The 461,373-nt window shown below is 51.6% G+C and carries 389 protein-coding genes, 6 tRNA genes and 2 pseudogenes (2 of these 397 running past the window's edge); 155 read left to right on the plus strand and 242 right to left on the minus strand.

The genetic code is table 11. The annotated features are described in order from the left end of the window. Positions 1 to 838: the start of a hypothetical protein gene (locus HG66A1_RS28095; protein ID WP_145192188.1), read on the minus strand. Its footprint begins 2,723 nt before the window's first position; only the first 838 of its 3,561 coding nucleotides appear in the window; the start codon lies at positions 836 to 838; its stop codon lies off the left edge, out of view. A 382-nt stretch (positions 839 to 1,220) separates the two neighbouring features. On the opposite strand from HG66A1_RS28095, the gene HG66A1_RS28100 reads away from it, so the two are divergent. Then, the gene (locus tag HG66A1_RS28100) at positions 1,221 to 2,603 is read left to right on the plus strand and encodes a hypothetical protein (protein ID WP_145192191.1); all 1,383 of its coding nucleotides are present in this window, start codon (positions 1,221 to 1,223) and stop codon (positions 2,601 to 2,603) included. A gap of 29 nt (positions 2,604 to 2,632) precedes the next feature. On the opposite strand, the gene HG66A1_RS28105 is transcribed toward HG66A1_RS28100, so the two are convergent. The 5 genes from HG66A1_RS28105 to HG66A1_RS28125 form a co-directional block, all read right to left on the minus strand. After that, entirely contained in the window at positions 2,633 to 4,168 is a 1,536-nt protein-coding gene (locus tag HG66A1_RS28105; RefSeq protein ID WP_145192194.1) for an HTTM domain-containing protein, read from the minus strand. Positions 4,169 to 4,244: 76 nt separating this feature from the next. Then, positions 4,245 to 4,913 (minus strand): hypothetical protein, encoded by a 669-nt coding sequence (locus tag HG66A1_RS28110; RefSeq protein WP_145192197.1) that lies wholly within the window; start codon positions 4,911 to 4,913, stop codon positions 4,245 to 4,247. A gap of 224 nt (positions 4,914 to 5,137) precedes the next feature. After that, a complete protein-coding gene (gene cobA / locus HG66A1_RS28115; protein ID WP_145192200.1) occupies positions 5,138 to 6,661 on the minus strand; it encodes a uroporphyrinogen-III C-methyltransferase in 1,524 nt (507 codons plus the stop codon). 89 nt (positions 6,662 to 6,750) lie between these two features. Further along, positions 6,751 to 7,995: a DUF1207 domain-containing protein gene (locus tag HG66A1_RS28120; RefSeq protein ID WP_145192203.1), complete on the minus strand. Its 1,245-nt coding sequence runs from the start codon at positions 7,993 to 7,995 to the stop codon at positions 6,751 to 6,753. A 336-nt stretch (positions 7,996 to 8,331) separates the two neighbouring features. Then, positions 8,332 to 8,994, minus strand: coding sequence for a hypothetical protein (locus HG66A1_RS28125; RefSeq protein WP_145192206.1), 663 nt, complete (start codon positions 8,992 to 8,994; stop codon positions 8,332 to 8,334). Positions 8,995 to 9,326: 332 nt separating this feature from the next. On the opposite strand from HG66A1_RS28125, the gene HG66A1_RS28130 reads away from it, so the two are divergent. From HG66A1_RS28130 to HG66A1_RS28140, 3 genes are all read left to right on the plus strand, one after another. After that, positions 9,327 to 10,223, plus strand: coding sequence for an ABC transporter permease (locus tag HG66A1_RS28130; protein ID WP_145192209.1), 897 nt, complete (start codon positions 9,327 to 9,329; stop codon positions 10,221 to 10,223). Positions 10,224 to 10,272: 49 nt separating this feature from the next. Continuing rightward, positions 10,273 to 11,616, plus strand: coding sequence for a Trk system potassium transporter TrkA (gene trkA, locus HG66A1_RS28135; RefSeq protein WP_145044767.1), 1,344 nt, complete (start codon positions 10,273 to 10,275; stop codon positions 11,614 to 11,616). A gap of 169 nt (positions 11,617 to 11,785) precedes the next feature. Continuing rightward, positions 11,786 to 12,190, plus strand: coding sequence for a PilZ domain-containing protein (locus tag HG66A1_RS28140; RefSeq protein WP_145192212.1), 405 nt, complete (start codon positions 11,786 to 11,788; stop codon positions 12,188 to 12,190). An 18-nt stretch (positions 12,191 to 12,208) separates the two neighbouring features. On the opposite strand, the gene HG66A1_RS28145 is transcribed toward HG66A1_RS28140, so the two are convergent. The 5 genes from HG66A1_RS28145 to HG66A1_RS28165 all read right to left on the minus strand — a co-directional run bounded on the left by HG66A1_RS28145 (position 12,209) and on the right by HG66A1_RS28165 (position 18,919). Next, the gene (locus HG66A1_RS28145) at positions 12,209 to 12,961 is read right to left on the minus strand and encodes an SDR family NAD(P)-dependent oxidoreductase (RefSeq protein ID WP_145192215.1); all 753 of its coding nucleotides are present in this window, start codon (positions 12,959 to 12,961) and stop codon (positions 12,209 to 12,211) included. A gap of 143 nt (positions 12,962 to 13,104) precedes the next feature. Beyond that, entirely contained in the window at positions 13,105 to 15,249 is a 2,145-nt protein-coding gene (locus HG66A1_RS28150; protein WP_145192218.1) for a DUF1549 and DUF1553 domain-containing protein, read from the minus strand. Next, positions 15,242 to 15,808, minus strand: a complete 567-nt coding sequence (locus HG66A1_RS28155) for a sigma-70 family RNA polymerase sigma factor (RefSeq protein WP_145044775.1) — start codon at positions 15,806 to 15,808, stop codon at positions 15,242 to 15,244. The genes HG66A1_RS28150 and HG66A1_RS28155 overlap by 8 nt, the downstream gene beginning before the upstream one ends. Before the next feature lie 126 nt (positions 15,809 to 15,934). Then, positions 15,935 to 17,209, minus strand: coding sequence for a DUF1501 domain-containing protein (locus HG66A1_RS28160; protein ID WP_145044777.1), 1,275 nt, complete (start codon positions 17,207 to 17,209; stop codon positions 15,935 to 15,937). Positions 17,210 to 17,272: 63 nt separating this feature from the next. Beyond that, entirely contained in the window at positions 17,273 to 18,919 is a 1,647-nt protein-coding gene (locus tag HG66A1_RS28165) for a DUF1549 domain-containing protein (RefSeq protein ID WP_145192221.1), read from the minus strand. A gap of 408 nt (positions 18,920 to 19,327) precedes the next feature. Here HG66A1_RS28165 and HG66A1_RS28170 point away from each other — a divergent pair, with 408 nt between their 5' ends. Then, on the plus strand, positions 19,328 to 20,122 hold the full coding sequence (locus tag HG66A1_RS28170; RefSeq protein WP_145192224.1) for an SDR family NAD(P)-dependent oxidoreductase: 795 nt from the start codon (positions 19,328 to 19,330) through the stop codon (positions 20,120 to 20,122). A gap of 2 nt (positions 20,123 to 20,124) precedes the next feature. Here HG66A1_RS28170 and HG66A1_RS28175 read toward each other — a convergent pair whose 3' ends face one another. Then, a complete protein-coding gene (locus HG66A1_RS28175; RefSeq protein ID WP_197993700.1) occupies positions 20,125 to 20,607 on the minus strand; it encodes a PilZ domain-containing protein in 483 nt (160 codons plus the stop codon). Between the two features lie 676 nt (positions 20,608 to 21,283). Between HG66A1_RS28175 and HG66A1_RS28180 the strand changes: the two genes are divergently transcribed. From HG66A1_RS28180 to HG66A1_RS28220, 9 genes are all read left to right on the plus strand, one after another. Then, complete coding sequence (locus HG66A1_RS28180; RefSeq protein WP_145044785.1) at positions 21,284 to 21,772, plus strand: 3-hydroxyacyl-ACP dehydratase FabZ family protein; 489 nt, start codon at positions 21,284 to 21,286, stop codon at positions 21,770 to 21,772. 75 nt (positions 21,773 to 21,847) lie between these two features. Further along, the gene (gene fabG / locus HG66A1_RS28185) at positions 21,848 to 22,600 is read left to right on the plus strand and encodes a 3-oxoacyl-[acyl-carrier-protein] reductase (protein ID WP_145192230.1); all 753 of its coding nucleotides are present in this window, start codon (positions 21,848 to 21,850) and stop codon (positions 22,598 to 22,600) included. Between the two features lie 192 nt (positions 22,601 to 22,792). Continuing rightward, positions 22,793 to 23,179, plus strand: a complete 387-nt coding sequence (locus HG66A1_RS28190) for an acyl carrier protein (RefSeq protein WP_145044789.1) — start codon at positions 22,793 to 22,795, stop codon at positions 23,177 to 23,179. Between the two features lie 143 nt (positions 23,180 to 23,322). Then, positions 23,323 to 23,811: a 3-hydroxyacyl-ACP dehydratase FabZ family protein gene (locus HG66A1_RS28195; protein ID WP_145192232.1), complete on the plus strand. Its 489-nt coding sequence runs from the start codon at positions 23,323 to 23,325 to the stop codon at positions 23,809 to 23,811. Positions 23,812 to 23,986: 175 nt separating this feature from the next. After that, positions 23,987 to 25,270 (plus strand): beta-ketoacyl-ACP synthase II, encoded by a 1,284-nt coding sequence (fabF, locus tag HG66A1_RS28200; protein ID WP_145192235.1) that lies wholly within the window; start codon positions 23,987 to 23,989, stop codon positions 25,268 to 25,270. 213 nt (positions 25,271 to 25,483) lie between these two features. Then, the gene (locus HG66A1_RS28205; RefSeq protein ID WP_197996849.1) at positions 25,484 to 26,515 is read left to right on the plus strand and encodes an alpha/beta hydrolase; all 1,032 of its coding nucleotides are present in this window, start codon (positions 25,484 to 25,486) and stop codon (positions 26,513 to 26,515) included. A 325-nt stretch (positions 26,516 to 26,840) separates the two neighbouring features. Beyond that, positions 26,841 to 27,260 (plus strand): response regulator, encoded by a 420-nt coding sequence (locus HG66A1_RS28210; protein WP_145044797.1) that lies wholly within the window; start codon positions 26,841 to 26,843, stop codon positions 27,258 to 27,260. Between the two features lie 198 nt (positions 27,261 to 27,458). Next, positions 27,459 to 28,790, plus strand: a complete 1,332-nt coding sequence (locus tag HG66A1_RS28215) for an exonuclease SbcCD subunit D (protein ID WP_145192241.1) — start codon at positions 27,459 to 27,461, stop codon at positions 28,788 to 28,790. After that, positions 28,787 to 33,043, plus strand: a complete 4,257-nt coding sequence (locus tag HG66A1_RS28220) for a DUF4332 domain-containing protein (protein ID WP_145192244.1) — start codon at positions 28,787 to 28,789, stop codon at positions 33,041 to 33,043. The genes HG66A1_RS28215 and HG66A1_RS28220 overlap by 4 nt, the downstream gene beginning before the upstream one ends. Positions 33,044 to 33,059: 16 nt before the next feature. Here the strand turns inward: HG66A1_RS28220 and HG66A1_RS28225 are convergent, their stop codons facing one another. The 6 genes from HG66A1_RS28225 to HG66A1_RS28250 form a co-directional block, all read right to left on the minus strand. Beyond that, a complete protein-coding gene (locus HG66A1_RS28225) occupies positions 33,060 to 34,262 on the minus strand; it encodes a CinA family nicotinamide mononucleotide deamidase-related protein (protein WP_145192247.1) in 1,203 nt (400 codons plus the stop codon). A gap of 62 nt (positions 34,263 to 34,324) precedes the next feature. Continuing rightward, positions 34,325 to 35,431: a glycosyltransferase family 4 protein gene (locus tag HG66A1_RS28230; RefSeq protein WP_145192250.1), complete on the minus strand. Its 1,107-nt coding sequence runs from the start codon at positions 35,429 to 35,431 to the stop codon at positions 34,325 to 34,327. A gap of 67 nt (positions 35,432 to 35,498) precedes the next feature. Next, the gene (locus tag HG66A1_RS28235) at positions 35,499 to 36,215 is read right to left on the minus strand and encodes a hypothetical protein (RefSeq protein WP_145192253.1); all 717 of its coding nucleotides are present in this window, start codon (positions 36,213 to 36,215) and stop codon (positions 35,499 to 35,501) included. Between the two features lie 83 nt (positions 36,216 to 36,298). Then, positions 36,299 to 37,348 carry a flotillin-like protein FloA gene (floA, locus tag HG66A1_RS28240; protein ID WP_232106691.1) on the minus strand — a complete coding sequence of 350 codons (1,050 nt, stop codon included), beginning with the start codon at positions 37,346 to 37,348 and terminating at the stop codon, positions 36,299 to 36,301. A 138-nt stretch (positions 37,349 to 37,486) separates the two neighbouring features. Continuing rightward, a complete protein-coding gene (locus HG66A1_RS28245) occupies positions 37,487 to 38,083 on the minus strand; it encodes an NfeD family protein (protein ID WP_145192256.1) in 597 nt (198 codons plus the stop codon). A gap of 250 nt (positions 38,084 to 38,333) precedes the next feature. Continuing rightward, positions 38,334 to 39,350 carry a DUF1080 domain-containing protein gene (locus HG66A1_RS28250; RefSeq protein ID WP_232106692.1) on the minus strand — a complete coding sequence of 339 codons (1,017 nt, stop codon included), beginning with the start codon at positions 39,348 to 39,350 and terminating at the stop codon, positions 38,334 to 38,336. Between the two features lie 415 nt (positions 39,351 to 39,765). On the opposite strand from HG66A1_RS28250, the gene HG66A1_RS28255 reads away from it, so the two are divergent. The 5 genes from HG66A1_RS28255 (at position 39,766) to HG66A1_RS28275 (ending at position 46,839) form a co-directional block, all read left to right on the plus strand. Beyond that, positions 39,766 to 40,050 (plus strand): DUF3311 domain-containing protein, encoded by a 285-nt coding sequence (locus HG66A1_RS28255; protein WP_145192262.1) that lies wholly within the window; start codon positions 39,766 to 39,768, stop codon positions 40,048 to 40,050. Next, a complete protein-coding gene (locus HG66A1_RS28260) occupies positions 40,050 to 42,056 on the plus strand; it encodes a sodium:solute symporter family protein (RefSeq protein ID WP_145192266.1) in 2,007 nt (668 codons plus the stop codon). The genes HG66A1_RS28255 and HG66A1_RS28260 overlap by 1 nt, the downstream gene beginning before the upstream one ends. A gap of 94 nt (positions 42,057 to 42,150) precedes the next feature. Then, the gene (locus HG66A1_RS28265; protein WP_145192268.1) at positions 42,151 to 42,582 is read left to right on the plus strand and encodes an acyl-CoA thioesterase; all 432 of its coding nucleotides are present in this window, start codon (positions 42,151 to 42,153) and stop codon (positions 42,580 to 42,582) included. Positions 42,583 to 42,602: 20 nt separating this feature from the next. Beyond that, a complete protein-coding gene (locus HG66A1_RS28270) occupies positions 42,603 to 43,295 on the plus strand; it encodes an ABC transporter ATP-binding protein (RefSeq protein WP_145192271.1) in 693 nt (230 codons plus the stop codon). 34 nt (positions 43,296 to 43,329) lie between these two features. Then, complete coding sequence (locus HG66A1_RS28275; RefSeq protein ID WP_145192274.1) at positions 43,330 to 46,839, plus strand: ABC transporter permease; 3,510 nt, start codon at positions 43,330 to 43,332, stop codon at positions 46,837 to 46,839. Between the two features lie 81 nt (positions 46,840 to 46,920). Here the strand turns inward: HG66A1_RS28275 and HG66A1_RS28280 are convergent, their stop codons facing one another. Further along, complete coding sequence (locus HG66A1_RS28280) at positions 46,921 to 47,163, minus strand: hypothetical protein (protein WP_145192277.1); 243 nt, start codon at positions 47,161 to 47,163, stop codon at positions 46,921 to 46,923. Between the two features lie 569 nt (positions 47,164 to 47,732). Then, positions 47,733 to 48,686 (minus strand): IS110 family transposase, encoded by a 954-nt coding sequence (locus tag HG66A1_RS28285; RefSeq protein WP_145181142.1) that lies wholly within the window; start codon positions 48,684 to 48,686, stop codon positions 47,733 to 47,735. A gap of 383 nt (positions 48,687 to 49,069) precedes the next feature. Between HG66A1_RS28285 and HG66A1_RS28290 the strand changes: the two genes are divergently transcribed. Then, the gene (locus HG66A1_RS28290) at positions 49,070 to 49,516 is read left to right on the plus strand and encodes a hypothetical protein (protein WP_145192280.1); all 447 of its coding nucleotides are present in this window, start codon (positions 49,070 to 49,072) and stop codon (positions 49,514 to 49,516) included. Positions 49,517 to 49,817: 301 nt separating this feature from the next. On the opposite strand, the gene HG66A1_RS28295 is transcribed toward HG66A1_RS28290, so the two are convergent. The 8 genes from HG66A1_RS28295 to HG66A1_RS28330 all read right to left on the minus strand — a co-directional run bounded on the left by HG66A1_RS28295 (position 49,818) and on the right by HG66A1_RS28330 (position 56,695). Further along, positions 49,818 to 50,282, minus strand: coding sequence for a hypothetical protein (locus HG66A1_RS28295; RefSeq protein WP_145192283.1), 465 nt, complete (start codon positions 50,280 to 50,282; stop codon positions 49,818 to 49,820). A 57-nt stretch (positions 50,283 to 50,339) separates the two neighbouring features. Beyond that, a complete protein-coding gene (locus HG66A1_RS28300; protein ID WP_145192286.1) occupies positions 50,340 to 51,032 on the minus strand; it encodes a hypothetical protein in 693 nt (230 codons plus the stop codon). A 271-nt stretch (positions 51,033 to 51,303) separates the two neighbouring features. Continuing rightward, positions 51,304 to 52,179 carry a HEAT repeat domain-containing protein gene (locus HG66A1_RS28305; RefSeq protein ID WP_145192289.1) on the minus strand — a complete coding sequence of 292 codons (876 nt, stop codon included), beginning with the start codon at positions 52,177 to 52,179 and terminating at the stop codon, positions 51,304 to 51,306. 392 nt (positions 52,180 to 52,571) lie between these two features. Further along, entirely contained in the window at positions 52,572 to 53,009 is a 438-nt protein-coding gene (locus HG66A1_RS28310) for a hypothetical protein (protein WP_145192292.1), read from the minus strand. Positions 53,010 to 53,074: 65 nt separating this feature from the next. Then, complete coding sequence (locus tag HG66A1_RS28315) at positions 53,075 to 53,836, minus strand: DUF4272 domain-containing protein (protein ID WP_315851644.1); 762 nt, start codon at positions 53,834 to 53,836, stop codon at positions 53,075 to 53,077. Positions 53,837 to 53,884: 48 nt separating this feature from the next. Beyond that, the gene (locus HG66A1_RS28320; RefSeq protein ID WP_145192298.1) at positions 53,885 to 54,313 is read right to left on the minus strand and encodes a hypothetical protein; all 429 of its coding nucleotides are present in this window, start codon (positions 54,311 to 54,313) and stop codon (positions 53,885 to 53,887) included. Positions 54,314 to 54,633: 320 nt separating this feature from the next. Beyond that, positions 54,634 to 56,325, minus strand: a complete 1,692-nt coding sequence (gene ilvD / locus HG66A1_RS28325) for a dihydroxy-acid dehydratase (RefSeq protein WP_145192301.1) — start codon at positions 56,323 to 56,325, stop codon at positions 54,634 to 54,636. Between the two features lie 79 nt (positions 56,326 to 56,404). Then, positions 56,405 to 56,695 (minus strand): putative quinol monooxygenase, encoded by a 291-nt coding sequence (locus tag HG66A1_RS28330; RefSeq protein WP_145192304.1) that lies wholly within the window; start codon positions 56,693 to 56,695, stop codon positions 56,405 to 56,407. 437 nt (positions 56,696 to 57,132) lie between these two features. Here HG66A1_RS28330 and HG66A1_RS28335 point away from each other — a divergent pair, with 437 nt between their 5' ends. After that, positions 57,133 to 59,139 carry a sigma-54-dependent Fis family transcriptional regulator gene (locus HG66A1_RS28335; RefSeq protein WP_232106693.1) on the plus strand — a complete coding sequence of 669 codons (2,007 nt, stop codon included), beginning with the start codon at positions 57,133 to 57,135 and terminating at the stop codon, positions 59,137 to 59,139. A gap of 7 nt (positions 59,140 to 59,146) precedes the next feature. On the opposite strand, the gene HG66A1_RS28340 is transcribed toward HG66A1_RS28335, so the two are convergent. Continuing rightward, the gene (locus HG66A1_RS28340; RefSeq protein ID WP_145192310.1) at positions 59,147 to 60,940 is read right to left on the minus strand and encodes an ankyrin repeat domain-containing protein; all 1,794 of its coding nucleotides are present in this window, start codon (positions 60,938 to 60,940) and stop codon (positions 59,147 to 59,149) included. Positions 60,941 to 61,306: 366 nt separating this feature from the next. Between HG66A1_RS28340 and HG66A1_RS28345 the strand changes: the two genes are divergently transcribed. Continuing rightward, a complete protein-coding gene (locus HG66A1_RS28345; protein WP_145192313.1) occupies positions 61,307 to 61,867 on the plus strand; it encodes a hypothetical protein in 561 nt (186 codons plus the stop codon). A gap of 323 nt (positions 61,868 to 62,190) precedes the next feature. Here HG66A1_RS28345 and HG66A1_RS28350 read toward each other — a convergent pair whose 3' ends face one another. Together HG66A1_RS28350 and HG66A1_RS28355 are read right to left on the minus strand one after the other, a co-directional pair. Then, complete coding sequence (locus tag HG66A1_RS28350; RefSeq protein ID WP_145044853.1) at positions 62,191 to 62,925, minus strand: RraA family protein; 735 nt, start codon at positions 62,923 to 62,925, stop codon at positions 62,191 to 62,193. A 24-nt stretch (positions 62,926 to 62,949) separates the two neighbouring features. Beyond that, on the minus strand, positions 62,950 to 64,248 hold the full coding sequence (locus tag HG66A1_RS28355; protein WP_232106694.1) for a lactate racemase domain-containing protein: 1,299 nt from the start codon (positions 64,246 to 64,248) through the stop codon (positions 62,950 to 62,952). Positions 64,249 to 64,632: 384 nt separating this feature from the next. Here HG66A1_RS28355 and HG66A1_RS28360 point away from each other — a divergent pair, with 384 nt between their 5' ends. Beyond that, positions 64,633 to 66,255, plus strand: coding sequence for a flagellar hook-basal body protein (locus HG66A1_RS28360; RefSeq protein WP_197996850.1), 1,623 nt, complete (start codon positions 64,633 to 64,635; stop codon positions 66,253 to 66,255). Positions 66,256 to 66,285: 30 nt separating this feature from the next. Here HG66A1_RS28360 and HG66A1_RS28365 read toward each other — a convergent pair whose 3' ends face one another. Then, positions 66,286 to 66,732 carry an SRPBCC family protein gene (locus HG66A1_RS28365; protein ID WP_145192319.1) on the minus strand — a complete coding sequence of 149 codons (447 nt, stop codon included), beginning with the start codon at positions 66,730 to 66,732 and terminating at the stop codon, positions 66,286 to 66,288. A gap of 172 nt (positions 66,733 to 66,904) precedes the next feature. Between HG66A1_RS28365 and miaA the strand changes: the two genes are divergently transcribed. Beyond that, entirely contained in the window at positions 66,905 to 67,837 is a 933-nt protein-coding gene (gene miaA / locus HG66A1_RS28370) for a tRNA (adenosine(37)-N6)-dimethylallyltransferase MiaA (protein WP_145192322.1), read from the plus strand. A 230-nt stretch (positions 67,838 to 68,067) separates the two neighbouring features. On the opposite strand, the gene HG66A1_RS28375 is transcribed toward miaA, so the two are convergent. After that, positions 68,068 to 68,445 (minus strand): GxxExxY protein, encoded by a 378-nt coding sequence (locus HG66A1_RS28375; RefSeq protein ID WP_145192325.1) that lies wholly within the window; start codon positions 68,443 to 68,445, stop codon positions 68,068 to 68,070. Positions 68,446 to 68,942: 497 nt separating this feature from the next. On the opposite strand from HG66A1_RS28375, the gene HG66A1_RS28380 reads away from it, so the two are divergent. The 6 genes from HG66A1_RS28380 to HG66A1_RS28405 all read left to right on the plus strand — a co-directional run bounded on the left by HG66A1_RS28380 (position 68,943) and on the right by HG66A1_RS28405 (position 75,911). After that, positions 68,943 to 69,791: a menaquinone biosynthesis family protein gene (locus HG66A1_RS28380; RefSeq protein ID WP_145192328.1), complete on the plus strand. Its 849-nt coding sequence runs from the start codon at positions 68,943 to 68,945 to the stop codon at positions 69,789 to 69,791. Positions 69,792 to 69,845: 54 nt separating this feature from the next. Next, entirely contained in the window at positions 69,846 to 70,643 is a 798-nt protein-coding gene (locus HG66A1_RS28385) for an SDR family oxidoreductase (RefSeq protein ID WP_145192331.1), read from the plus strand. 36 nt (positions 70,644 to 70,679) lie between these two features. Then, the gene (nadB, locus tag HG66A1_RS28390) at positions 70,680 to 72,299 is read left to right on the plus strand and encodes an L-aspartate oxidase (RefSeq protein ID WP_145192335.1); all 1,620 of its coding nucleotides are present in this window, start codon (positions 70,680 to 70,682) and stop codon (positions 72,297 to 72,299) included. A gap of 49 nt (positions 72,300 to 72,348) precedes the next feature. Then, on the plus strand, positions 72,349 to 73,122 hold the full coding sequence (locus tag HG66A1_RS28395) for an SDR family NAD(P)-dependent oxidoreductase (RefSeq protein ID WP_145192338.1): 774 nt from the start codon (positions 72,349 to 72,351) through the stop codon (positions 73,120 to 73,122). A gap of 16 nt (positions 73,123 to 73,138) precedes the next feature. Continuing rightward, the gene (locus tag HG66A1_RS28400; RefSeq protein ID WP_197996851.1) at positions 73,139 to 74,047 is read left to right on the plus strand and encodes a leucine-rich repeat domain-containing protein; all 909 of its coding nucleotides are present in this window, start codon (positions 73,139 to 73,141) and stop codon (positions 74,045 to 74,047) included. Between the two features lie 235 nt (positions 74,048 to 74,282). Then, entirely contained in the window at positions 74,283 to 75,911 is a 1,629-nt protein-coding gene (locus HG66A1_RS28405; RefSeq protein WP_197996852.1) for a hybrid sensor histidine kinase/response regulator, read from the plus strand. Between the two features lie 88 nt (positions 75,912 to 75,999). Here the strand turns inward: HG66A1_RS28405 and HG66A1_RS28410 are convergent, their stop codons facing one another. Then, on the minus strand, positions 76,000 to 77,046 hold the full coding sequence (locus tag HG66A1_RS28410) for a Gfo/Idh/MocA family protein (protein ID WP_145192347.1): 1,047 nt from the start codon (positions 77,044 to 77,046) through the stop codon (positions 76,000 to 76,002). Continuing rightward, positions 77,043 to 77,387 carry a VOC family protein gene (locus tag HG66A1_RS28415; protein ID WP_145192350.1) on the minus strand — a complete coding sequence of 115 codons (345 nt, stop codon included), beginning with the start codon at positions 77,385 to 77,387 and terminating at the stop codon, positions 77,043 to 77,045. The genes HG66A1_RS28410 and HG66A1_RS28415 overlap by 4 nt, the downstream gene beginning before the upstream one ends. Here HG66A1_RS28415 and HG66A1_RS32250 point away from each other — a divergent pair. The 8 genes from HG66A1_RS32250 to rpsU all read left to right on the plus strand — a co-directional run bounded on the left by HG66A1_RS32250 (position 77,370) and on the right by rpsU (position 84,264). Next, complete coding sequence (locus HG66A1_RS32250) at positions 77,370 to 77,528, plus strand: hypothetical protein (protein WP_155365087.1); 159 nt, start codon at positions 77,370 to 77,372, stop codon at positions 77,526 to 77,528. The two genes, HG66A1_RS28415 and HG66A1_RS32250, sit on opposite strands and share 18 nt — an antisense overlap. A gap of 149 nt (positions 77,529 to 77,677) precedes the next feature. Continuing rightward, on the plus strand, positions 77,678 to 79,387 hold the full coding sequence (locus HG66A1_RS28420) for a hypothetical protein (RefSeq protein ID WP_145192353.1): 1,710 nt from the start codon (positions 77,678 to 77,680) through the stop codon (positions 79,385 to 79,387). 9 nt (positions 79,388 to 79,396) lie between these two features. Then, a complete protein-coding gene (locus HG66A1_RS28425) occupies positions 79,397 to 80,272 on the plus strand; it encodes a glycosyltransferase family 2 protein (RefSeq protein WP_145192355.1) in 876 nt (291 codons plus the stop codon). Between the two features lie 35 nt (positions 80,273 to 80,307). Then, the gene (locus tag HG66A1_RS28430; protein WP_197993705.1) at positions 80,308 to 80,709 is read left to right on the plus strand and encodes a GtrA family protein; all 402 of its coding nucleotides are present in this window, start codon (positions 80,308 to 80,310) and stop codon (positions 80,707 to 80,709) included. A 26-nt stretch (positions 80,710 to 80,735) separates the two neighbouring features. Next, positions 80,736 to 81,560, plus strand: a complete 825-nt coding sequence (locus tag HG66A1_RS28435) for a class I SAM-dependent methyltransferase (protein ID WP_145192361.1) — start codon at positions 80,736 to 80,738, stop codon at positions 81,558 to 81,560. Between the two features lie 107 nt (positions 81,561 to 81,667). Then, positions 81,668 to 82,732, plus strand: coding sequence for a Gfo/Idh/MocA family protein (locus tag HG66A1_RS28440; protein WP_145192364.1), 1,065 nt, complete (start codon positions 81,668 to 81,670; stop codon positions 82,730 to 82,732). A 171-nt stretch (positions 82,733 to 82,903) separates the two neighbouring features. Further along, positions 82,904 to 83,812, plus strand: a complete 909-nt coding sequence (thyX, locus tag HG66A1_RS28445; protein ID WP_145192367.1) for an FAD-dependent thymidylate synthase — start codon at positions 82,904 to 82,906, stop codon at positions 83,810 to 83,812. Between the two features lie 254 nt (positions 83,813 to 84,066). Further along, positions 84,067 to 84,264 (plus strand): 30S ribosomal protein S21, encoded by a 198-nt coding sequence (gene rpsU, locus HG66A1_RS28450; protein ID WP_144980715.1) that lies wholly within the window; start codon positions 84,067 to 84,069, stop codon positions 84,262 to 84,264. A 63-nt stretch (positions 84,265 to 84,327) separates the two neighbouring features. On the opposite strand, the gene HG66A1_RS28455 is transcribed toward rpsU, so the two are convergent. Both HG66A1_RS28455 and ispD read right to left on the minus strand, forming a co-directional pair. Continuing rightward, positions 84,328 to 84,891, minus strand: a complete 564-nt coding sequence (locus HG66A1_RS28455; RefSeq protein WP_145192370.1) for a hypothetical protein — start codon at positions 84,889 to 84,891, stop codon at positions 84,328 to 84,330. Between the two features lie 114 nt (positions 84,892 to 85,005). Further along, positions 85,006 to 85,776, minus strand: coding sequence for a 2-C-methyl-D-erythritol 4-phosphate cytidylyltransferase (gene ispD / locus HG66A1_RS28460; RefSeq protein ID WP_145192374.1), 771 nt, complete (start codon positions 85,774 to 85,776; stop codon positions 85,006 to 85,008). A 419-nt stretch (positions 85,777 to 86,195) separates the two neighbouring features. On the opposite strand from ispD, the gene HG66A1_RS28465 reads away from it, so the two are divergent. After that, a complete protein-coding gene (locus HG66A1_RS28465; protein WP_232106695.1) occupies positions 86,196 to 87,707 on the plus strand; it encodes a sigma-54 dependent transcriptional regulator in 1,512 nt (503 codons plus the stop codon). A gap of 51 nt (positions 87,708 to 87,758) precedes the next feature. Here HG66A1_RS28465 and HG66A1_RS28470 read toward each other — a convergent pair whose 3' ends face one another. Beyond that, positions 87,759 to 88,331, minus strand: a complete 573-nt coding sequence (locus HG66A1_RS28470; RefSeq protein WP_145044893.1) for a VOC family protein — start codon at positions 88,329 to 88,331, stop codon at positions 87,759 to 87,761. Positions 88,332 to 88,632: 301 nt separating this feature from the next. On the opposite strand from HG66A1_RS28470, the gene HG66A1_RS28475 reads away from it, so the two are divergent. After that, positions 88,633 to 89,544 carry a TolB family protein gene (locus tag HG66A1_RS28475; protein WP_145192377.1) on the plus strand — a complete coding sequence of 304 codons (912 nt, stop codon included), beginning with the start codon at positions 88,633 to 88,635 and terminating at the stop codon, positions 89,542 to 89,544. Between the two features lie 47 nt (positions 89,545 to 89,591). Further along, positions 89,592 to 90,521 (plus strand): TolB family protein, encoded by a 930-nt coding sequence (locus HG66A1_RS28480; RefSeq protein ID WP_145192380.1) that lies wholly within the window; start codon positions 89,592 to 89,594, stop codon positions 90,519 to 90,521. Between the two features lie 3 nt (positions 90,522 to 90,524). Here HG66A1_RS28480 and HG66A1_RS32255 read toward each other — a convergent pair whose 3' ends face one another. Next, positions 90,525 to 90,698, minus strand: a complete 174-nt coding sequence (locus HG66A1_RS32255) for a hypothetical protein (RefSeq protein WP_197996853.1) — start codon at positions 90,696 to 90,698, stop codon at positions 90,525 to 90,527. Next, complete coding sequence (locus tag HG66A1_RS28485; RefSeq protein ID WP_145192383.1) at positions 90,699 to 91,097, minus strand: BlaI/MecI/CopY family transcriptional regulator; 399 nt, start codon at positions 91,095 to 91,097, stop codon at positions 90,699 to 90,701. Between the two features lie 305 nt (positions 91,098 to 91,402). Between HG66A1_RS28485 and HG66A1_RS28490 the strand changes: the two genes are divergently transcribed. Both HG66A1_RS28490 and HG66A1_RS28495 read left to right on the plus strand, forming a co-directional pair. Then, positions 91,403 to 91,945 (plus strand): DUF2617 family protein, encoded by a 543-nt coding sequence (locus tag HG66A1_RS28490; RefSeq protein WP_145192386.1) that lies wholly within the window; start codon positions 91,403 to 91,405, stop codon positions 91,943 to 91,945. Positions 91,946 to 92,003: 58 nt separating this feature from the next. Further along, complete coding sequence (locus tag HG66A1_RS28495) at positions 92,004 to 92,738, plus strand: hypothetical protein (RefSeq protein WP_145192389.1); 735 nt, start codon at positions 92,004 to 92,006, stop codon at positions 92,736 to 92,738. A gap of 18 nt (positions 92,739 to 92,756) precedes the next feature. Here the strand turns inward: HG66A1_RS28495 and HG66A1_RS28500 are convergent, their stop codons facing one another. Together HG66A1_RS28500 and HG66A1_RS28505 are read right to left on the minus strand one after the other, a co-directional pair. Further along, positions 92,757 to 93,530 carry a CPBP family intramembrane glutamic endopeptidase gene (locus HG66A1_RS28500; RefSeq protein ID WP_145192392.1) on the minus strand — a complete coding sequence of 258 codons (774 nt, stop codon included), beginning with the start codon at positions 93,528 to 93,530 and terminating at the stop codon, positions 92,757 to 92,759. Beyond that, entirely contained in the window at positions 93,527 to 94,810 is a 1,284-nt protein-coding gene (locus tag HG66A1_RS28505; RefSeq protein ID WP_145192395.1) for an HD-GYP domain-containing protein, read from the minus strand. The genes HG66A1_RS28500 and HG66A1_RS28505 overlap by 4 nt, the downstream gene beginning before the upstream one ends. A gap of 517 nt (positions 94,811 to 95,327) precedes the next feature. On the opposite strand from HG66A1_RS28505, the gene HG66A1_RS28510 reads away from it, so the two are divergent. Then, on the plus strand, positions 95,328 to 96,263 hold the full coding sequence (locus HG66A1_RS28510; RefSeq protein ID WP_145192398.1) for a serine acetyltransferase: 936 nt from the start codon (positions 95,328 to 95,330) through the stop codon (positions 96,261 to 96,263). Positions 96,264 to 96,426: 163 nt separating this feature from the next. Here the strand turns inward: HG66A1_RS28510 and HG66A1_RS28515 are convergent, their stop codons facing one another. Further along, entirely contained in the window at positions 96,427 to 97,251 is an 825-nt protein-coding gene (locus HG66A1_RS28515) for an FHA domain-containing protein (protein WP_197996854.1), read from the minus strand. Positions 97,252 to 97,663: 412 nt separating this feature from the next. Beyond that, positions 97,664 to 98,761 (minus strand): hypothetical protein, encoded by a 1,098-nt coding sequence (locus HG66A1_RS28520; RefSeq protein WP_145192403.1) that lies wholly within the window; start codon positions 98,759 to 98,761, stop codon positions 97,664 to 97,666. A 210-nt stretch (positions 98,762 to 98,971) separates the two neighbouring features. Here HG66A1_RS28520 and bioD point away from each other — a divergent pair, with 210 nt between their 5' ends. Together bioD and HG66A1_RS28530 are read left to right on the plus strand one after the other, a co-directional pair. Beyond that, positions 98,972 to 99,700 (plus strand): dethiobiotin synthase, encoded by a 729-nt coding sequence (gene bioD / locus HG66A1_RS28525; RefSeq protein WP_145192406.1) that lies wholly within the window; start codon positions 98,972 to 98,974, stop codon positions 99,698 to 99,700. A gap of 126 nt (positions 99,701 to 99,826) precedes the next feature. Continuing rightward, on the plus strand, positions 99,827 to 101,464 hold the full coding sequence (locus HG66A1_RS28530) for a hypothetical protein (protein ID WP_145192409.1): 1,638 nt from the start codon (positions 99,827 to 99,829) through the stop codon (positions 101,462 to 101,464). A 211-nt stretch (positions 101,465 to 101,675) separates the two neighbouring features. Here the strand turns inward: HG66A1_RS28530 and HG66A1_RS28535 are convergent, their stop codons facing one another. Beyond that, on the minus strand, positions 101,676 to 103,181 hold the full coding sequence (locus tag HG66A1_RS28535) for a Do family serine endopeptidase (protein WP_145192413.1): 1,506 nt from the start codon (positions 103,179 to 103,181) through the stop codon (positions 101,676 to 101,678). A 507-nt stretch (positions 103,182 to 103,688) separates the two neighbouring features. On the opposite strand from HG66A1_RS28535, the gene rnc reads away from it, so the two are divergent. Continuing rightward, positions 103,689 to 104,438: a ribonuclease III gene (gene rnc, locus HG66A1_RS28540; protein ID WP_145192416.1), complete on the plus strand. Its 750-nt coding sequence runs from the start codon at positions 103,689 to 103,691 to the stop codon at positions 104,436 to 104,438. Between the two features lie 425 nt (positions 104,439 to 104,863). Here rnc and HG66A1_RS28545 read toward each other — a convergent pair whose 3' ends face one another. Together HG66A1_RS28545 and HG66A1_RS28550 are read right to left on the minus strand one after the other, a co-directional pair. After that, complete coding sequence (locus HG66A1_RS28545; protein ID WP_145192419.1) at positions 104,864 to 106,432, minus strand: transglutaminase-like domain-containing protein; 1,569 nt, start codon at positions 106,430 to 106,432, stop codon at positions 104,864 to 104,866. 147 nt (positions 106,433 to 106,579) lie between these two features. Beyond that, positions 106,580 to 107,089 (minus strand): hypothetical protein, encoded by a 510-nt coding sequence (locus tag HG66A1_RS28550; protein WP_145192422.1) that lies wholly within the window; start codon positions 107,087 to 107,089, stop codon positions 106,580 to 106,582. A gap of 535 nt (positions 107,090 to 107,624) precedes the next feature. Here HG66A1_RS28550 and HG66A1_RS28555 point away from each other — a divergent pair. Beyond that, positions 107,625 to 108,764, plus strand: a complete 1,140-nt coding sequence (locus tag HG66A1_RS28555) for a BON domain-containing protein (protein ID WP_145192425.1) — start codon at positions 107,625 to 107,627, stop codon at positions 108,762 to 108,764. A gap of 340 nt (positions 108,765 to 109,104) precedes the next feature. Then, positions 109,105 to 109,689, plus strand: a complete 585-nt coding sequence (locus HG66A1_RS28560; RefSeq protein ID WP_145192428.1) for a hypothetical protein — start codon at positions 109,105 to 109,107, stop codon at positions 109,687 to 109,689. Positions 109,690 to 109,850: 161 nt separating this feature from the next. Here the strand turns inward: HG66A1_RS28560 and HG66A1_RS28565 are convergent, their stop codons facing one another. Continuing rightward, the gene (locus HG66A1_RS28565) at positions 109,851 to 110,330 is read right to left on the minus strand and encodes a hypothetical protein (RefSeq protein WP_145192431.1); all 480 of its coding nucleotides are present in this window, start codon (positions 110,328 to 110,330) and stop codon (positions 109,851 to 109,853) included. A gap of 218 nt (positions 110,331 to 110,548) precedes the next feature. Between HG66A1_RS28565 and HG66A1_RS28570 the strand changes: the two genes are divergently transcribed. The 3 genes from HG66A1_RS28570 (at position 110,549) to HG66A1_RS28580 (ending at position 112,333) form a co-directional block, all read left to right on the plus strand. Further along, entirely contained in the window at positions 110,549 to 110,986 is a 438-nt protein-coding gene (locus HG66A1_RS28570) for a SoxR reducing system RseC family protein (RefSeq protein ID WP_145192434.1), read from the plus strand. A gap of 48 nt (positions 110,987 to 111,034) precedes the next feature. Next, positions 111,035 to 111,529: a hypothetical protein gene (locus tag HG66A1_RS28575; protein ID WP_145192437.1), complete on the plus strand. Its 495-nt coding sequence runs from the start codon at positions 111,035 to 111,037 to the stop codon at positions 111,527 to 111,529. Positions 111,530 to 111,670: 141 nt separating this feature from the next. Beyond that, a complete protein-coding gene (locus HG66A1_RS28580) occupies positions 111,671 to 112,333 on the plus strand; it encodes a DUF6882 domain-containing protein (protein ID WP_145192440.1) in 663 nt (220 codons plus the stop codon). A gap of 60 nt (positions 112,334 to 112,393) precedes the next feature. Here HG66A1_RS28580 and HG66A1_RS28585 read toward each other — a convergent pair whose 3' ends face one another. From HG66A1_RS28585 to HG66A1_RS28815, 47 genes are all read right to left on the minus strand, one after another. Further along, positions 112,394 to 112,816 (minus strand): hypothetical protein, encoded by a 423-nt coding sequence (locus HG66A1_RS28585; protein ID WP_145192443.1) that lies wholly within the window; start codon positions 112,814 to 112,816, stop codon positions 112,394 to 112,396. A 10-nt stretch (positions 112,817 to 112,826) separates the two neighbouring features. Further along, positions 112,827 to 113,843, minus strand: a complete 1,017-nt coding sequence (locus HG66A1_RS28590; protein WP_145192445.1) for a hypothetical protein — start codon at positions 113,841 to 113,843, stop codon at positions 112,827 to 112,829. 91 nt (positions 113,844 to 113,934) lie between these two features. Then, positions 113,935 to 114,528, minus strand: coding sequence for a putative metallopeptidase (locus HG66A1_RS28595; protein ID WP_145192448.1), 594 nt, complete (start codon positions 114,526 to 114,528; stop codon positions 113,935 to 113,937). Positions 114,529 to 114,735: 207 nt separating this feature from the next. Further along, on the minus strand, positions 114,736 to 115,452 hold the full coding sequence (gene rplQ / locus HG66A1_RS28600; protein WP_145192451.1) for a 50S ribosomal protein L17: 717 nt from the start codon (positions 115,450 to 115,452) through the stop codon (positions 114,736 to 114,738). Between the two features lie 81 nt (positions 115,453 to 115,533). Beyond that, positions 115,534 to 116,553: a DNA-directed RNA polymerase subunit alpha gene (locus HG66A1_RS28605; protein WP_145044946.1), complete on the minus strand. Its 1,020-nt coding sequence runs from the start codon at positions 116,551 to 116,553 to the stop codon at positions 115,534 to 115,536. A gap of 124 nt (positions 116,554 to 116,677) precedes the next feature. After that, positions 116,678 to 117,058, minus strand: coding sequence for a 30S ribosomal protein S11 (rpsK, locus tag HG66A1_RS28610; RefSeq protein WP_145044949.1), 381 nt, complete (start codon positions 117,056 to 117,058; stop codon positions 116,678 to 116,680). 148 nt (positions 117,059 to 117,206) lie between these two features. After that, positions 117,207 to 117,593: a 30S ribosomal protein S13 gene (gene rpsM, locus HG66A1_RS28615; protein WP_145192456.1), complete on the minus strand. Its 387-nt coding sequence runs from the start codon at positions 117,591 to 117,593 to the stop codon at positions 117,207 to 117,209. Between the two features lie 59 nt (positions 117,594 to 117,652). After that, positions 117,653 to 117,769: a 50S ribosomal protein L36 gene (gene rpmJ, locus HG66A1_RS28620; protein WP_144980856.1), complete on the minus strand. Its 117-nt coding sequence runs from the start codon at positions 117,767 to 117,769 to the stop codon at positions 117,653 to 117,655. 252 nt (positions 117,770 to 118,021) lie between these two features. Then, entirely contained in the window at positions 118,022 to 119,386 is a 1,365-nt protein-coding gene (gene secY / locus HG66A1_RS28625) for a preprotein translocase subunit SecY (protein WP_145192459.1), read from the minus strand. A 132-nt stretch (positions 119,387 to 119,518) separates the two neighbouring features. After that, positions 119,519 to 119,971, minus strand: coding sequence for a 50S ribosomal protein L15 (gene rplO / locus HG66A1_RS28630; protein ID WP_145192462.1), 453 nt, complete (start codon positions 119,969 to 119,971; stop codon positions 119,519 to 119,521). Then, complete coding sequence (gene rpsE, locus HG66A1_RS28635) at positions 119,971 to 120,450, minus strand: 30S ribosomal protein S5 (protein ID WP_145192465.1); 480 nt, start codon at positions 120,448 to 120,450, stop codon at positions 119,971 to 119,973. The genes rplO and rpsE overlap by 1 nt, the downstream gene beginning before the upstream one ends. Before the next feature lie 36 nt (positions 120,451 to 120,486). Further along, positions 120,487 to 120,852, minus strand: coding sequence for a 50S ribosomal protein L18 (gene rplR / locus HG66A1_RS28640; protein ID WP_145044959.1), 366 nt, complete (start codon positions 120,850 to 120,852; stop codon positions 120,487 to 120,489). A 77-nt stretch (positions 120,853 to 120,929) separates the two neighbouring features. Then, positions 120,930 to 121,475, minus strand: a complete 546-nt coding sequence (rplF, locus tag HG66A1_RS28645) for a 50S ribosomal protein L6 (protein WP_145044961.1) — start codon at positions 121,473 to 121,475, stop codon at positions 120,930 to 120,932. A gap of 67 nt (positions 121,476 to 121,542) precedes the next feature. After that, a complete protein-coding gene (gene rpsH, locus HG66A1_RS28650; protein WP_145044964.1) occupies positions 121,543 to 121,938 on the minus strand; it encodes a 30S ribosomal protein S8 in 396 nt (131 codons plus the stop codon). Positions 121,939 to 122,018: 80 nt separating this feature from the next. Then, the gene (gene rplE, locus HG66A1_RS28655) at positions 122,019 to 122,564 is read right to left on the minus strand and encodes a 50S ribosomal protein L5 (protein WP_197993706.1); all 546 of its coding nucleotides are present in this window, start codon (positions 122,562 to 122,564) and stop codon (positions 122,019 to 122,021) included. 63 nt (positions 122,565 to 122,627) lie between these two features. Further along, complete coding sequence (gene rplX, locus HG66A1_RS28660; protein ID WP_145044966.1) at positions 122,628 to 122,981, minus strand: 50S ribosomal protein L24; 354 nt, start codon at positions 122,979 to 122,981, stop codon at positions 122,628 to 122,630. A 1-nt stretch (position 122,982) separates the two neighbouring features. Further along, positions 122,983 to 123,351 carry a 50S ribosomal protein L14 gene (rplN, locus tag HG66A1_RS28665; protein ID WP_145192468.1) on the minus strand — a complete coding sequence of 123 codons (369 nt, stop codon included), beginning with the start codon at positions 123,349 to 123,351 and terminating at the stop codon, positions 122,983 to 122,985. Positions 123,352 to 123,446: 95 nt separating this feature from the next. After that, complete coding sequence (gene rpsQ, locus HG66A1_RS28670) at positions 123,447 to 123,692, minus strand: 30S ribosomal protein S17 (protein WP_145044969.1); 246 nt, start codon at positions 123,690 to 123,692, stop codon at positions 123,447 to 123,449. A gap of 27 nt (positions 123,693 to 123,719) precedes the next feature. After that, positions 123,720 to 123,929, minus strand: a complete 210-nt coding sequence (rpmC, locus tag HG66A1_RS28675) for a 50S ribosomal protein L29 (RefSeq protein ID WP_002649721.1) — start codon at positions 123,927 to 123,929, stop codon at positions 123,720 to 123,722. A gap of 89 nt (positions 123,930 to 124,018) precedes the next feature. Continuing rightward, positions 124,019 to 124,438: a 50S ribosomal protein L16 gene (gene rplP / locus HG66A1_RS28680; protein WP_145192471.1), complete on the minus strand. Its 420-nt coding sequence runs from the start codon at positions 124,436 to 124,438 to the stop codon at positions 124,019 to 124,021. Continuing rightward, the gene (rpsC, locus tag HG66A1_RS28685) at positions 124,377 to 125,078 is read right to left on the minus strand and encodes a 30S ribosomal protein S3 (RefSeq protein WP_145192474.1); all 702 of its coding nucleotides are present in this window, start codon (positions 125,076 to 125,078) and stop codon (positions 124,377 to 124,379) included. The genes rplP and rpsC overlap by 62 nt, the downstream gene beginning before the upstream one ends. Before the next feature lie 68 nt (positions 125,079 to 125,146). Next, positions 125,147 to 125,491 carry a 50S ribosomal protein L22 gene (gene rplV, locus HG66A1_RS28690; RefSeq protein WP_145192477.1) on the minus strand — a complete coding sequence of 115 codons (345 nt, stop codon included), beginning with the start codon at positions 125,489 to 125,491 and terminating at the stop codon, positions 125,147 to 125,149. Between the two features lie 81 nt (positions 125,492 to 125,572). Beyond that, positions 125,573 to 125,839, minus strand: a complete 267-nt coding sequence (gene rpsS / locus HG66A1_RS28695; RefSeq protein WP_145044978.1) for a 30S ribosomal protein S19 — start codon at positions 125,837 to 125,839, stop codon at positions 125,573 to 125,575. Positions 125,840 to 125,900: 61 nt separating this feature from the next. Further along, on the minus strand, positions 125,901 to 126,758 hold the full coding sequence (gene rplB, locus HG66A1_RS28700; protein WP_145044980.1) for a 50S ribosomal protein L2: 858 nt from the start codon (positions 126,756 to 126,758) through the stop codon (positions 125,901 to 125,903). Between the two features lie 75 nt (positions 126,759 to 126,833). Then, positions 126,834 to 127,142 (minus strand): 50S ribosomal protein L23, encoded by a 309-nt coding sequence (gene rplW, locus HG66A1_RS28705; RefSeq protein WP_145044982.1) that lies wholly within the window; start codon positions 127,140 to 127,142, stop codon positions 126,834 to 126,836. Positions 127,143 to 127,195: 53 nt separating this feature from the next. Then, complete coding sequence (gene rplD / locus HG66A1_RS28710; protein WP_145192480.1) at positions 127,196 to 127,825, minus strand: 50S ribosomal protein L4; 630 nt, start codon at positions 127,823 to 127,825, stop codon at positions 127,196 to 127,198. Between the two features lie 51 nt (positions 127,826 to 127,876). Continuing rightward, positions 127,877 to 128,566 carry a 50S ribosomal protein L3 gene (gene rplC / locus HG66A1_RS28715; RefSeq protein ID WP_145192483.1) on the minus strand — a complete coding sequence of 230 codons (690 nt, stop codon included), beginning with the start codon at positions 128,564 to 128,566 and terminating at the stop codon, positions 127,877 to 127,879. Between the two features lie 166 nt (positions 128,567 to 128,732). Further along, positions 128,733 to 129,065 (minus strand): 30S ribosomal protein S10, encoded by a 333-nt coding sequence (gene rpsJ / locus HG66A1_RS28720; RefSeq protein ID WP_145044987.1) that lies wholly within the window; start codon positions 129,063 to 129,065, stop codon positions 128,733 to 128,735. A 272-nt stretch (positions 129,066 to 129,337) separates the two neighbouring features. Continuing rightward, entirely contained in the window at positions 129,338 to 131,437 is a 2,100-nt protein-coding gene (gene fusA / locus HG66A1_RS28725; RefSeq protein WP_145192486.1) for an elongation factor G, read from the minus strand. Positions 131,438 to 131,615: 178 nt separating this feature from the next. Then, positions 131,616 to 132,095: a 30S ribosomal protein S7 gene (gene rpsG, locus HG66A1_RS28730; RefSeq protein WP_145192489.1), complete on the minus strand. Its 480-nt coding sequence runs from the start codon at positions 132,093 to 132,095 to the stop codon at positions 131,616 to 131,618. A 96-nt stretch (positions 132,096 to 132,191) separates the two neighbouring features. After that, entirely contained in the window at positions 132,192 to 132,563 is a 372-nt protein-coding gene (gene rpsL, locus HG66A1_RS28735; protein WP_002649821.1) for a 30S ribosomal protein S12, read from the minus strand. Positions 132,564 to 132,794: 231 nt separating this feature from the next. Continuing rightward, a complete protein-coding gene (gene rpoC, locus HG66A1_RS28740) occupies positions 132,795 to 137,162 on the minus strand; it encodes a DNA-directed RNA polymerase subunit beta' (RefSeq protein ID WP_145192493.1) in 4,368 nt (1,455 codons plus the stop codon). Positions 137,163 to 137,257: 95 nt separating this feature from the next. Next, positions 137,258 to 140,971, minus strand: a complete 3,714-nt coding sequence (gene rpoB, locus HG66A1_RS28745; protein ID WP_145192495.1) for a DNA-directed RNA polymerase subunit beta — start codon at positions 140,969 to 140,971, stop codon at positions 137,258 to 137,260. 537 nt (positions 140,972 to 141,508) lie between these two features. Beyond that, positions 141,509 to 141,922 (minus strand): 50S ribosomal protein L7/L12, encoded by a 414-nt coding sequence (rplL, locus tag HG66A1_RS28750; protein ID WP_145192498.1) that lies wholly within the window; start codon positions 141,920 to 141,922, stop codon positions 141,509 to 141,511. Positions 141,923 to 142,054: 132 nt separating this feature from the next. Then, positions 142,055 to 142,573 (minus strand): 50S ribosomal protein L10, encoded by a 519-nt coding sequence (rplJ, locus tag HG66A1_RS28755; RefSeq protein ID WP_145192501.1) that lies wholly within the window; start codon positions 142,571 to 142,573, stop codon positions 142,055 to 142,057. Between the two features lie 81 nt (positions 142,574 to 142,654). After that, the gene (rplA, locus tag HG66A1_RS28760) at positions 142,655 to 143,359 is read right to left on the minus strand and encodes a 50S ribosomal protein L1 (protein ID WP_145192504.1); all 705 of its coding nucleotides are present in this window, start codon (positions 143,357 to 143,359) and stop codon (positions 142,655 to 142,657) included. Positions 143,360 to 143,439: 80 nt separating this feature from the next. Next, on the minus strand, positions 143,440 to 143,865 hold the full coding sequence (rplK, locus tag HG66A1_RS28765) for a 50S ribosomal protein L11 (protein ID WP_145192507.1): 426 nt from the start codon (positions 143,863 to 143,865) through the stop codon (positions 143,440 to 143,442). A gap of 74 nt (positions 143,866 to 143,939) precedes the next feature. Further along, positions 143,940 to 144,524: a transcription termination/antitermination protein NusG gene (nusG, locus tag HG66A1_RS28770; RefSeq protein WP_145192510.1), complete on the minus strand. Its 585-nt coding sequence runs from the start codon at positions 144,522 to 144,524 to the stop codon at positions 143,940 to 143,942. 175 nt (positions 144,525 to 144,699) lie between these two features. Next, positions 144,700 to 145,050 carry a preprotein translocase subunit SecE gene (gene secE / locus HG66A1_RS28775; RefSeq protein WP_232102070.1) on the minus strand — a complete coding sequence of 117 codons (351 nt, stop codon included), beginning with the start codon at positions 145,048 to 145,050 and terminating at the stop codon, positions 144,700 to 144,702. 209 nt (positions 145,051 to 145,259) lie between these two features. After that, positions 145,260 to 145,332 (minus strand) — tRNA-Trp (locus HG66A1_RS28780). Between the two features lie 89 nt (positions 145,333 to 145,421). Then, on the minus strand, positions 145,422 to 145,577 hold the full coding sequence (gene rpmG / locus HG66A1_RS28785; RefSeq protein WP_144980952.1) for a 50S ribosomal protein L33: 156 nt from the start codon (positions 145,575 to 145,577) through the stop codon (positions 145,422 to 145,424). A gap of 115 nt (positions 145,578 to 145,692) precedes the next feature. Next, positions 145,693 to 146,889 (minus strand): elongation factor Tu, encoded by a 1,197-nt coding sequence (gene tuf, locus HG66A1_RS28790; RefSeq protein WP_145192516.1) that lies wholly within the window; start codon positions 146,887 to 146,889, stop codon positions 145,693 to 145,695. A 146-nt stretch (positions 146,890 to 147,035) separates the two neighbouring features. Continuing rightward, positions 147,036 to 147,108, minus strand: a tRNA-Thr gene (locus HG66A1_RS28795). Positions 147,109 to 147,146: 38 nt separating this feature from the next. After that, positions 147,147 to 147,217, minus strand: a tRNA-Gly gene (locus HG66A1_RS28800). Positions 147,218 to 147,258: 41 nt separating this feature from the next. Continuing rightward, positions 147,259 to 147,340, minus strand: a tRNA-Tyr gene (locus HG66A1_RS28805). Positions 147,341 to 147,424: 84 nt separating this feature from the next. After that, positions 147,425 to 147,497: transfer RNA gene (locus tag HG66A1_RS28810), tRNA-Thr, on the minus strand. 447 nt (positions 147,498 to 147,944) lie between these two features. Beyond that, positions 147,945 to 149,615, minus strand: coding sequence for a sigma-70 family RNA polymerase sigma factor (locus HG66A1_RS28815; RefSeq protein ID WP_145045011.1), 1,671 nt, complete (start codon positions 149,613 to 149,615; stop codon positions 147,945 to 147,947). A gap of 690 nt (positions 149,616 to 150,305) precedes the next feature. Here HG66A1_RS28815 and HG66A1_RS28820 point away from each other — a divergent pair. The 8 genes from HG66A1_RS28820 (at position 150,306) to HG66A1_RS28855 (ending at position 161,392) form a co-directional block, all read left to right on the plus strand. Next, positions 150,306 to 151,928, plus strand: coding sequence for a DUF1549 domain-containing protein (locus HG66A1_RS28820; RefSeq protein ID WP_145192519.1), 1,623 nt, complete (start codon positions 150,306 to 150,308; stop codon positions 151,926 to 151,928). A gap of 24 nt (positions 151,929 to 151,952) precedes the next feature. Then, on the plus strand, positions 151,953 to 153,236 hold the full coding sequence (locus HG66A1_RS28825; RefSeq protein WP_145192522.1) for a DUF1501 domain-containing protein: 1,284 nt from the start codon (positions 151,953 to 151,955) through the stop codon (positions 153,234 to 153,236). 256 nt (positions 153,237 to 153,492) lie between these two features. Next, a complete protein-coding gene (locus HG66A1_RS28830; RefSeq protein ID WP_145192525.1) occupies positions 153,493 to 155,556 on the plus strand; it encodes a hypothetical protein in 2,064 nt (687 codons plus the stop codon). 35 nt (positions 155,557 to 155,591) lie between these two features. Continuing rightward, positions 155,592 to 156,458 (plus strand): hypothetical protein, encoded by an 867-nt coding sequence (locus tag HG66A1_RS28835; protein WP_145192528.1) that lies wholly within the window; start codon positions 155,592 to 155,594, stop codon positions 156,456 to 156,458. Between the two features lie 83 nt (positions 156,459 to 156,541). Next, positions 156,542 to 156,841 carry a (2Fe-2S)-binding protein gene (locus tag HG66A1_RS28840; RefSeq protein ID WP_145045021.1) on the plus strand — a complete coding sequence of 100 codons (300 nt, stop codon included), beginning with the start codon at positions 156,542 to 156,544 and terminating at the stop codon, positions 156,839 to 156,841. A gap of 35 nt (positions 156,842 to 156,876) precedes the next feature. Next, entirely contained in the window at positions 156,877 to 157,626 is a 750-nt protein-coding gene (locus HG66A1_RS28845; RefSeq protein WP_145192531.1) for an ABC transporter ATP-binding protein, read from the plus strand. Then, positions 157,626 to 160,010 (plus strand): ABC transporter permease, encoded by a 2,385-nt coding sequence (locus HG66A1_RS28850; RefSeq protein WP_145192534.1) that lies wholly within the window; start codon positions 157,626 to 157,628, stop codon positions 160,008 to 160,010. The genes HG66A1_RS28845 and HG66A1_RS28850 overlap by 1 nt, the downstream gene beginning before the upstream one ends. A gap of 2 nt (positions 160,011 to 160,012) precedes the next feature. Continuing rightward, a complete protein-coding gene (locus HG66A1_RS28855; protein WP_145192537.1) occupies positions 160,013 to 161,392 on the plus strand; it encodes an efflux RND transporter periplasmic adaptor subunit in 1,380 nt (459 codons plus the stop codon). A 5-nt stretch (positions 161,393 to 161,397) separates the two neighbouring features. Here the strand turns inward: HG66A1_RS28855 and HG66A1_RS28860 are convergent, their stop codons facing one another. The 11 genes from HG66A1_RS28860 to HG66A1_RS28910 all read right to left on the minus strand — a co-directional run bounded on the left by HG66A1_RS28860 (position 161,398) and on the right by HG66A1_RS28910 (position 173,492). Then, positions 161,398 to 162,036 (minus strand): Hsp20/alpha crystallin family protein, encoded by a 639-nt coding sequence (locus HG66A1_RS28860; RefSeq protein ID WP_145192540.1) that lies wholly within the window; start codon positions 162,034 to 162,036, stop codon positions 161,398 to 161,400. Between the two features lie 209 nt (positions 162,037 to 162,245). Continuing rightward, entirely contained in the window at positions 162,246 to 162,497 is a 252-nt protein-coding gene (locus HG66A1_RS28865; protein ID WP_145192543.1) for a (Na+)-NQR maturation NqrM, read from the minus strand. 2 nt (positions 162,498 to 162,499) lie between these two features. Then, entirely contained in the window at positions 162,500 to 163,570 is a 1,071-nt protein-coding gene (locus tag HG66A1_RS28870) for an FAD:protein FMN transferase (protein WP_232106696.1), read from the minus strand. Then, positions 163,557 to 164,780, minus strand: coding sequence for an NADH:ubiquinone reductase (Na(+)-transporting) subunit F (gene nqrF / locus HG66A1_RS28875; RefSeq protein WP_145192546.1), 1,224 nt, complete (start codon positions 164,778 to 164,780; stop codon positions 163,557 to 163,559). The genes HG66A1_RS28870 and nqrF overlap by 14 nt, the downstream gene beginning before the upstream one ends. Positions 164,781 to 164,823: 43 nt before the next feature. After that, the gene (gene nqrE, locus HG66A1_RS28880; RefSeq protein WP_145045036.1) at positions 164,824 to 165,435 is read right to left on the minus strand and encodes an NADH:ubiquinone reductase (Na(+)-transporting) subunit E; all 612 of its coding nucleotides are present in this window, start codon (positions 165,433 to 165,435) and stop codon (positions 164,824 to 164,826) included. 1 nt (position 165,436) lies between these two features. Beyond that, positions 165,437 to 166,060, minus strand: coding sequence for an NADH:ubiquinone reductase (Na(+)-transporting) subunit D (locus HG66A1_RS28885; protein ID WP_145192549.1), 624 nt, complete (start codon positions 166,058 to 166,060; stop codon positions 165,437 to 165,439). Position 166,061: 1 nt separating this feature from the next. Continuing rightward, entirely contained in the window at positions 166,062 to 166,865 is an 804-nt protein-coding gene (locus tag HG66A1_RS28890; RefSeq protein WP_145192552.1) for a Na(+)-translocating NADH-quinone reductase subunit C, read from the minus strand. Further along, positions 166,855 to 168,099 (minus strand): NADH:ubiquinone reductase (Na(+)-transporting) subunit B, encoded by a 1,245-nt coding sequence (locus HG66A1_RS28895; protein ID WP_145192555.1) that lies wholly within the window; start codon positions 168,097 to 168,099, stop codon positions 166,855 to 166,857. Before HG66A1_RS28895 ends, HG66A1_RS28890 begins: the two co-directional genes overlap by 11 nt. A gap of 219 nt (positions 168,100 to 168,318) precedes the next feature. Further along, on the minus strand, positions 168,319 to 169,665 hold the full coding sequence (locus HG66A1_RS28900; RefSeq protein WP_145192559.1) for a Na(+)-translocating NADH-quinone reductase subunit A: 1,347 nt from the start codon (positions 169,663 to 169,665) through the stop codon (positions 168,319 to 168,321). 468 nt (positions 169,666 to 170,133) lie between these two features. After that, positions 170,134 to 171,816: a family 16 glycoside hydrolase gene (locus tag HG66A1_RS28905; RefSeq protein WP_145192562.1), complete on the minus strand. Its 1,683-nt coding sequence runs from the start codon at positions 171,814 to 171,816 to the stop codon at positions 170,134 to 170,136. A 200-nt stretch (positions 171,817 to 172,016) separates the two neighbouring features. Further along, positions 172,017 to 173,492: a sulfatase-like hydrolase/transferase gene (locus HG66A1_RS28910; protein WP_145192565.1), complete on the minus strand. Its 1,476-nt coding sequence runs from the start codon at positions 173,490 to 173,492 to the stop codon at positions 172,017 to 172,019. Positions 173,493 to 173,849: 357 nt separating this feature from the next. On the opposite strand from HG66A1_RS28910, the gene HG66A1_RS28915 reads away from it, so the two are divergent. Continuing rightward, positions 173,850 to 174,863 carry an ROK family protein gene (locus HG66A1_RS28915; RefSeq protein ID WP_145192568.1) on the plus strand — a complete coding sequence of 338 codons (1,014 nt, stop codon included), beginning with the start codon at positions 173,850 to 173,852 and terminating at the stop codon, positions 174,861 to 174,863. A 65-nt stretch (positions 174,864 to 174,928) separates the two neighbouring features. Beyond that, positions 174,929 to 176,737 (plus strand): translation elongation factor 4, encoded by a 1,809-nt coding sequence (lepA, locus tag HG66A1_RS28920; RefSeq protein ID WP_145192571.1) that lies wholly within the window; start codon positions 174,929 to 174,931, stop codon positions 176,735 to 176,737. Positions 176,738 to 176,752: 15 nt separating this feature from the next. Here lepA and HG66A1_RS28925 read toward each other — a convergent pair whose 3' ends face one another. From HG66A1_RS28925 to HG66A1_RS28950, 6 genes are all read right to left on the minus strand, one after another. Beyond that, positions 176,753 to 177,103, minus strand: a complete 351-nt coding sequence (locus HG66A1_RS28925) for an amidohydrolase (protein WP_145192574.1) — start codon at positions 177,101 to 177,103, stop codon at positions 176,753 to 176,755. A 119-nt stretch (positions 177,104 to 177,222) separates the two neighbouring features. Further along, the gene (locus HG66A1_RS28930; protein ID WP_145045058.1) at positions 177,223 to 177,918 is read right to left on the minus strand and encodes a hypothetical protein; all 696 of its coding nucleotides are present in this window, start codon (positions 177,916 to 177,918) and stop codon (positions 177,223 to 177,225) included. 68 nt (positions 177,919 to 177,986) lie between these two features. Beyond that, the gene (locus HG66A1_RS28935; protein ID WP_145192577.1) at positions 177,987 to 178,685 is read right to left on the minus strand and encodes a hypothetical protein; all 699 of its coding nucleotides are present in this window, start codon (positions 178,683 to 178,685) and stop codon (positions 177,987 to 177,989) included. Between the two features lie 91 nt (positions 178,686 to 178,776). Next, positions 178,777 to 179,190 carry a DUF2752 domain-containing protein gene (locus tag HG66A1_RS28940; RefSeq protein WP_197993707.1) on the minus strand — a complete coding sequence of 138 codons (414 nt, stop codon included), beginning with the start codon at positions 179,188 to 179,190 and terminating at the stop codon, positions 178,777 to 178,779. A 173-nt stretch (positions 179,191 to 179,363) separates the two neighbouring features. Beyond that, positions 179,364 to 180,203 (minus strand): diaminopimelate epimerase, encoded by an 840-nt coding sequence (gene dapF, locus HG66A1_RS28945; RefSeq protein WP_145192585.1) that lies wholly within the window; start codon positions 180,201 to 180,203, stop codon positions 179,364 to 179,366. A gap of 71 nt (positions 180,204 to 180,274) precedes the next feature. Beyond that, positions 180,275 to 181,294, minus strand: coding sequence for a 3'-5' exoribonuclease YhaM family protein (locus HG66A1_RS28950; protein WP_145192588.1), 1,020 nt, complete (start codon positions 181,292 to 181,294; stop codon positions 180,275 to 180,277). A gap of 426 nt (positions 181,295 to 181,720) precedes the next feature. Here HG66A1_RS28950 and HG66A1_RS28955 point away from each other — a divergent pair, with 426 nt between their 5' ends. The 5 genes from HG66A1_RS28955 to HG66A1_RS28975 all read left to right on the plus strand — a co-directional run bounded on the left by HG66A1_RS28955 (position 181,721) and on the right by HG66A1_RS28975 (position 185,869). Then, positions 181,721 to 182,059: a HesB/IscA family protein gene (locus HG66A1_RS28955; RefSeq protein ID WP_145045069.1), complete on the plus strand. Its 339-nt coding sequence runs from the start codon at positions 181,721 to 181,723 to the stop codon at positions 182,057 to 182,059. Between the two features lie 336 nt (positions 182,060 to 182,395). Next, complete coding sequence (locus tag HG66A1_RS28960; protein ID WP_145192591.1) at positions 182,396 to 183,178, plus strand: SDR family NAD(P)-dependent oxidoreductase; 783 nt, start codon at positions 182,396 to 182,398, stop codon at positions 183,176 to 183,178. A 253-nt stretch (positions 183,179 to 183,431) separates the two neighbouring features. Then, positions 183,432 to 184,322: a DUF6677 family protein gene (locus HG66A1_RS28965; protein ID WP_145192594.1), complete on the plus strand. Its 891-nt coding sequence runs from the start codon at positions 183,432 to 183,434 to the stop codon at positions 184,320 to 184,322. Positions 184,323 to 184,378: 56 nt separating this feature from the next. Further along, on the plus strand, positions 184,379 to 184,585 hold the full coding sequence (locus tag HG66A1_RS28970) for a hypothetical protein (RefSeq protein WP_145115004.1): 207 nt from the start codon (positions 184,379 to 184,381) through the stop codon (positions 184,583 to 184,585). 180 nt (positions 184,586 to 184,765) lie between these two features. Beyond that, positions 184,766 to 185,869, plus strand: a complete 1,104-nt coding sequence (locus tag HG66A1_RS28975) for a hypothetical protein (RefSeq protein ID WP_145192597.1) — start codon at positions 184,766 to 184,768, stop codon at positions 185,867 to 185,869. An 18-nt stretch (positions 185,870 to 185,887) separates the two neighbouring features. Here HG66A1_RS28975 and lptB read toward each other — a convergent pair whose 3' ends face one another. The 15 genes from lptB to HG66A1_RS29060 form a co-directional block, all read right to left on the minus strand. Next, positions 185,888 to 186,670 (minus strand): LPS export ABC transporter ATP-binding protein, encoded by a 783-nt coding sequence (gene lptB / locus HG66A1_RS28980; protein WP_145192600.1) that lies wholly within the window; start codon positions 186,668 to 186,670, stop codon positions 185,888 to 185,890. Between the two features lie 107 nt (positions 186,671 to 186,777). Next, positions 186,778 to 188,646, minus strand: a complete 1,869-nt coding sequence (lepB, locus tag HG66A1_RS28985) for a signal peptidase I (protein WP_145192603.1) — start codon at positions 188,644 to 188,646, stop codon at positions 186,778 to 186,780. A gap of 142 nt (positions 188,647 to 188,788) precedes the next feature. Further along, positions 188,789 to 190,495, minus strand: a complete 1,707-nt coding sequence (lepB, locus tag HG66A1_RS28990; RefSeq protein ID WP_145192606.1) for a signal peptidase I — start codon at positions 190,493 to 190,495, stop codon at positions 188,789 to 188,791. Between the two features lie 228 nt (positions 190,496 to 190,723). Continuing rightward, complete coding sequence (locus tag HG66A1_RS28995) at positions 190,724 to 191,326, minus strand: heme-copper oxidase subunit III (RefSeq protein WP_145192610.1); 603 nt, start codon at positions 191,324 to 191,326, stop codon at positions 190,724 to 190,726. Between the two features lie 148 nt (positions 191,327 to 191,474). Then, positions 191,475 to 192,005: a cytochrome C oxidase subunit IV family protein gene (locus tag HG66A1_RS32260; protein ID WP_197996856.1), complete on the minus strand. Its 531-nt coding sequence runs from the start codon at positions 192,003 to 192,005 to the stop codon at positions 191,475 to 191,477. Positions 192,006 to 192,087: 82 nt separating this feature from the next. After that, entirely contained in the window at positions 192,088 to 193,191 is a 1,104-nt protein-coding gene (locus HG66A1_RS32590) for a cytochrome c oxidase subunit 3 (protein ID WP_232106697.1), read from the minus strand. After that, positions 193,191 to 194,909: a cbb3-type cytochrome c oxidase subunit I gene (locus HG66A1_RS29020; RefSeq protein WP_145192613.1), complete on the minus strand. Its 1,719-nt coding sequence runs from the start codon at positions 194,907 to 194,909 to the stop codon at positions 193,191 to 193,193. The genes HG66A1_RS32590 and HG66A1_RS29020 overlap by 1 nt, the downstream gene beginning before the upstream one ends. 111 nt (positions 194,910 to 195,020) lie before the next feature. Next, positions 195,021 to 195,989: a cytochrome c oxidase subunit II gene (gene coxB / locus HG66A1_RS29025; RefSeq protein WP_232106698.1), complete on the minus strand. Its 969-nt coding sequence runs from the start codon at positions 195,987 to 195,989 to the stop codon at positions 195,021 to 195,023. A gap of 75 nt (positions 195,990 to 196,064) precedes the next feature. Beyond that, positions 196,065 to 196,946: an SCO family protein gene (locus tag HG66A1_RS29030; protein ID WP_145192620.1), complete on the minus strand. Its 882-nt coding sequence runs from the start codon at positions 196,944 to 196,946 to the stop codon at positions 196,065 to 196,067. After that, positions 196,943 to 197,272 carry a hypothetical protein gene (locus HG66A1_RS29035; protein WP_145192622.1) on the minus strand — a complete coding sequence of 110 codons (330 nt, stop codon included), beginning with the start codon at positions 197,270 to 197,272 and terminating at the stop codon, positions 196,943 to 196,945. The genes HG66A1_RS29030 and HG66A1_RS29035 overlap by 4 nt, the downstream gene beginning before the upstream one ends. 51 nt (positions 197,273 to 197,323) lie before the next feature. Next, entirely contained in the window at positions 197,324 to 198,565 is a 1,242-nt protein-coding gene (locus tag HG66A1_RS29040; RefSeq protein WP_145192624.1) for a quinol:cytochrome C oxidoreductase, read from the minus strand. 57 nt (positions 198,566 to 198,622) lie between these two features. After that, positions 198,623 to 200,020, minus strand: coding sequence for a quinol:electron acceptor oxidoreductase subunit ActD (locus HG66A1_RS29045; protein ID WP_145192627.1), 1,398 nt, complete (start codon positions 200,018 to 200,020; stop codon positions 198,623 to 198,625). Between the two features lie 47 nt (positions 200,021 to 200,067). Then, a complete protein-coding gene (gene nrfD, locus HG66A1_RS29050) occupies positions 200,068 to 201,480 on the minus strand; it encodes an NrfD/PsrC family molybdoenzyme membrane anchor subunit (protein WP_145045098.1) in 1,413 nt (470 codons plus the stop codon). 90 nt (positions 201,481 to 201,570) lie between these two features. Further along, positions 201,571 to 204,663, minus strand: coding sequence for a TAT-variant-translocated molybdopterin oxidoreductase (locus HG66A1_RS29055; RefSeq protein ID WP_145192630.1), 3,093 nt, complete (start codon positions 204,661 to 204,663; stop codon positions 201,571 to 201,573). A gap of 11 nt (positions 204,664 to 204,674) precedes the next feature. Next, on the minus strand, positions 204,675 to 205,358 hold the full coding sequence (locus tag HG66A1_RS29060; protein ID WP_145192633.1) for a cytochrome c3 family protein: 684 nt from the start codon (positions 205,356 to 205,358) through the stop codon (positions 204,675 to 204,677). A gap of 625 nt (positions 205,359 to 205,983) precedes the next feature. Between HG66A1_RS29060 and HG66A1_RS29065 the strand changes: the two genes are divergently transcribed. Then, positions 205,984 to 206,976 carry a Gfo/Idh/MocA family protein gene (locus HG66A1_RS29065; protein ID WP_145192635.1) on the plus strand — a complete coding sequence of 331 codons (993 nt, stop codon included), beginning with the start codon at positions 205,984 to 205,986 and terminating at the stop codon, positions 206,974 to 206,976. Positions 206,977 to 207,118: 142 nt separating this feature from the next. On the opposite strand, the gene infC is transcribed toward HG66A1_RS29065, so the two are convergent. Both infC and HG66A1_RS29075 read right to left on the minus strand, forming a co-directional pair. Beyond that, positions 207,119 to 207,652, minus strand: coding sequence for a translation initiation factor IF-3 (infC, locus tag HG66A1_RS29070; RefSeq protein ID WP_261343289.1), 534 nt, complete (start codon positions 207,650 to 207,652; stop codon positions 207,119 to 207,121). 285 nt (positions 207,653 to 207,937) lie between these two features. Further along, positions 207,938 to 210,469, minus strand: a complete 2,532-nt coding sequence (locus tag HG66A1_RS29075) for a TolC family protein (protein WP_232106699.1) — start codon at positions 210,467 to 210,469, stop codon at positions 207,938 to 207,940. 402 nt (positions 210,470 to 210,871) lie between these two features. Here HG66A1_RS29075 and HG66A1_RS29080 point away from each other — a divergent pair, with 402 nt between their 5' ends. Next, positions 210,872 to 212,935, plus strand: coding sequence for an efflux RND transporter periplasmic adaptor subunit (locus HG66A1_RS29080; protein ID WP_145192638.1), 2,064 nt, complete (start codon positions 210,872 to 210,874; stop codon positions 212,933 to 212,935). Positions 212,936 to 212,945: 10 nt separating this feature from the next. Here the strand turns inward: HG66A1_RS29080 and HG66A1_RS29085 are convergent, their stop codons facing one another. Beyond that, positions 212,946 to 214,196, minus strand: coding sequence for an FG-GAP repeat domain-containing protein (locus tag HG66A1_RS29085; protein WP_197996857.1), 1,251 nt, complete (start codon positions 214,194 to 214,196; stop codon positions 212,946 to 212,948). A 362-nt stretch (positions 214,197 to 214,558) separates the two neighbouring features. On the opposite strand from HG66A1_RS29085, the gene HG66A1_RS29090 reads away from it, so the two are divergent. Together HG66A1_RS29090 and HG66A1_RS29095 are read left to right on the plus strand one after the other, a co-directional pair. Beyond that, entirely contained in the window at positions 214,559 to 214,999 is a 441-nt protein-coding gene (locus HG66A1_RS29090) for a hypothetical protein (protein ID WP_145192642.1), read from the plus strand. A gap of 80 nt (positions 215,000 to 215,079) precedes the next feature. Next, positions 215,080 to 216,192 (plus strand): hypothetical protein, encoded by a 1,113-nt coding sequence (locus HG66A1_RS29095; RefSeq protein ID WP_232106700.1) that lies wholly within the window; start codon positions 215,080 to 215,082, stop codon positions 216,190 to 216,192. A gap of 21 nt (positions 216,193 to 216,213) precedes the next feature. Here the strand turns inward: HG66A1_RS29095 and HG66A1_RS29100 are convergent, their stop codons facing one another. From HG66A1_RS29100 to HG66A1_RS29110, 3 genes are all read right to left on the minus strand, one after another. Then, positions 216,214 to 216,576: a hypothetical protein gene (locus HG66A1_RS29100; protein WP_145192648.1), complete on the minus strand. Its 363-nt coding sequence runs from the start codon at positions 216,574 to 216,576 to the stop codon at positions 216,214 to 216,216. A gap of 11 nt (positions 216,577 to 216,587) precedes the next feature. Then, positions 216,588 to 217,493, minus strand: coding sequence for a DUF58 domain-containing protein (locus HG66A1_RS29105; protein ID WP_228030203.1), 906 nt, complete (start codon positions 217,491 to 217,493; stop codon positions 216,588 to 216,590). 101 nt (positions 217,494 to 217,594) lie between these two features. After that, entirely contained in the window at positions 217,595 to 218,296 is a 702-nt protein-coding gene (locus HG66A1_RS29110) for a DUF1080 domain-containing protein (protein ID WP_145193957.1), read from the minus strand. Positions 218,297 to 218,563: 267 nt separating this feature from the next. Between HG66A1_RS29110 and HG66A1_RS29115 the strand changes: the two genes are divergently transcribed. After that, the gene (locus tag HG66A1_RS29115) at positions 218,564 to 220,039 is read left to right on the plus strand and encodes a sulfatase (protein ID WP_145192654.1); all 1,476 of its coding nucleotides are present in this window, start codon (positions 218,564 to 218,566) and stop codon (positions 220,037 to 220,039) included. A 229-nt stretch (positions 220,040 to 220,268) separates the two neighbouring features. After that, a tRNA-Met gene (locus tag HG66A1_RS29120) sits at positions 220,269 to 220,342 on the plus strand. Between the two features lie 135 nt (positions 220,343 to 220,477). Here the strand turns inward: HG66A1_RS29120 and HG66A1_RS29125 are convergent. From HG66A1_RS29125 to HG66A1_RS29150, 6 genes are all read right to left on the minus strand, one after another. Continuing rightward, a complete protein-coding gene (locus HG66A1_RS29125) occupies positions 220,478 to 225,757 on the minus strand; it encodes an ATP-binding protein (protein WP_145192657.1) in 5,280 nt (1,759 codons plus the stop codon). Between the two features lie 139 nt (positions 225,758 to 225,896). Then, positions 225,897 to 227,423, minus strand: a complete 1,527-nt coding sequence (locus HG66A1_RS29130) for a sulfatase (RefSeq protein WP_145192660.1) — start codon at positions 227,421 to 227,423, stop codon at positions 225,897 to 225,899. A 19-nt stretch (positions 227,424 to 227,442) separates the two neighbouring features. Further along, positions 227,443 to 228,435: a hypothetical protein gene (locus HG66A1_RS29135; protein WP_145192663.1), complete on the minus strand. Its 993-nt coding sequence runs from the start codon at positions 228,433 to 228,435 to the stop codon at positions 227,443 to 227,445. A gap of 119 nt (positions 228,436 to 228,554) precedes the next feature. After that, positions 228,555 to 233,006: a Calx-beta domain-containing protein gene (locus HG66A1_RS29140; protein WP_197996858.1), complete on the minus strand. Its 4,452-nt coding sequence runs from the start codon at positions 233,004 to 233,006 to the stop codon at positions 228,555 to 228,557. A gap of 266 nt (positions 233,007 to 233,272) precedes the next feature. Next, complete coding sequence (locus HG66A1_RS29145) at positions 233,273 to 237,802, minus strand: right-handed parallel beta-helix repeat-containing protein (RefSeq protein WP_145192668.1); 4,530 nt, start codon at positions 237,800 to 237,802, stop codon at positions 233,273 to 233,275. A gap of 101 nt (positions 237,803 to 237,903) precedes the next feature. Further along, positions 237,904 to 240,942: a choice-of-anchor Q domain-containing protein gene (locus HG66A1_RS29150; protein WP_197996859.1), complete on the minus strand. Its 3,039-nt coding sequence runs from the start codon at positions 240,940 to 240,942 to the stop codon at positions 237,904 to 237,906. A gap of 440 nt (positions 240,943 to 241,382) precedes the next feature. On the opposite strand from HG66A1_RS29150, the gene HG66A1_RS29155 reads away from it, so the two are divergent. After that, positions 241,383 to 242,144 (plus strand): TerC family protein, encoded by a 762-nt coding sequence (locus HG66A1_RS29155; protein WP_145192672.1) that lies wholly within the window; start codon positions 241,383 to 241,385, stop codon positions 242,142 to 242,144. Positions 242,145 to 242,192: 48 nt separating this feature from the next. Here the strand turns inward: HG66A1_RS29155 and HG66A1_RS29160 are convergent, their stop codons facing one another. Next, positions 242,193 to 243,245 carry a ThuA domain-containing protein gene (locus HG66A1_RS29160; protein WP_232106701.1) on the minus strand — a complete coding sequence of 351 codons (1,053 nt, stop codon included), beginning with the start codon at positions 243,243 to 243,245 and terminating at the stop codon, positions 242,193 to 242,195. Positions 243,246 to 243,515: 270 nt separating this feature from the next. Between HG66A1_RS29160 and HG66A1_RS29165 the strand changes: the two genes are divergently transcribed. Next, positions 243,516 to 244,262, plus strand: coding sequence for an SDR family oxidoreductase (locus tag HG66A1_RS29165; protein WP_145045140.1), 747 nt, complete (start codon positions 243,516 to 243,518; stop codon positions 244,260 to 244,262). Positions 244,263 to 244,437: 175 nt separating this feature from the next. Here the strand turns inward: HG66A1_RS29165 and HG66A1_RS29170 are convergent, their stop codons facing one another. Then, positions 244,438 to 244,929 carry a hypothetical protein gene (locus HG66A1_RS29170; protein WP_145192675.1) on the minus strand — a complete coding sequence of 164 codons (492 nt, stop codon included), beginning with the start codon at positions 244,927 to 244,929 and terminating at the stop codon, positions 244,438 to 244,440. 805 nt (positions 244,930 to 245,734) lie between these two features. Here HG66A1_RS29170 and HG66A1_RS29175 point away from each other — a divergent pair. Continuing rightward, a complete protein-coding gene (locus HG66A1_RS29175; RefSeq protein ID WP_145192677.1) occupies positions 245,735 to 246,484 on the plus strand; it encodes a hypothetical protein in 750 nt (249 codons plus the stop codon). A 122-nt stretch (positions 246,485 to 246,606) separates the two neighbouring features. Here HG66A1_RS29175 and HG66A1_RS29180 read toward each other — a convergent pair whose 3' ends face one another. From HG66A1_RS29180 to HG66A1_RS29225, 10 genes are all read right to left on the minus strand, one after another. Then, a complete protein-coding gene (locus tag HG66A1_RS29180) occupies positions 246,607 to 247,134 on the minus strand; it encodes a peroxiredoxin (RefSeq protein ID WP_145045158.1) in 528 nt (175 codons plus the stop codon). 102 nt (positions 247,135 to 247,236) lie between these two features. Next, positions 247,237 to 248,460 (minus strand): YncE family protein, encoded by a 1,224-nt coding sequence (locus HG66A1_RS29185; protein ID WP_145192679.1) that lies wholly within the window; start codon positions 248,458 to 248,460, stop codon positions 247,237 to 247,239. An 82-nt stretch (positions 248,461 to 248,542) separates the two neighbouring features. Next, positions 248,543 to 249,583 (minus strand): cytochrome-c peroxidase, encoded by a 1,041-nt coding sequence (locus HG66A1_RS29190; RefSeq protein WP_145192681.1) that lies wholly within the window; start codon positions 249,581 to 249,583, stop codon positions 248,543 to 248,545. A 261-nt stretch (positions 249,584 to 249,844) separates the two neighbouring features. Next, on the minus strand, positions 249,845 to 251,536 hold the full coding sequence (locus tag HG66A1_RS29195) for a DUF3810 domain-containing protein (protein ID WP_145192683.1): 1,692 nt from the start codon (positions 251,534 to 251,536) through the stop codon (positions 249,845 to 249,847). 24 nt (positions 251,537 to 251,560) lie between these two features. Next, the gene (locus HG66A1_RS29200; RefSeq protein WP_145192685.1) at positions 251,561 to 253,255 is read right to left on the minus strand and encodes a hypothetical protein; all 1,695 of its coding nucleotides are present in this window, start codon (positions 253,253 to 253,255) and stop codon (positions 251,561 to 251,563) included. A 58-nt stretch (positions 253,256 to 253,313) separates the two neighbouring features. Continuing rightward, positions 253,314 to 254,996 carry a hypothetical protein gene (locus HG66A1_RS29205; RefSeq protein WP_145192687.1) on the minus strand — a complete coding sequence of 561 codons (1,683 nt, stop codon included), beginning with the start codon at positions 254,994 to 254,996 and terminating at the stop codon, positions 253,314 to 253,316. Positions 254,997 to 255,053: 57 nt separating this feature from the next. Further along, entirely contained in the window at positions 255,054 to 256,700 is a 1,647-nt protein-coding gene (locus HG66A1_RS29210) for a hypothetical protein (RefSeq protein ID WP_145192689.1), read from the minus strand. A gap of 17 nt (positions 256,701 to 256,717) precedes the next feature. Then, entirely contained in the window at positions 256,718 to 257,770 is a 1,053-nt protein-coding gene (locus HG66A1_RS29215; RefSeq protein WP_145192691.1) for a hypothetical protein, read from the minus strand. Between the two features lie 620 nt (positions 257,771 to 258,390). Further along, entirely contained in the window at positions 258,391 to 259,296 is a 906-nt protein-coding gene (locus tag HG66A1_RS29220; protein ID WP_145192693.1) for an ABC transporter ATP-binding protein, read from the minus strand. After that, entirely contained in the window at positions 259,293 to 259,694 is a 402-nt protein-coding gene (locus HG66A1_RS29225) for a GntR family transcriptional regulator (protein WP_145192695.1), read from the minus strand. The genes HG66A1_RS29220 and HG66A1_RS29225 overlap by 4 nt, the downstream gene beginning before the upstream one ends. 183 nt (positions 259,695 to 259,877) lie before the next feature. Between HG66A1_RS29225 and HG66A1_RS29230 the strand changes: the two genes are divergently transcribed. Both HG66A1_RS29230 and HG66A1_RS29235 read left to right on the plus strand, forming a co-directional pair. Then, positions 259,878 to 261,347 (plus strand): sulfatase, encoded by a 1,470-nt coding sequence (locus HG66A1_RS29230; protein ID WP_145192697.1) that lies wholly within the window; start codon positions 259,878 to 259,880, stop codon positions 261,345 to 261,347. A gap of 365 nt (positions 261,348 to 261,712) precedes the next feature. After that, positions 261,713 to 262,552, plus strand: a complete 840-nt coding sequence (locus HG66A1_RS29235; protein ID WP_145192699.1) for an alpha/beta hydrolase — start codon at positions 261,713 to 261,715, stop codon at positions 262,550 to 262,552. Positions 262,553 to 263,795: 1,243 nt separating this feature from the next. Here the strand turns inward: HG66A1_RS29235 and HG66A1_RS29240 are convergent. Further along, complete coding sequence (locus tag HG66A1_RS29240; RefSeq protein WP_145192701.1) at positions 263,796 to 265,172, minus strand: DUF1501 domain-containing protein; 1,377 nt, start codon at positions 265,170 to 265,172, stop codon at positions 263,796 to 263,798. 616 nt (positions 265,173 to 265,788) lie between these two features. Between HG66A1_RS29240 and ilvB the strand changes: the two genes are divergently transcribed. The 4 genes from ilvB (at position 265,789) to HG66A1_RS29260 (ending at position 270,869) form a co-directional block, all read left to right on the plus strand. Continuing rightward, positions 265,789 to 267,570, plus strand: a complete 1,782-nt coding sequence (gene ilvB / locus HG66A1_RS29245; protein ID WP_145192703.1) for a biosynthetic-type acetolactate synthase large subunit — start codon at positions 265,789 to 265,791, stop codon at positions 267,568 to 267,570. A gap of 69 nt (positions 267,571 to 267,639) precedes the next feature. Next, positions 267,640 to 267,834, plus strand: a complete 195-nt coding sequence (locus HG66A1_RS29250) for a hypothetical protein (RefSeq protein WP_145192705.1) — start codon at positions 267,640 to 267,642, stop codon at positions 267,832 to 267,834. Between the two features lie 98 nt (positions 267,835 to 267,932). Further along, on the plus strand, positions 267,933 to 269,366 hold the full coding sequence (locus tag HG66A1_RS29255; RefSeq protein WP_145192707.1) for a hypothetical protein: 1,434 nt from the start codon (positions 267,933 to 267,935) through the stop codon (positions 269,364 to 269,366). 114 nt (positions 269,367 to 269,480) lie between these two features. Then, complete coding sequence (locus HG66A1_RS29260) at positions 269,481 to 270,869, plus strand: glutamate decarboxylase (protein ID WP_145192709.1); 1,389 nt, start codon at positions 269,481 to 269,483, stop codon at positions 270,867 to 270,869. Positions 270,870 to 270,889: 20 nt separating this feature from the next. Here HG66A1_RS29260 and HG66A1_RS29265 read toward each other — a convergent pair whose 3' ends face one another. Next, a complete protein-coding gene (locus HG66A1_RS29265) occupies positions 270,890 to 271,300 on the minus strand; it encodes a hypothetical protein (protein ID WP_145192711.1) in 411 nt (136 codons plus the stop codon). A gap of 123 nt (positions 271,301 to 271,423) precedes the next feature. Continuing rightward, complete coding sequence (locus HG66A1_RS29270) at positions 271,424 to 272,443, minus strand: DUF1559 domain-containing protein (RefSeq protein WP_145192713.1); 1,020 nt, start codon at positions 272,441 to 272,443, stop codon at positions 271,424 to 271,426. A gap of 675 nt (positions 272,444 to 273,118) precedes the next feature. Here HG66A1_RS29270 and HG66A1_RS29275 point away from each other — a divergent pair. Next, positions 273,119 to 273,868: a DUF1080 domain-containing protein gene (locus tag HG66A1_RS29275; protein WP_409999489.1), complete on the plus strand. Its 750-nt coding sequence runs from the start codon at positions 273,119 to 273,121 to the stop codon at positions 273,866 to 273,868. 5 nt (positions 273,869 to 273,873) lie between these two features. Here HG66A1_RS29275 and HG66A1_RS29280 read toward each other — a convergent pair whose 3' ends face one another. Beyond that, positions 273,874 to 275,448: an alkaline phosphatase D family protein gene (locus HG66A1_RS29280; RefSeq protein ID WP_232106702.1), complete on the minus strand. Its 1,575-nt coding sequence runs from the start codon at positions 275,446 to 275,448 to the stop codon at positions 273,874 to 273,876. Between the two features lie 228 nt (positions 275,449 to 275,676). Here HG66A1_RS29280 and HG66A1_RS29285 point away from each other — a divergent pair, with 228 nt between their 5' ends. Continuing rightward, on the plus strand, positions 275,677 to 276,462 hold the full coding sequence (locus HG66A1_RS29285; protein WP_145192717.1) for an SGNH/GDSL hydrolase family protein: 786 nt from the start codon (positions 275,677 to 275,679) through the stop codon (positions 276,460 to 276,462). 34 nt (positions 276,463 to 276,496) lie between these two features. On the opposite strand, the gene HG66A1_RS29290 is transcribed toward HG66A1_RS29285, so the two are convergent. Next, positions 276,497 to 277,801, minus strand: a complete 1,305-nt coding sequence (locus tag HG66A1_RS29290) for a polysaccharide pyruvyl transferase family protein (RefSeq protein ID WP_145192719.1) — start codon at positions 277,799 to 277,801, stop codon at positions 276,497 to 276,499. Between the two features lie 309 nt (positions 277,802 to 278,110). Here HG66A1_RS29290 and HG66A1_RS29295 point away from each other — a divergent pair, with 309 nt between their 5' ends. Further along, positions 278,111 to 279,145, plus strand: coding sequence for a hypothetical protein (locus HG66A1_RS29295; protein WP_145192721.1), 1,035 nt, complete (start codon positions 278,111 to 278,113; stop codon positions 279,143 to 279,145). A 59-nt stretch (positions 279,146 to 279,204) separates the two neighbouring features. Here the strand turns inward: HG66A1_RS29295 and HG66A1_RS29300 are convergent, their stop codons facing one another. From HG66A1_RS29300 to HG66A1_RS29315, 4 genes are all read right to left on the minus strand, one after another. Then, positions 279,205 to 282,300, minus strand: a complete 3,096-nt coding sequence (locus HG66A1_RS29300) for a sigma 54-interacting transcriptional regulator (RefSeq protein ID WP_145192722.1) — start codon at positions 282,298 to 282,300, stop codon at positions 279,205 to 279,207. A gap of 589 nt (positions 282,301 to 282,889) precedes the next feature. Continuing rightward, positions 282,890 to 283,651 (minus strand): class I SAM-dependent methyltransferase, encoded by a 762-nt coding sequence (locus tag HG66A1_RS29305; RefSeq protein WP_145192724.1) that lies wholly within the window; start codon positions 283,649 to 283,651, stop codon positions 282,890 to 282,892. A gap of 96 nt (positions 283,652 to 283,747) precedes the next feature. After that, on the minus strand, positions 283,748 to 284,872 hold the full coding sequence (locus tag HG66A1_RS29310) for an alpha/beta hydrolase (protein WP_197996860.1): 1,125 nt from the start codon (positions 284,870 to 284,872) through the stop codon (positions 283,748 to 283,750). Positions 284,873 to 285,080: 208 nt separating this feature from the next. Then, positions 285,081 to 285,857 (minus strand): CPBP family intramembrane glutamic endopeptidase, encoded by a 777-nt coding sequence (locus HG66A1_RS29315; RefSeq protein ID WP_145192728.1) that lies wholly within the window; start codon positions 285,855 to 285,857, stop codon positions 285,081 to 285,083. A 209-nt stretch (positions 285,858 to 286,066) separates the two neighbouring features. Here HG66A1_RS29315 and trpC point away from each other — a divergent pair, with 209 nt between their 5' ends. The 9 genes from trpC to HG66A1_RS29360 all read left to right on the plus strand — a co-directional run bounded on the left by trpC (position 286,067) and on the right by HG66A1_RS29360 (position 296,734). Continuing rightward, complete coding sequence (gene trpC, locus HG66A1_RS29320; RefSeq protein ID WP_145192730.1) at positions 286,067 to 286,858, plus strand: indole-3-glycerol phosphate synthase TrpC; 792 nt, start codon at positions 286,067 to 286,069, stop codon at positions 286,856 to 286,858. Between the two features lie 55 nt (positions 286,859 to 286,913). Beyond that, positions 286,914 to 287,525 (plus strand): phosphoesterase, encoded by a 612-nt coding sequence (locus tag HG66A1_RS29325; protein ID WP_145192732.1) that lies wholly within the window; start codon positions 286,914 to 286,916, stop codon positions 287,523 to 287,525. Between the two features lie 171 nt (positions 287,526 to 287,696). Then, positions 287,697 to 288,368, plus strand: a complete 672-nt coding sequence (locus tag HG66A1_RS29330) for a type III secretion system chaperone (RefSeq protein WP_145192734.1) — start codon at positions 287,697 to 287,699, stop codon at positions 288,366 to 288,368. Between the two features lie 196 nt (positions 288,369 to 288,564). Beyond that, positions 288,565 to 289,596, plus strand: coding sequence for a zinc-dependent alcohol dehydrogenase family protein (locus HG66A1_RS29335; protein WP_145192736.1), 1,032 nt, complete (start codon positions 288,565 to 288,567; stop codon positions 289,594 to 289,596). A gap of 11 nt (positions 289,597 to 289,607) precedes the next feature. Further along, positions 289,608 to 290,765, plus strand: a complete 1,158-nt coding sequence (locus HG66A1_RS29340) for a proton-conducting transporter membrane subunit (protein WP_145192738.1) — start codon at positions 289,608 to 289,610, stop codon at positions 290,763 to 290,765. Between the two features lie 793 nt (positions 290,766 to 291,558). After that, positions 291,559 to 292,650, plus strand: a complete 1,092-nt coding sequence (locus HG66A1_RS29345) for a sugar kinase (RefSeq protein WP_261344701.1) — start codon at positions 291,559 to 291,561, stop codon at positions 292,648 to 292,650. Between the two features lie 44 nt (positions 292,651 to 292,694). Then, the gene (locus tag HG66A1_RS29350) at positions 292,695 to 294,074 is read left to right on the plus strand and encodes a sigma 54-interacting transcriptional regulator (RefSeq protein WP_145192742.1); all 1,380 of its coding nucleotides are present in this window, start codon (positions 292,695 to 292,697) and stop codon (positions 294,072 to 294,074) included. 222 nt (positions 294,075 to 294,296) lie between these two features. Next, positions 294,297 to 294,950 carry a lysophospholipid acyltransferase family protein gene (locus tag HG66A1_RS29355; protein ID WP_197996861.1) on the plus strand — a complete coding sequence of 218 codons (654 nt, stop codon included), beginning with the start codon at positions 294,297 to 294,299 and terminating at the stop codon, positions 294,948 to 294,950. Positions 294,951 to 295,123: 173 nt separating this feature from the next. After that, positions 295,124 to 296,734, plus strand: coding sequence for an NAD(P)/FAD-dependent oxidoreductase (locus tag HG66A1_RS29360; RefSeq protein ID WP_145192746.1), 1,611 nt, complete (start codon positions 295,124 to 295,126; stop codon positions 296,732 to 296,734). Positions 296,735 to 296,740: 6 nt separating this feature from the next. Here HG66A1_RS29360 and HG66A1_RS29365 read toward each other — a convergent pair whose 3' ends face one another. The 3 genes from HG66A1_RS29365 to mtaB form a co-directional block, all read right to left on the minus strand. Further along, positions 296,741 to 297,040, minus strand: coding sequence for a hypothetical protein (locus HG66A1_RS29365; protein WP_145192748.1), 300 nt, complete (start codon positions 297,038 to 297,040; stop codon positions 296,741 to 296,743). A 154-nt stretch (positions 297,041 to 297,194) separates the two neighbouring features. Beyond that, positions 297,195 to 297,869: a thymidylate kinase gene (locus HG66A1_RS29370; protein WP_145192750.1), complete on the minus strand. Its 675-nt coding sequence runs from the start codon at positions 297,867 to 297,869 to the stop codon at positions 297,195 to 297,197. A gap of 86 nt (positions 297,870 to 297,955) precedes the next feature. Next, positions 297,956 to 299,260, minus strand: a complete 1,305-nt coding sequence (gene mtaB, locus HG66A1_RS29375; protein ID WP_145192752.1) for a tRNA (N(6)-L-threonylcarbamoyladenosine(37)-C(2))-methylthiotransferase MtaB — start codon at positions 299,258 to 299,260, stop codon at positions 297,956 to 297,958. A 275-nt stretch (positions 299,261 to 299,535) separates the two neighbouring features. Here mtaB and ggt point away from each other — a divergent pair, with 275 nt between their 5' ends. Continuing rightward, entirely contained in the window at positions 299,536 to 301,311 is a 1,776-nt protein-coding gene (gene ggt / locus HG66A1_RS29380) for a gamma-glutamyltransferase (protein WP_145192755.1), read from the plus strand. Positions 301,312 to 301,331: 20 nt separating this feature from the next. On the opposite strand, the gene HG66A1_RS29385 is transcribed toward ggt, so the two are convergent. From HG66A1_RS29385 to HG66A1_RS29400, 4 genes are all read right to left on the minus strand, one after another. Continuing rightward, on the minus strand, positions 301,332 to 302,489 hold the full coding sequence (locus HG66A1_RS29385) for a HEAT repeat domain-containing protein (protein ID WP_197996862.1): 1,158 nt from the start codon (positions 302,487 to 302,489) through the stop codon (positions 301,332 to 301,334). A 511-nt stretch (positions 302,490 to 303,000) separates the two neighbouring features. After that, positions 303,001 to 303,882: a sugar phosphate isomerase/epimerase family protein gene (locus tag HG66A1_RS29390; RefSeq protein WP_145192760.1), complete on the minus strand. Its 882-nt coding sequence runs from the start codon at positions 303,880 to 303,882 to the stop codon at positions 303,001 to 303,003. 63 nt (positions 303,883 to 303,945) lie between these two features. Continuing rightward, entirely contained in the window at positions 303,946 to 304,986 is a 1,041-nt protein-coding gene (locus HG66A1_RS29395) for a zinc-binding dehydrogenase (protein ID WP_197993713.1), read from the minus strand. Further along, positions 304,983 to 305,690 carry an orotidine 5'-phosphate decarboxylase / HUMPS family protein gene (locus tag HG66A1_RS29400; protein ID WP_145192762.1) on the minus strand — a complete coding sequence of 236 codons (708 nt, stop codon included), beginning with the start codon at positions 305,688 to 305,690 and terminating at the stop codon, positions 304,983 to 304,985. The genes HG66A1_RS29395 and HG66A1_RS29400 overlap by 4 nt, the downstream gene beginning before the upstream one ends. 431 nt (positions 305,691 to 306,121) lie before the next feature. On the opposite strand from HG66A1_RS29400, the gene HG66A1_RS29405 reads away from it, so the two are divergent. Continuing rightward, positions 306,122 to 307,264, plus strand: coding sequence for an HlyD family secretion protein (locus tag HG66A1_RS29405; protein WP_145192764.1), 1,143 nt, complete (start codon positions 306,122 to 306,124; stop codon positions 307,262 to 307,264). A 341-nt stretch (positions 307,265 to 307,605) separates the two neighbouring features. Next, complete coding sequence (locus HG66A1_RS29410; protein WP_145192766.1) at positions 307,606 to 307,785, plus strand: hypothetical protein; 180 nt, start codon at positions 307,606 to 307,608, stop codon at positions 307,783 to 307,785. A gap of 24 nt (positions 307,786 to 307,809) precedes the next feature. Here HG66A1_RS29410 and HG66A1_RS29415 read toward each other — a convergent pair whose 3' ends face one another. After that, positions 307,810 to 309,000, minus strand: coding sequence for a M24 family metallopeptidase (locus tag HG66A1_RS29415; RefSeq protein ID WP_145192768.1), 1,191 nt, complete (start codon positions 308,998 to 309,000; stop codon positions 307,810 to 307,812). Between the two features lie 280 nt (positions 309,001 to 309,280). Here HG66A1_RS29415 and thrC point away from each other — a divergent pair, with 280 nt between their 5' ends. After that, positions 309,281 to 310,690, plus strand: a complete 1,410-nt coding sequence (thrC, locus tag HG66A1_RS29420; RefSeq protein ID WP_145192770.1) for a threonine synthase — start codon at positions 309,281 to 309,283, stop codon at positions 310,688 to 310,690. 121 nt (positions 310,691 to 310,811) lie between these two features. Next, positions 310,812 to 311,306 carry a hypothetical protein gene (locus HG66A1_RS29425; protein WP_145192772.1) on the plus strand — a complete coding sequence of 165 codons (495 nt, stop codon included), beginning with the start codon at positions 310,812 to 310,814 and terminating at the stop codon, positions 311,304 to 311,306. Here the strand turns inward: HG66A1_RS29425 and ribD are convergent. From ribD to HG66A1_RS29465, 8 genes are all read right to left on the minus strand, one after another. Then, entirely contained in the window at positions 311,298 to 312,461 is a 1,164-nt protein-coding gene (gene ribD / locus HG66A1_RS29430; protein WP_145192774.1) for a bifunctional diaminohydroxyphosphoribosylaminopyrimidine deaminase/5-amino-6-(5-phosphoribosylamino)uracil reductase RibD, read from the minus strand. The two genes, HG66A1_RS29425 and ribD, sit on opposite strands and share 9 nt — an antisense overlap. 69 nt (positions 312,462 to 312,530) lie before the next feature. After that, complete coding sequence (locus HG66A1_RS29435) at positions 312,531 to 314,720, minus strand: SEC-C domain-containing protein (RefSeq protein WP_197997204.1); 2,190 nt, start codon at positions 314,718 to 314,720, stop codon at positions 312,531 to 312,533. A 250-nt stretch (positions 314,721 to 314,970) separates the two neighbouring features. Next, on the minus strand, positions 314,971 to 316,116 hold the full coding sequence (locus HG66A1_RS29440) for a trans-sulfuration enzyme family protein (RefSeq protein WP_145045269.1): 1,146 nt from the start codon (positions 316,114 to 316,116) through the stop codon (positions 314,971 to 314,973). A 259-nt stretch (positions 316,117 to 316,375) separates the two neighbouring features. Further along, positions 316,376 to 317,305 (minus strand): cysteine synthase A, encoded by a 930-nt coding sequence (gene cysK, locus HG66A1_RS29445; protein WP_145192779.1) that lies wholly within the window; start codon positions 317,303 to 317,305, stop codon positions 316,376 to 316,378. A gap of 256 nt (positions 317,306 to 317,561) precedes the next feature. Further along, positions 317,562 to 318,968: a right-handed parallel beta-helix repeat-containing protein gene (locus HG66A1_RS29450; protein ID WP_145192781.1), complete on the minus strand. Its 1,407-nt coding sequence runs from the start codon at positions 318,966 to 318,968 to the stop codon at positions 317,562 to 317,564. Positions 318,969 to 319,056: 88 nt separating this feature from the next. Further along, on the minus strand, positions 319,057 to 320,799 hold the full coding sequence (locus HG66A1_RS29455) for an Nramp family divalent metal transporter (protein ID WP_145192783.1): 1,743 nt from the start codon (positions 320,797 to 320,799) through the stop codon (positions 319,057 to 319,059). 132 nt (positions 320,800 to 320,931) lie between these two features. Beyond that, positions 320,932 to 321,993, minus strand: a complete 1,062-nt coding sequence (locus tag HG66A1_RS29460; protein WP_145192785.1) for an isochorismatase family protein — start codon at positions 321,991 to 321,993, stop codon at positions 320,932 to 320,934. Between the two features lie 25 nt (positions 321,994 to 322,018). Beyond that, the gene (locus tag HG66A1_RS29465) at positions 322,019 to 323,038 is read right to left on the minus strand and encodes a polysaccharide deacetylase family protein (protein ID WP_145192787.1); all 1,020 of its coding nucleotides are present in this window, start codon (positions 323,036 to 323,038) and stop codon (positions 322,019 to 322,021) included. 468 nt (positions 323,039 to 323,506) lie between these two features. Between HG66A1_RS29465 and HG66A1_RS29470 the strand changes: the two genes are divergently transcribed. From HG66A1_RS29470 to HG66A1_RS29520, 11 genes are all read left to right on the plus strand, one after another. Beyond that, positions 323,507 to 323,761: a hypothetical protein gene (locus HG66A1_RS29470; RefSeq protein WP_145192789.1), complete on the plus strand. Its 255-nt coding sequence runs from the start codon at positions 323,507 to 323,509 to the stop codon at positions 323,759 to 323,761. Positions 323,762 to 324,193: 432 nt separating this feature from the next. Continuing rightward, the gene (locus tag HG66A1_RS29475; protein WP_145192791.1) at positions 324,194 to 324,772 is read left to right on the plus strand and encodes a response regulator; all 579 of its coding nucleotides are present in this window, start codon (positions 324,194 to 324,196) and stop codon (positions 324,770 to 324,772) included. Between the two features lie 113 nt (positions 324,773 to 324,885). After that, positions 324,886 to 325,239: a hypothetical protein gene (locus HG66A1_RS29480; RefSeq protein ID WP_145192793.1), complete on the plus strand. Its 354-nt coding sequence runs from the start codon at positions 324,886 to 324,888 to the stop codon at positions 325,237 to 325,239. A 188-nt stretch (positions 325,240 to 325,427) separates the two neighbouring features. Then, positions 325,428 to 325,673: a hypothetical protein gene (locus HG66A1_RS29485; protein ID WP_145045284.1), complete on the plus strand. Its 246-nt coding sequence runs from the start codon at positions 325,428 to 325,430 to the stop codon at positions 325,671 to 325,673. Further along, the gene (locus HG66A1_RS29490; RefSeq protein ID WP_145192795.1) at positions 325,673 to 326,047 is read left to right on the plus strand and encodes a hypothetical protein; all 375 of its coding nucleotides are present in this window, start codon (positions 325,673 to 325,675) and stop codon (positions 326,045 to 326,047) included. The genes HG66A1_RS29485 and HG66A1_RS29490 overlap by 1 nt, the downstream gene beginning before the upstream one ends. Continuing rightward, a complete protein-coding gene (locus HG66A1_RS29495) occupies positions 326,041 to 326,886 on the plus strand; it encodes a trypsin-like peptidase domain-containing protein (RefSeq protein ID WP_145192797.1) in 846 nt (281 codons plus the stop codon). Before HG66A1_RS29490 ends, HG66A1_RS29495 begins: the two co-directional genes overlap by 7 nt. A gap of 69 nt (positions 326,887 to 326,955) precedes the next feature. Then, positions 326,956 to 327,168: a hypothetical protein gene (locus tag HG66A1_RS29500; RefSeq protein WP_145045290.1), complete on the plus strand. Its 213-nt coding sequence runs from the start codon at positions 326,956 to 326,958 to the stop codon at positions 327,166 to 327,168. A gap of 135 nt (positions 327,169 to 327,303) precedes the next feature. Further along, positions 327,304 to 327,738 carry a hypothetical protein gene (locus tag HG66A1_RS29505; RefSeq protein ID WP_145192799.1) on the plus strand — a complete coding sequence of 145 codons (435 nt, stop codon included), beginning with the start codon at positions 327,304 to 327,306 and terminating at the stop codon, positions 327,736 to 327,738. A gap of 130 nt (positions 327,739 to 327,868) precedes the next feature. Then, positions 327,869 to 328,129 (plus strand): hypothetical protein, encoded by a 261-nt coding sequence (locus HG66A1_RS29510; RefSeq protein WP_145192801.1) that lies wholly within the window; start codon positions 327,869 to 327,871, stop codon positions 328,127 to 328,129. Positions 328,130 to 328,149: 20 nt separating this feature from the next. Then, positions 328,150 to 328,707 carry a ParB N-terminal domain-containing protein gene (locus HG66A1_RS29515; protein WP_145192803.1) on the plus strand — a complete coding sequence of 186 codons (558 nt, stop codon included), beginning with the start codon at positions 328,150 to 328,152 and terminating at the stop codon, positions 328,705 to 328,707. Next, the gene (locus tag HG66A1_RS29520) at positions 328,686 to 329,804 is read left to right on the plus strand and encodes an ABC transporter ATP-binding protein (protein ID WP_145192805.1); all 1,119 of its coding nucleotides are present in this window, start codon (positions 328,686 to 328,688) and stop codon (positions 329,802 to 329,804) included. The genes HG66A1_RS29515 and HG66A1_RS29520 overlap by 22 nt, the downstream gene beginning before the upstream one ends. A gap of 14 nt (positions 329,805 to 329,818) precedes the next feature. Here HG66A1_RS29520 and HG66A1_RS29525 read toward each other — a convergent pair whose 3' ends face one another. Then, the gene (locus HG66A1_RS29525; RefSeq protein ID WP_145192807.1) at positions 329,819 to 330,529 is read right to left on the minus strand and encodes a PIG-L deacetylase family protein; all 711 of its coding nucleotides are present in this window, start codon (positions 330,527 to 330,529) and stop codon (positions 329,819 to 329,821) included. 34 nt (positions 330,530 to 330,563) lie between these two features. Next, complete coding sequence (locus HG66A1_RS29530; RefSeq protein WP_145192809.1) at positions 330,564 to 331,412, minus strand: glucosamine-6-phosphate isomerase; 849 nt, start codon at positions 331,410 to 331,412, stop codon at positions 330,564 to 330,566. Positions 331,413 to 331,620: 208 nt separating this feature from the next. Between HG66A1_RS29530 and HG66A1_RS29535 the strand changes: the two genes are divergently transcribed. The 4 genes from HG66A1_RS29535 (at position 331,621) to HG66A1_RS29550 (ending at position 334,816) form a co-directional block, all read left to right on the plus strand. Beyond that, on the plus strand, positions 331,621 to 332,283 hold the full coding sequence (locus tag HG66A1_RS29535; protein WP_145192811.1) for a transaldolase family protein: 663 nt from the start codon (positions 331,621 to 331,623) through the stop codon (positions 332,281 to 332,283). Between the two features lie 62 nt (positions 332,284 to 332,345). Beyond that, complete coding sequence (locus HG66A1_RS29540; RefSeq protein ID WP_145192813.1) at positions 332,346 to 333,731, plus strand: sulfatase-like hydrolase/transferase; 1,386 nt, start codon at positions 332,346 to 332,348, stop codon at positions 333,729 to 333,731. A gap of 26 nt (positions 333,732 to 333,757) precedes the next feature. Further along, positions 333,758 to 334,516: a hypothetical protein gene (locus HG66A1_RS29545; protein WP_145192815.1), complete on the plus strand. Its 759-nt coding sequence runs from the start codon at positions 333,758 to 333,760 to the stop codon at positions 334,514 to 334,516. Positions 334,517 to 334,543: 27 nt separating this feature from the next. After that, on the plus strand, positions 334,544 to 334,816 hold the full coding sequence (locus tag HG66A1_RS29550) for a hypothetical protein (RefSeq protein WP_145192817.1): 273 nt from the start codon (positions 334,544 to 334,546) through the stop codon (positions 334,814 to 334,816). Positions 334,817 to 334,836: 20 nt separating this feature from the next. Here the strand turns inward: HG66A1_RS29550 and HG66A1_RS29555 are convergent, their stop codons facing one another. The 3 genes from HG66A1_RS29555 to HG66A1_RS29565 form a co-directional block, all read right to left on the minus strand. Continuing rightward, on the minus strand, positions 334,837 to 335,712 hold the full coding sequence (locus tag HG66A1_RS29555) for a hypothetical protein (RefSeq protein WP_145192819.1): 876 nt from the start codon (positions 335,710 to 335,712) through the stop codon (positions 334,837 to 334,839). A gap of 352 nt (positions 335,713 to 336,064) precedes the next feature. Beyond that, positions 336,065 to 337,294, minus strand: coding sequence for a GspE/PulE family protein (locus HG66A1_RS29560; RefSeq protein ID WP_145192821.1), 1,230 nt, complete (start codon positions 337,292 to 337,294; stop codon positions 336,065 to 336,067). Between the two features lie 75 nt (positions 337,295 to 337,369). Then, positions 337,370 to 338,020, minus strand: coding sequence for an STAS domain-containing protein (locus tag HG66A1_RS29565; protein ID WP_145192822.1), 651 nt, complete (start codon positions 338,018 to 338,020; stop codon positions 337,370 to 337,372). 741 nt (positions 338,021 to 338,761) lie between these two features. Here HG66A1_RS29565 and HG66A1_RS29570 point away from each other — a divergent pair. The 3 genes from HG66A1_RS29570 (at position 338,762) to HG66A1_RS32265 (ending at position 340,536) form a co-directional block, all read left to right on the plus strand. Then, a complete protein-coding gene (locus HG66A1_RS29570) occupies positions 338,762 to 339,439 on the plus strand; it encodes a hypothetical protein (protein ID WP_145192824.1) in 678 nt (225 codons plus the stop codon). A gap of 82 nt (positions 339,440 to 339,521) precedes the next feature. Next, positions 339,522 to 340,394: a hypothetical protein gene (locus tag HG66A1_RS29575; protein ID WP_145192826.1), complete on the plus strand. Its 873-nt coding sequence runs from the start codon at positions 339,522 to 339,524 to the stop codon at positions 340,392 to 340,394. Beyond that, positions 340,375 to 340,536 (plus strand): hypothetical protein, encoded by a 162-nt coding sequence (locus HG66A1_RS32265; RefSeq protein WP_187781897.1) that lies wholly within the window; start codon positions 340,375 to 340,377, stop codon positions 340,534 to 340,536. The genes HG66A1_RS29575 and HG66A1_RS32265 overlap by 20 nt, the downstream gene beginning before the upstream one ends. Positions 340,537 to 340,630: 94 nt before the next feature. On the opposite strand, the gene HG66A1_RS29580 is transcribed toward HG66A1_RS32265, so the two are convergent. From HG66A1_RS29580 to HG66A1_RS29605, 6 genes are all read right to left on the minus strand, one after another. Next, positions 340,631 to 341,011, minus strand: coding sequence for a rhodanese-like domain-containing protein (locus HG66A1_RS29580; RefSeq protein WP_145193965.1), 381 nt, complete (start codon positions 341,009 to 341,011; stop codon positions 340,631 to 340,633). Between the two features lie 95 nt (positions 341,012 to 341,106). Continuing rightward, positions 341,107 to 341,916: an alpha/beta fold hydrolase gene (locus HG66A1_RS29585; RefSeq protein WP_145192828.1), complete on the minus strand. Its 810-nt coding sequence runs from the start codon at positions 341,914 to 341,916 to the stop codon at positions 341,107 to 341,109. A gap of 60 nt (positions 341,917 to 341,976) precedes the next feature. After that, positions 341,977 to 342,543, minus strand: coding sequence for a TlpA family protein disulfide reductase (locus tag HG66A1_RS29590; RefSeq protein ID WP_145045324.1), 567 nt, complete (start codon positions 342,541 to 342,543; stop codon positions 341,977 to 341,979). A 33-nt stretch (positions 342,544 to 342,576) separates the two neighbouring features. Further along, entirely contained in the window at positions 342,577 to 344,091 is a 1,515-nt protein-coding gene (locus tag HG66A1_RS29595) for a carboxypeptidase M32 (RefSeq protein WP_145192830.1), read from the minus strand. A 132-nt stretch (positions 344,092 to 344,223) separates the two neighbouring features. Then, positions 344,224 to 346,491 carry a prenyltransferase/squalene oxidase repeat-containing protein gene (locus HG66A1_RS29600; RefSeq protein WP_145192832.1) on the minus strand — a complete coding sequence of 756 codons (2,268 nt, stop codon included), beginning with the start codon at positions 346,489 to 346,491 and terminating at the stop codon, positions 344,224 to 344,226. Continuing rightward, positions 346,488 to 346,910, minus strand: coding sequence for an ExbD/TolR family protein (locus HG66A1_RS29605; RefSeq protein ID WP_145046604.1), 423 nt, complete (start codon positions 346,908 to 346,910; stop codon positions 346,488 to 346,490). The genes HG66A1_RS29600 and HG66A1_RS29605 overlap by 4 nt, the downstream gene beginning before the upstream one ends. A gap of 702 nt (positions 346,911 to 347,612) precedes the next feature. Between HG66A1_RS29605 and HG66A1_RS32270 the strand changes: the two genes are divergently transcribed. Next, the gene (locus tag HG66A1_RS32270; protein ID WP_232106706.1) at positions 347,613 to 348,758 is read left to right on the plus strand and encodes a class I SAM-dependent methyltransferase; all 1,146 of its coding nucleotides are present in this window, start codon (positions 347,613 to 347,615) and stop codon (positions 348,756 to 348,758) included. 18 nt (positions 348,759 to 348,776) lie between these two features. Here HG66A1_RS32270 and HG66A1_RS29615 read toward each other — a convergent pair whose 3' ends face one another. Together HG66A1_RS29615 and HG66A1_RS29620 are read right to left on the minus strand one after the other, a co-directional pair. Further along, positions 348,777 to 349,610 (minus strand): hypothetical protein, encoded by an 834-nt coding sequence (locus tag HG66A1_RS29615; protein ID WP_145192836.1) that lies wholly within the window; start codon positions 349,608 to 349,610, stop codon positions 348,777 to 348,779. Between the two features lie 119 nt (positions 349,611 to 349,729). Beyond that, entirely contained in the window at positions 349,730 to 351,379 is a 1,650-nt protein-coding gene (locus HG66A1_RS29620) for a hypothetical protein (protein WP_145192838.1), read from the minus strand. Positions 351,380 to 352,081: 702 nt separating this feature from the next. Here HG66A1_RS29620 and HG66A1_RS29625 point away from each other — a divergent pair. The 3 genes from HG66A1_RS29625 (at position 352,082) to HG66A1_RS29635 (ending at position 355,623) form a co-directional block, all read left to right on the plus strand. Continuing rightward, positions 352,082 to 352,306 carry a carbon storage regulator gene (locus HG66A1_RS29625; RefSeq protein ID WP_145192840.1) on the plus strand — a complete coding sequence of 75 codons (225 nt, stop codon included), beginning with the start codon at positions 352,082 to 352,084 and terminating at the stop codon, positions 352,304 to 352,306. Between the two features lie 448 nt (positions 352,307 to 352,754). Beyond that, positions 352,755 to 354,449 (plus strand): S41 family peptidase, encoded by a 1,695-nt coding sequence (locus tag HG66A1_RS29630; RefSeq protein WP_197996864.1) that lies wholly within the window; start codon positions 352,755 to 352,757, stop codon positions 354,447 to 354,449. Positions 354,450 to 354,648: 199 nt separating this feature from the next. Beyond that, entirely contained in the window at positions 354,649 to 355,623 is a 975-nt protein-coding gene (locus tag HG66A1_RS29635) for an L-threonylcarbamoyladenylate synthase (RefSeq protein ID WP_145192844.1), read from the plus strand. A 1-nt stretch (position 355,624) separates the two neighbouring features. On the opposite strand, the gene HG66A1_RS29640 is transcribed toward HG66A1_RS29635, so the two are convergent. Together HG66A1_RS29640 and HG66A1_RS29645 are read right to left on the minus strand one after the other, a co-directional pair. Then, positions 355,625 to 357,982, minus strand: coding sequence for an ATP-binding protein (locus tag HG66A1_RS29640; RefSeq protein WP_145192845.1), 2,358 nt, complete (start codon positions 357,980 to 357,982; stop codon positions 355,625 to 355,627). Positions 357,983 to 358,734: 752 nt separating this feature from the next. Then, complete coding sequence (locus tag HG66A1_RS29645; protein ID WP_145192847.1) at positions 358,735 to 359,835, minus strand: chemotaxis response regulator protein-glutamate methylesterase; 1,101 nt, start codon at positions 359,833 to 359,835, stop codon at positions 358,735 to 358,737. A 218-nt stretch (positions 359,836 to 360,053) separates the two neighbouring features. On the opposite strand from HG66A1_RS29645, the gene HG66A1_RS29650 reads away from it, so the two are divergent. Beyond that, the gene (locus HG66A1_RS29650) at positions 360,054 to 361,052 is read left to right on the plus strand and encodes an alpha/beta hydrolase (protein WP_145192849.1); all 999 of its coding nucleotides are present in this window, start codon (positions 360,054 to 360,056) and stop codon (positions 361,050 to 361,052) included. A gap of 18 nt (positions 361,053 to 361,070) precedes the next feature. On the opposite strand, the gene HG66A1_RS29655 is transcribed toward HG66A1_RS29650, so the two are convergent. From HG66A1_RS29655 to HG66A1_RS29700, 10 genes are all read right to left on the minus strand, one after another. Further along, the gene (locus HG66A1_RS29655; protein WP_145192851.1) at positions 361,071 to 362,645 is read right to left on the minus strand and encodes an ABC transporter permease; all 1,575 of its coding nucleotides are present in this window, start codon (positions 362,643 to 362,645) and stop codon (positions 361,071 to 361,073) included. Positions 362,646 to 362,666: 21 nt separating this feature from the next. Further along, complete coding sequence (locus tag HG66A1_RS29660) at positions 362,667 to 364,472, minus strand: hypothetical protein (protein ID WP_145192853.1); 1,806 nt, start codon at positions 364,470 to 364,472, stop codon at positions 362,667 to 362,669. Positions 364,473 to 364,526: 54 nt separating this feature from the next. Beyond that, complete coding sequence (locus HG66A1_RS29665; RefSeq protein ID WP_145192854.1) at positions 364,527 to 365,492, minus strand: DUF1559 domain-containing protein; 966 nt, start codon at positions 365,490 to 365,492, stop codon at positions 364,527 to 364,529. A 65-nt stretch (positions 365,493 to 365,557) separates the two neighbouring features. Continuing rightward, complete coding sequence (locus HG66A1_RS29670) at positions 365,558 to 366,460, minus strand: DUF1559 domain-containing protein (protein ID WP_145192856.1); 903 nt, start codon at positions 366,458 to 366,460, stop codon at positions 365,558 to 365,560. 44 nt (positions 366,461 to 366,504) lie between these two features. Next, positions 366,505 to 366,963, minus strand: coding sequence for a hypothetical protein (locus HG66A1_RS29675; RefSeq protein WP_145192858.1), 459 nt, complete (start codon positions 366,961 to 366,963; stop codon positions 366,505 to 366,507). 3 nt (positions 366,964 to 366,966) lie between these two features. Then, on the minus strand, positions 366,967 to 367,548 hold the full coding sequence (locus HG66A1_RS29680; RefSeq protein ID WP_197996865.1) for a type II secretion system protein J: 582 nt from the start codon (positions 367,546 to 367,548) through the stop codon (positions 366,967 to 366,969). Positions 367,549 to 367,555: 7 nt separating this feature from the next. Then, positions 367,556 to 367,996: a Tfp pilus assembly protein FimT/FimU gene (locus tag HG66A1_RS29685; RefSeq protein ID WP_145192862.1), complete on the minus strand. Its 441-nt coding sequence runs from the start codon at positions 367,994 to 367,996 to the stop codon at positions 367,556 to 367,558. Positions 367,997 to 368,008: 12 nt separating this feature from the next. Beyond that, positions 368,009 to 369,535 carry a type II secretion system F family protein gene (locus HG66A1_RS29690; RefSeq protein WP_145192864.1) on the minus strand — a complete coding sequence of 509 codons (1,527 nt, stop codon included), beginning with the start codon at positions 369,533 to 369,535 and terminating at the stop codon, positions 368,009 to 368,011. A 23-nt stretch (positions 369,536 to 369,558) separates the two neighbouring features. Next, positions 369,559 to 370,827, minus strand: coding sequence for a type II secretion system F family protein (locus tag HG66A1_RS29695; RefSeq protein ID WP_197996866.1), 1,269 nt, complete (start codon positions 370,825 to 370,827; stop codon positions 369,559 to 369,561). Continuing rightward, on the minus strand, positions 370,827 to 372,035 hold the full coding sequence (locus tag HG66A1_RS29700) for a type II secretion system F family protein (protein ID WP_145192868.1): 1,209 nt from the start codon (positions 372,033 to 372,035) through the stop codon (positions 370,827 to 370,829). The genes HG66A1_RS29695 and HG66A1_RS29700 overlap by 1 nt, the downstream gene beginning before the upstream one ends. A 296-nt stretch (positions 372,036 to 372,331) precedes the next feature. Between HG66A1_RS29700 and asnS the strand changes: the two genes are divergently transcribed. Beyond that, a complete protein-coding gene (gene asnS / locus HG66A1_RS29705) occupies positions 372,332 to 373,723 on the plus strand; it encodes an asparagine--tRNA ligase (RefSeq protein ID WP_145192870.1) in 1,392 nt (463 codons plus the stop codon). Between the two features lie 10 nt (positions 373,724 to 373,733). On the opposite strand, the gene HG66A1_RS29710 is transcribed toward asnS, so the two are convergent. Beyond that, positions 373,734 to 374,597 carry an alpha/beta hydrolase family protein gene (locus HG66A1_RS29710; RefSeq protein WP_232106707.1) on the minus strand — a complete coding sequence of 288 codons (864 nt, stop codon included), beginning with the start codon at positions 374,595 to 374,597 and terminating at the stop codon, positions 373,734 to 373,736. Positions 374,598 to 374,984: 387 nt separating this feature from the next. Here HG66A1_RS29710 and HG66A1_RS29715 point away from each other — a divergent pair, with 387 nt between their 5' ends. Together HG66A1_RS29715 and HG66A1_RS29720 are read left to right on the plus strand one after the other, a co-directional pair. Further along, a complete protein-coding gene (locus HG66A1_RS29715) occupies positions 374,985 to 376,601 on the plus strand; it encodes a hypothetical protein (RefSeq protein ID WP_145192872.1) in 1,617 nt (538 codons plus the stop codon). A 245-nt stretch (positions 376,602 to 376,846) separates the two neighbouring features. Further along, positions 376,847 to 378,112 carry a phage portal protein gene (locus HG66A1_RS29720; RefSeq protein ID WP_197996867.1) on the plus strand — a complete coding sequence of 422 codons (1,266 nt, stop codon included), beginning with the start codon at positions 376,847 to 376,849 and terminating at the stop codon, positions 378,110 to 378,112. Here HG66A1_RS29720 and HG66A1_RS29725 read toward each other — a convergent pair. Then, positions 378,109 to 379,743: a sodium:solute symporter family transporter gene (locus tag HG66A1_RS29725; protein WP_232102084.1), complete on the minus strand. Its 1,635-nt coding sequence runs from the start codon at positions 379,741 to 379,743 to the stop codon at positions 378,109 to 378,111. The two genes, HG66A1_RS29720 and HG66A1_RS29725, sit on opposite strands and share 4 nt — an antisense overlap. Positions 379,744 to 379,983: 240 nt before the next feature. Here HG66A1_RS29725 and HG66A1_RS29730 point away from each other — a divergent pair, with 240 nt between their 5' ends. The 4 genes from HG66A1_RS29730 (at position 379,984) to HG66A1_RS29745 (ending at position 384,674) form a co-directional block, all read left to right on the plus strand. After that, positions 379,984 to 381,285: a PLP-dependent aminotransferase family protein gene (locus tag HG66A1_RS29730; RefSeq protein WP_145192877.1), complete on the plus strand. Its 1,302-nt coding sequence runs from the start codon at positions 379,984 to 379,986 to the stop codon at positions 381,283 to 381,285. Positions 381,286 to 381,731: 446 nt separating this feature from the next. Next, positions 381,732 to 382,160: a hypothetical protein gene (locus tag HG66A1_RS32935; RefSeq protein ID WP_409999459.1), complete on the plus strand. Its 429-nt coding sequence runs from the start codon at positions 381,732 to 381,734 to the stop codon at positions 382,158 to 382,160. Between the two features lie 538 nt (positions 382,161 to 382,698). Next, a complete protein-coding gene (locus HG66A1_RS29740) occupies positions 382,699 to 383,994 on the plus strand; it encodes a hypothetical protein (protein WP_145192881.1) in 1,296 nt (431 codons plus the stop codon). After that, complete coding sequence (locus tag HG66A1_RS29745) at positions 383,991 to 384,674, plus strand: class I SAM-dependent methyltransferase (RefSeq protein WP_145192883.1); 684 nt, start codon at positions 383,991 to 383,993, stop codon at positions 384,672 to 384,674. Before HG66A1_RS29740 ends, HG66A1_RS29745 begins: the two co-directional genes overlap by 4 nt. Positions 384,675 to 384,697: 23 nt before the next feature. Here the strand turns inward: HG66A1_RS29745 and HG66A1_RS29750 are convergent, their stop codons facing one another. The 7 genes from HG66A1_RS29750 to HG66A1_RS29780 all read right to left on the minus strand — a co-directional run bounded on the left by HG66A1_RS29750 (position 384,698) and on the right by HG66A1_RS29780 (position 390,594). Then, the gene (locus tag HG66A1_RS29750) at positions 384,698 to 385,237 is read right to left on the minus strand and encodes a hypothetical protein (RefSeq protein ID WP_145192884.1); all 540 of its coding nucleotides are present in this window, start codon (positions 385,235 to 385,237) and stop codon (positions 384,698 to 384,700) included. A 162-nt stretch (positions 385,238 to 385,399) separates the two neighbouring features. Further along, complete coding sequence (locus HG66A1_RS29755; RefSeq protein ID WP_145192886.1) at positions 385,400 to 386,152, minus strand: hypothetical protein; 753 nt, start codon at positions 386,150 to 386,152, stop codon at positions 385,400 to 385,402. Positions 386,153 to 386,246: 94 nt separating this feature from the next. After that, a complete protein-coding gene (locus HG66A1_RS29760) occupies positions 386,247 to 386,801 on the minus strand; it encodes a 2OG-Fe(II) oxygenase (RefSeq protein WP_145192888.1) in 555 nt (184 codons plus the stop codon). Positions 386,802 to 386,809: 8 nt separating this feature from the next. Further along, the gene (locus tag HG66A1_RS29765) at positions 386,810 to 388,141 is read right to left on the minus strand and encodes a Gfo/Idh/MocA family protein (RefSeq protein ID WP_187781902.1); all 1,332 of its coding nucleotides are present in this window, start codon (positions 388,139 to 388,141) and stop codon (positions 386,810 to 386,812) included. Positions 388,142 to 388,314: 173 nt separating this feature from the next. Continuing rightward, a complete protein-coding gene (locus tag HG66A1_RS29770) occupies positions 388,315 to 389,430 on the minus strand; it encodes a hypothetical protein (RefSeq protein ID WP_145192892.1) in 1,116 nt (371 codons plus the stop codon). Positions 389,431 to 389,496: 66 nt separating this feature from the next. Then, the gene (locus tag HG66A1_RS29775) at positions 389,497 to 390,132 is read right to left on the minus strand and encodes a hypothetical protein (protein WP_145192894.1); all 636 of its coding nucleotides are present in this window, start codon (positions 390,130 to 390,132) and stop codon (positions 389,497 to 389,499) included. A gap of 78 nt (positions 390,133 to 390,210) precedes the next feature. Then, a complete protein-coding gene (locus tag HG66A1_RS29780) occupies positions 390,211 to 390,594 on the minus strand; it encodes a LexA family protein (RefSeq protein ID WP_145192895.1) in 384 nt (127 codons plus the stop codon). 409 nt (positions 390,595 to 391,003) lie between these two features. Here HG66A1_RS29780 and HG66A1_RS29785 point away from each other — a divergent pair, with 409 nt between their 5' ends. Both HG66A1_RS29785 and HG66A1_RS29790 read left to right on the plus strand, forming a co-directional pair. Further along, positions 391,004 to 394,129, plus strand: a complete 3,126-nt coding sequence (locus tag HG66A1_RS29785) for a PVC-type heme-binding CxxCH protein (RefSeq protein WP_145192897.1) — start codon at positions 391,004 to 391,006, stop codon at positions 394,127 to 394,129. A gap of 49 nt (positions 394,130 to 394,178) precedes the next feature. Then, positions 394,179 to 395,702: a sulfatase gene (locus HG66A1_RS29790; protein WP_145192899.1), complete on the plus strand. Its 1,524-nt coding sequence runs from the start codon at positions 394,179 to 394,181 to the stop codon at positions 395,700 to 395,702. A 20-nt stretch (positions 395,703 to 395,722) separates the two neighbouring features. On the opposite strand, the gene HG66A1_RS29795 is transcribed toward HG66A1_RS29790, so the two are convergent. The 5 genes from HG66A1_RS29795 to dprA are packed head-to-tail and all read right to left on the minus strand — an operon-like array spanning position 395,723 to position 399,675. Further along, positions 395,723 to 396,238, minus strand: a complete 516-nt coding sequence (locus HG66A1_RS29795) for a hypothetical protein (protein WP_145192901.1) — start codon at positions 396,236 to 396,238, stop codon at positions 395,723 to 395,725. Between the two features lie 18 nt (positions 396,239 to 396,256). Then, positions 396,257 to 396,976 carry a hypothetical protein gene (locus HG66A1_RS29800; RefSeq protein WP_145192903.1) on the minus strand — a complete coding sequence of 240 codons (720 nt, stop codon included), beginning with the start codon at positions 396,974 to 396,976 and terminating at the stop codon, positions 396,257 to 396,259. Between the two features lie 24 nt (positions 396,977 to 397,000). Further along, positions 397,001 to 397,825: a ferritin-like domain-containing protein gene (locus HG66A1_RS29805; protein WP_145192905.1), complete on the minus strand. Its 825-nt coding sequence runs from the start codon at positions 397,823 to 397,825 to the stop codon at positions 397,001 to 397,003. 11 nt (positions 397,826 to 397,836) lie between these two features. Then, the gene (locus HG66A1_RS29810) at positions 397,837 to 398,508 is read right to left on the minus strand and encodes a class I SAM-dependent methyltransferase (RefSeq protein ID WP_197996868.1); all 672 of its coding nucleotides are present in this window, start codon (positions 398,506 to 398,508) and stop codon (positions 397,837 to 397,839) included. Between the two features lie 36 nt (positions 398,509 to 398,544). Next, the gene (gene dprA / locus HG66A1_RS29815; RefSeq protein ID WP_145193973.1) at positions 398,545 to 399,675 is read right to left on the minus strand and encodes a DNA-processing protein DprA; all 1,131 of its coding nucleotides are present in this window, start codon (positions 399,673 to 399,675) and stop codon (positions 398,545 to 398,547) included. Positions 399,676 to 399,868: 193 nt separating this feature from the next. On the opposite strand from dprA, the gene HG66A1_RS32275 reads away from it, so the two are divergent. The 11 genes from HG66A1_RS32275 (at position 399,869) to HG66A1_RS29865 (ending at position 409,055) form a co-directional block, all read left to right on the plus strand. After that, a complete protein-coding gene (locus tag HG66A1_RS32275; protein WP_187781903.1) occupies positions 399,869 to 400,015 on the plus strand; it encodes a hypothetical protein in 147 nt (48 codons plus the stop codon). A 12-nt stretch (positions 400,016 to 400,027) separates the two neighbouring features. After that, positions 400,028 to 400,906: a sulfite exporter TauE/SafE family protein gene (locus HG66A1_RS29820; protein ID WP_145045416.1), complete on the plus strand. Its 879-nt coding sequence runs from the start codon at positions 400,028 to 400,030 to the stop codon at positions 400,904 to 400,906. A 102-nt stretch (positions 400,907 to 401,008) separates the two neighbouring features. Beyond that, on the plus strand, positions 401,009 to 401,590 hold the full coding sequence (locus tag HG66A1_RS29825) for a DJ-1/PfpI family protein (RefSeq protein ID WP_145192907.1): 582 nt from the start codon (positions 401,009 to 401,011) through the stop codon (positions 401,588 to 401,590). A gap of 51 nt (positions 401,591 to 401,641) precedes the next feature. After that, positions 401,642 to 402,127 (plus strand): DUF423 domain-containing protein, encoded by a 486-nt coding sequence (locus tag HG66A1_RS29830; RefSeq protein ID WP_145192909.1) that lies wholly within the window; start codon positions 401,642 to 401,644, stop codon positions 402,125 to 402,127. A gap of 77 nt (positions 402,128 to 402,204) precedes the next feature. Then, positions 402,205 to 403,287 carry a dipeptidase gene (locus tag HG66A1_RS29835; protein ID WP_145192911.1) on the plus strand — a complete coding sequence of 361 codons (1,083 nt, stop codon included), beginning with the start codon at positions 402,205 to 402,207 and terminating at the stop codon, positions 403,285 to 403,287. A 201-nt stretch (positions 403,288 to 403,488) separates the two neighbouring features. Continuing rightward, a complete protein-coding gene (locus HG66A1_RS29840) occupies positions 403,489 to 404,295 on the plus strand; it encodes a hypothetical protein (RefSeq protein ID WP_145045424.1) in 807 nt (268 codons plus the stop codon). A 217-nt stretch (positions 404,296 to 404,512) separates the two neighbouring features. Further along, the gene (locus HG66A1_RS29845; protein WP_145192913.1) at positions 404,513 to 405,181 is read left to right on the plus strand and encodes an FHA domain-containing protein; all 669 of its coding nucleotides are present in this window, start codon (positions 404,513 to 404,515) and stop codon (positions 405,179 to 405,181) included. Between the two features lie 56 nt (positions 405,182 to 405,237). Further along, positions 405,238 to 405,462 (plus strand): PLDc N-terminal domain-containing protein, encoded by a 225-nt coding sequence (locus tag HG66A1_RS29850; RefSeq protein ID WP_145192915.1) that lies wholly within the window; start codon positions 405,238 to 405,240, stop codon positions 405,460 to 405,462. Between the two features lie 108 nt (positions 405,463 to 405,570). Then, on the plus strand, positions 405,571 to 407,559 hold the full coding sequence (locus HG66A1_RS29855) for a serine/threonine protein kinase (RefSeq protein WP_197996869.1): 1,989 nt from the start codon (positions 405,571 to 405,573) through the stop codon (positions 407,557 to 407,559). Beyond that, the gene (locus HG66A1_RS29860) at positions 407,556 to 408,353 is read left to right on the plus strand and encodes a hypothetical protein (RefSeq protein WP_145192919.1); all 798 of its coding nucleotides are present in this window, start codon (positions 407,556 to 407,558) and stop codon (positions 408,351 to 408,353) included. The genes HG66A1_RS29855 and HG66A1_RS29860 overlap by 4 nt, the downstream gene beginning before the upstream one ends. A gap of 57 nt (positions 408,354 to 408,410) precedes the next feature. Next, complete coding sequence (locus tag HG66A1_RS29865) at positions 408,411 to 409,055, plus strand: RNA polymerase sigma factor (protein ID WP_145192921.1); 645 nt, start codon at positions 408,411 to 408,413, stop codon at positions 409,053 to 409,055. Between the two features lie 92 nt (positions 409,056 to 409,147). On the opposite strand, the gene HG66A1_RS32940 is transcribed toward HG66A1_RS29865, so the two are convergent. Next, complete coding sequence (locus tag HG66A1_RS32940; protein ID WP_002645378.1) at positions 409,148 to 409,246, minus strand: 50S ribosomal protein bL37; 99 nt, start codon at positions 409,244 to 409,246, stop codon at positions 409,148 to 409,150. Positions 409,247 to 409,553: 307 nt separating this feature from the next. Here HG66A1_RS32940 and HG66A1_RS29870 point away from each other — a divergent pair. Continuing rightward, positions 409,554 to 410,399, plus strand: a pseudogene (locus HG66A1_RS29870) (YifB family Mg chelatase-like AAA ATPase); the annotation flags it as partial. On the opposite strand, the gene HG66A1_RS29875 reads toward HG66A1_RS29870, so the two are convergent. Then, a complete protein-coding gene (locus HG66A1_RS29875; RefSeq protein ID WP_145192923.1) occupies positions 410,381 to 412,222 on the minus strand; it encodes a recombinase family protein in 1,842 nt (613 codons plus the stop codon). The pseudogene HG66A1_RS29870 and the gene HG66A1_RS29875 overlap by 19 nt on opposite strands. Positions 412,223 to 412,536: 314 nt before the next feature. Further along, positions 412,537 to 413,091 carry a helix-turn-helix domain-containing protein gene (locus HG66A1_RS29880; RefSeq protein WP_145192925.1) on the minus strand — a complete coding sequence of 185 codons (555 nt, stop codon included), beginning with the start codon at positions 413,089 to 413,091 and terminating at the stop codon, positions 412,537 to 412,539. A 240-nt stretch (positions 413,092 to 413,331) separates the two neighbouring features. Between HG66A1_RS29880 and HG66A1_RS29885 the strand changes: the two genes are divergently transcribed. Beyond that, positions 413,332 to 415,542, plus strand: coding sequence for a Helicase associated domain protein (locus tag HG66A1_RS29885; RefSeq protein WP_145192927.1), 2,211 nt, complete (start codon positions 413,332 to 413,334; stop codon positions 415,540 to 415,542). A 550-nt stretch (positions 415,543 to 416,092) separates the two neighbouring features. Here HG66A1_RS29885 and HG66A1_RS29890 read toward each other — a convergent pair. Next, on the minus strand, positions 416,093 to 417,217 hold the full coding sequence (locus HG66A1_RS29890) for a Dam family site-specific DNA-(adenine-N6)-methyltransferase (RefSeq protein ID WP_145192929.1): 1,125 nt from the start codon (positions 417,215 to 417,217) through the stop codon (positions 416,093 to 416,095). A gap of 413 nt (positions 417,218 to 417,630) precedes the next feature. On the opposite strand from HG66A1_RS29890, the gene HG66A1_RS29895 reads away from it, so the two are divergent. The 5 genes from HG66A1_RS29895 (at position 417,631) to HG66A1_RS29915 (ending at position 422,618) form a co-directional block, all read left to right on the plus strand. Further along, a complete protein-coding gene (locus HG66A1_RS29895; RefSeq protein WP_145192931.1) occupies positions 417,631 to 418,428 on the plus strand; it encodes a hypothetical protein in 798 nt (265 codons plus the stop codon). Positions 418,429 to 418,729: 301 nt separating this feature from the next. Further along, positions 418,730 to 418,981, plus strand: a complete 252-nt coding sequence (locus HG66A1_RS29900; protein ID WP_145192933.1) for a hypothetical protein — start codon at positions 418,730 to 418,732, stop codon at positions 418,979 to 418,981. A 285-nt stretch (positions 418,982 to 419,266) separates the two neighbouring features. Beyond that, on the plus strand, positions 419,267 to 420,202 hold the full coding sequence (locus HG66A1_RS29905; protein WP_145192935.1) for an AAA family ATPase: 936 nt from the start codon (positions 419,267 to 419,269) through the stop codon (positions 420,200 to 420,202). A 207-nt stretch (positions 420,203 to 420,409) separates the two neighbouring features. Continuing rightward, positions 420,410 to 421,387 (plus strand): DNA methyltransferase, encoded by a 978-nt coding sequence (locus HG66A1_RS29910; RefSeq protein WP_197996871.1) that lies wholly within the window; start codon positions 420,410 to 420,412, stop codon positions 421,385 to 421,387. Positions 421,388 to 421,511: 124 nt separating this feature from the next. Next, on the plus strand, positions 421,512 to 422,618 hold the full coding sequence (locus tag HG66A1_RS29915) for a DNA N-6-adenine-methyltransferase (RefSeq protein ID WP_145192939.1): 1,107 nt from the start codon (positions 421,512 to 421,514) through the stop codon (positions 422,616 to 422,618). A gap of 124 nt (positions 422,619 to 422,742) precedes the next feature. Here the strand turns inward: HG66A1_RS29915 and HG66A1_RS29920 are convergent, their stop codons facing one another. From HG66A1_RS29920 to HG66A1_RS29930, 3 genes are all read right to left on the minus strand, one after another. Beyond that, positions 422,743 to 423,243 (minus strand): hypothetical protein, encoded by a 501-nt coding sequence (locus HG66A1_RS29920; RefSeq protein WP_145192941.1) that lies wholly within the window; start codon positions 423,241 to 423,243, stop codon positions 422,743 to 422,745. Between the two features lie 338 nt (positions 423,244 to 423,581). Next, positions 423,582 to 423,890, minus strand: a complete 309-nt coding sequence (locus tag HG66A1_RS29925; RefSeq protein ID WP_145192943.1) for a hypothetical protein — start codon at positions 423,888 to 423,890, stop codon at positions 423,582 to 423,584. Positions 423,891 to 423,954: 64 nt separating this feature from the next. Beyond that, on the minus strand, positions 423,955 to 424,644 hold the full coding sequence (locus HG66A1_RS29930; protein WP_145192945.1) for a hypothetical protein: 690 nt from the start codon (positions 424,642 to 424,644) through the stop codon (positions 423,955 to 423,957). A gap of 1,617 nt (positions 424,645 to 426,261) precedes the next feature. On the opposite strand from HG66A1_RS29930, the gene HG66A1_RS32945 reads away from it, so the two are divergent. Together HG66A1_RS32945 and HG66A1_RS32950 are read left to right on the plus strand one after the other, a co-directional pair. Continuing rightward, complete coding sequence (locus HG66A1_RS32945; RefSeq protein ID WP_145192947.1) at positions 426,262 to 426,528, plus strand: SEC-C metal-binding domain-containing protein; 267 nt, start codon at positions 426,262 to 426,264, stop codon at positions 426,526 to 426,528. Further along, positions 426,500 to 427,504, plus strand: coding sequence for an SEC-C metal-binding domain-containing protein (locus HG66A1_RS32950; RefSeq protein WP_197996872.1), 1,005 nt, complete (start codon positions 426,500 to 426,502; stop codon positions 427,502 to 427,504). Before HG66A1_RS32945 ends, HG66A1_RS32950 begins: the two co-directional genes overlap by 29 nt. Positions 427,505 to 427,853: 349 nt before the next feature. Here HG66A1_RS32950 and HG66A1_RS29945 read toward each other — a convergent pair whose 3' ends face one another. Then, the gene (locus HG66A1_RS29945) at positions 427,854 to 428,177 is read right to left on the minus strand and encodes a hypothetical protein (RefSeq protein WP_145192949.1); all 324 of its coding nucleotides are present in this window, start codon (positions 428,175 to 428,177) and stop codon (positions 427,854 to 427,856) included. A gap of 241 nt (positions 428,178 to 428,418) precedes the next feature. On the opposite strand from HG66A1_RS29945, the gene HG66A1_RS29950 reads away from it, so the two are divergent. Both HG66A1_RS29950 and HG66A1_RS29955 read left to right on the plus strand, forming a co-directional pair. Further along, positions 428,419 to 429,393 carry a J domain-containing protein gene (locus HG66A1_RS29950; protein WP_197996873.1) on the plus strand — a complete coding sequence of 325 codons (975 nt, stop codon included), beginning with the start codon at positions 428,419 to 428,421 and terminating at the stop codon, positions 429,391 to 429,393. 72 nt (positions 429,394 to 429,465) lie between these two features. Then, a complete protein-coding gene (locus tag HG66A1_RS29955) occupies positions 429,466 to 430,275 on the plus strand; it encodes a Rho termination factor N-terminal domain-containing protein (protein WP_197996874.1) in 810 nt (269 codons plus the stop codon). 269 nt (positions 430,276 to 430,544) lie between these two features. On the opposite strand, the pseudogene rnhA reads toward HG66A1_RS29955, so the two are convergent. After that, positions 430,545 to 431,018 (minus strand): annotated as a pseudogene (gene rnhA, locus HG66A1_RS29960) (ribonuclease HI); the annotation flags it as partial. Between the two features lie 654 nt (positions 431,019 to 431,672). Between rnhA and HG66A1_RS29965 the strand changes: the two are divergent. After that, positions 431,673 to 431,951 (plus strand): hypothetical protein, encoded by a 279-nt coding sequence (locus tag HG66A1_RS29965; protein ID WP_232106710.1) that lies wholly within the window; start codon positions 431,673 to 431,675, stop codon positions 431,949 to 431,951. Between the two features lie 116 nt (positions 431,952 to 432,067). Here HG66A1_RS29965 and HG66A1_RS29970 read toward each other — a convergent pair whose 3' ends face one another. The 4 genes from HG66A1_RS29970 to HG66A1_RS29985 form a co-directional block, all read right to left on the minus strand. Next, entirely contained in the window at positions 432,068 to 435,352 is a 3,285-nt protein-coding gene (locus HG66A1_RS29970; RefSeq protein ID WP_145192958.1) for a sacsin N-terminal ATP-binding-like domain-containing protein, read from the minus strand. Between the two features lie 10 nt (positions 435,353 to 435,362). Then, positions 435,363 to 438,416, minus strand: a complete 3,054-nt coding sequence (locus HG66A1_RS29975; protein WP_145192960.1) for a DEAD/DEAH box helicase — start codon at positions 438,414 to 438,416, stop codon at positions 435,363 to 435,365. 84 nt (positions 438,417 to 438,500) lie between these two features. After that, positions 438,501 to 439,679: a hypothetical protein gene (locus HG66A1_RS29980; protein ID WP_145192961.1), complete on the minus strand. Its 1,179-nt coding sequence runs from the start codon at positions 439,677 to 439,679 to the stop codon at positions 438,501 to 438,503. Between the two features lie 53 nt (positions 439,680 to 439,732). Continuing rightward, positions 439,733 to 440,455 (minus strand): toll/interleukin-1 receptor domain-containing protein, encoded by a 723-nt coding sequence (locus HG66A1_RS29985; RefSeq protein ID WP_145192963.1) that lies wholly within the window; start codon positions 440,453 to 440,455, stop codon positions 439,733 to 439,735. A gap of 179 nt (positions 440,456 to 440,634) precedes the next feature. Between HG66A1_RS29985 and HG66A1_RS29990 the strand changes: the two genes are divergently transcribed. Next, complete coding sequence (locus HG66A1_RS29990; protein WP_145192965.1) at positions 440,635 to 444,003, plus strand: AAA domain-containing protein; 3,369 nt, start codon at positions 440,635 to 440,637, stop codon at positions 444,001 to 444,003. A gap of 144 nt (positions 444,004 to 444,147) precedes the next feature. Here HG66A1_RS29990 and HG66A1_RS29995 read toward each other — a convergent pair whose 3' ends face one another. From HG66A1_RS29995 to brxC, 14 genes are all read right to left on the minus strand, one after another. Next, positions 444,148 to 444,963, minus strand: a complete 816-nt coding sequence (locus tag HG66A1_RS29995) for an MBL fold metallo-hydrolase (protein ID WP_145192967.1) — start codon at positions 444,961 to 444,963, stop codon at positions 444,148 to 444,150. A 60-nt stretch (positions 444,964 to 445,023) separates the two neighbouring features. After that, complete coding sequence (locus tag HG66A1_RS30000; RefSeq protein WP_145192969.1) at positions 445,024 to 445,503, minus strand: TIGR03067 domain-containing protein; 480 nt, start codon at positions 445,501 to 445,503, stop codon at positions 445,024 to 445,026. 246 nt (positions 445,504 to 445,749) lie between these two features. Beyond that, on the minus strand, positions 445,750 to 446,301 hold the full coding sequence (locus HG66A1_RS30005; RefSeq protein ID WP_145192971.1) for a hypothetical protein: 552 nt from the start codon (positions 446,299 to 446,301) through the stop codon (positions 445,750 to 445,752). A gap of 9 nt (positions 446,302 to 446,310) precedes the next feature. Next, on the minus strand, positions 446,311 to 446,517 hold the full coding sequence (locus HG66A1_RS30010; RefSeq protein WP_145192973.1) for a hypothetical protein: 207 nt from the start codon (positions 446,515 to 446,517) through the stop codon (positions 446,311 to 446,313). 38 nt (positions 446,518 to 446,555) lie between these two features. Continuing rightward, entirely contained in the window at positions 446,556 to 447,068 is a 513-nt protein-coding gene (locus HG66A1_RS30015) for a hypothetical protein (protein ID WP_145192975.1), read from the minus strand. Continuing rightward, on the minus strand, positions 447,068 to 447,937 hold the full coding sequence (locus tag HG66A1_RS30020) for a plasmid pRiA4b ORF-3 family protein (protein ID WP_197996875.1): 870 nt from the start codon (positions 447,935 to 447,937) through the stop codon (positions 447,068 to 447,070). Before HG66A1_RS30020 ends, HG66A1_RS30015 begins: the two co-directional genes overlap by 1 nt. Positions 447,938 to 448,045: 108 nt before the next feature. Further along, positions 448,046 to 449,086 carry a hypothetical protein gene (locus HG66A1_RS30025; protein WP_145192977.1) on the minus strand — a complete coding sequence of 347 codons (1,041 nt, stop codon included), beginning with the start codon at positions 449,084 to 449,086 and terminating at the stop codon, positions 448,046 to 448,048. Positions 449,087 to 449,103: 17 nt separating this feature from the next. Continuing rightward, positions 449,104 to 451,131, minus strand: coding sequence for a protease Lon-related BREX system protein BrxL (gene brxL / locus HG66A1_RS30030; protein WP_145192979.1), 2,028 nt, complete (start codon positions 451,129 to 451,131; stop codon positions 449,104 to 449,106). Positions 451,132 to 451,140: 9 nt separating this feature from the next. Further along, positions 451,141 to 453,732 (minus strand): PglZ domain-containing protein, encoded by a 2,592-nt coding sequence (locus tag HG66A1_RS30035; RefSeq protein WP_145192981.1) that lies wholly within the window; start codon positions 453,730 to 453,732, stop codon positions 451,141 to 451,143. Between the two features lie 21 nt (positions 453,733 to 453,753). Then, entirely contained in the window at positions 453,754 to 454,551 is a 798-nt protein-coding gene (locus tag HG66A1_RS30040) for a hypothetical protein (protein ID WP_145192983.1), read from the minus strand. A gap of 1 nt (position 454,552) precedes the next feature. Next, a complete protein-coding gene (locus HG66A1_RS30045) occupies positions 454,553 to 455,659 on the minus strand; it encodes a nucleotidyltransferase domain-containing protein (protein ID WP_145192985.1) in 1,107 nt (368 codons plus the stop codon). Then, on the minus strand, positions 455,659 to 459,618 hold the full coding sequence (gene pglX, locus HG66A1_RS30050) for a BREX-1 system adenine-specific DNA-methyltransferase PglX (protein WP_145192987.1): 3,960 nt from the start codon (positions 459,616 to 459,618) through the stop codon (positions 455,659 to 455,661). The genes HG66A1_RS30045 and pglX overlap by 1 nt, the downstream gene beginning before the upstream one ends. A gap of 1 nt (position 459,619) precedes the next feature. After that, positions 459,620 to 460,426, minus strand: coding sequence for a hypothetical protein (locus tag HG66A1_RS30055; RefSeq protein ID WP_145192989.1), 807 nt, complete (start codon positions 460,424 to 460,426; stop codon positions 459,620 to 459,622). A gap of 3 nt (positions 460,427 to 460,429) precedes the next feature. Next, positions 460,430 to 461,373, minus strand: the final stretch of a protein-coding gene (gene brxC / locus HG66A1_RS30060) for a BREX system P-loop protein BrxC (RefSeq protein ID WP_145192991.1). Its footprint extends 2,719 nt past the window's final position; only the last 944 of its 3,663 coding nucleotides appear in the window; its start codon lies off the right edge, out of view — the gene reads right to left on this strand; the stop codon is at positions 460,430 to 460,432.

Genomic DNA, 461,373 nt, shown 5'->3' on the forward strand with positions numbered 1-461,373 from the left:
CACGAATGAAAACCAGGGTAGAGTTCTCGACACTGGCCAGCAGGTCCATCTCCGGCTTGCTGCTTTCCCGGGGATACCAGAGCACACTGATCTGATTGGTGGCTCCGACAGTCGATTTTACAACGGTTGATTTCTCAGCTGACTTCGCAGGCAGGCGGACCAGTTGCGGATTGACTTTGACGGTCTGATCCGGTTCGGGAATCGTGAGATCCAGGGTGGTGATGCCTACTGTCGGACAGGCAAACTGAAACTGATGTCCTTCCGGTGAATTCTTCACCCGCGTTAACAGTTCAATCTGAACCTGGTGTTCGCCTTTTTCGGACAGGAGCAGCGCATACTGTCCCGGCCCGGTGCCGCGCAGAAAGACCTTTGATTTTTCCGAAGTGACTTTACCAATGGCGGCATCACCAAACTGCAGGGGAAGCTCGACCCAGGGATCGCCCATCACCTGAACGGTCAGATTACATTGGATCCGGGCGACATTCTCTTCAATCGTGGCCGTGTAAGACGAACTCGTCACCACAGCTTTGACAGGAAACTGAATCTTCCCGTCCGCCCCCAGCCCCGCTGACTGCGACCAGAGTTTCAGATACTCGACATACGGGATGAAAACCGTAGCATCCGATTTCTGGAATACGTCCTTGATATTCTTGAAAGGGATATAGATCAGGCGATCCCAGTCATCCTGTTCTTTCCCTAATGAATCAGCCTCGCCAGCGGCAGGTTTTTCTGCTTCGACTTTGGCTTGAGCGAGTGCCGAGCGGGACACTCCTCCCAGTAATGTGCATGCCAGACAGATCAGAAGAACGAAACGAGGAGTGCATCTCAGACAGCGCATGTAACCCACCTTTTGTACATTACTCAGTACCCTGGCATCTGTAGAGAATGGACAGCAAACAGGGTAATCGCGTAAAAAGCGTCAAATTCAGAGTTTATAGAATTAAGTATAGTTTTTTTGGCTCATTCACTGGAAGATTGGACGTCTGTGAGAGATGCGAAATTGCGAAAAAATTAAAAATTTTCACAAAATGCTCGATTAAGGGAAGAGAGCCTGCTTTCAACTATTTCCTGTCTATTAACAGGACGTTTAGATCTGGGAGTCCCAACCAGCTTCCCCACCTGCTTGCTTCCGCTGTGAGTACTGTTTAAGTTCAATAGCTGCTCTCATCGAAACGTCTGAACCAATGCGTTCTGAATAACTCGCTTCAGGAAACAGTCACATGCAGTGCCGGCACCGAGTCTCCTCAACTTCTTTACTCATCCTGATCGTTTCTCTTAGCGTGCGATCTCTGTTCGCCGGCGATCTGCAAATCGTTCCTTTCAATCAGGATGTCACTCCAGAGTTGGGCCAGCCCGTTGCATATGCTCCCGCGCGGAAAATCGTGACGCCTCTTTATGCCCGCGGAGTGGTCCTGCTCTCTGATGAAGCGCCGGTCGTTCTGTGTGCCGTGGATGCGATTGGCATTGGAAACGAAGGCTACGATACCTGGCGCGAAAAGCTGGCTGAAGCAGCCGGAACCACACCGGAGCGTGTTGCCGTTCATTCCCTGCATCAACACGACGCCCCCCGCGTCGATTTTGCCACTGGGCGCATTCTGGAGAACGAGGGACTGGGAGGCTTGAAATACGATAATGCCTACGGTCTGCAGTGCATCCAGAAAGTGGCGAGTGCCATCCGAAAGGGATTGAAACGACCAGAGAAGGTAACACATCTGGGTATTGGCAAAGCAAAAGTCAACAAGGTGGCATCGAATCGCAGACTGCTGGGCGATGATGGGAAAGTACGACTGATGCGCTGGAGTAAGTCGAAAGCCCCTGAAGCGATAAATGCACCGGAAGGAGTGATCGATCCCTACCTGCGTTCAATCTGTTTCTGGAACGGTGAGAAACCCATCGCTGTTCTGAACTACTATGCGACGCATCCCCAAAGCTATTACGGTCAGGGAGATGTCAATTATGAATTTGTCGGCATGGCCCGGGAGGCACGCAATAAGGCATTACCGGGCACACTCAACGTTTACTTCAACGGTGCTGCAGGCAATATTGCCGCCGGAAAATACAATAACGGCGAGCCTGAAATGCGTCCGGTTCTCGCACAGCGAATTGAGAAAGCCATGCAGCAGGCATTTGAGACTCAACAGAAAGTGGCCGTGAATTCCGAGGACCTGCACTGGAAGACTGAAATGACAGCGCTACCCGTCGCGGCACACCTGGATCCTGAACAGCTCAAGTCGATCATCGAGGACACAAGTAAAACCCCGCGCGAACGAGCCTCGGCTGCATTCAACCTGGTCTGGTACCAGCGGGCCAGCCAGGGACATCAGATTCCCATCACCTGCCTGCACCTTAAATCAGCTTCGATCCTGCATTTACCGGGTGAACTGTTCATTGAGTATCAGCTGAAAGCACAGGAACTGGCTCCCGGACGGACGGTCTGCCTGGCAGCCTATGGCGACTATGGTCCGGGCTACATCTGCACCGAAATCGCATACAGCCGGGGAGGCTATGAGTCAAGCCCCCGCGCCAGCCAGGTGGCGCCACAGGTCGAAGCGGTATTAAATACCGCGATCGAAAAACTGCTCAAGTCGGCACCGGAGCAGTAAGCTCACGACTCCGGTAGCCGGCTCCCTCTTCAGTTCGCCATGGCGGAGAGTTTGGGAAGCAGAGACACTGATCGTCGCATCACTTCCACACCCTTCGATTTGACGGAAATATAGTATTTCCCGGGTGCCAGGATTTCTTCGGGATAGAACTGGAAGATGGCCCGCAGGTTTTCCCGGGGCGCAATCTGACCGGTGCGATACACGATGCGGCCACTCTCTTCACAGAGATGGCAGTCCACCCAGAGATCTTCGTGAGGCGGGTTCAGACTGCATTGAACGAGAATTGATTCTCCCAGTTCAAATTCAGATTTGCGGTTGATCAACCAGCCACCCACCATCTGCGTTCCGACATCGACAGACAGAAACTTGTCTTTTTCGCGCATCGTCTGCTCGGGTCTGAGCATCTCCGCTACAAGTTCCGGCTCGACTTCGTGCAGCGTCATCCGGCCTTCGGGGCGACGGATTCCATACAGATCCTGCTCGTATTCAGCATAAACTCCCAGAGCCAGTACTGCCGCGATTCCGGTGCCCCAGGCAGTAGGCGATTTCCAGCTGGCAACCGGCTGGGGGCGGAACTGTTCAATCAGTGCTCTGCAACGGTCCGTGTTACGCTGGAACCAGCCTCCCCGGCGATAGAGTCGCCGCAGACGGGCGGACACCCATTGCACATCCGATTCTTTCAGGAAACAGAAATAGATCGCGATGGAAATCATCGGGAAGATGTAAAGACCCAGTGAGAACAGAGTCCCGATATGGAACGACGCTCCCAGAGCCAGTGCGATGGGACGTCCCCATTTGCGCCAGACGACAAAGATGAAGACCATTTCCCAGACAATCGCCACGTAGGACATGACCGACACAATAATCGGGTACAGCGTGAGATATTCTCCCAGTGGATGTGGATTATTATAGCGGGACATGGCCCAGTAAATGATCTGATCCCCTTCCAGGTAACCAGGCGTATGCAGTTTTGTAATCGCAGCACCGAAGTAAATCAGGGCGATCAGAATCTGCATCAATCGCTGCGGCCAGACTTCAAAGCGGGGTGGATCCAGTTTCGAATACTGGGGCCAGTTGCGTGCTGCTCTCTTCCCCTTCAGCCAACTGTCAACCGACCAGACGGAACCACAGTGAGACAGGGAGAGAATAAACAGGACATGGGTAGAAATAGCCGAATATTTGGTCGCCATACTAATGCAGTCCATACAGCAGAAGTAGGTATAGAGGATCAGAGACGCAACCAGTGAGAAGCGCGTCATCCAGCCAATACTGCTGCAAAACAGGAAGAATGCGAGGGCGGTAAACAGTCCAACGGCTACCGTGCCGGGCAGCACGGGAAGGTAGTCATAATAACGAAACAGGTCTGCCAGTGGTGCAGGAGCGCCATCTGCAGAAAACAGTTCCCGGGCAAAAGGCCAGCGGGTGCAGACGGTTCCCAGCAGAACCAGGGGAACCAGCATTCGCACAATTGCCAGCCCATAGGGGACTTCCTGTGCGAAAAAGAACTGACGGAAGCGATCACGAAGTTTTCCGGTTTGCGTTGAAATCACTTCTGGAGCATCCATGCTTGCAATCCTGTTAATTGTAGCGAATCGAAATCAAATGTATGGGAAACGGTGGGAACCGCTGAAATCAGGCGTCTCAGTTACCGACGGGTGAAGAAAGATGCACGGGAACATCCGGATCATGCTGGAAGCCGGATTCCATGACCTGCTGACCGACGGTCGTCGCGAAGAACGAACGCCCACGGTTCATATCTGATAAGAGACGTGGATTATCACTGACCTGCAGCGTGCGCTGACGTGTCAGCCAGGGCACATAGGTTTGTGCGACCATCCCATCCGGAGTGATGACTTTTCTCAGACGATAGTAATTCTGAAAGTCCTTCTGCTCCTCATAGCGTTGATCCCAGACGGCATCGGGCAGATTATATTTCTTGCACCAGGCTTCCTCGATGCACATGATCCGCAGCATCGGCTCATGGTCCGTTTTATCGAGCGTATTCATCGCCATGCGGACCCAGGCATCACCTGTCGTATCGTAGTGTCGACGTCCCAGGCCTCCATAGGGGTAGTAATCGCCCCAGGGCCCGGGAGACAGTTCGTAATACTTGCCACTGATCCCTTCCCCGATGATGTGTGTACGGATGGAATAAGCAGACCAGCCACAGAACATATCCCAGACGATGTAATACATCCCGGGATGACTGCCGGTTCGAAATGTGAATGTGTGACAGAAAATGCCAAACAGCAAAATACCGATATATCCGGTGATTGTCAGACAGCTTATGCCGCGTTTTAATAATCGCATCAGCGTCGCCTTCCCTGGCTCAACAGTGAGATCAATTTTTGTAAGACTTAGTCAAATCGAAGATTACAAGCACTTGGATTCGGCAGCTTCTGCCGGAAATCGCCTGAAATCTTCGTTCTCAGAGGCGGCAATATCGCTGATCTTGGATTTCAGGTCAATAGCAACCTTTTTGTCCGATTTAAGTCTCTAATGAGTCAGCCATTGAGAAGATTGAAAGGGCTGTTTTAACGGGAAACGTGCTTTTGAATTGCTGCGAAGATCCCATCCCAGAGATACTCTTCCGCTTCCGCATCGATCTGCAAACCGACGTCTTTCACCGCCTGAGTTGTCACGGGACTGATACTCACCAGACGGGTTCTGCTCCCCAGGTGCTGACGAATATCTTCGGTCAACAGCCGACTGAAATTGCGGGCAATCGAGGGGCTGCTGAGTCCAATCCAGTCGATTTCACCCGATTCCAGCAGTTCCAGGCTCTCGCTTCCCCAGCTTGCGACATCGTGATTTTCGTAAACCACAATCTTATCGACCGTCGCGGAAACTTCTGCTAATTCCGTCTGTAAGACTTCACGGCCCCGATTAGCTCCCGCCCAGAGAATCTTCTGACCTTGGACCAGCGGCTTCAGAGCGGCGGCCAAAGCTTCGGCGCGGTATTGATCGGGAACCAGATCCGCCCGCAAGTGAAACTGCTGCAACGCTGCTGCAGTCGAGGGACCGATGGTCGCGATCTTGAGCCGGGCCAGTTTCCGCGCATCATAGCCTGTTTCCCATAAGCGGTTCATAAAATAGTTCACACCGTTCGCACTGGTAAAGACCAGCCATTGATATTCATCCAGTCTCGCGATGGCGGCATCCACGGGTTCCCAGTCCGCGGGAGGACCAATTTCGATAGTCGGTAACAGCACTGGTTGCGCCCCCAGTTCCAGAGCCCGCTTGATTTCAGGTTCTGACTGTTCCTCGGCACGAGTGATTCCAATGCGCAGACCGAATAAGGGTTTATCTTCGAACCAGGCAATCTGATCGCGCAGGGAAACACAATCGCCGATGACGATCAGTGAGGGAGCCACCAGGCCTGCCTGTCTGACCTGTTCGGGTAGTTGCGAAAGTGTACTGTGAACGGTTTTCTGAAAGGGTGTTGTCCCACGACTGATGACCGCAGCAGGAGTCTCTTCTGCTTTTCCGGCCTGGATCAGCGATTCGACAATCCGCTCCAGCTTGTGCAGCCCCATGTAGAACACCAGCGTTCCGGGGAATTTCGCCAGGACATCATAGTCCAGTGCAGAATCCGGCTTAGTGGGATCTTCGTGACCGGTGATCAGTGCAACTGCGGATGCATGCGCCCGATGGGTTACCGAAATCCCGGCGTAGCCCGCGGCAGCAGTTGCTGCGGTAATTCCAGGTACGACTTCAAACTCGATGCCTGCATTCCGCAGAGCGGCGGCTTCTTCACTACCGCGTCCGAATATAAAGGGGTCTCCCCCTTTGAGACGAACGACGGTCTTTCCTTCCAGGGCAGCGGAAATCAGGCGCTGGTTGATTTCGTCCTGCTGCAGCACACGGCGGTTTTTACAACCTTCCGAGACGCGACAGGTTCTTTCCACTTCCGTGGAAACATGCTGCAGGATCAGGGGATTCACTAATCCGTCATACAGAATCAGGTCTGCCTTTTGCAGGCACTCTATCCCCTTGAGGGTAATCAACCCGGGGTCGCCCGGACCGGCGCCCACTAAATAAACTTTACCCCCTGCCATCAGATCTGTTTCGCTCCCTGACTATCAAAAATACCTGGTTTAACGGTCAGCCGGGTATTATAGCAGAGAATCTGAGGATAGCGAGTTGCTTAGAAATCGTACCAGGTACCAAATCCAAAGAACTGTTCGGAGTTATTATAGAACTGATACTGGATGGTTTTTCCGTCGATATACTGCAGACCAACGCGGAACAGATGATTGTTCCGGTCGCCACGCCACTGCCAGCCGACCATCATACTGACGTTACCACCCCAGTTGACTTCCTCGCGGAGATACGCGTTCACAGCCCAGAAGGGTGCTCCCTGAAAGCCATTGTGTTCGACAGGACTGAACTCAGCACCAAACTGCAGTTCCCAGGGCTGTGCCCCACCATCGACGTTAAAGGCGTATCCAAGTTCGGCATACAAACGTAAATCGGGATCCGGGAAATAACCGCCCCCCAACACAAACGCATCACGTACGTAATTGATGCGCTGAAAACTGGGGTTGCGCACCATATATTCATCGCCAGCATGCGAACTGGTATGATAATAGGCGAGCTTTGCCTGATAGGCACCACGTCTCCAAGTCAAAGGAACCCCGACACGATAATCGGTGGCTTCAACATCAAACTCTTCCTCCAGGTTCAGGCGGGGAGGACCTGCGCCTTCGAGGTCCAGCTGCCAACCTTCCAGCACATCATCGTTTAATGAACCATAGCGCAGAATTCCGACGCGGGCCCCTGCTTCCAGTTCCAGCTGCCAGCCAATATCTTTTTCATGCAGTACGGCCATGGCCATTCGAGGTTCTTTGGGGCCTGCGAGATACGAAGTATAAAGCAGATCCGTTGGCAGGACGGTCCAGCCCCAGCAGTTTTCCTGACAGAGTTGTTCAATCGAGTCTGTATAAGTGCTCTGTGGCTCGGGAATGGTCTCCAGTGTGGAAAAATCGGGATCTTCCGCCAGCAGGTCGGGACCGTAAAGAGTATCCGTCGCCTGAACCTGACGAATCTGGGTCACAGTTTTGCCCGAACTGATACTATTCTGGGCATAAATTGGCGGTAAGCGATCTGCAATTCCCCGGTTCCAGTCTGCAGACCGGACCGGCGCAGATTCATGTAACGGGACACCCAGATGGACCGGGTTACCGGACGGGGCCGCATATTGATTTTCCAGAAAAGTCTGAGCCTGAGTGGGATGCGCAGGGGGACGTCTCTGCTGAATGGCATGAGGCGAAGGAGCCAGAAAAGGCTTGCTGCTGTTTGTCTGCTGTGCCTGCAACTCAGTTTGAGCAGCGCAGAATGACAGCACCACCAGCATCATAGTCTGTATGGATGATGAATAAAATAACCTCACCTGTGAGGCTCCTTAGGTGAACCTCAGCAGAAGATTGCTGAGACAGTATTTGTAATTATGAGTGAGAGAGGATCAGGAGATCTGAAAAGTGAGAGAGAGGTGGTTACAGATGAGATGATCCGTGGAAGTGGGGCGGAGTATAGCGAGATGTGCAAGGTCAGAAAAGACGAATTCGGCCCGGAACCGGAATCAAACAGTTCCCTGTCTGATTCCGATATATATCTGATAAGTCACTACTGAATAACAACTTGCATGCCGACCTAATGTATGCAATCCCCAGATCGCAACAGGCATGACCAATAAGAAATTTCAGAAAAAAATGATTCTGAACGCAAATTACTTGACATGTAGACTGTCTTTATCGTTCATCTGCAGTACCTGACCATGGTGCAGTGTCTTGACGACTAATCCCGCATCAGTAAAAAACCGGATCTGTGCAGTATAGTGAAATTCATGCGATTCACCCGCTCGCAGACGATACGGCCCTGTCCAGGGCATGGAAGGTCCCTTCAATTCATATATCAGCGGAGTCTTCGTCGTATTGACAATTTTGGTAGCTGGAACCTGAGTTCCTTCCAGAATCGTGAAGAAGCAGGAATTATGAACCGGGTCTCGCTCAACAAACCAGTGATCCCGTACCTGGTTTAGCCATTCAGCCTGAGCGCGTTCCTGATCTTCTGTCAGCACAGCAAAGCGGGAGTATTCTGCCAGCAACAGTTTGGCGATTTTGGCCGATTCCGATTTTGGATACAGGCGAATCACCTTGGCGGCAATCCGCTTCTGTTGTGAAAGCACCAGCTTCTCCACACCCTTCAGAAGTTCCTGAGCAGCCTGCTCCTGCTCCTCGGAGGTCAGTTCAGCCGGCTTGGCATCTGTGGCAAACGGGTCTTTTTGGGCATAGACTGATGGTGAAACGAGTGTCGCCCCCACCAGCAGCATCAAAACAGAGAGCACAGAATGTTTGAAAGATAGTTTATTCGAGTAGATGACCTGGGTCATAGATCTCACCTCAGCAATAGCAACACGGATATCAGAACACGTACCTTAAATGTACACGGTAAACCGGAGGCGAGCCGTTTTCGCCTGGAGAAACCAGTCGATTTTTTATACAGAATCGAGCTGTAGACGATTTCTTTTCCGTCAGAGGTGTCTTCCATACATTCTTCACAAGCACATTATCCCCAATAAGTTAACAAACGAATGGAAATTCATGTTTCTGATCAGGTGGCCAGAGCAGACATCTCCGGTCAAATCGCATAAAATAGTTACAACGACTGGGAAGAGAAATTGTCCTTCGGGCAGTTCAGATTTCATAGAAAGATTATCTACCAATGGCCAGCAACTCCCGCCCTCAATATGGGCGTGTCTGGATTACTTTTCTGCGTAACTCACTGATTCGTGAAATGACCTTTCGTGGTAACCTCCTGATCACGATTGTCACCCGTGGATTCTGGTTCGCAGCGCAGTTGATTCTGTTCGATATCATTTACCGCAACGTCAATTCCATTAATGACTGGACACGCGAAGAGTATTTCGCTTTTATGGCGACCGGGATGTTGATCAATGCAATCGTGGAAACATTTTTCATGCCCAACTGCGCCAACTTCAGCGAATTGATCAGGAATGGAAATCTGGACTTCGTCCTGCTGAAGCCCATCGATACACAGTTCCTGGTTTCATTTGAAAAAGTCAATCTGGCGATGTTGAATCAGATTGTGCTCGCGGGAGCTCTCTTACTCTACGCGCTGGCGCATACGACGCAACTCGAACCGGCGCTGTCCGTGCTGCAGTATCAGATTCAAGCCGGGCAATGGGGTTGGCTGCTTCATCTCTGCCTGCTGGGCACGGGACAGATCCTGATGTACTGCCTGCTGCTGATGATTGGTGTTGCCTTTTTCTACAGCCTGATGATTGCGCTGGCCAGCAGCAGTATCTGGTTCGGGCGGAACCAGGGCCTGTATGACTTCTGGTTTTACATTACCGTGTTTGCCCGTTATCCACGCAGTATTTATAGTGGCTCTCCCACTGGAGAGATCCTGCAGTTCGCCTTTTCGTATGTAATCCCGATCCTGCTGGTCGTTACAATTCCTGCGCGTCAGTTACTTTCTAAAGCGCTTGAGCCATCCTGGATCACACTGGTCTCCATTTCAATTACCCTGGTGCTGCTGTTTGTTTCGCGTTGGATTTTCAAATGGTCATTGAACAGTTATCGCAGTGCCAGTAGTTGATACAGCGAGCCTGACTACCAGACTGAATCAGTTTACTGTTGAGTAGAATATGAATATTGTCATCATGGGTGCGGGAACTGTGGGCACATTTGTCGCTGACACGCTCTGCGCCGAACAACATAACGTCACCATCATTGACCAGTCGCGCCGCGCTCTGGAACAGATTGAAGAACGGGTCGACGTGCAGACCATCTGCGGCTCTGCCTGTGACTCCGCCATCCTCTTTCAGGCAGGTGTCCTGGGAGCAGACCTGTGTCTGGCGGTAACCAGCCAGGACGAAGTCAACATGGTTGGCGCCAGCCTTGCCAAAGCCATGGGTTCCCGACGTTGTGTCGCCCGGGTATTCAATCACGCCTATCTGAATCTGAGCACCTTCGACTACCAGCGGCATTTCAACATCGACCGCCTGCTCAGTCTGGAACATCTGACCGCCCTCGAACTCGCAAAGCAGATCGGAGAGCCGGGCCTGTTTGCGGTGGAGAACTTTGCCCGCGGCGAAGTTGTGATTCAGGTGCTCGACGTACAGCCCGGCGTCAAAGCGGACGGGGTGTTGCTCCGGAATCTCAAGCTACCCAGCGGTGTACGAGTAGGCCTGATTTCGGATGGCAACAGTACGTCTATTGCGGGTGCAGATAATGTGATTGAAGCCGGGCAGATCGTGACGCTGATTGGCACCCAGGAGAACATCGATAAAGTGCATCGCATGTTCCAGCATAAGCGGGCCTTGAAGTTCCGCGTCATTATCGCCGGCGGTGGAAATATCGGTTTCAACCTGGCGCGCATCCTGCAGAAGAAAGAATACTCGGTAACGATTCTCGAAACCGACCCCCAACGTTGTGAATTTCTCTCCCGACACCTGAGCTCCACCACCGTCCTGCACGCGGATGCAACCCGCCGCACGGAAATGGAAGAGGCCCGAGTCGGAAAGGCTGATGTATTCGTCGCCGCGACCGGACGGGATGAGGATAACATCGTGTGTGGTGTGGAGGCCAAAGAGCTGGGAGCAGACCGCATCATGAGTATTGTGCGTCGGCCAGATTATGCCAACGTGCTGGAAAAACTGGGGATCGATGTCGCCGTCAGTCCCCGGGAAGTCATCACCCGTCAGATCATGGGAATGGTTCATTCAGGACCTGTGATCAGCCACTCTGAAATTGGTGGGGGTAACTCGCTGATCCTGGAAGTAGAGGTTCGAAAGAACTCCCCCATTACCCAGGCTAAACTGAAAGATATAAAATTGAAGCAGGCACTGATTGCTGCGGTCGTAAAAGAGGACTGTGTCCGTGTACCCGGTGCCGATGATCAGATTCAGTCAGGCGATACTGTAATTCTGCTGTGTGAGAAAGATAATCTGAACGAGATCCTGCCGCTGTTTAAAACGGTCAAACAGTAGAATCGGCACAGACTGCCCGGTTGTGATCTTCAGCAGAGATTCTCAAACTCTCTCCCCTCCCGCTGCCGAATCTAGTCTATACTTCATTTGCAGTGTTCTTAAACTTGGTCCCGGGATCTCTCTACATAGACTGATTCTGATTTTCGAATACAGACAGCGGGTTGCGTTCATGATCGATCGTAGAAGTTCTAATAACCGACGTTCCGGAGATGAACGTCGTAATTATGAGAGACTGGAAGCAGGTATCGAAGTCCGCCTGCTGAGATCCGGCAGCGGTTCGGGTCATGAACCTTTGGAAGGAACTGTGAGTGATGTTTCCGTTGACGGTCTGCGCATGCTGCTGGATGTGGCTTTGACCATCGAAGAGACACTGCTGGTACAGGTTCATAGTGCAGGCGAGCATCTATTTAACTCGACCGCCCGAGTCGTTTGGCAGAACCAGGATGATTCCGGAAAATACGTCACAGGTTGTGAGCTGTGTGTCTTTCTGACCAACAAACAGTTTAAAACACTCAAAGAGTTCATCGGTAATCAAATCACACCTGTCTCGCTGGCGCATGATCGACGTGTCTGAAACCTGCTCTGACCGATTTCAACCAATCGTATAGCCACCATCGACTACGATTTCCTGCCCGACAATAAAGCGTGCTGCATCGGAAGCCAGAAACACGGCCGTTTCTGCGATGTCTTCCGGCTTCCCGAAACTACCGGATATTAATCGCTGACTGATCTGCGTCGCGACTCCCTCCAGTTGTTCCTCATTCAGACCGACCTGACTCCAGATGGGAGTGTTGATCGGCCCCGGCGCGATTGAATTGACGCGAATGCCGCGCGGGCCCAGTTCCGCAGCCAGAGTCTGTGCCAGAGATTTAACCGCAGCCTTGGACGCCGAGTAGGCAGCCAGCCCTGGAAAACCGACCTGCGTCAGAAAGGTGGAGATAAACAGAATCGATGCACCTTCGCTCAGATCCGGCAGAAAAGTGCGCACGGTCTGCAGGGCACCATGAAAATTCACGTTAAAGGTTTCGTCGATTGCTGAACGCGAAGAATCTTCAATCGGGATCACCCGTGCCAGCCCTGCGTTGGGCACCAGAATATCGACCCGCCCGAAGCGGCGTTTGGTCCCCTCGGAGAGTCGCAGCAGATCCTCTTCACTGGTTACATCCCCGTCGATGACCAGTGTTCGTGCTGGATAGTGGGCTTCCAGTTCTTCCAGCAGTTCACTACGGCGGGAGAACACAACGACCTTGGCCCCTTCATTCAGAAAATGCTCTGCAATGGAGCGTCCAATGCCACTGCTCGCGCCTGTGATGACGGCAACCTTATTAAACAGACGATCGGTCATGAGCTCCCTCCGTGAGTCAAATCGCAGTCCATGCTGCAGAAGCCCTCTCCTGCAGGGCGCAAACGATTCACGCCGGAGAGAGTAGAAAACCTGCGATCAGCTATACCAGTTCATTCTTGCAATCGCAAGCTTCGGATCGCCGCTTAGTGGATGAGGATGAACTCATTGGAGTTGAGGTAGGCCCAGTAGACATCCTGGTAGCTCTGCTGAACTGCGATCTGGGGAGGCACATTGCGGGAAGTCAGATAGCGGGTCCGTTCCTTGACCAGCCGTTTGAGTTCGGTCAGCTCCCTGGATGTGGGATAACGAGTCAACGCAGCCAGGCTTAGCTTCTTGATGCGGGCATCAGGTGAGCGTTCTTTGATCGCCGAGGCCAGGATGGTATCTTTCCTGTTATAATCCAGGCTGTTCTGCACCAGGGGACCATTCATCATCAGCAGAGCCTGGGTGATGGTACCGTCGAAAGTGGTCGTTTCGTCATTCTCTTCATTCTGATGAGTGTAGACAAACTGCTGCAGCCATTGATCACGTTTCTGCATCTTCTTCCAGGCCGACTGATAGTCGGTAACGATCTCTGCCGGATTGGTTGTTACCAGCAGTGAATCATAAAGCTGCTCTACCGTCATCTGCTTCACGTACATCCGGCTGAAATTGGGAGTGCTGCCGTCATCCGGATCGTCGGACGCGTTATCGGCAGTAAACTGACTGCTGAGTCGATAGGCGTCTGAAAGGCAGATCCACTGAATCAGCTGTTTGATGTTGTAGTTACTATCAGCGAACTGCCGCGCCAGTTCGTCCAGCAGCTCGGGATGTGTGGGGGAATTGTGGTAGCCAATATCGTCGATCGGTCGAGTGAATCCGTATGCGAAAAAGTGAGCCCACATGCGATTGACCATCGCCCGCGCCAGTTGATCGGTTTTGCCGGAGGTCATCAGTTTCGCCAGTTCCTGACGACGATTCACATTCGGACCCTCGGGAATTTTTACACCGGCAAATTTAGGATAAGCGGGCTGCATCAATCCCTGTCGGGTTTCATAAAACGTCGTACCGCCATCACGCAGGGAGACCAAAGTCAGTTGAGTCTGATCCTTTTCCCCTTTTTTGTCAGTCCGTTTTTTGCGAACGATCTTCGTCTGCTTGAAAAAGCTGTTGATTTCCCAGAACTGACTCTGGGTAGCTTCGTTGAAGGGATGATTATGGCACTGCGTGCATTGAATCTGCGTTCCCAGGAACAGACGGGTTGTGATTGCGGTCGCTGGTACTGCCTGGTTATTCAAATGGGCCAGCAGAAAGTTTGTGGCCCCGTTGGAATCGGCGTCCCCTTCAGCAGCCACCAGATCGAACACGATATCATTCCAGGGACGGTTATCATCAAAACTCTGTACCAGGAAATCCTGTAATGCACGGCGGTTAATTCCGCGCGAAGTGGACCGACCAATTAACAGACGGGTCCAGATCGTCGACCAGTTCGTTACGTAAGATGGATTTTCCAGTAGCTTCTGAACCAGTTGCTGGTGTTTGTCTGGCTGTTTGGACTTCAGGAAGTTTTCGGCCTCTTCGGGTGTTGGAATGCGACCAATCACATCGAGGTAGACCCGACGGACCCACTCCGCGTCAGTGGCAGCAGGAGAAGGTGTAATATTCGCAGCCTGCCAGCCATCCTGAATCCGATGGTTAATAAAAGTAACGATCGCTTCATCAGACGCATCCGCGGGCAGCTTCTCTACCGGCGGTAATACTTTCGGTTTGGCAGCCACCAGAGGCTGATCCGTAAGCTGAGTGACGGTTCCATCCTGATGCAGTCGCAGCATGGGATGCTGCGATGAATCGAACCGGGGAGACCGCCGTGTACCATCTTCGGTGACCAGCGTTTCCTCAGGCTCTGGTGTCAATTCAGACGGGGTTTGCTGGTTGTCAGCCAGTTGAGGTTCGGTGGAGGGTCCTCGAAATACATACCAGACCACAACCACCAGCCCCAGAACTGCAGTCGCTGCCAGCCCGGCCCGGGACAGCGATCTACGACGAACCTGATCATGAGGCTGCTTCAGCACCGGCAGCTCTGAGTCAGTAACAGGGGATGCAACGGCCATCTCAGCGTCGGAGCCTAGTGCCTGATCCCAGTAAAGTGTTCCATGCAGGTGCGCATAATTCAGGTAGTACTGCATCGCGTCCGGATTGGAGAGAACGATCTCTTCCAGCCTCTGCTGCTCTTCAGCAGTCAGACGCTCCTCGCACAATGCTTCCATAAGCAAAGAAAGCTCAGCTAATTGTACTTCCTGCTTACTCATGACTATACGACTCAGCTGCAATGTAACGGTTAATGCATTCAAATAAAGTTCGACGAACCCGGCCCAGTGACTGATAAACCGAATTCACAGGGCGTCCCAGATCGTCAGCCAACTCTTTTCCCTGATTACTTCCCTGATAACGTCGTTGAATCAGTTCACGATCTTTCTTACGTAATTTCGCGAGGCAGAACGTCAGGGCATTCCGCCGCAGTTCGAACAGGTCCTGGTTCTCTTTGACCGCTTCTGCCACCTGTGAGACAAACTCATCACTGAACTGGTGCTTGTCTCGACCACGCTTTTTCCGATATTTCAGTATTTCATAATGTGCGATCTGGCAGGCCCAGGCAAAAAAATTGGTTCCGACCTCAAACTGAGCTGCCTTCTTCCAGATAACCAGATTCGTATTCTGCAGAATCTCTTCCGCTTCCAGTGGATGTGGAATCATCGAGAGAATGTAGAGGTAGATCCTCCGCTGATGCCTGGTAAACAGCGAAATGAATTCCCGACTCTCTTCCGATGACGTATCTGGAAAAGCAGGTAGATCGGTCGAACTGGTCAATGGACTGCCCAATCTTTTACATCAATTTCAAATATCACTTTCCAGCAGAAACGAGACTAAAACAGCGGAAGCCCCTGCGAGCATCCGCTGTTTTATGGCTTCATTCAGCTGATCATCAGACTGAGACTAACCGATCAGTTCTTTAATCGGAGTTCCACCATTGGCCAGCTTCATCGGACGACCTCGTTTTGAGGTATGTACGATATCCAGCGGAATTCCCAGTGAGTGAGCAACGGTTGCCCACAGGTCACCAGGCAGGTAGCTCTTGCCTTCAATGCCGATACCATCGCTGTCGGTCTTACCGATAGCCTGACCGTTCTTCAGTCCGCCACCACCGACCATGGCGGTCCAACTGGCGGCCCAGTGGTCACGACCGACGTTCTGGTTGATCCGCGGTGTACGACCAAATTCACCCATACAGACGATGGTCACATCATCCAGCATGCCGCGCTGTTTCAGGTCGGTTACCAGAGCTGAGATCCCTTTATCCAGCTGAGGCAGGTTCTGATTCTTGAGTGAATCGAACACACCCTGGTGCAGGTCCCAGCTGCCAACCGAAGCGGAGACTTCGACGAAAGGCACACCGACCTGGACCAGACGACGGGCCAGCAGCAGTCCCTGTCCGAAGTTGCCGGTACCGTAGGCGTCTTTGACAGCCGCTGGTTCCTGATCAACCTTAAAGGCTTCCATCTGGCTGGAAGTCATCAGGTTGACTGCTTTCTTGTAGATGTCCTTGTGAGAGTTGGCGGACTCACCACGCTTGGATTTAATGAATCCGGACTCCAGAACCTGGAGCATATCCAGCCGCTGACCCAGACGCTGTTTTTCAGCCATGTTGATATCAGCGTTTTGAATAGTACCATTGCTGGATACTACGAATGGCGAGTGAGCCATTCCCAGGAAGCCGGCACTACCCCGGCTGCCGCCGACGGAAATGAACGAGGGGATATCCAGTTCTTTACGACGTGAACCGAGTTCGTAGCTGACTACCGAACCGAAGGTCGGGTGTACCACGGTGGGGTTAGGTACGTATGCAGAGTGCATATAGTAGGTACCACGGGCATGGTCGGCTTCACGAGTACTCATGGAGCGAATCAGCGACAGGTTATCCATGACCTGAGCGGTCTTGGGCATATGCTCAGAAATCTGCATATCACCTTTGGTGCTGATTGGCTTGAATTCGCCGCCGTTCTTGGAACCTGGTTTCAAATCCCAGATGTCGATGGTCGGTGGTCCACCCGGCATCCAGATCAGGATACAGGCTTTCTGCTGCTTCGTAACCTGAGCAGCATTCGCTTCCAGGTGTGACAGGAAGTTCATTGTTGGAATCGCGGTCGCTGCACCTGCGACGTGCTTCATAAAGTGCCGACGCGTCATTCCGTAAGGATTCATAATAGTCATGATAGTGGCCTTTTGCGAAAAGGATGTTTGTTTATTGATTTGTCTTTAGCACGACGCTGTAGTTTAGTGATTGAAAATAAATTCGTTGGAGTTCAGCAGAGCCCAGTACAGGTCCTGGTAGGCGGCCAGTTTGTCCGGAGACCGGGCGATCAGTCTCTGGGCACTGGTCACTTCCCGACGATCAGGATATCGGCTCAGAGTCGAAAGGAACATTTTGCGGATCTTATCCTGATCGTTCCCCTTCGACAGCAGCATCTGATTCAGATAGCTGCCACTCTCGGCGCTGATGGCGTTCTTGGTTAATTCTCCGTTCATCATCATCAGAGCCTGAGGAATGGTGCCATTAAATGTAGTGGTGTCATCCCCGGAATCGGTATCGAAGGCAACCATAAACTGATTCATCCACTGACGACGCTGCTGTTCGGCACGTTCCCAGTTAGACTGTCCAGACTTGTGAGCCCCCGTGGCGACAATGAGTGAATCGTACAACTGTTCGGCAGTCATATTCTTAACGTACATATGAGAGAACAGAGGAGTCTCTCCACGTTCAGGACTGTCAATTTCATTCTTGCTGCCATACTGGCTGGTCAGGTTGTAGGCTTCACTGTTACAGATCCAGCGGGCCAATTGTTTGAGGTCGTAATCTTTTTTGACCAGTTCTTCGGCCATTTTATTTAACAGTTCAGGGTGTGAGGCAGGGTTATGAGGACCCATGTCATCCACGGGACGGGTGAAACCGTAGCCCATGAAGTAACCCCACATCCGGTTGACAATCGCAGTGGCGATCAGAGGACGATCTCCCTTTACGATCAGCTTGGAAAATTCCTTACGCCGTTCAACACCTGAATCAGGGCTGACTTTAAATTCTTCAAAGATCGGATAAGCAACCTGCATCAGCCCCGAACGTTTTTCGTAATAGACGGGACCATCAAATCCGGTGGCTACGATTTCTGAATAATCGTCAACCTGACGACCGGTTTTCGGATCAGTTTTACGATGGTTCACCCGTCGCATCTGACGGAAGAAACTGTTGTATTCCCAGAACTGGTTCTGTTTCCAGTCGTTGAACGGATGGTTGTGACACTGGGTGCACTGCACCTGGATTCCCAGGAACAGACGCGTGGTGGCGGCTGTGACCTGCACTGCTTCGTCATTGTTCTGCATCTGGGCCAGCAGGTAGTTGACTGCCCCGTTTTCTTCAAAATGCCCTTCCGCAGTCACGAGATCCTGAACGGTTTCATCCCAGGGGCGGTTTTTGGCAAACGCCTCACGCAGGAACTTTTGCATCCCGTTGCGGCTCACCCGTCGTGGAGTACGACGACCGATGAGCAGGTTCGTCCAGACATTCGTAAAGTTCTGTACATAGCCGGGATCGTCCAGCAACTGATCAATCAATTTAGATCGCTTGGCAGAGTCACGATCTTTGACAAACTTCTCAACCGTTTCTGCGGAAGGGATTTGACCAATCAGATCCAGATGAACTCGACGAATCCACTCCTCATCGGAAGCGACGGGAGAAGGATCGACTTCGTTGTCTTCCCAACCCTGGCGAACCCGCTGGTTGATGAAGTCGATAAATGGATCAAAAGCCCCGGTGGAAAATGCCTTCGTTCTGCTCTCCGGACCTGCAGCATTGACGGCAGGCGACAGAGCGCTGGCACAAAGTAATACTGTGAAAACAACACTGAGTTGTTTAGAAAAACGACGCATTTTCGAGTACTCCACTGTTGTAAAAAAATGAGAGACTGAAGACGCTACAGCAGTCGCACCGGTATTGCTGTGCTCCACCAAATTGCGAAAAGAAAGCTGTCTCGCTACTGTAATAACTAACTCAAAGCGCAAAACATTCGAGGCGACTCTCAATAATATCTGGAAATTATGCCAATTACCTTACTATAGAGTACACGATTTTCCACAATTTCCAATGCGAATATCAATCATTTTTGATGCTAACTCTGAATCCCCGATGTAACACATATCGACATAACACCCTGATATTATATATCTTATAAACGGTACCACCCATACATTTACCCCTCTTCAGGAAACCAGCACCTTCATCTACCCGGGCTAAATGTGACACATGTATACGCCAACCTGGAAAACCGAGATAAACCCATGCCAAACCAATATCAGTTCCAAGACCAGGTAGTCATTATTACAGGTGCAGGAAACGGAATTGGTCGCGCTACCGCAATCATGATGGCGGAAGCCGGGGCTCACGTATTCGCAGGAGACGTCAAACATCTCGCAGAAAACCGGGAACTGTTCGAGCGACTGGGAATCGTGGAAGTGACCTGTGACGTACGTCAGGAATCAGACGTGCAGGCATTGATCGAACAGGCCGTCAACCAGCATGGTCGCATAGATGTGCTGGTAAACAATGCCGGGATCGGCATGGTCAAACAGATTCATCTCGTCACTGAAGAAGAGTGGAACGCCTGTATAGACACCAATCTGAAAGGGACCTTCCTGGGTTGCAAACATGCGATTAAACACATGCTGACCACTGGTGGGGGAGCAATCGTCAACACTGCCAGCAACGCGGGTCTACTCCCGCGGGCCCATGACCCGGTTTACTCAATCAGCAAACACGCGGTCGTTGCCCTGACCGAAAGCCTGGGACTCTGCCACGGAAAAGACAACATTCGTATCAACTGTGTCTGTCCGGGCCCCGTCGGAGAGACCGGCATGATGAATGATGATATAGCCAGAGCAGTAGATCCGGACGGGCTGACCCAGTCCATGATTAACGCCAGCCCGATCGCTGCCGCCAACAAACGAATGATCAGCCCACAGGAAGTTGCTGCTGCCATCTGTTACCTGGCCAGCAAAGACGCCCTGATGGTTTCCGGCACCGCTCTCCGCATTGATGGTGGCAAATCACTGGGAGTACCACCTCAGGCAAAGTAGTTTCAGCCTGCAAAACAGGAGGGAACATGCTCTTTGAGCAGTTGGATCTGCTGATCGGTTAACGGGGTCACCAGCTTGCAGTCGACGCGATGGAATTCGCTGTCCAGTGATTCACACCGTAAGACCTCTGCAGAGACATTCAGTGAAAAGTTCAGCTGCGTTTCTTCAACGCGCAACTGGAGTTGTTCCCGCGGTTGAAATTCAGATCGAGCAGCAAAGGAAATCCCGTTGCGACTGACATTAATCGCATAGCCTTTTTTACCAGTCGCTTCCCCTGCAGAAGTCTGCCCTGCTTCATCCTGATTGAAGGCCAGAATGATGGCATCACTTGAATGCCGGGGAAAGGCACGACGCTCACCGGGGTGCCCCTGCGATTGTTCGAAACGCTCTGCCTTGGGAACTGCGGGAGATTGCTTCCGGTCCAGTTTCTCCAGCAGACTTCCCCAGGTTCGACCTGTCGAGGTGGTGACCACCCGAGTCGACAACCCAGCAGCTCTTCTGCAATTGCGAAAAGAAACAGGTTCACTTTTTCGAGAGATTCCCGGCGGTAAAATCTCCTCAATCGCCTGTTTTCTCAAATTAACTTCCGGCTGACTCTCTGTGACTATACCCATTAGTGTAAACCCGTTAGAGGATAAAAGATCTGTTCTTTTTAACAGGTCCGGATGTTCGCACACAGAACCTGACTCTCTCTAAACCTAGGTCACAAAATGGGTCACGTCAAAGTTCAATCGACAATCATTCACCTCTTACCGACTCCTGCCTGCCAGACATTATTCTCCCACACTACATCAAGATTCATTATAAATAGGCTGCTACCTGACCAGATTGGCCTCTCGAACCTGGCCTAATCCGCGTATCCCGCTCCTATATATACACTTACGTCCATTTTTTACGAAACGTGAAATTTTCAGGGGATTTCGGGTTTGTCTGGTGAGCAACAAGCTTGAGAAACCAGTATCGGGCAATTATACTGCCACGTTTCCAATGACTCTGAAGAAACGAATGAAGTTTTTCGGACGGATCATCGATAGGGGATTCTATATTTCAATCCGATTGATCATGACCGCAGGATGAGCGCCCTGAAGATCTCAGTAACGCCTCTGCTCTCCGGTTACCCCGAGAACACCTTTCCCTGACAGGTAGCGAGATAATACAGACATGCGATTTTCGCTCGTCGATCAAATTAAAGAACTCGAGAAAGGCAAGTCGATCACGGCTGTCAAAAACCTTTCTCTCGCCGAAGAGTATTTGCAGGACCACTTTCCCGGCTTCGCTGTCATGCCGGGCGTACTCATGGTCGAATCCATCGTGCAGGCCGGTGCCTGGCTGATGCGATATACCAATGACTTTCAATACAGCACTGTCCTGTTAAAACAGACCAAGGCCATTCGCTTCAACAGTTTCGTCACCCCCGGCAAACAGCTGCGGGTTTCGCTCAGCATTCAGAAGTGGGAAGATAATCTCTGCACACTGAAAGCTTCGAGCGAAGTCGAAGGGGAAGCGGCTGTCAGCGGACGAATCGTTCTGGAGCAGTTTAATCTGGCTGATAAGAACCCGTCGATGGCCGACAAGGATGCAGACCGGATCAAGGATCTGAAGACTCAATTTGCCCAGCTTTGGAATCCGGCTAAACAGGTTACCCCCTGAAAGCAGAGCGATCCGGAATACGACTTCTGTCAAAGCACTAACAAATCTTGTTAACTATTTAGATTGGATTGAGGAATGAAACTGGAAGGAAGAGTAGCGTTGGTAACCGGCGGCAGCCGCGGTATTGGAAAAGCCGTCGTGCAGGCCCTGGCCCGGGAAGGGGCTAAAGTTGCCTTTGTGTACCGTTCCAGTGCGGAAGCTGCAGAGCAGATCGTCAAAGAGCTGGCTGACGAAAACTGTGAAGCCATTGCCATTCAGGCTGACGTCGCCAACAAAACCGAGACCGATGCCGTTGTGGAACAGGTCATCGAAAAATGGGAAAAGATTGACATCCTGGTCAACAACGCCGGTATCATCCGCGACGGTCTGCTGGCCACCATGTCTGCTGAAGACTGGCAGGCTGTCATCGACACTAACCTGACCAGTGTCTACAACTTCTCCCAGGCAGTGACACGTCCGATGATGTCAAAACGCTATGGGCGCATCATCAACATGTCCAGCGTCGCTGCTCACTTCGGTAACGCAGGACAGTCCAACTATGCCGCCAGTAAAGGGGGAATCATCGGATTCACCCGCTGCCTGGCCACCGAAGTCGCCAAGCGGGGTATCACCGTTAATGCGGTCGCTCCCGGTTTTATTGAAACAGACATGACCGTTGACGTGCGTAATGCCGCCGGCGATCAGATTAAGAAACACATTCCCGCCCGCCGTCTGGGTCTTCCCGAAGACATCGCCAATGCAGTGCTGTTCTTTGCCTGTGAAGACTCATCCTACGTCACCGGTCAGACTATGGCCGTAGACGGTGGTCTGACTCTGGGTGGAATTTAATAAGCGTAAAATTCGAAGCAGCTCGTGGCTGTGACGAATCGAGATATTTTGTTTTGTCGACCATTCCGGAATTGGGTCAATTCCGATCGTCGACACGGAAATTGTCAAAACTATTCCTCTCGCCGAATAGTTTTACACAGGCTGGGTCGGCGGGAATAATCGACCTGCGGGTCGAAATCAAGGAGTATTTAGATGCCAACTAGAGATGAAATCTTCGATTCCGTTCGTGAAACCCTCGTGGATGCCCTCGGACTGGATGACGACGAAGTAGTGCCCGAAGCGACCCTGATGGGAGACCTCGGTGCAGAATCCATTGACTTCCTGGACATCGCGTTCCGTCTGGAAAAAGCATTCGACATCAAGATTCCCCGTGGGGAACTCTTCCCGGAAAACATCGCTTCTTCCGATTCCGGTTTCGTGAAAGATGGCGAATTCACCGAAGCAGGGATTGCAGAACTGCGTGAAAAGATGCCACACGCAGACATCGATTCTTTTGCAGACGATCCCAAAGTCGAAAAGATGCAGGATCTGTTCACCGTCGAGATGCTGGTTAACTTCCTGGATGCCCGTCTGAAGTAAGCCAGAGTTATCTCTGATTAGAAAAACTGTCGAATGCAGCACAGCTCACTCCGGGTGGGCTGTGCCGCTTCGTCTGATCGAATCGCATTCAGAGCTGTTCGGTCTGCTTTAGCTTTAAGTCACCTGCAATAAGGTTCGCTGAAATGCGCTGGTTCTGGATTGACCGCTTTATTGAATTCGAGAGCGGCTCTTACGCCAAGAGTGTCAAAAACGTGACACTGGCTGAAGAGCATCTGCACGACCACTTCCCCGGTTTTCCGGTGATGCCCGGATCCCTGATGATCGAAGGTATGGCCCAGACGGGGGGAATTCTGCTGGGCGAGATCAATGATTTCGAACACATCGTGATTCTGGCCAAAGTGCCCCAGATGACGTTCCACAGCTGGGCCTGCCCGGGTGATCAGCTCATCTATACCGCCAAAATCACCAATGCCGGTGAGGAAGGGGGCGCCGTCGATGTGACCGCCATGGTGGGAGACCGCCTGGTTGCCGAAGGCAGCATCATCTTTGTTCACCTCGATCAAAGTGATTCCGAATTTGGCAAGATCGACCAGAAAAACTTCGTCTTTTCCATGAATCTGCTGGGAATTCTGGACGTGGGTCAGGCTGGAACAGGTGAAGAACAGGCTTAGAGCGGCTATTTTTGAAACCTTGGTATGGAAGCCTTGATTCCAAATGGGCTACAATAATAATTCATTGATCGAAGCATCAAACTAATTACGGGCTGCAAATCATACTCGCTGGGTCAAACAACACTCTGATTTGCCTGCTGTTACCAATTTCAATTTAAAACAAGAATTCAAAGCTATGAACCGCCGCGTTGTGATCACAGGTATTGGGGCCATCACTCCTTTAGGGAAAACCGTGGAAGATACCTGGAAAGCTCTCCAGGAGTCCAAGTGCGGAATCTCCAACATCACTCACTTTGACGCTTCCAATTTTCCCACCCGCTTCGCAGCCGAAGTCCACGACTTCCACCTCGAAGATTATGTCGATAACCTCGACCGCTTTGAATACTCGGGACGTAACATCCGCTACGCCATCGGCGCAGCCACCCAGGCCGTGAAAGATTCGGGCATTCTCGACGAAGACTTCGACCCCTCTATTTTCGGTGTGTACCTCGGTGCCGGCGAAGGTCAGCAGGACTTTTACCAGTTCATGAAACTGATCGCCCAGGCCCAGAATGACGGACACGTCGACCTGGAGAAATTCACCAAAGCCGGTCTGGAACAGCTGAATCCGCTGTTCGAACTGGAACAGGAACCCAACATGCCCGCCGGTCACCTGGCGAGCCTGTTCAACGCTCAGGGTCCTAACCTCAACTGTCTGACCGCGTGTGCCGCTTCCAGCCAGGCGATTGGCGAAGCCTCGGAACTGATCCGTCGTGGCGATGTCGACATCATGCTTTCGGGTGGTGCCCACAGCATGATTCACCCCTTCGGCGTTACCGGGTTCAGCCTGTTGACGGCTCTTTCAACGCACAATGAAGATCCGGCCAAGGCATCGCGTCCTTTCGACCGCAACCGCGATGGTTTCGTGTTAGGCGAAGGTGCCGGTATGATGATTCTGGAAGACCTCGAACGGGCCCAGAAACGGGGCGCCAAGATTTATGGCGAACTGGTTGGCTATGGTTCCAGTGCCGATGCTTACCGCGTGACCGACATTCATCCTGAAGGTCGCGGGGCGATCAAATGTATCAAAATGGCAATGAGCCACGCCCAGCTCAATCCCGAAGACATTCACTACATCAACGCTCACGGAACGAGTACTGCCGTCAACGATAAAGTGGAAACCCGGGCTATTAAAGGTGCGCTGGGCGATACTGCTTACAAAGTCCCCGTTTCCAGCATCAAGAGCATGATGGGCCACCTGATCGCCGCAGCAGGCAGCGTGGAAGCTATCACCTGCCTGATGGCAATTCGTGATAACGTCGTGCCCCCCACGATCAACTACGAAACCCCCGATCCGGATTGCGACCTGGATTACATTCCCAACGAAGCCCGCCAGCAGAACGTCACATCAGCACTCTCCAACAGCTTTGGATTCGGTGGTCAGAACATCTCTCTGATCTTCTCTGAATTCAATGGCTAGGCCGCTGCTGATCTATACGGGTTATTTCACAATATCCCGTAAACCGTCCAGATTGACAGAGACGCTCAGACAAAAACTGATTACACTGTAAGCAGCCCCAGGATCTCCCTCAAAGAGAGATCTGTGGGCGGTGCGTCATCAAGATTTCAACAACGTATGATCATCGTCGCTGCTGCAGGCTTAGGCAGCGACTTCGCTTCCAGGGAGACGGTAGTGAATTGGTTGTTCTGGTGCCTGCTGATACTGATCGGCATCGAGTTAATCATCCAATATTGTATCATCCGGGCTGCTTACCCCGTTCTCTATGCGCCCCTGCCAGATCGTTTTCAGCTGGCTGGAACGCTTAATACTCTGCCGGACAAAGAATCCGGGATTCAAATTGAGTCAGTCTCTTTTCCTTCCGTCGACGGACTGACGCTGCGAGGCCTGCTGGCACTTCCGGCGCAATCCCCACCACGGGGAGTCATTCTGTTCTGCCACCCATTTCGACTGTCGGGACAGATCGGACTCTACCAGTGTCGCGGTTTACTGGATGCGGGTTTCGCCGTGTTTACGTTTGACTTTCGCAATCATGGCAAAAGCGACCAGGACCCGAATTACAAATCAGTGCACTGGCTGTCGGAACACGAACTCAACGACACCCGCGCAGCCATCAGATATCTCCGCCAGCATGCGGAACTGAAAGAGCTTCCTCTCGGCTTGCTGGGGATGTGTCGCGGCGCAGCAGCAGCCCTCTCAGTTGCGACCAGAAAACCCGAAATCCAGTACATCGCCTGCGAAGGCGCGTTTATCAACGAATCCCTGTTCCTCGATCATGCGATTCGCTGGGGCGAACGTTTTCTACCACGCCTGTTCATTCAGCTGGTCCCAACGTGGGAGGTGACCCGGGCATTTCGCATTATGGTCTGGTTCACTCAACGGCGTCAGGGATGTCGCTTCGTTAATCTCAAGCCCCTGCTCCGCAACCTGGAAAACAGAAAACTGCTGTTCTTCGTCGGAGAGAAAGATCAGAGTGTCGTGCCCTGCATGTCAGATCAGATCATCGGCCGCATCCATCACTCTGAGACCACGCTATGCTCACTCCCAGGGGCGGTGCATAATGCCGGTCGTTTCGCTCAACAGGAACTTTACGATCAACGGCTCGTTGAGTTCTTCACACAGATGGTCGAGACGCAAGAGAAAGCTGCCTCTGACGCTGCTGATCCTAGTGTGAAATCTGAATCTGCACTCGTCTCACACCAGTGAATCGGGGCAATTCTGCAACCAAAACAGCGGCAGATCACCTGTGGTGCAAGCCTCATTCTTTATGCATCTCTGCCTATTTGACAGAGATTAAGTGTGTTCTCCCCGGAAAATTAACAGTTGAAAACTCTGTCATGGAAATGCATTAATCATATAACCACCGATTCTGTAATAACTTAACAACACAAGCCTGAATACAACCGACATTGGTATCTGATTTGCTAATATTTTCACTGTCGAATCACTATTTTCCCCATCCCGATTTTGAGATAGGGTTAGCATAAATCTCCCCTGACAATGGGGCTCTGTTTTTCCGGTGAGCTGTGTTATGGTCAAAGCCAGATCGCAAACTCCTTATCAATTACTGATTGCTGATGACGACTCCGGTTTCCGTGAAGTCCTCAGAGAGGTATTGGCCCCTTACTTCCAGCTGTTTGAGGCGGAATCGGGGGAACAGGCGATTGAGCTCGTGGAACAGACACACGTCGACATCGTTCTGCTCGACATGCATATGGACATTCTGACAGGTCTGGAAGCCGTCCGGATTTTAAAACAGATCAATGCCTTGCTCCCCTGCATTCTGATTACCGCCGATGCGACAGATGAATTGCGTCAGGATGCCAGTGCCGCGAATGCTTACGAAGTGCTGTCTAAACCTGTCAAGCGACAGGAGTTAGTCACGACCGTTTCTCATGCTCTGGTCGACACCTATCAGGATCCCAACGTCCCTTTCTGGCTGGGTAACTGAGCCAACAGCTTTTTGAACATCCTGGTGATCCTGGCAATCTGCACAACGGATTTTTGCAGACTCGACTTTTCTTAAACCGCACAGTGAAGTACACTTCGGCCCGAAATTAATTTCTGGAATGCTGACCTGTCTACGGCGCTCCTCCGGGCCACGGAGTTTTTTGAGCCAGACAGGTTATGCGGCGGAAAGGAGTCTGCCATGTCATATGTACCAACCCGCTTTATTCATGCTGCGAACTTGCGTCTTGATCATCAGCCGCAGGGAGTCGCTACCATTTCGGAAGCAGCGCAGCATCTGCTCGAAGACTGCACGCTGAACTCTTTTGCCAATCTGGTTCAGTGTTGCCTCGATCAGAGTGTGGACTTCCTGCTGCTGACGGGAAATACGTTCGTCGAATCAGATCACAGTATCCGCGCCCGTATCGCACTCATCGACGGCTTTCAGAAACTGGCCACACACAATATTCCGGTACTGGTCATTCCCGGTGAATCAGATCCGCTCAGTGCCTGGGACCTGCAATATCACTGGCCCGAGAATGTCACCTTCTTCTCCCCCGGCGATCACGATCGGTTCGACATTCTCCGCGAAACGGAAACGGTGGCAACTCTGCAGCTCTTCGGATCTGCGCCCGCGAAGACCTACCAGACACTGAAACTGAAACAGCGGAATCAACTGTTCAACAAACAGAATCAGCGTCCCCTTTCAATCGGCTGCATGACGCCCGCTTCCTCCACTACCGCCGAGGAATCAGCGACCTTCGAACTCGATTCATTCTCGCTGGCCGTCCCGGATGCTTTCCAGAACGACGATGACAGCAGCGAAGTAGCCGTGGATTACCTTTCCCTCTCCAAAGGGACGAGCCACCATACGTTTGAAATGCAGCCCGGCGTTGCCCATCATCCGGGAACGGCCCAGGGATTGAACTTCGGTGAATACCAGAAGAATGGTGTTACGCTGGCAATCGTCAATTCTGAGGCACCTTTGGAACTCAGACGAATCAAAGTTGCCCCGGTGCGCTGGCTCCCGCTTGAGTTGGAACTGGAGCCACACACTTCCACAGCACAACTGCGACAGCAGATGAAATCCGCACTGTTATCGCGGAAACCTGGCAAACACGAACGGCTCTGGATGGTCTGCTGGAAACTGTCTGGCAGTGGATCCCTGCTCGATGCACTGGAAGACGCGACACAACAGGCGGAGTTGACTTCTGCACTGCAGCAGGAACTGAAACAGCAACAGCTTCCCCAACTGGAACACACTTTCCAGCTGGAATTCACTCCCATTCAACAGCACCGGGAATCGGGCACCGAACTGACCGATTCCTATTTGCGACAGGTGGAATCCTTTCGCACGCGCTTTGATGCCCCCCTTGAGCGACTGATCTCTCGCGCCGGTCATCTCGACCCGCAGTGGCAGCAGCGGTTAACGTCCATCGCTGCAGAGCTCGATGAAGCGCAGATCTTCAATACAGCCATCCGCAACGGACAGTCCTGGCTCAACATCTCGACGGATGAGGAACATCACTCATGAAAATCACTCGCATTCACGTCGACCGGTTTGGAAACTGGCATGACCTGGATCTGTCCCCCCTGCAGGCGGGAATCAACGTCTTTTACGGTCCCAATGAAACGGGCAAGTCGACCCTGATGCGCATGATCCGGGGCATCCTTTATGGATTTCGTCCCGAGGAAAATCGCGAACAGGCACGCGTACCGGATTCAACTCCCTGGTCTGCACTGCTGGACATCAAACATCAGGGCCAGCGGTACGAGATCCGTCGCCAGTCCAGGGCCGGCGGTCGCGGACAGTTCTCCTTCCAGGCAGAAGCACGTGGTATTTCCAGCCAGGAACTGCTGAGTTCACTCCACGCGGGAGTCAAAGAGAGCGTTTACGAGAATGTATTCGCCATTGGTCTGAACGAACTGCAGGAACTGGGCACGCTGCACGGCGAGCAGGTTGCCCGCCACATCTATGGTCTTTCCCTCGGCCCCGAAGGTCAGGCGATCCTCGATGTATCGCAGCAGATAGCAGCCAACAGACAGACCTGCCTGAGCCACAATCTCAAATCGGGCTCGCTGGTCGACCTGTACCGTCAGTTGGATGAAGTCAACAGCAAGCTCGCCAGTCTGAAGCAGCAGTCGCAGCGATTCTTTCAGCTGTCTAACGAACTCCAACAGCTCCGCGAAGAATCCGACAGCCTGAAGAAACGGAAGTCAGGCCTGCAGTACCAGATCCGCGGTCATCGTTTCCTGGAACGGGTCTTCAAGCCCTGGCAGGAAGTTCAGAACCTGCAGCACAAACTGAAACAATTGCCCGTTGTCCATGACTTCCCCGTCGATGGCATTGCTCAACTTGATGAATTTGATCGTAAAATTAAACAGACCGAATCCCGGTTAATCGAAGTCAAAGCCGAAATCAAACGGCTCCGCAAGGAAATCGAACAATACGAATCGGATAATGAACTGCTGGAACATGCAGCCCAGATCCAGAGTCTGGCAGACCAGAAAGACTGGATCGCTTCCCTGGAGCAGGATTTCCAGGAAGGTCAGACCGAAGTCCGCAGGCTGGAACAGATTCTCGAACAGTATCGGCCTCAGAATCTGTCGGTCGATGCACTATCACATATTCAAACCACGCCGGACAATAATCAGCGACTGATTCAGGCAGCCCGCGAATACCGGATGGCGTCACACAAACGCAAACAGGCTCACTTGCGTTATAAGAAGGTCTCCCGTCGCTACCAGAAAAAACTGGCCGAGCTGCAGGAAAAATCGGGACGCCTGCTCAATGGACAGTCCATCGAACAGGAACTGAAACGAGCCCGCGAACGCATGCAGCACCTTGAGCGACTCAGTCAGCTGCGGTTCCGCGAATCCGAATTCTCGATTCGCCAGGAAGCCGTCCGCGAACAACTGGATCGTCTGCAGACCCACTCCCGCATTCCGGGTTGGGCCAAAAAAACACTCTTCGGTTTTGCCATCGCCGGTACGCTGTTGCTACTGGCGGGTATCTGGCGTGGTGTCACCGATGCCTCCCTGGTCGGTCTTATCTACTGTCTGACCGGCCTGTTTCTGGGGGGACTTACCTGGGCGATCAAGAAACATTTCGAAATCGATGTCAACGACCAGGCGGATGAGCTGCAGGATGAAAACTGGGCTCTCGACGTCCACCTCCGAGAAACGCGTCAGGAAATCGACCGCCTGCTGGAAGACGAGTACTTCTCTCTCAAGCTGGTTAAAGAAGGCCATTCGCTGAGCAACCCTCGTCATCGCGAACAGGTACCCGCGCTGAGCTTCAATGACGAGAATGTCCTGCGGACTGAGCTGCTGCACGATCTGGCTTTCAAAATCTCAGAGCTGGAACAGCTGCAGGCTTCGCAGGAACAGGTTCAGAAAACCCGACAGCGACTGGTGCGACTTCGCAACCGGTCGCAGGAAATCCAGCGTGAGTTCAGCAGCAAGCGTCACGAATGGTGCGAATGTCTGAAACAGCTGGGCCTCACCGAAACACTGAAAATTGAAGACGCCTTCCGCATGTGGCACCAGGTTTCCAATGCCAGCCTGTACGCCACCCAGCGCGAGCAGGAACTGAGACGAATTAAGCCACTGGGCGACATCGTCAACATGTTCTACCGTCGCGTGCGGGAACTGGGTCTGAAACTGAACCGGAATCATCAGCAACTCGATCGCCCGTTTGAAGTGGTCGGGGAATGGGAACGCGAACTCGAACTGCTCTCGGGACAGCGGAAAGAGCGGGCTCGACTGCGGAAAGAAGAAAAGCGTCTGCGTCAGGAAGCAGATACCCTGCAGCTCTCACTTGAAGGACTGCAACATCAGCGGTCTTCTCTGCTGATCCAGGGCGGTGCCGCTAATCGTGGGGAATTCCTGCAGCGGGCAAACTCAATTGATGAGCGTCTGCAACTGGAAGAACTGCTCGCTGATGCCCAGACGGAACTCGAGAAGATCAGTCGCAGCGAACAGGAAATGGCCATCGTCGAAGAGGATCTCCTCAACTTCGATCTGCAGCAGAATACCGACCACCTGGACATGCTCAACCTGGAACTGGATGACATCGAACGCGATCTGGTCAGCGTCGCCGAGAACATGGGGCGGCTCAAACAGGACTACCAGAATGCGAAAACGGATCGTTCTTCCGCACAACTGCGATTCCAGCGGGAACAGATTCAGGAACAGATCCAACAAGCGGGTTCACTCTGGTTCTCGACCGAACTCTCCGCCGTTGGCATCAATCAGCTGCGTTCCGAATTCGAACGAACCAGTCAGCCTGAAACGCTGGCGATCGCCTCAGACTACCTGCGTCAGCTGACCAACGACAAATACACCAATATCTGGACTCCACTCGGCGAGCAGTTCCCCAAGATCGACGACGACCAGGGGCACACACTGACGGTCGATGAACTCAGTAGCGGTACCCGTGAGCAGCTGTTTCTGGCAATCCGCCTGGCGATGGTAGAACGCTTCCGGAACCAAGGAGTACAGCTCCCGATGATCCTGGATGATGTCCTTGTGAACTTCGACCAGGAACGGACCCGGGCGGCCATCAAAACTTTGAGTGCCGTTGCAGCCAAGGGACAGCAGATTCTGCTTTTCACCTGTCACCTGCACCTGACGCAACTCTTCGAAGAACAGGGCATCACTGCGGTCCGTCTGCCGGCTTCTGATGTGACACGTAGTCACGCCCCCGAAGTGATCCCGACAACTGTAGTCGAAGAAGTTGTTGATGAGGAAATCGAAGAAGACGAATATACGGAGCCCTCAGAGGAGCCGACCAATGAAGAACCAGCAACACTCGAAGTACTCTCTTATGAACTCGACTGGTCAGATCCACTGGACTGCCTTTCCGGGTTGAGTGACTCACAGATTCAGTCGCTGACGGAAGCAGACATCTGGACGATCCGCGATTTGCTGACCTTCTCTGCCGACGAGATTGCTGACGGAGTTGACGACGACGGTCTGACCGCGGGTCTGATCTACGAATGGCAGAGCCAGGCTCGACTGGCTGCCTGTATCCGAGGTCTGGCCCCCGCCCACGCATTGCTGCTCGTCTCCTGTGGTATCACCGAACCGAACGAAATCGCCGGCATGACGATTGAAGAGCTCTGGTCGCTGGTGGAAACCTGCCAGGATTCCTCGGACAATCTACAGCAGTCTGCTATCACAGAAATCCGTGTGGAACAATGGATCCTCGGCGCACAACAGGCGCGTACGTTTTCACCAGAAGCCTCTGAGTCCCTCTCACAAACAGAGCAGGAACCACCTCAGGAAAGACGAGAATATCGGCACGATGGTTCACACCCCACTCCCGATTCACAGGGACCGAACATTCCCCCCTTTTACCTGAATCGATCAATGCCCGTTGAAGATGCGCCTTCCATCGGACCGAAGACAGCCGAACGCCTGGAAGCCGCGGGCGTCTTTACCGTGAATGATCTGCTGGAATGTAATCCCGAGTTCGTCGCGAACAAACTCAACGTGCAGCACATCAGAAAACAGACCATCCGCAAATGGAAGAAACAGACGAAGCTCGTCTGTTGTATTCCCGGACTCCGCGGACACGACGCCCAGATTCTCGAAGGGTGTGGCCTGACCGAACCCGAAATGATCGCCCGGGCGATCCCGCAGGATCTGCTCGGGAAGGTCAATTCGTTCCTCAAAACCAAAAAGGGGCAACGCATCCTCAGAGACGCCAAACGTCCCGATCTGGAAGAAGTCTCCGACTGGATTCACTGGTCACAGAAAGCCCGCAAACTGCAGGCCGCCTGATGGCATACCTTGTGAGTTAACGTTCGATCTTCAACAGCTTGCGCCGTAACAGATCCAAAGCCGCTTTGGAAATGCGGCTCTTGGCAATAGCACGATTGACGGTTAAACCGATTTCCTCCACCCAGGCTCCGTTGTCACTCGCGAGTGCCACGAAGGCTTGCGGTGCATTTTCACGGTCCTGCCAGGACTGATTCAGATCCAGCAGTATGGCCAGACCAAAATCGCAGGCCTGCGTTTCCCGCGTGGATTTCGCCAGGGCCAGTGCGCCGTCTGCAGAAAACGCATCTACACGCGCCAGTACGGTTCCCCATTTGAAACAGTCTGCCGAACCCGCAACCTCGGTCAATCGATAAGACAGCAGTCCTCCGGTGCCACATTCGCTGGTCGCCACACTGAGCTTACTCTCGTTCAACAGGGTCACCACTACGTGTTCGAGTTCTTCATCTTCGTAACCGAAAATGTAGTCGCCCAGTCGTTCGCGAATCTGCTCATAGGTGGCTGAAATCTTTTGCTCGCAATCATCGTTGGACTCACCCATCGCTTTGATTCGCAGCGTGATGGTCGCTTCATGGGCTGTGATGCCAACCTCCGGATCGCGGCCGCGACTGGTGATATCTCCCAGCAGTTCTTCGGTCTTTGACTCACCCACCCCGAAGCAGTTGATGCGGGCAAAGCGAATGATCCGCGTTCCACGAACCAGTCGCGGGAGCACGGACTCAAAAAACATCGGCTTCATTTCGGAAGGCACGCCCGGCATCGCCGCGATATGACAGATCCCCTCTCCCCCATCACGGGGGACCGTCATCCAGATACCCGGTGCCGTCCCATGTTCATTTTTGATGGGCTCTGCCCCCTCGGGGAACATCGCCTGTATCCGGTTCCGCTCGGGCATTTCGCGATACCGTTTCAGAAACATGCTTTCGATGATCGCCAGCGATTCTGCATCAAGTACCAGATCCGTACCCGTCAGTCCCGCCATCGCCTGCCGTGTCAGGTCATCCAGTGTGGGTCCCAGTCCCCCCGTGATCAGAATCAGATCGGAGCGGGAAGCCGACAGTCGCAACTGATCGATGATCTCATCCAGATTGTCAGCAATGGTTGTATGAAAGTGCGTTGCAATTCCTGCCGCCGCCAGTTCCGTACTCAACCACTGGCTGTTCGTATCCAGCTTTTCGCCGTTTGTCAGCTCACTGCCAATCGCAATAATCTCTGCTTGCATTCTTAATTTCCGTCTCGGGTGGAACTGTTCGTTCCAACTGCTGCTATTTGATAGAATGTGCCTCAGGCACTTCCCGTACTGACTGCACCCTGCACAGCCAGTTGATATTGTTCGACTGTTTTCTCGACCATCGTCTCCACCCGAAACTGCTGACGCACCAGTTCCCGCGCCGATTCACCCATAGCCCGGGCTTTCAAGGGGTCATTGAGCAATTCGAGAATGCTGTTGGACAGCGACTCACTGTTGGATGGAGGAATCACCAGCCCGGTTTCCCCATCGCGAATCACCGAATACACGCCCCCAACCCCGGTGGCGATGACCGGCTTGGCCAGCGCCATCGCTTCCAGCATGATCGTTCCCAGCCCCTGACGTAATGAGGGCAGACAGAATATATCCATCGCTTCCAGTGAGATGGCGAAGTCATACAGGTTGGGAACAAAGGTCACATTCGCCGTAATTTCCAGGTCACGTGCCAGATGTCGCAGGTTCCCTTCCTCGGGACCGGCGCCGGAAATTAGAAACTGCACATTGGGATTTTCCGCCAGCACACGACTGGCAGCCCCCAGGAAATAAGGAAGTCCCTTGATGGCTTCCAGCGGACCAGCCGTTCCGACGACCGGCTGATGATCCAGTGACAACACTGGAGACAGGTGGGAAACATCGGGGACATCTACGCCACTGGAAATCACGAGTACGAAATCTTCCGGGAGACCGGTGCGGGCGATCAGATCTTTTTTGACCGACTCACTGACGGTAATAATCCCCCGGCACCATTTTAAATCGATGCGCAGCTTTTCATCGCTCTGCAGATAGTCATTCACGGTCAGCAGAAACGGACGCTTCAATTTTCGCGCCATCCACTGTCCCTGCGGCAGCACATGTCGCGACTGGATGTGAATCAGATCCGGGATGTTCTTCTCGACTTCCTGTTTGACCAGACGCAGAACCGCCTGCCCCAGAATCGGTAGATTCAGGTTCCGATACTCGGTGATATCCAGCTTACTACGGATGCCCGGATCGACTTTCGACGCATCAGGACAGACCACGCGTGCCCGAATGCCATAATCGGCGGTGTAATGGGCCAGTCGCAGGGTATAGGCAGAGGTTCCACGTAGTTCAAACGGCCCGGCAAACAGCAAAACTTTCATCGAGGAATCAACTTTACTCATTCACTCTTTTTCCAGCGCTGTATTGCTTCTGTGTGTTTCGGAGAGACCAGACCGCCTGAAACGCTCATCAGGAACGACGTCGTGACTTCGGTGGGGAGAGAATCTCGCTCAGGATATAAGCCTGGCGAAATGACTGTTTGTCCTTGAGTGCGTCGCGCAGAAGCTGGGCTGCCCCAATCCGCTGGCCAAGCTGGCTGCCTCCCGACCGGTTACCAAAAGTGTCTGAAAGGTGCTGGCCGACTTTACTGTCGATCTGGCTATGCACCCGGGACTGCATATGTTTCTTCTGAGTCTTTTCGATCCGATCACGCAGAGAGCCGCCCAGTCGCTTCTGCCGCTTCTGCTCTTCCAGTTCGTTGCGCTCGCGATGGGTAACTTTTTTCTTCTTGGGCTTGGGCTCAGGAGGTTTGCTGGCAGCCTGCTGCATCTTCTGCTGATAAGAGCTCGAAGCTGAGGGCAATGGTTTTCTCTGACGGCGCTGTCGACGCGGCGTCGAGGCAGCCGCTTCAATACCGTCATCCTCAAAGAAATCGATCTCCGCCGGTTCCGCTGCCCGGGCCTGCTGTGCGCGCGGTTCCTGTTTCTTTGCCTGCTGGGGATTCATCGCGTCCTGCAGAAATTTTTCCAGCTCTTTCTGCAGTTGCGCTTTCTCCTTAGTCTTGCCGGGCTGTGCTTTATTCTTTTCCTTGGCGGCATTCGCGATTGCACTGGCGGCACTGATCAGCAGAAACAGGATACCGATTACGGCGCCCACCCAGTCTGCTGCTAAGATCGGAAGATTCATAATTTACCCCAGTCGCTCTTTAATCCTGTCCAGTGGCATCAGCCTGGCTGTGAATCCCTTTCACAATCAAACACGGCTCATACTTAGCTGGTTGTAGTCGGTTCCCGTTCGGGAGTCCCGATCATGTCACGCATCTTGGTATCGGCCTGCACGTTTTTGAGTTCATAGTAATCCAGGATCCCGATTTTTCCGGAACGAAACGCCTCGGCGATCGCTTCGGGCACTTTGGCTTCTGCCAACACTACCTGGGCCCGGTTTTCCTGGGTCAACGCGACCATTTCCTGTTCGCGAGCCTTCTGTTCTGCTCGTCGCTGTTCTGCTTTCGCCTGTGCCACACGCATTTCCGCTTCAGCGTGATCCGCCTGCAACCGGGCTCCGATGTTCTCACCGACATCAATGTCTGCGATATCGATCGAAACAATTGTGTAAGCGGTCTGCTTTTCCAGACCTTCGTTCAACACGATCTGAGTAATCTTATCCGGATTCTCCAGGACCTGCTCATATGTAGCAGTCGAACCGATGGCCTGCACAATCCCCTGTCCCACACGGGCGATGACGGTCTCTTCGGTTGCACCACCAACCAGCTGTTTCAGGTTGGTTCGCACGGTAACCCGGGCCCGTACATTCAACTGAATTCCGTCGCCAGCCACTGCATCCAGTGTGCTGTTGGTCTTCCGGGGATCAGGACAGTCAATCACCTTGGGGTACACGCTTGTCCGCACGGCGTCTAAAATATCGCGGCCCGCGAGGTCGATCGCCTGGGCTGACTGCCAGTCCAGATCGATTTTCGCCCGCTGGGCGGCAATCAAGGCACGAATTACATTCGGTACATTTCCCCCGGCAAGGTAATGGGCTTCCAGATCACGCGTCGAAATATCATACGACTTGGTGACCCCAGCCTGAATTGCCATGATTTTGCTGCGGACGATAATGGTCGGGTTGACCTTACGAATCGTCATCATCACCAGATTGAAGAAGCCGATCTTGGCGTTCGTCAATATACATTGAATCCACAAACCGGCAAAGCGGGCAAACAACGCGAATATAAACAGCGCAAACAGAAAGACGACGATCCCCACAATCCAGATGATGGTGGAATTATCATCGGCCGCTAATAGATTCAAGGTGCTCATTCCTGCTTTCCTGTCCTGAGAAAAAGTAGATCCTGGTGTTGTTTGCTACGGCGGAATTCGACTTGGCAACCTGTCGGCTATCCGGATTCAATCATTGTAGAGAATTTTCGGGCCCGACTCCAGAGCCTGCCGATAGAATCAGGTTTCGGGAACCTCAAAATCGAGAGAACCATCGGCCAGCGATTCGCGCTTTGGAGCAGTTTTTTCCTCTGTATCGGAACTCTCTTTAGCGGGTTTCTTAACCATTTTCACGACCAGACGCGTCCCTTCCACGGCTATGATCTCTACATCCACACGCGGATCGATGATCATGCCCTGGCTTTCACAGTGGTGCCGTTCATGATCAACGATGACAAACCCACTGGGGTTCAAAAGAGTTTGCGTTTTTCCTGTTTTCCCGACTAATGACCGCAGATGATCGGTCTCGGCCTGGAAACCACTGACTTCTTCCAGTGTCGGCGCTTCGTGAATAAACTTCTTCCCCCAGGCGGTATTCGGAAAGATTTTGACTGCCATGCCAATCGTTGTGGGTATCAGCACGATAATACTGGCGATATAAGTCCACCAGAAGCCGGGGCTGGTTCCCCACCAGGCCATCCAGGCCCCCCAGAGCGAGGCAGCCATGCTCGACAATGCCAGCACGGCGATCAGCCCTCCCGAAGGAATGAAGATCTCAGCCACGAACATCATCAATGCTATGATCAAGCCCAGAATGGCAATCAGCGAATAATCCATCAGACCTCTCGACTCTCCTTGCGATCAGCTCACCCGACCTGGAATCCCGCAAGGAACTGCTGGGACCGACAGGTGAATCACACGGGGCATCAATATCGTATGCCTGTGCCAGACAGCAGCTTACGACACCGCTGTCTTATTGTACCTGCTTTGATCGGCAAGACAAGACGCGAACGGAAATATCCCGCTCTACCAGCTGCGCGGATTCTCAGCGCAGCTGGGATGAGACAGACAAGGCTCTGAAACCTGCTTATTTGTCACACAACAGTGACTGGCAGGGAAAGCAGTACTGCGGATCAGGCTGGTCGCTCAGATCCACGATCCAGATATTGCGAAAACGAACCGGATTCCGGTGATCCTGCAGCTTGATCGGATACAGCTCCGGTCCTTCCTGCTTACCACCGCCGGTCTTGGCGATAATCGCATAATCCTGGTGGACGGGAACCCCATTCAACAGCACGGTGATGTAAGCATCCTTGATCTTCTTCCCGTCCGCATCGAATTTGGGAGCAACAAAACCGATGTCATATGTCTGCCAGGACAAAGGTGGAAAACACATGTTGATGCGGGGACGCTTTTGCTTGTACAGACCACCGCACTCGTTCTCGACCCCTTCCAGGCCAAATGAATCCAGCACCTGGACTTCGTAGCGGCTCTGCAGATAAATCCCACTGTTGCTGCGTGCCTGTCCGACAGCGTAAGGCATATAAGGCAGACGGAATTCGACATGCAGGCGATAGCTGCGATAGGTATGCTTGAACTCGGTCCCCTCTTTCAGCAGACCTCCGGGAGTGATTTCGCCCCCGGTCAGCTCATCCACAGAAGAACCATCGAAAATCACAGTGGCCCCCGGTGGTGGCGTTGCGCCCAGAGTCACACTGCTCCGCTGATATTTAGTCAGCTGGCCCAGCAGATGCCCTCTGTGATCCAGAATTTCTACGGGACCATTCTTGTAAACCTGTAGCGTCAGGTCTTTGCCCTGCAGTGTCAGAATGTCCCCGTCCCGGGTTCCTTCCAACTCTTCACGGGCAGAGAGGTCCCAGCCATTGCCGGGCAGTCCGCCCTGGTAAAGCGAGGCGATGAAATGTCCATCACCGCGGGCAACCACCTGCAACCCCAAGGCAGCGGAGCCACACCAGTTGCAGTCGGATCCGAGCGATCCATAGTATTCACCCTGATAGAAAAAATCATCGTCGACATTCTTCAGATCGACCACGGCATAGTTCTTGTCGCCTTTAGGGGCCTGAGCAAATGCTGCGGATGTCATTACGCAGCCTAAACAGCACAATCCTACGAACGCCTGACGCAACATTGATTCTCTATCCTCTCTATAAGCCATAGTCGAAATAGTCCGACCCTTTTATGTAAGCCCCCATTCTGAGGAGACTCACCCCGATTTGCAAGCCTTGAATTCAGGATTGGCCTATCTCTATCACGGCTCCTGCAGAGCAGTTCCGGTGTTAACGAACATTAACATTTCCGCGAAATCGAGGGTACGATCAGCAGGATTATGACGACAAAACGAACCGGTATGTTGTGACCTCACTTCATTTTTGGCACAATAGTTCAACAGTGCGATTCTGCAGGTCGTCGCTTGAGCCTGCTTCCCGCCGAAATCGGTTCTGCCCCGGCAGAGCCTGACCCACCCAGTCATGACTCTTGCAACACAGAAAAGATGACCTATGAGATACGCCGTTTATGGATTGGTTGTCATACTAATCGTTCTCCACCAGGACAACTGGCTCTGGGATGACAAAAGACTCATCTTCGGATTCATGCCGATCACCCTGCTCTACCAGGCAGGAATCTCTATCGGCGCCGCCATTGTCTGGTTTCTGGCGACCAAATTTGCCTGGCCTCACCATCTGGAAGAAATCGCCCAGGATTCCCCCACCCCGGCACCTGCTCCCACAGCAGCCCTCAAATCTGCCCCAGAATCTGACCAGGAAACAGGAGACACAGAATAATGATTCAGTTGGTAATTATTGGAATCTACTTGAGTTTGCTGCTGTTTCTGGGCGTGTTCTCCAGTCGTCTGTTTAAAGGAACCAGTAAGGACTACATGCTCGCCAGTCATTCGATTGGCCCGTTTCTGCTGCTGATGTCGATCTTCGGCACCACGATGACCGCCTTCGCACTGGTCGGTTCCAGTGGGGAAGCCTACAAAGAAGGGGTCGGGGTCTACGGGATGCTCGCCTCTTCCAGCGGGATCATCCACTCGCTCTGCTTCTTCCTGCTCGGGATCAAACTCTGGTCCTGGGGACATAAATACGGTTACACCACCCAGATTCAGTTCTTCCGCGAACGTCTGGAAAGCGACAAGATCGGCGTGATCCTCTTCCCGATTCTCGTCGGACTGGTAATTCCTTACCTGCTGATCGGCGTCATGTCTTCGGGCGTGGTCATCAGCAGTATTACGGAAGGTGCCTTCGACAGCGCTTTCGCCGCCTACGATTACGGCATCCCCCCCTGGCTCGGTTCGCTGGTCATCAGCCTCGTCGTGCTGATCTACGTCTTCTTCGGCGGGATGCGGGGAACCGCCTGGGCTAACACATTCCAGACCATCGTGTTCATGATACTCGGTGTCGTCACCTTCTTCGTGATTTCCAGCAAACTGGGTGGCCTGCAGGCTGCCAGCGATGCGGTGCTCGAAAAGAACCCCTCGAAACTCATGCGGGCCGTCGATCCCAAAGACCGCGCCGCTTATGCGAAACGTTATGAGACCTGGACCCTGATCGCTAAATACAATTACGCGACCCGCGTCCTTAAAACACTGACACTCACTCCCGAGCAGAAAGCCGCAGCTTACGAGGAATTCAAACCCCGTATGCCCAACTGGCAGATGACCGCCGAAGCCGTCTACGCCGCCAAGAACGGTCTCTACGAACTGACCACCGAACAGACCAACCTCGCCCTGCTCAAACAGGACGACCGCGTCAAGCCGGATCCCTTCCCCGAGAAGTGGACCACCGACCTGATGTCGCATCATGCCCTGCAGGAATATCCGCGGAAAGCCAATGCGGAAGACGAACAGGCGATGCTGATCTTCGGCGATAAAATCGGTCACCCCAACCACGATCTGGATCCCAACGATCCTTCCAAGGGTAAAAAGTGGACGATCAAAAAAGCGCTCGGCGTTTACCGGGCCACGAACTGGGCTCCCGATGCACCACATCCGATGAGCAAGCTCGTTTTCTTCACTTACTTCTTCGTCCCCCTCTCGGTCGGCATGTTCCCCCACCTGTTCCAGCACTGGCTTACCGCCCGTTCTGCAGGGACATTTAAACTTCCCGTGGTCGCACACCCGCTGTTCATCATGATTGTCTGGGTTCCCTGCGTCCTGGTCGGTGTCTGGGCAACCTCCGCCACCTTCAACGGGGCACCGCTCTTCCCGCCACACTTCCCGGCGAACGCGGTCCTCGCGGCGATGGTGAAGAAGATGACCTCCCCCGTTCTCGCTGGCTTCCTGACGGCAGGGATTCTGGCGGCCATCATGTCTTCGCTGGACAGTCAGTTCCTCTGTATCGGCACCATGTTTACCGAAGACATTGTCGTACATTATGGCGGAAAAGACCGTTTTACAGATAAACAGGTTGTCCTCATGGCCCGGACCTTTATTATTCTGGTGGTAGCGATCACCTACGGTTTCAGTCTGCTGGAGCCGCGGCGGGTCTTTACCCTCGGTGTCTGGTGCTTCAGTGGGTTTTCCAGCCTGTTCCCCATCATCTTTGCTGCGGTCTACTGGAAACGCCTCACCAAGCCCGGCGCTTACGCAGGTGTCCTGGTCGCCTTCGGTACCTGGCTCTACCTGTTTAAAGAAGCCGGTTACGCCTTGAAGCCGAACTACACCTTCCTGGGCATGATGCCGGTAGCCACCATGGTGGTCGCCTCCGCGGTCGCCATGATCCTGGTCTCCCTGGTCACCAGACCTCCCAGCAAGGAAACCCTCGTGCGGTTCTTCCCGGAAGACTAATTCCCCGGAACCGCCTGTAACAGGTTTTAATCTCACAGCAGACTGCAGGTTTAAGGCCGCAGTCTGCTGTTTTCTGATTTCTATTGAGAGATGCATGTCCTGCACTTTTAAAACAATTCGCCGTGTGGAATTTCACGAAACGGACATGGCCGGCATTGTCCACTTCTCTAACTTCTACAAATATATGGAACAGGCCGAGCACGAATACTATCGCTCGCTCGACATGACCATCGTCGATAAACAGCCCGACGGCTCCGTCATCGGCTGGCCGCGGGTCTCCGCCCAATGCTCTTTTGAATCTCCCGCTTTCTATGGTGATCTCCTCGAAATTCGTCTCACCATCGAACGGGTCGGCGTCAAATCGCTGACTATCGAATACGACTTCTGGCGGGACGAAACCAAAATCGCCAAAGGACGCATGAAAACCGTCTGCTGCCATTTCACGCATGGCGAACCGATGAAGTCCATCGAGATCCCCGAGTGGATTCAACAGAAAATTGAAGACTCACAGCATCCCACAACCTGACTCTACCGGCAGGGACTGACATGAATGACGCTCCCGAGCAATTAGTTGTCCGCAACTTAACTAAACAGTTCACCCTCGCCGATGAATCGCTGTCGATTCTCGCCGGCGTGGATCTCACCCTCAACCGCGGCGAGGCACTCGCCATTACCGGTCCCTCCGGTTCCGGCAAGAGCACGCTGCTCTACATCCTCGGCGTGCTCGATCAGCCTACCGCGGGTGAAGTCATCCAGTTCAACCAGAACCCGTTCGTCCTCAGTGCCAAGGAACAAGCCGAGTTTCGCAACCAGAATATTGGTTTCATCTTTCAGGACCATCACCTGATGCCCCAGTTCTCGGTTCTCGAAAATGTCCTGATTCCCACCATGGTTCATCAGGGATCCTCCAGCGACGCCGAGGAACGTGCCCGTCATCTGCTGGAACGCGTCGGGCTCAAAGATCGACTCAATCATCGTCCCGCCCAGATTTCCGGAGGCGAACGCCAGCGGGTCGCGGTCTGCCGGGCCTTGATCAATAATCCGCGTCTGCTGCTCGCTGACGAACCCACGGGAAACCTGGACCGGGCCAACACCGAAGCCATCGGCAAACTCCTGCTGGAAATCAACCAGGAACAGAACACCATTCTGATCTGCGTCACCCACAGCAGCGAACTGGCGGCCCTCTTTCCGCAACATCAAAGATTACGCGACGGTCTCCTCGTGACCGAATCGGTCTGAAATCGAATGTTCTAACTGCAGAAGAGTTCGAGTTATGAATCAAGCGCGCTTTGTCATTAAAAGTCTGACTTATCACTGGCGCACCAACCTCGCCGTACTCCTCGGAGTCATCGCGGCCACCGCTGTCATCGGCGGCGCCCTCATCGTCGGCGATTCCGTTCGCGCCAGCCTCAGACAGATGACGCTCGACCGTCTCGGCAAAATCGACTATGTCGTCTCCGGGCACCGCTTCTTCCGCGAACAGCTGGCCGACGATCTGCAGAAGTCCTCCTCTCTGCCGGAGAGTATCGAAACCATCGCACCGGCGCTCGTCCTCCGTGGATCGCTGGAAAAGAACCGGGAAGACCTGCACCTCCGCGTCGGTCAGGTCAACATCTTCGGCACCGATGAACGTCTCTGGTCGCTCCTCGATCACGGCGACATCCCTGCCCCCGAAGACGATCAGGCCATTCTCAACTCCCGCGTCGCAGAACAGCTCGAAGCCTCCGTCGGCGATCAGATTACCCTCTGGATCGAACTCCCTTCCGCCATTCCCCGCGATTCGCTGCTGGGTGAGAAGGAAGAACAGTCGGTCGAAATCACCCTCACCGTCAGCCAGATTCTCGACGAAGACTCCAAGGCCGGCCGCCTCGCTCTGCTCCCCAATCAACAGCTCCCGCTCGACCTGTTTCTCTCGCTCGACACCCTGCAGGCCGCGCTCGACCTCGATGAGATTCAACCCTCTCGCCGCGATCCAATACAACGGCCCGCCCGGGTCAACTCCCTCTTTTTCAGCTCCCACGCAGAATCGATCCCCGACTCTCCCCAGGCCCGCATCGTCGCCCAGGGCCTGGAATCCGCTCTTAAACAGAGCCTCACACTCGCAGATCTGAACCTCAAAATCATTCCCAACCAGCAACGGAACTACCTCTCGCTCGAAAGCGAGCAGATGATTCTCGACCCGCAGATAGAACAGGCCGGTCGCGAAGCTGCGAAAAAACTCGACGTCGCCACTTCGCCCGTCATGGTTTACATCGCCAACGAATTCAGTCCGCTGAAGCCCCCCACCGGCACAGAAAAAACGCCCTACTCCATGTATTCCATCGTCGCTGGCCTCGACTTCCCTGAGCAGCCACCGTTCGGCCCTTTTAAATTCATCGGCGCTAAACCAAAACTTCCGCTCAAGGAAAACGAAATCGTCCTCAACGAATGGCTGGCCAACGACCTTAAGACCAAAGTCGGCGATCAACTGCGGATGAAATACCACGTCGTCGGCTCCCGGGGAGAACTGCCCGAAGTCGAACAGACCTTCACCGTCGCAGGCATCGTTGCCCTCGATGGCACTCCCGCAGCCGACCGCAAGCTGACGCCCGATATGGAAGGCATCACCGATGCAGACACCTTCGGCGACTGGGAACAGCCCTTCCCCATGAAACTCGATAAGGTCACCGACCGCGACGAAGAATACTGGGACAAATATAAAGCCACTCCCAAAGCTTTCCTCGCCCTGGAAACCGCCCAGACGCTCTGGAACAGCCGCTACGGCACTTTGACATCGCTCCGCTTCGCAACCCTGCCCGACAAAAACACGGAGGAAACATCGTCCGCGTTCGCCGCGTCGCTGCTCAGCAATATCGATGTTCTCAAAATGGGACTCGCCATTCAGCCCATCAAATTTCTCGGACTCGCTGCCGCCAGCGGAACCACCGATTTCAGTGGTCTCTTTATCGGTTTCAGCTTCTTCATCATCCTCTCGGCCATCATCCTCATTCGGCTGCTGTTCAAGCTGGGCGTCGATCGTCGCGTCTCTTCCATCGGCCTGCTCTCCGCTATCGGCTTTACCCCCGCACAGGTCAGGCAGATCATTTTCAAGGAAGCCCTCCTGGTCATCCTCTCCGGAGGCATCCTCGGTATCCTGGCTGCCATCGGCTATGCGTCGCTCATGTTGTATGGTCTCAGAACCTGGTGGATCGGCGCCATCGGCACCCGCTTCCTGTTCGTCGACCTGACTCCCCAGAGCCTCGCTATCGGCTTTCTGATCGCGGTCTTCTTCTCCGGCTTCGTGATCTGGAAATCGATGTCCGAACTGAAACAGATCTCGATTCGCGGCCTCCTGTCCGGCGTAAACAGTCCCGACCAGGAACCGGCTCGTGCCGCAAAACGCGTCGGCCTCACCTGGAAGATCTCCACGGTCCTCGCGCTCGTACTGGTCCTCGCTACCGTGACCGGAATCATTCCCAAACAGGAAGCCTTTTCCGGCTTCTCCCTGCAGACGGTCTGCTTCTTCCTCGTTGGAACGCTCTCGCTGGTTGCCAGCCTCAGCTTCCTCTCCAGTTTTCTCCACACCGATTCCACCACCCCCATTCAGGGCAACGGCGGCTTCGCTCTGGTGAAGCTCGGCTTCCGTAACGCCGGTCGCTTCCGTCAACGCAGCGTCCTTACCACCGCACTCATCGCCTCGGCCACCTTTGTTCTCGTCTCCGTCGCCGCCGGACATCGTAACCCCGCCGTCGAAGAACCCGACAAAGACTCCGGTAACGGCGGCTTTACCCTCGTCGCGGAAACCTCGTCCCCCCTGATCTTTGACCTCAACACAGTCGACGGTCGCGACAAAATGCTGGTCAACGCTCCCGACGATCCCGAAACGAAACGGCTGCTCAAAGAAATGCAGGCGATCCCCTTCCGCGTCAAGCCGGGTGAGAACGCCAGCTGCCTGAATATCTATCAAACCACCGTCCCCACCATCCTCGGCGTGCCGCAGGAACTCATCGAACGAGGCGGCTTCAAATTCGCCGACACCCCGGGCGACAATCCCTGGGAACTGCTCAACCAGCCGCAGAACGATGGCTCCATCCCCGCGCTGGGTGATATGAATACGCTCATGTACAGCCTCCATAAAGGCATCGGTGCCAGTGTCGGCATTCCCTCCGACGAACGTCCCGAACACGAATTGAAAATCAAAGGCATGTTCGATGGCAGTATCTTCCAGGGCGTGCTGCTCATCTCGGAACAGCACTTCCAGCAGCTCTTCCCCGAACAGGCCGGCTTCCAGTATTTCCTGATTGAAGTCCCCACGAAAGATGCCATGCAGCTCTCCTCCATCCTTGAGACTGGTCTCACCGAATACGGCTTCGATGCCGACCTCGTCGCCAATCGTCTCGCCGACTTCCTCGCCGTCCAGAACACGTACCTCTCCACATTCCAGACACTGGGCGGCCTCGGTCTCCTCCTCGGCACCCTGGGGCTGGCAACCGTCATGCTGCGAAACGTCGTTGAACGAAGAAGCGAACTGGCCCTGCTCCGCGCCGTTGGCATGACCGGCTCCGATGTCGCGTTGATCGTCCTCGCGGAAAACGCCTTCCTGCTGATCTGGGGACTCGCGTCCGGCATCGTCTCGGCTCTGCTGGCGATGCTGCCCCACCTGCTCTCCACCGGAGCGGATATCCCCTGGTTCAGCGGTATGGTAATCCTGCTCGCGGTGCTGATTACCGGTATGCTGTCTGCCTTTTTCGCAGTCCTCTCCGCGGTCCGGGCTCCCATCCTGGCGACACTGAGATCACACTAAACACAGATAGAAACCCGCCTCTGGTGGGTGCTGATTGTTCAGAACGGCGCGACCGTGTCAACAACGGTTACCACCATCGGCTCACGATGCGGATTTGCGTTCCAGCACTTTGGCGACGATGTAGGCGAGAGTCCCTGCACTCACAGCACTCAGCACGACCGCAATCCCCAACGATCCCCAGTCGCCCGCCGATTCTCGAAAGGCCTCACGAATCTCCCGGCTGACAACGAAACCGAAAAAGAGACCGATGGATAAAGCCACCATCTGATATTTAGGCACCGCCTGATTCACATCGGCTTTGCTCTCTTCTGATTCATTCGTCATCACAAGCCCTTTCACTTCAGTCCGTCAAACGACACTCAGCTGTAAGTCGTCTATCCTAACACATCCCGATTACTGCACGAAACCTCTTTTTTATTACGGTCCCCAGGCCACTGAACTTTCCGCACTCCCCGCTGAACAGACTCCCCTTGTTCCCCACCTGCCAAAGCGTATCCTGTTCCCATTCTGGCTCGCGCGCGAGGCACGTCAACACATACGGGAATATCCAACACCACTGTCTCAACAACACCTGAATCACCATCGATTTTCACCCTGGCTTCACTGGAACAACCCGCACCGGTTCGCAATTGCTCCCCCTGACAGCCAGGCCACAGCGGGACAAACGCCGGACAGATCGGGACAAATTTCAGGACACACCAGGACAAAATCCCGGACACAAGAGGACAAAATTCTGTCTTGACCCCCACGCGCCCTTCCACACAATCAGCCTCACTCCGGGAAACGGTTAACCGGCCCGGAAGCACTTTACAAAACCAGCAAAAGATAAGGATCAGTTCCATCACAAACACTCGACGATCAATTCCCCTAAACGTAGCGACTGTCTTAAAAAATCAGATTTTAATCACGTTTGCCTCCCATTTTTTCCCTTCTTTGACCATGGTGTTGAGAATGATGAGCAGTTTCCGCATGGCGGCCACGAGGGCGACCATTTTGGACTTTCCATTTTCCACGAGCCGTTTGTAGAACGCTTTGATCCTGGGGTTGTGATTCAGGGCCGTGACGGTGGGCATGTATAACCCGTTCCGGATCCGGACTCGTCCCCCGCCAATCGTTCTTTTCCCACGCAGAGTTCCACTGTCACGGTTGGTGGGAGCCAGGCCGATCAGCCGCGCGATCTGCTTTCGATTCAGACTCCCCAGTTCCGGAAGGTCTGAGATGAGCAGGGCCGCGGTTGTGCCGGCCACACCAGGTACTGACTGCAGGATTTCAGAGCGCTCGCGGGATTCTTCATCCGCGTCAATCAGCTCCTTCAGTTTTTTCTCGATGTGTTTGAGCTGTTTTTTATAGAACTGGATTGAATCGCTAATCATTTTGGCCACTTCCCTGTCCGGGGTGGTTTCCAGGCGGTTCTGCTCCTGGATGATCATCTTGCTGACCTGCTGCCTGCGAGCACTGAATTCCCGCATTTTCTGCTGGACCTGTGTTAAAAGTGGGGTAATCCGCGGCTGCATCACCTGGGCAAATTCCATGATCGTGTGCGCGTCAATCTGATCGGTTTTCGCCAGCCGGTTCTTGGCGCGGGCAAAGTCCCGGATCTGCCGAGGGTTGACGACGGCGACTGGAAACCCATGCTTGTGTAGACAGGCAACGAGTTTTCGTTCCAGTCCTCCCGTTGCTTCCAGGCAGATCAGTTTGGGCTGAGTCTTCTGAAGCACCTGCATGAACTGTTTCATCCCGTCGGGTGTGTACTCATAAACGGAACCTTTGGGACGACCTGAAATTCTGGTATCAAACTTAGATTTTGAAATGTCAATTCCGACGTGATCTGTGTTATGCTGTTGCATGCTAAGGCCCTTCCTTGCTGATACGAGCTGGTGGTGGTGCACCGCTCAGGCGACTGTACGGGTTAAGGCATGGAGAAGCGAGTGGCGATCAAGCTACAAATCGGTCTTTAGGACCAGGGGCAACCACGATCTGACACTCGCCACCAATGCTTCCCGCCTTTAAAGGCGGGAAGCATTGGCTTTATCTGCCTATCAAATCAAAGAACTGCAGACAGTCAAGAGCAGATACAAGGGGCGACCCTGTGTGGTCGCCCGCAGAGACGACGAGTTTTGTATTGAGATATTTCGAAATGTATCACAGTCCGTGCTCCATCCTTAAGCAGTTCATTTTCAACAGGAAGGGCTGGCACTCAAACAAGCTCCCCACAGCAAAGGATTCACCCATGACCGAACCCACAACTCCTCCCCGCAGATATCTCTCCCGAGACGAACAGACCGTCGTCGTCCGTCTCATCCAGAAAATGATCGCCCTCGGCAGATACGCATCCGACATCAAAACCGCGATCGCCGCCCGTTACAATCTCAGCCGTCGCTCCGCCACACGCTATCTCCACCGTGCCCGTCGCGAAATGCAGGAATTCGTCGAACGCAAAGACGACGAACACCGCACCGATTCCTTCTACTTCTATCGCAGCATCATCGAAGACCCCGAATCATCCCGGCACGAACGCCTCCGCGCCTGCGAACGCATCGACAAACTCCTGGGCATCGAACTCACCGTCAAGTACACCCAGAGCCGAAACTTCAACAAGTCCATCGAAGAGATCGAGAACATGACCGACGAAGAGCTCAACGACTACTACAACAAGCTCAAGAAAAAATACAGCTGACCCCGAATCCTAACCAAAGGCACCACCCAGGCGAGGTACACCTGCAGCACCAGTGAAAACCAGACACCACGATGCAGATCCCGGTCTCGCCAGGCAGCATCAATATCAGGGGCTCTAAAGCAATCAACAAATCCACCACATGGCTCTACAACAGACCTGCAGATAACACAGCGCCAGCACAACAGACCCTTAGCCGCAGGGCCTTAGCCCCGGTTGAAACAACTTTGGTATGCACCGTTCAAATAAAAAACACGACCGGCCCACCACTTTCGTGTCTTTCGTGCCTTTCGTGGTAGTAAAATCAAAACCCACGTTGTTTGAGTTCATTCTCCAGAACCAGAAGTTTTTCTGCCTGATTCAGCGCATTCCATCGGTGATGTGTCACATGAGGAATCTCCAGATCAACCATTCGGGGTGGCTCGGCGGCCATATAATGACTGATCTCCTCACCCCCGCAATCAGGACAACGGGGCAGCAGATTCATCTGGAATAACCCACCATCCACATCCGGATCACAGGCCACCCCAAAAATGGTTTGCAAAAGATCGGACTGTTCCCTGTCACTCCGGCTCCCGACGCTCGTTTCCAGGCGAAGTAATTGAGCGACTTCCTCATACACCGGGTCGGTGAGCCCATTTAAATAGCGTTCCGCCCGCCGCGTTTCACTCCGCAACAGAAACTCACCATAGACAACGGGAGTCATCTCGTAATGCTCAAACCAGCACTGACAGCTCCCGCACTGATAGCGGTAAATCAGGAAATTCATGGTTCGGGAATAGTCCCTGGCAGAATAATACTAAAAAGAATCAAACAGTTTTGCCTCTTATGCTTTGGCTCTTAGAATTTTATAAACAAACCAGAACAGGTAGCCAAAAGCGAGAATATAAAACACAGTTCCCAGCCGTTGTTCCATCGACCGACGTTCCTGAAGATATTCTTCAAAAGTAAAGACAGGCACCTGCCCCTTGTAAAGTGCGATGACTTGCTTTTCATGATGAGAAAATCGAACTTTATCCCCCGCCTGAATCTGATCCATTCTACTATCAAATAGAGAATTAACAGTTAGCGGATACTCCTGATTTCCTTGTATCAGTTGGATATCAAATTCAGAACCAGGGTTTCTAATCGATTTGACGACTGCATTCTGCAAGACGAGTTGCTTGCCCTTTATCAGATTGGGAATAAAACACTTAAATGATGCAAGAAGAAAAAGGCATAGAAAGAAACTGATAGACTGTAATGCAAAAAACTTGTTTTTAATTAGCCCATCACTTGATTCTCTAACTGAAAAATTGTTCGAAGACTGATTCAATCGCCTGTCACGCCTGACCCGCAATTGAATCGCCAGCACAACCAGCAACACTGAGATCACCACGAGAGTGCTTAGCACCACTCCCTTCGAAATGAGATCCCGGGAGCCAAGTTCCAGGATTAATAAAATCACGACCAGAGTATTGACGCTTAATAAAAGGCCATTTTCAATTTTAAAATCCTGATCACACTTTGAAGCTGCCATAAGGTTGTCCGGAGATGATCATCGAGAAACTCTCAAAAAGGAAATCCTGATACCTGATCAGACTAACGATCCTTAGAGTGTTTTTCCATGCCCCAATTTCCCACAACCTTCACCCCCTAAAGAATGGACTCGAATCTAATCCGAGCCAATTGCAACAAACCAGAAGTCCCAGTTTCTCTCACAATAACCAGAGAGACATTTCCCACTCAAACCCGGCCCACCACTTTCGTGTTTTTCGTGCCTTTCGTGGTAGTAAAATCAAAACCCACGCTCACTTCTTCAACCCCGCGCAATACTCGTGAATTTGATCCAGCTTTGCCTGACGTGCTTTCGCAGCAGCACTCTCATCAGGGGCCTGTTCGATGCGTTCGATTGTCTGCTTGACCCGCGTTTTCAATTGTTCGTCCTCTGTCTGCAGTGCCTCTCGCAACGCCGGCAACAGCGGCTTCGCCTGCCAGCCATAAGTCGCCAGCGCCCCGGCTGCATTCAGCCGCACCCAGTTCTGTTCGTCCTTCAGTAATTTCGCGATCGCGTTCATATTCGATTCACTATAGCGGTTCACCGTCGCCAGGTAGCCGGTACTCCAGCCGCGCACAGTTCGGTCAGTACTGCTCAGGGCCCGGGCATAACGTTTTTCCAGATCGGCCTGTTCGAGCACGACCACCCCTTTGGGGATCTGCAACTGGTCAAACTGGATTTCCCCCCCGATATAAATCGTCAGGATCGGATGCTCATTCCAGATCTGCTCTCCCTGATCCCACGATGCCATATGTTTTGCAATCCCGCCGACCATTTGCAGTTTCCAGTTGAACTTGAATGTCTTGTCTTTCATAAATGAGTTAATTTCAGCCGGTCCCGGTAGCAGCACAACTTCATGCACCTTCTCCGGGGTCGCCGCGAAGTGCTTTAACGCCGCGTTGACTGCTGCAGTATCGCCTTGATAGAAACAAGCCTCACTGCCATTCACCCAGTAGTGGTACACCCGGTGCGTATCATTCACCACCGGCATGATCCCCGGCCACTCCTGGAAGTTCCCCGCATTCAACGGTTTATTACCAAAGTCCTCCATGCCCAGCGCCCACACCGGCCCTGTCAGACAGCTCAGCAGCAACAGACAACCACCCCAACTCAGGAACTTCACACGCATAGCAGTCTCTCCTTCTGAAAGAATTCGCCCCACTCCTGATAGAGACGGCCGCCACCGCACTTTGGTTTCCAGAAATCCCCACAGATTGAATTTTCAGGCAAAATAAACAAATACCCGGGTGGGCTCGAATGCAATTCGAGCCGAGCGCAGCGAGCAGGAGGTCCCAACTCACTCACACAAATCAGAACATCCTACCCTACCTGTAACAGACCAGTGAGGTTCAACTCATCAACAAACAACCTTCACACCGAGACATCCTGTTGCCTCCGGCTATCACGGATTACATCCGCGACTGCCCAGGTTCATTTCACAAACACCTCTTTCGTGTTTTTCGTGCCTTTCGTGGTAGATAAACTACCATTAACAACGTCATCCCCGCCTCGACGCGCGTCTCAACGAACCCCAATCTCCCAGCTCCGCTCGCTGAAAAGATTCAGATCAATAAAATCAACGTCAGCTCCCTGGACGACATCCGACATCAGCACTTCGACATAGCCTGCTCCAAATACTTTATTCAAATCCTGGGACACCCGGGCCGCAAAGGTCTGCAGTTTCTTCTCACTGGAAAACGCAGGCAGCCGTTTCTGGCCGTCAACATCCAGAATCCAGAGCTCCCGTTCATCGCTGGCCAGCTCCCTGGCATCCTCTTCCAGCAACGCCAGTAACTCCTCCTGGGTAAACTCATTCGCATCGAGCATCCGACGCGGCCGTTTAGGAAACAGCAGCCGCCGCGTCTGTAGATAGACGTTCAGCTTCTGCGGATCCTCCTTGCAGGCCACACGCTCCAGATCATCTTTTCCGGTAATCTTCTCCAGTAGACTGGATAACATCGATCGGAACCTTCAAAAAGGCGAACTCGATTTTTAGAACGTCGCTCTCATCCACAACGCCCCGCTTATGTATGGCACAGCGTCTGATCCCAGTCTGTTCCGTCCGCACAGATCCATTCCAGTGCCAGATGACGCTCGTAGCAGATCGAAGCAAAATTCCCCTTGGTTTCTCCATCCAGATCAACCAGGCGTTGCCCGTCGATCAGCAGGTCCACCCCATCATGCTCTACGTTAATCCCTTCCTGTTCGATTCCGTCCAGGGCCCGGCTGACCGTCGCTGCATAACTGTCCCCCGGCGGTGGCTCCATCCCCTGCAGACGCATCACTTCAGTACGGGCCCGCCAGTTCAGAAACTGGGCCTGATGGAGTTCCGCATCCAATGTTTCTTTCCCGCGAATTGCGGCACTATCCAGGAAGCCTTCGATCGGCTGATTGATGGGAACCATAGAATAGATCTCATTCGGATTCCCCACATCATAATAGCTCGGCATCTCCTCGATCACACCAATCGACCAGAGTAATGCTTTCAATGCCTCAACACGCCAGAACGTCTCAAAGATCGCACTGCGATCCCAGTCTCCCAACGGTTGATCGTGCAGCTTGAGTTCAGCTGAAGAGAGTGCGTCGGCAATCCCGTATTCCCCAGCCCACTGCAAGAGACTTTCACCAAACTCCCGATAGCGGTCTGCCTGCTCCGGGATATTCGAAATTCCGTTTTCTGCCTGGGCGCGCATGGCCATCAGCCCCACACACAAAGCACGTTTCGCCACACTCTCCGTCGTCTGCATTTGTCTCTCCTGTCGTGATTCTCTAAACGGTATTTCGATTGAGGACCATTATCGGGAGACGAGCAAGTCCAGTCATACTCCGAACTCTCAGGCAAACAATACATCCTCACCATCACGCGCGGTACGCACACGGTCAGAAAAGCCCTGATAGAAAAAGGGGATATTGTCCGCTGCATCTCCGGATAAGCGTCCGCGAATTTTATCAAACGTCATCAGCGCCACTCGATACCGAGGTTCCCCTGTCACGAGTACCGGCTGGTCGCTTTCATCGCTCCAGCAGTAAGTGCCACCATGTTCAGTGTAACCGACCTGTAGCAGATAAGAACCCATTAACTCACAAATTGTTTCAATTTGTTCAGGACCGATCTGATCTGCAAACTCTGCTGCTTCCGCCAGCATCTCCTCTATGATCGCCAGGCTGTCGGGCGTCAGATCCAACGCCCCACCAGCGCGATCCTGAAACTGAGCCACCGTCAGGGCCGCCTTTTCTTCCACCTGCTGCGCTAATTCTGACATCTCATGCTCCTGGTGTTGAATAACGTAAAATATAAAGGGTAAGCTCGGATGCAATCCGAGCCGAGCGCAGCGAGCAGGAGGTCCCAGCTGACGCATACATATCAGAACGATCTGCCCAACTTGGGGCAGACAGGGTGAGGCTCAATGCGTCAACAAACAACCGTCACAACGCGACCACCCAGGTTCTTTCCACCACAATCACCACTTTCGTGCTTTTCGTGTCTTTCGTGGTAGTTAAAAACAAGTACACCCAGTCACAAAAAAACGCCCGCAGCCAACCGGCTCCGGGCGTTTCTGATTTCAACAGTTCAAGCCAACGCTTACTCGTCGGTCACACAACCTTCGGAAGCCGACTTCACGTTCTTGATGTATTTATACAAAGTACCCCGCGTGTATTTGAACGGGGGAGCCGTCCAGGCTTTGCGGCGTTCTTCGAGTTCTTCGTCGCTGACTTCCATATCGATGCGATTGTTCTCGGCGTCGATGATGACCTTGTCGCCGTTCTTGACCAGGGCAACCGGTCCGCCTTCCTGGGCTTCGGGAGTGATGTGGCCCACGATGAAGCCGTGTGAACCGCCGGAGAAACGACCGTCGGTCAACAGAGCCACGTCTTTACCCAGGCCGGCCCCCATAATGGCCGAAGTCGGAGTCAGCATCTCAGGCATCCCCGGTCCCCCTTTGGGGCCTTCGTAGCGGATGATGATCACATCCCCTTTGCTGATCTTCTTGTCTTCCAGGGCTTTGAGCATGTCTTCTTCGGAATCGAATACGTTGGCGGTTCCTTCGAAAACCAGACCTTCTTTACCAGTGATCTTGGCAACCGCACCGGTGGGAGCCAGGTTCCCTTTCAGGATCTGCAGGTGACCGCTTGGTTTGATCGGGTCACTGACTTTGTGCACGATGTCCTGTCCCTCTTTCAGGCCCGGCAAATCGGCCAGGTTTTCGGAGTGGGTCTTGCCGGTCACCGTCATGCAGTCACCGTTGATCAGACCTTCGGAGATCAGGTACTTCAGCACAGCCGGGGTTCCCCCCTGCTCCTGCAGGTCCGCCATCACGTACTTACCACTGGGTTTGAAGTCTGCCAGCAGCGGAATGCGATCGCTGACCGACTGGAAGTCGTCGATGGTCAGTTCGACATTCACCGAGCGGGCAATCGCCAGCAGGTGCAGGACGGCGTTGGTCGAACCGCCCAGAGCGACAGTCAGCACCATCGCGTTTTCAAAGGCTTCCCGCGTCATGATGTCCCGCGGCTTGAGGTCCAGTTCCAGCAGCTTCTTGATCGCTGCACCAGCCCGGTAACACTCTTCGAGTTTATCGGGATGCTCAGCCGGAATCGACGAGCTGTAAGGCAGTGCCATCCCCAAAGCTTCAATCGCCGACGCCATGGTGTTCGCGGTATACATCCCGCCGCAGGCACCCGCGCCCGGACAGCTCTTCTGCACGATCTGCTTCCGGGTTTCGTCATCAATCGAACCAGCCAGGTATTCCCCGTAGGACTGGAACGCAGAGACGATGTCCAGCTTCTGATTGTTCAGACAGCCGGGAGCAATCGTTCCGCCGTAGACCATGATTGACGGACGGTTGAAACGCCCCATCGCGATCAGACAGCCGGGCATGTTCTTGTCACAGCCGGGCAGTGAAATGTTCGCATCGTACCACTGGGCACAGGTCACGGTTTCGATACTGTCTGCGATCAAATCGCGGGACTGTAAAGAGTACGACATGCCGTCGGTTCCCATCGATATCCCGTCACTCACGCCGATCGTGTTGAACCGCATGCCCACCAGGCCGGATGCTTCCACGCCCTCTTTGACCTTGGCAGCCAGAATATTGAGGTGCATGTTACAGGAGTTACCTTCGTACCAGACGCTGGAAATCCCGACCTGGGCCTTGTTCATATCTTCTTCGGTCATGCCCGTGGCATACAGCATGGCCTGAGATGCCCCCTGCGAACGGGGCTGGGTGATGCGGGAACTGTAACGGTTCAGAATCGGTTGGGAATCGGATGACATCGACGGTTTTCCTCTGTTGTGTAGTACAATATCGTTCAATGATGGGAGACTCGGAGCGGCACGCAGGCACGCTCCCGATTTATTCCACCAGCAGTTTCACCCGGTGGGGCACCCGTTCGACACGGGGCAGCACCTGCGGTTCGTAGATTTCTTTAAACGCCTTTGCTTCGCGGTGCTCCTGCCAGGCCTGTTCGCTGGCCCAGTGTTCCACCAGCACAAAGGTCGCCGGATCGGCTTCCGCATGATAGACGTCAAATCGGAGACAGCCCGGCTCTGTTCGCGACAGGCGGCAGGCTTCCGCCAGCAGACCTTCGATTTCGGTCGCATCCGCTGCGTCTTTCAAGGTCAGAATCACATTGAGACAAAACATAAGCGCTCTCACTCGCGACAGGGAATGAAACATTGCTGTTTGAGAAGTCAGACCTCAGACTCTCTTTTGTTCCCATACAGTAACACTCCGCCGCCCGAAGTGACAGTAAACCACGATTCAATCACCACACCCCACACCAAATCGCCCCCGCAGACCCCGCATCACCCCACCTGAACTATTCGCCAGTACACACACCACACACAACAGGATAAGCAGCCTGGCGAAGCTTTGCCGATCACCACAATCTTCCCGCCTCGGTAAGCTGCAGTGGGCTTTCATCAAGGCGTGCGGAAAAAAACGCAAAATGAGTCCACACTTGGATGACGCATTCCCAACCTTCTGTTATCATTCCGACATGAAAGAGCAGCGAATGGATGACAAAACCTGCCCCTTCCATCACGAAAGAGGCTCTTTTGATTCTTTTGAGGGAGTATCCGGTGAGTAAAATCGAAACAGTGGAATGGCTGGACTGGAAGCGACTGCCATTATTTTCCCGCTTTGATGACGCAGCCTCTCTGATCCAGCTGGGCGACCAGCTGCTCGAAGAAGCGACCCAGCAGACCACGGCCGCCGACTACCTGCGTCAGTTTCTGCCCCAGCTGGCCACCGAACTCTCCTGCCAGTGGTGTACGCTCATCGAACGCACGCCCGAGTGGGAAACCATCTTTGAATTCGGCCGCAACTCCGCCGCCAGCTTCCCCACCAACCTCTGTAACGAAGCCCTCGACCGCGACGCCGCCGGCCTCGGTGCCGATGAGAAAAAGGCCGACTGGTTCTACATCGCCGCCCCCCTGGGCGACGTCCGTCCCGGCACGGTACTGCTCGTCGGCGGTCGCGACCTGACCAGCGAAGCCCTCAGCAACGCCGTCGTCGCGGCCCGCGTATTGGGTTACGCCCTGTCGATCGTGGAGAAACGCGAAAAGCACGTCAAACGGATCGGGCGCCTCGAAACCACACTGCACATCGCCTCCAGCTTTTCGTCGGCCCGCGATACCCAGTCACTGCTGGAACTGATCGCCAAAGAAGCCACCCGCCTGCTCGTCAGCGAACGCTCCAGTATCTTCATCTGGGACCAGGAACACAAACAGGTCGTCGCCTGCCCCGCCCTGGGTGTCGAAGGCAACACGCTCCGCCTCCCCGATGATGTCGGTATTGTCGGCGAAGTGATTCACAGCGGCAAGACCGTCACCGTGGACGACGCCTACAACGACGACCGCTTCGATCCCAGCGTCGACAAATCCAGCGGCTTCCGCACCCGCAACCTGCTCTGCGTCCCGCTCCGCAACAACGCCGGCGAACTGATCGGCGCGTTCGAAGTCATGAACAAGCAGGCCGGCAAGTCCGACTTCGACGACGATGACGCACAGAGCCTCGAAGAGCTCGGCGTGCAGGCCGCCACCGCACTGGAAAACACCCGCGAACTCGAACAGCTCTCCCGCAGCCGCGACCAGCTCACCGAACAGGCCAAACAGAAAGTCCGGATCATCGGCAAGAGCTCGGCCATCGACGCGCTCCGCTCGACCATCGAACGCCTCGCCAGCACCGATCTCCCCGTACTGATCCTCGGCGAAAGCGGAACCGGGAAAGAGGTCGTCAGCCAGTCCCTGCATTACCAGGGCCCCCGCGCCAATACACCGTTCATCGCCGTCAACTGTGCCGCTCTGACGGAAACCCTGCTCGAAAGCGAACTCTTCGGCCACGAGAAAGGTGCCTTTACCGACGCCCACGAAACCCGCATCGGCAAATTCGAACTCGCCGAAGGGGGCACGCTCTTCCTCGACGAGATCGGCGATATGAGCCTGGGCGGCCAGGCCAAACTGCTGCGGGTTCTGGAACAGAAAGTCATCACCCGCGTCGGCGGTTCCGAAAGCATCCCGATCAACGTCCGCGTCGTCGCCGCGACCAATGCGAAACTCGCCGATGCGGTCCGCGACAAAAAGTTCCGCGAAGACCTGTTCTACCGGCTGAGCGTCGTCACTCTCGAACTGCCGCCCCTCCGCGAACGCCCGGAAGACGTCATCCTGCTGGCCGAGTTTTTCCTCACCCAGTTCTGCGGTCAGGCCAACCGCCGCGTGCTGAAGATGTCTGCCGAAGCCAAAAAACGCCTGCAGGCGCACCTCTGGCCCGGCAACGTTCGCGAACTGCGGAACCTGATGGAACGCGTCGCCTTCCTCTGTGCGGGCGACCGCGTCGAAGTCGAAGACCTCGCCTTCATCCTCAGCCCCAGCCGTGACTCCGTCGTCGACATGTCTTCCGATCTGAGCCTCAAAGAAGCCACCCGCCTCTTCCAGCAGGAATACATCCGCCGCACCATCAAACGCGTGGGAGGCAACATGAGCGAAACCGCCAAATGCCTCGGCCTGCACCGCTCCAACCTCTACCGCAAAATGGGCCAGCTGGAAATGCAGGAAGCCAGCGACATGTCCGAAGAAGACGACGACTAAGGGTCGGTTACTCTGGCAATCTTGAATTGAATGAAAACACGCGCTGGCCATCTTTGAGTGACAGACATTCGATGCCGATGGAACTGGTATTACAATGAAACAGGAAGACTTTGCCCTTCCTGACCCGGAATTCGGAGAACCAGGCACCCAGCTTGGTCCCTACCCACATCGTATCCAGCTTTGTCTGCCAGTATAATTTAGGATGCTCCTGATTGTCTTCTGTCGCAATACACGTCAAGACGGGATTGACCGGTCCATCCTGATGTAGAACAAAAACAGCACGTCCCTGGCTGGCAATCCCCGTCACGCGAATGGGATCTTCCTCTTTCAATGCTTTTTCGATTCTGCCTTTTAGTTCCTCTGGATAATCGGCATGCGCAGATTCTCCTTCGAAAGCTTTCTCGTCTTCGTCAAAACTTGCGGTTCCTGTATAGCTGATGAATTCTCTGTCTGCATAAACATATGGAAAAGTATGCAGTCCTTTCTTCTGATAGTCTGAAAATGGCCGGTACCTGACATCAAATATTGTTTTCACCTCAGAGTTGAAACTTGCTCTTAACAGATTTCTGGACCAGGCATGAGGAATAGAAACTTTGAGCCGCCCCTCGACAAAGCCCAGAAACTCGCGTGAGTATTTTTGCGGTATGGGGATATTTGCGGCCCCCCTGTCAGACCCCAACAAAAGCGCATCCGTCTGCTTTTCCAGTCGCTGCCAGGCAGCTGAAAGAGCAACCGAATCAGATTCGTCATAGCAGAGCCCATTTATTTCACTGGCAGTCCGCGACAGAAACAACTTTCGAGCTGCTTCTCCTTTGGAATACCCCGACGCAGCTCGCAGGAATTTCAGACGCAGTCGCTCCACTTCAGATAATTCTGACTCATCAACCTCAGGAACCTTAGCTTCTTCACCGGGTTGCCTTGCTCCCGCCGCCAGGAATAATTTTCTGATCTTCTTTTTTTCCAACGCTTTCTGTTTCTCAGTCTCGTCATATAACTCATACAACTCGGGGTCCACCAGACCGGGCATTGCGGTAAATCCGCGCTTATCTTTAATATTCAGATTCGCCCCAGCCTCGATCAGCAATTTCACACTTTCCGCATTGGGTTCCGAGACGGCCCAATGCAGGGGCGTCTCTCCCTCACCATCTTGTACATTGAGCCGGGCTCCCCGTTTGATCATTGCCTTGAGCACTGTGGGACTTTTTGTCGCCCGATGTAACGGAGTAATATCATCCGTTCCATCGATATAAACCCCCGTTTTCGTATTGGGATCTGCTCCCGCTTTGAGTAAAGCCAGCGAAAGCGGATCGTGCCCCTGATAAATTGATGTACTCAGCGCGGTTGAGCCATACCCATCATCCAGGTCAAGTTTCGCTCCTTGATCGATCAACAACTTTGCAATAGCCACACGTCGTTTGTCGCGTTCCTGAATCAACCGGGGATCAATCTGTTTGCGTTTTTCTTCCGCTCGATCACGAGCTTCAGAAGTATTCTCGGTCATTTTCTCCGGCTGAGGTTCGCGGTGGCTGTGGGCAACCGCCAGGAGAGGCGTCCATTTATCAGAGCCGTAAGGCGAATAACCCAGCGACCATATATCCTGAAATAGCTCACCATCATAAAAACCAAGACGGGCATCAGGTTTCGCTCCCGCCTGCAGCAGGCTCTTCACCTGTGCCACATCCAGTTGAAACGCAGCGATTACAAGTCGTTGATCGCGCGTGTATTTCCGTGGTTCCTCTTCTGCCCAGGCATTTGTGGTGATCAGGAGAAACAATGTGAGAAAAGAGAGGCGGCTGAGCATGGTACAGTCCTCATGGTCAGTGAGCAGAAGGGTTCTCGGAAAAACTACCTGTAGTGTATCAGGTTCGTGCCCCCCTCGTCCAAAACTAATTCAGCAAAGCAGGAGGGGTGAGAGTCGTAATTTAGCCAGTCCAGAATCTACCCCGTCCGCCAACAAATCCACACAACAGCATATCCAAATGTAACATCCGGGTGCTTCACCCTGTAATTCTTTCACATTAGGAAGCATCCTCCCCCCGCCGACTTCATCCCTCAGCTTGCCAGCTTACCAGGATTATCGTTTTTCAGAACTGGCATCCGATTTGCCTTGTCTTCTCCCCAGACTGCGGGCATTCGAAAACCATCTGTATTCAAGGAGGATCGGGTTATGGAAATCATGCTGACCATGTTACTGGGTGTGGCCACGGCAGCAGGCCCCGCAGTCATCAACGCAGACTTCGAACAGAAAGACGTCCGCACCGGCCTGCCGACCGGCTGGTCTTACACTTCGCTACCGGGCAGACAACACCTGGTGAATTACCAGACCACGCAGGTCACTGCAGCACAAAAACAGGGCAGCGCGCTGTCCATCACCGTCGCCTCGGATCACCCCGAGCAGATCGTCGCCTACAACATTCACCAGGACCTGCAAGGGCTGACTCCCGGCAAAGCCTACCGCGTCTCTGCCCGCGTCTGCACTAAGGGTTTGAAAACGATGCCCATGATCGTCGTCCAATGCATCGACGCTAGCGGTAGAAAGTTCGTCGGGATGGCACGTTCTCCGCAGCGTGATCTCCCCGGCGACCTCGATTCCTGGGAACAGATTCATACCGACATCTTCGTCCCCGAAGGGACTTCAACCGTCCGACTGCGCATCGGTATCCCCGCAGCAGGCAACGCCGGCGGCACCGCCATCATCGACGACGTCGACATCGTCGAGATGAATTAAGGTTCGCATCCCATAGAAACGTAGGGGCTGGCCTGTGTGCCAGCCCGCATTCAACGCCCCTTATTTGAAACCACTCTGTCAGCGGGTGGGCTCGGATAAAATCCGAGCCGAGCGCAGCGAGCAGGAGGTCCCGGTTCTCGCGTCCCCATCAGAGCAGCCTTTCCCAACCCTCAAAACCTAAAGAGCAAGGCCCATCTCATCCACGGACGACATTCACACCGCGACCACCTGTTACCTGCTGCAGTTAAAGATTAAATCAGGAACAAAAAAAGCCGGCCCTCAACGAGCCGGCTTTTCTTTTATTACTTCACGACGAGTATCAACTACTCACCCCGCAGCCGTTTGCCCAGCTTGCCGACTTCGGCCGCCAGTTCCTTGCGGGCTTCGCCCAGACCTTCGGGAGTCAGGTTGCCCCCCTTGAGGTAGTCCAGCACGATGTCTTCGGCTTTCATCAGATCCTTGCACGCATCCGCGATTTCGGAAGCGATCTCGTGAGGAATCGTCGTCACGCCGTTCAAATCGCCGTGCAGCAGGTCGCCGGGGTAAATCGGAATGCCACCCACGGTAATCGGCACGTTGACCGCCAGCGTGTGACAGTAACCGTGAGCACAGATCGCTCCGTTCGTAAACGCGGGGAAATCGAGAGCTTCCACCTGGTCCAGGTCACGACCGGCGCCGGAGGTGATGATCCCTTTCGCACCGTATGCTTTATAAGTGCTGCACATCACTTCGCCGAACGTGGCGGAAGCGGTTGGCTCGTCCATATCCTGGTAGACAACCACCGGTGCGCCCGGCAATGATTCGAACGCAGCGACCTGATTATCCAGACCGGCGTAAACGTCACCACTGCGTGGCGGTGCCATGCTGCGGAAGGTGGAAGTCAACGCGTAGCCAACCATGGGAGGCATCTTGGGGAAGCAGGCTTTGATCGTATCGTTCATAAAGCCGACGTTCCGCGGACGAATGTTCCACAGCTCGATCACATTACAGACGGTCGGGGTGTCATACTTGGCAAGTTCATCCAAAGCTTCGTTGGAGAGGCCTTCAGTCGTGGACATGAATGGGTTCCTGTTGGTTAAATTTCAGTGTTGCGGTTTCTTAAAAACGGAGGCCAGATTCCCCTCTGCATCGAAAGGCAAGTCGAACGGCCCGGAAATGATATCCAGGTCGTCGCGGCTGTTAATCTCCTCCAGGTACGTTTCGCTGACGACAACTTCGCTCAGTTCAAGCGTGTCGTAAATCTGTACGATGCCACTGGTTTCGGGTTCCACCAGCCCCACAGTCTGCAGGGCCGCTTCAATGGCTTCGCGGTCATTCGGATACACCAGAGGAACCATCCCGGCGGTAGGATGACTCCCCGTAATCGTATTAATGCGGGTACTCTGCCAGTCCACCCCCGCCACGGTCCGCTCATTCGTGAACTCCGCCAAACCGATGCCGCACGCGTTGCCATGCGTCTCTTCGGTCAAACCGCGAATCATAATTCGTTTGCAGGCGACGACATCCCGCTCCGTGGCGGCATGGTCATTGAACTTCCGTCCGACCACGCAGGCATCCATTCCCGAACCGCTGATGTTCTTCCCGATCCGATCCACAATCAACAGATCGATCTTCGGGAACGGCAGTCGGGGCAGCCACTGGCGGGCAATCTCCAGCAGTTCCTTCTCTCGTTCGTAAAAGTTCTCAGGAGGCACCGCTTCGATCATGCCGGTCTCGTCATACGAATTCTCGACAATCGCCAGGCCACCAATCACGCCACATTTTTTCAATACCGACGCTGCCACCGCCTTGATGATTTCTTCAAAACTGTGATCTTCAATCGCTCGATGATAGATCTTGGCCCCCTCATGCTTCCCCAGGCCGATCAACATCATCTTATGCAGACCCGATTCAATATCTCCCACGAACCGGGTGTGCGGCTTGACCCGACCGCAGACCAGCACATGATCCGCAGCGTAGGCGTTCTTATCAAAATGCACCGGAATCCCGTGCGGCGTCTGGTCAACAATCACCGTTTCCATCGAGGAACGGATCTCCACTCCCATGGCTGCTTCCGTCACCCCATACGAGGCAATCACCTGCGCCTGACCTTCCGCGGTCCCGCCGCCATGACTGCCCATCGCCGGGACGATAAACGGTTCCGCGCCGAGTGACTTCAGGTAATCGACAGTCGACTTGATAATCAGCGCAATATTGGCAATTCCGCGACTTCCCACAGGCACAGCCACAGTATCCCCCGGTTTAATTAGTTCCCCCAGATTCAGCTTCGACAACGCAGCTGTAACCGCTGCTCCGACATCTTTGAGACGCGTCGCAGGAAAGTGCTGGCGGATCCGGTAAGCCTGGGGCAGATTCATGTTCATAGTCGTGATTCGATCCATTCAGTTCCGGGGGCGGGCAAGCGGGATGGTATCCATGCGTCTGATATATGAAGAGTCTGTTATTGTACGGTATTCTGATCCAATTCCGCTACACTCCCGACCCTCCGCCTGTCAGAATCAGGGCAGATCGGTAATCGCCGCCGGTTCTCCGGCTGCAGCCCGGAACAGTCTTGTTCTAAAGTCTCGATTGCGATACCTTTACCAATGGTCCATCCCTCCCGCACCGGCCGAACCCGGATTGGCCGGCAACCAGCGTCCGCCGCGAATGCCAGACAACAAGGCCCGCGCGTCAGATCAGGTCTGAGAGGGAAGCCATCTGATTACCAAAGAACAATCAGCAGGTCGAAACTGGAAGTCGAGCCTTGTTGCTGCAAGGAAGCAGATATGAGAAAAAACTTTGAACGGATTATCTTTGCAGTCTCTGTTTGTGTGCTGGCAGGAGTCCTCTTCATTCAGGGCATCCTGTATCTGAGAGACCTGGGATTCACAGACGAGTCCACCCCCGTCACACTCTCGCTCTCACAGGATCCGCATCCTGTCGCTGAAACGGAACCGGCGCTGACTGAGAGCGAACTGGCTCCCCTGCCGGCTCTCCCTCAAATCGAGCTCGCACTCGCCGAAGCCAAGGACGGAACAGAACTCGCAGCAGACGAAGTGGAAGCGCCATCACTCGACGGTCCCCGACTGACTGTTCCCGAGAGTGGCCAGGGCAAGATTCTCGCAAACCCCGAGAGTGCCCGCCCCGCGCTCCCACTGCTGCCCGCACTGGAAGCCGAACATCCCCAAACACCCGGCCCGCTGATGCCGCCCCTCAATGCAGAACCGCTGGCCGAAAAGCCCCAACACGGTGATGCCGCTGCTGACAAACTGATCCGCTCGATCATCAAAGAACATCTCCCCCACGCCACACCGGAAGAACTTCAGATCTGGTTTGAAGAACTCAGGGGCGTCCCCCCCAAAGTCGCGAATGACATGCTCGCTATTCGCAAGCTTCTGCAGCCCAAAACCGCGCTGCGGATGCCCACCGAAAAATGGGAGGAGCTGAATCCCACACTGGAACTCGCACCGCCGCAACAACAGTCCGTCTCCTCGACACACAACCTGGGCAGCGACCAGGGAGGCTTCATCGGCTTCTCGTCACAGGCCGACCGGGATGAACTCCTGCAGCGTCTAAGGCCCACCGTCGATGCCCTGCGGATGTCGCGGGATGTGATCGTCAACAACATCGCCAATGCAGGCACCGTCGGCTTCAAACGATTGAACGTGGAATTTGAAGCGCTCCCCTACGAATACATTGAAACGCCTGCCAGCGAGAAAAACTCGGCTGCACCGCCGATCGCAGTCGGCATGGGCAGTCAGGTCCTGCAGACCCGACTCTCGCAGACCGCCGGCGAACTGATCAGAACCGGCCGCAAACTCGATGTCGCCATCGAAGGCCAGGGCTTTCTGCAGGTCAGCCTCGGAGAACAGACTTTGTTTACCCGCGCCGGCCGCCTGATGATCGACGACCAGCGTCGCCTCTGCCTGCGGGGTTCGCAACAGAATTTCCCACTCGCACCAGAAATCCTCATTCCGGAATCGGCACACTCGGTGCAGATCCGTGAGAACGGCGCCGTCGTCGCGATTGTTACCAACAAAGAATCAGCCGATGCAGAACAGGAACTGGGCACCATCCAGCTGTCCTGCTTTGCAGACGACACCGAACTCTTTCCACGCGAGTCCTGCCTGTTTGAAGCGACGGCCCGCTCGGGTGTCCCCCGTGAACTCACGCCGGGAAAACAGGGGGCCGGCCTGCTCGTGTCCGGCATGCTCGAGGCGTCTAACGTTTCCATCGCAGAAGAACTGGAAGCACTGGCCTCAATTAAACAGCGCGTCGATGCGCTGCAGACCATCTATCAACTGGATACCCTCGAACCGGTACAGGCTGATCTCGGTCCCCCTTCCGATCGTATCGCTCGACCGGAAGGTCAGCGACTGCCACGCGGCAATCGCCCGATTATCAAATAATCCGCTCGCAAATCAGCGGGTAGGTTCCGCTCAGGAGAAGATTTCCTTGAGCTTGTTGTGGCGGTGATAGAAACCTTCGTCGAACACGTCGAGCAGCTTGGATTCCGTGACGATGAAGCCGAGCAGACCTCCCGGTGGCTGAAACTCGAGCCGGTCAATCACGGTCACCTGGTTTTCACCGCTGGGTACGATTTCGTGTTCGTGGATGTAATGCTTAAGCGGACCGGAAATCTGTTTTTCGGTAAACAGCTTCGGTTCATCGAAAACAGTGATCTCGTGGACCCCTTCCTGCACCTGCCCGAAGCCCTGAATACGAAATTCAATCGTCGCCCCTTTATAGAGCTTGTCCGGTTTTTTCGTGAATGTCAGGCCGGCATCCGGGGGACTGATCTTCAGGATATTGTCGGTATCGATCAGAAACTCGAATACCTGTTCGGGGGTGGCGGTCAGCTGCACGCTGGCTTCGAAGTTCGCCATGGTCTCTCTCTTTCGACTTTCAACACGGATAAATATACTTTACAACAGTACGTTTTCTAAGCGGTCAGAGCCGCCGCGCCTATCCTAGCTGAATGTTTTCGAAATAACGAGTCCCCCAACACCCTGGATCGGGTTTCCCCGCGATCTGGGGTCTTTCTGAAGCGAATTCCCCATGCAGTTTTCCCCGGAAGTCCTGAAACAGTGCTGGTTTCTGGCCGGTCCCACCGCCTGCGGCAAGACCGAACTCAGCCTGCAGCTGGCCGAACATCTGGATGCGGAAATCCTGGCCCTCGACTCGATGTCCCTCTACCGGGGCATGGACATCGGCACCGCAAAAGCTTCGCCTGAAGAACAGCAGAGAATTCCCCATCATCTGATCGACGTCATCGACCCACACGAGGAATTCAGCGTCGCCGATTACCTGACCACCGCCGAACAATGCTGTCGGGAGATCATCGACCGCGGACATGTTCCCCTCTTCGTGGGAGGCACCGGCCTTTACCTGCGGGCCGTCTTACGTGGCGTCTTTGAAGGCCCCGCTGCCGACTGGGATTACCGCCGCGAACTCGAACAGTTCGTCGAGGCCGAAGGCAACCTGGCTCTGCATGCGAGGCTGGCCGAAGTGGATCCGGTCTCCGCAGAGAAACTGCATCCCAACGATCTCCGCCGCGTCACCCGGGCCCTGGAAGTTTACCACGTCACCGGTCAGCCGCTTTCATCCCAGCATCAGGAAGCAGCCCTCCCCGCAGACGAAAGACCGCAGCACGTCTACTGGCTCTCCCCCGATCGCGACTGGCTCTACGCCCGCATCAACGCCCGCGTCGACCTGATGCTGCAGGCCGGACTGCTGGACGAAGTCAAAACGCTGCTCGCCGCAGAACAGCCACTCAGCCGCACCGCCCGACAGGCACTCGGCTACAAGGAGCTGATCGACCACCTGGAAGGGGACATCACGTATGATGACGCCGTCGAAACTCTGAAAACCCGCACCCGCCAGTTCGCCAAACGCCAGCACACCTGGTTCCGCAACCTCGAAGAATGCCACGAACTCGAAGTCACTACCACAGACACCACAAACGACCTGCTCGATAAACTGCTGAAGTGATTTTACTACCACGAAAAGCACGAAAGACACGAAATTATTCTTTCTGAGAATCGCCAGCGGTAATGAAAAGTTAAACACTCAGAAGCTGGAACCAGTCCTGTTAAAAACTACTTCTGTTTCACCTGCCAAAAATATCAGGCTGGCAATGACGTGCAGGCACCAACATCAAGTTTTAAATTTTCGTGCTTTTCGTGTCTTTCGTGGTTAAATAATTTCGAATCATAAGCGATTCACAAAACATAGCGTTCAACGGTGACTTTAGGATAACTCCCAAAGTTGATCAGTAGCCCCAGCTTCTTCTCGGCTGCTTTCTGATAATTCATCAGTTGCGCTACATGCTCAGATCCCAGTGATTTCACAGCTTTCAGTTCCAGAATAATTGAGTCATAACAAATCAGATCCGGTTGATAGGCTTGTTGTAAAGATTCCCCCTTGTAACTCAACCGCAACACCGGCTTCGCCACAAACGGAATCCCTCGCTGTTTCAATTCCCGCTCCAGACACTCCTGGTAAACCGCTTCCAGAAATCCACAACCAACCTCCCGATAAACCTCGAAGACAGCCCCCTGAATCGCGAAGCATTCTTCCTTATAAATAATCTGATTCATCACGATTCCAGTTTCTTACATTTTTATTTTGCTACCACGAAAGACACGAAAAGCACGAAATTGATTCTTCACAATCTCTAAGCAAACGACACCAAAACAACTCAGACCTGCTTTAACTAATAGATTGATATTCTGAGTTCAAAAAAAAATCACAGTCGTAAAAACTGTGACCAGAGTATTCACCCCCGTCTTACCAGCGGCGATCATTCCCTGCTTTTCGTGCTTTTCGTGGTTCTTAAACAAAACCCTGCAATATATTATTGTACACCTGCTGTTTATGAATTCAATCAACACACAAAGTACTATCAATGCAGTGTCTCAACTTTCGCCTCCCGTTTCGTGGTCGTTCTGAGTTGTTTCCGCTCAGTCGGTGGCTAAGTTCCCCGTAACTCTCTATAGTGTCTTGCTAAATATAGTAAATGAACTGGTCGGACCCACTCGGCTGCTGGTCCAGGTTTCCAGTGCTTGTTTCCCTCAACTTCAATATTGTGTGATTCATGATGACCGATGAAAAAGTGTTAATTCAGGTGGGCCACAGTCCCGATCCGGACGATGCCTTTATGTTCCATGCCCTGGCCAATGACAAAATCGAAACTGGTAAGTATCGATTCACTCATGAGTTACAGGATATTGAAACGCTCAACCAGCGTGCCTTCAACGCGGAACTGGAACTGACCGCCGTCAGTCTCCACGGCTACGCTTACCTGACCGACACCTATGCGATCTGCTCCTGTGGTGCCTCCATGGGCGACAAATACGGCCCCATGGTCGTGGCCCGCGAAGAGTGGAGCATCGACGATCTCCGCGGCAAAAAAATCGCCATCCCCGGCAAGCTGACCACCGCCTTCCTGGCCCTCAAGCTCCTGCTGGGCGATGATTTTGAATACGAAGAACACCCCTTCGATGAAATCCTGAACCTGGTCGAACAGGGTAAATTTGACGCCGGCCTGATCATTCACGAAGGTCAGCTGACCTACGCCAACCAGGGACTCAAACTGGTCGTTGACCTGGGTGAGTGGTGGTACGAAGAAACCGGTCTCCCCCTGCCGCTGGGTGCCAACGCCATCCGCAAAGACCTCGGTCAGGAAATGATGGAAGAAGTCACTGCGATCCTCAAACGGAGCATTGAGTACGGCCTGGAACACCGCGACGAAGCCCTCGATCACGCCCTGAAATACGGTCGCGATCTCAACCGGGGCAGTGCCGACAAGTTCGTAGGCATGTACGTCAACGACTGGACCCTCGATTTCGGCGAAAAGGGACGCGAAGCAGTCGCGACTCTGCTCAACCGCGGTTATGAAGCCGGAATCATTCCGAATCCCGTCAAACTGGAATTCATCGGTTAAGACTTCAGTCGCTCCCGTGATTGAATCGTAGAGAGATAGAGAAGGTGGTATGCGATGAGTGAATCAAACTCATCCGGATATTTACAGACATTGTTCGGTCTGTCCGGCAAAACGGCGACCGTCATCGGTGGTACCGGAGTTCTGGGGGGCGCCATTGCAGACGCCCTGGCCCAGGCCGGCGCCCATGTCATTATCGTGGGACGTAACCAGGAAAACGGCGACGGTCGCGTAAAGCTGATCAAAGATCTGGGCGGCAGTGCCGAGTTCTTCCAGGCCGATTCCACAAACCGTGCTGATCTGGAAGCAATCATCGCACACCTTAAGGCCAGTGATCGGACCCCCGATATCCTGGTCAACGGTGCCGGCATCAACGCGGCGACACCCTTCCTCGAAATCAGCGACAAAGAGTGGGACGACATCTTCCGTGTCAACCTGCTCAGCGTGAAAGTCGCCTGCCAGGTCTTCGGCGAAGCCATGCTCAAGCAGGAAATCCCCGGCTCGATCATAAACATCGCCTCCATGAGTGCCATTACTCCACTCTCACGCGTCTTCACTTATTCCGCCTCGAAGGCCGCTGTGCTCAACCTGACACAGAACCTGGCCCGCGAATGGGCCGAACAGGGTGTACGGGTCAACGCACTCTCTCCCGGCTTCTTTCCTGCCGAACAGAACCGAAAAGTGCTGACACCCGAACGCGTAAAGAGTATTATGAATCATACACCCGCCCAGCGATTCGGCGATCCCGAGGAACTGGCAGGGGCGGTCCTGCTAATGGCCTCCGGTAAGGCCGGCAGCTTCATCACCGGCACCAACATCGCCGTGGATGGCGGTTTTTCCTGCATGACCATCTGAGATTCTTCCCGACAACGAGTTTAAGGAGCACCCGACTTGGATCCGATTCAGATTGAACCTGGTCAACGCTACCTCGCTCGTATCAATCCCAAGCGGATTCCGCACATCTTCACCGACGTCCTGATTATCGGGGGTGGGATCGCCGGCTGCCGCGCTGCACTGGAAATCGATCCCCGCCTCGAAACGATCATCGTCAACAAAGGCAAAGTCACACAGTCCAACAGTGCCTATGCCCAGGGCGGAATTGCCGGTGTGCTCGATCCCCTGGACAACATCACCAACCACGTGCAGGATACGCTCGCCGCCGGCAAGGATCTCTGTGATCCCGAACTGGTGGAATACGTCTGCACCGAGGCCCCCCGACACATTCAGGAACTGATCGAAATCGGGGCCGATTTCGATACACAGGATGGCAAAATCGCACTCACCAAAGAGGGGGGGCACAGCCATCGACGCGTCGCGCATGCCCTGGGCGATGCCACCGGAAAAGAAATCATGCGGGCCCTGGTCGCCGCCGTCCAGAGCCGTCCCAATATTCAGACCTGGATGAAAACCCCCACACTCGACCTGGTCACCGAAGACGGTCAGTGCCGCGGTGCTATCATCTGGAACCGCTACCACGGCAAGTCACTCGTCTGGGCCAAGCAGGTCATCCTCGCTACCGGTGGTGCGGGCTGTCTGTTCCGTGAAACGACGAATCCCCCGCTGGCGACCGGCGATGGACACGCCCTGGCCTTCCGCGCCGGTGCCCGCCTGCAGGACATGGAGTTCATGCAGTTCCACCCCACGGTGCTTTATATCGCCGGGGGGGCCCGCTACCTGGTCTCCGAAGCCGTCCGGGGCGAAGGCGCCTACCTCAGGGACTGTAACGGCGTACGTTTCATGGAAGAGTACCACCCCGACCTGGAACTCGCGCACCGCGACATTGTCAGTCGGGCCATTACCGACCGCATGCTGAAAACCAGTCACTCCTGCGTCTACCTCGACCTGCGGCACCTCGACAAAAATCTGGTCAAAGAACGCTTCCCCAACATCAGCAAGGTCTGTGCGGGTTTCGGCCTGGACCTGTCTAAAGATCAGATCCCGGTTCGCCCCGGAGCCCACTACATGATTGGCGGCGTCAAAACCGATCTGCAGGCGCGAACTTCAGTGCCTCACCTCTGGGCCGCCGGCGAAGTCACATCCACCGGTCTGCACGGCAGTAACCGACTCGCATCCAACAGCCTGCTGGAAGGCATGATCTTCGGTTCGGCAGCCGGCAAAGGCGCTTCCACAGCAGCCCTCAGCATGCCCGATCAATACTCCGCATCGCTGCTGCCCGAATGGGAAACCGAAAAACGCTCGGACGAAGACCTCAACAGTAAGGACTTAAGGAACTCGCTGGCCAGCCTCATGTGGCGGGATGTCGGCATCACCCGCAGCGCGGACTCGCTGCAGAACGCGCAGGACAAAGTCGATTTCTGGAGCCGCTATGTCGTCGATCGCGAATTCAAAGCACTCCCCGGCTGGGAACTGCAGAACATGCTGCTCGTCTCTCAACTGATGATTACCTCTGCCATTGAACGACGCGAAAGCCGCGGAGTACACTATCGAAGTGACTTCCCGGAAACAGATCCGGCTTTCCAGAAACATATTTCCGTGATCTCAACCAGCTGAGCAACCCCTACACAACCACGGCCCCGAAACAACCACAGGAAGGGACATCATGCTGCCAGGCATCAAACTGTTTGATCTAACCGGACGCGCTGCCATCATCACCGGAGGTTCCAAAGGACTCGGTTCCGCCATGGCCGAAGGCCTTGCTTCAGCAGGTGCGAACGTTCTGTTGACCAGTCGGCATGCAGAAGAAGCAGCAGAAACCGCAGCTCAGATTGAAGCCGACTACGGCACTAAAGCGATCGGCATCGCAGCCGATGTCACCGATCCGGAACAGGTCGCCGCGATGACCGAACGGGCCATCTCGGAGTTCGGCAGGATCGACATTCTGATCAACAACGCGGGCATCAACATCCGTGGTCCCATCGATGAACTCACACTGGAAGAATTCGAGGAAGTCCAGAAAGTGAATGTCACCGGTCCCTGGCTCTGTGTCCGGTCGGTCGTCCCCCATATGAAAAAAGCCGGCTACGGTCGCATCATCAACATGGCCAGCACACTCGGTCTGGTCGGGCTCTCCAACCGCACACCCTATACCGCCAGCAAAGGCGCCATGGTCCAGATGACGCGGGCCATGGGCCTGGAGTTCTGCGAGCATGGCATCACCTGCAACGCGATCTGTCCCGGTCCGTTTCTCACTCCCATGAATCAGCCGTTCGCCGAGACCGAAGAAATCAAGAAATTCATCGTCGGTGCCGTCGCCATGAACCGCTGGGCACAAATGGAAGAGATCCAGGGGGCAGCAATCTTCCTCGCCAGCAATGCATCCAGCTACATGACCGGCAGTATGGTCACCGTCGATGGTGGCTGGACCGCACGTTAGAGATACAGGAGACAGCATGAGTTCCCCGGATGACAGCCCGTCGATCAAGCAGGCCGACCAAGTCAGACGGACTCTTTTCAAACGGCCCCTGTTCATCGTTCTGTTCCTGCTGGGGACTCTGATGGCCTACTCGCTGTTTCTGATCGTCATGTTCCACGAGCGGGTCGCCTTCTTTCAGAAACACGGGGCCCACCTGGAAACCGAATTTCGTAATTCCCGGGGCGAATTGATCCGCGGTGGTTTCGAAAACGCTCCTGCGAAACATTTCATCCCCGGACCGTTACTGCGTTATCAACGCTCCATCGACGGAGCGCATCTCGCGCGGTCCGCGCAGCTCAGCGATTCAGAAATCGACCAACTCTTCCAGCAACTCACGAATTTTCCACAGCTCAAATGGTTAACGCTGGAAGGTTTCCACATCAACCAGCCACGGGCGCGCGCCCTGGCTCGATTAACGAAACTCGAAGATCTCGCACTGCGGTTTTGTACGATTGACGAAACCTGCCTCGCCACGCTGCTGGGACAGAACGGTCTCCAGCACGTCAGCCTGGCCAACTCGAAATTTGATGAAAGCGAGCTCGCGATCTTCCATCAACAGCCCGCACAGAAAACGCTGCGCTCGCTCTCTCTGTCGAACTGCCAGGTCACAGATCAGACCGCGAAACTGATCGCTGGCTGCAACCAACTCGCCTTCCTCGAACTGGACGGGACCCGCATCAGCGACCAGGGCGTCAAAATTCTCGCCCGGCTTCCCCGCCTCGAGGTGCTCATTCTGGATCATACCAATGTGACTGATGCCGGCGTCGCCTATCTCTCTGGCACGCCTCAACTTGTCGAGCTCAGCCTCAGTAACACCGACGCCTCGGACGAAATGCTGGAATCGTTACAACTGGAAATACCCGCATTGCGGGTCTCCGACGATTGAGACACCTGAACCTGCACTGAATCCACACATATTGACTGATCTTCCATACCCAGTGTACTTCCCCGCGCGATTTCTCCAATCTGCTTAACCAGAACTCGGTCCCCGGGCCAGACTCGAATTTGTGGCGTTTTCTAAACTCTATTTACTCTTACGAGATAATCCTGTCCTAATTTTGTGTATCTCCATGTTTTACCCCCGCCGTAAAATAGTCCCCAAGGCAAAAGAAAACAGAAACATGATCTATCATAAATCCAAGGTGCTCATTGTCGACGACTCGGAAGTCGTACGGCATATCCTCTCCAAAGCTCTGACGCCGGAAGGTTACACAATCTATTCGGCCGTCGATGGTGAGGATGGCTGGCGAAAGATCAACGACTTGCAGCCAGACATCGTGCTGCTCGATGTGGAAATGCCGACCCGCAACGGATTTGACGTCCTCCGCGAAGTCCGTGAAAACTTCAAAGCGGAAGAAATCGCTGTCATCATGGTCACCACACAGAGTGATGGCAAAGGGATTGCCCGTGCCTTTGAAGAGGGTGCCTTCGACTACATCCCCAAACCGGCCACCGAATCGGAAATCAAGGCGCGGGTCCGCAACGCCATCCGTGCAATTCACCTCCTGCGTGAACAGAAACATCTCCGGCAACAGGCCGAAGCCGCCAACCAGTCCAAGAGCGCCTTCCTGGCCAACATGAGCCATGAAATCCGTACTCCCATGACGGCCATTCTCGGCTACACCGAAATCCTGGAACTCGAAGCCCGCACACATCAGATGCCGGAACTGTTCCTCGATTCGCTGGATACCATCCGCCGCAACGGCGGTCACCTGATGGAACTCATCAACGACATCCTGGACCTCTCCAAAATTGAAGCAGGCAAACTCGATGTCGAATCCATCGCCTGCTCGCCACAGACCATCGTGGAAGAAGTCATGGAACTCGTGCAGGTTCGGGCCGAAGCCAAGGGGCTCAAGCTCGAAGCAGACTTCAAATTCCCCCTGCCCGCACAAATCCATTCCGACCCGACCCGCATCCGCCAGATTCTGATCAACCTCATTGGCAATGCGATCAAGTTCACGGAAGTCGGCACGATTCGCCTGGAAACCGAACTCCTGCAGGCACCCTACGACGAACCGCAAATCCAATTCACGATCGTCGACCAGGGTATCGGCATGTCGGAAGCGCAGATGACAAATCTGTTCCGTCCCTTCAGCCAGGCCGATTCGTCCACGTCCCGCAAATACGGGGGAACCGGACTGGGACTGACCATCTGCAAACGACTGGCCAACATCCTCGGTGGTGACATCTCCGTTCAGAGTGAACTCAACCATGGTTCCCGCTTCTCCGCAACCGTGCGGACTGGCAGCCTGGCTGAAATCGAACTGCTCCACGAACTGCACGATACACAAGGGGATTCATCGACAGCTGCAGTAAACGATAAAACAACCACTACAGAAGAATCCCCGCTGCGTGGTAAACATGTCCTGCTGGCAGAAGACGGCCCGGATAACCAGAAGCTGATCTCCTTTATCCTCAAGAAAGCGGGCGCTGAAGTGTGTCTGGCCGCAAATGGTGAAGAGGCCTACCAGGCCGCGATCCAGGAAATGGAACGAGGCACCCTCTTCGATGTGATCCTCATGGACATGCAGATGCCCATTCTCGACGGCTACAGTGCCACACGCAAAGTCCGCGACGTTGGTTACACAGGCCCGATCATCTCACTCACCGCCAATGCGATGGAAGGCGACCGGGAGAGATGCCTGGCCGTCGGCTGTAACGATCATATCACCAAACCCATCGATCGTCGGCAACTCGTCGAAATGATTTCCGAACTCTCTGAGTCCTCCGAACTCTGTCTCTCCTGACAAGGCGTGAAGCTGATCTCAATAAAAAAGCCGAGTCACCCTGGATCGCTCGCAGGGTGAACCGGCTTTTCTTGTTTCAAGCTAACTGCTAGTCCTTCAGCGCTGCCAGCTTCTTCAACGCTGCCTGATGCGCCTGTTGATACACATCCTTAAGTGCAACGGGCTGACCACCGTTGGTTTTACTCTGATCCGCAGCTGACATGAACGTATAGATCTCCATCGTCTCCGCCGGACTCACCGGAGCCTTCCCGGTCTGGAAGAATTTCACCACTTCCACCAGCAACGGTTCGTATCCGCTGAAACTGCCAATCGGGGCAATCCCCTTACTCCCGTAGACCGTTCCGCCGTAACCTCCCTGGTAGCCGTTGTTCTCTTTTCGACGTCCGCGGAACGTACCGATCCGGCCGTCTTTCCAGGTCCCCACTGCCAGATCCGTATTCGGCGTATTGACGCGGACCACCGTTTCACAGCCCGGCCCCATGATCGTATACAGCGTTTCAACGCCGTGAATTCCATACCAGTAAAAATCGGGATGGGTGCTTTCCATCGGACAGGGACTGAAGGCATCACAGCCAATGATCTCACCCACCACACCGCTGTTAATCTTCTTCGCACCATCGGTGTATCGCAGTGATGAAGAACTGAAGACCGGGGTCTTGTACTGTTTCGCCGCCTCATAAATGGCAATCACATCCGTCAGATCACCGGCGACCGGCTTGTCGACAAACAGAGGCTTCCCCGCTTTGAGCACGGGTAATGCCTGTTCGAGGTGCACGCGACCATCGTTGCTCTCCAGCAGCACCACATCGACCTCATCCAGCAACGCTTCAATACTGGGTACAATCTTCACCCCCTGTACCGTCACCTGCTCGGTGATCTGGGGAACGGATTCCACGCTCTCCTTGATGTCTCGACTCCCCTGAGGATAAGCGGCGACCACGCGACAGGCTTTGAACTCGGGAAACTTCGGCTCCGCGCTGTTCAATATTTTCGTGAAGTTACTCGAATGCGAAGTATCCAGGCCAATGATGCCGATCTTCAGCGGTTTCGTTTCCTCCGCAAATGAAACCTGCGTCACACAGCAACAAAGGATCAGACAGACAGCCACACACAGGTAACCACGTAACAACGTCATGATGTCAGTTCTCCAAATTCGGTACCCTCTGAGAACTCCATGAATTCATAGACGGCACCATCGATCAACACAAAAACCACTTTCAGATTCTCCATCGCCTGGAACGGCCCCAGCAGAACGTGCAAGCCGTCTATTTCTTTATCGATATCAGGCACCTTAAAGGCGATGTGCGGCTGACAACGAACCGGTCCGGTGACCGGCGTATCGGGCTCGAACCTGAGATATTCGATTTTATAAGGATGCTCATTCGGGTTGGTGACATACACCTTTGTTTCTTCCACGTAGATTTCGCCCGGCTGTGGATCGTCGGTAATCACACCCACATGATGAAACTCTCGCATGGCAGCTCCTTAAGCTGGGGGACTTCGAACCGGCTTCAGGCAGCCGGGTTCGCAGACATCGATTCTACCGGCACCGATGCGTCCGATCAAAGGGATGCTGCGGAAATGATGCGTTTCGGCAACATCACAGCCCGCACCTGAAACACATGATCCGCTCGATTACCGCAAAAGTCCCTGTTCCCCTCTTGTCATCCCTCGTGTTTGCCCCGCACAATATTTTCTCCTCTCCTCAACAAAAGACTGCCGCGAAATCACGCTTCTTCCGGATACCGTGACCACAGCCAACACCCATGAATAACCTCTTACCTCTGATCATTGTCTGCTGCGCCAGCGCGATTGCCATCTGCAGCCCGCACCTGACGGTCTCTATTCTGAAACCGTTCCGCTGGCTCATGCGCTGCTTTTCTGACAGTGTCACCCGGGGTGTCCTGTTCTTCTTCTGCCTGACGCTGCTGCTGGAACTCGGCATCGGTCTCTGTATCCGCATTCCTGCCCCCATGGTCCACGACGAGTTCGCTTACCTGCTCGCTGCAGATACCTTCGCATCCGGCAAACTGACCAACCCCACGCATCCCCAGTGGGAACACTTCGAAAGCTTCCATATCATTCACCAGCCTACGTACCAGGCGAAATATCCACCCGCACAAGGACTGTTGCTCGCTCTGGGACAAGCCACGACCGGCTATCCGATTGTCGGTGCCTGGCTCGGCATGGCTGCCGCCTGCGGTGCCATCTTCTGGATGCTCTGCGGCTGGGTCCCACGACGCTGGGCCGTCTATGGCGGCTTTCTCGCCGCGCTGAATGCATCGTTCCTCACCGGCTGGGGACTCTCTTATTGGGGAGGTCAAGTCGCTCTGCTCGGCGGGGCCCTGCTCTTCGGGACGCTCCCCCGTCTGAAACAATCGCCGCGCAGTTCCACATCCCTCGCGCTCGCCATCGGTCTTGTGCTGCTGGCCAACAGCCGCCCTTACGAAGGTCTGCTGGCAGCGATTCCCGCGGCCCTCGTTCTGCTGATCTGGCTCATCGGTCATAACTCACCGGGCTGGCGCGTCGCCCTGCTGCGTTGCGTCTTACCGATGCTCCTCGTGCTGCTCCCCGCTTTTCTCTGGATGGGCTATTACAACTTCCGCGTGACGGGGAATGCATTGAAATTCCCATACCAGGTCTGGATCGAACAGTACTGGCCCCATTCCCTCGATGGCATTCTCGTCTCCAGCGAGGAAACACCCGACACGGAAAAACGGTTTCGCTCGATCTACGGCTACGATCTCGACGCCTCGCCTGCGAACCAGCTGATTCAACATGAATTCGACAGCACCCGTTTCTCGCTGCCGGTCAAACTGTTGAAATTCGACCTCGTCTATACGGGTTCCTACATGGTCGGTCTGATCTGCCTGTTGGGGGCAGGAGCACTCTTCCGCAACCGGGCGAATCTGTTTGCAGTCGGCACCTCCGCGCTGGTCATCGCGGGAGTTCTGGCCCAGGACACCTCCGGACACCCGCACTACCTCGCCCCCATCGGCTGTCTGCTGATTCTGCTGCAGGTCCAGTGCCTCCGCTACGTGGCTGTCTGGAAACACCACTGGCGACCCGTGGGAAGCACTTTGATCGCAACTGTTCTCTTATTAACTGCTCTGACCACCACCGCCAGCGCCGCCTCGGGGGCCCTCCCGACTGCTGTCGCGGAATTCCATCAATGGGCTCGCGCACGTCAGCAGATCCTTGAACGACTGCAGTCGACACCCGGAAAGCACCTGGTGCTGGTCAACTATCACCAGAATCACAGCGTACACAAAGAATGGATTTATAACCGGGCTGACATCGACGGCGCCAAAGTCGTCTGGGCTCGGGTCCTCGAACCTGATAAAAATCAGCAACTCTTGGACTACTTCAAGGATCGCACCATCTGGATCGTAAACGGCGATGCAGCCTCTCCTGAATTGCAGCATTACTCCGACCGCCCGCACCACAAGGAACAGAAAGAACAGCCACCGCGCTGAACCAGGCCTATGTCACTGCAACAATTCACCGTCATCGTTCCCCTGTATAACGAAGCCGCAGCGCTGCCGGCAGCGATCGTCGACCTGGAAGCCATCCTGGCCGAAACGGGACCGCATGAACTGATTGTAGTCGATGATGGCTCGACCGACGGTTCTTCCGCAGCCCTCAAGGCCCTCCGCGAAACACACCCCGATCTCAAGCTGTTCCACCATGAAACGAACCAGGGCTACGGCGCTGCGTTGAAAACAGGAATCCGCCACGCCAGCCATGACTGGATCGTGATTACCGACGCGGACGGAACCTACCCCAATGCACGGATCAAAGACCTGCTCGCCCACATGGATCAATACGACATGGTGGTCGGCTCGCGCACTGCAGATGACGTCGAGTATTCCACGCTGCGAAAACTGCCGAAATTCTTCCTCAGACACTACGCATCCTGGATCGCCGGCCGAAACATCCCCGACCTGAATTCCGGGCTCCGCGTCTTTCGCCGCAGCCTCGCAGAAAAGTTTCTGGGACTGCTGCCGGACGGGTTCAGTTTCACCACAACGATTACGCTCGCCCATCTCACGAACCAGTACACCGTGCATTACGAACCGATCGGCTACGCCCGCCGCATTGGCAAATCCAAAATACAACCGATCCGTGACACCCTCCGTTTCCTGCAGCTGATCATCCGCCTGGGCGTCTATTTCGCCCCCCTCAAAGTCTTCGGGCCCTTTGCCGTCATTCAACTCATCGCGTTTTCGATTTCGATCTGTTACGACGTATTCGTCTTACAGAACATCACCGACAAATCGGTCATGCTGTTGATGTTCGGCATGAACACTGCGTTTTTCGCCCTGCTCGCAGATATGATCGATAAACGCTGCCAGAAGTAGTTACCCGTTTTCCTGTTTCTGTTGAGAAAAGTACCGTGTCCATCGCCCACAGGATTCCCCATAAAGCAACCCGATTCGCACTGCTGACCATCGTGAGTCTGACCACGAACCTCAGCATCGCCTACGGACTGTTCTATGCCGGGGTTCCCGAAGCACTCGCGTTCGCCAGCGCATTGTTGACCGCCTTCGTACTCAACTTCGCCGGCTGCCGCTGGTTTGTGTTTCTCTCCACAGACACACCCCTCACCAGACAACTCCTGCACTTTGCATTGACCAACGGCTCGTTTCGTCTTTTGGAATATCTGAGCCTGCTGGCGCTGAGTGCAATCGGATTTTCAAATTATTACATCCGCGTCATCACCGTCCTGGCGACCTCGTTTGTATTGAAGTTTTTTGTATATGGCAGATTTGTCTTCGGCCAGAATCGTCCGTCCTGAGAAAAGCAGGTCCGTCACGCTAAATCATGAATGATCAAAGCCCGTCCGACAATTTGAATCGACTCCCCACGGGAGAGCAGCCCACAGACCACGCCACGCGTGACCGGGAACTGTTCGACCGCATCGCAGGCGAGTATTGTCGCAAGGACCTGCTCCCCGCCTCGCGCGCTGCGCGGCGTCACCGCCTGTTGCAAACCCTGCAGGCCGCCCCCTTCTCCCAAAACGCGGCAGTACTGGAAGTCGGCTGCGGAGCGGGCTTCGCTGCCCAATACCTGCAAGGACACATCGGCGACTACTGTGGCGTCGATTACTCCACAAACCTGATTGAATATGCCCGCGAGTTTAACGCGGGACCAGGCATTCAATTCGTGGCACAGAACATTCAGGAGTTCCAGCCGGGCCGGTCGTTCGATCTGATTTTTGCCATCGGCCTGCTGCACCACCTCGACAATCTCGACGCCACACTCGCAGCACTGGTCCAACTGTTGAAACCGGGAGGCTGGCTCGTCGCCAATGAACCGCAGCCCGCCAACCCGGTGATCTCCTTCGCCCGCATGATCCGCAAACGCATTGACGCGAACTACTCCTCCGATCAACGGGAACTCTCGTCAGCTGAACTGCAGGCGGCCTGCAGCCGCGCCGGTCTCACAGACATCCGTCTGCGCCCTCAGGGACTGTTTTCAACCCCCTTCGCCGAAGTCCCTCTCTCTCCACAGTGGCTCACCACACCCTGTGCGAAACTGGCCTGCTGGACCGACGGCTGCCTGGAGCACCTGCCCGCCTGGCTCTTGAACAGACTGACCTGGAATCTGATCATCGCCGGCCAGAAGCCTGAGTCATTCATTGATTGAGAAATTCTCCGCTGCACAGTAACCGTGTATCCTTTACAGCCACAACGAAAATGAAGACACTGAAATCCTCTGAGTTTTCAACGTGACCGTGGTAAGAGGAGACTGTGATGGAACAATTGAAAGTCGGCATTATCGGAGCCGGTGGCATCGCCGCCAAAATGCATCTGCCGGAACTGCAGACCGTGAGCAACTGCGACGTCCTGATGCTCGCCGGCCGCAAACAGTCCCGCCTCGAAGTCCTCTGTCGCAAATTCAACGTTCCCGAATGGACCCACAATTACCAGGACATTATCGACGACGAACGCATCAACGCCGTCGCCATCGCTCTGCCTCATCCACTGCACGTCGAATGGGGCATCAAAGCCATTCAGGCTGGCAAGCATGTCTACATGCAGAAACCACTCAGCACATCGATGGACGAAGCCGATGCATTTGTAGAAGAGACCGCCAACCACAACCAGACGGTGCTCGCCCTCCCCTACATGTCTAACCCGCAGGTGCTGGCCACCCGCAATTACATTCAGGATGACAAACTGGGGACGATCTCTTCGGCCCAGGCCCGCGCCAGCCATGGAGGACCCGAAGTCTATTACGCCGGCATTCAACAGATCCTTGAAGAAAAGTCATCCGACGACCTCTGGTTCTTCGACGCCGACAAAGCCGACGTCGGCGCCCTGTTCGATATGGGCGTCTACGCCATCGCGAATCTGGTTGGCACCGTGGGCGCAGTGAAATCGATCACCGCGAAACTGACGACGGTCGCCAAGCCGACCCGCCTGGAAGACACGGCGTCGATGATCCTCGAATTTGAAAACGGCGCCCTCGGCACCGCGCAGACCGGCTGGTGCGATGCCGCCCGGACATACGAATTTTCTGTGCATGGCACCCGGGGCAAAATTGTCAGCTGTCGTCAGCCCAAACTGCTCAGTTATTTTTATCCCAGTTCGGACGTCGACGAAGACCTGCCGCTCGTCGAAGAGTCGATCGACCTCTCGACCTATCCCGTACAGAATTCGCACCAGCACTGGGCCGCCTGTATCCGCCAGGGAATCCAGCCCCCGCTGTCGAACGCCTCCACGGCCCGGCATGTGACCGAAATCCTGCTCGCCGCCCTCAAATCCTCGCGGGAAAACCGGACGGTGGACATCCAGTCCCGACTCACGATTTACTGAGATCCAATCCGATTCCGGCGGGATTTTGCCGATTTTGGCAGACTCAGCCGCCGGTACGGTGTCGTTTAAACGCCCGGTTGACTATAAATGGCTGTTGGCAGATTGCATGCCTCTGCCTGCCCCTGATCTCATATTTCAATTCTCTTTTGATACTTGCTGGGAGTGTTTCCGATGACGGAGCGGTCTGAACTCGTTGAACAGCTTCGCTGGAAAAAAGTTCCTGTTCTCAATGACGGGTTTGTCTGCCTGGTCGACGTGATGGGCGACGACAGCTCAATTGTTCAGGCAGCCCGCGTCAGCTACGGAGAAGGGACCAAACGCGTCTCCGACGACCGCACACTGATCCGCTATCTCATGCGTCATCGTCACAGCACCCCCTTCGAAATGGCCGAATTGAAGTTCCTCGTGCGTGTCCCCATGGACTGCTGGCGTCAGTGGATCCGGCACCGGACCGCGAACGTCAACGAGTACAGCACCCGTTATTCGGTCGCCATCGACTCCGCCCAGACCACGCTTCCCGGTGAATGGCGGACCCAGGCCACCTCGAACCGGCAGGGCAGCGATACCCCTCTCCCCGAGGATGTCGGCGCTCAGCTGACTGCGGAAGAAACCGAATTTCAGGAAAAGGCCCGCGCCGTCTACGAAGCCCGTCTCGAAGCTGGCGTCGCCCGTGAACAGGCTCGCAAAGATCTGCCCCTGGCAACTTACACCGAAGCCTACTGGAAAATCGATTTACATAACCTGATTCACTTCCTGAGTTTACGCATGGACTCGCATGCACAGTGGGAGATTCAGGAGTACTCGCGGGCCATCGGCGAACAGATCGTCAAACCTCTGTTCCCCGTCGTCTGGGAAGCCTTTGAAGACTACCGCCAGGGGGCCATGTTCCTGACCCGTCTCGATAAAGGGGTCATCGAACGCCTGATGAGCCGGGCCGCCGAAAAGTCTCTGGCACCACCGTTCTCGTCCGAACTCTTCCTCGAAGTGCAGGATGAGACCTGGAAATCGCTCAAACGCAGCCGGGAACGGGACGAATGTCAGTCCAAACTGGAGCGGATGGGGATCCTCAAAGCCGAATAGACGTGCTCGTCCGAACACTTCTTGCAGGAAATTCATCGAGTATTTTCCGCGGTTGGCTTTGCAGAACCTGATGGGTTTGTTATCTTTATCGGTCCCGCTCTGTAGCGCGAGGTCCCTTTGTGCGACCCGTTACAGTCGAATTCGTCTGAATTCTCATCTTAGATGAGACCGATTGATATTTAAGTAGATCCCGATTTGAGTGGATCTGTGAACCAGACAATGACAGAAATCAGGAAAAAGAAAAGGTGATTTGAGTGGTTAAACTTCGGTTACGAGAAAACGAATCTATTCAGGAGGCAGTCAAACGGTTCCGCAAGATTGTTGAACACGCTGGTATCAAAAAAGAAATGCGTCGCCGTGAATACTACGAAAAGCCCAGCGATGAAAACCGAAGAAACAGACGACGTGCAGAACGGCGTGCCCGTCTCTCCCGTCTGCAGAACAATCAGTAACCACTGAGATCTGACAATACACAAAAAACGCATCCCTTTTCGGATGCGTTTTTTTATGCGCCCTCAGTTCTCCGATTTCGTTTCAGCCGCCGCGGCTTCTTCTGCAGCCTGTTTGTCCCTCGACGCCTTTGCCTCGGCTGACTCTGCCGCCTTCTGCTTAACGTGTTCCTTCTGTCCCTTCACGAAGGCGTCCATTCGCTCCTTCGAAATCCGGGGCATCCCACTTACCGCGTTTCCTTCGGCAGCGGTATCGAACACAATCACCTGGCCATCATTGTCCACCAGCATCCGCAGATGGTACGTCTTGAAGACGCCTCCCCAGCGATAGTGGTACAGCTTCAGAATCGCCCCTGATTCATCCAGTTCCTCGGAAGGGCTTCCCTGAATCATGCTGGCCTTGAAGTCTTCAAACGGAACTTCCCCTGATCTTCCCGCGGCTTCCCTGGCAGCGTCGAGATTATCGAACGTCTTTGCCTGCGATGTCTTGGCCCGCCATTCCAGGAGTACCACGCCCAGCAGAATCAGAATGAAGACCCAGGAAATAATCCGCCGCTGGGTACTGACTTTCTTCTTTGTGGAAGCGGGTTTGGAATCGGGTGTTTCGGGAGCATCGGGGGTAGAACTCATGGTCTCTTCCTTTATTGAACGGGGATCACTCGGTTCAAGTCTAACCCGCGCCTTTCAGAAGCTCAAACAGAAACCACGGCTTCACATAAGTTTTACCAAACTCACATCCGCGGCTTACAGGATCCCCCGCGGCTCCTCATCCGCGAAGGGATGCAGCGCCTGAATTCCCTTGGGTTTGGGCAGGGCATTCACCAGAGCTTCAGCCATTTTAAAGTCGGCGGCCGTCGTGATCTTCTGGTTCAGGGGAGAACCTTCCACAATCGTCACCGCCTGTCCGATATGTTCTACCAGTTGTGCTTCATCCGTAGGCTGGAAATCGCCCCGCTTCGCATAGGCGTCGAGCAGGATCTGCCGCTGAAAGACCTGCGGCGTCTGCGCTGCCCAGAGATCGGTACGGTCGACCGTTTCCTGAATCTGCCGATCCTTGCCTGCCCGTTTGAGTGTACTCGAAACCCGCACCGCGGGTATGACAGCGTGGTGCTTCTCCGCCGCAGCAAACAGTTCTCCCACCCACTTATCGGTAATCAGCGGTCGAGCTGCATCGTGGATGGCCACGTAATCGATGTCGGCTTTCACACGGGCCAGCGCATTCTGTACCGAGTCCGCCCGCTCTTCTCCCCCGGGAACGATTTCGATATCCATGAACGCCAGATTCGGACGGAACTTCTGCTTGAACCATTCAATATCATCCGGGGAGACCGAGATAATCAGCTGCTTCACATCTTCGCGGTTGGAAAAGATCTCCGCCGACCGCACCCAGACGGCGCGGCCTTTCAGATCCATGAAGGGTTTCTTCTGCGGCCCGGATCCCAGGATCTTCGCCCCCTTCGACTGAAACCGGCTGCTCTTTCCTGCTGCTGCCAGGATGACTGCAAACGTTGCCACTGCACTATCCTCTCTGATGTTACTGACATGAAACCGTCTTGCTGTTTCTGAAGTTTAACAAGCCGTAAATCGTCATCCAATAGCGCGCCCCTGTCAATTTCACCGTCCCCCGTTGAAATCGTTACGATCCCTGCAATCAGCAGCCCACAACCGTTGTCAAAAAACAACACGCGCGCTGCATGATGCCTTTTCACAACAGACCACGGTGCCTTTCCCAGGCATTCCAGACAGCTTTACTTTTCTCAAGCTGTTTGACTTCAGTCACTTAAACAGAGTCCGTCTGAATTCCTTTACAGTCTGGCACTGCATTTGTTTAAAAACAGAAGCACTTCGGTCAGACACGCTCGCCGTGTTAACACCAGATCGAGGTTCAACATCCTGAGTTACCACCTGGTCATCTGGAAATAGAGAAAGTCATTATGGAACTGCCTACACTGATTCTCGTCACACGCGATACTGTCCTTCAGCAACAGATCCTGGCACATTTCAAGAAAACATTTCATTTGATCATCTGCAGTACTCTGGAAGACTGCCTGGCCAACTGCCGGGAACAGGAGATCGACTCCATTCTCGTCGATCTGCGGTTCCTGATTTCAGGCGGACACCAGGAAGACCATCTGCTCGAGCAGATTGAACGCCACGCCCCCGAAACCGAACTGATCATGCTGACCGAGGAGGAATGTCCGGAAATCCTCGAACGTCGAGTTGCCTGCGGCACTCTGAAACACATCAGAGGTTTCGCCAGCGAAGCGGAACTGCTGCTCGACATCGACTCACTGTTGAACCCGGAAGAAAAAGTACTGGTCAGCGAAACCATGTCCATGAACGCGGGCGGTACCCCCGTCGCATCAACCGGTGGTAGTGCTGGTCGAGGCCGTTCCTCTGGTTCCCGGCACAACAGTCAACAGGAGGAGATCCCACTGGAATCGGACACATCCATTCTGCACGGGATTACCCGTCGCTTTGAAACCAGTTCGCATGAGATGAAAATCATGCTCAACGAACTGGAAATCGCCGCTCAGCACGATGTCACCGTACTGCTCATCGGGGAAACCGGAGCCGGCAAAACATATCTCTCGCGGCTGATTCACGAAGTCTCACCCCGACGGGATGAGCCCTTCCTGAACGTCGCCTGTGGTGCTCTGCCCAACGACCTGATTGAAAGTGAACTCTTCGGCCACACCCGTGGTTCGTTTACCAGTGCTCACGCCGATAAGGAAGGTAAGTTTCTCGCTGCCGGCCGGGGTACGATTCTGCTGGACGAAATCGATGTGCTCGGTCCCGAACAGCAGGTCAAACTGTTACGGGTCATCGAAACCGGCGAGTTCGAACCGATCGGTTCCAATAAGACACACGTCAACCAGGCACGACTCGTCGTGGCCAGCAACATGGACCTGCAGCCGCTGGTTGAACAGGGTAAATTCCGACCGGACCTTTACTATCGTCTTAACATGCTGAAGTTTGACGTCCTTCCGCTGCGTCGTCGCAAGTCGGACGTCATCATGCTGGCAACCGGTTTTGTCAAACAGATGTCGACGAAACACAATATCGTGATTGAAGGCATCGACGATGAATTTCTTGACGCCCTCCACGCCTACCCCTGGCCCGGCAACGTGCGTGAACTGGAAAACGTGATTCGCCGTGCCGTGATTTACTGTCGCGACGGTGTCTTACGCAGAGAGAATCTGCCGACACACATTCTGATGGGACAGGCCGGACCAACCAACGATCCGTCGGTCATCCTGGGTCACCAGAGACAGAGCGACTCCGAACGACTGGGCGATCAGGTCGCGGTTACCGAGAAAGAACTGATCGAGCAGGCTCTGTTCAAGAACAACTACAGCCGCACCAACACGGCGAAAACACTGGGCATCAGCCGCGTCACGCTGTACAACAAAATGAAGAAGTACGGTATGAGCACAAAAAAATGATGACACTCGATCGAGTGTCATCATGGTTGATTCGTCTGGAATGAAGGTCGATTATTTCTTCGGACCGACCAGTTCGACCAGGTTGCCATCGGGATCGCGAACCAGTGCCAGGTAAACCCCTTTAGGGAAACCTTCCGGCAGTGAGATCGGTCCTTTGGCAATCGGCTTGACGCCATAAGCTTTCGCCCGTTCAAGGGCGGCATTCATGTCTTTGACGTAGAGCGTCAGGTAGCTCACACCCAGTGATGAGTGGATGAAGGAGTTGTCGACCTTCTTACCCGGTGCCTCTTTGAACTGCATCAGTTTGACATTGGTCGCCGTTTTATCATTCGCCAGTACCAGGGGATACACTTTGAACGCCTGGTAATCGGACAGACCCGAGTCGCCTCCCATTTCGGGAGTCACTGCGAACATCTCGCGTTCCTGCATGCCCAGAGCGTTCTTATAGAACTCGAGAGATTTCTCCAGGTCGCTGACCACAATCCCAAAGTCAACGGTGGATTTGGCATATTCGACATCCGGCACAGTCTTGCTACTGGCGGCCCACGCGGCGATCCCACTGACGATGAACACGATCAACGTCGTACAGATCAGCTCGCGATTCACAAAACTGGGATTCTTCATCAAGCAACTCCTGAATTAAAAAAAGATCAGACCTACTCTTCCCCTCGCAGGTCTTTATTACATCAGGCTACTTGCATCTGAGGCAGACCTCAAGCCGATCTCATCCCTTTCTGCAAAACTAACTCAATTCCCCACTTAGTTCAAAAACTGATCTTGTGATTTCAGGCAGACTCGTTCTACACCCCACAACGATACGCGCCGATCTGTGATTTTTTCGTTGAACCACTTCCGGGAAATGCTATAACAGCTGAACACCGCCTGCCTGAAAATATGACTATTGTGATTTCGAAAAGGATCCAAGATGAAATCAATACTGCCCGTGCTCACCGGCTGCCTGATCTGTCTCACACTCGTTCTCACTCCCGATTCTGAGTCCCGCGCGGATGAGAAAAAGCAGACCAACCGCACCCGCTTCTATATCGCCTCCCCCGAGGGCAAAGATCCACAGGTCTTTTTCTTCGCAGAAGACTACTACAACACCGGCTCCCCCGTGTTTTCTCCCGATGGCCAGAAGCTCGCCTTCGACGGCTGGAAATCGCAGGAGGGGGAAAGTTTCTCGAATGTCCACATCATGGTCGTCAACGCAGATGGATCTGACTTTAAGGTCCTGCGTCCGGGCGCCATGCCCAGCTGGTCACCCGGCGGAAACCGCATCGCCTTCTCCAAGCCCCCCTACAGTGTCGCGGTGATGGATGCGGATGGCACCAATGAGAAAATCATCGCTGAGCGAGGCTGGGGCGGACAATGGTCGCCCGATGGAACACGCATCGCCTACTACTACGGCAATAATATCCGTATATATAACCTGATTGAGGACACGACGACCGAACTCTTTCCAAACGACGACAATCCTTACGCCAGTTTCACCTGGAACATGACCTGGTCCCCCGACAGCAACTGGATCTGCATTTTGGGCCGACGGGCTGAGGACCGGAGTTACGATGTCCTCACCGTCAACACCGCCGGCAGTAAGGAAGGATATAAAGTTCATTTCAACAGTAAACGCTCTCCTTACCAGGACATGGCCTGGTCGCCACGGGGAGACCAGATCGTCTTTGGCTCTCCGACCTCGCCTCGACAACTGCTGCAGTTCAATCCCGCGGAGGATAAACCACCCACGCCGCTGGACATCACCGTGGACGGAAACATCAACGGCGACGTCACCTTTTCACCCGACGGTCAGCGGCTGCTATTCAACGCCCGCGATAAATAACGAGAGCTTGCTTATCTGCCAAATCCTGTAATCACAGAGAGAATCATATGAACTCCTATTCCAAACTGCTAACACTCATCTGTACGATCGGCCTGATCTGCCAGGCTGGTCTCTCCAGTTACGCCGACGAAAAAACGAACGTCAAACGCGTGCGTTTTTATCAGGTCTCACCTGAGGGAGGCGCAGCGAAACTGTTCCTTGTACCCGGTGAATACCATACCGCCGGCTCTCCGGTCTTCTCTCCAGACGGCACGAAGTTCGCCTTTGATGGTCGTAAATCACAGCAGGGAGAATCATTCTCGGACGGTAAAGTCATGGTCTGTAACACGGATGGCAGCCAGTTGAACGCGATCGGTTCAGGCGTCATGCCCAGCTGGTCACCCGCCGGAAACCGCGTTGCCTGCTCCAGCATTTCACCACGAGGTGCAGCTGTGATGCACGCAGACGGCACCCAGCGGGAACTGATCGTCCCGGATAGCTGGGGCGCACAGTGGTCCCCGGATGGCAGAAAAATCGCCTACACCTTTTACGGCCCTGGGGGCGTCACCATCCAGGTCTATGATCTGATCGAAGGCACAACGATCAGCCTCTTCTCCCTGGGCGATGCGCCCTACAACAGTATCTACTGGAACATGGCCTGGTCGCCTGACAGCAACTGGCTCTGCTTCAAAGGCCGCAGGTCCGACAACGGCACCTACGACATCGCCACGATCAACGCCGCCGGCAAAAACGCCGGTTATAAAGTGCACTTCAACAGCGATAAAGCCCCCTACGCCGACATGGCCTGGGATCCGCGGGGAGACCGCATCGTATTCGGCTCGGGAACCCGGCCGGGAAAACTCATGCAGTTCAATCCCGCGGAAGACAAAGCCCCCACCCCGATCGACATCCAGGTCACAGGCGACATCATCGGCGACGTCTGCTTCACCCCCGACGGACAAAACCTCGTCTTCAACGTCAGCGGGACGGAGGAGTAAGACTTACTCTTTTTTATCACCAACCTGGGGCAGGGACGGTGTGACCAGCAGAAAACAACGCTTACCCTGTTTCTGGTAAGTTAATCCCGCCTGATCCGCACCACTCTGCAGATCAGCCAGACGATCAGCGCCAGCAGCGTGCACTGCCAGACCTGTTGCCAGACGAGATTGATCCACTCAGGACTGATTGCCGCCATCCCGCTCCTCCGTTAAGTCATCCAGCAATGATTTTAACGCGTCCAGATCTTTACGGCTGACGTGGCGATCTTCGATCAGATGCTGCATCAGCGGGAACGCCTCGCCGGCAAACAGACGGTCGACCAGGTCGTCAACCGTTTCGCGAATGACGGTACGGGGTTTGATCCGCGGGGAATAGACGCGGGTCCGTCCCTCCAGCCGGGCCTTGATGTAGCCCTTCTGTTCCAGTCTGCGCAGATAGGTCTGCACCGTGGTGAAATCGATGCCCCGCGACTCGGGAAATGTTTCAAACACTTCGCGGACCGTCGCCTGTTTCAGATCCCACAAGGCGCGGGCTACTTCCATTTCGCCTTTCGATAAGGCGGGCCGTTCCGTCATGCCTCTCTCCTCAAGTACAAGTGTAATTGACGCAGTTTAATTACATTTGTACGTGAGTCAAGCCCCTTCTTTAATAGAGGGCTGTGAAAAGAACCTGCCTGCGAGCAAAGTCAATTCCAATGCAGGCTTTATCAAAATTCGGGGCGACTTTGAATTTCTTGGGAATGCATGTTTGGATTTAGTCTGCCAATCGCTTAGAATCGATCCATTCAGAGTTTCAGACCACCCGGGTCCTGTCGGGCGCCGACAGTCTCTGATACTAAGTGTTTATATGACAGACAGTTCCAATCACTGGATTCATAACAATGAGTGTCCGTTCCGCCAGACCGAAAGTAAACGACCTGATCTTTCGCTTAATTGGGCGCTCGATTCACCCGGAGCTCTACACCACCTGCGCCTCGGTTGACATCCTGCAGAAAGACTTCGCAGCCACACTGCGCGTCTGTGAAACCGGCCACATTGCCAGCATTCAGCACAAGGGCCACGCGGTCTGTGAGATTCTGACTTCATTTCAGAATCCGCTGCCCAGCCAGAAACGACTGCTGGAAAAACCGGTACGCGGCTGCCGTTCTGAATCCGTACGACTGGAGTCCGGCCTGTATTACCAGGTGAGCTATCAGCTCGAGGAACTGGATTACGTCATTTTTAAAAACGTACACGAAGAATATCTGATGGATGCCCAACGGGCCGACCTGGCGTATCATTTCATCTCCGAAAGCCGCCTGACCCCCGGTGCGTTAAGCATCATCGATTACGAAGCCAATCAGAACAGCCTGTTGATTCACGCCTTTCATACTTTCCCCGATGAACTGGCCGTGGTGAAGACGCAGTCGCTGTTCGAGTTCTGAAACATCAACGTAAGGGATCAGACTGATCTACGTCATGGATGACGGGGGAACCGAAATCATGATACGCGATCTACTGTTTTCTCGACCCGTGTGGCAACGACTCAGCGCCGTTCTGTGCCTGATCGTTCTCTGCAGCGCCACTTCCGCCGAAGCCGCGCATCACAGCAGCTACTCGTATCAGCGCAATCCCCACGCTTCGTCCGTCTATTCACAGTACCGCCGTACGCACTACAACAGGTATGGTTACAACGGCTATCGCTACAACGCCGTTTCGTATCGCCCCTATCCTCCCGTGGCCCGCTCCACGTTCTACGGATACGGCGGTCGTCGCTACACCTACCGCTATCGGCCTTACTCATCGTTCGCCTACGGGTATCGTTACTACCGCCCCGCGTATTACGGGTATAACTACTATCCGCGTACAAGCTACTCTTATTTCGGGAACAGCTTTAACTCGGGCTACTATTATCGCCCGTTCTGCGGCGCCTGGGGTTCGTACTCATCCTGTTACTGCTCCCCCTTCTCCGGGATCGCCAGTTCGTATTACCCAGCGTACAGCAGCTACGGCGTCTGGGGCGGACTCGGCAGCTATGGACCGCTCTGGGGAAGTTACACGCCCTACTGGGGCTCCTACTACGGAACCCCCTGGTCCTATTATCCCGGCTACTTCGGCGGGTATTACGGTCCCTACTGCGGAATCTGGCCTTATCGCCCCACACTCTATCAGAGCATTGTCTTCCAGTCCGGCTTCAATGTCGGCTATGGACGGGGCAGCTACTACAGCTTCTGGTAGAACCAGCCAGCAGCGGTCTTATTCGACTGTAATCTCCAGCATCATCACTCCGACGATAATATCGTAAGTCGCGTGCGCCCCCACGGTGATGCCAAAACCCCGCAGAAAAAACAGGCCGGCGAAGAACAGCCCCGCCAGCGTGCGGAAAGTGAAGCTGAATACCGAAAACTGATCCCCGGTGGCACCAATGTAATGCGCCAGGGAAAAGATCAGGCTCGTGGAAATAATCGCCAGCACCGCCGACCAGCGAGCCTGCAGCATCATTCCCCGGAACAGCAGATAACAGATCGGCAGCAGCAACAGCCGGAACATCACCTCTTCATACACGCCTGCTCCCACAAAACTGACCACGCGTGAAGCCGATTCCTGTTTGATAAACATCATCACCGGGGAGGGTAACTGCTGAAAGACCAGATCCTGCACCTGGCCCAGCACGATCAGACAGAAGGCAAACAACAGACTCTCCGCGAACATCCCCACCAGCGTCTCGGCAGAGACCTTCCACGGATGTTTGCAGCACAAATGCCAGACCAGCAGCGTTCCCACAATCAGGCAGGGCAGCAGAAAGGTCTGTGTCAGTCCCAGTTGTGAAAGCCAGCTCCGCATCCAGTAATCCGCGCCATTACGGAGCAGTTCCGGCTGACTGCCTCCCATCGAGAGGACTCCCAGTTCATAAATCAGCAGCAGCGGCGTCAGAAATACCAGGCAGACCAGGGGCTGCCTGGCTTCGAACCAGTAGCTGTCACTTTCCAGAGTCATGGTCTCTGCAGGTGCGTTCTTTTTACGTGTCATATCTCAGTCTGGTGATCAGTAACAGAATCTTTTAACCGGGATTCCGGATCCAGCGAAAAATGGGGCGACGCCAGTGCGGTATGCGCCGCATCGGGTCGATAACTTTGAAAACGTTTCAGTGAAAAGGGATCGTTGTGTCGATCTGCCTCATGCAGTTCTTCAGGCAGCTGCTTATCCAGCGCCAGAAACAGTTGCTCCGAGACCTTCGCATCCCATTCCCCTTGCAGGGTTTCGCGATACAGTTGCAGAGCCGCACCGAAGGCCAGCTCTTCCCCATCGCAGGTACGGATGCCGTCAGCCGTCAGTTCACGACGATCGTTTTTCAGTTCGAGGTAGCGGCAGATCACTCCCATCCGCCGCGAATGTTCGCCCAGGTGATACGTATGCAGCCGACGTGGATAGCCGGTCCCGTCCAGTCGTTCGTGATGCTGAGCCACGACCTCAGACAGGTACGAGTCTCCCGGAAAGCCCCGCAGGCCACCCAACAGAGCAGCTCCCAGAATCGGATGCTCGCCCCGTTCGTCATTTCTCTGATTCTCCTGGCCGCCTGCTTTCTTCGCCAGCTGGGGATTCAGCATCAGCCAACCCAGGTCGTGCAGCATACCGGCCATCATTAACAGATCGCAGCTGTCGCGCCACGCCGGAATCTGGCGGCTCACATAATAACTGCACCGCGCGACTTCCAACCCACGCAGATAGATCAGAATATCCGGATGGGCAATCTGCTCTCGGGCCACCGCTTCCATATCCCGCAGTGACAGAAACAACAACTGCCCCGGATCGTCCAGGTGCGCATCGTCGTGTTTAATCTTCCGAATCAGATTCAACAGGTAATTCGGGTTGCAGTAGGACTGCGTCCAGATATCTTCGGCCGCCAGTACCAGCTGTTTGAGATAATGGACCGTTGTCTGTGAAAGTAACAGCTGTTGTCGCAAATAGACCAGTTCGGTCTGAACGAAGTCCAGAATCCGTGTGAGGTGTGGGAGCTGTGATGCAGAGAGTGTCCGAACCGCGGTCGCATCCAGATACAGGTGGCACCGCTGCAGAATCACATTCACCCGGGCCTGCAGTTGTTTCAGTTCCTGCTGCAGCGCGGGGATTTTCAGTTCCCGGTTCTGTCGATCCAGCTCGCGAAACTGATCCTGCAGAGCAGACAGGACCGCCGCATTCCGCGGCAGCGGTTCTGCATCATTCACGCGGGCACAAAACGCCTCCCACTCATTCCGTTCCCGACGGATGGTCGGCGTGAGCCAGCGAAGAGATCTGGTGGAATGGTTCACAGGGTGCCCTCGTATTACATATTCATCACGGGTCTACTTCGGATACGAAGGAGGCGGTTCCCCCTTCTCTCTGTTTTATCGGCTCCCCGCGCCACAGGCATTGAAAAGTTTGCCTGAGTTCAGATTGGGTAAGCTGACCACAGTCATGCTGTATCGTGTTGCGTGTGAGCAACTTACGAAGTTCGTTTTTTGCACCCGCGGGCACAGGTGACAGAGTTGCCCTTCTGCGCTGAGAATCTATGACACGCCGCTGTCAGCCGATCCACACATCCGGATAGAGGGATTGTAAGAAATACTCAATTTCCGGTGATCAGGACGCCGATTTGAGACTAAGCAGCATTTTTTCCTCTGTCTACTTGTCGTTGTTTTGCCGGCGAGCATAGAATTGCAGGAATGGTGCCTGTCAGCTAAGGCAAAATTAAGAACTTTTATCGATCACAGCGTGTCCTGATCAGCAGGGATTGAAATCAGGCACCCGACCCACTATCGACACTCATATACAGGCAGGAAAATTCAAATGGCTACGGATTTTCGGCAAAAAGAACGGCTCCCTGAACTGACTGACCGAATCGTGGAAACCTACCACGAGATTGGCACCATTCATCATCTGGGGCATTGTCCGCTTCCCAGCCAGGACGCCGTGATTGAAGCCGCCCAGGAACTGAAAGACGTCATCTTTCCCGGATACAGTCGTCGTCAGAACCTGCACATGAGCAACGTGACATACCATGTGGGGAACATTATTGACTCCCTGCACGATATTCTCACCGTACAAATCGGCCGCGCACTGCGGCACCAGCATGTTCAGCAACACGGAGCCGACTGCGAGAAACTGCAGCAGATCGACTTCGAAGCAGAAGGACAGAAGAAAACGATTCAGTTTCTGGAAACCATTCCGGAAATCCGCCGCGCCCTGGCGACCGACGTCCAGGCGGCTCTCGACGGAGACCCCGCAGCGACCTGCTTCGATGAAATCATCTTCTGCTACCCCGGACTGGAAGCCATCACCGTTTACCGGCTCGCCCATCAGTTATACCGACTCAACGTACCCATCATTCCGCGTATGCTCTCGGAATGGGCTCACTCACAGACCGGGATTGATATTCACCCGGGTGCCACCATCGGCCACTCGTTCTTCATCGACCACGGTACCGGTGTCGTGATTGGCGAGACCTGTGAAATCGCCGAGAACGTGAAGGTCTACCAGGGGGTCACCCTTGGGGCACTCAGCTTCCCCAAAGACTCCGAAGGCCGCATCATTCGCGAACAGAAGCGTCACCCCACCATCGAGCGGGGCGTTGTGATTTATGCGAACGCCACCATCCTGGGAGGCGATACTGTGATCGGCCACGACTCCGTGATTGGCGCCAGCGTCTCGCTGATGAAGAGCGTGCTACCCAATACGATCGTCACCATCGAAAAGCCGTCACTGCGGTTCCGCGAAGCTTCCTGAACTTCGCTGCTGAATAAGCTTGAAATCGAGATCGACCAAGACCGTGTTCCCACACGGTCTTTTTTTATGGCTTTAGCATGGGGTCATGTACTGCGCATAAAAAAATCCTGTGTGAGTCAGATAACTGACCGCACACAGGATTGATCGCAATAATATTGTTTGCTTAAGCGATGGCTCGGTGGGAACCGCCATCTTCTTTCCGATCATCCCGGAGCGAACCGACGTGATCCAGGGTCGTATCTAACTGAGATGCCAGCTTCTCCTGTGTTTCCAGCAGGGAAGCAGCAGCAGCTTCATACTGACGCTCGCGGCTGGTCAGCTGATCCGCACGCATTTGAAGTTCTGCCGAGAACCGTGTCAGCTCTTCCATCATCGTTTCCAGGTCAGCCATCAGGTCCGACTGTTCCTCAACAGACAGCTGGTCATGCTCCGGTTCGTCTTTCAGTTGATGTACTTGTGACAGCAGGGCAGCGGCTCCCTGCTCTCTCCGGGACTCATACTGCTCGATCATCTGTACGTCCTGTTCGATCAGGTCGACCAGTTCAGATGCGGACAGGTCCTTGAGAATTGTTTCATTCGTCATTGAGTGATCTCTTTTATCTGGGGTGATGGGAGCGCTCGTCTCAGCAGGCGAGCCAGATAATCCTGCGCGGGAAATGCTCATGGCTGGCTGGGAATGCTGACCCTGTCGAAACACAAATTCAATGGGACCGATGGTGATCACATCACCGTCAGCCAGTACTGACGTCTGATGTGGAATCCCGTTGAGTAACAGTCTGGGTTGAGGAGCAAGTGCCTCGATGGTGACTTCGCCCTCTGCAATTTGGAGAACCGAATGCAGAATCGGCATCGACTGACCGGAAAGCTGCAGACCGCAACAGGTGCCCGCGCCGATTGTCAGACGGTCTCCCTGGAGAGGTCGCACGGGAAACCGGGTTTTCCCTTTGACAATTTCCAGAGAATGCTGGGGGGAAGATTCTAAGACCACAGACTTTTCAACCTCATGTTGAGACAGGAACTTGATAATTCCTCAGAACCCTGTTTTTCAGGGCTACACAACACTGAATCGACCGTCAGTCGAGGACAGCATAAGGAAACCTTGGAGTTACTCTTTGATCAATCTCCATTGATGGTTTACTCAGCTTTCCGAACCAGACTCTGCGCATCATAGGTAAAATAGAACAACACAGAACGGGCAAGCCCGCATAAAAACAGGTAAGCAAAGCAGACTTTTTCAGTCAGTTGCTTTGTAGATCCTTGTCAATAAAGGAAACACCTCAGTCCGATTTTGAAACGCAGTCAGACAGGCGAAATAACGGCATATCTGACTAGAGGCGCCAGTCCGTTCACCCGTAACGGGAGGGAATTCTCAGCACAGCGCCCTTTTTCGAGCGGGCTGCTCAGTCGATCTTGCCGCCTGGCAGATCACGCTTGGTAGGCGGTGGCAGATCCGGTTCCGGCGGTTTCGGAGAAGAGGGAGGCGGCTTGTAACCTTCACAGGTCAGCTTCAGGTTACCTCCCAGCGGAACGCGGAAATCAGAATTGGGATCCAAAGCCGTCCAGCCGGCCATCAGGTCTCGCTGATCCGCATAACTTCGCGCCACAAGATAGGTATCATAGCTGTCTGCCCAGACGCGGAAGTCCAGATAGAACAGTTGCGGGTTGATCTTGCGGATCTCCTGACGAAACAGCGCATTCGACTTCGACAGCCGTTCCGTCGTATCGCCTCGCCCCTCGCGCAGCTCCAGTAAGAGATAAGGAACGCCCCCGACAGCTTTAAGCTTAATCCGCCAGTCCCGGTTCCCCACATTCTTGTTTTCGAATAACTCTTCCAGCTTCGCACAGTCCACGGCCTGCTCAGGAGCAGTTACCAGTCGGCTCTGTGCAATCGCCTGGTAGGCCAGCTGTTGCAGTACAGGGATTTCCACACGTATCACACGACCATGGCGGCAGATGTACTCGATGGGCTTCGCCCCTTTAGGTGCGTCGCGGGGGTTGGGCAGATTCACGATTTTTGCATTTGGCGTTGGCCCTGGATCGGGGGTTTTCGCCAGTTTCGCTTTGATGTCTGCCAGTTCTTTTTCCCTGGTGACAATCTCTTTCTCCAGTGTCTGTACCTGCTTATCGCGTTCGTCGATCTGCTTTTTGAGCTTATCGATATCGACCCGGATTTCTTTGAGCTTCTCCAGCTCTTTCTTCAGCTTCTCCGCCAGGGCCTGCTGCTCTTCAACGTTGACGTTATCTTTTTTCTGTGTCAGTTCTTTGATGGTTTCCAGCTGTTCTTTTTCCAGCGCCAGTTTCTCACGCAACTCTTTGACGTTCTGCTGAGACTCTTCCATCGCTTCTTCAGTGACCGCGCCTTTAATACGTTCGACGGCCTGCCCCACACCGAGCTGAGTCACGGTGAGCAGAATGACCAGAATTCCGACTACATTGGTCATCGTATCCAGCAATGAGTCGAGGCTGGCGCCCCCGGAAGATCCTTTTTTCTTTTTCATGACACAATCTGAATTGCTACTATACTGAATATTCGTTTCGATCCCGCAGGCCCTGTCTGAAAATTCGGCCTGAATTTCAGACCGGAACGGCCCTGCGGTTTGCATTCGTACCCCTCTCATCATAAAAGCGGAGCAGGGCTGATCGCAAGCAGCGACTGGCAGTACTTCCCCTGAAACTGATAAGAATCCCGACTCGGCAGGACACCGCTTGTGGACGTTTTTCCATTACAGATCCCCGGATTGATGGTCGTCGGCACCGATACCGGCGTCGGCAAAAGCTACATTTCCGCTGCCATAGCCCGGCAATTGACCTCAGAAGGGGTTCGCACCGGGGCCTACAAACCGGCGTGCAGCGGCAGCGTCATCGACGATTCAACGGGCCAGCCTTACTGGGAAGACGTCGAACTCCTGCGTCAGGCCATCGGCGGTACCGATCTACCCCCTGAACGGATCTGCCCGCAAACCTTTCACGCCCCGCTGGCTCCACCGGTGGCCGCAGAAAAAGAGGGCCGTCCCATCGACGAAGCCCTGCTCCTGGAAGGAGTTCGCTGGTGGGAGTCTCAAGCCGAGTTCCTGATCGTCGAAGGGGTGGGAGGCGTGCTCTGCCCCCTCTCCTCTCAGCAGCTGATTGTGGATTTCGCAGCGAAACTGAAATATCCCCTGCTGATCGTAGCCCGCGCCGGTCTGGGTACCATCAACCATAGCCTGCTGACGATTGAGGCCCTGCAACAGCGCGGCCTGAAAATTGCCGGCCTGATCTTGAATGACGTCGACCCCGAACTCAGCGACGAATCCCGGCTCTCCAACGCCGAACAGATCCAGTTGTGGACAAGCGTGCCTGTTTTGTCTTTTGTCCCCTTTGACTGGCAATCAAACTTGCTTCGGTACCAGAGTCAGGACAGAATAGACTGGAGACAAGTGTCGCAGGATCTCCTCTGAGTGCTCATACCCATCACCAGATCACATTCGTCTGCCCGCCAGAACTTCTGGTGATGACCTCACTACCGCCAGTCCTGCTCATGCCTGAGATATCATCAACGCGTCTATCATCAACCGGAGAAATGGATGAGTATTGAAGTCACCTGCCCCGCCTGTGGGGGTTCCATCCAAATCGAAGAAGTAGCCGAAGTCGTTGCCTGCCCACTCTGCCAGGTACACCTCCAGGTCGACCCCGAAACCAGTGAACCCGTGCTCGTCTCCCTGGACGCAGACGAAGAAGCGGATCCACCAGCTGCGGAAGCCAGCGAGACAGAAACCGCAGACGCGGAAGCAGAAACCCAGGATGAACCCGTCGCCGAGGCAGACTCTGAAACAGCTTCTGAGGAAACCGCCAGCGAAGAAACCACCACTGACGAAGAGACAGCCTCTCCCTTCTCCTTCCTGCCGGGTGCCAATCAGGCTCGCAAAACCGAAAAACGCGAAACACCCAAATTCGACTTCCTCCCGGGCGGCGCCAATGATTCAGCAGACAACGACACCGCAGAGGTAGCCGAACCCGAGTCATTCACAGACGAAGCCATTGAAGCAGAGGCCGAAGTCGCTTCAACAGAAACCACGGCCGACGCCGAATCAGAAACCGCTGCAGAGTCAACAGACAGCCAATCAGAAGAACAGCCGGCCGGAACCGAAACCGCTTCCCCCTTCTCCTTCCTGCCAGGCGGCAGTAACGACGAACAGACCACAGAAGAAGCGACGGCGGAAACGGAATCCGCAACCGCGGAAACTGAGACCGCAACAGAGGACACCACCGCGAACGCAGCTGAAACAGCAACTGACGCAGAAGAGACCAGTGAAGCAGCGGTCAGTGAAACTCCTGCTCCCGTGGAAACGGCGGCCACCGAATCAACAACCGCAGCCCCGGAACCGGCGGCTTCCCCCGCACCACAGAGTTATCGCAAACCTAAGACGGTCTCCAGGCGACTGTTCACACTCACGCTGACCTACGCGATCGCCGCAACGATCATGGTCGCGATGTTGCTCTATGCGAAGTACCAGGGCGATCCGCATCAGCTGGAAAGTCTCCCCGACCTCAAACCACCGATCAAGAACGATGAAATCGCGCTGCAGCTGGTTCCGGAAAATGCTGAACTGCCTCCCGGCCATACGCTCCAGCTGGGTGGACCGGGCCGACGCTTCGGTAATGTGATGGTCACCCCGCTCCGCGTCACCCGTGGACCGCTGGAGTTCGAACATTACACCGGCGATGCCAGCCGGACCCGCGAACCGACGTCCAGCGATGTTCTCAAGCTCTATCTCAAATTCGAAAACATGTCAGACGATCAGACTTTCGAACCCCTGGATCAGAAACTGCTCCTCTCCCGCGTGCCCGGTAAGAATCCCGATTCCCCCATGCGGGCCAACAATTTCGTCAGCCGCGTCGATCAACTGCATCCGGACGGCGAACGGGTGCTCGTCTACGACATGCCCCCCTCCTGGGAATGGAACATCAAAGGCCAGAACATCAATCAGGAATCTACACCTCAGAAGCTGGAACCGGGTCAGAGCTTTGAAACCTTCGTTGCCACCAATGAAGCAGGCATTGATTCCCTCACCGGCGAACTGGTCTGGCGACTGCAGATCCGCAAAGGCTATAACCCCAAGTCACACCGTGGCGTGACCACCCTGATTGACGTTGTCTTCAACAGCGACCAGATTCAGAAAGAAGTCCCCTCCGAGAGCAAGGCCCCGCTACCCACCAGTTGAGCTGGATTAAAGCGCTGCTCTCTACTGACCGCGCATAAAAAAACGCCTCGGCAGTATTCCAGGAATACCACCGAGACGTAACGCGGAACCGCATACGATGCGGTGAGGAATTTTCAATGAGGACAACTCTTTCCGCTGCTGGTGCCGGCACAAGCCTCATTTCTCAGAGACTTGTACCAGGCACCCCTTTCAGGAGAGTACCATCCTGAAACTACTTCTGGACCACGACGAAGCGGGCACCGCTGTGGTTCCGAACCAGCAGCAGGACGCGGTCTTTTTCTTTGGCTTCTTTCAAGCCGAGATTAAACTGATCCATAGTAGTCACTTCAGTTGTCCCAATCTTTTCAATGATCATGCCTTTCATCAGGCCGGCTTCTTCAGCAGCACTACCAGGCTCGACCGAGGTGATGACCACCCCGTTAACGTCGTCTGAGTAGCCCAGCTGGTTGGCCAGCTCTTTGGTCAGAGGCTGAACTTCAATTTTGAGATCGTTGACGCTGGTCTTCTGCTTCCCTTTGCTGGAGTCTTCCAGGGGAGACTCATTCTTAGCGACTGAGAAGCTCTTAGGCATTTCCTGCATCGTGACCTGCTTGTGGACGCGTTTGCCATCCCGTAACAGTTCCATCGTGTAGGATTTGCCGACAGACAGCTGTTCGACGATTCCCTGCAGATTCCGCGGACCGGAAACATCTTTACCTGCAAAGTTCAGAATGATGTCACCTGTCTTGAGTTCTGCTTTATCAGCCGGAGAATCTTCCATCACCTGGGTGATGATCGCTCCCTGACCGACTTTGATATCGAAGGACTTGGACAGATCGTTGCTGATCGGCTGGATGCCTACGCCCAGGAAGGAACGTTTCACCATACCATGATCAATTAACTGTCCGGAGACCCAGCGAGCCATGTTGACCGGAATTGCAAAACCAACACCATCGTAGCCACCACTGCGGCTGGAGATGGCAGTGTTGATGCCGATCACTTCGCCACGCAGGTTCAACAGCGGACCACCACTGTTACCAGGGTTGATGGCTGCGTCAGTCTGCAGGTAGTCTTCACGATCGTTAATTCCTGGACCACGGCTCTTCGCACTAATGATCCCGTTTGTCACACTCATACCGATACCGAAGGGGTTACCGATCGCCAGTACCCAGTCACCGATTTCCATCTTGGAGCTGTCGCCCAGCGGAATGGCTACCAGATCTGGTGCATCGATCTTAATCACGGCAACGTCCGACCGCGGGTCGGTCTTGATGTCCGAAGCGGTGAATTCGCGACCATCGTTCAGGGTGACTTTGACCACATCGGCCCCATTCACCACGTGAGAGTTGGTCATGATCAGACCGGACTTGTTAATAATGAATCCGGAACCAGTTCCCATCTTGCGGGGAGCCCGACGTGGCTGGTTCTGGTGCTGCTTCAACATGTCCTTGAAACGCGGATCATTTTGAAACAGATCTTTGAACGGGGAGTCATCCCCAAAAGGCAGCATCTGCTGATCTGCTACCTGGGATGTTTTGCTCACTGTTTCGATGGATACGATCGAAGGCATTGCCCGTTTGCTGACATCGCGGAATATACTTGATAACTCTGTCGCACTCGCAGCCACCGGGACGTCAGAAGACACATCTTTCTGAGCCACTCCTACTGCGGCACCCACCAGACAAGCGCTACCTATGATAGCGAACATCCAGTTTCGATTTGCTGTTAACGCTTTCATTAAAATTACCCTCCTAAAATTAAATGGCTGACAGATATGCCTCGGGCCATCTCTTTCTGGATTCTATGAGAAATAGCTGACTCAAATCCGTAGTACAATAAAATACAATTGGCGGAAAAATGGCAGTGATCACGCCTGCCCGGACGGGCCATTGTGATCGTGTTGTGTGCACAACAGCGAGCTTTCACTCGTTTCATCAAGCGGCTGGACTGTCTTTATTACGAGCCGAAGCGGGAATTCTGTTGGGACTGCTTCAAAAAAATTTCTGATCTGGCCGCTTTCAGGGTCCCGGAATCGGTACACAGACACAGGAAAACACCTGAAAACCTGAATATTTTTCAACCATTTCGACGATTCCCCAGTTTTTCTGTTTTCTTCAAATCTTTGCTAATGTTAATATTTGTCTATACTTAGGGAAGATCATTTCAGACTCCCGCGGGCCATTTCAGATTCTGAAATCATTCATTCATTGATATTCCTCAAAGCCACAAATCACAGGAGGCGCGCATGCTGTACGATCTCAGTCCCGCAGAGATCGATGTACTCCTTGAGGAGTGTCAACACAATCTGGGTTACTCATTCACCAACTATGAACTGCTGAAATGCTGCCTGACCCACACCTCCGCCGCCAAAACCCGCATGGACTCCAACGAGCGGCTCGAGTTCCTCGGCGACGCCATTCTGGGCGCGCTGGTCTGTGAGAAGCTGTTCCACCAGTTCCCCAACTCTCCCGAGGGAGAACTGACCCGCATTAAGTCAGCGGTCGTCAGTCGCAATACCTGTACCCGGCTGGCACGCGAGAAAGGCCTCGATCGGTTCATCTTCGTCGGCAAGGGACTGGCGATGACCGAAACGCTCCCTGAATCGCTCTTGGCCGGCATGTTCGAAGCGATCATCGCCGGAATCTATCTCGACGGCGGTATGGATCCGGTGCACGAGTTCCTGGATCCGCTGATCGAGCGTGAAAACATGAAAGCCTCCCGCTCGGTGCACGGCTTCAATTACAAGAGCCTGTTACAGCAGTATTCGCAGAAGAAGTTTTCTCAGACCCCGGTCTACGAACTGGTCGATGAGAAAGGCCCTGATCATTCGAAGTTTTTCAAGGTGACCGCCATCATCGGCGAAAACCAGTATGAGCCGGCCTGGGGCTCCACCAAAAAAGAAGCCGAACAGCGGGCCGCTCTGAATGCACTCAGACAGAATGAAGATGAAAACGGGTCGGACTGGGAACTACCATCGATGCCCGATGACATCTGATGCGATCAACCGGTTTTCTCGGCCTGTAAATAGAAAGGGCCGAGAGGACACGGGAATCCTCTCGGCTCTAAGATGGGGATGATGTTTTGGAGTGGCCCAGGGTGGGCTGACCCGCCTCCACGGGTCGGTGGGAATATCTCTCTCTTCTCTCGTGAACTTTGAAGTCTCTCAACTCTTCAAAATTCCATGGGTCTCTCTCTTTACCCACAGCAGACATAATGCAGCAATCGTGCCAAAGCGGGAGAGACCATTTCATATTTTGAGTATTCACTCCGCAAACGCCTGAAAAACAGGGATATAAATCAGGCAGCGTTTCCTGAGAAATTTTCCGCCTTGGGGAGATTGCAAGAATTGCAAAAGGGAAACCATCGTTTTTTCCTCTGCAATGTAACTCTTACAACGCAAAATGAGGGGAATTCAGACCTTCAACGCGCCGTTCCCGGCGTCGTCTCTTTCACATCGATCGAAAGTTTTCCCACCGCCTGTAAGATAGGTAAGAAGATCGCCAGTGGTGCCGGGGCATTCTCAGACAGACTCGAGTCCGCGAGTTTAATGTGCCCCGCGCCGATCCCCCCTTTTCCCAGAGTCGCATCCAGGGGAATCCAACGGCCATCCAGATAGACCTCGGTCCACATGTGCCCGCCAAAGCTTGCCCGGCTTGGAATGTAGACCAGCCCCACCGCCACGCGCGCAGGCAGCTTCATGGCCCGCAGCATCGCCGCCAGCAGGACCGCGTGCTCTGTGCAATCCCCTTCCATATTCTTCGCCACTTCGCCCGCAGACGCCAGTGCCGTCGAAAAATTCTTCTTCCGCAGATGCTCGTGCACATATTTTTCCATCTGCACAGCCTGCTTCCACGGATTGGTTTCAGATTGCACCGCCTGCTTCGCATGCTCGACCACACGTGAATCGTCAGACTGGAGAAACTGGGAGGGTTGCAGATACTCAGCATCTACATCCGCTGCGGGAAACTCCTGGGGCGCTGCCGCCTTCTGCACGGTGAGCCGGGCCCGATGTTCATCCAGTTTCTCCACTTTCTGCGTCTCGCTCTCCGGCAAGACCGACGTCGGATCACCATCGGTCAGCGTAATCTCGTAGACCACACGCTCTGTATCATGTGCCCCGGGGATCGGCTTGACCTTAATCAACGTCTGCACCGCCAGGTCCAGTTCCTTACCGGACAACTCTTCCAAGGCGACCTCTTTACTTACCGTATAAGTAATCATCGCCGATCCCAGAAAATCGGCCACCGTTTTCGGAATCTTCCCTTCCCGCGTGACGTATAAATCAATCGTCATTCCGGGCAACAGGGACTGTTTCATCTCCACGTGCAGACATTCGGCTTCTTCCCCGCCATACAGCTCCGTTTTCTCGTAATCGAGGGCCTTGAGCTGCACGTCGGTTACTTTGTTGTATTCGGGCAGCAGCATTGAGAATGTCTGCTCCTCGCCCGGCTGGAGCGGCTGTTTCTGGAAAAACTGGTCTATATAACTGGGAGAATGAAATGTCGGCTTCCATTTCAACTGCGACTGTTTTGCCTGATTCGCCACGCTGGTTTTAATGTGCAGGGTCCCGTCGCGTACTTCGCCTTCAGAAACCGTGGAAGCAGCAGGGGGATTCTGCATTTCAAACGTATACGCCAGCAACTCACCAGCGGTCGTCTCTTTCGTTTTCAGATGCGTCTCCAGATTCAGAGCCTGCCCAAACCGCTTCAGCTTCAGATAGGAATCACTCTGCTGCAGAACGACCCGGTTCTCTCCTTCACCTGACTGGTGCGTCTGTGAACGGGCATAACCAATCCGCAGGTCATTCACGTAAATCACCTGCCAGACGTCTGCTTCCTCCACAGATGCGTTCTGTCCTGCCTGTTGTGTGGCAGCCTCCACCGCAGGCACCGGCTGTTCTGCACAACCTGTCAGGCTCCCTACGAGCCACAGTCCCAGAGACAGAGTCACATTTCGACTTTTCAGCCAGGATCGTAATCGGGTTTGCATCGTCCGGTTCTTTCTAAGCGATAAAAGTCTGCTAGTGACAGCTGACGTCAGATGGGAGATGAAACAGGCATAAAAAAATCCCTGCAATTCTCGCTGGAGTTGCAGGGATTATTGTAGTCGGTTCAGGGGACTTCAGGAAACCGGAAATCAGTCGAGATCTTCTTCCAGATCATCATCACTTTCTTCCACATCGTCTCCATCATCGCTGTCATCCAGATCGACATCGTCCAGGTCATCTGAGTCGTCCGAATCATCTGTGGCGTCGACATCTTCATCATCGGTGTCGTCGCTGTTCAATGTGTCGTCGTCGAGATCTGCTGTATCGTCGACAGGAATCTTCGCAACGACGGCTTCCCCGTCGACGGGTTCTTTGACCGGCTGAATGAAGTACAGTTTCTTGGCATTCTTGGCACGCAGCTGTTCAATCCGCTCTTCTGCGGCATCACGCTGATCGTATGGGAAGCGAGACTCTTCCTTCATACTCCCTGTGAAAACACCCCAGACAAGACGACGGCGTACATCAGCTTTAGCCGACTTCTTCTTACGGGTCGCCTTCTTCTTTTTAGTGGCTTTTTTCTTGGGAGATGATTTTTCTTCCGCTTCGGCCGCTTCTGCCTGACGGCGCATTTCCAGACGACTGGGAGACTTTCGAGCCATTTTCGCTTCTTTGGTAAAATTAAACTCTATTTGTAAGTTGAAATGGGAACACCTTGGAAGCTAAGCATAACAATTCAATTCTGGAATGACTATGGACAGACAAGCCCTCAGAGGGTGAAGAACGCATTTTTTTCGTTTTGAAACCTGAAAACCGGCGCACCAGGCCTGACCACCAATTCAACAGGCTGCAGACAACGCCCCAACTCCCCCCACTCAGCAGGTGATTTGCCTGCCTGAGAGAATGAGCAGCATTATTCCAAATTCAGCCGAATTCGCACCTCGAGGCTTATCTCATTGAAATAAATAGACTTACATGAATTTAACCGCAAAAATCACGAGAACATTTAACCAATTCCATCGAAATAATCAGAATAACTTATTTAACCGGACCCCAATGACCGATCAATCAGGATAGCAATCTCATTGTTTCGTTTGCGCAGCAGGAATGACTCACAGTGCGAACCTGACGATAGATAGAGCTCTGATGTAATGGACGAAATCAAATATCTCTCTACAATTGGGAACGGAGTTGTTCATGAAACGGTATCGTAAGTGGGTCTTGACGCTGGGGATCATGGCGGTGACTCCCGGTATCACAATGGCCGGACCCTTGGATTTCTTCACAAAGAAATCTGAACAGTCTAGTTCGACCGCTGTATCGGGCAAGATTTCCAACAATCAGAAAGTCGCCAATGACATTGCCGACGCTCTGAGACAAGCCCGGTTAACCGGTTACAACATGGAAATCGAATTCAACAAAGGTGTTGCAGTACTTTCCGGTAAAATTCCGACTGCCGCACAAAAAGCACAGGCCACCCGGCTGATCTCACGGGTCGAAGGTGTGACTCGTGTCGACAACCGACTGGTTGTCAGTGAAGCTGCCGGTAACCCGACTGCTTCAACCGCTCCTGGGACTCCTCAAAAGAGCCTCAATCCTTTCCGTAGAGCGGACGACATTGTCCAGACCTCTGCTTCAGCAGATCCCTTCCTGAAAGGGTCTCTGCAACAGGCTCAGTTCGAACAATCCGTGGAAAACCGACGTTCCAATGTGCAAACCGTTTCTCATCAGGCTCCTGCTCCTCGCAGTGCCGGCGTGAGCAACCAGCAGATGGCAGAACAACTGGCCAAAGCACTGGGACCAGCCCTGGCATCCGCTCACGAAGTGGAAATCCGCTTCAAAAACGGAACAGCTATCCTGCAGGGATCAATTGGATCTCCTCGGGAAAAACAGATGGCAACCCAGATTGCCCAACGTGTTCCGGGTGTGAAAGCGGTTGATAACCGTCTGCAGGTTCAGGCTTCTGCTCCCCAGACGTCCATGATTCAGCCGACCAACTACATGAACTATCAGGCTCCGAATCCTGGTCCTGGTGGCCCTCCAATGATGAGCCCCCAGCCTGGCATGGGTCCTGTTGCCAACAATGTTTACAACAGCCCGCACTTGCCTGAAACTGCCTGGCCAACTTATGCAAACTACCCGAACTACGCTCAGGTAGCTTACCCCAGCCAGTACTCAGCCAGTGCCTTCCCTTACATCGGGCCTTTCTACCCCTATCCTCAGGTTCCACTGGGATGGCGTCAGGCTCAGCTCGAATGGGATGATGGCTCCTGGAAACTGAACTTCCGCCCTCGCACCGACCGCTGGTGGTGGTTCATGAATCCAAAGAACTGGTAAGTCACTCACCAGTTTGACCAAAACGTGGAAATGCCTTCCGGAACTCGCTTTCTGGAAGGCATTTTTTCTGGCACCAGAGTGTGAACACACAGTGAACATGCTCCCGCCAGGCCGTCACAACGGTTTTTACCGACGAAATCGTCAAAACCGTTAAATTTTCACAAGATTCACGGACGCAGAGTCCGATAAGAAGAACAGGGAGTCATAGTCTGTCTCCATCAGGCAAGAGGCCAGACGACAGAACATGACATCTACTTATCGAGCTCACCGCTCACTAACACTGATGACGAAGTCAAAAACACATCAAACCACTTCGTTCAATTCACCCGGAGGAAGAAGGATGTTCAAAATCGGGAAGCAATTCAGCCGTGCTTTGCTTTTGGGCTGTGCCTGCTTGTTAACGATCAATACCAGTGGTTGTACGCTGGTGAAAGGCTTTGTGGAAGTGGCCTACGCCGGCTCTGTCTTCTGGCGGACCACTCCTCTCATCCCGGTCACCGCCTACTGGTCACAGTTGGTTGAAGACACGTACTGGGAAGAAGAACGCTACAACAAAGTTCCTATTCTGGATCCGGTCGAAGGCGAACACGCACCGCTGTTCTGTCTCGATCCACCCAGCCCGGATGAAGTCATTCGTGCTCTGCCGGATAAAACCGGCGGCGGAGTCTGGTTCCTGGCAGAAACCACTCGCAACAATGTCCGCATGGTGGTAGAACCCATCGTAGACCGGATTGGCGAATGCCGCTTCTACCCGATGGTTGGACCAGCTCGTCAGCACCACTGTCACTACAAGTGCACCGTGTACTACGACAAAACCATTCGCTCAGACTGGCCCATTCCGTTCTCCAACACTGATCAGACCAAAGAAGTGGTTTACATCGACCACGACCACCTGATCCGCTGTGCCGGACCACCATCTGAGTAATACTGAACTCCATGCGGCTTCTCGCAGGAAGCGAACCGCAACCAAACTAAAAAGTCTACCCACCAGCAGGGCCGATGATTCTAACCGGGTGAAAGAATCATCGGCCTTTGCACGCGCGCTGACTGACAATGTCGACTTCATGAGAACTCGCTACCCGTCGTTCAGTCTTCTGTCAGTTCAAAAACAGCAGAGATCGCAGGCAGCCCTTCTACTTGAATCTGCACACGCAACGGAAAGATCTTCTCCAGGCTGGTCTGAAAGGCACTGCAGAGCGCAACCCTCTCTTGAACTCGACACAGTTCTCTGGCCTCATGTGCGATGAAGAGCCACTCCCCTGCATGAAACACATCCACACAGTAAGGAGTCAAATCATAAGCCCGGACAGCAACCCGGCCGAAGTGCTCTGAACCATCAGAAAAACAGAGCCCCCCTTTCACATAAAACCGGCCCACCTCGCGCAACAGATCAATTTGACCTCGATAACAGTCTGCCGGAATTTCCACCGCATCATCCTCTTCCAGTCCTGCAGGCAGTGCTGGACCACCGGGAAACCATTCGCCATACTCTGCATCCACCCAGATCGAATCCGGTAAGAAATCCTCGGGTAACAGATCATCGAAGTGCTTGATGCGGGGTGACATGACAAGGCTCTCTGATTCTCGCAGCAGAATTCATGAATGATTGCAGATGATCGCCATTCAACATGGATCGCAAACAGAAATCAACAGTTTTCACTGGCACCCTACTCCCATCACGCTAAAATCAAAGTCCGCAGGCACACTGACGACGGGCAACTACAGCGCTGAGTGGGCTGCCCACCGACCATCCACTTTGATAACCCACTTTTAGTGAGCACCCGATGGCCAAAGCTTCGTATACCCTGCGCAACGGACGCGTTTATGTCCATGAAAAATGCCAACAGCCCACTCAGGTCAATGGCGGCGACTTCGAAGGCTTATGTAACCCGTTCAATCTCTGCCTGGGAACCGTCTGCGCCCATTGTGGCGGCCCCCGCGCATTACGCACTTTCCACTGGGCCGACACCGGCGAACAACTGGATGACTACCGCAGACGCCTCCGCACGAAAGTTCCCCCGATTTATTCCTGGTGGTATCTCTGGATCTCCCCCTTGATCGGCCTCATCGCCGGCACCATTATCGGGCCACTCTTTCTGAATAACAGCAGCCTGCCAGTCGCCGCCGGCTCCGCCCTGGTCGGCACATTGATCATGTACCTGATCATCGGCCCCAAACTGTTGATGCTGATCGCCCCCAAAAAGTATTATCAACTCAGGTAGCAGACAGGACAGCTCCATCACAAAACCGGTAACAGGAGTCAGGACCACATGAGTATCAGCTACATCCTCACGCCTGTCACACCACAGCTCCTGGAATGGGGACGCGAGTGTGGCGTGCCGATTTCGCTGGAAACGCCCGCCGGTCGCACCGTTACCCGCAGCGATCTCGCACAGGTCCTGGAATCCCTGGCCGGTTTCACCGGCGATGTTCGTGGCACAGAAGAGGACTTCACTGCCAGCATCGCTTCCGAAGAAATGATCGACTGGGAATATAAATCCGACGACCCGCTGCTGAACCAGGCCTTCGGCGGTCCTCACACCAGCCCCAGAGAATCCGCCGACATTTACCGGCTCCATCCCCCAGACCAGAGTCCCTCCCTCAGCTTCCAGGGCCATCTCACGCTGATTGTCCGCATCGCCAGCGAACTCGCCAAACACTGCGGCCCCCAGGCCGCCTTCGCCACCAGCGACGGCATCCCCGCCTTCTTCCTGCCCGATCAGCAAACTCCCGTGTGGAATGAACCTTGGCTGGACGAAGGCTAACACAAAATCGCCCACCAAAATCAGCATGATCTCTCACTTTCTCCTCGCTCTCACAACTTCAGCAGTTACACTGGAAATCAGGCAGCTTTGTAACCGCCACGAAACTCTCTCGGTTTCTGACTCTCACCCGGAAAGAAACGCATGGACTATGACACGCTCCTGAATCAGCACCTCTGTTTTGCCTTCGATCGTCAGTTGCTTCTGGCTGACCTTGTGGAAGACCTGGACTGGGGCTACGACGTTTCCACGGGACTTCTCACATTCGGAGACCGCTATGAATTTCAGGCGGAGATCCTGGGAACCGAAGCCGACGGCGATTCCAGCTGGCTCTGGTCCTGGGCGAATGAGATGAGCTCCTTGCCTCCGGAACGCACGCAGGCAGCATTGGAACTCAAGCAGCTGGGTGAAAGAGAAGGAATCCCCGAACTTTCCGATGCCCGCCACTCATTGTCGGTGGTCAACGGCCACGCCTTAGGTATGATCGCCGTTGGTCAGAAGCTGGGGCAGGCATATTACCATGGCCCACATGCCCAGGGAGCTGTTCTATTGCTGATCGTCGAACCGGAAATGCCCTGGTCGGTCGATCACAGCCTGCAGCGCATCACTGCCAACTTCCCACAGATTATCGCACAGATGGAAGTTGCAGATCACAAGAACGCGCTCTTCCATTATCTGCAGCACTACGGACTGAAACCAAAAGTGAGCGCGCATGCCCTCGTGGTCGAAGAAAACGGACAGGAACTGCTCCACGCCACATTCGATGAGCTCGACCGCCTGCAGGAATTAAAAGCGTCGCTGTCATAAACGATTGATATATTGATAAAGAAATCTACCGCAAATAAGGTGAAAAGATATATTTCTTAATCAGGGAACAGCGACCAGCTCTTCTTCTTTCTCTTCAAGAGCCCTACGAGCGATGTTAATGTGATCTTCATTCTTATTCAGGTGCATTTTTGACAAGTAAAGATCAAAAGTATTCTTTAACCATTTTTTCTCTGTCTCAGAATCAACCTTTGTCTTTCTTTTGAATGAAACTCTGTAAATACAACCGCTATTTTTACCAATTAAAATAGACATATCGGGCGTTGACAATTCATTCGATTCTTCTTCAGAGTCATCAAGATACTTAAACTCGATCACAATCCGATCATCACTCTCATCAAAACGGCTCCGAATAGCTTCCGGAATATCAAAAGGGGATAGATCAAATGAAATATCAACGCCATTTCGAGTATCGTGCTTTGGTTTACTCAATCGCTCAATATCTAAGTCAAGCCAATCAGTCATAGAACCATCCTTACCCTTCAAAGATTCCATAACGGCGCAGTTCTCTGTTTAATAAACTTAAGCCATCACGAAATTTTTTTTCGGTCGTATCAATACATGAATGCTCATTAGAGCTATCCATGACCAAGACTCCCCAACATTCTTTTTTCTCATCTCTAATTGTAACCCCAAGGATAGACGTAGGGCACGTTTTTCTTTTTTTTAATCGCTGCCATACTGATTCTACTGAGGTGTTCGTGTTTTTTGCATAATCTCTCACTCTTCTATCTAGTTTATCGAATCTCTCAGCTTTTGTTGATGAGATATTTAACCATCTAATTGTTTTGAACCATAGCCGACCGACAAAGCTTATGTATTCTTCCCCATTTAAATCTGGCAACTTGCTTCCTTCACTTCCTACCCGATACGCCCCCCTCCTCCAAGTCTGTCCGGCAACTCCTTCTGAATTCTGTGCTGCGTCTGGTGCTAAAAAAACAGTGGTACCATCCTGAGTCACATGCCCAGAGCGATAAATTACACACAACCATCCAGACCATGGCCCCAGCCAATATCCCCAAGGATTAAACAGACCTTTAAATGGCCACATCCAGAACTTAAAGTCTACATGCTTAAAAAGAGTTACGCGGTTATGATCAATTGGTGTGTTTGGAGGGAGTTCAGGAAAACAAACCTGCCTAAACTTATCTAGTAACTCAGAAATGTGGCGATCTATTATTTTTTGTTCATTTGTTTTTCCTCTTAGCCACCAACGTAGAATACGGGAAATTGCTAAAAGAGATACTGATAGGAGCAACACAAGCGGTGCATTACCTTGGATCCAATCCACCGGGTTGTAAAAAAAAGAATTTGATTCTAGCCGACTCAAATCTAAATCAAGGACATAGCCAACGATGCCCAAACAAAGGATTGATAGCCAATCTAACCATTTAAAAAGAGACAGTATTATTCTTCTCACAGGGCACCAGAGGTAACGATAAACAACAATGAATAAGAAGTTTAAGTCGTAGACTACACTGTGTGCATCCAAAACCTAACTATTGTTCACATATATACTATCGTCATACGACTACTAATCCAAACTAATAATAACTTCTTAGTGGGATTTCACTCGACTGAAATCACGCAATCTGGGTATCAGTCACCGGAATCAGTTTCGGAATCGGGATCTGCAACCCCACCACGCCGCCGTGCTTTTTCTGCAGCGTCGAGAAACGGCACTTGAGGAATCCGAACAGTTCGGGAGGCGGGTTCAGTTTCATGTACTGGTCGACCAGTACCGCCATGTGGGCGTCGTATTCTTTCTGGCTGTGCGAGTGCACGTGGTAATGTCCCGCCAGGCGGCGGATGTCGCCATCGAAGGCCGGGCTGATGTGATACAGTTCGTGCAGCACCGTGATCATCTTCTCTTTGAACGAATGGTTCAGGAACCGCGGCAAATAGAACGTGAGGATATACAGCATCTCCTGCTGATCCTGGTACACCCGCTGCACCGTCCACTTCCGGCCGTAGCGCGTGGTCTGTAGAGCCCCGTTCTCAAACCGCAGGGGCGTCAACTTGGCCTGCATGCCGTAAGGTACATTGCGGCGGGCCTGGGCAAAGGCGACCGCGATCCGGTCCATATCGACATGATGAAACTCAGGCAGCCGACGCGAGACGTCGCTGCACAGGCGGTACATCGCGTGACTGAAATTAAAAGGCTGCTGCGTTGACATGCTGTGCCAGAATCCTTTCCGCTACAACTTCACAACGACACAAGGTCGAGCCGGGGCCTGTCTCTCGTCCGGATTGATACGGGTATTCCATTTCAGCGTTTCTGCTCCGGACGTAAAAAAAGCTAAGAGCATATCAGGGATACTCTTAGCTTTAAAATTTTAGCGGGAAACCGGATTTCCGCAAAGTCGAATTCGACTCGCGACGGCTTACTCCTCTTTTTTGTCTTCTTCAGCTTCAGCAGTTTCCCCTTCTGAGGCTTCTGCTTCAGTGGCAGGAGCTTCGTCAGCGGTTGCTTCGCTTTCTGTTTCTGCTGTTTCTTCCGCGGGAGCTTCTTCGTCAGCTGGTGCTTCCTCTGTTGCTGCAGAACCCAGTGTTTCGCTGCGGCGGGTCGGCTTAACACGATCTCGTTCGCCGACGAATTCGATGATAGCCTGAGTACCGGCATCGCCCAGACGGACAGTTGCCAGACGCACAATGCGGGTGTATCCACCATTGCGTTCTGCAAAGCGTTCTGCCAGTTCGTTGAACAGGATATCGACGGCTTCGTTGTCACGCAGTTCTGCGAATGCCCGACGACGGTAGCTCAGAGCAGGTGCCAGAGCCTGGTTCCACTGATTCCACTGCTCAGATTCACGCCAGGTCTTCCATTCGCTGGAGTTCTTCTCAGCGGAAGTTGCGTACTGGGCAGCGTTCTCGATGTGTGGCTGAGCTTTCTTGGCAACCGTGATCAGCTTTTCGATGAACGGACGCAGTTCTTTGGCTTTCTGCACGGTGGTGGTGATCCGACCGGAAACCTTGGGAGCGTTTTCAGCTTCCTCGTCGATCCGGACGGTCTTGATGAGGCTCACCGCCATGTTGCGGAACATCGCCTTACGGTGTGATGCATTGCGGCCTAATTTGCGGCCTCTCATTCGGTGTCGCATGACTTAACTCTGAATTATTCTGATTGCTGAGAGTAAAGAACTCGATGTTTGATAACCAATAATCGCGTTGCTCTGTCCGAGTTAACGCGGCTGTTGTGAAGACGAGCTGGGAATCTTCATCCCCAGACGCAGACCAATCTGGTTCAGTCGTTCACGAACTTCAACCAGCGTGGTTTCCCCGAAATTACGTACGTGTAACAGATGATCTTCCGTTTTGCCGACCAGGTCGCGAACGGTGTTGATTCCTTCCGATTCCAGGCAGTTGGTCGCACGGACAGACAGGTTCAGCTCGGCCAGACTCTGGTTGAGTTTCTCTTCCAGTTCCAGGTCGATCGGTGCATAACCGGTCGTGTCCAGCATCCCTTTGAGACCGCCTTCCGGTGGCATTTCTGGACCGGGTTCACGGTAAGTAATAAACGGATTGAGGTGTTTCCGCAGAATCTTGGAAGCTTCTACCAGGGCCATATCGGGTTTCACGGTTCCGTTGGTCCAGATTTCCAGGATCAGCTTGTCGTAGTTGGTCCGCTGACCAACACGGGTATCTTCAATTTTGTAACGGACGCGAACGACCGGTGAGAACGTGGCATCGAGGGGAATCACACCCACTTCGGTTTCATGCTGAGCATGCTCGGAAGCGGGGATATATCCACGGCCGTTATCAATGGTCAGTTCCATGTTAAGTGGAACGTCGTCGGTCATGGTGGCGATTACCAGATCTTTGTTGATGACTTCAACCTGATCGTCGGTAATGACGTCAGCACCGGTAACCACACCACGCTCGTGTTTTTCAATTCGCAGTGTCTTGGTAGTTGAACTGGAGTTCTTGACGATCAGCGACTTGAGGTTCAGGCAGATTTCGGTAATGTCTTCGACAACACCGGGAATCGTGGTGAACTCGTGCTGCACGCCCTGAATTTTGACGCGTGTCACTGCGCTGCCTTCCAGGCTGGAAAGCAGAATGCGCCGCAGACTGTTGCCGATCGTCGCACCGAATCCACGTTCGAATGGTTCGGCTACAAACATACCATAGGTGGATGTCATTGAGTCCCGGTCAGGGATGACACGGCTTGGTAATTCCAGTCCTCGCCAACGGATTCGCATTGAAATAATCTCCCAAGAACACATTTAAACAGAATGCGATTCGGAAACCGGCACTCTCGTTATATTTTAATTTCAGTCTGAACGCTCTCGCGCACAGTCTTCACAGCGTCACCTGCGTAACGGATCAGACGCGACGTTTTTTCGGAGGACGGCAACCATTGTGTGGCAGCGGAGTGATGTCTTCGATCGCCTTGATCGAGATACCAGCTGTCTGCAGACCGGTGATTGCACTTTCCCGTCCGGAACCAGGTCCCTTGACGCGAATTTCCATTTCTTTCACACCAAACTTGGAAGCTTTTTCCGCACAGATTTCTGCAGCCCGCTGAGCAGCAAAAGGAGTGCTCTTACGACTTCCTTTGAATCCGGAAGTACCTGCTGTGGCCCAGCAGAGTACATCACCGTTCAGATCGGTAATCGTAACCGTGGTGTTGTTAAACGTTGCTTTAATGTAAGCAATCGCTTTAGTGATGTGACGTTTCACTTTTTTTCGTTTGACTTTAGCCACTCTGCAACTCCTGATGTTTCTGTCTGTTGGATCTCAGAAACTGAAACTCATTTTGATGGAATGTTTTCTCGTTAAGCCGAACATGATGCCGGCATTGTATCGTCTTTCAACTCGCCTCTGATCAGATGCCCTGAACCAGGGACCGGTCTTAGTGGCGAGCGTCTTTAACACCCTTCTTACCAGCAACGGTTTTCTTACCACCTTTGCGGGTACGGGCGTTGGTCTGTGTATTCTGGCCACGTACGGGCAGTCCGCGACGATGACGAATTCCGCGGTATGACTGAATGTCCCGCAGACGGGCGATGTCCTGCTGTGTGGTTCGACGCAGCTGACCTTCGACGGAATAGTCGGTATCCAGTACGTTCACGATACGACTCAGCTCATCGTCGGTCAGATCTTTGGCCTTCATCTGGGGATTGATTTCCAGCTTGAAGCAGATATCAAGAGCCGTCACCCGACCGATGCCGTACAGGTAAGTCAGGGAAACATAAACAGGTTTTTCGTTCGGAATATCAACACCGAGAATACGAGGCATTTTATTTCACTCCGCTGGTTGTAAAAACTGAAATTAAATCATGCAAACTGAGTGCGAGACTAACCCTGGCGCTGTTTATGACGAGGGTTGGAAGAGCAGATCACGTAAACACGGCCCTTCCGTCTGATGACTTTACAGCTCTCACAAATCCGCTTAACACTGGCTCGGACTTTCATCGTACTACGATTTCTCTATTAGTTTGGTTCACGTTTGGCGAGTCAGCAGAGAGAACCTCTCCGGCTCAAACACTGTAACTCGTGTAAATTCAGATAGTTGCGCCCATAAAATGAGCAAACTCCGGCTTCGTATCAAACCTGTACAATTTCCGAAGCGGAGCGAATCAGGAAATTATAAACGCCTTATGCGTAAATCGACAAGCGAAACACCCCTTTTTTGGTGAATTTCGCTGCGACTCGCCCGTTTATGCCTTACAGATCGCTCTCAAGTAATCCAGAGTAGTTTCGCATAACCAGATGGCTGTCAATCTTGTTGACCAGATCCAGCACTACAGAAACCACAATCAATAATCCGGTTCCACCGTAAAAACTCGCCACCAGGAAGTCGACACCCAGCCAGGTTGAAACCAGCGTTGGAATAATCGCGACCAGTGACAGGAACGCAGCCCCCACATATGTGATACGAACCATGACTGCTTCCAGATAGGCGGCTGTCCGGGCACCAGGACGATATCCCGGGATGAACGAACCGTAATCTTTCAGGTTTTCTGCCATATCCTTGGGATTAAAGGTAATCGCCGTCCAGAAGTAGCAGAAGAAGTAAATCAATATCACATAAGAGATTGTGTATACAAAACCACGACTCATCGGCTGGAAAGCCCCGTCCAGCATGGACAGGAAGGTGGAACTGGTCCACACTGAGCTCATCCAGTGGAAGACAAAGTAAGGGAACATCAGCAGACTGGAAGCGAAGATGATCGGCATCACACCTGCCTGGTTAACACGCAGCGGCAGAGACTGACGCTGACCGCCGGAAACCCGACGTCCCCGAACGTGCTTGGCACTCTGAATCGGAATCCGACGCTGTCCCTGGGTAATCGCAATCACCCAGACCACCACGAAGACAAACACGAGAGCCAGAATCAGCAACCGGTCAATCCCGGTGTCGGTTCCCAGTGCGATCCCTTTATCCAGAGCCGGTTCAATCAGACTCCAGCCTGCCTGCGGCATCCGGGCCAGGATCCCTGCCATAATCAGCAGACTGATCCCGTTTCCGATTCCGTAAGCGTCGATCTGCTCACCAATCCACATCAGGAAGATCGTCCCGGTGGTCATGGTGATGGTCGCCACCATCTGGTAGTAAAGGCCGCCGTACCCGTCGAGGATCAGACTCTTACCCGAGCCCAGACCACCCGCCAGGGTATGGATCCAGAAGTAACTCTGTGCCAGACAGATCACGACCGTTGCATAACGTGTATATTCATTAATCTTCTTGCGCCCGGCTTCACCCTCTTTCTGCAGACGTTCCAGCGGTGGATAGACTGTCCCCATCAGCTGGAAGATAATCGAAGCAGAGATGTAAGGCATAATGCCCAGACCGAAGATAGTACTCTGACCAATATTTGAAGCCGAGAACAGTGAGATCACCTGCATCACCTGACCCAGGCCACCCTGTTGGTTTTGCAGATCCTGTAATGTCTCGGAAAGCTGTGCCTGATCGATGAACGGCAGCGCAATCCAGAACCCCATCCGGTAAACTGCCAGCAGAATGAGTGTCAGCAGAATTTTTCGACGAAGCTCGGGAATCTTGAAGAGTACAGTTAATTTACCGAGCATGGATAGCGGTCCTTTGTGTCATAACTCAGCAGAAGAAAAATGGATAATCTTTGTGCTTCAGATCTTAACGAATAGAGAAGAAAAGGGGAATCGTATTCCTGTCTGCTGAAATCAAGTCCTTGAATCAATTACTTATGACAAAATCCGACTGACTGAACCACCGGCTGCCTGAATCTTGGATTCTGCAGATGCGGAGAACAGGTGAGCAGTCACACTCAGCTTTTTGCTGAGATCGCCGTTACCCAGGATTTTGACCTGATCGAACCGACCTTTAGCCAGTCCTTTCGCAGCCAGAATTTCCGGAGTAATTTCGGCACCGTTGTCGAAGGCCTGCTCGAGAGCAGCTACGTTAACAACAGCAACCTTCTTGGCGAACTGTTTATTATTGAAGCCACGTTTAGCAACACGCATTGCCAGCGGGGTCTGTCCCCCTTCGAAGCTGGTACGACGGGATGCACCCGCACGGCTGCCATAACCTTTGTGACCGCGAGACGATGTTTTACCATGACCCGAACCGGGACCACGACCAACACGCTTGCGTTTTTTATTCTTTTGAATTCCGCGATGTACGTCATCAATAATCATTAGACTTCTACTCCTCTCAAGCGTGCAATATCGTCACGGGTTCGCAGTTTTGAGAGCCCATCAATTGTGGCTTTCACTACATTGATTGGATTGTTGGATCCACGACTCTTTGTGTAAATGTCGGTAATTCCGACGGCTTCTACCACAGAACGCACACCAGTTCCGGCAATAATACCGGTACCAGGACGAGCGGGTAACAGCAGAACGCGGGAAGAACCGAAGCGACCGACGACTTCGTGAGGCACGGTGTGCTCAACGATCGGTACTTTGACCATGTTGCGATTGGCCTGCTTGACGGCTTTATCCACAGCCAGCGGCACTTCGATCGCTTTGCCATAACCCCAGCCTACCCGGCCTTCTTTATCGCCTACGACGACCAGAGCAGTAAAGCTGAACCGACGCCCCCCCTTGACCACGCAGGCACAACGGCGGATCTGGATGACGGTTTCTGGCGTTTGTTTTGTCGCTTCTTTTGACACGGTATCTTCTCCAACCCGTATAGAGTGTTGTCTCGATTAAAAATCCAGTCCTGCCTGACGGGCAGCATCTGCCAGGGCTGCTACCCGACCATGGTAGCGGTAAGGTCCGCGATCGAAGGCGACCTCTTTGATCCCTTTTTCAGCGGCCCGCTCACCCAGCAGTTTGCCAACCTTTTCAGCGGCAGCAATGTTGCCACCCACTTTGATTTCGCCGGCCAGAGACTTGTCTTTGGTACTGGCTGAAACCAGGGTTGCCCCTGCAGTGTCGTCAATGATCTGGGCATAAATATGATTGTTGCTACGATAAACAGACAGACGGTAACGGCCCGTTTTGCGGACTGTGTTACGAATCCGGAACGAACGTCGTGACTTCTGTTTTTTCAGCGTTTTTTCTAGTTTCATTTTACCGTCATCTTCTCTTAAACAGTGGCCATCGGCCTGACCGTCAGAATACCTGGATCACCAGCAGTTGAAAACCGTTAGTTAGCAAAGGCCTTACCGGCTTTCCGCCGTACGTATTCGCCTTCGTAACGAATCCCTTTACCTTTGTAAGGTTCAGGAGGACGTACGCTGCGAATGTTCGCTGCAAACTGACCTACCATATGCTTGTCCGGTCCGCTGACAACAATGTTGGTAGCGTTAGGAAGTTCGCAATTGACTCCCTGAGGCACATCCAACACGATTGTATTGGCAAACCCGACCTGCAGGCTCAGTTTCTGACCATTCAGTGATGCCTGGTAACCCACGCCCTGAATTTCCAGCTTTTTGACGAATGGTGTTTCCACACCCTGAACCATGTTGGCAATCAGTGCCCGGGTCAGACCGTGCAAAGCACGATTCTTACGTTCATCGTCAGGACGAATCACGTTGACCTCGTTGGCTTCCGAATCAAATTCCACACTCATCGCCGGATGGTAGGTAAACTTCAATTCACCCTGCTTACCTTTGACGGTGATGGTTCCGCCATCCACCTTAATTTCGACTCCGGTGGGAACGGCAACTGGTTTTTTACCGATTCGAGACATAACTTCAATTTCCAGTTAAATTAAATCGTGGCAGATACAGATCGGCCAGCCTTGCGGCACGTTTGGATTACCAGATGGTGCACAGCAGCTCGCCGCCCACACCTTCTTTTTTCGCTTCACGATTGCTCAGCACGCCCTTGCTGGTAGACAGGATGCTGACACCCAGCCCCTGCAGGACTTCCGGCATGGACCGCAGGTCCTGGTAGTGGCGACGTCCGGGTTTACTTTCACGGACGATTCGCTGAATGACGCGTTCCCCGTTGGGACCATATTTCAAATTGACACGCAGCACGTTCTGTGGAGTGTCTTCAATGACTTCAAAGTCCCAGATGTAACCTTCCCGCTGCAAGGCGCCAGCGATGGCGGTCTTGATTTTGGAAGCAGGAATATCTACAAACGGCCGTTCAATCTGCAGTGCATTACGAATTCGTGTCAGCATGTCTGCAATGGGGTCTGTCATCATTAGCTGGCTACCCTCACTTTAATCTCCGACGATCTACCAAAAAAAATGTTTTGTATCTTATTGAAATCTTTGAAACGCGATTATTTGCGGAAAGGCATACCGAGCTCGGTCAGCAACAGCCGACCTTCGTCGTTATCCTTGGCAGTAGTCACGATAGTAATATTCATCCCCTGGGCATGATGCACGGAATCGGGATCGATTTCCAGGAACACGACCTGTTCGTTGAGGCCCAGGCTGTAGTTGCCTGCACCGTCGAACGCTTTGGGATTCACACCCCGGAAGTCGCGTACACGCGGCAGAGCCAGGGAGATCAGACGTTCCAGAAATTCGTACATCCGGGTGCCACGCAGGGTCACGCGACAGCCGATTTCCTGACCTTCACGCAGTTTGAAACCAGCCACAGACTTACGGGCCCGGGTGATCTGCGATTTCTGGCCTGCCAGAATTGTCAGGTGGTCAGCTGCTTCAGTCAGACGCTTCCGATCCTGGTTGGCAGCACCAATCCCCATGCTGATCACGACCTTTTCAATCTGAGGCAGTGAGTGCACGTTGGTGCGTCCCAGTTTTTCCTTCAGGACGGGAACAATCTCTTCACGATATTGTTTTAATAATGTTGGTATTGCCATGTTTCTGTTTCAGACCGGCCGAACTTCGGAACAGTCTTCCTTACTGAAAACTACTGATGCTGATTACTGTTTTTGGTATTTTGCATTCGCTGGACTGATCGTTCCCAGTGAGGCATCGCACGATTTGCAGAACCGTTCTTTGCTGCCATCAGCGGTGTAACGATATCCGATGCGGGTCCCTTTACTGCAGGCTTCGCAGTAAAACTTGACGTTGGAAGCATCGATCGGCATCTCAATTTCCAGACGTCCCCCCTGAGGGCTCTTGGGATGTCCGCGTTTCACGTGCTTCAGGGCACGGTTTACATTTTCTACTGTCAGCTTTTTACCGCCAGCGACGACCGACAATACACGCCGGGGAGTATCGCCTGCATCGGCTCCGGTGACCACAATCACTGAATCGCCACGTCGTATCTTCATCTCAGACCACCTCGTTTGCCAGGCTAATAATTTTCAGATAACGGCGTTCGCGGAGTTCACGTGCTACAGCGCCGAAGATACGGGTCCCACGAGGGTTCCCATCACCGTCGATCAGCACGATGGCATTCCGATCGAACTTCACATAGCTGCCATCATCGCGGCGGCAGGGATACTTGGTGCGTACGATTACGCCCCGCAGTACCTGGCCTTTTTTAATGTTACTGCCAGCCAGTGTCTTCTGGATACTTACGACAATCACATCGCCGACTTCAGCAGTCCGACGGCCTGTACCACCCAGTACTTTAATGCACCGAGCGACTTTGGCTCCGGAGTTATCACATACATCCAGATCGGTTTGCATCTGAATCATGGCTTTGCCTGTTCCTTATCAACCAAAAAGATGAGGAATATCCTGATCTTTGTACTATATAACTAAACCGAACCTGTAGCCGGTCAGAAGCGACTTCAGTCCTGTTTCTTCTCTACAACTCGGATTAAATCCCAACGCTTTGTCTTGGAACGGGGACGGCTTTCGATAATTTCTACCGTATCCCCTTCCTGTGCTTCATTCTGTTCATCGTGCACGTGGCAGACAGTCCGACCGCGAACGGTTTTCCCGTACAACGGATGACGGTATCGTCGCTGAATTTCAACCCGCAACGTTTTGTCCATTTTGGCACTGGCCACTAAGCCTGTCAGTTTTTTTCGCATTTCTTCTACTTACCCTAACGAGCCTGATTAAGCATTATTCTGCTGACTTAATTCGCGTTCACGACGGATTGTCTGAATCCGGGCAATTTCCCGTCTGAGCCGCTTAATGTTACTCGGTGCATCGAGCCGCTCCGTTGCCGCCTGGAAGCGCAACTGAAACAGTTCTTTCTGTGTTTCCTGCAGAGCAAATGACAATTGCTCATCATTCATCTCGCGTAATTCACTTGCTTTGGTCATCAGTCAAACCCAATGATTGTTTATCAGTCTCGCTGTAAGATGCAGACAGGACTAAAGTGTTTTAAAAATCAGTTATCTGGTCACCAGCCCTAAACGGACGGACGACGTTCTACCAGCCGGACGTTAACTGGTAACTTGTGTGCCACACGAGCGAAACAGCGTTTTGCTGCCTCGTGCGAGACACCTGCCAGTTCGAACAGAACCGTACCTGGCTTGACGACGGCAACCCAGTGATCCGGTTCACCTTTACCCTTACCCATACGGGTTTCCAGAGGACGGGATGTTACCGACTTCTGCGGGAAGATCCGGATATAGAGCTTACCTTCACCTCGAACATATTGTGTGGCTGCAATTCGGCACGCTTCGATGGTTTGAGCTGTGATATGCCCCGGGTCCAGAGATTGTAAGCCCCATTCACCAAAGGCAACAGTGTTACCACGTGTCGCATTACCTTTTATGCGCCCTCTTTGGCTTTTGCGGTGCTTGACCCGCTTTGGCATTAACGCCATCGCGATTCTCCTCATCTGAATAATCACCAAGGTCAATCCAAACTTTCACTCCGATGACTCCGAAGGTGGTGTGTGCCTCGCGGAATCCGTAGTCAACGTGACGCTGCAGAGTCGACAGGGGGATTGAACCACGGCTGGCTTTTTCACGCCGTGACATCTCCGCTCCACCCAGACGACCGGAAAGCTCGATCTTAATTCCATGAACGCCCGTTTCCATTACCTGGTCCAGGGCACGCTTAATAGTTCTTCGGAAGCTACCACGCTTGGAAAGCTGCTGAGCGATATCTTCCGCTACCAACGCTGCACTCTGCAGTGCATTGTCGACTTCAATAATCTTCAATTCCATCCGACGACCGGTGAGATCTTCCAGCTCGGCTTTCAACCGGTCTACTTCCTGTCCCTTACGACCAATGATGATCCCGGGACGGGCCGTAAATAAGTGCACCACTACCTGATCGCGAGTTCTTTCGATCTCCACTTTCGGGATGCCGGCAAACTTATATTTGGTTTGAATAAACTTACGTACTTTCTGATCTTCAACCAGCAATGCCCCAAAATCTTTCTTGGAGGCATACCAACGACTTCTCCAGTCTTCAACGACTCCGACTCGAAATCCGGTTGGTCGAACTTTTTGCCCCATGATACAGGTTATCCTTTAAGTATTTCTGGTTGAGAATAATAAGTGTCTGGCAACAGTAATCCGATTACCTAAGGCAATTCGGGAGCATCAATCGATACATGAATGTGAGACATCCGGCGACGAATCGTGTAAGCCATACCGCGGGCACGGGGCTGAATCCGTTTAAACATCGGACCGCCATCAACTCGTGCTTCGGTGATCTTCAGGCCTTCCACATTGCGGGCACCTTTGTCTTCAGCATTGGCCATCGCACTCTTGATAACCTTTTCCAGGAAACGGGCACCCCGGTTCGGAATGTATTTCAAAGAATCCAGACCTTCCGAAGCAGTCATTCCCCGAACCATGTCTGCAAAAGGACGCACCTTAGTTGCTGAGATTCGTGCAAATCGATGCATTGCTCGAACTTGCCCCATGACAATTACTCCACTTCACTATTGCTTAATTTCTATCGGTTATCGGCCTGTCAGGCCGTAATCACCACCAACACAAACAGTTTATTTCTTCTTAACGGTATGGCCGCGGAAGTTGCGGGTCAGGGAGAACTCTCCCAGCTTGTGACCCACCATTTCTTCGGTGACATACACGTTTAAGTGAGCGCGCCCGTTATGCACCAGGAAAGTGTGACCTACAAATTCCGGAGCAATAGTTGAAGCCCGAGCCCATGTCTTGATCGGCGTCTTTTTTCCCGATTCGTTCAACTTCTCAATCTTCTTCAGAAGTTTAACGTCAACATAAGGCCCTTTTTTCAGAGAGCGACCCATAAAACTTGTCCTCAATTATCGAAAACAGATAGTTATTTTTTATTCAGTTCAACACACTACGTCAGAGTTTCAGCTGGCCATAACGACGAGACTTACGCCGCCGAATGATAGCCTTTGATGAAGCTTTTTTCTTCTTGCGGGTCTTTCCACCTTTCGCAAGCTTACCAGTCGGGCTACAGGGATGACGCCCCCCGGAGTTACGACCTTCACCACCACCCATCGGGTGTGCAACAGGGTTCATACAGGTACCACGCACGTGAGGACGACGCCCCATCCAGCGTTTACGACCAGCTTTACCCAGTACAACTTTTGTATGTTCAGAGTTGCCAATTTCACCGATCGTTGCCCGGCAGGAACTGGGAACACGACGCACTTCGCCAGAAGGCAGAGTGATCTGAGCCCAGTTATCTTCGCGAGCATTCAGAACAGCACCTGTACCGGCACTCCGGCACAACTGTCCGCCACGACCTGGCTGCATTTCTACATTGTGTACCATCGAACCCAGCGGAATGTTTGCCAGAGGCATACAGTTGCCGACGTTCGGCTCAACCTTTTCGCCACTTACTACGGTATCGCCAGCAGTCAAACCTTCCGGTGCCAGAATGTAACGCTTTTCACCATCAACATAGTGCAGCAGCGCGATCCGGGCCGAACGGTTGGGATCGTATTCAATCCCGTTGACCTTGGCTGGAACACCATCTTTATTCCGACGGAAGTCGATCAGACGATACATCCGCTTGTGTCCGCCGCCACGATGCCGTGCGGTGATCACACCCTGGTTGTTTCGTCCACCTTTTTTCTTGTATCGTACGAGCAGGGATTTCTCAGGAGCCTTCTTACGATCAGTGATCGCTGCGAAATCGCTCACCGATGCACCACGCCGACCTGGTGTCGTTGGCTTGTAGAATCGGATTCCCATAATTTATTTCCTCAATGATCTGCTGGTTTCAAAAACCGGTTCACAATCTGTCTTCGATGCAACTCAACCTGCGGCTTAGAAGAATGAAATACGATCATCCTCGTGCAGTTCGACAATTGCCTTCTTCCAGGATTTTGTATAACCAACTTTATATCGATGGCGACGCGGCTTTCCGCCCCGGTTCTGGGTTCGCACGGAAACCACACGCACATTCCATAAATCAGATACCGCTTTTTTGATATCCGTTTTTGTCGCCGACTTATCAACGACAAACGTGTATGTATTGTAAGACTCAGACTGATGAGTCCCTTTTTCTGTCACCAACGGCCGGATGACGACCTGATACGGTTCCAGCTGAACGCCTTTTTTTGAACCATCTGACATAACTGTTAACCTCAATATCCAGACTGGACTTTTAAACCAGGCACTTCGTCAAATTAACCTTCATTCCGACCGAGCAGCACATCCAGGGCCGACTTAGTCAACACCATCTGCCGCTTATGCAGAACATCGTATGCATTCAGATCACTGGCAGGAGAAACCTGAACCCCGGCAATATTGCGGGCAGACTTCCAGACCACAGGATCGTGACCATCAACCGTCAACAGACAACTGGTGCCGGTCAGACCGAGTGCCTTCAGCACGCCGGCGACTTCTTTTGTTTTTGGCACTTCGAGAGCCAACTCATCCAGTAGAGTCACCTGCTCATCTTCAAACTTACTTAGAATCGCCATCCGGGTTGCGAGCTTAACAGCCTTCTTGGGAAGACGGTAGCTCCAGTCTTTCGGAGACTTGGCAAATGTGTGACCACCGCCCCGACGAACAGGAGTCCGGATCGCACCAGCACGGGCCCGACCAGTACCTTTCTGACGAAACAGTTTTCTGGTACTACCAGCCACCATACCGCGGCTTTTGGACTTTGCAGAACCAATCCGCTTATTCGCCTGGTACATCACAACCACATCGTGGAGCAACTGGCGGTTGATACCACTGGCCAGTTCGGTGGACTCGAACTCATACTTGCCCACTTCTTTGCCAGCTTTATCTTGAATTGCAACTGAAATCATTTCGACACCATTTATTAAGGCAGAATCAGGTAACTACTTCAAACACCCGAATCAATATTTGTTAGTATGACGAATGACGAGATCACCACCGTTAGGACCGGGGACTGCACCTCTCACCAGAAGCACACCGTTCTCTTCGTCAACGCGGACAACTTTCAAGTGTCTGACAGTAATCTGCTTACCACCATACCGACCACCCATCCGTGTACCCTTAAGAACACGAGAAGGATCTGCACTCATACCAATCGAACCACCATGACGGTGCACACGCTTTACACCGTGTGTCGCACGCTGCCCGGAGAAGTTATGACGCTTCATAACCCCGGCAAAACCACGACCTTTGCTGGTTCCAATCACGTCAATGTGAGACACTTCATTGAACAGCGAAACGGTAAGCTCGTTACCCACTTCACAGCCATGATCTTCACCATCAACGCGAAACTCTTTAATAAACCGCTTGGGCTCACAACCTGCCTTGTCGGCAACGGCCACACCCGCTTCTGTACGTTTTTTCTGACGCTTACTGTCCAGGGCGGCAACATGACCACGCTCACTGCGAGCAGAGAGACGACGAGGCTTATCTTCGAAACCGACCTGAACCGCTTCGTAGCCATCGGTGTCTAACGTGCGCACCTGCAATACATGGCAGGGGCCAGCCTGAATCACCGTAACAGGAACCAGGACTCCATCGTCGTAAACTTGGGTCATTCCGACCTTTTTACCCAGCAGACCGACAGGCATACTCATCACCCTTAAACAACGGGAACAGAGCTTCTACGAAATCCGCCCGCAGGCGAAAGCAAGAAGCATAGCACCACCAGCGATCGAATCGCCGGATCCCTAACCAATCAAGCAGACCCGGCGCAATACCAGACCCGCGAGCATCATAACGAAAACTTTAAAAGAACTAGTTTCCGCCAGCGGACGCCTTAATTTTAATATCAACTCCAGCAGGCAGAGACAATTTATTCAAAGCATCAATCGTCTTACCGGTTGGAGACAAAATATCAACCAAACGCTTATGAGTCCGAATTTCAAACTGCTCACGAGATTTCTTGTCGATGTGAGGTCCTTTCAGAACCGTATATCGCTCAACCCGCGTCGGCAGAGGAATGGGGCCATGCACAATCGCACCGGTTCGCTTCGCCGTATCAACAATATCTGCTGCCGACTGATCCAACACGGAGTGATCATAAGCTTCCATGCGAATTCTAATTCGCTCTTGACTCGCAACGGCCACCAATAAATTCCTTCATTAAAATATGACTCAGACCCTGTTTAGACAATTTTCTCGCACAGGGAAGCGAGCAATATTACTGAGAGCCTCACCGGTTGTCAACAACCCCAACAAAGCAGAAAATGCTTTTTTTGAAATTCCGACACTCCAGCTCAATCAGCGACCCAGCAACTGTTCATTTGAAACCTGCCAGGCAACTTTCAAAATCGTAGACGTGACAAGTTACACATTCACACCTTGGATACCAAGGCTGCCACGTCTCAAAATTTTAAAAATTATCCAATCATCTCTTTTAAAACGCTTTGCGGAGCCGCAGCATACTTCAAAGGCTCCATCGAAAACGATGCCCGCCCCTGCGAGAGACTGCGAATCTGGGTAGAATAGCCAAACAATTGCGACAAAGGCGCCTCGACCTCCATTACACACAAATCTCCGCGCCATTCGCTGTTGAGCACATTCGCATTCCGCGAACTGAGATCCGCCTGGATGTTTCCACGAAATTCATCAGGCGTCACCACTTCCATTTTCATGATTGGCTCAAGCAACTGAATCTTCGCATCCATAATGCAACCATGCAGTGCTTCGGACGTTGCCGCCTCGACCGCCACATCGCTGGTCTCACCTTCGCGCGACTGTGCATCCAACACCACAAACTGCACATTCATCAAAGGAAACCCAACCTGGCCTCCCCCGTCGACACCCAACCGCAGCGTTTCCATCAACTCTTTTTCTAACTCCGGATTCAACTCATTCGGCTTTAGCTGACTCTTGATGGAAATCGGCTTATCCCCCTTGAAGGGCTCCAGCCGCAGCTTGACCTTGAAATACATATTCCCGTTGGCCGAAGGACGATTGAACTCGACCTCTTTCTCGACCGCGGCGGAAACAGTTTCTCGATAACTCACGCGCGGCTTATGCACCCGCACACTCAAGTTGAACTCTTTCTGCATCCGGTTCCGCAAAACTTCCAGGTGCAATTCGCCCATCCCGGAAACAATAGTCTGCCCCGTCTCCTCATTGGCCACAGCCTTGAACGTGGGATCCTGACGAGACAACTTCTGCAGTGTATCCTCAAGCTTCTTCCGGTCCGCACTCGATTCCGGCTCGACCGCCATTGAGATCACAGTCTCAGGAAACGAAATGGTTTCCAGCAAAATGGGATGCTGAATTTCACACAACGTATCACCAGTCACAGCCTCTTTCGGTCCGATCACTCCGATGATATCGCCGGCATCAATACTGTCCGTCTCAACCTTCTCACGCGCCCCGGCCTGCACACGCCACAATTGACTGACCAGCTCTTTCTTACCGGTCCGCGGATTCAACAGACGACTGCCACTCTTCAACTGCCCCGAGTAAACCCGCATGAAACACAAATCGCCGTGCTTGTCCGCCTGAATCTTAAAGACCAGCCCACACATCGGCTCATCCACACTTGGACCGCGCGTTTCGTGACCACCCGCCTCGCCGCCCCGCTTTTTGGGCTGCGGATTAATCCCCTCAACCGGCGGCCGATCCAGCGGACTGGGCAGGAAGCTCGTCACACCATCCAACACAGGCTGGACACCGATATAATTCAGAGAGGAACCACAGAAAGTCGGCTGCAGATCACCCTTGAGAGTCGCCTCACGGAGCAACCTGACAATGACATCCTCTGCAATGTCTTCAGTCTCGTAATACTGCTCCAGAACCGCTTCATCCAGCTCAGCTACCGACTCCAGCAATTTGGCGCGCCATTCCTGTGCCTTTTCCAGATAGGCGTCCGGAATCTCCTGCACCTCGAACTGATCCCCCATCGACTCTTGGTCATAGAACAGGGCCCGCATCTTAATCAGATCAATCACACCACTGAAGGAATCGCCGGTCGATGTTGTGCCTTCACCAATGGGAATCTGCAACGCCACGGGATTGCCCCGCAAGCGTTTTTTAATCTCTTCAAACGTCCGCTCGAAGCTGGCGCCGATACGGTCCATCTTGTTAATGAAACAGATGCGGGGCACATTGTATTTATCCGCCTGCCGCCAGACCGTTTCACTCTGCGCCTCAACCCCCTCCATCGCACTGAAGACCACGACCGCACCATCGAGCACGCGCAGACTGCGCTCGACTTCAGCCGTGAAGTCGACGTGCCCGGGAGTGTCGATAATATTGATCGTGTGCCCGTTCCACTTGCAGGTAATCGCCGCAGAGTAGATCGTGATTCCCCGCTTCGCTTCCTCTTCGTCGAAGTCGGTTGTAGTCGTACCTTCATCCACCCCGCCCGGGCGGTGCAGGAACTTGGCGTAGTAGAGAATCCGCTCGGTGGTCGTCGTCTTACCGGCGTCAATATGAGCGATAATCCCAATGTTTCTGATCTGATCTATTGAAGTTGACATCCTGGTCCTGCCATTCCAACTGAAATTGAATCACAAAAACAAAACCCAACTGCCGCGAATCCTCCATTGGACTTCAACCGGCCAGCTGGCTTCAGACTTTTCAATCTACAAAAAAAAAGACGCAGCAGGCAATGGTGTAAAACCATCGCCAGTGCGTCTAATTGATCGTTACTTTGCCTTAGCGCGAGAAGGCGAAGTGAGCAAATGCCTTGTTCGCTTCAGCCATACGATGAATATTCTCACGGGTAGTGATGGCAGTACCTTCTTTTTTGTGTGCAGACAGAATTTCGTCAGCCAGACGAACTTCCATCGGACGACCTTTCTTGCCGCGAATCGCAGCCAGAATCCAGCGAATCGCCAGAGTCTGCTGACGCTTCGGATTCACAGGGGTCGGCACCTGGTAAGTAGCACCACCAACACGCTTCGAACGAACTTCAACACTGGGCTTAACATTTTCGACAGCCTGTGTGAAAACTTCGATCGGCTCAACATCGGGAATACGCTCTTTGATGCGATCCAGAGCTGAGTAGAACACGTTTTGAGCAATGCTCTTTTTGCCATCATGCATCAGACAGTTAACAAACTTGGAAGCCAGCAGTGAATTGAACCGCGGATCTGGCTTCAGCTGAGTCGCACTGGCTGTAAACTTCTTGCTCATTCCATCTTTTCCTCTGACATTTGCCTCAGCACCTCACGGGGTACTGATGAATGTAATCAAACTGTGTGAATTTTATATGCTTGATAAACCAGGCGACTATTTGGGGCGCTTGGTTCCGTAACGGCTACGTGCCTGACGACGATCATTGACGCCCAGGGTATCCAGAACGCCACGAATCACTTTGTAACGCACACCAGGAAGGTCGCGAACACGACCACCACGCACCAGCACGATCGAGTGCTCCTGCAGGTTATGACCTTCACCGGGGATGTAAGCCGTCAGTTCCTTGCCGTTCGAAAGACGAACACGGGCCACTTTACGCAGAGCGGAGTTCGGCTTCTTCGGGGTCACAGTCTTGACCTGCAGACAAACCCCACGCTTCTGAGGGCAACCTTCCAGCAGCGGAGTCTTACTCTTAGAGATCTGCTTCTTTCTTGGCTTACGAATCAATTGATTAATTGTTGGCATCGAGATAACCCATCTTCGTTCAATGCTTGAACTTCAATAATAACTTCTATTTACAGGCAGTCATTGTAACAAATGACCACTATTATATGCAATTAATTCCCTGTTGCCAGAGTTAGGAACGGGACAATGTATCCAGCCTGCAGGCATCCGTCAAGTCTCACGAATCACCCAATTCGGGATCTGAGACAAAGTGAATTCTGCTCGCAGACCAGATACGCTTCCTTTATGCCTTTACTCGTCAAAAGGGTTCGGACTGGGGCTCGGCGGGGTACTGTCCAGGGAAGAATCAGAGCCCCCCTGTCCATACTCTTCCGAATCCTGTCCACCGCCCAGCGGAACCGGCTTGTCGGGCTGAACTTCGTTCAACAGACTCATCCGTGCTGCCAGAATCCGCTCTTTCTCGGCCTTCAGCTCTTCCAGAGCCTCGGGACGAATCCGAACTTCGGCAGTCTGGTGCTGATAGAACCCGGTACCGGCAGGAACCAGGTGACCCAGAATCACGTTTTCCTTCAGACCAACCAGGTAGTCGACCCGACCGGCCAGAGCCGCTTCGGTGAGCACCTTGGTGGTTTCCTGGAAGCTGGCTGCAGAGATGAAACTTTCACTCTGAACCGAAGCCTTGGTAATCCCCAACAACTGCGAGCTGGCCGAAGCCGGACGCGGTTTGGAGAAGCTGGCAGGTCCCTGACCGGCCAGTTCTACCTGGGCATTCACTTCTTCGATCGTCGCCAGAGGTACCAGGTCGCCTGGCTGGAAGTCAGTATCGCCGGAATCGACGACCTTCACGCAGGCACTGGTTTCTTCGTTGATCTTCTGGAAGGCCAGTTTATCCAGCACGATGCCCGGCAGCAGATTGGTATCACCCACATCTTCTACCAGCACCTTGCTCAACATCCGGGAAATAATGATTTCCAGATGCTTATCGTCAATCGTCACACGCTGTGCACGATACACGTTCTGAATTTCATGCAGCAGGTACTGCTGAACGGCCTCGGTACCACTCACACGCAGAATGTCGTGCGGAACCAGCGGACCACGCACCAGTGCGTCTCCCGCCTTCACCAGGTCGCCGGCGTGTACCAGCAGGTGCTTACCGTGAGGAATGACATGCTCAACTTCAGTGCCGTCTTCCCCGCGGACAATCACGATTCGCTTACCACGTTTCTTCTCAGGTACGAACTCGACTTCACCGTCGATTTCCGCGAGAACCGAAGGATCCTTCGGACGACGGGCTTCGAACAGTTCGGTCACACGCGGCAGACCACCGGTGATGTCCTGCGTACCGGAAGATTCACGGGGGTTCTTCGCGACCACCGTACCAGCGGTGATCTGCTGACCTTCTTCCACTTCGATACTTGCTTTTTCAGGCAGGTAGTAGAAGTCCAGAATCTTGCCGGTGCCGTCTTCGATGATGATCTGCGGATGCAGTTCCCCTTTGTGTTCGATGATCGAACGGCGAATGTGACCACTGGGGTCCTTGTCGGTGCGGATGGTCTTGCCTTCCACACACTCTTCGAAGCGGACGCGACCGCCCACTTCCGCCAGGATCGAAATCGAGTGCGGGTCCCACTGACAGATAACCTGGCCTTCAGCAACTTCATCCCCTTCAGCAACACGCAGGGTTGCACCGTTGGGAATGGTGTAACGTTCGAGCTCACGGCCTTTCACATCGTTGACCACAACTTCACCGTTTCGGGTCAGTACAACGCTCATACCTTCGTTATTGACCACGGTCCGGATACGGGCAAATGTAACTTTACCGGCACGACGGGTCCGAATTTCGCTTTCTTCCACTTCACGGGAGGCTGTACCACCAATGTGGAACGTACGCATCGTCAGCTGAGTACCAGGCTCACCCACACTCTGGGCAGCGATGATACCCACGGCCAGACCTTCTTCGACCAGCGAACCGGTGGAAAGGTCCATCCCGTAACACAGACGACAGATCCCCAGCGAAGATTCGCAAGTCATCGGGCTGCGTACCTGGATCTTTTCCAGACCCATGTTTTCAATCCGACGGGCGATGTCCACGGTGATCATCTCGTTTTCACGCACGATCACTTCGTCGGTAATCGGATCGACGATGTTCGTCCGGCTGACGCGACCACGGATCGCATCGGTCAGACTCATTTCGACCTTTTCACCACGGTAAACTACACCACGGGTCATACCCTGGGTCGTACCACAGTCGTGCTCGGTGACAACCACGTTCTGACAGATGTCTGCCAGCTTACGTGTCAGGTAACCTGAGTCCGCCGTTTTCAGAGCGGTGTCAGCCAGACCTTTACGGGCACCGTGGGTCGAACTGAAGTATTCCAGTACGGTCAGACCTTCACGGAAGTTCGCCTTAATCGGCGTTTCGATGATCTCACCACTCGGCTTGGCCATCAGACCACGCATACCACCGAGCTGACGCATCTGTTCGATACCACCACGAGCACCAGAATTCGACATCAGATAGATCGGGTTCACATACTTCCCGTTTTCACGATAGTCGTTTTCCAGCTCGTGCATCATCGATTCGGTAATCTGCTCACGAGCGTGAGTCCAGGTATCAAGAACCTGGTTGTAACGCTCTTCAGCGGTAATCAGACCACGATCGTACAGCTTGTTTTTCTGCAGCACGGTCTTTTCCGAATCCCCGATTACCTTCGCCTTATTCGGTGCGGTTTTCAGGTCGCTGGTTGCGAATGACAGACCACTGAGCGTTGATTCCCGGAAACCGGTTTCCTTCATCTTGTCGAGCAGGTTGATCGTTTCGCGACGACCCAGCTCCAGATAACAGTCGGAAATCACGTTCGAGAGGTCACGCCCCTTCATCGTCAGGTTGTAGTAAGCCATCTTCTTGGGCAGAATGTCGTTGAAGATCACACGACCGGTGGTCGTTTCAATCAGACCGCCCATCTTGAAGTCGTCGGCCCCTTCCCCTTTGATCCGTTTGTAGGAAGGCATCCGGACCTTGATGATGGCATGGCGATCCAGCTTCTTCTGCTGGAAGGCGGCGTGCACTTCACCCACATTGGAGAAGACCATTCCTTCTCCGACCCGCTCTGTTTTCTTGAGCGTCAGGTAGTAGCAACCCATCACGATATCCTGTGAAGGACGAATGATCGGTGCCCCGTCGGAAGGACTGAAGATGTTGTTGGTTGACAGCATCAGGGTTGTGGCTTCCACCTGAGCTTCGATGGACAGAGGCAGGTGAACCGCCATCTGGTCGCCGTCAAAGTCAGCGTTGAATCCACCACACACCAGCGGATGGACGCGGATCGCGTTCCCTTCCACCAGAATCGGCTCGAAGGCCTGAATCCCCATACGGTGCAGCGTGGGAGCACGGTTCAACAGCACCGGATGGTTCTGAATGACTTCATCCAGGATGTCCCACACGTCCTCGTCTTTACGCTCCAGCATCCGCTTGGCGGACTTGATCGTATCGGCATGTCCGCTGTCTTTCAGACGACGGATAATGAACGGCTGGAACAGTTCGAGTGCGATCTTCTTGGGCAGACCACACTGATGCAGTTTCAGTTCCGGCCCTACCACGATCACACTACGGGCAGAGTAGTCAACACGTTTCCCCAGCAGGTTTTCACGGAAACGTCCCTGCTTACCTTTGATCATGTCGGTCAAAGATTTCAGCGGGCGATTGGAAGAACCAAGCACGGGCCGCTTACAGCGGTTGTTGTCGAACAGAGCGTCGACCGACTGCTGCAGCATACGCTTTTCGTTACGCACAATCACTTCCGGTGCGTTGAGATCGACCAGCTTTTTCAACCGGTTGTTCCGGTTGATAATGCGGCGATACAGGTCGTTCAGGTCGCTGGTGGCGAAGTTACCGGAATCCAGCAGGACCAGCGGACGCAGATCCGGAGGAATCACGGGAATCACTTCCAGCACCATCCACTCGGGACGGTTGTCACTGTCACGCAGCGATTCCACAATCTTCAGACGTTTGATGTAGTCCTTGCGTTTCTGCTGGCTGTTGGTTTCAAACAGATCCTTGCGGAGCTGTTCGGAGAGCTCAACCAGGTTCAGGCTCATCAGCAGTTTCTTGATCGCTTCGGCACCCATTTCGATTTCGAAGGAACCGGGGCCGTACTTGGCCTGATTCTGCCGGGCTTCCTCTTCGGTCATCGTCTGACACATTTCGAGCGGTGTGTCGCCCGGATCAGTTACCACGTAATCCTGGAAGTAAATCACTTTTTCCAGGGCGGTGGTCTTCATATTCAGCAGAGCACCCAGGCGGCTGGGCATGGACTTGAAGAACCAGATATGCACGATCGGTGCTGCCAGTTCAATGTGTCCCATACGCTTTCTACGTACACGACTGTGGGTCACTTTAACACCACAACGGTCGCAGATCATGCCCTTGTACTTCATTCCCCGGTATTTACCGCAGGCACACTCCCAGTCTTTTTCCGGCCCGAAAATCCGTTCGCAGAACAGACCATCCCGTTCGGGACGGTAGGTTCGATAGTTAATCGTTTCCGGCTTCTTGACTTCTCCGAAGGACCAACTTCGAATATCGTGTGGACTGGCCAGGCCGATTTTCACGGAACCATAATCGTTAATTCGCTCGTAAGCTGTTTGTGCAACACTCACTGTGCACGCTCCTTATTTTCTGAACTATGTATGATCAGAGTTTGATCATGAAAAGAAACTTCACCCGGGCAACACGTCTCATCACTGAGCACGCATCAGGTAGGGTTCTTTTCCAGTTGTAGATTCAAACCAAGTCCACGAATTTCGTTGTTAAGCACGTCGAAGCTGGCGGGCGTACCGGCTTCGAGTGTGTTTTCTCCATTGACCATCGATTCATAAATCTTGGTCCGGCCTTCCACATCGTCACTCTTAACAGTGAGCAGTTCCTGCAGAATATAAGCTGCACCGTAAGCTTCCAGAGCCCAGACTTCCATTTCCCCGAATCGCTGACCACCGAAGCGGGCTTTACCACCCAGAGGCTGCTGCGTAATCAGAGAGTAAGGACCGGTAGAACGGGCATGCACTTTGTCATCCACCAGGTGGTGCAGTTTCAGCATGTAAATCTGACCGACGGTGGTTTTCTGCTCGTATGCTTCACCGGTACGACCATCGTACAACTGGGCCTTCCCGTCAGCAGGCAGACCAGCGGTATCCAGGTATTCCTGAATCGAAGTTTCCAGGGCACCATCGAATACCGGACAGACAGCACGGAAGCCGTGCTTCTCGGCAGCCCAACCCAGGTGGGTCTCCAGAATCTGTCCCACGTTCATACGACTCGGAACCCCCAGCGGGTTCAGCATGATGTCGATCGGAGTTCCGTCTTCGGTGAAAGGCATATCTTCAATCGGCAGAACTTTGGAGATCACCCCTTTGTTACCGTGACGACCAGCCATCTTGTCACCCACGGAAATCTGACGCTTGGATGCCACGTAGACTTTGACCATCTGCAGCACGCCGTTTGGCAGTTCTTCGCCACGCTTCATGCTGTTAACCTTCTGGTCGCAGGTATCGATCACATCTTCGACATTGGACCACAGATTTTCGATCACAGCACGACAGTCGGCTTTCTTCTGCGGGCTGCGAATATCCAGGTTATCCAGATGTGACAGGAAGTCGTGAGCATACTGAGAGACAAACTTGTCTTCTGTAATTTCACGAATCTTACGACCATCATCGTCTACCAGAGGCTGTCCCAGAGCAGATTCGAATTCCTTGAGAAACTCGCGGAATTCAGCGGCCACCTGTTCGTGTCCTTCTTCTTCGACCTTCTTCAGATCTTCGTCGTACTGCTTCCGTTCAAAGTCAGTCAGACTCATCCGACGGGCAAATTTCTCGGTGTGGATCACAATCCCTTCGACACCACTGGAGGCTTCGAGTGATTCGTTCTTCACGTCTTCACCCGCACGACCGAAGATCGCGTGCAGCAGTTTTTCTTCCGGTGTCAGTTCAGCTTTGGCTTTCGGAGAGACTTTACCAACCAGGATATCACCCTGGCGGACGCGGGTACCAACTTTGATAATCCCGTCTTCTCCGATGTGACGCAGTGCCTTTTCGCTGACGTTGGGAATGTCGCGCGTGAACTCTTCACGCCCCAGCTTGGTTTCACGAATTTCCACATCAAATTCATCGATGTGAATCGAGGTGTAGACATCTTCTTTCACCAGACGCTCAGAAAGAATGATCGCGTCCTCGAAGTTGTATCCATCCCATGACATGAACCCGACCAGCACGTTCCGCCCCAGAGAGAGCAGCCCGTCTGCAGTCGCAGCACTGTCACAGAGAATCTGACCTTTCTTGACCTGGTCACCCACACTCACACAGGGAGTCTGGTTCAGACAGGTCCGCTCGTTGAGGCCTTCGTATTTTCGCAGACGATATTTCTTTCCGTCTACTTCCACACGGTTTCCGTCCACATAGGTCACCTTGCCGGCTTTCTCAGCCCGGACGACCATCCCGGAGTTCTGTGCGACAGCTGCTTCCATGCCGGTTCCCACCAGGGGAGGCTCGGCAATCAACAGCGGCACAGCCTGCCGTTGCATGTTAGAACCCATGAGTGCCCGGTTCGCGTCGTCGTGCTCGAGGAACGGAATCAAACCGGCGGAAATCCCTACCATCTGTGCGGGGTCAACGTCAATGTAATCCACGGCACCGGCGGCAATCCAGACCACGTCATCCCGGAAACGGGCCATCACGCGATCTTCAGTGAAGCGACCTTTCTCCACGGGAGTATCGGCGGGAGCCACGTGCACTTCTGCTTCTTCATCGGCTCGCATCCAGTGCACTTCGTCGGTCAGCTTACCGTCTTTCACATATCGATAAGGCGTCACAAGGAAGCCGTAATCATCGACCTTTGAGAAGATACTCAAACTGGAGATCAGACCAATGTTGGTACCTTCAGGAGTCTCAATCGGACAGATACGACCGTAGTGAGAAATGTGAACGTCACGCACTTCGAAGCCGGCACGCTTCCGGTTCAAACCACCAGGCCCCAATGCACTCAAACGACGTTCGTGAGTCAGCATGGACAGCGGGTTCGTCTGGTCAACCACCTGCGAGAGTTCACTTCGACCGAAGAAGAAATCGATCGCAGCGGAAACACTCTTGGGATTGATCAGGGTTCGTGGAGACATTTCTTCCACGTCCTTCTGAGTCATACGCTCCTGCACGGTTCGACGCAGCTTCAGGAACCCTTTCCGGATTTCATCCGAAGCCAGCTCATCGATGGTTCGCAGACGACGGTTACCCAGGTTGTCGATGTCATCGACATACGCTGAAGAATCACCGACCCGCAGACGGACGAGGTAGCGGATCGAGTTAATGAAGTCTTCCGGACGCAGAGTCATTTCGGTGTCGGGGACATCCTGCTTGAATTTCCGGTTGATACGGAAACGACCGACACGGCCCAGACGGTAACGGTTGACGTCAAAGAATTTTTCTTTGAACAGGTCAATCGCACGCTCCAGCTGAGGAGGGTTACCTGGACGCAGACGAGAATAGATTCGCAGCAGGGCCTCTTCGTGAGTGACAGTCGGATCTTCGGCAATGCTCTGCAGAACCAGCAGGTCATTGACTTCATCGACGACTTCAACCGTTTTCAGAGATGATTCCGTAATCTCTTCGGCCAGCTCTTCAGTAATGGTACCACAGCAGTCCAGAATGATCTCACCACACCGATCATGACCGGCAGGATAAATCACATCCTCAGCAACGATCTTACCGACCAGCTTTTCGGCTGCGTCTTTGTTGATCTTTTCTGATTTGGTTTCATAGAACAGCTTCACCAAGTCGGTGTCAGAAGAGTAATCTTTCGACATCGCCCGCAGCAGAGTCATCGCAGAGAACTTACCACTCTGGTCGATCCGCACACCCAGTGTATCTTTCTTACCGACCACCAGCTCGATCCAGCTTCCACGCTCTGGAATCACGCGGCAGGAATATTCTTTCTTCTCACCAGGCTCTGAGCTGAGTACGAAGTCAACACCGGGAGAACGGTGCAGCTGGCTGACGATCGCACGCTCGGCACCATTGATGATGAATTCACCACCACCGATCATGACAGGCAGATCACCCAGGTAAACTTCTTCTTCGATCGGCTGCTCTTTCACCAGACGCAACCAGACGCGGAAAGGACGTCCGTAGGTCAGACGCAGCTGACGACACTCGGTCGGAGTGTAACGAGGTTTTCCCAGTTCATACTTCACGTATTCCAACTGGTACTGTCCCTGATAACTCTCAATCGGGAAGACTTCACGAAGGATTTCTTCCAGGCCCTGGCTCTTGCGCTCACGGGGAGACTTATCGGCCTGAAGGAAGTTTGCATAGGAATCCGTCTGAATCTGTGTCAGATCAGACAATTCAAAACTATGCTCAATGGTACCAAAATTCTTAACAGTTTGAGTAGGAATCGTTCGCTGTGCTGGAATCGGCATTAAGATGATCTTTTCTACTTACCTGGTGCCAGATGTGGAATTACTCCGCGCAGACCGCTCACGCGGCTGAAAAGGAGCACTTGCCATGGATAGCGAGGAACCGCAGCGCGTACCTCGAGAGAATACAGCCCCGACTGCTGCATGAAAAGCGAATCGCTCGACGAAATTAAAGCCTGGTAAATCGCTCAATACTACTTTGCTATTCAAAAGAGAGTACAATGAGTCGATTGCTTAGACCATATGGGACTGACACGATGACTGATCGAAGCAGATAACTAAAGGAAACAAATCTATCAGCAACAAGGACATGCAACCAAGTGAAGTAGTCCTGAATAACAATAAACAAAAAAGCCAGCCTGCGCAACAACATACTATCGCAGCGCAACCTGCAGGCACTTATTCTAGACTGTTAAACAGCACACTTCAATTGCACGCAGAAAAAAACCATATAAATGTACATAGCAACACAAGACTAACCTGTGCCAAAGCAAGCTTCAGCACAGGTTAAATCCAGATGGCTTTTTTCTCAGCGACGATTTACTTAACTTCAGCAGTACCGCCTGCTTCTTCGACTTCCTTAACCAGAGCTTCAGCATCTTCCTTGGAGACACCTTCTTTCAGTGGTTTAGGAGCACCTTCTACCAGTTCTTTGGCTTCCTTCAGACCGAGGCCTGTGGCGCCACGAACGACTTTAATCACAGGAATCTTGTTGTCACCGAATCCGGTCAGAATGACGTCGAATTCAGTCTTTTCTTCAGGAGCATCACCGCCAGCATCTCCACCACCACTAGGAGCCACCATTACGGCGCCACCGGCTGCAGCTTTAATTCCATGAACTTCTTCGAGGTAATCAGCCAGTTCTTTAGCCTGGAGCAGAGTCAAACCAGCAATTTTGTCGCCCAGTTCTTTGGTTTCTTCACCAAATTCAGTTGTTGCTTCGGCTGTCGCCATCTTCTCTTTCCTTTCGCACGAATGCGTAAAAAAAATCTCTCAATAGTGTAAATCAAATCAACGCCGCTACGTCACTACGGTCGTTGCTACAAATTTATGAATATCCGCCTCAGGGAGAGACAGACCGGCCGTCTATCCTTCTTCGCCTTCGGCGATCGACTTGATCTGCCCGACCACGGTTCCACCGGGCCCTTTGATTGTCGCTGCGAGCTGTGAACCAGGACCAAGGATTCGACCGACAATGTCTGCGATCAATTCCACACGACCCGGGCTCTTACTCAGCTTGGTCACATCATCAGTGGACAGCGAGGTTCCCTCTGTCAGGCCACCCTTGATGTCGAGCTCCTGGATTTCCTTTGCCCATTTGCTCATCTCTTTAGAGAGCTCAACGATATCTTCACCACCCCAGACCAGAGTTGAAGGCCCCTTCAGAACCTCTTCCAACCCTTCAATGCCTTTATTGGCAAATGCCCGTCGAGCGAGTGAGTTCTTGACTGTCAGAGCAGTGAGCCCCTTTTCCTGCAGCTTGATACGAAAACTGTTATCAGTAATCGCATCCACTTTTGCAGAATCTATCACGACGAAGTCGCGGACATCGCCGATCTGGGATTCAATCTCCGAGATGATCATTTCTTTTACAAATTTACTCATTGGATCTCTTCCAGCTTGTTAAACGCCGAAAACAGCAATATGTGATGTTATATAAAATCTGTCAGGATTCGACGCTCCCCATTACAGGGCAACAGAAATCCCCGGGCTCATGGTTGCCGAAACGGCGACGTTTCTCACATAAGCACCTTTGACTGAAGAAGGACGCAAGCTGTCCAGATACTTCAGCATCGCCTGGATATTTTCGATTAACTGAGTTGGTTCAAACGACATTTTGCCAACCCGGCAATGCACGTTTCCACCAGCGTCGACACGAAATTCGACTTTACCAGCTTTGTAATCTTTGACTGCAGTCTCCACATCCTGGGTAACTGTACCAGCACGAGGTGAAGGCATCAGACCGCGGGGACCAAGCACACGACCGAGCGGACCAACCACACCCATCATGTCGGGAGTTGCGATCGCGACGTCAAAGTCGAGCCAGCCACCTTTAATCTTGTCAGCCAGATCCTTACCACCAGCGGCATCTGCACCAGCGGCTTCGGCAGCCTCCAGATTGGCGCCCTGGGCGAATACAACAACCCGCTGTGCCTTACCAATCCCGTGTGGAAGAATGATCGAACCACGCACCAGCTGGTCTGCCTGGCGGGGATCAACACCCAGACGCACAGCCAGTTCTACAGTCTGGTCCATTTTGACCGGCTTGATAGCAGCTGGCAGATCGCTGTCCAGCGATTTCAGCGCCCCTACAGCCTCTTCCAGACTGACAGTGCCGAGGCCTGACAGCTTTTCATTGTAATGCTTTGTCCGCTTGGATTGTTTTCCCATGACTCTTTTATCCGGTAAACGTGCTGTTTGTATTGATGAAATCTGATAGTACTTGAGGGCAGCCTGCTGCCCGTTTCAGATTATTTTTCGACTTCAATGCCCATGCTGCGGGCAGTTCCGGCAATAATCTTGGCAGCCTGATCGATGTTCGGTGCATTCAGGTCTTCGAATTTGGTCTTGGCGATTTCCTTCAGCTGATCAACGGTCACTTTGCCGACCTTGTTCTTCTTAGGATTCCCTGCCCCCTTAGCAACCTGAGCAGCCTGCTTGAGCAGAACTGCAGCTGGAGGACTTTTCAGGACAAAGTCGAAAGAACGATCGTTAAAGATACTGATTACAACAGGAATAGTCGTCCCTGCCATATCCTTGGTACGCTCGTTGAACTGCTGCACAAACTGGCCAATGTTGACACCATGTGGACCGAGGGCTGTACCAACTGGAGGAGCCGGGGTAGCCTGACCACCGGGAATCTGAACTTTTACTTCTGTAACAAGCTGCTTAGCCATTTTGACCGACTTTCAAAACACTTTATAAACAGGTGAATCAAATATATCTTTTCAATGCCGAGCCGGGTGACCCGTCACACTTTTTCAATTTGCCAGTATTCCAGCTCTGAAGGTGTCGGACGGCTGAAGATCTCAATCAGGACCGTCACTTTACCACTGGCTTCATCAATAGCATCAATCGTGCCTTCAAAGCCTTCAAACGCACCATCTTTAATTTTGACTACATCGCCTGTCTGGAAATCCAGTTTGATTTTGACAGGTGTTTCTTCCTTGGTCTCTTCACGACCCAGCATACGGGAAATTTCATGTTCCTGCATCGGAATTGGCTGACCAGCGGCCCCGGTAAAGTCACCAACGCCATTCGTTGATCGCACCAGATACCAGCTGTCATCATTCAACTCCACCTGGATCATCAGATAACCAGGGTAAAGTTTGCGTTCATAAACGCGCTTCTTACCACCTTTTGTTTCAACTACTTTTTCCGTGGGGATAATAATCTCCCCAAAGTACTCTTCCAGGCCGTCCCGCTTAATTCCCCGCAACAGGGCATCACGAATCGATTTTTCGCGGTTGCTTTGTACCTTCAGTACGTACCACTGCCGCTTCTCTGATCCCTCTGCATTTTCAGAGGTTGGTTCAGAATCCGAATCATTACTCATGAGACACCTTCAATCAGACCTTTGACGACAATAAAAGCCCTGATTTTACTCGAATGCGACAAACAAAGAGACCGCCAAAACCGGAATCGCCCATAATGAGCAGGAAGACCATTTTATTCAAGAAGCAGAGATCAAAAAATCTCTGTTATTCGCTGAATGCCGGCCACATCCTGCTTCAAATCCTGAGAAAGCCGATCAACTGGAAGAGGGCCTGCCAGAACAGATCGAATGCCAGTAGCAGAAACGCCAGCAGAAACATGACCACAATCACGACTGTCGTTGAACGCCACAGCTGCTCCTTGGTTGCCCAAGTCACCTTGCTCACCTCGGCTTCCACCGAAATCAGGAAGTCAGCAAACCGGGGAAAATTCACCAGACGGTATGCCAACCATGCGGAAATCACGACCACTCCGACCGCAATCCCTTTCTGCAGCCCTGCAGACATTCCCAGGGGCAACACGTTATACAGCGAATAGGCGCCAAAAATCGCCACGGCCACCAGGCCGATCGCAGTTAACTGACGCACCAGGCGCCCCTGATTCCTTTTATATAAACCACCACTAACCAGAGTGGCAGAAAATGCTTGTTCCGATTTGGATTTAGCCATGAGACCGACTTACTAACTACCAGATACCTATGGTGTGAACCACTGGAACCGCAAACCTGTTTTCCTGAGCCAACACTCGACTGAACCGAATCAGCCAGCGCCAACATCAACAGTAAAACTTCAATAAACACGGGCGGAGGGACTTGAACCCCCAACCGCTGGATTTGGAATCCAGTGCTCTGCCAATTGAGCTACACCCGTCCACAACATTGAACTGACCAAACAGATTTGACCACCGGAAGTAACTCGAAACAACGCACACCAGCTCACAAAATCCCGGTCAGCAAGCCTTATTTCTTGCGCGACTCTTTGTGCAATGTGTGACGCCGCAGCTTGGGGCAGTATTTCATCAATGAAAGCCGCTCAGTGCCGCGAGTCTCCTTACTGACCCGATAGTTTCTCATACCAGTCTCAGTACACTCTAACCAAACATATTCACGTGCCATAACAGCCCTCAGTCCCCACGGACATCAATTTCACAAATCAACTGTAACTTGAAGATGTCCACCCTGCCAAAACAGGGTGGACACCACTTATCTTCAAACCGAAGCGATCGTTCGACTACTCGACGATCTTGGTAACCACACCAGAACCGACGGTACGACCACCTTCGCGAATCGCGAAACGGCTACCTTCGGACATAGCAATTGGCTTACCGAGTTCAACTTCAACTTCAACGTTATCACCAGGCATACACATTTCTGCGCCACCCAGCAGCGTGGTTGAACCGGTTACGTCAGTAGTACGGAAGTAGAACTGAGGACGATACCCGTTGAAGAACGGAGTATGACGACCACCTTCTTCTTTGCTCAGTACGTATACCTGACCTTCGAACTTGGTGTGCGGAGGAATGGAACCGGGAGCAGCCAGAACCTGACCACGCTCGACGTCTTCCTTCTTGGTACCACGCAGCAGGATACCAACGTTGTCACCGGCCAGACCCTGATCCAGAGTCTTCTGGAACATTTCAACACCGGTACAGGTTGTTTCCTGAGTGTCACGCAGACCGACGATTTCAACCTTGTCACCAACGTTGATCTTACCAGCTTCGATACGACCGGTTACCACGGTACCACGACCAGCGATAGAGAACACGTCTTCGATCGCCATCAGGAACGGCTTGTCTGCTTCACGCTCTGGAGCAGGAATGTCAGCATCGAGAGCATCCATCAGCTCGCCAATGCAGGCGTTGAATTTTTCGTCGCCGGGGTTATCCAGAGCACCTTTGGCGTTACCACGAACGATGGTAATGTCATCGCCGGGGAAACCGTACTTGGTCAGCAGCTCACGAATTTCCATTTCAACCAGCTCGAGCAGTTCTTCGTCATCAACCAGGTCACACTTGTTGAGGAAGACAACCAGAGCAGGCACGTCAACCTGACGGGCCAGCAGGATGTGCTCACGAGTCTGGGGCATGGGACCATCAGCAGCAGACACAACCAGGATCGCACCATCCATCTGGGCAGCACCGGTGATCATGTTCTTGATGTAATCCGCGTGACCGGGACAGTCAATATGAGCGTAGTGGCGAGTTTCGCTTTCATATTCCACGTGACTCACAGCGATCGTCACAGTCTTGGTTTCGTCACGAACGGTTCCGCCCTTCGCAACATCAGCATAACTCTTGAGTTCAGCAAGACCCTTGTGAGCCTGAACTGCGAGCAGTGACGCAGTCAGAGTGGTCTTACCATGGTCGATGTGTCCAATCGTACCAACGTTTACGTGCGGCTTTGTTCGCTCAAAGACTTCCTTAGCCATCTCTCTTTAAAACCCCTTTTTCAGGCCCGCACTCGAGGACCTGAACAATAAAACCAACAAAACAATTAGCGAGGTAAAAACAGGAGTCACCCCTCGCACGCAAGAGGCACACACCTCCTGAGAACCACATTTAACGATAATCAAAAAGCTGCTGATGGGACTTGAACCCATGACCTCGTCCTTACCAAGGACGCGCTCTACCAACTGAGCCACAGCAGCAATTTTGAGAATTAAACCGAAACGCGTTTCTATTCAAAAGCGGGTGAAGGGAATCGAACCCTCACGACCAGCTTGGAAGGCTGGGGCTCTACCATTGAGCTACACCCGCGTCTAATTTTACGTGACTCAGTCACTTCCAATTCTTTTGAATGGGGGAAGCAGGATTCGAACCTGCGAAGGCGTAGCCACCAGATTTACAGTCTGGCCCCTTTGGCCGCTCGGGAATTCCCCCTCCCAACCAGCCGAAGCTGGAAGTCACAAGTTGTAATCTGGCAACAATTTAAATAATAAAACTGCCTCAAATCGCAACTAAAAGAGCTAGCGGTGGGAATCGAACCCACAACCTTCGGTTTACAAAACCGATGCTCTGCCGATTGAGCTACGCTAGCCTGTCAAACTGAGACTAAACTAGCAGGCTTCAAGCCTCATGAACCTGAACAACTCGCCTGGCTAAAGAGGTACTTTCCCCGCCGAAACTCAGTAAGCAGCTCAATATAGCAATCAGGGACCTGCTTGCAAGTGTGAACGACAGGCTGATTAGAAAAAATTGTTATCTTTTCTTAATGCTCTATGCCTATGCGGTCTAAGATTTTCCAACTCATTGGAATCTGATTTCAGATCGGCAGAAAACGCCGCTTCGTCCATGGGTTTCACAGCCTACTGACTTACCCCTTCAAGTTCAATAAACAAAGCTCGAAAGGCCTGCAATCCAGACAGAAAACCGGCGCACAGGTTCACAGCGCATACAAAAAGCAGGCATGATTTCACAGAATCATGCCTGCTCAAGGGGAGAACTCACTAACAGATCCAGTTAACCGGAGCTGATGAGCCTGCTTTTATATTCCCGGGATTTCCACCCGCTCCACCTGGGTAATCCGTCGCAGTTTTTTCAGAGCACGGGATTCCAATTGACGAATCCGTTCTTTCGTGACTCCGAAGCGATCGCCTACCTGTTCAAGTGTCTGAGGTTCATTGCGGGCATTCAAACCATAACGATAGATTAGAATATCCTTTTCCCGACCATCCAGCTGGTCCAGAATACTCATGATGACTGCATGTTGCTTCTGGTTAATTAACTCTTCCCGGTACTGACTTTCCCGTTCATCAGTCGACTGAAAGAACAGTTCGTCGTTCCCGGTACGGAACCGGTCGAGGACCTTGTATTCCGCAGGAATTGACCGGGCGTAGTTTTTCATAATTGCCCAGCTGGCGTAGGTCGAGAATTTATTACCTTTGGTATAATCAAATTTCTCGATGGCACGAATCAGAGACATGTTGCCGTCACTGACCATTTCGAAGAAGTTGCCGCCCGGACGAATGTGCCGCTTGGCAATCGAAACCACCAGTCGCAGGTTACTGCGGATCAGGAAGTTCTTCACGTCCGTGCTCTCATCGAGCAGCTTCTCAATCTGATCCATGTCCCTGGCTTTCGGACGATTCGGATCCAGTTTTTCCTGAATCTGTGCTGCCTTGTATTTCAGGAAGTTCAATTTTCTGAAGTAATACGCCTCTTCTTCCCGCGTGAGCAGCGGAATGGAATACAGGCTGGCCAGGTACGGAGGCAGCCCGGGAGGCGTACGTACTTTTTCGTTCGACTTATCGACTTCCGGAGCCGGTCCCAGAATGACCTTTTCCGCACCGGACTGATCGAATTCGTCGCTGTGCATGTAATCAATGGTCTGGGCATGCAGACGTGCTGCCCGTGCTTCGGAGATAATCCGATAGATGCTGGCCTTGGTCCGGCAGTAACGCCGCGCCAGCTTATCTACGGGAATGCCCCGCCGGAAGCTGTTGTAGATATCACGTTTCTGCTGATCCGTGATCTTTTCGGGTGCGTTCGGAAATATCGCCAATTCTGGATTCTCCCGATCAAAATTTTTCAGGGTATAGCGAATCGTTTCAGGTGAACGATTCATGTGCCGTGCGATACGACGACTGATCTCGGCGGGGCAGCCCCCATACCGGGCAAGTCGTCTGGCGCGACGTAAAATTTCTTCGCGATCTTCGTCACTCAACTGACTGAAATTCATGCTGCGGGCGACGTGGCCTTTATTGTTTTGCAGATAACGATCCACGGACGATTTCAGAAAACCGACACGCATCCGACCATTAAACCGGAAGCGGCGGCTGACCAGCCCTTTATCGCGCCAACGGTCGACAGTCTTGGTAGAAATGTTGAACTTCTTACTCAGATCCTGGACAGTGAAAACGTCTTCTTCCACGTCTTCGACGTCAATCTCAGCGCTCTCGGACAGGTCCTCAATGAAGCACCGCACATCATGCATGACGTCGCTGCCGTTGATCATCAGGTCCGGGTAGATCTCGGAGCGATATGTGGTGATCTGTTTGCAGATTTCCGGGTACTGATACTCCTGCTCCAGATCAATCTCTGTGAGCAGAGCTTCTGCACGGTCCATTTGCGCCAACTTGACATCGTGAGGTGCATACTTCACCTGTTGATCTGCCAGCTGCTTCATGGCCGGATTGTTATATTTTGAACTGATCATTATTCCCCACCCTCTTTTATGAATGTTCCGGGAAACCCAGCGTGTCCGTCACAATGTTGTCTCCGGGTTTTCATCTCTTCTACGTATGAAAAGACGAATTTGAGAGTAAAAAGTTCACACATAAATTATTTTAGCCAAAGAAAGTTGGAATTCACCTGCAGATTGCCCTTTAAACCCGAAACCATCAACCATAACAAACGATATCCTGTTTATTATCATACACTTACAAAAGTGACGCGTAATTTACCTCCATACCGACAAGAGCCCCTTCCCCCTTAAAAACAATACGATTTGCATTCCCAGGGGCTCCCCGAAATCACAAAAATGTGTGAAATATCTCACATTTCAAAGTCGACACCCTGCCTTTAAAAATAGTATACATATGATTTGGCCGATTGTCAACCATCTTGTACACCACCCTGTTGCAGAAAACTCCCGAAGCATCCCCAGTGTACATAAGGATCGAAATGAATAAATTTCTTACCACCAGCTACCGTGAATCCATCAAGATCTCTTTACCTTTGCTCACAGACAGATACGATGAAAGATGCTGGTTTCAGCAGTCTCTGAGCCTGGGGTGCTCTGTTACCGGTATCCCTGTCTAACATTAGTACGTATTTCGTGCGTTCTGCATTTGAAGTATCTCCGTTGGAAACTTCAGCATATTCTCTCTGAATAGCGGGTAATCTCATGTTGCAGCGTGGTTCCAGTTCTCTCCGCAAGCGTCCTCATCAATGGATCATTCTGGTTACATTGATTTGTTTGACGCTTTTGGCAACTTCTTCAGCAGCCCCCCGCAAGAACACCAAAAAGAAGCTCCCCCCACTGAATCTGCCTCCCCTGAAAACCCAGGAACAGAAGATGCAGCTGCTCGGCTACATTCGACAGAATATGCCCACGCTTCGGCAGGGAAGTCGCGTGAGCTTCAGCTCCCAGGACCTCGACAAAGCACTCGCATTGGAGTTGGGAGACACTATTTCCCAGGCGGCACCGCTGATCGACGATGAAACCTTTATCCGTCGTGCCTCGCTGGATCTGACCGGCACCTTGCCCTCCGCCGAGAAAATCAAAACGTTCGTTGCTGATCAGAATTCAAATAAACGGTCTGACTACATTGATGAATTGCTTGAAACAGAAGCATACGCGCGTAAATGGGCCCGCTACTGGACCTCGGTCATTTTCTACGAAAGTGAAGCCAACAAGCGGCGGGTTAATCCCGAAGCGCTCGAAGACTGGCTCGCAGAGCAATTCCGTAAAGGCGCCCCCTGGGATTACATCACGGTCATGCTGATCTCAGCGACTCCCGAACGAAACAAGAAGAAAAAGAACGATTACGGTCAGGATTACGGGCCCAACAACTTCGTCCTCGCCTGCGAAAACAAATCGACTGAACTGGCTTCCGAAACGGCCCGCATCTTCATGGGCATCAGCATTCAGTGCGCTGAATGTCACGATCATCCCTTCGACAACTGGAAGCGAATTCAGTTCCACGAACTCGCCGCTTTCTTTCACCCCTACACCTACAAGATGCCCTCTCAGGAGGACCCCACTGTCAGCACCGTAGTGAAACCCCGCTTCCTGCTCGGTGAAAAACCTTATGAAAACATGAAGTCCGATGCCCGTCGCGTCTCGATTGCCGCTTACCTCGCTTACAATCCTCAGAACTACTGGTTCGCCCGCTCTTATGTAAACCGTATCTGGAGTGAGCTGATTGGCGATGGCTTTTACGACGTAGACAGTCTGGGACCGGACGGCGATGTCGTGCACAAGCCGATCGTCAATCGCATCGCGGCTAACTTCCGCTACAAGGATTTTGACCCGAAATGGGTCTTTCGGCTGATCATGAATTCCCAGGTCTATCAGAGGGAAATGCGGACCGTGGACTCCCCCTCCGAACTCTTTACAGCCATCCGTCCTTCCCGGCTGCGACCGGATGTGGTCGCCAATTCGGTATCGCATGTGATCGGCGAAAATCCCCAGTTGCGGAAAGAGATCGACACCGTCTTCGACATGAATCCCTCTCTGCCCCAAAGCACCCTGGAAGGCTCGATTCAGCAGGCTCTACTGCTCATGAACCAGCGCGAACTCCAGCAGGCTTTATCACAGAGTGAACTCAAACAGAAGTTACTGGGTATCACATCGAACGAAGAACTGGTGCAGTCACTTTACCTGAATGTGCTGGCCCGTAATCCTACGCCGGATGAACTTCAGCGCAACGTCAGCTACCTGCAAGGCTCTGAAAAACGGGACGAAGCGGTAGAAGACCTGCTCTGGGTTCTCGTTAACTGCACCGAATTTCGTACCAAACGCTGACAGCTCAAACACGGGAATCACCCCATGCAATCCGATGCGCTCCTCCATCTGAATTTAAATCGCCGCGGGCAGTTCACCCGTCGGAATTTTCTGCAGGCCGCCGCTCTCGGTGTCGCCGGCTCACCGTTACTCAGTCAGATTCAACTCAATGCTGCCGAAATGAAAAAGCAGGGCCGCGCCTGCATTCTACTCTGGCTGGCAGGTGCCCCCAGTCAGCTGGAAACCTGGGACCCCAAACCAGGATCTCCCAATGGAGGCGAGACAAAGAAAATCCAGACGCAGACCCCGGGTATCGAAATCGCCCACTACTGGCCCAAGATCGCGTCCGTCATGAATGACGTCGCCCTCATTCGCTCGATGACAGGTAAAGAAGCGGCCCACGAACGGGGCACCTATCATCTGCATACCGGACATCGCATGCTGGGGATCGAGAAGTTCCCGCACTTCGGCTCCGTTGTCGCCCGCGAACTGGGAGATCCCAATTCCGACATCCCCAATTTCGTCAGCATCGGACAGACGCTGAGCTCGGGTTTTCTGGGCGTGCAGGTTGCTCCATTCATCATCGACCGTCCCGGTCAGCTGCCTGATAACGTCACCAGTGATGCCTCCGCTGCCCGCCAGAGGCGACGGCTCGCTTTGCTCAGCCAGCAGGAGCGTGATTTCGCCCAGTCCGGCGCCGAAGCACTCGTGCAGGAGCAGAGTAAGCTCTATCAGAAAGCGAGCCTGATGATGACTTCCCCCCGCCTCAAGGCGTTTGAGTTCGACGGAGAATCCGAAGACATGCAGAACGCTTACGGTAAAAATCAACTGGGTCAGGGACTGCTGGTCGCCCGCCGTCTGGTGGAAGCCGGTGTCCCCTTTGTCGAAGTCCGCAGCACCGGCTGGGACATGCACAGCAGCATCTTCCGCAATATGGAGCGCCGTGCGGCTGATGTTGATCAGGGACTGTCTCAGCTCCTCACCGACCTCAAGTCACGGGGCCTTTTGGAAAAAACACTCGTCCTCTGCATGGGAGAATTCGGCCGGACTCCGAAAATCAATGCCCGGCCCCCTGCTCCCGGACGCGATCACTGGGTTCGTAATTTCAATCTCCTGATGGCGGGTGCCGGCATCAAAGGGGGACAGGCCATCGGCAAAACCGATGAGAACGGCCAGGAAATCACCGACCATCCGGTACAGGTCGAAGACCTCTTCCAGTCCATGTGTAAAGCGATGGGCATCAACGCCGACATGGAACTGCACACCCCCATTGGACGTCCCGTCCGCCTCGTCGATGGCGGCGCTGTGATCAAAGGCTTGTTCGGCTGAGCCTCTACCCAACACTCCTCAAACAGTATCCTCGGCTGTACCCGACTTTTCCTGCCCCCTCTCGTGACAGGATAACGATCCAAGTCCGCAATTCACGAAACCCGGGTTAATCGAAAACAAGCTTCAAAAAGACTTGGCAGCACTCCGTGACAAAACGTATGATAAAGGAGAGAGCTGCTCCCTCTGCGGCGTTATGGCACACCCTTAACCCTTATTCAGATTCACTTTACGCAAATACGAATTTACAGGCCGATTCATGACCAGCATCGCTGTTCCTTGTCCGCAATGCAAAAAAAAACTCAAACTCCGCGATAAAAGTCTGCTCGGCAAAAAAGCCCGTTGTCCGAACTGCAAGCACGCATTTGTCCTGCAGCTGCCCGAAACGGCGGCGGTCCAGAGTTCCAGCTCTTCGTCTGCAGCTCCTTCCACGGAGCCGACGCCCCCTCCCGTCCAACAACGACCTGAAGAAATAGCACCTCCGCCCTCTTCTGCGGAAATTGAAGAAGTCAAAATAGATCTCGCGCAACCCAAGGCTCCCGTCGTCGGCACTTCCGCTAAATGGGTTCCCGATGAACCGATCGAGCCAGTTGCACCCGTGGCTCCCACGCCGCAACCGCAGAATCAGTTTCCGCAGATTGATACCTCGGGCTCGACAGCTGCTTCAACAGGAACACCACAAATCGATACTGGTGCCGGCAGTGGTGGCTTCCCGAACATCGCCGTCGAATCTTCCGAGAATGCCGGCGTTGCCCGCATGCGTGAGTTGCGCCGCAAAAACGCCAAGCGTCGTAACATCACCATCGTCTCGGTAATCGGCTTGCTCCTTGTCGTCGGCGTCGGCGGTTACTTCGCCTGGCCTCAAGTTGAGCAGTCCATGACCGCTAAACCGGCGGTCCCCGTACAACCACAGACGAACAATGCCACGCCCGCGGCTCCCGTCACTCCCGCTGTCAGCCAGAAACAGGAAGTCGCGGCCAGCCCGACATCCGGCGAGCCGATTCGATTGCTCTACGTCCCCGCAGGCACCCGTGTGCTGATTCACATGCACCCCGCTGCCCTCTGGGAACCTGGTTCGCAGGGAGAAGAATTCCGTGCCTGCCTCGGGCCGCTGGGCATCTGGGCCGGACAGAAAATCAAAGACATCTGCATGCTGGAACCGGAACAGATCAAGGAACTCACTATCTGTCTGATCTTGGGCTCCCCCGGTGCTCCACCCGAATATGCAGCGGTGATTCGTCCCGTCGAACCTATCAAACGTTCGGCTCTGATCGCCCAGTTTGATGGACAGCGTCTGGATGACTACAGCTTTCCCGTATACTCGGGCGGCAAGAACTCTTACATGATCGTCGACGAAAACACTTACGTGATTGGCCCGCCGGGTGCAGATCGCGCCGCCGAGATGGCAGATGCCCGCGAGTTTGAAAGCAGCACTTCCCCGGGCATTGAATCGATCCTGAAACAGTCCGACCGGGACCGTCACCTGACACTGGTCTTCGATCCCGATGAAGTCCGCCGTCAACAGGATGTCCTCGTCCCCGAAAAAGCACACCCCTTCCTCAATGAGTTTCTGGACTGGGTCGGGGATGACGTGGAAACCATCTCCTGGAGCATGCATCTGAATCCCGATGACTTCTATTCGGAATTCACTTTCCGTAATACCACGATGATCCGTCCCCCAGAACTGGCGAACAATCTCAAGAACAAACTCGATCAGCTGCCCCACGACATGCTGGAAGGGGTCCGAAAAATGAATCCGGGTACCGTCGGCAGCCGGAAAGTAATTGGTCGCTATCCTGCCATGCTCAAAGCCTTCAGTATGGCCAATAACGAAAAAACAGGCGAACGCTACGCACAGCTTGTCAGCAGTCTGCCCGAACGGGCCGCCCCCAACCTGGCACTCGCCAGCCTGCTCACCTGGGATGAATCGACGCGAACCAACTTCGACGTCGAAGTGAAACCACGGCCCACCGGTCCCAAACTGCCGGATAAGGTGGTCGACCGTCTGAAGATGAAGGTTGATGTCGACTTCCGTCGTACTCCACTACAGGAAGCATTTGCTTATATCGGCGAAGAAACCAAAACCAATATCGAACTCGATGGGGAAGCCCTCAAGCTGGTTGGTTATACGAAAAACATGCCCCAGACCATGAACTTGGGAATGGTTTCCGGGCTGGATGCCATTCAGGCGATTTTCAATGTGAAAGATCAGGATCAGTTATGCCTGGTGATTGATGAAGGTAAAAAAACTGCCACGATCACCAGTAAACCCTATGCGAAGAACAACAACCTGACGATCTTCGCGTTTCCACCGAAGCCATAAGTTCCCTATCGGATTCGTAGTCGGGGTGATTACCCATGGATGTCACCACCTTTCATTGTCCACACTGTCGTGCTGCGCTCCGCATGCGCGGCAGACAGACCGCTGGCACCCGCTTCCACTGTCCCGACTGTGAACAACCGCTGCAAATCACGGCTGCGGAAGAAGGAACGCTCTCACTTTCTCCCGTTGAATCAGAGCCCGTCCCCCAGGGCCCGTCACCGCTGACTCTGAAAACGACTGCCGCACTGACGTCAATACGACAGGGTCTCAAATATCTGGCAGCCAGTCCCGTATTGCTGTCCTGGATCGTGGCCGGCACCGGAGGGCTGGCGATCCTGCTGATGATTCTGTTCGATGAATCACCCACGATCCCTCAACCTGAAATCGATGCAAGTGTCAAAGCAGACGATAACCAGGAACCAGCAGCAGATCAGCCACTGCTCCCCGAAGTCGCAGCTGAACCAGAGCCCGGTATACCAGAGCCAGCAGCTCCTGAGATTCCAGCAGTACCAGCGCCCGATCAGTTTGCACATCAGCCCCTGATCGCCGTCAAACCGAACCAGATCCCGCCGCTGGTGGCACGTAAACCCGATCCCCAGGAAGAACCAGCAGTTCCTGCAACCGATGTAACGCTCGCCCTGCAAATCCCGATCCTCGAGTTCCGTCAATCCGAAGAAATACCGCTGAGCACACTGATCTCGCAGTTCGAAGAGATGCTCGATACCAAATTTCTGATTGCCGACAATGTCAAAAACGATCCGCGGTTACTCGAAACTCCGGTCTCGTTCTCGCAGAAGAACACAAACCTCTCCCGCCTGCTGACGCAAATATTGAGCGAAGCGGCACTGACATTCTCTGTCAAATCAAATAAGATTCACATTGAGAGAGCGGAAGGCTCCTGAAGTTCTCCCGCGCCGTAAATCAAGTTCGCCTTGTCGCGAACCAGTCTGCCCGTCAGCGGGCTTAACCAAAGTTAGCTCTGCACGTGAAACTCGACGACAAAGTCTGTTACTGTTTTCATATCAGTAAACGCAAAATCATCAACCATCTTCGCATTCATCGCCCCCGCCGGGCCAGTCAATTGAGTGAATGCGGCGGGGCAGGCACGGGCTGTGGCTGGTGTGTTCCTTACCTGAAACGCTATTTCGCCGAATACGAAAAAGCGGCCGCCGAAGATTCCGGGAAGATCACGGATCTGGAAGAAGACACCATCACCGCTGAAGAATACGCCGAGCAGCGGGATCAGTACATCCAGAGTGGCAAAGGGACGCCCCCTGCCAGATGACCTCTTGAATTCTTACCTGTTCCGAGATCACAGTCATGCCCGCTTCTGAAACGAATTCAGTTCCCGCTTCTGCCGCAGAACAGGAAGTCCTGCTCTCGCTGCAATCGATTTCGAAAACGTACACGACGGGCGATGTGAAAGTACCGGTGCTGCACCATGTGGATCTGGAGATTTATGCGCGGGAGTTTCTGGTCATTGTCGGTCCCTCCGGTTCGGGGAAGAGCACCCTGCTGAATATCGTAGGAGGCATCGACACGCCAACTGAGGGCGAAGTCTACTTTCAGGAACAGAATGTCTCCCGTTTTAACGAGCAGCAACTCACACGTTACCGTCGCGAAAACATCGGCTTCGTCTTTCAGTTCTACAACCTGGTGCAGACATTGACCGCGCGGGAGAACGTCATTGTCGCTGCCGACATCAGTGCCGAACCCATGTCCCCCGATGAAGCGCTGGAACTGGTGGGACTCTCAGACCGCGCCGAGCATTTCCCAGCGCAGCTTTCGGGAGGCGAACAGCAAAGAGTCGCCATCGCGCGGGCTCTGGTCAAACAGCCGGAGCTGTTGCTCTGCGATGAACCGACGGGCGCCCTCGACTTAACCACCGGACGCAAAATTCTGGGAGTCCTGGCTGACCTGAATCGTGAGTTGGGCAAGACCGTTGTGATCATCACCCATAACTCGGCCATCGGACAGATGGCCCGCCGCGTAGTCCGCATCGGATCAGGCACCATCGCTGAAGCTCGACCGAATCCGCATCCCATTTCCGCTGAGCAGGTTACCTGGTAATGAAAGTGCTGCACCGGAAATTACTGCGAGAACTGCTGGCGGCCCGCGGGGTTCTGATCGCCATCATCAGTATTATCGCGGTCGGCATCGGCTGTTTCATCGCCATGTTTTCGACCTATGATAATCTCGAGTATTCCCGGCAGAACTATTACCGGCTCTGTCACATGGCTGACTTCTCCATCGAACTCAAGAAGGTCCCCCTGGGTGACCTTGAGGCGATCGCGCAAACGCCGGGAGTAACCAATATCCTGCCGCGGATTGTTTTTGAAGTTACCGCCTCACTCGAAGACGTTGAAAAACCTCTCTCTGGAAAAGCGGTCTCGCTACCCGAACATGAAAACGCGCCGATCAACAGCATCGTCATCAAGCAGGGCAGTTACTTCACCGATCAGCGACAGGAAGAGGTCATCGTCAATGATGCGTTCGCCCGTGCACATAATCTGCGGCCCGGCGATCACATTCAGCTGATTCTCAACAACCGACTTCAGGACCTGCTGATCGTCGGTACCGCCATCAGCTCCGAATTCGTCTACCTGATCGGTCCCGGTGGACTCGTGCCGGAACCGGAAAGCTACGGCGTGTTCTACCTGAAGCATGACTACGCGGAAGATGTCTTCGGTTTTGAAGGGGCGGCCAACCAGATCCTAGGACACCTCGCCCCGCAGTACCAGAGCCCTAACCGCGTCCGCCAGATTCTGGATCAGCTGGAACTCGAACTGGAAGACTACGGCGTCTTTTCCACGACCCCGCTCTCGCAGCAGTCCTCGCACTGGTTCCTGAAAAATGAGATCGACGGTCTCAAAATCAGTGCCACCATTCTGCCATCCATCTTTTTGATTGTCGCGGCCCTGGCTTTGAATCTGCTCATGTCACGGATGGCGGAACAGCAGCGAACCGTGGTCGGAACCCTCAAAGCCCTGGGCTATTCCAATCAGGAGATGTTTCGGCACTTCATTCAGTTTGGTCTGCTGATCGGGGTGGCAGGAGGCATCCTGGGAACCCTGCTGGGCTACTCCCTGGCCGGAGCCATGACGGCCCAATACCGTAATTTTTTCGAATTCCCCTCGCTGACCAATCAGATGTATCCCCGTGTAATTCTGCTGGGCATGCTGATCAGCGTCTTCTTTGCGGTGCTGGGAACCTTCCGCGGGGTCCGTACTGTCGTGCGTCTCTCACCGGCGGAAGCGATGCGTCCCAAACCGCCGCTACGGGCCCGGCGGATTCTATTGGAGCGGATTCAAGTCTTCTGGCAGGCACTCGACTTCCGCTGGCAGATGGTGCTCCGCGACATCTTCCGCAATCGAACCCGCACCATTGGTGGATTACTCTCCGCGACAGTCGGGGCGATGCTGCTGCTGGTCACCTTTTCCATGTACGACTCCGCCTTCGCCTTGCTCAACTTTCAATACGATAAGCTGCTGCTCAGTGATATCGACCTGACTTTCAAAGACGACCACGACTACTCCGCGTATTTCGAAGCCCAACAGATCCAGGGAGTCGATTATGCAGAGCCGCTGTTCCAGGTTGGCTGTACCCTGCAGAACGGCATCCACGAAAAGAAAACCGGTATCACCGGGATTCTGCGAGACGCGCGACTGACCATTCCCCGCGACACCGAGGGGAACCGGGTCGAAGTCCCCCCTACCGGTTTACTGGTCACACGCAAACTGGCCGACATTCTGCACATCCAGGCGGGAGACTCGATCCGCATGGTTCCCGTTTCCGGCGATCGCATTCCCCGCCAGGTCCCCGTCATGAAAATCATCGACAGTTACCTGGGGCTGACCGTTTACGCTGACTTCCATTACCTGAACCGTTTGATGGGCGAAGCCGATTCGCTGACCAGTGTGCAGCTCAAAACAAATCCCCGACCGGAAGTGACGCGGAAAATCTATCGGCAACTGAAACAGGTCCCGGCGATTCAGACGGTAAATTCCATCCGCGATCAGAAAGACAAACTGCAGGAAGTCCTCGTCGACCAGATGATCGTGATGATTGTCGTAGTGATCGTCTTCTCCTGCCTGATTTTTTTCGGCAGCATTCTCAATGCGTCGCTGATTTCGCTATCCGAACGTCAACAGGAAATCGCCACGCTGCGGGTACTGGGATACACTCCCGGCGAAGTCGGCTCGATCTTCCTCCGCGAAAGTTTCTCTGTTAATCTGCCCGGCATCCTGCTGGGTTTGCCCGCCGGTTACTGGGCTTCCAAAGGCATTAACATTGCCTACGATACCGAACTGTTCCGCATGCCATTTACCATCTACATGCTGAGCTGGGTGATGACGGTCGTCCTGGGCATCCTGTTTACACTGATCTCACACTGGCCGGTCCAGAAAACCATTCAGAAAATGGACTGGCTCCAGGCGTTGAATGTAAAGGAATAACCATGTCCCGAAAATCCATCCTGATCACAGTCGGCCTGCTGGCGGTGCTGGGGTTGTATTATCTTTTCAGCGAAGCGCCGCAGCCGGTGGATGTTACAGCCGCGGAGACAGGCACCGTCAAGGCGTTCATCGAAGAACGCGCCAAGACCAGCCTGCCTCGCATCTACCGCATCGCCATGCCGCTCAACGGGCGGGTGATGCCCATCACCGTGCAGGAAGATGAAAAGGTCACCCAGGGACAGGTCATCGCGGAGATGGATACGTCCGACCTGGATGCCGAAGTCGCCAAAGCCCGCTACCGCGTGGAACAGTATGCCCGCAAAATCATCGAACAGTCCGACAATCGCCTGGAAGATAACTCGCTCGACCAATTCGATGAGTTCCTCAAATCAATGAATCTCACCGTCGAAGCCGCCAGCAAACAGCAGGATGCCAGTAAAGCCAAATGGACCTACGCGCGGGACGAGTACGATCGCAAGTATCAGCTGTTTCAAAAGAACGCACTGTCGGCCAGTGAACTCAGTGAAGCAGACCTCTTCAAAAAACAGAGCGAAATCGATTACCAGAAAGACATTCTCACCTGGCGGGCCCTGCAGGCCATTCAAAGTGCGATGCAGATTGGCAAAATTTCGATTCAGAAATACAAAGAGAAGAAAGTCCTCTCCGAAGCAGTCCTGCAGGAAGAGAAGAAAGAAGCAGAGTCTCAGCTTGAGCAGTTACAGCGCGACCGTAATCGGGCCACGATGCGGAGCCCCATTGATGGAACCGTGCTGGCGAAACACTTCTCCAACGAGCGTACGCTGCCCGCTGGCGAAATCCTGCTCGAGCTCGGTCAGCTGGATGATCTCGAAGTCGAAGCCGATGTTCTCTCTCAATACGTGGGCAACATCCACGTCGGTTCGCCCGTCGATATCGAAGGTCCCGCCATCGGTCCTGAGCCCGTGCAGGGAAAGGTCAAACGGATCTACCCCAAGGGCTTTACCAAGATTTCTTCGCTGGGCGTCGAGCAGCAGCGCGTGAAGGTCATCATCGGCTTTGACCGGAACATCTTCAAACAGCTGCAACAGCAGCAGCGGACTCTGGGCACCGACTTTCGGGTGCGGGTTAAAATCTATACGGACATCAAACCGGATGTGGTCAAGGTTTCCCGCTCGACACTGTTTCGTAACGGATCAGGACAGTGGCAGGCCTACGTGGTTCGGAATAACCGTACGGTGCTCGTCGATGTTGAACCGGGGGTGATGAATGATTTCGAAGCGGAGATCAAAGCGGGAATTAAAGCCGGCGATCGACTGATCGTCGCCCCCAGCATGAATCTGACTTCGGGACAGTCTGTGGAACCGCACCTGATTAAGAACCTGGAGCGGTCCCCGGCCGACTGACCTGTTTAAAAGCTGGTGCCGGATGCACTGTTGATCGGAATCTGTCGCGGCTTTTCTGTCGAAGCCTTATCCAGCTGGATACTCAGAATTCCGTTTTGCACGGAGGCGGAGACCTTATCCGGATCGACGGCAACAGGCATGGGTACCGAACGACGGAATTGACCGGAAGGACGCTCACTCATCCGCACGGTCTGACCGGCGGTGGTTGTCGTCCCGGTGCTGCGGGTACCGGTCACGGTCAGCATATTGCCGGCCAGTGTGATATTGATCTCTTCGGCAGTCACACCGGGCAGATCAATATAGACCTGAACCTGCTCTTCCAGCTCCATCAGATCGACACGGGGAACCCAGACAGGATCGTTGCCAAACAGGCCCAGTCGATCCAGGGCCCGTTCTCCCTGCTCGACAGCGACACCCAGCAGCTTATCGAATTCGGTGCGCAGCCGTTCGATGGAATTCGGAATGCCCGTAGAGTCAGATCGCTTACCTTCGGTTGATTCCTGCGATTCCGACTGGCTGGATTCGGACTGTGCTGATTCTGAATAAGTAGAACCAGCCTGTTCGGCCTGGGTCTGTTCCGTGGATGCTTCTTCGGTATGAATATAAACGGGATCCGGCTGGCCCGGTTGATCGGCTGATGACATGCTAAACTCCTCTTCCGAGTGCGACTGACGTCGCGCTCATTTCAAATGTGATGTTCCACAAAAGCGCTTCCCCTGCGGGTGGAATCCACTTTTGACTGTATTGTCTCACATCTGATTCGAACTGCCAGTAAAATTCTTGAAAATTACCGGCGGATTTTATGAGGGAGCTGTCATTGACTGACTATAGTAAGCCGAATGAAGCGGTCAGACTATTTCGCGCCGGAGGTCAGACTGGTGTCTTCTTCCTCGACAGCACAGGAGCCAGCGGCCGTCGCGTGATCGTGCTCTTTCATCTTGTCGCCGACTGAGCAACCACCACACTGGGAGCAGCCTTCGGCTCCTTCGATGTTGTTCAGACCGCCACACGAGCCTTTGATACACCGGTTACTGAAGATCACACCAACGGCCATCCCCGCGAAGGCCAGGGCAAAGATTGCCAGAGCAAACAGGACTGTTGACATAATTACTGCTCCTCACCGAACTGCTTCTGCCAGGCAGGCGAGAAGCGTTCTGTAAAACCGGCGTCTGTTTTCACGATAAAATAAGCGGCGATGTCCCGCTTTTGTACCCAATTATACCCCTCATCGGGGCCTAATACCATCAGGCATGTCGCGATCGCGTCGCAATTCATGCAGGTTTCCCCCACCACGGTCACCGAAGCGAGCCCATGAGTCGCTGGTCGCCCGGTACGGGGATCAATGGTGTGTGAATAGCTGACGCCATCCACCTCAAAAAAATTACGATAATTGCCCGAAGTCGCCATCGACAGGTTGGACAGTGGTACGATCTTCTGCACCACCCGGGTTTCACTCACCGGCTTTTCGATGCCAACCTTCCAGGCTTCGCCGCGCTGATTGATGCCCCGGGCCCGCATCTCGCCACCGATTTCCACCAGGTAATTTTCGATACCACGAGACTCGATGAGTTCGGCAACCGCATCGACACCGTAGCCTTTTGCGATAGCCGACAGATCGACGTACACGTCGGGAATCAGTTTCTTCAGTGCCGCAGGTGACTCCTGCACCTGGATATGATGATAACCCACCTTCTTGCGGGCCGCTTCTATCTTCTCGTCTGCAGGCAGCGTCTTCTTGCCGGGATCCGGACCGAAGTGCCACAGGTTGACCAGTGGGCCGACGGTCATATCGAAGGCCCCGTCGCTGTCTTCACTCAAATTGAGACCGGCTGCGACGACTTTGACCACAGCAGGTGCGACGGGTAACCATTGATCGGGTTCCGCCTGGTTGAACAGGGATAGTTCCGAATCTTTGATGTAGGTCGACATCTCCTGGTTGATTTCCACGAGCAGCTGATCGATGTCCTGTTTCAGCTGCCCGGTATCAACCTTATCTGCCGCAGGGGAACAGACCGTAATGTGATAGGTCGTTCCCATCGTCGGCCCCTCGATCTGCTGCTTCTGTAATGCAGCAGAATCGGGGCCTGATTCATCGTTCCGGCATCCCGTGACCTGCAGGCAACACAGCAGCAGGCCGAGCGTCCAGAACCACGCGGATTGTCTGTTAACCGAAGTCATCGTAGCGGACGTTCTCAGGTTCAACTCCCAGATCATCCAGCATGTTACGTACGGCTGACAACATCATTGGCGGACCACAGATGTAGTACTCACAATCTTCGGGAGCAGGATGCTTGCTCAGGTATTCGTCCAACAGCACCTGGTGGATGAAGCCCTGCAGACCGCTCCAGTTATCTTCCGGCATCGGATCTGAAAGCGCGATATGCATCTTGAAGTTCGGGAAGTCCTGTTCGATCGCCCGGAATTCATCTTCGTAGAACATTTCACGCATACTGCGGGCACCGTACCAGTAGGAGACCTTCCGGTTGGTTTTGCGTTCTTTGAAGAGTTCGTAGATGTGAGATCGCAGGGGGGCCATACCAGCACCACCACCGATGTAGATCATTTCGGCATCGGTTTCCTGGATAAAGAACTCACCGTAAGGACCGGAGATAGTAACTTCATCACCAGGCTTCAGGTTAAAGATGTATGAGGACATCTTCCCGGGAGGAGTGCCATCCGGTGCGCGGGGCGGAGGTGAAGCCACACGCACGTTAAGCATGATAATGCCTTTTTCACCCGGATAGTTGGCCATGGAGTAAGCACGGATGACCGGCTCTTCGACCTTGGACTCAAACCGCCAGAGATCGAACTTGTCCCAGTCTTCTTTATACTCATCGGGAATATCAAATTCGCTGTATTTGATATGGTGCGGCGGAGCTTCAATCTGAATATAACCACCTGGCTTGAAGTTTACGTCTTCACCGACAGGCAGTTCCAGAACGAGCTCTTTAATGAAGGTCGCCACGTTGTCGTTGGACTTAACCTTACACTGCCATTTCTTGGTTTCGAAGACTTCAGGTGGTACTTCGATATCCATGTCAGCCTTGACCGGCACCTGACAGGAAAGTCGGCAACCTTCGCGGACTTCGCGGTTGTTAAAGTGAGAGCGTTCGGTCGGCAGGATATCGCCGCCGCCCTGCAGCACGCGAACCTCACATTGAGCACAGGTTCCCCCACCACCACAGGCAGATGAGACGAAAATCTGATTCTCGGCGAGAGCGCTCAGCAGTTTCCCACCCACGGGAACTTCGATTTTCTTCTGCTCGTTCACAGTAATTGTGACGTTACCGGAGGCAACCAGTTTTGATTTCGCGACCAGAATGATGGCGACCAGGGCCAGCACAATGCCCGTGAACATCACCACGCCTAACAGAATTTCTATACCCATGATTAAACTTTAACCGCTCAATAAATTAGGAAAATGTTAAGTCTCAGAGCTGGATACCGGAGAAAGCCATGAAGGCCATCGCCATCAGTCCAACGGTAATAAAGGTGATGCCCAGACCGCGTAATCCCGGTGGAACATCACTGTATTTCATTTTCTCCCGCACACCTGCCAGCGCCAGAATCGCCAGTGCCCAGCCGACACCGGAACCGAAACCGAAGACGCAGCTTTCGGGGAAGTTGTAGTCTCGTTCTACCATAAACAGGGTTCCCCCCAGGATCGCGCAGTTCACGGTAATCAGCGGCAGGAAGATCCCCAGCGAGTTGTAGAGAGCGGGAACGAACCGGTCGAGGGTCATTTCCAGGATCTGCACCATCGCCGCAATCACGCCGATGTAACAGATCAGACCGACGAAGGTCAGGTCGACATTGGGATAACCGGCCCAGGCCAGTGCGCCCTTCTTCAACAGGTGCTGATAGATGATGTTATTGACGGGAACAGTAATCGTCTGAATGACAACCACAGCGATCCCCAGACCGAAGGCGGTCTTCACATTCTTGGAAACGGCCAGAAAGGTACACATTCCCAGGAAGAAGGCCAGTGCCAGGTTTTCAACGAACAGACACTTGATAAACAGGCTCAGATAATGCTCTAACATGTTATGCTTCCTCCACCTGATCGGTCTTCCAGGCTCTTAAGGCCCAGATGGTGAAACCGATAATAAAGAACGCGCTGGGAGGTAATAACATCAGGCCATTGGCGTCATACCAGCCACCCTCGCGACTCAGTTTCAAAATGGTAACTCCAAACAGGCTGCCGGATCCGAACAGTTCCCGGAAGAAGGCAACCAGCATCAGGACTGCACTGTAACCCAGCCCGTTTCCAATCCCGTCCAGGAAGCTGATGCCTGGCTCGTTTTTCATCGCGAACCCTTCGGCACGCCCCATCACGATACAGTTGGTAATAATCAGTCCCACAAACACGGACAGCTGCTTGCTGATTCCGAAGGCGAATGCCTTGAGGAACTGATCGACCAGAATCACCAGTGAGGCGATGATCGTCATCTGCACGATAATGCGGATACTGCCGGGAATCTGCAGACGAATCGAAGCGACTGCGGCGTTCGAGCAGGCAGTCACCAGGGTTACCGCGATACTCATCACGAGTGCGGTCTCCATCTTGGTTGTTACCGCCAGAGCGGAACAGATTCCAAGGATCTGCAACGCAATCGGGTTGTTATTAAAAATCGGTCCGGTCAGAACCTCTTTTTGTCGTGAATTCATATTACTTTCCCTCCTTTTCCCGAACCTGTTCGAGATAAGGCTTAAATCCTAGGTCACCCAGCCAGAAATCCAGCAGGTGGGTTACGCCGCGAGAGGTAATGGTGGCTCCCGAGAGGCCGTCCACTTCATGTTCCGCATTGGGGGACTCCGGATTGACGCTCCCCTTAATGACTTCGATATCGGGCTGGAAGTCTTTGTTGTAGACTTCTTTGCCTTTCCACTGTGCCTTCCACTTGGGGTTATCAACTTCACCACCCAGCCCGGGTGTTTCCCCCTGTTCGTAGAAGGTCAAACCCTGCACGGTGGTCAGGTCGGTCTGCAGAGCCAGGAAGCCCCACATGGTAGACCAGAGACCTTTGCCGCGGACGGGCAGAACATACTGAGTCAGCTGACCGTTCTCATCGTTGATCAGGTAGACCCAGGAATAGTTTTCGCGACGTTTGATCCCGGCGATGTCCTTGCTGGGCTCGATTGCCGTGCTCAGCTTGGGATTGTCGATTGCCGCCTTCTGGTCGTATTCCGCAGGATTGGGGAACAGTTCCTTGTCGTCGGTTACGACTTTACCTGAGTCGAGATCAACGATAATCCCCTCAACCCGCTCGTCATAAATCTTCATGACGTTCTTCGCGTCATCACCTGGTTGGATCAGGCCCGCCACGGAGAGGATGTTCTTTTTACGTTCGATCTCTTTATTCAGTTCCTGCTTGCTGCGCAATCCGACCGCAGCCCCGGAAACCAGAATCGAGCAGACCACACACAACGTGGCCGATACGATAAATGTGAAACCTATTGAATCACGCGACATTTCGCGCCAACCTTCTTTTAATGTTTGCTTGAACCACGTAATAATCAATCAGAGGAGCGAAGACGTTGCCGAACAGAATCGCCAGCATGATCCCCTCTGGATACGCAGGATTGACGACCCGAATCAGGATTGTCATTCCCCCAATCAAAATTCCATATAACCAGCGACCGGTGTCGGTCATCGCTGCGGAGACCGGGTCGGTCGCCATGAAGACCAGACCGAAGGCCAGACCACCGACAACCAGGTGCCACTGCGGAGGCATGGCGAACATCGCGTTGGTATTGCTGCCAATCATCCAGAGCAGTGTGGCTAAGCCCATCGATCCGGCAAGCACACCCGCCATCACACGCCAGGAACCAACGCCGATCAGGATCAGGAAGATCGCTCCGAGGAGACAGGCCAGAGTTGAAGTTTCACCCATGGACCCCTGAATGGTTCCCAGGAACGCCTGCGACCAGGAGATACCAAGGCCTCCCTCAGAGATGGGATTGGTGACTGCTTTCATGCCGACTTCGGGAGCAGCGGTGGCCATCTGCCCCAGTGAAGTAGCACCACTGAAGCCATCAACGGCAGTCCAGACTGTGTCACCCACGATCTGTGCCGGATAGGCAAAGTATAGAAACGCACGTGCTGTTAATGCGGGGTTGAGGAAGTTTTTCCCTGTACCACCGAAGATTTCTTTACCGACGACCACCCCGAAGCTGATGCCCAGTGCAACCTGCCAGAGGGGAATTGTGGGAGGCAGCGTTAACGGGAAAAGCATCCCGGTCACCAGGAAGCCTTCGTTGATTTCGTGACGCCGCACGATACAGAACAGACCTTCCCAGGCCCCCCCTACCGCCATACAGACGATATAAACGGGCAGGAAGTAAAGTGCCCCATGCACCAGGTTGGAGAGCAGGCTGTTCGCATCGGGAACTACGCCCAGCGAGGACATGATCGCACCCCGCCAGCCCGGTACCGATTCGATGCCCATGGTACTCATCGCCGCATTGGCCTGATACCCGGTGTTATAAAGTGCCATAAACACACAGGGCAACAGAGCCACAATGACCATACTCATCATGCGCTTCAAGTCGATGGAGTCGCGCACATGAGAGGCTTCACTGGTCACTTCACCCGGCGTATACAGGAAGGTATCCTGCGCTTCGTAAAGTGGGTAAAGCTTCTCGAACTTACCCCCTTTATCGAAGAGAGGGTGCATCTTATCAAGAAGATTTCGTAACGGCTTCATTTCGAGGTTTATCTTTCCTGTTTGACAGCCCCTGAATCAGGCTCAGGCGGGCCATCAGCAACTTTGACTGTCTCTGACTGCGAGCCGAAACGAATACGTTTCAGAGCGATCAGTCAGGCTGACATCTTTCAAAACAAATTGAGTTATCCGGCTTACAATCACACTCAGTGAAGGCTTGGCGAGTTTCACAGTCAAAGCCCTTCCCGGGCCAACACTGTATCAGCCCTCGATTTCAATTTTGGTCAAATTGTCTCGCAGCAGTGATCCGTAGTTGTATTTGCCCGGGCAGACAAACGTGCACAACGACAGGTCTTCTTCATCCAGTTCCAGGCATCCCAGCAGTTTTGCCTGTTCGGTGTCTTCCGTAATCAGTGCCCGCAACAGGAAGGTCGGCAGGATATCCAGCGGCATCACTTTTTCATAAGTGCCGATGGGAATCATGGCTCGCTTACTGCCTTCGGTGGATGTAGTGAAAGGCACTTTCTTGCCTTTACCGGTCCAGGAAGAAGCAAATACAGGCACGACCGAGAACTTATTGAATCCGGGGCCCATCCAGCCCAGGAAGTCACGGTGTGTTCCCTCTTTGAGCGCGGTAACCTGCAATGCATAGCGGCCCAGGTAAGCAAACGGGCCTTCGGCTGTTCGGCCGGCGAGAGCGGAACCGGAAATCACCCGATCAACGCCTTCTTCGAGGTTGCCGTCTGTCAGGTCAGCCAGACTGGCTCCCATGATGGTTTTCACCAGTTTCGGATTCTTAACCACAGGACCCGCGATGGAAATCACGCGTTCGTTGTAAAGCTGACCGGTGCTAAAGAGTTTGCCAATCGCGATCACGTCCTGGTAATTGATGTACCAGACGGTTTTCTTATCGCTGACCGGATCGAGGTAATGAATGTGTGTGCCGGGGAGACCTGCGGGGTGCGGGCCGCCGAATTCTTCAACCGTCACAAAATCCAGCTCGCAGCCTGGCAGATTGGTTCCCGGTGCTTTACAGAGATAGAGCTTGCCTTCGGTCAATGCCTTCAGGACCTGCAGCCCCTGAGAGAATGCGCGGGGCTCTTCACTCAAGACCACTTCCGGTGGCGGAGCGAGAGGGCTGGTGTCGATAGCGGTCACAAAGATCGAATGCGGTGTCGATTCGGGCGAAGGCACTTTGCTGTAAGGACGGGTCCGCAGACTGGTCCAGAGTCCAGACTGCAGCAGGTTCTCGGTGACCTGCTCGCGAGTCAGACTGGCGAGTTGACCTTCTTCATAAGAAGTGAAGGTCTCTTCTTCTTCGCCGGCGAGTTCAATCACCAGGGATTGAAAAACGCGTTTAGCACCGCGGTTGATTTCAGTCACTTTCCCGGCGGCGGGAGCGGTGTAGATGACGCCTTCGATCTTTTTGTCGCTGAACAGCAACTGACCTTTTTTAACGGTATCACCGACTTCAACAGCCAGCGTCGGTTTCATACCGATATAGTCCGGGCCGATCAAAGCAACTGATCGAACTTGTGGCCCGTTTTCGATCAAAGCGGAAGGCTCACCTGCGATGGGCAGATCCAGACCTTTTTTAATTGTAATCATTGAATTATGAACCTGAATGCAACGAGTGTTTCTGACTGACTCGCCTGATGTGGTATCAATCACCACCTGAATGCTGTACAAATCCGATTAAGGGCATTTCTGCAATGTGCTTGCTGGTTTTATAGGCGCAAGATCTCTAGTGCCCAATAATTCGCGGCTATTTTACACAGATCCCCCCCGTTTTGTAGTGAAAGCAGGGAACAAATTGGATCATTTTCCATTCTGTATCAGAAAAGCTCGATTCGTAGTTCATTCAGCACCTTTTCCGCGATTCTCAATGCTGAGAACCGACGCGTAATGCATCTAATTGCACCGCGCATCAGGTCTTTTCAGCAGAATCTCCCAGCCTGTTTCCTGATGTCTCAATCCGATTTCAACGCTTTTGAATACTCAAAAAAAAACCACCTGAGAACAACACGCTCTCAGGTGGCGGGATTTTACTTTGATGGTTTAGAGTTTAGTTTCGGCTTACAGTTCCAGCAACTTTACATTCTTATACCAGACTTTGTGTCCGTGGTCCTGAAAACCGATGTAACCTTTCCGCGGGAAGTCTTTGACGGCCGCCTTGAACTTGTGCGCAGAACCATCCAGACGCTTGCCCGGCTCAGTCCATTCATCTGCATTCAGTTTGGCAACCACTTCTCCATTCACGGCGACGCTGATGTGCGGACCTTTGCAGGTAATCTCAAAATGAGTCCATTCGCCAGGTGCACTGGCCAGATTCTTTGCAGGTGATACGAGGTCATAGATCGCACCGAAATCGTGCATACCGGTGCCGTCGCCACTTAAGACCTGCGCTTCGAAGCCGGTCTGCACGGGGTTCTTCAGATCACCCACGCGGAAAAAGATTCCGGAGTTGCACTCTTCAGGCATCTTGACATCGCACTTGAATTTGAAATCACCAAATTCTTTGTTGTAGACGATCAGGTAACCACCCGACTTGTAAGGCACCAGAGCGCCGTTTTCGATCGGGGCAGCGATCTTCTTACCGTTGCTGCACATCCAGCCCTTGTAGTTCTCGCCGTTGAACAGCAGTTTCCAGCCTTCAGCTTTTTCAGCTGCAGTCAGCTTGTTATCTGATTCTGAAGCACCGGAGTCAGCCACATCGAGCCTGGCCAGCTTCTTCGCAGCCTGCTTTTCAGCTTTTTCCATGACGCTTGCCAGGGTGACTTCTTTACCCCCCTGACGTTTACTTTCGTCAGCAGCTTCCATGAATGCGTAGATTTCCAGCGTCTCTTCAGGGCTCACAGGCGGCTTGCCGGTGCGGAAGAACTTTACGATCTCCACCAGCAGTGGCTTGTAACCGTCGTAACCACCCACGGCGACTTCACCGTTTTTACCGACTGCGGTTCCGCCATAACCTTTAGGGGTTCCCTTACGGACACCAGCGAAATGCCCTTCACGACCACCGGCCCATTTGCCGGCGACTTCATCCCGATCAGCGTTGCTGACTGTACGGGTGACAGACTCACAACCAGGTCCCATGACGGTAAACAGAGTTTCGACACCGTGGATCCCGTACCAGTAGAGGTCGGGATGCGTGCTTTCCAGCGAACAGGGGCTGTGGGTGCTGGCCTTCATGATCTTTCCCTCTTCGCCGTTCCGCAGACGCTGTGCGCCCTTGGCAAACCGCAGTGATGAGGAGGAGAACATCGGAGTATTGTATTTTTTGGAGAGTTCGAACAGAGCGACGGCATCGGTCAGCGAAGCAGCAATCGGCTTGTCGATGAAGACCGGCTTGCCTGACTGGAGAACTGGCAGTGCCTGTTTCAGGTGCGGGCGACCATCGTTTGTTTCGAGGAAGACCACATCGACTTTCTCCAGCAGTGCGGGAATGGAATCGACGATTTCCACGCCCATTTCCTTCACCTGCTTCGTGTAGCCGGGAACGCGAGAGACACTGGATTCAATGTCCGGGCTTCCCTTGGGATAAGCGGCGACGATTCGACAGCCAGCCAGATCCCCTTCCGGGTTGCCGGTATTCAGCATCTTGGTAAAGGCAATCGCGTGCGAAGTATCCAGGCCGATAATCCCGGCTTTGAGTACCTTCTTGGCATCTTCAGCGGAGACGGAGCTGCCCAGGGCGACTGTCAACAGCAGCAGGGCGCAACAGGCCTGACAGAAAAGACGTTTAAAAAGTCCAGAGTTCATAATGTTCCTCTATCGTGGATGACAGGTAAGCTGATACGGAAACAGGCAGGTAAAGCGACTGCGTCTGCAAAGACGGTGCCGCCTTCGATTTCCTTATGAATGTTTATAAAATCGATTATGGTCAATCCAGTGTACCAAATGCAATCGCACGGCGGCTGGGAGTCGGAATTTTCAGCGTTTCCTCCGCAAGGTGACGCAACTCAATCGGCGTAGTCTTTGCCATTCAGGCTGTCGACCACCGAATGCTGCCAGCCTTCCAGGGCGGCTTTCATCTTCTTGAACCGCTGCGGATCCTGTTTCGACAGATCATGCTGTTCGGACGGATCCTGTTTGAGGTTATACAGGGTGAATTTCGGCGTTCCCTTTTTGTTTTCCATTTTCAGGACTTTATAATCGCCGTCGATCAGTGCAGCAGAACCCGGAAGTTTATCCTGGGAATACAGTGTTTTCAGGCTGCCGGCATCGGCATCCGGAACTGGTCCGGGCGGATTGGGTTTTCCGGGAGACTGCTGTTTCTGTAGCGCCAGTAGAATATCCGTGCTGCGTTTAGGGTGCCCTTTGATGGGGTAGGTCCAGAAGCCCATTGGTTTGTCGCGGGACATTTTGTGTCCTTCGATGAGGGGCAGCAGACTTTCACCATCCAGCGTGGGCTGATGTGAGACCTTCGCACCGGTTACGGCTAACACTGTCGGGTAGATGTCGATGGTGCCGCAGGGCATGTCTGAGGTTTCCGGTTTCTTGATGACCGCTGGCCACTCGATCAGCGACGGCACGCGAATGCCCCCTTCCCAGAGGTTTCCTTTATATCCTGCCAGACCGCCGGTCGCCTGAGAGCGGGGTCCGTCTTTTTTGAACTGGGGAGGTCGGGGACCGTTATCACTGGTGAACCAGAGCAGTGTATTCTCTGCGAGTCCCAGATCGCGGAGCTGCCTTCTCAGATGTCCCATCGCGCGGTCGACGCCGCTGATTTCACCAAAATAGTTCTGGAAAGCAGGATCCTGATTGGGATACAGGGCTTTGAGTTCGTCCACCGCCTCGTGGGGCAGATGCGGATTACCAAACCAGATGACCGCCAGGAAGGGCTGTTCTTTTTTCTGAGCCCCCTTCATGAAGTCGAGTGCCGCATCGACGGTGACGCGAGAACTTTCTCCCTTGAGCTGCTCGACCATTCCGTTATGGCTCATGTAAGGATCGTTTTCGTAGAAGTTCGGACTCGAAACCCATTCGTCAAAGCCGCTGTTCCCCGGAGAGACAGGACTGTTAGCCTGCACCGAACCGAGGTGCCATTTCCCGAAGTGACCGGTCGTGTAACCAGCAGACTTGACCGCCTCAGCGACTGTGACTTCCTGCGGACGTAAGGTATGTCCCCAGCTGAAGCAGGCGAAGCGGTTCGGGTGTCGTCCAGTCAGAAAACTGCCTCGAGTAGGCGAACAGACGGGCGCTGCTGCATAAAAGCGGTCCAGCCGCAGACCAGAGGCCGCCATATCATCCAGGTGCGGCGTCTTGATTACGGGGTGCCCATTAAAGGATGTTTCGCCCCAGCCCTGGTCGTCGGTCATGCAGAGCACGATATTCGGCCGCGCTGTTTTTTCAGCGGCGTGCAGGCTGACAAGGGTACTGGAGAAACAGAATCCACAGAGAAGGAGCAAAGCGGAGCAGACGAAGCGGCGTAGCATATTGTGACCTCAAGGTTGAATCGGGGAGGCAGGTAAGCGAGTCGATATTTCATCCTGTCCCAAATCAGACAGGGCGCCAAGGTTCTTTCCCGGGCCGGCACTGATTTTCTGCAAAGTTCTTCTGAGCCCGCTCTCATGCCTGAAATGCCGTGCTGATGATTGCATCCCCCCTGCCTGCTCGGCTATACTTCTCACGTGTATCCGGACCTCCCTCTGAACTGACGTCGATTGCTGTTTTCCCCTGCCACAATCAACTTACGTCTTCAAGGCAATGATTGAGACTGCCCCAGCCTCATTCGGGGCACGTTTGAGAGTCGTTCCAGAATTCCAGAGAAAAACAGAGGAACCCCAGGCAACATGAAACCGACAAAGCCTCAAGAACCTTATTTTGTCGGCATTGATATCGGTGGTACGAACGTCAAGGTCGGTATCGTTGATGATGCCGGCCAGACACTTGCCTTCTGTAAAACGAGCACCGATGTCCCTTCAGGCGTTGAGGCGGGCCTGAAAAACATCTACCAGGCCATCGACGATGCCCTGGCTGACTGTCGGCTGACAATGGACGACATCAAAGCCATCGGTATCGCCACTCCCGGTACGATGGATATTCCCGGGGGCAAACTGGTCGATCCGCCGAATCTTCCGACCTGGAAAGGTTTTCCGATCCGCCAGACCGTCTGTGATCATTACGGCGGCAAACCGACGATCTACCAGAACGATGCGAACGCGGCCGCCTATGGAGAATACTGGATCGGCGGTGCCCGTGAGGCACATAGTCTGGTGTTCTGGACACTGGGCACGGGCATTGGATGTGGTATTATTATAGATGAAATGATCATTGAAGGTCGTCACTCACACGGGGGCGAATGCGGACACATCGTCATCCAGATGGATGACGGACGGTTATGTGATTCAGGACAATATGGTACACTCGAAGCTTATGCGGGTGGCACGTCCCTGGTGAAGCGCTGCCAGGAACAGCTGGACGCCGGTCGCGAGTCCGTCCTGAATGACATGCTGCAGCAGGGCCAGGAACTGACTCCCCTGCTGATCTCCGAGGCCGGAGAACAAAACGACGAACTGGCAACCGAGCTGATTATGGAATCCGCCCGCTGCCTGGGAGTCGGCACGACAAACCTGATGCACACTATCGATCCGGACATGGTTCTGTTCGGCGGTGCAGTGACATTCGGAGGCAAGGGTACAGCCCAGGGAGACCGTTTCCTACAGCGCATCCGGGAAGAGGTCCAACAACGCGCGTTCTCGGTTCCCTACGAGAACACGATCATCGACTACGCAGAACTCGGAGCAGACGCCGGATACATTGGCGTCGCCGGCTGTGCGCGACTGGCCTGCCTCAAAGCAGAATAAAATTAAAACGTGCCCGGTACACTAAACGCCGGGCGGTCTGAACGACAGGAAACCGAGAAACCTTTATGGCAACTGAGCCCCGTCTGATCCGAAACTTTTCGATCGTAGCACATATTGACCACGGGAAAAGTACGCTGGCCGACCAGCTGCTCCTGAAAACCGGCGCCATCACGGAGCGGGAATTCAAAAACCAGATTCTGGATGACCTGCAGATTGAACAGGAACGCGGAATTACGGTCAAAGCCCGCACGGTGGTGATTCACCACAAATACAAAGGTGAAACATACGAGCTGAACCTGATCGACACCCCCGGTCACGTCGACTTCCACTACGAAGTCTCCCGCAGCCTAGCTGCCTGTGAAGGCGCGCTGCTGCTCGTCGACGCCTTTCAGGGTGTGCAGGCCCAGACCGTCGCGAACGCCTACGCCTGTATCAACGCCGACCTGTCGATCATTCCGGTCGTCAACAAAATCGACCTGCCCGTGACTCGTATCGACGAAGTGCTGGAGGAAGTTGAATCGGTCGTCGGCCTCGACCCCGAAGAAGCACTCAAAGTCAGTGCCAAGAGCGGAATCGGCATTGAAGATGTGCTCGATGCCATCGTCGAACGCATCCCCCCTCCGAGCGGAGATCCCAGTGCGCCACTGCAGGCACTGGTGTTCGACAGCAAGTACGATCATTACCGCGGTGTCGTTACCTACGTCCGTGTGGTCCAGGGAACGGTAGAAAAAGGCCAGACGGTCGTCCTGATGCGAGGCGGTACCAAGCTGGATATTATCGAGATCGGCCAGTTCACTCCGCACATGAAAGCCGTCAAGTCGCTGGGGCCCGGACAGGTAGGTTACCTGGTCAGTGGTGCGAAGGAACTCAGCCAGGTTCACGTGGGGGATACCATCGCCGACCCCAAAAAACTGCCGGCTGCCCCCCTGCCCGGTTACCAGACTCCACAACAGATGGTGTTCTGCGGAATGTATCCTATCGAAGCCACCGACTTTGAAAAGTTGCGTGAAGAGCTGCAGAAGCTGAGCCTCAATGACGCCAGTTTCAGTTTCGTACCAGAAACCAGTGACGCTCTGGGCTTCGGCTTCCGTTGCGGCTTCCTGGGCATGCTGCACATGGAAATCATCCAGCAGCGTCTGGAACAGGAATTCAATATCGACCTGTTGCAGACCGCGCCCAACGTAACTTACGAAATCCTGGAGCGCAGCGGCGAAGTTTTACACCTCGATAACCCGCAGGATGTTCCCGATGCAAGCCGCATCGAAGAATTCCGCGAACCGATCGCGCTGGTGAATTTCATCCTGCCTGCAGAGAACATCGGCACCATCATGCAGCTCTGTTCCGACCGCCGCGGGATCTACAAGAATACCGAGTACCTGGGAACCAACCGGGCACAGCTGGTTTACGAACTGCCGCTGGCGGAAATCGTCTACGACATGTACGACCGCCTGAAAAGCGCGACTAAGGGTTACGGTACGATGGACTACGATATCATCGGCTACCGCGCAGCCGACCTCGTCAAGATGGACATCCTCGTCAAAGGGGAACGCGTTGATGCCCTCTCCACGATCGTGCACCGCTCACAGTCCGAGCGTCGTGGACGCGGTCTGGCGAAGCGGCTCAAAGAGGAGATCTCCAAGCACCAGTTTGAAATCCCGATTCAAGCCGCGATTGGCGGAAAGATCATCGCTCGCGAGACGATCAAAGCCCTCCGTAAAAATGTGACCGCCAAGTGTTACGGTGGTGACATCACCCGTAAGCGCAAGCTGTGGGAAAAACAGAAAGAGGGCAAGAAACGCCTCAAGCAGTTCGGCCAGGTCGAGATTCCCCAGAAGGCGTTCCTCGCGGTACTGGATGCGACCAAAGAAGAGTAACCGACTCGAGCGGAATTACTCTTCGACGTCTGCCAGCAATGCTTCGAGCGCCTGGGTGCAGCCTTTCATCGAGATCACGGCCTGCTCGAAGTTGGTATGCAGTGATGCTTCCGGCGCATCCAGTGCAAACTGATCAGTGGCTTTGCGGAGCCGACTGATTTTTTTGCGGAGCATCTTGAGATACGCGTCCGGATCATCCACGCGGGTTTCCAGTGCCCGCGAAGCATCAAAGACAGCCCGCGTGATTCCCATGAGCTCCGGGTAATCGTCTACTTCATCGCAGTGCTTGATAAACGTTCGCACCATCCAGGCATGTGCCAGGATCACCTGACTGCGTTCTACCAGTTCCTGTTTGCTGATCGACATGACGTCACTCTGATTGAAACTCAACGTCTTTCACCGGCGGGCACCTCGATGGCCCCGCACTTCATCGCTCTGAAAGTAACGCTTCAGAAGCAGACATGCAAGAGTTGACTCAGCTCGAATCAGATCGCGTGGGTGAAGTCGTCGCCGCGGTAGTACTCGTAGAACAGACGGCCGATTTCATCGCTGAGTCGCGAGAGGTACTCTTTCTTGAACTTGGAGAACGTGACTTCCGAGGTCGCCCGCGGAGCCCTGAGCGGATAGAAGGACGTGATCTCTTTGCTGTAGAGTTTATCGCCTTCGCCGTTTTCATCCATTTCATAGACCGTGACCATCCCTTCGGCGCGACCACGGTAGAGGTCAGAACTGTTTTCTTCGTAGAGACTGTATTTATGCAGTTCGATATGAATCACGTATGTCACATCAAAGGCTTCGCCGATTTCTTCCGGCTTGTCCCAGTCCGGGTTCTCATCCATCCAGGCACGAATCCGATCCGGATTGACCATCTTCACTCCATGCTGATGCAGCTGGAACGTGGTGTACTTTGCCAGGTCGTTGTGAATGCCGTCGAAGTTGTACTGCAGTTCCAGTGGTGCATAACAGACGATCGCAACGGTTACATCCTTGTCGGTCAGCGACTTTGAAGTCTGGGCATCGAAGTCCGGCTCAATCGATGGCGGCCCCCCGATCAGGTAACCCAGCAGGATGAAATAGTTGCAGCCCGACAGCGTCGTACACAATATCAGTACCAGTGCCAGCTTGCTGACTGTCTGCAAAAACCGTTTATGAATACGTTGTTTCAACGAAAAACTGTTCATCGTGTGATCCTTCACAACTCCGAATTGATGTTCTGGTCTGCTGTCCTGTACCAAATTGAAAGTGACGATCAGTAAATTTCTTCACTGGAATGGTAGTTATAGAAGAAGCGACCAATCTGATCGGCGATGCGATCAAGGTATTTCTTTCTGAAGACTTTGGGAGATTCCTGTTCGATCGAAACCGGCATATGGCTCGGAAACTCTGAGGTGTAGTTGGTCTCGAAGACAGACAGTGCCCGGCGATACCCGTCGACATCCTGCACTTCATAGGCAGAGACGGTACCGTATGCTTTTCCGCGAAGCAGGTTCGGGCTGTTGGGCTCGCGGTAATCGAACTCGTCGATGTCGACGTGAATGATGTAATCGACCTCGAAGTTTTCCGCCAGTTGATCCACGTCGTTCCAGACGCCGCCATTGTCATCGAGCCAGGTCGCGACTTCACCGGTATCCTGAACCACGATCTCCCGACGCTTCAGATCGTAAGTAATCTGTTCCAGCAGATCGTAATTCAGGGACGGATAATCAGAACGGATTGATTCCGGAGTCGAACAGATCACCAGGACCTTTTTATGTTCTTCCGACAGATCGATATTGGTCCGCCTGGTAAATTCGCAGGTGACCAGGGGGTCGCCAAAGAATAATTTTCCGGCCATTACTCCCAGAGAACATCCGCTGGCCTCCAGACAGACCAGCGCCAGCAGCACCACGACGCAATAGCGTCGGGGAGTGGAGAGTCTGCTTTCGATCTGTTGTTTCAGTCGCATCATTTCAGCCATCCTTGGCATGAACCGCTAAGATTTGTTGTGATAGATTTGATTTGAAAGGCGGGTTCTCACGCGCGCTGACGCGGCGCAAGTATTAAAATGTCATCCTGAAAGCCCACTCCATCACGGTGATCGAAGTCAGACCACAGATCAGCCAGAGCAGACAGAGTTCAGGATTGGAGATCAGCCAGAGCCGTCTGTGATACACGCTGATCCAGGACCAGGGAATCATAGCCAGACAGACCAGTGCCAGAATCAACCCGGACGTATTAGCCTGGGCAGACTGACTTAACTGACCTCGAACAAAATGTGAAAAGGAAGTTGTCATCCCACAACTGGGACAGGGAATTGAGAATTGATTTTTGATGACGCAGGGTGCAAAACCGAGTTGTTGATGTGAACCGAAGCCTCGCGGATCCGGCTGAATTCGAATCGCAACACAAAATCCGCCGATCAGAAACAGACTCCAGCAAATCAACAGCAGCCGCAGTTTCCATCCAATGGGCATGCCCGGATGTAATTCACGCAGCGCCGACAACAGCCGATTGTCTGACGTTCTGGCAGTGGGTTTGGAATTGAAATTCATTATTGAGAATGAGAGAAGCCGAGGTTTATCAGTTCTATAATTTTACTGCAAGACCAGATCCGGAAAATGTCCATCTGCTCCTGACAGGCTACCATTTATTGAGGCCCCGTCCAGATCCCCTCGTAGACTTCGACAGCCGGACCGGTCATGTAGACTTCTCCCGCCTCGGCCCACTCGAGCCGTAAATCACCACCGGGCAAGTGGATAAGCACATTTCGTTCGGACCGCCCCGTCAAGACGCCCGCCACCGCAGAAGCACAGGCTCCGGTGCCACAAGCCTGGGTTTCGCCCGAACCACGTTCCCAGACGCGCATCTTCAGTTCGGAAGGAGAGACGACTTCGATGAATTCCGCGTTGACCCGATTGGGGAACATCGGATGCACTTCTACTTTCGGTCCGATCCCATGCACCCAGTGATCGTTGAGTTCGTCAACGAAGGTAATACAGTGCGGGTTCCCCATGGAAACACAGGTCACCTTAAGGCTCTGATCGCCCAGATCCAGGTCGGCATCGACCGGAGGATCGCCGGGGAGCAGCGTGGGAATCTCGGCACTTTTGAGAATCGGATGTCCCATGTTGACGCGCACCTGGCTGACGCGGCTTCCCGCCAGTTCCAGGTCCAGATGCAGTACACCGGCCCCGGTTTCGATCTTCAATGTCTGCTGTTTCGCGATCCCATGATCATAAACGTATTTCGCGACACAACGCACGCCGTTCCCGCACATTTCCGACTCGCTGCCATCTGCATTGAACATCCGCATGCGGGCGTCGGCTTTTTCTGACGGGCAGATCAGAATCAGTCCGTCCGATCCGATGCCTTTGTGCCGGTCGCTGACCGCCATCGCCAGGCTGGCAATGTCTTCAGGGAGGGACTCTTCAAAACAGTTGACATAGACGTAGTCGTTGCCGGCTCCGTGCATCTTGGTAAATTTCATCGTCGCTTTTCTTTTCTCTGATCTTATACAGGCTCTGGATAACTCCCGTCAGCCCTGGAATGAATTCTCTATTATTCTGGCGTTTTCAGCCCCAGAAAGATACTCCGCCGCAGGGCATTATCGCGTCCGGAAAACGCATCTTCGTTTCCGGGCAGGATATTTTCCAGCGTGGTAGCCATCATGTGGAACTTGGCGTCTACATCATCTGCGTAATGCACCAGCAGTGCTTCCGGGGTATGCGGGGCGATAGGCGATCCCCATTCGGGCAGATTCTGATGCGAGACAATCATATGTTCCAGTCGCAGCAGTGTCTCAGGGCTGAGTTCCTCAAATTTTCGGGCGTGCTCCCGTACGAGATCACGGCCCAGCAGGATATGGCCGATCAATCGTCCCGCTGGTGTGTAGCTGGAGGCGTGCGGTTTGTAATCAAGTTCGTTCAGCTTGCCGATGTCGTGCAGGATGGCCCCTGATACCACCAGAGATTTGTTCAGCGGCGGTTGCATCTCCCGGTAATAGTCCCTGTATTTGTCGGCCAGATAGCAGGCGGTCCGAGTGACTGAGAGCACATGTTCCAGAAAGCCCCCGGTGAACGCATGATGATTTCTGCTGGCCGCAGCGATCACTTTGATCTGGTCTGCATATTCATCCAAAATGTCCAGCACCAGATCGCGCAAGGGTTCCTCGGTAATCTGTTCGCGGGCAATGTCCGTCAGCTCTGCAAACATTTCGTCGCTGGAAAAACGGGAGCGTTTGAAATACAGGCCGGGGTCGAATCCATCCTCGGCGTCTTCGTCATTCACTGGACGAATGCGGTCAATGTCCAGTTGCGGACCGTACTTACTTTCTTCGTAGCGAGCTCGAACTTTGTAGAACTCCCCCTCGCTCCAGTTGGTCTCACAGTCTTCAAACCAGGGAGTGTCGCTCCAGATCATCGCGGTGGCCACTGTCGCATGGTCGCGGAACTGGACCCGAAAATAAGGCTTCCCGTCCCGCGTGTTTGAACGCTGTCGGGAAACGAGCAGGACAAAACTGTCCGCCATCTGACCAGGTTCCATTTCACTCAGCAGCATGACTTCTCGCGCGGTGTTCATATCGTCTGCCCTTAGTATGTGTTTCAGAAGATAATTTCTCTTCACATTTTAGCGCCGAAGTGGCGTAAGTGCAAAAGAGGATGTTCAGTGCCCCCGATGCAATACCAGACTTATTGCTCCACATATACGAATAAGAGTCTCGCTACCAGAGTCTGGTCTGGATGCCCAAAACCCTTAAATTTCAGCACTTGAAAGGAGTCCCGCTTTGCGATAAATATATTTAAGACGAATCTCGCCTGTTTGATGAGATCTGAGCAAAATGCGTCTCGGAAAAGATCGAAACCCTGCTATAATAACAGGAGATCAACAACGGCAAACAGGCTCGCTCCTACCCGTGGTGAATTTCAGATTTTTGACCTGTTTTTGCCGATAAACTCAATGCGCGGGTCAAGCAACCAGACTTTTTTCAATTGGAGATTATTTTCCATGGCTGTCACAATTACTGAAAATGCTTCCAACGAACTGAAGCGTTTCAAAGAGAATTCCAATTACAGTGAAGATTCTCTCTTACGTATCGGGATCGTTTCCGGTGGTTGCAGTGGTTTCTCATACGACTTCAAATTCGTTGAACCAGCTGAATACAACGAAGAAAACGATACCATTTCCGAACAACACGGAGTGAAAGTCGTTGTCGACAAGAAGAGCAGCCTGTTCCTCGACGGTACCACCGTAGACTACTACGAAGGCCTCGACAAACGCGGTTTCACTTTCGATAACCCCAATGCTGTCAAATCCTGCGGATGCGGCAGCAGCTTCTCTGCCTGATTGAGTCTCTAACCGGGGCTTACCCCCCCGCCTCGATCCAGAGTAATCCAGATAAAGATTTCGCCGAGGAGCAGAGATTGCTCCTCGGTTTTCTTTGTTTTGGGACGCCGCTCGTTTACATTGATACTACAGCAACCTGCGGCTCGCATCGATCGGTTAAGCGAATTCCGGTGAAAGGCTCCCGAAAATCACCAGTTACGGGGGCATTCTCAGAGCCGGTCTGCGGCTTCCCACCGGAGTCCCCGGTCGCTATAACTCAGACTGGCGGTGCTGCTGATACAGTTTACCGGCATCATTATCCTGTTAGAGACAATCAACACGAAGGAAAAGATCACAATGAAACTGGAAGGGCGAAATGCGCTCGTGACGGGCGCCTCTCGGGGCATCGGTCGAGGATGTGCGATTGAAATGGCCAAAGCAGGCGCCAATGTGGCGATCAATTATCGCTCCCATCCCGAAGAAGCGGAAGAAGCAGCTGAAGAAGCCCGCTCTTACGGCGTGAAAGCCATCACTGTCCAGGCTGATGTCTCTGATCAGGCCTCAGTTGAAGCCGCTGTGGCCAAGACTGTTGAAGAATTTGGCAGCCTTGACCTGTTCGTTTCCAACTCTGCCTACAGCGATCGGGAACTGATCCTGGAAGCAGACATGGAAGGTTTCAAACGAACCATCGATGTGACCATGTGGGGTGCCTTCTTTGGCGTTCGGGCGGCTGCCGCCCAGATGACTAAACAGGGCTCAGGTGGCTCCATTGTCGTCATCAGTTCTCCGCATGCGGTCATCGCGATTCCGACCTCAGCCGCTTACAACATGGCGAAAGCCGCCATCGACCACATGGCACGTACCGCTGCCATCGAATTCGCGCAGCATCGCATCCGTGTGAATACCGTTCATCCCGGCTGGATTGATACTCCCGGTGAGCGGAAGTTCTTTACCGATGAGCAGTTGCAGGCCGGTGCGGAAAACATCCCCTGGAAACGACTGGGAACCCCGAATGAAGTCGGCAAACTGGTGACCTTCCTCTCCAGTCCCGATGCCGATTACATGACCGGTGGTACCACCACGATTGATGGTGGAATCAGCCTGCCCTGGTGGTCCAATCGGGCCGAGGGTGCACAGTAAATCCGGCAGGGATTCCGGGCCAGAACCCAGTCAGGACCAGATACCTCAACTCATTTAAATATAATGACTTGAGGTTACTCTGGTCCTGTTTATCCGGATCAGATACACTACAAAGTCCCGCCTGAGACAGAATCAAGACGAGGATGCATTCAGAGCGCTCTTCTGATTTCCTCCAGATAAGACTAAGATTCTCTATCCGGAAACGAATTGCCCGAACCCAGATTTGACCAGGGAACTGCCTGAGGACCCCAGAATGGCTGACAGTCAAAATCAAATTGAATTAAAAAATCCGGCTGTCGCTGCAGTGCTCGGGTTCCTGATTCCAGGAGCAGGTCACTTTTACCAGGGCCGCACCTTCAAAGGAGCGATTTACTGCTTCTGTATTCTGAGTACGTTCTTCTGCGGAATGGCACTGGGCGACTGGAAAACGGTCTATTATCAGTCCTGGCAGGGGAAGCGGAATCTGGGTTACTTTGCCCAGGTCGGCGTCGGTCTGCCGGCGCTGCCCGCACTGGTACAGAACTCCCGGTTCCATAAACAGGCGGCGCCAGGCAACCTGGCCCGCAACGATCTGGATGCAGGCTATTTTCAGTCGCAGCCTTACCAGATGGATCTGCCGCTGGAAGCTTCTTTCGAGGGAACACTGCTGGATCGAGGCAATGACGGAAAAACCATCAGCGGCGCGCTGGAGGGTACCATCCGGCTGAAATCCATCGATGGTGAGTTCGGACCTGAGGTCAGAGGTGCCTTTGAGGGCACCCTGGACGGAAAACCGATTGAACCCCTGGAACTGGCGGATCCGATCGGAATCGGGCTGCCTCTGGGAGGAAATCAGCGCAGAGCCCTGGAATGTGCGGTCATTCGCAAAGAGGGGGGACAGCGGACCGACACCGGACACATTGAAGGGAGCATTCCACGACCTTTCCTGAACTGGTTCGAGATGCCCCTCAGTGAAAGTGAGCTGGATGACATCAATAAAGAGCTGGGAAAAAGGTATGAGTTTGCCGTCGTGTTTACCTGGATCGCGGGTCTCCTGAACCTGCTGGCCATCTGGGACGCGTTTGAAGGCCCCGCCTACGGCCAGGGAGACGAGGAAGAAGAAAAGCCATCCTCCGACAAAGAGCCTTCACCCGCCACAACATAGGCACCTATTTAAACCAAATCCCCTATATTAACATAAGCCAGAAAAGGCACATCAACATGTCTGTTTCACTTCTATTTGCGAACCAGGTTAATGCGATAGTTTACCTGATTCCCCTGTTGGCGGTGATCAGTCTGGTTTATAATGCGACCCGTTACGAGATTCCTGAAATTATTATCAAACGTTCGATACGTTTTTTCTTTACAGCAATCATCATCATGGGGGCCTTGATGACGTTGCTGGCAGTACTTTCCTGGAATCTGTGAACACTCAGGCACTGAGTGACATATCGAGTCAGGTTGACCCGCCAAAAAGCGATTTCGACTTCTTAAAAAAACATCTTCAATTCTACAGATACAATTGCACTTTCAACTATTGTTGAGCATACTCAGACGATTGCGGGGTTATGGATTCCCTTTCTGCAATAGTTAGGTTGGGATTACTTTATGCAGATTAATGGACTAGCACTTACAGATATTGTAGATCTGGCAGATCACGCGGATCTGTTTGAATTACTGGATAATGAAAGTGTCTACACCCTTTCTCACCAGGGCGTAACGGCCGGGTTTTCCAGCGTGAAAGCCATTAGCCGTTCTACGGGTATCGAGACACGCCGCCTGCTGCAGCCCGATCTCTGTCCGCTGGACATTGCGGTCGCGATTGCGGAGAAACTCCAGTTCCGCGTCGGCTTTGACTGGAACGACTGTCCGGCCATTCTGCTCTGTCATTCACACACCAATAACCAGTCAGCCCGTCAGCTCTGCGATCAGCTTTCCGAAAAGCTGGGTGTTCCCACAGAACGCTTCATCCCCTTCAACTATGGCTGTGTCGGCTTTGTGCAGCTCCTGAACCGGGCCGCACAACTGCTGCAGGAACTCCCCGAACGGGTGCATATTCCGCTGCTCACAGTCGAAACTCCCGAGCACTGGCACGATTCGTCTGACAAAGCGTTCTGCGGCATTGTCTCCGCCGGTGCGACCGGCACCACCCTCTGGCGTGGACCGGGACACGAACTGCTGCATGTAGAGACCGCTGTCGAAATCATTCCTGAAGAACGCCGTAAGCCCGACGTCCCTCTGTTCTGGACCGAACAAGGCGACATGTTCGACTTCCGTGGTCAGCCCGAGCATAAGCTTGTGATGCACATGGACGGGGAATCGGTATTCCTGAATGGCGTTGACTTCATGTTGAATGCCTGCCTGAAATCATATCACGAAGTTGCCGACGAACCCGGCCGCATCCTGATTGCCCCGCATCAGCCCAGTGGCAAGCTGCTCAAAGCAATGATTGCGGCCGCGAAACAGGTACCGATCGAAGCCGACTTCCTGAATAATCTGCCCAACTACGGCAATTCCATCTCGTCGACAATCCCCACGATCCTGGCGCGTCTGGAGCAGGTAGTCAGCCAGAACGGATATGAACCGGCCGCTCCCGGCGACCTGATTCTGTTACCCGCCGCCGGAATCTGTATGGATCGCCTGACAGACGCCATGTGCATCGGTCGTGCTGCTATCCGCTGGCAGCCGGGTCGCTATCAGGAAGAAGCCTGAAGCCTCTCTGAGAGGCTCTCAGGCAGCGTCTCGTTCAAATCCGCGAGTTCCAAAGGCTTCGCGACCTTCGATGATCGAGCCCTTGTCGAACCGCTTGCCAAAGTACAGCGCCTGGGCTGATTCGTCGCTGAGCACGGTTTCCGCGTCCCCACTGACGAGAACCTGTCCCGCGCTGATGATATAGCTGCGGTCTGTAATGGTCAGCGTCTCACGTTCACGGTGGTCCGTCAGCAGAATCGAGATCCCACTGTCGCGCAGGTCGGCAATGATATCCTGAATATCATGAATCGTAACCGGGTCAATCCCGGTGAAAGGTTCGTCCAGCAGAATCAGTTCCGGAGAGCTGGCCAGGCAGCGGGCAATTTCCAGACGCCGACGTTCACCTCCGGAGAGGGTCGAAGCAATCTGCTTCCGCTTGGCGGTCAATCCGAACTGGTCCAGCAGTCGATCGACGGTCTCGCGTCGCTGACGGCGATTCAGGTCGAGGAACTCCAGGATAGCGTAGATGTTGTCTTCAATCGAGAGTTTGACAAACACACTCTCATCCTGAGGCAGGTACCCCATGCCTTTTCTCGCCCGTTTGTACATGGGCCAGGTAGTCACGTCGGTATCTTCCAGGTAGACACGGCCTTTCGTAGGAGCAACCATTCCACAGGCCATGCGGAAGGTGGTCGTCTTACCGGCCCCGTTAGGGCCCAGCAGACCGACGATCTCGCCCCGTTCCACGAAAAAATCGACGCCGTCGACGGCCCGTTTACCCGGATAATCCTTAACCAGACCGACGCATTCCAGCAATGGCATCGTACCCGTCCTCCTTGACGAAACTGCAACTCGAAAACAAACGAACGCGGATTTTACTACATTCGGGGATCTGGCTGAATAGTGATTTTCAGCGGAATTCCCCGGCTTTAGCGAATGCGTTTCATGCGGGAAAAATTGGGGTAAAATGGGAATGACAGCTTGGCATACGGGTCCTTGGGATAAGATCCGGGAGCCGTCTGATGATAGAAAAACCGCTTGAGCGGTCCCACATCGGGTGAATAGCCGTGACCATCATTCATAAACGGAATTCCATGCGGCCAGTAGATCATGAAGGCTTTCCCGACCAAGGCTGTACGCGGGACGGCGTGACGACGTTCTGCCCCCCGATCATTGCCCCACAGGCGACTGTCGGCACTGCGGGCTGAATTATCGCCGAGCACGAAGAACTCTTCATCAGACATCTGTGCAAACGTGACTTTCTGGTGATGATCTTCATACTCACGACTCCAGGCAGCCGGATCGTAGAGGAGTTCCCAGAGATGTTTATGCTCGCCGGGAATTTCCAGTTTCTGATAATACTCATCCGCACGGTAGTAGATGTCCCGTTGCAGCAGCAGATGGGAGACGTTGAAATTGAGCCCCCGGCCCGCGATTCCCGCTGGTGCCAGGTCGCCTTCCCGCGGATCGTGCGTCGCGGTCGGCTTGTACTCGGTCTTACCCTGCAGTTCTACCAGATCCCCGTCGATCCAGAGACAGAGTCGCTGATCGACGTTCGCAAACATGATCTGATGGGCGCCCGCTCCCTGCAATGAGGTTTCGACGGTCGTTAATTCGGTCTCCACCGGTTCGGGGTTAGGATAATCTTCCACGTAATACAGGGTCGCTTTGCCGGTCTTCACATCAAACTTGACGCGGTAATGCCGATCGCCGCGCATCAGTTCCACGAACAGTTCTCCTGCGGCGTTCTCGATCTCCACATCGAAACTGAGTGTGAGATCACCGACCCAGAAGGCAGCGTCGTAGATGTAATATCCCTCGGTGGTCCCCCCGGTGTAGCTGTTGTAGGCCGTAAAATCACTGATCAGCCGGGGCCGGGGAGGAGAGGACAGGATCGACTGCTGAAACAGTTCCGGGTTTTCCTGGAGCAGAGCCCACTCTGATGTCTGCGGCACCACGTGCTGGTAGCGCAGCCATTCCAGTTTGGCGTCAGCCTGCTTGAGTGCTTCACCCTGATACTGATAGGCCCGCGATTCCTGATCGATCACCCAGTTGGACTTGCTCAGCCCCTGGAACTTCGTCTCGCCGGCGGCCACCTGCTGCATGGGAGACCAGCGTTCGGGCCAGCCATACTGCAGAATTTCGCGGGGTGGATAATCATCATCATAGACCAGTTGCTGAACCGTCAGCTGTTTTTCCAGGTTGTCTTTACGGAGAATCTGAAACGGTTCCTGATCGCTTTTACGAGCGTAGACATCGCCGCGGGAAATCTGGATTTCCTCGCCAGGCAGTCCGACCAGGCGTTTGATGTAATTGGTCTGCGACGCCTCCGGATATTTGAAGACAATCACATCCCAGCGATCAGGATCGCCGAACTCAAAGGGGAATTTATTGACGATAATCCGATCCCCGGTAAACGGCATCGCCTCCCGCAGATCAGCATAGTAGCGGCAGTTGGGACAGAGCGCGCCGGTCACTTTTAAATCGGGGCGGTAATACTCTGTCTTTTCAATCAGTTCATCGCTGGCACCGACGGCATATTTGACGCCACAGGAAGGACAAGACAGCTCTTTGTGCCGACCGTAGAGTGTGGGAGCCATGGAACCGGTGGGAATGACGAACGCCTCTGCCGAGTAAGCCCGGAAAACAAAAGCGAACACCAGCGCAATGATGATCGATTCGATCGTATCGCGGACTTCATTATGGCGGGAACGAGGCGTTTCGGACTCAGTCTGTTTTTTCTCAGCCCGTTCTGCCAGAAACGTTTTCAGCTTTGATTTCTCGATTTTTTTGGTCATCAATGCCAACCTGTTTATTTATCGCATGCGAATGCGGAACCAGTTTGATTCGCCAGTTCCCATTATTCGCCGTTCGCGCTGGTTTATGGGCGTTTTTCTTCAACTGAGACAAAAAATGATCATAAAGAAAAGCAACCCCTGATCAGTGAATATAGCGAATCCGGGAGAAATCTGGAATGCGGATGTGTCCGATATGATTCCCGAATTTGACTTCCCCTTGCCGGGAGGGGAGATGTACCAGAAAAGGCTTACCCAGCAGGTACTTGCGATCCATTTTGCCATCCGCCCAACTCCGGCTGTCCAGCGAGACCGGGCTGTTATCTCCCAGTACGAAATAGCTGCGTTCGTCAAGCTCGTAGGGCTCCTCTACGCCGTGTAATCCCTTGCCGCGGGTGTAGTGAATATCCCGAAATAACTTCAGGTCCGCCACCTGGACTCGCGCTCCCTGACAGCCAAAGCGAACCGGTTCGCGGATCTCCTTCCGCGGGGTGCTACTCTCAGAGAAAAGCAGTGGCTGATAGAGCAGCTTTCCATCGACAGCGCACAGAACCTGGCGATCCATGACGGACATCTCGAGCCGTACGGGGCCGGAACGGAACGCGTCATGCAGGGGTTCGCTGCGGAGTGGCTGCTGCTGGTCGTCGACCCAGAGAGACACCTGCTGCTGGGCGAAGTCGATCAGCGTACGAAACTGATGCTGTCCATTCTGCATTTCGACCGCGAAGGCCCCTTCCCTCCCGGAGACCTGCAGCTGACACTCAAACATAAAGTCATGCACGGGAATCGCTTTCTGATTCTCCACGCCCGAATTATAAGCGTAATCATCGACGACCGGAGCCACATGCGATTTCTCATACAACAGTGCCAACGCATAACGGAACTCTTCATCTTCAGACTGGTTTAACCACCGTTGACAGTCATCGGGGGAGAGCGCGCCATGACAGGTGAGCTGCTGTTTCTGTTCATCGTAGTGCACCGCGCCGATTACCGGTTCCGGCGGATCCACTTCTGCGGGCCAGGCTTCCAGCGGGACGCTTGTTTCGTGGTGCCCCCCCTGTCGGATCCAGTGCTGGTATTTCACCCACGACCAGTGTGATTCCGCGAGGGGATTGTCCTGATCGGCGGTATGCACAAAGCCGTGCTCACGAGGCGACCAGTGGTTGCTCTGCCCACCGGCGTCGTCTTCCTGTTCCACGGGAATGAAACGGGGCTGGAAAAAGTCATCATCCTGGGGTTGATAGCGATTGTCATAAACAAGCTGCCGTACCGCGCGTTGTGTTTTCAACTCTTTCCGCTGTATCTCACCGTTGACGTAGAGATCCCCCTGCTTGACCTGCACCTTTTCCCCGGGCAGTCCCACAACCCGTTTGACATAAGCCTGGGTTGGTTTGATCGGATTCTGAAACACGACGACCTCCCAGCGGCGGGGTGGTTTGAGATAGTAGGCGTGTTTGAAGACCAGCAGTTGATCGCCTTCGTTGCGGGGCACGTGGGTCAGATCGATGGAATTCGTATTGCAGTTGGGACAGGTTGCGTATTCGCCCACACCCGCGTTGAGATCAGCCTCTCCGGAGGCTCCCTGGAAACGGTTCGCGGAAACCGATTCGTCGTAGGCGACTCCGTAAGTAAACGAATAATCACAGCGGGGGCAGGTTACCTGTTTGTGATAACCCAACAGTGACGGGGCCATCGAGCCCGTTGAGATCATATAACCTTCCGCTTCGAAGGTCCGAAAGAGAATCACGGCGATTGCGAGTGCGACCACAGACTCCACCACCATCCGCATCAGACTGGTTCGCTCGGGAACTTCTTCTGTGCGGGAATCGGTTTGAAGGGATGATTGGTGCATCGCAACTTACAACAGAAGACAGTGAATTCAGCTGAACCCAAGATCCAGCCAGCGGTAATCAGGGGTCTCATTTTAATAGATCCTGCAGGGCTCTGGAAATAGCGGTTCACTGTCTCCCTGCACAGATCACTGCATTTCTTTCGTAGAAACTACGGCGACGATCACCAGCAGCCAATGAGACGAGCATTGCAGCTCTGATCTGACTTTAAAACATGGAATTGAAACCACTTAGCCCACAAAGCAGAACAGCAGCAGCATGCAGATCCAGATCACGCCCAGGAAATGCCAGACGACGGAGCAGGCGTGGACGCCCCAGTGATACTCATGGTCATACTCGTAGAGATAAGCTTTGTAAATCACATAACCGAGTACACCAAAGGCCACGATGAAATGCACCGCGTGCAGCAGCACAAAGGCGAACAGCATGCCGTAGCTGCTGAGGTAGCGATACGAATCCTGGGCCGGGTCGAGTGAGAGCAGCAGTTCGCCGTGCTGTCTTAAGACGTTCATCAGTCCCAGGGTCTGGATCACAAAGAAAGCGCCGCCGAGCAGGAAGGTGAGGTTCAGGCAGTTGCGAAACTGCTGCTGCTTTTCCAGCCGGACGTAATACAGTGAGCGGTGAATGGTAATACTGCCCAGGATCAGCAGCGCGGTGCTCAACCAGAGAATTGGAGGGATTACCAGGTTGATGGGCTGGGATGTCTGAGCCATGCTGGTTCTAACAACCACATAGGCCAGCAGTCCTCCGACGAACAGAACCGCGATGCTGAAGAGGAAGATGGCCAGCCCGAAATCCCGCTGACTGAGTCGGTCGCGGGATGTGAACAACATCGCGCAACGATCACGAATTGAGCGGCTCCGGTAAGTAGGCATGCTGACCTGCCATCGCACTGAAAGCGAAAAACGAAACGTGGAACATCAGAACTGAGCCTCCTGTGGCTCAGTTCTATTTTCTGTCACAGCCCGGGCAAATTCAAGATTACTTCTTATCAGCGGCTGGCTTTTCAGGAGCCGGCTTCGACTCTGCTTCTGGAGCTTTCTCAGCCTTCGCCTCGGGTGCTGCCTTTTTTTCGGCTGCTTCAGGGGCTGCCGCTGGTGCAGCCTGCTCGCCAGCCGGGGCAGCGGGTGCAGCGGGTGCTTCTGCTGCTACAGGCGCGTTATCTTCCTGGAACCCTTTCACGTAATGATCGTACGCGTGCGAGTCGAGGAGGATCATGCAGAGGAAGAAAGCCGCAAAACAGATCGAGAAGAAGAAGGTGATGCGGTTCAATGGTTTATCGTACCAGAGGTGCATGAAGATGAAGACCACCAGGGATGCCTTCGCTGTCGCGATCGCCATGGAGACAATCACATCCACGCTGCCGGTATCGTACTTGGCGGCTTCCACGGTCACGATGGTCAGAAACACCAGGGCCAGGAAGACACCGACCAGCACTTTCACCGGAACGATATGTACGTGGCAGCTCTGAGCTTCTTCTCCGTGAGCATCACTTTCAACATGATCTGACATGATGAATTCTTTCGTCTCTTTATCTGTTTCACTTCGGAGTGGCGAACCACTCCTTGAGGAATTACTTGGAATGTCAATGACGCTAGTTGATCAGGTACAACAGCGGGAACAGGTAGATCCAGATGAGGTCGACCAGGTGCCAGTACAGACCGACGAAATCGACTGCACCAAAGTAGTACGTAGTGAAGGCACCGTTAACCGTCCGCACAATCAACCAGCTGATGGCGATCATACCACCGATAATATGGATGGCGTGCAAGCCGGTCATGCAGAAGTAAACACTGAAGAAGGTACCGGCCAGTTTGGGCTCAGGCACTTTCTCAGTCTGCTCGGCATATTCAATGGGAGCAGTTTCTGCCATCTGGATTTCCTGTTTGGTTGGCTCCTCATGATGACCGAAAGCATGATAGCCGATGCTGGCATAGGCACCGATCTGCATTCCAATCGCGGAGACCAGGAAACAACCGGCGATGGTCGCCAGATTTTTCTTATTCGAATTTTTAATGAGTGCTCCGAAGGCAACACCAGAGAGTACGATAACCACCCAGAGAACGAGGGTCATGTAAGACAGTGTTGCCTTGGTTTTTTCGAAGAGCGTGTCACCTTCGTTGTGACTTTCTTCAGCGTGTGCTTCCTCTTTTTCAGCTTCGATGGCTTCGGCTTCGAGGGCAGCTGCCGCTGCAGCTCCGGGAGCCTTTTCCGGATCGACATGCTCTTCACCGTGGTGTTCCGGGCTGACGTAAGCACCGGCCCAGAGCAGACCATGGTGTGCTTTCTCAGTGTACTCAAACGATTTGACACCCAGGAAGATCGCTGCACAACCCAGGGTGATCACCAGACAGGTCAGCAATCCGCGTGTCTGTCCCAGCTGGGCACAACGGACGCCCCAGGCCATGGTCAGACTGCTGAAGAGCAGTACGATGGTATTGGCTGCCCCGAGGGTCGTATCCAGGAACTGGCTGGCATAGACAAAGACTTCAGGGTGCAGTGAACGATAAACGGCATAGAAGCCGAACAGACCGCTGAAGAACAGCACTTCAGTGACCAGGAACAGCCAGATACCCAGTTTACCGGTATCGAACTGCTGCTGGTGCGAGTCGAAGTGATGCGCCAGCCGGGGATCATGGTGCTCATGATCGTGGGCGTCTGAATGTTCGTCTGTTGTGGTGGTGGCCGCGGTATTCATTAAGCTTCTTTATCTCCTGATGCGGTCACAGATTGCTTGTTATCCCCCTGACATTCAACGGGAACGTATCCTCCGATTTCCTCGTTGTAAACCACAGATTCCATTACGTAGGGATCGCCGGCCAGGGGAGGATGATCGAAGTTATTATGTGGTGGTGGTGAAGAGCACTGCCATTCCAGGGAAGCACCTCCCCAGGGATTCGCTGGTGCTTTCTTGCCACGGTATACCGAGTAAATCAGGGTGGCAGCCATCAGGGCGGAACTCAGTCCCAGCAGGTAGGCACCACAGGTAGACATGATGTGCAGTCCCTGGAATTCTTCCAGGTAAGTATAGTACCGCCGAGGCATACCCCGGGTTCCCAGCAGGAACTGTGGGAAGAAGGTCAGGTTGAAGCCCAGGAAGACCCCCAGGCAGGCGATCCGTCCCCAGGTCTCGCTGAACATCTTACCGCTGATCTTAGGCCACCAGTGGTGAACTGCGGCGAACAGACCGACCAGCGAAGACCCCATCATCACGTAGTGGAAGTGAGCCACTACGAAGTAGGTATCGTGCAGGTGGACGTCGGTTGCGAGTGTTGCCAGGAAGAGCCCGGTCAGACCACCGATGGAGAAGATAAAGATAAACGCCAGACCGTAGCACATCGCGGTGGTAAAGCGGATCGAACCTTTATACATCGTAGTCAGCCAGTTGAAGACCTTGATCGCCGAGGGAATCGACACACTGAAGGTAATCGCACTGAAGATCACAGCCACGACGCGGGATTGACCGGAGACAAACATGTGGTGTCCCCAGACGAGGAAGCCGAACATGGCGATCGCGATACTACTGTAGGCGATGAACCGATATCCGAAGATGTGCTTGCGACTATGGACGGCGATCACTTCACTGACCACACCCATGGCCGGCAGAATCATCACGTACACGGCAGGGTGCGAATAGAACCAGAAGAAGTGCTGAAACAGCACAGGGTCCCCCCCGAGTGCCGGATCGAAGATCCCGATGTGGAAAGCCCGTTCGACGATGAGTAACAGACCGGTGATCCCCAGAACGGGAGTTGCCAGAATCTGAATCAGTGCGGTTGCATAGAGAGCCCAGAGGAACAGAGGCATTTTGAACCAGGTCATTCCGGGAGGACGCATCGTGTGAATCGTCACGATGAAGTTCAGCCCGGTAAAGATCGAACTGAAACCCAGAATAAAGACCCCCAGCAGGGCCGTGATCACCGCGGTGCTGGTGGTGACACTGTAAGGTGTGTAGAAGGTCCAGCCGGTATCCAGTCCACCCAGCACGATCGCTGCGAGGAAGAAGGCGGCCCCGAACATCCAGAGGTAAAAGCTGCCCAGGTTCATGCGGGGGAAGGCCACATCTTTGGCCCCCAGCATCACCGGCAGGATGATATTTCCGATCGCCGCCGGTACCCCGGGGATGATCACCAGGAAGGTCATGATCGCCCCGTGCAGGGTAAACATCTGGTTGTAGGAATCGGGTCCCATCAGAACTCGCTCAGGGGAGAGCAGCTCCGTACGCAGCAGGACTGCGAACAGGCCCCCCAGGAAGAATGAGCAGGTCACCCCGATCAGGTACATGATACCAATGCGTTTATGATCGAGTGTGAAGAACCAGCTCTTCCAGCCACTGGAACAGTTCAGGTAATTCAATTCACGGTATTGAATCGGGAAATTTGATTTTGGATCGGAGGAGTCAACTACAGTTGCCATCTTCCAGCCTCCTGAATGATTTCAAATAATGTCGGATCGGCGATCCGGAAACACAATCGAGAACCAGGTTCTCACTTTGATTTATTTTATCAGCGACGTCAGTCGCCCGTTTTACTTTTGAGCTTTGATAAAGGCAATAATCGCTGAAATATCCTGGTCGGTCAGCTGACCTTTGAAGGTCGGCATGATCGGACGGAAACCGGCAACGATTGAGGCCTGAGGTTCCAGAATGGACTCACGCAGATAATTATCATCTACTTTGACCGTGGAACCATCGGTCATCTTCTCATCCTTGCCGTACAGACCTTTAAAGCTCGGTCCATTCTTAGGTGTCCCGTCCAGCGAGTGACACTGGATGCAACCACGACTTTTGTAGAAATATTCACCTGCTTCGACAGGTGATTTGTTTTTATGAATGTCAGATGCCTGCTGCAGCCACTTGTCGAAGTCGCCACGGGTTTCGTGCACGATCACTTTGCTGATCATGTTAGAGTGCTTCTGGCCACAGTATTCAGCACACATCAGCGGGTATTCACCGGCACGTGTAGCTTTGAACCATTCCTGGGTGTAACGCCCGGGAACGACGTCCATTTTGGTCCGGAAGGCGGGAACCCACAGACTGTGAATCACGTCGTCGGAAGCCATGGTCAGCGTGACGTTTTCCCCTTTGGGAATGTGCAGTTCGCTTTCGATCCAGCCGTTGGGATACTGGAAGGCCCAGGACCACTTCTTGGCAATCACGTTGATATCGTAAGAGTCACTGGGAGGCGTCCGCATATCGATGTAACCGGTAAAGCCAACCCAGAACATCACAATGGTGAGCAGAGTCGGGATCACCGACCAGGAAAGTTCCAGCGTCAGATTGTGTGTGCTGGTCTTTTCGGCTTCGACACCAGGTCGATGGCGGTATTTGACCATAAACAGCACCATCAGACTGACAATCAGTACGAAGAAAAACGTACAGACATACAGAATGAAGAAGTAGACAGAATCGCTGTGTTCTGCCACTGTTGAACCTTGCGGCGGGAACCAGAACCCGGCATCGGCGTTTGCTAACATGTTAGGGATGAATAGTTTCATCTGCATTCACACAATCAACTGTTGAGTGTTAAATAATTTCAGGTATTAACCAGAACTGATTAAATCACAATATCGCTAATGTTCGGGAGTCGAGAAGTGCCTCGTCTCCTGTGGAACCTCATGAGCCTGGGCATCGCCTGTCTCCAGAACCTGCCTGCCTTTACGTCCCCTCCAGTAGGGAATCAGAACGACAGTCAGAATGAAGACGGTGGCAAAGCCGCCGATTTTCATGATATTCCGTGCGGTCGGAGCATACCGACCACTGTCTGCATCGTAGTGAAAACAGAACAGTAAAAAACGATCAACGGTGGAACCGATTTTACCTTCTGACGCTTCCACCAGCGCCAGTTTGAGGGTCTGTTTCGGAAAATTAATTCCGTATAAGTAACGGGAAACGCGTCCATCGGGAGTGCAGACCAGCAGGACTGCCGGATGGGCATATTCCTGGCGTTCCGCCACATACTGATATTGGACTCCCATCGCATCCGCTAATTGATCGATGGACTCTTGCCGACCGCACAGAAAATGCCAGCCTCCGGCAGTACCCGCACGATCGTATTCTTTAAAGTATTTCTGTTTGGTCAGGTTAGCTCTCTGGTAAGTCTCTTTAGGATCGATACTCACCGAAACAAAATCATATTGCTCATCCGCAGACCACTCCAGCTCCTTCAGTCCCCGAACCAGTGCCGTCAGTTGCAGAGAACACAACATGGGACAGTTGGAATAATTCAACGAGAGGATAACCGGACGGTCTTTTTTAAAGTAGTCGCCCAGGGTTACCGGTTTCCCGGAACTATCCTGAAATTTGAGATCCAGGGGTAATTGAGTATCCAAGTGCTCAATGACGTCCAGTTTCTCGATACTTTTAGGAGCTTTTTCCATCCGGTCCGCCTGTACCGGCAGGACACTTAGTCCCCAGACAAACAGGATCAGGATGGAGGTGTGCAACGGTTTCATGGCGATTTGTTTTTGTTTTTCTTTTGTTTCTCTTGTTCCTCCTGAACCACGAACTCCATAGCCCGATCAATGGGCACGGCTGCAATATTCTTATCCTGATCAATCCAGCGGTATTCCGACAAGGCTGCGGCCTGGTTTGCCAGGACGCTGTCCGAAGTCACTTCCGGCACCTCGATCACTTTGACTTCCGTTTCCGATTTCTCGAACGAGTAGCTCAAAGCGGCGACAGCGAATACCGTGAAAAAGGTAATGATGGTTCCAACGACGCCGACAAATGCGATCATCGTCGTATCGAGGTCATCATAGGCTGCTTTATGACTCGACATAATTCTTATCTCTTATCCTAAAAGTGGCTGATCTGAGTAACCAGGCTATGTTTAAATGTTATGAAACTCGAGCGATTCTTCCAGACGCGGGTCACGAACCGGCATGATTGATTTGCCAGCGGACAGCTTCAGAATGGTCGCCACAAAGATTCCGCCGACTCCAATTGTACAACAGACGTTGATCAGGATCATTGGGAACGAGACTGCCGGATCCATGCCATCAAAGGCCAGGTTAGGCATCACGAGCCAGAAGATATCAACCCAGTTCATGATCAGCAGGTAAACGGCCCAGAAACAGAGTGTCTTAGGGTTCCGCTTCATCCAGCGTGACATGAAGAAGACAAAAGGAATCGCAAAGTGTCCGATGACCAGCATCAGTGATACTGTTCCCCAGCCATTTGTCTGACGGGGCAGGAAGAAGGTGGTTTCTTCAGGAATATTCGCATACCAGATCAACAGGTACTGGGAAATCGCGATGTAAGCCCAGAAGCAGTTGAAGGCAAACAGCAGCTTACCAACATCGTGCAGGTGTTCGACGGTCACAAGTTCGTTGAGCAATCCTTTGCTACGCAGGAAGACCAGGCTGATGGCCAGCACACTGAAGAATCCGACCAGACCAGCGGCGAAGTAGTAGACGCCGAAGATCGTACTGAACCAGTGAGCGTCCAACGACATGATGAAGTCGAAGGCGGCAAAGGTCAGCGTGAACGCATACAGCAGGATTGCGGGACCACTACGACGCTCCATGAGCAGCGTCAGTTCCGGATCACCAGACTCATCCTGTGCCAGTGATTTGTTCAGGAAGAACCGGGCCAGAAAAATCCAGGAAGCAAAGTAGATAACGTAGCGAATCGCAAAGAAGCCGTTATTCAGGTAAGGCGCTTTGTGCTGCAGTAGAGTATCTTGAGCCACGTTCTCCGCGCTGGCCCACTTGTAGAGTGTATCGTTGCCCGTCAGGGACAGCAGCACGATCGGCAGTACGAGGACAGCCATCGGAATCACACCCAGGGAGAGAAATTCCGAAATACGCCGCAGGACCACACTCCAGCCGGCACGGGTCAGCTGCTGAATCATCACGAAGAACAGCGCGCCCAGAGAAATACTCAGGCAAAAGAATGTGCTCTGCAGATAAGAGAAGGCAAACAGATCCCAACCGTGATTGAAGACCAGCCCCAGTACGAACGCTACCGGCAGCAGGACCGAGCAGCCCAGAGCGATCTTCAATGGAAGCGGCCCCAGTTCATCCAGGGTTTGCACAGTAATCTTTTTGTCAGCGTCGTGTGAGGTTTGCATAACGTTTCTTGTTTTACAACGAGATAATATTCAACAGTGAATTATAGAGGAAACCTGTTATTTGGTGTCCCGAAGTTTTCGTTTTTCATCATTTGTCAGGGTATCTGCGTCGACCTGATGGCTCTTCTGCAGGGCCTTCAGATAGAGCACAATCGCCCAGCGATCTTCCGGCGGAATCTGCGGCCCGTAGGCAGGCATCTTGCGAACACCGTTGGTGATCGTGTGGAACAGGCGTCCCACAGGCTGCTTACGAACGTTGTCGGTATGGTAGGAAGCCGGGCGTACCCAGGTTCCCTGCTGCAGATCCATGGCTCGCAGGGTGACCAGACCATCACCTTCCCCACCCAGACCGTGACATACAGAACAGTAAATCCGGTAGCGTTCTTTACCCCGAGCCATCATCTTATCGGTGACGGGCATGGGAAACTCGGTAACCCAGGGCAGGTTAGCCAGTTTGTCTTCTGCTGCCGCCTGGGCATCAGCGTTGGCACCTTCTGCTGGTTTTGCTTCAGCCGGTTTCTCTTCATCGGCTTTCGCTTCGTCCTGGGCGGCGATCGTAATCACATCCTGATCTTCCGGCAGAACTTTCAGACCGTAGTAGAAGGGAATATTGTCATCTTTATACTGACCACGGGGAATCGTACCGGGGATATGCGGACGCATTTCACGACCGTCGCCGAAGATATTCGTGGTGTTCTGTGTTTTCAGTTTGGGCTGGAAGTCCATATCGGGGATGATGTGGATCCGCGGATTATCGGTCACGGTGGACCGTTTGTAAGCAACCAGGGCGATCGGCATCAGCATCAGGACGCCAAACAGGCTCAAGCCCAATTTCAGGTTCCGCGGCAGTTTGGGTGACTCGACATCCGACCAGAACTCTTCCACATGGTTAGGATTGAGCGACTTCACGAATTCCCCGGTATCGATTTCGGAGAACTTGGGATCGCTGGCATCCATACTCAGGAAGAAGCGGTCGTTGGTTGCACGACGAAAGGCATCCGATTTGAAAATCGGGTTGTAGAGTTTGGGCAGCTGGTTCAGGCCGAGCATACCGAAGAAGGCGCCGAAGGCAGCCAGCAGCACCGAGAGTTCGAACATGATCGGAATACAGGCCGGAATACTGAAGAGCGGCTTACCACTGATCAGGAACGGGTAATCAACGGCGTTCATCCAGTACTGCATGCTGATCGCGATGGTACCGCCGGTCAGACCACAGGCAGCCACAATCCAGGGCAGAATCGTGTATTTGATGCCCATGGCTTCATCGATCCCGTGAACCGGAAACGGGGTATGGGTATCCCAGCGATTGTAGCCGGCATCGCGCACCTTCCGGGATGCTTCCATCAGGGATTCCGGATCATTGAACTCGGCCAGCAACCCCAGGAGTTCGGGTTCTACTTTGTTCTCAGCTGGATGTTCGATCGTGGTCGCCATAATTTCTTTATTCATACTCATGTTTTATACCGTATCAAAATACAGTCTGACAGCCGTTCTGATTGCCTCTAGTCTTTGATCTCTGGCTGATAATCGCCATGACCGTGGGGTTCATGATAAACACTTTTGACTTCTGCCATCGCTACCATCGGCAGGAATTTACAGAAGAGCAGGAACAGCGTCATGAACAGACCGAAACTTCCGATCAACATTAACACGTCAACAATAGTCGGTTTGAAGTAACCCCAGCTGGAAGGCAGGAAGTCGCGGCTCAGCGAGGTGACGGTAATCACGAAACGTTCGAACCACATACCGATATTCACAAAAATACAGACCACAAAAATCATCCACGGCGTTGTGCGGATCTTCTTGATCCAGAACAGCTGCGGGCTGATTACGTTACAGGAAACCATGATCCAGTAAGCCCAGGCGTAGGGACCGAAGGCACGGTTGATGAAGGCGAATGTTTCATAGCGGTTACCGCCGTACCAGGCGATGAAGAACTCCATCGCATAGGCATAACCGACCATAGTTCCGGTGGCGATGATCACCTTGGTCATGTTTTCCAGGTGACGGTCGGTCAGCAGGTCTTTAATCCCGCAGATGGATCGCACGGGAATCATAAGCGTCAGTACCATGGCGAAACCACTGAAGACCGCACCCGCGACGAAGTAAGGCGGGAAGATCGTGGTATGCCAACCGGGGAGCTGTGACACGGCAAAGTCGAAACTCACGATGGTATGCACACTGAGCACCAGCGGAGTTGCGAGGGCAGCCAGGAGCAGGTAAGCCCGCTCGTAGCGGTGCCAGTGACGGGAAGAACCGTTCCAGCCGAGAGAAAACAGCCCGTAACCGAACTGAGCAATTTTATTCTTGGCCCGGTCACGCAGGGTGGCCAGGTCGGGGATCATACCCATGTACCAGAACAGCAGAGACACGGTAGCGTAAGTAGAAACCGCGAACACGTCCCACAGCAGCGGGCTGCGGAAGTTCGGCCACATGGCCATCTGGTTCGGAATCGGGAAGAGCCAGTAAGCCAGCCAGACACGACCGATGTGAATCCCGGGGAACAGACCCGCACAGACCACAGCGAAAATCGTCATCGCTTCGGCAGCACGGTTAATCCCGGTACGCCAGTCCTGTCGGAACAGGAACAGAATCGCGGAAATCAGCGTACCAGCGTGACCGATACCGACCCAGAACACGAAGTTCACGATCGGCCAGCCCCAGAAGACAGGACTGCGGTTACCCCAGACACCAACACCGGTGATGATCAGATATCCCACCAGACCAAACAGCATACCCATCAGCGAGGCGGAAGCGGCCAGTGCCACGTACCAGCTGAGGGGAGCTTTACACTCGGCCAGCCGACAAACGGCATCCGTGATGGTTCCGTAATCATGTGCACCGGTGACGAGCGGAGTACGTTTGCCGGGAACTTCCGTTGTTGTGTCAATTGGCTCGGATGCTACTGAAGCCATAGTTCCAGTTCTTTACTTTATAAAATCAAACGGATTGGTAATTCGTTTAGTCACACAGCAGCAGAGAGTTTCTGCCGCCCTGCGTCACTTTTAATGTTTCTCACTCTTTTCGTGCTTCTCATCATGCTTATGATCGCCGTGACCGTCGGCTTCAGCATGCTGTTCGCCATGACCGTGACCATGAGATTCTGGAACCGGAGGCGCCAGTGATGGATGTGGATTCGAAATCCGGGCCATGTAAGAAGTACGAGGTTTGATATTCAGTTCCGAGAGTGCCGTGTAGGTCCGTGGATTTGCATGGGCCTTGGCAACGCGGCTGTTTTCGTTATTCAGGTCGCCAAACTCAATCGCCTTTGCAGAACAGGCCTGCTGGCAAGCGGTGACGATTTCGCCATCCTTGATAGGCCGCTGTTCGTTCTTGGCTTCGATCTGAACGGCTTTGATTCGCTGCACACAATAAGTACATTTCTCCATCACACCACGATGACGTACCGTGACTTCGGGATTCAGTACCAGGGCCTGCAGCTTGCCGCGTGGCTCTTCGTAAACCTTGTTGAAGTTGAAGTAATTGAAGCGACGTACTTTGTAAGGACAGTTGTTCGCACAATAACGGGTACCGACACAGCGGTTGTAAACCATGTCGTTCAGACCTTCGTCGGTGTGCACGGTCGCAGCGACCGGGCAAACCTGCTCACAGGGTGCCAGTTCGCACTGCTGACAGAGCATCGGCTGAGTCGCCACACCGGGGTTATTGACGTCTTCACCGGTGAAGTAGCGATCGATTCGCATCCAGTGCATTTCGCGGCTGTTGATAACCTGTTCGCGACCGACAACCGGAACGTTGTTCTCTGCCTGACAGGCGACGGTACAGGCATTACAGCCCACGCACTTGGAGAGGTCGATCGACATCCCCCAGGCATGACCGTCGTATGACAGTTCTTCCCAGGGTGACTTGAGAGGCGGATGGTGTGTCCGATGTTCAGCGAAGCCAGGATCTGCTTCCCACTCGTTCAGAGCCCCTTCCCGGACCAGCTGACCGACGCGGCCCAGGACTTCGTTGCCGCCAACGGTGTCGATGGCATGGTGATCCTGGGTGACAGCGAGCTCATACTCCTTACCGGTGTCTTCAACTTTCAGGCCGGTCTTGAAGTTCATCGCTCCCTTCGCCTGCAGGGCAGCGACGTTTTCACCAACCGGTTTCACATCGCGAGCGACATCTCCCCCAACCAGACCGGCGGCGGTACGACCATAGCCCAGAGCGACGGCAACCGAATTCGGAGCCTGACCGGGCATCACGTAAACGGGCAGTTCCAGAGACTTTCCATCCAGGATCAGCTTGACGACAGAACCGAATTTGACGCCCAGATCATCGGCGGTCTTCGGAGCAATCAGGGCTGCGTTGTCCCAGGTAATCTTGCTCAGGCTGTCGGGAGTTTCCTGCAACCAGCCACTATTGGCGAAGCGACCGTCATACAGTTTCGGGCTGAGATAAAAGACCAGTTCCAGATCTTCGTCGGAAGTTTCAACAGCCTTGGCAGCAGGCAGATCTTTCACTTTGGGAGAGACTGCAGGCAGCGATGTGCCTTTCACGAAACCATCGTGCACCGAGCGACGCCAGGAAGCGTTAACTGCCATGGAATCCAGTGAACCCTTAACGGCTTCTTTCACCAGATCCAGAGCGACCGGATGTTTGTCGCCACACAGAATCGCCAGCAGTTCGACTTCTGACTTTCCGTCGTGCAGAGGCTCAATCAGCGGCTGCCCCACGCACAGAGTTCCGTCGTAAGCACGGGAATCACCCCACTGTTCAAACGGATGCGTTTTGGGCAGGTGCCAGTGACAGAGCAGTGAAGTTTCATCTTCATACTCACCCAGGTGAATCGCATTCGGCACCTTGGAGAGAGCAGAGACAAAGTCGATGTCGCCAGGAGCATTGTAAGCGGGGTTTCCGCCCAGAATGACCAGGGTTTCGACGGCACCAGACTGCATTTCTTCGGTCAATGTCCGCAGTGCTTCAACAGAAGGAAGTTCCGTTGCCAGCGGCTCCTGCGTGTACTTGACCGTCTCGCCGACGTTGCCCAACTGCTCATTCAGCTTATGGACGCGGGCGTGCAACTCCGCAGGCTGATTCTCGCCGATCGCGATCAGGCTGGAACCCTGATTGGCCACCAGGTCTTCCGCCATCGCAGCGAGAACTTTGTCAGCGTATTCTTCGCTGGCTGCTTCCGGCTTCTTCCCATCGACACGTGCCTGAACCTGAGATTCCAGCTTCGACAGAAACGCCCCCAGATCGACCGAACGAGTTGGGAGACGATGGTCGGCAGCCACACCAGTTGTGGTGTAACGGCTTTCAACCACGTACAGTCGATTCATCGGACCAGCGGCGGGATCACGACGGGCGGCCCACTCGCGAGTGTGCAGCATACCGGCGGGATGCTCTGACAGCAGATCTTCATCCAGACAGACAATGATGTTCGCCTTCTTCAGATCGAAGTGCGGTCGAACAGCTTCGCCGAACGCCAGACGGGCACCGGCGTAAGCATTATCCCGGTTACCGGCTCCGTAATCGAACCAGCGTGCCTGGGGATACATGGCTGCGAATTTGTCCTGCAACCCCTTTCGGGTTACAGAAGTACTGAGATCGGCGAGCACTCGCAGCCTGGCCCCACCGTTCTCGCGTGCCTGACCCAGCACTTTATCTGAGTATGTCAGAAACGCCTGCCAGTCACGGACATAGCGATTTCCATCCTGACGCTCAATCACGCCGACCGCACGGTCGGGATCGTACAGGGACAGAGTTTCTGACTGCGCCTGTGCCGTGGAAGAACCACGGTTCTGAGCCGAATCGGGATTCCCTTCGACTTTGATCGGACGCCCGTCGTAGCTGGTAACCAGCAGACTTTGAGCCTGCCCACCCAGCTCAACAAAGGTCGCGTATTTCTGAGGTTCACCGGGAATCATCCCCTCGGGACGAGACACGCTCGGTGAAATCTTCTCATCTTCCCAGCGACACCCTGACACACTGGCCAGAGCAACGGAGGCACCCATGATCTGCATCCAGCGACGCCGCGAAACACCTTCCGGATACTCCGAAGCGGCCACGGGAAACTCGCGATGCAATATCTCTTCAAATTCCGGTGTGGAATGCAACTCACCCAGACTTCGCCAATACTTTTTATCCACAACCGAACCCCTTAGCGGTGACACGTAGAACAATTAGTAGAAGGATTCAAATTCAATTCTTTCCGAATCTTTGCACCCACTTCTTCCGGATCCCCTTCGGGTTTCCAGTCGAGCTTCGTTACCAGCTCAGGTGGACGCAGATTCGGTTCAGGGTGCCGATGACACTCCAGACACCAGCCCATGCTCAACGGCTTAACCTGTGTGACCTTTTCCATTTTGTCAACGCGACCATGGCAGGAAACACAGCTCACACCACGACGAACGTGAGCACTATGATTGAAGTACACGTAGTCCGGCAGGTCATGCACACGACGCCACTGCATCGACTTCCCGGTCGCCTGGCTTTCCCGGATGGGAGCCAGCTTGGGGCTGGTCGAGTGGATGGCAACAGTGTTGACTACCCCGTTGGCGTCTGCACCAGAGTGGCAGTTCAGACAGGTCGCGGTGGGAGGCACAGCAGCGTGGCCGGCAACTTCAACTGTGTTGTGACAGTAGCGGCAGTCCAATTTCAGCTTACCTGCGTGCAGAGCATGACTGAAGGGGAGTGGCTGCTCGGGCTGATAACCGACGTCCGTCGTCTCCGGACTCGCCCCAAATGCAACCATACCAACGACATACAGGACTCCAATCGCCCCCAGTGCACCTAGCACTGGTACAATCGTATTTGTCCATTTTGGAAACAGAAAACGATCCATTTTTGATATACCTGACAAGACCTTTCGAGCCGGACCAACCTGAAACAGACAGAACGTGTCTTGGAGATTGATGAGTCAATCGATGGTCGCGGCGGACTTTTCAACCGGTTTGGAGAGATGATACCCCATCTATTTTCGCACAATAGATGTAAGGGGAGATGTAAGCAATCCATTCAGCGTCAGGTAGAGGAAAGTTTCTTGGAGTCGGGAGTCGTCGGATTTAAAATTCTCATTATTGGGGACAAGCCCCCGCTGCTGCATGCTAAGCCAGACAGGCATGAACCCCGCAAAATTGCAGCACGAGCCACTATAAAGGACATTTTCATCCAATTGGCGCGGCAAACCCCGTTCTCACGGCCCGGACAGATGACAGTCTCATTGTCGAGAATCGGAAAATTCCGGCGACAGTGAACGCATCACACAGTAGACGAAACCCGACCACAGCATCTGTTTACAGTGTTTTCCTCCCCAGGAATTTCAATGGATGGATTCTGCGCAGCAGGCATTCGATTCTGTTACATCTCCAGTGCCTTTACACTCCGCCGGCAATGCTGCATGATGAATACAGATTCAGCAACTCGAACACATCACACCCACTCACACTTGGACAGAGGCGACTTCGTCTATGAGTAATCGCATTCGCTGGGGCATCTTAAGCACCGCAAAAATCGGCACCGTACAGGTCATTCCCGCCATGCAGCAGGGAGAATATTGTGAGATCAGCGCGATCGCTTCCCGCACGCTCGACCAGGCCGAGCAGACTGCCGCAGAGCTGGGAATTCCCCGTGCGTACGGTTCTTACGAAGAACTGCTGGCCGACCCGGACATTGATGCGATCTACAATCCCCTGCCCAATCATCTGCATGTCCCCTGGTCCATCAAGGCCATCGAAGCGGGCAAACATGTGTTGTGCGAGAAACCAATCGGGCTCTCCTCCAGCGAGGGCCAGCAACTGGTTGACTGCGCTGCAGCGCATCCCGAACTGAAAGTGATGGAAGCCTTCATGTATCGCCACCACCCCCAGTGGCAGCTGGCCAGGAAGCTGGTAACAGACGGCACGATCGGGGAACTGCGTACGATTCAGTCATTTTTCTCTTACTTCAATGACGATCCGCAGAATATTCGTAACCAGAGTGAAATCGGTGGTGGCGGTCTGATGGACATCGGCTGCTATCCCATCTCACTCTCACGATTTATCTTTGGCGAGGAACCGCAGCGCGTCTCAGGAATCGTCGAATACGACAGTGAGTTGGGAACCGATCGCCTGGCCTCGGCCACTTTAGACTTTGGCAGAGGAACCTCCACCTTCACCTGCTCGACTCAGCTCAATCCCTATCAGCGAGTGCACATTCATGGCACACAGGGACGAGTGGAGATTGAAATTCCCTTCAATGCACCGATCGACCGCCCCTGTCGTGTCTGGCACCAGACCGGTGCTGATATCGCCGAGGTCAAACTGGATCTGTGCAATCAATACAGTATCCAGGGCGACCTGTTCTCACTGGCCATTCTCAACAACACCGCGGTGCCCACGCCACTTACCGATGCTGTCGCCAACATGAAAGTGATCGAGGCGATTGTTGAGAGCAACCGCAGCGGCGCCTGGGTAAAACCCTGATTTTCGAGCTTCGCTAAGCTGCATTCCGAGAGCAACCAGCCTGCCTGCAGATTCAGGCAGGTTGCGTACAGAGCGCGCACGCTCAGCGATGGGGAGGTCGAGGTTCGAATTTTACCGGAGAAGTACGGTCTGCCAGACAGTTCTACCTGGGAGCCAGCACCATGATCATATTCCGACCGCTGGCCATTGAGGGAGCCTGCTCCACTTTTGCCAGATCGGAAAGCTTTTCCTGGATTTCTCCGAGGATAGTTCGGCCGAGTTCGTGGTGCGCGTTTTCACGACCACGGAACATGATATTGAATTTGACCTTGTCTTTCTGCTCCAGAAACTTCCGGGCGCTTTTCAGCTTGAACTCAATGTCATGTTTGCCGATTTTCGGACGCATCCGGATTTCTTTCAGATGCACCTGATGCTGCTTGGTGTTTTTGCTGGTCTTCTTTTTACGCTCGTACTTCAGCTTCCCGTAGTCCATGATGCGACAGACGGGGGGCTTTGCGTCTGAGGCCACTTCCACCAGATCCAGGTTGGCCTCCATCGCTAACTTCAATGCTTCCGCTGTGGGGATCACTCCGAGTTGTTCCCCGTCTTGATCAATGACCCGCACCGGACTGATCCGGATCTGGTCATTAAGTCTCTGCGTTGTTTCGATTGCTTGTTTCTCCTTGTATCGAATCAAGAAATTGGTTTTGTGTCCCGCTTAGTACTTTCAAAAGTCGGGAAACACACTCTCTGACTACTGATATGAAAAAAGAACATCTCTGCAGGAGATGCCTTTGCCGCATACCAGATTCCAGTTATACATTCTGGCTAAAATATACTGTTACATCTTAAGTTATATCAATCGGCAAAAAGTGGCAAGTAACATTGATACACTATTTTATCCGAAATCGCTTCACTGGGACTGAACTTTGAACCGGTTAGGCCCTCAGTTTCAGCGGTATTTCCATCGAAAAGAGTCTGTTCATCTGTCGGATGAATCTGCCTCTTTCAGGGGAAATCGCTTAACTTCGCCCGAAAAATCCCTCAAATTCCGCTGTTGCTCAGCGGGAATCGCCACGGGCTCCCAGCGGGGGCCGGAATTCCGGTAATTTTTAAAGGGATCCTGTTCTCCCGCACGGCCACGTACCGGGAATTCCGGAATCTGGTGCTGTCGGGCTGCTCGCAGGCTCGGTTCGAACTCGACACCTGGCGAGGAGTTAAAGTTCGCTCCCAACTGAGGGGCCGGTTCCGACAGCGGAAGCGTCACAGCGGATGAATCGGCTTCCGTTCCCAGGAAAGCGGCCTTCAGTGTCGCAGATGCTTCACGTTGAGAGGGTGCCGGAGGAATGAAAGCAGTGCCATCGGGACCTGGTTGAGTTCCCTGCAGATTCTGGATGGCAGCCGCGGATTCCGCTGGTTCGCTGAAATCGATAGACTGAATTTTTTCATGCACGGGTGCTGCCGCAGATTCACTCTTCACACCAGGTACCGGCGGTGCTGGAGCCTGAGACATCGCTTCCGGAGCAGGAGCAACCGGCTCGGGTGGTGCTTCGCCCGGGGTCAGCAGCTGAGGATAAACGCCCCGCGAAATCTCACCCGTATAGAGTGGTGCTGCCGCGATGTTCCGGACACGCCCTTTCAGACGATCCCGCTCTGCTGCATCCATGTAGGCTTTCTGAGGCCAGCCCCCTTCAGCCAGGAAAATGTTGTTATACGACAGCAGCGAGCCTTTCTCAAACTGCACGTTTTTAACCGCGAGGGCATACTCGACCAGCGAACGATAGTAACTGCTGTCTGCTTCCGCCTGACGACGCTGTGCTTCCAGCAGCAGGTCCAGGGTCGCATTGTCTGATTCATAAGCCGCCTGCACCGCAGCTACTTCCTGTCGGGCCGCATGACGACGGTTGAAGGTTGTCTGCATTACAGAGTACGCCCGATCGACATCGGCGATGGCGTTACTCAGACTCTGCACCACGGTCCGTTCCTGTTCATGCAGGATCGCCCGGCTGCGTGCCAGCTGCAGTTCTGCGTTTCGCATGGCTGCATGCGCCTGCCGACGCCCCAGGGGCACAGAGAATTCCAGCCCCAGCTGCCATTCCTGTAGATTTCCATCAAACAGGGTATTCAGAGCACCTTCGTAAGGTCCGGGATTGGAACCTTCTGCCAGGAAGTTCTTACCAAAGCCACGCCAGCGATACCGGCCAATCAGGTCGAGTTCGGGCAGCAGGAAGTTTTCGTTGGCCTGCAGTTCCAGTTCATATTTTTTGATCGCCCAGCGCTGACGACGAATTTCAGGGCGACGGTCCAGCGATTCCACCAGGGTCTCTTCCCAGTCGAAGTCAACACGGGCCAGCGATGGTTCATCCGCTGGACGAATCAGTCGTCCGTCATTGATCGGAATGCCCATCAGCTTACGCAGGCGTCGTTCCGCAACATACACACCATGATTGCTCTGAAAGGTTCCGCCCTGGCTGCCGTTGTTGGTATGCGTGCCATTCAGCAATCGACCGCTGAGTGCATTTTCCACTTCGGCCTGATAACGGAAATACTGTTCGCGGGCCTGCGCTTCTTTTTCAGCTTCGCCGCCACGACGTCCATTTTCATACAACGCGTGAATCCGCCGCCAGGTTTCCAGTGCGGAATCGCGGGCCATGATTTTCGCATCGAGATCGCGATACCCGAAATACAAATCCCAGTAAGCGTTCTCAACGTCGCTCACCAGGTTACGGACGGCAATCTCGAATTCGCCGAGACTGATGTCAGTATTCATGCGGGCGATGATCACACCATTGATCACTCCCGGCGTGTTACTCGGTCCGGCCAGCTGATTGAAATCGATTCCGCCTCCCCGCAACAGCGGATGACGGAATTCCATTTCGATATTGTTCTGATAGGCGTGGGGGAACTGGTTACCGGGCGAGTTATTGGCATCGTAGTCGATGTAATCCCGCAGGGTGAATTCAGTACCGGTCATGGCACGCTTGGTCAGCTGCGCCTGGATCACCATTGCATCCTGTCGCAACAGACGGGTACCACCGCCGAAGAAGACGTTGTTCAACGCCTTGTCATTCTTTTCAAAAAACGTACTCGCTGACAGCGTGGCATCATAGGCGCTTAGTGCCGCAGGCACGCCATATCGCGGGTCCGCCTCGGTAATGGCAGGATCATATTTCGTGGTCACTGCAGCTGGCGTGTTCAATGAAACGCCACCGACATCACCCAGCACCTTGGAACTCTCCAGTGCCATCCGAACCGCTTCCTGCAACGAAAGATCCCAATAATCGGGGGTTGCAGAGCTGGCAACACTTGAAGGCGCAACTGTGCCGAGCGTGTCGCCTTCATCGATGGTATCCACATTGGGATACTCGATTTCGTGAGCGACCTGCTGGTACACTTCCTCACTGTCCACAAACTCGTCCTGGAGGGACTTGTTCATGAAACTGCTGCAGCCTGGCCCCAGTAGCGTAGGAGCTACCGCCAGCAGAAGCATCATTCGTGTCAGGAAATGGTTCATTGAATAACCCTGGTCAGTCTGGACCACGTACCAAAAAGCTTTACACTCTCTCCTCTCATCGGCTCGAAACCGGGCTGACCCAAAGCGAATTTTCATCATATTCGGAATATTCCATATAATCGGACAACCAAAAGACTCTCCCTGAACCCCCTATTCTTCGCATTCACGTCATTCACACAATCGGTGCATCTTCCAGGGTTCAGCAGCCTGCATCGATCAGCGAAGCTGCGCAATGATTTAAAGTTGTACACCAATTACTTTGGCGGCACGGTCTGCTTTTTCGCGCTCGATCCCCGCGCCGGAGAGGCAGCCGTGTTAGGATGTAGGAAACAGGGACCATTCCTGGAGCCCCCCTGTCTGCTGGTATCAGCGGCAACCTGAAACCTTTGACTCGACAAACTGATGACAACTGACGAATCCTCTTCCATCGAAAATGTCTGGCAGGAGATCGAAGAGCTCGTAATGGGGCTGGCGCAAATCTCACGTACCGAGATTTCGAGTCAGCGGTTCTATTCCGAACTGGTGGAGCGGGCCATCCAGGGTCTCAGCGCGCGAGGCGCCCTGCTCTGGATTCCGGATTCCCACAGGGATTTCGAACTCATTGAACAACAGGGGCTGAATCCCGAAACCGATCCGATACTGGGCCTCAGTCAGGAGCAGGTCCATCGACACCGGATGCTGCTCAATGAAGTCCTGCTCGAGAACGAGCCTGCCAGTATCGCTGCCGGAACCGGATTGTCGGCAGAACACCAGGGGAAGAACCCCCTCTCGGAAAATCTGATTCTCTGCCCCGTCCGCATCATGCGCGATTCGGTTGCCAGCATCGGAATCCTGGAAATCATCCATGCCGCGCCGCGCTCTTACGAGGCGCAGGAAGGTTACCTGCGGTTCATCAGCGCGCTGTGTGAAATCTCAGAAGACTTCTGTCAGCATCAACAGTTGCTCAAACTCCAGGAACTGGAAACGCTCTGGGAAGAGTTCGAACGATTCTCCGAACACGTGCATCTGCACCTGGATACGCAACAGACGGCCTACATCATTGCCAATGAAGGGCGGCTGCTCATCAACTGCGACCGGGTCTCGGTACTGCAACGGAGCGGTTCTACCTATCGGCTGCTGGCCGCCAGTGGGGTCGAGAGTATTGAACGCCGCTCCGAATCGGTGCAACGACTGGAAACACTCGTCAATCGTATTCAGGCTTTGAATCGACCTTACTGGAACTGGGAAGCGGATCAGAACTATCCTCCGCAGATCACCGAACCGCTGCACGCTTATCTGGACCTGGCGGCCTCCCGTTCGCTGATGATTTTCCCGTTGAAACACATCACCCAGGAATCAACAGAACCTGTTAATAACACCCGACTGCATGACCAGAGCAGCCCCGCGGAACAGACGATTGGGGCGATCGTCGTCGAACAGTTTCACGAAGCAAGTGCCGGACAGACTTTTCTCGATCGTTCCCTGGCGGTAGCGCGGCACGGGGGAACGGCCCTCTATAATGCGCTACAGTATGAAAGCTTTCCTTTCTTTCCCGTACTTAAATTCTGGTCGCATTCGCCGGTTCGCAAACGACAACTGACCTGGCGGAAACTGGCGACTGCCGGCGTGGTACTGGCCGTGATCACAGCCCTGCTGATCCTGATCCGTGCTGACTTCACGATTGAAGGAACCGGCACTCTTCAACCCGTCGATCAACAGAACATCTTCGCAACCGCTGATGGCATTGTCGATCAGATCCTCGTTCAACAGGGAGACGAAGTCACTCAAGATCAGACACTGCTCACGCTGCGTGACTCGGAACTGGAACTCGAATCCAGTCGCGTGCGGGGTGAGATCCAGACGGTCCAGAAACGGCTCGCCGTAATTCAGGCGGCACGCCTCGAACTCAATCCGACCGACGCTGACGCTCTGCAACGGGCCAACCGCCTGACTGCGGAACAGGAAGAACTCAACGAACGACTCAAAAGTCTGACCGAACAGCGGACACTGCTGAAGAATCAACAGGATGCCCTGCTGCTCAAAAGCCCGATCGCGGGAGAGGTCCTTACCTGGGATCTGCAGGAGAAACTATTGGCCCGCCCGGTCCAGCGGGGACAACGTCTGCTCACCGTGGCTCACCTGGCCGGCCCCTGGGAACTGAAAATGCAAGTGCCCGACTCTGAAGTGGGACACGTTCTGGAAGCGCAACGTCGAAGCGAGACGCCCCTCAATGTCTCCTTCTTATTACTGACAGATCCGGATCAGACTTATACCGGCACCATTCAGTCCATCGCAGCCACTGCGGAACCTGACCAGGAAGGGACCCCCGCCGTGCAGATCACGGTCAAGCTGGATCGTGAATCGATCAAGGGGCTGCGGCCGGGGGCATCGGTACTCCCTCAGATCGACTGCGGTCAACGCTCTTTGGGCTATGTCTGGCTCAGGCGGTTATGGGAAACCGTTCAACGGGAACTCTTCCTGTTCTGAACTGTATTCCTTATTTCTGGCCCGGGTTTTCATACCAGAACAATCCGAGCCCGCGTTTCTTGTGTCTTTCTTCACAGCAGAGCACATCCAGATCGCCGTCGGCGTCGAGGTCCAGCAGTTCGATGCGATCATACTTAATTCCTTGGGGACCGCTGATTTCCCGTGACTCCCAGTTAAACTGATCTCCGTCGCGAGAACCGCGGAGCCAGAACATTCCGGACCTGGGTGGCTCGGCATGTTCACAACTGAGGACCAGGTCCAGTTGACCGTCCCTGTCCAGATCTCCTACGGCAACTCCCTTTCCGCCACCCGTGTTTTGGGGATAAGGAATGACGCGGTGATCCCATTTCAGGCCACTCTGATCCAGGCGACGGTACCAGTGCACTTCATCGGGAGCCCGCGAAACCACCAGAATATCCTGCAGGCCATCCTGATCGAGGTCCGCCAGATGGGCAAACATCACTTCGCGATCCTGACCGCCGACCCAGTGATTTTTCCACGGCTCCCCTTTGGAGCTGACGGAACCCGGATTCTCGAGCCAGCGGCATCCGCGGTGCTTCCCTTTGCGATCCGTGGTTAACAGGTCCTGATCACCATCGCCGTCCATGTCGACGGCATAGAGAGACATGATCCAGCCCGCCGGGGAAAGAGGATGCCATTGATAGGACGAGAGATCCCGCGGTTCGCTGGTACATTCAAACCAGCCAATCTCGGCCCCCGGCCCTTTACCGGCTGCCACCAGGACTTCCCCTCCGCTTGCATCCTGGCCCAGTTTCGCGGGGATCGCGAACATCCACATCATGCGATCTTTCGAGGCGGGGATTACAGCCTGCTCCCAGGTGTTTTCAAACGGTTTAGCTTCAGGCGTCCAGTGCACGAAGACGGACCGCGTTTTCCCTTCACTACAACTGACGACCGCCCGGCTGGTGCCTTTGTGCTCGAGATCGATCCAGGCAGCGTCTTCCACCTGAGGTGTTTTACCAACGGTCACCGCTGGCCAGGTCGCTTTCACCTTATCAGGTCCCGGATTGCGGTAGATGCGGGTGATGCCCCCCTCTTCCCAGCCGGTGGTCAGGTCTAATAGACCGTCGCCGTCTATATCATACAGTTTCACACCGTCCGCACCGCGGGAAGAGTCGTCGATGATATGGATCTGCCAGGGAGTACCGCGGTCCGGCTCCTCCGCCTGCAATGGATGCCCCAGAAGCCAGAAGCCCAGCAGGCAGATCAGGTTCGCGTGTTTTTGTATCAGCGTGTACATGTACATTCTCCCTTTTGATCCCGGTTGAACTGCGACATTAAGGTGCACCGTCTCTCCAGTATCCTGCCTGCGGACTCAAATCTCAAGATTGCTTCGTATGGCAAGGAGTTCTCCGAAAAAACTGCTCAGTTTTGTTGCATTTCCCTCTATTATTACAGTGTTTCCTACCCATTCAGGCAGTCTCTGCCGGAGTGCACCTGCAATACCACGATAACCGGATCATTCCGAACAATCGATAAAGTTTCGCGTCTGCCCCAGCCGATCATCCTTAGGTACAGGCGATTGTACGACTGATGAACAGCTTCATCAGAATGGTGGTGACCATGGATGGTCACGCTTTAATGGGGGGGAGGATACCACGAATGCGCGCAGCATTTGTCTGCATCGTCCTGGCACAGCCAATCCTGTTTTGCTCAGGTTGTCAGTGTTTCAGGGCCAGCAATCTCTATTATAACCTGATCGACGATGTCAGTGACACGCAGCTGTATGCGGATCGATTCTACCGTCCCACCTGGGACCTGACTCGCATCGGCAAGCCAGACTGGTGTCGCTCGCGATTCAACCGCTGGTGGTGCAAATGCTGCTCTGACTGCCGACCGGAATACTACTACTCCGCTGAGGCCCGCACGGAATACAGCCGTCCTCAGCAGGACATCAGTGACGAATCGGTCGATGACCTGGTCCCTCTTCCTGAGCCAGCCACGTTTGTGCCCCCCGATCCCTACCCCAATGGAATCGACAGCACGCCCGTGGCAGAGGATGGCCCCGAGCTAGCCCCCGCCGCAAGTGCGCCCGTTGACTGACATGTTCAGTCTGAATCCAGCGCAAAACCAGACCCATAATCAGCGGACAGCGGAAAGAGACAGGTCACACTATGATCAAAATGGACAAGACACAATTCATACAGCGACTGACGATTCTGGTACTGACCGTAACGACCAGCATCACAGCTCCTGCTGCATTTGTCTCCGCCCAGGATACACCCGCCAACCAACGCGATGGCCAGAGCCCGGCCCTGACGAAGTCAGCTGCCGATCAATATCTGTTAAAAGACGATGATCGGCAGCTGACGGAATTCGAACGGGAAAACCGCAGACAGGACGAACCTCTGCCCATTCCCAGCGAAGAAGAACTGATTCAAGAGTTATCCAAGGGATCTTCGGCCCGCAGCGCCCGGAAAGCCTGCCTGGCCAGTCTGCCCCTGGATAAGATGACGCCCGCCAACCGTACAAATGCCGAATACGTGCTGAAAGACATCAGCATGTTTCGCACACTGCCCAAGATCCACCTGGATGTGAACCACTCGGCGTACGCTTATTTCATTGCCCACCCCGATGTGGTCGTAAGTATCTGGCGACAGATGCAGCTTTCCGAATTCAAGATGTGGCAAACCGGTCCGTATTCGTATGAAGTCGATGCCGGCGACGGCACAGTGGGTACGCTGGATGTCATTTATCAGACCCCTGCCGAGTCGATCGTAGTCTGCTCGGGAGTCTATAAAAGTCCGTTACTTGCCAAGCCGATTTCAGCCAGAGCCCTGCTCCACCTGCAGACCGAATATTATCCGGGTAAGGATGAGAAGCGGGATTCCATCTCGCATCAGGTGACGATGTATGTTTCGTTTCCTTCACAGACGGTGGAAGTCGCTGCCAAAATTCTGGCCCCGGTCAGTAATGCGATTCTGGACCGCAACTTCAAGGAAGTTTCCATCTTCCTGCACATGATGACGCTGGCCATGGAACGCCAGCCCGGCTGGGTCGAACGCCTGGCGGGTAACCTGGAAGGGGTCCTGCCCATCCGTCGTCCGCAGTTGCTCAAAGTAGCAGCCCGGGTCTACATCGACGGTAAACAGCGGGAGAATCCCGAAGCACTGCGTCGTCGCCTGCAGCGGCCACAGCCGATCGATCCGGTCTCACAGACCAGCGGTCAGGCTCCTCGCAAGCTGTCCAGCGACCTGCAGGTTCAGCCGATCAGTCGCGCTCAAAGCCCGAATTAAATCAGCATGTCCTCCGCGTGTTTAATACCGCGGAGGACGTCTTTTTTTATTACGGGGTCTGAGCACAAAACCGATAATGCCGAAGAACAGCACCAGCGGAATCGCGACTTTGGGTCTGGTCGCAAATAAGACGATTGTCACCGCTACCGCGACGAACAGCCACGGAGGCACATTCGCCCAGGCCGCATCGCGGTCCTTAGTCGGCAGTGCCAGCCAGAAGGCCAGCATCAGCAGCCCCACCCGCATGAAGGCGCCCGTGACAATATCCTGTTGCGCAAATAGGTCCTGCGCAGCGAACCAGTAGAGGTAGCCGGCGACTCCCAGGCAGGCCAGAGCGATAATGCCTACGAGGGTGCGGTTGATCGGAATTTTTTCACCAGCCATACAATACTCGTCTACTTGCGTCCGGGGCGGGTGCGCTGATTGAGGAATGCCCCCAGCGCCAGATGATAGGGGTCGGTCGTGCGAAACTTGAGATAATCCACGTGCACCGAGCCGCACTGCCGGGCCAGTGTCGCACAGAATTCCTGGTACTGCTCCAGGTAGCGGGCCCGCAGCTGATGCGGGTCGACCAGTTGATGATGCCCCCGCAACTCGAGGCTGCGGAACTGGGTCGGCTTGCTGAAGGGGAACTCTTCCTCTTCCGGTGCGACGACCTGGAACAGCAGCACTTCATGCCGATCGTGGCGGAGCTGTTTGAGGGTGGTCGTCAGTGCCTCGGGTTCATCGAAACAGTCGGAGATCAACACGACCAGACTGCGGCGTTTGATCAGCGGCTGCACTTCGGACAGGACGGTCGAGATCGCGGTTTCGTGTCGCGGTTTCGCATTCTCCAGGATCTCCAGCATCTGACCAAAATTCTTCGGATTGGCTGAAGGCTGAATGAAGTCGCGGCGTTTGCTGTCGAAGGTGATCAAGCCTACCGCGTCGCGCTGACTGAGCAGCAGGTAACCCAGTGCTGCCGCCAGTTGTTTCGCATAGTCGAACTTGCTGAGCGTCTTGCCGGCATATGCCATGCTGCCCGAACAGTCGAGCAGCAGGTAACAGCGGAGGTTGGTCTCTTCTTCGAATTCCTTGACGTAATACTTCCCGGTCTTGCCGTAGGCCCGCCAGTCGATATGACGGATTTCGTCGCCCGGGTAATACTGCCGATGCTCCACGAATTCAACGCTGGCTCCTTTGAAGGGACTTTTGTGCTGTCCCATCATGAAACCTTCCACGACGAGCCGGGTGACAACGTCGAGTTTGCCAAACCGGGCCAGTGCGGTGGGGTCTGAAAGTGGCGCGTCCTTTGACAGCATATCGTGAAGTTTCGTAAGAAAGTAATCCGCAGTAAGACAGAAAGCACAGAGAGCATGCTCCCTGCGCTTTCCCATGGTATCAGGATTGATCTCTCAGATCACTAATCCAGTTCTTTGATAAACACATTGCGGAAATAAAGTGTGTTGCCATGATTCTGCAACTCGATCTGTCCGGTTTCGTAGATCGGCTTGTCCCGCTCCCAGTAGTTTTCCAGCGGAGTGTCGTCGACGACGAGTTTACCGTTGAGCCAGACGCTGACCTTTTCGCCGACCATTTTAATGCGGAAGGTGTTCCATTCGCCCACCGGGTTATCGGCGGTCAGCAGTGGTTTGCTGGGGTTCTTTTTGTTGTTGTAGAGTCCGCCGGAACCGACGCCACCTGCGGCTTTCACAGCCGGATCCCAGATCTGCACCTGTGGCGAACCACGCAGATAGATACCGCTGTCGCCGTCTTTCTTGATCTTCCAATCGACCAGCATTTCGAAGTCGCCGTAATCTTTGGCGGTGCACAGGCTCTGACCTTTACCATCGAAGACGATGATGCCATCCACGACCTTCCAGTGCTCGTTCATGCTCTCGTCGGCTTTTTTCTGAGCTTCGGCCAGTTCTTCAGGGCTCATCTTGGCCCGTGTTTTGGGGTTGCCCACCAGGCCTTTCCAGCCGGTCAGGTCTTTGCCGTTGAAGAGTTGCTTGAAACCTTCCGGAGGCTGATTCAGTTTAGCTTCTTCGGCTTCCGCCAGGTTGAGCGAAGTCACGGCCAGCAGCAGAGCCAGCAGCAATGTGGTGCGTTTCCAGGTGATCATAGTCGTAACCTTCATTCTGTTGTTAACCAGGGGGGAGTCCTGCATGGAAACAGGACAGGTGGTATGAGTCGTGAATTTCTTAATTATCGAAAGGAACTTCCCCGCTCGCAAGCCAGTCCTCGCGGATTTCGCTGCATTCGCATAAACTCCCTGCCGGGACAATTGTCGATTTGCGATTGGTCTGCACCGCCATTAGAATGAATGGAATCCTAACCAGACATCAATCATCCGATTCCCGCCTTTCCCGCTCTCAGAAGAAAGAACATCATGAATCGCTGTCTTTACGCAATGCTCTGCCTGCTGCTGGTCTGTGTTTCAGTCACACCAGCGTCCGCTGCTCCGCAACAGAAAAATGTGCTTGTAATCGTGGTCGACGACCAGGGTTTTCAGGCCGGCTGTTACGGTAATAAAGTCATCAAAACGCCGGGCATCGACATGCTGGCCGAATCAGGAACCCGCTTCACCCGGGCCCACTGCACGACCGCCAGTTGTTCCGCCAGTCGTTCCGTGATCATGACGGGCCTGTATAACCACGCGACCGGTCACTACGGACACGCTCACAGCTACAACCACTTCAGCACTTACACTACGGTGAAGTCGCTGCCCATCATTCTGGAAGAAGCCGGCTACCGGACCTGCTCAATCGGAAAATATCATCTGGCTCCCGAATACGTTTATCATTTCCAGGAGTATCGTAATAAAGGCATCCAGGGAAATCGCAACTCCGCAAAGATGGCGGCGAACGCGAAAGAGTGGATCACCGAAGACGACGACCGTCCTTTCTTCCTCTACTACTGCAGCAGCGATCCCCACCGTGGCGGCGGCCCCGATGGTTACTCCAACTTCAATGATGATCCCGATCACTACCCCGGCGTAACGCCGATCACATACAAGCCCGAACAGATTGTCGTGCCACCGTGGCTGCCCAATCATCAGGAAGTCAAAGAGGAACTGGCTGAGTACTACCAGGCGATTTCCCGTCTCGACCAGGGTGTGGTCTCACTGATCAATACACTCAAAGAGACCGGCCACTGGGAAGACACGCTGGTCATGTTCCTCAGCGATAACGGACCTCCCTTCCCCGGCGCGAAAACGAACCTTTATCAGCCGGGCATGAACCTGCCGCTGATCGTGCGGGATCCGACACAGGAAAAAAAGGGCATCACTACCGATGCCCTCGTCACCTGGGCCGACCTCGTGCCGACGATTCTGGATTACTGTGAAGTCACTCCCAAGCCGGTTCCCCCGATCCGTCCCACCGAAAATAACGGCAAGCGGACCACGGGTCGCGGCAAACCCGTGCCTTACAAATTCCACGGTCGCTCATTCCGCAGTGCCTTGAGTAAGGAACACGCGCCCGACTACGACGAACATTACGCTTCACACACGTTCCATGAGATCACGATGTATTACCCGATGCGGGTCATCATCAGCGGCAAGTACAAGTACATCTTCAACATCGCACACGAACTTCCCTACCCGTTCGCCTCCGATTTATATCGGTCCCCCACGTGGCAGGGCGTGCTCAAGCGGGGTGATAAGATGTACGGGCAGCGGACGGTCTATGCTTACCTGAACCGTCCCCGCCACGAACTGTACGATCTGGTCGCCGATCCCTACGAAGGCAAGAACCTGGCCTTCGAGCCGGAGCACCAGGAAACGCTGGAAAAACTGCAGAAAAAGCTGAAAGCCTGGCAGGAAAAGACGAAGGATCCCTGGGTGCTGAAGTGGGAATACGAGTGATTTCCGGGCCAAAACCGGCGTTTTTCACGGACTTCCCATCGATTTTTGTGAAAATGAACAAAGTTACTCGACGTCAGCAGACGATGTGTCTATAATGCTCTAACTCGGTAACGATATTCCGTTACTGTAGTTAGGGCTTATAACTGGACAGACGCCGTTGAAAACCAGCGAAGTCAGTCTGTTCATCTGCTCTCAAATAAGCAATTTCAGTCCTTCACAGGACCCATAACGCGGGGTGGAGCAGCCCGGTAGCTCGCGAGGCTCATAACCTCGAGGTCGCAGGTTCGAATCCTGTCCCCGCCACTTAGATACCCCGATGCAGTGACATTGTCGCCGCATCGGGGTTTTCTTTTGCGCCTGGCTTAGTCCTCGATTACTTATTCCTAATCATCCCCTTACTTTCATCTAAGCCCTAATCTTGCTTTTCGTGCAGTTTACTTAACGCGACCTACTCATCCTATCTTGTAATTCCATTGCCCTTGGGATTTGCCTATCTAACATTGTTTTAAGAATTGTCGTGAAGTCCTGGCGGATCCTTGCATCATTCTTTATGAGCCGAGAGTTTTCTTTCCAATCGTACTCCAAAAGATCTAAAAGTGATCGCTCAAGATAGTAGTAATCCTGCCAGTGCGACTCTTTAAAATCACTGGCTGCCTGAGCCAAAGTCTTAATGCCATCACGCAAATGATCTTCTGCAGATGGATATGTTAGAAATTTGGCAAAGTAACTCGACGCTTCAGGGTGAGGTAAATACTCATCTGTCCATTTGTCAAATTCGGGTTTCATTCCTTTGATAAAAGGGCGAAATTTCACATCTTCGAAGTAACCATATCCAAAACTACTAAATCCCATCAGATGTCGAAACAATTCATCATCCGAATGGTGTGACCGGACTTTTGAATGTCTCCAGTTTTCACAGGACCAAGCAAAGTCGATCATTTTCTTCCACTCATCAAAAAACATCTCTTCGCGGCCTGGGACTTTTAATCCGTGAACAAACCAAGCCGATATAAATGAGTCGACCCAGTTCACTCGGTCTAATCCAAATGATAGAATTGGCTCCCACAACTTTGGGGCATTCTCACTTTGTTTAAGCTTGGGAATTACAGTTGCAATTAGATCGAATATCCATGTATCCCCATGGGTAGGTGAAACAAAAAAAGAACCATGTCCCTCATTATCAAGCAGTGCCTCATCAATTCCTCCGAGAGGTCGCAGGAATCCATGCAAAATATTCTCAATAGTAGCCACCCACTTGATCCGACTCTTTGCATCAGTTTCTAATTCGATTTTTTCGAGCCAACTGAACCCTGCTTGAATATGTTCTGTTTCGAATCCACGACCACGTTGAATTCTCTTCTCTATAAATGTTATAGATTCTTCTGGATAAGGCTCACCACTTGTTATTTCATGCTGTTTACTAACCATGTCTAAAATGTATTTGTGCGATTCATTTGCAATATTACATAACAATGGTATTTCAGCAGGGATCAATGTTTTAACAAACTGATCAACCTGATCATTAAATATGGGAATAACATCATACTCAACATCAGGACAGTTCCAGATAGTGTTACCTCCGCGTGTCACTTCCCTTACATTTCGAATTCCAGAAGAGGCCATAATAATGTATTGAAGTCTTATAAAGTCCTCTTTTAATTCTGAGCGGACTTCAAAAGCAGACGACATCAGATCTTTAATAACAGAATAGTTATAAGAGAGTGCAAATTCTGCACAGAGTGAGCGACAACCTTCAAGTAATGGTTCTTCCACAAGTAGTTGTGGCAAGATCATCGCAACGAAATTATTCCAATAATAGTTAGTGTCAGAGATAGCGACGTGAGTCTCGGGGCGTATTGGCCGATCACGGAGTACCTCTCCCAACTGTTCCCAACACCATCTTTCACGATAGGTTTCTTCTTCGAGCCATCCCCGATGCAAAATAAAGAGAACTGCGACACCTCCGATAATGGCATGTTCTGGTACCTCTCCCCGATCTCTTATTTGATCTGCATCACTACTAAATTTTTGAAGTTGTTCCCAAAAAGATTCCAGGTCATCATGATTTAATACTTCACCTTCATCTAATAATTTCCTGCATCTAATTGGAATGTTCAGGGTATCCATATTTTGCTGAATTATTTTTCTTTCTTCGGCAAGCCTTAGTGTCCTCTCTTCAGGCTCCACAAATTCCAACACCATCCCATTCTCTATCTCTCGAGCTGTCCATTTTTGTTTATCAAATTGGAGAGCGATTCTTTCTAGATACTCAGCGTGCTCAGAATCGCTATCTCGAGCAAGTTGTTCACTCCATTCAGTCTGAATTTTGTTCATTAATAATGAAAACTCCTGGTCAGTCATGAAGAGCTTGAGGAGGACATTACCAAGAGTCGTTTTCCGATGCTCCATTTTGTGCCATTCAAGGACCTGATTGTAAATGGACTCTCCCCAGCGAACCCAACCCATCATTGTCAATCCGAGGATTTGTTCTCCCCCCTTGATTCTATATTGCTCTTCCCATACCTGAAGTTCCCAAACTGGCACGAGATCCTTCAATGAATCTTTGAAAAGCGTTGGATGTTTGCGCCCTACCGAAACAATCACTCCTAGGAGTGCAGTACTTTGTGAGGTCTGAATTACTTGTTTAAGAGCTGGTTTAATTGGACCATCAAGTTCAAGACAACAATAAAGCCAGTATTCCAATGCCATGAGTGCTGGCACAATGATATTGGGGGCATTTACGAAATCTCGATACCAAAAATAGTTGTCAAACCCTCCGAAATATTCAATTTCTTCTCCATTGACTGAGGCACAAACTGGTGGGGGAGGATCTTCTCTATTATCAATCCATCTCTGTGTCACGAAATTTGTGAGAGTCACAATCATATCGATTGCTTTTTCCCAATTGATCTGAAGAAACAGCAAGAAGGGGCCATGAAAATACATAGCATCATTCCAGTCTGGTTCTGTTACTACATGCAAAAATTCATTGATCTCACAACCAAAATAATCAGGATGGTTCATTTTTGGTAACGGTTCTCTAATCAACAGGGCCAGAAGAACTTCCTTCCCAACCTCTGGATGGACTTCGAATAAATACTGAAGTGGGTCGTCAGAACCCAAAAACCCATTATGTACATTCCGATTAACAGACCTGAGTGGACCATCCGGCCATGGATCTGCGAGGGGCCCACTTCTCGGATTTATAAGTGAAGAGACTTCATCCTCTTCATTTAGCTCTTCTTCCTCCAGACCATCCTCATCAGTAAACAGTGAACTATCTCGCCGTTCCACTAATGAAAGTGCAAGTTCAGCAACTTGATCCGTATAAACAGGAGAAGCAGTCAGTAATCGAGCGAATACTTTCTCACTTAAATCCCCATCATAATCCCACCACTCTTTTGTTTTTCTTTCAGCTAGAATGTGTGCCGTTGCATCAAGAAGAATCTGAGCCGCTTCATCACGAAAGGGCCATTTCTGAGCTGAATGTTTTAGCCATAAGTCAGCTATTTCCGTAATCTGGTCTGTTGATAGACATATCGCTTCAGCTCTGTTTTTAAACAGGACCTTAAGCACTGAGGTCCAAAGTGGCCAGAAAGGATAGCGGCGGATTGCTGCAATAGCAGCATCATCTGATATGTTCGAAAACTTCGGGTCTGGTAAAGTAGCGACATGCAAGAATCGACTCAATAGTCGCTTAAGGAGCATTCCCTCTAATTCACAAAGTGACGGCCAGACAATTTCTAATTGGACTTCCGCATTAGCTGCAAATACAACTGATTCGAGGATTAGATCACTTTCAACTGTGTGCTTATTGTTCAATGACAAATCGGAGATCAGTTCCCGCCATTGTTCTGTGTCATATGATTTATTCTCAAGCAGCCGGAGTCCATACAAGCGGATCGCACGGTGCCAATGCGGATTGTGGACTTTTTCCTGGATAAGAGGTGTAACATCATGTTGGTGACTGAGTAATAATCGAGTTCTCGCCCAATCTCCTAACAGATCGTGTTCAAATCCGAATCTTTCATCTCGACTCCAGATAACCTGATCTGTAATCAAACCTGACGAAAGCCGACATTCATCACTTTCAAATTCAGTTACTGGCACAGCAGAAAGAAACTTATCTGCTTCAACGCAGGCTAGTTTCTGAATAAAGCGAGATCGCGCCGAACCATCATTCCCGTTGTGAATAATCTGTTCCCAATACCATTCGAGAATATCTGTTTCACCAATCCAAGACGCAGCCTGAGTCTCATCGCGTATATTTGAAAGAACCAAGTCAAGAATTTTGAGATTTGCAAATATAGGATACAGATGGGGTCGTTGCAGTATTGCTAACAGGTCAGGAAAATTCGTAGCAATTTCAGTTCGATGATTACTAAACTGAAATTCAATTGACTTGATTTTAACATCAAGAGCTTTACCGAACTCTCGTTGAAGAGTCCGAAAAGTTTTTTCCCAGAAATCAATGACACAAGTAAATATGAATGACCATGCTGATTCATCTGAATCAATTTTTGCATGTCGTAATAGTGTAGCAAGGTTTTCTAATCCAGTTTGATCTAGTCTTTCAAATCCATCGACAATAATGACACCGTTACTACTTGTCGATTGGGCAACCAATTCTGGTAAACTGTATTGAAGTCCAAGATCTGAAAACAGAACTGAAACATTATTGGAATTGAGTATGGATGGTGAAAGCCATATTGCGTGAAAATTTTCAGCGATACTGGATGCAATCTGTTTTGCAATCACCGTTTTTCCGGAACCACTTTTTCCAACCAAAGCTGATATCGGCTGCGGAATTTTTAATTCTTCTACACTGCTATAAGAAAGAAATAGTTTTCCGGCCAACTTCTCTCGCACACGTTCAGTCTGAATACGGAACTCATTGTTGAGCTTAGCCCAATCAGATACGTAATTAGGAAATTCATTGAGCAAATATTTATTTCGTAGTCGATCAGCTAACTGAGATCGTGTCAAATCTCCACCAGACGTAGCAAACCTTCGCGCGATGTCCTTTAGATGAGTCCAAAGCGAAGCAGCTTCGCCCATCCCACCGTCTCGTAGCAATTCGTTGCATCTTGAAATACATTCATTCTCATCAGTAGACGGCTCGCTTGAAAAATCAAACTGTATATGGCGAAGTCTCTTTAGGAGGTTGGCTGTGTCTGTAGACGTTTTGTTTAAATCAACACCTTTGGGGCAATGGAGACTTTTAAATATAGCTCGTTCTATATCGTTAGAATATTTGGGAGTTAAGATTCGATTAGCAAATTCTGCTGCATCTGCGTCAATTGCTTTCGTTAGAAGTCCATCCCAGCCTGTTTTCACTGATTGATCCACCAATGCAGTTGCGAGAGCAAGATAATCTCGCTCAATGTTGAACACATCTGTTTCAACATGCAGGCTTTGCTCCCAGATGGCCTCGTTAAAGTCTTCTGGAAATCCGTTGCTCGTGAGCTGCTTATTACTCTTTACGGAGATCGCCAAGACATTCTTTTCACCATCGCTAGCTTGGAGAAAGAGTACAAGATCGTCAAGAAACCAACCCTCGACTCGCTTTTGAAATCGAACTGATTCTATTTGCCCAGCTTCGACATGAAGTGGATGGAGACCAGATAGCATTTTCAATAGGAAAGAAGCTGATACTTTATCTTCGAAAGTATATCCACCTCCTCCTTCTTGTTTGGGAGTAGCTACTTTTTTAGCCATCTTTCACTTCTTGAACGCGTAACATAGAACTTAATTCAAAACTCACATCCACACCATATAACAAATTAGTGCACATATTTCTATTGCAATAAATATTTAACACTTCTTACTCCTGTGCCAAGACAGCATATTCAGAAGCTTATGGCTTTCTTTTTCCAAGTCTAGAGTTCCGAGGAAGTGGCTCGGGATAGTTGGCGAGGATCTGTTTGAGTGACTCCACTACCGCCGGTTGTTCCTGGACCAGGTTGCGTGTTTCTAACGGGTCGGTCTGGTAGTCGTAGAGTTCGTACTCGGCGGGGGCGCTCGGATTTTTGTAAGGCTTCCATTCCACCAGTCGATAACGTTCGGTGCGGATGGCGCGGCCCAGTTTCTGTTTGGGATAGGCGTGATAAGCGTGGTTCCTCACGCGGGCCCCGGAATTCTTCAGGACCGGAACCAGGCTGACGCCGTCGAGGGGCTGGGGCACCTTGGCAGTCGGGAGGCCGGCGAGTTCGGCCAGTGTGGGAAAGAGGTCCACGCTTTCGGCGAGCTGCTGTGTGGCTGAGCCGGGCTGTGTGACTCCGGGAGCTGTGATGAGAATCGGGATGCGGTTGGCCTGTTCGTAGTTCGTGTGCTTGGTCCAGATGCCCAGGTCGCCGAGGTGAAAACCGTGATCGCCCCACAAGACGACGATCGTGTTCTCGGCCAGTCCCAGGCGGTTGAGTTCGTCTAGTACCTTGCCAATCTGGGCGTCGACGAAACTGGTGCTCGCGTAATAGCCGTGAATCAACTGGCGTTTGAGGTCTTCGCTGAACCTGGCATTCCTGTCGGTCGGCACGGGACTGTAATTGGTGATCTCGCCACCTCGCTTGCCGGCCACTTTCGGGGCATTCGCGGGGAGTTCTTCATACTGAGGCAGCGGTAGTTCGGACGGATCGTAGAGGTCCCAGTACTTCTTTGGTGCGCTGAAGGGCAGATGCGGACGGGCAAAGCCGGCGACGATGAAGAACGGCGTCTCCTCCTGTTTGCGTCGTTTCTGGGCGGCCTGGAGCCGCTTGACCGTTTCCGCGGCGACGCGGCCGTCGGCGTATTTAATGTCCGCCACATCCGGTGCTTCAAAGGCGGCGCCGCGGGGGAGCGACTTAATGCGATCGAGGTGCTGATTGGTGAAGTAGGCTTCTTCGCGGGTGAGCTTTCCCCCCTGGGTGCTGGCGGGGTCGAGGTATTCGATCACCTTGTCATGGAAATGCGGCACGCTGAAAGAAGCGGGATCGCCGTGGTTGCCGTGCCCGATGTGAAAGACTTTGCCGAGAGACTCCGTGCGGTAACCGCCGTGCTGCGCGAAGTATTGCGGCAGAGTGACGGCGTCGGGAACGATCTCGCGGAGCTGACTGCCCAGCCCGTATAAGCCGGTCGATGTGGAGTGTGCGCCGAGCATGAGGGTGAACCGCGAGGGCGCACAGACGGCGTGGTTACAGTAGGCCCGTTCGAAGCGCATACCGCGAGCGGCAAGGGCATCGATGTTCGGAGTCTGTGCGATCGGATCGCCGTAACAGCCTAGTGCGGGCTTCAGGTCATCGACGAGGATCAGCAGCACATTGGGACGCTCGGCAGCCGAGGCACTCCCGCTCAGTAGAAGAATCAAGCATGTTATTAAGATGAAATGCACGCGGCGCAGCGAATTCATCTTCCGTCTCCCTTCGTGATTATTTCCAGGTATTCTCTTTGACCGGTTTGCCGTTGGTCGTCAGAATCTGGAAGTGGTGAAAGCCGGATTTCATGCCCGTATAACGCCAGACTACTTTTTTGTCCGGAGTCACTTCGAACAATTTGACCTGGTCCCCTTTGGCGCGATAGCTGGCGATCACGGTATTTCCGTTGGGTAATCGCTGGGCACCGCAGGCATCGGAAAACAGATTTTCTCCCAGATCGGCATTCGTCACACTCCAGATAATTTTGCCCTGGGAATTGGTTTCAATGATGCGGTTCCCGTTCGTGCAGGCGATGAGCGTGTTGCCATTCTTAAGACGGATCGCGGTGAATGGCCAGTCACGTTTCTCGCGGCCCCGATCGTCGGTCGCGATAACCTGCAGCACTGCGCCGCTTTCCGGGTCGTATTCTTTGACGGCAAAGTCCAGCAGATGCGGGGCGATGTAATGGCCGTTGGGCAGGACACGCAGCATGCGGGTCTGCATATGGGTATTATTCTTCTGGCACTGCAGGGGCGTCGTCTTTACGATCTTTCCCTGGCGATTGATCACAATGGCCCGCGGCTCGGGACCGAGTTCAGCAACGAGGAAAGTGCCGTCGGCTAAAGGTTGTACCGTACTGATTTCTTTCTGCTGCCCCTGGTACTGAAACAGGATCTGTTTTGTTTTCCGGTCGACTTCAACGACGCCGCCATGGGGAAACTCCTTGGTCCCATACAGGGCCAGCAACACATTGCCGTTGGGCAGGACCCAGCCATCGCTGGCGGGCATATCGAACTTCCATTCTACGGCCCCGTCCTCTCCAATAATGACCGCCCGGTTTGCCTTGCCCACTCCCAGAAATGAATGCCGGATGGATTCTTCCTCGCCGGCGTCCACAGGAATTCCGCCCATCATACAACAGACCGCTATCAGCAGTTGTAACCAGAAGTGGTTGAATTGAGAGAAAGCGATGCCAGATTCGGAGTGAGCGCGGTTCCGTAGCTGCATGGGTTTTGAACTCCTCGGGATAAATGAACGGCCAAAGGTGAACCCTGATTCTAACGCAAATCAGACCTGCAGGCGATTCATTCCACAGAAGTGGCCCCGGAATTCAAAGGAAACGATCTTTAGAAAATGCTGAGAGCTGTTTCGTCGGTCAGGGAGCCGAAGAACTCATCAGTGGCGGATTCCCAGTCGGCAAGATAGCGAACGCCGGGCGCCAGCGTTTCCTGCATTAGACCTGCGGTGCCATGTTCATAGCCCAGCAGGTGGCCGATTTCATGCAGGATGATAGTGCGGAGATCGATCAGACCGGCGGCTTCACTGTCGGGGAGTGCAATCAACGTCAGATCGCTGGCTGGAGAGAACTCGCTGTGCTCTGCGGGAGTGGTATCGATGAACCAGCCATACCCGGCGGCGTTGACGTCGATGTAAATGGTGCCGGCTGCGGCGCGGCCCAGGGACTCATTCGCAAGGTCAACAACTTTGATGTCGATCTCGGAGAGCGTTTGCTGCTGTGCCGGGGGGAGCTGGGGAGTGATCTCTGCAACTGTGGAATCCAGCAGACTCTCGGCGGTTGATTGCTGGATGGTGGTTGCGGATTGTGATGGTGGCGGTGCGGGAGCGACCGTTAACAGTTGATTCCAGGCATCGGGATAATTCTGGGGGTAAGTGACCGGAGTGTCCCCCGATTTACGCTTGCCATAGTTGGCCGCGAACAGAATCAGATCCTGAAAGTTGACCCGGTCATCCTGGTTATAATCAGCGAACCAGGCGTAGTCGGAAGAAGACTCGCTGGGCTTCTGCTGATAGACGGTTGCAAACCGCAGGAGATCGCTGAAGTTGATCGCCCCGTCGTCGTTGAGGTCATAGGGGTTGGCAAAGATGCTTGTCCCTCCCATCTGCTCAACACTTGTTGAAATAGGAGTATCACCGACGAGCTTGATCTGCTGTGAGCTGATATTCAGCCCCAAGTCATGAGGTCCAATACTTTTTCCGGAAAAATCGAGCGCAACCTGGTCATCAGCCAGAGACCCGAACTTGATGCGAGCAAATAAGACGTAACTGTCGGTGCCCAGATCGGAAGCAGTCGTTTCGGCATAAAGCCCTTCGATTGTGCCTGACGCATCGTTGATCAGACCAGCCTGGCTTTGACTAAAACCTGGCCCAAACTCAATTTCTGTAGCAGAAGTTAATTCTGAGTTGTAACTGAGATCTAAACCCGCTGAGAATACTCCCTGTTCTTTCAAATTGCTGGCGTTGATCCAAAGCTCTGCCCAGTACGTTGACCACTCATTAACAGTATTCTGATTCTCGGGTAATGAACTGACTTCGCCATTGAGCTGAGTATTGGTACGAGAGGTAACAATTCGCTGCTCGAAAGATGCTGTGCGTTTGCTGAGACTGTAAACTGTACTGCTCGTAAAATCATACAGCCAATCTTGTGAAGCAATAAAGAGATTGTCATTCTGAAATGCCAACAGTGACCTACCGAAGCTCCCACCAATTTTTACGCTTGTTGAACTGGTCTCTATTTCCTTTGAAATCACAGTTTCTCTGAAACTATCCCACCCATCACCACTTTCATACACGTACACAAAATCAAATTGGCCTGGAAGAGATGCTGTGGTTCCAATCACCAGCGTTTGGCCATCAATATCAATGTACTTACCAAACCTCCCCGTATAGGGTAGTATGCTTTCCACTGGATTCAGTTTTGTTTCTAATGGATTACTCCAACTATTCTTTCCATTATAGATATAGACAGCACCCAGATCCTGTTTACCACCATATGGTGAGCCTACGACAGCAACATCGCCTTCAATAGCTACCGAACTTCCAAAATAATCTCCATCCTGCAGATCGCTACCAGTCAGTTTGGTTTCTGTTGCAGAATCCCAGCCTGAAGCTCCTTTCTGATAAATGTAAGCGGCACCTCGATTCTCATTTTCGTCGGCACCTACAATGATTTTATCGCCGTCAATATCAACAGCAGTTCCGAAATTATCTCCTCTCGTGCCATCTGATGCGGTGAGAACAGTTTGCGTCGGAGTCACGGTAGACCAGTCTGATCCGTTTTTTTGATAGACTAATACTTGTCCAATAATATAAGGACTTCCCACTATGATAGTATCATTTTGAATGGCAACATTAATCTCACGTCTTAGAGAGCGATGAAATTGAGCAAGTAATGGAGTCACGGTAGGGGTAGTCGTCACCCAATCTTGGCCATTTCTAGTGAAAATATAGACCTCTGATTCTGTATACGCGGTTTCAGAACTGACAACAATTGTGTCTCCATCAATGGCGACACTCATCCCGAAATATCTATCTTGCTCTGGCGCAGGATCAAACAGCGTTGTTTCATAGGCCCAAAAGTCATCACCTTTAAAATCCCGCGTGCCTGCATCATTTTTCACATAGATATAAACGACTCCAGTGGGAGCCAGTGTAGAGTCGGTGCCGGGAGCACTAATCACTAAATAGTTTTCAGAAACAGCAATGCTATCACCAAAATCATCTGAACCATTATGACTCGTTGCAATTTCAGTTGGACTGATCTTATCTGTAAATGTCCAGGAACTGTTTTCAGAGACGCCAAATGTAAATATACCTCCACTCAACCATCCATCCAAGCTCTCAAACGGAGAACCAATTACAACCGAATCATCTGAAATGGCAACCGAGACAGCATAAGCGTAAGATTCATCGCCCGGGTAAGTCAGTATCGTTTCTGAGACCGTACTTCGATCCCAGTCCACCCCCTCTTTCGTATAGACGTAAGCCAAGCCTGCGTTCGCACCGTATGGTTCTCCTAAGACCAAATGTCGATCATTTAACGCAACCGAATATCCAAATTTGAAATTTTTATTTTCGCTTGAAAATTTTATCTCTGTGGGTGTTTCTGAAATCCAATCCTCTCCATTTTTTGTGTAAAGATAAGCTCTCCCTCTCACCGTTCCATCGGAATTGTAGGTTGAAGCTCCAACTGCAACATCTTTCCCATTTGTTGCAACCGAGAACCCAAAACGATCATTGGCCATCCCGTCTGAAGCAATTATTCGAGTTACCAGCGGAGAATTGGTAACCCAGCTATCGCCAACCTTAGTGTAAACATAGGCCGCTCCACTTTTTGATTCGTTGCCATCTTCATTTTGAGCACCCACAACGATAATATCGCCATGGATGGCAACTGCTCCACCAAAGCCATAAATAGTACCTGCTCCACCAAACAAGTGCGTCTCATCAAAAACCGGTTGTGTTAACTTCCTTACCAGAGGTGCAGACCAATCCGCACCTGTTTTCTCCAAAACATATGTGGAACCTACCTCCACTCCACTTGATGCGTCGCGAAGTCCACCGATAACAATTGTATTTCCATAAATATCAACTGGATTAAAATAACTTCTATTATAAAAGGTCCCATCTAATGTAATCACTTCCTCCCGTGGAGCTTCAGATACCCAGTCATCTCCGACCCTGGTAAATACATACAAGATATATGAAGAATTGGCTAAAGCGCTGAAAACTATCGTGTCATCACTGATTGCCAGGTAGTATCCATACCTTGTACGCGAAATGTCATACGGGCGCGATGGTCGTAAGTAAGTTTGATAATCCCAGGTATCATCAGATTGATCCAATGGGGTACCTTGTTGATTTCTAGCGTAAACATATGCCACCCCTATGGAATCATCATTTTGGGGGGCTCCCACGACCATAATATCCCCATCAATGGCGACCGAACTTCCAAACTGATCATAAGTATGATTTGCATGGGCGGGATCGGCAGAGTAAGAATCCTGGAAGTTGAAATCGGAATCATCATTCGTGATGATTCCGGTCACATCCAGGCTCGCCACGTTTCCTTTTAAAACACTTCCCCCAGTCGGGTTACTAATCCGGCCGATTACAGTCTCTGAAAGTTCCTGAAAGAGATCTCCCTGCATGGAGACATAAACGTAAGAAGTTTGAGATGTGTAATAAGAGTGTGCAGAAAAATGGACCGTTTCTGTATGTGTTGTATAGTCTTCACCGGCAACAGCCGTACCATTTATTGTTGTGAATTCAACGCTTGTATCAAAGTTTAAATCTCCTATCGATCCTCCCGTGCGAGTGATCGTAAATTTAAGTAATTGCCCGTCAGAATCACCTTCGACAATTTTTTCACCGGTGATTGTGAACACAGATCCCGGCAGTCCGTCGTCATTTAGAATGGTGCCTTGACCAGTTCCATCGGCGATATCCAGATCGGCGGGCAGTGTCTCTCCGCCCAGCCGGACATCACTCAGCACAAGAGAAAATGTCTCATCTAACTCCTGGACCTCATCATCGTGCACATGAACTGTGACCTGTGTCGAGAGCTCTCCCGCGGGAATTGTGACCAGCTTGTTGCTGAGAAATGTGAAATCATTATCACTGGCCGTATCTGTTTGGGTATTAACCCGAACGGTAACATCATCCGCGGCTGCCTGGTCCAGAGAAATTTGAAACATAAACGTTTCGTTTTCCCCAGCGGTGACATCATCGATACTGATCAGGGACGTCAACAGCGTGCGGTCTTCCAGTGTCTCAGCCACAGTTGAGATTGCCGGCGGTGCAGCCGGGGAACCATATCGCTGGTTTCGTTTACCTCGCAGGCGGGATTTTCGATTTTGTCTGATCCGAAATTGCCTTTTCAGTCGAGGCAGCCAGAGTGATGGAGACATGGTGTGATAATCTATAATAATCGGGGTAAGGACAGATTCAGAGGAATGGTAACAGCATAGCAAAGATCACATATGAATACCAATGCCATCTGAACACAAATGAAGTGTCAGAAGCTCGAAAAATGAGCCTCCCTGATTTAAAACGGACTGAGTTCGGTATTGTCGGCGAGGGAGCCGAAGAACTCATCTGTGTCGGATTCCCAGTCGGCAAGATAGCGAACGCCGGGCGCCAGCGTTTCCTGCATCAGACCGTCTTCTGAGTGATCGTAGCCCAGCAGATGGCTGAGTTCGTGCAGGATGACGGTGCGGAGATCGATCAGACCGGCGGCTTCACTGTCGGGGAGTGCGATCAATGTCAGATCGCTGGCTGGAGAGAACTCGCTGTGCTCTGCGGGAGTGGCATCGATAAACCAGCCATACCCGGCGGCGTTGACGTCGATGTAAATGGTGCCAGCTGCGGCGCGACCCAGGGTATCGCCTGCAAGGTCAACGACTTTGATGTCGATCTCGGAGAGCGTTTGCTGCTGTGCCGGGGAGAGCTGGGGAGTGATCTGTTCGACCACCGAATCCAGTACCGTTTCCGCCACTGATTGAGTCGGAGCAGGAGCTGTGTCCTGCCGTGTGCCCTGGCTGTCAACGATGAGAAACTGATTCCAGAGAAACGGATAGTGTTGAGGGAAGTTGAGGGTCGATTGCTTACTTTTACTCTTGCCATAATTACTGGCGAAAGAAATCAGATCCTGGAAGTTAACTCTGTCATTTCGGTCGAGATCAGCAAACCAGGCGTAGACGGAACTCGACTCACTGGGGATTGAGTTATAGACGCTCGTAAACAGGATCAGATCGCGGAAGTTGACGGCATCATCGTCGTTGAGATCATAGATGTTGGCCCAGATTTGAGTATATGGTTCCGTGCCATAGACTTCGTTGCTACTGCTACCTTCACTGAATCTGATTTCCGACTGGTCGATTTCAAAGTCCGGGCGCTGTGGGTTCAGGTTTTGTCCTTCCAGATCCAGATCAATGCCATCCTGCTCTGTTGACTCAAACCTGATGCGGGCGAAGAGCACGTACTGATCATCCCCGACATCGGTCAAGCTGGACTCTGCTGACAGGTTTTCGACGGTGCCTGTCTGATCATTGATGTCCCCTGTCTGATTGATTGAAAATGCCTGCCCGTACTCAATGCTGGTCGGGGTTGTGATTGAAGTGTCGTAGGACAATTGCAGTGCTGCTGACAGAATCCCCCTGTCGGTTGTAGAAGGAGTGCTAATCCAGATTTCCAGCCAATAACTCCCCCACTCGTCAATCCAGAGGAGATTGGCAGGGAGGTCTTCCGCTTCTCCGTTTGCAGCGGTTGCCGTTGGCTCATCGACAATTCTTAAATCGATTTGCGCGTGAAAAATGTCAACTTCATAGGCGCCGATATCAACGGCAGTTCCAACAATGCGATCAAAGCCAGTGCCGCGCTGGTCGAATTCGATTCCTGCCTGAATGACCTGTGTACTATCACCTGCGTTAATGGCGGCGCTGCCGGCGATCAGTGCGTGGGTTTTGGTCGGTCCTCCGTTGTCTCGCAGGACGGGATCCAAAATAAATGAAGTACTTGATCCGACAATATTCTTTTGTCCGGAATAGCGGCCACTGATCTGAGTATTCATCGAGAAGCCGGCAGTGTTACCCGCAATAATGGAATTGATAATTTCACATGAGGCATAGGTCTGAATGACATAAATGCCTCCCCCATCATAATTTTTTGCAGTATTTCCCACGATCGTACTATTCATGATCGTGAAAGTTTCACCACCAAACAGATAAATGCCCCCTCCGGTATTATTCGCTTTATTCCTAGAAACGGTGCTGTTATAGATGGTGACCACATTTGCGGTACTGGCGGAAATTGCTCCCGCATTTCCATATGAAGTATTATCAGCAAACGTGGAACCGGAAACTGTCAGTGTATTGTCACTGGAAACCGCTCCCTTAAAATAAACCGCCCCCCCTGATTGAAAGACGCGATTCTCATAAAAAGAGCTGTCAAATACGGATAAGTTTCCGGTGTTATGCGCAATCGCCCCCCCAGCATTATCGGCACGATTGTTTGTGAATGTACTGGTCCCCACGGTCAGATTGCCGCGCGTCGTCTGGATCGCACCGCCTGTTAAGCCCGCATCATTCTGAGTAAACCGGCTATTCTGAATGTTGAGCAGATCGTCCGAGGCCTCAATTCCAGAACTCATATTAAAAACAGCACCACCGTTTGATGACGCTTCGTTCTCCACAAAATCAGATTGATCTACGGTCAATGGACTATCCAGGTTGTAAATTGCCCCTCCATAACCTGAGATATTCGACTGGAATGTTGAGCCGACAATCGAGACACCCGTTGTCTGCACCGTATAAATGGCCCCTCCTGAAAGTCTGGATTCGTTTCCGATAAACTCCGAATCATTTACATCCAGATGACCTCCCTCCTGATAGATGGCTCCGCCATAATGAAACCCGGTGACTTCGCTGGTCCCATTGTCCTGAAAGCGTGAGTTGTTTATCGTCAGGAATCCTCCGTTGGAGTAGATGCCTGCTCCACGGCTCTCGGCTGAGTTCCCACTCAATATTGTGTTCAACAGAGACAGATTTTCGAGGTTATAAATCGCCCCTCCCTTTTCAGCAGATCCATTACTCAGAGTCAGGTCGCTGATCTGCACCGTAAGCTGTATTTGAGAACGGCTATCATCCACATTAAAGATTCGGCTTAAATCATTGCCACTGATTGTGAGTTGATCTGCCCCCAGGCCGATGATGGTCACATCATCGGAAATCAACAATTCACTGGTTAAGACAATCGTCTGACCAGTGAGAGCGGGTGCAAACAGGATTGTGTCGGCAGTCGCATAGGTATTTGCCAGCCTGACGGCCTCGCGCAGAGATAAATGACCGGGCGAAATATCTCCGTCGTCAATGTCGTCGGTCGTATCGACTTCGAGCTCCAGTGACTGAAATTCGTAAGCACCGATGTCAACGGTATCTCCATAGATGCGTTTGAATACCGTACCACGCTGATCTTGTGTCAGCCCGGCAGTGAGAGCTGCGGAATTACTGCCGGCATCCAGGGCAGCGCTGCCGGGCAGCAGGGCATGCGTTTCTGTAGGACCTCCATTGTCGCTCAGAACCGGGTCGATCAGTCCTTCAAGACTCTGCTGGAGGATGTTATTCGATCCGGTATAATTACCGGCAAATTGACTGCGTGTGTTCCCGGCAACAATACTGTTTTGTAACAGGAATGAACCTGCTCCATCGGCCCGGAAAATTGCCGCGCCCGCAATAGATGCGACTTCATTACCCACAATCGTACTGTTGATGATTGACACATCAGAATTCACGAACGTATCGAATGCCGAGCCTCCCAGCGTAGCCTGATTATACGAAATTGTACTGTTCTTGATCGTGATGTTGATGGCGTCATTATTACTGATCGCGCCTCCGGATACCGCAATATTTTCGGTGAACGTTGATCCGGAAACCGTCAGAGATCCCCGCCCCTGTACTGCAAGCGCCCCGCCGGTCGCTGCCTCATTGCCGACAAATGTGGTCTCGCTTACAGACACATTCGCTCTATTGATTTGAATTCCCCCACCCAGCGTTTCTGCCGAATTCCCGGAAAACAGAGACGTAGATACCGTTAGCGTGCCAGAATCTGCAAAGAGGCCGCCGCCGCGTGCCACGGAGTCATTCTCGATAAACTGGCTCTGACTGATCTGTACAGAGTCTTTATTTGTGTAGATCGCGCCGCCGAGCAGTCCTGTCGCGTGATTCTCTGTGAAGAGGGTTTGCTCAACGGTCAGCGGATTATTGTTGTTATATATTGCGCCCCCCGAGTGCGCACTGTTTGAGCTGAACTGCGAATGGGAAACGAGAAACTGATCGGACTGAAGAATATAAACACCGCCTCCCAGGCCAAGAGCCTGGTTACCTGTCAATTCTGAGTTGTCGATCGTCAGAGTTCCCTGTAACTGATAGATGCCGGCACCATATCCATCCGCTTCCGGGGTGCCGGTCATGTTACCGACCAGTTTCGAATTCTGGATCGAAAGATCACCATAATAGTTGCTGATAGCCCCACCATTGAGCGAGGCGGTATTCCCACTTAGAGTCGAATCGATGATGGAAAGCGTTTCCTGATTGAAAATGGCTCCTCCGCGGTCTCCAGAACCGTTCGTCAAAGTCAGGCCACTGATTTCCACAGTAATAGCATTATTGAATACTCCATCATCTACCTGGAAGATCTGACTATCACCATTTCCATCTAAGGTCAGCAGATCCGATCCCAGGCCGGTAACTGTCAGATCATCAGTGATTTGCAGTTCTGTACTAAGAACAATCGACTGCCCAGCGAGAGAGGCGTCAAACGTAATCGTATCTGCGCCTGCGTTCGCATTGGCCTGTTCGATGGCATCGCGCAGACTACCCGCTCCGGAGTCGTCTGTATTCATTACGATGAACGCGGTGAGCAGCGTACGATCTTCCAGCGTCTCTGCCATCTGCGGAGATGCCTGAACTGCGGCGGCTGAGCGATGTTGCTGGTTTCGTTTGCCTCGTAGTCGCATTTTTCGATTTTGACCGTTGCGAAACTGTCGTTTGAGGTGCGAGAGCCAGAGTAGAGGAGACATAGTGTGAAATTCTTTTATCTATGGATCTAACCGGATTTGTAAGTCCGTGTGTTCAGCAAAGTGATACAGGAATCAATCTCCAGGGCTGTTACGAGTCGTGATTAAAACGGACTGAGTTCCGTCTCGTCGGTCAGGGCGCTGAAGTACTCATCGGCTGCGGATTCCCAGTTCAGCAGTCGACGCTCGCCGGGCGCCAGCGTGGCCTGCATGACATCTTCGGCGCCGTCATGTTCATAGCCAAGCAGGTGGCCGAGTTCGTGCAGGATGACTGTTCTGAGATCGACAAATCCGCGAGCGGCAGAATTTCCATGAGGCGCTGCGATGAGCGTGTATGGCCCTGTCTCATAGAATTCGCTGTTGTCATCGGGAGTCTGATCCACGAACCAGCCGTAGCCGGCGGCATTGATGTCGATGTAGATCGTGTCATGCACGGTGTTGCTTAAAACGCCTTCCGGAAGATCGACGATCTCCAGATTAACCTGAGCCAGTTTATCATTTTCCTCGGTTGTCAGTTGTGGCTCCAGGGATTCCACCACAGACGTCAGCATTGTCTCAGCAGCATCCTGTTCGAGTGACCGGGGATTGACCTGCGGCAGCAGTTCCGATCCGACAGCTAAATGTCTGTTCCAGGCAGTGGAGAAATTCGTCGGATAAATGATCTCAGCATGACCGGCTTTACTTTTGCCGTAATTACTGGTGAAGAAAATCAAATCGCGGAAGCCGACATCCTGACTCTGATCCAGATCCGCGAACCAGGAAAAGTCGGAAGCGGCTTCTCGGGGACTGGTTCGATAGACGCTGGCAAACAGGATCAGATCACGGAAGTTGATGTTGTCATCATCGTTCAGATCATAGGGGTTCGCGAAGACCCGCGTTGCGGGAGCAGCTCCCTGTACCTCTTCGGTTGCGAGGCCGCCGGTGAGTTCGATTACCGTCTGCTCAAGCGTGAATTCGGGACTTTGTGCGAGCAGCGTCTGGCCTGCGAGATCCAGGTCGATGCCGTCGTCGGTCGTTGATTCAAACCGGATGCGGGCAAACAGGACGCGCTGGTCGGCCCCCAGATCGGTCAGATCTGTTTCCGCTGACAGGTTGGTGATTGAACCGGTCAGATCATCAATGTCCCCCGTCTGATTGACTGTAAAACCGGCACCGTATTCAATGCTGATCGCGGACGTGATTGCGGTGTTGTAAGACAGGTTGAGGGAGGCAGACAGGATTCCCAGATCGGTGGTTGCGGGGGTGTCGATCCAGATTTCCAGCCAGTACCCACTCCATTCATCGACCCAGTCCAGGTTGTCAGGGAGTGAGGCGATTTCTCCGTTGCTGTCTGTGGTCGTTCTGGAATCAACCAGTGTCAGTTCGATACGAGAGATGGGGCTCTGAACTTCGAAGGCACCGATGTCAATGGCGGCACCTTGATAGCGTTCAAACCCGGTCCCGCGTGAGTCATGAGTTGTTTCGCGTCGATTGATGATGAAGGAATTCACATTCCCCAGGGCTTCATCATCGCCAGCATCGATGGCGGCACTTCCCGGGAGCAACGCATGGGTTTTTGTCACGCCGCCATTGTCCCTCAAAACGGGATCGAGCAAGTTATCCAAACTGTCCTGGATAATGCTGTTTGTTCTTGAGATATAGGGGAAGACTTGCGCGGTCGAAGGGGCCGTATTGCCGGCAATAATCGAATTCTTAATCATCCCTAAAATACCAAAAGACACATAGATCCCCCCCCCGCTAAAGGAGGCCGCATTTCCGGTCAGAGTTGCATTAATGAGCTCCCATCCGGTGTTGTTACTACCGAAAGCAATACCACCGCCAACCACTAATGCGGTATTACCGGAAAGCGTGCTGTTTTGCAGAACCAGTTTCCGGTTGGAATAGATGGCCCCTCCCCAGGCATCAGCGGAGTTCTGATCGAAGAGACTGTTTTGCACCGTTAAATTCCGGGAAGTATCACTAATACCACCGCCATAGAGGCGTGCCGTATTTTTGACAAAAGTAGATCCGGAAACGAGTATATTCGTCCCAGTGGAAGCGAGCGCCCCCCCCGAACTGGCGTCGTTTTCCGTAAAGTAACTGTTTTCAATGAAAGCCGTGTAGTAGGAACTGTAAAGCGAGACATCAGACCTAAAACTCACGGCTCCTCCGTTGGAGGTTGTCGTATTCCCCTGAAAGGTACAGTCAGTAATGCTCAATTCCGTAAAGACAGGAGTCAATGCTGTAGAGTTAAAATGGTAGATGCCACCGCCGGTGCCAGAACTGTTTTCGGTAAAGACCGTATCATCGACGGTCAATACTCCATTCCGGACGTAAATCCCACCACCTAACGTATCACTGTGGTTTTCTGAAAATGTACTGGAAGAAACATGCAGGTCACCGTCCTGAACAAGGATTGCGCCTCCCGAATAGAAGGTTTGATTTTCAGTGAAATCGCACCCGGTGACCGACAGCAATCCCCCGGTACTGTAAATGGCGCCGCCGTACCAGTCGGCGCTGTTGCGAACAAACGTGCTGTTCGTCACCGTCAGATCGCCGGCACTGTAAATGGCACCTCCAAAACTACCACCGTAGACAGGACCATCATTCAAAACACCGGCTTGATTATCGACAAATGTAACATCAGATACGGACAACGTTTCCAGACTGTGAATGGCGCCGCCACTTGTGTAGTTGGCGAAACCATTGGTCAGTGTGAAGCCGCTCAACTCTACACTGATTGAATTCTCTGCGTCCCCATCATCGATGCGAAAGAGACGGCGAGTTCCGTCGCCGCTGAGAGTCAGGTGTTCGGCTCCGAGACCGATAATGGTCACGTCATCTGTAATGACCAGCTCGTTATAGATCATGAGTGTCTGATCAATGAGACTGGCTTCGAATGTGATGGTATCTGCGCCTTCACTCCCGTTGGCGGCTTCGATGGCGGCGTAGAGGCTACCTGCGCCATTGATCTCAGTGTTGGTAACCGTAAAGGTGGTCAACAGCGTGCGGTCCTCCAGAGTCTCCCCACTCGTGTGTGATACGAACGCAGGTACTGAACCCGCATTTTGCAGTGAGCGGCGGTTCCTGTGTGAACGGGATCGTTTTGTCAGATGGCGGTAGAGACTCTGTTTCAGTGTGGAGAGCCACAGCGAATTATTCATGATCAAATCGGTGGGATAGAGACTGGAATGGAAACGTGCGGATAGCTGGAAATTATATCTTCGTATACTATCAGTAGCTGAACCAAAGACAATATGCATTCAGCCAGAAACCCTCTATGTTTCGAAGGCCCGCAACTCCAAAGTGTCGTTAAGTTCACTGAAATAATCGTCAAGCAGAGAGTTCGCTCCGTCTGGATCGGATATATCAGTTTTTCTACCATTCTGTTCAGATAGCTCCGTTGCCCTCTGATTCGACGGCTTTGAGAGCCACACACTGCCGGACAAACTGCTGAACTTCAGGTATTATTTCCCTTTTCAGCATGCGGGTCGGATTTCCCTGAGCCAGAGCAGGGCGTCCTGCGTTGCTGTACTTTTCAGAACCACCGCGTTGTGTATAATCCGGGTCCCACTGCACACCTAACAACCTGACAGGAGCCACTATGTTTGAATGGATCGCCAGTCCTGAGGCCTGGATCGCGCTTGCAACACTTGCCAGCCTGGAAATTGTACTCGGCATCGACAACATCATTTTCATTTCGATCCTGGTGGGACGGCTCCCTGAGAAAGAACGCGATCTGGCACGCAAACTGGGCTTGAGCCTGGCGATGATTGCCCGTCTGATTCTGCTGTTCTCGATCTCCTGGGTGATGGGGCTGACCGAACCCTGGTTCTCCCTGTTCGGCTATGATTTTTCAGGACGCGACCTGATCCTGATTGGCGGTGGCCTGTTCCTGCTGGCCAAAGCGACGCATGAAATTCACAACAGCCTGGAAGGACCGACGGCACACGAAAAAGCTTCATCCACCGCGACAGCGACCTTCGGTTCGGTCCTAGTGCAGATCGGCATGTTGGACATCGTCTTTTCGCTGGACTCGGTAATCACCGCGGTCGGACTGGCCGACCACATTTCGATCATGGCGATAGCGATCGTCCTTTCGGTCGGCGTGATGCTGCTGGCTGCCAAGTCGATTGGTGACTTCGTGGACCGGCACCCGACCATCAAAATCCTGGCGCTTTCCTTCCTGATCATGGTCGGCGTGACGCTGATGGTCGAAGGCTTCCAGGTCCACGTTCCCAAAGGCTATATCTATTTCGCGATGGCCTTTTCCGTCACGGTGGAAATGCTCAATCTGCGGATGCGGAAAGCGCACGCCGAACCCGTGCACCTGCATAAGAAACTGGAAGAGGGTGAGGCCAGCTGACTGACTTCACCCTCTATTAATTGACTGCTGTCGCTCTGATACCTGTGATCAGGGAGTCTGCACGGTCGGTTCGTTGTCTTTCCAGTCGACTTCGGGAACGGACTGCGTGACGTCGCCGGTCGCCGCCCATTCGGCACCCCGCTGCAGGGTGATCTGAAAACCGGTCCCCTGCAGGGCGGTCGTATCGTGACCGAGGGTGGTGTGGAAGACGCGTCCCTTGCCGTAATCGATAACCATCATGATCGGTTCGTGCTCGCCGGTTCCCCGTTCGCTGGGTTCGGAATAGGCGGTTGCCAGCACCTGGACATTCTCAGCCGGCCCGCGGAGTTTGCCGTAGACTTCGTCGGCAGGGTGCATCCATTCCACGGGCAGGCCTTTCACGATCGGGTGTTCTGCTTCGCGAACTTTCACCACAACCGGAATCCGAGTGCCGTGCGTGCCCCCACGACCGGCGGTGGTATCCTGTTCCCACTTGCCGTCCCGCAGACGCAGCATCGGACCGGACTTTTCATCGCGACCGGCCCAACCGCCGACGGCGATCATTTTGTTGTAAGCGTCCCACTCCGGAAACGCATTGTCGGCTGCGTGAAACGACACGAAGCCGCCGCCGTTTGTGACGTATTCGTCGAATGCCTGCTGCACTTCTTTGGGCCAGTTCTCGCCATTATAGTTACTGATGACGACATCGTACTTTTTGAAATCGGGACGCCACTGCTTCCAGAGCGCCGGGTTCTCTTTCTGCAGTCGGGCGACTTCGGCTTCCCAGGCTTTCTTGTATTCCGCGAACTGTTTTTCCTGTTCTTCCGTCAGCTTCTTGTTGGCGGGTTTCCGCGGTGGACGGGGAACGCCTGGCGGCGTGGTGGAAACTTCCACGGTGAATTTACCCGAGTTCTCCAGGATCTTTTTCAGCACCGGGGTCGTCTCCCGCCAGTTATGATTATTCTGCCCGTCGATCAACAGCACCGACAGCTTATCGCCCTGGTCCTGGGCTTCTGTCTGCTCGGCCTGCGCCTGACTGGACGGCTCTCCTGCGGCACAGGAAAACAGACAGAAACAGCACATCAGCAAGAGACTATATTTTGACAATGACGGCGCGCACATCGACGGATTTCTCCTCTGAATCTGGAATGAGAATAAAGCCGGCCCCCGAATCAGAGTCCCGGAGCCGATGCCTTTACAGTACCAGTCGCACAGATCCAAGTCACTAAAAAACAGCAGCGGATTCCGGAATTGCCGGCAATCATTGTCTGGAAAACGAAGTTCAGTAGACCAGTATTCTTGCGGGGCTGTTTCATTTTCATGAGTCGCCTATAATAGACTTCAGAGATTCATTTCCAATTTCACTTCGTGTTTCATAGAAAGTGCTCTGTCATGAAACAGGTTGCCATCATTACCGGCGGCGGACAGGGAATCGGCGCGGCGACATCCGTGCTGGCGGCCCAGCGCGGCTATGCGGTTTGTGTGAACTACCGGACCAACGAAACCTCCGCGGACTCAGTCGTCTGCCGGATTCGCAATGCGGGGGGCACCGCGATTGCCGTCCAGGCCGATGTCTCGAACGAAGACGAAGTCGAACGACTGTTCCAGACCACCGACGAAAAGCTGGGGCCCGTCACGGCGCTCGTGAACAACGCCGGCATCCTCGAACAGCAGATGAAGTTCGAAGAGATGACTTACGACCGCTGGAAGCGGATTTTCGATACCAACGTGTTCGGCAGCTTCCTCTGCTGTCGGGCTGCGATTCGCAGAATGTCGACTCATCACGGCGGTCAGGGGGGCGCGATCGTGAATGTCTCCTCGCTGGCTTCCCGCGCAGGATCCCCGTTTGAATACGTGGACTACGCCGCGTCCAAAGGTGCCGTCGACTCGCTGACGCTCGGTCTCTCCAAAGAAGTCGCAGACGCCGGCATTCGCGTGAATGCGGTCCGCCCCGGCTTCATCGACACCGCGATGCACGCCAGCGGCGGCGAACCGAATCGCATCGAACGGGTCAAAGCACAGGTCCCCCTCAAACGGGGCGGGACGACAGAGGAGGTTGCGTTTGCGATATTGTGGCTGTTGTCAGATGAATCTACCTACACCACCGGCAGCTTCATTGAAATTGCGGGTGGGAGATAGACAACCTGCTGCAGCTTGACCGTTTACTCCCCTCACCCTGTCGCGGAATTCAGTCTATCCATTCCAACAGCGACTACGATAGACTGCAGGCTGACACGCCCGCTCAACTCGAATCAGGAACGCCATATGCTTTGTTCAGCCAAGTGAATGCTACTGGCACTATTGACGTGCTGAGTTATTCGATTTGGCCTGCCAGCCATTCGCCCCCATCCTCAATGCTCATTTCCGCATAGATTCTGCCAAGCTCTCGTTGCCCTTTAGCGAGGGCGATACATGAAGCCGCACACCGTGTTGTAAGCTCATCCCACTGCCGCTGTGGATGCTGCGAGAGTACAAGTGGCATTGATGCGATGGTCTGCATATAGTCCTCCTGTAATTCCGCAGGGATGTCTGGACCATCCGGTCTGGCTAATTCAATCTCAGAAATGAGTGCAACTGAATTCCAGTCAATTTCAGAGCTGTTACGAATCAAATCCGCAAGATACGGAACTGCTGCATACGAGACCTCACCAATCTCACCCTGATACACGAGGTAATTCCAACATTCATCCCAAAGTTGTTTAGTCGGACCTGATTTCAAAAGCTGACCTAGCATCGATGCCACATCGAAGTCAGCACCGATAGCTGTCTTATACGAACGCCATCTTGGATCATCTAACGATAACATCTGCCTTCGTCCTGCTGTTGAGAATTAAAATGTGCCGGGAAAGAATGGTACAGTCAATTCGAAACGTGTTTCAAGTGGTATTGTTGAATCCTGGAGTTTCGGCCTCGGCTGATTGCGAAAGGTAAAATTGTTGAGACACTATTTCAACGACTCGAAAGAGAACGTAAAATGAGAGTTTCTGAGCTTCCTGGAGTTAATACTCCGCCCAGGCGATTTCTTCCTGAATTTTATCCCCATGTTGTTCGGAAACAACTTGTCCCGAAAAAATGAATCTGAGTTCTGGATACGAAGACCACAATCGGATGAACCATAACTGGCCAGCGATTCCCTGTGTAAGATGATGGGTTGTGGCATTCTATGTGGACTTTTTCAGTTCCGTTCTCAACCGGATTCTGAAATTGAATTAGAGAGAATGGGGATGGTGTTTAGCGCAACACTGGTGGGTGAGGTCGTTTAATATGCAGACAGTCGCGAAGCATCGGTCAGTGAATACATTTTTCGAGGATGACTATCAGGCAACCGAAACGGCTAATGCCCTGCGGCTAATTTTCTTACATTGATTTGAGTTGATCAGCTTGATTGGGACAAGTACCTCAAGATCGCATGTAATTATGCGTACTTACCTCGACACTATTGTCCAGCCGCATATTCAACTGGGAAAGACTTAGAGCATCTTTTCGCCTTTTCAGTTACAGTCACCTTTTCGTCCCTCTTTTCCGGTCCAATTGAGAATCGACAGAACTCCTGATAGATTGTGTGATAATTAATTTGTGTGTATCAACCATCCACTGTGAATAGAACACCGATGTTTGAATCGAATACCGCCGTGATTATCATCTTCGTCGCAGTTGCAGTTGTACTGGTGGCTGTCCTGTCGCTGTTGCGACAACACGGTGTTGTGCAGGCTGGTGTCGCCAACCGGCTTCGTACCCTGGCACTGGAAAACGCCGATTACACAATCTTTATTGGTATACCTGTAACTGCGCCAGCAGAGTGGGATACTGTAACCGAGGTCACGGACAGCACACTCTACCTTCAGGACGGTAATGCTATCCCGTATTCCCGTGTTCGCGCATTTGCTGTCGCCTACACTAACGGCCAGCTTGTTGATGCCGAACTATGTGGACTCCCGCTGCCACCAGGTACTTCAGGACTTTTGCCCTCGCGGAAAACTGACGACGACATTCTGGAAGCTGATGATCTCGTCATCGGCAGGAACTATATTCGGATCACCTATGGTGCCTGCCCGGCACATCCCAACAGCCCGGATCATTATGCAACGACTCTCACCAACATCTCCAATGAACCGATCCGAGTCGAACGATTTGCGGGATATACTAAGACGAATGCAGGCTGGCGGCTCTCCACCGTCACTAATTCATTCTTCAGTGCAGAAGAGTTTCAAGAGTGGTACGGACTCAGGAACAGAGCGTGGATTATGCCAGGTAAATCAGTGACTGACCCGAATAATTACGGAGCCCGTCCTGTGTTATGGGCTTATTACTGCCGTTCCGAATCTGGTAAACGCTTCATTGTCGGTGAGTCCCTGGAATAGGTGTCTGAAAGGTGAGGGAGATTTTGATTTAATTCCCGCTACCACCCTCCCGCCTCGCGTAAAAAAAGCAGGAGTCCCATGCGGGAAGCTCCTGCTTTGAATGCTTTGCAGCGGGGAAAGACTTAGAGAGTCTTTTCGCCTTTCTTCCAGTTACAGGGAACGTTTTCGCCTGTCTGGAGTGCGTCGAGTACACGCAGTACTTCGTCGACGTTACGTCCAACGCTCAGCGGGTGGATGGCCAGCCACTGGCAGACGCCTTCCGGATCGATCAGGAAGATACCACGCAGTGAGATACCGAGTTCTTCTTTCAGAACGCCGTAGTCGCTGGAGAGCTTGTGAGTTCCGTCAGCGAGCATGGGGTACTTGAGGTCGGCCAGCTGGGGATCAGCGTCGCACCAGCCTTTGTGGGAGTACTTACTGTCGGTGCTGGCGGTCAGCACCTGGCAGTTCCGTTCTTCGAACTTGCCGAGGGCTTCGTTGAATGCAACCAACTCAGTCGGGCAGACGAACGTGAAGTCCAGGGGATAGAAGAACAGGCAAACCCATTTGCCTTTGAAATCTTCCAGTTTGTAATCCTTGAAAGAATCGGAGGTGCGATCGTAACCCTGCAGTGCGAAATCGGGAGCGGGCTGCATTACTTGAGCTGTCATTAGTCTTGTCTTACCTTCAATAAACGGTGAATCGAAATGTTTTTAAAATACAAGACACGGGCTGCCTGTCTGCAGGATCAACCCGTGTCATGAGCGTCAGTTTTAGAGACCAGCTTTGATGACGGAAAGTGAACCGGGAGATTTTTCCGGATCTTTTCCCTGAGTTCCAAAGGTGCTCAGATACAGGTTGCCTTCCTTGTCAAAGGCGATGGCTGCGGGCTTGTCGAGAGTGACAATCTGCTCGGCAGTCACTTTGTCGCCTTCGATTTTCAGTTCGAACAGACCGCCTTTGGCAGCGTCGACCCAGGAGAAATCGGTGGCGTACAGTTTCTTGGTTTTGGGGCTGTAAGCCAGGCCGGCGATGTCGCTCAGGCCGGTCTTCAGGCTCTTGGTCAGCTTACCGGTTTTGGGATCGTAGAAGGTCAGCAGCGAATCGCCGGCGACGTTGACTTCACCCATCTGACCGACGACCAGTTCTTTGCCGTCGAGGGTAAAGGTGATCGGTGCGGGAGCATCAACGTTGGTTGCGGTTTTGGTTTCGATGCTGGGTTCCAGCGGACCGGCTTTGCCGTCTTTGACAACCGACTTGGCGACCCAGCCTTTGGTGTCGTCGCCGTTACAGGTAACGAAGATCGCACCGTCGCCGAAAGCGACGCCGTAGAAGTTACCTTCGCCTTTGGCAGACTTGTCGCCGGCTTTGATCGGTCCCAGAGTCTGGGCAGCGGTGTCTTCTTTGACCCACTTGGCCAGTGGCTTGTCACCGACTTTGTAGATGCGAACCAGTTCTTCACCATCGGGACGGCTGCCGTCACCGACGACCAGCATGTCCTTGCTCATGAAGGTCAGGCCCAGGGGTCCGATGTTGTACTTGGGACCTTTGCCGTAGACATCGGTCGGGTAAGCGTCGATTTCGAGATCGACGGTTTTGCCTTTGGGGTCGTAACGGTAAACACCGTAACGGCTGGCAACGAAGACGTGTCCGGTGCCTTCCTGGATGGCGATCCCGCTGGGGCTTTCCAGGTTGGTGACCAGGGTTTTGACGGTCACGGCCGGCTTTTCAGGTTCTTCTTTTTTGGGCTCCTCTTTCTTAGGCTCTTCCTTTTTGGGTTCTTCCTTCTTGGGAGCTTCTTTTTTCTCTTCCTTTTTGGGCTCTTCTTTTTTAGGAGCCTCTTTCTTGGGCTCTTCTTTCTTCTCGGCGGCTTTTTTGTCGTCGCCTTTCTTATCACCTTTTTCATCGGCGATCAGATGAGAACTTCCAAGTGTCAGGCAGACTGCGGTCAGGCAGTACGCGCTGAGTTTCAAGATTTGTTGTAAATTCCACTGCATGGTGTTCATCTTCCTTTGAAAAGGGGATTTTCAATTAGTTTTCCAAAAACTCATCCTGTAACGCGAAATGTCCGCCGCGATCTTACTTGGGTAACTCGGGCATCTTATGCTCAGGATAATTCGAACTGGTCAGGCCTTCCTTCATGAAGGTCACCAGATCATCCACTTCCTGCGGTGTTAAATTCAGCTTGAAAATCTCTTCATCGAGAAATTCGTTGGGAACACCGCCTTTATTATAGTGTTCCACGACTTCTTTCAAAGTCTTCATACTGCCGTCGTGCATGTAGGGTCCGGACTTGGCAATGTCCCGCAGCGTTGGCGTTTTGAAGCTGCCGGTATCGCCGCCGAGATTGCTGATGGTCTTGCGTCCTTCATCCGGTTTGTCCGCATCCATACCCACGCCGATGTTGTGAAACGCGTTGTCAGTAAAGTTGGGACCGGAGTGACAGGAACTGCAGGCCGCCCGACCGAAAAAGAGTTCCATGCCCCGCTGGGCCTCGGGCGAAAGGGCTTTCTTGTCACCGGCTTTGAAACGGTCGTAAGGAGCATCGCCGCAGAGAATGGTCCGCTCGTAAGAGGCGATGGCCTTGGCGATGTTTTCTTCAGTCGCATCGGAGCCGAAGATCTTCTGGAACTGTGATTTGTAGCCGGGGATCTTATTGATCCGTTCGACAGCTTCCGGGAGTGTCAGGTTCATTTCGATCGGGTTGGCGATCGGTCCGAGTGCCTGCTCTTCCAGGGAGCCGGCACGTCCGTCCCAGAAGTGGAAGTTGTTGTAGGCGGCGTTGATCACCGTGGGGGAATTGCGGCCCCCCTTCTGGCCTTTAAAGCCGGTCGCGAACTGATCGGCGTTGCTGTAACCCTTGCCGGGATCGTGACAGCTGGCACAGGAGATGGTGTTGTCCCGCGAAAGACGTTTGTCGAAATAGAGCTGCTTGCCGAGCGCGATTTTTTCCGGGGTCGGCGGGTTGTCTGCAGGGAAGGGAACCGGGGGCAGACCGGCGGGAACTTCGATGACGAAGTCCTCTGCCTGCGCAGCGACGGTACCGACGTGGATCAGCAGAGCGGCCGCTCCGCCTGCGATCAGGGTTCGCACGAATTTACGTTGTTTTTCCAGCGCCATTATCTCACCTCACTACGTGGACGACTTAAAAAAGCTGTATCGGGCGGATAACTGTTGTTGCAGTGAATGTGTGCACACAATTCACGACGGGAACGCTATGAAAATGGTGGTCCCGGAACAGAAAAGTTACCTCAATTCCATATTTTTAGTCGCTGCGCACAGGACTGCAAGTCACTATCGACGCTGAATTGAATTGAAAGTGAGATTTTCACAGGATTTACGACCGAAGGCATCAGCCGTAATTGCTTATTGTCCCTGAGCTTACCGGTGCCGATTCCAGCGGAGGGCCAGCGGAACAGTGGCGATGGGCGTCAGCGAAAGCGTACAGAGGGCGACCAGCGTGAGTTGACCGAAGAGATCCGTGTAATAGTAACCCGGATGCGGCGGTCGAGCAAAAAAGGCGAAGTAGATCACGACACCGACCACCCAGAGCACCAGGGCGGCGAATACGGTCGAGACCCGAATCAGCTGTTTGCGGCAGGCGACAAGATAGGCGAATGCTGTTCCTCCCCAGATTAACAATATAACACAGAGGAAGACTCCAAGCAGAAAGCATTCAAATACCGAAAATGATAAGATCACCAGCTGGCGAGAATAGGCGTCGCTCAGATAACTTCCGACACCGACGATGAGGGCAAAGCCTGCCAGGATTGATCCGATGACACCAAAGATAAACCGGGTGCGCCCCGTCCAGAACAGGGAGATGACATTCGCGGCGATGATCCAGAAGGCGAAGAGGTAGATGCATCCGTAGATCAGCAGGGTGCCTCCCACGCGGACCAGATTCCAGTCGAGCAGTGCCGGCCCTTTCACGAGTAAGAGGGTGACGATGGTCATCAGCAGTCCTGCTTCGGTCAATAGAAATATCGTCACCACGGACCTGACGAGGTTGCGGAACAGGGTGTAACTGAACTCGCGATCCGACAGAGGGGCGGTCGCCAGGAAGGCTTTCATTTCTTTCCGTCCCGGGACGCAGACACTTTCGCCAATCTGGAAGGCGGAGAGGATGGCCGCCAGCACGCCGAAGACGGCGACAATTACCAGGAATCCATCGGCCCATTGATGCAAGGTCGAACCGAAGCCGGTCATGGTGATCAGGTTGACCACCCAGACCGCGACTCCCGCCACCATGCCACAGTTGAGCACTGTCCGTTGACAGCCATCGCGCCAGTGCAGTCGCGAGAGTGAAGTACTGACGGAAAGGGTCTCGGACCGGCCGCTGGTTGCGGCGCCTGTTACGATCGATTCATACCAGTCTTGTAAACGGCGCCAGTGCGGGCTATGAGCGGCAAGTCCTGCGCGAACCCGCGCAAACTCCCTGGTACCGAAATACCAGGCGCCCACACTGACGACCAGGAGAGTCAGAAATTCGGAGAGCGTGACGTGTTTCCAGGAAATAGCGCGTGCCTGAAACCCTTCCGGGTAGTAGCGGGCCACAAACCACCAGCACATCCCGATGACCAGGCAGGTCCAGCAGACAATGCGGGTGAGACTGACGGCATACAGGCCCCAGTAAATCGCATGGCTGACCAGGATTACCGTCACCATGAACAGCAGCGGTCCTAACAGGGGCCAGTATTCGGAGAGCCAGTGCGCATCGAAAAACAGCAGTCGATAGGCGCCGTTAGTGACCAGTTGCAGCACGACGACGAGGCTGACGGTGGCCAGCATCATCCAGGTGGCGATCGGCGTGGAACGCACGGGCAGGCCCATACAGATTTTATGGGTGCCCTGGATGGCGTTATAACCGACGGCCAGAAAGAGAATCGACGAGAGAATCAGATACATGATGTTGACGCCGAACAGATCTTCCTGCGCAAACATGCGCCCCGGCTCCGCGAATACCAGCCGATACATTAACGGACAGAGCACCAGCGCCGAAACCGCGAGCAGCGCACCGGCCCAGGCCCGTTTCAGAAAGAGTCGGGTAGTCGTAACTAATGCGGCGTTCATCAAATGAGTCTCACTTTTAAGCATTTAGCGGTGACGGTTCCAGCGGAGGGCCAGCGGAATTGTGGCAAACGGTGCCAGCAGCAGTGCCAGCACAGCCGAGTACAGGAAAAAGAAAAACCACTGCGGCCGGCCCTGATACAAATAAGCAGTCTGCAGAATTCCCACCACGATCATCGTGACTCCCAGCGCGAACAGCAGACCGCAGCAGAGGGTTTTGCGTTTCGAAATCAATCCCTGATACAGGGCACCGGTGTAGGCGATCAGGGTGCCTCCCATGATCAAGGCATACACGAGCATTAACATGGCGACGACGATGAACCGCGACAGCATAAAATCGCGGAAGATGGTTTCGAGCAGATTAATCGTGACGATATAAAAGATGAGTCCGCCGAACACGACACCGACAGTGGTGTTGATGAACCAGCTGCGTCCCGTCCAAAGCACCGAGACCGCATTCCCGGCGAGCAGCCAGAACCCGGAAAACGCCAGCAGTATCTGCGCCAGATACTCTTTTTCGTTAATCAGCAGTCGGCCGAGCTGTTTCGCCAGGCCTGGTCCCCAGAGCAGCGAGTTGATCGTCAGGCTGAGCAGTAGCGCACCGAAGATAATTGCCAGCGTGCAGAGACAGGTTTTGATCAGATTGCGAAACAGCCGCCGGATCAGTTCGGTATCTTTTAAAGGCGCGATTGCCAGGTAGCGTCGCATCTCCGCACGCCCCGGGTTGCAGATGCCGTCCCCCAGCATGAAGGCAACGAGGATGGACGAGATCAGACTGGTCATCAGCGTAATCATCAGGCAGCCCTGGGCGGCGTCGAGGATATTCCCCTGGCGCTGGTTTAACTCAGCCCCGATCGCGAATGTGATGCCCAGTTCCATGCAGCCAAACAGAAGTCCTGAGAAGATGACGGCCCGATGACAGGAATCCCGCCAGTGGAGTTTCGCGAGTGTATCGCTACGCGAGAGGGGAACCAGCGGCTGATCGGGAATTGCCCCGGTCAACAATGCGTTCCACCAGAGCAGCATGCGTTCCCACGCGGGGCTGGGAACGGCAATCCCCGCGCGGTACAAGGCAAAGGACCGCGTGCCCTGGTACCAGGCTGCGATGCAGACGATTTGCAGCGTGACGAATTCGCCCAGCGAAACCCGGCTCCAGGGAATCAGTTTCGCGTGGAAGCCTGCTGGATAGTAGCGGCTGATGAACCAGTAAAACATGCCCACGATCACCGCGGCTCCCACTCCCAGGCGGGTAAAGCTGGGGGCGTGCATCATCCAGAACAGGCAGTGTCCGACCAGGATCAACGAGACGATAAACAGTAGGGGGCCGAGCAGCGGCCAGTAGTCGGCCAGCCAGTGTTCGTCAAAAAACAGCATGCGATAGGCACCGCTGGTCAGCAGTTGTAACAGCACGACCAGTCCGACCATCGTGAACATCATCCAGCTGGCGATGGCTTTCGAGCTGACGGGGAGCGTGAGGCAGAGCTTCTGACAGCCCGACTGGGCATGCAGGCAGACTCCGAGGAAGCCGACCCAGGAGAGCCCGAGGTACGCGAAGTGGTAGCCGGTGAGGTCGTGGTCCATGTATTCCAGGTTCAGTCCCTGCATGCGCGTGAGCAGCACGAATGCCAACGGTCCCAGGATCAGGGTACCCACAGCGAGCAGCGCCCCAAACCAGGCCCGTTTACAGAACTGTTTTGTCGTTACATATAATGCGGTTGTCATCACCACACCTCAGGATTCAGGTTACGAAAAACACAACAACAATTTAGAGCAGCCCACATCACCGATGCCGATTCCACGAGACCGCCAGAGGGATCGTCGCGAAGGGGGCAAACAGCAGCGAGAGCATGGATCCGAGGAAGATCAGCTCTGCAATGCGATTGATGTCAACGCGATCGGGATACAAATACACCCAGGCCGTGACAGTACAGAGCATCCAACTGACCAGCGCAGTCCAGACCGTCCCGGGGGTAATCAGCATTTTTTTCGTGGCGGACCGGTAAGCAAACGCGGTCCCGCCCAGCATCAGCAGCGAATAGAACAGAATCAGAACCAACTCCACATAATGATGAAACACATAGTTCCTGGAAACCATGAGGACGCCGACAAAAAACAGAAAGCTGGCGGCACACAGTCCCAGCATCGTCCAGTAAAACCAAGTACGACCGGTCCAGAGAATGGAAATCAGATTCGCCCCGAAAAACCAGTAGCCGATCAACATGACCAGGGTGTAGTTCAACCAGAGACGGAACCAGTCGAACCGGTATGCGTCTGGCTGTAGTGCCTCCCTGCCATGCATTAGGTAGAGCAGCAGGCAGGTCAAGAACAGAATGACTTCAAACAGCAGGAAGACCGTTACGTAGGTCTTCACTACATTACGATTGAGGGTGGCGCCCAGGATGCGGTCAGATAAAGGAGCTTTGGCCAGAAAGGAGTTCATGCTGGTCCGTCCCGCGGCGTGCATGCCCCGCATTAACAACGCCGCGATAAAGACAGAGGCGATCCAGCTGAACAACAGCGTCATGCCGAAGTAGCTTTCGATGAGTTCGGGAAAGTCATTGATTCCCGGGCTGTGCCGATCGAAGGCGATGGTACTCTGGACGTTAATCAGCAGTACTGCCAGCCCGAGGACCACGCCGCCCATCACGACGGCCCGCTGACAGGTATGTCGCCAGTGATATTTGGCCAGCGCGGTTCGACTGGAGAGCGGCAGCAGCAGACCATGGGTATCGCTACCGGAAATCAGGGCCGACCAGAGTTGTTCGACGCGAAACCAGGTTTGACTGGGCGCCGCGGTCCCGGCACGGAAGCGGGCGAACTCCCGGGTGCCCTGGTACCAGGCTCCCAGGCAGACCAGTTGCAGCGTAACGAATTCGCCCAGGGTCACCTGTTGCCACATCACGAACGGCTTTTGAAAACCGTGCGGGTAGTAGCGTGTCAGAAACCAGGTGAAGAGTCCGCCGATCAAGCCGACGCTGAACAGGACCCGACTGAAGCTGGGGGATTTCAGACTCCAGTAAATCAGGTTCCCCGCCAGCGTCAAGGCGATCATAAACAGCAGCGGCCCCAGGACGGGCCAGTTGCGTGTGAGGGTCTCCGTTTCAAAATATAACAGGCGATAGGCGCCGTTGGTCACCAGTTGCAGGACGACGACGAGGCCGACCATTGCCAGCATCATCCAGGAGGCGATTGCCCGCGAAGAGATAGGGAGCCCGCGACACAACTGCTGACAACCGGTCAGCGCATGCAGGGCGACTGTGAGAAAGACGACCAGCGAGATCAGCTGATAAGCGAAGTAATAGCCGCGGAGATTGTCCGCCAGATGACCGACGCTCACCGCCAGCATCCGCGAGAGCAGCATGAAGAACAGTGGTCCGAGCACGAGAATTCCAACCGCGAGCAGCGCCCCCAGCCAGGCCCGTTTACAGAACTGTTTCGTCGTCACATATAATGCGGTTGTCATCACCACACCTCAGAATTCAAGTTACGAAAACACAACTACAATATTGAAAAGCCCACATCACCGATGCCGGTTCCACGAGACCGCCAGGGGGATCGTCGCGAAGGGGAGTACGGTGAAGATCATAAAGGCGGAAAACAAAACGCGGTCAATCAACAGATCGGTTTTCCAGAAGTTCCAGAAGACGATGCTGATGACCAGATAGAAGATGGTCGCCAGCCAGATGGTCTTGTGTGATATCAGTCCGAGACGGTGCGCATTCTGGAAAGCCAAAATGGCCACGATACAGATCATGCCAATGACCAACAGTGTCCAGACAAGTAATAAACCGGGCCGCTGATTTCTCAATGGTCCGACAGACAGAATCAATGTGGGATAAAACAACACCATGACAACACCGAAGACATACCCCATGAATTTCGTATGCCCGGTCCAGGCCAGTGACAGTCCGTTGGATATCAGCATCCAGACCATCAACAGGGAGAACAGTAGCACCAGAAAAAACTTCTCTTTCAAAAACCAATTACAGTCTCGATAGAAGCCTTCCAATCCCTCATAGCAAACAATCGTCAGGTAACTGACACCGAAACCGAAAATAACTACCCAGAACAGCAGCAGTCCAAGCGATTTGAATAAATTAACAACCAGGGCATGAGATAACTCTTGATCGGAAACCGGAAGTTGCGCGAGATATCCCTTCATCGAGGAGAAATCCCGGAGTAACAGTGATTGCCCCAGAAGAAGCAACATGGCGAAAGATGAGAGCAGAAAAACTCCAAATGTGGCCAATGGCTGATTAGAGCCAATCAGTGGGTTCACATATCCGTAGATCGCCTTATAGAAGTAACCATACAGATTTAAGATTAGTGTCAGCCCACCGAAGATCACCGCCAGCAAAGTCACTGGAGAACAACCATCCTGCCAGTGCAGACGGGTGAAGGCTTGTACCCGGGAACCGACAACGGGAATACTTTGCTCGCGCAGCTGCCCTCGGTCGCCGTTCAACCAGTTCTCGATTCGGGACCAGGGACGGCTCGTGACTGCAACACCGCAACGAATGCGGGCATAGCCACGGATTCCTGCCAGCCAGGCTACCCCACAAATCACCAGCACGGTGATCCATTCCGTCAGTGTCACCACCTTCCAGGGAACCAGCTTTCCCTCGGGATAATAGCGGGAGACCAACCAGGCCACGAGTGCCCCCATCGTGCTGGCCCAGAACAGCAGCCGCCAGAAACCCTTGGCCTGCAGACTCCAGTAAGCCGACCAGGCGACCATAATGAATGCAGTCATAAACAGAGTCGGTCCCAGCACAGAGCAGTCGCGGTCCGGCCAGGTGGCGCCCATCACCAGGAGCCGGACCAGACCGTTGATCAACAGTGCGGGTACCACCACCATCACCACCGTGGACCACATCACCCAACTGGCGATGCGGGCTGACGTGACAGGCAGTCCGCGCGTGAGCTGAAGCGGACTTTGATAAGCCGCGTTGATACACAACAAACCAAAGGCCACCCAGGACAGCGCGAGGATCAACAGCTGGCTTCGCAACAGTTGTGCGAGGTCTTCATTCACAACTCCCGGCAACAGGCGCAGCACGGCTGGCAAAACCACCGGTCCCGTCACGAGGACCAGCCCCGTCAGCAGTGCCCCCAGCCAGGCACGCTTCCAGATGAGTCGAGTTGTCATGACAAAGGCAGATGACATGGTTGCACCTTGAACAATTAACGATGCCGGTTCCACGAGACCGCCAGGGGGATCGTCGCGAAGGGGGTGATAGCAAGCACGAGCGAGGATGATCGAAAGAGCTTCAATGGTAATTCACTGTAGTTCCAGAAATTCCAGTAGAAAGCAGGAACGATTAGACAAAACAGCGCTGCGAGCCAGATGATCTGCGAACCAATCAGACTGGTACGGTATGCCTGGATGTAAGCGATTACGGTGGCAGACCAGCTCAGTAAGGCAAAGAGCAGCAAGAGAATAAAACCAAACGCTGGATAAAAAATGCCACAGACTGCAGCAATCAATAATAGTGGGAGTAGCAGAATCACGTTCTCTGAGAAACGCGAAGAAATCATCCAAAAGAAAGAGATGCTATTCGCGACGAAGATCCAGTATGCCAGAAGAGCATAGCCAGCAAAGACTACAATTTCACCCTTTGCTTCAAAGGCCACCATAGATTGCCAGCACTGCCTGATGACATCCGTCCCTTGTAACAATACAAAGGCGACATAGCTGCCTGCTAATCCCAGAATCACAACAAACAATAATGAGAGGATTACACATTTCAGAATGCAACGTAGCAGGACAGCGGAGAGTTCCCGATCAGAGAGAGGCACGCCTGCCAGATAACCTTTCATTTGGTGATCTTTTCGCTTCGCAAGTGAATTTATCAGGCCCACGAACAAGATCGCGATAGCAGCCTGTATCGAATAGATTGCGGAAATACCAAACATCGGGCTCATGAATGGATTCAATTCAATCTCACCCTGGGTTGTATGATCTATGAAAAAGACCAGATTGATGAAAAAAACAAGACAACCCAATAAAGCAATGAGCAGAATCAGCGTGCGACAGGAATCGAGCCAGTACAATTGGGCTACACCAGCTGAGATGGAATCGGGGTGTTTTCGTCTGGCGATGAGCGTACGGCGCTTCAAATCATCCAATTCTTTTTTTAAACGTTCCCAGGTCAAAGTAGGTACCGCGACACCACAGCGCACCAGGGCACACGAACGAATCGCCCCGAACCAGGCCGCTATAAAGACGACGGACATGGTCAGAAACTCCACAGGTGTGACCTGCTTCCAGGGAACGAAGTATCCGGGAGATTCGCCGGGAGAGTAGCGAGTCACAAACCAACCTATGGCTCCGGCACAAAAATAGGGCCAGAATATGAGCCTGAATACACCAAGGGCCTTCAAGTGCCAGAAAGCGCAATGCATGACAACCACCATGGTTGACAGAAACAGCGTAGGCCCCAACACAGGCCAGCGTTCATTAAATCGCGCTTCTCCGAAGATAAACTGACGATAAACGGCAACCGAAACCAGGCTGACGACAACTGTGATAATTAAGGAAGTCAGAATTAATCCACTGACAATTTCTGCTGTTGCGACAGGAATTCGGGTTATCGATTTCTGGGCTCGATCCAATACATTTAAACCCAGAACCAGAAACAGGAATCCGGAGAATGCCACGAAGAATAAATGGCCATCTAAAGTAGCCGCGGGGAGAGGAATGAACAGTAGACGGTTTAAGAACTGTATTCCCTCTGGTGGCAGTGACCGTAGCACCAGTGGAGGCAGCACCAGAAGCAATGTGATGACAAACACACTGCGCCAGTATGTTCTCAACGAATATGTTGTGACCCGTAACAGACCGTCTGCCATGGTACTCAGTCCTTAAACGAACTCCGGGCGGCTGATTTCATGCGGGCTACGAAGATTTCTTCCAGGGTGGGTGCCGTCTGGGCCAGGATTTCGGCGTCCAGGTCTTTTAAGGCGGCTTCCAGTTCCTGCCGCTGGCCGTTGCAGATGATGTCCCATTCCTTGCCGGAACCGGTCCAGGTCAAGGCGCCGGTCAGTTGCGGGAAGAAGGGCTGCGGCTCGGCGAAGCTGACCGTCAGTCGAAAATGCGAGACCAGAACTTCATCCAGCGGGCTGGTGAGCAGCAGCTGGCCCTGGTCGAGAATGGCGACCTGATCCGAAACGCGCTGCACTTCGTCCAGCAGGTGCGAAGAAAAGAGGACGGTGCGGCCTTCATCGACGACCGTGCGGATGATGGCGTCCAGAATGTCTTTGCGGACCAAAGGGTCGAGGCCCGACGATGGTTCGTCCAGCACCAAGAGCGGAGGACGATGGGCGAGCGCCAGCAGAAGCCCGGCACGGGCCAGCTGACCGCGGGAAAGCGTGGAGACTTTCTGCGTCATCGTGAGTTCGAACATCATCCGCAGCTCTTCGGCGTAGACCGGATCCCACTTGGGATAGAAGGCCCGCGTGAATTCAAACAGTTCGCGAATCGTCATCCAGGGGGGCAGGTCGCGGGTTTCGGAGAGATGTCCGATGCGACTCAACACGCCCGGCGGATCGGCGACCGGATCGAGACCGAAGACCCTTACGGTGCCGGACTGCGGTTTGAGGAAGCCGAGAATGTGTTTCAACAGCGTGGTTTTGCCGGCGCCGTTCTCGCCCACGAGACCGAAGACGGCTCCTTCGGGTACGGAGAGACAGACGTTGGCCAGGGCCTGCTTCTTGCCGAAGCGGCGGCTCAGATTTTCGATTTCAATGACGTGCGTGCTCATGGTTCGACCTCTTGGGGGTGTGCATCAAACTTACGGCTGCGCTCCCGCAGCAGCTTCAGCAGGGTCTCTTCATCCACGCCCAGCTGACGCGATTCGGTCAGCAGGGCATCCATGCGTTCGTTGAGAATGCGGCGTTTTTCTTTACTCGAGAGGGGAGAAACGCCACTGGAAATGTAAACGCCGGAACCGCGTCGGGAGATCACAACTCCTTCGGCTTCCAGCTCACGATAGGCGCGGGCCACGGTATTGGGAGTGATCGTCAACTGTTGTGCGAGCCCGCGCACCGAAGGAAGTTGATCGTGCGGCTGCAAACGCCCCGAGGCCACCAGGAACTTGACCTGGTTTACCACCTGCTGGTAATACGGGGTGCCGTCCGCTTCTGAGAGTTGAATCTGCATTGTTTCACTCCTGAGAACTGTATCAACACAGTAATACAGTTAAAATCAAATGTCAACCACTTTTTTCAGAAATCCGGACGAACTCCCGGGCACGGCGATCCAGTGTTGCATCCCCCCTGATGAGTCTGCAGAATAAAGGACGCGTAACCTTCTCTCCCTGCATCTCTTATAGAAAGTTGATCCATGCATATTTCAGGCAGACGCCCTCGACTGCTGGTGCTCGCGCTGTTGCTGCTCCTCTGCCCTGTTGTGTCCCCTTCGCTGTTCGCCGCTGATAAACCGAACGTGCTGTTCATTGCCGCTGACGATCTGCGGTGCGACCTGGCCTGCTACGGTCATTCGCTAGTTAAGACGCCGAACCTCGACAGGCTGGCGTCGCGGGGCGTTTTGTTCAAACAGGCGTACTGTCAGCAGGCGTTGTGCAATCCTTCGCGAGCCTCCCTGATGACGGGCCGCCGACCGGACAGCCTGGAAATCTGGAATCTGCCGAAACACTTTCGCGAAGCTGATCCGAATATCGTCGCCCTGCCTCAGCTGTTTAAACAGAACGGCTATTTCACGCAGAACATCGGTAAGGTGTATCACAACTGGCGCCAGAAAATCGAAGGCGACCCCGCCTCCTGGAGTGTGCCTGCGGTTTTGCATTACGCGCGTCACGATGACGATCAGCCGCAGCTCAATAATAACCGGGAATTGCCGATGAACCTCGCGACCGCACCGCGGACCGAGCGACGCGACGTCCCCGACTCGGCGTACTTCGACGGACGGATTGGTGACCTCGCGGTGAAAGCACTGAAAGGCTTTGAACAGAAACAGCAGCCGTTCTTTCTGGCGGTCGGGTTCTGGAAACCGCATCTGCCTTTCAATCCTCCCAAGAAATATTGGGACCTCTACAAAGAGAGTCCCGTGAAACCGGCCAGCAATTCCAAGCCTCCGCAAAACGTTCCCCAGATCGCTTTACACGACAGCCGCGAACTGATGCGGGCCGCGAAAGGGGAACTGACGCGGGAGCAGATCATCGAGATCCGATCCGGTTACCTGGCGGGGATCAGTTTTCTCGACGCGCAGGTGGGTAAGATGCTGGATGAACTGGATCGTTCGGGGCTGAGCGACAATACGATTATCGTTTTCTGGTCCGATCATGGTTTTCACCTGGGCGAACACGGCCTGTGGTGTAAGACGTCGAACTTCGAAAACGATGCGCGTGTGCCGCTGCTGATTTCGGTGCCCCACATGAAGACGGCGGGCGAGTCTTCCGATGCCCTGGTGGAACTGCTCGACATGTATCCCACGCTGGTCGAGCTCTGTCACCTGCCTGCTCCCGAGAAGCTGGAAGGCAAGAGCCTGGTGCCGGTACTGGAAGATCCCACAAAGACCGTGAAGCCGGCTGCTTACACGCAGCACCCACGCCCCGCGTATTACAAAAAGCAGCCCGAGAACATGGGTGTTTCGGTGCGTACGCCCCGCTATCGTTACACCGAATGGCGCGAGTTCAAAACAGGTAAAGTGATCGCGCGGGAGCTGTATGATCACGACAGCGATCCGGAAGAGAACACGAACATTATTGATCACCCGTCGGATCAGGGGGAGTTTGAAAAAGCGGTGCAGTTGCTGGAGAAACAGTTTCCACGGAAAGCGGGTGGGAAGGATTGAGTCGTTTGACCACCCGGTGGCTCGTTTTTCCGGTTGCCTTCGAAGAAGTTTACTGAGAAAGAAAGACGCCAGGCGGGCAGGCACACAGGCGCTGCCCCTACGAATCACGGGTTGGGGACCTGGTTATTAATTGATTGGTTGTTCTGTGACCTCCTGTTGCCTGTGGTAAGCACGGATTGCATCCGCGACCACCCTGTTTTTTTAGTGAGCGGAATGGCGTTCAGGGTTGGTGGGCTGGTTATTGTTGCTCTAACTTGTGGTCTGACAGGGGCATAGTCGATTCGAGTACCCCTCCGAGAGATCAACATTGACTGATTGGATGTAGATCGCGTACGCTCCGTCGCTTCTTTCTCTCGGAGATCATCATGCGACTCTGTTGCCAACTCGTGTGGGGGCTGTTGTTGCTGCCGGCTGGTTGTGCCTCGCTGGGGCCGCTTTCGCCGCTGGTTCCGGTCGAACGTGCGCTGGTTTATTATCCGAGTCCCTTTCCTGAATCGGCCGCGCTGCCGGAGAATCTCCCCTTTGAGGAAGCGTGGTTTGAAGCGGAAGATGGCACGAAGTTGCATGGCTGGTACCTGGATCATCCTGAACCGCAGGCGGTGGCGCTGTTTTGTCACGGCAATGCGGGGAACATTGTCAGCCGGGGCGAATCGCTGAAAATCCTGAATGAGCGTCATGGGCTCGCGGTGATGACCTTTGATTACCGGGGATACGGCAAGAGTGAGGGCAAGCCAAACGAACGCGGAATCCTGCAGGACGCGCGGGCGGCTCGTGCCTGGCTGGCTTCACGCGCCGGCGTTAAGGAGACGGACATCGTCGTCATGGGACGTTCGCTGGGAGGCGCGGTCGCTGTGGATCTGGCGGCGAAAGATGGTGCACGGGGACTTGTGCTTGCCAGCACATTCTCTTCGCTGCCTGATGCTGCAGCCCATCATTTCCCCTGGATCCTGCCCAGTCTGAACATGACGCAGCGATTGAACTCAGCCGCGAAGATTGGGAACTATGAGGGACCGTTGCTGCAAAGTCATGGCGACAACGATCAACTGATCCCCATCAAACTGGGACGAAAGCTGTTCGACGCGGCCGGCGGTCCGAAACAGTTTGTCGTCCTGCCGGGCGGAGGTCACAACGATCCGCAGACCGAAGAGTATCGCCGCGTATTCGACGAGTTCATTGCTTCCCTGCCTGCCGCCGGTACCCGCTGAGTTCTGTCTACCGGTTCGCGATTTTCAGCTAGGGGTGGTTGTTTCGTTTTCTTAGAATAGACCGTTTGTGTTTTGGGCTGGCGCTGGCTCGCAAACGGAAGCGGTATCTTCCCGGGGACGCAACACTGACCGTTTCCTGCTCGCTGCGCTCGGCCCGAATTTGATTCGGGCTCACCCTGTTTTTTTAGTGAGCGGAATGGCGCTTGCCACCGGTAGCTGGGTTGACGGTGGATCGATTTACCGGCAGCTAGCGCTTTGCCGCTCACGGTTGGTAGGCGTGATGTGATTTCCCTTGGGTATTGAAGCTGGTGGTATGTCGCCAGGCGGGCAGGCACACAGGCGCTGCCCCTACGAATCACGGGTTGGGGGACTGGTTATTAATTGATTGGTTGCCCTGCGACCTCCTGTTGCCTGCGGCAATCACGGATTGCATCCGCGACCACCCTGTTTACTTAGTGAGCGGAATGGCGCTTGCCACAGGTAGCTGGGTTGACGGTGGATCGATTTACCGGCAGCCAGCGCTTTGCCGCTCACGGTTGGTGGGCGTGATTTGATTTCCCTTGGGTGTGGAAGCGGGTGGCGGGTCGCCAGGTAGGAGCTGTGGATTAATTTTTTCATTTGAGAGATTGTCATGATACGCACTCATTTTATGAAACGGGACGAAGGGGGCAGGACAGAATTTTGTCCTGGTGTGCCCAGATTTTGTCCCAGTCTGTCCCGAATTTTGTCCTGGTCTGGCCGGGTTTTGTCCTGGTGTGTCATGCACAGATTACAGGGAACATCGCGAACAGGTTTGACTTGTTCCAGTGGAGATCAGCTGAAAAGCAGGTGTGGCTGGGTCACTGTTGTTCCAGAAACCTTACCCGGTTCAACGTCCTCGCGCGCGAGCCAGATGGGAACAAGATACGTTTCGGCGGAAGGCGATCAAGGGGAGTTCGTTCAGGTGGGAGTGGAGGACGTTCAGTGGGGAGATTTGCAGGTGTGGATTGCTGTAGTACCCGGCATGGGACCTACGCCTGTTTTTTCGATGGTTTCCTACAGAAGAATGAGTTTCTCCCCAGACAACATCAACTCTGTCACCTCCTGTTGCCTGTGGCAATCATGGATTACATCCGCGACCACCCGGAGGATGTTCTTCCGGTTCCTGTCGCAGGGGTTCACTCAGAAAGTGAGTCACCAGACGGGTGAGCACACAGGCGCCGCCCCTCCAGATGACGCTGCTCAGATTTCGGAAACGATTCGATCAGCTGAGTTCGGGGATGGGGGATCCTTTGGGAAGGATGGGCATGGGACGACCACTGTGATCGAGGAAGGCGTGGTGGTGATCGATGCCCAGGAATCGATACATGGTTGCGAGCAGATCGTTGGGATCGAGCTTGTTGTCTTTGGCGTAGGCGCCGTTGGCGGTAGTCGAGCCGATGACCTGTCCCATCTTCATACCACCACCGGAAACGAGGACCGACATCGCGCCGGGCCAGTGATCGCGGCCGGGCTGCATGATTTTGGAACGGGTTCCCTTCTGAGGATTGATGCGGGGGGTGCGACCGAACTCGCCGGACACGATGACCATCACTTTTTCATCCAGCCCGCGATCGTAGATATCTTCCACCAGCGCGGAGACGGCACGGTCGAAAATGGGGAGGCGACCACGGAGGTCGTCGTAGAGGTGACCGTTAACAGCGTGAATATCCCAGTTGCCGGCACAGCCCTGGACGCCGGGGTTCTGCATCTGCATGGTAACGAAGCTGCAGCCCGCTTCGACCAGGCGGCGGGCCAGCAGAGCGCGCTGTCCCCATTTGTGACGTCCGTATTTTTCGCGGGTAGCTTCACTCTCCTGCGACATGTCAAACGCGTTGCGGGCCTTGTCACTGGTGAACATGTTCAAGGCTTTGCTGTTGAACTTGTCGATCGAAGCGAGCGAGCCGTTCTGATCGATGTCGCGACGCATCTGATCGAAGGAGGTCAGCAAGGTCATGCGATCATCGAGACGTTCTTTGAGCTTATCGTCCATCGTGATGTTGGGGACCTGAAAGTTATCCAGGTTCGGATCAGAGCCCACGACGAAGGGGAGGGCCGACTCGCCCAGGTAGGCGCTGCCGCCACCATAGACGCGGGGTTGATTCCCGATGTAGTTCGGCAGACCGTTATTCACATGTTCGCGCATGCGGGAGACGATGGGGCCGATGGTCGGAAACTGCGAGATGGGATCAAGGGGCCGCAGCGGATCGCGGCCGGAGAGGAACCGCCCTGCTCCGCCGGCGTGGTTGGCAAAACCGTGGGAGATCGATCGGATGACGGTAAAGCGATCCGCGACTTTCGCGTGCAGGGGAAGATGCTCGCAGATATCCATACCCGGCACATTGGTGTGAATCGGATTGAACTCCCCCCGGTATTCCACCGGAGCGTTGGGCTTGAGGTCATAGGTTTCCATATGGCTGGGTCCGCCCTGCAGCCAGATGAGAATCACCGAGGTATCGGGGGTCGGCTTATGGGGTGCTGCACTGGCGGCGCGGAGGCGCAACAGGTCAGCCAGACTCAATCCGCCGAGTGTCAGGAATCCGGCCTGGAGAAAAGAACGTCGAGACTGGAGCGCGTGAAGCGGTGTCGCGGGACGATTCATCGTGATTACCTCGGCTGGCTGTGTTGGTGGGAAATTCAGGTGTCTGGCTCAAGGTCTCTGCTGCAGAGTCCACATACACGGTGGTCGGGCAGCAGCAGAGCCTCACTTAAACACCTGCTTATATATCGTATCAGAATGAATCCGCGGTTCCATACTTTTCCCAGCCGGAATAGGACTGATCTGAGATTTCGTCGTTCAATTGGACGTAAATCAATGAAATTTATTAACTTATAGCCATCCATATTTTGGGGACTTGCGATTTTCTCTGTCAGGACAACGTGGATACGGTCAGGAGTGACTTAACCTGAATAATCGAAACAGGTTTTGTAACCCGTTAGCAGAGGCTGATTAATGCGAATGTCTCTGGACGAAAATCGGATTCTGAGCAGGAAATGACTCGTTATTGTCCCCCGGAGTAGATAGAATTGAGAACGAAATCAGTCTTTGATTTTCCCAAACCGAACATCAGGCGTACGAGGTGCGTCTACAGGTTTGTCTGTTATGGTGACAGCAAACGCTGATCGAGCAGGTTCCCGACTGAAACCGACGCGGGGATCTGAGATCAGTCAGATAGAATTTCAGAGTTTTAAAGATCATCGAAAAGAAGGGTGAAACAGTGGCCACTGCCAACGAAAAAGAGACGAAAACGACTACCATCAATGGCGCTGAGATTCTGGTTCAGGCATTGGTGCGGCAGGGCGTCAAGACGATCTTCGCCTACCCCGGCGGTTGCAGCATGCCTCTGCATCAGGCTTTGATGAAATACAAAGACGACATCCGCACCCTGCTGCCCCGCCACGAACAGGGTGGTGGTTTCGCAGCCCAGGGGATTGCCCGTACAACGGGTGAAGTGGGCGTCTGTATGGCGACCAGTGGTCCCGGTGCAACCAACCTGGTAACGGCCCTGGCGGATGCCAAGCTGGACAGTATTCCGATGGTGGCGATTACCGGCCAGGTGCCGCAGGCTGTCATCGGTAGCGACGCGTTCCAGGAAACGCCGATGGTTGAAATCTCCCGCGCCATCACCAAACACACCTACATGATTACCGACGTAAAAGACGTCGCCCGCATCGTGAAGGAAGCCTTCTTCATTGCGAACACCGGCCGTCCGGGTCCCGTGCTGATCGACTTCCCCAAAGACTGTCAGTTGGCGACACTCGATGCCGAGCCGGATTACGATCCCGAAACCTATCTGCCCGGTTATCGTCCCGAGTTGCGGAAAGCGGCTCCCGAACAGATCAAACAGATTCTGGCAGCGATCAAACGTTCCAAGAAACCCATTTTATACGTCGGTGGCGGTGCCATCATTTCCGACGCTTCCGAAGAACTCGTGAAGTTCGCCCGTAAGACAAACATTCCCGTAACCACGACCGTAATGGGACTGGGCGTATTTCCCGGTGACGATCCCCTGAGTCTGGACATGCTGGGGATGCACGGTACCGTGTATGCGAACTATGCCGTCAACGAAGCCGACCTGCTGCTGGCATTCGGCGTGCGGTTTGACGACCGTGTGACCGGTAAGCTCGAAGAGTTCGCCAAGCATGGTAAGATCGTGCATGTGGACATCGACCCGTCTGAGCTGCAGAAAAACAAGGAAGCTCACATTCCGATCAATGCGGATCTGAAACACGTTCTGGCCGCATTGAACGAAGCGATTACCGATGATGACCTGCCCCAGGTTGATAACTGGCTGGCCCAGGTCAAAGAGTGGAAAGAAAAGTACCCGCTCAAGTATCCCGAGCTGGGCGATGTGATGTCGCAACAGTATGCGATTCACGAACTCTGGCAGCAGACCAAAGACAAAGATCCTTACATCACCGTAGGCGTTGGTCAGCACCAGATGTGGGCGGCTCAGTTTTACAAGTTCAACAAACCCCGCCACTGGCTCAGCAGTTCAGGACTGGGAACAATGGGCTTCGGTCTGCCCGCAGCGATGGGCGTTCAGGCCCAGTTCCCTGATTCGCTGGTGGTTGACATTGACGGCGATGGTTCGATGCTGATGAACGTCCAGGAAATGGCAACGCTTCACACTGAAAATCTGCCGGTGAAAATCCTGCTGCTGAACAACCAGCACCTGGGAATGGTGGTGCAGTGGGAAGACCGCTTCATGGAAGGTCGTCGTGCTCATACTTACCTGGGTCCCGTGCATCATCCCGAATGGGAGGGCAAAGGTTCCGGTGATCATGGGGAAGTCACATATCCCGACTTCGTGTCAATCGCAAAAGGTTTCGGTCTGAAAGCGAAACAGGTTCGCTCCAAAGCCGAGTACCCGGCTGCCCTGGCGGAGATGCTGGCCTCAGACGAGCCTTACCTGCTGGACGTGATCTGTACTTACCAGGAACACGTGCTGCCGATGATTCCCAGCGGTGGAACCGTAAACGACATCATCACTGAGTAATCGACGGTCACCTGACCTGGCGCAGGAAACGGATTGAAACAAACCCGGTATTGAACAGGAGTAACGTCAATGCTGATTGCTGCGCCACTCGGTCAGGACCCCGGTTATCTTGTGGGCTGGGGAACGCTGTCGTTGATCAATGCCGGGCTCGCTCAGGGTAAAAACCGGAGCGGGCTGGCCTGGTTTCTGATCTCGCTGTTACTGGGCCCCATCGCGACGTTTATCCTGGTCGCTTTCTGCGAGAAGCTGCCCGGGCCTCAATAAAGTGTAAAAAAATCCCCCCTGCGGGCTGGAGAAAAAATCTGACGGGCCGATAAGATAAAGGACTCTGAGAGTCCATTCTGCTTCTTTACGAGGGAATCATGAGTCAGCAGAGACAAATCGGCGTGACCGTCTTACCGGAGTATCTGCAGTACGAGGGAGTCGAAAATGTGCTCGACAATCTCATGCAGCGGGCAGGGGTGACTGCCGTCTCCACCTCGCCTTACGTCATGCAACTGGCCGACGTACAGACCGGAGTCCGCGAGCCCCCTGCGGATGCGGGAGCCGGCCAGGTCCGCCTGCTGGACCGTCCCCTCTGGGAAGGGAAGCGGGAGCTGTGGGTGCGAACATCCCCCAGTTTCGTTCCCGATGAAAGGCTCTATGCAGACTTGCGCTATCAGCCCGCGAGTGCCGATGAACTGACACATCGCGAAGGTCAGGTGGTAGCCCACTTCATTGAAGCGGCCCATGACCGCGGTCTGGAAGTCTATTTCCAGGTGCAGGCTGCGATCCCGCCCGGGTATCGCGTGCAGTTTGGAGGCCCGGTCGAAGAAGATATTCCCCGCCTGCCCGATGGTTCGCTCCCGCGGAAACGCGTCGCGAATAACGGAAGCCTGGCGAGCCCGCACATCATCGAATACCAGCATGCGCTGATTCGCGATCTGTTACAGCATTACCCGGACATCGACGGCATTCGTTTCGACTGGCCCGAGTATCCGCCTTACTTTCTGGATTCGGCGTTCTTCGATTTCAGCGACCATGCACGACGGGCAGCCGACCGCCTCGGCTACCATTTCGAACAGATGCGGGAAGACTCGCTGGCTTTGTATCAGAAGCTCAACGGCGGGCTGACGAACTTCGACCTGGATAACTGGCTCGCCGAAGAAAATCAGGCCGCGAACTTCACGGTCTGGCTCAACGATCATTTTCCCGGGGCATCCGCGATGCTGCTGCTCAAGGCGCAGCTCTCCAAAGAACTGCTGGCGGGTTTCCGCCAAACGATGGACGACGCCGGGAAGCCGAACGTCGAACTCGCGCCCAGCGCGTTTCCACCTCCCTGGTCGATCATTTCGGGGATGAACTATTCGCTGGCAGCGAAATACTGCAATTCGGTCAGCGTCAAACTGTATGGCATGCACTGGTCGATGATTCTCAGATCCTATGGCGATCAACTGCTGGCAGCGAACCCGGGACTCTCGGAAACACTGCTGGTTCGCGCGTTGTTCAAATTCCTGGATATCACCGATGCGGATCCGCCGGAACGACTTTCCGAAGTCTATTATCCCGGCCCTGATGAACCGCATCTCTCCGGACCGCTGGCTCAAGAGCGAAAAATCCTGGCAGCCCGCAAGCTGGCGCGACCAATGCCGATTTACGCGCTCGCGCACGGCTACGGTCCCACGGAAGATTTCCGCGAGCGAATGCAGGCCGCGACTGATATCAGCCCGGATGGCGTCTGGGTCAATCGCTACTGTTACCTGAATGATGACAAGCTGGACATCATCGGGCAGTGTGCCGTGGGTTGTAATACATAAAATTTGAGAGAAAAACTGATCGATCACTCGATCGATATTTAATTCCTCGAGTCATTCAGTAGGATAGCAGTAACCCGCTCTTTCACCGGTTGAACATCCAGGAGGGAACTGCTCATGCTGCACAGCCAGAAAAATCCAAACGAAGACGATCTCGACTCAGTCATCACCCCCGCTTACGGCGGCCGCTACATTCGGGAACCGGTTCCCAAATACCAGATGCCCCAGGCTGGCCTGCCACCCAAAGTCGCGTACAACCTGATTCGCGACGAACTGATTCTGGACGGCAACTCGCGACTGAACCTGGCGACGTTCGTTACGACCTGGATGGAAGACGAAGCCCGGCAGTTGATGTCTGAAACGTTCGATAAGAACATGATCGACAAGGACGAGTATCCGCAGACTGCGGAAATCGAACTCCGCTGCACCAACATGCTGGCCCAGTTATGGAATTCTCCTTCAGAGGAAAACTCGATCGGCTGCTCGACCATCGGTTCCAGTGAAGCGGCGATGCTGGGTGGCATGGCGCTGAAATGGAACTGGCGCAAACGCCGCGAAGCCCAGGGCAAACCCGCAGACAAACCCAACATGGTCATGGGCATCAACGTGCAGGTCTGCTGGGAAAAATTCTGTCGTTACTGGGAAATCGAACCCCGTTTCGTTCCCATGCAAGGGGATCGCTACTGCCTGACCGCGGAAGAAGCCGTCAAGCTGGTCGACGAAAACACTATCGGCGTAGTAGTTATTATGGGGAGTACCTTTGACGGTCGATACGAAAACGTCAAAGAGGTCAACGACGCGCTCACCAAACTCAACGCGGAGACCGGCTGGGACGTGCCGATTCACGTCGATGCAGCTTCCGGCGGATTCGTCGCACCGTTCCTGCAACCCGATCTGGAATGGGACTTCCGCCTGCCGCTGGTAAAATCAATCAATACATCCGGGCACAAGTTCGGCCTGGTGTATCCGGGAGTTGGCTGGGTGTTGTGGCGCAGCCGAGAGGAACTGCCCGAGGAACTGATCTTTCACTGTAACTACCTGGGGGGAGACCTGCCCAACTTTGCGCTGAACTTTTCCCGTCCCGGTAACCAGGTGGTGGCACAGTATTTCAACTTTCTGCGACTGGGGCATGAAGGTTATCGCGAGATTCATCAGACGTCGCAGGATGTGGCAATGTACCTCTCAGCAGGCATCGCGAAGCTGGGTCCGTTCGATCTGATTTCCGACGGCAGCGACATCCCCGTGTTCGCCTTTACAACCAATGAAAAAGCGAACTTCAGCGTGTTTGACATATCCGACAAAGTTCGCGAACGAGGCTGGCTCGTTCCCGCCTATACCTTCCCGAAGAATCGGGAAGATCTGGCGGTACTGCGATGCGTGTGTAAGGAAGGTTTCACCCGCGACATGGCTGACATGCTGCTGGGTGATCTGCAGCATGCCATCGACTACTTTGCTCAGCGTCCAGATCATGAACCGCAAGCCGGTGGTTCCAGTTTCCACCACTGAGCCATCGCGAGTTGTGACTACTATTTCAGATCGAATGTAAATTCATTCGTACCAGCTTTGACGTCAGCCTTGAGTGGACTTTCCTGCAGAGTCCGATACTGTTTGGGAATGTTCGGATACTCTTTTTTAGGGATCGGGTTATCCGGAGTTCCTTCGGGGGGAGTCACGGAGACAGAATAATTTCCCAGCACGACTTCCTGCAGTTCGACCTGCCCGGATTCGTTCAGGGTGCCCATAGCACCTTCGCCTTTGCCGGACATCATCAGCCGCACGTCTCCCTCTGTCACGGGGGAACCGTTGTGGGTAATGGTAATTGTGACTTCGGCTGTTTTTTTACCTTCTTCCGCGCCACCACATCCAGTCAGAGTGGTCACGACAGACAGCAGCATGACAGCCAGGAACGCTTTCGGCATCTCAAAACGCTGTAACATAATTTCAATTGATCCTGTTATATAAACCAGTTTGAGTCAGCAAGAGGAAAGCCCCCGATCCGGATGACCGAGGGCTTTCGAATTGTATCGCGGGTCAGCATTCAAGTCTTCCTGAACGGTTGACTAGAATTCGCCCAGGACCTGGCCATCCTTCTTGGAACAGAGATTTGCCAGGGTTCCGAAATCGAGGTTATCCGAAACAAAGCGGACAGCACCATCAGCCAGCAGCACGTGTGTACCACCGGTATGGTAAGAACCCAGAATGGTGTTCGCACCATAGGTCCGATACGCTTCACTGCCGGCACTGGTATTCCAGAAACTGTTCACAGAATACATGACGGTCGTCGTTCCCGATCCCCAGACGTTAGAACCGTTGGACCAGGAAGTCACTTTAGAGGAAGGACCGATACCACTCCAGCCGCCATAGTAATTCGAACGGCTGTCCTGGTTGTTGACCTGACCGGACTGTTCGCCGACGATGACTGTGTTGGAGGTTCCATCCTTGATATCACGGATGCGGAAGCTTTCATTAGGAGCCAGCAGACCGTTATTACAGAACGTTCCGTTTCCATAACCGGCTCCGGCGGCAGAACAGGTACTGGTCGTTCCGGAGGGATCCGGTGTCGCACCGGCGATCCCGACGTAGTCCATGGTCTGTCCCAGGTCGTAGTTGTTCTTCACGTTCGCACTATCGTTAGCATTGTTCCCATGAGGACTGGAAGGGCAGTTGTAGACAGGAACGCGTAAGGTCTTCAGCACTTCGTTGGAACCTGCGCCGGAACCATAACCGTACGATCCGCCACTGTTCTGCGAAGCGAAGCCACCGACAGTGGTGCTTACTTCAAAGTTCATCTGGTTGTAAGCGGGAGCCTGATCCAGGAAGGGCAGCAGAGGTACACGCCAGTTCGGGCGGTAGTAAGGGCTCTGCTCACCAATAGGGAAGCGCAGATAGGCATCGTGGTAGTTGTGCAATGCCAGCCCGATCTGCTTCAGGTTGTTTTTACACGTACTGCGACGTGCTGCTTCACGTGCCTGCTGCACAGCGGGCAGAAGAAGCGCGATTAAGATAGCAATAATGGCAATCACAACCAATAACTCGATCAGTGTGAAACCACGTTTGCGTACATTGTGCCTGCAAAACATAAAAGTTTCCTTTAGAAATAAATGGAGATATAACTACAAAGACGTAGAGAACAGTTCTTTCATTAAGCATCAAAAACAGATGAGGCAGGACTCATGGGCAGGATCACACGAGTTTCTCAACTCAATTGTGAGGTAGCTGTGGAAGGACATCAGCACTCAAACCTGTGTCAGTCGTTTTTAGACGATCGACGAAGCTCCTGAAACTAACATAAACACTCTGCAATGATAATAAACAAACGATTGACATGTAAAGTAAGCGAATTTTATGCCAAACATCGCCAAGGCTGACTTCCTGCTCAAAATTAGATGTTGAACTATGTCGTCAACCGGCTGACTGTGGAGAACACACTTCGGATCGCTCTAATTTTTACAAGTCGAAATTGATTGAGAAATCACTCTTTAGATTTGATTTCCCCTCGCGGATCGCTCACTATGAATCTAACCCGCAGGAGACGGCGAGAGTGCCCCTTTTATTAATATTTTTTAAATATTCTGCTCAGAAAATAGATCGTATCAATCATTCTTTGCGCAGTAAAATGGCACTCTGATACAAAATCGGCTTGAAACATCATTGGAAAAACCTGTCCCCTGCTACCGAAACATCAAGCATAATCCACACGACTGTCATAAAAGGGAACCACAATGCGCTACACTTCTCTGGTCATTTGTCTGTCTATGTGTTTGACCACGCCTCTTACAGTATCGACCGCTCAGGCAGATGTGGGGGTCTCCGCCCCGGCTCCTGCAGATGCAGAAATCCTGCTGGATGGCAGTCGCGAAATGCTCGACCAGAAATGGACCTACTGGAAAGGTCCCCGCTTCGGTTCCTCGCTTCCCATCAAATGGAAAGTCGTGGAAGACCCGATCGACAAAGGTACGGTTATCCAGTCAGATGATCCGGCTGCAGCCGGGGGAAAATTCGGCGCGGCGGACATTGTCACCAAACAGAAATACGGCGACTTCCGTCTGCATGTTGAATTTCTGGTGATGAAACCAGGTGGTAACAGCGGCGTCTATCTGCAGAATCGCTATGAAATCCAGATTCTGGACGGCGACAAAACCAAACATGGAATGGGAGCCGTGATCAACAAAACCGAGTCTCCCTACCATGCTTACAATGGCACCGGCAAATGGAACGCTTACGACGTCACCTTTCGAGCCGCTCGCTTCAAAGATGGCAAGCTGGTTGAGAAGCCGCTGGTCACGGTCTACTTCAACGGTAAGAAAGTACACGAGAATGTCACGATCGACAAAGTCTGGGGCGGCGCGAATTCCGGCCTGGACGGTGGCAATGACAACGGCTTCGGCATCACCGACCGACCGGGTGGAATCAAGCTGCAGTGCGAAGGACACGACGTTCGTTTTCGAAACGTCTGGATCAAACCACTGGACTTGAAAACTGCCGACACGAACTTCCAGGAGTAACGTGTCTACTTCTTGGGTGGAATGTCATGCTGGTAGAGCAGCTTTCCTTTCTCGTCGTGAAACAGAAAGGAAAGCGTCGCCGGCTGCTCTTTGCCGGCGGGCGTGACCTTCACCTCCAGAAATCCGCCCGAACGCGGATCCTGATAGTAAGGCTGTTTGATTTCCCCCTTGGCATCGGTCGACTTGGGATCGCCGGGCTTGCGGCCCAGGCGAGAGTTTGCATCGACCAGGGCGCCCGAGGAAAACTCTTCGAAACCGCTGGGATCGACCGAGTGATACTGCCAGTGTCGATCGCCACAGACGATGAAGAAATTCTGCTGATCCAGGCCGTTCTCCTTGAGCCACTTGAAGAAATCATCCCGCTCATGACGAAAGCCGCCGATATCACAATGGTTGTCGGTTTTACGGAGATCATCGGGACCGATCATCGGCGTGGGTGAAATCAGCAGTTTATAAGTCGCGTCGCTCTCTTTGAGCGTCTTCTGCAACCAGGCTCTCTGCTCCTTCCCCCAGATCGATTTTTCGGGACCATCTTCCATCGCATTCGGGCTGCGGTACATCCGGTTTTCCGGCAGCCAGATTTGCAGATCTTTGCTCACCCGATGTGTACGATACGTCTTCGCATCCTTGTCCCCCATAGGAGCCACCGGCAGTTGTTCGAGCATCATGTCCCGCCCTTCCTGGGGAGTCGGGTGATGATCGCCTGTATTGTCGCCATCGTCGATACGATAATCGTGGTCGTCAATTTCCCAGTATGTCGGCACCTCCGCGAACAGGTCGCGATAGCGGGGCTGAATGAACTGCTCGTGCCACTTCTGTCGCATTTCAGGAATTGTTTTCGCACGGGGATTGTCGGGAGTGTCGTAGTAGACGTTATCCCCGGTGCCGACGAAGAACAACGGCTTGAGCTTCAGAATTGTCTCCAGTGCCGGATACCCCAGGTGTTTATCGGGACCGGAATACGGCTGCGGAAGATTGGTGTTGTTCTCGATCAGATGCTGTTTTTTATCGATCCGGTCATCGCCATGAAATTTCGCATAATTCATGCCGGTTACTACTACGAACTTTACCGGTTCTGCCAGCGTCGGGCCGGGCAGAGTTTCAAAGTGAGCCACCGGTCCAGCATGTAGATGCTCGGCAGTCTTGCCAATCTCTGTTTTACATTCGTATTTCGTTCCGGGAGCCAGCCCGGTGAAAACAGCCCGGGCGATAAAATCATGATCGGGAACCGCTTCAACTGTCTGGGGATTGTCTTTGATTTCCGCTCCCCCTTTAGCAGCGACGGGGTTCAGGGTAAAGCGGACAACGCCCGACGTCCCTTTCACATCCCGGTCAACCAACTTGTCAGTCTCTGTCAGACGCACTTGCACCAGTGCGCTGTCTGGAGTGAGTTCTCCCACCATAACGCCCATCCCGGCCAGCGGTCCTCCCTTGTGCGCTTCTGCATGCTGATCGCCTGCCTGCTGTTCATCGGGAATCGGAGCCGCTTCCCCCTGCTCGACTACCGGCGCCGGTGTCGTAGGTTTGGATTGTTCACAACCGAAAACAAATAACAGACAGCACAGACAGTAGAATTTCATGTTGAGCACTCCCTTGAAGAACAGTTCTGGATGTGAGAGGAAAATATATTCTATTGCTTAATCGCGCCGGTCCCAACTCAAAACGGCACAGAATTACCGCATTCTGTATTCACCTGTTGTTTTTGGAAAAACAGTTCAGAATCAACTTGCCGTCTCTGAATGTCTTTCTGCACAATGGAAGTCACAACCGATCAACTCCCATGAATCTTTTATATCGAGAAACACACTATGAAAACGCTCAAACTGCTTCCGCTGCTGCTGCTCTGCCTGATCACCTTCTCACAGTCGGCCCTGGCCGAACAGGATGCCAAAGAAGCCTGGCAGAAACTGGTTCGCTCTCCTCGCTTCAATAAGCGACCTGCGTTCCAGTACGTCAAAAACAATCCTCAACTGCCGAATGTCCTGCTCTATGGAGATTCCATTTCCATCGCTTATACCGATGCCACTCGCGAGGCCCTCAAAGGTAAAGCCAACGTCTACCGTCTGTACTGCAACGGAGGCGATTCCTCTTCATTTATTCAGAAGATGAAAACGATGCACGCCACCATGCAAAAAGACGACCTCACCGATCCCTGGAAATTTGACTGGGACGTGATTCACTTCAACGTCGGACTACACGACCTGAAATACATGAATGGCAAAAAACTGGACCGGGTGAACGGCACCCAGGCGATTTCCCCCGCTGACTACGAAAAGAACCTGCGGGCCATCATCGCTTACCTCGAACAGCTGGCCCCCAAAGCCAAACTGATTTTCGCAACGACTACGCCCGTGCCCGAAGGAGAGCCGGGGCGGATCGCCGGTGACGCAGCGAAGTACAACCAGATCGCATTGAAGGTCCTCAAGGACTATCCCGAAATTGCCGTCGATGACCTGTATACTTTCACAAAACCACAGCATGCCCAGTGGTGGACCAAACCGGGCAATGTGCACTTCAATACCGCCGGTGCCACCGCACAGGGGAAAGAGGTGGCCCGGGTCATCGAACAGCAACTCAAACCGAAACAGGATTAAGCAATCCTGCCGGTCTCAAAGGGATCCAGGTGATCTATTGCTGATCCAGGATCTCTTTGATCTCCCCCATCATTTCCTTCGATCGTGTATTCACTGTGTGCATGGCCCGGTCCACCTTGGACTGGGACAGCGCCGGCTTGGCATCGATTTTCAACAGGGCCCGGGTAATCTGTGAAGCGGGTTCATTGTCGATATCGAACAGCCATTCCGACAAACCAATATCGCGGAACATCCAGCGTTTGAGACCGTGGCGGGCACTCGCCAGATGCATGACCGGCGTTCCCATCGACAATGCGATGATACAGGAATGCGGCTCCATAGAGACAACGGCGATCGCCTGGGCATACACGGAAGCGGCTTCATCTACGTTCCAGAAGGGGTCGCGATTGACCACGTAAGGCTTCACATCTTCGGGAAGCTGATCGAGAATCATCTTCTGAGCATGGATAATTTCCTTATCCACTTCAGGCGCCAGCAGCACTTTTTTCTTCGTCGTGCGAACCCAGTCGGTGATGACCGCCCGCAGCTTTTTCGTCCAGAGTTCGTTCTGTGCGATGTCTTCCTTTGTCGGCTGGGTGGGGTTCATCACGGTCCCCTTTGTCGCTTTCAGCTTAGGCGTATTGCTGCGGAGTGTGACGGTGATAAATTCTTTCGGTTTCAAATCGTGAGCTTTGAGCCAGGCATTCGCTTTTTTATCATCACGAACATCGATACCAAAACAGCCATCCGGACCGAAGGCGAGGGAAGGTGAAGTCACGCCGATCTTCCGCAGGTAATAAAACGATTCCACGTCGCGGGTGTAAATGGCAGCCGCCCGGGAGAGCAGTTCGCTCATCTTAGCTTCATCTTCCGGTGCGAAGCCGTCGAAAGACTGTCCATACAGCACCAGCGGTTTATTGGTCGCCGTGCAGGCTTCAATGATGTAAATCGGCGGTGGCCAGAACTGGTTGAAGTGCATACCGGAGTTGTAGAGAAACAGGTCGCTCTCATCGAAGGCTTTCTGCATCTCAGGATTATTGGCTTTACCGCGTGCATTCATTTTCCCCTGCACGATATTCACCTTGGGAAACCGCTGTTTGAGCATCGCGGTGACTTCATCGGTGGTCCGATGCAACCAAAGATTGACTTTCACGTCAGGCAGATACTCTTCCAGGTAACGCAGAGTACCCGGCGTATGTCCAATGTCCCCGATGTTGACCGTCTGCCAGCCGGATCGCATGAAAATGGTTTTCTGTTTTGAATCATTCTCACCAGCTTCCAGTGCGGAAAGGGAAAACAGAGGGAGTGTTGCCAGCAGGATCAGCAGGCTTCGACGAGAGATTAAATCAGCAAAAGTCACGGGTGAGTTTCCTCCGGGCGAGTCAGTACAAAGTCGTTTTTGAGGCTGTCAATCAGACGCAAGTCTTCATCTTAACTGCTGTATAGAGCAGATAAAATCGGCTCCCGATTATTTAAGTTTCTTTTTTTGGGGTTCCGGAACTGTCTGTTATGCAAATACATAAAAAATGACTGGTTATGAATTTGCCCATCTCGGCAGCAATTGGAATCCAGACAAATACTACTGAACTGTTGATAACAAGCCTGCTGTGCGGTATGTTGAATTGATTCCAATCGAAGCGCACCCCAGATTGAAGCGGGAGAACTGAGTGTGTTTGAAATCGAACCATCCAGATTTCTAAAGCAAAGTGCCAGACTGCTGTACTGGTGGCGGTTGAGCAGGATGATGGTCGCTGAAAAGCCTGACCCCCGCGTGTTCAAGACGGCAGAATCCTTTCTGTCGGATACTGCGAAAGAGGCCTACGAAAATCTGCTCAAGCAAGGCAAACCCGTCTGGGGGAGTCTGGTCCAGGCGAATTCCATGATCTTTGAATGGGGCCAGCATAACCTGCCTGCTTCCTATATTTACTCTCCGGAAGACTACTTTGGGGACAACCCGAACCACCTGCTGGAAATTTCCAACCGCATCTTCGCATTAAAAGGAACGCAGACGGGTGATGCCGCCCTGGATGCCCTGGCGAATCGGATTACCGACGAGCGGAAGGACAGTTTTTCCTACCCGGTTCCCTACCAGGTCACCGATGGCCATGAAGTTTACCTGACTTCGGTCATGCTCTTCCGCGAGTCTCTGCCAGAGGGTCGACTGACATCACGTCTGCTGCCTCTACTGGTAGACCCGCCCAACAACGGCCTCGCGCTCCCCTTGCCACTCATGTTCTGGTCGAAGAAAATGATCGGGTATCTGGGACCTGGCATCCGGGGGCAAATCAAAGAGGAAATCTGGAAAACGATCTGGCAGACGGAGGTCAGCCCCCCTGAGTTTCAGCCTGCACTGGGAGGCGATCGAGAGATCCGTGATGATGAGATCGACTGGCTGATTGAAACACCACCTATCAAAATCTCAGCGACAGCGCACCACGTTCTCAGAGATCACCTGCTCAGCGCAGGCCATCTGGCCATCGGCGCCATTTTGGTCTTTAAAGAGGAAGACGAAATCGGACTGTCACTGATGAAGCGGGGCGACAACGAACCCTGTGCGAAATTCATGCTCGAAGATGTAATGTACTGTTTCCCTTCCGGACAGTTTAATGAGCGAGAAGGGGTGAAAATCGATTATCAAAACGGCCCCTTCCAACGGGGGATGATCTTCGAAGAGATCTTCGCGGAAGCCCCGACCTTTCATTGACGCGTGAAAGTGCAACAACTGTTTTTTGAGAGAAGAATGCAACGCAAGCGGGACCGGAATCAGCCAATACCGTATTTTTTCAACTTACTGTAATACGTGCTGCGGGGCATACCCAGCATGCGGGCAGCCTGGGCTTTATTGCCATCACATTCCGCCAGCGCCTGCTTGAGTTGTTCCGGCTCGGAAAGCTGACGATCCGCCTGGCTCTCTGTGCCCGGGAAAGAAATCACCTCCACATCAGATAACGGGATACGTCTCGATGGCTCAGTCCGGACCTGTTTGGTTTCGATAACCCGCACCGGCATCCGTCTGTTCCCACTGACGAGATCTGCAGGCAGATCTTTCAAAGTGATGACTTCTTCTTCTGCCAGCACGACCGCGCGCTCAATTACGTTCTCCAGCTGTCTGATATTACCCGGCCAGTCAGCACGCTCCAGCGCTTCGATGGCATCGGTGTCGATATGTGAAATGCGTTTTCCCAGACGATGTGCGGTGCGTTTCAGGAAGTAGAATGCCAGTTCGAAAATGTCATCCCGTCGTTCGCGAAGCGGAGGCAGAGTGATGCTGATCACATTCAGACGATAGTATAAATCCTCACGGAACAGTCCCTCGGCAATTCGCTGTTCGAGGTTCTGGTGCGTCGCGGTAATCAGCCGCACATCCACGTGCAGTGTTTCCGATCCCCCCACCCGTTCGAAGGCACGCTCCTGCAGAACCCGCAGCAGCTTGACCTGGGTATCGAGTGAAATATCTCCGATTTCATCGAGGAACAGAGTCCCCCCATTCGCCATTTCAAATCGGCCGACACGGTCTTCATGTGCGCCGGTAAATGCGCCTTTTACATGGCCGAACAGTTCACTTTCCAGCAGACTGGGAGACAAAGCCGCACAGTTCACCCGCACCAGCGGCTTCTCGTGACGCGAACTGTTTTCATGAACCGCCTGCGCCAGGAGTTCTTTCCCTGTACCGCTCTCGCCACGAATCAGAACCGTTGATTCCGAATTGGCGACCTTACGCACGGTCTCCATCACCTGCCGGATCGCCGGGCTGTTCCCCTTGATCAACCCTCGCTGCACAGCATGCGGTTCACTCCGCTCGGCAATTTCCTGCGAACTGGTTAATTCCGACTGCAACACAGAGACCAGCCGTCGTTGATCGTCGATCTTTTCTACCTTGATCCGCATCTCTTCATTGAGACGCCTGAGGTCCTGATGAATCTTGGTACTGTGCAGGGCGATGCTGGTGATCTGCCCCATGGCGTTCAGGAACGTCAAGTCCTCCGCAGAATAGGCACTGCCGGCAGTTCGCTGTCCCAGGGCCACGAAACCGGCAAACTCTCCATCCAACTCAAGATTGTAAATGAAGTCGAAGCCTAACAGCCGCAGCAGTTGCTGAGCGGGGGATGCCTCTTTCAACAGACCTGTCGCGACCCGCTGGAAGGCAAGCTCTCCTTCAAGAACTTCCAGCAGTTCCGCATTACAGGGAACCGTCGAAGGAGAATTTTCAATGTGAAACCCGGTTAACAGATCGAACTGTGTATGCTCTGGATTCAACAGGTAGATGGCTGCACTTTTAACCTGGAGCACTTCGCGGCAGGAGGTGAGCATGCGGTCGGCAATCGAACGCTGATCCCCCAGGCGACCGACGGCGCGATTCATGCGCTTCAGCGCTTTATCGAGCTGGTATTTCTGACGGAAGAAACGCCGGTCGATGAGCCGCTGCACACGATCACGCGACCAGAGCAACAGTGAGATCGCAAACAGCATTACCAGAAAGACGGAGATCGCCTGATTGGTGCTCGGCGTACGATTCAGCTGCGTACCATAAAGCGACCCCAGTGAAATCACGGTCGCATACAGAATCGAGATGCCCGCACTGACGACGTAGAACAGCATCCCGCGGCTGATGATCTGATCGATCAGCATCAACCGGTAGCGAATGATGCCCACAACGAATGCAGCCATGAAGGAGACACTGGCCAGGAACATCGGGATCCCAGCCCCCCCCAAGGCGAACTGGGTCCGGTTAAATTCCGCCAGATAAAGTGAGTACCCCACGGGAATAATCGAAATCAAACCTGCTAAGGCAATCCACTTCAGTTGATTCCGCTCATAAGGGTTCTGGCTTTTGAAGTAATTATTGAGCAGCGCGCCCAGTGTCATCAGATAATAGATACCAGCCACACTGATATAACTGTAAACAGCCCAGCGCAGGACCGAAACCACCTGAAACACGAGCGGGGAATAATCCTGATTGGCCAGTTCCACGGAACCATCGCTGATGTGTGAAGTCAGACGCAGATAAATCAGACAGGCCAGGATCAGGGTGCAGGTCGCGACGGGCACAGAATAAATGGCACGCAGCAGACCAATGGGATATTGGGACAACCAGGGGATCGATCGTGGATACGTAATAAAGAAGTGGAGCGTTATCGCAGGTACCAGAACGGCCGCCAGGACAAACGGAATATTCAGCGCCAGGGCACCGGCGATAATCCACCAGTTATAACCACCGATAAAAGCGACGAGGGTGATGATCCCCATCACAAAGAAGATTCGTGTAGTCCGGTCGAAGGGTCGCATCCAGTAGGCAAAAGCCCCGATCGCCAGAATGATTAGTTCCAGCGAAAACCAGAGCAATGAAATCGCGACATCACCCGACGGAATCGCCTGAATCTGAACCCATGCCGACTTCAGTGTATAGGTCGGTGGACCATCGGCGTTATCAGTCCGGCTATAAAACTCGACATTGATAAACCGGTTGCCCTCCATCTCCACCATATAGGGCACATCATGTTCCGTGGGATCGGCCTGCGGACGAAGATGACCGCCGGGGGGGAGCTTCATGTCGCGCAGCTTGCTGAGAACCTGAGAGAAGTCGAGGAACGTCCGAATCGGATACTCGCCGATCTTCGTGAGAATGTCACCCGGTTTCGGAGGCGAAAAGGCCCCTTCCTTCTTGATGCTGGGAGTCGCCTTGATTTCGATCCCGTCAGGTCCCTCTTCCCCTGTCTCAGACTGGACGCTATCCAGCATCGCCCGCAGACGCAGGTCTGGGCTGGTTGTAACGAAGCCTAATACGATCACACTATAAACGACAGCCAGAATACCGCCGGTGAAGAGAATCGCGCGTTCTTTGAATCCATGCTTTTTCATTTTGAGCGATTTCCAACAAGGGTGCGCCGGTCAGACATCAATGTCGATACATGTGTCGAACCAGTTTTTAGCGCCGAAATGTTCGGCGCTGAATGAAATCTGCTGACAACAATAGAGCATTTCGGCGCCGAAATTTCAAGTCTGGGTGTCGAAACCTGATAAAATAGAGGTTTTACAATCCCTCATCCCACTCAAAATAGACAAAAATGAAGCGCCATCCAAGAATTCACTCCAGTTTTCGTACTTTTTTGACGGTATTTTCGATATTCCTCTAATACAGCGTACTTTTGGCATGTCATCTGCAATAAAGATTATTCAGAAAGTTGTTCGGCAACCGTGAAACGGAGTTTCTGGTTCTTCTGAACCCGGTTTTGCCTTCAGCTTTCTGAACCCAGCCTGGCCCTTAAGAAGGAATCTGGTCTGGACGGACATTATCCAGAAGGTCCCCCTGATTTGCGAGTTCTGACCCAGCAAGCTCATCAGTTTCTGTGAAGTGTATAATCTACGATATCCCGTCCACAATTCACCGCCTTCTTAAGGGCTTTCTTTATGCGCCGCGCAACACTCCCATCGGCGTTTATTTTCCCGATCAGGCAAACTGCCCCAGATACACATTAGTATCGTATTCAAACCGCACCCTGCCCGCTGTCTGATGATCTTCGAAGATTACATTCAGCTGATGCAGCATTTCGTCGTACCCGGCATCTCCCTGATTGGGACAGTAAGACGATGAAAGCACTCGCCCCGTCAACGCAGGCAGATCGAAAATCTGTTCATTCTGAAATGTAAATTTGCTGAATGAGTCCGGAGCAAAAAAGTGGGCGAAATCATCGTCCGTAATCCGGGTGTGATTCACATCCTGGTAATCGGTGGCATACTCGAGCAGCAAAGCTTCGTAAGCCCGCAGAAAGGGCGTTGTATCAGTTCTGCGTTCATTCCAGATCAGAGCTCCCCAGCCTCCCGGCTTCAGAATCCGCTGGAACTCCTGCCTGGCGCGCGACTGATCAAACCAGTGAAAGGCCTGACCTGCGACGACAATGTCAAACTTTCCTGTCGGCAGACTGGTCTCTTCTGCCGTTCCATTAATACTGTGAAAGTTCTGATAAGTCCCGAGCAGTCGTTCCGCCGCCGACCGCATCTCGGCATTCGGCTCCACACCATAAACGGTATTATGGTGCTCCAGGAAAAGTTGAGAGGAAATCCCTGTACCGGATCCGATGTCGGCAATCAGAGATTCGGACGTAAGACCGCAGTGTGTCTTCAAGCAGTCCAGAACCGCTTCGGGGTAACTCGGTCGGTATTTAACATAATTATCAACGCGATCAGAGAAGCGACTGGTACTGTCTTTCATGATACAGGCTCCGGCACTCGACAGGCTTTGTCTCTACATTGCTTTCACAACTGGTCATCAAGCTGACATACCTGATTATACCCGAACCCAATTCCGTCACAGACTGGCAGATCTGACTTTTTTGATTTCCGGCGGCTCTTTGTCAAATGCCCAGTACTGGTGCCCCTGGAATTCCCTGGAGACCAGCCATTTGCGCTGGGTTGCGGAACTGTTCTGCTTCAACACAGCAAACAGATCGCTCAAGACGGCCCGATTACTGCCATAATAAGAATGGCTCATGAAACTGGTGTCGACCGCGGACACATCAATGGTCTCGACGCCTTTCATAATTAAAGGCTCTCGGGAGTCACCTGCCCTGCGTTCCTGATTGACTGCTTCTGAAGCCACCAGCGCCACATCCCCCGACCCGGAATAGAGGGTGACACGCCCAGACTGTTCAATAATCGCGGGTGCCAGCTTTCGGAATTCGCTCACGCCCACATCGGGTGCCGCCAGCACTACATTCTGGAAGGGCTTGGTTTCCGCAAAATTATCGGGCAGGCGATTCATGGCCCGCATCACAACACGGTTCCCCATGCTGTGCACTACAATATTGATTTTTGTTCCCTGGGGGACTGATTTAACCATTGTTTCCAGGAACTGTGCCATCGGCTCTACACTGGCCTGGGCAACCTGACCATCCAGCAGATACTTCTCGACGCCACCCTGCGAAGGCCAGCTGTAACAGACCACTGCTCCATTAAAGGGCAGTTCATTAGCAATTTGTGCCGCCCGCTGCACCGCGCTTGGGAAATTGACATTAAACCCGTGTACGAACAACAGCACATCTTTCTGAGGAGACTTAGCAATCAGCGTGTTCAATTCCTCAAAGAAGTTCACCTCGGGGACCGCGGAGAGACTGTTGATCTCAACCTGTCCATCCGGTGCCGGCGATCCCTGCCAGATGGTCTGGATCACTTTTGATTTCAGATCGCTGTGATTCTTACGTGAAATCTGCACCTCACTGGATCCATACTGCAGACTCCGGTCAAATTCATTGGCGTAGCCGATCTTTCCCTCTGGATTCCGTTCCTGGGACCGGTTCGTCGCATACAGAACTTTCCAGTTGGTGTATTCATCGGTCTGCCGGGCCGCAACCGGATCTTTGAGAGACTCTGCATACGAGTCTACCAGCTGTTGTGAGAGCGCACCGGTCACTTTGCCTGTGTAAACCAGATCCATTTTGGATTTCATGGTCGCACAGGAGAGACAAAGACACGCGCATAGACAGAAACAGGCTCCGGAACGGAGTAGTGGGGTTTTCATTTCGGAGATCTCCGAAAGGGAAGGGAGGTTTGAGAGAGAGGCGGGGAGCTTAGCGAATTTCCTCAATCAGGTGAACCCCAAAACACCTGTCCACATAACTGCCCCCAATTAGGCTCAAAACTCCTTAACCTGGCAGCTCATCACCGGCCAGAGCAAGGGCGAAATTAATCGCATTAAACAGCGCATGCATAAACACATTGGCAATGTAACTTCGTCGGTAGTAATAGAGTACCCCCAGCAGAAACGCGAGCGGAAACAGAGGAATCGAGTCCGGAAACCCATGCACCAGGCTGAAAATCAGTGAGCTGACGATGATCGCCCGCAACGGACTCAGAAAGCCCTCCAGCCAGCTCTGTAACAGTACACGATAGAGGAGTTCTTCAAACAGGGGGGCCACCACGATCGCTGACAGAAAAACCCAGCCAATCGTGACCACACCCGGAGCGGACCGCAATAACTGTAACAGTGGGTGCAGTGTTTCCTCCGAACGGAAAGGATGTGTGGCCACCAGCAGCAGAATCACGGGCAGCGGGGCCAGCAGAAACCCAAGTGCACCGTCCCGCAGCTGCGTGGGGATCTGATCCAGCCGAAATCCGAGTTGCCCCAACGACTTCCAACTGACCATCGTCAGAATCAGCAGCAGGATTCCCGTCAGTGCGAGTAAAATCAAACAGGACTGGATGATCTGGTTCAGCTCCAGCGGCGCAGGCGGTGGTGGGTTCAGCGATGCAACCACCTGATAGCAAATCCAGAGCAACGCCAGCAGAACAGGTGGCGACAACTCGGATGTGGTCCGCTCGGGATTCAACTCGAACACCGGCGTCAGACTTTGCGCTTTAATAATGAGAAACCAATAACGGATGCTCACCAGGGTCAGCAGCAAGAGTAAAAATTGTAACACGATGGGAACCAACGGGGAGCTCCTGGTTCGCTGGAATTCAATGACATCAGGGGAGTTATGAGACCATCGTGGTGATCCCCGATCGGAATTACAAGTGGAATCATGATCGCTTTCCTCGACTCTGTGGTACTTCCGCGTCCGGGGAGTTATGCTACGGAGACAGAATCGACAATCAGTGCCCCTGCAACCATAGGTAGCCAGATAAATCCGTGAGTAACATTCTCGAAGAAATCATTCAACACAAACAGGGCGAAGTCAGCCAGGCTAAAATTCGCGTGCCCGCTGCAGCGCTGGTCGATCAGCTGTCGACGGCCCCTCCCATACGTGATTTTGTCGCATCCCTCCGAAACCACGGCTCTGTGGGAATGATCGCTGAGGTAAAAAAAGCCTCTCCCTCTGCCGGAATCATTCGGGATGATTTTCATCCGGTTGAAATTGCACAGACCTATGAACGGTTCGGAGCAGCCTGTCTGAGTGTCTTGACCGACGAGAACTATTTCCAGGGGCACCTCGATTACCTCAAGGCGGTTCGTGCTGCCGTCACGATTCCCGTCATGCGAAAAGAGTTCATCATCGATCGCTACCAGATCCTGGAAGCGCGCGTCGCAGGCGCGGATTGCGTCCTCTTGATCGCCGAGTGCCTGGATGATACACAGCTGCATGATCTGTATGGCTATGCTCTGGAACTGGGTATGCAGGCTCTGGTCGAAATCTATGAGCCCGATAACCTCGATCGGGTCCTGAAACTCAACCCACCCATGCTGGGGATCAACAACCGCAACCTGAAAACATTCGTCACCAGCCTGGATCACTCCATTGAACTCAGCCCCCGTCTGCCGGAAGACTGCCTGCTGATCAGTGAGAGTGGCATTCGGAACCGCGACGACGTCCTGCGACTGCAGGAGGCCGGCGTGCGAGGCATTCTGGTAGGCGAAACACTCATGCGCTCACCGGAAATTGGCGACAAAGTCTGCGAACTGCTGGGGCGCTCAGCTTCCTGACGCATCGAATTTTCAATCAACGTCAACCTGTTCACATAGCATAGAAGGATCAGCGATGTCAGATACCGAACAACAAGTGGAACACGTCATGGTCGTCCCCACACTCCTTTTCCACGAGGTCGGTCATTTTCAGGGATTCAACGATCAGGTCGAACCGTATATGAAAACCCTCTTCGACCCGAATTACATCAGCTTTCGCCCCCGCGACACGGTTGAGGAAGATCCCAGCTTCAAACAGCTGATTCCCTACTGCATTTTCCGGCACGAAGGGAAGATCTTCTACTATACCCGTGGCTCCAAAGGGGGAGAATCGCGTCTGCACAGCAAGCGGTCGATTGGCATCGGCGGTCATATTTCACTCGAAGACGACGCCAAAGCCGGTTCCACCTACCGCGAGGGGATGCAGCGGGAACTGGACGAAGAAGTCTCCATGGATACCGCCTTCACGGAACACTGTGTCGGACTGATTAATGACGACGAAACCGAGGTCGGAAAGGTCCACTTGGGAATAGTTCACATTTTTGACCTGGAGTTGCCCAAAGTTCTACCCCGTGAAGAGTCGATTATAGAGACAGGGTTTGACTCACCGGAAAAACTGTTACAAGAGTTAGATCAGTTCGAAACATGGTCACAGATCTGCCTCAAAGGCCTATTTGATCTAAATTAACTCAATTCGGCAGAATCTGCCGCTGAGAGCCATGCTTCCGACCCAGGGATGACGAAATCATCCCTGACTGTCTCAGGCAACGCCAGACAGTCGCCGGTCAGCCTGCAGATGGAACGCAGGTAGACAAGCGTAAACACAAGAGCAATGAAGTGACAAAGGAGTGTCTTCAAAATGAAAATCACGTTACGCGGATGGATCGTCGTGGGCTGTTTTCTGGCTGTGTTATCGGCCATGGCAATTCTGGGTGTGGGTGCTCACGCGCAGCAACCTGCTGCCTCTAGTGCACCCGATGAAAAAGCCAGCGGAGAAAAGCTCCCCGGCCAGATCTCAGAAGATCAGCTGGGCAACCTGCTGAAAGCCATGGGTCTGCAAGTTACCAAAACCAAGAAACGCTACGACTTTCAGTTCAAAGCCAATCAGAACAAAGAAGAATGGGAACTCTCCATGTCTGCTGTTCTGAGTGAAAATGGCGAATGGGTCTGGGTCATGGCCTGGCTGGATCCGCTGCCCCGCAGTGCTGCCGATGTTCCCCGGACCGCCATGTTGCGTCTGCTGTCTGACAACGACCGCATGGGCAACGGCAAATTCTTTGCTTACATCTCCAGCAACCGTCGGTTTGTTCTGCAGCGGGTAATCCCCAACCAGCACATGACCACCAAAAAATTCCATGAAATTCTGAGCGACCTGGGCAGCAGCGTCGTGCAGTACTATCCTCACTGGTCAACTGACAACTGGAAGCGTTCCAGCACGCCAGAACCACAGGGTACCGCACAGAAACCCGCCGCACAGCCTACACAGTCGGCTTCAGGGGTTTCTAAATTCAACGCAACCCGTCAGAACTAATCATTCTGCATCAGCTGTCATTCAGGTTGATTCAATTTTGAAGATCCGCAGCAATCCTTGTCACACTGTCCGTGACAAGGATTGTTTTTGTTCGGACCGATTTCCGATCGCGCGCTGCGACACTGCTTGATCGGATTGAGTTTGACCTGTTAAACTTTCTCTGCAGTGATATTTTCTGATAGTGAAAGAACAGTCCATGCGCGTGATTCGCTTTGAGCAATTTGGAGAACCGGCTGACGTCCTGAAAGTCTGTGAGTCGGAAGAACCGGTTGCCCGAGCGGGAGAAGTACTGGTCCGCATGCTGGCCAGTCCCGTCAATCCCTCTGACCTGCTCAACATCAGAGGCGGCTATTCCACGCGCCCTGCCCTGCCCGCTGTGCCGGGCTTTGAAGGAGTCGGCATCGTAGAGGCCAGCGGCGGTGGCTTACGGGGAAGTATCCTCAAAGGCAAGCGGGTCGTTGTCCTGAATCGCCAGACAGGAAACTGGGCGGACAAGGTGGCCGTTTCTAGCCAGTTCGTGATTCCTGTCTCCGGGAAACTGACTGTAGACCAGGCGGCGACTTTTTTTGTCAATCCGGCCACCGCCTATGTCCTGGTCAAACAGGTACTCAAGATTCCTGCAGGAGAGTGGCTGATCCAGACGGCAGCCGCATCCGCAGTCGGCAGAATGATCATTCGACTCGGACAGCTCGAAGGATTCAAAACACTCAACGTGGTTCGTCGCCAGGAACAGGCTGCGGAATTAAAAGCACTGGGAGCGCAACATGTCATTGTGTTTAATTCGGCACACGATGATGAGCGGATTCTAATAGACCAGATCAGAAAACTGACCGGGAAACAGAATCTCCGTTATGCCATTGATCCAGTGGGAGGCAAAACCGCTTCAGCCCTGGTCAAAGTTCTGGGTGAACGTTCCCGACTGATTGTCTTCGGCTCACTGGACGACGCGCCGTTAAACTTCTTCTCGCGTGACCTGATTCGTACGGGAGCCAGTATCGAAGGATTCTGGCTCGCACGACATATGGAGCGTCTTTCGCTCCCCGCTAAGATCAGGCTTGTCTCAAAATTGACCGGATTGATCCGACAGGGAGTCCTGTCCACCGAAATCAGTGCCCGCTATCCTCTGGATCAAATCGTAGAAGCCGTTGGGGAAGCCGAACGTCAGGGGACTTCTGGAAAAGTTCTGCTCACAATGCCCGCCGCCGATGGAAGTACTCCACATGATTGATCTCAGTCCGCATGCTCAATGATCTTCTTTTTTTAGCACTTGGGTTTGAGCTCATTCTGCTGTGCAACAGCGGTTTGACGCTCGCGCAAATACCTCAGCTCAACCGCCCTCTGGCTGCACAGTTGATGCTGAAATCATCGTTGCCTTTAACGCTGATACTGCTCTCGGGCATCCTCCTGTTGATCGCAGTGGTTGACTCCACGCGACTCACAGACATCCATAGCTACCTGAATACAATCTCTCCCAGAACGGGCGCGTCAGGCAATCACTCACTGCCAGCACTGGGAATTCTGTTGACGTTACTCGGCTGTGTCTTCCGCATGGGAGCGATTCCGATTCACTTTCGACAACAGGAACTCAGAGCCGAAATTCCCTGCTGGATTTCCACCACAACCTTACTGATCCCCCTCACCGCGGGCCTCAGTTTTCTGATCTTGATCGGTTCACAAATCGGCGTTGTTGAGTCTGCTTTGCTGGAACAGATTTTTTACTATTGTGCCCTGATCACACTGATCGTCTCTTCCGGGCTCCTGCTCGTCGAAAAACAATTGCGAGGTTTATTCGACCTGCTTCTCATCCAGACCACAGGCGTCTTTCTGGCTCTGTTGTCTGCTGTCTGCTGGAGGTGGAGACATGCTTCAGAGAATCCGGAGTCAGGCTCGATTCTGCAGGCGATCCAGGAATATGCACCAGAGCTCTTGTTCTCTTATCTCACTCTGGCAGGTCTGGCATTTCTGATTGATGCACTCGCACAGCAGGGCACAAAGATTCGCACGCCAGAACAATTGAGGGGGCTGTTTGCCGATCAGCGTCTGGCCGGTATCGCTGCGGTACTGCTGCTGCTAACCCTGGCCGGATTTCCTGCGCTGGCGGTGTTCCGACTGAAATGGCAGACCTTGATCTTGCTGCTCGAAATCCATCAGCCCTCTATGACAGGCACAATGGCCACTCTGCATGTCGGCTATCTGGGACTGGCGGTCGTTGTTGCCATCTCTTCCGCGTTGTCTGCCTTTGTCTGTATCAGGTTACTGATCCAGGTCTGTCTGGCGCAGCCGCTGACGAGGCACAGACAGCGGTCACATCGTGGCATGCTCATCGCCTGCTATTGTTGTCTCATTGGGTCTTTAATCTTCAGCGTGAAGGTAATGCTGAATATTCAGGGGGGATAACAGACGATAAAGATGTCTGTTTAATTAAAGATGTCTGTTTAATTGTTGTCCGAGTCAACTTTGTAGACAAAGACATGTCCACAGTGAGGACACTCGACAGAACAACCCAGACGCCGGGACTGAAATTCCATTGATGTCAGTCTGCCCGATTCGTTCATTCCATATTTGAATTCAATTTTCTGGTCGCAGTCCGGGCAGACCACTTCCGTTTCCTTTGGCTCCATTTGCTCGCTTTCCAGGGTTCAACATCTGATTTAAAGGAGCAATCTATTTTTGCCCGGTGAGCATGTCAAAACGAACGATGCAGCTGAGATCAAATAATTGCCCAGATCAGGCGAAAGCCTCCTTATGAATCAGGAGTCGCGGATGCAATGGGATTTTTGTCCAGATGTTTTGACGCTTCAAAGATAGGACAAACTTGTACAAAAACAGCGGGGCGGCAGTTCCATGCAGGCAACCCCGTCCATCTCCATCTCTGTCCCTGAACGGGCTAGACGAAACTGCCGCCACCTGTATTCTGTGTATTGTTCAAGTCTGATTCATGAAATGATTCTAAATCAGGGGTGTGACAACTGTTTGGCACACCATGGCATATTTTCAAGAATAAATCAAGAATCATCTTTCGTCCTCAGAAGTCATTTCAGGGATTCGCCTCAGATGCTCCCGATAATCGATTCGCCGCAGACACACTTCGTTTCTTATGCCAAGCTGGAATGATTTGATCAGGCAGGGTAAGCTGAACGACGTGTATTTTTCCCCGTCAGAATATTACAAATCAACGCAAAGGTGTGCCGTGCGAGTCGTTACTTTAGGTGAGGTCATGTTGAGGTTGGCGCCTCAAAATCATTTGCGGGTCAGGCAGTCCATCCCCGGCCTTCTGGAATCAACCTTTGGTGGCGGTGAACTGAATGTCGCCATCTCCGTCGCTTTCCAGGGAGGGACATCTGCTTTTGCCACCACCTCCCCGGACAATCCAATTACGGATGCCCTCGTACAGGAGATGCAGAAACTGGGCGTCGATTCCAGCCTGATCCACCGGACGTCTCAAGGGCGGTTCGGGATCTACTTTGTGGAAACGGGAGCCAACCAGCGTGGAGGCACTGTCACCTATGATCGTGAATTCAGCTCCATTGCCCAGGCTACAGAAGAAACATTTGACTGGGACCGGGTCTTTGAAGGAGCAACCTGGTTTCATATCACTGGAATTACACCCGCCATCAGTGAATCAGCGGCTCGTCTCACTGAAAGAGCCTTACAGGAAGCCCGCAAACGGAACATCACCGTCTCCTGTGATCTCAACTTTCGCAAAAAACTCTGGAACTGGAAACCAGGTGTGGCCCCGGCTGAACTGGCCAGGACCACTATGCAGTCGCTGGCTCCCTTGATTGATGTGATCATCGCGAATGAAGAAGACGCAGATCTCTCGCTGGGGATCAGGGCTCCGGAAACCGATGTGGAATCCGGCTCACTCAACATCGAAGGTTATATTGCCGTTGCGAAAGAGATCACGACTCAATACCCCAATGTCAAACAGGTCGCGATTACTCTGCGGGAAAGTATCTCTGCCAGCCACAATAACTGGGGAGCCATGCTCTACGATCAAAGTCAACAGCGGGCTGAGTTTGCTCCCTGTGATACAGAGGGAAATTATTCCAGCTATGAGATCCGAAATATTGTCGATCGCGTCGGAGCCGGCGACTCATTCGCGGGTGCACTGATCTTTGCGTTGAACACACCGGAACTGTCTGCACCGGAAACCGCCATTCGCTATGCAGTCGCCGCGAGTTGCCTGAAACACAGCATTCAAGGTGATTTTAATTATTCGACACGATCGGAAATTGAAGCCTTAATGCGCGGCGGTGGATCGGGACGCGTACAGCGTTAAGGGCCTGATTTATAAACTCGAAGGTTACAGAGGAGGCGGACAGCATGAACCGCAGTTCGGGACGCCGCACACGTCTGGAGACTCGCCTGAACGCGCTCCAGACTCCTCTGTTTCTAATCGACGCGACTCGGGTCATCCTGTTCTTCAATCAGGGCTGTGAGCGCATTATTGAGTGGCCAGCAGAAGAAATACTGGGACAGACCTGTGATTATGCAGTCGATACAGATCCAGAAGAGTGTGAGTCCGTCTGCAATCTGCTCTGTCCCCCTCCCGAAGTGTTTGAAGGGACGCGAAGTGAAGTACCCCGCTACCTGCTGACCCGCAGTGGTAAAACCATTCCCTGCGTGATTCGCTACACTCCGCTGCTGGATGATCAGAACCGAACTCGCCTGGTTCTGGGCACGATCGATCCTATCGATGAACCTCACAAACTCCGTTCTGCAACCGCCTCCCAACAGCTGCATGCTGAACTGGCCGCGCTGCGCCTGTCGCTCCGAAATCGCTTTCGCTTTTCCACAGTCATAGCCAGAAATCCCGCAATGCAGCGCGTGCTGCGACAACTCGAACTCGCTTCCCATACCAGAGAGCCCGTTCATTTCCAGGGAGAAGTCGGAACCGGTAAAGAACATCTGGCCCGTGCCCTGCACTTCGAAAGTGAGCAGCGCCGTAAAATCTTTGTTCCCTTAAACTGCAAAAAGCTGCCTCCCCGCGAACTGAAACAGACCGTTAAGAAAGTCTTCGAAAAGGATCTGGATGAATCCATGCCCCTCGAACCGGGGGTGCTTTTCCTGGATGAAGTCAATTATCTCTCGCGCGATATCCAGGAAATTATCCTTGAGAACTTTCAGACGAAATCCCAGGCTCAGACAGTCCGCCTGATGACAGCCTGTTCCACTCCCCTGAATGAACTTTTCGAACAGGAACAACTGCTCCCCGAGTTTTTCTTTCTGATCAGCACATTGCAGATTCAAGTACCTGCCCTCCGGGAACGGAGAGAAGATCTCGATCTGCTGGCGCAGCATTTTCTGGAAAATGAAAATCGCTACCAGCAGAAACAGGTCAGTGGATTTGCACCGGGAGTACTTTCACTGTTCCACGACTACTTCTGGCCTGCCAACCTGGACGAACTGGCACAGGTAATTCAGTCAGCCTTTCAGTCGACGCCGGAAACCCTGATCACCCGGGACTCACTTCCCCTGCGCCTGTTGACGGGGATGGATGCCCGCTCGCTGGGACCGGCCCTGCCTCCTCTCATCAAACCGCTGGAACAGACTCTGCAGGAAGTAGAGAAAGATCAGATCCAACAGGCACTCGAGCAGACAAAACACAACCGTACGGATGCTGCCCGCTTGCTCGGTTTGACCAGGGCAAAACTGTACCGACGCATCGAAGCACTCGGAATCCCCCTCGATCCTGACGCTTGAGTTCCTGTCCGACGCGAAATTCGTTTAAAACAGGCAAACTGCACAAAGTAGCTACCAGCTATTCTGAAATCACGCCTCCTGCAGAAATTGGGATTTGCGCAGATGCGAACATCATTACAATTCGCTCAGCCACTACCCGCCTGGTCAAGATCCTGCAGGAGAAATCGATTGAAAATCAAGAGTCCGGCTCTATTGAGTCTCGTTAATAATCTGGTCGTCCTAATGTTACGTCTGATTTTTAAAACGACGCGTTTGGATTTTGTTGACGACAGCCTGGAACGCTGTCCCTTTGCTGATACGGGGTCGGAACGTTTCCTGTACAGCGTCTGGCACGATTCAGTCATTCCACCTCTTTTTGGAGCCCGTGGTCATCAGTCGGTCGCCTTAATCAGCCAGCATCGGGATGCAGATACGATCAAAGCCATGCTCAAAGCGGCAGGGATGGGTGTCATTAGAGGATCGACTTCACGGGGTGGTGCCTCTGCTATCAAGAAGTTACTCACAGAGGCAGAAGGAAACCATATCGTCATCACCCCCGACGGCCCCCGCGGCCCGCATCATAAAATGAAAGCAGGGATCGTTTTCCTGGCATCCCATTCCGGACGACCAGTGGTTCCCACAGCATTCACAGCTTCCCGGTACTGGGAATTAAAGGGCAGCTGGACCAATATCCTGATCCCTAAACCATTCAGTACAGTCTACTACATGATCGGACACCCGATCTACATCCCGGAAAACCTGTCCCGCGAGGAACTGAAATACTATACAGAACTCGTGCAGGAAAAAATGGATGATCTCGAGCGCAAGTCTAAGCTGGTGCAAACAGAAAAGGTCTCCCTGGCAGACGAATCCACGCCCCTGAAGAAAGCTGCCTGAACCAGGTATAATGAGAAGCTGGGCAAAGTTTTTTGCCCTTTTCTGCCGGTTTCAAAGTGACAAAATTGCATTCGCTCACCCCAGCGGTATAACATGTCGAATTGCTCCGGGCGATCTTAAGTCGGGCGATCTCAAGTCGCATAACGCGCCCATTCGATTTCGGTTATTGATCTATGTCACTCAAAGTTACCAACATTCGTCTCCCCGTCGAGATTCCCGAGGAAGAACTGGCTCACGAGCTGGCTCTGAAACTCGGAGTCGGCGACGATGACCTGCAGAGTTTTCGGATTCTGAGAAAGAGTCTGGATGCCCGCTCGCGCCATGACCTGTGCTTTGTGTATTCTGCTGAGGTCAATGTCGCCGACGAAGCAAGCCTGCTGAAACACCTCCGCGAAGATCTTTCCGTCCAGTCATTTACCGAAAGCACTTTTTTCGACCCGGAGAATGGATCGACTCCCCTGGAAGAGCGGCCTGTCGTCGTCGGCTCAGGTCCGGCAGGACTCCTGGCAGGTTACTATCTGGCGTGTAAGGGATATCGACCGCTGATCATTGAACGCGGGTTTCCCGTGAAAGAGCGCGTCCCCGAAATCAGACGATTCGATAAGGGAGCCGACTTCCATCACGAAAACAACTACCTCTTCGGTGAAGGAGGCGCGGGCTGTTTCAGTGATGGCAAGCTGACCTGCCGTTTGACTGGACCAGACGTGCAATGGGTTCTGGAGCGATTTGTCGAGTGTGGTGCGCGGCCCTCAATTGTCTACGAACATCGCCCCCACCTGGGCAGCAACAAGCTTCCCATGATCTGTCGAAACTTCCGCCGCAAGATCGACGCCCTGGGAGGCGAGTTCCGTTTTGAATGTCGGTTGGAAGACATTGACGTCAAGGATGGTCAGGTGCAGGGCATCATGACCTCTTCCGGGTACATCAAAACCGGACAGGTCATTCTCGGCATCGGCCACAGTGCCCGCGACACATACCAGATGCTCTATGATCTGGGCGTTCCCCTGTTCCGTAAAGCGTTTCAACTGGGCCTGCGCATCGAACAGCCGCAGGAACAGGTCAATGAGCACAAGTACGGTCGAGACGAATATCTGTCTCTCCTGGGCGCGGCCGACTATACCATGATCACGAAAGGCAAACGTGATCTGTATACCTTCTGCATGTGCGCCGGGGGAATTGTGATGCCCAGTGTTTCGGAACCGGGTATGTTCTGCACCAACGGCATGAGCAATTCACGGCATGACACCGGGTTTGCCAACAGTGGGATCATGACCACGATTTATCCGGAAGAATTCGGTAGCGAACATCCCCTGGCGGGCGTCGAATTGCAGCGAAAGTATGAAGCGGCCGCTTATCAGATTGGACAGCAAAACTACTACTGTCCGATTCAGCGCGCTGAAGATTTTCTCAATCACAAACAGACTGATGCCAGCTTTGAATACGCGGGTACCTATCGTCGCGGCGTTGTCCCCACCGACCTGCATCAGGTGCTGCCTCCGCTGGTACTTAACCAGATTGAGAACGGACTGCCTGTGATGGATAAAAAATGGCGCGGTCTGTTTCTGAAAAATGCGGTGCTGGTTGGCCCCGAGATGCGCGGCAGTTCGCCCGTTCGCATTGACCGCGATCGCGACACCTGTCAGGCACCAGGATTCAAAGGGCTCTATCCCGTAGGAGAAGGGGCCGGCTATGCAGGGGGCATCGTCTCAGCCGCCGTTGATGGTTTACTAAGTGCCCGCAAACTGGTTGAGGAGTTCTCGCCTCTCACCGCGCCCGTCAACTGAAGTGTTTCAGCTCCCGTCGATAATCCCTTCAATCGAATTTTCGATGGCTTCCAGGTATTCATCCAGTTTTGTGAACAGCTCCTGGGTAAACTGGTCGCTCTTCAGCAAATCAGCAGCCTGATTACGCACACTGATATCTTCTACCCGACGTTTTTCCACGCCTTCCGGTAGCACACGAACCATACGGATTAATTGCTGATTTTTCGGGAGGAACCCCAGCTCCAGATGATCTGCGAGTTCTGCTGTCAGACGTTCCGTATTGGAAAACATCTCCCGCAAGGTGAGTTGGCTCAGGTCGCGCTTCACAATTCCCATCTCCCTTCCAAAGATCAAAGAATACTGATATTAGACAGGCAGAGTCAGGAAAGGGTCAAGAGTATTTTAAGTTCAGCTTTGATTAAGATTGAATCAATCAACGCTGCTGTTCATGCAGGCGCTGAACAAACCGCTTAAGCAGGCATTACCGTGCCAGCAGACGTGTCAGATGCGACCAGATTTCAGTGCCAATGTCGTCAATGGAACGCTGCTGGCCTTCGTGCAGACATTCAATTTTGTCCCAATGCTCGTTCGCTTCTGCGAGTTGCAGATAAACATCTCGGACCTGGGCCAGATAGGATTGATCCGACTCATGCAGATCAGTGATCTGATCGGTATAGGACCGCGCCTGCTTTTCTGCCACCATTTTCTGTGCATAATCGGCAGGCAGATCCAGCAGGATTGCCTGATCCAGACGAGGCATCTGGTAGATCACGTATTCAATCTGCTCAATCCAGTAAATAAATTCGATGCGCTCATCCCCGGAGAGCTTGGCCCCCTGGTGGGCAATATTGGAGGGAATGTAGCGATCAAAAATGACTACCTCGCTGTCCTCTATCGTCTTCTGGATAAACCCGCGTGATTCAAAACGGTCACCAGCATACAGCAACGATGCCAGGAAAGGATGGACTGCATCTAATGCTCCGAAGCGGCCGTTCAGAAAATCGCCAATCGATTTCCCGAACAGGGTCTCAGAGTATCGTGGAAAACCAATCAGACTCGAGTTGATGCCCTCTGCCTGACACTTTTCATGCAGACGTGCGGCCTGAGTCCCTTTTCCCGAACCATCAATGCCTTCAATCGCAATTAATACGGCCACTCAACTTCTTTCTTTTTAATCGGATCGGACAGGGATATTACCAGCCAATATGACTGCAGCAACAAAGCTCTGACTGTCACAATGAATCAGATGCGCTCAGCTTCGAGGTACTCACGGTGATCCTGAGTACCACGGGCGATCACAAACTTACCAAGATCCGCACTGGAGCCCGGGCAAACCACAGGGGCATACCAGCGATCGGTACCTCGCACCCAGCCGGGACGCTCTTCGCATTCACGTTCTACCAGAACTTCCAGTTCCTGATCAATGAGCGTGCGATAAAATTTTTGTGCTAAATCCCGTTCCAGTTCCGCGAGTTGCTGGCAACGTTCCTGCCGCACTTCGGCAGGAACCTGATCCTCATAGGTGGCAGCAGGTGTTCCCTTGCGGGCACTGAAAGGGAAGACGTGAATCTTCATGAACTCAGCGTCTTCACAGGCACGCAGTGTTTCTGCAAATTCTTCATCGGTTTCACCGGGAAAGCCGACAATCACATCAGTCGTAAAGGAAGGATGATTCAGTCGTTCCCGCATCATCTGCAGTTTTTCCAGAAACCGACTCACGTAGTAGCGGCGTTTCATCCGTCTCAGAACGGTATCGGAACCACTCTGCAGTGAAGGATGAAACTGAGGACAGAGGTGTTCACAGTCAGCGGCTGCAGAAATAAAATCGTCGTGGATTTCAGCAGCCTCAACACTCGAGAGCCGCATCCGCCAGTCTCCGGGAATCTGGTCCAGCTTACGAAACAGATGCCAGAGTCGGAAAGGAGCCTTACCCGATTTGCCTCGCGTGGTATCTACACCAAAGTGACCGACGTGAATTCCTGTCAGCACGATTTCCTTGAAACCGTTTCCGACCAGCCGCCGGACTTCCTCTTCGATATCCTCCGGGGAACGACTCTGCAGTCCCGGACGTACCTGGGGAATGATGCAATACGTACACCGCAGGATACAACCATCCTGTACCTTCACATAAGCCCGCTTGCGACCTTCGAACTCGGAGATGCCTGTCGGCATGTCGACAATCCCGTGACGTTCCAGGATATCGGGAAGCTCGCGTTTATCCGTAACGACTTCAAATACACCCGGCAATTCGGAAATAGTCTTCGGATCCCGGGTGGCATAGCAACCCATCACAAGAATCTTGGTGCCGGGATTATTTTTTGATAGCTGACGAATCAGCTTGCGTCCCTTCGAGTCGCCCGTCGCGGTGACGGTGCAGGTATTAACGACACACAGGTCGGCCGTTTCGTTCTCGCCTGCTTCGCGATAACCGTTCTTCTCCAGCGCCTCTTTTACGAGTTGGGTCTCATACTGATTTACTTTACAGCCCAGCGTAACGAGTTGGCATGTCTTCTCTGCTGGAGGTGTTTCGAGTCTGGTGAGTGTCATGGTATTGCGACTGTGTTTGTTAACGGTTTGTTGCGGATGTCGATGCCCTGTCAGACAGCCGGGAACAGAATCATCTGAGGAAGCGGAAAACTGGTTTCAACAGGAAAACAGGGTAGCTGCACATCTGGAAAGATTTTCCGGCTTTCACTCTGGAAATCATTCAACACTGGTCGCATAGTATAATCAGAGTTCTGACAGACTTCGAGCGGCAATAGAAGTTTGTCTCTCCTGATTGACACATTTTTGCATCCCAGATTTGACCCCGAGGGCAGAACATGCTGTTGAAACTTATTAAGTGTAAACCACTATTAAATAACGTGTTGTGCATCTTAATCTCCAGTTTAATCCTCTTCAGCCCTCAAGCGGGTCGCGCAGCGGAACCTGCTGCCCCTACCGACGAAAAAGTATATAAACAGGCAGTAGTCGCCGCCGATCATCCCCTGGCGAGTGCCGCCGGGCTCGCCATTCTCAAAGCAGGCGGCAACGTCGTCGACGCTGCTGTGGCCACATCCTTCGCTCTGACAGTTCTCCGCCCGGCCAGCTGCGGTCTGGGGGGCGGCGGTTTCATGGTGATCTGGAATGCCAAAGATCAACAGGCAACCGTGATCGACTACAGAGAACGGGCCCCCGCGGCTGCCACTCACAATATGTACGCCAAGCTCCCGGGTACTGACAAACAGCGTCAGTTGGCCAGCCGCCAGGGACCACTGGCAGTGGCAGTCCCCTGCACTGTCGCCGGATTGAGTTATGCTGTCAAAGAATACGGCACTCTGGATCTGAAAACAGTAATGCTCCCCGCGATTCAACTAGCCCGACGTGGGGTTCCAATCAACGAACATATGCGTTCTGTCCAGAAAGGCATGCTGGCCCGCATCAAAAACGGAACCCTCAATCCGGATGAATTCAAGACGCTGGTCGATGAATACCTGAATCAGGGCAAACCCTGGAAAGAAGATGCCCGTTTTTTCAGTCCGCAATTGAAGACTTTGGAACTCATCTCCGAATACGGGCGTGACGGCTTTTATCAAGGCGCTGTCGCTGAAGCGATGGTTGCCGCCTGCGGTAAATCGGCCGGCGGGATCCTGACTTTGGAAGACCTGAAGACAACAGAGCCCATCATTCGCAAACCACTGTCGACCAACTTCGATGGCTATCAGATTCTGACGATGCCCCCTCCGTCGAGCGGAGGGATCGCCATCATCGAATCCTTCAATATGATCAAAGCACTCGAACAACAGACACTAAAACATCCCTTCGGGAAACTGAAGTATCACTCCCCGGAGGAAATTCATCTGCTGACGGAAGTCATGAAACATGCTTTTGCCGACCGAGCAGAGTACCTGGGTGATGCCGACTTTGTCCCCGTCCCCATCGATCGGCTGACCAGTGGCACTTATGCCAGCGAACTGGCTCGTCGTATTGATCCGCAGCAGACAAAATCCATGAAGGATTACGGCCGCTACGTTCCTCCTCAGGATGGAGGAACCAGCCATTTCTCAGTGATGGATGCCCAGGGAAATGCAGTCGCCTGCACGGAAACGATCAACCTGACTTTCGGCAGTTATGTCGTCATTCCCAAATACGGAATCGTCATGAACAATGAGATGGACGACTTCGCTGCCATCTCCGGCAAACCGAATGCCTTTGGTTTGATTCAGGGAAAAGCGAACGAAATCGAACCCGGCAAGAAACCGCTTTCGAGCATGTCCCCCACGATCGCCGTCAAAGATGGAAAAGCGGTCTTTTCCGCTGGTGCCTCCGGTGGCCCGCGCATCATCTCCAGCACACTGCAAGTGCTGTTGAACATGATCGTGTTCGGCATGACGCCGACTCAAGCCGTTGATGCGCCGCGCATCCACCATCAATGGGTTCCGGAAGATCTCCTTCTGGAACCTGAGCTGTTTGGTCAGGCGGGTGAAAAGCTTAAACGGTTTGGACACTCAACGAAAAAGAGTTCCGGTCTGGCCGCCTCACAGGCCGTTTCCCGTCAACCTGATGGCCTGCGCGGACACAGTGACCCACGAAAACACGGCGCTGCTGCCGGGTATTAAAGACCTCTAGAAAAGGCGGATTACTTACCGGCTAATTTCTTTTCGATCTTAGCCTGGGCACGCAGCAACTGCTCTTTCACCACATCATTCTCTTCGGTTTCTACACGCTCCTGCAAAGCAGCAATTGCTTCTGCAGTTCCAATCGACTGTAGGATATTACAGGCCTCAATGCGCAGTGAAGAATCGGGATCATTCAACAGTTGAAGCACCGGCTTTTCAGCGATTTCCCCCATAATCTGCAGGGCTCTCCGAGCATCCCTCCGGTCTTCCCGGTCGGACAGTCGGCCCACAAGGACTTCAGCCATGGTCTGCGAATGAATGTTCGGCAACAGTCTGATAATTTTCTCACGGACCAGAAAATCTTTTTCTTTGTCCAGCAGCTCAGAGAATTCGCGTGTGGCGCCATCGGTGTACCAGACCGCCATCGCATTCACATGCTCGGGCATCCGGAAACCTTCCTTGGCCAGAGGCAGCGTGGCGGCGAGAATTGACGACACTCGCTGCAGGTCCTGGGGATCAGGATCCATTTTAGCCAGTTTCTTACAGGCGGTATCATGGGCGAATGAGCTGGTTCCCGCAATCACCCGCAGAGCCCAGTCGATTGTCTCTTCGCCCGGCCTGGGTTTTAAATCGCGATCCGTGCCGATATCACTTTTGGGAATAACAGTTTTCTCAGGCACGTTGCCAATGGTCGGTACATTCCCGTTGGCTTGCATATTTTTCAGCGACTCAGAATTCGCAGAGACTTTGAAATCTGAATTCATTCCAGTGTTTCCGGCCTGGACGTTCTGGGCGAGTACCTTCAGTTGAGGTAATTCTGTGTCGACAGTGATGATTCGTTTTTGAATGTCGATCTCTTTGATCGCCCCACATTTCAACTTCTGAGCAAATGCAAACAGATCTGCAGGAGCTGGCCGCATAATCAAAACCAGTTGATTATTAATCAGGTGTTGTTCGAGCTGAATTGGTTTCGCACTCCCGGGCTGCTGATTTCCCACAACCGGAGCAAGCGTTTGTATAATCAAGGGCATCGCTTCGGGCATGTTATCACTAATGCCGCGCACGATCACAGCGACTCCTGGATTCTGTGCATCGAGTGTGTACTTACTCGTCTCTGCGATGAGATCAACCTGGGAAGAGCCCGTTCCGGAAGCGGTTGACTGCGCTCCCGGTTGCATCGTTTTTGTTTCTGACTTTGAGCTTGTTACCTGCGTCCCATTTCTCTTATCGCTCGACAACGCGTTACTCGATGTCGATCTTGGAGGCGACGGTTGTACGGACCGAGTACTTGAAGAAGAAGTACTCTTATTATTTGAAGGCGCAAATGGATTGGAGCTCACGCGCCGCTGCTCAGGCGAATTGGAACTGCCGCAGCCACTGAAGCACAGTGTCCCTGTAAGAAGTAATACCAGTAAAGTTGTTTTCTGAGTTGTAACCAGCATGGCGTATCGGTTCTGTTGATGAGGAAGGTGCCTGCTAAGTACGTGTGACAATTACTGAATGATCAATTGTACTTCACGCACAGGAGGGAGTGACACAAAAATGTGTAATAAATATAGACGTATTAACACAGCGCATGACGCATCTCGTGTCAGATGTATACACCATACCCCAAATTGGACGTATGTGCAACAGCCGTTTGCCTCTCTATTCCCCCCAAATCTTCGCCAATTATTAATAAACCGGGTATTATCCCCAATATTGAGCCATTTTGGCCCGCAGAAATGCCACACTTTCCTGGAGTTCTTCCATCCCGTTGACGCCATCTTCGATGCTGATCCAGCTGTCGAATCCAACTTCTTTTAATTGTGAGAAGATCTCGTCGTAATCATTCAGCCCCTTGCCGATCACACCGTGGCTGAGACGACTGGCATATCCCAGGCTGTTTTCTTCTTTGCGCAGATCCTCAATGGTCCCTTCAGTCAGATAACGATCGCTGGCGTGCATCGTGACGACCCGCTCCTTGATCCGTGCCAGCAGTTCCAGTGGATCCTCTCCCGCCAGAATCGTATTACTCGGATCGTAGTTGACCCCGAAGTGGGGAGAATCAATCCGGGACACCAGATCGCAGAAGACATCTGCCATCTGAGCAAATTCCGGATAGTCCCAGTAATTGTCTTTGTAGTGATTCTCAATGATCAGGGTGAGCCCAAGCTGCTCTGCCAGCGGCAGGCAGGCTTCGATCGAAGAGACCGTATACTGAATGCCCTCTTCCCGGGAGACTTCGGGGCGTCTCTGCCCGGATAGGACTCGACAATATTTTCCACCCAAAGCAGCCGTCATTTCCATCCAGAATTTTTCATGCTCGATCTGCTCTTTACGAAATGCTTCATCAGGATGAGTGAAGTCCGGCGAGCAGCACATCATGGGAATTTCCAGTCCCTGATCCGTTGCCATCTTTTTGGCTTCCGGCCAGAAATTCTGATCTTTCATCTCCAGGAAGCCGGCATAGAATTCAAGTCCATCAATATCGAGTGTCGCTGCCAGTTCGATCCACTGCTGGAGTGTCATTTCACCGGACAGGCACAAATCATCCATAAAGGCTTTAGGAAACGCGGCTAGTTTGGGCATCGAAGGTTCCAGTTTGATATTCAACGTTGCAGGAAGTGTTTTACATAAGCAGGGCGATCAACATCAGGGCGTGAGAACCGCTTTGACGATCTCACCAGAGTGCATTGTCTCGAAAGCAGTATGCCAGTCACTCAGAGACCAGGTACCACCGATAATCGGATCGATGTTCAATTGCCCGGTCGTCAATAAACGAATCACCCGCTCCCAGATCGGCCAGTTATGACTGAAACTACCTTGCAGGCGAATATTCTTCTGTACGAGGGGATCCAGCGAGAAGCCCAGAGGTTGAGGCCCCCAGCCCACCTTACTGATCCAGCCCCCAGGACGAACGATCTCCAGTGACTTCTTCAATGTCACTGACACGCCGGCAGCATCGACTACACCATTCACGCCAAGACCATCTACCGCCACGCTCCACTCATCCAGACCGGCAATGATCGGTTCACAGCCATACTCGCGAGCAGCGATTTCCAGACGGCCCTGATCCCGCTCCAGACCGACCACAGCAACTTCCGCTCCCTGCAGGCGAGCCATCGCAGCACACAGCAAACCAATGGGCCCCGGCCCAAATACAACGACCCGATCCCCCGGTTGAATATCGCCATTCATGACGACTGCGTTAAAGGCCACGCAGCAGGGTTCCGTGAGAGCCGCTTTTTCCAGAGGCAGACTGTCAGGCACATGATGCAGACAGCGCGCCGGCACCCGGACGAAACTGGTCATGGCGCCATTCACACCGTAGCCGAAGCCTTTTCGAGTCGGGTCCAGATTGTAGCGTCCCTCGCGGGAGAGCGGGTTGTCGGGATCGATGATGGCTGCCGTTTCGCTGACGACGCGATCTCCGATTGACCAGTTACGAACCAGTTCACCCGTTCTGGAAATAGTACCAGCAAATTCATGCCCCAGCACAACGGGATAGTTGACCGGCCAACTATGGTCTGCCGTCCATTGATGCAGGTCACTGCCACAGACCCCCACGGCAGCCACTTCTAAAAGCACCTCATCCGGTCCAATCTCGGGAACCGGAATCTCCTGTAATTCGACCGAGTCTGCCTCGGGAGCATAATTCACGACTGCCGTCTGCATTGATTCCACCTGGCTCATTTCTGACCTCCAATCGCAACATCACCGTAAGCGTGTACTTTTTCACAAATCAACCGTAGCGAATCTTCCAGATCTCCACTGGCGGTCTTAAAGGAATCGGCATCAATGGTCAGCGGTGCTCCCAGTACGACCAGCGGCGCCCCATATTCGGGAGTGCGAATGGCCTGTTCGAGCGAAAGCCCACCCACAGCCTGCACGGGAATGCTGACAGCTTCGACGACTTCTTTTAATTGATCCAGGGGACTGGGCATCCGCTCGCCACGGGCAGCGATTCCCCGACGTTCATCATAGCCAACGTGATGAATCACATAGTCGCATCCCAGGTCCTCCAGTTTTTTTGCGGCGGAAACCATGTCATCTGCAAGATTATCTCCCATGACTTCGACGCCGTGATCTTTCCCCGCTTTGACCACGCAGTGAATCGTTTCTTCATGTGCCCGTGACATCACAACAACGTGCGTCGCACCTGCCTTGGCCATCATTTCCGCTTCCAGGTAACCACCGTCCATGGTCTTGAGATCCGCCACGATCGGAGTTTCCGGAAACGCTTTCCGCAACTCTCTGACACAGTTCAAACCCTCTGCCAGAATCAGAGGAGTGCCGGCTTCCAGCCAGTCCACTCCTGCCCGCATCGCCATCGCTGCCGTTTCGAGCGCCTCTTCAATATTGGTGAGATCCAGTGAAATCTGTACGATCGGCTTCATAAATTCATTTCACTTTCTATGTCTGTAGCGGTAAGCGTCTTAAAAAAAGATGATCTGTTCATCTCTGTAAATCACTTCAAAGTAGACTCGATTTCATCCTAACCAAAGGATTTCAGAAAAGCGACTGCTGAGGCTCCGGTCCAGAATAGAGCCTCTTATTCGAGGTGGCCTGCGCTCCCGAACGATCGCCCCAATCCCGGCTCCCCCTCAAGAAAAATGTGACAATGCGTACACTCACATTAGAGATAACCTAAGCACATCCCGCAGGAAGTCTTCGTAAACGTTAAAGTTTAACACCCATCAGCCTTGCAGTGTGGAATTTGACGGTTTTGAGGTAAATTCTGATCTTCCGGATTCCGATTCGATTAATGGCGTGCTCTGTACGCAAAGGAAAACTGTTTGACTCTGGATGATTGACAGGACAGCCAGAAATGCCTGCTGAAACTATCGATGACTATCAGGTGCAGCACCATCTGAACGAACATCACTCCTCGCTCGGTTTCCGGGCGCTGGTCATATTAATGATTGCACTGGTCGGGGGCGTCAGTTGCGCTCAATGGGTCAGAGGACTCCGAGTTGACAGTTACGTCGGCTCGCTTCAGGCACCGAAAACGATCGTCACTGCGCGAACCGATGCGGTGATCCAGAAAATGCATGTCACAGAAGGACAGACGGTAGACAGTGAAGATGTTGTCGTAACTCTCTTTGATCGCTCGCTTGAAAAAACCTGGCAGGTCAAACAACAGCAGTTAGCGGCTCTGGAAGCAGAGCTGGAACAGTCCAAGGCAAAAACTGAAGTTGAACTGGCGTTACGCAATAAAGAAATCGAGTCCGAAGTCTTCCAGGCCAAACTCAAATCATCTCAGTACCTCAAAGAGCAGTACATTCATCAGATTACCAATCTGGCCTGGCAGGACTTCCTGCAGGATTACGATTCGATCTCCAGTAGTGGCTCGAACGAAGAAGTATTTCGCTCACTGGTTTATGAAAGCCGTCTTCCTGATGAGAATCGGATCACCGCCATGCTGCGACAGGAATCTGCTCGTAACTCGGCCGAAGTGTTTGCAGCGCGCGTCAAACTCTGTGAAGAACAGATGGCCGAATTGAAAGCCCTGCAAAGAAAACTTCCTCAGCAGATTCGCCTGGCGATGGGAGTCGAAGTAATCAAGAATCGACTCGAACAGGTGAAAAACGAGTTGAAACAACTCGAAACTCAACGCGAAGACCTGCAGCTCAGAGCTGGTCGCTACGGCACCGTCGGCATGCTTGAAAAAGAAGTCGGCGATACCATCCAGAAGGGGGCTCCTATCGTAGAACTGTTCGATAAGGACCATCCCTATCTGCTGGTTGAAGTCCCCTCTCGCAAGATCAGCCTGTTTGAAGAAGGGACTCAGGTCAAAATTCTCTTCTCGGGAGATCTCAAGGGGAAGGGCGTTGTTCGGAAAATCTCAGAGCAGGCCGTCCGCAAAACGGGATCCAGCGAAAGTCTGATTCTGGTACATGTCGAGCCGGCAGGTCCACTCTGGCCAGAACTGCCTATGGGAACAACCGTCGACATCTCTCTGGAGAAATAATCGACCCAGGCCGCAGAATAGGAATTTCATTCCAGATGCAGTGAAATCCTAACCTCAGGTAAAGCCATGCCTTGCGTCAGATGAGCTTCAGTTGAGTGAATTTCGGCTTGCATTCCAGACAAAAAGACTACAATATTTGTCCATTCCAGTGATTCTTGTCAGGAGTAACTTTTCACTGGAGCCTGATCTTTTCTCTCTCACATGCTTGGGGAAACCACCACAGGCGCCCCTTTTCCGTGAGAGATTTTCAGGTACGTTCTTTAACAAATCGGGTCGTGCGGCTGCAGGAAGCTGGTTCGCCGAGTTTCATTCTCAAACCATTTGTAGTGAGGAGAAGACCGTTGGGTAATTCAGCTACCATTCCTTTTTCAGCACATCAGACAGATCAGTTATCAGTCGATGCGATTGAGGAGATTAAGCTGCGCACCTGGGCACGAAAGAACTACACCGAAGTATCGCAGCGCGACGATCTCTGGCACCCTGTCATTCTGGATGAAATGCTTCGCATTGACCAGGAGTAACTCTAATCTTCCGGAGCGTCTGACTCAGTATTCCTTCAGTATCGGAAGAATCTCTGTCTGGCGATCCCCGGCTGTAACATGGACTTTGCAGGCTTCATCTACAAAGACATTGATCTCACTGCGTACCCCGAACTCGGGTAGGTAGATTCCCGGCTCGATCGAAAAGCAGGTCTGAGGCAGGATGAGCCGTTCCTCATGGGTTTCCAGGTTGTCCATGTTGGCACCATTCCCGTGGGTCTCCTGTCCAATGCTGTGCCCAGTGCGGTGCACGAAGTACTCGCCATACCCCGCTGCTTCGATGACATCGCGACAGGCCTGATCCACTTCCCAACCTTGAAGTGGCTTACCGGAAGCAAAAGCTTCTTCCACTCTGGTAATGCCGGCATCACGTGCTTCCGCCACGATCTGAAAGATCTTCGAGTACGCTTCCGGGACTTCAGTTCCTGCAAAGCCAACCCGGGTCATGTCACTGTAAACACCGCGGGGGACATCACACTTGGCCCACAGGTCAATCAGTACAAAATCCCCTTCGCGGATCGCCGTTTCTGTGCCGGTACCCGTTTCATAATGTGGATTTCCACTGTGTGCTTCACGCGCCACAATCGGAGGGTGATAAGTCGTCAGGCCCGTCTCTTCAAAGTGTGCCATGATCACATCACAGACGGCCTGCTCTTCGACACTCCCCTGCTCGCGAATCTGACGGGCGATGAATGACCAGGCAACCTCAAACGCTTTGTCGGTACTAACGCCTGCACGCTGATGCAGTTCCCATTGCTCCTGATCCCAGACCGCTTCAAACAGTTGCACCAGATCTCCAGAGGGCACAATGGAGTCGACCGATTCGCGCACGAGTTCCACCGTTCCAGCATCCACGCGGGAAATGTAAGGATTGGCATTGCGCGGTGAATACTCCATCGCAACCTGACTGGCTCCTTTCAGAATCGACGCAAGGCCCGCTTCCAGCTCCTGCCACTTGAGGTAAACAACCTTGTCTCCCGGCAGATGATCGAGTGCTCCCGATTCAATCCGGTGGACCAGTTTCAGGGGTGTCCCCACTCGGGGAACAAAGTAAAAAAAGCGACGAGAGCCGATGGCTGCTTCAGGAATATCCAGGATCCGCAGGGCCAGCACGTTACTGCCACGAAAATCGTAAAATAGCCAGCCGTCCAGCTGAAACTGGTCCAGCGCAGCTTGTACCCGGGAAAGATCGAACATCGTCTCATTGCCTGCTGATTCAGAGTAAGCGAGTGGTAGATACGGAACATATTTGCCGTTACCCAAATCAATGTAAGACCTTAGAAATATTATTTCAAGAAGAGATCCGCAGCAGCATCCCTCAAACTGAACGAACTTCCGGGAAAAACCCTCTGTTTGCCGGTGCTTTCTGTTGCGTATCCTCGTAGTGGTCTGGACAATAAACGCCGGTTTTGAGATTCCCCGATCTAAATTGCAACAAATCAGGCATTTCTTATTTTTAATCTGAGACTGAGGAGAAATTACGATTTCCACTGTATCGACTGAACTTGCATTCCAGAAGTGTATTTCACCTGATTGTGAGGCCACCTATTCTCTGGATGAAGTATTAACCGGTTGCCCCAAATGTGGCGAGCTGCTTGATGTCACTTATCAGTGGGACCAGGTGCCGCTGCCTCAGTCATTACGTGATTTCGAAAAACGCTGGAGTCATCGCAATCGGCCACTCGATTTCAGTGGTGTCTGGCGATTCCGCGAACTGCTCCCCTTTGCCAGCGACGAACAGATCGTCACAATCGGCGAAGGCCAGACGATGCTCAAGACCTCGCAGCCTGTCGCTCGCTATGTTGGTGTCAACGATGATGGCCTGTTCCTGCAATACGAAGGACTGAACCCTTCCGGAAGCTTTAAAGATAACGGGATGACAGCCGCGTCTACCCATGCGACTATGGTAGGCGCAAAAGTCGCCGCCTGTGCTTCTACCGGAAACACCAGCGCCTCACTGGCCGTCTATGCCAGTGTCGCACAGAAGTTCAAAGTCGTCGTTTTCGTCGGAAGTGGAAAAATCGCCTTTGGCAAACTGTCACAGGCACTGGATTATGGTGCGAAGACCATTCAGATCCAGGGAGACTTCGACGATGCTCTCGCACGCGTGCGTGAAGTCTGTCAGACCGAAGGCATCTACCTCTGCAACAGCGTCAATCCCTTCCGTCTCGAAGGTCAGAAATCGATCATGTATCGTGTCTTGGAAGGACTCGACTGGCAGGTGCCGGACTGGATCGTTGTTCCCGGCGGAAACCTGGGGAACTCCAGCGCATTCGGCAAAGCGTTCATGGAACTCAAGGCACTCGGCCTGATCGATCGGATTCCGCGTCTGGCGATCATCAATGCCCAGGGCGCCAACACTCTGTATCAGCTCTATGAAAAAGAGGGGCTCCGCTGGAACGGTGGCCGTTACGACCGCGATCGCTCTTCCGATTTCTTCACGAAGATGGATCAGGAAGATCGCCGGGCTTCCACTCTGGCCAGTGCGATCGAAATCAATCGTCCCGTCAATTTCTCTAAATCACTCCGTGCCCTCGATGTCTGTGACGGTATCGTGCGTGAAGTCAGTGATCAGGAGATACTGGATGCCAAAGCTCAAGTCGGCGCTGGTGGTCTCGGCTGCGAACCTGCCAGTGCAGCAAGCGTCGCTGGAGCCCGACTCCTTAAAGAAGAAGGCGTCATTGCCGCCGGCGATCGCGTCGTCTGCATTCTGACCGGGCATCAGCTGAAAGATCCCAACGCGACCGTAGCATACCATTCTGCGACTGATGAACATCTGGATGAAAAACTGATGAATCATGGCGTAAACAAAACGCCTTTTTCGAACGGACCTATTGTCGTCGAGAATGATTTAGATAAAATAATAAATGTGATTCGATCTTTCTAATCATACCAACGCGCTGGAAGTTTCCTGTAATTGAAACGAAATCTTAATGCACATCAGTGTGTTTCAGCTTCATAAACAAAGCGATACTTTAACCGGTGAGAATTAAGATAAGGGAAAAGGAATGAGCACACCCTTTGAGGAATTGGAATACTTGGCTGACTTTCTACCCGAGGAAGGAGAGTCAGTAATTGTTTCACGGAATCATGGTGAACTGGTCTGTGAAAATTTCCAGAAAGAGCGCCCACTGGATGAGATGGCCAGCCCCGAATTCTACGGGCACTTGGTACATGCTAACGAACGGCTCAATGCCCTGGTCGCCCGTCCGGTCTGGATCGCGTTACTGACCTGGTTCTGGGCCTGCGTTCTCATCCATCGCCAAATGGACTTAAGCTGGGATGGCTGGTACCTGGATCTGGGGCTGGGCCTGGTCGCCATGGCGGTCTGCTATGCCGCAATCCGCTTTCGCCAGGACCGCTACTTTAAAGACGAAGTACGCCCCACCTTGAACCGCCAGATGTATGGCAGCAACCTGAGCAAATATGCTCTCGTCGGCGTGATCAGACAGCGTCCGGAACTGCGTACCCTGCTGGATACGCTCTCACGTTCGCTAAACTGATTTTGGTTCCACAGAACCATCACACTCTGAAGCCTGATACACCACCCGTCCGTGCAAGTAGAGATCGGACTCCAACTGCTGCACTTCCAGTTCTGTGATGTTTTCAAAAGAGGGAATCTGATCAAGGCCGATTCCTGCCATGGGTGTGATCGCCGCCGCTCCACCAACAAGTTTCGGAGCGAGAAAGACGTGCACCTCGTCAATCATCCCTGCATCGAAACCAGAGCCGAGCACCCCTCCGCCCCCTTCGATCAGTACGTTTGTCATCTCTCTACGCCCCAGCTCCCTCATGAATGATGTGAGGTCAGGGCGGGTTGAATCAGCGTCACCTGCTATCAGACACACTTCGACACCGGCCTGCTCCAGCCGTTGTATATTTTCCGCCGGCGCAGATGGATGAGCCACCACCAGCACGGGAGCCTCAGAGATGGTACGAACCAGCCTGGACTCACAGGAGAGCGTCGCCTGAGAATCAACAACAATTCGCGTGAGTGTTCGCTTTCCTGCAGGTCGCGCAGTCAGCAGGGGATCGTCCGACAGTGCCGTTTGATGACCGACCATAATTGCATCCATACGTCCCCGCAGCTCATGCACGATTGCACGTGACCTGCTGTTGGAGATCCATTGTGAATGCCCTGTGCGGCTGGCAATTTTTCCGTCGAGCGTCATGGCCCATTTGGCATGTACCCAGGGCAACCCCTGTGTTACTCGCTTCACAAAAGGCCTTACCAGTCGCTGTGCTTCTTCTTCTAAAAGTCCGACTTCGACTTCAATCCCGGCTGCTTTGAGATCAGTGATTCCACCACCGTCCACATGCGGGGCAGGATCGCGCATCGCAATCACAACTTTTTTGACACCCGCCTGAATCAATGCCTGGGAACAGGGGCCAGTCTTTCCCTGATGGCAACAGGGTTCCAGGGTCACATAAACAGTCGCTCCCCTGGCCTTGTCCTCTGCCATTCGAATCGCGTGGATTTCGGCATGGGGACCACCACACTTTTGATGATAGCCTTCCCCCAGCAGCTGTAGCCGATCATCTACGATCACCGAGCCCACAGCGGGGTTGGGTTCTACAAAACCTTGCCCCAGGTGGGCCAGCTCCAGGGCACGCTGCATGACAGCTTCAGGACTGGAAAACTGACTGATCGGATCCACGGCCTAAATCACTTTTCTTCAGGTGACAGCATTGAGTTGATCCTGCCCCGCAGAATCAACTCCGGATGATTACGATTGGCCCGGCAGCCAGAGCTTCGACCCCGAACCGGAATCCGCCTCGGGAGTCTCTTCACCAGGTGCCCAGATCCCTTCGCTGGAAACATTGCCTGCCAGGTCTCCGGTATCTAACAGGGATGATTCTTTCATCCAGGGAAGATCCAGATCAAAGGCCTGTGCGAATGCCTTCAGGTATTCTCTGATCTGAGGCATCTTTTTCCCGTACTTGTCCCAGATCTCTTTCATAAAATCAGAGAGCCCTGGATCCGAAGTGTCTTCCAGCCGGAAAGACAACTCACGCATCTTCCACTGGAGTTCATTCTCAAACGCCTGACTCGCCTGCGCGTTTTCCTGACCTCTGTGAATCCAGGACAACATCTCTTCACGCTGATTCTTCTTATGACAGATCTCTGTCAGCGTGGTGTAGACGCGATCCAGGTCGACTTCTTTTTTGCATTCATCCCGGCTGAGAACTTCGATCAACACGTCATACAGAAAACGGGGATGCCGAATCAATAAAGCCCGATTGAAGATATACATCAATTGCCGATCGCTCAATTCCTTAACCGGAATCCGGTTCTGTGTCATTGAGGAACAGGTATTGAATTGGGACGACTCGTCAATCTCCAGCGCAGGCAGCTCGGAAACTTCCAGCGCGGGAGACAGCTCTGTGAAGTCCAGGAAATGGCCCAGCGAAAGCGTCTGTGCGTCCAGAACATACACGGCCGCGGTCAATGAAACTTTGAGACTCTCGTCCTTCGCCGCTTCAACAGGCGTTTTCCCGTCCAGTCCTGCCAGGGGAGTTTCCGGCCACGTCTTGGAAAGCAGCACTTTCCACTGCTCCGCTTCCAGTTCCCGTCGTTTGAGAATGGGCATTTTCTGAGGGAAGCTCCAGCGGAAAAAGAGAGGCCACTGCTCAGTAGGCACAGGTGATAGCGGAGTTCCCGTATCTTCACTTTCCGGCTCCTGCTCCTGCAGACCACACTCAGTTTTGCCGTCTTTCCCGAGAGCGTCTGCGAAAATTTCTTCCGCTTGTGTCAGTTGATCACCCTCGTAGGCATACAATCGAATGTTCGCCTTATGTCCCAGCTGGCGATCTGCATCAAAGACATCAATATCACCTATTACCGTGGGGACATTTTCGAGAGTGATCGCTTCGCCGCGGGATTCGGCATCAAGTTCGGTGTTGAGAATTTGATAATACGCGACAGGAGTCGTCTCCTCCTGATCCTGTGGGGGTGGAACATTCCCTCTTAAAACTTGCGGGTGCTGATCCAGCAGGCCCAGGAATTTCGCAAGTGATTCGACTTCGTAAATCTTTTCGATCGAATTAACAACTTCAGCCGTGTTATTCAGATCCAGCAGCTGCGCCAGTGTTTCCAGCTCAACAGCTTCAGCAAATTCCGATTCCAGTTTCGCAGCCTGACGAAACAGCTCGGCGGCCTTGACTTCATCTGTCGCCCAGGCATAACAGAAGGCTGCGTTTTTCCAGAGGATGACCAGCCCGGTCGCTTCTGCCAGCTGTTTAAACAGACCTGCAGCGGAACGATAACATCCGAGATTCGCCAGGCGCTGTGCTTTCTCAAAAGTGGTCTGCTGTTCGCTCTCTTCGAGGGGACAGCGTTCCAGGACATGCACTCCCCGGAACTGATACGGGATTTGATCATCCCCGTCAAACTCCAGCAGATTCATAAACAGGTTCTGCTGATATTCCTGTGAGGCCACCCTCATCGCCAGGGCAAAATGCTCCCGGGCCGCCAGGTAATAGCCGCGCATCTGCAGGGCAATCGCAATACTGATCGCCAGGGGAGTCGCCAGACTGACATCAACGGCAGCACACTTCTGAAACGCCGTATAAATGGTTTTCTGAGACTGCTTATATCCATGTGCCAGAAACGAAGAAGTCGCCAGCAGAGAATGGGCGGCGGGATGATCCGGTTCTCGCTCCAGGCATTCATTCAGTGGAACCAGTGCGTCTTCAAAACGCCGCTCAGCCATCAGGATCTGAGCTTCAGTAATGTAGCTCAAAGGTTGTTCGGGATATTTCTTTTTCAGTCGATCCAGAAGTTGCAATGCTGTCGCCGTCTGATGAGTCTCATGCAGATGCGATATTTTGCTGACCTCGTCTCCAATCGAGTGACAGCAAAACTTATATTTTTTCCCGCTGTTGCAGGGACAGGGATCATAGGGATCAATACTCATAACCTCGGCCTTCTTGGTTTCCAGGATGGGTATTTGGCGGACGGGCAGCTCTCTCGGAAAACAGCGTACTGATACAGGTTCGAAGTAGAGTGTCTGCTGAATGACCATCAGAATTCAGCAGGTCATCATATCATATCAGAAACGCGCATGACACGCGCTGTCGATACACTTCTCTAAGAAAATGCAGACTCTCACACGGGCGCAGAGAAGTCTGCAGCCTGATTCCAGTTCGAGCAGGAATGAGTGATTATCAGCTGTCCAAAGCCTGCTTCAAATCTGCCACCAGATCATCCGGGTTTTCAATCCCTACAGATACACGAACGGTCTTTTCAGTGATCCCCGCCTCACGGCGTGCCGCTTCAGTCATGGATGCGTGGCTCATGCTCTCCGGGTATTCAATGAGAGACTCGACGCCACCCAGTGATTCGGCCAGCAGAAACAGCTTGGAGTTCAGCATCACTTTTTCGGCAACCGGACGCCCGTCTTTAACATCGAAACTCAGCATCCCGCCAAAGCCGCTCTGCTGACGTTTCGCCAGCTCATGATGGGGGTGCGATTCCAGTCCCGGATAATAGACGCGTTCCACTTTGGGATGTGCCTCCAGCATCTGTGCCAGAGCCATCGCTCCCCGCTGATGCGCCTCCATACGTGCTCCCAGGGTCTTGACCCCGCGTAACACCAGCCAGGCATCAAAGGGAGAACATCCCAGTCCCAGTGCATTGGAAATATAAGCGACCCGCTCAGCCAGCTCGTCAGTCCGCGAAATCACACAGCCTCCCACCACATCGGAATGGCCGTTCAAATACTTCGTCGTCGAGTGCAGAACAATGTCGACACCGTATTCAATGGGCCGCTGCAGATAAGGAGAGCAGAAAGTATTATCTGCGATCGTAATGATTCCCGAACCTGTCTCGGCTGCTACTTTCGTCACAGCCTGGATGTCGACCAGATTCAACAGCGGATTGCTGGGGGTCTCGATCCAGATCGCCTTGGTTTCCGGAGTGATGGCTGCACGGACGTTTTCAATGTCACCCATCTTGACGAAGGAGAATTTAATTCCCCATTTGGTGAAGACGTCTGCGAACAGGCGGTAGGTTCCACCATAAATGTCATCGCCGGCGATGATGTGATCGCCGGGTTTAAACAGATGCAGGGCCAGCGTGATGGCAGCCATACCGGTGGCAGTAGCGCGACAGCTGACGCCCCCCTCCAGTGCGGCGATGTTCTCTTCCATCGCACTTCGCGTCGGGTTTCCGCTACGTGTGTAATCGAATCCTTTGTGACTCTCCAGGCTGTCCCAGTAGAAAGTCGAGGAAGTATAGATCGGAGTTGTACAGCTGTTAAAGGTGCTGTCCTTGTCGACTCCGGTATGAACACACTTTGTTTCAAAACGCATAGCTAACCATCCAATATCATGATTTGTCGATGTAAAAGGTCCCGCACGATGACCCGAAACTGCAGGTTCTGTCCGCTAGACACCAGATACTGACTCAGGTTCTGGCTGCTGCAGGATTAGTGAAGAATACAGACCTGAACCGCTGGCTGCCACTCAACAGGCACTCCAACTGCGCACGAATTGATCTGTACAGGGTTCACGTAACCTGAGGGATCCGCGAACCCATGGTCTGACAACCACTTGCCACCTGGCCCGTAGATTAACGCGCCTCATCAAATAAGGGCGTCGACAGGTAACGCTCACCCGAATCGGGCAGAATCACAACAATGGTTTTACCTTCTGCTTCGGGGCGTTTGGCAATCTCCAGGGCAGCATGCATCGCTGCACCACAACTGATGCCGCAGGTGATCCCTTCTTTTTTGGCGATCAGACCAGCCATTTCGAAGGCTTCATCGTCGGTAACCTGGATCACTTCATCGATCAATGAGGTATCGCAGTTACCGGGAATAAACCCGGCTCCGATCCCCTGAATCTTATGTTTTCCAGGCTCACCGCCAGACAGAACCGGACTGCTCGTCGGCTCGACTGCCACCGATTTCACATCGAGCCCCTGATCCGTCTTCAGAAACCGTGAAATACCCGTGATTGTTCCACCGGTCCCCACCCCAGCGACAATGTAATCGACTTTGCCCTCGGTATCCTTGAGAATTTCGGGACCTGTGGTTTTGAAGTGAATTTCCGGATTTGCCGGGTTTTCGAACTGTTGTGGCATGAAGAATTCCGGGCTGGCAGCCAGCTCTTCTGCTTTCTGGATCGCGCCTTTCATCCCGTCAGCCCCGGGTGTCAGTACCAGGTTGGCACCGAAGCCTTTCAACATCAGACGTCGTTCTACGGACATCGAATCAGGCATGGTCAGGGTTAACTTGTACCCGCGAGCTGCACAGACGAAAGAAAGTGCAATGCCGGTGTTACCGCTGGTCGGCTCCACCACCTGCATTCCAGGCTTCAGTTTCCCGCTCTTTTCCGCATCCCAGATCATGTTCGCACCAATGCGACACTTAACGCTGTACGCCGGATTTCGACCTTCGACTTTGGCCAGGACTGTCGCCTTCAACCCTTCCGTCAAATGGTTGATCTTAACCAGAGGGGTCCGACCGATTGTTTCAGAGTTATCTTGATAAATGGGCATATTAACGCTCTTTCAATGAGTGGAACTTCCAGATGTATATTCAAATACGGACCTGTGACTGAAAGATTGCCAGTCTTGGCGTAAATAGTTAAGGGACTGGAATTTGACAATCCTCATCAGCTCGCCTGTATTATGTAAGATCGCTGAAAATGAGGCAATCCCTATCTCAACCCCTTCCAAATAGCGAATTTGGGGCAAACACAGGCAATTACGCCTGCAGATCATGTGTCAGCGGCGCCCGATATCTGGAATGTGGCTAATCCTGCGAAAATGAAAGCGTAAACGGTGCCGTGGGGCCGACGGTCTGCTTCCGCTCTGAAAAAAGCAATGCTTCTCCAGAAGCGCTGACCAACCCGTCTGCTGCGACCGAGATTTGCTCGATTCGAGAGTGCTGGTCCTGTTGCGAAGCGGCCTGATACGCCGCCCACTGATCGGCACTGTAATCAGTTTCCATCCAGCGGAACCGACCGACGCCATACAGATTATAATCCAGGAAACAGTCTTTAGTCCGCAGATCCAGTATCGTGTCACATTTGCTAACCGCCGTCAGAGTCAGATGACCATGGCTCTGCATATCTATGGATACGCCGGTTCTGGTACCTGTGATCACGGTATGCTCAACAATCGCGTGAGCACCATTACGGACACTGAGGCCCACCGCGCTTCCCTCTCCAAATACGGATACATTCTGAGCAAACAAAATCGTCCGGGCCAGAAGATTCTGTTCTCCACCAATCAGATGGCGTGGCACCGCACCGGCGATATCAATTTCTTTTTGTGTATTGTTGCGGACCTGACAGTCCACCAGTGAATGGTAACCACCCACCAGACTGACGCCCACCTGATTCTTTTCTGCCAGCACACCGTTATAAACGGAACGGGACGCGTTGACATCCTGGATGCCATAAAAGTTGTCATGCACATAAGCATTCTGAACAATGAGTCCACCAGCCTCATGAATGGAAATACCATCATCGCCGTTGTGTCGCGCAACCACATTCTCCAGGCGAATGCCGCGACAGTCCCCATGGATATTGAACCCATCGTTCGTAAAATGTTCCGCAATCAGATTCTGGCAGGAAATGTAGCTGGCACTGGTCAGAGTCAATCCGCTGACCTGCAACGTCGCTTCCAGTTTATAGTCGCCAGGTCGCTTTCCTGCTTCGCAATGCAGATAGATCCGGTGAGACTCTCGATCCCAGTAATGCTCCCCCTCTTTCAGAGCTTCTCGGTTTCTGGCAGCAGGCAGACGTTTCCCTGCTGATACCAGAAACGGATTTCCGTACGGAGTCTTATCCAGTTGTAAGACGTAGACTCCCTCTCCCGTCGATTTCCATTGTTCCGCGGGGAGTGACACAAGACCTGAAATAACCGCACCATTTCCCTCGATCAAAAACGGTTGATCAGGGGTCCCGCCCAGCTTGCGAAACAGCATCGATTCCCGGTAGACGGTGCCTGTATTCGCCAGTTCGATTCGGTCGCTGGTTTTGGAAAGCGAGATCGCCCGGGCAATCGTTGCCACAGCGGTTTTCTCCGAAAGTCCATCATACTCATCGCTGCCCGTCTGGTTATTGACATAGTGAGTGGCAGCCTGAATATCGGAACCGCTTACAACTCCGGCGATGATCGAAGTGCAGAGCAAAACGAAACAGGAAAATCTCATCAACAGAAATGGGGCACAAGATTTAACATGATCTGACATGAACAGGAATCCGAAATCAATGATAGGTTTTACGTGAGGAAATCAGGGGTCAACTATGTGGGAAGAAGTAAGGAATGATCTGCATCTGAAATGCCTGTAGACTGAAATAACCAAAAAAAGCGGCAGCCCAGACCATTGTGACAAATCTTAGTGGGCTGGTACTGATACTGCGACTCAGAATTTTCGAATTCATGTACAACAGGATCATCGAATACAGGAACATCACGCCGCCATTCATGGCAGCGGAAGTTTTAATCAAAAACAAAGGCTGACTGAAATGCGGATTAATTGATCCGTAGAGCAGGATCGCTGATCCTAACAGAATTTCTCCCCACAAGAAGAAATAGTAGAGTTTGCTCAGAGACCAGTGCTCGTTTTCCCGCAAATAATTGACTTTGAGAATATCCGCAGAGATACGGGCCGTCGCATCCAGCACCCCCAGTTCCGTAGTCAGCAGAATCGCCACCCCCATCAACAGAAACAGCAGCTTGAACGTGTTCCCTAATTTTGCTTCCAGAAGCATCGCCTGGCCCCAGATAAAATTCAGCCCTTCACCAAACTTATCCATGCCCTCCCGAAGCTGGCCATTGGCTTCATAAAACAGGGAATACGATATCAGAGACAGCAACACGAGGCAGGCCAGACAAGTCAAAAAGAAACTGAAAAAGTGTTCGATATTGGCTGCTCGCCACCACTGTTTCCAGCGTTCCTGATTTTCCGGCGTATGTTTGAAATGATAGCCGACTTCACTGACCGCCTCTTCCTGTCCGGTAATCGGACTCGTAATGCGGCCAATGTACTTCCCCATTCCATAGCCTTTGTCTTTGATAAAGTTGCTCTGCCCCAGGTTCATCGTTCCCCCGGCACCCGCGAAAGCCAATGCCCCCAGCAGTGCCATCGTTCCCAGACCGCTGGAAGCGTCAGGCATTTTGCCGATACTGACGGCTCCTTCCAGCATGGCGGTCACTGCATAAGGCTGGATGAGATAGATCCCCAGGATGACGGCGATCACAAAAATCATACCCACCAGAAAGATCTGAATCTTTTCTACCGTATTGTAAACCACAGGTCCGGTGGTCAAGACAACCCCCACCAGCAACAGTCCCGCAATTCCCAAAAACGCGCTATACTTCGCCTCGTAATTGAGATCCGTACCCTGCTGAATGTTCTGAAATATTAGCGCCGACTGATCCGGAATCTCATTCTGTTGAAAAGCCAGACTTAATTCGTCACGTTCCGTCTCACCCATGGTACCGCGCCACTGTAGCTTGCCTGAATCTGAAGAATAACTCGCCTTCTCAGAGACCTTCGACAAATCGAATTGCGCTGGCGCAGGATCCAGTTGCGCAACTGCGATAGTCTCCGGGCCCAGAAACGTCCAGCTCAGCATGGTTCCCGCTCCCGTGGCCCAACCGGGCCAGGCCCACGGGACAATATTTAACAGCAGCATGATCCAGGCCCAGTTTTTGTTCAATCGACAAAACCCGGTAATCGCACTTTCGCCGGTCACCAGCGTCCAGCGTTCGATTTCCATATTCATAAAAAACTGGGTCATCACTCCCAGCAGACAGGCCCAGAAAAATATGAAGCCGGTTTTGTAAGTGATATAAGGCCAGAGTACAAACTCACCGGACCCCAATGACAAACCAGCCAGCATGATGCTGGGACCAATCATCTTTTTCCAGGAAATCGCGGCAGGCAGATCGCGATACTTTAACGGGGGCAGGGACTGGTGTGGGATGACATCATCGGGAACCAGTTCTTCCTCAACAACGGCACTATCGTCTGACATGTAGAGCGTCTTTCTTGAATGGCGAGCAAAATTCAGAAGCAGATCATTCTAAAATGAACCCGATCAGACCGCCACTCTCGCTGAGAACTTCGATCAGATTCAGAGATTCCAGAAAACAGATCTCGTTTTCTCTCAATCCGAGTTGATCGGTTTGATCCAGGAGACCTGCGTTATCAGATGATTCAGAGAGGCAAATGAAATGTGGGCATTAGTTGCATAGCGAGGTGAAGAATTCGCAGGGAAGGTCGCCAACGTTGCGTCACCTACCAGAAAGACATTGAAGTCTTGTGATAGATTTTCATAGCCGGCAGTTGTCTTACAGAAACACATGTCTGTCGCATAACCGGTTAACAGCACATGGCGGATCCCCTGCTTCTTTAAAAATTCCTTCAGAGGTGCATAGCCTTCCCGGTCGAAGATCAGCACATCATCATCGTGGACCGTAATGTCGGCAGTAACAGGCACCGGCACATCCCAGAACCCCTTGCCGTTAAAGTGATCGCCGGCACTCAAACCGGAAAACTGCTTGAAGTAATCAATCACAGGCTGTTCCTGCGAGAGTGTGATCTGCACAGGCAACGGTTTCCCCCGATAAGGCAGACTTTTCAATTGTTGTGCCAGATCCTTCCGTGCCTGTGCGCGTTCCTCTGATGTTGGATTGTAATCGAACGTGCGATACAACTTTTTTCGGATCGGATCCACTTTTCCAATCAGGCTGTACATGATCAGCGCATTCTGCTTTCGCATTCGTTTCAGAAAGGGATCTATCACTTCCCGCGTGTGCCGACCTGCTAAATGATTCTTTTCGGGAGTACAAAAATCCGCGGCGCCCGCTGGTTCTGGTGTCTGCCACCCTTGACCATCATCAATCCCCCAGGGATGAACCATGATCACTGCGGTCTTCTGAATCGAAATCCGATTCGGCATTTCGATAATTCCCCGGGCATTATAAGAAAATCGCCATGCGCGGACTGAAAGATCTGCATCGGCATCATCGACCAGCAGTGGAGATTCGAATCGGCGTGACTCTTCAATAGGTTGCACGAATTCGGAATGATCCGCGAGCAAGGGTTTTGCATTTTTGATCGGCTGCAATGTGTTTTGATATATACGTGGCTCGTCACCAGCCCACACCGGGTGTATTACCAGACTGTGACTGATAAGGCTCAAAGCCATGAGGGATAGAAACTTCATATCAGGATGACTCCTTGTAATAACCTCAGCGTTGCTGTTCCCGGTAGCGCCCGGCAATTTCACTCAGTCCCACAATTTCTGCCTGGTCTCCCGCTTGCTGCACCAGTTTGCAGATCAGCTTTACCGTTTCGAAATCGGGGTCTTCAACATACATGATGGAAGGATGACATAGAAAATCGAAAACAAGTTTCTGTTCAATCGCCTGCTGCACACACAACTCGACTGATTTCAAAAAGTACTTTCGCTTCCAGCGGCTTGTTCGGAAGGCCCCTACATCACTGATCGGGCTCATGGGTATTTCGACGAGCCCCGTTGGATAGACATAAGGCTGCGCAGACCGTTGAGCTTCCTGAATAGAATCAAATATTTCCTGCTGGGGCTCAGTCCCCGGCTCACTATATTTGTGACGAGGATATTTAGAACTGACCCATTGAAATCCTTCTGACTGGAAAAGCTTCTGCAAATCTTCCCGTTGATCGAGCCCGGCACTGGAACCGCCGGGTGTTCGAAAGCCGTCCGGCTTGATATTCAACCGTTGCTGCATCGCTTCGGTCGTGATCCGAACGTTGTGCTGTATTACCTCGGCTGCAGTTTTGCCTCCCAACAGCCAGGGAGATCGAGAAAAGCGAAATTGCGTTTTAGCAGGTTCGGTTGCCCAGACGTTGACGTGGTCGTAGGTATGATTGCCAATCGGGTGTCCCAGCTCTGAAATCTGTTTTATCCACTGCACATCCTTCTGTTCCAGTACGCGCCCGACACAGAAATAATGGACTTTACCTCCCAGTTCGCTAGCAATCTGAGCTGCTTTCAGCGAATAGTCTTTCGTTTCCTGATTCAGATTTCCTTTCTGGTAATCCCACTCCAGCATCTCTCTGCTGGGATACATGCGACTCATTTCAAGATCAAACGTGATCGCAATTTGTGCCTTGGGAGCCTTGTTGAGTCGCGCCTGCAGAGAAGAAAGTCGACTGCAGGACACCGCTGCAAGAGAAGCAGAAAAGAAGGCACGACGCGAAAGCGAATTCAGAAATTCCGGGTGCAACATAGTGAGCTCATCCAATCGGGAACAGTCAATTCAAGCTGGTTCAGACCGATTATATAAGAGTTAGCCCATGTTTCATCTGGAATTCTGACCTTATTGCAACGGTCAGGTACTCACAGCCGTTTCACCCCTGTTTTTCAGGCATTTTCAATACTAATCTGACTGATATAATTCCCCAAAAAATCAACACTGTATATTGCTTCGTACAGGTACTGCTGATACAATGTTTTCATTGTCTGAGAGTGGTAAATCCACACTTCCATTTCTGCCTGGGGGCAGCCGCGGAGCGACCGCTGTAGGTGTCGCTAATTTTATCGCGTGATCTCTTAGATGCGTATTTGATCGCAGCATCCTCGCTTTCACTCACTCTTTCGCATTAAGTGCTTGTCATTCACTGCGTGAGAGATATGCGCCATCAACTATGTCATTGTCAGGAATATGACGCGATAAAAAATGTCAGGCTTTGATCTCATGACGGAATCAAACAAGTACATTGAATCTGATCGGTTCGCTTTCGACCTCGTAAACAACCTCGCGCAATCACCCGGAGCCTTTCCGCAAACTGGAAAGTTCAGCAGTAGAATCTGGGCGCAGCTGTTCGGGATGACGGAGAAGAATTTCAAAGAGCTTCTGAAAGAATCCGGAATTCCCTACTTCAAATTCGGCAGCAATGTGATCGTTGATGCACACGACTTCTGGATCAGTCAGAAACAACGTGAATCGTAATTGAGCAAATCTGTTCGCTGCAGACACCACACTCGATACCTCTCTAGGAAATCAATTGCGACAAAATACTCCGATTAAGAATCTCAACCGACGGCAAATCTGAATTTAATAGAGTGGAGTTGTGTGTCAATTTATCAACATAATTCAGGACCTCGATGTAGTATTTTTTGTTTTAGTCAGACATACAGGTTCGATGAATAAGATCGTGACGCATTTATAACATTTTACCGTAAAATCAGGGGGTTTCTTACACCCCTGAGTGGTAATTCGGTAATTCTCATACAGGGAAAAACCTTCAAATGACGATTCAAACTTTTGATTTATATGTAAACATTGAATTTCATTCATATTTTGTTCACAGGGAAATGCTCATCTGTTTTGTCGATTGACGGGTGAAACATTTTTCATTCTCCCAACCGTTCAGGCAGGTCGATGAAAGTTCTTGTTGTCGATGATATTGGATACTCTTGTCATTATTATGCGCGGCTGGTAGAGAAAATTGGCTTCACAGCGGTGATGGCTTCGTCCGGTTTTGAAGCGATTAAATTGCTACAATCTGATAATGAGATTCATGTCGTTCTGACAGACCTTGTGATGAGCGGCATGGATGGTGTCGACCTGTTCCAGAAAGCACTGCAGCTGGAACGTTACTCTGACCATGGCGTCGTCCCTGCACCACAATTTATCCTGATGACCGCAGTACGTCCCGAGAACAATGCCCAGGATCGAAATCTACAACGGATCAAACTGGCCAAGGAACTGGGATTCTCTCGGATCATGTTCAAACCCCTGGACCAGGATGAGCTTAAACAAGAGCTGAATGACATGTCACTGAATGTCATTCATTCTTCCAATACTGAAGTAACTCTCGACCTCTATTCACCCACTCAAAAAATCAGGCAGTCGGTAAGAGAGATCATGGCGACTGACAATAAAGAAGCCGCCTCAGAATTCTTAGAAATACTTCTGGAAGAGATCGCCAACCTGAAAGAATATCTCAAAACCTCCTGACCACTCTTCACTCAGCACACGAAGCCCACTTACAATAAAACGGAAGTGTCAGCAGCCAGTTGGTGGTTACTGAATGTTCTCCGTTTTATTTAATCAATGTGTAAGTCAACATCATGGCCAGATGCGATCAGGGTTATCTCTGCATAGTTTGTGGTGAAGAAGTCGAGAATATCGAGGACAGCGGGCTCTATCTGCGCTATATTATCGGCGAAGTTCAAGAAGCAGAACTTCAAGAGCAACCAGAGTATCACATCCGCTGCAATCCCGCTCTCGCACAGTTTATCGTCGATGAGCAATTTACTCCTGTCACAGTAGAGGGACCATTCGATAAACGCGAGCTGGATCCTGATGAAGCCCGACAGAGGGAAACTCTGGTTACAGAAGGCTGGCATCGACTACAAACAGTGAAACAGGAGCAACTTTCTGTCAGTGATTTCCCACTGAAGCGGGAAACAAACGACAGCTGACCGAATTCGTCTGCGACATTTTTCACAGCCATTCTTCCTCCATACCGTGAACGATCAGCACCTGTTGTTCTGAGCAACAACAGGTGCTTTTTTTATGTAGATCAAGCTTGTCTGCGCCACGCCGATCCAGATGATACTCTCTCTTCGACAATAACCCAATTCACTGACCTTGAATCTTAGAGAGACGAATGCCCGTACAACCTCAAAAAGGACTGTTCATACCTGCCTGGGTCATCGCTTGTGTGTTTTCTCCCATAGTGGCAGGGGGAGTGGGAGCAATCACCTGGACCGCCAAGACACTCATCGAACACAGCCACCAACTGATACAGATCGATGAAAAACTGGATGCCAATAAAGAGCTGTTAATAGAAATGGTCAATTCACACGAACGACGGATCAGCCGCATGGAAGACCGCGTATTTGGGGAGCACTAATGCCCGAGATTCATCTCTCAGATCTGCCTGAATCACTGACAAAACAGATGGAAGGCCCGACACCTCCTGCTGACTTTGTCTCGAACGGCTGTAATTATTCTCCAGACCAGTGGGGAGGCGTTGATCTCCGCCCCGCCTGCCACTGGCACGATTACGCCTACCAGTTGGGAAGTTGTAAACGAGACCGGGCACGCGCTGATGCGGCCCTGTATCGTAATCTGCGCCGCTGCGATCTCGGAAAGTTTATGGCAAACATCTATTACCGTCGCGTCAGGCTGTTCGGAGTCGCCGCCTTTCACTGGGCGCCAGGTAAAGTTCCGCTCAACCCGTGGCACTACTTTCTCTTGTTTTTTAACAGGTACCTCCAATGGTGAGATTCATCCACTTCCTGCTCGTCATGTTGTCTACGTCCTGCCTGCACGCCCAGGCACTCGCTGTCAGGACAACAGAGACAAACTGCACTCCCCAAGGCTGTCGCCAGCTCATCGGAACCGGCGCCTGTGCATTCGTAGGAAATATCGCGGACCGCTCCGTTTACATTACTGCCGCGCACAATGTCATTCAGGCACGAACCATTCATGTCGGCTATGGTGGAACCTGGTGGGAAGCCCGGGTCGTTTTCAAGCGATATGAAGAGGAGATTGACTATGCCATCCTGGAAACCCAAAGAATTCCCGCGTCACACTGTTTCATACTTTCGGACACTCAACCGATAGACGGAATGGAGGCTATCGCTTACGGATACTCAAACGGAGTTTACAACCTCAAATCCCTGCGAGCCCGCATCCGGGTAACGCGCCGCGGGCATTGCTTTTCCAGACTGGTCGCAAAAGGAGATTCCGGAGGTCCTATTCTTGTCAATGGACAGATCGTAGGCATCATAAAAGGTCATGACCAGACTCACACCATCTACACGAATAGCATGTTGATTCGAAACAAACTCATCAATCTGTATGGCAGACTGCCCGACTGCCACCCACCCGTGTATCGGAAATCAGATCGCGCTTCACCCTCGCAACAACCAGAAAGCAATCGCAACGAACAGTTTGCTGCACTGGAGTCCGAGATTACCAGACTGAAACAACAGCTCACCCAACTGAAACAGACTCAGATTCCTGTACAGCTCATAGGTGCAGACGGATCGATCAAACAGGAACAGAGGTATCAACTCGGTCAACCAATCAAATTACGTTTCAAGGCCGTTAACAAGTGAGGCGAATTCATGCCGGACGGCGATATTTTAGAAGTAGAATTTCCCATTCAGGAAAAAGGAGAAAAGGAGATGGCTGTAGATTTATCCGACAATGTTGCCAATCACATGCTGACGCAACTCATGCAGACCGGAACCGTCGCGCAGAATAACTTTGTGACGGTGCAGAAAATCGTGGATTACGACTACCTGGAAAACAAACGCATGGTAACCCTCGATGAAGCGGTCGGCATTCGTGAAGTCGCCAGTAAAGTCACTCCCGCAGGTCCGTCGCAGGCCAGCTGATGACCGACCCACTGGAAGAACTCATCAGGCAAACAACTCTGTTTCATGATCGCCTGATTAACGAAAACAATGAGCTCGACCGGGCGTTCCAGAATGGAACGTTCGGCGAGCTCATGGATTCCTGGAGCGAATTTAATGACAAACGAAACCACGCAGCCGACAAGCTGGAAGGAGAAACTGGCGCAGATGTGGTGGGGCGTGAAAGTGGGGGAACGAGCGGAAAACCTGAGACAGACAGCGAGACGCTTTGACAACGTCGATTCCCTGGTGATGTCCACACGGGAAAAACTGCTGGGCAAAGAAATTGTAGATAACAATCGTCCTGAGGGCGAAGACATGCACATCGGAGATTACAGCAGCGTCACGCATCAATATCTTCCCCCAACAGGCAATGCGGCTGGAACACTCGCCAGGCTGGCTGTGGGAGCTGGACTGTTAGCAACCGGAATCGGTGTGCCGGTCGGCGGTTATTTGATCGCGGATGCGTTACGACAAAAACCATCCACAACAGATGAGATCGTGATACCCGCCGATCAGGACACGCTCTTCAATCTGGAACTGGTAGAGTAATTTATCCCGGTAGTTCCCTATCAGCACTCCTGACTGAATGCACCCCAAGACAGGAAAACAATCACATCTAAAATAATCGGTATGGACTGTCTTGGAATCATCTAAATTCAGAAAGGTAAAGGTACCATTTATGCCTCAATTTACTGTCTACCTGGCACGAGAAAAAAATGGACACCCGGTGAAACGTCTGGATCGGGAAGCACAAACTCATGTACTGGCGGCCAAAATCGCGCAAGCAGAATACCCGGAACTGGTCGTCAATTCGGTGCTGGTCAAACACGAACTCATCTCATTCTGTGCCCGTTGTGGCGGCCCCATTTTTAAAGCTGACTATCACAAAGATCAGATTCGACAGCGAAACGATTCTAATCGCTGCCTGGATTGTCTATAGCACGACTAAAGACCCAGCCCATGGAAATCAAAGATCGCATCAAAAGTTTCAGGCGAATTAAAGCCTCCCAATTGATCCCTAACTCCCGAAACTGGCGAACCCATCCCGCAGCCCAGGAAACAGCGCTGCGAACCATCTTAAATGAGATTGGATTCGCAGCAGCCTGTCTGGTTCGGGATTGTGGTGACGGAACATACGAATTGATCGACGGTCACTTGCGGGCCAATATCGCCGAAGATACAAAAATCCCCTGCCTGATTTCAGATCTGACAGTCTCAGAAGCAGATCAGGTTCTGGCGACGTTTGACTCGATTACCAGCCTGGCAGAGACTGATCAATCCGCACTCTATGCACTGCTTGAGTCAATTACAACAGAATCAGAAGACCTGCAGGGGTTGCTTCAGAATCTGAAATCCTCATCCCCGGAATTACCTGAGCAGGAATCCGGAGTCGATGAAACCGAATTGCTCACAGAACGATTCTCTGTTCTGGTAGACTGCAAAGATGAAGCGGAGCAATTCGCACTTCTGGACTATCTGAAATCAGCAGGATATCAATGTCGCGCCTGGATCTCATAAGGGAATCGCCCATTATTCGAACTCCGCGGGTGATGCAGCTGGAAGGGATGTTCGGGCTCGCAGCAGAAACCCGAAGTCGTGAGCAGTGGTCAGTAGAACTTCCACTTTCCGAGCGTCCCTGGAACATCGGTCTGATCGTAGGCCCCTCCGGGTGTGGCAAGACGACCATCGCCAGGGAACTGTTTCAAGATCACTTCGTCGATGATTTTGACTGGCCCAGCGAGAAGTGCATTATCGATGGCTTCCCGCAAAAGATGGGCATCAAAGAAATCACCAGTCTGCTCTCATCAGTTGGATTCTCATCTCCTCCCGGCTGGCTGCGTCCTTATCATGTTTTGTCCAACGGAGAGCAATTTCGTGTCAAAATGGCTCGCGCCCTGGCGGAGCTTTCCGAGCTGGTCGTAATTGATGAATTCACTTCCGTCGTCGATCGCACGATCGCCCGCACTGGCAGCTGTGCGATCGCCAAAACAGTTCGTCGCCGTGGTCAACAACTTGTCGCGGTGTCCTGCCATTATGATATTATCGACTGGCTGAATCCTGACTGGATTTACCAGCCGGCACTGGATGATTTCCAATGGAGGTGCGAAAGGCAACCACGGCCCTCAATCTCCCTTAGAATTGTTAACGTGCATCGAGATGCGTGGCACCTGTTCCGCAAACATCACTATTTAGACGCTTCCCTTCATCAGGCTGCCAATTGTTTTGTGGCACTCGTTGAAGAACAACCAGCTGCCTTCACAGCTGTAATGTATTTTCCGCACCCGAAATCTCCTTCCTATCGGGAGCACCGCACGGTCTGTCTACCGGACTTTCAGGGAGTGGGAATCGGAAATGCTTTGAGCGAGTATGTGGCATCGCTCTACAGTTGCAAGCACCGTTACACGAGTGTCACCGGCCATCCCGCCATGATCCGCCACCGCGCCCGTTCTCCCTTGTGGAAAATGACCCGGAAACCATCCACTGTTCAGAGGCAAGCTGGTTTTGAAAAACATCGAAAACAAATCGTCGCTTCAAGTCGTGGCAGGTTGACCGCCAGCTTTCAGTACATTGGCCCTTCTCGACAGCGAGACGCACAAAGCTTCGGCCTGCTTTGATCAGGTACCAGAACTCACCACGCAACACAGCGTTTCCAGGCCGTATGACTGCGAAACGCTTCCGCAGACGCCACACCGGACTGTGCGCCGCGGGCAACGCACTGCTGCAACATGAGGTCCTGCAGAGGTGAAAAGCTGGCATCTTTGCCTCGCTGCAGTTGACTCTGATGACAATTCAACATCGCGACCTTGGTTTCAACAAAAGAACTGACATCGATATAAAAATGAGGATCAAACTGAGACATATTCACAGTATCCATCCACCAGAGAACCGGTGGTTGCATTAAAGCAGGAGACTCGGTTTTGTTTCCCGCCGATGCACTGAACCAGGTCGCCGCCTCGGTAATCACAGAAGCAGCTCGATGATCTGCATGATAGTCACTCTGTGAGTGAGCAAGCACCAGGGTTGGTGTAAACTGGCGGATTATTTCAGTCAGCAGACGACGTTGTTCCAGAGTGTCGAATAGAGCCCCGTCCGGACTGCCTCCGAAAAACAGCTCTGCCCCAATCAACTCCGCAGCCGATCGCATTTCATCCTGACGTACTTCAGTCAGATTCTCTACAGGAGGATCAGGCTGACCTTTATCGCCTTGACACATGACACAAATGCCAACTGCGGCCCCTTCCTGATTGGCCCGTGCCAGAGTGCCTGCACAGAGCAGTTCTGCATCGTCAGGATGCGCCACCACGGCCAGAATCCGTTCCTGATCAAAATCAATCTTCATCTGAAACAACTCAATCTATGAATACGTGAGATATTTATCGCAAACGGATGTCAGGCAACTCTGACACATACTCCGCGACCGTCAATGATACATCCGAGTGCGTTCTCAAGAGTGAAGCGGGGCAGGCACTGGTAACGGGCCCATGTAAAACACGACGGACGACCGAACTCTGCCAGAGACGGTTGCAGTAAAAGTGCAGTTCCCGGGCCGCTAGGATTTCCTTCATCCCGACGGTGACAGCACGCCAGGGAATAATTGAAATCTCACCCCCTACCGTAACCGAATTGATGGTTCGCGTCTCTCGTGTCAGATTCAGATTCCGTGTGGGATAGGCAGCAAATTCTTCAGCAGAAATCTCTTCACCTGGTTCTGGAGGTTCGTTGAAAGCCATGTGGCCATTGATTCCGATTCCACCAAAACAGGCATCCACACCACCCCGCTGGTCGATAGCCCGCTGGATAGCCCCCACATCATTCGGATCCGGGCAGATACGATTCTCGGGCAGTGGCGCGAGTTCAGGATTCACCAGATCATAAAACTTCCGATTCATATAACCGCGAAAGCTCAGGGGGTGTGTGATGTCGACCCACTGATCATCATCGGTCAGATATTCATCCATGTTGATCAACATCACATCCTGAATGGAATACTGCCGCTGATTCAGAATCTCGGCCAGCACTGGATACTGATCAACGGGACCAACGGGCACAATCAATGTCGGCTGACGGCCCGCTTCCCGGGCCTGCTCGATCACACTCAACATCGCATGGGCCATATGCTCAGCTACGGCAGGCATATCTTTGACCACGGAGAATTTAACATTTGTTCCCTGGGCTATTTCATCAGGAGTAACCTGCAGGTAATCCGGAAATTGTGCGGACATAATACGGAAGGTTCTTTATTCGAGGTTCACTTGGGTTGTTTCGAAGGTATGGTTTCTGGCAGAATCCAAAAACGCAGCATGGAATAATGGATTCTGATCACTTTATAATAACAGACATTCTTGAGAGATGCTTCCATGTGACAGCTTTCAATTTATATCAATCACGATTGCAGTTTTAGTCATTTTATCTACCCCCGAGGAATTCACAATGAAATTGTTTCTGGACAGCGCCATCACTGAGGAGATCAGACACGGACTCGAATACTGGGATCTGGATGGCCTGACAACCAACCCCAAACATATCAAAAGTTCGGGTAAGCCGTTTTTAAAGGTGATCGAAGAAATCGCAGAGCTCTTTGCCGGCACTGACAAACCAGTCAGCGTCGAAGTCAATCCGCATATCACTGATTGGGAACAGATTGTCGAGGAAGGGGCTAAGCTGGCGAAAATGTCCCCCAACTTCGTAATTAAAGTGGGGGCCAGTGAAAGTGGATTTAAAGCGATTCGTGAATTGACCAGCCAGAACATTCGAACGAACGCCACCCTGATCTTTTCCGTGGCGCAGGCCTGGCATGCAGCCCGGGCCGGAGCTTCTTTTATCAGCCCCTTTATGGGCTGGAAAGAAACCTATGGTGACTCAGCAACTACCTTCATTATGGAAGTTGCCGAAATGCTGGAGCGTCACGAGTACGAATCAGAAATCATTGCAGCTGCAATTCGCAATGGTCGACAGATTGCCGACGTCGCCATTGCCGGCGCTCACTGCGTCACCGCGGGGCTTGGAGTCTATCAGGACAGCATGCAAAATCCCTATACGGTCCATGGCGAGAAAGTCTTTCAAAATGCCTGGGATGAGACTCCTCACGAATAACTCTTCAATCATTAATCAGTTACCAGATCAATTTCAATTTTCTAAATAGATCAGGATTTCCCATGCGCTCAGCGAAGATAGACACAGCAAAACTCATTCGTCTGTGGCTGTTTCTGGTTTGCCTGTCGGCAGCCAACTTCAGTCTGCTCATTGAAAGCGCATCGGCCGCCGACCCAAAGTCACAAAAGCCGAATGTCATCCTCATCTTTACCGATGACCAGGGATCAATTGATGTAAACTGCTATGGCTCCAAGGACCTGATCACTCCCCACATGGATTCCATTGCCAATCAGGGAATTCGCTTCACCCAGTTCTATGCCTCGGCCCCCGTCTGTTCTCCATCCAGGGCAGGTATGCTGACCGGCCGATTCCCACGACGCGCTGGTGTTCCAGGAAATGTCTCTTCACATCATGGCAAGAGTGGTATGCCGCCGGAACAGGTGACAATTGCAGAAATGATGCGGCAGGCGGGATATCAGACGGCCCATGTCGGCAAATGGCACTTGGGATATACTCCCGAAACCATGCCCAACGGACAGGGCTTTGACCGTTCATTCGGACACATGGGTGGCTGTATCGACAATTATTCTCACTTCTTCTACTGGAATGGTCCGAACCGACACGATCTCTGGGAAAACGGCAAAGAGGTCTGGCACGACGGTGAATTCTTTCCTGATCTGATGGTCAAACAATGTCAGAATTTCATCAAAGAACCGCACGAGAAACCGTTCTTTCTGTACTGGGCCATCAATGTGCCCCACTACCCGTTACAGGGGAAAGACAAATGGCGTAAAAAATATGCACACCTCGAATCCCCCCGCGATAAATACGCGGCCTTCGTTTCTACTATGGACGACTGCATCGGCGAGGTGTTACAGACTCTGAAAGAAACCGGCTTGCGTGAAAACACGATTGTTATTTTTCAATCCGATCATGGACATTCTACTGAAGAGCGTACATTCGGAGGGGGCGGAAATGCGGGCCCGTATCGAGGAGCCAAGTTTAGTCTGTTCGAAGGAGGCATCCGGGTACCCGCCATGATTTCCTGGCCGGGTACGATTGCGGAAGGAGAAGTTCGTTCCCAACTGGCGACTGGCTGTGACTGGTTGCCAACAATTGCTGACCTGACCGGTGCCCCACTCCCCAGACACAAACTGGATGGAAAAAGCCTGAAAGCTGTAATCGAATCGGCTGAAGCTCCCAGTCCGCACGATAATTTCTACTGGCAGATCGGCAAAAGCTGGGCCATCCGCGAAGGGGACTGGAAACTGCTGGGCCATCCCCGAGACACCAGCAATCAGGCTCCCTTAAGCAAGGAAGACCAGCTCTTCCTGGTAAATCTCTCCCAGGATATCGGCGAAAAAAAGAATCTTGCCAAACAGTATCCGGAGAAGGTCGAACAACTCAAACAGATCTACGAGAACTATCTACAATCCCTGACTGACTGATTTCGATTCTGGAATGGACACTCAAGATGCAACAACCATCTGACCGACATACCCCAGGCAGGCGCAAGTCACCTGCCTGGGTCATCTCTGTCGCTGTTTTTCTGGTGATCTATCTGATACTCCAGCAACAGCAACGGGGGAAACAACCAGAAGTCCCCGGAAGCAACCATTCTGTGTCTGTCGCGACAGATGGATCAGATCAGGATTCACAGCCGACCAAAATCGATGCAGAACTCCTGCGTCAAACTGCAAGCGATCGAGAACTTCCAGAGTCACCGACCACTTCCTCAGGAAAAGCTGCTGCTCCCGCTAGAAAGACGGTGCAGACTCCAGCCAGTTCGAATCGTCCTCCTCCGGGCTCCAGCAGCGACTCAAAAGAATCGCGTCCTGAACTTGGACAGCTACAGAAGTCCGGAAATCAAGTCTGGGAATCTACGGCAGGATTGACCTATGGTCCTGGCAGCCAGGAAAGACATCGCCTGAAGCATGTCATGCGTCACGCAACCGACCAGCCTCGTCGCCCGGGCAAACACGGTGTCTTTGCAGGAGAGGGCGAACAGGCGAAAGTCCTGGCATTAATCGATGAAGCTTACCTGAAAGCATTACAGGGAGGCAGAACCGTACAAAAAAAGCAGGATGGGCAACGCACTGTTTACACAGTCGACATGCAACGTCCGGTTGGATACGTCGGTGGCCAGGTCGGAAACCGGATGGGAAAACCTCCTGCCAATAAGATCCGACTCGTACTGGAAGGCTCCAGTGTAATTACAGCATTTCCCATGTAACGACTTGTGAAACAGGATCACGCGATAATGTATTACACCGGAATCTGCCCCGCTTGCGAACAGGGGGCTCTGGGACTCAGAATCTGTAGCAGTCAGTTGGACCTCGCGATCCTTTGTGATGAATGCGATGCACTGTGGCTCTCCAGTGACACATCCGTGAGCCCTATGTTCCCGGAACAACCAGACCTTCCCTGCCCTTCGTGTAAAGGCAATCTGAGCGAGCCCCCCGCACACTGGGCCGGTCTGGGTGAGATCTACGAAAGAGGCTGGCTGGAATTCGTCAGAGGGATGGCGGACTAAAACTCGCCTGACTCACCCGATTAAAATTCGATTTCCAGAGTCTGCTTTTCTTTGAGAACTTTGGACTGAATTCTGATCGTGTCGCGGGTCGCGGGTATTTTGGAACCGGGAACTTTGACGATCAGTTGAGCCACCCGTTTCTTTAGTGGCAGATAGTCCCCTTTATCCACCGGGCGGATATCGCCTGTGGCCGTGGAAGTGAACGTCGAATTGGGCCAGCGCACATCCCAGGGGATAGCCTGCCGATGACTGTCTGTCCCCAGCACCAACCCCATCAGGTCTGAAGCACGATACCGCGTCGACTTATAACTGGTTGGCAACTTAACCTGGATGATGATCAGATAATCCTCATTCAGATCAGGGTCTTTGGGTACGGTCCAGGCAGTAAAGCTCCCCGCCGTGACGGCATTACCCATCGGTTTGAATTTGAATTCACCTCCACCACTGCCTGAGCCGTCCCCATCAGCATCACCATCCCCTTTCCCCAGATGCAGGGAAACATCCGCTTCCATTTCTTTCAAGGCTTCTTCAGCCTCACCGGTCAGCGTCTTGATGGGTTGCATTACATCGAACTCAGTCGTTTTGCCTCCAGCCTCTTCCTCGACACGCGTATCCAGAGGACCGTTAAATGCAAATTGATCTTCATCGTCGAGAGTGACAACAGTAGAGAGATGATCGTTGCCCTGCATCCCGCCCACAATGACAATTGCCATGACTGTTAATATCGTTGAGTGTAACAGGAGAGAAAACAGGTAACCGGTTGCCATGAAGCTGGCCAGCCAGACGAAAATCTTTTCCTTTACGGAGAGAATGGGTTCATCCTCTTCCGAAGCCTGACTCTCTGCGGCGGATAGTCCACGCTCTCTGAGCTGATTGACTAGAGCTGTGTCCTTCACTGGTGATTTCGTGGACCGGATCTGGTTCGACATGGACGACGTCGCCGAATGGGAAAAACCAGTCTGACTCTCGCGTGATAGCAGATTGTCAGACGGCTGAGTATTTCTAATGTTCATGGGCTCTGTCTTGCATGACTCGATGATATTATATGCAGACGGCCCGTCTCAGCTAACTTTTCACTGAGACTCTCTACGTCAAATTATATAGTAGAACTACTAGATTTGAATGATTTTTTCTGCAGAACTCCACCTTCTATGACAGTCGCGAGACCGACAAGCCCGGAAACAGACAGTGTACATGTACAGAGTGAGCTCACGGGCCTGGTGTCTGGTCGAGCCTGAAATCGACGGTTTAAACGAGAACCCTGTGTAATTCCTGAACGGTGGTAATCCCTTCCAGAACCTTGGCTTTTCCAGATTCTTCCATCGTCGTCATGCCTTTTTCTGATGCAAGTTTCAATAATTCGGTTTGAGTCGCTCCCCTCAGGATCGCTTCCCGCAGTTCTCCACGTACTCCCAGAGTTTCAAAAATCCCCGTCCGGCCCAGGTAGCCCGTCTGGAAGCAATGATCGCAGCCCGCTCCCATTGCAATTTTGGAATCGGCTACTTGATCGGAATTTACTCCCAGATATTCACAGGCGCCCGAATCTGGCTGGTAGGGAGCCCGACATTTCTCGCAGATGCAACGAACAAGTCTTTGAGAAATAATTCCCTGCAAACTGTCAGTGATGAACATGGAAGGAATCCCGAATTCTCGGAAGACATCGATTGCCGCCACTGCGTCGTTGGAATGCAAAGTCGAAAGGACACGAATCCCCGTCAGCCCTGCCCGCACAGCAATATGCGCAGTCTCGGAATCTCGAATTTCTCCCACCATGATCACATTCGGATCCTGACGCAAAACCCCGCGGAGCGCCTCGGCAAAACTGAACCCGATTTTGGGATCTATCTGAATCTGGTTCACCCCTTCAATACGTCGTTCGACCGGATCTTCAATCGTCGCCAGACTCATTTCCGGCTGGTTAAGGTAATCCAGGCAACTGTAAATGGAGGTGCTTTTTCCGGAACCGACCGGTCCGACACTCAGAATCATCCCATACGGAGCTGTACAATATTTGGTGATTTCAGAAGTCTGAGCTTCACTGAGACCGAGTTCGTTAAAATGAGTAAAACGTTTGTGATCCGGCATGAGCCTTAGCACCAGCCGCTCCCCGTGGATGGTGGGACCTGAACCGACACGAATATCGCGACGGTTCTGCAGAGTCTGGTTATTAATGTGCCCGTCCTGGGCCAGCCGCCGTTCTGTAATATCCATATTGGCAGCCAGCTTGAGACGGGAAATCACGGATGCTGCCGCTTCCTTGGGAAGCTGGATGATATCGTGCAACATTCCGTCGACCCTTAATCCGTCTTCGAGGGGATCTAAATGAATATCGGTCGCCTGGAGTTGAAAAGCACGCTCCATCAGTAAGTCAACCAGCGGGCCGGGCCCTACTACGTCAATCAGTTCCCGCAGCTCGGCCTGGAGTGCCTGTTGCCGCCCTTCATTTTTGTTCTCGGTATTCGCAGGAGTATCTGACATGACTCGACTCTTTCTGTCCTAACAATAAGCTTCGGTGAGAGAAATGTGACTGGGAATGGCTGATAATCCAGCTCGTTAAATCAGTTTAAAGAGGCCAAGTCCTCCCAGAACCAGACTGCTGATCAAGACAACCACCCCGAGAATCCGCAAATTCTTTCGACGATCTTTGAGTGCGGTTGCCCCCAGGAGTAATCCTGCCAGAGAAAAGGAGATCGTGGCCCCTAACGCGATTTTCGGATCAGGGGTCAGGGTGTCGCTGATGTATAACGCAAAACAAGCCACCGCGGAAAGCACTGCGACAATGCCCAGCAGAATCGGCATTGAAAATGTACGGCGCCGCTCGATGCGCTCTTGTTTAACAGCCTGGCTCAGATGCGCGACTGCCTCCTCTTCGGAAGCGGTGATGAACCACACCTTCTTGAGACCAGAGATATTTAAAACCTCTTCCACCATTTCACTGGTATTCAGGATCGCAGTTTTTCCCCCCTGCTCATCGACCAGCTTCCAGACCTGGATCACGATTGCCACCAGAGAACTATTAATAAAATCCAACCTGGTCAGATCAATGATGACGCTGGGAGACTGCTGATTTTTGACTTCCGTCAGCAATGTGTCGCCGAGAGATTCCAGCTCATCCCAGGCGGATTCGTTCAATTCCGGTAACAATTGCACCTTGAGATGGTCATTGACGGCAGTGATATGATAGGGAACTTCTTCGGTAGCCATGAACCAATCTCCATTGTTTACGATACGTCTGGTATCGGAGGGCCCAGTATCAGCTCAATGCTTCCACATTGATTGCTTATTTTGAAGTAATGGTCGTCTTACTTTCAAAATACCATTGTGCCCTGATTTTACCTATTGCAATTTGGACCAAACCACGTGATTTACTAAGTATTTTCAGAGAAACGACTTTGCTTCACGACAAGTTAACAGATTTGGATAATCATCTTTATACGACCAGCACATTTCAGTGCACCTGCGATCACATGGCCTGCAGAATCTGGATCGCTGGAAGTAAACCATGGTCTGCTATTCGGAATCTCTAAGGTCATAAGTACTTAGTATATGCTGACAGGTTGCTGTTATGTCAAGTTTTCCGAAGGTAGCGATTATGTCTGCCAACCAAGTTAGAAAGGTCAAACAGTTAAATGCCAGATGGTTAGCTGAATTTCAGTTTGACTCTGCTTTTTGAGCGTATTTATAATAGGGAAACAACCGATTTGACAAAATAGGTTGTTTTTGCGCACAAGCTCTCGTTAGTATCAAAAGCTTCAACTCAGCAGGATCTGACAGGCTCCAAAGACACATCTGTAAGGGCCACTCCGCAGAATTTTCCAACTTATTTTCTTCCAGGAATAAAGTGGATAGATTCGGCCGAAAAGTTAGCACATAATAATATTAAGTAAGAGAGCGATCTCTACCCGAACAGATTGAAGTCTTTCAAAACAGACTCAGGAAAACCCCATGACTCGTTTCAGTAAAATCCTGTTGGTCCTGGTACTGGTATCCAGTATCGCCTTTATGGGATTTGCCGCGGCCTCCGCTGTTGGTGGCCCTAACTGGCTTCAGGAAAAAGATAAGCTGACAAACTACCTGTTTGAGTATCAGCCCGGTGAGAATCCGACCTGGACTGTCAAAACCAGAAGAGGTGGTGAGCAGATTTCATCCTCTCCCGTGCTGGCAAAAGTGATCGTCGCTGCCCAGAAACACCAGATTCAGCAACAAAACGAACAACTCTCAGAGATCACGAAACCGATTGCTCCCATGGAGAAGGCGATCAAGAACTGGGAACAAATCAATCAGGTTGATCGTCAGGCCATGGATACTAAGGCAGCAGAACTGCAACAACAGATCGCGGCACTGGACACGCAGATCACCCAGCTGGCCAATGAAGGTATCAAGATCAGCCAACAGACCCTGGAAATTAATCAGGAAGCTGCTGAGCGACGTGCAGACGTCTTCCGGCTTCAGGATCAGATCGATGAAATCCGCAATGAGAAATACCTGACCCAGGAACAGCAGAAAACACTGCGTGATTACATCGCAAGAATCGAAGGAAAAGTACATCGGCTCCAGAGACAGAAAACGCTGCTGGAAAACGCAGTCAAGGGATCTGACAACAAAGAGCTTACTCAAAAATAAATCCCTCTGAATTCAGTCTCAGACTGGTTTCAGATTTTACCAGATACAAACTTCAATTTTTATCAATATCAGGAGCGATTAGATGTCGTTTGTCGGCAAGGTACTGGTCGTCGTTCAAGTTGTCCTCAGCGTCTGCTTTATGGGTTTCGCCGGAGCAGTCTTTACAGCACAGACGAACTGGCGTAACGAAAGCCTGAAGCTCAAGGACAATGTAGCCAGCATGCAGAAAAGCATGAACGAGCTTGAGTCCGAGTACAGCAATTACAAAACGGAAATGACTCAGAAAATGAATGATGCCCTGAGTCAGGCTCAAACGGCTAAAGCCGCCAATGACGCCCTGAAAGCACAGAATAAATCTTATCAGAATCAGTTGGAAACTGTGCGTGCTGAAAGAGACACTTCGGTAGCCCAGGCTGAAACTACGGGTGAAGAAGCGAACTTTCGTCGTCAGGAATCAGATCGCCAGCGCGTAGTTAACAAAACCCTGCATGACACAATCAATGACCTGCGGGCTAACATCAAGAGCCTGGAAGATACGATTTTCACCAAGAGTATTCAGGAAAAAACTCTGACTGCCAAACATAATAAGGTTCTCGAAGAGCTGAATTATCTGAATAAAATTGTCTCAAATCTGGGCATTGATCCGAATGACCCCGCGATTGCAGGCATGCAGACGCCACCGCCGGCCGTTGAAGGTGTTATTATCAATACCAAGAAAGACAAACGGAACGGAACCAGGTTTGTAGAAGTTTCGCTAGGCAGTGATGACGGGCTCAGCAAAGGCCATCAGCTATATGTCTACCGTTTTGGTAACAAGGAAAATGGTAATCGTCCCAAGTACCTGGGTAAAATTGAATTAGTATATGTTGATCCTGATACAGCAGTCGGGACTGTAATAGACGCCGCCAAGAACGGTGTGATTGAGAAAGGTGATCATGTCAACTCGAAGCTCTAAGTCTAAAGGAAAAGCAGCCACTGCAGAATCAGGTGGCCCGAACATTTATGTCGGCTTACTGTTTGTCTCCCTTGCCGCTTTAGTGACAGGAATTATTTTCCTGCTCATGCAGCTCTCCGCGTATAACTGGGAGCTGGGTTAACGGCAGCAGCCAGTCATAAACCAGTATAGACTCAGAGCCCGTCACCTCTTCCGGTGACGGGCTCTGTTTATTCCCATACTGGTTTTTACTCTCTTTATGAACCTGCCTCGATCTCATAACCAGCATTCTTCCATCCGCTGAACCCACCGTCCATAGAGATCACTTGAGTGTATCCCATCTTTTGCAGATTATCTGCAGCCAGAGCAGAGCGAAAGCCGCCACCACAGTACAAAATCAATGTGGTAGAGGTATCAGGGAATGCCCGCTCGATATCGCGTTCGATGATCCCCTTCCCGAGATGAATAGCACCGGGAATCCGTGCTGCCTGAAATTCATGATCTTCACGTACATCAATGAGGTGAAACTCATCGCCCGCTTGCTTACGTGTCTGCACATCCTGCACGGTGCATTCGGTCACTCTTGATTTCGCATCATTCACGATATCCAGAAAACGTTGAGAATGATTTTTACCCATTGTGGGTCCCTTTATATTCTGAGTAAAACAAATCTGACCATCCCGGCTCTCAGCCATGAAGACTTCTAGATAATCGCATGTCTCAACATCGAAGTCTACCTGGCAACAGCTAAGAATTCTTCCATCGCCTGATTGACCTCTTCTGCCGCTTCCAGAGGGGCCATATGCCCCACTCGTGGAATTTCACGACAGCTGGCCTCTGGGAGCCTTACAGCCATTTCTTGCATGATATCCGGAGGTGTCAGGACATCGTCACTGCCGACGATGAGTAATGCGGGAATCTGGATCTGATCAAGTACGCCCAGAAAATCATCACGCTCCGCCATGCCTCGCTGGCTGGCAGCAATCCCTTCAGGATCTGCTGCTTCGATTTCTGCAATCAGATCCTGTGCAATCTCCGGGTACAAGTCTCGTGATGTCTTACTCAACAGATTAGGGATCATTGCTGAAGCGACAGCTTCGGGGCCATGGCGTAACACCAGATCGACCATTTTTAACCGATTGCTGACCCCCTCTTCGGTATCTGCATCGGAACGTGTATCGCAGAGAATCAATGTTTTCAGTTTTTCCGGAAAGTGCCTCCAGAACTCCCAGGCAATATACCCTCCCATGGAAAGGCCACAGAAATTCACAGGCTCTTCGACTTCCAGTTGCGCAAGTAGTTCCTTCAGATCCTCAGCGTGTTGTTTCATACTCACCGTTCCGACCGTGACATCTGACCCGCCGAAGCCTCTCAGATCAGGAGCGATGACAGTATACTGCTGCTGGAAATGTGCAATCTGAGCCTGCCACATTCGATGACTTAACGGGAATCCATGCACCAGCAGTAGAGGCGGCCCTTCCCCGGCGATAGTAACCTGCATGCGAATCCCATTTACGTTTTGCTCTAGCATCTGCTGGCTCATTGTGTTGTCCTTCCTGGAGGTGATTCAGCGATCAGCCCGCGTGACTGGGAGGCGTATTCATCACTGTTGCGCCAGTTTTAAAGCGCGTGCGATTCCCTCTTCCAGAGATTCAGTTCTCTCCGAGTCAACATTCCAGACCACTTTTCCGTCCGTACCGATCACCCAGACCTGTGGGATAAATTCTGCCTTGAAAGCAAGCAGAGAATCAATTGCCCCATATCCATTGGGCCACGTGATTCCCGTTTCGTCCAGCCACTCCTGAATAACGGGAAGCAGATCTTCACCATCGGAGGTTAAACCGACAAACGCAACATTTTGATCTTTGAATTTCTCATGCACCTCCACCAGATGCGGTGCTGCCATTCGACAGGGACCACACCAGGTCGCCCATGCATCAACAACAATCACTTTACCCTTGAGGTAGTCGTCCTGATGGGGGTCACCATTCACCCAGCCTGCTGCTTGAATGGGAGGGGCCTCGGTCCCCACCTTCAACTGGGCCATACCCCCCTCGGGTAAGGTTGACTCCGGCAAACGGAACGCGAACCAGGAAGAAAAGATGACAGCTCCGGTGACAACCAGAGCCAGGGCAATCAGGAAATCTTTTTTAGCGCTGGAATTGGACATATACCTGCTCTCTGCCGATTGTACTTTGATATTTTAGAGGTTGTAGAGCTCGCCATATTTGCGATTCAACTGATCGACAAGCGGAACGTGTGAAAGGGTTTCTCCCGTAACTACTTCCAGTAATCGATTCGCTCGATAGCGTTTCCCGTGCTGATGAATCTTTTGATTCAACCATTCCTTGAGCGGGCCGAATTCTCCCCGGGCGATGAGATCGTCCAGGCCTCCCAGTTCACTGTCTGCAGCATTGAAAAAGTGAGCTGCATACATGTTCCCGAGTGCATATGTCGGGAAATAACCAATCAGACCAGCACTCCAGTGCACGTCCTGCAGGCAGCCATTCGCAGGCGTGTCCGGTGTAATACCAAAGTAACTCGTAAATTTCTCATTCCAGGCAGCCTCGACATCGGCAGGTTGCAGGTCTCCGGATATCAGCGCCTGCTCAAGTTCGAAGCGCAGCATGATGTGCAGATTATAGGTCACCTCATCTGCCTCAACTCGAATATACGAAGGACGTACATCATTGATCGCCCGATAAAAGTCATCCTGGGCAACATCAGCTAAGGCTTCCGGGAACTGCTGCTGTGCAGACTGATAGAAACAGTTCCAGAACGGACGGCTTCTCCCCACCAGGTTCTCCCACATCCGCGATTGAGATTCATGGATGCCCAATGAGGTTGAACTGCCGACGGGAGTACCAAAGTATTCCTTGAGTAACCCCTGCTCGTAGATACCGTGACCTGCTTCGTGCAGTGTTCCAAAAAAAGCTCCCGGAAAGTGGTGTTCATCATAGCGGGTCGTCAGGCGGCAATCCCCCGGACCGATTCCACTGCAAAAAGGATGCGCCGCGATATCAAGTCTGCCGGCATTAAAATCAAATCCAATCTTTTCAGCAGCGGAGAGACTGAATTCTCGCTGCTTTGCAACAGGATATTTTCTGGTCAGGAGGGAGACATCGGGGACAATTCCGGATTCTTTGATCGCAGAGACAAGTTTGACCAGTTCATTGCGCAACGGGGTAAAGGCCTGCTCGATCATTTCTGAAGTCGCACCGGGTTCGTACTCGTCCAACAGAGCATCGTAAGCAGTCTGCCCTTCAGATCCGAGCGAGGCAGCCTGTTCGCGTTTGAGGCCAATCATCTTTTCGAGCCAGGGCAGGAAATCATTGAACTGATTTTCCTTGCGGGCTTTTACCCACGCATGATGTGAAAGAGTCGCTACCCGGGACAACTCTTCTACAAGTTGACGTGGGAGTTTTGTCATTCGGTCATATTCATGTCGTGCCTCACGAATGTTGGCCTGCTCTACCGAATCTTCTTCCCACTCCGAAGCGCTTTCCAGTTCGTTCAGCAAGTCTCCTGTTTCCGGACTGGTAGCTTCCTGATGAACCATGCCTGCCATCATGGAAAGCTGATCTGCTCGATGACTCGCACCATCTGCCGGGAGATATGTCTGTTCATCCCATTCCAGAATAGCAGAACAGGAACTCAGCAGGGCCGCTTGTTTGAGTCGTGCGATTAATTGATCGTATGCTTTCTGGGAAGCATTCATGGAGATGCTCTTTCTAGTAGATTTTTTCTGATAAACGTGCATAAAGCACACGCTAAAAGATCAGGGATACTGACCACATTGTATGGGAGATGCAGGTGTAGAAATCAACCACTGCCATTCGGAAATTCGAATTCATTCCTGAGATGGTTCATCATCGTAGCGGCCTCCCATCTGATACAGAGGCAAAAATCGATAGTACACTTCCAGACAGAGTGTGCTGATGGTTGTGGAATAAAGCCGTCCACCATATGGTCCCCAGGGGGGGCGTGGATCCCAGCTACCTGCATTTTCTCCACGAGTGACCTGCTCCGAAATTAATAGATCTCGTAAGTCTTCATTCCAGTCCCGCCAGGGTGCTCCTCCATATTGATACATCGCCAGAGTGCCGTAGTACCAATAGTACAGATTGTATTCTGAGAGGCGTGGAGGGCGATCTGAAATAAACTGAATTGCTTCTCGACAGGCTGGGTTATCCCTCCTGATTCCCAGCATCTGTTTGCAAAATAAAGATTCTGCAGTCATCGCCGAGGTCGGCGGGGTAGCAGGCTCCATTAATCGATAGGTTGCCAAGCCATTATTCTTGCCAAGACTGCGTTCCTTTAAAAATTTCACCATCAGCTGTTTGGTATCGGAGGGGATTGGAATACCGGCAATTTCAGCACTCTTGAGCGCCATCAGTTGCCAGCCAAACATGCTCATGTCACTTTTCTGCCCTTTGACATAGCGCCATCCTCCATCGTAGGGGTTCTGATTTTCTACGATATAGGCAATGGCTCGCCCCACGGCTTCGCGCAGTTGAGGGTTAGACCGTGGATCCGACTGTAATCCATATGCTTCGGCCAAAGCATAGGTCGCCATCGCATGCGAATACATGCGTGCATAGTGTGTCGCCTCTCCACCCAGAAAACCATTCGACCGCTGATTCTCGACCATCCAGCCAATCGCCCGTTTGAGGTTATCTGAATAATCTCCCTCTTCCTGAGTGTATCCGGCCCCGAGAAAGGCCAGAATCGCGAGTGCAGTCAGTCCGGAATCGGCCTGTATCCCTGCATTACGACGGTCAATTCCCTGTTCGTCGATTCGTACTTTTCCAGCGCCAAATCGATCTGCATCCCAGAATCCGGCTGGTTCCTGATGTGTCGCCAGCCATTTCAAACTCGCTTCCACCGCACGTTCTGATTCTTCCGTTCCACCAAAGCGTTGAGCGATTTCCTTGCGTTTCGAAAGATTTCTCAATCGATAAGTCGCAGGAATATTTGCTTTGGTACGATTTGAAACCGCATCAAAACTGGGACGCATTGCATCTGGTTGTAAACCCGGTCTGTTGATTGTCAGCGGCAACGAACTACGTTCAGCCATCAATCGCTGTGTGTCAGGGTTTTCCTTACCCGCTGTTGCCTGCGGTGAGGAGCGTTTAACGGTCCCCTGCGATACCGACCGGGTAGATCGAGTTCTTCGACGAGAAAACCTTGGCTCGGTCGGTGCAGAGTTAGCCTGTGTCTGATTTGTTGCGTCAGTTTCTACTCCCGTCGGTTCAATCTTCAGATTGGACGGAGCAGGTCCGGTCCTGCGGGAAACCATGGAATCTTTGGCATTCCGTTCCAGTTTCGATTGCGGATCAACTTGCGCATTCAAGGCCAGCGTCTGTTTTTCGCTGCTGAACGATGGCTGAATTCGATCTACGGCCCCGGGCGCTGATTGACGTTTGACATCCTGATTCGTCTGACCTATTCGGATCATTCTACTCCGGTCACGAGAGGTCGAAGGTACCGAGACCTCTGCCCGGGATTCCGCCGTTGTGTCAGTGATCTCCAAGGGTGCGACTGCCTGAATTTTCTTTTGGCTGACGCTCTCTCGTTCTACCCGGGCGGGTGTGATCGGTAAATCGGCCTCCGAGATCAGATCAGGCATCGGCATTTCCGAGATTTCCTGGGGAAGTTCTTTCTCAGGTGGTGCCATCAAAGGATCAAATTCGGGACGCGTGAGTTCGATACGGGATAATTCCTGTTTCTCAGGCTGCTGCAACTGATCCCAGACAGGAGTGTTCCCCGGCTCCTTGTTTTTGTTGGTCTCCGTACTTTCAGCCTGAAGCGTGAATTTCTGCTGATCTTTTTCTTTTCGCTCACGTTCCTCAGCCAACTCTGCTTTACTCAGAGACTGGGGGGCCTGTTCAGGCCAGAGTGTGACGACCCCCAGGGACAAAGACAAATGCACGATTATCGAAAACAAGAGTGCCTTGGATGATGCATTACTGTCTCCCCAGCGCGTCACCAGCATCGAGAGCAGATGGATGGATGCGAATAATGCTGCCAGGATGAGGATACCCCACAGAATCTGCTCAAACGTGATGGCACGTCCTGACAGAATTCTTTCGATGAGGTTATGCAGTCGATCGTTCATTTTGAGGATTCGTCACTCAATCGATTCGCTAAGGAGACAGACCGGATATTAACTCGATGACAGACATCCAGAACATTCATCACATTCTGGTAAGGCCCCGTAGAATCCCCTCTGATAACTACAGACTGTCCAGGAAAATTCTTAACGGCCTCTTTCAAAGCTGTCTCCAGCTCTGCCAGCGTCTTCTTTTCTCCCTGAAGTGTGACTTCACCATTCTGGCTTACATTGACTATGATATCATCAGGAAGGTTGGTCAGTGGTTTCGCATCAGTCACTGTTGGGAGTTGAATGTCATACTGACGCTCCATTTCAGTGAACTGTGTACCAACCATGAAGAAGATGATCAGCAAAAATACAATGTCAATCATGGGGGTTAAATCGAGCTTGGGCTCTTCAACGGTCCCCGTTTTTAGCGGCATCTTCAGGTTCCTGTTCGAAGCTGTGTGATCCCTGAAAACAGGGATTCTCGCCCCGGAATTCAGACGGATATGGTCTTTTATACTTTATGCGAAGAGTTATATTTGTTTCAACAGGTGAATTTTCAGAGAGCTTCTGATTCTTCAATACATACTACCACTTGGGTCATCTGTTTTGATTGACTCTAATGACCCTATTCCTGTTTCCGTGTCATTTTTTACAGGAACTGCTCGAGATGGAAACGACGTTTTCCAGAAATCACTTTCAGGTAACATGTTAAGTAAAATAATAACCAGTCTGGACAGATTCTCACACCCCGATGAGCTCACATATGAGGGGCAAAACACATTATCTCTGACTGGTTCTATCCGCCATCTACCCAAGAAGGCGTTATTATTGATCAATTCTCTCAGTCTGGATGCCCCCCTGGTTGCCATTACCTGGCTCTGGTGCTTCTCTCGCATATACAATTGCTCCGTCATTCCAGCCCACTACTACATATTATTTAGTGTCACCTGGCTGGCCTATTCCGGAGATCGACTGCTGGACACGCTGAGAACCCCTGGGAGCATTAGAAATACTCCGCGCCACCGGTTTACCTCTCAGCATTTCATACTTTTACTTGGACTCTGGTTACTTATAGCCACGTTTTCCGTTTGTTTCCTGCTGGTGGCAATTAACTCGACAGAATTGAAGTGGGGCTTTTGCCTGTTATCAGTACTGGTATTGTATTTCGCGAGTTGCTATTGTTTCCCTCATCTGGCAAGAAGATTTCTGCCGAGAGAATTTCTGGTTGGAATATTTTTTTCCATCGCAATCCATTTCTTTATAGTGGTCCAACAAGCAGCCTGGACTCCTTACTATTTCTGGACCGGCTTCAGTTTCTTTGCTATCTGCACTTTGAACTGCCTTGCAATCTCCCGCTGGGAGTTTACTTCCGATTTAGAAGCCCGGGAAGTAACTTTTTTTACCAGCAGTCCTGCACGGCTACAGCAGTTTCATTATCTACTGTTCGTCTTTCTCATTCTTCAGTCAGTCATTTCTGTATTAATGATGTGGAAGCAACAGATACCAGCGTTCGAACTATCCCTCCTCTTAAGCACGTTACTCTTGATCGGACTGGATCGCGGAACTGTCAGTTCACGCTTAAAACCAGTTTTAGCAGATCTGGCACTACTAACTCCCTGGTTAATCCTGAGTATTGTATCATGAATTTCAATCGGGTCGCTCCCTGCTTTGAGCGATTGGAGAAGATTGTATTTAGAAATCAGATGCAACTTTGCCGCACCGTGTATTTAACTGAGTTATCCCACGTTGAAAAAGTAGCTTTGATCGGTGAGGGTGATGGCCGGTTTCTCCTGGAATTCCTGAAACAGACAAACTGCCCTCAAGTGCATTACATCGATTCCAGTCAAGTCATGCTGGATTTAGCGCAAGCTCGCATAAACAAACAGTTTCCCGAGGCACGACCACGCGTTCGCTTTTATAAATGTGATCTCTCCAAAGAAAACATGCCAGAAGATCATTATAATCTGGTCGTAACAAACTTCTTTCTCGATGTCTTTAACGAACCGACACTCAGCCAGAGCATTACCAGAATCGCTGATTCCTGCTGCAATGATGGGATCTGGTTATATGCAGACTTTCAGGTAGCAGGTAGCAGGCTCCAACAACTACGTGCAACTTTCTGGCTGAAAACCATGTATCTTTTCTTTAAAGTGGTCTCAAACATTCAGGCCCCTGCCCTGATCGATCCCGCACCGCTCTTGGAAGCGCATGGTTTTCGAGTCATTCAGCAGACGGAGTTTGCACATGGCTTAATGCGGGCCGAATTCAGACGTCGTACCTGACTCCAGTTATATGCCAAGTCACTCAGAAACCGTTTTCAGAAATGAAAAATCGATCGTACTCGCAAGCAAAAAAAGAATCTGAAACAGTGAGGCCAGCCCTTCCAGATGTACGTCGGTCACAGTTGTATCATGATCTTCAAGTTTTCGCATCACCCAGTAAATCACCAGCCCAGACACGACGAGGGCTGGCGCCAGATCACGTAACGCAAGCCAACTCCCGGCCATAATCACGACAATCAAAAAACAGCTTCCATAAGCCAGCTGTTTCAAAGAAAGCGGATATCTGGGGTTCACCCACCGAGCGGTATCATCCTGCGCCTGCACAACACTGATGGAAAACGGAATAATCCAGGTCCCCAGTGCAATTGAGATCAGAATCAAAATCGAAGGTGGAAGCAAAGAATCAGATTCGGCATAGAGCTGATAAAACAAGCTGACACGGAGCAGCATGAATACAATCGTCAACACGAAAAGATTACCAGCTGAACCAGAAGTCCCGCGCTGACTCAGAAATTCGCGACACTGGGGAATTGATTCTGGCACAAAGGTGCGTAAAAACAATAACTCCAGTGAAGCAACCAGTAGTACGGCAACTTCCAGGGGCCAGAGAAACTGTAACAGAGCGAGCAGTACAGTGACTACCAACCCCAGCGTAAATCCTGCCAGGGGGAGCAATGCCGTACTCCGCGTTTCAATGCGGTCTCTCCGATCACGATGCAGAACCAGAACTCGAATCCGAAAGAACCGCTGCATCGCTTCAAAGAACGCAACGATCGAGTCTACCCAGTCAGTTTCATCCTGACTGCCAGGTTTACCGCTGGGATGTTCCTCTGGTGTGGGGGGCGAATTCATCGGTCGAGCCCTCTCATTTGGATTCCTGCTGATCTGCCATTCGGTAACTTTCAATGCGCAAGAACAGAGCCCCCATGAAATGAGGGCCCTGCTTTGAAATTTATAACTCTTACTTCAGTTTATTTAGTTGCATATCGCAGATCCATCAGCATCTGAGTGATGCGGACAGCTGTTTCCTGCAACTGATATTTTTCATGAGTTTCGCAACGCGAAATTTTTTCATGCACCTGAAACCAGTTTTCGAACAGTTCGTTACTCTTGGATCGAACCAGACTCATAGAAACGGGCTGCATCAGAACAATACGATGCAGTTCATGTGCAGTGTTCGAAAATTTCCGCATGGAATTCTGAGTTGACTGTCGGAATGAGGGAGACTCAGTTGCCAGCCACTGCTCAGCGATCAGAGACAACTGAGTGCTCTGTGCTTCCAGGGCGACAACCAGTTTCGCCATATCAATACTGTCGGAAGGAGTCTCCATTCTCAGTGCAATTCGCAATGCATTGATTGAGTTGTCAACCTTGTCAAGCAATTGCAGTGCAGCTGGGCTTTCGACAGTATGGAACATCGCGGAGAAATCTTTCCAGGAAGATTCAATGTACTGGAAAGAGGTAATCAGATTGGCAGATGACTCATTATGATTGACAGTGTCGATCAGGTTCTCGACAGTACCATAGAATTCATCGGAAGTCGCCAGATAATTAGCGGGAGGCAGACTGATAAGCAGACGCAGTGTTGCACGACGATAAAATTCATCGACATCACGTTTCAGAGCCTCTGTCAAGTGTGCCACTTCCTGCAGATTGGCGCCATCCTGAGGCAACCAGAGCAGTTCCTGAATCGAACGATCCTGCTGGACAACACGCTGAATACCACGACTCAAAATGCGGTTATGGTACGAACGCAACCGGGTTGCGTATGTATTCCACGCATCGCGGAATGCCAGGTACTCTCGCTTGATCGAATCATAACTCTGCCGATCAATGATCAGATTTGTCACCTGAATCATCCGCTGTTCAATTTCCTGGCCCTGTCTTACCAGTTCCAGACGTTGCGGCTCGCGAGACAGCTCGAACTCTACATCCTGAATCAAGATGCCGAGAGCATTGCTCAAAGCCGATGTCTGCCGCAGAAGATCCGTTCTTTTAAGCTGAGGACCAGTCTGGAGCAAGTCTCCCAGTTTACGATCAGCAGCATTCATACTGGCAATCAGATTCTGTGACTGACGATCCAGTCCTCGTACCTGATCCAGTTGCAGAGAAACAACTCGCCAAAGCTGATCGATCTCACCATATTCAGCTGCTATCTGGCTCACATCATTAGTCCGACGGACGCGATCAGCCAGAATTGAAGCACGTGCCCGTACTTTCAAAACATCGGCAACATATTCTCTTACTCCTGGCACCTGATACATCACACGGTTCAGTTGTATTGCCAGATCTGAAGAATCTCTCGCAAACTGATTCAGAGTATCTCTGACCTCATTGATGTTCACACGAGAGAGATTCAGTTGCGGAGCAGGAGGCATATCGAGACCAGACGGCTTGTACTCTCGATCTCGAGTTGCGAGTTCAGATTTTTCCAGCAAGCGGAGCAGGTCATTGACCAGCTTGCTGTTGTCGTCATTCGGTGATTGTGCAAATGCACTCGAATAAGAACCGGTTACGACGAAACCGGAGAGGACCAGCATTAACAGAACGCGAGGTCCAAAAGACAACATGTCCTTACGTTTCTTGTGGTGATTAGTAGTGTGGTGGTAGCGGGAATACATTCACACAATCCTTTCTCGTGAATTCTTTGGCTTGGTAAACATGTGCCTTCCATGACAATCGCTTGATCAGCCTCAGTCAGTTTCACCGATGACAACATCTGAACCAAGTGGGCCCGTTCAGATTGGCAGCTTAACTCCAGATAGGACGAACTGCTGATGAGAGGTAGCCTGAAATTTTCATATCGGCCTCGACGACTGAACCAGACTGATCAGGCGGCGAAGTTTACTGGTTTTGGAAATTACGTCAAGACCATGCTTTGAGTCCACCAGCGTTTAGTCCCCGTCTTCTGACTGTTATCAAAAATGGCTCACCATCATCTCTCATGCCAGCCCAACTGTAAGGCTGGGAAAACAACACAAAGTCTCCCGCCTGCGTCCCATTTGTCGAATATAGAGTCTTGTAAAATCAGTTTCCTGTAATCATAAAATGGACGCACTATAGTTTGATCCATTGTAACTTTGGGACCGTATATGTTGTTGTTGTCAATATTACACTGGCAAACAGCCAGCATTTTTGAAGCATATTTTTTATCATATTCGATAAACCACTATAATCAAGCGTGTTACAAACACATCAACATGTCGCACAATTGATTGGCACGCCGAATGCTCAAGAGTATAAACAGCCACTTTTAACTAACAGCATGACATCATTCTGATCTTTGTATCTACATGATGTTTCATCAGAACAGGAGAAATTCAATGTTGGTATTAACCAGAAAACGAGATGAAGTAATTCAGATTGGCGAAGACATTGTCATCAAGATTTTGAAGACCGGCAAAGGGGCAATCAAAATCGGAATTGAAGCTCCCGGTAACGTTCGCGTCATTCGGGGTGAATTACTGGAGACCGAGAATTCACCTGAGCACCTGAGTGCCATGAATTCAGAAAGCATCAACCAGGGTTTAAATGCTCAATGTGCCTGAAGAGGCAAGAGTGGGACGGCACACATTAGGTGAGCTGTTAATTTTCATATTTTTATTCCGTTAAGCCATCATAGAGGAAGTTGATAGGCCGGGCATCAAAGTCGCCAGACGACTGAAATCGGAGGGGATCATGAATCGATCACAATGCAAATACAATCAAACTGAAACTGTTAATTCCGCTCGGCTTGTGGTCTGGGGAATGGTAATTCTGCTGACAGCAGTTTTTCTGTCAGGATGCGCCACCTTCTCTCACGCCGCAGAATACACTCCTTTCCAGGGGAACGATTATCGCAGTAATTACGAACTGTCTCTTGATCACGAAGAGGATTACCGCTATCGAAGCCCTTCAAATTCAGATTTCGCGCCCATACCGCGTCATCGATCAGACTCAGACTATCAACCTGCTCAACGACATCGGAGATTTCGTCCAGTCTCCAATGAATTGAGCATGGATGATTATGATGTCAGATTAAAACAGCTGCTTTCGGGAGAGGAATACCCCAAAGACCGATCTCGAAACCGGATGCGTGACCAGTATCCCGAACAAAATTATTCTGTTCCAGATCGCCGAACACGAGACTCGTTTCAGTCTGATTATGACAGCCAGCGATTACGGGAACTAATTCGAGAATTACAGCAGAAATCGCTCCCTCAATATGACCGGGAACGGTACGACACCCGGTTTCCTGAACAGGTTCCACTGGATCCAAACCAGGAACTGAGAGCAAAGATTTCGCAACGCTATAACAGCCAGTCAGTTGTGGGAACGTTACAGACTCTGGACCCCCAACGGGCTTACTCCTTCTACCTGGAAGTAAACCGAATGATCGACTCACGTCATGTTCAACCTCCTTCTTATGATGTGCGTACTAAAAAATCGTTACAGAACTTGATCTTTGCTGTTGAAAATCAGAACTTTCTGAGAATCAACCGCGTGTCTGCTTCTCCGGATCAGATCCGCATGGCCCAGAATCGCTGGCAACAGCTGATGGATCAAAATCCTGCACGATCTGCTCAGGATGCAGTAACCGTACTGCGTCAGGCTGCAGATATCGCAGGAAGCCAGTTACAGATGCCAGCTACAGGAGTCATTTACGAATTTGCGTACGGCTCACTGGAAGCTCTGGATAAACACTCGCGGTTTGAGTTTACACCCACTTCATCTGGTTCACGTGTTGACGCGGGAGGAAATAATATTGTCGGTGTTGGCGTACAACTGAAAACCCACGATGACGGAGCAGTTATCCTCCGAACCCTGAATGGCGGCTCTGCAGCACAGGCTGGACTCCAGCGTGGTGATGTTATCGTCGGTGTCAACCAGAGACGTCTCGCAGGTCTTTCCCTGGATGAAGTCGCCAATCTGATCACCGGTCCTGCAGGTTCGAGTGTCGCTCTGGAAGTCCGTCGTGAAAGCCGAACGGCTCGGGTCAACCTGAACCGTCAGGCGATTCGTATCACCAATATCAGTGAAGTAAAAATGGTAGATTCCCAACAGAAAATCGGTTTGATCCGCCTGGAGAAATTCGGCGAAGGGACTTCTCAGGAACTGGATCAGGCATTGTGGAAACTGCACCAGCAGGGAATGCAATCGCTGATTTTTGACCTGCGGGGTAACCCGGGAGGATTATTGACTGAGGCGATCAGTGTCTCAAACCGCTTCGTGCCCAGTGGGAAAATTGTTTCGACTCGCGGTAGATACCAGAGTGATAACACTGTTGAAACAGCAACTCATGATCAGACCTGGAAGATGCCTCTGGTTGTCCTGGTTGATGGCGACAGTGCCAGTGCCAGTGAAATCTTTGCAGCAGCAGTCCAGGAAAACCGCCGCGGATTGATTGTCGGCCGAAAGACTTATGGAAAGGGAACCGTTCAGACTCACTTCCCCCTGCAGTCTGTTTCCGGCACTTTCTGGCTGACGACTGCAAAATTTTACTCTCCAACGGGTAGAGAAATGGCAGGAGCGGGTGTGACCCCCGATATCCCAGTCAACATGTCTGAGCGAGAACTGCAGAATATTGGTCCCGTTGATCAGGACTTACGAGCTGGCATCAATACCATTATGAGCCAGCGTCCTGGTGAACTCGTAAACAATATTCCAGCAGATCGTCAGGCCAGTCCACAACGATTTCAGTTTTCAGGATAAATTCAAGCGGGTAATGAATCACGTTTAGACTTAATCCTGATAAAATACAGACTCTCGTTTAATACTCGAATCGACAGACAGCCCCAGGCTGTTTCGGTTGCCCCGGCTGTCGAGAACAGTATGATCCGAGAGTCTTTTTCTATTAATTCCCTATCAGCCATGAATTTACCCAGGCAGTAAAACTGCATATACTCTCGTCATGAAATGTAGAATCACGCAGGATGTTTCTGCAGCTGCAGAACTGATCCGAAACGGTGAACTGGTCGCTTTCGCGACAGAGACCGTCTATGGACTCGGGGCTAATGCGCTAGACCCGAACGCCGTCGCCCGAATTTTCGAAGTCAAACAAAGACCGCATTTTGATCCCCTGATTGTTCATGTCGCAGAGATCGATTCACTCGCCGAATTTACCACAGGTTTATCGCCTCAAGCACAAAGACTCGCCGAGAGGTTCTGGCCCGGACCTTTAACCCTGGTCTTACCTAAACAGTCTGTAATCCCCGATCTGGTCACTTCAGGTCTGGATTCCGTCGCAATTCGCATCCCCGCACATCCTGTGGCTCGAGAACTGCTCAACGCCGCGGGCCTGCCGATTGCAGCCCCAAGTGCTAATAAGTTTGGATGCCTCAGCCCGACTCAGGCTCAACATGTAGCAGATCAGCTGGGTGACGAAATTCCCATGATTTTGGAAGGTGGCCCCTGCCAGGTTGGCGTCGAGTCCACTGTCATCCAATGTAATGAGGATTCTATAGTACTTTTGCGTCCTGGGGGAATTTCACTGGAAGACATCGAAGCCTGTGCTGGAAAAGTGAGGCTTGCCAGAATCGAAGATTATGCAGAGACAAAAGCCCAGGTCAGCCCGGGAATGCTTCCTCGCCATTACGCCCCTGGAACCCGGTTGCATCTGATTGACCAGTTAGATCAAATTCCCGATATCGAGACGATTGGCGCCCTAAGCCTCTATCCACTTTCTGAGACAATTCTTGCTGGACGAGAATTTGCTGCTCAGGAAATTTTATCTCCCACGGGAGATTTAAAAATGGCAGCCGCAAATCTTTTTACGGCCTTAAGAAACCTGGATCAATCTGGAGTCGAATGCATAGTTGCACTTCGATTGCCTGAGAGAGGACTGGGCAGGACAATCAATAATCGGCTGGAACGGGCCGCATACTGAACTATAGATTCAACTGTGCCTGTTCCTGAGAGTTAGTTACACACTCACGCATGATTGAAGACAATTGCTCCAGCTGTATCGGTTTCGTGGCAAAACTGTCACAACCTGCTGCAAGGCATTCTTCCCGAGATCCAGACATGGAATGGGCCGTTAAAGCAATAATTGGAAGTCGATAACCAGACGCCCTGAGCTGCTTCGTCGCCCCGTAACCATCCAGTTCGGGCATCTGCATATCCATCAGGATCACATCAAATGCATTTCCTCTTTCTAGTGCTTCCTGCGCAAGCCTGACTGCAATGAGGCCATTTTCAGCCAGGGTCACTTCATGGCCAGCCTTTTGCAGAAAATAGCGAATCAACCTCTGATTATCCGGCCCGTCTTCAGCGACTAAAATTCGATAACTTTCGCTGCCTGCTGATCCTGGCTGACTGAGAACGTTCTGTTTTCCCTGACGTGCGAATGCAGTCTGATCTATATATTCTTCAGTCTGTAAATTTCCAGTCTTTACTGTCACAGTAAATATGGTTCCCTTACCGTATTCGCTCGATACCGAAATTTCGCCCCCCAGAATATGAGTCAATCGTTTACAGATCGTCAATCCGAGTCCCGTCCCTCCGAATTTACGAGTGGTTGAACAGTCTGCCTGCACAAAAGGTTGAAATAACCGCGAGAGCTGAGTCTCTGTCATCCCGATGCCCGTATCTATTACATCGAATTGCAGGCCTTGCTCGTTTGAATCAAGGGTGACCGCTCTCAGTACCAGCTGAACACTGCCTTCTCTGGTGAATTTAATGGCGTTACTTAAGAGATTAATCAAAATCTGTCGTAGTCGAACCGGATCACTTTCAATCCAGTTGGGAACCTGACCTTCCACTTGAATACTCAGATCAAGTCCTTTATCGATGGCTCGGATTTCCATCAGGGTTTTGACATCATCCACAAGCTCTGTCAATGAACACTCGATCGCTTCGACGTCCAGTTTATCTGCTTCAATTTTGGAAACATCCAGAATGTCATTTATCAATTCCAACAGGTACTCGCCATTCTTTTTAATGGTATCGAGATGACGTAAAGTCTCCGAATCCTGATTACACTGCCTCATTATCTCTGCAAATCCCAAAATTGCAGTCATAGGAGTTCGGATTTCATGACTCATATTTGCCAGAAATGCGGTCTTAATCTTACTGGCGTTCTCTGCTTCCTGTTGTGCAATTACCAGATCTTCTACCATGTGATTAAATGTATTGGCCAGACGTCCGACTTCATCTTGTGATTCCACCTGGATGCGATGGTCCACGTCACCTGCTGCGATTTTTTCCGCACTTCGGGAGAGCTCTAAGATGGGAGATACAATTCCTCGAGATATTATCCATACCGAGAATAAGGCAAAAATTGTCCCAATAAACGCGAGGATGCTGATGACGAGTATCGCTGACTGGATGGAAGCATCTGCGTGATAAGTTGCTTTAACAGTATTTGCGTGAATCAGCGGATGGATCTGATTGTGCAACAACTCATTGATCGTCTCCAGCTTCTGTTCATAACCTGCCAACTGGTGATCAATATCATCTGTAACATTTACGATCTGATTGCCATATGTCGTTGCCTTTTCAAACAGCGAATCAATTTCGTTCATTCGCTGTAATTCCAACTGGTTGGATATTGAGAGCAGATATTGTGCTTCGAACATCCGGAATTTACGTTCTGCATCAAAGATCCTCATCAGTAAATTCTGATTTCGCTGAACGATATATTCTTCAATTGAGCCAAACGTAATATTGAGATACTTCTCCATGTTATGAGATGCATCCGCTTTTATCAGCTCTGCTTCAGAGGGAATCCGATCCGTCTCTCTGTGCTCTTTTCCAATTAATTGATCGATCTGCTTGACATAATTTACGAAGACGTGCAAGGATGCATCCCGTTTGTCTACCAGCCTTACAAGCTCAGCGGACATGCGATTGTATTCCGCGTAATCTGATTCGATCCGCCTGTTTAGATCCGGCCCCAGATCAGATAGTGCGAGTTTCTGATAGCGACGGTAATTCTCCTGAAAGTGGTCCCTGGCAAGGATCAGTTTCTTTAGATGCTCTTTGTCTCTGTCACGGACATAGTCGAGCACCGCCCGCGCCATCTTGCCTGCTTCGATTTCCATCTCCAGAATTGAAGCTTCGAGAGGCTCTTCTACGGTCACCAGTTGAGAAATGTCATGATTGATGTTGGATAGCTGATATAGAGTCACGGCTCCACTGACTACCTGAACCAGCACCAGTAGTCCAAACGCGCACTTGAGGCGATCAGAGATTGACCACTTTCGCAGCTTGGCAGAGACCCATGTTAATGGCTTATAAGTGTGCATTAGATTCGGACAGCGCTGGTTCAGTTTACGATGGAGAAGCTGCAGATGAAGCGCTGCTGCGTCAGCTGCCTGTGATCATGACTGGAGAAGAGTAGATTCACCGCCTTAAAACCGGGGGCATTCACCTCCTTAAAAATGTATCTTCCAAATAAAAACCGGTCATCAAAGAAACACCATTACTCAAGAGAATATAAGAATGTGTGCGAGAGGATTCGGAGAGTGAGGAATTCAACGAAGATGACAGTTGCAGGGAAGGCGCCACAGGTTTCACCAGACAAGTCAGTCAGCTTTGAACAAAGCGAACGATTCAACCTGAAGTGAGATCAAGAGGAGATGATCTGATCAATAAAAAACGCCAGCACCGTTCAGAGGGGGGTGAACGATACTGGCGATCAACAAAATCTGAATTAAAAATGAAATCTGCAACGATCAAGTTACAGCTGGTTCAGTTCGGCAAGAGTGAATTCTGAGAACCAGACCGCTACCTGTTTCATCATTAACCAGATAAGATCAGGGATGCTGTCTCATGGTCGGTAACCTAGTCGTGAATCTGATAATAACCGGCTAGCACTAAAGTTGGTTATAGCCTATATCAGGTCATTTTTAGTTATCGAAATCTACCTGATCAAATCCGTAACCATATTTGAAAATCGACTGTTAAAGTGATTCTCCCCAATGGACGGATCGTCGCAAAGATACCGGTTATGGCGATATTTCACCAGGTGGCTGGAAGCCTTCTAACAAGGCTCAGCTCAGGCACGGACCAGGCAATGAGATTTGATTTCTGCGGCAATCTCTGAGAGGGGCAATACTTTGTCTGCCAGTCCTGCCATGACGACAGCTGCAGGCATACCCCAGACAACACTGGAAGCTTCGTCCTGAGCGATGATTGTCCCGCCGACACGAGCAACCTCGTGACTTCCCTCGATTCCATCTTCCCCCATACCTGTCAGCATCACAGCCAGAGTGGCGCTTCCATAGTGTTCTGCAGCTGTTCGGAATAAGGGATTGACAGAGGGACGACAGAAATGCTCTGGAGGCGCCTGATTGATCAATGTTACTTTCTGACCATTCTTTTCACCTATAAGCATATGACTGCCTCCAGGGGCAACGTATGTCTTATTCGACTCCAATGGTTGATCGTGCTTTGCTTCTACAGTGATTCGCCCGCTATCCTTCTGAATGTGAGAAGCCAGAATTTCTGTAAACCCAGGAGGCATGTGCTGTACGATCAGAATCGGCATCGGGAAATCAACTGGTATCTGTGGCATTAATTCAGCTAGAGCCTTGGGACCACCAGTGCTGGTCCCAATCACAAGTACTTCTGGTTGCTTGTAAAACTTGATATTTCGCTTAAACAACGGAGTTGAAGCAGGAGAAGCAGCAGGGGCCTCCCTCCTCAAAGAAGCAGAAGGAGTGACCGCCTGAGTTGTGGAACTGCGTTTGCCAGCTACCGCCTTGATCATCATGACCAATTCGCGAGAGAGTACTCGAATACTTTCCGCTGCACTTGCCGTCTGCGGTTTTGCAACACATCCTACAGCGCCCAGTGAAAGCGCTTTGACCGTAGTTTTCGCCCCCTGACTGGTCAGACCACTGGCCATGATCACAGGAACATCCGGAAAGTCACACTGAATTCTCTGTAATGCTGTCAATCCATCCATGACAGGCATCTCAACATCGAGGATCACGACATCCACAGGATTCGTACGCATCCAACTCAAAGCCCGTTCCCCGTTCATCGCAGTACCAGCAACGATGATTTCGGGCTCTTGCTCAAGAGACTTGGAAATCAGGCCGCGAATGACAGCTGAATCATCTACGATTAAAACACGAATCGGTTGTGGGGACATAACTAGACTTACCTGTTCGTACAGCGGATATCAGCGAGAGCATGAGCCTGCTGCATTGAGGAGAATTAGATATAGATACGGGCTTCTCTGTAATAACAATAGGTCACAAACAATCTCACCCTTGGAAAGGGGCTTTTATTTTTTTATCTATTCAGCAATCCATGGCAGCCCAATCGGCCTATTCGCTATAATCAGTCCGCACTATATTCTGATGTATATTGCATTTATCGAGTTGCACCGCCTCTAACTGCCATCAATTTCAGGAACCTCTAATGCCAGTCCATCCCCAGGTTGCACGTTACCTAGATGAAATTGCTCAGATAGATTTACCTCCGTTTGAAGAGATGACTCCGGAGTTCGTCCGCTCAACATTAACTCCCTCACCTGAACCCCATTTACCAGCAGCTCAGATTGAAAACATTTTTATTCCCGTCGGTGACTCCCAGATCGAAGCTCGAATATATACTCCTGCAAATACCCCTGATGCCACTCACCCGGATAAGTGGCCCGCGCTGATTTATTTTCACGGCGGGGGCTGGGTCATGGGAACCCTCGATGCCTATGATGGACTATGTCAGGATCTGGCTGGAAACGCTGGTTGTAAAGTGATCTCTGTTGATTACCGGATGGCTCCGGAATACCCGTACCCCATTCCCTGTCAGGATGCATTCACTGCAACACATTGGATTACAGATCAGGCAGATGCTTTACATCTCGATCGTAGTCGAATTGCGATTGGAGGTGATAGTGCCGGCGGGAACCTCGCCACAGCAGTCGCCCTCAAAGCTCGGGAAGTAGAGAACATCAGTTTAAATTACCAGTTGCTGGTTTATCCCGTAACGAATTATTCTTTTGACACCGAGTCCTATCATAAATATGCGACAAATTATTTTCTGACCAGAAAAGCAATGCAGTGGTTTTGGGACCAATATCTGCCTGACGAATCATCGGGGCGAGAAATCTATGCTTCCCCATTGCGCTGTAAAGAGTTGGCGGGACTTCCCGAGGCCCTGGTGATTACTGCGGGATATGATCCTCTCTACACTGAAGTGGTACAGTACGTCGAACAAATGCAGGCTTCGGGAGTCGCTGTGACCCATATCAATTTTGAAGATATGATTCATGGATTTTTCCGGCGTTCTGATGTCTTCGACCGTGCGTATGAAGCCGTACAACTGGCTGGTCATCATCTAAAGCAGGTTTTTACTCGCAATTGACCAATGGCCAACTAGTTTTTACTCCTCTGCTGCGATCTGACGCAGTTTACCTGAAATCAGGAACTGCAAGACAACACAACTGATCAAACTCAGATAAAACGCTGGCATGATAATACCGTTTGCGCCGATTGAGAAATGAAAGAAAAAATACATTATCTGCAAAAACGGTGTCAGACAGGCCTGCAGTAGGATCAAGCTACCAATTGCAATCGCCAGCGCGCCCCAGCGCACTACCAGGGAATAGTAAGCCAGCAGATGTAAAAAGACGATATATTGGACCATGATCAGTGGGATGTAAACCTGCCAGCTGATGTCGACCATTTCCAGTAGACTGTCAGGTGCCAGTATTACTATCAGAAGGATCCCACTGGCAACTGGAATGAGTGCCAGACTTAGCCCCACAGTTTTTTCATAAATAATCCTCGAGAGAGAATGTGGAAGTAAAAGCATTAATGGCAGCATCTTTTGTCTGTGCTCATTTCGAAACATCTGTGAAACGTATAGAGTACTTTCGACTATAAACCCTGCACTAAGTAACAACAGCGATGTACTCATCATTCCTCGCCAACTGTATGACGAGATAAATGATACGGAAGAAAAACCATCCAGAAACATCCCTCCCGCTGTGATGAGCACAACCAGTAGAGGATAGATAACCAGTTTGAGAATAAATGCCTGCTTGCCTCCAGAATTAAACTGAAACTCTTTCCACACAAATGCCATCTGCCCGGGACGACTGTTACGAAGACGCGTTTTCAGACTTGGCTTTGGATTGCTAACCCGTCCTGCATCAGTACGAAGGGACCAGGGCTCAAAACAGGCCCAGGCAGCAAAAAAAGCGACAACACCTATCATAATATTACTTACAACCTGCATGCTGAGAACCGACTCTTTAAATCCCACCTGCAGTATTGTTTGAAAACGTTCAATAACGGAAATCTGCTGACTCAGATGATGAATCGATTCAATCCCCTGAGCGATAAACCCCTGAGAATCAATCAATCCACGAGATTGCAGATTTGCAAACGTTTCTGAAAGCAGTATTGGTAGCACGAACAGGAAAAAAAGCAGGATCATTACGAGGGCAATCGCAGTCCCCGAACGTCTGGCATATACAGAACAAAGTAGTGCCAGATTTGAAATCAGTATGACATATGCCACCATCGCCAAAAGTGTTGCAAATATCTGAAGGGGGGTAATTCCTCCCAGTGCGACGGCCAGAATCAGAAACGGCAACTGTGCCAGGATCAGTAAAATGATACGGACTGCTCTGACAGTCGATTTTCCCAGGAGTAATCCCAGAGAACTAATGCCAGCCAGCTTGAGCAACGGCAGTGTTTCTTCTTCTTTTTCTTCAGTAATCGCGGTAGAAAAAATCCCAATTCCAGCAAGAGTCACCAGCCAGAAATTGAGCCAGACAATTTTTGTAAAAAAATCAAGCCCCGGAGAACCAATGCGTGCACTGCTGAGCCACGAAGAAAAAAAAAGGATAAATACGAGACCAATGCTCGCAAATCGAAATAGATGTATTTTCTTGAGTTGTACATCTTTCTTGAGTGCAAAATTGGTGAAGATCAAAGATCCGCGAAACATACAGAGCCTCTTTCAGTCGAACTATTCGTTCAACGGAACATCGAGAGAATATAGAACGTGACCTTTTTTTTTCATAACTTGCGGAGATTTTAAAAAGAGGAATTCCGGCGTTTCGCCTAGAACCAGCAGCTTCTCGGTACCCTCGACAGCTCGTTGCACTTTGAGATTTTGATCTGCTGAAAATCCTGTCACACGACTTAACAGAACAGGAAACAACTGGTCAAGCGAATCATCTACTTCTCTCTCTTTCAGTTTTAACGTCCCGGTCAAACTGACTGTCGCCCAGGCACCAGATTGATATTGGGGAGAAGAATATAACACGGAGCTGATATCCAGCGATCTGCCACGAAATACCAGGCGATCCTGTTCCTGTTCGAGTTCATATAACTTCGAACCAGCGAGAAAATAAATCTGTTTAGTTCTTGTCGGAAACTTATCATCGATTCTCAGTGCGAGCGCTTCCAGGCCAGATTCGTTTTTTAGTACGGATTCAACTGAGACAGCAAATCCCGTTTTACTAGTTCTGTATTTATGTAAATAACTTTGTGAAGAATTGGGAGGGATTTCGAGGTACATCATTCCCTGCGATCCACTCATGCAGATCCCATTGACAGGAGAAAATTCATTACAGGCTGCATAGAGATGTTCCTCGCCCTCATGTGTAACCTCGTAAGTCCCTCCTGTCACCATTCCCAGACTGGACCATTCACTCAGAATCATATCCTGATCTGGCATTACTGAAGCCAGCATAAGGGAGTGAACCTGGGAGTTCTGATTCGAACTATACTTTCCACTCACATAGAAAATCAGACTGAAAGCCACAATGCCTAGAAAATACCATAAATAATATTGGTGAATTTTGCGGGACAGTCTGGTTACAAGGTAATATCCCGGCCCCACCACCAGTAAATACAGAAACGCGAGAAAGAAATTGAGATACCAGATTCGATGCGGTTTACTCATTTCTGTCAGAGTGGTCAGTATCTCTTCATCACTCATCTGGTAATAAAATATATCTGCATGCGGGTAGTATCCACTATCTGAATTGAAGTAATATCCTTCAGTTAATTTGCCTGCCTGATCTGATAAATTCTTAGATTTCTTCTGTGTTCTCTGAACCAACATATTAATATCGTTCGATGAAAGCTGGTTGATTTTTTGTGGATGTCGAATAATTCTACCTTGCCCATATCTGATCAAAGACGAGTTCTGATCTAATGGAGAAAACGTTTCAGGAAATACTTGATCTTCGCCTTGCGTGTTTTGAAATATATGAAGCGTTCCCCCCAGATAGATCCATTGTATAAAAGCCGTTCTGCGTGCTTTGTCCCACCTGGGAACATGGTCTAATACTACGGCTTCCAGAGAATCTACCGCATCAGTCACTGGAGGAAATATTTCTTCCGGGTACTGCTTAATTCCAGGTAGTCCCCGTTCCAGGCTTCCGGCACTGATAAGCTGTACGATCGCCTTTGTCTCGACAGGTATAGGCGCGAGAAATGATTTTGAATTCTGCTTTGCTCCCTCTTGCCAGGTTGCTGTCCAGTTGGCATTCGATTCTGAAAAGTAGGGATAGAGCTGCACCCATTTCGTATCATGGGGGGCAATGTAAACCGAAGTTGAGACCGCCAAGCCGATCGGCTGTCCCCGAAATGACTCCGGTTGAAAGCGCAGCTCTCCTTCAAACGGAGATTCCTGATTATTTTCAATCAGAAAAGTAACAGGGTTAAAATGATACGCTACAGGACGGTCCTGGAATGACCAGCGAATTTCATGTATTTCCAGTGCGAAAGCCCGTGAAGTAATCAAGAGCAGAGGAAGGACCATAATGTTCTTCCATCTGAATCTGAATTTAATAATTCGCGCCTTCATACTGGAAATCTAATACTCCCCAACCAGATTTCCATCCTGGCGATTGGCCAGACGTTTTAAAATTTCGTAATCGGTTTTCTGGCTGATATAACGTACGGATGCATCTCCCAGACTAAAGTGCGCTCCCTCTGCATGGAAACTTGAAAAGCCTCCCACACGAAGCAAAGATTTGCGATCCTCCGCGGTCAGTTCTTCCGATTCACGTATTCCATCCGGATTGTCGTCTACCATCTCTTCATATTCATCGAAGTAACTATCGGACATCGGATCATTTTGGAACTGATACTCACGTGAATCACCATAGGGAAATGCAACTCGTGATGAGATACGAGATGCCAGGGACTGATTAATTTTGGTGCCCATATTACGCAACGTAGAGGATGTCCCCGAAGTCCAGCTTAAAAAACCACCATCGGCTGTTTCTCCCACAAAAATGGTGTAGGCACGCCCATCTTTCAGGTCCTTTTCTCGAATGCTGCTGTTCAAAAAAAAGACTCCCTGATTATCTGAGTCGATCGGTGCCTCAACGTCATTCTGACAGCCAGCATAGTTATATCCCCCCAGATAACTGGAAGGACACACAAAACAGGTCAGTCTATAGTTCGCAATTTCTGAATTGACTGGGTCATAAACACCTTTCGCAAAATCATAACGCTGAAACGCCACCCGCTCTTCCAGTAAAGGAAGTATCTGAATCACCCAGCCAACATGATAGCCTTGTGGCTGATTCAAAATGGGCCCCTGGGAATTAACCGTCCCTGAGGGAAGCATCAGATGTGCCATCTGATAATTCTGCAATGCAATTCCGAGTTGCATCAGATTATTTTTACAGGTTGTCGCTCGTGCCGCTTCGCGAGCTGACTGAACGGCAGGAAGCAGGAGCGCAATCAGTACCGCGATGACAGCAATCACACACCACAGCTCCATCAATACAAAGCCGGCAGAGTGTGATTTCTTAACTTGTAGAGAGATCATCTATAAGAACCCATTAGCAGGAAATGACCGTCAAAGAAAACTTTCAGCACCTTGAATCAGCTGACTTAAAACTCCGGAAGCAATTGACCATCATGTCGGTTGGCCAATGCCTGATAGACGGTCTCGTCAATGTTTTCACTGAGAAAACGAACACTTCCGTCCCCCAGTCCAAACTGAGCGCCCCCAGTATGATAACTGGAGAAACCACCAACACTAAGTGGATTTTCCACTGACTCAGATTCACCGGCTGCTTCAGTGGACTCTCCTTCCGGATTTCGTGCATCGAACTGAGCTTTACCAGGATAGTAGTTCAGCCCGTTGGCGTTAATACTGGTGCCAGCATTCCTCAATGTGGAACGTGTACCAGAGACCCAGCCTCGTTGATTACCGCCAGCGAATTCACCGACAAAGATTGTTTTGGAAGACCCATCCAGAATTTCGTCGTACCGCACGCTGCTGTTGAGAAACAGAACTCCATTATTATTCACATCAATTGGTGCTTCGATGTCATTCTGCATCCCTGCATAGGTATTTCCCGGAGAAGGGTTCGATGGGCAACTGAGCAACGGAATCTGATACTCGGCAACCTGCTTATTCACCGGGGCATAAACACTCTCTTTAAAATTGAACTTATTGAATGCAACTCGTTCGTCGAGATACGGTAGAATCTGAAGGATCCAACTGACGTGATAACCCTTTGATTCACTGCGCACAGGCCCCGTAGGATTGATTGTCCCGGAAGGCAATACGTTATGCGCCATCTCATAATTCTGAAGTGCGATATTGATCTGCATCAGATTATTTTTACAAGACGCACGATGGGCCGCCTCTCTTGCCTGCTGTACAGCTGGCAACAGTAATGCGATGAGAATTGCGATAATGGCAATCACGACCAGTAACTCAATTAAGGTGAAACCACTCTTTTTATGCGTGTGCTTCAGCTTAGGCAACAAATCTAAATGTGGCATGATCTTCCCTTTAAATCAGACTTTCCTGCGGGGATACATTATTATTATTCTGAGTTTTGACTCTTAACAGTAATTGGCCATTCTCTGATGACGCGCACGCGGTAAATATCATCAGCGGGATAACTCGCCTCTGTTGTGATGATATGTGAGTCTTCCATTTGTCTGTTTTTCTCTACTTTAATGACTACTTCACCTGGATTAACTTTTCCCATCGACTCGATCTCTACTTTCCAGGTTTCGCCATCGTAGTCTGTATCTTGAATCAATCTTCTGACAGCTCTCTGAGCAGCAGCATCTCCCAATGAGGAAGCTTGAAGCAGGTATTGTTGCTGCTTGAGCTGCTTGGCCTCTACTTGACTCTGTTGCAATATTTGACCTACGACCGCTAACGCCAGAATCAGACACAGCATGGGAATGAGCACAAAAGATCCACGCCGCACATGTGTCTTCTGTGCTTTTACTCTATCCGAATACTGATTTGTCGTTTTTCGATATGATTTCATGCTTCACTCTGTCTGCTCTGAATGTTTCTGAATCTGACCGACACGATTCAACTGTGCTTCACACCGGAATAATTGGAAATAAGCTTGCAGAGTTTTATTCTCATGCCCTGTCTCATCTGGAATATTCAGCTCCATAGAAACCAGTTCCTGCTGATTGATTATTTCTGTCTGAAAAGTAACACCTGCCAGCGGGAGTAAATATTCATCCTGTGAGACAAGTTTACCTTCCCTGTGATATTCGCGACGAATTCCTTCACCCGGGGAATTTGTTAAATAAGTGATAGATGTGTTATGGCGCAGTGCCAGCTTAAGTATTTGCTGACTATTCTGTTTAGATATCTCTGCGTTCTGAGCTGTAGACACATCTTCTCTGAACTTGTGCGCGATCTTTTGAAGCACCAGTTTATTCTCAAGGCGTTCTGTTCCCTTCATCTCCACTCGCATCAGGAATGCCAGAGTGGTCACCGCTGCAGTGAACAGAATCGACATCGCTGACATTACTGCCAGCATTTCGATCAACGAAAATCCCTGTCGTAACTTCGCATAAGAATGTCGTTGTATTTTTCTTTTGTCTGATATGATCATGAAACATTCATTCATATAACCAGAGGGTCAGCGTAACAGGATCAACATTTTTCCCGTAGATATTTCTCCAGGAGACTTTGATAGCAACCTGACGGACTCCTGATACTTCGCCATCATCTGTGTTGACTACAGAAAGTTCTACTTGAGGATCATTGAGATCTAACTCCCCAATCAGCGCTGACTGATAATTATTAAGACGCTCCTGACTCAAGTCCTTCCCGGAACTTTCTCCACGAATTCGTTCAGCCAGATTTTCGACCGCTGTGACAACCAGATACCTTTGATCGATGTCTTTCCTCTGCTGGCCAATAACCTTAAACGCGGGAAGTGCCACTACCATAGTTGCCCCCACCAGAATCATCGAGATGAAGGCTTCAAAGAGGGTAAATCCACCTCGATGATTTAAGAGGACCTTTCGTTCTGGATGATTTTTATTGCAATTTCTCATTGGAACTATGACTCAGGAAATTTGGAACAACAGATAAACTAAAGGCATAAACAGAGCTATGACAAAGTAACCGACCAGTACCGCGAGAGTACAAACCAGAACGGGTTTACAGATTTCTGTGAAGTATCTGATTCTGCGAAATCTGCGCTGCTCAATCGTATCAGCCAGGGAACGCAATACTGTGGGAAGATTACCCACTTTTTCAGCAGTCATACAAAGACCTGCCTCTGCACTGGAGAGAACTTTCGCCTCACGTAAAGATTCCCAGAAATCATTACCCTGACGAACTCGTTGAGCAGCTGACTGCGTCCGCACTCTTACATCAGACCAGAGGTGATAATTCCCAATAGAATCCAGGGCGAGAAGAGGAGGCCTCTCGATCACCACGGTTTGCGCAATTTGTCGTAAACATTGGGGTGTATTCAGACGGGGAAACCAGCCCGTAATAAATGGAATATTGAGGTTCGACCAACCGAAGTAATTACCAAAATGTAAAATTGCCAGTACTACTAGTGGCAATGAGAATATTGGAAAGAATAGATAGAAGTACGAGAAGATCACATCGCTAGCAGTCATGAGTGACTGTGTAATTGATGGTAATTCAAAACCGAAATCCAGGAAGATCTTTTTGAACTTCGGAACAATCCAGTACATGATAAACCCAGTGATAATAAACTGCAGCGAAAGAATGATTGTGAGGTATAGAATCAGATTTGCAAAATTCGATTTATCAGAACTGGTACCGAGTTTTTTTGTCGCTCTGACCGCCGAATCCCGTAAAGCAATCCCCGGATTGTTAGTCTTCTCATCGATATTTAATGCCACAATTGCTGACTGGGGTAGCAAACCTGAATTTTCTGCCAGTGCCTCGGAAAGGGATTCACCGGAATGCAATCGGCTGCTGAACCTTAACAATCGGTCCCGGTATCTTCCTTTCTTCGTTTGAGAATAACGATCGATTTCTGCCGCCAGGGGAATATTTTTCTCAACACAAAACGTCATCAGCCAGAGCAGTTCTGTTTCCCGAGACCGCTTGTTTAATGACAGGATATTTAACACACAGCAGAAGACAGCAATCATCAGGATAAAAAAAGGAACGATGTAGATTAATACTGGAATGAAGATCAACAGAGGTAACCCCAGCAAAATCCAACCTCCCGTCCGGATAATATGCAAGCGGTTTTGCATAACTTCTGAGAGACTGTACTCATCTTCCTGATTGATAGAACGCAGTAACTGTAAGCACTGCCATTCCAAATAGATTGTGAAGATATAAATCAAGATTGTTGGCAGAGCGACCAGGGCAGTTCCTAGAATAGTTACTTGATTGGTTACCACAGCAATAATATTAAGCAGAAGAAATATCACACATAGAGCCAGCATGAACAGAGTAAACGCTTTCCAGCAGACTTTGATCAGTTGATTGACTCCCTGATGACCAAAATCCTGCACACGCCGCGCAAGCATGACCGATGTAATTCCTGCTATTGGGAAATAGACAAAGAAAGCCAGACTGAATATCACGCCCAGAAATTCCACGGTCGTCAAACTTTCAAAATGGACTATGAGAGATCATTTAATAATTTGATCATTGGTAAATAGATTGCCACAATCGGAATGCCCAATAAAAACAACATTCCAGATATCAGCACAGGCTGCAGGATGAATATCAGTGTGCCTGTTTTCAAATCTGCTTTGGTCTGATAGATGTTACTGCTGGCATGCAAAGACTCAACGAAGACCTGTGGGTGGTCCTGCCAGCGAAATATATGAATAAAACTTTTCGTAAAATGTGGAGAACTTTGAGCGGATTCCATCAGGCTGAACCCCGCATTGGTCCGTTTAATCAGAACTTCACACCCCGCGATCAGGTTTGGATCACGCGTCATCTGAGCCGCCAACATGAGTGCTTCGGGTAATTTCACCCTGGCATCAATCAGGCCAGCCAGCATGCGGCAGAATTGAGAGATCGAAGTATTACTCAAAATAGAACCAAACACGGGTATTTGATTCAGTAGCCGACGTCTCAAGGCACGTTTCTTCAGAAAATCAAAACTGAACCAGATTAGTGACATCCCCCCAATAACAATGAACGCGATCTTAATTCCATGCTTGGTTAACAGATCAGCGACACTGATCATCAGAACTGTCAACCCGGGAAGCTCAGTGCCGAAGTCTTCAAAAAGCGATTTGAAATTTCCAACGATGATCGTCATCAGAAAGTAGAACAAAATCAAAGAACCAAGAATTAATACGATTGAATAGAAAAAAGATGTCAGCAATTTATGCCTTGCCTGCCTACGCTGTCTCTCGCTGGCAATATAATCTTCAATCACAGACTCCAGTTTTTCTGTACCAGCGGAGACATGAATCAGGGTAGCAAGGTTTTGTGGTACCGATTGCAAATGCCGTTGGAAGGTATCCTCTTGAGATCTCCCCTGCTCCAGGTCTAATGCCATCCTCTGAAAAGTTCGTGCCAGGCTGATTGATGGCGATTCTTCCGCCAGTGTTCGCAAACTGGCGGACAATGGTAATCCTTCTATTTGAGGCTGTTTTTTGTTTCGGATCGAGTCTAGATAATCAGTGCTAACATCCCAAACAGCTTTACCGTAGTCCTCTAATGACTCTCCCTCAAATTCAGTAATATCAACAGCATCACCATCGCTGAATTCTGAATCTGGAGTCTGATCTGACTCTATCAAATCAACTCGAACAATTTTCAGTCCCTGCTCCATCAGCTTGATACGGGCAGACTCATCACTGCGTGCATTCACAAAGCCGCTGACTTCCTGACCATCAGAATTAATACAGAGATAGGAATACTGTTTCATTAGACCGAAGGACTTCCCAGCATTTTTAAAATCTCGACGAAGGGTAAAAAAACGAGCAGTGCATAACAGACTGTAATACCGCCTGCGACTAATACGACTAATCCCACAGGGACGATGTTTTTGATCCATTCAATACGGTTTAATACGCGCGTCTGATAAACACGGGCAATTTCGGACATGATGTCCGGCAGGCGATTTTGATGTGCGGGATTCATCAACATGGATTGAATATATCCAGGTAATTCTGCTGCAGACTGAATACTGCCTTCAATTCCCTCCCCCTGTTCAAGTTTTTCCGCCACTGAACGGAATTGATTGATCATTTTCGAATTGCCCGTACACTCTGCTGCGAGTACGAGTGAATCAGATAAAGGAATATGATATGAAAGCAAAACACCGGCCATTTCCGCAAAAGTGGAATAGTTCATATCGAGCACCAACCTGCGATAGCCGGGGACCCACCCATATGCGATGTTGGTTGCCAGAGATTTCAAACCAGACTGATTAACTTCTCGAGACAACAAGAATGAATGCCGACTGAATTTCCAGCTGAAAAGCAAGGCCAGAAATATCGCAGGAATCAGTATGAACCAGTTCTGGTAAAATCCGAACAGGCTCATGAGCGTATTCATCACTAAAGTATTTTTGAGCTGAAATAGTTCATTCGCGGTGACCAGTTCTGGAAAAATAACGAAGCAGACAAACAGCGAAAGCATAAAGGCGATAATCAGAATTATCGCTGGATAGATCAATGCTGCTCCGAGTTCGCGTCGCAAATCCATCCTGGCGCGAGCAAATGAAGCAAAGGATGTCAGCGCTTCCGGCAAACGCCCCATTTTGATTCCTGATTTGATGAGCGCGACGTAGGTAGACGGTAACTGGATCGCTTCGGACTGGACAGCCTCATCCAGAGAAGTTCCTTCCTCAATTTTTTGCAGCAGATGCCTGATGAAGTTCTGCGAATCCGCTTTCAAATATTTTGCGGCATTTCTGAGCCCTTCATCTAACGGAATCCCAGTACGGACCATCGCAGCCAACTCATCATTGAGATCAGCTAAACTTTCAGCTGATACGCTCTGGGATTTGGGTTGATTCGAGTTCATCATGAATGTTGTTATCTCACCGGCCACCACGACAATATGTGTTCTTGTGTCCATTCTAGGCTGAAATGGTCCGACCCGCCAGCGCAGACCGACAGATGTGATCAAAACAAATCATCTGAAATGTCAGTACTACCTCGGACCTATTTCCCTCTGATGACCCTGTCTCTAAAGGATTTTGTCTATAAACATCGAAAATACACCATTTTCTGTCACCAGAGTCTCTGGGAACCCCCATAAAACTATAATTCTGATTTACGAGAGCAAGTACCCGGCTCGATTACAGTTTACAGATTGAAGACCGCAGATTACAAAGAGGAATAACTTCCAGACCGCACTGGAGTTATTAATATCGATCAGGATGACAGCCAGCTCACAGGCTTGTATTACGGAAAGACCTCCACATGATTCGTACCAAAATTAAAGCAGCACTGCATACCTCCCAGCCCGGCGAAACAATCAAGGTATCCGGGTGGGTCCGCACTCGCCGAGATTCGAAGAGTGGCTTTTCTTTTGTCGAGCTCAATGATGGCAGCTGCATGTCTAATTTACAAATCGTCATCGATCAAAGCGTTCCAGACTATGAAACGCTGATCAAAGATGTCACCACCGGTTCCAGTATCTCAGTCACTGGAAAAGTGAATGAATCACCGGGTAAGAATCAGCGAATAGAGCTGCACGCTGAATCGTTTATTCTGTACGGAACTGCAGACGCTGAAAGTTACCCTCTCCAGAAGAAACGACACAGCTTCGAGTTTCTCAGAGAAATTGCCCACCTGCGTCCCCGCACCAATACCTTTGGAGCCATTACCCGCGTCCGCAATGAAGCCGCGTATGCAATTCATCGCTTCTTTCAGTCCAGGGGGTTTGTCTATATTCAGACTCCGATTATTACCACCAGTGACTGCGAGGGAGCAGGCGAAATGTTTCAGGTCACGACACTCAACCTGGAACGTCTAGCGCAAGTTCAGACCGAAATCGACTTTTCTCAGGACTTTTTCGGCAAACCAGCATCTCTGACAGTCAGCGGTCAACTGGAAGCAGAGATTTTTGCCACCTCACTCGGTGAGTGTTATACCTTCGGCCCAACATTCCGTGCAGAGAATTCAAATACATCCCGTCATCTCGCTGAATTCTGGATGATTGAGCCTGAAATGCCCTTCTATGATCTTGAAGACAACATGGCACTCGCAGAAAGTTTTGTCAGAACTGTCATAGGGGATGTTCTGCAGAACTGTCCTGAAGACATGGAGTTTTTCAACCAGCGTATCGATCAGACTACATTAGAAAAACTGCACAACATCACTGAAAACGAATTCATTCGGCTCTCCTATACCGATGCCATCGAGATTGTCAAATCCTGTGGAAAGCAGTTTGACTTCCCCATCGACTGGGGCAGTGATATGCAGTCCGAACATGAACGATACTTAACTGAGGAACACTTTAAGCAACCCGTCATCGTTTACAATTACCCCCGAACGATCAAACCCTTCTACATGCGTTGCAATGACGATGGTAAAACCGTCTGTGCTATGGACGTACTTGTTCCAGGTGTCGGTGAGATTATTGGAGGAAGTCAGCGCGAAGAACGCTACGATGTTCTCATTGATCGTATGCGGGAAGGAGATCTAAACCCCGAAGACTACTGGTGGTACACCGACTTAAGGAAGTACGGTACAGTCCCTCATTCCGGCTTCGGACTCGGGTTTGAGCGTTTGATTCAGCTACTGACCTCTATGACTAATATCCGTGACTGTATCCCCTTCCCCAGAACTCCTAAAAACGCGGAATTCTGATCCGGCAAAATCATTTAGACTGCCCCTGTAGATGTTTTTGGAACCACTCGACGACAGCCTGGCTGGCACGCGTCTGGTCATCCCCTTTAAAACCATGAGCCGCCTTTTCAATAACCAGTAACTCAGCCGGGACATTTTTCTCCTTAAACTGCTGCATGATGTTTTCACTATGGCTGATGGGAACCAGTTTGTCCTGGTCGCCATGAATCAACAGAGTCGGCGAATCATCGGGAGTGACTTGCAGAAGTGGGGAGAAATCATCAGCGAGTTCCTTGTCAAACTGTAGTGCAGGAAACCGCTGGTAATAGGGAGATGTTTCTTCAACGAACTCACGCAAGTCAGTAGGAGGATAATAGGCAGCAACTGCAGCCACACGATCACTCTGTTGTAACACCTTATCTTTTGCGTCCGGTTCCCCCTGATCCGATGTCGTCCCCAGTATCAGCGATAAATGCCCTCCGGCACTTCCCCCCCATACCCCCAGTCGGTTGGGATCGACACCGTATTCTTTCGCATGCAGACGAATGAACCGCACACTTCTTCTCACATCCTCGACCACTTCCGGGATTTTGAATTTAGGGCTGCTGCCATGCCTGATACAAAATACTGTAAAACCGCTATCTAATAATGGCTTAAACCACGACAACATATTTTGAGGCTCCGTCCAGCGCGAATACCATCCGCCACTAACCATGAAAAGTACGCCAGCGCCGTTCGGCTTCTCGGGTTGGAACACATCGAATGTCAGTGCCATTCCAAATTTATGCCCATAAACGACGTCCGGAATTATTTTGACTTCTTCTTCCGCCTGAGCAACTGACTGCGCAGGCATAACTAGTGAAAAGAGTACTAAGGTAACGAATAAGATTTTCATTTGTTGGTTTCTTCAGGCAATTCATACCCATTTGAGGTTAAGGTGAATTCCACTTGTTTCACTCTAAGCGATGTTGCGTTAAACCTTAAAACAATCAGGTAAAACTTCAGCAGTTCACTTTATCCACGTGTTATTTGATTATCTTGACTTACCCCCGCAGATCGCAAGGATTTCCGAAAATAATTCGTGGGTCAATATGCTGTTCTCCAGAGAGCTTTCATCTCAGTGCTACTGGCTGGATGAAAAAGAATCAGTTTCTCACCACGTCTTTTTCTCGCATTTTACCTGAAAATAATTGGTGACGGGTTGAATTCTTCTGAGCAGAATCAGTTTGTAGCCTGCGCGCAGCAACAGAGAAAACGTACACAGAATGGTGATGACACCCATTTGGATTCAGCCATTGAACAAGCCCGAACAGGTAAGATTCGCCACTACGTTGAAATACAATGGCCTGGTGTCCAACTGGATGAATGGCAATGGGACATTCTGGAGTCTCTATTCGATCCCACTATTCGCCGCGTATTCGTTAAAGGGAACACAGGTTGTGGTAAGGGAGCTGCTGCTGGAATTGCCTGTTGCACTTACTTTCATATCTGGGACGATGCCAAAATTGTAATTACGCGAGACTCACTCAGGATGGCTCAGAAAATTGCCTACGGGGAAGTCGATAAATGGTGGAGACGAATGACGGTAAAGCCACCGGGGAAATTGTTGACTTCGGGAATTTATGATCATCAACAGCATTCTATTTCCCTGGCAAATCCGAAGCATATTGAAGGTTTCAGAGGGGCACACTCGCCACATGTTCTTTTCTGGTTTGATGAAGCAACGGCCCCGAATCTTGAAGACAAATATAAACTAGCCAACACTCAGGCAAAAAAATTCCTGGCTCTCTCCAATCCATCCACACTATCGGGATCATTTCGAGATGCCTTTCCAATTATAGAACCAGACCGTACCCAAACGATTGTGGACCAATATGGTAAAACACGCTGTATCACAGTCAGTGGCTGGGAATGCACAAATGTGAAAGAGACCTGCCTGGAACAACCTGTCGCCCCCTTAGGAGGTATCAAAATCGGACGCAGGTTCTATTCGCATGGCACGCCGATTGAAATGGAAGACTTCGAACAATGTAAGCCCCGTATTCCCGGACAGACATGCTACGACGAATTTATGTCGTTATTAAACGATCCGGACCCACTCATTCGGAATGTATATGCACTAGGAAAGTTTCCGGATCAGGATCCAGAGAAACAGGTCATTCTCCCAGACTGGCTGGTGGAACCTGTCTCATTCTGGACACGCTGGCATCATCTCTGGCGACGTGCTACGGAAAACCAAAACAAGTCTGCAATTCATCTGTTGAATCAGATTATTCCAGTTGAGGGTTTTGGACTGGATGTCGCCGCATCCCGATTTGGAGATACATCAGTCCTTGCCGTTGGTGGCAGGTACGGTATCCGAGCCATCCATGAATGTCAGTTCGCTGATACACAGCAGACGCTCAAGTGGGTAATCGAAACCGCACTGACATACGGAGTTGATCTAGAACAGGGAATTGTTCCTTTGGCTATCGACTGGGGAGGAGGTTATGGGAACGCAGTCGGTGATCCTTTAAAAAAACGAAATGTGCATGTGATTGAAATTCACAGTAATTCCGCAAGTGATATCGACACTCAAAAATATGCCAACAAACGGGCTGAACTCTACGGAGAGGCTGCAAGACGCCTTGACCCGGCGGGGGACTTCCGCATGATACCTTTCGCTTTGCCCGATAACGAGCGCCTGCGTGCAGAACTGATAGCACCTCAGAAAATATACTCCGGGCATGACGGTGAAAAATATTATATCACCCCCAAAGGACGGCGAGGGTCTGACGAAAACTATCAAGGCAAAACGTTGAGGGAAACGTTGGGTCGTTCTCCTGATCGGGCTGATGCAGTCGTCTACTGTCTCTGTGCTCTACGAGATCAATCCCGTCGAAGACTGATTGTTGCCTGATAAATTCAGCAGACAAAATGAGACATACTCCTTTATCAATCTAAGGATAGTAAAACATGTGGAACCCCTTCAAACAGCTTGCCGCACGATTCAAATCAAACCGGTTCGCAGTCGCACTGCGAACCGCACTCGGGACTGGCCAACCAGGCAGATGGCACAGTGACCATCGAGAGGAGTCAGAACAGTTCACTGGTTGGACGTTTGTTGCAATTCGGGCAATTTGCCTGCAGGCTATGCAAGCTTCGGTGGCTGTCTACGATGAAACTGTAAATAATTCCAATCAAAAATTGTTCCGACGCCACCTGAGAATGGACGCTGGATATGGACTTACACGAAGCTTGTATGCCGGTGAAACCGGTGCGTCCATTCCTCTGTCGAACGATCATGCGCTTTGCCAGATTCTCAAACACCCCAATCCCACTCAATCAGGTGCAGCCTTCCGCTATGAGCGTGTCTTACAACTCCAACTGACTGGGACAAGTATCGTCTGGAATGTGCCCAATCAATTTGGGAAGACTGTCCACCGTTACGTAATTCCTACCGCGATCGCGTCGCCAGTTGCCCCTTCAACAGATATGCCTGAAGGCGGATATAGAATACAGACACCTTCGTCGCGCTATGATCTTGAGGCCTTTTCAAGTTACTCCAGTTCACACAGTCTACTGCAGCAGGTATTTGGAAAAGTCATCCCACTCTCACAGCTGCAGATCACGCGGTGGCCCCACCCACTTTACCAGGACGACGGACAATCTCCTGTCAGCGCGGGTGCCCGCTGGATCGACTCAGCCAATCAGATCGATGCAGCTCGTTGGGCTCAGATGAATAATGGAGCCGATCCATCAATTGTCGTCACCTGCGGAAAGGATATGCGCCCAACCAGAGAAGAACTTGAAGCCGCAGCCGCGATGTTTGATCAAAAATATGGGGGTACTGAAAATACAGGCAAGGCGATCTTTACAACCGGTGAGCAAGTCGTCTCACTCACGGCCACTCCCCGGGAGATGGACTACAACGCTTCATTCGTCGAATTTAGAGATGCGATTCTGGCTTTACATGGAGTCCCTGGAATTGCTGCAGGTATCTCTGACGGAGGAAGTTATGCCGCTTTTTACGCCAGTTTAAAGCAGTTCATTTCTCTGACTGTTCAACCCATTCTGGATTTATTGGCAGAAGATGATACCGAGCACCTTGCCCCCCAGTTCGGGAGGAACCTGACCATTGAAATTGAAGCGACCCAAATTGATGATCCAGATCTGCTCGAGAAGCGTCTGGCGACAGATATTCGAGCCCAGATTATCAAAGTAGACGAATTGCGGGCGATCCGTGGGCTACCACCTCTTGGTCCAGAAAATGGAGGAGACGAAATTGTCAGCGCCGACCGACAGCAACCTGTTCACTCTGAATCACAAACAGAGGATCATACTACGGCCCCCAGTCTACCACCGGGAAAAAGTCTGATGGATGCTTTACACCTGCGTGCTGATTCCGCGTTGGTGAATGGAGCAAATTAATCGGAAGTCAGATCCCGTTGCGCACCCGACTTCTTTTGTTGCGCACTGGCGATGAGATAACTGACCAGGCAACCGCTGGCGATATTTATTGAAACCGCGGCCGGCGCAATCCATTGAAAACTGATCGGATCAGGCATATCAGAGGTATAATTCTCGATAAAAATAGGTCCCGAAAAAGCAATCAACACGGCAGTCGTCGTTCCCAATACTGTCCCGACCAGTACGCCGGCGGGTCTGGAAAAAGGGACGAAAAGAGCAAAAAAGAAGAGACAGAATATAGGAGTGGTCAATAAGTTCGCAGTTTTATTCGTCACAGCAGTGATGTTTCCTGGAATACTTCCCATCAATGAACTGGACAGAACCACGATGACTCCAATTCCCAGTGCCAGCAGACGTGCTGATAAAACATGTCCCCGTTCTGTTTTAGGTTTGAAACCAAATCGATCCAAAAAGTCTGTCATTACGACTGCTGTGATGGAGTTCACACCGGAATCGATACTAGACATGGCTGCTGCAAACATCGCTGACACAACACACCCTGATATTCCAACTGGAAGATGATTTGCAATGTAATGTGGGAAAAATTTATCCGCATCCTTTTTGAGCTCCATACCGGCAGGAATTTCACTCGGAAACGCATTGAAATACCCCAGCAACGCAAAACCAACCATCGCCAGAGTCAATGACACAACCACTGAAACGGTCAGTTGGATAGCCAGAGAGCGTCGTGCCGCCGCTGCATCCCGGGTCGACATGAATCGCTGCACGGAAACCTGGTCTCCGCACATGGTAGCGACATACCAGATCAGAATTGACAAAAATGTGCCGACATAAGTCACGCGTGTCGCCGGGTCAGTACTGAAAAATGGCTGTGTATCCCAGTTAGAGTCCCACTGAGTAGGAAACCAGCTGAAGCCCCCCAGGTGGTAAGTAATAGTGGCAATCACCAGCAAGGCTCCACCAAACAATAGAATCGTCTGAATTAAATCGGTGATGACTACAGCACGTAAGCCCCCCAGGGATGTATAAATAATGGCTACCAAACCTGTACCCAATACGATATAGGGAATCCACTCCTCTCCGACATTCAACATGGTCGTGATCGCTTTTGCTGTCAAATAGACCAGCAACGACATCCAGATTAATCGCAAGCCCAGGAACATGACTGCTCCCAGCATACGAATGCCAAGTCCCAGCTTTTCTTCGAGAAGTTCGTATGCACTGGTAACCCGACTTTTCATATATACTGGCAACATCACGTAACCAACAATGATGAAAATGAAAGGCATTGCCAGGTCTTTGACCAGATAGACTGGCCCTTTTCCCAGAATTTCTCCTGGAGTAGACAGATAAGTGATTGTACTCAGAAGTGTGGCAAAGAGTGAAACACCGATCAGAAACGGATTCATCTGACCGCTGCCCACAAAATATTCAGAAGTATCTTCCTGTCCTCGACTGAAATACCAGCCCAGAAATATCGTAAGAATTGCGTAAACGGCTATGATCATCCAGTCGACCGGATGCAGGCCCGTGTTAAGTGGCAAGGGCTCAGCAGTTGATTCTGCTGCCGAAAGAGGAGAATTCAGAAAAAAAACGATGGACAGAGTCGCAATGGAAATAAACAATTTCAAGATGTGGTTTCCTGCTCTGAATACGAATTATGCATCATAGGTGGAGTGAGCCGCAGCAGACCTGTCTTCAGGCAAATTTCTATTTCAGTATGCTGACAATGGACCCTGATTTCAATTCAGTCACCTCAAAGTTCATGGTAAATCAGGAGGATCAAGATTATGCTGAATTCTGTACCGATGCGCTGATTCAAACTTTATTTGCGGGTAAAAACAAGTTCCATTTCCCAGAGGCCATGCACCATGTCCACGCACAGTGATATCAGTTTCAGTAAAAAAAGAACCTGGAGCCACGATTTACCTATCAGTTTTCTCATGCAGCAGGGTGTAGAAAATCCGGGGGTTCTGTCACTGGCAGCAGGCCTGGTCGACCAGGGAAGCCTCCCTGTAGAATCTACCAGGCAAGCCCTGGAAAGCCTGCTCGCCAATCCGAAAATGGGATTGGAAGCATTACAGTATGGAACGACGGCTGGATCAGTCGCTTTAAGAACATTACTGCTGTCCCATATATCTAATCTGGAACAAAAACCAGCTGACGAGCTGGGAATCACTGTGGATAATATCATTGCCACCACAGGCTCACAGCAGTATCTGTCTCTGGTCGGTGAGATATTGCTCGATCCCGGTGACATCTGCCTGGTTGCAGCTCCGACCTATTTTGTCTTTCTGGGTGTACTCCAGGGACTGGGAGCGCGCATCGTCTCTGTCGAAACCGATGAATTCGGCATGCGAATGGACTCACTCGAATCAACGCTCGACATGCTGGAGTCCCAGGGGGATCTGGCAAAAGTCAAGATGATCTACGTAGTAAGCGATTATGAAAATCCTTCCGGTCTCTCCCTTTCGATTGATCGGCGACAGCAGATTGTCGAAATCGCTCGCAAGTGGTCAAAATCACAACGTATCTTCATCCTGGAAGACCTCGCCTATCGTGAACTCTGTTATGATGGCCCTGTGACACCAAGTATACGAAGCTTTGATCCCTCTGGAGATAATGTGATTCTTACACAAACTTTTTCCAAAAGTTTTTCCCCCGGGTTGAGAGTGGGATTTGGGGTTGCCCCGCTTGAAGTCTGCGCTGCCATACGCGACAAGAAAGGAAATGATGACTTTGGATCTACGAATCTGAGTCAGCATATTTTAACTCGTGTATTGAGCGATCATTTATACTATGAACACGTTGCAACCCTCCGAAACGTGTATCGCGAAAAACGAGACTGCATGCTGGAAGCCGCTGATGAATATTTTTCAGATATTCCTGGCGTCCATTGGGTACATCCAAATGGAGGACTGTACGTCTGGATGACCCTGCCCGAGTCAATTGAAACCGGCTTCCAAAGTCCACTCTTCGAACGCGCTGTACATGCAGAGAAAGTAATGTATGTTCCCGGCGAATTATTTTATGCTGTTGACCAAGGTCTCCCGCTCGAAGAACAGCTGGCTCCACAAAAAAATCACATGCGGTTAACGTTTGGTGTTCAAAACCCGGAAGGTATTCGGGAAGGCATGCAGCGGCTGTCCAATGCCGTTAAGTTTCTTTCCTGATAGTAGTTACGCATTAACTTGTTAGTCAGTTTTTTTTTCCAAAGAGTACTGAATCTCGAATAAGCTCAAGCGAGTTTGCCGATTACGCCGATTATAGCAATAGCGTTATTTTCAGTTCAAAGACATGCGTCTTGTGTCGCTATTCAATTTCGCCAGCTCCTTCTTGGTAAGTTAGAAAACGAATGGGCATTTGTGATTCCTGCCATTCTGGTTGTTGTCGCTCTTTTGCAGTTCCTATTTCCGGAGCAGACATCCATCATTTCACTCATCGCCAGAACTTGAATTTCTGGGATTTCGCTTGCCGCTGGGAAGACACCGAAGGACTCATCTCACGTAACCTGGCACCTCATTTTCTGTTTGAAGACGATCCCGAAACTCCTTTCGTGATTTGCTTGAAACACATCCCCAGCAGTTCATTCCCCGGAACTACAAAATGCCGATTTCTGATGGAATGCCTTCCCGATGATGAGCATCCCAAAGGACTGGGCCGCTGTGGAATCTATCAAAATCGCCCTCAAACGTGCCGCTGCTTTCCGGCAAAATTGAATGCCTCTAATGAACTGGCGATCCTGTATGATATTCCTTCTAATGGTCGTGACGGCGAACCTGCCTATGACCTCTGTTCTCGACAATGGACGGCTTCTGACCTGGATCCTAATGACACGATCCAGAGCCTGGTGATTGCCAGATACGAAATGACATTCTTCAGTAAAATTGCTATGATCTGGAATCAGGCCCCCGGCGCATGGAATCAATTTCCAGATTTTATTGACCGTATTTATTCAAATCGAATTGCCTCGGAGACCCAAGAGGACACCTCAGCTGATACAGTTGGAGTCTCTGACAACTCTGAATCTCATAAACGTGCTGCCTGATCGCTCCGCAACTCCCTCGCTTTACCAAGTGCGTCAGCCCCGATTAAGCTAAGTCTTTCATCCGGCTCTCTGCTATTCAGTCCGATTAATTTGCAGATTGAGCCATCTTATTCAGCACTCTCAGATTCAAGACGACTACTCTGAATTCTCTCTGCTTATTGAAAGAATTCAGATTCATAATGATCTTGCTGCCAGAGAGACTCTTCGAATGTCAGACCTCCCGTCCGTCTATCGATTCCTGCACACAGCGCAGGCCAAACCAGTCACTGATCATTCACCTACTGTCTTGGAATAAAAAAAGAAAAAACCGAATCGAATCTTATTGACCCCGTGGAGCCGAATCTTAAAACACTGCCCTGTCGCAAATAAATAGTTCTACTCAACGGGGCAAACTGTGAACAATTCAAATTCGGACATTCCTTTACAGACGATTCTTAAAGACCGAAAACAAAAATTCGGTTCCTTCTGTAGTTTCGCTGATCAGTCGTCTGACCTCTCACTCCTTTGTCATACTCAACCAGTCGTAGACGAACGACTGATGTCGGCGCGAGCTGTCATCAACACTCCACGCGAAGACCGGGAAGGTGACGTAATCGTACCTCGAGGTGTTCATCTCGATAATTATCGCAACAACCCGGTTGTTCTTTGGGAACATGGCCTGGGAGAACTCACACGCCCGATTGCCAAATGTCAGCAGCCCGACGGCAAACTCGCTCTGGATGTATCAGATCATGAAATTACAGCCACTTCATTTTTTACTGACAAGTGTCTGGAATCTTTACAGATATTCCACCTGATCGCAGAAGGCCTGGTGAGAGCAACTTCTGTGCGGGCCCTGCCCATCAAGTCTGCAATCAGAAAAACATCAAATGCAGGTTCGGGGATTATTCTCGAAGAATGGGAATTGATCGAATGGTCCTGGGGGGCACTGGGAGTTAACCCCGATGCGATCGCTCGAACACTTGATCGAGGGACTATTGAAGGCCGGAGAATCACCGCACCGCTCTTGAAGTCACTTCAGGCAGTTTTACCTGCTGACCAGATCTCAATTCCAGGTTGGTCTGCTGCGAATAAGACGAATATCGAAATCAGTCGATCCAGTAATTCGACTGCCTCTCAAGAGACTCATCATCCACCACTTTCCGATTCTCCAAAACAAGCACAGAGCATCTCATTTAAGTCTACATCTAATGAAATCTGTGAATCGGAAATAGAGGTCAAAGACAAAAACCAGCGGATACCATTAGGCGCTCAACTGCTTCGTTTCATTTCAGACTCGATCAGTCAGTTAACAGACCAAGTGAATTCTACAGAAGCAATTCTGGAAAACGAACGAATTCAACAACGTCTGAAATCTTTTGTTCAGGCACTACAGGACGAGCAGAATGATCTGAACCAACTTTATCAGAAAATATATAAGCATCTCCCCTCCCTGAGTGACTCTGAGCACACTCCTCAGAGTCCTGATTCAATGAAAAGCCCACTCCACTCAGAGTTTCCACTTTTGTTTGAAGAGACACAACCAAACCGATTCGCAAACTGTAACGGCATGGCCCCCTGGAAGGCAGGCGCTGACAGTGAGTTTTATGAGCGGGCGATTCTGGCAGGGTTCAAGGTAGCGGCCCTGAGTGACGTTGTCGCACTGAGAAGACTCCACAATCCATCGCTTTCCAACGACCAGGTGACCAGCGGGCACGGCTCGGATTTCCGCGAACAGATCAAGCAGTGGACCGTTGCGAGCATTGAACGGCAGAAGCAGGGACCGGATCACTCTATTGGTGGTTTAGCCAAACACCGGAACGATAAAGCACTTGAAGTCCTGAAGGGGAAATGATGCCAAACGAGATCAATCACAGCAGAACCCGCAATTCTTCATTCTATGATCAGAAATACGGGTCGGGCAACGGCTGGAAGTACGACACGGACAAAGTGACGCGCTGGCTGCAGGAGAGCATCGTATCCCGGTTCGGGCTGACTCCCGGCGACCGGGTGCTAGAGCTGGGTTGCGGTGAAGGCCACCATTCCGCCCTGCTGGCCTCGTTCGGCCTGGATGTATACGGAGTCGACTTTTCCGAGAAAGGCATCGAGGCGGCGAAGGAGCGGGGTTCTGGTGCGACATTCATCGCTGCCAACGCTCTTGATCTGGGGAGGTTCTTCGATCACGGGTACTTCGACCTGATTTTCGTACGGGGAATGAGCTGGTATCACTACGAGTTGAGCGGCATTTCCCGCATGGGGATCGATATCGAAGAGGAGACAGGCAAGCTGTTTGAGTTTCTGAAGCCGGGAGGCACGTTCGTGCTGCAGATTCGGACGGACTTCTCCGGGAACAAGCCGACGGACAATGTATTTGACTGCCGCCTGTCAGAATTCAAAGAGTTGTTTTCTCAGTTCGGGGAAATTATCCATACTTCAAATACAGCAGGCGCGGAACTGATAGACGACGAACAGGCCGCGAAGATAAAAGGTGGGATTGTAATGGCCATAAGAAAGCATGGCCAGGTTCTACTATAAATCCCTGATTTCAGTCAGAAAGATCATAGTGAAGACTCAGCAAGCTCTCGTACCAAAGTCTCTACTTTTTTCACATCCGGAATCGCCAAAAAACCAATGTCGGTCTGTTGCCGCTGTTGGTTATTGTCGACTGCGACCTGACGTTCAAAAATCAGATCCCCTGCACCGTCGTCCCATTGTGTACGTCGCAGGTTACGGAGTTGCTCCGGTTCGAAAGATCGAATTGAAGTAGCCAGTTTTTTTTCAAAGATGATGGCGCGATCCGTGGTGAGCACGTAGGCTGTATTCCTGGCTTTCTTCATCATCCAGACAGGTGAAGTAAGCAGCCCAAGCCCAATCAACACAAAGGGAATTCCAAATAATGGAAAGAAATCAAACCCTTTGTTGAAGTCTGGAATTTTAAAACCGGACGCTCCCGCGATCCAGAACAAAGCAAATGCAGTCCAGGGAATCCCAAACAGCACCATCGGCCAAGCACGCATACCAAAGCGTTTAGGGTCCGGGGTACCGACCCACGAAATCCGCTCTTTTTCGTTGAGTTCGGCCTGGATCAGAGATTGCAACTTGACTGGTAATCCCCAGAGAGTTTCCGTTGGTGCAGGCATCGCATCTGACCCGTGAACTGGCATGCTGAAAAGTAACTCTGATTCGATCAGAGTGTCTACAGTTCCAAAGAATAGCAAATCAGACAGCGATTGGAATCGCTGATGCAGAGAAAAAAAGACTTACCTGGGAGTTACAAAAGGACAGCTGCAATCTCCGGTTTCATTGACGTAATGCATGCCCTGTTTACACGCCGTTCGCACATCCAGGCGTAGCTGAGATAACCATTTGGGAGAGAGCTCACCTCGTGCGATCGCATATAAAGCAAATGCATATCCGAACATGTTCATACTCAAATATCCCTGACGGGACATACTCCAACCGGACAAAGGACCATCATCCCAGTAGTTTTCCTGCATGACCATATTGGCAGGAAAGAGGCCCATTCCCATATAAACCGTGATTAGATCCGTCAACATTTCGTGATCTTCTTCATCAGGTGAAATCCGTCGCTCTCCCAGCAGGAGTACGTGCCCGATTTCGTGTGCGAGTGTTGCGACAGCCCTGAGAGGGTCTTCCAGAGTATTCAATTCGAGCCAGATCTCATGCTTATTTCCTACCTTGCCGTACAGACCAGCAGATCCCTCTGTCATCATCCCTTCGAACTCGGGTCGGGCTTCTTCGTAGAATCTCAATCGTAAGTCTACGGGATCGACATCCATATATTCTGCAACCCGATTCATCAGACTGCGAATACTTCCATGTGTGAGATCATAATCATCAGGAAAAAATTCAGCAGTGGGTAAAATGAAAGTCCCTTTCGTCAGACGTTGCATACCAAACTCGTCAATGAGCCAGGTAAAGCGTTCTTCAATCCAGGATTTCTCCTCTGCAGTAACTGGACAAGTCGGCTTTGAACGGAACCAGCCAAACATGAAACTGCCCTTTCTACCAGATTGACAGAGACTCATTTACGTGCGCTGTCTAATTCAGAAGCGTTGGTCAGTCTCGAATTTAAATGACAACCAGTCACACATGATAAAGCAGATCCGATCGCAGGACATACTTGGTTTCCTCTCCTGCCACTGGTGTCCCGGAGTGCCACAACTTGTGTGCAAATAATAAACCGCAACCTGCCTGTGGTTTGACACGAATATCATTTTTTCGAAATACCGTTTCTCCTCCCTGCTCAACCGTATTGAGATAGATCAGAAAAGTAAAACGGGATTCACATCCCGGAAGCTGCTTTGTGCCGTCCTTATGCATGTTAAATTTTTGAGGCCCGCTGTATCGGTAGAAACGAATGAAAGGACTCAAACCCACGGCAGTTCCCAGGTCTGATTCTGGTAATGTGTACTGCTGGAGCTTTTCCCACAGATCGTCAGCAGTCTTCTGGGATTCGATATCCGCCCGCTCATTGGTACGAATCTGATCCATCTGCTTTCTGACACCATAGACATCAACGTCTGCGGTTTCATAGCCGAGGTATTCACTATAATTGATATAGTCCTGGCACTCTGTTGCCGAAAAAAAATGCTCGATCCAGAAGATCTCCTGATCGAGCATTGTTACTGGTTGTTTCATAATGAGACCTAAATCAGCTTCCACCCCTTGCGATATTCGCGACGGATGTATTGATCTGATTCCGGAGCGTTCGTGGCACGCATGGTCTGTGTATCCCAATGCAGCTTTTTCCCCGTGCGATAAGCGACATTCCCCAGATGATTTGCCTCCGTCAGCAGACCCGCATATTCGAAATTGCAGGTTGTGGGTGCGCCGGTTTTACAGGCATGGATCCACTCAGCATGATGACCCAGTGATTTCGGGATGTAGGGTTCTGGCGGTTTAAAGTCAGCATACTCATTCTCAGGCAGTAGAACGTGTTTGCTGTAGTCAGACAGCAACATCCCTTTTTCGCCGACAAAGAGAACCCCATTTCCCCATTGGGGAATTTTCCCCTCTTCCCAGAGTTTGGGCTTATTGGTTCCCTGGTACCAGCCTACGGTGACGGGTGGCAGATCTCCACGCTGCCCATACTCGTAAACCGCCTGCATAGATGCCGGTGCGATCTCTTTCTGGATGGGCGGACCAGCGGCTTCAATGGTCAACGGATAATCGAGTTTCAAAGCCCAGAAGGGTAGATCAATCCAGTGGCTGCCCAGGTCGGACATGGTCCCGTTCCCAAAATCCCACCAGCGATACCATTTGGGACCGGGGAAATAGATATTGTTGAACGGCCGCTCCGGAGCGGGACCCAACCAGAGATCCCAGTCTAGCCCCTTGGGAATCTCATCGCTGTGACTGGGACGTTTTTCGGAATAGACGAGATCTTTCGCAGCCCGGGCAGCTTCTTCTGACGGATGCCAGCCCCAGGCTCGGGAAACCCAGACATGTGCTTCCTGAACAGGACCAATGGCCCCCGTCTCAATTAACTCGACCACACGCCGATAGTTCTCGCCGGCATGAATCTGAGTACCCATTTGTGTCGCCACGCCCGCCTCACGCGCCGCATCCCGGATCACACGCGCTTCCCAGACACTGTGTGTCAATGGCTTTTCACAATAGACATGTTTTTTCATCTGCAGGGCCGGCAGTGTTGCGAAAGCATGGGTATGCTCGCACGTGCTGACCACGACTGCGTCGAACTGATCGGGGTGATCATAGACTTCCCGAAAATCTTTGAACTTCTTAGCCTTGGGGTGGCTCTGTGAGGCTCGAAACAGATTCTGTTCATTGACATCACACAGCACGGTAATGTTTTCAGAGGAAACATTGCGCAGATTACTGCCCCCCCTGCCCCCGGATCCAATGATGGCGATATTCAGTTTTTCATTCAAATTGGTCCCACGAACAATGGCGGGGGCACCAAAACCGATGGCGGCAGCCGCAGACGCAGAGGTTGCCAGAAATCGTCTGCGGTTCATGGTAGAATGCGTCTTGTCTGTTTGGCTGGATTTATCTTGCACTGTAGGCTTCCCCCTCTGAAGAATATGGCCATCCCGCTGGAAATACGTTTAATTAACTTACTTAAACTATCGCAAGATCGATCACGCATCGCAAGACAAATCAAAGGGCTCACAGAATTTCTATAGCAGTCTCAGTTCTGTGCTGAATCAATCACTGGCTGGCAATTCGGACAGATCTGCTGTGCGTCCAGATCGTCCTGCAACCAGTGGTTTCCACATTTCCCACAAACCGCGATCTGTCCGGGTGACTCTTCCAGCAGATTCAGATAGTCGATCACCTGCCCCTCGATCTCGGCATTCCCGATCAAACCACGACTGAGAACCAGTACTGCATTGAGAAGAGCTGCTGTTTGTGAGGAGAAAGACTGTGAACTTTGATCGAGGGACACACCACCACTCAAACGCTTTCCGATTCGAGCATCGGTTTCAACTGACCAGCGAGTACCAGAACGCCAGTCCCCCGCTGAATTCTGCGCCAACAGGATTTCGATCCGATTCGTCTCTGGTCCGGTCACAGGAATACGGACGACCTCTGTCTCGCCCTCAGTGATGACTCTTGCAGGCTTCGGAACGGATCTTGTCTGCTCGCGATCTGAAACATCGGATGAAAGCTGCATTTGCTCAACTTCCACTTCTTGAGAGATCGTTTCAAGTGAATGCGACAACTGTGAGAGCAACTGCTTGCGTTGCGATTTAGCCTGTCTGACTTTGCGGCGCAATTGACTCAATGAACGTTCCACCTTGACCAGTTCTGGTGCCAGTCGAATCAAGTTCTCCACATCGCTCTCTACGTCAATGTCAGTTTCGGATTGCCTTTGATCAGTAACGGATAGAAACTCTTCATCTGAGAAATCCAGTGACTCACCATGGTGCCAGCGACAATAAGCCTGACGCCAGAGGTGCCAACCCGTGGTATCAAACAGATAAGGATTGTCTGCAATCGGGGTCTGCGACTCACAGGCGTTGATGCCCTGCTCGATAATCGTTTCCCGGGGTTCTGAAGCCAGGATTCCCCTCATTTCCAGTATTTCGCTTTCCATGAATTCGGGTAACGACGCGAACTCAGCCCGGCATTCTTCGTCGGCGTCGACACCAGCGTTGATCCAGGTTTGCAGATGACTCTGTTGCTCCGGTTTCAGGTCAGCAACGCGATCGGGGCTGAACTCGATGCCCCACTCAGCCAGTTGTCCGCTGATGGTACGATATGTGTTCGAAACATAGTCTGGTTGGCTCTGGTATTGATTCATATACGTATTCTCCCTGCAGAAAGAGGTTATTGAAAATGAGCAGCCGTGATCAGCATCGTGATTCAATCAGGAGCAGTGCACCGTGTAAGTCGCCGTCCCGTCAGCGCACTGTTCCAGGGAAAGACGGGCTCCGTCTGTCTCGATTGAGACAGGTAGATAATCGCCCAACAGTTCGATTGAGATTTCATCAGGCAGCATGCCTTCCTGCCTGGGAACCGTCGTTGAGCCGTAGGGAGTATGGATCGTTTCATAGGTTGTCGCGGACTCGAGTTCCCTCAGAGCCTGCTGCTCGACATGCTGCAGGTCTTCCCAGGCCTGCTCCGCCAGCGAGAAACTGTGCTGCTGATTCAGAGACTCGCGTTGGAGTGCATCAATCGCATTGAGTGATTCTCTCCAGCCAGCCAATGCTGCTTCATAGGACTGTGCCATCGACAGACAGACCTCGGCCTCTTCCAAATCTCCCTGCAGACGCTTGAGCCGAGACTTTTCCTGATTCAGCTTTCGCATAAGTTGATTGATCTGCCGCTCCTGATCATTCAGTAAATCACGGCAATGCTGCACATCGGTGGTCGCCTCGATAGACGACAGACCATCGTACTCATCCTCAATCAGAACCAGGTTTGCGAAACTCTGTTGCAGTTGAGTGGGAAAATCTACCTGCGACATAGAAGCGTGATCATTCTTTTCCGTTTCGTGTTTCATTCCTGTCTTATCCATAATCAAAGGTCTCAAGTCCTGTTTTATTCATTTCACGTTGACTCTGTTGACTGGCTGTATTCCTCAGAGATCTTTCTGAACCTCTCCCATTGTGTCGGGAGCGATGAACTCGAGAGTCACACTGCGATCTTCGACTCCCACACAACCCACATAAACATCACCCAGGCACCCTGCTTCACCGGGCGTCAGTGTGAGAAACTGCGTGACGGGTTCTGCTACCAGTGTGATGCCGCGGGAGAGGTAATAATCCCGTTTGATCCAGCCCTTCCGTTCCAAGGCACGCAGGTGACACATCACGCCATTGGAGGAGCGAATACCGAAGCGATTCGCAATTTCGCGCACAGTGGGTGAGAGTCGATGTTCGGTGATTTCCTGTTTAATGAAGGCATAGATCGCGTGCTGTTTCTCAGTCAGTTTCTGACGTGCAATGACTCCTGTTGATTCCATGTGTCTGTCTCCCGTTTTGAGGTGATTGGATGTGCGTTACGTGAGGAATTATAGCGGTAAAAAAGCGATCAAAATTTTTCAGCGGAGGGGTCAAAACAGGGGAACGTCAGATCCCGCCATCTGCCGCCGATTGACGATTTCCGGCGAACTTTCCCGCCGATTTTCGCTTAGAAAAGATCACAATTTTTTGTTTTTTCGCGTAGGAACTTCAGATCGCAAGGGGACATGAGAAAAGCTGTCATGCGGACTCACAAAATCGCACGTTCACTCCAACGGAGAAATCAGGAAAACTTGGATTTCCTGTTTGTGAACATTCTTTACTTTGTTTACAATATCAATTCTTCTTACTCTGATGTCTTAAATAACAGAGTGCGACCGTTTCATTCCTGCCTCTACTAAGGTGCCAGCCGTGACGATTCAACTGACTCGCATTTCCGTTCTAAGTTGTCTGTCTCTGATTGTGTTGTCCCTCAATACAGTCACTCACGCCGAAGAAATGCCTCGCGTGCCCGCAGGCTTCACAATCGAACGCGTCACCAACAGTGAGCTCACTAAATACCCGATGATGGCGGGCTTCGACGATCGCGGTCGACTGTTCATTGCCGAGAGTTCCGGTGAAAATACACGGGCTCCTCAGTTGATTAAAGAACCTAAAAGCATGATTCGCATGCTGGAAGACCTGGACGGTGATGGACGTTTTGACAAGAGCACCGTCTTTGCGGATAAGCTGACCTTACCCATGGGTGCGCTCTGGCATGATGGATCACTGTATGTCGCCAGCCCTCCTAACATCTGGAAACTCACTGACCACGATGATGACGGCGTAGCAGATGAGCGTAAGATCATCGTCGATTCGTTTGGCTTCTCCGGAAACGCTGCCAGTATTCATGGCTGCTTTCGCGGACCGGAAGGACGACTCTACTGGTGTGATGGCCGCCATGGTCACGAATTCAAAGACAAGTCGGGAAAAGTCACCAGCAAAGGACTGGCTGCCCGAATCTTCTCCTGCAATCCGGATGGCTCTGATATTGAAGTCCACTGCGGTGGCGGTATGGATAACCCGGTGGAAATTGACTTCACGCCGGAAGGGGAAATGATCGGCTCTGTCAATATCCTGCTCACACGTCCGCGGGTCGACTGTCTGGTTCACTGGCTGGAAGGGGGCGTATATCCCCACTTTGAAGACTGTGTGGCTGAGTTCAAACGCACGGGGGACCTCTTGGGCCCGATCACCCGCTTTGGACATGTCGCAGTTTCGGGGATGCTGCGTTATCGATCACCTCAGTTCGGCCCTGAATACCAGGGAAACATCTTCACGTCCATCTTCAACACTCACAAGGTGATTCGTACGCAACTGGTGCGCAGTGGTGCCACCTTTGAAACGAAAGAGGAAGACTTCCTCGTCTCTGATGACCCCGACTTCCATCCCACCGATGTCATCGAAGACGCGGATGGCAGTCTGCTGGTGATCAATACCGGGGGCTGGTTCCGCATTGGCTGTCCGCAGTCGCAGATCTCTAAACCAGATATCCATGGCGCCATCTACCGTATTCGTAAATCGGGTACTCCACCGGTACAGGATCCCTACGGACTGGCGCTTGACTGGAATTCACTGTCTCCCGAACGAAAAATTCAACTCCTGAATGACTCACGTCCGTTCGTGCAACGAAAAGCCATCGATGAACTGGCCAAAGCCGGCGATCATGCAGTTCCGATGCTGTCCAAAGTCGTCGCTGCTCCCGCAGGCTCTTTCTATAACGATACCAGTAAACGCAACGCGGTCTGGACACTGACCCGCATTGGCACCGATAAAGCACGAACCGCAATTCAGCACGGTCTGAATTCCTCAGTCTCCGTGAAGATGACAGCGGCCAAGAGTCTCGGCTCATTGCGGGATGCGAGTTCCGTTTCCCAATTGACTCAGCTTCTGAAATCTGAGAATCCGGCAATTCAACGAAATGCGGCAACCGCCCTGGGACGCATCTGCGAAGCGGGACAACGGGGCGATACGATCTCCAACGCAGAACTGAAAACCGTTGTCGAGTCGCTTTACCAGGCGATCAAAGGAACTCCTGATCGTACGCTGGAACACGCCCTGATTTACGCACTGATCCGCATTGATGAACGTAATCTGATTCTGGCGGGCCTGAGTGACTCAAGCCCTGCTGTTCGTCGTGCAGCCTTGATCACCCTGGATCAGATGAACTCGGGCAACCTGACTCGTGAACTGGTCACTCCCCTGCTCGACACCGACGATCCGTCGCTGCAGAAAGAAGCGCTAACCATTATTGGCGAACATGAAGGCTGGGCCGGTGAAACACTGAGCCTGCTGAAAACCTGGTTGAGTGAAGACGCGCTGAGTGCAGAACGGGCCGCTGTCCTGCGAGGCTTCCTGATCGCGCAAGCCGCTGACCCGGAAGTCCAGACATTGATTGCCCAGGCTTTGACAAATTCAAACACGTCGCGTTCCGCGAAAAGTATCCTGCTGGAAGTAATTCAACGTTCTGCGTTGAAAGAGTTCCCCGTAGCCTGGCGACAGGCATTGGAATCGACGCTGAAATCTCAGGACCCAGAACTGCAAATTTTGGTGATTCGCATTGCACAAACCAATGATCTGCCCGAGTTAAGTGGTCTGCTAACATCACTGGCGCTCAACACTCAGCAGCCAGCCACACTCAGAATTGAAGCATTGTCGGCAGCCGGTTCTCAATTGAAATCTGTCGAGGCTGAACCCTTCGATTTTCTGATTGCACGCATGAGCGAAGAATATCCGCCCCTGGATCGACTGGCGGCAGCCCGGGCCCTGGCGGGTTTGCCATTATCTGAGGGTCAACTGATTCAATTATCAAAACAGCTCGATGCCCCCGGCCCCCTGGCCTTGCCCGTTCTGTTAAGAGCCTACACCAAAAGTAACGCTGAACCGGTTGGGCTGGCACTGATCAATGCATTGAATGCTTCATCCGCTGCTACGAACCTCTCTGCAGATGAACTGGCCAGTTTGCTCAAGAAGTATCCGGAACCGGTCCAGAAAGCAGCAGATCCCCTGCTGAAAAAACTGGGGGTCGACCTCGCTCAGCAGAAAGCACATCTGGAATCACTGAAGCCGCTGCTGACCCAGGGGCACATTGAGGAAGGACGAAAAATCTTCTTTGGCAAGAAAGCAGCCTGCTCCGGCTGTCATGCTGTCGAGGATCAGGGGGGCAAAGTGGGCCCCGACCTGACGCGTATCGGTGCCATCCGTACCGGGACTGACCTGCTGGAAGCAATTGCGCTCCCCAGCGCCAGCTTTGCCCGCGGGTATCGGTCTTACCTGGTCGTCACGGATTCCGGTCGAATTTATACCGGCGTCATCAGCCGCGAATCGACGGACACCGTTTACCTGCGCACTGCTGACCTCTCGGAAGTTCGCATCGCCCGCGATGAAATCGAAGTCATGAAGGAATCGCCGACATCCATCATGCCCAAGGGCCTCGAACAGCGCCTGACCCCGCAGGAAATTCGGGATTTACTTGCTTACCTCCAGAACCGCAAGTAAAGTGGAACTCAGAAATCTCTTTTGAATTCCTTACCGTTAAAGGTGCGCTATGTTTAATGGTTCCCTCGGGCTGCGTCTGCTGTTCTGTCTGACGCTGGCATTTAATCTGATTCCAACTTCCGCAGCTCAGTCTGCAGAAAAATCAAAACGTCCTAATATTCTGTTTGCGATTGCAGACGACTGGGGCTGGCCTCATGCCGGCGCTTATGGCGACCCCGTCGTTAAAACTCCCACCTTCGATCGGCTCGCCCGCGAAGGAGTGTTGTTTCAGAATGCTTACGTCTCGTCCCCTTCCTGCACGCCTTCCCGTGGTGCCATTCTAACCGGTAAATATCACTGGCAACTCGATGCGGGAGCGAACCTGCACTGTATTTTTCCGGATCGTCTCACGACCTATCCGGAGATTCTGAAGTCACACGGTTACACCGTAGGACATACAGGCAAAGCCTGGGGACCGGGGCGTACCGAAACCCGCTCTCGCGAACTGGCTGGAAAACGATTCAAAAACTTTCAGGACTTCCTCAACCAGCGGGACGGCGACGAGCCTTTCTGTTTCTGGTTGGGCAGCAGTGATCCCCACCGCCCGTACGCACCAGGGTCGGGAGTAGAAAGTGGCATGGATTTGAGCAAAATCAAACTGCCCGCCTGCTTCCCTGACGCAGAGGAGGTCCGTAGCGACGTCGCCGACTATTACTTTGAAGTCCAACGGTTCGACCAGCTCGTGGGAGACGCCCTGAAACTGCTGGAAGAAAAAGGCGAACTGGACAATACCATCATCTTCATGACCGGCGATCACGGTATGCCTTTCCCCCGGAGCAAGAGCTGCCTGTATGATACCGGCACCCGCGTTCCTCTGGCGGCGCGCTGGCCCTCTCACATTCAGCCCAATCGGAGTGTGACGGACTTCGTCAGTCTGATTGACCTGGCCCCCACATTCTACGAAGCCGCTGGTGTCGAAATTCCCCAAGACGTCACAGGAAAGAGTCTGATGCCGGTTCTGGATGCGCCTGGCTCGGGACGCACCGTAGCTGACCGCGATGAAATCTTCTTTGGCAAGGAGCGACATGTTCCCTCACAGGAAGAACCTGACATGGGAGGCTACCCCTGCCGTGCGATTCGGACGGACGACTTTCTTTACATCCACAATTACCGGCCTGATCGCTGGCCCGCGGGAACTCCCAACTACACCAAAGCAGCCATTCCAGGCACCTGGTACGGGGATTGTGACAATGGCCCGACCAAGACTTATATGGTTACCCATAAAGACAAGGATGCGGAACATCGCCGACTGTATGAACTGGCCTTCGGCAAGTTGCCTGCAGAAGAATTATATGATCTGCGGAATGACCCCGATCAGCTACAGAACGTAGCCCAGGATCCCATGTATCAGATGATCAAGGCCAGGCTCGTGAAGGAACTGCATGAAAAGCTGGTTGCCACTCATGATCCTCGCGAACTGGGACAGGGAGACGAACTGGAAAAGCATCCCTACCTGGGCGGTGGTCCGAAACACCCGAGCCTGGAAAAGAAACGCAAGAAAAAACCGCGAAAGAAAGCTCCGAATCCTGAATAGCTTTTGGGGAACTGTCTGATTCACTGTCGTGACTCTAGCCTGGATCGCATCTGGTTCTGTTCTGTATCATCAATCAGATGTGAAGACCTTAAATAGTCGATAATTTCTGCACGCTGATGAAACGTCAGTGAATTTAACCAGTAGTAGTAACGGCGCTGACCGCGAAGAAACCAGAGAGATACCAGAGTTGAAGGAACCAAACAGATAAATCCCCAATTCTGAGTATAAAAGCCATAAGCGATTCCGGTTACCCCAGCGAAAATGAAGAATAACAGGATCAGATTCATAATCAGATCACGTTTATCCGGATCAATGATCTCTTTGAATATCCTCTGACATTCTTCCAGATATTCCTCCTCCGTGAGCAGAACTTCCAGTGCTTTCCTGTGATTTGTGAGCTTGGCTCGAAAGTATGCCCGAGGGTCACAATTCCGGACCTGTGGATACATCTGCTGAAACATCAGATGATATCCCATTTCCTCTCTATCCGCCTCATTTTGGTAATCATCACTTTGCGTCATCGCGTTTTCTTTCAAAATGAGGACTGGCCCGGATCAAAGATGTCGCCAGCGTATTATAGAAGTGATCAAATTTGACTCTTGTTCTTCAAAATTCCGATATGTCATCTGCAGGGAGTGACCTCCGGCTGATTGAAATGCACTGCAGTTAACCTCCAGGTCATCCAGCAGCAGAGCGTCCTCGAATTCAAGCGCATGCGCGCTCAGCCAGCTGCCGTAAAATCGTTCTGGGTTCTCTCGTTTCAGCACACGTTGGCTACAGGAACAGAGCACTTCATCAAACAATTGAGCAGCTTGACGGAATGAGAGAGTTTCCTCTTCCACGGATTGAGTTGTTAACGGTCTCAGCCCGTTTGCGTCTTGAAGTGCCTCCTGAAAACAGTCCATATTGTCGGTCGCCAGGACGATTCCAATTCCCCGCTGCCGGATCTCACGCAAAATTTGAACCAGCCGCTGATTGACCTGCATCAACTGACAGTCCTCTACCAGCTTGCGTCTCAGATAGTCAGGGGGGAATGAGTCGTCCAGTTCGATTTCTAAGCAGTCTAAGATCTGGTTTGCAGAAACATCTCCCCGCATCCAGTTATGAATCAGTGACTCGTCTTGAAACAGGACTTCGGCTGCGTCCGTCAGTTGGGAGTGCAGGGAATGGTCGCTGTTATGGAGGATAGAGAGCCAGAAGGGGTCGCGGGACAGCACGCCATGCCAGTCTACAAAGATCACTTTGTCCCAGACTGGTTTGCATCGTGGCGGCATGCTCGGTTTTCCTGTTTTGTGAGTCTAATCCAGCTTCTTGGGCTTCTGATTTGGGGGCTGATCGGTCTGAGCGGCCTGGTAGAGTTGCTCGATGAATTCGTCAGTCATTCCCGTTTCCTTGCGTCCCTCACGGTTGAAGGTATCCCCGACCGACAGAGCAGCTCGAACTGGCCAGTGCAGATGTTGTTCGTAGGTCTCCCAGTCCGAAAGGTGGTCGGGTTTTAACTGTCGCAGCCAGTGCAGACCAAAGGCGACGTGCTGAATCTCATCGCGATAGACGACCTTCATTAACGCGGCACTCCGTTGGTCGCCAGCATCGAGAAAATACTGTTCGAATTCCAGGGTATGATCCAGGTTACGACCTTCGAACGTGAGTGGCAGACCGGCGAGATAGTCCAACAGACTTTCGTAACTCAGTGCTTTCTTCCAGATGTAGCAGTTCACGGGGAGACTGCCGAACTCCAGCCCCAGCACGGAGGCACGTTCCTTATGCATGCGCGTGTGTCGCTGCTCATCTGCCATGATGTTACACATTCCCTGGCGAAACTCTGCCGGGGCATCGGGGAAGGCGCACAGAATATATGCCATCACTTCCAGGGCCTGCAGTTCATGATTCGCCATGATGTGATGTGCCAGGGCCCGCTTGTCCTGCTCCATCAGAGCAGAGGGTTTCGGCATACCGGGGGCGGTTCTCGGGGGAGCGAACTTCAGGTTAGCAGGTCGTCCTGGTTCCTGAATACGCAAAGGATCTCCTGGATGTTCGTCAGTCAGTACTTCAGGGGCGGGAAGCAGTTTTTCTTCCAGAGACTCGCTTAAGAGAACCCGTTCGGCGAAGGCGCGTATTTCCATGTCGATGATCGTTAACCAGGTGAAGGTGTGCGGGCGCGAAAGAGGGCAACACAGCCAGTCACTTTCACTTCCACGTCAGTATAGCGACTTGCGAGTTGGGATTGTAACTCATCCAGACTGTCCGACGTATTTGCGAAGATCTTTTTCCGGTTATAAAAGTTCATCAAGCGTCGGGCCGAAAAGCCACGCGGGACTCCCTGACTCAAAATCGTAGCTCCGGAGATGATGGCGCCCGGGTTTAACCAGGGCCCCAGATGATCGAACAGCTTTGCTTTTGATGTCAGATCACCTGGTAGACAGTGCAGCAGATAATTCAGACTGACTGAATCGAAAGGGCGTGACTGCTGGGGCAGGGGAGCCAGTACATCGGCCTGATAGACTTCCGGCTGGTAGCGTGCGCTCCGACTGGCGGCGGCCGCCAGACTGTTGGGATTCAAATCCAGAAGTCCCAGGCGGACTTCTGAACTCGGAAAGGTGCAATGCTCCAGATAATAACCGGTGCCCACGCCGACATCGAGGTGATTGGTCGTCAGGCTCTGGTTCATCCAGTTCAAAATCTGTTTAGTGCGACATTTCCAGATCAGGGAGTTGGAAATTCCCAGAACCCAGATATCGTAGATAGAAAGCATTTTTCTCGTGTAGACCGCCTGTCCGGGGGCGGTATCTGCAGAGTCCAGGTTCATAAAGGATGGCATTCGAAGCAAAGACAGAGTTTCGGATCAGCCGGTGGCTCTGACAAGAAATCCGCCCGGCAGACGTTTCACGACCTTCCGCATTTCCAGAACCGTCAAGGTGGAGAGAATGCGGGACGAGTCGAGATTACTGGATTGCACGATTTCATTCAAATGCTGCGGCTCGAGTGTGACCAAATTCAACACATCCCGTTCAAAATCGCTCAGAGAGAGTTCGCGCGGCGTATGCACTTCACGGTTTTCTGAGACCTTCACCGGAGTTTTAGCGGGACTCAAGCCTTCCAGTACATCTTCCACGCTGCGAACTAGCATGGCGCCATCGCGAATCAGATCATGACAGCCGGCACTCGCCGGGTGATCTATTCGTCCCGGAACGGCGAATACGTCTCGCCCCTGTTCGTAAGCATGGCGGGCTGTATGCAGGGCCCCACTCTTACGCCCCGCTTCAATCAACAGTACGCCCATCGACAGTCCGCTTATAATCCGGTTACGCTGTGGAAACAGTCCAGCCACGGGAGCCTGGTCGAGAGGAAACTCGGTTACCAGGGCCCCCTGTGCGGAGACCTGCTCGGATAGTTCGCGATGTTCGGGAGGATAAATATGGGAGAGCCCGGTTGCCATTACGGCGATCGTGCGGCCGCCGGCTTTGAGAGCGCCCCGATGGGCTGCCTGATCGATGCCCCGTGCCAGTCCACTCACCACTGTCACACCAGCACGTGCCAGGGCGGCTGCCATTTTTTCGGCCTGCTGTAACCCATAATGCGTACACTTTCGTGAACCGACAATCGCAACCGCCAGTTCGTCTTCGGGCAGGATCTCTCCTTTGCAGTAGAGCAGGGCAGGGGGATCGGGCATTTCCCTTAAGAGGGATGGGTAATCATCTGACTCTTCAAACAGCAGCTGGTATCCTGCGGCACGACAGCGCTGAAGCTCTTCTTCAGCCGTCGATTTGGCGGTACGATAGATGATGGCGTTGGCCAGTTTCTCGCCGATTCCCGGCACGTTCAGCAGATCCTGTCGAGGGGCATTTAAGATTTGACTCGGTGTTCCAAACTGGTCCAGCAGGGAACGCCGGATGCGCGGTCCGACTCCCTGAATCAGATTAAGCTGGATCTGATCCAGCAGTAACTGGTCTGATTCAGAGGATTCGGCTGGCATATGCGGATCACACTCGATGAGAACAGGCAGAGACATTCATATTAACGTGCGTACATGTTCTCATAAAAGTCATGAAAAAACAACTAAGATCAATGCTCAATCTCAGGGAAGGGGAGTCTGACACTTGACAGCAACCGCTGTTTGCCTCTAAACACGAAGCACATCGTTTTGAATTTCCAGGAAGGCCAGGTACATGCTGGATAAGATTTTTTTTATCATCGCCTGCATCATTATCCCCGTGTTATGGGGAGTGATCGTGAACTGGATTTTCAATCAATGGCAAGATCGCTCGAACAATAACTCTGATGACGACTACATTTTCCCCGACTACCAGATTTGAGGCGGTGCGAAAATGAGCGTGGGATTGTTTGATTTTCTGCTGATTTCGCTGGCCGGGGGCGCGATCGGCTTCCTGGCAGGCATGTTCGGTGTCGGGGGCGGTTTTCTGCTCGTCCCGATTCTGAATATCGTCCTGGGTGTCCCCATGGAACTGGCTGTCGGCTCCAGTGCCTGCCAGATTCTGGGACCGGCGACCACCTCTCTGCTTGCTCGGAAGATCAAAATCCGGGACCTTGCTTTTCCCCTGGTCATCACGGGAGGACTGTTCCTCGGCGTAATCGCCGGGACCAGCATTCTGGAAAAAGCAAAGAATTCCGCCAAGATCCAGCTGAACGGACAGCCGATCATCGTAGCGGATCTCGTGGTGCTGGTTGTCTATTTTCTGATGCTGCTGACACTGGCCGTCATTTCCCTGAGAAGCGCACGTCGACCGGACTCGGAATTGAAGGACGCGATTTTCAAAAACCGCTTTCTCATCCCGCCGGTAGCGACTTTCCCCAACCTGTTCGAGGGGACGCTTTCCATTCCGGTGATCGCCTGGTTCGGATTGGCGCTCGGGCTGATTTCGGGCCTGCTGGGTATTAGTGGGGGAATCCTGCTGCTGCCCATGCTGATTTTTGGTCTGGGAATTCCCACACATCGCGCCATCACCTGCAGTCTGGTGATTGTCTGGATTGTGGCTTTTCAATCGACGATTGCCCATGCCTTACACGGCAATGTCAGTATCGAAATTGTAATCGCTCTCCTGCTGGGGGGGACCATCGGCGCTCGACTGGGCTCGGACCTGAACTCCCGTCTCAAAGGCCTGCAGTTGAGACAGCAGTTTGGCTGGTTATTACTTTCGGTGGCTCTTATGATTGGCATACGGCTGATCTATATGCTGGTCAGCTGAAATCGATTCGAACCTGATCTCACAGCATCAGATGCCCTCAGACAGGAAAGGTACATTCCTGTTCGCAGGCACTGATCTGTTTTTTACGAGGGAGACGCATTCATGGCAGCAAAATCAATTCTGTTTTTAGCCGGCGATTATGTCGAGGACTACGAAATCATGGTGCCTTTCCAGGCGCTGACGATGGTCGGTTACCAGGTCGATGTGGTCTGCCCGGACAAAAAAGCGGGTGACATCATCCGGACTTCGATCCACGACTTCGAAGGGGATCAGACGTATTCCGAAAAACGGGGGCACAACTTCACCCTGAATGCGACTTTCTCAGAGGTTAATCCCGACGATTACACTGGTCTGTTGATTCCCGGCGGGCGGGCTCCGGAATACATTCGTCTTAACGAGCGCGTACTTGAAATCACGCGCAGCTTCTTCGAAGCCGGCAAACCGGTGGCCGCCGTCTGTCACGGACTGCAGCTGCTGGCAGCAGCAGGAGTACTCAAAGATCGCAGCTGTACTGCGTATCCTGCCTGCGGACCTGAAGTGAATCTGGCGGGTGGAACTTATGTGGAAACAGCCATTGATGGCGTGCACGTGGATGGGAACCTGGTTTCATCGCCTGCCTGGCCTGCCCATCCGCAGTGGCTGGCTGCTTTCCTGAAGGTACTGGGAACAAAAATCGAACTCTGATGTTCGTCAGCCGAACAGGCGATCCTACTAATTAACTCTGGAGACAAACTGATGTCTTGCTGCTCTCTTAACTGGTCGACAATTGGCGCGGCGCTGGGTGGACTGGCCGTCATTCTGGGTGCCTTCGCTGCGCATGGAATCGATGGTTACTTTGCAGAAAAATATGCGGGCCAGGTGAAAACGGTCACCGGCGTCGAAGTGCCCGCTGCCCAGAAATACCTGAACGACTTCAAAACCGGCGCGCAGTACCAGATGTATCATTCACTGGCGCTGCTGGCCGTTGGTTTTGCGGGTGTGACTTCGCGAAAACAGAAGCTGCTCAACATTGCCGGCTGGTGTTTTCTGCTGGGAATCATTTTTTTCTCTGGCAGTCTTTACGTTTTAACCTTAAGCGGTCAAACTTTCTGGGGAGCGATCGCGCCCATCGGGGGTACTTTGTTGATTGTGGGCTGGTTTTCACTCGCGGCAGGCGTCTGTGCCTGTGGCGGTGGCTCAACGATTGAAACAGACGGCCCTGAGACTCCTGCCTCGACCTGAAGCCAACTCTGCGTGGCTCTGACTTATATTGATGACCAAACCCGGTCATCCCTACCTACATTCAGGATAGAACATTCATGCTGATTTTTGACGCCCACCTTGATATGGCCTGGAATGCCTGCGAATGGAACCGTGATCTGGAACTGCCGGTCAGCGAAATTCGTAAATTTGAACGACAGTTCGAAAACATTATTCCCGGCGAAGCCACGGTTTCCTGGCATGCACTTCGCAAAGGGGGCGTGGGAATGACCATCTCCACGCTGCTGCCCCGCCTGCACCGCAAGGATGCAGCACTGACACATTATCAGTCTCGCGAAGCCGCCTATGGGGTCGCCATGGGACAGCTGGCCTATTATCGGGCCATGGTGGAGAAGGGGGTTCTGCGGGAAATTCCGGACAGTAAGACCCTGAAGAGTCACGTCGAGGAGTGGGAAGCCAACGAGGCAGCTGCTCGCGAAGAAGGCAGTACGATTCCCATCGGGTTCATTCTGAGTATGGAAGGGGCCCCGCCGATCCTCTCACCCGGTCAGATCGAGCATTGGTTTGATGCCGGCCTGCGGATTCTGGGCCCCGCACATTATGGCCCTGGTCCGTACTGCTACGGAACGGGCAGTACCGGTGGTCTTAAAGAAGAAGGCCCCGCACTGCTGAAAGAGATGGATCGGGTCGGCATGTTGCTGGACGTAACCCATCTGGCCGATCAGTCCTTCTGGGAAGCTCTGGAGATTTTCCAGGGACCTGTGCTGGCCAGCCATCACAACTGCCGTGCGCTGGTGGATGCGGATCGCCAGCTGACCGATGAGCAGATCAAAGCCCTGATCGAACGTGGAGCCGTCATTGGCTGTGCATTCGATAACTGGATGATCAAACCAGGCTGGACGATCGGCGTTTCTGATCCCAAAACGACTTCCATCGAAGATATCGCCAACCACACCGACCACATCTGCCAGCTGGCGGGTAATGCGAAGCATTGCGGGATGGGAACCGACCTCGACGGTGGTTTTGGTAAAGAACAGACGCCGCACGATCTGGATACGATTGCGGATCTGGAAATGTACGCCAGTATCCTGGAAAAGCGGGGCTACAGCGAGGCGGACATCAAGGGTATCATGTCGCAGAACTTTATCGATTTCTTCCTGAAAGCACTGCCAGCCGGCTAAACTTCGATATTATCGAACAAATCAAGACGCCGTATCCCTCTATATTGTAGAGAGATACGGCGTTTTTCTTTTACCGCGTCAAAACTTTTGAAAAACGGTCAATAATCGATTTTCTCCAGCGAATCACTCTTTGTAACGTGGCCGATCGGTTTGGCCTACTGTTCCGAATCGAACATATCTTGGAGTGAGGGAGTCTGGACAATGTTATTTTTTGGCAAGAAAATCTTGATAGGTGCTGCAGTGCTGGCCACGCTGGGAACCTTCGTCTTTGGCCGTGATGTTGTGAGTTACATGAAGACGGCCGGCAATTCGGTACGGGAAGCTGTGAAATCGGAAGTTCCCGTCGATTTTGAAGTCGAACGTGCCCGTAAGATGGTAGAAGATCTGGTCCCGGATATCCGGCGTTGCATGCACGTGATCGCTGAGCAGCAGGTGGATGTAGAAACCCTGCAACAGGAAATGCATGACTCAGAGCTGGCGATGAAACAGCAGAAAGAGGCCATGTTCACGCTGCGGTCTGACCTGGAGTCGAACGACACAGAGTTCGTTTATGCGAGTCGGACTTATTCCAAGGATGATATTCGCAATGACCTGGCACAACGGTTTGATCGTTTTAAGGTCGCTTCCGAGACCCTGAAACGTAACCAGCAGATATTGAAAGCCCGCGAAAAAGCACTGGATGCCAATCGCGAAAAGCTGGAAAACATGCTGTCTTCCAAGATGGACCTGGAAGTGCAGATCGAACAGCTGGAAGCACGTCTCAAATCAGTTCAGGCTGCGGAAACGGTCAGCAATCTGCAGATCGACAACTCACAGCTCACGCGAGCCAAAGGTCTGATCCGCGATCTGAATAAGCAGCTGGACGTCAAAGAGAAGCTGCTTGACGCCGAAGGCAAGTTCACCGGTCTGATTCCCGTCGACACCAAAGTGGAAGAAAAACGGGATGTCGTAAAGCAGATGGATGAATACTTCAAACTGAAGTCCGGCGACAAAGTCGTTGCACAATAATCGCTTTGTGATCGTAGCGAACCATAGGCGCGAGGGGGTGGCAGGCAGGATTTGTTGTAAAACAAGACTGCCTGCCCCCGTTGCCTGGTTTGAAAAACAGTGAATACCGCAGTAAAAACAGGATTCTTTCGCACAATTCGTTTTCTAATCCGTTAAAATGAGAGGGTAACCGGATTACCGGTTCCTGACACATCCGCGTTTTCCCAGGGGAATTTCATTGGGCTTCTTTTCTCCCACATCCAGAGACGACCGGCAGTCTGCTGCCCCCACTGATGCGGGTACGAATTACCTGCTGTGGATTGACGGAGTCGGCACCTGGCTGGTTTATCTGCAGGAGACCCTGCGAATCGGGGGGCCGGGGAAACCAGGTTCCAGCAGCCCACTACGTTCTGAATGGGCTGATCTGGCCTTACTGTCGAACCTGTCGAGACACCACGCAACGATTACCCGTTCCGGAGAAAGTTACTATCTGGAAGCCCATGCCCCAGTGCTCTGCCAGGAACGCCCCGTCAATGATCGAGTCTTGCTGTCGGACCGGGCGACGCTTAAACTGAATCAGGACACCATCCTGTCATTTACCCAGCCAACCGCGCTCAGCACATCTGCCTGTCTGGAGTTCACCAGCTTTCATCAGCCCCAGCAACGGCTGGATGGAATCGTACTGATGGCCGACAACTGCCTGCTGGGCGCTACCGGAGAAAATCATATTGTCTGTAAGAACTGGCCGGGATCTGTCGTGATTTACCGCCAGGGAGACCAGGTCCTCTGTCGTTCGCGACAGGAGATCTATGTGAATGAAGAGCCTGCCTCACAGGGAGCCGTTTTAACCCCGGGTTGCCTGGTGAGTGGTCCTGAACTTCGCTTTCGCTGGGAGGTTATTGTTTAATCTGCCTGGGGGTTGTCTCGCGTAACAACACAGTTTGTACTATGGAAATCGGCATCATGTTCTCAATCATCAGTCTCATTCTATTTTTATTCTCGCTGGCCTTTACGGTTCTTTATTTTGTGTTCTGGATCTGGATGCTGATTGACTGCCTGAAATACGAGCCCTCAGAGGGAAATGATAAAGTTATCTGGGCGATTGTGATTATTCTCCTGCAGGCACTGGGAGCCTTGCTGTATTACATTGTGCGTCGACCGGAACGAATTAAGCAGACGGGGCAGTAAAACTTACGAAAAACTATGAACCAGAATGACTTTGTGAACGTTATTCATACACAGTCATTAGAAACAGTACCGTACGACAACAACGTTGTTTAACGGATGGAAGCGGCCATGAAATTCACCTTCGCACCAGAATCAAAGCCTCTTGAAGGATTTACGATCAAACGCGCCATCGATCGGGGCGGATTTGGTGAGGTGTACTACGCCCTGACCGATTCCGGTAAAGAGGTCGCCTTAAAACTGCTGCAGCAGAACATGGACGTCGAACTGCGGGGAGTCACACAATGCCTGAATCTCAAACATCCCAACCTGGTAACCATCTTTGATGTCAAAACGGACCGGGACGGCGATCACTGGGTGGTGATGGAATACGTCTCGGGCCAGGGACTGGATAAGGCACTGCAGCAGTATCCCGACGGCATGCCGATGGAGCAGGTCCGGTACTGGCTCTCCGGAATTTCTGAAGGCCTGTCGTATCTGCACAGTCGCGGTCTCGTACACCGGGATTTGAAACCGTCTAACGTTTTTCGGGATGGCGAGATCATCAAAGTCGGTGACGTGGGTCTGTCCAAGTTTATTACCCACAGCCGCCGCAGCGCAAATACGCAGAGCGTGGGCACAGTACACTACATGGCGCCTGAAGTCGCACGAGGGCGTTACGGGAAGGAAGTCGATGTCTACGCGGCAGGTGTCCTGGTATACGAGATGGTTACCGGCGTCGTTCCTTTCGACGGGGAATCGACGGCAGAGATTCTGATGAAACATCTCTCTGAAAAGCCGGATCTCAGTCGTCTACCGGCTCACCTGAGAGCCGTTGTGGGACGCGCTCTGGAAAAAGATCCGCAGCAGCGAATCTCTGACATCAAACAATTCAAACGTGAATTCGAGCGGGCTCTGTTCCAACGCGACACTGTTACGGAAATTCCCAATGACTCTTTTGAATACGAGGCAGTCAATGGGCAGCCTTCCAGAGGCACGGATTCTAACATAGCGCAATCAGACAAACACTGGGCATACAGCCTGCTGTTACTGCCGGCCATTCTACTGATCGTGATGCTCGCTTTTGGACTGCTCATGGCCGTGGTGGGGGTTTTCGCCGGTGCGCCGCTCTTCGCGTCGGGAATTTTGATCTGTGCTTTTTGTGGCGGACTTCTGCTCACCGCGGGTTCAAGTCGAATGCTCTTCTCCGGACTGTTTAGCGCCATCGTGAAAGGGCCTCCTCCGATCAGCGATCTCTGGGATAAACAGCCCGCACAGCAGAACCAGGCCGAAGCCCAAGCTTATCGCGAACAGGTTCTGCAGGAGACACAGATCATCCGCGAGCGGGAACAGCAGAAGGCAGATGCAGAACGCCGTCGGGTCCGCGAACAGCACCGTCGTAAACCGCGTTTTTCCAGAAACCTGACGCCGCTGACGCCCCGTTCGGTGTCCCGGCGCGCTCGAACATATGATATCTGCAATTCCATCGTCAAAGCAGTCGTCTGCACACTGGTCATCGCGGCCGGCGTGGTCTGCTTCACCGATGGACGTATCGCCAACGGTTTCTGGAGCGGCACCGATCTGGCACCCTTTGGGCTGCTCACCTTCGGCACGTTGATCGCCGCCTGGGGTGCATTACTGGTTGCCAAGCTCACGGAAGGCAAGTCGTTCGATCAGAGTACGCGTCGGATTATCTGGCTGGGTGCGGGCGTCGTCGTCGGCTCACTGATTTATCTGCTGCAGACCGAACTGTTACTGACCGACCTGCCGAGTTCTCGAGGAATGTATCTGGGATTAAAACCCCTGTTCAACGTGATTGGACCTTATTCCCTGGTGTTGCCGAATGGACAACCCACGTTGATTTCCTATGTCGTGTTCTTCGGGTTGCTGTTCTGTTTCCGTCGCTGGTGGTGGCACGCTGATGCCTTCCGCCCGCGAAAATTCAGAGTCCGCTCTGTCCTGCTGACGGTCTTCGTGGCATACGTCATCACAGCCATCTGGGCCTTCCCGGTTGTAATGGGGCTGACCTGGGCCGCGATTATTTCCAGTGTCGTCCAGTTATCTGCTGCCTGGATCCACCCCGATCAGCGAGCGATTGAAATGCAGGAGGTACAGGCATGAGTCCCCAAGACAGTGTATCCATGAGTTTTATGGCTCTGATTTCCATTGCTGTAATCGTTGCAGTTCTGAGTTTCCTGACGGTGAAATACAAAGCCCGGTTCCTTGCGATTGCGGGCGTTTGCCTCGTGGCATTTATTCCCGCTGTGCTGGCCGTGTCTTACGTCAGCATGGAAAGTAATTCACAAGCGACTGTGGTACAGGGGACAACAGCAGTTGCCGTCAAAGCACCTGATTTACTGGTAGAGGCGTCATCGATTCCACTGCCCGAACTGCCTTTAGTTGCACCTAAGCCGCATGACGCTCCCCAGGCTGACCAGCCTAAGAAAGCGGAACCGCTGCCCGAGTGGATCAGTTCCAGTCAGGAAGGTTCAGGAGGCATGAAGCAGGTCTTTCAGTCAGGACTGTTTGCTACTCCGGCCGAAGCATTTCAGGATGCACTGGGAAGAGCACGTGTGAAATTCGAAGAAACACTTAGTGCAGAGCATCCACAGTACTCGTCAGACGCCAGAACGCTCAGCCCGGAACTGGTCAGACAGGTCGCCATGCGGCGGAGCTATTACCAGACGATCGAGCATGACTTTGGTGATGTCTTGAAATCGGGTGAATCGTTTAAGCAGGATATGTACCGTGCTTATGTGGAAGTCGAACTCTCCCCCTCTGTGAAGCAGACGTTTTATACGAAATGGAAACTCCAGGCGGGAAATCAGCGGGTGATCTGGCTGGGGGGCGCTTTTGCATTTGTGACGCTGCTCTGCCTGGGAACGACCGTGTATTTGAGAGCCTCGCATCAATAGGCTACAATCCAGGCTGACTGAACTTTCTTCATTCCTGCGGAAACCGACGAAGCTCTCATGCCGATTGACGAAGCCGATCAACTCCTTGTGTCACAAATCAGGCAAGGCGACTCCGACGCCTGGGCCGAGCTGATCGCCCGTTTTGAAGGTCGACTGCTGGCATTCGTCGACAGCCGCCTGCGGAATCGTGCCAGCAGCGAAGATGTCGTCCAGGAAACCTTCATGGGCTTTCTGATCAGCATTCCCAACTACGATGCGAATACGCCGCTGGAATCGTTTCTGTTCGCCATCGCCTCACATAAGCTGACAGACCTGCTGCGTAAACAGGGGCGACGCCCGACGATCCCCCTGTTCCCCCACGAAAACGGCGAACGGGAAAGCTACCGGGAACCGGCAGGACGGACCCGTGTGGCTTCCAGTCTGGCACGGAGCAAGGAGCGTAAAAGCAAAGAGGAGCAGGTCATCTGCGAAAGCCTGTCAGATCTGATTCAGGGCTGGATCAAGAACGGCGAATTCGAGCGACTGGAGTGCATGGAGCAGTTGTTCGTCTCGGGCAGAGCGAATAAAGAAGTCGCTGCCACGCTGCAGATTACTGAGCAGGCGGTTGCCAATCATAAGCATTTTGTGGTCGGCAAGTTGAAGGATGCCATCAAAACCGCCCAGATTCTCGATGCCGACCTGCAGGGACTGGGGCTGAATTGAATCTCGCTGGGCGCAGCAAAAAAACCTCATCCGAACATCCCGGACGAGGTTTTCATGTTTCTCGGATCCGCAACTAACGCTGCGACATCAACTTAGAACTTGATGTGCTTCCGTTTCGCCTTGCGTGCTTTGGCACTGGCAGGACGGCGACCGTGGTTTGCTTTTTTCAGTTTACGCTGTGTTTTAGCCATGACATTATCCTTCGATGGTCTTCAAATTATATGAATTAAGACCACACAATTACTGATGAGGTCTGCAGAATCTCTTTCGTAACGGGTCGGGTATTCTAGTCAAAGTATCGGATGAAAAAAAGCCATTCCGCTGAAAATCAGAGACGCTTTACCGAAATCCTCCGGTTTTGACCCGTTATTTAACCCGAAATTGGCCGCATATCAGGCTGAGCATGTGGACTGGTGTTCCGTTTTCCGGTAGCATAGCTTGAATCAATTGAACACTGGACATAATAAAAGTAATCCCCATTGATGACAGAGACCGTATATGCTGGCCAAGCTTTATACCTATTCCCTGTTTGGCATCGATGCCAGGCCGGTGGAAGTCGAAGTCGATATCTCGCCCGGCGCGCTGCCCAAGACCATTCTGGTCGGGCTGGCGGAGGCAGCCGTCAAAGAAAGCACTCACCGGATCGAACGGGCTCTGGTCAACAGCGGATACAATCGTCCGATCGACCGGATTGTGATCAACCTCTCCCCGGCCGACCTCCCCAAAGACGCCGCTTCCTTTGATTTACCGATCGCCCTCGGATTATTAACTGCCAGCGGACAACTCTCTTCAGACCGATTCGAAGACTACGCCGCCGTGGGAGAACTGGCCCTGGATGGCACGATTCGCCCCATTCGGGGTGCTCTGTCGATGGCACTCTCCGCCCGCGAGCAGGGAAAGCAGGGGCTGCTCGTCCCTGTCGAGAATGCCGATGAAGCAGCGGTCGTCGATGGTCTGGATGTCTACGCGGTCGGCACACTGGCCGAAGCGGTCGGATTTTATACGGGAACACTGCCCATCGAACCTATCGAGTTCAGCTGGGAAAATGCCCTTGAAGAACACGGCCATTACGACATCGACTACAGCGATGTGAAAGGACAGGAATACGCCAAACGCGCCATCACCGTCGCTGCCGCCGGCATGCATCATCTGCTAATGATCGGTTCGCCCGGGACCGGCAAGACATTGCTCGCATCACGGATCAGCACAATCCTGCCACGCCTGTCTCAGGAAGAGAGTCTGGAAACGACGCGGATCTACAGTGCGATGGGGCGCCTGTCGCGAGACCAGTCGCTGGTGATGTTACGCCAGTTCCGCACGCCCCATCATACCATCAGCGAAGCGATAGTCTCAAATTGTGCATTCTGACCAAACGCTCTCACTCTAATTTTAGAGACTTTCCATCGATGCTTGGATTTACGATCCCACCAAAAATCGACTCTGCAATCATGGCTGATAAGCAACTCTCGGAAAGTGTCTGCGTTCAAATGGAAACATCTTGAATACTTCCCGTCCCTGCTCTTCCCAGTCTCGATATCCACAAGTTGTCCACGCAAGCCCTCAAACAACTGTCGTCTTTCACGTAGAACATCTATCCATTCATCAGACGGGATAAAAGGATGCCTTGACTTTTTATTCTTGGCCTGCTCGATTACTTTTTCCAGTTCAGCACGCTCTGCTTTCAATTCGGATAACTGCTTGTCAAGTTGGGATAGATGTTCAGCAGAAGCCAAAAGTAAATTTTTTGTTCCCCGCTCAATCAGGTCATCCAGTTTTGACATCTTCAGTTCAACTTCGTTCGGTTTTACCTTTTTTAGTTTAGGTAATTTCATAGCTGATTGCTTCAGGACAATCTTGTCGATTCCTTCAAGCAATTTCTGTTTGAGGAAAGGGAGGACCAAATCTTCTTCAATCTTCCATTGGGCACAACTGCATTGCTTCCCATATTTGATGGCGGTTTTGCATACATAAATGATTCTACCAGATTTCTTTTTTTCTGTATTCTTACCACTCCGATTTAGATTCCCATACAGCGGTTTCCCACAGTTCCCGCAGTACAGGACATCCTTTAATAGATATCCACCTGATTTGTGGGAGTGGGTGTTAGTTTGTTTCCGACGCTCGATACGTCGCTGAACTTTGTCGAATAGCGTACGACTGACGATACCATCATGGGTATTCTTCTTTATAAGAGATTCACTATTGCGGACAACTGATGTCGTTTCAGATTTAACGACCTCTTCTCCGTCCAGCCGCCAGAATGTACCTGCTGCTCTTTTTCCAAGAGGAAGATCGCCTATATAGCGGAGATTACACAAAATATCTTGAATCGTTTTGGCACACCATTTCTTACCTGTTGGACTTGGAATATTTCTACTATTCAAATCAGCGGCAAGCCAACGGAAGCCGACATCTCGGTTTGCATAAGTCTCGAATAACCATTGGACAACTTCGACCTCATCTGGATCACCCGGAACAAATTCTTGTGACCAGTTTTTAGGTTTAGTAAACTTCTCCCTACGTCCTATAATTCTGATGTGGCATTTATCATCCACAACCTTGCGGGAGAAACCATAAGGTGTCTGCTGTCCGTATGGTGTGCCATTGGACCATGTGTTGAGTTTACCGATGAGTGTTTTCTGACCCAATTTGTATGAATATTCATGCTGGGCTTCGGAAAGAACTGAATCCACAATGCGTCCGGTATGAGTGTTCCAATCTGAATCACCTTCCAGAAGCGTATGTAGTATGACACCTGCATTCCTTAATGTCTGTTTGGCAAATGCACCTTCGATTGAGTCCAGCCGACCAAAACGGGATTTGTCAAGGCAGAGGATTACTTCGAAATTTCCTGTCGTTGAGTCAGAGAGCATTCGAGTAAATTCTGTTCTCTTATGTTGTTCACGGGAACCAGATTTCCCATCGTCAATATACCAAGTGACGATTTCGTAGCCGTTGGCTTTTGCATAGGCAGTAATTTGTTTGCGTTGCTGGGGGATACTAGTTTTTTGATCTTTATTTGACATCCGAAGATATGCGACTGTGGGAATTAAACGTGTCATTGAGATACTCCAAACTTGATGGGCCACATTCATCTGGAAAGCTATTGTAGAATGACCGAATCTTTTCGGGGAGTTCCGCCAGATGATGGAAGAACGATTGCTCATTGGAAGACTGTTTTACTTCTTTAACGTATACGAAGATTCAAATAAAAAACCCACGAAAATCGTGCCTTCGCCGCAGACATCTGCGACGAAAACTCTAATTCTCCGTGGGTGTGGTTGATTTTTGACACGGCTCCCGTGGCGTCCCTATTCTACGTACGAATATAATGATCGTAAAGTAGAACTTTAGAAATTATTCAAACGGTAGGATTATTGTTTCTGTCGATTCCAGAATTCCAGTTTTCCACGAATTGTTGTAAGTCCCAAAACGTGGAATTGCCGATCAACGGCGCAATGCGATCTTGGTCACGTGACCGTCAGTCATTTTGAACTGTTGTCTGTACTGTCATATTCGCTTCGACCTTCTCAACTATTTGTTCGGCTGAAAGAGGCAGCATATCCGTATCAGCGTCCCCACGCAGCAAATATCTGATTAGGGCCAGCCCGTCTTCTTGGTTTGTGAATTTTCCCATTTTCTTAAAGGTGTCATACAGCCCTCTGTTCTTAATGAGTTCCCACACTGAATCTGCGGCGAGCATTCGGTACGCAGTGTCGATTTGACTTTTCAGCCGTTCGCCATCACTGTTGTTTTGCCGAATGACTTCGGCTGCTTTCTTGGCCCAGCCAGCAGGGGTGTTATCGAAATTGATTCCTGAAAAAAGTTGCTCGTAATCTTCTACTCCAAGAAGATCACACAGCTTCTTGACTTGCTCTGCGTTTCGCCCCTCAACCCTTGTCAGCCCTCGTGAGCAAATCCGTCTCACCCACTTGTAGGGCAGGTCAGCTTTCTTTGCGGCATCCTTCTGCGAGAGGTTTCGCTCATTCAGCCGTCGCCGCACGTTCCGTTTAAATTCCTCGGGATCTCGTCTCATACCCTGATTGTCCCAGATCGTGTCCCATAAATCTACTTACTGTCCCAGAATGCCCCAGAAATTATTGGAAGTATTAGGACACTGGTAATGGTGGCGTGAGTCAGCCGAGTGGTTGGCCAAGACAAAACTCTGTTTCAGGAGAACAAAGTGATGAGTAGAGACGATTCACGCTAAACCTCAACTACCAAAATAAATCGGCGTTAGCAGCAAATTGAGCACTCATTACAGCTAGGAGAAAAAATGTCTGTAACCCAAATCAAATTAAGGAAAAGTCAAGAGGAAGCTTTCGCCGAATTAAGGCGACATGACCACGCTATATTAAATGCCCCGACAGGCTGGGGAAAAAGCATGGTGCTTTGTGCTCTTGCAGGTGATGACTTACTTTCTGGCACAGAAAGAAAAGTTGTTATTGCGATCCCCCAAACAGTTATAGCTAAAGGATTCATCCACGATGTTTCAATCAAATTGCCGACTGGTGAAATGCTTGATTGGGCTGTCAAACACAATCTGTGTAATTACATTCGGAACAAGACCGAAGAGCTATCGCAGTTTCTAACGGAACCAGCAAAAGATAAAAAGATTTTCAATCGAATTATCGTGACAACTCATGCTGGTTTAGCCCGGACATTCTCAAGCTTGTCTGATAAGCAACTCGCAGAAGCGACCAAGAACACTACATTCCTCATTGATGAATCACACCACATTTCGGGGGCAGATGAATCATGTAATCAACTAGGCGCAATCGTTAATTATATTCTGGATATCGATAATCCGACGACCACCACAAGATTGATCTTGGCGACAGCATTCTTTTTTCGTGGTGATCAATTACCGATTATCACAGAAAGTCATCTTGATCGGTTCTATCGACATTCAATTCAGTTTGACAAATATTGGCGGTCTCTCAAGCACATTAAATCATACAAGTATGATTTCGTTGCCTTTAAAGGCACAGTTTGGAAAAGTCTCAACCAACTACTTGCACAAGATCAAACTCCAACAATCATATATTGCCCGCCTAAAAATCATCGTCTGCTTCTCGGAAAAGAGAAGTCTGATTTTACAAAACGTATTGTGAGAACGATCAAAAAACACTATCCAGAGAGTGAGTTGTGGTCTGCTGACAGTGATAATGAAGGTCGAATTATTCTTGATCTTGTCGATGGGGATCATCGAGACGAGAAAATCAAGTTTGCGATGACACAGGGAGAGCAGATTGATGTAATTCTAACAGTTGGTATGTTTAAGGAGGGTGCTGATTGGCTACAGGCACAAAGAGTAATTGACCTAGTACCAAGTGGATCAGATCAAGACAGAAATCAACGCTTTGGAAGGCTTATCAGGGATTACCCCGGTAAGGAGCACATAAGCTATTTCTCTTTCTTTTCGGTCATTACAGATGCTCCAAAAGACGAGCAACGAAAATATTTATCTAAACTGTTTGCTCATTTTCATGCGTCTTTGATTTTGGACAATGCCCTTAATCCTATCAAAATGCCGAAGTATTATGATGATGGGCATTTTGAAGGGGGGAGCCAAGGCAGACCAGTAAATTTGCTTGGTCAGTATGATGAAGATTTGCAAGAGAGCATTCTTTCTGATTGTTATGATGCTATGATCTCATTGTTTGCTGATTGCGAGCAGCAAAACAGAAAACCTTCAGACACAGAGGCAAAAAATGCAATTGTTCGTGCTCTGAAAAACTTTGACATCGAACAAGAAGAACAGACAGCAAAACAAATAGTGTTGATGATCAGACGAAAAGCTAACATCACCCTTGCTGTTGATGATCTAGTCAATTCTGGATTCGACAAGGTTTGGTCTGACGATACTCTGAAAGGTCTACAGTTGTTTTCAGCAGGGTTTGGTGGTCCTACCAGATTTGCTGAATTGAGAAAAATTATTTCAGGAATCTTTGACTCAAATTGGCTTGGAAATTACGAGAAGATCAAGTCTTTACCTGCTTGCCCGCCACAAAGTAGTAAAGCTTACTGGTGGATCAGCAACAACAAGGCATTTTATCGAGATGGAAGGTTGTCAAAAGAAAGAATTCATCTTTTGGAATCAATCCCTTGGTGGGAATGGTTCAAAAAATATGATGATCGTTGGCAAGAATACTTTAATGAGATAAAAGCTTATAAGCATTATCCAACGAAGTTGTCTAAAGCATTAGAAAATTGGACTGGCAAGCAACGTCTGATTTACTCTGCTGGCAAACTATCTCAAGATAGAATTGAGCTACTAGAATCAATTAGTTGGTGGCAATGGAAGCCTGATCGATGGCATCGCAACTATGAATCAGTCAGAGTTTTGAAAAAAAGACCGTTTCCGAAGACTGACAAGAAATCAACTAATTGGTTTTATCAACAAAGGGTTGCTTATCATCGAGGCAATTTATCTGTTGAGAAAATCAAGTTGCTGGAAGCAATAATATGGTGGACGTGGGGATAAAAAAGGAGCTTCGGGATGATCTTTATACCCACTCATGTAAGAATCCGTAAGACTTATTTCGTCGGGAAAGTCGTCTTTGACTTCTACAATGGCAGACAGAATTTTGTTGAAGCGAGTAGCCAATACTTTAGTAATTGGCTTTGTGTTATCACTCGGTATTGACTGTTCGAGGTTTCTCTTTTAAGTCTCCAAACTGTTTTTGGCTAATTCGATTTTATCCACAAATATTCTTCCGATACGTGTATTGTCATCACAAAATGCCCCTTGGTTTTAAATGAACCAAGGGGCAAGGCACACAAAGGAGCTAGTGCTGTGTCAATTCCCGACACAGTAACTCATGGACACGCAACTTGTAACCCTAGAACCCTTTTGCTTAAGCACTTTTTTGACTCTTGGGCATCTCCATTTTTTCCATGAATTCAAATTTCTCGACTGTATGGAATACATTTCTATCGAATCCATAATTCTAATTTTCCACGAATTCTTGTAAGCTCCAAAACATGGGCTCAGTGATCAATGACGCAATAGCACCATTGATCACTGATTCTCGTCAGCCCCGGTTCTTACTCGTTCGCAAATACAAGCTGTTCGTTACTTGGATCGATCCGTTTGTATTCAAAGAACCGATCCCCGCATCGATCTGCAACTCTTCATCGTACAGATTATTGGGGACAGCGAGGCGACGGTCTTCGCTCCCAACGAATCCGTTGAGTGATAACAGGTAGCTGCACCGTTGCCTCTCCATCCACGTCCACAGTTCTCCATAGTCAAATCTCCCCGAGTAAATCTCTGTTTCGGCAACATACGGTGGATCGAGGTATATCACGTCCCGAAGTCTCGTTGAAATTTCTCGATAATCCCGGACGGTGAAGGTGACATCGTGTTTCATCAGCAATCGGTGCCAGTCTTGCAGTAACGCATGAACTTCTTCGGGGGGCAGGCCATTTCGTTTGTGGTGGAAACCAACAGTGAACTTTCCCTTTTGGTTAAACCGCACAAATCCATTTCGGCAGGTCCGAAGAACGAAAAAGAAGTCACAGGGATCGTGGCTCTCATTGAACAGGTCTCGAACCTCCAGATAATAGTTTTTTCCACGCCTGCGGAGCGTGTTCCACATCACTTCATATCTTTTCTGGAGCGTGGCCGGATCGGACCTAATTTGCTTCCACAGTTCAATCAGCGGAGCGCAGGTGTCACTACAACGAAACCGCTTGACGGGGATGTCGCTCTTCAATAGCTCGTAAAGCACCGCACCACCGCCAAGAAACGGCTCATAATACGTGGCGATTTCGTTCGGGAAGCGTTTGACGATCTCGCCTGCTTGTAGTCGCTTCGTGCCGGTCCATCGAATCAGGCTGCGATCTGGTCTGGGAATTGAAGAAGAGACAACTTTTTCTTGCCACAGAGCTTCGACCTCTACTCCGAAGAAGCTGGCTATGTCTTGGAGGCCCGCTTTGGTTCGTTTATCTGCTCGACCAACTCCTTCATGGCAGAGTCGCCGCACCCATTTATACGGCACGCCGATTTGATCTGCGGCTTCTCGCTGTGACAACCATCGACTCTCCAGCAGCGACCGGAAATTCTGCCGGAATGTCTCGGCTCGGCGGTAGCCGTTTCTTTCTTCCAACGTGTTGTTTTGCTCCCGTTGCCCCAATTTCGATTCCTCGTAATCCATTCAGTTCGACCGTAACTGATTGATACCACTTTCTCTATCCACCTTTATCTCCTCGGATATTAGTGAATTATGGGCGTATTGGACACCTACAAGAAGGGCGAAAGAAAACGATCTTTGGTAAGGCAGATCGCAAGGACAAGACACCGGCAAGTGCGCCAACAAAGACACAATCATGTGAACAAAAATGAATAAGTACAGATCTGGCAAGCAGGCAAGAAAAATATTAATTGCCCTAATTTCGTGTGGCTGGGATTCGTGATGGGATTATCCCAACTCACTGATGTGACTGTGTTTACGGATGTCACATTTGCCCATCAGGAAAGAGATTGAAAGGGAGGGACACCGATAATGCGTTTTACTGATTCGCCACCGTCGGCGGATCGAAATTTTAAACCATATTCTGGAGACTACGAATGAGCAAGAAAAAAACTGCGAAGCATCAAACCCCGAAACAAGTCCGTCGTAATCTATCACAACGGATGAAGAAGGGAGAACTGTATGTAGTTTTTACTGGGATCGACGACGAAGTAATGTCACTCCTTACTTATGACGACCCGGCGAGAACGCCACGCATCTACAGCAAAACCGCACTCGATCCTCGGGTTTGTGAGCAACTCATCATCTGCAAAAGCGTGGAGTCTGCAGTCAAGTGTCTCGGACCCGAAACCTACGCCGTCGTTTTGCCACTGTCAGCAATGATCGAATACTACGGCGAATTTGAAGTACGACGATGGGCCAAATCGCAGCAATATGTCAGTCCTACCGAAGTCCGTGGTTACGTATCGAAGAAGGTTGCAACCCTGTCGGTGGGAAATAACTGGAATTCCGCCCGAGTCCGTGGGATTTATATAAAGCAGGTTGGCGATAACCATAGCCGATGGATATCTAATAATCTCACAAGCACACTTGCTGATCTGCTTGGCTTCTTAGAATGCGTTCGCTTCGAGTTCCTGCAATACGACCCTGACGAGTTGATCGTTGATCATTTTGAGGACCTCTGCAATGGTAGTGATTATCTGCTTGACTTCGAAGATCCCTCCGAATCAGTTAACGGTGACGAGCTATCAACCTTCGAACATCAACTCGAAACCGTGGAGGAGGACATCATGACTTTAGACGAACTTATCGAACTCGTTGGCGAATCATTCAAGCTCGCCGACCTTCCGTCTCTGGAACAGCCAACATCGAGTCCTCTCATTCTCGTCGGCTGACCATTCTCTGGGCCGCCGCTTCCGATTGTGTAAGCCAATTCTAACGGTCCGCAATTCTTAAACACAATTTTTGTAACCGGCGTGCCGGGTGCGCACGGATTGCGCACCGAGCGGGAACACTCGGCACGTTCGGTCTTTGTAAAAAGTCTGCGCAAGTTTGGAGAAACAAGTCCATGAAACAAAAAAACAAAAAGGAGAGGCCATCAGTGCCCAGTCGTAACAAGAGTTTATCAGTAAGGTTGTCACCGAACATTGCGACAATAGAGCGAAAACCGCTAACTACTTTTCAAGGAGAATGATTATGCCGAAGCATATGCAAGCCAGAACAATTGAGATTCTCTCGATCACGGCAGGCAATGTTATTGTGAGAAAGATCACGAAAGAAATGTCGAATGTGAGAACGACGAAAAAGTCTGTTGTGCTTATCACGTACCGACCGGACCCTGCCAACAGCCATCGTTCAGAGATTGTGGCTGTCACCACAGAACAGGCGCAGAGGATGCGAGACGATCTCGATAGCATATTGAACGTCGAAAATCTGTCGTGGATGTAGCATTTCAGTCCGTTACAACTTTTGTGCCGGTGGCTGAACGCATCTCGTAAAGTATTATCATGAAGCCACTTATGACCCCAACTTTACAATGCAAAAAATCGTGCGTATCGTTGAATGTAGGACGACAACAACGTGCGTGATCAATAACTGCAAGTAGCCGTTCACAACTCTGCCGACGGAATTTTCCATGACAACAGAACTGCGCTACCGGTGTGCGCAGAGAAAACCAAGTGAATCTGAATGAACCAAACCTGTAACTATTTTTTCAAATTGGAGGACCATGAAATGAATATGACTGCAATCCAACCTAAACAGCGGGCCGATACGTTGTCGGCCACCGAACCCGTCATTCAAGAATTCGGAACGAAGCTTCAACTCATTCGAGACCGAGTAGTGTCTGTTGCCAATGGATACCAGACCGGCGTGTACATCGTAGGAAGACCCGGCACGTCCAAGACGTTCACGGTGCGACAAGAGTTGGAATTACTCGACAAACCATGGGTGAATAAGAACGCCCGCATGACGCCGATGGGGTTGTTCGAATTTCTTGCCGATCATCCCGAACACGTCATCGTCCTCGATGACATCACATCGCTCTTCAAAAACGAGCAGGCACTTCAGATTCTGTTGGCTGCGCTCGATGGACAGCCCGACGAGCCGAGGCTCATTTCCTACAAGAGCAAGGACAGGGATGAACGAATCTGGTTCACCGGGTCGATCATTGCCATCAGCAACATTCCATTAAGGCATGATCCGTTGGCCCGAGCTTTGGGCAGTCGGATCGTGATGCTGGAACACGAGCCGACCGATGAGGAAGTCGCAGTGTTCATCCGGCACTTGGCTCTTCAGGGCTACCCAGAGTTATCACCGGATGAATGCCTCGAAGTTGCGGAGTTTTTGATTGCCGAAACTCGGAAGATGGACCAGCGCCTTGATCTGCGGCATCTGACCAAGGCGTGGCAGGACTACCGGCAAGTCAAGCAGGGTGATGCCTTGACCTCATGGCAAGACCTTGTGCGGTCCAGTCTTCAAAAGCAGATTGCCGAACCTGTGCGTGCTATTTCCAAGGATGAAGACAAGGAAATTCAACGACAACTCATCAAAGAACTCACAGAGAGATTTCCCAATGATCGCCACAGTCAGTTGGCCGAATGGCCGCACGGCAAATCCACATTCTACAAGCGTCTCAAGGAAGTCACGTCCACTGCACGAATGGTATGACCTTCTGACACTTCACGTTTTCAGATTTTCAAGAACCAGTTTCCGGCCCTTTGCAGGGAGGGGTCGGGATACATCCACACATTTCATATTTCTCAAAAAAGAAAGAGAACCCCCATGAACAATAGCAACAACAATACAAATCGCATCACTACTCATCACTCGACTGACCGAAGCTGGACCATCCACCACGGCGACGTTAACAAAGTTTTGCCGACTCTTCCACCTGTCACGTTCGATGGTACTTTTTTCGATCCACCGTATGGCCTCAACTTCATGGGGGAAGAATGGGACGGAACTCTCCCGCCCGTAAGCGTACTCGAAGGTCTGCTGCGACTCTGCAAACCGGGTGCTTATTTGCTCGCCTTTGGCCATCCAAGGACCTTTCACCGACTCGTCTGCAATATAGAAGATGCCGGTTGGGAGATTCGAGACACGCTCTGTTGGCTCTACGGAGATGGATTCCCCAAAGGGAAAAACATTGGGCAGACTCTCGGTGAACGGTGGGGCAACTACCACACGTTGCTGAAGCCAGCATGGGAGCCAATCATTCTGGCAATGAAGCCAGTCGATGGCAAGTTCGTAAAGAACGCCACGAACCATGGCTGCGGTGGGCTCAACATCGGAGACTGTCGAATTGGGACAACATGTTACACGAAGCGAAGTCATCAGGCTCCATCTCCAATGCTTGCAGACGGTACTGATAAGGGTAGGCATCCCGCAAATCTCATCCTCAATGAACGAGCCGCAGCGTTGCTGGATGAACAATACGGAACTTCTCGCTCCCGTCGTTCACGTCGTCGAAAGGCTGGTAGCAATGTCGGTAACGGCAAGACGCTTAAGGCATTCCGTTCTCGAATGGATGTTGTGGAGGGCTACGGTGATGAAGGTGGTGCGTCTCGGTTTTTCTACTGTGCCAAGGCCAACCGCAAGGAACGCAAGGGAAACGCCCATCCCACGGTCAAGCCGCTTGCCCTGTGTGAATATCTCGCTCGTCTAATCATCCAGCCGAAGCGTGAGACACCCCGCCGACTGTTAGTTCCGTTCTCGGGCAGCGGGTCCGAAATGATCGGAGCACTGTCGGCGGGCTGGGATCACTTAACCGGCATCGAAAAAGACGATCAATTCGTCGCCACGGCACGTCAGCGACTCTTCAAAGCAAAGGACGAATACACACGGCCTGCTTGATCTCACCTATTCGGTCATTCGAAGCGGCGATCTCTACACCCCCTGTTTTTGAAACCCCTGTTTGAGTCAAGGCCACCGGTCTGCGCTCAGTTTTCCAAATGCCACTTTTCCAAAGGACGTAAAAATGAAAAATCAAATTATCGAAGTAAAAATCAGCGACATCAAAATTGGACACCGTCACCGAAAAGACATGGGCGATGTTGAAGACTTTGCTCTGTCCATCAAAGAAAATGGACTGCTCCAGCCAATCGGTATCACGCCTAAAAATGAACTCGTCTTCGGAGAACGTCGTCTGCGTGCCTACCGAGATGTCATGCGAAGTGAGACGATCCCGGCTCGCATCATTGACGTTCCGTCTATTCTGCACTGCCAGTTCGCCGAAAACACGATGAGGAAAGATTTCACTGTCAGCGAGCGTGTTGCCATTGTAGATGCACTTCGTAGTTACAAACACGGCGGGGATCGCCGGTCAAAGCAAATTCGCAATATCGATGATGATCTGACTGTCGATCAGGCCGCAAAGCGTGCCGATCTTGGTGGCAAGGACGGTTACGCCCGTGCCAAGAAGGTTGTCGAAAAGGGCATCCCAGAACTCGTGAATGCAATGGACAGCAATAAACTGTCTATTGTTGCGGCATCCGAGTTATCAAAGTGTGAACCTGATGAGCAAAAGTCGGTGCTCAAAAAAGGAGCCGAACATGCCAAGTGGTACGCAAACCGGATTCGAAAGCAGAAAAACGATGTTTCCACTCCCGAATACGAAACACCGCAATGGCTGTTTGACCATCTCGATCAGGAATTCCATTTCACATTGGACGCTGCTGCTTTACCAGAAAACGCCAAATGCGAAACATTCTTCACGCCCGAATCGGATGGACTGAAACAAAGCTGGGCTGGGCAAACAGTTTGGTGCAACCCTCCTTTCAGCAAACACGAAATTGGAGATTGGGTCAAAAAGGCTTACAACGAAAGTAAGAATGGCGCAACGACTGTAATGCTTCTTCCGAGTGCTTACAAGGACTACCGATGGTGGAAAAATTGCTGCGTTCACGGAAATATTCGGTTTCTCCACGACTACGTTCGATTCCGTCGCCACGGTGAAAAGACGACGGCGTATCTCGATGTTACGGTCGTCATTTTTGGGCCAGACATTATTCCGGGATCAGCAGGGGCTCCGATCATCAAGGCAAATGTCGAGGCTGCATCGACAACTCCATCAACAGTGGCGTAATCGTTTGCTGCAGGTTTTCTTCTCTTTTGACATAATGGAGATCCTTGAAAAATAGTCCCTGATGAAATTCATCAGGGGCTATTACACAAACAGGACCAGCGCCAACGTATTTTCAAAACTAATTCTATTTGGCGACCATCTGTGAATCAAGATATTCAACTTCGATATAATCGCCTGTCAGTTTTTTCTTTGTACTCTGAAAATGAATCCAATCTCCTTTGATTGTCGCTGGTCCTTCATACCTTTTAACTCGATATCTGCTACTGGTGATCCAAACACGGTATTTCAGTTTAACATTTCGAGCTTCAGTTTTGACCTCTTCTTTTTTCGGTTTTTTTGCTACAGCCATCTGTTGCAAAGCTTCTGATAGGTTTTCATCAAATTCTTTGATGACCGCATTCACATCATAATAATCAATTTCTCTAGCGAATTTTGATGAATGGTGCCATTCGCCAAAATCACCATGTTCTTTCAAAAGTAATTCACAGCCATACAAAGTAGATTTAATATCCATTCCTTTCAGTTCGTCTCGCAAATGTTTTTTCGCATAGGTCATCGGATAACGTCCATTGGATTCTGCCAATATTGCCCGATCAGATTTGATTAAAACGCCATAATTATTCATATTATCAACTCAAAACAAAACATAAATTTTGTAAACACAAAAATTGCTTTGAGGATGCAGGGCGGAGGACGAGCAGAGTAAGCGTCCAAAATGCGCATGGCTATCTCTCACATTAAAGGTGAGAGATAGCCAAGGTGGGAGGCATTTCAAGAATGAAATTATGAACCTTTCCCGATAGGGGCTATCTCAGAAATTCATTAAAGCGTTGCCTTATTGAACTTGCCGTTTTCTCGGAAGTAAAGTTGAGACAAAAGAAAACAGCAGTTCCTCTTTCATTCATTGATACACAAGAGATAAAAAGTTGGGGAAGCACCAATAAGGAACTTCCCCAATAGGTATTAAGTCCATTCTCGTTCAGCAGCCATTTCTTGTTCTCGGACAAATCCCTCACGCAAAGCGTCAATCAAATCGTCTACATTTTCAAATGGGTCATCATCATCATTGTAACATCCACTATGCCACTCATAGATCACCTCATCACTTCCATCTGCCGCTATTGATGGTGAGCCGCAAAATGGAAAATGTGACAGATGCCCATCTTCATGGCGATATATTGCAACTGAATTTGCAACATACATATCATCATTAAGATAGAGACGTAATGTGTCAAAAATAAATTCTTCTTCTTCTTTTGTGATTCTCGTCATTTTTAGTTTCCTTTTTTATTTGAAATGATTCCCCCGATGATGTCATCGGGGGAATCAAAGTGAATTACGCTATTTGTTTTTCTGCCATCTCAACTTTTGTGCCATGAATCGAGAATTCAAAGGTTTCCGCTTTGTCAAAAATCTTGCCTGCATAAAGCATAAATGAACTGAATGAATCCATCATTACAGATAGCTCGCACTTGCTTGACTGCTCATATTTCACCTTCAGTTCATCAAACACTCCAATCACTGACATGAGATTTGCCGCATCGACAACAATTGAAGCCTCAAATACTTTGCGTATTTTGTTAGTTTTTTTGGCAGGAGCAGGAGCATTCACAGGAATCACTTTCAACTTTGCCTCTTTGACATCATCTTTGGTTGGCTCATCATGATTGTTTTTCTTTGCAATTTTTGATGATTCCTCGACTATCTCTTTCACCTTCTCAGGTGCATTTTTTGCCACAGATGACAATGCAGTTGTTGCATTGTTCGAAAGAGGGGCTGCTAATCGATCAGCCAGATGATTGACCTCGTACCAATTGCAAAAATCATAAGCCCATTGCCGTGTTTTTGAAAAACGCTCTTTTACATAAGATTCAAAGGTCTTATGTGTGGCTCGGTAAAGCTTTTCTTTTTTGATCATCATCAGTGCTTTGCCAGCTTCTAATGCTTGATCAATCCAGTTATCAACGATGGCTTCAAGACGATCTTTTTTGTCAGCTTCTCTTTTTGTCAGTTTTGTTTCAGACATGATTTATTTCCTCAATACAAAAATTGTAATTATGTAAAGTACAAAGATTGATTGAAGAAATTAGGGGGGACGAGTGCGCATAGATGACTACCTCTCACAGCTTATGCAAATCATTGCATGGTTTGTGCTATACAGTCCAGATAGCACTGGTGAGAAATAGCCAAGTGGGGAGTCGCTTCAATGAAGCTTTTTTAAAGTCCCGGTAGGGGCTACATCGTTAAGAATTACGCCCTATTATACGTGAGATTATGCGAAATGTAAAGTAAATACAAGCAAGATGAAATGTAAGGAGGTCTTTACATTTTGTGTCTTTGCTGTAAAGCAAAACCAAAAAAAGCAGGAGAAATATCGGCATCGATTTTCTCCTGCTTTTGTGAATACGAACATCGTAACGCTATTTGATTAATTGGTGTCAGTCTTTTGATTCTTCTGTCAAATATCCTGTTTCAGATTCACTCATATCAAACCTTATGATTATCTGATTTAAAGCGCAATTCCTTTAATTTATGGACACAAAATTTGCACTGTTATTAAGCACAAATAGCAAATCTTTGTTGTACAGCAAAGATTTATTTTTTGGCGTTATTAAGTGTGCTTTTTAGCTGCTTTTAGCTGTTTATTTTCTTTGTTGTAAAGCAAAGAAAAAACCATTTTGGGAAGAGCAGAAGCAAGAGGTGAGATGGAGAAATAAATTTTCAAAATTGAGGCAGATCCACTATTATACATTATGAGTTTAACACTAAAAATAAGGTAATAAAAATGGGGGAGCCCCTGATAAGAACTCCCCCAAAAATATAAAATAGTGATAATGTATTATAGTGCATCAATAACAAAAACTGAATATCAATTTGAAAAGAAACGCACTGAATCTCAAGTCACAGAAGACTTCCAAAGGTTTTTCTATGCTGGCTGTGGTCATAAGTTTTTAGGCTATGATTTCTCTTCTGAAATCTCCGATTCTGGACGTGCAAAAATCCCCGGTCCTAGATATTGGGATGTTCCTCAAAAAGAAAAACACAAATGGTCTCCTGTAAGAGATCACCTTGCTGGCAGACATAGAGGTATCGTCAGAGGAACTAATGAAACACATCTACCATGTGTCACAGACGATCTTGATAGGCACGATGGCACAATCAAGGCGACAAAGCACATCAAAGCAGTGCTTGATTCTTATAAGCTTCTCACCACTGAATTCAATGAATTGATGTGGTTGGCTGAAGTGAATCCCAGAAATGGCAGCACCAAGTTCTTTGGTTTTCATCGCCAAAAGAAACCTCTTAAAGTTTCAGAAGCAAACGAAATTGGAAAGAGGTTAAACGAGCGACAGAAAGCCAGTTCAATTGGTGCAAGAGAAGTCTTCCCAGATAATAGCCCACAAGTCTTTTTACCAATGAGACTCGATAAAATTACAATTGTTGATACTGGCATATTGGAAAAGACAAAACGCTATAGGCTTGATAGGTTGCCGGGAACAAATGAAAAGCAAAGAACATATATTGATTCTTACAGTTTGTGGGCTTTCTATGCGTGGTTACAACGTGGAGAACATTGTGATGTGCATACTTTAGAAGTTGAGCTAAAGAAAGCTTGTGCAAACACACCAGATAAGGAAATGCTATGTCAGAAAAACCAAAAAGAAACGCTCCCTGCATCTGTGGAAGCGGAAAGAAATATAAAAAGTGCTGCTTGCCCCACATTGGCAATAGAAGAAAAGACCTCTTGTCAATCGTCAATGACACAGAATACTGGCAAGGACTCTCAAAGCGACTCATTCAACGAATCAACGAAACAGACGAATCATCACCAGTGGAATTCGACCTCGACAACGAAGAAGACCTCTTGTCAGTTTGCTTGCTTGATCGATGGGGAATCACCAAAGATTAAAAGAAATGACCCCTGTTATTGTGGAAGTGGAAAGAAGTATAAAAAGTGCTGTTTGACCTCAAGTGGTATTTGTTCGACGGTAAAGACCGTCGAAATGCTGCCCCCTAAAGAGGGGGCAGACATCAGTAAAGCCCCTGACGGGGAGGTTTCTTCAAAAGCTTTATGCAAAACATTAGAAGAGATCAGAAGTATTCCTGATGCTTTCCAGAAGAATACACAACTGGCTTTCTACTGCAACAATCAAGCAAGACGACCATTGAACGCAGAAGAGTTACTTGCCAAAGCCAAAGAATACAAAATATACAATGGCAACTGGGAAGATGGATTGTCTAATAGAATAAACAGGATCAAAGGCATTGCAAAATTTGCAGCAAAGACTTTCGATCCTAAAAAATGCGGAAGCAGTACCAGACAAAGGCCATTGCTCAACAAAAAAATGCAAGAATGGCGGGGAAGGTCACACCTATTGAGCAAAACGTTGTCTACAAGAATCAATGTTGAAACATGGGTTGATGAGTATGGACAAGTGCAATACACCAAAGGACGAATTGTAAACGGCATTCAACGTGATCATGTCTTGAGACTTGCCGGTATTATATCACACGTTTCTGAAACTCATGGTGGTGATATTCCGAGAAAGTCAATCAAGGGTTGGTGGAATGAATTAGCAAATGAAAATTCAATGCCAGAATGGAAACATAATGAGTATTACTTGGCTTGCCGTCAAGTTCTGATTGATAACGGATGGTTGAAAATGAATCACGATTATTCATATCAGAATAACCAATCAAAAAAAGGGTGGATTTTATATGAGACTGAACTTGTTGGTTCAGTTTGGGACTACCCAACAGATACAGATACAAAGAAGAATAACAACAACAGACCCTATCTTTATAGTTGTGGCGCAATCGCCAACCAAAAAAACAGATTGGCTTCTGTTTTTGCCTTGCTTCACTCCCAAAGACCACCACCATGATCATCAGACCTACAAACCAACCAAATCAGACCTACAGACTCACCAGAAATGGAGATGAGAACAGAGAAGGTGTAGATTCACACTTTTACATTACTGAATTCAAATTCTGTGTTATTAGTACCCATTTTTGGTACATCTCCGAAATCCCTTGTTTTTCAGCTTGAATTGCAGGTGCGCAGCATGAGCGCTGCAATGTCAGAACGATCTCGAACAGGTACGGAATGTTGTGCAGGTCGGCGAACAGCACAACTGTGTATTAGACATTTCTCATGTTGGAGAATTTGCCGGTCCACGCATAAATAATTGCATGGAACATAAGCATCTTCTTGAATCAGCACGCTGGCAAAAATTACGTTGGTTTGTTTTCGAGCGTGATGAGGGGCGGTGCGTGATCTGTGGCAATCCCGGTTCCGACACGCACCACTGGACTTACCAATGGGGTTTCTTCAATCCCGTAGCCGTTTCTTTTGTCTGCCGTCAATGTCATCAGATTTGGCAAGGAGAAAGTTCCGATCATCTTGCTGACGATCATGATCTGAAACCGAACCTTGTCAGAATTTCGGAGATCGCTCGGGCACTCGGAAGAAAATGCAGATAGACCGCCAACTTTTTTCGGAAGGTTGAAAATATTTTTGACGTAAAAAATAAATCTGCTAATATTTAATCCGCACATGCAAAAATACTTTGACTACCGCAAAACCACATCTCTCTTACTGGACGCTCCGCTATGAGCGTCTGTTTGCCTTATTCGGAAACAAGGTGAACCGCCTGTCAGCCCCACATACTGTGCTGGCATAATCCCAAAATCACGACTGCGTAGGATGCTGCGCAGACATACAAGGATGTAGTCGTTCCTGCCATTCTTGTTTTCATAATAGACTATTTTACAACAAGGTTCAGTTCGGATGCGACTTATGAAAAATATCATTTCCTGCTGCAATGCTGGCAAACGAGAGTATGGCGAGATGCACTGGTTTTGGGCTGTTTGGACAGAAGTAGATGACCATAACATGCCGAACGATCAAGAGCCAAAAGTCAGTGGATTCGCCAAATCCAAAGCCAAAGCTCGGCGAGCCGCATGGGATGCACTTGCTGCGATGGGACACCGCCGAGCCTGTTACAACGGTTGGGCCTTTCACTGGTTATTTTCGCAAAAAACAAAGGATGACCGACCATTGTTTTCTCGTTTTAGTCTCGGAAAGAATCGTTGGTTCTGGGTAGCAGGCAATTTTTTGGAAGAGCCAATTGCGAGTGGCTTTGCCGCTTCCCCTGATATTGCTCTAAGTGACGCCGAAATGAAGGTCGGTCCAGTTCAGAGAGACGGAAACTCTATGGCTCAAGCCCATTGGAAGAAGCAACGAGCTATCCAAAGATCAAAGAAACAGGCATCTAGTTCGACTGCATTGCCATTAGAGTTCGTCTATCAGTGTCATCAATGGTGGTCAGATTACGACAAATGTTATCATGACTCGATTTCGAAATACCGGATCGTGAAGCGGACCCAAAAACGCATTTATGTTGAAAGTACAGAATACGATAAATCCGTGGAATCGAGTGGAGAGTGGTGGGATTGGATCGAATCCACTTTCATCTTAGATCGTCGGGAGTTAGAGACGATTGGCAAGGCGAATCGATCATCAAAAGGATGGTGGTGGAATACTTATTATAGCTCACCAGAGGTCTACTATGCCGAATGTCGCAACAAGTCTCGTCCCGAATGCTTTGATATATTGGATCTTGAAGCAAGTGCAACTGAGAATCAGATCAAATCTGCATACCGTCGCCTCGCTAAATCAAATCATCCCGACAATGGTGGTGACGCCGAAGAATTTAAACGAGTGAGAAAGGCTTATGAGCAGGCGATGAATATAGGGAAAAGTATCTGCTGACCAATGTTGGTTTTCAGGGTTATGTGTTACCAGATAAATGTATTACAGAGACATTGTGAAGGGATTCAGAAAATGACGACAAGAAAAACATGCCCTGATTGTGGAGTGGCTGTGGGCAAGCCACATATCAACGAATGTGACATAGAACGCTGTTCTGTTTGCGGCAAGCAGCAGATTACGTGTGACTGCGAAGGCCACGATCCAGACCTATCTGCATGGAGAGGTGAGTGGCCGCCCGATGTCGGCAAGTCAAATGCCGATTATTGGATTACTGCCATTTATGAACGTAGAAGGCGGGAAGTGGCGCAGTACGAAGTAAGTCCACCCGAGTCCCCATGGACCGAGGGGGTGGAGCAAGATGTGATCTATCCTCAAGATTGCTACTTGCGTGCGTTGAAGTATTCAACAGATGTGCGACGTTATGGAAAAAGTCACCGACTTGTTCATGGTGAAACATTACTTGCTTTTGGCGGTCATGCTTGGGTCGAGTTACCCAATGGGCTAGTATTTGATGGTGTTTATCAGCGGTTCTATCGACGTGAGGACTACTATGGCGAAATGGCACGTGCGACACCGTGGTACATCTATGAGCCTGACGCCGCCGTAAGGTTGGACTCGTATTTGCAGACATCAATTGCCAAGTGGTGGATTACATTGGGGTTGCCCATGATTTCTAACAAGTCCCCGATTTACATAAACGAAGAGTACGTCTGCGAACTACTTCAAAAATACTATGCTAAGTCTAGCGAGGACGTACTCAAGACGATGCTGACATATGCTTTGCGAGACGTGGCAAGTGGATGTGGTATCGATGGGGCTCGGCGAATGAAGAAGAAGGATATCATTTCGGCCATCCTGCAAAGACAGCACTCCACTGCGTGAGAATCCCACTTTGATTAGATTAGCCTCGTTCCATCGACGCCAACTTCTCGCTTTGCAGCCTCAACCATGTACATCGACTGGCAGCCAGAACAATATAGATACCAGTCATAGTAATAGGTCTGGTCTGCCTTAACGGTTTTTTTCTTGGGGGTACGCTTCACGATGGGAGTGTTGCACTTTCGGCAAGGCTGACCTTCTTCGGTCATCTTCGTATTCATGCCCGGTGTATTCAACCTCGGCACTTCGCTTTTGCTTTCTTCGGCGGGCAGATATCCCGTGTCTTCCAAGAGATCAGTTTGATTGAGTGCTGCCTCTGCCAATTGGTCACAACGTTCATTGTCCTCGACGCCAGCATGACCTTTCACCCAAACGAACTCAACCTCGTGCTTCTCGTAGGCTGCAAGTAAACGCTCCCAAAGGTCTGGGTTCTTTGCAAGCTTGGATCGAGAGGCATTCATTGCCCAACCTTTCGCACGCCATTTGAAGGCTGACCCGCCCGTGATTGCTTCGACGATGTATTTGGAATCGCTGTGAAGAGTAACGTGACACCGCACTTTCAGAGCTTCGAGGGCAACAATCACTGCTATGAGTTCCATTCGATTATTCGTTGTAAGGCGATAACCACCGGAAAGCTCTTTGCAATGTTTGCCAAAACGAAGGACGACTCCGTAGCCTCCTCTACCCGGATTGGGAACAGCACCGCCATCAGAATAGATCGTGACTCTCTTCTCTTGATCGCTCATTAGTTGTCCACGTCTCAAACAAAATGTGCAACTCGAATTACAAGTGCTATTGAGCCAGTAGCACTCTGCTATCCGCTGAGGCTCGTTACTTCACGCTCAGCGGCTCTCCAATCATTGAGGTCATCCATGAATATCCACTGTTTTTCCTAATTTGAATGCATTGCTGTCACAACATCCCTCCGGGTCGCAAGTTTCCGGCGACAAACCTCTGGGATTTGCTTTAGTATACAGTTCTGAAGTGGATGTGGCTATGATTCTTTGGGAGCAGAATCACAGCTACAAACCACTGGCAACCAAAGTACGAGTGGATGAAGTCGGACAGAGAATGTTAGAGCGAATGAGAAGTAGAGAAACGGTGTGCTAATGAAGAAACAAATCCACGATTTTGACGACTACGCTGAATTCATGACAAAGCAGCTTCGCACGCTCCGTCATTTTGAAAGATGCTTGTTTTCTGTATGGTGTGCCGACCATTTGCTGACATCACATACCGATCTCCTCGAAGAAAATCTGTCAGAACCCGACCTTCGAACATTGCAGGAGATTGTGAACGATCTTTAGGATGCATTGTTGGGTGGTGTGATTCCTGAAAAGGATCAACTGAATGCTCTCGACATGGAATTCATGGGAAACAATGACGAATGGTCTGCTCCGATGAAAGACATTCATCCCATTGTATCTATCGTGAAGCAGAGCATCGGGATGTGCATTCTGTGTTGTCGCAGAAACGATGTCGGGTTGGCTCAGAAAATCGCACAGTTAGTGATTGACAGCCTTGAATGCACGCTCGAAGAAGACGATTCCAGTTATTCACCAGTGAGTCTGTTCGATCATCCGCAGATTAAACACGAACTTGAAATTCAGTTGGCGATGATTAAGCACTTGAAAGGCGAGTATGAATTGGATTCGAATCTGAGGATGATGTTTAGGTGAGGAGCATGTTGTGATCCACTACTTCCAGATACACAAAAGAAAAGCTCTATAATCACCGTAATCACGGCTGCCTCATTTTAGTATCTGACAGATGAGGAATATTACTTATACGCATTTTAAGTCCTTGAAGAATCGGCCAAAGGGGTAAGGGACTCAAGACATACTCGAATACCATCTAAATGTTTTTGGTCAAACCTGAGAATGTTGTCTTTTCCATCTCGTCCCTTTTGTCGATCACAAATGATGAAATCATCCTCGTGATCTTCCAGCAGGTAGCTAATTAAACGTTTTTGAGCTTCGATATCTTTATGAATGTATTGTTGATATATTTCGCTACAGACGGGACACAAAACCAATTTGAGATCTGTCATCACTGGTAGTTGAACACCAACATGATCCGCCCACCTTTTGGAAAGTAGATCAACATATTCAACAAACACTTCGTCCCTCTGATTTATAAAAGGCATTGTGTCACAACATATCTGGCAAAAGGGCTGATCTTCTTCTACATTAAAATAGTAATCCAGTAGAGCATGACCGTCATATTCAGATTTGGAATATGCACGTACAGACCGAGCTCTCTTAGTAGAATTCTTTGTTGGGGCCTTTTTCAAACGTTCGATATTTTTCTGGCGACGACGTTCAATATTTCCAGAGTCTGAATTTTCAACCGCTTGTCGATTTGCAGCTTCTCTATTCTTGTTTTCTTTGAACAGGTTAAACGCCTCTTTGTGTTTCTTGATAAAATCGGCATCCTCTAAAGTGATTCCTAATTTATTTGCAAGTTCTAGTTCACTACGTCTCTTTGCTTCTTTTTTTTGGCTACTGCGGCCAAATTCAACGTCACTAAGCCATCTCTGGCTTGGATCGTATCGAAATCCCTCTGGTAGCATTTCTGCGGATGCGTCCAAGGGTTTTACGAAGTTACCGCTTATTTGTGGAATCCAACTGGTATTTTTAAGTGTGTGAACCAATTGAGAAGGAGCAGATCGAGATCCGTTAGCTTCGTTTTTCTGATAACAGGCTACCAAATAATTCGGAGTGTCTGGTAACGAGTACATCGTCTTCCAAATTAAACTAGATATTTCAATTGATGGTGTTTCCAATACCTCACCTAAACCTTCAATTTTATAGTCTTCGTCAATACAAGAAGATGTACGACGCTTTCCGGCTACATTGGAAAGTTTATCATCCCATGATGGATTCCAAAAACATGGACTCTTTTCTGGAACCAAATGAATCGTTGCCCCAAGAGCTATTGCGAATTTGCCAATTCTCTCAGGATCGATTTCTAAGTTTAAGTAGCGGTTTGAAAGTGAATATTTACTAGATCGATATTCTTTTTTGAGTGATTCATAGAATGGTGCAAGGCCAGAATCATAAAAAGGAGTATCAAGATAAACCCACGATGGCCTTGCTCCTCTTCCTTCATCCGTTTCAAAGAGAAAATAATTCTTAAATAAGTGATTCTGTCTCGGATTCCCTTCTAAGAACTGAATGAATCTCTTTATGTCACCAGCTAATATATTATCGTCTATCTCATTTAAATATATATCATCATCTGTTTTATCAGGTTTGTATCGTTCATCGAGAATAGATTGAATTAAGTCAGACTCTCCAACTTCACGCACTCCGATTTCTTCAAGAAACTTTCTCGCTTTCTCTTGGTCCTTTTTCTTTTTACCAGAAGCATAAATGCTTTCTCTGGTCCGAGGAAACGTTATGTCGTTCTGATCTCCATCACTTGGGAAATATGATCCTGAACCGGTTCCTAAGGAACCATCATTCATCTTCACGATCAATAGTGAATCTAATTCCTCAAACCTATATTCATCTACTAATTCTGAATAAAGAAACGCATACATCGACTGTATCCACGCATCAGGTTTAGATTTTAACCAATCAAGTAATTCTTTATCTGGTTCTATCCAACTCTTGGAGACACTTATATTATGCTCTAACATTTGAACAAAATCATCAAATCCGATATATGAGATATCGAGCGATGAAAGGAAGTGACCTAAACGAGGATTATTTTGTGAAATGCCTATTACCCACTCCTGCCGATCATTCCCCATATTTAAATAATCTAATAAGAAATGGATGTCTTTTTTGGACAGTAGTTGCTTTAAAGATACACTACTCTGAATCAGGGTTTTCGCAGGCGCATAACTATCGTAATAGGTTGGAGTAAGCGACTTGTTCGTGAACTCAGAGACAAGCCGTTTTCTCAATGGGGCATAAAATGGTATTAAGTTGTCCTCTGGAACAGGAAGGACTCCCAAAAATTCTGGTGTAAGAAGCCCCAAATCTCGGATATCTGTCATTGATTTTGCGAGTAAATCAGCGAGGTGGTCTCTTAGATCTTCATTTACTTTACATTCACGAACACTGTCCCTTGCAACCGTAGAGGCGAATGGTGCATTTATGTGGAAACGAAGTCGTGATATCTCTTTTATGGCCGGGAAATAGATAGATACATTTCCATTTTCAAGGGGCGTAATTTCCCATGTTGAATTTGAGGTCTGAGTAGATGAATTCTTTTTATCTTTTGAGCGTCTCCTTTTTCTTTCCAGATGGAAAGCTATCGAGATATCGCATTCTTTTTGCCCGTAGTCTTTATCTGGGTCAGCGATTTCAACCTTTTCAATAAAACGCAGCCAGTTTGTTTTAGTTTTTAGGTGTTTATTATTTTGAGTATTTGATGTTCCAAGATCTGGATCATGGGGACGTGTTGACTGTATTTCTATTATTGAATCTGAATTACTCTTCCTATGCAAAGAACCTTTACTTCCATTCGGTAAGACGAACTCGATATTACTGATATGTTTAAGAAACAACAGTGTGATATCGGGCAACTCAAGCAACCTCCGTTTGATTTCTTCGACAGCTATACTTGGAAATTTATGAGGATGATCAAAGGGAAAAACAAACCGGGTGCGATCACCTACATTGATTCTTTTCACATTTGAAGTATCAGGAACAACTAAATCATGAATCCGAAAATGATGGTCCCCTGAATGTATTTCTGGATTTTTCGTGTATGCAAATACAGCCTTGAATCCGACTCCGAATTTCCCAATCGCAGTTGGATCATCTTTCTTGGTGCTCGTTCCGATGCTCGTGATTGATTCGAAATCTTTAAATGTAAATCTACGTTTTCCATCGTGTTCAACAACTAACTGGTCTGTTTGCAATTCAAAACTAACATAACTTGCTTCTACGTCTTCCGCATTTTGCAATAATTCATAAATGAAATGAGCATTCTCAGGATACAGTTCCGTGAGTAGATTATTTATGCCTTCGCTAAAATTATTTTCTTTATTGGCATCGACCCATCGTTGTCTACTTTTTGAGAGGTCACTCAGTAGTTTTTGCATTTCATCTGACTCTGTTGACATAACACTCACCTTAACTTATTCGTATTGTTCCCACTAAAACCTGCTCATACCTGATATCATGGTTCTCAACACTGCTGCTTAATTCAGCGGACCTTTCTTCATATTCCCGATTAGCCCGATTGATTTCAGCTTCTCTCATTCGTTGAATCTTCTTTTCAGTTGCAGACCGCAGGCGATCATTAAGCATCGCAATGCGACCTTCATAGCTGGCTTTCAGGCTCTGTCGTTTAAATTCTGCCAGCTTGATAACTTTCCTTCGATGGAAATCAAGGGCAACTTTCCAACAGTTATAGTGGAGTGATTCAAGAGTAGTCAGATCCATTTCTGAAATAACAGAATCAGAGTCTGTAGCAACCTGCATTAATTCAAAGAAATGACTGGAGATGCTTTCATTATCTGAAATGACTATAAGTTCCAGATCATGCCGTAAGCCAATGAAGTCCCACTGATAAATAGCAAAAGGGTAGACTCCTTCTGTAAACCTATTATCTGTAACAGAAAGGTGAATTTCAGGGTCCGTATGTGTGTCAAATGAAAAGGCCGCCTGACGTGTCAGTGGATGTACCGGACTCAATAACTGAACCGAACGGTCTTCATTGGCAGTTTCTCCATCAAATGTTATTGGTAAATGTGGTTCATTGCCTTTCAGCCATTTTTCCCAGTTCCGTTGTTGAATATCATTATTACTGGAGAAGACACGAGCGTCCTGTAGCATTTTCTTGCGTGCTTCTTCATTGATACGCAATGATTTGATTTCCGTTTTCCCAAGAATTGCCGCTGATTCGTTGATAGTTTCCAGATATGTACTGAGCATATTCTGAATTGCTTCCGGTTCCAGCCAATAACTCGTAGCATTATCAACATCCACTTTGAATCGATCTTTTAACGGTAGTGAGATTCCGAAGAACTCATGCTGTTTTTCTTCCAGCTTCTCCTCTTCGAGAAGCTGGCGTATTTCATTGTCTTCCAGTTGTCGCAGCCGTACCTGACGTTCGGCGGGAGTCAGTTCTGATTTAACAGCAATCTCATTTAACTCTTTTGTGATTTTTCCGAGTATGTCCTCGCTGGCACCCACAGCCTGCTCAAATATTCCAATACGCATTAAACAACGTTCATAAATATCAGCATCAACTGTCCCCGGTGTGATCATATTGTAAACGCTGACAAACTGGCTTTTTTGTCCGTTTCGATCAATACGTCCAATTCGCTGTTCAATTCGCATTGGGTTCCACGGTAGGTCATAATTGATGATGCAATCGCAGAACTGGTAGTCCAGACCTTCACACCCAACTTCGGAAAACAAAACCACGTCGAGAGCTTCTGGATCATCTTTAGGTCGCTCGAAACGGTGACGAACTGTTGTGCGTTCTTCATCAGGAACATTACCATGAACTAGACCGACTCGAATCCCGGCACTTAACAGCCCTTCTTTGAGGTAATGCAAAGTGTGTCGAAACGAGCTAAATATCATGATTCGGTGGTTAGGATATATCTGGGCTTCCTGCTTTTGGTTTACAAGTTGAATCACTTTCTCTAGCTTGGGGTCTTTCTTGTCCAGATTATTCGCCATAGCAATAACTGATTGGATTCTTTCAGCGATAGAATTCAAATCACCTGATTCGATCCCAAAATCTTCGATGTCTACTTCTGAGAGTTCCTCTTCACAGATATGTCGTGACAGAATGTCTTTGATATACGGTGCAAGCCCATACAAGCAACTGGCTGCCTGACGGCGAATCGTGGACATCATGAAGTTGACACTTCTTGAACCGTGCAAATCTGCAAGAATATCTGACTGTACTTTCAAAAGAGCATCATGCAAAGTGTTTTGAGAATCAGTAAAAGGGACTTCTACTGTGTGGGATTGTCGTATCGTAAATTCACCAATATCACGTCGGCGAGTACGATTGATAATCCCTGAAAACGTATGCAGGTTTTCAAGTTGATCGATAATTATGATCCTCTCCTGTTCCGAGGCATCAGGAGAGGATAGCTTATCGGTGATTTCATCCACTTCCGGGTTGTTGGTGAGCATTGAAGCCCCCCAAGAGGTCGACTGTGCCTTTTTCAGGCTTTCCAACGCCTTGGATTGCCATTCAACAGATGCACTACGGGCATGTCTCACCGCTTCATTGATCATGGGATTCGGCTCTGACATGTGATCGAAACTATCCCGATCAATCACTACATCTGGTCTCAACAATTTTAATAGTGAAAAGAGGTCACAATTGCCAAGCTGGAGGGGAGTGGCAGTCAAAAATATGACAGCTTCTGCGTTATCGCAGAAATATTTAACAGCCTCGTGACCATAAGTAGTGGGGTTCGAGATCCGGTGGGCTTCGTCCACAATAACAAGGTCAAAATGAGGGGCAGGATCGAGATCCAGTAAGCAAGGCTTCTTTGAATTCTTGCCTGTTTTAGTACCAGTGATAATTTCTTCATTTAGTATTGAATAGGGAATGATTCCAAACTGGTGTCTTTCAGGCCATTCTCCATCAAGATCGCATTCGGAAATGCAGTGACGAAGCATTTTCCCGTCGAAATGTTCGAAGTTCTGATCGAACCGCTTCATTTCTGTCTGCCACTTCTTTTCAGAAAGGAGTGGTCGGGGACATATGATTAATACTGAGTTGATTTCCTGTCGAGCCTGTAATTCACGTAAAATCAGTCCTGCTTCTATGGTCTTTCCAACACCAACACCATCTGCGATCAGCAGGCGGGGGCGGTCAGCTCGAAGAAATCGGAGCACGGGGCGGTATTGATACGGAACAAAATCAATGCGAGCAGCATTTAATGAATAGAGTGTTGATGTGCTTGGGTGATTGATTAAGCGGGCTGTGAGAAGTGCCTGACATTCTGTTGCTGACAGAACCTGCTTGATTTGACTGGGTTCGTCATCAGCAATCAGTTGTGAGGTGAAATAGCTGGAAGCTTTTCCATCAATCAGAACAGTATATTGATATTCCGGGTCTGTCTCTTTTACTTCTACAACTGCACCGATTTTATCTGGCTGAGATTTCAGGCGAACGATTTGGCCCAGATGGTATGGTTGTGAGTCCGGCATTTATAACATTTCTTGGGATTATGAATTCCTCAGAGCCACACAAACTTGCATTCTGAGTCATCTGGTATATTCACTGGTATAGTATTACTGATTATCAAACTGGGCTCTAATCTCCGAAATATGTTTTCTGTGATCACGTTCCTTCTTCTTCAAAACATGATCAACGGGGAAACCACGATTTCTAAGAAATTCTGCCTTTTCATCTTTCAGCTTTTGTGATCCAGATTTAAGAATACAATCAACGACGTATTCTTTTGCGTTTAATTCAGTTTCATCTTCACCCGATTTAAAATATGCCAGAACATTTCTAATCGATTCAAGCATATCATTCAGGCGATAGAGCTCTTTCAATGTCTTTCGAGACTGGTCGGCTGTTTTTGCTGATTCCGCAACTGATCTTATTTTGATGTCGATTTCCTTCCCCCATTGCTCTTCGTCAAAACGTTTACTGGCTTCTTTTGCAGAATTGTAACCCTGATGGACAACCACAAGGTTAGCATGTGACTCTGAATATTCATCAAACCAGATACTGCCGTTTTTCGCTTTTCTACGTCGGGGGATTTTAAGCAATAATTCGATTTCCGCTTCCAGTAATTGTTTGTATGCCGATACTTCTGATATCTGCACATCAAAATAAGCTAATTCCCGAGCAAGATTCTGGACAACGCATTCTTCTGAGAGAAGTCTCTTGAGATTTGATACCGTGTCTGGAGAGTCCTTAGACCAAATTGAAACTACGAATCCACATCGCAGTCCATCTCTTTTCATTTTCTCTTCTTCGGGGCTAAGATAAGAAACCACATTCAGCTTCGGCAGGTTCATTTTGATCATTCGTTTGGAGTAGGCATAAGGTGAAGCAATTTCATTATGCTGGTGAATATCGTTTGGCCGAAGCATGTTCCACGAATATGGTTTAATCCAGTTCAGATATTTACGAAAAACACTATCAGAGAAATTAGCCACTCTTTGATCTTCGTTTGTGCGTAGCTCAACGAGGGCATCATGTGGATTTGCATTTCGTTCTTCTAAATCCCAGTCATTTCGAATTTCATAAAGAAGCTGCACGAATTCATCAAATTCAGGGAGATGCTCCTTAGGAATACGAAAGATTAAATCAATATCGTTTGGATTTCGTTTACCCCGGAAGAAACTACCAAAACCAAGAATTTCCAGTGGATGGTAAGGAAGTTCTCCAGTGTTTGCCCATTCGCCAAGAGTAACGAGACGATCAAATAGAGTTTTTTGACGTTTCGTGAGTTCCAAGATGACTCCTGTTTAAATAGGTATTATTCGATACAGTAACACTCAAAAACGATTCAAAAATATGATGTGGGAGGAGGAGTTGTAGGAGATGGGGTAGTGGGTGACGGGGGTATCAGATCATTGAACTGATCTTCATTGATGACAACACCATCACCTTCTATATCATCCACAACGAACCATGTTCCATTCCCCCAAAAGGGATCTTTAAATACACGTAATTCAGCTCGTTTTGTCAGTCTCTCCAAAAGCCATACGCAGCTAATTCTATCAGGCTCAGTTTTAAGCCATGCAGGAATAACTGGAATACCTTCATAATTACAACAGGATATGTTCCTTTTTTCTTTGCGACCGAAATGGTCGGTGATTCGGAAAGTACAGATCTTTTTCGAAATTTTATCAGCTATTACATTGAGACCTTCATTAGTTGAAAGTCCATATCTGCCTGCCAAGAGAAGGACATGCTTTTTTACATCCTCTGCAGTTACTTTATGCCAAATTGGGAGAATGCGATCATTACCGGTGGTCTCTAAAGTAATCAGTCCATCAAGTTCACGCTTTGGCCAATATTTTTCAAAGAAATGTTGGCTTAAAACTACAAGACCATATCTGCTGTTTCTCAATCCGTTCTCGATAGTTTCTCTAAGGTTGTCACCAATTTCAAATTCAAATTCGTCATACCACACATTCACATTATTCGCAGAAAATATATTTGCCAATGGACGTACGATTTCATCTTTATCTTCACTCGCATGGCTTATGAATAAATCCCAATCCATACCAATATCCTTCCTTAATTACACTGTTGCTGAACTGGATTCATACATTACTCGATTGCAGCTATGGACGGTTATGTATACTATCTGTACTAAATTAAATTTACCCTGCAATAAAGAGAAAGTACACACTTGAGTAGCGGGTATTCTCACAGCGAAATAAAGATCTTTGGTTGATATGAATGGATGAAGAACTGGCGGAAGATTTAGACGATCCTGAATCGATGGAAAACATCGATTTTGAACCTGCCAGATTCAGTTCAGATCTGGGATTACCATCTGTAGATGCCTCGATTCTGGATGACGCCAGTTATGCTGTCAGACAGGAGTTCCGAAACGAAGCAAAATGGAAAAGGCTTAATTGCAAAGAGATCAGCGTCCTTTCCGAGCAGGGGCGGGGAACAGTTTACGCTATTCACTTGGATGTTTCGTTTGAGTCTGATTGGACGTGGGAGGGGGCCTTTGCTTTTCGGCCCCAATCACTTGAGGACAATGAAGATTCTCCTAATTCCTACCATGAGAATATCGCTCACGAAAACGAAGCTCTCTGGTCTGGTGAAATCGTAGAAGTCGATGAACAAAATAACTGTCTATTCATCACACTGGAAGACTCTGAGAATCCTCCACAAACAGGAGCTTTCTTTGTTCGACCTTTCGAATTTCTTTCAGTTCTCGATGCAGTCTATAACGAACCGGCATTTGAAGAAGTCAGAACTGAGTTACCAGCCAGATTAGAAGCATCTAAAGGTAATATTCATCCACAGATTGCAGAAACATGTTCAGAAGGACTTCCACATTTAACCAACTTATGGAAGCACTCTTGGAGTATTTTGTGGGGGCCTCCGGGGACAGGTAAGACATACACCACTGGATTGCAAATCGCATCAATATTGGATGATCAAACAGAACGTATTCTTGTTGTTTCAACCACCAACAGAGCAACTGATGCAGTCGCTCTCTCGATTGGAGATGCAACAAGAACAATTGATACATCTTACTTGGAGAATGGAGAGATACTTCGAATTGGCAAGGGGGCTTCTGCCCAGCGGTTCAAAGCAAATCATCTGGAAGAATTGTTGGAAGGTACTGAGTCTGAATTGCTTTCAAAAATTGAAAGCCTGACACATGATCTTAAATCAACTGAATCCTCAGATGATAAAGCATTTGCCAGAAAGAAAATCTCAGAACTGCGGTCGAAAACGAACGATCAGAGTAAACTCATTTTTTTCGATCCAGATGTACGTGTTGTAATTTCAACGGCTTTTAAAGCAATGAGTTTTCTGAATGATTCCACAATCAGGAAATTGATTGAAAATGGTGACGCACCATTCACAACAATCTTCATTGATGAAGCTGGGTTAATTTCCCGTACTGCGGTTGCTGCATTGTCTTTGCTCGCAGCAAAACGAGTTGTTTTAGTCGGTGATTCGAAGCAACTAGCCCCAATCAGTCGCATCACTCGAATACTGACAACTCGGCAGCAAACATGGTTGGCCAGCAGTGGTCTGAGTCATCTGGATGAAATTGAAGAAACTCCATCAGCAGTTCATGTCCTGTCCGAACAGCGAAGAATGCATCCAGACGTATGCAAAATCGTTTCGAATTATCAGTATGATGGCTTTTTGAAAACTGCAAAGGAGACGATAGACCGGGAATCGACCCTGCCAACATTTATTTCAGATTACTCCAGAGCAATCTGGTATGTGCTTGATGAAGAAGATTCAGATCTTGTATCGATTCGTGCAAAGAGAGGTCAGGGTAACAATAGCTGGATGAGATCCATCACTCCTGACATTTTACAAAAGTTGTTTTCAGAAAGTTCTGTAAGACAATCAAAAGGATTGTTTATTTCTCCATTCAAGGCACAGGCTCAATCCATTTCGAAGCGATTTTCTAATTGGGATCTTCCTAACTGGGAAGCTTCAACGGTTCATAGTCAGCAGGGTTCTGAGGCCGATATCGTAATATTCGATACAGTCAATGCCAGTAGTTACAGTTGGCCATTTGAAGAATGGAAAAGGCTTACGAACGTGGCTCTGAGCCGAGCCAGAGAAGCTGTCATCGTTCTGGCCAGCCGTAGTGAAATGGAAGAACCCTATCTGAAATCACTTACTGCGGAATTGACTCCAAGCATACTGGTCCAGCAAGGTGCTACTGTTCGCTGGCAAAAGGTCGATCTCAAAGGGGGCAATACTCATAATTCTGGTCATGATCCATCAAAACAAAAAGAGAAGAGAGCCGATAATTCGCTTGGGGGCCAAATAGCCAACCGGCAGTCGATGAAACCGATTCTATCCGAGGAGCAACAACGGCTCACAAACTTAAAACTGGATGGGAAGCCTCGTCTTGTACGTGGAGTTGCGGGAAGTGGAAAATCCATTGTCCTTTGCAACTGGCTTGCTAAAACAGTTAAGCGTATGACCGACACGAAAGATTTCCATGTATGGGCAGTTTATGCAAATAGATCTTTGCATAAACTGCTGCGGGAGTCAGTCGAATCGGCATGGAGTTCAATGTCTGATGGCGAATTATTTGATGAGGGTGACTTTCCGTGGGAATCAGTATCTCTCTTGCACATTAAAGATGTTCTCACTGAAATTCTCCCGATTGCATCATTAACCATGAATCGATTCGAGTTCGATTATGACCGAGCAGCGGAAGAGTTTCTGAATTGTCATGATCAATCCGAAATGCTCCCACGCTGTTCAGCCTTATTTATTGATGAGGCTCAAGATATGGGGCCTTCCACATTGAAGCTGTTGCTTTCGCTGGTCGAACAAACTGATTTGGAAGATCCCAACAGTCGTTCCGCCCACATCTTTTACGATAATGCCCAGAATATTTATGGTCGTAAAACACCAAAATGGACAGAGTTCGGTCTGGATATGCGTGGTCGTTCCACAATCATGCGTGAGAGTTTCCGCTCAACGACGCCAGTAACAGAACTTGCTATAAACATTCTCAATCAACTCACGCCAAAGGACAAAAGACAGGACCAGCAGGAGTTGATCGAGATGGGATTGGTTGAACGAACTCAAAATGGACCTGAAGAATGGTTGAAAATCAGATACAACCAGATCAGTGGACCTAATCCAATCTTTCATTCGTTCGATGATAGACAGACTGAATTGGACGCCATTTTCAGACATTTAAAACACTTAATCACAGAAGAGAAAATCTCACCATGTGATATCTGCCTGATTTATAATTCAAATTCTGCCGTCCAGCTTCTTGAATCTAAATTAGGACCACTATTGTCTAAGATCAATGTGGAATTATCAGTTCAGACAAACCGAGCTTTTGAAAGGCGACCTAATACGCTGATCGTGACAACTTCACATTCATATAAGGGGTATGAATCGGAAGTTGTCTTGATTCCGTGTGTGGATCAGTATGTGACTGGAGATGGGCAAATCCTTGCCAACAATTTGTATGTGGCAATGACACGTGCCAGATCACTTTTAGCAATCTATGGAGTGAATGGAAACTATGATCCATCACAAATATTGATGAAAGCGATTGGGAGATGCGTTGAGGTTCAATCAGGTTAAGAATACTTCTTGGTTAGAGAAATTTATTATAAAATCATCTCGAAACATTTCCCCAATGGATCTGTTTAGTTTCCGAATCGGGTAGTGTGGCTAAAAAGTAATATCAATTCAAAGATTGTTTTACATGTGAGGTTGTGACTCTGTTTATTCATTGTGATCATCCAGAGCTTTGATGTACCGTACCGCTGATCTCTGGACAGCCGCTTTTCCATCTGTGGTAACAATCTTTCCCCAGAAGGCTCCATAGATGCGAGAGAAACTGAACGGTTCGACGGTGTCAGCAATTCGCCGAACTACTGATGCTGGCAAAGGGATGAAGTTGGGATAGGAGTACATGAAACTCACCCAGCGTCGATCCTGAACAACTTGCAAAATATCGCCGGTGAGAAGCACTCCCTCTCTAGTTGCACCCTCGGACCAGTGCAGGACCGTACCGCCGTCAAAGTGTCCACCGCACCGAATCAATGTCAGGTCATCACTGATCTCCTTCGTTTCACCATCCCAAAACTGAACGGCTGGATCGGACCGCATCACCCACTCCCGGTCGTCCTCGTGCAGATAGATCGGGCAATCAAATGCTCGGCTCCATTCCACCATGCTCGTGTAGTAGTGCGGATGTGAAATGGCAATGGCTGAGATACCACCGATGCCTTTCACCATTTGAATGAGGCCATCATCGATGAGCGGGATGCAGTCCCAGAGGATGTTTCCTTCGGGACGAACAATGAGCAATGCCCGCTGACCAATTGCAAAGGCTGGTTCCATCCCGATCCCATAGAGACCAAATTCTTTGAGCCTGATGACGTTTCGATGCGACTCTCGAAGATCTGGGAGAGTCGTCCATTGCTGTCCTTGCCAGCCAACGTACTGCCGCTCATCAGTACAAATCTTACATTCGGGAGGTGGCTGATCCATCTCATTGAACTGCGTCCCGCAGGTTGTGCAGATGAAGTTGGACATTTTGTTCATTTTTCATTGGTTTATCTACGAATTGGTATTTCGCATAAGATATGCGGCTTCCTACTTGGGCTTTTCTCTCTCGAATGTTGCAAGAAATATTTCATTACCGGGCGTAGAAGTGAACTCAGTAGGACGATCTTTTCCCGCTGAGGCAAAACACAACTTTCGAGTTTTCTCTCCAAGTATGTATATTCCGTTGAACCGCTTACCCTCGCCATGACCTTTACTTGGTATGAAAACGATGGTTTTGGGTTTCTGTGTTGGATCAATGGTGCTCGTTCCCTTGATGACTTCATTGCCCTTTGAGCGAAGACTCCATGTGCCATCAGTACTATTAACCACCGTAAAGTTCTTGATGTACTCTTCGTTAATCTTAGTGCCATTGATTTCGTAGGAGACGAGCCTCCATGTCCCTTCCAGCATCTTGCGATCATTCTTGATTGCTTCATCCTTGGCATCGTCTGCTGTAGCATTCGAACCAAACAACGTGAGCATTGCTAAAGCTCCGACTAACATGAATCCGAAATGAGAACGTGACACAATATCTCCCCTTAAAGATGACCAGATTGGTAGTCGCCGCATTTATGACGAAAGTTGATTTTAGCCGACCAGAAAGTTACGTACAACTATTTTAATTATGAGAGGGGCTAAAGTCCGAACTGCTCTCGAATTATCGTTACTAATCTGGCAACCCACGACACTCCTTCTATGAGTTCCGTTTCAGACCGGATTCTGTACTTGAGCGAGTCGGGAGGTTGATATTGTAATCGATGTGGATGTCAGCAATCACCCTTGTCGTCGTATTTGCCCAACCCACTGAGCCAGTTCCTTCAGGTCGTCCACATCCATCCCAGCAACAAGTTCTTGTCGGTGGCTGTCGTGAACGGCAAGAATGTGATCTTCATGGAAGATGATCTCGTCACCTTGCTTCAGTCCGTGCAGTCGGGTTTCGATCAATGGATTATCCACAGCACCACGGAACAAGCTTCCCGACCTTTCTTCCACTCGAACCCAAAAATCCTCACCCCACCCACGAGATGGGACATTCTGTATTGGTAGCGGTATCAATGATGCAGGATGGTCGTGCTTTAAAATCGGCTTCGACATTTCACCATTACATGATGGGCAGGAACATTTCTCAAGAGAGTCCTCGTGAACGGAGAACCTTGAAGAGTCGATCCTGAGTTCAACAAACTGGCTGGGGTTTACATGTCGCTTGATAACATCGGGCGGGATATGGAAATTCTCTGGATTCTCGGCGTGCATTGCGACTCCATTCACCAACTCGTAATCGTTGGAGAAGTGCTGGGAGTCAAGTTGTTGTTGAAGAGTTGTCATTCAGTATTCTTAACTTTGATCCTCTCCGTCTGACGATTGTATCTCTTTCAACTGAGTCTCGATGTCGGTAAGCCGCCCTGAAATCTGCTGAAGGTACGCAATAATCATTGCGTGTGTGAATTGTGCGTCGATTCCCACTGGCGATTCAGGGAGACTTATATGTTTGATGATGTCGGCGTAATCATCCTTGGTTTTCGATATTGGGTCTGTTTTCATTCTGTAACTCCTTTGTTGATTTAGGCACGACTCATTTTTTATTTAATCTTATCGGCGATCATTGCCTCAACTTGTTTTTCTGTCTTACGCAGGACTGCCCATTTGCCTTTTGTATTGTTCAGAAGCGACATACCACTCCCACTTAACCAGATTTCCTCGATGATAGCTGGTCGAAACGGAATACCAATGTATTCCACCAGATTGTCGCTCGTAGGATCAATCACGGCATCCTTACCTTCAGTGACACACCACGCATGATGAATAAGTAAAGGGGTGTCTGCAAGAACAGCAAAACCTTCGACATAGATTAGACCTCTGTGCATCGACAGCATCGCCGCATTGAAGAAACACTGTTTCTTCTCGCCAAGTTCTATACCCTTCGGAAGTGGTTGTCTTCGGTATGATCTCCCGTACTTCAGCGCAATTTCTTCGGGGCATGAGAACGGATTATCGCTCGTGGGTTGCCTAATTTTCTGAACTTGGACCCTTTGTTCCAGCAAATGTCGTAATTCACTTTTATCGACCGAGCCGTTTTTTGTTTTCTTCTTCATCAGTGGTGTTTCCTATTTGGCAGCCCTCGCCGCATCACTTTCGTTGTTTTTTCTGCATCGAACTCTTCTGGATCGAAGTCGCCAGCCCACTCCACGAAATCATCATGTTGCTCGTGCTTCGGATCAGCTAGGGCTTCGAGGAACTCAAGATAACCCCAGATACCGCCAACGTCTTCTGGTGGGCAGTTCATCTCACCTTCGACGCATAGTGGATACCTACCGCCTTTCTCCGCACGGAGACATCCTTCGAATAGAACCTCATGTCCCCAGCCGTCACCAAAGTCGTACTTATACAGGAAGTCGAATCGCTTGCCATCCTTCGGAATGATATCACTGATCTTGGTGATGGTGGAATCCACACACTCAAAATCCTCGAACCCATCGTCCAGTAGTTCGGGATTTCCATAGCGTTCCCCATTGATCTCGAACTGATGAAGATGAGAGTTGGTCCAGCCCATCGCTGTCTGGATTCGTTCATGGAACTTGTCCAACGTGGAGTCCTTGATCTGAATTCGTCGCCAGATTTGCGGCTGAGATTCGAGTAGTGTGATCTTGAATTGGTACAGTCGCTCTGGAGCCGGAATTGAGACTATGCCATCGGAGTTGTCGAGGGCTTTGGTGACGGCATCCACAATATGCCGCAGAGAGTTTCGCTTCATGCCGTTATCGGCGTGGGAGCGTGCGACCTCGGCATTCTGTCGGATCGATTCAAGTTCTTTTGTTGTGAAAGAGATCGTGCGAGAATTATTTTCGCTGAGCTTCAAACGGTCGGCGAATTTGGGCAGGAGGTCGGCTACGACTTTGCGTTGGGCTTGGGTGAGGGAAATCATCGTTTCGCCCTTTTTCGTCCATCGTTTTTCTTTATCCATTTCTCAACTGCCTCGTCGTGCGTCACTCCCATCAAACAGATTGACGTTTTTGTCCACAATGCCCCAACGTCGTTACGCCTTCGTTTCATCGATTTCAAGAATGCTGGTTTAGCATTCGTCGCCAAGTGTCTCTGTTTCGTCCACGCCCTCGTCGGACGTTCCGCCATGCCATTCAATTGACTGGAGTTTTTGTGTCACTGAGTCGTTGAAAAATTGAAAGTCTGGGGCTGAATCGAGGAACAATCTAAGGCACTGACCATCTTTGACCGGCTTTACCACTTCGGGATCGCTTAGGCCCTTCTTCCAGAAGTCCATGTCACCTTCAAATCGACCTTGCTGCCAGACGTAAGCGTTCTTCGTCCGTGCAGCCATAAACCATCGGCGTTTACCACCGAGTCGATATCTCAGGATGCGTTTTCGAAGATATGATTCTCGATCTGCCGTCAATTCTTGCTCGAAGTACGACGTGACGGCTGGATTGCTGACACCGGCCAAAGCTGCTTTACAATCAGGCCATTTGACCTTGCTGGTACTGCCATGCTTTCGGCCTCGTGACACTGATTCTTTCGCCAACTCAGGAGCAGGATAGACATTGGAGCAGACGAGATACTCTGAATCGGTTACTGAATCCTTTGCAACGGCGATCCGACAGCAGGTGATGTCCACGCCGTATTGCTCACTGAGCCATTCTGCGGCGATTAACAGTGCATAGTCATAACCCTCGGCAATGAGAATGATCCGCTGCTGTCGATTGATGTCGTCACGATCAACTTCCAGAAAATCCGTCAACGCATCCTGTTGTACGTCGTCCAGCAATTTGAGGAAATCATCAGGCTCCCATTGGGAGATCATTCCGGCATAGGAAATTGCCTGAAGCATGTGAAGTTTGTGATTGCCACGTTTCAGTTCAACAACGACACAACCACCCTCTTTATCGACAGCAAGTAGATCGATGCGATCCTGCACGTTCTGCGATGGTTCTATCTCTTTTCCGATCAGGAATAGTTCCAGTCCGAGTTCCTTAAAGAAGGCATCTGGACTATTCGAGATGAACTCTTGTAAGTCGTACCGCTCCGTGATCGACACATCTGCCAGCGTGGGTGTGTCGAGCAATGAGAAGCTTTGGTTTTTTCTGTCGATCTTGAGCATAGTTTGTCTTCTCTAAGTTATGTCATCCCTAACGCCTTCATTGCCGCAGTCATTGGGTCAGAAAAGAACACTGGGTCCACTCTTTCCACGATGTCGCCTGACACTTCGAGGAAGTTGCGTTTGTTCTCCAGCGGAACCAATGCTCGGCGTGCCCCGTTATCCATTGCGACTTGCAGTGGTTCAGCCAGCGTGCGGAGCGATTTGATATTTCCCTGAATACTCAAGTCGCCGAGGATCACCAAACCGGCCAGAACCGATTGTCGCTTAATCGCCGAATAGACGGCGACCACTAAGGCGATACCAGCTTCACAGGGAACGTGGTTGCTGAGTAGGTCGATGGCCTCGACGTGAAAGTCGGTCGTATCGAACTGCTGACCAATTCCCATTTTTACCTTCTGGCCTTGAAGGTAAGCGAAGGCTCGCTGGAGCGATTCCTTCATGGCACCTTCCACACCGCCAGCGATTTTGAGTTTGCCTGTTCCCGGTGATGTGCCCACCTCCAGCCGGTAAAGCCCCACTTTACCTTGGTCATCGACGGAGGCGGTATAGAGAGAGCCGGGAGCCAGTGGGTCCGCCGCAATCATGTCTCGACCGCCTTGTTCGGGAACACCAACAAACCGTTCCTCACGAGACTCGCTGTCAATGAAAGAGAAAGAAGTCTGATGGTACTCGAATGACCCCATTTTCTTGAGTTGTTCCTTTACCCGGCGACGGCCTTCCAATGACAGTTCTAGAAGTTCTCCCAACTCATCCTTCGTCACTTCGCCGTGTGGATAGATCAGCTTGACCAGCCCTGACACCGATTTCCGAACGGCTTTCACATCACGAGCATTCAGATGAGAACCAAGTGCGAAATGCCGGTCGATTATTTCTGTGAAATTGTGCCTTCGAAGTTCTCTCAATGCCTCCGCCAAATAATCCACGACGAAGCCATAGTGGTCGGTAAAGAACTCAACTCGCATCTTTGGGATTTCCCAACCGGGGATGTAGAAGTGGATGCGGTCGAGAAAAGCCATGTCTTCTCGAATCACGTCAGGCATAGGCATGAATAGATGAGACGACCGAACCATAACCTCCACAGGTTGGTTGGTGTTGCCGAACATCGAAATCGATGCCATGCCGGAAAGCGAATCTTTGCCACGGGCAAACGTACCCGATTCGCAGTAGGTCTTGAGTGTAGTCACGACTTCCTTCGGCATCTTTTGAAGGTCAGCTACTTCATCGAACGCTACAGCATCCCACATTCCTACCAATCCCATCTTGCCGCTGGCCATGTTATAGAACAGGTTGGCCACCGTTGTCGGGCCTGTGAGGAGAATCGTGTATGGTGAAAGCTCCTGATAACCGTAGCTCTTGCCGGTTCCACGGGGGCCAAGTTCGACAAGGTTATAGTTTTGTTCACAAAGGCCCAACAGACGTACTAGAAAAAGCAGCTTCACTCGTCGTTCAAAAAACGACGGCTCCATACCGATGGTACGGAGCAACAGGTCGATCCATTCATCCGTGGTGAACTGGCTGCGGCACTCCCGGTATTCTTCGAGGTCAAAGGTGGCAAGTTGAATCGGTTTGATACTGTCGATCCAGAATGGACTACGTTTGCCTTTCTGCTCTTCATCGTACTGGTGACGCAAATCAATTTGTGCCCAAATACCTCCCATCAGTAGTCGGTCGTAATCCCGCATGAAATGTTCAGGGATGTGAACGAACTTATGGCCAAAGTTCTTGAGTTCAGCCCAGTATTTGTCGTCATCGGAGACGTAACGGACTTGCACCTTATCGATCAGAGTATGCTTTCCTTTGTCTTTCACAATCGATTGGGCTTTGTTGGACTCATCGGGGCGGACAAAGTTCGAGGATAATGTGTTATTGACCACCTTCAGCCCGGCGTCGATGGCAACGGGATCATCGGTTGCGCAATACTTGCCCAGCAGGTATTCAAGGACGAAAACCGGGACGTTGGCCCCCACTTTCACCTTACGGACTAAATCTTTGCGAACGACTTTGCCCGCAAACACGGATGCCGCTTTTCGGTCTAATTCTGGCATGACTTATCCTCACATCGAAATGGCGACATCTACAGTCAGGGGAGCCGCCAGTTCTACACCCGTGGTGGCGTCTAGCAGGTAGACTCCCACTGTCTTCTGAGAAATTTCTTCCGACAACATCACGGTGACGGTATTTGGTTCAATTCGTTTGTTGTCCTCTTCAGAAATCTTTAAATTCACTTCCCCGGTCGCATCCTCGAATCCATATGAGGCACTCACCGGCAGCGACACACACTTCTTGCTGGCCCTCAATTCGATCCGTATTTTTGGTGGTTCAAATCCGAACAGGCTCGACTCGCTTTGACTTCCGGCAATCTGCACCGAGAAAAACCTTGTGGTCAGTTTAGCCGTACCGGGAGTTAACGTCCATTGGATGCCGGTAGTTTGGACTGATGGCTTTGCCGTCGAATGCAACACAACCATCGGCACAATCAATTCTTGTGGGGATAAACCGCCGTGAAAATAAGCTCGTCCGCCTCCCTTGGATTTGAAGACAGCGAAGGTCCACGGGGTTGCTATGTCAAACTCGCTCTCAATACCCAGCGAGGTCAGTGATGTCCGTAGATAAGATGGTTCCGAAGTTCCGCCGGACCCTACCCACACCCGGCGATGCAGGTCTTCTGCTTTACCACCGGGGGCTTCGATCTTCATGTCCTCCCCGATCTCATCGGCAAACAGGTGCCCATGATCCGCTACTAGCACGATGGTCTTAATACCTTGGTCAGCCAGAATTCGAACTCCCCGTCGCAAATGGCTCAGTACACCGTCGATTTGCAGCCGGGCCTGTGACATGTTGTCTGCCTCGCCTAGTTCATCAATTTCTTGTGAGGTGATCAGAATCAAGTCGGCATTCTGAATGCCGTCCCTGACTTTCTTGGCGGGCTTAGGTAGAAGGTCGTCCAGCTTGGTATCGAAGACCTTTACTCCCGCATGTTCTTTCAGAAATGCCACTCGGTCCTTTCGATTCTTGATGACCTTACCGTCGATCTCCAGTGCGAGCTTCCCTCCCCCTACGCTGACCACCTTGGCCGACTCGTGAGCCTTGGGGAGTAGAGCCGCCATGCCGATCTCAGTGATTGTGGGCATGGTGCCAATGGCTGGCTGAACCTCCAGCTTGAAATCGTCGGAGAGCAACCGGCATAGCCCACGAGCCATCTCAAACCGCAAAGCGTCCACCCAGACGTAAGCAACTTTGCCTTCGCCCAGAAGTGGCTTCACCTGCTTCTCGAAGATATCCCGCTGCCTCAGCAATCCTTTGATGGGATGCTTGGCCTTCGAGAACTGCGTGATGAAGTGTTTGGCTAACTCGGAACCGACTTCGGTGTATCGCTGCTCTGCTTTGGTGATGAGCTTTTCCAGCCCGTGATGATCGTTGCTTGCGGCAAACTCAAAGTTGTACTTGCGGCTCTCCATGTGCCGGTGGTGCGTGTCGAGCAAGCACCATGGCTCATCATCGTCGGCATACGCTCTGACGAGGGCCGGAACTGTCGTGGGAGCATTCTTCAGTGCCTTGCCCACACGGTCGGCTTCGACCAAGACCTCGGCGGAGGAAGAGATCAGCGCCCATCGAGCCTGAATTGCCGGAACCACATCGGCCCAGAATCTTGAGAGGCGATACTCGGCCAACTCCAGCAGGTCCGAAGTCGCCGACTTGAGCAATTCGCTTTCCACATGTATAAGCAAAGCCCGTTCAATGCACGGGAAGGTTTCGTTCTCTGTGAGTGGTTCCACGGGAAATTCAAGCTGATCGAGGCCAAGTTCTTGTTCGACCTTGTTGGCCACGGTGACGTAGCTGTCTCGCACTTCCCGGTCGTTTCGCCATGTGCGAGCCAATCGGATGCAGGCATCAATGCCGCCATTGCTATTGGCCACTGGAACCGACGAGAGTGACACTGGTACTTGCTTATTGAGGACGGTCAATAAATCGGTCAGCAGTACATGCCGACTCAATTGTAATCGCCAGTTCGAGAGGGCATCCGCAGCGGGGAGTTCAATGTCGAAGCTGATTTGCAACAGATGACGAAGTTCCTTCTGGGCGTCCTTTTTGCCGACCTCTTCATCGTGCTGGTCGCTGTGTAAGAAGGCCAAGGCAACTTCCTGTGGATTGGCCGAGTCGAAGATGAGTTTTAACACGCCGGTTGAAATATCAATTCCCTGTTCGGCCAACGAATTCAGATCGGCCAATGACAACTTGCCCGACTCCACTTGTCGTTCGATTTCACCAACTTGATCCTCGCCCAAAATCGGCTTGAGAGCATTACGAGCTAAGACGGAAAGGCGAGTGTTGCAGGCAGGTGGTTGTTGCCGGGGTTGCATGACTATCCCCGCACAATCGAGTTCAATCAGAGCGCTATAGGTCTTCTCACGCTCGACAGGGACGTACACGACCAACCGGGGCGGTTGTCCGTCGTTGAGCAGATGGTCGATCTCTTTGCGCAACTGAAGAAAGCTGCCTTCGTAATGGGCGACGGTGGTGTTTGGCAGGGTGAGTTCCGCTACCGCTGCGTCATAGGCTTTCTCCGGGTCGTACCAGACGACCAGCCCCTTGTCATCAACCTGTTTGGCGATGAGTTGTACGAGATGTTCAGTGACAACAGCCATTTCTTTGACAATACTCCTTAGTTACTTCGAAGAGACATCAGGGCCACAATTAGGGCCTGCCTGCCGCCTCTGATCCAAATTTTCGTCTTGATCCGGCAAGTGCCAACTCGAAGAGATGCAGCACCAGAGAGCTGAAAAGACACTCTCAGCGGACTTGATTTCGTCATCGATATCACTTGATTTCACAGGCGTCTCCAGAATGATCGGAGTTGCCTCGCTTAGCCAATGAGCCACTCGCTGGAAGGCCCGAATGCTCTCAAAATTCAATCTTTCATGTCGGCTTTGCGAGTTGACATAACTCATGTGAACCTGTCGCAGTCGATCATGAAACAGTTCAAGAAACGTCTCCGCTTCCTGCATCGTGGGATCGACCTGCCGTGCGTGACCGATATCAAAACAAAATGTTGCATCGGGAAGCTTCTCGAAAACCGTCCGTAACTGAGCAGCTGTCCGTCCAATCTCCTTGCGCTTGTCCATGTTCTCGATGCAGACCGCTGGCCCAAGCGACCGCCAAAGCGAGAAGTCCTCGATTACATCAGGATGAACGATGATCGCCCAACCTCGGTCAGCAACCTTTCGAAGCTTCTCGACAAATTCGGATTCAGAGAAGCGAGTTCGTTTGCTTGGTGCGTGGAACGAGACGTATTCGAACGGCAGTAGGTCATTCTCCAATCGATCCAGTGACTCCAATAATGGATCGAGTTCATCTTCCCGCAGTGCCGATAGTTCCACTGCATTGGCACGTTGATGTGTCGCTACCCGCAGGCCTCGTCGCACGTCGTCCAAGGCAATACTGCCTGTTGAAAATCCAATTTTCATCTTAGAACACTCCGTATTCACAAGTAAACTCCCGCAAGGGAGTGTCGATCTCAAAACACATACTTCTCAGTGTCGCTTGCAGCCGGTGGCTGATCTCCCGACATTTCAGGAAAATGGCATCGGTGTAGACGTCCTCTTCGCTCAGTATACCAAGATGGTCCCGAACCGTCTTATCGTTGATCTGGCCAAGAAACTCTTCGTAAATACACAAGAAGGCCCTACAAGGCTCATCCAGTCCCAATTCTCGTAACGTCCACACGAGAATGTTGAGCGGCGTCGAGTGAACGAAGTTTAACAGGTGTTTTTGAAGCTTCATTTGGTAGTCACCGGAATTCGCTCCATCGCTTAGAAGCGACTCGTTTTTGTAGCAGCTGAATACCATCAATAAACCAGCGACGAAGAGCAGCTTCCTTGAAGTCCGCAGTTTGATGTTTCGAATCGCCCATTTCTTTCCTCCTTGATCCCAGTCCTTATAAGCAAAGTCTACGCACATCGTCCGCCAGTATCGAACAACGTCGTTCATTAGAAATCGGGGAATGCGAGACTCATCATCGGGTTGGCTATGGAAGTTTGAATCACTCATCAGATATCTATTGAGAATCTGACGAACAATGCGAGCGTAGGAACCTCCCAGTTCGTCATCAGAATCACGCAACGACGTTGCTTCCAGCAACAGAAGAACTCGCTGTGTGGTATTTCGGTTCGTGTCGGCCTGACCTCCGATGTGATGCACAATTTCATGACTAAACGCCATGTTTCCGAAGATGCCTTCCGCACCCGGTCCTTTCAGTGATACATCTTTGTAATTCATCTCTGCCAGAGTCATTTCGATTTCTCTGGCGGCGACTCGATGTTGCGTATCAGCTTGACCGTCAACCAGCATGGTCCAGTCCACGTCGCTGCCACTGGTCCACTCACGGCGAGCCAATGAACCGAAGACAACCACATCCACATCGTCCGATGTAAACTGTCGCAACGTTTTAAGAAGCAAATCCTGCACCGCAAAAGCATCCGCTTGTGCAGCCACCATCGTGGGCCATTCTTTGCCACTGTCGGCACTGAACTGCGCCACATAGTCGAAAGCGGGGTCAATTGAGCCATTGGGCATTACTTCACCAATCCTTTCTGATGTAGTTGCTTGCCGATGGATGACCACTCGTATTTGCCTGCGAGTAGCTCGTTCCAGTATTTCTTGGCAACCTTCCAAGGGACCAGTTCGTGGAGCGGGGCGATGTTCAGGACGACTCCATCGTTGAGGTCCGGTTCGAGATGCAGGTTTGCTGCCCGGCGCAGCTTGTCCTCGAAGTCCCGCAGTTCAGAGAGGAAGTCTTCTTGTTTTTCTGCTTCCTTGGCAATTCGCTTGGCTTCCTTACCAGAGTCGCCAGCGACGGCACTCTGGCTGCGAAGTGCTTCGAGACGGCTGGTTTCCAATCGAATCTTTGGTTCGACGTAATTTACCAACGCTTTGAAGAGCAGGTCTTTGTCCAACTGGTGGTAATACAACCAGATGGCGTAGTTCTTCTTCAAGGATTGGAGCAACCAGTAGATCGGGGCGCTTCTGCGGCTCTGCGAGTACCTAGTCACATGATCGTCCCAGAAACCGTTTTTTCCGGGTTTGCGAAGGTAGTCTCGAATCTTCTTAACGCCGAGGATGTCGCACGCCTCTGTTTCGACGGCATCTCCTCGGCCCTCAGAAATGACATCACATACATCTCGAATACGCCTCACGATGTCATCAGCGTGGTCCGGGTCGTCAACTAGGATGGCAAGCGTTTGAGAATCTTGAGGAAGTCCACCGGCTTGACTTTGCAAACTGCCGGGTGTGTCCTGAATGGCTTGTGGAGGATACGACGGAAGAACACTGTAAGGACTCTTTGATGCAAGCTCGTTTGCGAGTTCGGAATAAGACTTTAGCCCCCATCGTCCGAAAACAATGCCGACCGAGTGCGAAAGAAGCATCCCTGCAATAGTCGAGTCGCTCAGACTAGGAGTGCCTTCGTCGTCACGTTGCCCATCCGACGAGTCATCGTCGTCATCGAACACGTTGATTTCCCGCAGCCGACGAACATCTTGTTGAGTCATTCCGTATGCTGCATTCACTGTGCGATCCCAGTCGGCGTCAATGGCAGTAACTCGTTGCTGCAATGTAAGAAATTGGCCTCGCACGTTCCGAATCAAAGCAGTAAGGCTTGTGCAATTGGGCAGGCCGCAGTAAACGGCACTGGTCTCGTTAATGGCGTCCAGCGATCGAAGATTCTGAATCAGATCATTGGTGGCTGCTTCAAGGCGAGGGAGGTCATCGCATTCGATGCCTTTCCACGGTAGAGTCTTAATGATGCCGCTCATAAACTTCCCAGCGTTTGACTGTAGCTCGATGAGGCTGGTGATTAGCTTCGAGTTTACCCACCCTAAAATGGCTATGTTGCTCACCTTCGATTCTGAGAAGATGACTGGCCCTTGACTTGTGAAGAGGCAGCCAGAAGGCAGAACTCGTGCGCTAAAGCCACGCCCGCTGCGTAGCGAGTATGTCGCCCCCGGTCGCCGCCAATAGTCCGAAGCTTGACGTGCTTGGGCATCAGTTCCGTTCACACGAATGTTCGCTTCACGCATCTCTTTTCCGTCGCTATCCCATCCGACGACGAGATGAATGTTACCGTAATACCTCTGATAGCCACCGCCTTTAGCGAGATGCTCCCACCTGTTGTTTGGCCCAATCATGTCGGGAGCGACTTCCCAGCGGAGCCGGATGAACCGAAAATCATCCCACGTAGTCATCCCTTGTCGAGCCGTTCCTACGGTTGGCTCAAACTTGCTTGGTAACACAAGCAAGTCGGCGACCTTAGAAGGGAGAGAGTAAAGAATCTTGTAATTGGGAAAACGCTTAAACACGCTCGGAAGTAGGCGGAATGCAACCGATTCCCCACCGTTGTCGATCCTGATCGCTTTGGATAACTGTTCTTCACGTCCGGCTTGACGACGGACATCGAAAGCTACAAGTGGATGGCGAGGTAATGGATCGGCAACAAAGGTGTAAGCAGCAGACTCTACAAGGGCCGCATCCATGACCGCTGCACCAAGATCTGCAATAGTCACAATCCTGTCAATAAGAATATCGTGCCTCCAATTTCGAAGGCGGGTGGCGACCATGAAAGAGCGAGATGTAATTGCTCCTCCAATGCCAGTACATAAATGGAGAGATCGTTCAACAAATGTTGCAAGTAATTCCGTGTAGCTGAGTGGAAATGCCTTCTTTAAGTATGCAAAAGCCCTTTCTGGTGCGAGACCGAACGGTGGATTCATAAGCACCACGTCATAGCGATTTTGGCACAAATCCACAAAGGCAAAGCCCCGTACAGCGTCCTCCGTGAATAGCCTGCGTTGCAGACGCTGGCCATTCTGCGCTTTTTCGGCGTAGGACCGCAGAGCTTCAATAACTTTTTCTTCTGCTTGCTCGAAGAATTGAGAGTCAGTGATTTCCTTTACCGAGAAGACTTTGACTACCGGCTCGCTTGGTTTGTCGAACAGAGTCCGCTGAATCGAGATGCCACCGATTTCGTACTGCCGCTTGGCTTCACGGATCGCATCTCGAATTTCTTCTTCGATCTTGAGCAGCGATCCAGCCTCACCTGCCAGTTTCATTTTATCGAAGACGACTTCCACGACTTGGCCGAGGACTTTCGGTTCAAGCTGTCCGACAAACTCTTTGAGCATTTGCTCTTCACCCGGCATCGGTTCCGCACAGACGAAGTTGGAGCGGGTGATCGTCGGGCGGTCCTTCTTCAGCCCCATATCCTGATATGCTCGCTGGCAACGCAGCCAAAGGGCCAACGCTGCAATCTGGCTGGCCCGCAGGTCAATGTCGATGCCGTGCAGGTTGTGGGCGAGAATCAACCGAGGAACATCACGTTCCAAGTCTTCCAACTTCGGGTAATCCTTCTGAAGCGCCGGGCCGAGGTCGGGGTCGGCGTAGGCTTCCTCGTAAATCGTCAGCAATAGGTCGAAGCAGTACAGCAGGAAGTGACCGCTGCCACAGGCTGGGTCGAGAATCTTCAATTCCCGTGGGTCCTTCTTTTGGCGGTGAAGAATGGGGACTGGGAGCTTGAGCAGTTCTTCCTGCGAAAGATCGTCTTGCCCCTCAGCGGCATCCTTGGGCGGTTGTTCGTCTTCCTTGAGGAAATTGTCGGTGGGGCGACGAACCATGTACCGGCATTGATCCTTGAGCCTCGTCTCGCCTTTACGCATCTCGTACCAGATGCGCCCCAACGTGTTGTCAGTCAGGAACTCGACCACATAGCGGGGTGTGAAAAACTGATTTCGGAAGGCCAGTTCGTAAGAATTGCGGGGTGCTTGGCTTTCCTTGCGTGCTTTATCTCGCAATTCCTTGGGCGTGAAATACTGGTAGACCCAGCCGATGGTTTCGTCCTGCGACCAGATTAGCGGCCATTGTTCTCGTAACTCAGTTTCCTCGGCCTTGATTCCGCCGCCATTGAGCAGGTCGAGAACTTCATCCAACGTCTTCTGTCGAGGGTACAGGCGATTGGCCGGATCGTTGGGATTGAAAAGCACGCCGATTTCGTCGGAGAGTGCCCCACCCAGCCAGTCCAAGAAATGACGGTAGGCAACATCCTGATGTCCGGTGTTGTAGAGCCGTTCATCTTCCTCATGGTCGGCTAGATAGAACTTCACGCCATTGGAGTTCACACCCCGACTCACTGCTTCACGAAACTTCTGCCCTCCTACATAGACATCACGGGCTTCCATCATCTTGTAGGCACAGAGTCGATTGAGGTGCGTGAAGGCAATTTCCCGCACCAACTGATCGAGAGCCTCCTTCGGCTTGAACCCACGGGCCTTGATGTGGGCGAAGTGATCGAGAATATCTTTGCGTGCCGCCCGATCCTCGTCAGTCGTCAAGTTATTCATCTCGGCGTTTGAATCGGCAATGACCTTTTCATCTTTGGTAAAGATGGTGTACTTCCCCTCAAGCTCCTGTGAAATGGAGTCTTCCAGTAGCTTGCGGCACTGCGTCACGACATTGCGGAGCTTGTTGCGAATCTCTTGGTCCATATCACTCCGCTCCCTGTGGTTGCGCCGCTCGTAGTTGTTTCATTTGATTTTGAATCAGGTCGTCTAAACAAGTCACGACATGCCGAATCGTATCGACTGCTTGCATCGCAAAAGCTGGGGCAATTTGTTGTTGTTCGCCACTTAGGTCTGTCTTGTTCCGGTCAGCTCGATGCACGATGTCGTTGCGACGACTGACAGTATCCTCAACCAATTTGCCGAGTTCTGTCGGCTTGCGACTGAGCCTAGCTCCAATCTCGCCCCAAGGTTGTTCGACTCCGAACATCACGCCTACAACGTGGACCCCTCGTCGGCCACTGAGGTTTGTTTCCAAGTAGAGTCGAACCTTGTTTGCGACAAACAGCGTGTCAGGATCAGCAAGAAGCCGAAGGGCATCCGGCAAGTCAAATCTGATTGCAGAGAGATGACCGACTAGTTCCTTATCTTTAATGTTGATGAATGATCGTCCCTTGATCGTGATTAGTTCCTCAAAGTGCGCATTCATTACTGCCGGGAGATATGTCTCCAAACCAGTGCAGGCGATCACAACGGCTTGTCGAAGTAAATTGCAAAGGGCGCTCTTACGAATGAGTCTTGGGGCGACTTCAGCCCGTTCCCGAATCATCCCTAGAAAGACTTCGTTGTATATGACCATCACCCCTTCATCGTGATCGGCCTTCACCAAATCTCGTAGTGTGCGAAGTACACCTTCTTCGGTGTTGGGCGCATCATGCTCCAAAAGCCGATAGACCTTTAGCAGCAGGTCCGCTGGCCGGATGTTGTCTTCAAAAATTTGTCGAGGACTGAGCATGGTTCATTCCAAAATGATGATGGCACCTTCGTCGATGCACTTCTGAAGTGAATCCCGAATGAGGTCGAGGGCTTTGTCGAGTTCCGCCTGCGTCTCAATGGGCCGATTAAAGAACCCCGAAACACGAACCTTTCGGATCGGGGCTTTCTTGTCGTTGCCAATCGAAAGTTCCTGCAACTTGACCAACACAGACGACTTCAACCCATCGACGGCAGCGAGATCCGACTCCATTTCGGTCAGACTGGCCTTACCGAGCGACTTTCCTTCCTGCACCGCCTCTTTGTCTTCCGTGGTGCCGACTCGCCCTTGAAGCGGAGTCAGCAATGACAATGCCATACCGGGGTTGTTGGCTTCCAGTGGTGTCCATTCCGTTCGGTTCTGGATTTCACCAATGGCTGATTCGTATGACTTCGCACGACGGTCAAAGAGATCGCAGTAAGCGGTCTTGTACGCACCCAGCACCGTCTTGGTGTGATCGGTAATGGTATCCCACGAGTCGATAAAGTCTTCGGACGCCAAGAAAGATTGCAATTCTTCAACCGTGGTGCTGAGTTCCGGCGAAGGGTTGTGGGCAGAAAGGCGGTGCCACACTTGTTCGGTTGCTTGGCGAGCCTGTCGCAATATCCCGATGGCTTCAGAGTCCAGTGACTCACGCAGGTTGCGAACCTTGTCTCTGGTCTCTCCAAAGTCCTCCCCGTTTTCGGTGAGAATACGAACGCAGTCATCCGATGCAGACGCCTGTATGCCCGTCAGCGTTTGCTGGTACTCGGACAACATGGACAGAACTGGGAGGCGGTGCGCTTCAGCCGTGGCCTTTAACTGGTAAAGTTTTTCCAGTTCATCCGCTGCTACCTTTTTGAACGCCGTGGCGATGGCTCCCTCTTCAACGTCAACTTCTTCACCGATCAGGTCTTCGAGTTGCTGTACTGCTTGCGTGAGCGTCTTGA

The organism is Gimesia chilikensis (assembly GCF_007744075.1).
GTDB classification, from domain to species: Bacteria; Planctomycetota; Planctomycetia; order Planctomycetales; family Planctomycetaceae; genus Gimesia; species Gimesia chilikensis_A.

What these genes read in the sequence shown, in the direction of transcription:
- HG66A1_RS28140 (WP_145192212.1), top strand. Translation starts at nt 11,786, where the DNA reads ATGATCGATCGTAGAAGTTCTAATAACCGACGTTCCGGAGATGAACGT.
- HG66A1_RS29760 (WP_145192888.1), bottom strand. Translation starts at nt 386,801, where the DNA reads ATGAAACAACCAGTAACAATGCTCGATCAGGAGATCTTCTGGATCGAG.
- HG66A1_RS29830 (WP_145192909.1), top strand. Translation starts at nt 401,642, where the DNA reads ATGTCTTGCTGCTCTCTTAACTGGTCGACAATTGGCGCGGCGCTGGGT.
- HG66A1_RS28235 (WP_145192253.1), bottom strand. Translation starts at nt 36,215, where the DNA reads ATGAATCTTCCGATCTTAGCAGCAGACTGGGTGGGCGCCGTAATCGGT.
- HG66A1_RS28535 (WP_145192413.1), bottom strand. Translation starts at nt 103,181, where the DNA reads ATGAAAGCGTTAACAGCAAATCGAAACTGGATGTTCGCTATCATAGGT.
- HG66A1_RS30005 (WP_145192971.1), bottom strand. Translation starts at nt 446,301, where the DNA reads ATGACAACTCTTCAACAACAACTTGACTCCCAGCACTTCTCCAACGAT.
- rplV (WP_145192477.1), bottom strand. Translation starts at nt 125,491, where the DNA reads ATGGGGCAAGTTCGAGCAATGCATCGATTTGCACGAATCTCAGCAACT.
- HG66A1_RS28475 (WP_145192377.1), top strand. Translation starts at nt 88,633, where the DNA reads ATGAAATCAATACTGCCCGTGCTCACCGGCTGCCTGATCTGTCTCACA.
- HG66A1_RS29310 (WP_197996860.1), bottom strand. Translation starts at nt 284,872, where the DNA reads ATGGATCTGGTTTACACAGGCAAAGTGACCGGTGCGCTCTCACAACAG.
- HG66A1_RS29975 (WP_145192960.1), bottom strand. Translation starts at nt 438,416, where the DNA reads ATGCCGGACTCACAACCATACCATCTGGGCCAAATCGTTCGCCTGAAA.
- rplE (WP_197993706.1), bottom strand. Translation starts at nt 122,564, where the DNA reads ATGGCAATACCAACATTATTAAAACAATATCGTGAAGAGATTGTTCCC.
- HG66A1_RS28420 (WP_145192353.1), top strand. Translation starts at nt 77,678, where the DNA reads ATGAATAACCTCTTACCTCTGATCATTGTCTGCTGCGCCAGCGCGATT.
- HG66A1_RS29385 (WP_197996862.1), bottom strand. Translation starts at nt 302,489, where the DNA reads ATGCAACCGGGAGCGCAGTCAACCGCTTCCGGAACGGGCTCTTCCCAG.
- HG66A1_RS29175 (WP_145192677.1), top strand. Translation starts at nt 245,735, where the DNA reads ATGTTTGAATCGAATACCGCCGTGATTATCATCTTCGTCGCAGTTGCA.
- HG66A1_RS30020 (WP_197996875.1), bottom strand. Translation starts at nt 447,937, where the DNA reads ATGGATAAAGAAAAACGATGGACGAAAAAGGGCGAAACGATGATTTCC.
- HG66A1_RS29080 (WP_145192638.1), top strand. Translation starts at nt 210,872, where the DNA reads ATGACAACTGACGAATCCTCTTCCATCGAAAATGTCTGGCAGGAGATC.
- HG66A1_RS28110 (WP_145192197.1), bottom strand. Translation starts at nt 4,913, where the DNA reads ATGCGATTATTAAAACGCGGCATAAGCTGTCTGACAATCACCGGATAT.
- rpsH (WP_145044964.1), bottom strand. Translation starts at nt 121,938, where the DNA reads ATGATGACAGACCCCATTGCAGACATGCTGACACGAATTCGTAATGCA.
- HG66A1_RS28585 (WP_145192443.1), bottom strand. Translation starts at nt 112,816, where the DNA reads ATGACTGATTGGCTTGACTTAGATATTGAGCGATTGAGTAAACCAAAG.
- HG66A1_RS28190 (WP_145044789.1), top strand. Translation starts at nt 22,793, where the DNA reads ATGCCAACTAGAGATGAAATCTTCGATTCCGTTCGTGAAACCCTCGTG.
- HG66A1_RS29835 (WP_145192911.1), top strand. Translation starts at nt 402,205, where the DNA reads ATGCTGATTTTTGACGCCCACCTTGATATGGCCTGGAATGCCTGCGAA.
- HG66A1_RS29065 (WP_145192635.1), top strand. Translation starts at nt 205,984, where the DNA reads ATGAGTAATCGCATTCGCTGGGGCATCTTAAGCACCGCAAAAATCGGC.
- nrfD (WP_145045098.1), bottom strand. Translation starts at nt 201,480, where the DNA reads ATGGCTTCAGTAGCATCCGAGCCAATTGACACAACAACGGAAGTTCCC.
- HG66A1_RS28500 (WP_145192392.1), bottom strand. Translation starts at nt 93,530, where the DNA reads ATGACACGTAAAAAGAACGCACCTGCAGAGACCATGACTCTGGAAAGT.
- HG66A1_RS29095 (WP_232106700.1), top strand. Translation starts at nt 215,080, where the DNA reads ATGGACAAGACACAATTCATACAGCGACTGACGATTCTGGTACTGACC.
- HG66A1_RS29240 (WP_145192701.1), bottom strand. Translation starts at nt 265,172, where the DNA reads ATGAATCGTCCCGCGACACCGCTTCACGCGCTCCAGTCTCGACGTTCT.
- HG66A1_RS29520 (WP_145192805.1), top strand. Translation starts at nt 328,686, where the DNA reads ATGTCGCGCCTGGATCTCATAAGGGAATCGCCCATTATTCGAACTCCG.
- HG66A1_RS29190 (WP_145192681.1), bottom strand. Translation starts at nt 249,583, where the DNA reads ATGGCGCTGGAAAAACAACGTAAATTCGTGCGAACCCTGATCGCAGGC.
- HG66A1_RS28950 (WP_145192588.1), bottom strand. Translation starts at nt 181,294, where the DNA reads ATGAACACCGCGCGAGAAGTCATGCTGCTGAGTGAAATGGAACCTGGT.
- HG66A1_RS28470 (WP_145044893.1), bottom strand. Translation starts at nt 88,331, where the DNA reads ATGAAGAATCCCAGTTTTGTGAATCGCGAGCTGATCTGTACGACGTTG.
- HG66A1_RS29490 (WP_145192795.1), top strand. Translation starts at nt 325,673, where the DNA reads ATGCCCGAGATTCATCTCTCAGATCTGCCTGAATCACTGACAAAACAG.
- HG66A1_RS29185 (WP_145192679.1), bottom strand. Translation starts at nt 248,460, where the DNA reads ATGCAGTGGAATTTACAACAAATCTTGAAACTCAGCGCGTACTGCCTG.
- HG66A1_RS29560 (WP_145192821.1), bottom strand. Translation starts at nt 337,294, where the DNA reads ATGTCAGATACTCCTGCGAATACCGAGAACAAAAATGAAGGGCGGCAA.
- HG66A1_RS29755 (WP_145192886.1), bottom strand. Translation starts at nt 386,152, where the DNA reads ATGTTTGGCTGGTTCCGTTCAAAGCCGACTTGTCCAGTTACTGCAGAG.
- HG66A1_RS28595 (WP_145192448.1), bottom strand. Translation starts at nt 114,528, where the DNA reads ATGTCAACGCAGCAGCCTTTTAATTTCAGTCACGCGATGTACCGCCTG.
- HG66A1_RS29880 (WP_145192925.1), bottom strand. Translation starts at nt 413,091, where the DNA reads ATGAGACGAGATCCCGAGGAATTTAAACGGAACGTGCGGCGACGGCTG.
- HG66A1_RS29275 (WP_409999489.1), top strand. Translation starts at nt 273,119, where the DNA reads ATGTGTTTGACCACGCCTCTTACAGTATCGACCGCTCAGGCAGATGTG.
- rplX (WP_145044966.1), bottom strand. Translation starts at nt 122,981, where the DNA reads ATGAAGATACGACGTGGCGATTCAGTGATTGTGGTCACCGGAGCCGAT.
- HG66A1_RS28165 (WP_145192221.1), bottom strand. Translation starts at nt 18,919, where the DNA reads ATGCGTCGTTTTTCTAAACAACTCAGTGTTGTTTTCACAGTATTACTT.
- HG66A1_RS28970 (WP_145115004.1), top strand. Translation starts at nt 184,379, where the DNA reads ATGTCTGTTTCACTTCTATTTGCGAACCAGGTTAATGCGATAGTTTAC.
- HG66A1_RS28365 (WP_145192319.1), bottom strand. Translation starts at nt 66,732, where the DNA reads ATGGCGAACTTCGAAGCCAGCGTGCAGCTGACCGCCACCCCCGAACAG.
- HG66A1_RS28965 (WP_145192594.1), top strand. Translation starts at nt 183,432, where the DNA reads ATGGCTGACAGTCAAAATCAAATTGAATTAAAAAATCCGGCTGTCGCT.
- HG66A1_RS29265 (WP_145192711.1), bottom strand. Translation starts at nt 271,300, where the DNA reads ATGTTACAGCGTTTTGAGATGCCGAAAGCGTTCCTGGCTGTCATGCTG.
- HG66A1_RS29635 (WP_145192844.1), top strand. Translation starts at nt 354,649, where the DNA reads ATGAAATGTAGAATCACGCAGGATGTTTCTGCAGCTGCAGAACTGATC.
- HG66A1_RS29640 (WP_145192845.1), bottom strand. Translation starts at nt 357,982, where the DNA reads ATGCACACTTATAAGCCATTAACATGGGTCTCTGCCAAGCTGCGAAAG.
- fabF (WP_145192235.1), top strand. Translation starts at nt 23,987, where the DNA reads ATGAACCGCCGCGTTGTGATCACAGGTATTGGGGCCATCACTCCTTTA.
- HG66A1_RS28260 (WP_145192266.1), top strand. Translation starts at nt 40,050, where the DNA reads ATGATTCAGTTGGTAATTATTGGAATCTACTTGAGTTTGCTGCTGTTT.
- HG66A1_RS29930 (WP_145192945.1), bottom strand. Translation starts at nt 424,644, where the DNA reads ATGTCTGAAACAAAACTGACAAAAAGAGAAGCTGACAAAAAAGATCGT.
- HG66A1_RS29570 (WP_145192824.1), top strand. Translation starts at nt 338,762, where the DNA reads ATGACTCGTTTCAGTAAAATCCTGTTGGTCCTGGTACTGGTATCCAGT.
- HG66A1_RS28100 (WP_145192191.1), top strand. Translation starts at nt 1,221, where the DNA reads ATGCAGTGCCGGCACCGAGTCTCCTCAACTTCTTTACTCATCCTGATC.
- HG66A1_RS28545 (WP_145192419.1), bottom strand. Translation starts at nt 106,432, where the DNA reads ATGCAAACCCGATTACGATCCTGGCTGAAAAGTCGAAATGTGACTCTG.
- HG66A1_RS29655 (WP_145192851.1), bottom strand. Translation starts at nt 362,645, where the DNA reads ATGTTTCGCGGATCTTTGATCTTCACCAATTTTGCACTCAAGAAAGAT.
- HG66A1_RS29895 (WP_145192931.1), top strand. Translation starts at nt 417,631, where the DNA reads ATGAGCAAGAAAAAAACTGCGAAGCATCAAACCCCGAAACAAGTCCGT.
- HG66A1_RS28855 (WP_145192537.1), top strand. Translation starts at nt 160,013, where the DNA reads ATGTCCCGAAAATCCATCCTGATCACAGTCGGCCTGCTGGCGGTGCTG.
- HG66A1_RS29145 (WP_145192668.1), bottom strand. Translation starts at nt 237,802, where the DNA reads ATGTCTCCTCTACTCTGGCTCTCGCACCTCAAACGACAGTTTCGCAAC.
- HG66A1_RS29625 (WP_145192840.1), top strand. Translation starts at nt 352,082, where the DNA reads ATGTTGGTATTAACCAGAAAACGAGATGAAGTAATTCAGATTGGCGAA.
- HG66A1_RS30040 (WP_145192983.1), bottom strand. Translation starts at nt 454,551, where the DNA reads ATGAAAATTGGATTTTCAACAGGCAGTATTGCCTTGGACGACGTGCGA.
- brxL (WP_145192979.1), bottom strand. Translation starts at nt 451,131, where the DNA reads ATGCCAGAATTAGACCGAAAAGCGGCATCCGTGTTTGCGGGCAAAGTC.
- HG66A1_RS29995 (WP_145192967.1), bottom strand. Translation starts at nt 444,963, where the DNA reads ATGTCCAACTTCATCTGCACAACCTGCGGGACGCAGTTCAATGAGATG.
- HG66A1_RS29535 (WP_145192811.1), top strand. Translation starts at nt 331,621, where the DNA reads ATGAAATTGTTTCTGGACAGCGCCATCACTGAGGAGATCAGACACGGA.
- HG66A1_RS28510 (WP_145192398.1), top strand. Translation starts at nt 95,328, where the DNA reads ATGGCTACGGATTTTCGGCAAAAAGAACGGCTCCCTGAACTGACTGAC.
- rplN (WP_145192468.1), bottom strand. Translation starts at nt 123,351, where the DNA reads ATGATTCAGATGCAAACCGATCTGGATGTATGTGATAACTCCGGAGCC.
- HG66A1_RS28895 (WP_145192555.1), bottom strand. Translation starts at nt 168,099, where the DNA reads ATGAAGCCGTTACGAAATCTTCTTGATAAGATGCACCCTCTCTTCGAT.
- HG66A1_RS29545 (WP_145192815.1), top strand. Translation starts at nt 333,758, where the DNA reads ATGCAACAACCATCTGACCGACATACCCCAGGCAGGCGCAAGTCACCT.
- HG66A1_RS29075 (WP_232106699.1), bottom strand. Translation starts at nt 210,469, where the DNA reads ATGAACCATTTCCTGACACGAATGATGCTTCTGCTGGCGGTAGCTCCT.
- HG66A1_RS28230 (WP_145192250.1), bottom strand. Translation starts at nt 35,431, where the DNA reads ATGAGTAAAGTTGATTCCTCGATGAAAGTTTTGCTGTTTGCCGGGCCG.
- HG66A1_RS28290 (WP_145192280.1), top strand. Translation starts at nt 49,070, where the DNA reads ATGACCGAACCCACAACTCCTCCCCGCAGATATCTCTCCCGAGACGAA.
- HG66A1_RS28975 (WP_145192597.1), top strand. Translation starts at nt 184,766, where the DNA reads ATGCAGATTAATGGACTAGCACTTACAGATATTGTAGATCTGGCAGAT.
- HG66A1_RS29860 (WP_145192919.1), top strand. Translation starts at nt 407,556, where the DNA reads ATGAGTCCCCAAGACAGTGTATCCATGAGTTTTATGGCTCTGATTTCC.
- HG66A1_RS29035 (WP_145192622.1), bottom strand. Translation starts at nt 197,272, where the DNA reads ATGTCGAGTCATAAAGCAGCCTATGATGACCTCGATACGACGATGATC.
- HG66A1_RS29160 (WP_232106701.1), bottom strand. Translation starts at nt 243,245, where the DNA reads ATGTGCGCGCCGTCATTGTCAAAATATAGTCTCTTGCTGATGTGCTGT.
- HG66A1_RS29470 (WP_145192789.1), top strand. Translation starts at nt 323,507, where the DNA reads ATGACGGAATCAAACAAGTACATTGAATCTGATCGGTTCGCTTTCGAC.
- HG66A1_RS29355 (WP_197996861.1), top strand. Translation starts at nt 294,297, where the DNA reads ATGTTACGTCTGATTTTTAAAACGACGCGTTTGGATTTTGTTGACGAC.
- HG66A1_RS30010 (WP_145192973.1), bottom strand. Translation starts at nt 446,517, where the DNA reads ATGAAAACAGACCCAATATCGAAAACCAAGGATGATTACGCCGACATC.
- HG66A1_RS30035 (WP_145192981.1), bottom strand. Translation starts at nt 453,732, where the DNA reads ATGGCTGTTGTCACTGAACATCTCGTACAACTCATCGCCAAACAGGTT.
- HG66A1_RS32945 (WP_145192947.1), top strand. Translation starts at nt 426,262, where the DNA reads ATGTCAGAAAAACCAAAAAGAAACGCTCCCTGCATCTGTGGAAGCGGA.
- HG66A1_RS29770 (WP_145192892.1), bottom strand. Translation starts at nt 389,430, where the DNA reads ATGAATCAATACCAGAGCCAACCAGACTATGTTTCGAACACATATCGT.
- lepA (WP_145192571.1), top strand. Translation starts at nt 174,929, where the DNA reads ATGGCAACTGAGCCCCGTCTGATCCGAAACTTTTCGATCGTAGCACAT.
- HG66A1_RS28415 (WP_145192350.1), bottom strand. Translation starts at nt 77,387, where the DNA reads ATGCGAGAGTTTCATCATGTGGGTGTGATTACCGACGATCCACAGCCG.
- HG66A1_RS28830 (WP_145192525.1), top strand. Translation starts at nt 153,493, where the DNA reads ATGACCAGCATCGCTGTTCCTTGTCCGCAATGCAAAAAAAAACTCAAA.
- HG66A1_RS29550 (WP_145192817.1), top strand. Translation starts at nt 334,544, where the DNA reads ATGTATTACACCGGAATCTGCCCCGCTTGCGAACAGGGGGCTCTGGGA.
- HG66A1_RS29840 (WP_145045424.1), top strand. Translation starts at nt 403,489, where the DNA reads ATGTTATTTTTTGGCAAGAAAATCTTGATAGGTGCTGCAGTGCTGGCC.
- HG66A1_RS28605 (WP_145044946.1), bottom strand. Translation starts at nt 116,553, where the DNA reads ATGCGAATCCGTTGGCGAGGACTGGAATTACCAAGCCGTGTCATCCCT.
- thyX (WP_145192367.1), top strand. Translation starts at nt 82,904, where the DNA reads ATGACGGAGCGGTCTGAACTCGTTGAACAGCTTCGCTGGAAAAAAGTT.
- HG66A1_RS29045 (WP_145192627.1), bottom strand. Translation starts at nt 200,020, where the DNA reads ATGAGTATGAATAAAGAAATTATGGCGACCACGATCGAACATCCAGCT.
- HG66A1_RS29165 (WP_145045140.1), top strand. Translation starts at nt 243,516, where the DNA reads ATGAAACAGGTTGCCATCATTACCGGCGGCGGACAGGGAATCGGCGCG.
- HG66A1_RS29440 (WP_145045269.1), bottom strand. Translation starts at nt 316,116, where the DNA reads ATGCGTTTTGAAACAAAGTGTGTTCATACCGGAGTCGACAAGGACAGC.
- HG66A1_RS29790 (WP_145192899.1), top strand. Translation starts at nt 394,179, where the DNA reads ATGTTTAATGGTTCCCTCGGGCTGCGTCTGCTGTTCTGTCTGACGCTG.
- rplL (WP_145192498.1), bottom strand. Translation starts at nt 141,922, where the DNA reads ATGGCGACAGCCGAAGCAACAACTGAATTTGGTGAAGAAACCAAAGAA.
- HG66A1_RS28215 (WP_145192241.1), top strand. Translation starts at nt 27,459, where the DNA reads ATGTCATATGTACCAACCCGCTTTATTCATGCTGCGAACTTGCGTCTT.
- HG66A1_RS29460 (WP_145192785.1), bottom strand. Translation starts at nt 321,993, where the DNA reads ATGAAGTTTCTATCCCTCATGGCTTTGAGCCTTATCAGTCACAGTCTG.
- HG66A1_RS29195 (WP_145192683.1), bottom strand. Translation starts at nt 251,536, where the DNA reads ATGAACGCCGCATTAGTTACGACTACCCGACTCTTTCTGAAACGGGCC.
- HG66A1_RS29885 (WP_145192927.1), top strand. Translation starts at nt 413,332, where the DNA reads ATGTCTGTAACCCAAATCAAATTAAGGAAAAGTCAAGAGGAAGCTTTC.
- HG66A1_RS28150 (WP_145192218.1), bottom strand. Translation starts at nt 15,249, where the DNA reads ATGAGTAAGCAGGAAGTACAATTAGCTGAGCTTTCTTTGCTTATGGAA.
- cobA (WP_145192200.1), bottom strand. Translation starts at nt 6,661, where the DNA reads ATGGCAGGGGGTAAAGTTTATTTAGTGGGCGCCGGTCCGGGCGACCCC.
- HG66A1_RS28320 (WP_145192298.1), bottom strand. Translation starts at nt 54,313, where the DNA reads ATGTCAGAATTAGCGCAGCAGGTGGAAGAAAAGGCGGCCCTGACGGTG.
- HG66A1_RS28180 (WP_145044785.1), top strand. Translation starts at nt 21,284, where the DNA reads ATGCGATTTTCGCTCGTCGATCAAATTAAAGAACTCGAGAAAGGCAAG.
- rplR (WP_145044959.1), bottom strand. Translation starts at nt 120,852, where the DNA reads ATGAAACTAGAAAAAACGCTGAAAAAACAGAAGTCACGACGTTCGTTC.
- HG66A1_RS29280 (WP_232106702.1), bottom strand. Translation starts at nt 275,448, where the DNA reads ATGAAATTCTACTGTCTGTGCTGTCTGTTATTTGTTTTCGGTTGTGAA.
- HG66A1_RS28530 (WP_145192409.1), top strand. Translation starts at nt 99,827, where the DNA reads ATGAGTATTGAAGTCACCTGCCCCGCCTGTGGGGGTTCCATCCAAATC.
- rpsM (WP_145192456.1), bottom strand. Translation starts at nt 117,593, where the DNA reads ATGCCTCGTATTCTCGGTGTTGATATTCCGAACGAAAAACCTGTTTAT.
- HG66A1_RS30015 (WP_145192975.1), bottom strand. Translation starts at nt 447,068, where the DNA reads ATGAAGAAGAAAACAAAAAACGGCTCGGTCGATAAAAGTGAATTACGA.
- HG66A1_RS29085 (WP_197996857.1), bottom strand. Translation starts at nt 214,196, where the DNA reads ATGTACACGCTGATACAAAAACACGCGAACCTGATCTGCCTGCTGGGC.
- HG66A1_RS30045 (WP_145192985.1), bottom strand. Translation starts at nt 455,659, where the DNA reads ATGCCCAATGGCTCAATTGACCCCGCTTTCGACTATGTGGCGCAGTTC.
- ggt (WP_145192755.1), top strand. Translation starts at nt 299,536, where the DNA reads ATGCTGTTGAAACTTATTAAGTGTAAACCACTATTAAATAACGTGTTG.
- HG66A1_RS29590 (WP_145045324.1), bottom strand. Translation starts at nt 342,543, where the DNA reads ATGTCCAATTCCAGCGCTAAAAAAGATTTCCTGATTGCCCTGGCTCTG.
- HG66A1_RS28495 (WP_145192389.1), top strand. Translation starts at nt 92,004, where the DNA reads ATGATACGCGATCTACTGTTTTCTCGACCCGTGTGGCAACGACTCAGC.
- HG66A1_RS32250 (WP_155365087.1), top strand. Translation starts at nt 77,370, where the DNA reads ATGATGAAACTCTCGCATGGCAGCTCCTTAAGCTGGGGGACTTCGAAC.
- HG66A1_RS28520 (WP_145192403.1), bottom strand. Translation starts at nt 98,761, where the DNA reads ATGAAAAAGAAAAAAGGATCTTCCGGGGGCGCCAGCCTCGACTCATTG.
- HG66A1_RS28195 (WP_145192232.1), top strand. Translation starts at nt 23,323, where the DNA reads ATGCGCTGGTTCTGGATTGACCGCTTTATTGAATTCGAGAGCGGCTCT.
- HG66A1_RS29235 (WP_145192699.1), top strand. Translation starts at nt 261,713, where the DNA reads ATGCGACTCTGTTGCCAACTCGTGTGGGGGCTGTTGTTGCTGCCGGCT.
- rplF (WP_145044961.1), bottom strand. Translation starts at nt 121,475, where the DNA reads ATGTCTCGAATCGGTAAAAAACCAGTTGCCGTTCCCACCGGAGTCGAA.
- rplJ (WP_145192501.1), bottom strand. Translation starts at nt 142,573, where the DNA reads ATGAGTAAATTTGTAAAAGAAATGATCATCTCGGAGATTGAATCCCAG.
- floA (WP_232106691.1), bottom strand. Translation starts at nt 37,348, where the DNA reads ATGAGCACCTTGAATCTATTAGCGGCCGATGATAATTCCACCATCATC.
- HG66A1_RS28825 (WP_145192522.1), top strand. Translation starts at nt 151,953, where the DNA reads ATGCAATCCGATGCGCTCCTCCATCTGAATTTAAATCGCCGCGGGCAG.
- HG66A1_RS28145 (WP_145192215.1), bottom strand. Translation starts at nt 12,961, where the DNA reads ATGACCGATCGTCTGTTTAATAAGGTTGCCGTCATCACAGGCGCGAGC.
- HG66A1_RS28575 (WP_145192437.1), top strand. Translation starts at nt 111,035, where the DNA reads ATGAGTATCAGCTACATCCTCACGCCTGTCACACCACAGCTCCTGGAA.
- HG66A1_RS28395 (WP_145192338.1), top strand. Translation starts at nt 72,349, where the DNA reads ATGCTGCCAGGCATCAAACTGTTTGATCTAACCGGACGCGCTGCCATC.
- HG66A1_RS28340 (WP_145192310.1), bottom strand. Translation starts at nt 60,940, where the DNA reads ATGCTCAGCCGCCTCTCTTTTCTCACATTGTTTCTCCTGATCACCACA.
- HG66A1_RS29945 (WP_145192949.1), bottom strand. Translation starts at nt 428,177, where the DNA reads ATGTGCGGATTAAATATTAGCAGATTTATTTTTTACGTCAAAAATATT.
- HG66A1_RS29340 (WP_145192738.1), top strand. Translation starts at nt 289,608, where the DNA reads ATGCTCAATGATCTTCTTTTTTTAGCACTTGGGTTTGAGCTCATTCTG.
- HG66A1_RS29780 (WP_145192895.1), bottom strand. Translation starts at nt 390,594, where the DNA reads ATGGAATCAACAGGAGTCATTGCACGTCAGAAACTGACTGAGAAACAG.
- HG66A1_RS28255 (WP_145192262.1), top strand. Translation starts at nt 39,766, where the DNA reads ATGAGATACGCCGTTTATGGATTGGTTGTCATACTAATCGTTCTCCAC.
- rnc (WP_145192416.1), top strand. Translation starts at nt 103,689, where the DNA reads ATGCTGTACGATCTCAGTCCCGCAGAGATCGATGTACTCCTTGAGGAG.
- HG66A1_RS29250 (WP_145192705.1), top strand. Translation starts at nt 267,640, where the DNA reads ATGCTGATTGCTGCGCCACTCGGTCAGGACCCCGGTTATCTTGTGGGC.
- HG66A1_RS28900 (WP_145192559.1), bottom strand. Translation starts at nt 169,665, where the DNA reads ATGATTACAATTAAAAAAGGTCTGGATCTGCCCATCGCAGGTGAGCCT.
- coxB (WP_232106698.1), bottom strand. Translation starts at nt 195,989, where the DNA reads ATGAAACTATTCATCCCTAACATGTTAGCAAACGCCGATGCCGGGTTC.
- rpsL (WP_002649821.1), bottom strand. Translation starts at nt 132,563, where the DNA reads ATGCCAACAATTAATCAATTGATTCGTAAGCCAAGAAAGAAGCAGATC.
- HG66A1_RS29150 (WP_197996859.1), bottom strand. Translation starts at nt 240,942, where the DNA reads ATGAATAATTCGCTGTGGCTCTCCACACTGAAACAGAGTCTCTACCGC.
- HG66A1_RS29220 (WP_145192693.1), bottom strand. Translation starts at nt 259,296, where the DNA reads ATGAGCACGCACGTCATTGAAATCGAAAATCTGAGCCGCCGCTTCGGC.
- HG66A1_RS28250 (WP_232106692.1), bottom strand. Translation starts at nt 39,350, where the DNA reads ATGACATCCGCAGCATTTGCTCAGGCCCCTAAAGGCGACAAGAACTAT.
- HG66A1_RS29300 (WP_145192722.1), bottom strand. Translation starts at nt 282,300, where the DNA reads ATGAAAAAGCATGGATTCAAAGAACGCGCGATTCTCTTCACCGGCGGT.
- HG66A1_RS28925 (WP_145192574.1), bottom strand. Translation starts at nt 177,103, where the DNA reads ATGTCGATCAGCAAACAGGAACTGGTAGAACGCAGTCAGGTGATCCTG.
- HG66A1_RS28570 (WP_145192434.1), top strand. Translation starts at nt 110,549, where the DNA reads ATGGCCAAAGCTTCGTATACCCTGCGCAACGGACGCGTTTATGTCCAT.
- rpsQ (WP_145044969.1), bottom strand. Translation starts at nt 123,692, where the DNA reads ATGCGAAAAAAACTGACAGGCTTAGTGGCCAGTGCCAAAATGGACAAA.
- miaA (WP_145192322.1), top strand. Translation starts at nt 66,905, where the DNA reads ATGCAGTTTTCCCCGGAAGTCCTGAAACAGTGCTGGTTTCTGGCCGGT.
- HG66A1_RS28265 (WP_145192268.1), top strand. Translation starts at nt 42,151, where the DNA reads ATGTCCTGCACTTTTAAAACAATTCGCCGTGTGGAATTTCACGAAACG.
- HG66A1_RS32265 (WP_187781897.1), top strand. Translation starts at nt 340,375, where the DNA reads ATGTCAACTCGAAGCTCTAAGTCTAAAGGAAAAGCAGCCACTGCAGAA.
- fusA (WP_145192486.1), bottom strand. Translation starts at nt 131,437, where the DNA reads ATGTCAACTTCAATAGATCAGATCAGAAACATTGGGATTATCGCTCAT.
- dapF (WP_145192585.1), bottom strand. Translation starts at nt 180,203, where the DNA reads ATGAAATTTACCAAGATGCACGGAGCCGGCAACGACTACGTCTATGTC.
- HG66A1_RS29040 (WP_145192624.1), bottom strand. Translation starts at nt 198,565, where the DNA reads ATGCAAACCTCACACGACGCTGACAAAAAGATTACTGTGCAAACCCTG.
- HG66A1_RS29605 (WP_145046604.1), bottom strand. Translation starts at nt 346,910, where the DNA reads ATGCCGCTAAAAACGGGGACCGTTGAAGAGCCCAAGCTCGATTTAACC.
- HG66A1_RS28280 (WP_145192277.1), bottom strand. Translation starts at nt 47,163, where the DNA reads ATGACGAATGAATCAGAAGAGAGCAAAGCCGATGTGAATCAGGCGGTG.
- HG66A1_RS29205 (WP_145192687.1), bottom strand. Translation starts at nt 254,996, where the DNA reads ATGACAACCGCATTATATGTGACGACGAAACAGTTCTGTAAACGGGCC.
- HG66A1_RS28885 (WP_145192549.1), bottom strand. Translation starts at nt 166,060, where the DNA reads ATGAATTCACGACAAAAAGAGGTTCTGACCGGACCGATTTTTAATAAC.
- HG66A1_RS29740 (WP_145192881.1), top strand. Translation starts at nt 382,699, where the DNA reads ATGTCGGCGCGAGCTGTCATCAACACTCCACGCGAAGACCGGGAAGGT.
- HG66A1_RS29915 (WP_145192939.1), top strand. Translation starts at nt 421,512, where the DNA reads ATGAAAAATCAAATTATCGAAGTAAAAATCAGCGACATCAAAATTGGA.
- HG66A1_RS29710 (WP_232106707.1), bottom strand. Translation starts at nt 374,597, where the DNA reads ATGAAAATCTTATTCGTTACCTTAGTACTCTTTTCACTAGTTATGCCT.
- HG66A1_RS29530 (WP_145192809.1), bottom strand. Translation starts at nt 331,412, where the DNA reads ATGTCCGCACAATTTCCGGATTACCTGCAGGTTACTCCTGATGAAATA.
- HG66A1_RS29675 (WP_145192858.1), bottom strand. Translation starts at nt 366,963, where the DNA reads ATGAAATCATATCGAAAAACGACAAATCAGTATTCGGATAGAGTAAAA.
- HG66A1_RS29105 (WP_228030203.1), bottom strand. Translation starts at nt 217,493, where the DNA reads ATGCTGTCAAAGGACGCGCCACTTTCAGACCCCACCGCACTGGCCCGG.
- HG66A1_RS29765 (WP_187781902.1), bottom strand. Translation starts at nt 388,141, where the DNA reads ATGAACCGCAGACGATTTCTGGCAACCTCTGCGTCTGCGGCTGCCGCC.
- HG66A1_RS29920 (WP_145192941.1), bottom strand. Translation starts at nt 423,243, where the DNA reads ATGAATAATTATGGCGTTTTAATCAAATCTGATCGGGCAATATTGGCA.
- HG66A1_RS29775 (WP_145192894.1), bottom strand. Translation starts at nt 390,132, where the DNA reads ATGAAACACGAAACGGAAAAGAATGATCACGCTTCTATGTCGCAGGTA.
- HG66A1_RS28960 (WP_145192591.1), top strand. Translation starts at nt 182,396, where the DNA reads ATGAAACTGGAAGGGCGAAATGCGCTCGTGACGGGCGCCTCTCGGGGC.
- HG66A1_RS28295 (WP_145192283.1), bottom strand. Translation starts at nt 50,282, where the DNA reads ATGAATTTCCTGATTTACCGCTATCAGTGCGGGAGCTGTCAGTGCTGG.
- HG66A1_RS30055 (WP_145192989.1), bottom strand. Translation starts at nt 460,426, where the DNA reads ATGCTCAGTCCTCGACAAATTTTTGAAGACAACATCCGGCCAGCGGAC.
- HG66A1_RS28905 (WP_145192562.1), bottom strand. Translation starts at nt 171,816, where the DNA reads ATGAACTCTGGACTTTTTAAACGTCTTTTCTGTCAGGCCTGTTGCGCC.
- HG66A1_RS29890 (WP_145192929.1), bottom strand. Translation starts at nt 417,217, where the DNA reads ATGGATTACGAGGAATCGAAATTGGGGCAACGGGAGCAAAACAACACG.
- HG66A1_RS29100 (WP_145192648.1), bottom strand. Translation starts at nt 216,576, where the DNA reads ATGGCTGGTGAAAAAATTCCGATCAACCGCACCCTCGTAGGCATTATC.
- nusG (WP_145192510.1), bottom strand. Translation starts at nt 144,524, where the DNA reads ATGAGTAATGATTCGGATTCTGAACCAACCTCTGAAAATGCAGAGGGA.
- HG66A1_RS29615 (WP_145192836.1), bottom strand. Translation starts at nt 349,610, where the DNA reads ATGAATTCGCCCCCCACACCAGAGGAACATCCCAGCGGTAAACCTGGC.
- HG66A1_RS29475 (WP_145192791.1), top strand. Translation starts at nt 324,194, where the DNA reads ATGAAAGTTCTTGTTGTCGATGATATTGGATACTCTTGTCATTATTAT.
- HG66A1_RS28350 (WP_145044853.1), bottom strand. Translation starts at nt 62,925, where the DNA reads ATGTCCACGACTGAAGGCCTCTCCAACGAAGCTTTGGATGAACTTGCC.
- HG66A1_RS29875 (WP_145192923.1), bottom strand. Translation starts at nt 412,222, where the DNA reads ATGAGCAATCGTTCTTCCATCATCTGGCGGAACTCCCCGAAAAGATTC.
- HG66A1_RS29540 (WP_145192813.1), top strand. Translation starts at nt 332,346, where the DNA reads ATGCGCTCAGCGAAGATAGACACAGCAAAACTCATTCGTCTGTGGCTG.
- HG66A1_RS29825 (WP_145192907.1), top strand. Translation starts at nt 401,009, where the DNA reads ATGGCAGCAAAATCAATTCTGTTTTTAGCCGGCGATTATGTCGAGGAC.
- HG66A1_RS28560 (WP_145192428.1), top strand. Translation starts at nt 109,105, where the DNA reads ATGTTCAAAATCGGGAAGCAATTCAGCCGTGCTTTGCTTTTGGGCTGT.
- HG66A1_RS32940 (WP_002645378.1), bottom strand. Translation starts at nt 409,246, where the DNA reads ATGGCTAAAACACAGCGTAAACTGAAAAAAGCAAACCACGGTCGCCGT.
- HG66A1_RS29425 (WP_145192772.1), top strand. Translation starts at nt 310,812, where the DNA reads ATGAGCACACCCTTTGAGGAATTGGAATACTTGGCTGACTTTCTACCC.
- HG66A1_RS29305 (WP_145192724.1), bottom strand. Translation starts at nt 283,651, where the DNA reads ATGAAAGACAGTACCAGTCGCTTCTCTGATCGCGTTGATAATTATGTT.
- HG66A1_RS28935 (WP_145192577.1), bottom strand. Translation starts at nt 178,685, where the DNA reads ATGATGCGACTGAAACAACAGATCGAAAGCAGACTCTCCACTCCCCGA.
- rpoB (WP_145192495.1), bottom strand. Translation starts at nt 140,971, where the DNA reads ATGCCGATTCCAGCACAGCGAACGATTCCTACTCAAACTGTTAAGAAT.
- HG66A1_RS28330 (WP_145192304.1), bottom strand. Translation starts at nt 56,695, where the DNA reads ATGTTTTGTCTCAATGTGATTCTGACCTTGAAAGACGCAGCGGATGCG.
- HG66A1_RS29020 (WP_145192613.1), bottom strand. Translation starts at nt 194,909, where the DNA reads ATGGCAACTGTAGTTGACTCCTCCGATCCAAAATCAAATTTCCCGATT.
- HG66A1_RS29595 (WP_145192830.1), bottom strand. Translation starts at nt 344,091, where the DNA reads ATGAATGCTTCCCAGAAAGCATACGATCAATTAATCGCACGACTCAAA.
- HG66A1_RS29115 (WP_145192654.1), top strand. Translation starts at nt 218,564, where the DNA reads ATGAATCGCTGTCTTTACGCAATGCTCTGCCTGCTGCTGGTCTGTGTT.
- HG66A1_RS29285 (WP_145192717.1), top strand. Translation starts at nt 275,677, where the DNA reads ATGAAAACGCTCAAACTGCTTCCGCTGCTGCTGCTCTGCCTGATCACC.
- HG66A1_RS29390 (WP_145192760.1), bottom strand. Translation starts at nt 303,882, where the DNA reads ATGCCCAAACTAGCCGCGTTTCCTAAAGCCTTTATGGATGATTTGTGC.
- HG66A1_RS28355 (WP_232106694.1), bottom strand. Translation starts at nt 64,248, where the DNA reads ATGGATCGAATCACGACTATGAACATGAATCTGCCCCAGGCTTACCGG.
- HG66A1_RS29505 (WP_145192799.1), top strand. Translation starts at nt 327,304, where the DNA reads ATGACAAACGAAACCACGCAGCCGACAAGCTGGAAGGAGAAACTGGCG.
- HG66A1_RS29900 (WP_145192933.1), top strand. Translation starts at nt 418,730, where the DNA reads ATGCCGAAGCATATGCAAGCCAGAACAATTGAGATTCTCTCGATCACG.
- asnS (WP_145192870.1), top strand. Translation starts at nt 372,332, where the DNA reads ATGATTCGTACCAAAATTAAAGCAGCACTGCATACCTCCCAGCCCGGC.
- HG66A1_RS29180 (WP_145045158.1), bottom strand. Translation starts at nt 247,134, where the DNA reads ATGACAGCTCAAGTAATGCAGCCCGCTCCCGATTTCGCACTGCAGGGT.
- rpmC (WP_002649721.1), bottom strand. Translation starts at nt 123,929, where the DNA reads ATGACCAAAGCAAGTGAATTACGCGAGATGAATGATGAGCAATTGTCA.
- HG66A1_RS29215 (WP_145192691.1), bottom strand. Translation starts at nt 257,770, where the DNA reads ATGTCCGTCGTCTTTATAGCGGCCTGGTTCGGGGCGATTCGTTCGTGT.
- HG66A1_RS28425 (WP_145192355.1), top strand. Translation starts at nt 79,397, where the DNA reads ATGTCACTGCAACAATTCACCGTCATCGTTCCCCTGTATAACGAAGCC.
- HG66A1_RS29255 (WP_145192707.1), top strand. Translation starts at nt 267,933, where the DNA reads ATGAGTCAGCAGAGACAAATCGGCGTGACCGTCTTACCGGAGTATCTG.
- HG66A1_RS28850 (WP_145192534.1), top strand. Translation starts at nt 157,626, where the DNA reads ATGAAAGTGCTGCACCGGAAATTACTGCGAGAACTGCTGGCGGCCCGC.
- HG66A1_RS29630 (WP_197996864.1), top strand. Translation starts at nt 352,755, where the DNA reads ATGGATGATTATGATGTCAGATTAAAACAGCTGCTTTCGGGAGAGGAA.
- HG66A1_RS29465 (WP_145192787.1), bottom strand. Translation starts at nt 323,038, where the DNA reads ATGTTGCACCCGGAATTTCTGAATTCGCTTTCGCGTCGTGCCTTCTTT.
- HG66A1_RS29335 (WP_145192736.1), top strand. Translation starts at nt 288,565, where the DNA reads ATGCGCGTGATTCGCTTTGAGCAATTTGGAGAACCGGCTGACGTCCTG.
- lepB (WP_145192603.1), bottom strand. Translation starts at nt 188,646, where the DNA reads ATGACCAAAAAAATCGAGAAATCAAAGCTGAAAACGTTTCTGGCAGAA.
- secY (WP_145192459.1), bottom strand. Translation starts at nt 119,386, where the DNA reads ATGCTCGGTAAATTAACTGTACTCTTCAAGATTCCCGAGCTTCGTCGA.
- HG66A1_RS30025 (WP_145192977.1), bottom strand. Translation starts at nt 449,086, where the DNA reads ATGCTCAAGATCGACAGAAAAAACCAAAGCTTCTCATTGCTCGACACA.
- HG66A1_RS29060 (WP_145192633.1), bottom strand. Translation starts at nt 205,358, where the DNA reads ATGGATCGTTTTCTGTTTCCAAAATGGACAAATACGATTGTACCAGTG.
- HG66A1_RS29850 (WP_145192915.1), top strand. Translation starts at nt 405,238, where the DNA reads ATGTTCTCAATCATCAGTCTCATTCTATTTTTATTCTCGCTGGCCTTT.
- HG66A1_RS28435 (WP_145192361.1), top strand. Translation starts at nt 80,736, where the DNA reads ATGAATGATCAAAGCCCGTCCGACAATTTGAATCGACTCCCCACGGGA.
- fabG (WP_145192230.1), top strand. Translation starts at nt 21,848, where the DNA reads ATGAAACTGGAAGGAAGAGTAGCGTTGGTAACCGGCGGCAGCCGCGGT.
- HG66A1_RS29125 (WP_145192657.1), bottom strand. Translation starts at nt 225,757, where the DNA reads ATGGCTAAAAAAGTAGCTACTCCCAAACAAGAAGGAGGAGGTGGATAT.
- HG66A1_RS28310 (WP_145192292.1), bottom strand. Translation starts at nt 53,009, where the DNA reads ATGTTATCCAGTCTACTGGAGAAGATTACCGGAAAAGATGATCTGGAG.
- HG66A1_RS29965 (WP_232106710.1), top strand. Translation starts at nt 431,673, where the DNA reads ATGAAAGACATTCATCCCATTGTATCTATCGTGAAGCAGAGCATCGGG.
- HG66A1_RS28130 (WP_145192209.1), top strand. Translation starts at nt 9,327, where the DNA reads ATGGCCAGCAACTCCCGCCCTCAATATGGGCGTGTCTGGATTACTTTT.
- HG66A1_RS29745 (WP_145192883.1), top strand. Translation starts at nt 383,991, where the DNA reads ATGATGCCAAACGAGATCAATCACAGCAGAACCCGCAATTCTTCATTC.
- HG66A1_RS28480 (WP_145192380.1), top strand. Translation starts at nt 89,592, where the DNA reads ATGAACTCCTATTCCAAACTGCTAACACTCATCTGTACGATCGGCCTG.
- HG66A1_RS29820 (WP_145045416.1), top strand. Translation starts at nt 400,028, where the DNA reads ATGAGCGTGGGATTGTTTGATTTTCTGCTGATTTCGCTGGCCGGGGGC.
- HG66A1_RS28410 (WP_145192347.1), bottom strand. Translation starts at nt 77,046, where the DNA reads ATGACGTTGTTACGTGGTTACCTGTGTGTGGCTGTCTGTCTGATCCTT.
- rplK (WP_145192507.1), bottom strand. Translation starts at nt 143,865, where the DNA reads ATGGCTAAGCAGCTTGTTACAGAAGTAAAAGTTCAGATTCCCGGTGGT.
- HG66A1_RS28375 (WP_145192325.1), bottom strand. Translation starts at nt 68,445, where the DNA reads ATGAATCAGATTATTTATAAGGAAGAATGCTTCGCGATTCAGGGGGCT.
- HG66A1_RS32260 (WP_197996856.1), bottom strand. Translation starts at nt 192,005, where the DNA reads ATGTCAGATCATGTTGAAAGTGATGCTCACGGAGAAGAAGCTCAGAGC.
- HG66A1_RS29230 (WP_145192697.1), top strand. Translation starts at nt 259,878, where the DNA reads ATGCATATTTCAGGCAGACGCCCTCGACTGCTGGTGCTCGCGCTGTTG.
- HG66A1_RS29800 (WP_145192903.1), bottom strand. Translation starts at nt 396,976, where the DNA reads ATGCCGCCACGATGCAAACCAGTCTGGGACAAAGTGATCTTTGTAGAC.
- HG66A1_RS28245 (WP_145192256.1), bottom strand. Translation starts at nt 38,083, where the DNA reads ATGGATTATTCGCTGATTGCCATTCTGGGCTTGATCATAGCATTGATG.
- HG66A1_RS28300 (WP_145192286.1), bottom strand. Translation starts at nt 51,032, where the DNA reads ATGGCAGCTTCAAAGTGTGATCAGGATTTTAAAATTGAAAATGGCCTT.
- HG66A1_RS29565 (WP_145192822.1), bottom strand. Translation starts at nt 338,020, where the DNA reads ATGGCTACCGAAGAAGTTCCCTATCATATCACTGCCGTCAATGACCAT.
- HG66A1_RS29500 (WP_145045290.1), top strand. Translation starts at nt 326,956, where the DNA reads ATGGCTGTAGATTTATCCGACAATGTTGCCAATCACATGCTGACGCAA.
- HG66A1_RS28490 (WP_145192386.1), top strand. Translation starts at nt 91,403, where the DNA reads ATGAGTGTCCGTTCCGCCAGACCGAAAGTAAACGACCTGATCTTTCGC.
- HG66A1_RS29950 (WP_197996873.1), top strand. Translation starts at nt 428,419, where the DNA reads ATGAAAAATATCATTTCCTGCTGCAATGCTGGCAAACGAGAGTATGGC.
- HG66A1_RS28915 (WP_145192568.1), top strand. Translation starts at nt 173,850, where the DNA reads ATGAAACCGACAAAGCCTCAAGAACCTTATTTTGTCGGCATTGATATC.
- HG66A1_RS29515 (WP_145192803.1), top strand. Translation starts at nt 328,150, where the DNA reads ATGGAAATCAAAGATCGCATCAAAAGTTTCAGGCGAATTAAAGCCTCC.
- HG66A1_RS29495 (WP_145192797.1), top strand. Translation starts at nt 326,041, where the DNA reads ATGGTGAGATTCATCCACTTCCTGCTCGTCATGTTGTCTACGTCCTGC.
- HG66A1_RS28485 (WP_145192383.1), bottom strand. Translation starts at nt 91,097, where the DNA reads ATGACGGAACGGCCCGCCTTATCGAAAGGCGAAATGGAAGTAGCCCGC.
- HG66A1_RS29130 (WP_145192660.1), bottom strand. Translation starts at nt 227,423, where the DNA reads ATGAATTCGCTGCGCCGCGTGCATTTCATCTTAATAACATGCTTGATT.
- HG66A1_RS29135 (WP_145192663.1), bottom strand. Translation starts at nt 228,435, where the DNA reads ATGCAGCTACGGAACCGCGCTCACTCCGAATCTGGCATCGCTTTCTCT.
- HG66A1_RS29455 (WP_145192783.1), bottom strand. Translation starts at nt 320,799, where the DNA reads ATGTCAGACGATAGTGCCGTTGTTGAGGAAGAACTGGTTCCCGATGAT.
- HG66A1_RS28360 (WP_197996850.1), top strand. Translation starts at nt 64,633, where the DNA reads ATGAGAAAAAACTTTGAACGGATTATCTTTGCAGTCTCTGTTTGTGTG.
- HG66A1_RS29030 (WP_145192620.1), bottom strand. Translation starts at nt 196,946, where the DNA reads ATGAAACCGTTGCACACCTCCATCCTGATCCTGTTTGTCTGGGGACTA.
- HG66A1_RS29330 (WP_145192734.1), top strand. Translation starts at nt 287,697, where the DNA reads ATGAAAATCACGTTACGCGGATGGATCGTCGTGGGCTGTTTTCTGGCT.
- HG66A1_RS28225 (WP_145192247.1), bottom strand. Translation starts at nt 34,262, where the DNA reads ATGCAAGCAGAGATTATTGCGATTGGCAGTGAGCTGACAAACGGCGAA.
- HG66A1_RS28275 (WP_145192274.1), top strand. Translation starts at nt 43,330, where the DNA reads ATGAATCAAGCGCGCTTTGTCATTAAAAGTCTGACTTATCACTGGCGC.
- HG66A1_RS28125 (WP_145192206.1), bottom strand. Translation starts at nt 8,994, where the DNA reads ATGACCCAGGTCATCTACTCGAATAAACTATCTTTCAAACATTCTGTG.
- lptB (WP_145192600.1), bottom strand. Translation starts at nt 186,670, where the DNA reads ATGCCATTGCTGGAATGCGTCGGTCTGGTTAAGGATTATCCGGGTAAA.
- HG66A1_RS29585 (WP_145192828.1), bottom strand. Translation starts at nt 341,916, where the DNA reads ATGAGCCAGCAGATGCTAGAGCAAAACGTAAATGGGATTCGCATGCAG.
- trkA (WP_145044767.1), top strand. Translation starts at nt 10,273, where the DNA reads ATGAATATTGTCATCATGGGTGCGGGAACTGTGGGCACATTTGTCGCT.
- rplD (WP_145192480.1), bottom strand. Translation starts at nt 127,825, where the DNA reads ATGATTTCAGTTGCAATTCAAGATAAAGCTGGCAAAGAAGTGGGCAAG.
- rplP (WP_145192471.1), bottom strand. Translation starts at nt 124,438, where the DNA reads ATGGCGTTAATGCCAAAGCGGGTCAAGCACCGCAAAAGCCAAAGAGGG.
- HG66A1_RS28930 (WP_145045058.1), bottom strand. Translation starts at nt 177,918, where the DNA reads ATGAACAGTTTTTCGTTGAAACAACGTATTCATAAACGGTTTTTGCAG.
- rplC (WP_145192483.1), bottom strand. Translation starts at nt 128,566, where the DNA reads ATGCCTGTCGGTCTGCTGGGTAAAAAGGTCGGAATGACCCAAGTTTAC.
- HG66A1_RS29645 (WP_145192847.1), bottom strand. Translation starts at nt 359,835, where the DNA reads ATGTCCCCACAACCGATTCGTGTTTTAATCGTAGATGATTCAGCTGTC.
- lepB (WP_145192606.1), bottom strand. Translation starts at nt 190,495, where the DNA reads ATGCACCAATCATCCCTTCAAACCGATTCCCGCACAGAAGAAGTTCCC.
- HG66A1_RS29110 (WP_145193957.1), bottom strand. Translation starts at nt 218,296, where the DNA reads ATGATCACCTGGAAACGCACCACATTGCTGCTGGCTCTGCTGCTGGCC.
- HG66A1_RS28860 (WP_145192540.1), bottom strand. Translation starts at nt 162,036, where the DNA reads ATGTCATCAGCCGATCAACCGGGCCAGCCGGATCCCGTTTATATTCAT.
- HG66A1_RS29580 (WP_145193965.1), bottom strand. Translation starts at nt 341,011, where the DNA reads ATGGGTAAAAATCATTCTCAACGTTTTCTGGATATCGTGAATGATGCG.
- HG66A1_RS29270 (WP_145192713.1), bottom strand. Translation starts at nt 272,443, where the DNA reads ATGTTTTGCAGGCACAATGTACGCAAACGTGGTTTCACACTGATCGAG.
- HG66A1_RS28955 (WP_145045069.1), top strand. Translation starts at nt 181,721, where the DNA reads ATGGCTGTCACAATTACTGAAAATGCTTCCAACGAACTGAAGCGTTTC.
- HG66A1_RS28865 (WP_145192543.1), bottom strand. Translation starts at nt 162,497, where the DNA reads ATGTCAACAGTCCTGTTTGCTCTGGCAATCTTTGCCCTGGCCTTCGCG.
- HG66A1_RS29415 (WP_145192768.1), bottom strand. Translation starts at nt 309,000, where the DNA reads ATGTTCGATCTTTCCCGGGTACAAGCTGCGCTGGACCAGTTTCAGCTG.
- HG66A1_RS29805 (WP_145192905.1), bottom strand. Translation starts at nt 397,825, where the DNA reads ATGGAAATACGCGCCTTCGCCGAACGGGTTCTCTTAAGCGAGTCTCTG.
- rpsG (WP_145192489.1), bottom strand. Translation starts at nt 132,095, where the DNA reads ATGAGCAAGAAGTTTACAGCCAGTGCGACTCAGCTGAAGCCAGATCCG.
- HG66A1_RS29525 (WP_145192807.1), bottom strand. Translation starts at nt 330,529, where the DNA reads ATGAAGATTGATTTTGATCAGGAACGGATTCTGGCCGTGGTGGCGCAT.
- HG66A1_RS28940 (WP_197993707.1), bottom strand. Translation starts at nt 179,190, where the DNA reads ATGCCCATTGGATGGAAACTGCGGCTGCTGTTGATTTGCTGGAGTCTG.
- HG66A1_RS29600 (WP_145192832.1), bottom strand. Translation starts at nt 346,491, where the DNA reads ATGAACGATCGACTGCATAACCTCATCGAAAGAATTCTGTCAGGACGT.
- HG66A1_RS28270 (WP_145192271.1), top strand. Translation starts at nt 42,603, where the DNA reads ATGAATGACGCTCCCGAGCAATTAGTTGTCCGCAACTTAACTAAACAG.
- HG66A1_RS28815 (WP_145045011.1), bottom strand. Translation starts at nt 149,615, where the DNA reads ATGATCAGTTCAAAATATAACAATCCGGCCATGAAGCAGCTGGCAGAT.
- HG66A1_RS29695 (WP_197996866.1), bottom strand. Translation starts at nt 370,827, where the DNA reads ATGAAACAGTATTCCTATCTCTGTATTAATTCTGATGGTCAGGAAGTC.
- HG66A1_RS29865 (WP_145192921.1), top strand. Translation starts at nt 408,411, where the DNA reads ATGCCGATTGACGAAGCCGATCAACTCCTTGTGTCACAAATCAGGCAA.
- nqrE (WP_145045036.1), bottom strand. Translation starts at nt 165,435, where the DNA reads ATGTTAGAGCATTATCTGAGCCTGTTTATCAAGTGTCTGTTCGTTGAA.
- HG66A1_RS28555 (WP_145192425.1), top strand. Translation starts at nt 107,625, where the DNA reads ATGAAACGGTATCGTAAGTGGGTCTTGACGCTGGGGATCATGGCGGTG.
- rpmG (WP_144980952.1), bottom strand. Translation starts at nt 145,577, where the DNA reads ATGGCACGTGAATATGTTTGGTTAGAGTGTACTGAGACTGGTATGAGA.
- HG66A1_RS32275 (WP_187781903.1), top strand. Translation starts at nt 399,869, where the DNA reads ATGCTGGATAAGATTTTTTTTATCATCGCCTGCATCATTATCCCCGTG.
- pglX (WP_145192987.1), bottom strand. Translation starts at nt 459,618, where the DNA reads ATGGACCAAGAGATTCGCAACAAGCTCCGCAATGTCGTGACGCAGTGC.
- HG66A1_RS28995 (WP_145192610.1), bottom strand. Translation starts at nt 191,326, where the DNA reads ATGTTGTTCACATCCCGCGACCGACTCAGTCAGCGGGATTTCGGGCTG.
- HG66A1_RS29210 (WP_145192689.1), bottom strand. Translation starts at nt 256,700, where the DNA reads ATGTCATCTGCCTTTGTCATGACAACTCGACTCATCTGGAAGCGTGCC.
- HG66A1_RS29660 (WP_145192853.1), bottom strand. Translation starts at nt 364,472, where the DNA reads ATGGTCCTTCCTCTGCTCTTGATTACTTCACGGGCTTTCGCACTGGAA.
- dprA (WP_145193973.1), bottom strand. Translation starts at nt 399,675, where the DNA reads ATGCCAGCCGAATCCTCTGAATCAGACCAGTTACTGCTGGATCAGATC.
- HG66A1_RS28580 (WP_145192440.1), top strand. Translation starts at nt 111,671, where the DNA reads ATGGACTATGACACGCTCCTGAATCAGCACCTCTGTTTTGCCTTCGAT.
- HG66A1_RS28210 (WP_145044797.1), top strand. Translation starts at nt 26,841, where the DNA reads ATGGTCAAAGCCAGATCGCAAACTCCTTATCAATTACTGATTGCTGAT.
- rplW (WP_145044982.1), bottom strand. Translation starts at nt 127,142, where the DNA reads ATGTCAGATGGTTCAAAAAAAGGCGTTCAGCTGGAACCGTATCAGGTC.
- HG66A1_RS29855 (WP_197996869.1), top strand. Translation starts at nt 405,571, where the DNA reads ATGAAATTCACCTTCGCACCAGAATCAAAGCCTCTTGAAGGATTTACG.
- HG66A1_RS29685 (WP_145192862.1), bottom strand. Translation starts at nt 367,996, where the DNA reads ATGAGAAATTGCAATAAAAATCATCCAGAACGAAAGGTCCTCTTAAAT.
- HG66A1_RS29575 (WP_145192826.1), top strand. Translation starts at nt 339,522, where the DNA reads ATGTCGTTTGTCGGCAAGGTACTGGTCGTCGTTCAAGTTGTCCTCAGC.
- HG66A1_RS29810 (WP_197996868.1), bottom strand. Translation starts at nt 398,508, where the DNA reads ATGAACCTGGACTCTGCAGATACCGCCCCCGGACAGGCGGTCTACACG.
- tuf (WP_145192516.1), bottom strand. Translation starts at nt 146,889, where the DNA reads ATGGCTAAGGAAGTCTTTGAGCGAACAAAGCCGCACGTAAACGTTGGT.
- HG66A1_RS28400 (WP_197996851.1), top strand. Translation starts at nt 73,139, where the DNA reads ATGAGTTCCCCGGATGACAGCCCGTCGATCAAGCAGGCCGACCAAGTC.
- HG66A1_RS29435 (WP_197997204.1), bottom strand. Translation starts at nt 314,720, where the DNA reads ATGAGTATTGATCCCTATGATCCCTGTCCCTGCAACAGCGGGAAAAAA.
- HG66A1_RS28440 (WP_145192364.1), top strand. Translation starts at nt 81,668, where the DNA reads ATGGAACAATTGAAAGTCGGCATTATCGGAGCCGGTGGCATCGCCGCC.
- HG66A1_RS29510 (WP_145192801.1), top strand. Translation starts at nt 327,869, where the DNA reads ATGCCTCAATTTACTGTCTACCTGGCACGAGAAAAAAATGGACACCCG.
- rplA (WP_145192504.1), bottom strand. Translation starts at nt 143,359, where the DNA reads ATGGGAAAACAATCCAAGCGGACAAAGCATTACAATGAAAAGCTGTCA.
- HG66A1_RS28565 (WP_145192431.1), bottom strand. Translation starts at nt 110,330, where the DNA reads ATGTCACCCCGCATCAAGCACTTCGATGATCTGTTACCCGAGGATTTC.
- HG66A1_RS29485 (WP_145045284.1), top strand. Translation starts at nt 325,428, where the DNA reads ATGCCCGTACAACCTCAAAAAGGACTGTTCATACCTGCCTGGGTCATC.
- HG66A1_RS29680 (WP_197996865.1), bottom strand. Translation starts at nt 367,548, where the DNA reads ATGATCATATCAGACAAAAGAAAAATACAACGACATTCTTATGCGAAG.
- HG66A1_RS32935 (WP_409999459.1), top strand. Translation starts at nt 381,732, where the DNA reads ATGGAATGCCTTCCCGATGATGAGCATCCCAAAGGACTGGGCCGCTGT.
- HG66A1_RS29925 (WP_145192943.1), bottom strand. Translation starts at nt 423,890, where the DNA reads ATGACGAGAATCACAAAAGAAGAAGAAGAATTTATTTTTGACACATTA.
- HG66A1_RS29730 (WP_145192877.1), top strand. Translation starts at nt 379,984, where the DNA reads ATGTCCACGCACAGTGATATCAGTTTCAGTAAAAAAAGAACCTGGAGC.
- HG66A1_RS29985 (WP_145192963.1), bottom strand. Translation starts at nt 440,455, where the DNA reads ATGGATTGGGATTTATTCATAAGCCATGCGAGTGAAGATAAAGATGAA.
- HG66A1_RS29260 (WP_145192709.1), top strand. Translation starts at nt 269,481, where the DNA reads ATGCTGCACAGCCAGAAAAATCCAAACGAAGACGATCTCGACTCAGTC.
- HG66A1_RS29665 (WP_145192854.1), bottom strand. Translation starts at nt 365,492, where the DNA reads ATGATCTCTCTACAAGTTAAGAAATCACACTCTGCCGGCTTTGTATTG.
- HG66A1_RS29450 (WP_145192781.1), bottom strand. Translation starts at nt 318,968, where the DNA reads ATGAGATTTTCCTGTTTCGTTTTGCTCTGCACTTCGATCATCGCCGGA.
- HG66A1_RS28170 (WP_145192224.1), top strand. Translation starts at nt 19,328, where the DNA reads ATGCCAAACCAATATCAGTTCCAAGACCAGGTAGTCATTATTACAGGT.
- HG66A1_RS28550 (WP_145192422.1), bottom strand. Translation starts at nt 107,089, where the DNA reads ATGGCTCGAAAGTCTCCCAGTCGTCTGGAAATGCGCCGTCAGGCAGAA.
- HG66A1_RS28870 (WP_232106696.1), bottom strand. Translation starts at nt 163,570, where the DNA reads ATGACTTCGGTTAACAGACAATCCGCGTGGTTCTGGACGCTCGGCCTG.
- HG66A1_RS28380 (WP_145192328.1), top strand. Translation starts at nt 68,943, where the DNA reads ATGATGACCGATGAAAAAGTGTTAATTCAGGTGGGCCACAGTCCCGAT.
- rpmJ (WP_144980856.1), bottom strand. Translation starts at nt 117,769, where the DNA reads ATGAAAGTCCGAGCCAGTGTTAAGCGGATTTGTGAGAGCTGTAAAGTC.
- HG66A1_RS28220 (WP_145192244.1), top strand. Translation starts at nt 28,787, where the DNA reads ATGAAAATCACTCGCATTCACGTCGACCGGTTTGGAAACTGGCATGAC.
- rpsS (WP_145044978.1), bottom strand. Translation starts at nt 125,839, where the DNA reads ATGGGTCGCTCTCTGAAAAAAGGGCCTTATGTTGACGTTAAACTTCTG.
- HG66A1_RS28845 (WP_145192531.1), top strand. Translation starts at nt 156,877, where the DNA reads ATGCCCGCTTCTGAAACGAATTCAGTTCCCGCTTCTGCCGCAGAACAG.
- HG66A1_RS32590 (WP_232106697.1), bottom strand. Translation starts at nt 193,191, where the DNA reads ATGAATACCGCGGCCACCACCACAACAGACGAACATTCAGACGCCCAC.
- HG66A1_RS29480 (WP_145192793.1), top strand. Translation starts at nt 324,886, where the DNA reads ATGGCCAGATGCGATCAGGGTTATCTCTGCATAGTTTGTGGTGAAGAA.
- HG66A1_RS29395 (WP_197993713.1), bottom strand. Translation starts at nt 304,986, where the DNA reads ATGAGCCAGGTGGAATCAATGCAGACGGCAGTCGTGAATTATGCTCCC.
- HG66A1_RS28305 (WP_145192289.1), bottom strand. Translation starts at nt 52,179, where the DNA reads ATGCGTGTGAAGTTCCTGAGTTGGGGTGGTTGTCTGTTGCTGCTGAGC.
- HG66A1_RS29090 (WP_145192642.1), top strand. Translation starts at nt 214,559, where the DNA reads ATGCGCGCAGCATTTGTCTGCATCGTCCTGGCACAGCCAATCCTGTTT.
- HG66A1_RS28465 (WP_232106695.1), top strand. Translation starts at nt 86,196, where the DNA reads ATGGAACTGCCTACACTGATTCTCGTCACACGCGATACTGTCCTTCAG.
- rpsC (WP_145192474.1), bottom strand. Translation starts at nt 125,078, where the DNA reads ATGGGGCAAAAAGTTCGACCAACCGGATTTCGAGTCGGAGTCGTTGAA.
- rplO (WP_145192462.1), bottom strand. Translation starts at nt 119,971, where the DNA reads ATGATTATTGATGACGTACATCGCGGAATTCAAAAGAATAAAAAACGC.
- HG66A1_RS29905 (WP_145192935.1), top strand. Translation starts at nt 419,267, where the DNA reads ATGAATATGACTGCAATCCAACCTAAACAGCGGGCCGATACGTTGTCG.
- HG66A1_RS28345 (WP_145192313.1), top strand. Translation starts at nt 61,307, where the DNA reads ATGGAAATCATGCTGACCATGTTACTGGGTGTGGCCACGGCAGCAGGC.
- rplQ (WP_145192451.1), bottom strand. Translation starts at nt 115,452, where the DNA reads ATGCGACACCGAATGAGAGGCCGCAAATTAGGCCGCAATGCATCACAC.
- HG66A1_RS29955 (WP_197996874.1), top strand. Translation starts at nt 429,466, where the DNA reads ATGACGACAAGAAAAACATGCCCTGATTGTGGAGTGGCTGTGGGCAAG.
- HG66A1_RS29225 (WP_145192695.1), bottom strand. Translation starts at nt 259,694, where the DNA reads ATGCAGATTCAACTCTCAGAAGCGGACGGCACCCCGTATTACCAGCAG.
- HG66A1_RS29620 (WP_145192838.1), bottom strand. Translation starts at nt 351,379, where the DNA reads ATGTATTCCCGCTACCACCACACTACTAATCACCACAAGAAACGTAAG.
- HG66A1_RS29990 (WP_145192965.1), top strand. Translation starts at nt 440,635, where the DNA reads ATGGATGAAGAACTGGCGGAAGATTTAGACGATCCTGAATCGATGGAA.
- HG66A1_RS29200 (WP_145192685.1), bottom strand. Translation starts at nt 253,255, where the DNA reads ATGACAACCGCATTATATGTAACGACAAAACAGTTCTGTAAACGGGCC.
- HG66A1_RS28910 (WP_145192565.1), bottom strand. Translation starts at nt 173,492, where the DNA reads ATGCTACGCCGCTTCGTCTGCTCCGCTTTGCTCCTTCTCTGTGGATTC.
- HG66A1_RS28105 (WP_145192194.1), bottom strand. Translation starts at nt 4,168, where the DNA reads ATGGATGCTCCAGAAGTGATTTCAACGCAAACCGGAAAACTTCGTGAT.
- HG66A1_RS29405 (WP_145192764.1), top strand. Translation starts at nt 306,122, where the DNA reads ATGCCTGCTGAAACTATCGATGACTATCAGGTGCAGCACCATCTGAAC.
- HG66A1_RS29670 (WP_145192856.1), bottom strand. Translation starts at nt 366,460, where the DNA reads ATGCCACATTTAGATTTGTTGCCTAAGCTGAAGCACACGCATAAAAAG.
- HG66A1_RS29360 (WP_145192746.1), top strand. Translation starts at nt 295,124, where the DNA reads ATGTCACTCAAAGTTACCAACATTCGTCTCCCCGTCGAGATTCCCGAG.
- HG66A1_RS28455 (WP_145192370.1), bottom strand. Translation starts at nt 84,891, where the DNA reads ATGAGTTCTACCCCCGATGCTCCCGAAACACCCGATTCCAAACCCGCT.
- HG66A1_RS28890 (WP_145192552.1), bottom strand. Translation starts at nt 166,865, where the DNA reads ATGTCGCGTGATTCAATAGGTTTCACATTTATCGTATCGGCCACGTTG.
- nqrF (WP_145192546.1), bottom strand. Translation starts at nt 164,780, where the DNA reads ATGGGTATAGAAATTCTGTTAGGCGTGGTGATGTTCACGGGCATTGTG.
- HG66A1_RS28405 (WP_197996852.1), top strand. Translation starts at nt 74,283, where the DNA reads ATGATCTATCATAAATCCAAGGTGCTCATTGTCGACGACTCGGAAGTC.
- rplB (WP_145044980.1), bottom strand. Translation starts at nt 126,758, where the DNA reads ATGGGAATCCGATTCTACAAGCCAACGACACCAGGTCGGCGTGGTGCA.
- HG66A1_RS29400 (WP_145192762.1), bottom strand. Translation starts at nt 305,690, where the DNA reads ATGAAGCCGATCGTACAGATTTCACTGGATCTCACCAATATTGAAGAG.
- HG66A1_RS28820 (WP_145192519.1), top strand. Translation starts at nt 150,306, where the DNA reads ATGTTGCAGCGTGGTTCCAGTTCTCTCCGCAAGCGTCCTCATCAATGG.
- cysK (WP_145192779.1), bottom strand. Translation starts at nt 317,305, where the DNA reads ATGCCCATTTATCAAGATAACTCTGAAACAATCGGTCGGACCCCTCTG.
- HG66A1_RS28385 (WP_145192331.1), top strand. Translation starts at nt 69,846, where the DNA reads ATGAGTGAATCAAACTCATCCGGATATTTACAGACATTGTTCGGTCTG.
- HG66A1_RS28285 (WP_145181142.1), bottom strand. Translation starts at nt 48,686, where the DNA reads ATGCAACAGCATAACACAGATCACGTCGGAATTGACATTTCAAAATCT.
- HG66A1_RS28835 (WP_145192528.1), top strand. Translation starts at nt 155,592, where the DNA reads ATGGATGTCACCACCTTTCATTGTCCACACTGTCGTGCTGCGCTCCGC.
- HG66A1_RS29350 (WP_145192742.1), top strand. Translation starts at nt 292,695, where the DNA reads ATGAACCGCAGTTCGGGACGCCGCACACGTCTGGAGACTCGCCTGAAC.
- HG66A1_RS28160 (WP_145044777.1), bottom strand. Translation starts at nt 17,209, where the DNA reads ATGACTATTATGAATCCTTACGGAATGACGCGTCGGCACTTTATGAAG.
- HG66A1_RS29170 (WP_145192675.1), bottom strand. Translation starts at nt 244,929, where the DNA reads ATGTTATCGTTAGATGATCCAAGATGGCGTTCGTATAAGACAGCTATC.
- ilvD (WP_145192301.1), bottom strand. Translation starts at nt 56,325, where the DNA reads ATGTCATCCGATTCCCAACCGATTCTGAACCGTTACAGTTCCCGCATC.
- HG66A1_RS29155 (WP_145192672.1), top strand. Translation starts at nt 241,383, where the DNA reads ATGTTTGAATGGATCGCCAGTCCTGAGGCCTGGATCGCGCTTGCAACA.
- mtaB (WP_145192752.1), bottom strand. Translation starts at nt 299,260, where the DNA reads ATGACACTCACCAGACTCGAAACACCTCCAGCAGAGAAGACATGCCAA.
- HG66A1_RS29325 (WP_145192732.1), top strand. Translation starts at nt 286,914, where the DNA reads ATGTCAGATACCGAACAACAAGTGGAACACGTCATGGTCGTCCCCACA.
- HG66A1_RS29970 (WP_145192958.1), bottom strand. Translation starts at nt 435,352, where the DNA reads ATGTCAACAGAGTCAGATGAAATGCAAAAACTACTGAGTGACCTCTCA.